The organism is Tateyamaria omphalii, assembly GCF_001969365.1.
Lineage (GTDB): Bacteria > Pseudomonadota > Alphaproteobacteria > Rhodobacterales > Rhodobacteraceae > Tateyamaria > Tateyamaria omphalii_A.
The window spans coordinates 565528-1020198 of the sequence record NZ_CP019312.1 but is presented as its reverse complement, the minus strand read 5'-3'; the positions used below and the strand labels follow the sequence as shown (position 1 = coordinate 1020198).

The window sequence follows — 454671 nt, the reverse complement described above, 5'->3', positions numbered from 1 at the left end:
AGGACCTGTCACGCTGGCTGGCAAGCCGCGGCCGCATCGCCATCGGCGGTGTGGACACGCGCCGTCTGACCCGCGCCATCCGGCAGGCCGGGGCGCCACATGTCGCCCTCGCACACAACCCAGACGGCACATTTGACATCGAAGCGCTGGTTGCATCTGCCCGTAGCTTCGCCGGTCTGGAGGGGATGGACCTGGCCAAAGACGTCACCTGCGCGCAGTCCTACCGCTGGAACGAAAAACGCTGGGCCTGGCCCGACGGCTACACGCCCCAAACCGATCCCAAGTTCAAAGTGGTCGCGGTCGATTACGGCGCCAAACGCAACATCTTGCGGTGCCTCGCCTCTGCCGGGTGCGACGTCACCGTCCTGCCCGCAACGGCTACGGCCGACGACGTCATGGCTCACAACCCCGACGGCGTGTTCCTGTCAAATGGCCCCGGCGACCCTGCGGCGACAGGTGAATACGCCGTGCCGATGATCCGCAACGTGCTGGAGAAGGACCTGCCCGTCTTCGGCATTTGCCTGGGCCATCAGATGCTGGCCCTCGCCCTTGGCGCCAAAACGGTCAAGATGAACCACGGTCACCACGGCGCCAACCATCCGGTCAAGGATCTGGAGACCGGCAAGGTTGAAATAACTTCCATGAATCATGGCTTTGCCGTGGATGCACAAACCCTGCCCGACGGTGTGGTCGAGACTCACACTTCCCTGTTCGACGGCTCGAATTGCGGCATCCGGGTCGAAGGCAAACCGGTCTATTCCGTGCAATACCACCCGGAGGCCAGCCCTGGCCCGCAGGACAGCTACTACCTGTTCGAGCGCTTTGCGGAGGCCATGGCCTCCCGAACAGGTTGAATCTTAGCGATAAACGCACAACCTTAACCACTTGTTAACCACGGATTGCGATGGGTGAAGGGCCCTGATTTCAGGACCCTTTTATGAGTGATCCGCTCTTACGCTTGTCATCGCCGCAGCCGGTTGCGCGGCGGTCGCGTCCCGCAGTCCCTGTGGGACGGCAATTGGTGAATGCGGGGCTGATCAACCAGACAACTCTGCTCGACGCCCTCAGCAAGCAACATCGGCTCGATGCGCCGCTGGGCGAAATTCTGGTGGCGGACGGACATGTAGATCCAAGCGATGTGCTGGATGCACTGGCGGTCCAACACGATGCCGACCGAGTCGACCTGAACGTTGATCCGCCGAGCCCGCTGATGGCGCAGGCTGTTCCGGTTCATCTGTGCCAAAGTTTCGGCGTGGTGCCCTGGCGGTGGATCGGCAACACGCTGCTTGTGGCCACGACGCGCCCGGACCGCTTGGCGGATCTGGCGCGCGCGCTTGATCAACCTGCCTGGGCCGTGCTGCCGGTGCTGGCCCCCATCGACCAGATTCACGACCAGATCACCGCAATTTATGGCGCGGGTCTGGCACACAAGGCCGCGCACAAAGTGCCAGAGGCTCTGAGTTGCCGGACTTGGACACCGCGGAAAAATGCGCGCAGCGTGGCGATCTGGATCCTGTTTGCGCTCCTGTTACTCAGCGTCATGTACCCGGCCTGGGCCGCAACACTCGCGATCGGTTGGGCGGTTCTGACCCTTGCGATGACGACGGGCTTGAAACTGGCAGCACTTGCAGCACGGTTGATGTACCACATCCCGGCACAGACCGAACCAATGCCACCGCAGCTGCCGGAACGTTTGCCGCGCGTTTCTGTCCTGGTGCCCCTCTTCAAGGAAGAGCGCATTGCCGAGGCGCTGATCAAGCGGCTGTCCCGGTTGACCTACCCAAAGGCGCTTCTGGATGTTGTGCTGGTGCTCGAGGCCAAGGACAACGTTACCCGCTCCACACTCGCCCGGACCAAACTGCCCCAGTGGATGCGCGTGATCGAAGTGCCCGACGACGGCACCATCACCACCAAGCCGCGCGCCCTGAACTATGCGCTCGACTTCTGCAAGGGCGACATCATCGGCGTCTGGGATGCCGAAGACGCACCCGAACCGGATCAGATCGAAAAGGTGGTCGCAAAGTTCGCCGCTGCCGCGTCAGACGTGGCGTGTCTGCAAGGGATGCTGGACTACTACAATGCCCGGCACAACTGGCTCGCGCGCTGTTTCACCATCGAATATGCAAGCTGGTGGCGCCTTGTCCTGCCGGGCGTTGAGCAGCTTGGCATGGTCCTCCCGCTCGGCGGCACGACCCTGTTCTTTCGCCGCGACATCCTTGAAGAGCTTGGCGGGTGGGACGCTCACAACGTGACCGAGGACGCCGATCTGGGCCTGCGCCTGGCGCGGCGCGGATACCGGACCGAGCTGATCCGCACCGTCACCTATGAAGAGGCCAATTGCCGGGCGTGGCCCTGGGTCAAGCAGCGCTCGCGCTGGCTCAAGGGCTATCTGATCACCTATTGCGTGCACATGCGCAAACCCGGCGCGCTGTTGCGCGACCTGGGATTCAAACGGTTCTGCGGCGTGCAGGCGATGTTCCTCGCCACCGTCTCGCAATTTGCCGCCCTGCCGCTCCTGTGGAGTTTCTGGCTGCCCGCCGCCGGGCTACCGCACCCGGTGATCATCACACTTGGGCAGGCCGTAGTCTGGCCCATCGCCATCTTCTTTATCCTAGCCGAGCTGTTAAACTTGGCCATCGGCATGATGGCCGTGTCGGACCGGCACCACCGGCACCTGATGCCCTGGGTCCTCACGCTGCCCTTCTATTTCCCGCTGGCTGCCATCGCCAGTTACAAGGCGCTTTACGAGATGGTCTGCGCGCCGTTCTACTGGGACAAGACACAGCACGGGACGGCCACGGGTGACATCGTGCGTCCCCTGCATTGCGAAGACGGAAAGATGCCCTAGGCTTCGTCGCGCCGTGTTTCAGCGTCCTGTTTCAGACGCGTCATGAATGCGACCGAGATGTGGTCGCGCAGTGCCTGCCCCGCCTCACCTTCGTTCTTGGCCTCGATCGCACGGACGATGCGGTCATGCTCTTCCTGCGCAATACGGGTCCGTCCGTCCGCAGCCAGCGACGTCGTAGCCATCAGGGCCATGGTGCGGTGCACAAGATCCAGTTGCTGCACCAGATAACGGTTGTGCGAGGCAAGATGGATCTGCGTGTGAAACCGCCGATTGGCGCGGGCCAGAGCAGGCGGGTCGTTGACCAGCGCATTGTCGGCCTCGACCATCTCGCGCAGGATGCGCACCTCCTCTGCCGTCGCATGCTGCGCAGCAAGCGATGCGGCCAACCCTTCAAGCTCACGCCGCACGACGTAAAGCTCGGACATCTGGTTGTGATCCAGCGACGCCACGATCAGGCTGCGCCCGTCGCGCGACAAGAGCGATTGGGTTTCAAGTCGCTGCAACGCCTCGCGCACGGGCGTGCGGGACACGCCGAACCGTTCGGCCAATTCACTCTCCACCAGCCGGTCACCGGGGCGATAGGTTCCGATGTCAATCGCCTCGAGGATCATGGAATAGGCGTCGGTGTTGTTGGGGCGTGGGGCAGGCATGTCATCTTCGCAAGTCGTTGTTTTTCAACACCGTAGTGCGGGCACCCCGTTTCGCGCAACCCCAAGCGCTTGCAGATGGGCGCGGCACGCCCTATGCCCGGCGCCATGCCAGCCGCCGATTTCACACATGTCCGCACGTGGGTCTTTGACCTCGACAACACGCTCTACCCGCCGTCCGTGCGCCTGTTCGACCAGATTGAAGTGCGCATGGTGGCATATGTCATGAATGCCCTGAACGTCACGCGGGCCGAAGCCGACCGTCTGCGTGTGCACTACTGGCACACCCATGGCACGACGCTTGCCGGGCTGATGCGGGAACATGATCTCGACCCACTGCCGTTCCTCGACGATGTACACGACATCTCGTTCGATCAGCTGACGCCCGACGCAGACCTCGCCGCCCGGATCCGCGACCTGCCGGGGCGCAAGATCATCTATACCAACGGCTGCGCGCCCTATGCCGAACGGGTGCTTGCGGCGCGAGGGCTGACCGGGCTCTTCGACGCCACCTACGGCGTGGAGCATGCCGATTTCCAACCCAAGCCCGAGCGTGCCGCCTTTGCCCGCGTGTTTGGCCGCGATGGGTTGGCACCGGAAGAGGCCGCGATGTTCGAGGATGAGCCGCGCAATCTGGCCGTGCCACACGACATGGGTATGCGCACGGTGCATGTGGCCCCGGCCCGCGCCGACGGCGACCATATCCACCACCACACCGACGACCTCGGTGCCTTTCTGGCCCGGTTGACAGGGTAGGACAGGATGCCGCCTTGGCCGCGCAGCAGGGCAGCATAGGTTGCAGACGCGGAGGCACGACATGACCCAAACCTGTGACATTCTGATTTCCGGCGGCGGCATCGCCGGGCTGACAGCGGCGGCGGCCTTCGGAACGGCCGGGTTTGACGTGATCTGCGTCGATCCGAAACCGCCTGTGATAGACCACGATGCGGACGGCGCCGACATGCGCACCACGGCGATGCTGCAACCGGCCCGCGCGCTTCTGGACAGCGCGGGCGTCTGGGATGAGCTGGCGCCCCATGCCGCCGCCCTTGAGGTGATGCAGATAGCAGATGCCGCGACCGAAACGGATGCTGTACGCGAGGTCAAAGCATTTCGCGCTTCGGACGTGTCCGAGATGCCCTTCGGCTGGAACTTCCCGAACTGGCGGCTGCGGCGCGAATTGCTGGCCCGCCTTGATACGCTTCCGAGTGTCGATTTCCGCCCCGGCACCGGCACCACCCGTTTCCTGGGCCGCACAACAGAAGCGCGCGTAGGGCTGAGCGATGGCACATCCGTCAAGGCCCGCCTCGTGATCGCCGCCGATGGGCGCAACTCGCCCATGCGGCAGGCCGCTGGGATCGGCGTCACCACACGGCGCTATGGGCAAAAGGCGCTCGCCTTTGCTGTGACCCACCCGATCCCACACGACCATGTCTCGACCGAGGTCCACCGCACCGGCGGCCCCTTCACCCTCGTCCCCCTGCCCGACCGCGACGGCATGCCCTGCTCTGCCGTTGTCTGGATGGATGACGGGCCAAAGTCCGTCGCGCGGATGGCGCTGGACACAGACGCGTTCGAGGCTGAGATGACCGAGCGCAGCTGCCACATCCTCGGCCCGTTGACATTGGCCTCGCCCCGCTCCATCTGGCCTATCATCAGCCAGATCGCAGAGCGGCTGAACGGCACGCGACTGGCCCTGATCGCCGAAGCGGCACATGTCGTGCCCCCTATAGGCGCCCAAGGGCTGAACATGTCGCTAGCGGACACGTCCACCCTGCTCGATCTGGCGGTTGCCAATCCCGACACTCTGGGCGACGCCCGGATGCTCGATGCCTACCACGCGGCCCGCTACCGCGACATCCGCATGCGCGTGACAGGCATCGACCTTTTGAACCGCACGAGTCAGGCAACATCACCGCTGGCCCGCGACGCGCGCGCAATGGGGCTGAAAGCGCTGCACGAGATCGCCCCAGTGCGCAAAACGCTGATGAAACTGGGTCTCGGCGTGCAAGCGGCCAGCTAAGGCGGAGGACACCTCCGCCTTACGATTGGCCTACAGCACCTGATCCACCACACGGCGCAAGCGGGCGGCCGTACCATCAACGTCATAGAGTTTGTCGAGACCAAAAAGCCCAAGCCGGAACGTCCGAAAATCGGCAGGCTCATCACATTGCAACGGCACACCTGCGGCGATCTGCATGCCCTCTGCCGCGAACCGTTTGCCGGTCTGGATATCCGGGTCAGAGGTATAGCTGACCACAACGCCTGGCGCGCCATAGCCGTCCGCAGCCACAGATGTGACGCCTTTTTCTGCTAACATCGACCGAACCGCGCCGCCCAATGCCCACTGCGCGTCCTTCAGCTTGGCAAACCCATACGCCTGCGTCTCTTTCATCGTATCGCGGAAATCGCGCAACGCGTCCGTAGGCATTGTAGCGTGGTAGGCATGCCCACCCGCCTCATAGGCCGCCATGATCTGATGCCATTTCTTCAGGTCGATGGCGAAACTGTCCGACGTCGTCTCCTCCATCCGCGCCACGGCACGGTCGGACAGCATGACAAGGCCCGCGCACGGCGATGCGCTCCACCCTTTCTGTGGGGCAGAGATCAGCACATCGACACCCAGAGCGCGCATATCCACCCAAGCACAGCCCGAGGCGATGCAATCCAGCACCATCAGCGCGCCGACCTCATGCGCGGCTTTGGACATCGCCGCAATGTAATCATCCGGCAGGATCACGCCCGCGCTGGTCTCGACATGCGGAGCAAAGACGACATCCGGCTTCTGCTCGCGGATCGCCTCGACCACCGTGTCGATGGGCGCAGGGGCAAAGGGCGACGGCGCCGCATTGCCGGTCTGGCGTGCCTTCAGCACAGTGGTATTTGCGGTCAGCCCACCCGTCTCGAAAATCTGACTCCAACGATAGGAAAACCACCCGTTGCGCACGACCAGCACGTCGGCACCGCGGCCAAACTGACGGGCCACAGCCTCCATCCCAAAGGTACCGCCGCCCGGCACGATCACCACGGCATCCGCAGCATAAACCTCTTTCAGCATGGCTGAAATGTCGTTCATCACACCCTGAAAGGCGGAACTCATGTGATTCAGCGAACGGTCGGTGAACACGACGGAAAATTCTTCGAGCCCCTGCGGGTCAACGGTATCAAGCAAAGCAGGCATGACGGTGTCCTTTCTTCTTTGCGCAGGACATAGCGGCTTGGGTGCGTGGGAACAAAGCCTATCACGGTATACATTCGCGGCAGTGCAGCGACCGGTGCCGCCTATGGGAAACCTTGTCAGCCGATGGGCCCCGGTCTGCGCTCTTCGCTCAGCAAAACGTTGGCCTCAACCTCACCCGCGCCCGGCAGCGTCATGATACGGCGGCGCAGGACACGTTCGAAATCCGGCAGGTCACGAGCGACAACACGCAGACGGTAATCATAAAGACCCAGCACATGCTCAACCGTCTGGACTTCGGGAATTGCAGACACGGCTCGCTCGAAATCCTCAAGGCTCACCCGCCCTTTGGTCGCCAGCTTTACACCCAGAAAGACGGTTACACCGAATCCCAGCTTCTCGGCATCAAGGCGCAGCCGTTGGCTCCGGATCACCCCGACCTCTCGCAACCGCTTGATCCGACGCCACGCCGCAGGCTGCGACAGCCCGCACGCACGGCCAATCGCCCCAGCCCCCTGCCCTGCATCCTCGGCCAGCAACCGCAGGATCGCGAAGTCGGTGTCATCCAGATCATTCACAGCGGCAGCGCCTCATCGCTTTTGATCCGGGCAACATGCATCAGCGCCTCGATATCCGCGATATGCGGCAGGGTCAGAATACGACTGCGATAAAGGTGCTGGTAGTGCGCCATATCCCGCGCGATCACGGACAGGCGCACATCCACCCGGCCCAGAAAGGTCTGGATTTCGATCACCTCTGGCACCGCGCGCGCAGCGACAATAAACTCATCAAAAGCGCGGGATTGTGTCTTGTCCAAGGTCACGCGCAACGACACCTCAACAGCGTAACCCAACGCGCCCCAATCGATGACTGCCTGCACCCCCTTGACCACACCCGCTTCACGCAGTTTAGCCTGCCGCCGGGTCAACTGCCCGGGGCTCACGCGCGCCCGTTCCGCCAATTCCGCAGGTGCCAACGACGGGTCGGCTTGCCATTGGCGCAATACACGCCTGTCCGCATCGTCTAACATGATCTTGTCGCTTTTCTTTTATTTGACGAATGATCTAATCTTCACTTGGCCAAATAAACTCAAAATATAACGCTGACCAGCGACAACATCGTCCGTATAACGCGCCCCAGACACAAACTCCGGAGGGAACACCATGCGCGTATATTACGACCGCGATTGCGACATCAACCTGATCAAGGACATGAACGTGGCCATCCTTGGCTACGGCTCCCAAGGCCACGCCCACGCGCTGAACCTGCGCGACAGTGGCGCCAAGAACGTCGTCGTCGCCCTGCGCGAAGGTTCGGCATCGATTGCCAAGGCCGAAGGCGAAGGCCTGAAAACCATGGGCATCGCCGAAGCCGCCGCATGGGCCGATCTGATCATGTTCACAATGCCCGACGAGTTGCAGGCCGAAACCTACAAGAAGTACGTCCATGACAACATCCGCGAGGGTGCAGCGATTGCGTTTGCCCACGGTCTGAACGTGCATTTCGGCCTGATCGAGCCCAAGGAAGGCATCGACGTGGTCATGATGGCGCCCAAGGGCCCCGGCCACACCGTGCGCGGCGAATATGTCAAAGGCGGCGGCGTGCCCTGCCTTGTGGCCGTGGACAAAGACGCATCCGGCCGCGCCCTGGAAATCGGCCTGAGCTACTGCTCCGCCATCGGCGGTGGCCGCTCGGGCATCATCGAGACGAATTTCCGCGAAGAATGCGAGACAGACCTCTTCGGTGAACAGGCCGTGCTCTGCGGCGGCCTCGTGGAACTGATCCGCATGGGCTTCGAAACATTGGTCGAGGCGGGCTATGCCCCCGAGATGGCCTATTTCGAGTGCTTGCACGAAGTGAAGCTGATCGTGGACCTGATCTACGAAGGCGGCATCGCCAACATGAACTACTCGATCTCGAACACCGCCGAATATGGTGAGTATGTCTCCGGCCCCCGCGTGTTGCCCTATGACGAGACCAAGGCGCGGATGAAAGCGATCCTGACCGACATCCAAACGGGTAAATTCGTGCGTGACTTCATGCAGGAAAACGCGGTCGGCCAACCCTTCTTCAAAGGCACCCGTCGGATCAACGACGAACACCAGATCGAAGCCACGGGCGAAACCCTGCGCGGCATGATGCCCTGGATTTCAGCCGGTAAAATGGTTGACAAATCAAAGAACTAAACTTGGCTCTTCATGTTTCCGGAAAGGCCGCTGCAAAAGCGGCCTTTCCTTTTTCCGACAGCAGAACCGCCCGGCTACCCGGATCCCGGCGCATCCATCCCTGTTCCTCCATCCGGGTCAGCATGGCACGGCCCAGCGAGCCTGCGAGATGATTGCGCCGCTCTGACCAGTCGAGGCACGTCCGGCACAGACGCGTCCGCCCCGTTTCCAATGCAGCCAGGTCAATACCAAACCCGGTGGCAAACATGCGACCGGTGTCGGTCAGCGCCACATCCTCTCCAGTCTCGGCCAGCAATCTGCGCCCAATCAAACTGCTGTACATCTGCACGCCCATCCGCCCGGCCAAGTGGTTGTAGCACACACGCGCCACCTGCATCTGCGCATCGCGCGGCCCCGTGCGCACCCGTGTGGCACCCCGCCGCGCGGCCAGCCCCATCAGCGCCTCCAGCACACCTGCAACTTCGGCATCCGCCAGATTGAAATACTTGTGCCGCCCCGACTTGCGAGGCGCGATCAACTCCGCTTCCGCCAGCTTGGACAAATGCCCACTGGCCGTCGACAGCCCCACACCCGCCTCCTCCGCCAGCTCAGATGCTGTCAACGCCCGCCCATCCATCAGCGCCGTCAGGATATTTGCCCGCGCCGGATCACCGATCAGCGCCGCAATGTGAGAAATATCTGGTCCTTCTTTCATAGTTTGACCGTAACCGAAGCATTCCCGTTCGTCAAAGTGCTAGGCAAATCCCTGCAACGAAAGGATCCCCCATGCTCACCTGCATCATCCAGTACCAGATCGACCCCACGAAACGCGCCGCCTTCGCCGAATACGGGGCACGCTGGGGCAAGTGCATCCCCCGCTGCGGCGCGGACCTCGTGGGATATTATGCACCGCACGAAGGATCATCCACCCTCGCCTACGGAATCTATCACATTGAAAACCTTGCCGCTTATGAGGCCTACCGCGCCCGCCTCGCGGCCGATCCACTGGGGCGCGAGAATTACCTGTTTGCACAATCTGAGAAATTCATTCTCAAGGAAGACAGGACATGGCTGCAAAACGTGTCCGCACTGCAGGGAGGCGCCACATGATCGCTGTCATCTTCGAAGTTTGGCCCAAGGACGGGCAACGCACACCCTATCTGAACCGGGCCGCCGCGCTGAAACACCATCTCAGCGACATCCCCGGCTTCATCTCGGTCGAGCGCTTCGAAAGCCTGATGGAACCCGGCAAACTGCTCTCCCTGTCCGTCTGGGAAGACGAAGCCGCGCTCGAACACTGGCGCAAACTGCCCGAACACCGCGATGCGCAGAGCGCGGGGCGCGACATCCATTTCGACAACTACCGACTGCGCGTGGCGGGTGTGATCCGCGACTACGGCATGACCGAACGCGATCAGACCCCTGCAGACAGCAAGGCCCTTCATGACCGCTAACCCAAAGATCACGGGCGCAAACTGGCTGATGGTCGCCACTTTGGGCTTTACCTGGGGTGGCACTTTCCTTGTCACCGAAATCGCGCTGCGCGGCATCACGCCCTTCTGGCTCGCGGCCGGGCGCATCTGTTTTGCTGCCGTGCTCATGGTGGCCATCTGGCAAGCCTCGGGTGGAAAACTGTTCAAGAGCCCCATGATATCAAGTACTTGGACCGCCCTCATCGCCATTGGCGCGTTCAGTTCCGCCATCCCCTTCATGCTGCTCGCCTGGGGACAGCAATACGTCACCTCGGGCTTCGCTGGCGTCTCCATGGCCTCGGTCGCCCTGATCGTGCTGCCCCTGGCGCATGTCTTCGTCCCCGGCGAACACATGACGCGGCGGCGCACCCTGGGGTTCATCATCGGCTTTGTCGGCGTCTGCATCCTGATCGGCGGCCAGGCATTCGAAGCAAGCGGCGCGCAACTGGAAACGGCAGGACGTATCGCCTGCGTCAGCGCAGCCTGTTGCTATGGCATCTCGTCCATCCTGATGCGGCGCCTGCCGCCCGTGGATCCTGTCGACCTCTCAACGGTCCTGCTGCTCATCGCCGCCTGCATCACCCTACCCGTAGCTTGGATCGTCGAAGGGCCCCCACCTCTTCCCGACACGGACACACTGATCGTCATCGCCTGCCTCGGCCTGATCCCGACAGCAGCCGCCAACATGCTGCGCGTGCTGGTCATCCGCAGTGCGGGCCCGGTGTTCATGTCGATCACGAATTACCAGGTCCCAGCCTGGTCCGTGGTCATGGGCGCCCTCATCCTGAACGAACCTCTCCCCCCGAGCCTCCTTTCGGCCATGCTCCTGATCCTCGGGGGTGTCGGCCTCAGCCAATACGGCGCGCTACGCAGGCTCTTTGCGCGCTGATCAATGGCTTCACTTGGCCAGAAGAACTCCCCCCGGAGGGCCGATCGGACTACTGCGCGACAACCGCTTCTACAGCACTCACGACGTGCTCAACACTGGCGTTCAACACCGCCTCGTCCTCACTCTCGGCCATCACGCGGATCAGCGGCTCGGTCCCTGATTTGCGGATCAGCAAACGCCCGTTGCCATTCAGTTGCCCCTCCGCCTCGGAAATCGCCGCCTGCACGCTGTCTACCTCAAGCGGGGCTTGCCCGGCCGCAAAACGCACGTTTTTCAAAAGCTGCGGCACCGGGTCAAAGACATGGAGCACCTCGCTCGCGCGCTTGCCCGATTGCACCAGCTCGGCGAGGAATTGCAGCCCCGCCATCAGACCGTCGCCCGTCGTGGCATAGTCGGTCATCACAATGTGGCCCGACTGCTCGCCGCCAAGGTTGAAGTCGCCCTGCCGCATCCGTTCGACCACATAACGGTCGCCCACGCTCGTACGTTCCAGGGCGACGCCATGCCCTTGCAAGAACCGTTCGAGTCCAAGGTTCGACATCACCGTCGCCACCAGCGCGTTGTTCTTCAACCGCCCCTCTGACGCCCAGCGGGCCGCCATCAGCCCCATGAACTGATCGCCATTGCCGACGCGCCCCTGCTCGTCCAGCAGGATCACGCGATCCGCATCGCCGTCCAGACAGATGCCGACATCGGCGCCATGGGCCACGACCGCTTCGGCGGCGGTTTGCGGGTGCATGGAGCCGCAGCCTTCGTTGATGTTGTGGCCGTTGGGTGACGTGCCCACGGGGATCACGGTCGCACCCAGTTCCCACAATGCCTCGGGCGCCACGCGGTAGGACGCACCATTGGCACAGTCCACGACGACCTTCAGACCGTCGAGCCGCATCTGCCGCGGAAACGAGGATTTCACCCGCTCCACATAGCGGAACCGCCCATCGTCAATCCGCTTGGCGCGCCCGATTGTCCCCGCGGGGACAGGGTCAACGCCTTGAGATACAAGGTTTTCTATTTCCGCTTCCGCAGCGTCACTCAGCTTGTAGCCATCGGGGCCAAAGAATTTGATGCCGTTATCATGGGCCGGGTTGTGGCTGGCCGAGATCATCACGCCCAGATCGGCGCGCATCGACCGGGTGAGCAAGCCCACCGCCGGCGTCGGCACCGGACCCAGCAGCAGAACATTCATGCCCGTACTGGTCAGCCCCGCCGTCAGCGCGTTTTCGAACATATAGCCCGACAGGCGTGTATCCTTGCCGATGACCACGCGGTGTACGCTGTCACCATCCCTGCGAAAGTACCGCCCCACTGCGGCGCCGATGCGCAGCGCCATCTCGGCGGTCATGGGGGCCACGTTGGCCGTGCCCCGGACGCCGTCCGTCCCGAAAAGCTTTGTCATGTCAGGGATGTGCCACAGACGCCCGCCACAGCGCAATGGCCTGCGCATGGTCGGCGACGTCATGCGCACGGATGATCTGCACGCCTTGGGCGATGGCGGCCAGGGCCACCGCAACCGAGCCCGGCGCACGGGCGGCAGGGTCGGGCGCGTTACCGATGGTGCCGATGAAGCGTTTGCGCGATGCGCCCAGAAGGATCTGCACGCCCAGGCTGTGGAACAAGCTAATGCGGTTCAGCAGGGCGAGGTTGTGGTTCAGCGTCTTGCCAAAACCAATACCGGGATCTGCGATGATCCGGTTCCGGGCAATGCCCGCAGCCTCCAAGATCTCGATCCGCTCAGCGAGGAAATCATACACATCCAGCAGGACATCATCGTAGGCTGGACTGTCCTGCATGGTCTGCGGGTCGCCCTGCGCATGCATGACGCAGACGGGCACGCCGCGCGCGGCGCACAGGGGCGCGAGGTCGGTATCGTAGGTGAAGCCCGAGACATCGTTGACGACGGTCGCACCCGCGTCCAGCGCCGCCGCGGCCACCGCAGCCTTGCGCGTGTCGATGGAAATGGGCGTGGTCACACCCGCCGCGCGCAGGTCGCGGATTACCGGAGCCGTGCGCGCGATTTCCTCGTCGATCTCCACGGTCTGCGCGCCGGGGCGGGTGCTTTCGCCGCCGATGTCCAGGATTCCAGCCCCCTGCCCGACCAGCGACTGCCCGTGTGCGACCGCATCACTGCGCGCATTGTGCTGCCCCCCATCCGAGAAGCTGTCGGGCGTGGTGTTCAGGATGCCCATGATCTGCGGTGCATCCCACGCGCGGTCAAAGGCGGCGCGTTCGGGCCCTGTCATTTCTGACGCAGGACGCACACACGGGTTAGCGGTGCGCGACAGTATCTCGATATGTGTAAACCAGCACGCGCCGCACATGACGGCCCCTTCAGGCACCGCTGGACCAACCTGCATCAACGGACGGATGTAGCGCATCAGAGCGTGGCCTGATCCACCGGGATCGCGCGCAAGGCCACAGGCGCATCCTTGGGACCGTCATCGCCGATCACCAGCATCTCGCGCACGTCGAAGGTGGCTGCGAACCATGAGGCGAGCGCCACCGCGTCCGCACCCTTGGCTGACGGTCCATCGACCGCATCCAGCACGATCTTGGACGGGGCCCAGACGCAGGCTTGCCCGTTCCGCATGGCCCAATCCAGCTCGGTCCGCGTGTCAACAACCTTGCACCGCGCATCGCGCGCCGCCAGCACCCAAGCGTTCTGTTCTATGGCCAGCAGGTCGATGCGGCGTTGCGCCAAAGGATGGCTGGCTTGCGGTGCGTCTATGTCGGCAGGGCCGACACAGAAAATCAGCGGGCGGCCCATGGCTTCAAGCTGGTCGATCCAGCCGCTCAGGTGTTCAGAGGTGATGGCCGCGTTCGACAGATACACCAGCTCGGGGTGCATCACGTCCTCTTCCAAATGCTCAGCTGCGACGGGCCGGGCGGTGCCACGGCTGCGCACGATCTCGACCCCCAGCGCACCGGGGCCGCGGTCCAGCTTTTCGATGCGGACAAAGACGCGCATCGCCTGCGGCTCCATCAGGATGCGGTCGGCGACACGTTCGGACAGGGTTTCCAGCAGGTTCAGACGCTCGGCGGCCAGTTCGTAGGTGATGGCTTCGGTCACTTTGTCATAGGACAGGATACGGTCCACATCGTCGTCGATTGGGCCGGTGAGCGGACGCACCTCGACCACGATGTTGAAGCAGATGCGTTGCGTCACGCCGCGCTCGGCCTGAAAAGCGCCGATCTCGACCTCGACGATATGGTCGCGAACCGAGATGCGGTCGAGCGGGGCGGAGGTCGCCGTCGCCTCTGACCGTTCGGACGGATGCGAAAAGGCGAGGCGGATTTCGGATGCCATGGGTGCGTGGCCTTTGCAGAAGAACTCGCGCCCTTCTAGCCAAGCTGTCCCTGCGGGACAGGGGCAAAGACGCCGCCCCAGCGCCCGAAAACGTCAGTTCGACGCGGTGCGGAACGTATGCCGGTAAAAGACGTGGACGCCGATGGCGGCCGTCCTGGTGTAGACCCGCGCCCAGCGGGGGCGCACCGCCGTCGTGTGGTAATGCGTCGCCCCCTTGGTCAAGTCGGGTGCGCGGCCATCCAGCACGGCGCGGGCCACCTTGGACACACGTTCGAACGCGCGCGGTTCGCGGATGGTTTCGGGGTTACCGTCGCAGGTGTAGGTGAACTGGCACTGGTATTTGCGCCCCGTCCCCTGATTGATCACACCGCACACGTTGTCGGGAAATCGTGCGCTGCGGACGCGGTTCATGATCACCTCGGCCACGGCAAACTGGCCCTTGACCGTTTCGCCCCGCGCTTCGAAATAAAGTGCTTCGCTCAGGCATTTCCAGTGCGCGCCACCCTGGGCCTTGGGCTGGCCATCCAGCCAACTGCGGGAAAAGGAGACATCCGTCGGTTGCGCGGGAGGCGTCAGCAGATCGCTCAACAGCGCTTGCGACACACCGCGCAGACCACGTGCTTCAGCCGCGCGCAACAGCTCGCCGGTTGCCGCCGCCTCATCGGTTTCGGATGCCGCAAGCGGAGAGCCCACGAGCATGCAGCTCGCCAGAAGCGCCTTCACCAAACTTCGCATTGATCAACCCCAGGATCATTCTTGATCCGGCGCATTTAGTAAAAATTGGCCTTGACGTCCAGTTTTCGAGCGATTTGGTCGCACATGGCCGCTATGCATCAGCGTAATATGGCTTGTTGTGACACACTGAATGCTGCGGAACCGCGAACCGCGAGCTACTTGATTTTGTGGGAAATTGCCAGTTGAGCGGAAGCCAGCCGAGCCACTGGGACCCGGAACGGAGAGCAGGAAACATAGTCGAATCCGGCGTTGCGGCAGAACGCGATTGATTCGGGATTACCCCCATGTTCCCCGCACAGAGACAATGTCACGTCCGGGCGCGCGGCGCGTCCGCGTTCCGATCCAAGCTGCAAGAGCTCGCCCACCCCGTCGATGTCCAGGGAATGGAACGGGTCCTCCACAAACACCTCTTGTCGGACATAGTCGGACATGAAACGCCCCGCATCATCGCGCGACAGACCGTAGGTCATCTGGGTGAGATCATTGGTGCCGAAAGACAAAAAGCTGCAATGCTGTGCGATATCACCGGCCCGCAAGGCCGCGCGTGGCGTTTCGACCATCACACCCAGCTTGTAGTCGAACGCCGCCCCGGCGGTCATAGCGACGGTAGTTGCCACCGCGTCCACACGTGCGCGCACCAGTTCAACCTCGCGCTTGGCGCTGACGAGGGGGATCATGATTTCCGGCACGACCGGATCGCCTTCGCTGCTGGCCTCGATCGTCGCCTCAAAGATGGCGCGGGCCTGCATCTCGTAAATCTCGGGCACCGTGACACCCAAACGCACCCCGCGCAGGCCGAGCATGGGGTTGTATTCCATCATCGCCTCGATCCGCCGGGTCACGTCGGAGAGCGGCAGGTTCAGCGCGTCCGCAAGCTCGCGTTGACCGTTCCGGTCGGTGGGCAGGAATTCATGCAGGGGCGGGTCGAACAGCCGGATGCAGACAGGTTTGCCCTGCATGATCTTGAAAAGCTGAATGAAATCTGCGCGCTGCATCGGCAGGAGCCGCGCCAGCACCGCGCGGCGGTCGTCGCTGGTGCTGGCAAAGATCATCTCGCGCATGACGGTGAGGCGACCGGGTTCGAAGAACATGTGCTCGGTGCGGCAGAGGCCGATGCCCTGCGCGTTGAAATTGCGCGCCGTCTGCGCGTCGGCGGGCGTATCGGCGTTGGCGCGGATGCCGATATCGCGTTCCGCATCGGCCCAGTCCATCAGGTCGGTGAACGCGTCATCGAGCGCCGCCTCCTGCATCTCGGGCGCGCCAAGCAGGATGGTGCCGTTGGTGCCGTCGACGGTCACGATGTCGCCCGCGTTGAGGACACGACCATCCTGCGTCATCAGCTGCCCCTTGCGAGTCTGAAAGCGCATGTCGCTGACGCCCACGACACAGGGCAGACCGATCCCCCGGCCAATCACGGCAGCATGGCTGGTGATGCCGCCCCGTTCGGTGATGACGGCGCTGGCGGCATGCATGCCTCGAATATCCTCTGGCGAGGTTTCGCGCCGCACGAGGATGCAATCCTCGCGCCGGGCGGCGCTGGCCTGTGCTTCGTTCGAGGAGAAGACCAAGCGGCCAGTAGCCGCGCCCGGGCTGGCGGCGATGCCGGAGCCCAGAATATCGCGCTTGGCATGGCGATCCACTTGCCTGTGCAGAAGCTCGTTCAGGGTGCGCGGTTCGATCCGCATGAGCGCCTCTTGTCGCGGGATGACGCCGTCCCGGGCAAGCTGGACAGCGATGCGCACCGCCGCCCGGGAGGACCGGGACACGCGGACGCCATCGAGGATGTGCAAGTACCCGTTTTCAATGGTGAATTCGACCTGCATCTCTTCGCGCAGCTTTACCCGCATCAGACGGGCATGGTCGACCAGTTGGGCAAAGGCGCCCGGCACCTGATCCTCGAGCGAAGGGCCGCGCGGGTCGCGGGTGATGAACAGGCTGTTGGCATCACGGCGCAGGGCGTCGCGCCCCTGGCTTTGCCGCAGGTAGCGCCCGGTGATCTGGGGCATACCGGTCTTGGAGGACACAAGCTGCAGCACGCCCGACCCGCTTTCGCCCTGCCCCACGCCGAACGCCATTTGCTGCACGACAAGCCCAAGGCCCGCATCGGCAGGCGCGCCCTTCGCCTGGCGCAAGAGACGGGCAGAGGTTCCCTCCCACGCGCGGGCCATGGATTTCAGAACGCCCGCCAGCTGCTCGGCCCGTGTGGCCGGGAAGGGCGTTTCGGTTTCGCGTTCATACGCCTCAAGCGTTTGCAGCAGGGCTTGCGGCCCCTCGCCCGTCACATCATCGAACATGTCGGGATCAAGCCGGTCCACATGGATCGCGTAGCTTTGCACAAAGCGGTTGTAGAGGGCGGAGACGGCATCCACGCCGAGCGTGCCGCACAGTGTCTCGAACCGCGTGTCGTTCATGCCGATGTTGAGGATGGCAGACGGGCCACCCCAATCGGGGTCCTCAGACGAGGGGCGCACGCATAGAAGCGCATCGTCCGGGAATTGATCGAGAATCGCCCGGATGTCCGGCAGGTGTCCGTTCGCAATATCGTGCACTGCGCTAAAGGACAGCGCGACGGTTGTAGGCACCGGCAGGTCAAGCCGCTTGAGGCGTTGCAAGCATTTCGCGCGCCCGCCATGCGTGTCGTTCGCGATGGGGGCGTCGGGCGTGACCAGCGTGGTGTTTGGATTATTCTGCACTGCGGCGATCCTTTCGCCGCGCACCATACCTTGTGACATTGGTGTGACAAGGATTTTGAGCGGTGGTGCAGGTGTTTAGGCGGAGGGAGGGGGCCAGCCCCCTCGGGCTTGCGCCCTCACCCCCGTGGTATTTTCAGTCAGAAGAAGGGTTTAGCCTTCGACCTTGGTCAGGTCCGCGACCGACAGGCACAGCGTGCGTATACGGCTGAGCAAGTTCAGGCGGTTGCGGCGGACCGTCTGATTGTCGGCGTTGATTTGCACGGTTTCAAAAAAGGCGTCGATGGGGCCGCGCAGGGTGGCCATGGTGTGCATGGCGGTGGCGAAGTCCTGTGCTTGCATGGCCGGGGTGATCTTGGCCTCGGCGTCGTCGAGCGCTTCGAAGAGGGCTTTTTCCTGCGGTTCCTCGGCGAATTTGATGTCGGCACCGTAGGAGTATTCGACGCCGTCGGCTTCCTCGGCCTGGGTCAGGATGTTGTTGGCGCGCTTGAAGCCCTGGATCAGGTTTTCGCCGTCGTCGGTTTTGAGCGTTTCGGAGAGGGCGCGCGCCCGTTTTACCAGCAGGGTGAGGTCGTCGTTTTGGGGCATCGCGATGCAGGCGTCGATGATGTCGTGGCGGATGCCTTGGTCGCGAAGGTAGACTTTGAGGCGGTCGTGGAAGAAGGCGAGGAGATCACGAACTTGACCCATTCGCTTTCGAACAATTTCGAGACCCTCTTGGGTATCGACGTCGATCTCCATTTTTTTGAGTTTCGCATCGACTAATTCGTCAGAAACGTCGTCTACGCCGACTTCCTTCATCACCGACCCAAGAATGTAACGAGCTTCGCGCAACCCACGACCCTTTGCTTCGCCAGCAATCGTCGGAGCCAATATGGCCAGAATAGCTTCGAGTGGCATTCTGATGTCGTTGGCCAAAACAGACCTCACAACTCCCAGTGCGGCTCTGCGCAATGCGAAGGGGTCTTTGGATCCCGTTGGTTTTTCGTCGATCACCCAAAATGCCGTCAGGGTGTCCAGCTTGTCCGCCAGCGCCACGGCGACTGACACTGGCGCAGTTGGCACGTCATCGGACGGACCCAGCGGCGAATAGTGGTCTTCGCAGGCCTCGGGCACGCCGTCGTCGTGGCCGGCCGCTTGGGCATAGTAGCGCCCCATGATCCCCTGCAATTCGGGGAATTCGTAAACCATTTCGGAAGCGAGGTCGGCCTTGACGATGCGGGCCGCTTCGGCGGCGAGGTCGGGTTTGGCGCCGACCACGGGGGCAAGCTCGCGGGCGAGCGCTTCGATCCGGGCGACGCGTTCTGCTTGGGAGCCCAGTTTGTTGTGGAAGGTGACATCGGCCAGCGGCTTGGCCATGCCTTCAAGTCCCACGTCACGAACGGTGCGTAAGTCATTCTCCCAGAAGAATTTGGCGTCCGCCAGACGTGCGCTCAGCACCTTTTCGTTGCCCGCCAAAATCGTGGCCCCGTTGTCCGCCGTTTCGCGGTTCGCCACCGTGACGAACCGTTCGATGCGCCCCGTTTTGGGGTTGCGGACGGAGAAGAACTTTTGGTGCTCTTTCATGGAGGTTTGCAGCACCTCGGGCGGCAGATCGAGGAAGTCGCTCCCGATCTTGCCCATCAGCACCACGGGCCATTCGACAAGGCCCGCGACTTCCGCAAGCAGGCCCTTGTCCTCGACCACTTCGAGCCCGCTGGCGAAGGCCGCGTTGGTGGCGTCGTGCCAGATGGTTTCGGCCCGGTCGGCAGCGTTCAGGACGACGCGAGCTTGCTTGAGCTTACGCTCGTAATCCTCGAAGGACGTGACGGAAAACCGGCCCGGCGCCATGAAACGGTGGCCTTCGGTCGTGTCGCCGAACGTGATGCCGTCGACATCGCCAGGCACAACTTCTGTCCCGGCTTCATCCGTCAGGATGCACAGGATCGAGTGCAGCGGGCGCACCCATTTCAGGGCACCGTCGCCCCAGCGCATGGATTTGGGCCAGGGGAAGGTGCGGATGGTGTGGGTCAGCACCTCGGCGATGATCTCGGCGGCCGGGCGGCCCGGCTTTTCGATCACGGCGAAGAGGACGTTGCCTTTGGGGGTTTCGCGTTCCTCGACCTGGTCGCGGGTCAGGCCAGCACCGCGCAAGAACCCCTCGATCGCTTTTTCGGGTGCGTCGGCCTTGGGGCCTTTGCGCTCTTCGCGTGTGGTGGGGCTTTCCGCCAGCAGCCCCTCGACCGTCAGGCACAGGCGGCGCGGCGTGGTGAAAGCGGCGGCGGAGGCGTAGGTCAGGCCCGCCTCGACCAGACCGTTTGTGACCAGCTTTTGCAGATCCTCACCGGCCCGTTTTTGCATCCGCGCGGGGATTTCTTCGGAGAAGAGTTCGATCAGGAGGTCAGGCATTAGTCAGTGTCCCGTCTTGGGCATTCTTCGCCCACAATCGTGCCGTCATAGGCTTTTTCGCCGCAATCGTTCAGCTCGTGCCAGACATAGCCGCGCCCGTCTTCGGTGATGGCGACAACCCGGTCGACGCCGAAATCAACGTTCTTTTCGCCAAGGAACGGCAAGGCGGTCCCGGCGTCCAACTCGCCCGCAATGGCTTCGGCGTCGAAACAGTCGAACCAGCCCGGCGCGTTGCGGGGGGTGATGTCGTCGAGGCCCACATAGGTTTCCGTCAGCAGGGCCAGTGACAGTTCGGTCGTAAAGCAGGCCCGGTAGCGGATGGGCGAGCTGTCGGCGTCGATGGCCTGAAAGGTGTCGAAGGGGATCGGCTCGGGTTCGCCCGACACGACCGACACAAGGTTCACCTCGGCCACCTGCACCTCTTCATAAAAACCGTAGACTTGCAGGTAATAAAGGGCGGCGCCCGCGATGATCCCACTCAGCACGATGACAATTCCAATGATTTTTCCGCTCACGCCGCATCCTCGCCCAGGCAGATGACGTTGCCGTCGGGATCGGTCAGCTGGACCTCTCGCATGCCGTATTCGGTGACCGTTGGCCCCGTCACCGCGGTGCCGGTCGACGCGATATGGGCCAGTTGCGCGTCCAGATCCTGCGGGTAGAGATAAACGCGCCAGCCGTCATATGCGGCCTCTGCCCCCTCCCATGCGATCAGGAAGATCTGGGCCGCACCGGCCCGAAAGATGCCAAAACCGATGATCGGTTCGCCCGCTTCCTGCATGACCTCAAACCCGAGCACGTCCACATAGAACGCCTTGGCCCGCTGGTAGTCGGAGACGCGCAGCACCGGGGTGGCATTGGTATAGGTCACGCTGCATCCTCGGGTTGCCAGCCGCCTGCGCGGGTCTGCACGAAAGCGTCGGCGCATTGTTTTGCCAACGCGCGCACACGTCCGATATAGGCTTGGCGTTCGGTGACGGAAATCACCCCCCGCGCGTCCAGCAGGTTGAAGATGTGGGATGCCTTGATGCACTGGTCATAGGCCGGGTGCGCCATGATGATGCGCTTGCCGGTTTTGGGGTCGTCATGCTCTTGGGCAAGAACCTTTTCGCACTCGGCCTCCGCCTCTTCGAAATGGCGCAACAGCACCTCGGTGTTGGCGGTGTCGAAATTCCAGCGGGCGTATTCTTCTTCCGTCTGCTTGAAGATGTCGCCGTAGCTGAGCGCAATGGGCGTCTGCGGGTCGTTGAAGGGCATGTCCATAACGTGATCGACGCCCAGGATATACATGGCCAGCCGTTCGAGGCCGTAGGTCAGCTCACCCGACACGGGGTGGCAATCATGCCCGCCAACCTGTTGAAAATAGGTGAATTGCGACACTTCCATGCCATCGCACCAGACCTCCCAGCCAAGCCCCCAGGCGCCCAGGGTGGGGCTTTCCCAGTCGTCTTCGACAAAGCGGATATCGTGCAGGTCCATGTCGATGCCTATGGCGCGCAACGAGCCAAGGTACAGGTCCTGAAGGTCGGGCGGGCTGGGTTTGATCAGCACCTGGTATTGGTAGTAGTGCTGCAACCGGTTGGGATTCTCGCCATACCGCCCGTCGGTCGGGCGGCGCGACGGCTGGACGTAAGCCGCAGCCCAAGGCCGAGTGCCCAAACTGCGCAGCGTCGTGGCCGGATGGAACGTCCCTGCCCCCACTTCCATGTCGTAGGGTTGCAGCACGGCGCAGCCTTTTTCCGCCCAGTAATTCTGCAGACGCAGGATGATCTCCTGGAAGGATTTGGGCGTGGTCACGGTGTCGGACATGGGAGGCTGCCATCGGTTGAGTTTGCGTGCCTTTCCTACGGCCCGCCCCCCGAATGGTCAATTGCGCGCGAGGAGGCTTTTTGCGGGTATTCCACCATTTCCATTGTGGCGAAATCCTGCTTAATCTGCGCCGAAGTTCAAGTATGGCACCAAGACCAACCAAGGGGATATGGGCGGATGTTAAAGCGTATGATGCTGGCGTGGGTGATGGTGCTTGCATCGGTTGTCGGGACCGCGGCACAGGAGGATCCGGTCTGGATCCAGATCGAAGCCCAGCCGAACCTGAATGCCGCAACGGAACGCGCGCGCGCCTATGCCGCGGAATTGCCGGATGTGAACGGGTTTGCCCTGGGCGGCGGATGGTATGGCATTGCACTTGGTCCCTACGCACGGTCGGACGCACAGCAAGTGCTGCGCGTTTATCGGTCCGAGGGGGTGATCCCCCGCGACAGCTACATCGCACTCAGCTCTGCCTTTCGGCAGCAGTTCTGGCCCATTGGGGCGAATGTGCTGAACCGCGGCGTGGTGAACGCGCCTTTGCCTACGGCGCCAACAACACCGCAGACTCCCGAACCCACAGCAGAGCTGCCTGCCCCTGAACCCGCCGATGAAACGCCTGCGCAGGCGCAGCGCAGCGAGCGGCAGCTGAGCCGCGCCGAGCGCGAGGATCTGCAGATCGCCCTGCAGTGGGCGGGTACCTATCAGGGGGGCATCGATGGTGCCTTTGGTCGCGGTACGCGCAATGCGATGGCGGTCTGGCAAGAGCGCGAGGGCTTTGACGTGACGGGCATCCTGACCACGCGCCAGCGCGCGGCACTTTTGCAGGACTACAACTCTGTGCTGGACGGGCTGGGGCTCGAGATCGTGCGAGATGATACCGCAGGGATCGAGATGCTGATGCCAACAGAAATCGTGGCCTTCGATAAATACGAGTATCCGTTTGCCCATTACACAGCCACGGGCGACCTGGAAGCGACCATTCTGCTGATCAGCCAAGAGGGCGATCAGACGACGCTCTTTGGCCTCTATGATATCATGCAGACGCTCGACATCGTGCCGCTCGACGGGCCGCGCACGCGCACGGAGCGGTCGTTCACGCTTGTGGGCGAGGATGCCACGCGCGTGTCCGAAACCCGCGTGGCGCTTGAGGACGGGCAGATCAAGGGCTTTACCGTGGTCTGGCCTGCCGGGGACGAAGAACGACGCACGCGGTTGATGGACGAGATGGAGAAGAGCTTTGTCCGGATCGACGGCGTCATTCCGACCAGTGCCAGCACCGCCGAGCAGGCCATTGACCTTGTGTCGGGGCTGGAAATCCGCAAACCGCGCTTGTCGCGCTCGGGCTTTTTCGTGGATCGACGCGGCACGGTCCTGACCACGGTTGAGGCGGTCAACAGCTGCGCCCGCGTGACGCTCGATTCAGACATCGAGGCGGAGGTGTCGGTTCTGGATGACGCGCGTGGTGTGGCCGTGCTGAAACCTGAAACGCTGCTCGCGCCGCGCGCTGTGGCACGCTTTGCCGAGGCGCAACCGCGTCTGCAATCCGAAGTGGCCGCCGCCGGTTTCAGTTTCGAGGGGGTGCTTGGCGCGCCGTCGATGACCTTTGGCACGCTCAGCGATGTGCGCGGCCTGAACGGTGAGCCCGACGTGACACGGTTGGCGATGAACACGCTGCCGGGCGATGCGGGCGGTCCTGTGCTGGATGCAGGCGGCGGCGTGCTTGGCATGCTGCTCCCCGACGCGCAGACCGGTCGCGCGCTGCCGGACGGCGTGCGCTTTGCCCTTGACCGCGAGGTGCTGCAGGACGTGCTGTCGCAGGCTGGAATGGCCGCCGCGGGCACGAACAGCGCTGCACCTATTGATCCGGTGGACCTGTCAGAGGCGGCGACCGGTATGACCGTGCTGGTCAGCTGCTGGGACTGATGACCATTCGTTAAAATCCACCACATTCCGAGGCGCGCCGTTAGGTCCGCGTTAACGCGGCCCGGCTCACTGTCGGGGCAAGGCGTGGGGGCGCTGATCCTTTTTCAGTGAACGGAGTGTGTCATGTTCAAATTCCTTATCAAGGCGGCGGCTGCAGCCGCGTTCGTCATCGTGCCAGCGGCACAGGTTGTGGCGGCGACGGCCGTTGTGAAACCGCCGGCCTCGCATCAGGGGCAATGGTGGACGCATCCCCTGGGCTGTGAGTACAGCCGCGCGGGCCGTCCCGGTGAAACCATGTGGTTTCTGATCGTCAACACCCGCAAGAAAGGGTGCCCGGCTTACATCGCAGGCAAGACCTGGGGCGGGATCTACCGCGCCGAGGGATCCAAGATGTGATCCAAAGGACGCTGCGCGACACGATTTACGAATGAATGGGGGCTCTGCCCCCAAACCCCCGAAGTATTTTCAGCCAGAAGAAGCATCAAGTCGGAATGGCGATATCTGGTGTGAGGTAGATCAGTGTCGGACCGTCTGCGTCAAACGCCGCGCGGACGGCGTTTTGCATGTCGTGCAGGGTGTGGGGCGCTTCGGAAGACGCGCCAAAGGCTTCGGCCAGTTTGCAGAAATCCGGGTTGCGTGCGACGACAGCGTTGGGCGCGATCTGGGCGCGCACCATGCTTTCCTCGATCTCTTTCAGCTTGCCGTTGTCCCACAGGATGATGGGCAGCGGCAGGCCCAGTTCGACCGCTACGCCCAACTCCTGCATTGTGTAGTGGAAGCCGTAGTCGCCGATGATGGCCATCGTGGGCTTGCCGTTGCGGGCGACAGCGCCGCCGATGGCTGCCGGTGTTGCATAGCCGAGGGTGCCGAAGCCAGTCGGGTGGTGCCAGTGGCCGGGGCGATCCATATCCCAGACTTCCTTGGCCGTATAGGCGAACTGGGTCATGTCGGAATAGATCATGGTGCCGTCCGGCAGGCAGTCGCGCAGGGCATTGCAGACAGGGACGATGCCCGGGCGTTCGGCATCGACCTCGGCCCGCCAGCGGGTGCGTGTCTGCGCGATCTCTGCCGTGTTCCACAGGGTCGCGGGCGTCTGGCCCGCAACCGCATCGAGCACAGCCTCCATGATCTCATAGCCTTCGCCCAGCACGATGCGGTCCTGCGACCGCTGATGTGTGGCGAGCACCGCGGGGTCAATATCGATGCGGATCATGGGGGCATCACACCCCAATGCGCTGCGCCATAGATCGACTTCGGCCAACTCGCAGCCGACGACCAACACCAGATCAGCCGTGTTCAGCACCCGCGCAGACTCGGGGCGCGCGAGTGTCGCCCCGAACGACAAGGGATGGTCTGGCGGCATGATGCCGCGGCCTGCATAGCTGGTGAAAACCGCAGCGCCAACGGCATCTGCGAGCTTGGGATAAAGCGACGCGCCAATGGTCGCGCCGCCCCCCAGCACCATCGCAGGGCGCTTGGCTGACATCAGAGCATCCGCGATGCGCCGCACCGTCAGGTCATCCCGCGGGATGTCGCCTGCGAGTTCGCTGTTCGGTGTGGGCGGCGGCGATGGCGCATCCGCTTCAAGCACGCGAATGGGCACCTGCAGGTGCTTTGGACGGGCGCGGCGTGTGTCGAACTCCATCAGGGCTCGATCAATCAGCGCGTAAGCCGCCTCCGCCGTGCGCGCCTCTTCCGACCAGTCACAGACGGTTTCTGCTGCCGCGCGCTGGTCCTTCATCTGGTGCAACTGGCCCTTCGTCGCTGCCGTTTCGTCCAGACAAGACGAAATCACCAGCATCGGCACGCTGTCGCTGTACGCCTGCCCCATCGGCGTCATGATGTTTGTCAGCCCCGGTCCGGTGATGACATAGGCCACGCCCGGCCTGCCCGTCGCCCGCGCATACCCGTCGGCCATGAACCCCGCGCCCTGCTCGTGGCGCGCAAGCACGTGGGTGATCCCGGCCTCTTCGATGCCGCGGTACATTTCCTGATTGTGCACGCCCGGAATGCCAAAGATCACATCGACCCCGCGGTCTTTGAGCATGTGCGAAATCTGTGCACCAAGGGGGCGGTTTTGCGTCATCACGCTCTCCAGAATTGAACGGTAAACATCACGTAGACGGCCATCAGTTCGAGCCGCCCAATCAACATTGCGGCGGCCAGCAACCACTTGGCCGTGTCATTCAGGCCCGCGAAGTTGCCAGCGGGACCAATCTGATCCCCGAACCCCGGTCCAATATTGGCGAGCGCCGTTGCGGCCCCCGACAGCGCGGTGACGAAGTCGAGACCCGTCATCGCCAGCGCCACGGCCAAGACACCCAGCGTAACTACAAAGAACATGAAGAACGACATGACCGAGTTCAGCACATCCTCGCCCACTGGGCGGCCCGCGTAGCGTGGGGTGAAGATGCCATGGGGGCTGCGGGTTTTCTGCAACTGTGCCTTGATTGAGGCGAACAGCAATTGATAGCGAAACACCTTGATCGAACAGGCGGTCGAGCCCGCGCAGCCTCCGATCAGGCCGGTGAAGAACAGGACCGCGACCGCAAAGCTACCCCATTGGCCATAATCGGCGTTGGCGTATCCTGTGCCGGTCATCAATGACACGGTGTTGAACAGGGCCGCGCGCACCGCGCCCTCGTCTGCTGCATTTTGCTGCCACAGGTTCCAGGCCGCGATGACGCCGACGATGGAAAAGGCGGTGATCAGAAAGACGTGGATTTGCCGGTCTCGCAACAGCGGTTGGGCGGTGCCTGCGCTCAGCTGGACAAACCGGACAAAGGGCAGTGCCGCCAGGATCATGAACACGGTCGCGACGTAAGACACGGCAGGGCCGAATGCGCCAAAGGAGGCGTCGTAATTCGCAAACCCGCCGGTCGCGATGGTGGTCATCGCGTGCACGGTGGCATCGAACGCTCCCATACCAGCGGCGATATAGCAGAGTGCGCAAATCAGGGTCAAAGCCACGTAGATGACCGAGATGCGGCTTGCAATTTCAGTCGCGCGGGGCAGGATCTTGCCAAAGGTGTCGAAGGCTTCGGTACGAAAGATTTGCATGCCGCCGACCCGCAATTCCGGCAGGAACACCATGGCCACAACAATGATCCCGATGCCGCCCAGCCATTGAAGGATCCCGCGCCACAACAACAGCCCCTTGGGCAACGTGTCGAGGCCGGATAGGACTGTGGAGCCAGTGGTGGTCAGGCCCGACATCGCCTCGAAAAATGCATCGACAAAGCGGGCGTCCGTCTCGCCAAAAAAGAAGGGCAGCGCGCCAAAAATAGGCAAGGTCAGCCAGACGCCGGTCGTCAGAAGAAAAGTCTGCTGGATCGTCAGCCCTTCGCGCAGGCCGTTTTGGCAACTCAGCGCGATCATACCGCCGGTCAGAACGGTGATCAGGGCGGATTCCGCAAAGACCGGCCAGTGCCCCCGCCCCTCCGCCACATCGACGAGCATCGGCAGGATCATGGCCAGTCCAAGCACGGCCACAAGCAGGCCGATCACATATCCAACGGGGCGCAGGTCGATCATTGCGCTCAGCGTTGGCGGGCTGTGCGGGCGGTGTCAAGCAACTGGCACCGCGCCGTTAGGTCAGCATGTGTGCGACACCGATGGGCGCCGCAAACAGGTCACAGGTGCATCATGTCCCGGAAGACGTACGCCGCGATATCTTCGCGCCGCAGGTTCATCGCTGCCAGTTCTTCGTCCGACTTGGCGCGCAGCGCTTCGATGCGGCGGAACCGGCTTTCAGCGGCGGCCGACATGGCAGCCGAATGACCAAGAGCTGCAAAGAATGCAGTGACGCGGTCAAGGATGTTGCTCAGAAGGGATGAATTCGGATGGGAGACATAAGCCATTGTAAAACCTCGCATTTCATGCGTGAATTGTGTGTCCTCCCGTTGGAACAAACATAGGTCGACAAGGCTGAACTTACCAATGCCGATACTGCATGGCCGGGTTGCAAGACCATGCGTGAAAACGAAAAAAGCGCGCCATGGACGGCGCGCTTCTCACTTCGTAAGGCGGAGGTGCCCTCCGCCCCCACGTTAGCCTGTGTGGAACAACGTCTGGAACATCCGCGGGTCGATGCTGTCGCTCGCGAACGTGTCTCCTTCGGTCAGGACCGACACGGCATCATGGCTGTGCAGGCTTTCCTGATGGCTGGCCACGACGCGGAAGTCCCCAACACGCACATCAGCCAACAGCTGCTCGCTGAACAGACGCGCGGCATCCTCGACAAAGATCGGGTTGGCCGCATTCAATTCGGCAAAGGCCTGTTCATCTTCGCGTTTCACCATGACTTGCGTCTCAGTCGACACAGCGCGGCGGCATGCGTCGATCAGGTCCTCGAACCACAAAGTGTCAGCGTCGTCTTCCAAAGCCACGGAAATCCGCGCCACCGACCGCTGCGAATGCGGCGTGGCCAACTGACCACGGGTTGCGCGCGCATGCTCGCTCAGTTCCAGCGAACAGGGGCAGGTCGAGGAATAGACATAGTCGAGATGTACGATCCGTTTGCGCACACCGGCCTGTTCGACCAGTTCCAGCGCGATATCGTAATATTGGTATCCCGACAGACCCGACCGCAAGCTGTCGACACGCACGGGCATGGAAAACCGCATCTGAATGCGGGCGTCAAAGCTTTCCAGGTCCGACATATAGTCGTCCAGCGCCGCTTCGATCACGCCGAAAGAGAATGTTTCTTCCGCATGCTTGTAAAAGGACCGCATGATGCGGGACATGTTGATGCCCTTCTTGTCCGCCTCAAGGCTGACAGTGCCGGTCACCGACGTCTCAAGCGTCAGCGGTGCGCCATCGCGTGTTTCGATCCGGAGCGGCAGGCGGAAGTTCGAGATGCCCACGTGCTGGATGCGGGTTTTGGCCCCGCGGATCAGGCTGGATGGACCGTTCTGCAAATCGGGCAGCGTATCCTTATACCCTGCGTCCACGGCAAACCCTTCCGGGTAGTCGCGGGAAAAGGCCGGATAGTCGACGCCATCGCTGCCCGGCACAAGCCGCGCGACCGACGGGTCAAGCTCGATGATGTCTGTTGTCGTTGCGCTTTTGGCCCAGCGGCGGAGCGTTTCCAGTGCTGCTTCGGCCTCGTCGCGCTCGGGTATTGCGGTGATGTCGGGCGTATGAATGTTCATAAAGTAGCCCCCCTTTCTATCTGCGTGCCGTTCAGAGGTAATCCCCACCCGGCACATTTCCAATATTGCTAACGGTTACGTGTGACCGTGCAACATGGATGACATTTAGATAGGGAAACTGACGCTGCGGAGCAGCATAGCCCGTTTGTGCATTATTGTGCTTTTTCTAAGGCTTGCAGGATATCCGCCACCAGATCATCGCCGTGTTCGATGCCCACCGACATGCGCACCAGACCCGGCGTGATGCCCAGCATATCCTTTTGATCCTGCGGCAACCGCTGGTGCGTCGTCGTCGCGGGATGGGTCAGGATTGATTTGGCATCGCCGAGGTTGTTCGAGATGACGGGAATGGTCAGCGCGTTCAGGAACTTAAACGCGGCGGCCTGCCCGCCGGCCAGGTCCAGTGACAGCACCGTGCCACCGGCGCCACCCATCTGACGCGCCACGAGATCGTGCTGCGCATGGCCGGGATGACCGGGATAGATCACGCGCGCCAGTGCAGGATGCCGTTGCAACGCCTCCGCCAGCTGCAGGGCCGACGCGGCCTGCGCCCGGACGCGCAGTTCCATCGTCTCCAAACCCTTGAGCATCACCCAGGCCGTAAAAGGCGACATCGAACCGCCCGTATGCTTCATGTAGGGCTCAACCGTCTTGCGGATGAACTCTTGCGTGCCAAGGATCACACCACCCAGCGCGCGCCCCTGCCCGTCGACATGTTTCGTGGTCGAATAGATGACGACATCCGCGCCCTGCGCGATGGCATCAGAAAACACTGGCGTCGCAAACACGTTGTCGACCAGAACTGTCGCACCAACCGCATGGGCCAATTCCGACACAGCCTGAATATCCACAACCTCAAGCGTCGGGTTCGAGATGGATTCGAAGAACACCGCCGTCGTGCCGGGCGTAATCGCCCTGCGCCACGCTTCGATGTCGGTCCCGTCCACAAACTCGACCTCGACCCCGTAGCGGGTCAGCACCTCTTCCAGCACATAGAGACAGGACCCGAAAAGCGCCCGCGCCGACACGACCCTATCCCCGGCTTTCAGCATCGAGGTCAGCGCCCCCGACACCGCCGCCATTCCGGACGCTGTGGCAAAGCCGTCCTCGGCCCCCTCAAGCATCGCAATCCGCTCTTCGAACATCCGCACGGTGGGGTTGCCATAGCGGGCATAGATGAACTCGTCCTCACCCGCCTTCTCGAACCGCTGCGCAGCCTGCTCGGCGCTATCATAGACGAACCCCTGGGTCAGAAAAATCGCCTCGCTCACCTCGCCATATTGGCTGCGGCGGGTGCCACCGTGGACGGCACGGGTGCGCGCATTCCATGTGTCGGACATGTTCAGTCTCCATCGCGGGCCTGGAACGGGGTCAGGCCACAAAAAACCCCCAGACGCGGGTCAAGCGAAAGGGGGGCTTTCATCCTGACCTTTTAGCGGAAGTGTTTAACGTGGCCCGCAATCCGGTAACAAATCGCCACGGCGCATGGAGTACGCCCGCCACTGTTGCACGTCAACACCGTCACGGTGCTGTAACTTAAAATTCATAGCCGCGTCATATGTCTGCGTCATAGGAGCCCCACAAAATGTGGTAGGAGGCGCTGACATGCCCATCCTGAGACTGAACGCCGGTGCGGGCGGATTGGCACTGCACGGCTCCCCTGCTCCGGCGCTGCCTGCCTTGCGCCACGCAGCACGGGGTTCCGGCCCTATCATCATCCTGATCCACGGCTTCAAATACGATCCCGGCGACACGCGGTTCTGCCCGCATAGCCGCATCTTTGGCCGGACCCGACATCTCGACAACACGCACCGGCAATGGCTGCGTCCCCTGGGGTTCGCCTGCGGTCACGCGGATGAAGGGCTGGCGATTGCCTTTGGCTGGCGTGCACGCGGCAACCTGTGGCACGCGCAACGCTCTGCCCGCGCCGCGGGCAAGGCGCTGGCCCAGGCGATCCGCACCCTGCGCAGCATAGCGCCCGACCGTCCTGTCCATGCGATCACCCATTCCATGGGCTCCGAAGTGATCCTCGAGGCGCTGCACCATCTGCCCGGCCATGCCATCCAACGCATCGTGACCATCACCGGCGCCAGCTATGCCAGCGTTGCGCACACGGCGCTGTCCACGCCAGCGGGCCGCAGCGCCGAAATGCTGAACGTGACCAGCCGTGAAAACGATCTGTTCGACCTGATGTTCGAACGGTTGATTGCTCCGGACGTGTCCGGCGACCGGGCGATGGGGTCCGGGCTGCATATGCCGAACGCCGTCAACATCCAGCTGGATTGCACCCGCACGCTGACCGCCCTGACCCGCTTTGACGGTCATATCGACCAGCCGCGGCGGCGCGTCTGTCACTGGTCGGGCTACACCCGCGCCGGGGCCCTGCGCTTTTACGCCCGCGCCTTGCGCCAGGCCGACGCGGTTCCGATTGACGCGCTGCAAGATGCCCTGCCCAACCAGGCCGCGCCGCGCTGGTCGCGCATCTTTGCGCTGCCGCAAATGCCGCACGCCTTGCCGATAGGACAGAAAACCGCATCATGACCTCCGAACATATCGGAGGACATGATGATCGACCTGTATTATTGGCCCACGCCCAACGGCTGGAAAGTGTCGATCGCGCTTGAGGAGTTCGGCCTGCCCTACAAGGTCCATCTGATCAACATCGGCGCCGGTGACCAGTTCAAACCCGACTTCCTCAAGATCGCGCCGAACAACCGGATGCCCGCGATCACCGACCCGATTGGGCCGGACGGCGCGCCGATCTCGATCTTTGAAAGTGGCGCGATCCTGCAATACCTCGCCCGCAAGACCGGTCAATTCGGGGGCACGACCGAACGCGCGCGCATCGCGGTCGATCAATGGCTCATGTGGCAGATGGGTGGTGTTGGCCCCATGGCCGGTCAGGCGCATCACTTTCTGAAATACGCGCCGCAAATGGGCCATGACATCGCTTATGCCAAGGATCGCTACCGCAACGAAACCGCACGCCTATATGGCGTACTCGACCGGCGGTTGGCAGACCATGAATACGTCGCGGGCGACTACTCAATTGCGGACATGGCGATCTGGCCCTGGGCCTCGCTGTGGGAGGGGCAACAGCAAACCCTCGACGACAAACCGCATCTCGCCCGCTGGCTTGACCTTGTGGCCAGCCGCCCGGCCGTGCAGCGCGGACAGGCCCTGCACCTTGATCTGCGCACGGCCAAGCAGGACAGGACCGGGCAGCAGACCCTCTTTGGACGCAAGACGTAGATCGGGGTTTTGATGCAAGCCGTCTCAAAAAGTGCTTTGAGAATTGCGCGTTCCGGTCCACGCTTCCCGCCGGGGAAACGGGAAGACCTGAATGCTGAACGATTTGGTGCCGCCGGAGTGGATCGTGCTGGCCGCTGGCGTTGTCTTTACGCTGGGATATTTGATCATCAATCAGGTGATCCTGCGTCTGATGATCTTGACCGGCACGCTTCTGTACATCTGGTATTATGCCGTGGCCGCCGACGTTCCGCTGTGGGAGGCGATCTATACATCCATCGTGATGGGCGTGGCCAATGTCATCGGGCTCTGCAGTCTGTTTTGGCGCAACTCTCCCCTCGCGATCCCGCTGGCCCATCGCGACATCTATCCCCAGTTCGAAGGTCTGCCGCCGGGCGATTTCCGTGAACTCGTTACGCGCGCGCGGCGCTACACGTTGGACGCGGACACGGACATCTCAACCGAGGGCGCGCCGATGCCATCGCTGTTCTATGTCGTCTCGGGCGCCATCCAGATCGAAAAACGCGGCGAGCGTTTCGTGATGCCGCCGCATCTGTTCGTTGGCGAGGTCGCGTATCTGTCGCACCAACCCAGCGCCGCCACAACACGGTTGCAGGCCGGGGCTGAGGTGCTGGAATGGGACGTCGCCGCCTTGCGCGCCCGCGCCGCCCGCAAGTCGCGGTTCAAACTGGCATTGGAGGCGATGATCTCGCGCGATCTGGCACTCAAGGTCGCCTTCGCCGTCGCCCCGCGCCAAGGCAACTGGCAACATGATGCAGAGAAGGTCCGAAGCGCGCGCGCCTAGGCCTGCGGGCTTTCATCGTCTTCTTCGCTGATCATGTGTTCTTGCAGCGCCGCGAATTGGAGGAAGATGAACGCCACCAACGCGATGGGAAAGCCGAAGGTTTCGATCTTGACCCATGTGTCGGTGGACATCGTCCGCCAGATCACCTCATTGGCGACCGCCAGCGTCGCAAACATCGCGCAGAGCCGCCGGGTCAGGATCATCCACCCCTCGTGCCGCATCGGCACCGCATCGGCCAGCACATAAGCCAGCCAGCTTTGGCCCCGCAGCAGGCCGATACCCAGAAGCAGGGCGAACATCCCGTAGACGATGCTGGTCTTCATTTTGAAGAACCGTTCGTCGTTGAACCACGCGGTCAGCGCGCCAAAGAAGATGACCATGAAGGCCGTAAAGATCTGCATCCGGCTGAGTTGCCGTGTCAGGGCCCAGAGGACGCCCATGGCAATGAGCATGATGGGGACAAAGATCAGGGTCGCGACGATGAAGCCGGAGTATTCGGTGCCCGCGAATTCATAGGTCTCGTCCCGGATGCGCAGGTAGATCAGGAAAAAGACCAGCGGCGGGCCCAGTTCGAGGACCTGTTTCAAAAGCGGATTGATCTCGCGCGCGTCTGCCATGTTCTGCCCTTCTATCCGCCCATCTCGACGATCACGGCCCCGGCGGCGATCAGCGCCATCAGGGCAATTCTGCGCGGTCCTACCGTTTCTTTGAGCACCAGCCAACCGATGATTGCGGCAAATACGGTGGAAGTCTCGCGCAGCACCGCCGCCTCGCCCACCTTGTCCAGCCGGGTCGCCATCATGATGGAGCCGAAGGAGAAGAAGGCAACGAACCCGCCGATCACGCCGCGCGTCATGAGGGGGCCGACGGTGGGTGGGTTCTCCATCCGGCGCCAGCGCATGTAGGCGATGGGCGGCATGAAGATGCCGTCGATCATGAAGAACCACGCCAGGAAGGTGAAGGGGTTCTCCGTCGCCCGGATCCCATAGGCGTCATAGGTCGTGTAGAGCGCCACGAAGAGGCCCGTGATCACCGCGAGGCCGAGGGCCATCGGCAGCGTGTCGCGGTTGGTTTCGAGGTTCCGCAGGTTGTAGAGGGCGAGGCCGTAGATGCCGGCCAGGAGGACGCCGACGCCCAGCCATTGGATCAGGGTGAAGGTTTCGGAGAAAAGGAGGTAGGCGCCGATCACCGTGAAAAGCGGGCCGGTGCCGCGGACGACGGGGTAGACGACCGTGAAATCGCCCTTGGTGTAGGCCCAGGCTTGCAGGACCTTGTAGGCGACGTGGATCAGGAAAACGACGCCGAAGATGGGCCACATATGGGGCTCGGGCCAGGGCACCACGAAAAGGGCGAAGGGAGCGGCCATCAGGCCGTAGGAGACGTCGATGGCGCCGCGGGTCAGCCAGGGGTCGTGGCGGCCCTTTTGGAGGGCGCCGAAAACGGCGTGGAGAAACGCCGCGAGGATGGCCAGATAGAGGGCGACGGTGTGGCCGGTTTCGGTGCCTTCGATGCTGGCAAGCCAGGCTGTCATTTAGGGGGGTCCCAGTGTGGGACATTTTTCAACCCATTGATAATGGCTCACTTAAGAACCTTCCAAATTCGTTAACGCCGCTGCGAAGTCTTCGGGGTCGAAGGGGGAGAGGTCGTCGATTTGTTCGCCCACGCCGATGGCGTGGATGGGCAGACCGAACTTGTCGGCCAGCGCCACCAGCACCCCGCCCTTGGCGGTGCCGTCAAGCTTGGTCATCACCAGGCCGGAGACGTCGGAGACCTCCTGGAACACCTTCACTTGCGCCAGGGCGTTCTGTCCCGTCGTGGCGTCCAGGACAAGCAGCGTGTTGTGGGGCGCGCTGGGGTCGATCTTGCGGATGACGCGGACGATCTTGGCCAGTTCTTCCATCAGGTCGCCGCGGTTTTGCAGACGGCCGGCGGTGTCGATCATCAGAAGGTCGGCGCCGTCGGCTTGCGCCTTGGTCAGCGCGTCGAAGGCGAGGCTGGCGGGGTCGGTGCCTTCGGGGGCGGTGAGCACCGGCACCCCTGCCCGGTCGCCCCAGACCTGTAATTGTTCCACGGCGGCGGCGCGGAACGTGTCGCCTGCGGCGATCACCACGGATTTTCCGGCGGCGCGGAACTGGCTGGCCAGCTTGCCGATGGTGGTCGTCTTGCCCGAGCCGTTGACGCCCACGACCAGCACCACCTGCGGTTTTTGCGGGTAAAGCGGCAGGGGTTTGGCCACGGGGTCCATGATCCGGGCGATTTCCTGGGCCATGAGTTCCTTGATTTCCTGCACCGACAGCTTTTTGCCCATGCGCCCCTCGGCCATGTTGGCGGTGACGCGCAGGGCGGTGTCCACGCCCATGTCGGCGGCGATCAGCAACTCTTCGAGCTGTTCCAGCATGTCGTCGTCAAGCTCGCGCCGCATGACGGGAGCGGTGTCACGGCGACCGAGGAGGCGACCGAGGAGGCCGCGTTTGGGCTCCTCCGGGGCTGGGGCCGCATCGACGAGTGCAGAGGGATTGACGGCGGCCGGTATGGCCGCCGGCTCGGGGTCGACGGCCTGTGGCAATTCCTCGACCGCGGCGGCGGGGGTTTCCATTGCCACGTCCGTGGGGCGCGGTGTGGGTTCCGGCTCCGGGTCGGGGACGTTGATCGGCTCGGGCTCTGGCTCTGGCTCTGGCTCTGGCTCTGGCTCTGGCTCTGGCTCTGGCTCTGGCTCTGGCTCTGGAACGATGATCGGGTCCGGTTCGGGCGCAAGAGGCGGCTCAATTGGTTCGGAGACCGGCTCGGGGTCGCTGATCTGTGGCGCCTCAAGCGGGGCCGGAGCGGGCATGGGATCGGAGACCGGCGGCATTTCGACGGGCGTCTGCGCCGGGGTCGGGTCAGGGGTCGGAATGATCTCCGGGTCCGGGGCTGCGGCCTCTTCCACGCCGCCATCTTCGACAATCGCCTCCAGCCCCTCGTCGATCTTGGACGAGGATTTGAACAGACGGTCCTTGAGTTTCTTGAAAAATGCCATGATGCCCCGATACTTCAGCTGTCCTTCACCTAATACGGGCTTTGCGACATGAAAAGGTATGAGTTCTGGGCGGCGGTGACCCTGATCCTTGTGATCATGCTGCCGGGGCCGGTCGCAGCCCGCACGCCGGGCACCCTGTGTTCCGATGGCAGCCTCGGGCCTGTGGCCTGTATCCGGCCCGAACACGCGGCATTCGACATCTGCCAGCATATCGAGGATGCGAGCCGCCGCCACCTGCTGGATGCCGGATTCTTTGCCCGGCTGTTGTGGCAGGAGAGCCGGTTTGATGCCAATGCGCTGAGCCCGGCAGGCGCGCAGGGGATCGCGCAATTCATGCCGGGAACGGCGAAACTGCGCGGGTTTTCAGACAGTTACAACCCGGCAGAGGCGATGGAGCGTTCGGCGCAGTATCTGGCCGAGTTGCAGCGCCGCTATGGCAATGCGGGGCTGGCGGCGGTGGCCTATAATGGCGGTGAGCGCCGGGCGGACGGGTTCATGGAGGGCGGCGGGTTGGCGCGCGAGACCATCAACTATGTCCAGATCATCACCGGCCTGACGGCGGAGGAGTGGCGGGATGCGCCGCCCGAGGCCCATGATTTCGCACTGGAGGCGGACAGGCCGTTCATGCCTGCCTGCCTTGCCATGGCGCGCAGCCGGAAGGTCAGCAAGATCAAGGGGATACCGGGCAAGCCGACCCTGCCCAAATGGGGGGCGCAGATCGGGTTTGGGTCGACCAAGGCGGCGGCAGAGACGAAGGCGCGAGAGGTCGCGCAATCCTGCAGCGCGCTGAGCGACGCGAAGGTCGATATCCTGTTTGTCCGGAACCGGGTGCGCGGGCGGCCCGGCTATCACATGGCGCGTGTGTCCGGGAATGACCGTGTGGCCGTGTCGCGGATCTGTCAGGCCGTGCGGGCGCAGGGGTGTCCCTGCGCCGTTTACAAGAATTGGTAGTACCGGACCTGCCAGGTCTTAGATTTCGTCCGGAAAATGCTGGATCGTCAGTTTGATCGGGTTGGGGGCCGCCTGCCCCAGACCGCAGATGGAGGCATCGGTCATGGCGGTGCACAGCTCGGTCAGCAGGTTTTGGTCCCATGTGTCCGCCTGCATCAGCTTGACCGCCTTTTCGCAGCCCACCCGGCAGGGGGTGCATTGGCCGCAGCTTTCATCTTCGAAGAATTTCAGCATGTTGAGGGCGGCATCGCGGGCGCGGTCGTGATCCGACAGGACCACCACCGCGGCTGACCCGATGAAGGTGCCGTGCGGTTGCAGCGTGTCGAAGTCGAGCGGGATGTCGTTCATTGCGGCCGGGAGGAGGCCCGAGGATGGGCCGCCGGGTTGGTAGGCTTTGAAGACATGCCCGTCCGCCATGCCGCCTGCCGCGTCGATGATGTCGGTGATCGTGGAGCCCGCGGGCAGCAGGTAGACGCCCGGTTTGGCGACGCGGCCCGAGACGGAGTAGCTGCGCAGGCCGGTGCGGCCGTTTTTCTCTGTGCTGTTCAGCACCTCCGGTCCCTCGCGGCAGATGCGCGCGATCCAGTGCAGCGTTTCGACGTTGTGGACAAGTGTGGGGCGGTTGAAGATGCCGACCTGAGCCACGTAAGGCGGGCGGTGGCGCGGCAGGCCGCGTTTCCCTTCGATGCTTTCGATCATGGCGGATTCTTCGCCGCAGATATAGGCGCCTGCGCCGCGGCGGAGGTCTATGTAGCCTTTTGCGACGATCCCTGCGTCCTCGAGGGCGTGGATTTCGTCGGCCAGGATTTTAAGCACTGCCGGGTATTCGTCGCGCATGTAGATGAAGCAGGTGTCGGCCTCGACCGCCCATGCGGCGATCAGCATCCCTTCGAGGAAAAGGTGCGGGGTGCGTTCGAGGTAGTAGCGGTCTTTGAACGTGCCAGGTTCGCCCTCGTCCCCGTTGACGGCGAGGTAGCGGGGGCCTGCATTGGCGCGCACGAAGCCCCATTTGGTGCCGGAGGGGAAGCCTGCGCCGCCAAGGCCGCGGAGGCCGCTGTCCTTGATTTTTGCTTGGACGTCTTCCCAGTTGCCGTTTGTGCGGAGGGTGAGGAGTGCGTCGTACCCGCCTGTTTTTTGGTAGTTTTCGAGTGTTTCGTAGGCGGGGATGTGGGCGTGCGTGTCGTTTGCGGCGATGGCCGCCTGGACTTTTTCGGGGGTCGCGTGGTCGATGTGATTGTGACCCAGTTCGAGCGTTGGCGCCGTGTCGCAGCGGCCCATGCAGGGGGCGCGGAGGACGCGGACTTGGGCGGGGTCAAGGCCGGTTTCGAGGGCGGATTTGAGCTGTTGGGCGCCTGCCAGTTCGCAACTGAGGGATGTGCAGACGCGGATGGTGAGTGTGGGGGGCGGTGTTTCGCCTTCCTTCACCACGTCGAAATGGGCGTAGAAGGTGGCGACCTCATACACCTCGGCCATGGAGAGGCGCATCTCCTCGGCCAGCGCGCGCAGGTGGGCGGCCGACAGGTGGCCGTAGGTGTCCTGGATCAGGTGCAGGAATTCGATCAGCAGGTCGCGGCGGCGGGGCTGGTCGCCGAGCAGGGTGCGCACCTCGTCCCACGCCTGGTCTTCGAGCGCGCGGCCCTTGGGGCGGACACGGCCCTTGCCCTTGCCGGATTTCCAGACGCCCTTGCCCTTGGTCGATTGATCGAGTGCCATTGCACCACTCCTGCCCTGCGTGTTGGGCGGAGAGTATCAGCGCGGTTCGGGCGGGTTCAGCCCAAAAGCGACGCGTTGCGGATCATTCCACGCGCCTATCGTCACCATGTCGCCGCCAATCGGTCACGCTTTGGCAGCAAATTGGTGTCAGCTTTGCGCGCGCGTGCCCTGTGCTAGGCTGCGCCATCGAAAAATGGAGTGATTCTGTGAGCATGCCGCCATTGGCACCCTTTGCGATTGCGAGCTTTTTGCCGGGTCTGTGCCTCGCGGCAGCGTGTGTGTGGGGTGGGTTTTGGCCCGCTGTGGCGGTGCTGGTGATTACCGTGGTGGTGTTCTTTCTGGACAAGCTGCCGGTGCGTGTGACCGCGTCGGATGCGACAGGGCACCGATTGTCGGAAGTGTTGGGGGTGGCGCATTTCGTGCTGTTGGGGCTGAGCGTCTGGGCGATGGGGACGGAGCTGCCGACGCTCGACAAAGCCTTGATCATCGTTGCGGCGGGGCTGTTTTTTGGTCAGATCTCGAATTCGAACGCGCATGAGTTGATCCATCGGGCCGACCGCTGGGCATTTCGGCTGGGCGCGGCGTGCTACGCATCCATCCTGTTTGGGCATCACACCAGCGCGCACCGGCTGGTGCATCACATCCACGCGGCAACGGAGCATGACCCGGCGACGGCGCGGCGGGGCGAAGGGTTCTGGGCCTATCTGCCGCGCACATGGGTGGGCAGCTTTCGCGCGGGGCTGCGGGCCGAGCGGCAGCGGCATGGCGGAGCCATCTTGCCCGCGCCTTACACGTTTTACATCGCGGGGGCGCTGGGCAGTCTGAGCGCTGCACTCATGCTGGCGGGACTGTCTGGCCTGCTGGGCCTCGTGCTGATCAGCGCCTATGCGCAGGTGCAGTTGATGCTGTCGGATTACGTGCAGCACTATGGTTTGCGGCGCAGGATACGGGCCGATGGGCGGCCCGAACCGACCGGCCCCGCGCATTCGTGGAATGCGCCGCACTGGTATTCATCGGCCATGATGCTGAACGCGCCGCGCCATTCGGCGCATCATGCGCGGCCCGGCACGGCCTTTCCCCAGCTTGACCTGGATGCCGACCGGATGCCGATGCTGCCCCATTCCCTGCCTGTGATGGCGGTGCTGGCACTGATCCCGCCGCTGTGGCGGCGCATCATGGACACGCGGGTGGATCGGTGGGCGGATGCGCCCCCTCAAGGCGAGTTGATGCCGGAACCGGCCTGAGGCACTGGCGGGCGCGCCTGCCCTCTGGCACAGTGCGGGCATGTTGTTTCGCATCCTGATCGCCGCCTTCATGCTGTGCGCCAGCGCCGCGTCGTCCGAGCCGATGTCTGCCGCCGAATTCGAAGCCTATGTCACCGGCAAAACGCTGTATTACGGGCGCGCAGGCCAAGCCTATGGCGCTGAAATCTATCATGAAAACCGGCGCGTGACGTGGTCGTTCCTGGATGGTGAGTGCAAGGAAGGGCGCTGGTATGCCGAAGGGCCGCTGATCTGCTTTGTCTACGAAGACCGACCCGACCCGCAATGCTGGACCTTTGAAAAGGGGCCCGGCGGGCTGATCGCGACCTTTGCCAATGACCCGGCAAGCACGGAATTGTACGAGGCGCAGGATATCGGTGAGGAAATGATCTGCTACGGCCCCAAGATCGGGGTCTGAGGCGGATGACGCATCCGCCTTACCTGTAAGGCGCATCCTGATGCGCCCTAGAACAGCGATCCCTGTTCGGGTGTTTTGGCTGCTTTCCTGGCCGTCGCTTTGCCGCCGCCCAGTTTGAGCCGACCGTCTGCGAATTCAACTTCAAGCCCGCTGGCCTGTTCGGCCTGCGCCTTGGTCGTCAGCACGCCGCCCTCACCGCGCACGACGGCATAGCCCCGCGCGAGCGTCGCCTTGTAGCTCAGCGTTTCGCGCAGCCGGTCCATGGCATCGAGCTTGCGCTGCAGGCTGTCCACCTGCCGCTGGCCTGCGGCGTGCAGCCGGGCCGTCACATCCGTTAGCCGTTCGGATTTGCGCGCCGCATCCTGCGCGATGCGCGCCGGGGTCAGCTGGGCGGCGCGGGTGTCGAGCCGCTCGCGTTTCGCTGCCGCCACGCGGGCAAGCGCGGGTTCGAGCCGGGCCGAGAGCGCCTGCAACCGCCGTTTTTCCGCGTCGATGCTGCGCTGCAAGGTGGCCGGGCGCAGGCTGCCCGACACGTCCGACAGCCGCACCTTGCGCCGCTGCACGCCCGCGATCAGGGCCGGGCCAAGCTGGCCCCCCACCACGTCGAGCCGTTGGCGTGGCACGTCCACCAGCGCGTCGGCGCGCGGCAGCGCGCGGGCCAGATCGCGCAGGCGCTGTTCGCGCCGTTGCATCGCACCGCTGACCGCGCCGGTCATGCGCGCGCCCGCCTGTTCGACCCAGGCCAGCAGTTCGTGGCGCACCGGCACCGCCATTTCCGCCGCCGCCGTGGGCGTGGGCGCGCGACGGTCCGACACGAAGTCGATCAGCGTCGTGTCCGTTTCGTGCCCCACGGCAGAGATCAGCGGGATGTCCGAGGCGGCAGCGGCCCGCGCCACCGTTTCTTCGTTAAAGCCCCACAGATCCTCGACCGAGCCGCCGCCGCGCGCCACGATCAGCAGGTCGGGCCGGGGCATGGCGCCGCCGGGGGACAGCGCGTTGAACCCCTGGATCGCGCGCACCACTTCGGGCGCGCAGGCGGCCCCCTGCACGGCGACGGGCCAGATCAGCACCTTGCGCGGAAACCGGTCACGCAGCCGGTGCAGGATGTCGCGGATCACCGCCCCTTGGAGCGAGGTCACGACCCCGATCACCTCTGGCAGGTAGGGCAAGGGGCGTTTGCGGGCGTCGTCGAATAGCCCCTCGGCTGCAAGCGCCTTCTTGCGTTTTTCCAGCAGCGCCATCAGCGCGCCCTGCCCCGCAATGGCGATCCGTTCGGCGTTGAGCGAGAATTTGGACTGGAAGCCCGAGGCGGTCATGCGCCCCTCGGCCACGACCTCCATCCCTTCCTCGGGCATGGTGCCTAAGCCCGGCACCTGCCCTTTCCATGTCATGCAGGACAGGACGTTGCGGTCGTCCTTGAGGTCAAAGTAGAGGTGGCCGGAGCGGGCCAGGACGACGCGCCCCACCTCGCCCTTGATCCGGACCCAGCCCAGTTCGCCCTCGATCAGCTTGCGGACGCGGCCAGCAATCTCGGACACCGAAAACTCGGGCGTGTTCGAGCCGGGAACGGGGTCGTCGATCAGGTCCATGGGCTGTCCTTGTGCCGGGGGTCGCGCCAGCTTAGAACGCGGGCCAGCGAAGGCCAAGGAGCAAGCGATGAACATTCTGATTTTGGGCGGTGGCGGCCGCGAACACAGCTTGGCCTGGGCGGTGTTGCAGAACCCCAAATGCGACCGTTTGGTGGTGGCGCCGGGCAATGCGGGGATCGCGGCGATTGCAGAATGCGCGGCGCTGGACATCGAGGATGGCGGGGCTGTCGTCGGTTTTGTCGAGGCCGAGAGTATTGATTTCGTGATCGTGGGCCCGGAGGCGCCCCTGGCCGCGGGCGTGGGCGATCGGTTGCGCGATGCAGGCGTGCTGGTCTTTGGCCCGAGCCAGGCGGCGGCGCAGCTTGAGGCGTCGAAGGCGTTTACCAAGGCCGTGTGCGATGCGGCGGGTGCGCCGACGGCGGCGTATGGGCATTTTACGGAGGCCGAGGCGGCCAAGGCCTATGTCAGCGCGCAGGGTGCCCCCATCGTGGTCAAGGCTGATGGTCTGGCCGCGGGCAAGGGTGTGATCATTGCCGAAACGGTCGAAGATGCCCACGCGGCCATCGACGACATGTTCGGCGGTGCCTTCGGCGGGGCGGGCGCCGAGGTGGTGATCGAAGAGTTCATGGAGGGCGAGGAGGCGTCGTTCTTCGTGTTGTGCGACGGGACCGACGTGCTGCCCATCGGGACGGCACAGGACCACAAGCGCGTGGGCGAAGGGGATACGGGGCCGAACACGGGCGGCATGGGGGCCTACACCCCTGCCCCTGTGCTGACCGATGCGGTTGCAACGCGCGCGCTGGACGAGATCATCCGCCCCACAATGGCCGAGATGGCGGCGCGGGGGATGCCCTATCAGGGTGTGCTTTATGCCGGGCTGATGATCAAGGACGGCGCGCCGCGGCTGGTGGAATACAACGTGCGCTTCGGCGATCCGGAGTGCCAGGTGCTGATGATGCGGCTAGGCGCGCAGGCGCTGGACCTGATGCATGCCGCCGCCGAGGGGCGGCTGGAGACGGCGCAGGTCAACTGGGCCGACGATCACGCGGTCACGGTGGTGATGGCGGCGGAGGGTTATCCCGGCAGCTACGACAAGGGGGCGGTGATCGGCGGCCTTGATGCGCTGCCCGAGACCAGCAGCCGGATGGTGTTCCATGCTGGCACAACCGCGAAAGACGGCAAGATCACCGCGTCCGGGGGCCGGGTACTGAATGTCACGGCGCGGGGGGCCTCGCTGCGGGCCGCGGCGGATGCTGCCTACGCGATGGTGGATGCCATCGACTTTCCCGGCGGGTTCTGCAGGCGCGACATCGGCTGGCGGGCGCTGGACTGACGGGGGCGTTCGGTGGCCTAGGCTGCGGTGTCGCGGCCGCATGGGGCCGGGAACCTCTGGACGGAAACTGCGGCTGACAATGTGTCTCAGACGGTCCGAATTCTCTGGTTCAAAAAATCCCCGCCGGAGGCTCCCGCACCCTCAACCGGCGCAACGCGACAACAGCAGGGCGACAATCAGGACATCGGCGCTTGCGTACAGGATACGGGTTCGTCGCTGATCTCCACCACTTCCTGCACCTCGCCCAGATCGTCGGTGGACGCCACGAAAAGCCGCGCGTCGCGCAGGAAGGGCACCCAGCAGTGGCGCACGCCGGGCGGGTCGTCGTCGTAGTCGAAACAGACCTGCCCCTCCTCCGCCGTCACGAGGCCGTAGGCGCAGGTGCCGTTGGCGCGGGCCCAGACGGTGCGGCTGCGGGACAGGAATTGTTCCGTCCCCACGGGCTGGCGGCCCGGAAAGGTGGAAAAGGAGGCGGTGCGGTTTGCGACAAGGTCGAGGAACTGCTCGGGGGTCAGCCGGTCCTGTGCGGCCAGCGGCGCGGTCCAAAGGCCCAGAACAAGGGCGAGGGTGAGGCGGATCAGTCGCATGCCATGGCCCGGGCAAAGGCCGGGCGGGTTGTGTCGGTGCCCAGATCGTCAAAGACGAACTGGCGGCCATCCCATGTGATCGCGGCCAGATCGGACCAGTTGGCTGTGGCCAGCACCATTTCGGGGCCCGGGCCGCAGGTGCGGATGCCCCCGGCGATGTCCGTCTCGCCGATCCGGTGGTTGGTCACGCCGCGCAGGTCGGCCACGTGCTGCAGTGCGCCATCCCGGTAGCGCCAGATGCGCAGGGTCTTGGCCAGATGGGGGCGGTCGACATAGGCGATCTCGACCACACCGTCACCATCGAGGTCCGCGGCCCCCAGGGGTGCGAGCCAGCGGTTGCGCGTCCCGATATGCGGCGTCTCGGTGATCTTGCCTTGCGCACCGTAGACGGCAAAGGCGGCACCTTTCGACATGTCGGCCTCGACCACCATCACTTCGGGGGCGCCATCGCCGTCAAGATCGGCCAGACGCGGGGCGATATCCTCGAACACATGATCGCGCGGCAGCACGAAACGGCGCACGTCGCCGCCTTGCATCACCAGCTCAAGCGTGCCCCATTCGATGGCATCGCCCAGAACACCGTGTGCGTAGCGGTCGGTGGGATCGGCATAGCGCGCCTCGGTGATGACGTCGGCCCATACGGGTGCGACGGCCGCCATCAACCCCAGCGACGCCAACCAGGGGCGCACCGATTGCCGCGCGCCGCGGGCGGACGCGCACAAAAGGCGCGACAGCGGACGCGGCGCCTCCACCATGACTAGATCTGCTTTTCGGGCATCTGCACGACCAGACCATCGAGCGCGTCCGTGATCTTCAACTGGCAGGTCAGGCGCGAACGGGTCTCGTCCGGCTCGTAGGCGAAGTCGAGCATGTCGGTTTCCATGTCATCCTTGGCGGGCAGCTTTTCGACCCAGTCGGGATGCACATAGACATGGCAGGTCGAACAGGCGCAGGCGCCGCCGCAATCGGCCTCGATCCCCGGAATGTTGTTGTCGCGCGCGCCTTCCATGACCGTCAGGCCATTGGCGACGTCCACAACATGTTCGGTCCCGCCATGTTCGATATAGGTGATCTTGGCCATCTCTCTGCCCCTTCAATTCGCGTTCCGCATATCTCTACCGGGCAGGAGATAAGGCTGCCAGCCCCTTTTACGACCCCCCGCTTTTCCCCTTGCGGCACGGGGTATTTGTTCTATTTTTGTTCTCATGCAGATTTTTCAACCGCCCGGATCACACGCACACGCACAGGCGCCCTCAAGGGGACCTGCCCAATGGCCACGCCCCCCGGCCTGCATGCGCGCGTCCGAACTGGACTTGCCGCCGCTGAATGCGCGGGTGGCGGTGGCGGGGCTGGTGATCCTGCGCCAACGGCCCGGCACGGCCAAGGGGGTGATCTTTCTCACGCTCGAGGACGAGACCGGCGTGGTGAACATCATCGTCTGGCGCCATATTTACGAACGCTTTCGCCGCGCGGTGGTGGCGGGCCGCATGCTGAAGGTCACGGGGCGCATGCAGCGCGCCCACAATGTCACCCATGTGCTGGCCGAAGAGATCGAGGATATCTCGCCCCTGCTTGACCAGCTTCTGGCCGAGGACACGGGGCGGCAGATGGGGGCCGAGGCGCGGACCGATACATGGGACAGCCGCCGGAACCGCTGAGGCCCCCCGGCCCCTGCGCTCAAGGCAAGACTAGGCAGGGGGCACAGGCGCCGCTATGATGCCGTCAAAAGCCCATCCAGAGGCCCGAGCATGACAGTCAAACCCTTCGTCCCCGTTCTGGTGGCCGCCCTTGCGCTGGCGGCCTGTGCCGACAACGGCACCGTCACGTCGGCGTCCAATATCGACCCGATCTCGCTTGCCAGCGCGCCGCCCGGTGCGGCCCCCGGCACCTGTTGGGGCAAGTCCGTGACCCCCGCCGTGATCGAGACGGTGACGCGCAAGATCCTGTTGCAGCCCGCCCAGATCAGCAGCGATGGCCGCGTGCAGACGCCGCCCATCTACAAGACCGAGAGCCAACAGGAGGTGGTGCAGCCCCGCCGCGAAACCTGGTACGAAATCATCTGCGAAGACGACGTGACCCCGGATTTCATCGCTTCCGTCCAGCGTGCGCTGGAGGCGCGGGGGATCTACAGCGGCCCCATCACCGGCGAGATGGACGCCCGCACGCGGGCCGCCATCGGGCGGTATCAAAGCGCCGAAGGGCTGGAGAGCAAGGCGCTGTCCATCGCCGCCGCCCGCAAGCTGGGTCTGATCGCCATCGCGCGCGAGGCGTGAGGTGCGGGGCGCACCAGCAGGTGCGCCTTACGATTGGCGCGCCAATGCTGTCCAAAGAAAAAGGCGCCCCCTTGGGGCGCCTTTCGTCATTCCGGGGGTAACCTCCCCGTTACTCCGCGAGGCTGAGCGCCACGAAACGCGGGTCGCCCGCGCGCCGCACGAGCAGCAGAAGCGACTTGCGCCCGGCTTCGCCGACCTCTTCGAGCCGCACTTCGAACTCGCTGATGCTGTTGACCTTTTGCTGGCCCGCCTCAGTGATGATGTCACCGGCGCGCAGGCCCTTTTCGTAGGCTTCGGATGTCTCGTCCACCTCGACCACGGCCAGCCCATCCTGGTCGGCATCGGCGCCAAGCTGTTCGCGCAGCTCGTCCGTGAGCGTGCTGAGGGTCAGGCCAAGCACATCCTTGGTCTCCGCCTCTGCCGGTTCGTCCGGTGCGGGGGCGACGGCAGGCACGGCGCCTTCGGCTTCCTCGCGGCGGCCAAGGGTGACGCGCAGGGTCACCGTTTCGCCCTCGCGGAAGACCACGACGCGCACCGTCTCGCCCACGGGGCTGTTGCCGACCTGGCGCACGAGGCCACGGGTGTCGGCCACATCGACGCCTGCAAAGCTGAGGATCACGTCGCCATCCTGCATGCCTGCTTCCATGGCCGGGCCTTCGGGCACGGATGTCACCAGCGCGCCAGCGGTTGTTTCAAGCCCGATGGCTTCGGCGATGTCGTCGGTCACGTCCTGGATGCGCACGCCCAGCCAGCCGCGCCGCGTCTCGCCGAACTCCTGCAGTTGGTCGACCACGCGGGTCACAACGTTGGAGGCCATGGAGAAGCCGATGCCGATGGAGCCGCCATTGGGTGACAGGATCGCGGTGTTCACGCCGATCACCTGCCCGTCCATGTTGAAGAGCGGGCCGCCCGAGTTGCCGCGGTTGATCGCCGCGTCGGTCTGGATGTAGTCGTCATAGGTGCCGCTGAGCGCGCGGTTGCGGGCCGACACGATCCCGGCAGAGACCGAAAAGCCCTGCCCCAGCGGGTTGCCCATGGCCACGACCCAGTCGCCCACGCGGGCGTTGTCGCTGTTGCCGAAGGGCACGAAGGGCAGCGGGCCGTCCGCTTCGACCTTGAGAAGGGCGATGTCGGTGTTGGGGTCGGTGCCCACGAGTTCGGCCGTCAGTTCGTCGCCATTGAAGAACTCGATATTGATCTCGTCCGCGCCCTCGATGACGTGGTTGTTGGTGACGATGAACCCATCCTCGGAGATCACGAAACCGGAGCCGAGTGCCGAGGAGCGGCGGGGCCGGTCGCCCGGGCCGTTGCGGTCCTGGAATTCGCGAAAGAAGTCTTCGAAGGGCGAGCCTTCGGGCACGATGCCTTGCGGGCCGGTCCGGCCCTCGACCACGGTCGAGGTGGTGATGTTGACCACCGAGGGGCTGATCTGTTCGGCCAGGGGGGCCAGGCTTTCGGGGCGGGCCTGCGCCATCAGCGCCTGCACCAGCACAAAGGCGAGTGTCAGCGCGCCAAGCCAGAGGGCGCGCATGAGGGGCGTCGGGGAAAGCTGTCGTGAAACTGCGATTGCCTGTCGCTGCATCAGGGTACTCCTGCGTAATATTATTGACCTGATCGGTCACTTGCACACGGATCGTGCGCGGCTGCGCACAGGGTGCATGTAGGGTTGCATGCTTGCAACATCAAAGATGGATCGACCCCCGGACGTTTCAACAGGCCGTGATCGGCCCGTGAGCGAACGTGAGGGCAATCCCTTACAATCCAATGAAAAACGCCAGCCAGATACAAATGAGCCCGCTGACCAAAACAAGGGCGCCAAATTGCCGGCGCGCGCTTTCGGGCAGCGTGCGCAGCACCTCAAGCACCCGTTCGATAAGCGAAGGGGCCAGCACATAGGCCAGCCCCTCCACAAGCATCACAAGTCCGAGGGCCAAGAGGACCCAGGCCATTACTGCCCCGCGGCAAGCGCGTTGGCGGCGGCGCCGGTGGGCGATTTCAGGTAGTTGAAGAACTCGCTGTCTGGCGACAAAACCATGGTCGAGTTCGACCCCTGAAGCGACCGCTGGTAGGCGGTGAGCGACCGATAGAATTCAAAGAACTCCGGGTCGGCGCCAAAGGCATCCGCAAAGATCCCGTTGCGGCGTGCGTCGGCTTCACCTCGGATGATCTCCGCCTGCCGTTCCGCGTCCGACGTCAACTCGACCACCGTCCGGTCCGCCTGGGCGCGGATACGTTGCGCCGCTTCGTTGCCTCGCGCGCGTTCGTCGGTCGCTTCGCGTTCACGCTCTGCCCGCATCCGCTCGAATGTGGCGTCGAGGTTTTCGGCTGGCAGGTCGGTCCGCTTGAGGCGCACATCGACCACTTCGATGCCCAGCGCGAGAGCCTCGGCAATCGCGCCGTTGCGGATGCGCAGCATCAGGGCAGCACGATCCGAGCTGAGGATGTCGTTCGATGACACCGAACCCAGCACTTCGCGCAGCTCGTTCCGCAGGATCCCGTCGATGCGGCGGTCGGCTGACGCCTCGCCCCCTGTACCAACGGCCTGACGGAACCGGTTCACATCCGCGATCCGGTAGCGGGCAAAGGCGTCGACGACCAGACGACGGTCATCGAGCGGTGTCACCTCAAGCGGTTCAACATCGCGGCTCAGGATCCGGTCATCGTAGCGGACGACCTCCTGGATGATCGGGATCTTGAAAGCCAGTCCGGGGTCTTCCTTGACCGCGACGACGCGACCGAATTGCAGGACGAGCGCCTTTTCCCGTTCATCCACGATGTAAATGGACGACAGACCGATGGCCGCGAGCACCGCGACGATGGGCAGAAGAAATGCAGATCTTCGCATCAGTTGGCCTCCGCTGTGTTACGGCGCAATTCGTTCAGCGGGAGATATGGGACAACCCCCTGCCCGCCGGCACCTTCGTTTTCATCCAGAATGATCTTGTCCACGCGGCCAAGTACCTCTTCCATGGTTTCGAGATACAGACGCTTGCGCGTCACCTCCGGCGCCTTGAGATATTCTTCCAGCACGGCGGAGAAGCGGCTGGCTTCACCTTCGGCCTGGTTGACCTGCTGGGCCCGGTAGCCTTCGGCTTCTTCCAGGAGCTGTGCGGCCTGACCACGGGCCTCGGCCAGCACACGGTTTGCGTATGCGTCGGCCACGTTCCGCAGGCGGTCGCGTTCCTGTTCCGCCGCTTGCACGTCGCGGAACGCGTCGATCACGGAGACGGGCGGGTCGGCCTTGTCAAAGTTGACGCGGATGATGTTGACGCCGCTGTCATAGCTGTCGAGCGTGCTTTGGATCAGGTCCTGCAAGCGGTCGGCGATGGCACCACGGTCCCGGTTGAGGATCGGGGCCAGATCGGATTGCGCGATGATCTCGCGCATGGCCGATTCCGACACCGCCCGAATGGTCGGGCGCGGGTCGCGCAGATTGAACAGGAACTTGTCCGGTTCGGTGATGTTCCAGACAACCTGAAAGTCGATGTCGACGATGTTTTCGTCACCTGTCAGCATCAGACCTGCATCACCGCCGCGGCCGCCCACACCGATTTCCTCGGTCTGTTCGCGGGTGACCGGGATCACCTCTGCCGTGACAACGGGCCAGGGTGCGAAGTTCAGGCCCGGATCGCCGACCGACGAAAACTCGCCCAGGAACAGTTCGACCGACTGTTCTTCGGGACGGACGGTATAAAAACTTGCCAGCCCCCAGAGCACGAGCGCCGCAAGGGCCCCAAGGCCAAGCGTGCCGCGCGTCAGGAACGGACCACCGCCGCCGCCCGCACCGCGTCCACCGCCGGTGCCGCCACCGCCACGACCGCCCATCAGGACGCGCAGCTGTTCCTGGCCCTTTTTGACCAGTTCGTCGATTTCGGGGATCTGCGGACCCTCATTACCGGGTCCACGCCCGCCATTGCCGCGGCCACCGCCGCCGCCGGAGCCATTGCCGCGACCATTGTCGCCGCCGCCCGAGTTTCCGCCACCCCCCCAGGGGCCGCCTGTATTGCCAGCCATGTGGTATTGTTCTCCTCTTGCCGTGCAGCCTGTGCTGCACCTTGGTCTTAAACTGTGCTTTTTGCCCGGAAGTTCAAGCAGTCCGCATTGGTGTGCGCATGGTCACGATTTCTTCGGACATGGTGGGGTGCACCGCCACGGTTCTGTCGAAATCTTCCTTTGTGGCACCCATTTTGATGGCGACGCCCGCAAGCTGGATCATCTCGCCCGCATCCGGTGCGACGATGTGACAACCCAGCACCTTGCGCGTGGCCTTGGACACCACGAGTTTCATCAGCACCCGGTCGGGCTGGCCCGCAAAGGCGGTGCGCATGGGCCGGAACGAGGTGCAGTAAATCTCGACCTCCTCCTGGTCGCGCGCGTCCTCTTCGCTCAGGCCCACTGTGCCCATCTCGGGTTGGGTGAAGATGGCCGAGGGGATCAGATCGTGGTCGACCGGGGTCGGGTTGTCCTTGAACGCCGTCTCGACAAAGGCCATCCCCTCGCGGATTGCCACGGGTGTCAGGTTCACCCGGTTGGTCACGTCGCCGATGGCATAGACGCTGTCGGCGGCTGTTTTCGAGTACGCATCCACCTTGATTTCGCCCCGGCGGCCAATCTCGATCCCCAGATCCTCAAGCCCCATGTCGGTTGTGTTGGGATCGCGGCCCGTGGCGAAGAGAACTTTGTCATACACGTTTTCGTGGCCTGTGGTCGATTTGACCCAGATGGGGCCCGTGTGGTCAGGCCGCGCCTCTGTCGCAACACCGCCATGCGCCATGATCAGTTCCTGTTGCGCGCTGGCCCCCATGGTCGCGTCCGACGCGGTCGGCGTGGCCCCGGAATGATCCTCCGATGCCGGTCCCATCTGCATGATGTTGGTGCCGGTGAACAGGTTGATCCCCCGCTCGCGCATGGATTCCGCAATCAGGCCGCGCGCCTCGTCGTCAAAGCCGCGCAGGATCTGGGCGCCGCGATAGTATTGCGTCACCGCGACCCCCAGCCCGTGCATGATGCAGGCAAATTCGCACGCGATGTAGCCTCCGCCGATGATCAGGATGGATTTGGGCAGGGTCTCCAGATGAAAGATGTCGTCGCTCACGATCCCGAGATGCGCATTGGGCAGGTCCGGGCGCACCGGGTGCCCGCCGGTGGCGATCAGAATGGTCTTGGCCGTCTTCGTCTCACCCGTGGACAGCTCAACCGTATGGGCGTCCTTCAGCCGGGCGCGGGCATCGAATGTATCGACGCCGGAGGTCTTCAAAAGGGTGCGGTACACGCTTTCCAGCCGGTCCAGTTCGGAGTTCAGGCGGTCGCGGAACCCTTGCCAGTTGAAGCTGCCGGCGCTCATGTCCCAGCCATAGGCATTGGCCACGTCTGCGGTGCCCGAAAATTCGCTGGCAAAGACCATCAGCTTTTTGGGCACGCAGCCGCGTATGACACAGGTGCCGCCATAGCGGTCCTCTTCGGCCAAGGCGACACGTGCGCCCGCCTCGCCCGCGGCCACTCGGGCGGCGCGCACGCCACCGGAGCCGCCCCCGATCACAAAGAGGTCGTAGTCATACTCCGCCATGGGCCTGGTCCTTAGTCTGCAAGGTCGGTGAACAGGTTGTCGCTTTCGAGAAAATCGAGCCTGTCCTGTTCCACCGTACCTTCATTGATGTCGCGCAATTCGACCCGGCCATCGCCATAGCCGATCACGACAGCGTCACAAATATCAATGAAGAGCCCGTTTTCAACCACGCCCGGCATCTGGTTGATCACAAGGCTCAGCTGGCGCGGGTTGCCGATGCGCTGCAAATGCAGGTCGAGGATGTGGTTTCCCTCATCCGTGACAAAGGGGCGGTCCCCGTTCATCCGCAAGGTCGACTGGCGGCCCAGGACGTCCATGGACACAAGGGTTTCCTCGACCAGGGCCTGCGTCGTCTGCCAGCCAAAGGGGATCACTTCGACGGGCAGGGGGAAGGCGCCCAGATGCTCGACCTCTTTGCCGATATCGGCGATCACCACCATTTGATCCGAGGCGGTCGCCACGATCTTTTCCTGCAAGAGCGCACCGCCACCGCCCTTGATCAGGTTCAGCGCGCCATCGAACTCGTCCGCGCCGTCGATGGTCAGGTCGAGCCACTTGGCCTCATCCAGGCTGATCACCTCGATCCCGACCTCGCGGGCCAGATCGGCCGTACGGGTCGACGTGGGCACCCCCTGAAAGCGCAAGCCGCCCTCGCGGACCTGTTCGCCCAGGCACCGCACCAGCCAGGCGGCGGTGGACCCGGTGCCCAGACCCACGCGCATCCCGTCCTCGACATAGTCGGCGGCGCGCTTGGCAGCGACGAATTTGGCCTTGTCGATGGGCGACAATTCTCCGGACATATGTGACGACTCCCCCAAACAGTGTGGGGCTTATACGCATCCGGCGCGGCGCATGCGACCCCAAAGGCTGCAAAATGGTGCAGGATCGGCGTCATCGCGCGCCACCCCGGTCGGGCACCACGGCATATGGCAACATCACCGCACGGTGGCTTGTCTCAGGCCGGAGCGCCCAGCAGCGCAACAGCTTCCAGCACCTCGTCCAGCGCCACAAGGGCGTCGCCATCCAGATCAAAGGTCATCATCGCCCGCATGGCGGCCACCGCGCTTTCGGACATGCCCGCACGCGCACGCCCGTCCGCATGGCTGCGCAGTTCGGCCCAGCGCACGGTCCCGTCTCCGTCATCATCCGCGTTGCGGTGCCAGACCAGAAGCCGCCCCCGCATCGTGGCCGACGCGGCGCGGACCAGCACATCCAACTCGGCGCGCGTCACGCTCAGATCATTGTTCAGATCCGCCTCAAGCAATCGGCGCATCTCGCGCGCGCGCAGCCGTGCCAGTTCGGCCTCAATCGCCGTCTCGATATCCGCCGCGCTCAGTCCCCGCGGCCCACCATAGCCCAGAATCAGCCCCGCAGCCTCTTGCACAAAGGCGTCCGGGCGTTCGCGCATCCGGTCCAGCGTCGTCCCGGGCGTGCGCGCCACCAGCGCATCGACAAGCGCCTGACCCGACAACTCCTGCGCCAGAACCCCGCGCCACGGCATCAGGCAGGCCAGCACCGACATCAACACCAGAATCCAACGCATCGCACATCCTCCTGCCGGTCAGACAAGCGCACCCTTGGTAAATGCGCGGTTAATCTTGGCCCTTTCTTCGGCAATTTGGTCGTTTTGAGGCATTGGCCCGCCGGTGCAGATGTTTACATGGCAAGGATGGTTTATGTTCTGCACTACGCGCCCGACAACGCCTCGCTCATCGTGCGGATGACGCTCGAGGAAATGGGCGTGCCTTACACCACCGCGCTGGTTGACCGCGCGGCGCGCGCGCAGGACGGTGCCGCCTACCGGGAAATCAACCCGGTCGGGCTGATCCCCGCGCTGGAAACGCCCCACGGCGTGATGTTCGAAACCGCAGCCATCCTGCTGTGGCTGGCCGACACCCATGGGCAGATGGCGCCCGCGCCCGGCAGCCCCCAGCGCGCGCGCTTTCTGAGCATGGTGTTCTTTGTCTCCAACACGGTGCACGCGCAATTGCGCATGCTCTTCTATCCGGCGAAATATGTGGGCGATGACGCGCAGGCACAGGACCGGCTGCGGGCGCAGCTGACCGCGCCGGACGACGGTGCCATGACCCTGCCCGGCGCCTTGCGCGTGGTAGATGACCACATCGGCACGCATACGGCGCCAACCGCGCCGTCCATTCTTGACTGCTATATGGCGGCGATCGTCCGGTGGTGCGCGCTCTATCCTGCCGGTCTGACCACGTGGTTTGACCTGACCGCCTATCCCGCCCTGTCCCAGATGGCCAGGCAGTTGGACACCCGCCCCGCTGCCCAAGCCGTCGCCCGCGCCGAGGGGCTGGGACCCACGCCCTTTTCAAACCCCGTCCTGCCCACCCCACCCGAAGGATCCGCGACCTAACATGTTCCTGTCCGTCTTCGAGATGTTCAAGGTCGGCATCGGCCCGTCCTCCTCCCACACCATGGGCCCCATGGTGGCCGCCGCGCGCTTTCTGGAGATGATGCGCGCCTCGCCCTTCCAGTTTGCAGGTGTGCGGGCCTCGCTGCACGGCTCGCTTGCGTTTACGGGCGTGGGCCACGCGACGGACCGGGCAACAATCCTGGGCCTCGCCGGGTTCGTGCCCGACACCTATGACCATGACAAGGCCGAAGCGACGCTGAGAGCCCTGGCAGAGACGCACATGCTGCACCCCGCAGACCTGCCGCCCCTGCGCTTCGATCCCGCGTCCGACCTGATCTTTGACTACGACACCGCGCTGACCGGCCACGCCAACGGCATGATCCTGATGGCCACGGACGCGCAGGGCGACGTGACGCTGCGCCAGGTCTTTTACTCCATCGGCGGCGGTTTCGTGATGACCGAAGAGGAACTGGCCGCAGGCAAGGCCACGGACGAGGGCCCGCCGGTCCCCTACCCGTTCAAATCCGCCGCCGAGATGCTGGAGATGGCGGAGACCTCGGGCCAATCCATTGCCGGGATGAAACGCGCCAACGAGGTGTCGCGCAATGGCGATCCGCATCTCAAGTCCGGCACCAAGCGGCTTTGGCAGGTCATGCGCGACTGTATCGACCGGGGGCTGACGACCGAGGGCATTCTGCCCGGCGGTCTGCAGGTCAAGCGCCGCGCCAAGGGGATCCACGACAAGCTGATGGCCGAACGGGGCATGAACCTGACCGCGCCCCACACGATCAACGACTGGATGAGCGTCTATGCCATGGCGGTGAACGAGGAAAATGCCGCCGGTGGCCAAGTGGTCACCGCACCCACCAATGGCGCGGCGGGCGTGCTGCCCGCGACCTTGCGCTACTACCTGGACCACGTGCCCGGCGCCTCCGAGGCGCATGTGGAGGACTTTCTGCTCACCGCCGCCGCCATCGGCGGGCTGGTGAAGTACAACGCCTCGATCTCGGGCGCCGAAGCGGGGTGCCAGGCAGAGGTCGGGAGCGCTGCCGCCATGGCCGCCGCCGGGCTTTGCGCCGTGATGGGCGGGACGCCACAGCAGATCGAAAACGCGGCCGAGATCGCGCTCGAACACCACCTCGGCATGACCTGCGATCCGGTCAAGGGACTGGTGCAGGTGCCGTGTATCGAGCGCAACGGCCTGGGTGCGATCAAGGCGGTGAGCGCCGCGAGCCTCGCCCTGCGCGGTGACGGCACGCATCTCGTGCCGCTCGATGCCTGCATTGAAACGATGCGGCAGACGGGGGCGGACATGAGTGAGAAATACAAGGAAACGTCACTGGGCGGCCTTGCCGTCAACGTCCCAAACTGCTGAGCCTTCCTCCGCTTGAAGAGGGGAATCCATGCGTGCCACCGGCCGCGTCAGCCTGCGCAGCCCCGAAAGCCCTGCGCCCAGGTCCTCCACGGTGTGGCCGACAGCTTTTGCACGCAAAAGCTGTCCTCGCCACCGGCCGCGTCTGCCTGCGCAGCCGGACACGGTGTCGCCCAGGTCCTCCACGGTGTGGCCGACAGCTTTTGCACGCAAAAGCAGTCCTTGCCACCGGCTGCGTCTGCCTGCGCAGCCGGACCCGGTGTCGCCCAGTTACTCCACGGTGTGGCCGACAGCTTTTGCTTCGCCAAAGCAGCCCTCGCCACCGGCCGCGTCTGCCTGCGCAGCCGGACACGGTGTCGCCCAGTTCCTCCACGGTGTGGCCGACAGCTTTTGCACGCAAAAGCTGTCCTCGCCACCGGCCGCGTCTGCCTGCGCAGCCGGACACGGTGTCGCCTAGTTCCTCCACGGTGTGGCCGACAGCTTTTGCACGCAAAAGCAGTCCTCGCCACCGGCCGCGTCTGCCTGCGCAGCCGGACACGGTGTCGCCTAGTTCCTCCACGGTGTGGCCGACAGCTTTTGCACGCAAAAGCAGTCCTTGCCACTGGCCGCGTCTGCCTGCGCAGCCGCGGCCTCTTTGTCTCGGAGCCAGCGTCGCCTGATCGCCAAGGGACAGGGGCTGGGCTGCCGGTCCAGCTGAAATGCGGAGGGTCCCTGCAAGTGGAAACCGCATTTCTGCTTGAGCGGCAGACCAGCCCCTGTCACGCCAAAGATCATGCGGGGCTGGACCCGGGACAAAGGTTTTGTCTTGGTGAAGCCGAAGCTGGACACATCCGGGGTCGGTGGGTGGGCGAATTGGCAAAGCCAAGAGCGCACCCCCGGCCAAAACCCAAAAACGCTGACGCCAAACAGCGTCAACAACGCCCCAAACCAATTGTTGCACTGGGTCCACCAGCCGTTAGCGTACACACATGGCCCAAGATCGCCCCCTTCTCGGCATCCTTTTGATGCTTGGCTTCTGCATCGTGGCTCCGGTCGGAGACGCGGTGGCCAAGGTGCTGGGCCAATCGGTTCCCCTCAGCCAGCTTGTCCTGATCCGATTTGCTGTTCAGGTCATCATCCTGGTCCCCATCGTGTGGGCCGGAAGCCGGCTGTGGCGGATGCGCGGGCGGGTCTTTCGGCTAACGTTGTTCCGGACGGTCCTCCACATCCTCGGCATCGGCGCAATGTTCACGGCCCTGAAATATCTGCCACTCGCGGACGCCGTTGCCATCGCCTTTGTCATGCCCTTCATCATGCTGCTGCTCGGCAAATACGTGCTGGGGGAAGAGGTCGGCAGCCGGCGTTTCATGGCCTGCATCGTGGGCTTTGCGGGCACATTGCTGGTCGTACAGCCCAGCTTTGTCGAGGTGGGCTGGCCGGCCCTGCTGCCGGTGTTTGTGGCGATCAACTTCTCGGTCTTCATGCTGGTCACGCGCCAGATCGCGAAAGAGACGGACCCGATCGGCCTGCAAGCCGTCAGCGGGGTGATGGCGGTCGTGATCATGGGGCCACTCGTGGTCCTGCTGCAGGGACGCGACATCCCCGGCATCGAGCTGATCCGGCCCGACAGCATGGAATGGACGCTGCTGCTGGCCATCGGCGGGCTGGGCACCCTCGCGCACCTGCTGATGACCTGGTCGCTGCGCTATGCGCCCTCTGCCACGCTGGCGCCCATGCAATATCTTGAGATCCCCTTTGCCACGATCCTCGGGTTCATCGTGTTCCGCGATCTGCCCAACGGGTTGGCGTCTGTGGGGATCTGCATCACGATTGCGGCGGGGCTGTACATCGTGCTGCGCGAGCGGGCCATCTCGCGTCTGACGGCCCCTGCACCAGCGCCTGCGTAACAGGCGCCAGACAGCGGCGCGGCGCGATCAGGACCATGGCGGGCCGCTCCATGGTCAGCGACACGGGGCCCTCCGCCTCATTCGACGTCCCGATCCGTTCAATCGGATCGAACCGAAGCCCGCCGATCGGCCACCGCAGCCCGGTCGACATGCCCTGCACCGGGGCCAGCGGCACCAGCGACACAACGTCGCCCGGCACGGTCGGCAAGTCCAGCCGCGGCGGGCACAGCATCACGATCTCGTCCGGCCCAAGCAGAATGCACGCACGCTCCGGATACCGGGCCAGCACGCTCAGGCACCCCAGCTGATGGTCCACGCGCCCGCCCAGAAACCCCACGGCCAGCACGACGGGGGCAAAGATATGGCGCAGTGCCTTGTCAAAATCCGTGCTGTCCTGCTCTGCGATATGGTGCTGTCGCGCCGGTGGTATCTGCGCCAGAACATCGGCCGAAACGGAATCGAAATCCCCGATCACCGCATCCAGCGCCACCCCTGCCCGCACGGCCATGGCAGCCCCGCCATCGGCAGCGACAAACCGGGTGGCCAGGGTCTGAACCAGGTCAATATCGGCCATGCTGGCCTCTCCGCCGCCAAACAGGGCCACGGGCTCATCGCTTTGAATACGGGGGGGAATCATGGCAAATTAATGCAACTTTCGGAAATAGATCACAATGTCGCCCTGAAATGATACCGTTCATGGCACAGATTCGGGCCGCTTTCGCCCGGCATAGCCCCTAGTCAGGCCTTTGCATATCAGCAGAGGACGAGCATCCGATGATGAATAATAATAAAATTTTGACAGTCTCCTACGGCACGTTCTCGTGCACGTTGGAGGGATTCGACGACAGCTTTGGCACGATGAAGGCGATTGCGGAGTATTTCCGCGACCTTGCCGCCGATGACAGGTATTTCGGCGCAGAACCGCCCCAACCCGATGCCGAGATGCTGGCCCGCATCGCGGAACGCGAAATCTCGCGCCGCGTGGAAGCCCGCCAGCAGGAAGGACGCATTTTCCTGAGCGCGGAAACGCAGGCGCCAGAGGCGAGCGTGGCATCCCCTGCGGCCCTCGCCGCAGCCACGGCAGCGCCCGCGGTCGCCCGCGCAGCAGACCCGGCACCGGCCCCTCAGGCAGAAACCCCGGAGACCGCCGCCCCCGCAGTGGATGACGCCACACCGCGCACAGACGAAGCCGAAGCGCCGCACGCCGTGGTGCCGGAAGACCCGCAAGAGGCCGCACAGGTGGATGCAGCGCCGACAGACGCCGAAGCTGAAGCGATTGAGGCTGAACCGGTAGCAGCCGAAGCCGAAGCCGAAGCCGAAGCCGAAGCCGAAGCCGAAGCCGAAGCCGAAGCCGAAGAATTCTTTGCCAGCGCACCGGCGGATGCAACCCCGGTCGCGGACGAAACGGTTGACGCAGAACCCGTCCCAACTCCCGTGACCGACGCGCCCGCCGCACCCGACAGCATCGCCGCAAAACTGCAGCGCATCCGCGCCGTCGTATCGCAAAGCCAGGAAGAAGCGGAAAAAGACGAAATGTTCGAAGACGAACATGCCGACGCTTTCAACCCGGCCCCCGAGATGGAGGATGTCTCCACCGACGCCATCGCAGAGCCGCATGTGATCCTCGACAACGCAGCGCAAGCGCTGGACGCCGCACAGGATCAGGACACGCCAGACGCCATCGAGGATGAGGACGACGATCCCATCGCCGATATTCTGGCCCGTTTCGAAAGCGACAGCGCCGAGCAGGTCGAGACGGAAACGACCGAGGAGATCGAAGCCTCTGCCGTAACCGAGACCGAGACCGAGACCGAGACCGAGACCGAGACCGGAGACGCAACCGCATCTCAGTCCGACGCACAAGCGGGCCAGGACGAGGACGAAGACATGGGCCTCGACACTCTCGCGGCCCTGATGGCTGCGGATGACGATCAGCCAACAGCGGACGAAGACAAGGATGACAACATCTTTGACGACACCGCCGAGGACGACGCCCCGGCCAAACCGCGCGCCCGCGTCATCAAGGTCAAGCGCGCCGACATCGACGCAGCCATCGCCAGCGGCGCCCTCGAAGAGGTGGCCGAAGACGATGCGGACACCGACAGTACCCTGTCCGAGGCCGAAGAGGCGGAATTGCTCGCTGACCTCGCCGAGGTAGAGGCGGAATTGCCAACGGCTGATACGGCCGCCCAGGGCGATGCAGACGCCGATGACGCCGTATCGGACGCAAGCGATGCGGCCGAAGACACAGACGCTGTGTCGACCGAAGCCGACGCCGATACGCAGCCCGTCAAGGATGACGACGTCCAGCGTCTGATGGCCGAAGCAGACAACCAGATGGAAGAACCCGAAGGCTCACGCCGCCGGAACGCCTTCCAACATCTCAAGGCCGCCGTCATGGCGAAAAAGGCCGACGCCGACATCGGGAAAAAGGATGAAGAGGAAGAAGAAGGGGCGTTCCGCTCCGATCTGGCCTCTGTCGTCAAACCCCGCAGGCCCGAAGCGCGCGGCGACCGCGCCAACCGCCCCGGCACGGACCGCCCCGCACCGCTCAAGCTGGTGGCCGAGCAACGCGTGGACATCGACACCGCACCCAAGGGGCCGGTCACACCCCGCCGCGTCGCCGCCGTGGAAGAGGCGACCGCCGCCGAGGAAACCGGCAGCTTCGCTGATTATGCCGCCGAGATGGGCGCGCATGACCTGCCCGCCCTTCTGGAAGCTGCGGCCAGCTATCTCAGCTTCGTCGAGGGCCGCGACCAATTCTCGCGCCCGCAGCTGATGACCAAGGTGCGCCAGGTCGAACAAGACGATTTCAGCCGCGAAGACGGGCTGCGGTCGTTCGGCCAGCTTCTGCGCGCGGGCAAGATCGAAAAGATCAAAGGGGGCCGCTTTGCAGTCACCGGCGACATCGGCTACCGCCCGGACCAACGCGAAGCGGGCTAGGCCCTGTATCCAGTCACACCACAAGGGGCGGTCCACATGGGCCGCCCCTTTGCTATTGCGCGTCCGTCGGCACGTCGGTGCAAAAGATCAGCTTGTTTCCAAAGGGATCAGAGATCGTCATGTCGTCCATCCCCCAGGGCTGGCGCTGCACGCCGGGCCGCGCATGGCGATACCGCTTGGCATTCAGCGCCGCACAATAGCCATGGACATCGTCCATCTCGATCCGGATCGACGCGCCGGGGCTCGCATCCCCGAAATGCTCCGACAGGTGCAACGCGCAATCCCCCAGCCGCACGCCCATGTACAGCGGCGTGCCCGGCTCGAACCGGAACTCGAACGTCACTTCGAAGCCCAGAAAGTCGATGTAAAACGCGCGCGCCTGCGCTTCGTCGAAACTGCGCAGGATCGGGATGGGCGGGGCAAACCGGGGCATGGTGGCGTCCTCCTTTTGGGCACCACCACGTTAGCACATCTTCAGGCGTCCGGGTCCGCCTGACCGATCCCCTTGAACACCGCTCTCAACGGAAAGGCCCAGATCACGCCAAGCCCCACATAGACCAGCAGCTCCACCAGGACGGACGGCCGGTCAAACAGTCCAACAATGTTCACGGCCGCCACGATATACAGCGGCAGACCCACGATCAGGATCAGCAGGGACAGACGTTTCCGGGTCTTGTAACGCAGTGCCATGGGGCCTCCCTAGTCGGCAAACGGGTCCCGCACCAGGATGGTATCCTCCCGCTCGGGCGAGGTTGAGAGTAGGGCGACCGGACAGTCGATCAACTCCTCGACCCGGCGCACATACTTGATGGCGCCCGCAGGCAGGTCGGCCCAGCTGCGCGCGCCTTCGGTGGATTCGGACCAGCCGGGCATCTCTTCGTAAATGGGCGTGCAGCGCGCCTGTTGATCCGCGGCAGTGGGCAAATAGTCCATGCGCACGCCGTCAAGTTCGTAGCCGACGCAGATTTTCAGTGTCTCGAACCCATCAAGCACGTCCAGCTTGGTCAGCGAAATCCCGTTCACACCGGACGTCGCGCAGGTCTGGCGCACAAGGCACGCATCGAACCACCCGCAGCGGCGCTTGCGGCCCGTGGTGGTGCCGAACTCGTGGCCGCGCTCGCCCAGACGCTGGCCATCCGCGTCCTCCAACTCGGTCGGAAACGGCCCCTCGCCTACACGCGTCGTGTAGGCTTTGACGATGCCCAGCACGAAATCAATGCTGCCCGGCCCCATGCCGACACCGGTGGCCGCCTGCCCCGCAATCACGTTGGACGAGGTAACAAAGGGATAGGTGCCGAAATCAATGTCCAGAAGCGCGCCCTGCGCCCCTTCGAACAGGATACGCTTGCCCGCCTTGCGCGCCTCGTTCATCACCTTCCAGACGGGGGCCGCGTATTCCAGAATGGCCGGGGCCACGTCCTTCAACTTCGCAATCAGCGCATCACGGTCCACGGGGTCCAACCCAAGGCCCCGGCGCAGCGCATCGTGATGCACAAGGGCACGGTCCACGCGCAATTCCAGCGTCGCCTGATCGGCCAGATCCGCCACGCGCACGACACGGCGGCCCACCTTGTCCTCGTAACACGGACCGATCCCACGGCCCGTCGTGCCGATCTTGGCCACGGAATTCTGCGCCTCGCGCGCACGGTCCAACTCGCCATGGATGGGCAGGATCAGCGGCGTGTTCTCGGCAATCATCAGCGTCTCGGGCGTGATCTCGACCCCCTGACCGCGCAGGGTCTCGATCTCGGACACCAGATGCCAGGGGTCCAGCACGACGCCATTGCCGATCACAGACAGCTTGCCGCCGCGCACGACGCCAGACGGTAGCGCATGGAGCTTGTACACCTCACCATCAATGACCAACGTGTGCCCGGCATTATGGCCGCCCTGAAAGCGCGCGATCACATCGGCCCGCTCGCTCAGCCAGTCGACGATCTTGCCCTTGCCCTCGTCGCCCCATTGCGCGCCGACAACCACCACATTGGCCATGAGACATCCTTTCCATGAAACCCGCGCCCGTATAGCGACGCGCGGGCCAGAGGCAAACCGCTATCTGGTCTTCTTCTGACTAAAAATACCACCGCCGGAGGCGCCCACAGCTTGCAGCGCGCGCGCCATTCGGTCCATCAAAGCATCAGCACGATCAAGGAACTGCTTCATGGGCTTTCTCGCACGCTGGCTCTTTGCCTTCGGGCTCCTCGCCGCGACCTACAACCCCTCCGACTACAATTATGTGTCCTGGACCCTGCAATATGGGTCCGAGAACCTGTCGATTGCGGTCCTAAGCGGCCTGCTCCTCTTGATCGGCTACATCATCTACCTGCGCGCCACGCTGCGCTCCATCGGCGGCTTCGGCATGGCGCTGGTTCTCGCGGTCGTGGGCGCGGGTGTTTGGGTGCTCTACGATCTTGGGTTGCTGGCGCTCGACAATGGCAATCTCAACACCTGGCTCGGCCTCTTTGCGCTGTCGCTGGTGCTGGGCATCGGCCTCAACTGGAGCCACGTGCGGCGGCGCCTGTCCGGTCAGGCCGATATGGATGATGTCGACGAATGACAGAAGGGGGCCAGCCCCCGTCGCTGCCGCGACTCCCCCGGAGTTTATCTGGCCAAGTGAAAGATCAATCGAGTGACACCGGCTGGCCATGCGGCGTGCGCAGATAGGCGGCTTCCCAGGCTGTGCGCATCTCGGCCAGTGCTTCCGCCTCCGCTGCACCGGTTTCCGTCAACAGCGTTTCGAGTGTGTCGAGCCATGCGATGAAGTAGTCATCGCCGCCGTTCAGGTCCTTCTCCACCCCGTGCCGTTTGAGCGTCGCGCCGAACCGCGCGGCCCAGTCGGGCCAGTTGAACTGCCCCGCCTCGTTCAGATGGACGGTCAGCGCAAAGAGCTGCGCGTGCCATGGCGCCTCGAACACCGGTTCGGGTCTCATGGTGCCGCCAGATAGCTTTGCCACAGATCGAGGATCACCTCGTCCTCGGGGTGTTCGGGGTGCGCCCAGATGTCCCGCGCCTTCAACGCCACGGCATACAGCGGCTCGGGCGCCTCGCCCATGCGGTGCGCATTGCTGTCGGGCAGCACATGCGCGCCGTGCAGACGGATGACCGTCGCTGTCGCCCCCGCCGCATAACCGGGCAGACGCGTGTGACCGCCGGGCACCATCACGTTCTCGGGCATCGACCGAATGTTGACCGTGTCGCCCACCGCAAAGAGCGGTGCGACGTTGCTGGGCCGCGTGGCCGGTCCGCCCTTGGCCAGCACGCCCGCCACCGCAGCCGCCGCCAGCCGCTTCTCTGCCAAGTCGCTCGTCCCGTCGGCGGCACCGCGTTCCAATTCGTCCCGGCTCAGCGCGCCGGTTTCGACCAGAAGATCCGCCAGCGCAGCAATCCACTTTTCGTAGTAAGAGAAGCGGCCATAATCGTTGGGCGACAGCCCTTCACGGGCATGGCGCGAGATGTCGATGTTCCACAGGCCCAACGATCCACAGGCCAACGTGATCGCCAGCGCCCGCGGATGCCAATCGGCATGGAACTTCACATGCTCCGCTTCGGGCACCACCGCCCCGTCGCCGAACCGTCCACCCATGTCATACACGCGGGTCATGGCGCGCTTGCCAATCCACAGCCGATCATGCTGTCGCGGGTGACCAGCGCCATGAGTGCCGCCTCATCCATACCGTCCGTGCCTTCGGGGCGCTGCGGCAGCACCAGATACCGCACCTCTGCCGTCGAATCCCAGACGCGCACCGCCTGCCCCTCGGGCAGCGTCACACCGAACTCCGCCAGCACCTTGCGCGGCTCACGCACAGCACGGGCGCGGTAGGCATCGGACTTGTACCAGCCCGGCGGAATGCCCAGCAAAGGCCACGGGTAGCAAGAGCACAAGGTACACACGACCATGTTGTGCACATCTGCCGTGTTCTCGACCACGACCATATGTTCCCCCTGACGGCCATAATAGCCCATCCCGGCGAGCACCGGATCGGCATCCGCGAGCAGCGCCGCCTTGAACGCCGGGTCGGACCACGCCCGCGCCACCACATGCGCACCGTTCTTCGGCCCGATCCGGTTCTCGTAAGTGTCGATGATTTCATCCAGCGCCGCGGGGTCAATCAGCCCCTTCTGCACCAGAATGGTTTCCAGCGCCTTGACCCGCAAAGCAGGGTCTGGCGGCAGCAGCGAATGCGGGTGGTCGTGGTCGGCATGATCATGTGGCATAGGCCGATCATGGGACGCTGCGTGCGCATTTGTCCAGAGGCCCAAACCGCCCTTGCCCCGCATCCGAAACTTGCATAGATACCGCCCATCGCGCAGCAAAGGGCCCAACGCCTCCATGGAAAATGTCGTCCTCATCATCCATCTGATCCTCGCCCTCGGCCTGATTGCCGTTGTGCTGATGCAGCGCTCCGAAGGGGGCGGCTTGGGCATGGGCGGCGGCGGCGGTGGGGCCACGACGGGGCGGCCCGCAGCCACGGCATTGGGCAAGGTGACGTGGATCCTCGGGATCGCCTTCACCATCACGTCGATCACGCTGACGATCATCGCCGCGCAAAACGCCTCCGGCACTTCGGTCATCGACCAGCTGGGCATCACGCCGCCCGCGCAGAACGTGCCGGGCGACGATCTGGTGCCGCCGGGCAGCGACCTGCTGCCGCCCAGCGGCGACGACAGCGCACCGCTGGTCCCCAGCGCAGACTAAACAAAACCTTGCGGGCATCCAGAAAGCTGCAACATCATGTTGCGGCCACCTTGCCCCTTTGAACCGAATCCTGTTACACTGAGGCCCCGTGGGGAACGCATTTGCGCGTCCGCTCACAGTGGCCTTTGGCCAGACTGAACCACGGGGGATGCACCGAACATGGCACGCTATATCTTTATCACGGGCGGCGTTGTGTCATCGCTGGGCAAGGGGCTCGCCTCGGCAGCCCTGGGTGCTTTGCTTCAGGCGCGCGGCTTCTCCGTACGGCTCCGTAAGCTCGACCCCTACCTGAACGTCGATCCCGGCACGATGTCACCCTTTGAGCATGGCGAAGTGTTTGTCACCGACGACGGCGCCGAAACCGACCTCGACCTTGGCCATTATGAACGCTTCACCGGCGTGGCGGCACGCAAGACCGATTCCGTGTCCTCCGGCCGCATCTATTCCAACGTCCTCGAAAAGGAACGGCGCGGCGACTACCTCGGCAAAACAATCCAGGTCATCCCCCACGTCACGAACGAGATCAAGGATTTCATCGAGATCGGCGATGACGAGGTCGATTTCATGCTCTGCGAGATCGGCGGCACCGTCGGCGACATCGAAGGGCTGCCCTTCTTCGAAGCCATCCGCCAGTTCAGCCAGGACAAGCCGCGCGGCCAGTGCATCTTCATGCACCTCACGCTCCTGCCCTACATCAAGGCATCCGGTGAGCTGAAAACCAAACCCACCCAGCACAGCGTCAAGGAACTGCGCTCCATCGGCATCGCCCCTGATATTCTGGTCTGCCGGTCCGAAGGGCCGATCCCGGTCAAGGAACGCGAGAAGCTGGCGCTTTTCTGCAATGTCCGCCCCGACTCCGTGATCGCGGCGCAGGACCTCGGCACGATCTATGACGCCCCGCTGGCCTACCACGCCGAAGGGCTGGATCAGGCCGTGCTCGACGCCTTCCAGATCAGCCCGGCGCCCAAGCCCGATCTGACGAAATGGGAAGACGTCAGCGACCGCATCCACAACGCCGACGGCGAGGTGAAGGTCGCCATCGTCGGCAAGTACACCCAGCTCGAAGACGCCTACAAATCCATCGCCGAGGCGCTGACCCATGGCGGCATGGCCAACCGCGTCCGGGTCAAGGTCGAATGGGTCGATGCCGAGCTATTCGAGAACGAAGACCCCGCCCCCCATCTCGAAGGGTTCCACGCCATCCTCGTCCCCGGCGGTTTTGGCGAGCGCGGGACCGAAGGCAAGATCAAGGCCGCCGAATTCGCCCGCACCCGCAAGGTGCCCTATCTGGGCATCTGCCTCGGTATGCAGATGGCCGTGATCGAAGCGGCGCGCAACGTCGCCGGCCTCAAGACCGCAGGCTCCGAAGAGTTTGACCACGAGGCGGGCAAGAAACGTTTCGAACCGGTTGTCTACCACCTCAAGGAATGGGTGCAGGGCAATCACAAGGTCGAACGCAAGGTGGGCGACGACAAGGGCGGCACCATGCGGCTCGGCGCCTATGACGCCACGCTGACAGACGGCTCACGCGTCGCGCAGGTCTACGGCACCACCGCCATCGACGAACGCCACCGCCACCGCTACGAGGTCGACATCAAATACCGCGACCAGCTTGAAACGGCAGGGCTTTGCTTCTCCGGCATGTCCCCGGACGGGCGCCTGCCCGAGATCGTGGAATGGGCAGACCACCCGTGGTTCATCGGCGTGCAGTTCCACCCGGAACTCAAATCCAAACCCTTCGCGCCGCACCCGCTGTTCGAAGATTTCGTGCGCGCGGCCAAGGACGTCAGCCGCTTGGTTTGAGCGCGGCGAAGGTCCGCGGAGAGCCCAGTTTGCCAAATGCTGCGCGATGAACAAATGGCAGCTGACGAGTACCTTCTCCAACTGTCCCGCATTTGGTAGCAGTACGCATGGAGAGGACTGAAGCTAAGAAATCAAAGTTCAAGGCATGGGCTTTCGCCATTTTCGTGTGGGTCTTTTTGTGCGTGTGGTTGACCGGCATGACGGCGGGCCTGATGGCTGGAGCGTGCAGGAATGATCGCTACGACGGTGCCAAGAAACTGCGGTTCTGCAACATTTCACTTGCCGCCGGTTATATATTTAATGTCAGTTCTTTAGAACAAGCAAAGGGAGCCATCATTCACCTCGAGAAAGGGATCGCTTTAGCGCAGATAAGCAAAACAGATTTGGCACTCGAGGAGTTTTACAAAGCCTTGCGCGATGCAAAATCCAAAACCGGGCCATGGGAGCGACAACTGCATCAGCGAATGGATCAAATTAAAGATCGCAGCGCGCTTGCTGTATGGGCATCAGTCGTTCAGTCGCTTAAATAGGATACTCAAACCAAGGGAGTGCAGCAAATGCAGCCATTGGCGCAGCCGCAGCGAAAGCGCGCTTCGTCCAGCACAGCGGACCTTTCCAAGTAGCGCGCCACCATCACGACCGCGTGACACCGGTTTATCCGGCGTGTTACCTCATTACCTCATTGGCAACGCCAACTGAGGAGACATGACCATGACCACCTCACTGCCCCGCCGTACCGTTCTGGCCACAGGCAGCGCCGCGCTGCTGACAACCGCCATTCCCGCCCGCGCCCAAGGGGTCGCGCCCACGCCCACCATGCGCGGGGGCGCCAACAATTACCGTCCCGGCGCGCCCATCGTCGACCGCATCGGCGGCGGCGGGTTCCTGATGACGGGCACCGTTCTGCGTGCCGGTGACGGCGCTCCGATCCGGAACGCGCGCATCCAGATGTGGGCGCATACGACCGAAGGCCATGAACGCGACGAACGCAGCCACGGCGCCACGCTGACGGACGCCCAGGGGCGCTTCCAGATGGACATGCCCCAGATCGTGCCCGCCTTCGGCCAGCCGCACGGCCACCTCGCCTATGACGCCGAATTTGACGACAACGGGTTCGAGACGGTGTTCCTGCGCCCCATCATGCGCAGCGCCTCCGACACCACGCTCGACGTGCAATTCGTGCTCGTCCCGGCCTGAGCCACCCCATGCGCGCCGTCCTGATCTGGGCCGGGCTCGCGGTCGCGCTGACGGCGCCCTTGATCGCAGCGGCGTTTAGCCCCCTCCTGCAATGGCGCGACGGGATCTACATCGCCTCAGGCTTTGCGGGCATCCTTGGTATGGGGCTCCTGCTGGTCCAACCGCTTCTGGCCGCGGGCGACCTGCCCGGCCTCACGCCATCGCGCAGCCGCCGCATCCACCGCGTGACCGGCGCCTTGCTGGTGCTGGCCGTCGCGGGCCATGTGGCGGGCCTCTGGATCACCAGCCCCCCGGACGTGATCGACGTGCTGCTCTTCCGCTCGCCCACGCCCTTCGCCATCTGGGGCGTCACGGCCATGTGGGCCGTCCTCGCCGCCGCCCTCATCGCCGCCCTGCGCAAGCGCCTGCCGCTGCGCCCAGTCACATGGCGCCGAACGCACGCCACGCTGGCCGTCATCATCGCCATCGGCACCGTCACCCATGCCCTGCTGATCGAGGGCACGATGGAGACGGTCACCAAATTCGCCCTCAGCGCCCTCGTCCTGCTGGCGGCCGCCCGCATCGCCCTGATCAAGGGGATGTTGCCCCGTTTACCCTTTCGCAACACATCGCAGCGTACGCACCGTTAACCCGGCACATGGTGCACACGCGGTGTACGGATGGTGCACAGGGTGTGCACGCCCTGTGCATCGCCGTTTCGCCTTGTTTTACAGGCGTTAACCCGTATGTCCGGATCATTCCGGCAAACGGCCCATTCACCGTTGCGCGTACGGTGCCCCTCGGGCCATATGCGCCCATGCTCAGCTACCAGCACATCTACCACGCCGGAAACCTCGCCGACGTCCACAAGCACAGCCTGCTCGCGTGGATGCTCGCCTACCTCACCCGCAAGGACAAACCGGTCAGCTATATCGAGACACATGGCGGCCGCGCCCTCTATGACCTCGGCGCCGACGAGGCCCTGAAAACAGGCGAGGCGGCGCAGGGCATCACACGGGCGCAAAGCTGGTTCCCGGCCGATCACCCCTACACCAGGTGCCTCACGCAAACCACTGCAATACATGGGAAAAACGCCTACCCCGGCTCCCCCATGATCGCCGCACAGATCCTGCGCGACACCGACACCATCACCCTGGCCGAGCTGCACCCAGCCGAACACAACGCCCTCGAACTGGCGCTGCCCACGGCCAAGGTCCACCGCACAGACGGCTTCGCCATGGCCCATTCGATCCTGCCACCGACACCCCGCAGGGGCCTCATGCTGATCGACCCCAGTTTCGAGGAGAAGGACGACTACCAAACCATCCCCGCCCACATCAGAAAATACGCACGCGCCTGGAATGTGGGCATCATCGCGCTCTGGTATCCGATCCTGACATCAGGGGCACACAGCAACATGCTGAAAACACTCCAGAAAGATCACCCGGGCGCCCTCCGGCACGAGGTCCGCTTTGCCCCCGCACGGCCCGGCCACGGCATGGTGGGATCCGGCCTGTTTGTCCTCCGCCCACCCTTTGGCCTTGCCGAACAGGCCACAATTCTGAAAACTCATTTCGACCAGCTAAAGTGACCGCACATGTTCGAACGCCTTTTCCCGAAAAGACCGAAGGAAACCAAACCCTTACCCGACCCCACGCCGCAACTGGCCCTGGGCGCCCTGCTCGTGCGCGTGGCCATGGCCGACCGCGAATATCAGGCGCCCGAGGTGGCCGCCATCGACAACATCCTGTCGGCCACCTTCAACCTCAAACCGCTGGACGCGGCCAAGCTGCGCGCCACCTGCGAGGCGCTGGAACGGCACGCGCCCGGCACGCCTGAATTTACGGATATCCTCAGGGAAACAGTGGCTTACGAGGATCGGCTCATGCTGGCATCGGCCATGTGGCAAGTGCTGCTCGCCGACGGCGATCACGCCCGCATCGAAGAGGACGTGCTGCACCAGATCGAGGCGGCCCTCGCCATCACGCCTGACGACAGCGCCGCGGTCCGCACGCAGGCGCTTGGCGACTAGGGCAGACCGGCTTATATCCCCCCCATGTTCCAAGACCTTCTCAAGCGGCTGATCCAGCCCGAACCCGCCCCCATCGCTGACGCCGACGCGCGGCTTGCGCTCACCGCCTTGCTCGTTCGCGTGGCCCGGTCCGACAACGACTATTCCGGCGACGAACGCGCCCTGATCGACCAGATCACACAGGACCGCTATGGCCTTTCTCAAAGCGAAACCAACAGGTTACGCGCCGAGGCCGAAGCGATGGAATCTGAGGCCCCCGACACCGTCCGCTTCACCCGCGCCATCAAGGACGCCGTCGCCTACGAAGACCGCCTTGCCGTGGTCGAAGCCCTCTGGAAGGTCGTGCTCGCCGATGGGCAACGCGCGCAGGAAGAGGACGCGCTTTTGCGCCTTGTCACCAACCTGCTGGGCATCACCGATCAGGACAGCGCCAAGGCGCGCCAGCGCGTCAGCGGATGATCGCATCGCTCGGCATGTACGACATGCCGCATCTGCAAGGTGCCCATGACCGGCTCTGGGCGGGCATCCGCACGGCGCTGGGACATGGGCCCGAAACCCTCACCCGCGGCGACGATCTCTGGCGCGTCTGGCAGGCACCCGACCTGCTGCTGGCCCAGACCTGCGGCTTGCCGTACCGGGCAAGGCTGCATGGGCATGTCGCACTGATCGGCACGCCGGATTACGGCCTGCCGGACTGTCCGCCCGGCCACTATTTCAGTTACCTCATTCGTCGGCGTGACGATACGCGCGGCCTTAAAGCCTTGTGCAATCAGGGCGTTATGGCCTTCAACGAGCCGTTGTCGCAATCGGGCTGGGCCGCGCCCGTGACGCATCTTACCGCCCGCAACCTCGCGCCGCGTCGGATGCGCCAGACCGGCGCGCATCTGGCAAGCCTCAACGCGGTGGCTGCGGGCGACGCCGACTTTGCCGCGATTGACGCGCTGACACTCCTGCTCGCGGCGCAGCACGACATCGACACCACCGCAGCCGTCACGCCCTTCGACCGGACCGCACCCACACCGGCCTTGCCCTATATCACGGCGCGGACACTGGACCCCGCGCCCTTGGCGCACGCCATGCGCGCGGCGATTGCAAGGCTGTCACCGACGGATCGGTCTGCCCTTCGGCTCAAGGGGTTGGTCAACATGCCGGCCTCCGCGTACCTCGCCCTGCCCATTCCGCCCGATCCCTGATCAAACCGGCGTCACCAGACGTCAATTTGCGCAAAACACAGGCAAATCTTCCCTTTTGCCCGTGGACAAGGCACATCTTTTCCTCCCTTATACCCTCTGATCGAAACAGACGTAGCTGCCCCCAAGTGTCCGACACCGCCGTTATCGAAATCCGCAACCTGCACAAAGCCTATGGCGCACTCGAGGTGCTGAAGGGCGTGGATATTCGGGCAAAACGGGGCGATGTCGTGTCGCTGATCGGCTCGTCAGGTTCGGGCAAATCCACCCTTCTGCGCTGCTGCAACCTGCTCGAAGACAGCCAGCAGGGCGATATGCTTTTCAAGGGCGAACCGGTGACGTGGAAGGGGCGCGATCACGGTCGCCGTCCCTCTGACCCCAAGCAAGTGCTGCGCATTCGGACCAACCTGTCGATGGTGTTTCAGCAGTTCAATCTGTGGGCCCACATGACCATCCTGCAAAACGTGATGGAGGCGCCCGTGACCGTCCTGCGCCGCGACCCGGCCGAGGTGGAACAGGCCGCGCGCGCCTATCTCGACAAGGTCGGGATCGGCGACAAATGCGACGTTTATCCGGCGCAACTGTCCGGCGGCCAGCAGCAACGCGCCGCCATCGCACGCGCGCTCTGCATGGAGCCCGAGGCGCTCTTGTTCGACGAACCGACCAGCGCGCTGGATCCGGAGTTGGAGCAGGAAGTCGTCAAGGTGATCAAGGACTTGGCCGCCGAAGGGCGCACCATGCTGATCGTCACCCATGACATGAAACTGGCCCATGATGTGAGCGACCATGTCGTGTTTCTGCATCAGGGCCTGATCGAAGAACAAGGGGCACCCGACGATCTGTTCGGCGCCCCCAAATCCGAACGTTTGCGCGGGTTCCTTTCTGCGACCCACGCCGCGTAACCCAATAAAACAACGGGAGATATCACTCATGAAATCCATCCTTCTGTCGACGGTCGCCGTCGCAATGACAACCACATTCGCCCTGGCCGACGGCCATTCGGTCGTGCGCATGGGCACCGAGGGCGCCTACCCCCCCTACAACTTCATCAATGACGCGGGCGAGGTCGACGGGTTCGAGCGTGATCTGGGCGACGAGATGTGCGCACGGGCCGAACTGACCTGCGAGTGGGTCACCAACGAATGGGACAGCATCATCCCCAACCTCGTGTCCGGCAACTATGACACGATCATCGCGGGCATGAGCATCACAGACGAACGGGACGAGGTCATCGACTTCACCCAGAACTACCTGCCGCCGGAAGCCTCGCGCTATGTGGGCCTGTCCGAAGACGCCGACATCACCGGCATGGTCGCAAGCCAGGTCAACACGATCCAGGCCGGCTACATCGCCGACAGTGACGCCACGCTGCTTGAGTTCGCAACCGCCGAAGAGCTGATCGCCGCCGTCAAAAGCGGTGAGGCCGACGCCGTGTTCTTCCAGGGTTCGTTCCTTGAGCCCATCGTGGCCGAAGACCCAGAGATCGTCTGGGTCGGTGAGCCGGTGCCGCTGGGTGGCGGTGTCGGCATGGGCGTGCGCGAGACAGACGGTGAGCTGAAGGCGAAATTCGACGCCGTCATCACCGAGATGAAGGAAGACGGCACGATCAACACCCTGATCACCAAGTGGTTCGGCGACGACGCGGAACTCTTCTGATCCCACTTGACTGACGCGAGGGGGATGGCTGCGGTCGTCCCCCTCGTGCGCGTTTGGATGCTGCTTGCCCTGAACGATCGAGGACGCCCATCTTTAGCTTCTGCACAGATCCCAGCACCCTGCCCGACTGGCAGTGGATGGCCTGCTACCTGACCACGGTAAAGCACATCGCCCTTTACTGGTCGGTGCTGACGGTACTGCTGCTTCTGGCGATCACGGCGCCTGCCGCGCTGGCCTTCGGCTTTGCCGGGGCGTCGGCGGCGCGGTCGCGGATCCCGCCCTTGTCGTGGATCGGGCGCGGCTATATCGCCGTCGTGCGGGGCGTGCCGGACGTCGCCTTTTTTCTGTTTTTTGTCATCGCGTTGGATCAGGCCATCGAATATCTGCGCCACCGCGCGCTCTGCCCCGACTGGTCCGAACCGATCCGGCAGGGCAATGATTTTGTCGTCTGCCAGGCCGCCAAGATGCCGCTGGGCACGGCCCCGCAATGGGTACACGAAACTTATGGGTTTTCGCTGGCGGTCCTGACCTTTGCCATCGTGTTCGGCGCCTTTGCCGCCAACGTGCTTTACGGAGCGATGCAGGCCGTGCCGCGCGGCCAGCTTGAGACCGCCGAGAGCTATGGCATGAGCCCACGCCAGACCTTCTGGCGGGTTCTGGTGCCGCAGATGTGGGTCTATGCGCTGCCGGGCCTGTCGAACCTGTGGATGGTGCTGATGAAGGCCACGCCGCTGCTGTTCCTGCTGGGGGTCGAGGACCTGGTCTATTGGGCGCGCGAACTGGGTGGGATCAAGACACCACGCTTCACCGACTACCCCCATGGGGACTGGCGCATGTGGTATTTCCTTGCGCTGCTGATCTTCTACCTGATGTTCACCCGCGTGTCCGAAATCGTACTGGCCCGCGTAATGACCCGGCTGAGCCGGGGACAGGCGACCACCGCGGGTGAAGCGCAACGCAGGGGGGCGCAGGCGTGACGGGGGGTGCCGTCGCAGCTGTGAACTTTCTGTTTTTTGGCAGAAGGTTCATCACGTCCTCCGCACCGCGGGACGGCGCAGGATGAGCTGCCTTGAGACGATCCAGGCCTATGCGCTGCGCTCCATCGGCATTGGCGAGCGGAGCTTGCCGCGCGACGGTTTCACCTTGTGCGAACAGGTGACGCTGATCGGGTCGGGGATGATCTGGAACATCTATTTCGGGGCGCTGGCCATGCTCGGGGGCTTTGTCCTCGCGACGGTTCTGGCCCTGGGCAAGGCGTCCGACAAGCCGGGCCTGCGCAAACCGTCGGAATGGTTCATCTTTCTGTTTCGCGGCTCGCCGCTCTTTATCCAGTTCTTCTTTGCCTATTTCGTGTTTCTGAGCCTCAAGAACGTACATCCGTTCTTTGACCCCTTCGCCGCCGCGTGGCTGGGCGCGCTTATCGTGCTGTTTTTCAACACCGCCGCCTATTCCGGCGAGATCTTTTATGGCGCGTTGCAATCCATTCCAAAGGGCGAGGTCGAGGCGGCGGATGCCTATGGGCTGACCGGCTGGTCGCGCTTTCGTCGGGTGGTGTGGCCCACGATGCTGCGCCTCGCGTGGCCGTCCTACACGAACGAGGCGATCTTTCTGTTTCATGCGACGACGCTGGTCTTTTTCTCGGCCTTTCCGGTGCGGGGTCAGCGCGGCGATGCGCTCTATTACGCCAGCTACTTCGCGGACAAGACGTTCAACCCGTTCATCCCCTACCCGATCCTTGCGGCCTATTTCATCTTGCTGACGCTGGTGATCATCAGCCTGTTCGGTCTGGTGAACCGGCGGCTGAACCGCCATTTGCCCGCCAACACGCGTCAAAAGCTGAAGCTGCGCATGAACCTGATCCGGTAGATGATTTTGTGCCTCCGGCAGTGGTATTTTTAGTCAGAAGAAGAACAAGATGCACGATTGGCTTGTCGACAACCCAGAAATCCGCGCGATCCGTGTGGCGGCCGCCGATCTGAACGGCGTGGCGCGGGGCAAGCGGATGCCGGTGCGCTTTGCCGACAAGGTGACGCGCGACGGCACGCGGTTTCCCATGTCGGTGCTGAACCTCGACATCTGGGGCGAGGATATCGAGGACAGCCCGCTGGTGATGGAAAGCGGAGACCGGGATGGCGTGCTGCGCCCCACAGAGCGCGGCTTTGTCCCGATGCCGTGGCTGAACACGCCCACCGGGCTGCTGCCAATCTGGATGTATCACGAGGATGGGCGGCCTTTCATGGGCGACCCGCGCCACGCGCTGGCGGATGTGCAGCGGCGTTTTGCGGACAGGGGGCTGACCCCGGTGGTGGCGGTCGAGCTGGAGTTTTTCCTGATTGATGACGCGGGCGCCCGGTTGCGCGTGCCGCCGTCGCCCCGGTCGGGCAAACGGCGCATGGCGGGCGAGATCCTGTCGATGCGCACGTTGGATGCGTTCGACGACTTCTTTACCGAGCTCTATGACGCCTGCGAAGCGATGGACATCCCCGCCGACACCGCGATTTCGGAAAGCGGGTTGGGTCAGTTCGAGATCAACCTGGTGCACCAGCCTGACGCGTTGAAGGCCGCCGATGACGCGTGGCTGTTCAAGATGCTGGTCAAGGGGCTGGCGCGCAAGCATGGCTTTGCCGCGTCGTTCATGGCCAAACCCTATCCCGACTATGCGGGCAACGGGTTGCACATGCATTTTTCGGTGTTGGATGCCGAGGGGCGCAACATCTTTGATGATGGCACTGAAGCGGGCAGCGATGTGTTGCGCCATGCCATCCAGGGCTGTCTGGCGGCGATGCCGGGGTCCATGCTGGTCTTTGCCCCGCATGCCAATTCCTATGCCAGGTTGGTGCCGGGGGCCCATGCGCCGACGGGTATCGCCTGGGCCTATGAGAACCGGACAGCGGCCATTCGCGTGCCGTCGGGGCCTGCGCAAGCGCGGCGGATCGAGCATCGGCTGGCCGGGGGGGATGTGAACCCTTACCTGTCAGTTGCCGCGGTGCTGGGGGCGGCGCTGAGCGGGATCGAGGACGCGCAGGACCCGCCTGCGCCCATTACCGGCAATGCCTATGCTCAGGATCTGCCGCAGGTGCCGGGCACGTGGGAGGAGGCGATTGCCGCCTTTGAGACGAGCCCGGACATCGCGCGCATCTTTGATGCCGAGTTGATCCGCAACATGCTGATGACCAAGCGGCAGGAGCTGCGGGACATGGCGGAACTAAGCGCCGAAGAGCAGGTGGAAATCTACCTCGACACCGTCTGAGCGGGGCATTATCGTCGCGGTGTAACCATCGGGTGATCCATGAAAATCGGCATTCTGCAAACCGGCCACGCGCCCGACGAAGTGTTGGGCAGCTTGGGCGATTACGACGCCATGTTCGCGCGTCTGCTGGACGGGCACGGCTTTGACTTTCAGACCTTTGACGTGGTCGACATGGCGTTTCCGGAGGGGCCGGAGGTGTGCGATGGCTGGCTGGTGACCGGGTCGAAGCACGGGGCCTATGAGGATCATGCGTTTATCCCGCCTTTGGAGGATTTGATCCGGGCGATCCATGCCAGCGGGCGGCCCATGATCGGGGTCTGTTTCGGCCACCAGATCATTGCGCAGGCCATGGGCGGCACGGTGGTGAAGTTCGAGGGTGGCTGGTCCGTGGGGCGGCGTGAATATGTGTACAGGGGCGAGGTCGTGGCCGTGAACGCCTGGCATCAGGATCAGGTTGTCGCGCTGCCGCCGGGGGCTGAGGTGATCGGGTCCAACGCCTTTTGCGAAAACGCGGCGCTTGTTTACGGTGATCGGATCTGGACGATCCAGCCGCATCCCGAATTTGGGGCCGAGATGGTCGAGGCGCTGGCCATCCACCGCGCGCCCGGTGTGGTGCCGGAGCCTCTGATTGCCGAGGCCCGCGCGCAACTGGAGGCGCCTACGCAGCGCCACAAGGTGGCCGAGGACATGGTCGCCTTTCTCAAACAGGGGGCGCAGGCACATGTCTGAGCTGTGGACATCGAAGCTGCCCGAGGCGGCACAGCTTTACCTTGAGGGCAAGCGGCTGGATGAGGTCGAGTGCATCATTTCCGATCTGCCGGGCATTGCCAGGGGCAAGGCGGTGCCGGCCAGCAAGTTTGCCAAGCAGGACTATTTCCACCTGCCCGACAGCATCTTTTACCAGACCATCACCGGCGATTGGGGTGAGGCCGCGGACGAGGACGGCTTTATCGAAAAGGACATGATCCTGAAGCCCGACATGAGCACGGCGACGGCCGCGCCCTGGACCGGCGACTGGACGTTGCAGGTGATCCACGACGCCTATGACCGCAAGGGCGCGCCGGTGCCGTTTTCGCCGCGCAACGTGTTGAAGCGTGTGGTTCAACTGTATCAGGATAAGGGGTGGACGCCTGTTGTAGCGCCCGAGATGGAGTTTTTCCTGATCGCCCGCAATCTGGATCCCGCGCAGGAGATCAAGCCGATGACCGGTCGGTCGGGGCGTCCGGCGGCGGCGCGGCAGGCCTATTCCATGACGGCCGTGGACGAGTTCGGGCCCGTCATCGACGATGTGTACGACTTTGCCGAGGCGCAGGGGTTCGAGATTGACGGCATCACGCAGGAAGGCGGTGCGGGGCAGCTCGAGATCAACCTGCGCCATGGCGATCCGGTGAAGCTGGCGGACGAGGTGTTTTACTTCAAGCGGTTGATCCGCGAGGCGGCGCTGCGGCACGACTGCTTTGCCACCTTCATGGCGAAACCAATCGCGAACGAGCCGGGGAGTGCGATGCACATCCACCATTCGGTTCTGAATGCCGAGACGGGGGAGAACATCTTTGTCGGGCCGCAGGGCGGGGATACGGACGCATTCTTTCACTTCATTGCCGGGTTGCAGACGCACCTGCCCGCGGCCCTTGCGGTGATGGCCCCGTTCGTGAACAGCTACCGCCGCTATGTGAAGGACCATGCCGCCCCCATCAACCTGGCCTGGGGCCGTGACAACCGGACCACCGGCATTCGCATTCCCCTGTCCGAACCGCAGGCGCGGCGGGTGGAGAACCGGATCGCCGGGATGGATTGCAACCCCTATCTGGGGATCGCGGCGTCGCTCGCCTGCGGGTATCTTGGGCTGGTGCAGGAAAGGCGCCCGTCGCCGCAGTTCAAGGGGGACGCCTATGAGGGAGATGGGGACATTCCGCGCGTGTTGGGCTCGGCCCTTGATCTGTTTGATGCGGCCAGCGATCTGCATGAGGTGCTGGGGGAGGAGTTCGCGCGTGTGTATTCCATCGTGAAGCGCGCGGAATATGACGAGTTCCTGCAGGTGATTTCGCCATGGGAGCGTGAGCATTTGCTTCTGAACGTCTAAAGCAGGCCACCCGACCCTTCGGGGAGGATTTTTTTGAACCAGAGAATATGGACCTTCTGACTGCAAATGATCGTCCGGGCCAGTATCCCGGCAGTTGGTATGCGGCCACGGCTGATGTTCCGGACCCACGTGCGCCACTGCAAGGGGAGATGCGCGCGGATGTTTGCATTGTCGGCGCAGGATACACCGGCCTGTCGGCGGCGCTGCATTTGGCGCAGGCAGGTCGCAAGGTAATTGTGCTTGAGGCGCAGCGCGTTGGTTTTGGCGCGTCGGGGCGCAATGGCGGGCAACTGGGCACCGGGCAGCGGGTCGAGCAGCCTTATCTTGAAGCGATGGTCGGGCCGGATGATGCGCGCAAGCTCTGGGATATGGGATTGGAGGCGACGGACCTTGTCCGCCATCTGATCGACGCGCACGGGATCGACTGTTTCTATCGCCCCGGCGTGGCCTGGACGGCAGAGAGCGATGGCGACGTCGCGGAGCTGCATGCCTATGCCGCGCATATGGATCGGCACTATGACCATCAGATGGAGGTGCTGGACCGCAACGCATTTCACGCCATCTGCCCCTCGCCCGCCTATCGTGGTGGGGTGATCGACCCGAAATCCGGGCATCTGCACCCATTGCGCTTTGCATTGGGCCTCGCGCGTGCGGCAGAAGATGCGGGCGCCACACTCTGCGAAGGCAGCACGGTGACCGCCATCACCGAAGGCCCGGAGATCAAGGTGAGGACCGACACGGGCACCATCACCGCAGATCACGCCATCTTGGCCTGCAATGGCTATCTGGGTCGCTTGAATGCCAACGTCGCCGCGCGCGTGATGCCAATCAACAATTTCATCGCAGCAACCGCGCCGTTGGACGACCCCGCGCGCGTGCTGGCCCGCGACATTGCTGTGGCCGATGGCCGCTTTGTCATCAACTACTTCCGGCTCAGCCATGACAATCGGCTGCTGTTTGGCGGCGGCGAAAGCTATGGCTACAGCTTCCCCGCTGACATCGCCGCCAAAGTGCGCGCGCCGATATCAGACATCTTTCCCCATCTTGCCGACGTTCCCATCGACTATGCTTGGGGCGGCACGCTGGCCATCACCATGAAGCGCCTGCCCTATGTGACGCGACTTGGCCCCAATATGCTGAGCGCGTCGGGCTATTCTGGGCACGGGGTTGGCACCGCAACCCATGCCGGCATGTTGATGGCTCAGGCCGTGCAAGGACAGTCGGACGGCTTTGACGTCATGGCCGCCATTCCTGCGACGCCCTTTCCGGGTGGCGCACGGTTGCGCAGCCCGCTCCTTGCGCTTGCCATGACCTGGTACAGCCTGCGCGACAGGCTTGGTATCTAGGCGAAAACGGGCCCGTTCGTCACAAAACCGTTTCCTTTTGCCCCTATCGGATTTAGAAAACCTAAAACCGAGCATAAGGATTCTGAAATATGACCCTGCCCGACATGCACTCTGCCGAACCTATTCCCGCTGCCGCCCGCGCCGAGATTGATCGGCTTCTGACCTCGGGTGACCTCTTCCGCTACACCGCACCGCAGGATGCGACGGTGTCGCTGCTCGAAGCCGAATTTGCCGAGATGATGGGCAGTAAGTTCGCGCTGGCCGTGTCGTCATGTTCAGCGGCGCTTTTCCTGTCGCTCAAGGCGCTGGACCTGCCGCGCGATGCGCGCGTTCTGATCCCGGGCTTTACCTTTGCGGCTGTCCCCTCCGCGGTTTTGCACGCGGACTGTTTGCCGGTGTTGTGCGAGGTGCGCGACGACTACCGCATCGACATCGACGACTTCGTGGCCAAGCTGCCCACTGTGCAGGCCGTCATCATCAGCCACATGCGCGGCCATACATCCGACATGGACGCGATCATGACGCTGTGCCGCGCCGCACATGTCCCGGTGATCGAGGATGCGGCCCATTCGCTTGGCACGCTGTGGAACGGTCACAAGATCGGGACGCTGGGCACGATCGGCTGCTTTTCCTTTCAGTCCTACAAGATGATCAACGCGGGCGAAGGCGGGATCATGATCACCGACGACGCGGACCTGGTGGCCCGCGCCATCATCATGTCCGGCGCCTACGAGCACAATTGGAAAAAGCACCCGGTGCTGCAGGACGCCTTTGCCACCCATCAGAACAAATGGCCCCTCTACAACCTGCGCATGTCGAACCTAAGCGCCGCCGTGATCCGCCCACAGCTGCCGCACCTTGCACAGCGCGTGGAAGATGGACGGCGCAACCACGACCACGTGGCGCGCCTGCTGCACCAAAGCCATCACATCCACGTACCGGCCCCGCTGCCAGGCGAGGTGCGCGCGCCGGATTCCATCCAGTTCAACCTGATCGACATGACAGACGAACAGGTGGACGCCTTTGTTGCCGCTGCGGGCGCGCAGGGGGTCAAGGTGCAGGTGTTTGGGGCCAGCACAGACAATGCCCGCGCGTTCTGGAACTGGCAGTTCATTCCGGATTTGCCCGACTTGCCACACACGCGGGCCATGCTGATGCGGGCCTGCGATGTGCGGTTGCCGGTGCATCTGCCGACAGACACGCTTGATGCAGTGGCGGACGTCTTGTGCGCGGCGGTGGCAAAAGCGACGGAACAGCGCGCCGCCTAAGGGCAAAATTCCTCATGTTGCCGAGTGGGCGTTGTGCAGCTGTTGCGCGGCGCCCGAGGCTGTTATCTGAGCTGTCGTTTCAAGCTTACTAAATCGTTATCGTTGCGTCATGCGCAAGCGTGCGCCCAGACGGGCGCGGATGATCGCCCAAGCGAAACGTGGCCTCTTGCATTCTTCGTTTTCAGTTCGGCGCGACCTTGCTACGTCTTTGGCTGTCAGCGTTCGCTGGCAAATATTAACGCGAAACAAGCACTTCAGGAGTTTTTCTACGCCGCAAGGCGCGCGTTTCGACGTGCAATTTTTGACATCGCCACCGCACCGGACTGACCCAATCTTTGCCATTGGCCACGGGCAATCCTGCGGCATGACCATTGTACTGTAAATAATTTCCGCCCGGTTTCACCGGGTTCTCTAGGCATGTCTGTTGCGCACGCCAAAGACGTTTCGCGTTCTTCCCCATGGCAGAACAGCGGTTTTGGGGTCACTGCAATTTGTCCGGACATATTTGAACCGGGCGCAACCCAGGAGCAAAAAAATGACGACGAGATTTTTGGAGTCCACCGACGAAGGACTGTTCTTTGAATTCGACAGAGGCCCATTTGTGATTGATCAAGATATCACAATTTCCAATGTACGAGGCACGCTGCCGGCAGCTCTGTCTGTTGAATCAGTCTTTAACGCGAACATCACCAATTTTGGCAGCGTTCAAGGCATCGGCACGGGCATACGTGCCAGCATGACCAACAGTGCTATTTTCAATGCGGGCGGCGACATCGAGGGGAGCGACGTTGGTATCGATTTGGCTGGTTCGGGAAACACGATCATCAATGCACGGTCATCTGGTATTCTGGGCACTATCGGCATTACCAGTGCTGGCTCTGAAAACATCATTCTAAATTCAGGCGAAATTTTCGGAGACTTCTCAAATGGGATTGGCATTTACGACGAAGGTGCAGACAATCTGATCATAAATGATGGTGCGATCGAGGCGCAAAAAGGTATTGTTGTTGCATCCGAAAATATCGAAATCATCAACCGAGGCAGTGTCTCCGGTGGTTTCACCGATGGCATCGGCATTGAATTCACACAAGACGCAGTTGGCGGCACTGTGCTCAATTACGAAACGATAACTGGTGGCAATATTTTCAATTCAATCGCCATCAAAGGCAACGACACAGCCCAAACAGTCATCAACAACGGCTCTATTATAGGCGACGTACTTCTTGAAGGTGGTGACGATTTCTTTGACGGACGAAATGGTATTCAACGCGGTGATATCCGCGGTGGAAGCGGCAATGACACCATGCTGGGTGGCGATCAAGACGACAGGATTTATGGTGACGATGGTGATGACTGGCTGTCCGGCAATGGCGGCGCAGACACAATAACAGGCGGCGATGGCAATGACACACTCTACGGTGGCGCCGGACGCTTTGACGATTTGCGCGGTGGAGCTGGCAATGACCTCTTGTTTGGCCAGGATGGCGTGGACCTGTTAACCGGCGGTGAGGGTAACGACACACTATTTGGTGGCAGCGGCGGTGACTCCCTTCGCGGCAATGCAGGCAATGATAGCCTCCACGGAGGCAGCGGTGACGATTTCCTGAGGGGTGGCGGCGGCGATGATACGCTCAATGGCGGCGGAGACGACGACAGGCTGGACGGCAACAACGATAACGATCATCTCTCCGGCGGAGCTGGCGACGACCGCCTCATCGGCGGAGCAGGCAACGACACCCTCATCGGCGGAGCAGGACGCGATGTTATGAGCGGAGGCACCGGACAAGACACTTTCGTCTTCAACAGCTTGAGTGACAGTGCCGTGAATCTTGCGCGAACTGACGTGATTTCGGACTTCCAGCGGGGTCAGGACAAACTCGACATAGACGGTCTCAGCGACGCGGGTATGTTCCAATTGGTCGACAGTTTCACTGGATCGTCTACGGCCGAGTTCCGTATCGTAGTCGTCGACGGGAACAATTCCCGAGTTCTCGTAGATGCAGACGGGGACGGGCGCGCGGACATCGGCTTTTTGGTGAATGGCGTCGCCAACCTGACGATCGACGACTTTATTCTGTGATAACAAGATGCAGGCACTCGGCGTTTCAATACGTCGGGTGCTTGCGGTTTCTATGACGCGCTAAAAAAGTGCCGGGCGCCGCACACGACGCGCGTATCCGTTGGATCTTTCACACCGGACGCGGACACGCGGTGGCCCGGGCCTCTTTGTATCTCAGGACAGCTTCGACAGCTTGTCCTGCAATTCCGCCAACTGTTTTTTGATCGCGTCCAGATCCTCGCCCTCGTCCTTTTCATCCGTTTCTGGCACGGGGCCGGACGCCCCCCATGCGGTGCCAAGCCCGCCTGTCATCGCCTTCATGAACGCTTCCTGCTGGGCTTGCATCATCTCGAAACCCGGCATCTTGGTCATGGGGTTCATCGCGGTCATGTTCTCCATCACCTTGCTTTGCCCGTCGCGCAGCATCTCGAATGATGCTTGCAGGAACTGCGGCACCACGGACGCCCCACCGCCCATGTAGCTGCGCACCAGATCGTTGAGCACATCGACCGGCAGCACGCTTTCGCCGCGGCTTTCGTGTTCGGCGATGATCTGGAGCAGGTATTGCCGCGTCAGGTCGTCCCCGGTCTTGAGGTCCACGATCTGCACCTCGCGCCCGTCGCGGATGAAACCCGAGATGTCCTCAAGCGTGACGTAGTCGCTGGTTTCGGTGTTGTAGAGCCGTCGGCTGGCATACCGCTTGATCAACAAAGGTGCTGGTTTTTCTGTCACGTGCCTGATCTCCCCGATGCCGCGTGCTGCATTGCAGCTTAGGCGGGGTGTGGACAAAAAGAAAGGGTGTGTGCAGATGCGGCAAATCAGGCGTTTTTGGCCGCCAAAACATACGCACTCGTCTGGCTGGACAGTGATGTGGCAATCGCCTCTTGCACTGGTGTCTCTCGAAAGCCAGGCAGGGCGGTCCGCAGCTTGGTGCCGTCAACCTGGTGTGGGCGGTGCCAGATATAGCGCATCTCGATCACTTCGCGCATCAGCGGCGACCACAGCCCCGTAACGCGCACCGCCCACCATGGCAGGCGCGACACGCGCATCGGTTTCCCGATGACCTGCTCAACCACCGCGATGAGATCGTCGCCGGTCAACGCATAGCCACCAAAGCCAAACTCCTCGTATCCTTCGAAATCTTGGCGCCGCTCGGCAAGGCCGACCATGGCCCGAGCCATGTCAGGCAGGTAAGCCCAGGCGTGGATCAGGTTGCGCGGGCCGGGATAGGTCAGCTTCCCCTGCCCCGCCTTCGGCGCGATGTGGCTTTCGAACCAGTTGCCGGAGGCCCGGGTATCAAGGAAGTCTCCGCCGCGCAGCACGATGGTGCGTACGCCGCTGTCGCGGTAGGCCTGCTCCATACGGATGCGAATTCCGCCTTTCCGCGTATTGGCGACCCAAGGCGTGTCTTCCCGCAGGACCGGCGGCATCTCACGCCCGTAATTGTAGATGTTGCCGGGGATCATCACTGTCGCGCACGATGCGCGGGCTGCAGCGATGACCGCTTGCGTCACGCGCGGCACGGTTTCGGCCCACTGATGATACGGCGGGTGGACCGCATTTACGATCACATCCTGACCCGCGCAGGCCGAAACGACGGCGGCGGTGTCGGTGGCGTCAACCTCCACACAATCCGCACCGCTCAGCCCGCGCCCGGCACGGGTCACGTGCCACCCCGCTTCTGAGAACGCGTGAACCGCCGCGCGTCCAAACCGGCCTTTCGCCCCCAAAACAATGACAGATGACATGGTAAAAACCCTTTGTTCGTTGATCTGCCTTCTATCTAAGGCAAATATTTTCAAATATGATGCGCCTCAATTCGAAACCCTTCATGCAGAAATGAATAGATGGCCGAACCCGACTGGTCCCAGATCCAATCCTTTGCGGCTGTCGCCGAACACGGCTCGCTTTCGGCGGCCGCCCGCGCGCAGGACAGCAGCCAGCCGACCCTGAGCCGACATATCGCCCAGCTTGAGGCTACGCTGGGTGCGCGTCTCTTTGACCGCTCAAGCGGTGGCATGGTGCTGACGGATGATGGGGCCGACTTACTCGTCCATGCCACCGCGATGGCGGATGCGGCCGCGCGATTTGACATGACGCGGGATGGGCATGGCTCTGACATTGCGGGCACGGTTCGGCTGACGGCCAGCCATGTGGTGGCCAACTTCATCCTGCCGCCCATCCTTATGGAGTTGCACGACGCCTATCCGGCGATCCAGATCGAGGTCGTCGCGTCAGACAGCACCGAAAACCTGCTCAGGCGGGAGGCCGACATCGCCTTGCGCATGTACCGGCCCACGCAACCCGATGTGATCGCGCGGCATATCACCGATCTGCCGCTGGGGGCCTATGCAACGCCCGCCTACATCGCGAAACACGGGGCACCGGAGCGGCTGGAGGATCTGAGGCATCACACCATTATCGGGTACGACCGCAGCACCCTTATCATCGACGGGTTTGCGGCACTGGGGCTGAAGGTCGGGCGCGACTTTTTCGCCTTTCGCAGCGATGATCAGGTGCTGTGCTGGCATATGGTGATTGCAGGCTATGGGATTGGGTTTGCGCAAGTGCGGGTGGGCGACGCAGATCCACGCGTCGTCCGGGTGTCGCGGGACGGGGACGCGGGCAGCATGCCGCTTTGGTTGACGGCGCATCCCGATCTGCGGCGCATTCCGCGTGTGCGGCGGGTGTATGATTGGCTGGCGAACGCGCTGTCAGCCTGAACCCACGTGCTGCTGCATCATGTCAAGTACGGGCAAGAACAACGGGTGCAGTCGGTCCCGCGCGTCATAGACGTCGATCCAGAAGACATCAAAGACGAGACCCGTCTCATCGCCTCCTCCGGTTGGTGCGTGCTGCCACGCTTCCTCTGTTCCGACCGGCGCCTCTGCAACAAAGACGTGCCACAGCGCGGGCGGCGTTGGGCAGGACCATGTGCCAAGCGCGTGCAACGGGCCTTGCAACGCAAGCCCAACTTCCTCAAACACCTCCCGCCTTGCCGCTGTCGCGGGTGTTTCGTCAAACTCCACCGTGCCCTTGGGCAATTGAACACCCGCTTGCGGATGGCGAAAGACCAGGATGCCCGAACCTCGACGGATGAAAACGATCGACTTTTTCACGGCGACGCTGCTGACCATATCAGTGCCTTGCATGACGGCCAAAAAAGAAAAAGGCGGGCCAAGTGTGGCCCGCCAAAGTCATCGCATCTTTCAGGGAGGAAAGTTGATGCGATATCTCGGTGTGCGATTTACTTCGCAGCAGCAGCTTTCTTGGCCGCGGCGGTCATGTCGCCGGTGGCTTTCTTGACGACTGCTTGCGCGTCTTCGCTCATGTCCTTGCCTGCAGCCATCATCAGCTCGACAGTGTCCATCTGCACTTTCTTGGCAACTTCGGCGAAGGCGGCCATGTGCTCGGCTGTCACTTCGGCGTAGGACGACGCGAAGTCGGTCATCGCCTTGGCGTAGTCGGCAGGCTCTGCCTTGGCTTTGGACATGTCGCCCAGTTTCGCCAGAGTTTCCTTGGTCCACTTGGACGAGATTTCGGTCGACTTTTCAGCCGCATCAATCGCCACGTGGCTCAGTTTTTCGTTCAGCGTGGATGCCGTTTTGAATGCGTCTTCCATTGCTGCGGTGTCGACGGGGAATGCGCCCATCATGTCTTTGAACATCGCGGTCATGTCTTGTGCTTGCTTAGCCATTGTCTTCAATCCTCTTGCGCTCGGCCGGGCCATCCCGGTGTTTCTGCGTCTGCAAAAGATATACATGCTGCAGTGCAGCAAATCAAGCCTTATGCTGCACTGCAGCAAAAAAAATTTCCGTAGCGGAAAGCGGCTGTAAATTCAGGGCCTTGCCTTGACCGTGACGTAGGTCCCGGGTGCATCCCCCAGCACAGGGTGCGAAGAATCACCCGGCGCGCGTGCCTTGACCATCGCACCCCCGCGCTTTTTAAGCCAAGCGCCCCAGCGCGGCCACCAGGACCCTTCGGTGAAGTCTGCGCTGGCCTGCCAGTCCACGTGATCAAGCGTAAGATCCGGGTTCGTATAGTGCCCGTACTTGTTCTTGGTGGGCGGGTTCACGATGCCGGCGATATGGCCCGATTGGGTCATGATGAAGGTCTTGTCTTTGGACCCCATATGCTGAATGCCGCGGTAGCTGTCCTTCCAGGGCGCGATATGGTCCGTCTCACATGCGATGGCGCAAAGGGGCACGTCGATGTCCGACAATTTGAGCGTGTGCCCCAGCAGATCAAACCCGCCCTCGGCCAATTCGTTACGCTGGCACAGACCCCGCAGGTACTGCATCGCCATCTTCTCAGGCAGGTTCGCCCCGTCCCCGTTCCAATAGAGAAGGTCAAAGGCGGGCGGCGTCTCTCCCATCATGTAGCTTTTGATGGCGGGGGTGTAGACGAGGTCGTTGGACCGCAGGAACGTAAAGGTCCGCGCCATGATGACCGACGGCAGGATCCCCTTGTCGGCGCATTCGGCTTCGATCCCGTCGATGAAGTCGTCGGTGAGGAAAGGCGTGAACTCGCCCTGATCACCGAAATCGGTGAGCGCGGTAAAGAAGGTCGCCGACTTGATCGACTTGTCCTTGCGCTGCTTGAGCAGGCTGAGGGTCAGCGACAGGGTCGTGCCCGCGATGCAGTAGCCAATGGCATTGACCTGGGTTTGGCCGGTGATCGCCTTGGCCTCGCGGATCGCGGCGATATACCCTTCCTCGACATAATGCTCGAGCCCCACATCGGCATAGGCCGCATCAGGGTTCACCCAGGACACCACGAACAGCGTGTGCCCCTGATCCAAGACCCACTTCACCAGACTGTTCTGCTGTTTCAGATCAAGGATGTAGAACTTGTTGATCCAGGGCGGGAAGAGGACGACGGGGGTCTTGTGCACCTTTTCAGTGGTAGGCGTGTACTGGATCAGCTCCATCATGCGGTTGCGATAGATCACCTTGCCCGGCGTGGTGGCGATGTTGCCGCCCAACTCGAACGCCTTGTCATCGGCCAGCTTTACGACCAGCTCGCCATTGTTGGCCTCGAGGTCCGAAATCAGGTTCTCCAACCCGTCGATCAGGCTTTGCCCTTCGGTCGCGACTGCCTTTTCCAGAGCATCCGGGTTGGTGGCTAGAAAATTGGTGGGCGCCATCATGTCCACGATCTGGCGCGAGAAATAGGCCAGGCGCTGCTTTTCGACCGGTGCCAGCTCCGACACGTCCTCGACCGCCTGCGCGATGGCATCTGCGTTGATCAGGTACTGCTGCTTGACATAGTTGAAATAGGGGTGCGTGTCCCAGAGCGGGTTGGCAAAACGGCGATCTTTCGGGCCGGGATCTGCGGGCGCCTGCAGCTTGCCCTGTGCCAGTGCCTGCTGCGCTTCGACGAAATGGGTCACGGATTTGGACCAGAACTGCAACTGATGCTCAAGCACCTTGGCGGGGTCACGGAACGCTTCGGACCAATAGGCGGTAGCGGCCTTCTGGAACAGCTCCTGATTCGGGCCGTCCAGGGCCGCGTTGTGCGTGCTGCGGTGCGTCAAAACCTGCGTGAGTCGCTGCGTCAGCTCCTCAACTTTTCGGAGATTAGTGTTCAATTTGTCGAGGTTTTCGCCTGTGACAGCACCATCGGTTGTGTCGTTGGTTGTCATGTTAAGGTCTTCCCCGTAGTCTTCGCACATGCAGCATCTGTGCCTGTCGCACAGCCGCCGCCTATGTATGGTCGCATGTTTCAGGGGGCAAAGCGACAAACCGTCCGATGCGGGAGTGCTTACCCGCCCCTAGAGTGAAGGAGAGCGCCATGCGCTACATGATGAACTACGATCTCATGGAGACCGTCCGGAACACCAACCAGTGGCTGGGCGCAACCGCGCGTGCCATTGGCGCCTACCCTGCCTTTGCCGCCCTGCCCAACCCCGCCCTGCAGGTCATGTCGGCCTGGGGTGAGGTGACGGAACGTACCTTTGAACGCATGGTGGCCAAGCCCGACTGGGGCATCCGCACCTTCACCTGCGAAGACGGCCGCGACCATCTGGTCAGTATCGAAAAGGTCGTTGAAAAGTCGTTCGGCGACCTGATCCACTTCAATGTCTCTGGGCGCAAGACGCAGCCCCGCAAAATCCTGCTGGTCGCACCGATGTCGGGCCATTACGCCACCCTGCTCCGCTCGACCGTCAAATCGCTGCTGGTCAATTGCGAGGTCTACATCACCGACTGGCACAACGCGCGAGACATTCCTGTCAGCGCGGGCAAATTCGATGTGGAGGATTACACACTCTACCTCGTGGACTTTATGCGGGAAATGGGCCCCGACACACATGTGATCGCCGTCTGCCAACCCGCGCCGCTGACACTGGCGGCCACCGCCTATCTGGCGGAGGAAGACCCCAAGGCGCAGCCAGCCTCGCTCACCCTGATCGGCGGGCCAATCGACCCCGATGCAACCCCCACGGACGTGACCGATTTTGGCCGCCGCGTCACGATGGGTCAGCTTGAGGAAATGATGATCCAGCGCGTCGGCTTCAAATATCCGGGCGTCGGGCGCATGGTCTATCCGGGCCTTTTGCAGCTGGCGTCGTTTATGTCGATGAATGCGGAAAAGCACTCAAAAGCGTTCACCGACCAGATCAGCCGCGCGGCCCGTGGCGAGGCCAGCGATCACGACAAACACAACCGCTTCTATGACGAGTATCTTGCCGTGATGGACATGACGGCCGAGTTCTACCTTTCGACTGTCGAGCGCATCTTCAAGCGCGGAGAGATTGCCAAGAACGTCTTTACCGTGAACGGCAAGCAGATCGACATCGGCAAGATCACGACCGTCGCGGTCAAGACGGTCGAGGGGGCGAATGACGACATCTCTGCCCCAGGGCAGTGCGTTGCGGCGCTTGACCTGTGCACCGGCCTGCCGGACGACAAAAAGGCGAGCCATGTCGAGCCGGGCGCCGGTCACTACGGCATCTTCGCGGGCAAGAGTTGGCGCAACAACATCCGGCCGCTTGTGCTGGAGTTCATCGACGCCAACTCCCCCCCGCAGCCAGGCAAGAAAGCCGCAAACAAGAACAAGGCCGCGTAAGCTATGGCAGGCGTGGATCTTCCCTTCGCCTGCGACTGCGGAAAACTTCGGGGGACGCTTCTGGGCGTATCCCCCACGAATGGCACTCGCATTGAATGCTACTGCCATGATTGCCGCGCCACGGAACTCTATGCCGGTCAGCCCGACCCGGCACCGGGCGGCGTGCAGCTTTACCAAACGGTGCCGGACCGCGTGCGCTTTGATGCGGGCGAAGATCAACTGGCGGTCTTTTCGCTGTCCGACCAGGGGCTCTTGCGCTGGCAGGCCCGCTGCTGCGGTGCAATCTTGTTCAACACGGCACGTAAGCCAAAGATCGCTTTCGCATCTTTCCGCACAGACCGGTTGGCGGATGACAGCCCTCTCGGCCCGATCAAGGCGCGTGCCTTTGTTCGCAAGCCGAACGGCAAACGGGGGCATGAAGGCGGGCTGAAGTTCCTCGCCGGGTTTGTCGGGCGGGCACTGCCGAGGTTGCTGACCGGGCGATGGAAGCAGACACCGTTTTTCACCTCCGACGGACAGCCGGTGCGGGACATCCACGTTGTGACCGAGGCGGAACGCACCTCACTCTACCCCTCAAGCACGTAGCCAAAAGCGCATCATTGCCTTGACGCAGCGCCCTGGCGTGCGCCAACATTCCCGCTATTAGTTAATTTTTTTGAGGCGCGATATGGGCAGGCACCTGATCCTCGCGGTACATGGCATTGGTGAACAGAAGCCTGGTGACACGGTCGATGCCATTGTAGGTGCCGCGACAACCGATCTGGTGGATGGCAACAGCAAGGACGATCCCAGAGCCCGCAGGACCAACGGACCTGTCGATGTCTACCGGGACCTGATCGAGCTTCCGGAACGGGAATTCGACGGCACCCCGCGCAACGCCAGGCTGTTTCCGGTGAACCTGCGCCGGGTGCGGCCTGCCCAAAGCGATGACAGCGACAACGAAACCGTCTTTGCCGAGGTGTTCTGGGCCGACAAATCGCCCGCGCCGCAGGGGTTTTTCCGCACCGCATTCGACCTGCTTAGCGTGATCCTGGGCCTTGGTTACATCGGCATGGACAATGTTGAAAATACCCGTACGAAATCTTCAATCGCACTGTTTCACGGGTTCACATGGGCGTTTTATGGGCTGGTGGCACCCCTGAACGCGATCCTGTTGATCGGCGCAATGCTCTTGCTGATCGACACGACAGGGCTGCAGATTGGCGTGCATATCCCGACGGCGGCCACCTTGCTGGCGCAGGGTCTGATCGCGCTGGCCATCTCCGCGTTGATCTGGGCGGTGGCGCGGATGAGTTATCTGATCCAGATCTTCACCCTTGGGCTGGCGGCGTTCGGGGCGCTGATCGTTCTTATCTGGCTCGGCTATCAATGGCCGGCGATGGCGTGGGTAGCGGATGGGATCGAAACCGCGCACGCTTCGGTTATGTCGCTGCTCTGGGGCACCAACACCCCGCTGTGCGCGCCGCCCCCGGAAGACCTGGACGCGTTTCGTTTGCGCGCGGACCCGAACGGAACGCTCGAATGTTTTGTAACCTACACAGTCAAAGCGCTTGAGGCGTCTTGGTTTCTGACCATCAGCCTTGGCTTTGCCGTTCTTGTCAGCAGTTGGGTGCTGCCCCGGTCATTGAGCAGACCAGCAAACGAACAATCCGACACGCTCTACCCTGCCATCGTGGGCGCCATGATCATGTTCTGGATGACATTCACATCATCCTTCTGGCTGTTGTTCACAAGCCTGGTGGCGCGGCTCAGCACCGTCCGCGGTCACCCCGCCGACACACCCATACACAAGGCGCACCTGCCCGAAGGCTTCCTTCACGGTATTTTCGACCGTCAGTTCGGCGACGCGCAAGACACGCTGGGCCTGTCGATCTACGCGATGGGGATCTTTCTGCTCGCGGGCTTTGCGTTGGTCATCTTGCGGCGGTTCAGCCATTGGTGGCTGCGCAAACCCGATCCATCGCCGTGGATCAGCCGGGTCATCCTGCACCCCTTCCTGTCCTTTTTCCTGAAGCTGTTTGTGGTTGCCGTCTTTGCATTGGCCGTTGCGCTGTTTCTGGACCAGCAGTTCGACCTGGCCGTCATGGCGGAAGGCACCTATGCTCGTTACGCGATGGACCTCGTGGCTTTTAATGAGGCGCGCAACGGCGCCATCGGCGCCATCGCTCTGGGCCTTGGCGTGTTGATATACAATTTCCCGTCGTTGGTGGCCGGGGCATTGGGCGTGGTCCGCGATATCGTGTCCTACGCTGTTCAGGAGCGCTGCATCTGCCGTGTGAAACCGGGCAAGTACCGCGCCAATTTCATCCTGCGCAACGACATAAACCGGCGGTTCACCAAAGTGCTGCACTACACGCTCCAAGCGATGACGCCGTCCCGCATCACCGTCATCTCGCATTCGCAGGGGACGGTGATCGCCACCCAGATGCTGCAAAGCGGGCGCGTACATGACCTGCTTGAAAAGTACGACAATCCGCCCATCACGCTGATCACCATGGGTTCGCCCGTCACGCAGGTCTATCGCCACTATTTTCCGCAGGCATTCAAAGTGTCGACCGACAAAATGCCGGATGGTCTGGTATGGCACAACATCTACCGGATCGACGACTACGTCGGCACGCGCATCGACTTGGACACGGGTGTGCGCAAGAACCATGACGTCAATGCGGCCGGCCACCTTGGCTATTTCACTGATTACGAGGTGTGGACCCGCCTGTGGGAGGATGTTGAATTCAAACTGTTCAACACGCCCCCGAGGACGCAAGCAGAACCGGCAGACTAAAGGGGCGGCACATTTTTTCCCCGCGGGGACAAACGCGCCTTATCGCAGGATCAAAGGCTGTTTCAGCCAGTCCCTCAGGGCCTGCGTCGTCTCTGCCGGGGCTTCGAGCGTGGGCAGGTGCCCGGCATCATCGAGCACCTTGAGTTCGGCGCCGGGAATCAGTTCGGCCATGAACGTGTGGCGTTTGACCGGGCACAGCGCATCATGCGCACCGCACATGACAAGTGTTGGTACTTTGCACTTGCGCAGGGTGCCCTGCTGGTCCCGTCGACGTTGCAGCGCGCGGGACTGGCGCACGAACACATCGGGGCCCAGAGCGTCCGCCATGTCCATGACCAGATCTAGGATTTCATTCACATATGGACCCGGAGCCAGGTAGTTCGGTTTCATCTCGTCCCGCATCACCTCGCGCATCTGGCCCGTGCGCACCTTGACGATCTGCGGTTCGCGCGCGGCGGCCACTTGGGGTGTTTCAGCCAGCGGGTTCGTGTCCATCAGCGCCAGCCGCGTGACCCTGTCGGGCGCGCGGCGCAAAAGTTCCATCGCGACGATCCCGCCCATCGACAGGCCTGCGAGGGCGAAGCGTTGCGGCAATTCATCGAGCAACCCGCTTGCGATCTCTTCGATGCGTTCGCCGCGGGTGACGGGTGCGACCATCACCGAAAACTCGGAGGACAGTTCGGCGATCTGCGGGCCAAAGAGCCGCGCGTCGCACATCATTCCGGGAAGAAAAACAAGGGGTTCAGCCATGCCCCTGCCCTGTCAGTCTCGTCATTCGCTGCCTGCCGTTTTTTGTCGTTTACTTTTTGTTAACCATGGCCCGGCACGGCGAGAGCGACAAGCCCTGTCGGGTCTCAGCTTTTGATTTGATCCCAGAACAGCGCCAGGTGGCGGCTGACAATCTCGTTATAGCGATCCGATTGCTTAAGTCGCGCAAGACCTGCGTTGAAGCGGTAGAGATGCGCGGTCCCCCGCCAATGCTTTTTCGAGATGAGCACATGAAGCCCTTCGATGGACACGGGCCGGGAGAGTGGTGCGACCTGATCCGTCAGGTCCAGTTCGAACATCTTCTGCACGCCCAGGAACTCGTTCAGCGCGACCGCGTCCACGTCACCCGCGACCAGCATGTTGAAACAGTCGTCCGGCGTGGCGGGTTGTTTCAGCGTCACCAGCCCATCGGTCAGCCAGCGACGGTCAGCACGGTCCAGATCATGGGTGAAATACCCCGCCGGACGGCACAGCGTCTTGCCGTGCAGGTCGCTGTCCTGCTCGAATGTCAGCGGATCGTCGCTGCGGGCGAAAAGCAGGATCACCAGATCGACCAGCGGGTCGGAGAAATGGAAATGCGCGCAGCGCTCGTTCGACGGGTTGCCCGCGCAGTCCGGTTTGAACCAGGGGAAACCCATGTCGAACTCTTTGCTGTCGAGCATGGGGAAGAGGTGCTTGGACCAGTCATTTTCCCATTCGATGGAGTATGTCAGCGGGTTCGGCGTCGCCTCGAACGCCGCGTTGACCAGTTCGGTGAGCATCCCCTGCCCGGGCCAGTCCAGATCGGTGAACGGGGCGTAGTTCGAGGCGGTGACGAGTTTGATCTCGGCTTCAGCCCTTTGCTGGAGCGGCTTCGGGTCCGCCTGCACTGCGGGCGCTGGCGCTTCGGGTTGGGTTGCCAAATTCGGGCAAGGGATCGACAGCACGGCGCCCGCCGGCAGGTCGAGCAGGCTGCCGCCCTGAATATCTGGGTTGTTGTAGAAGATGAGCGACCAGCGCGACAGGTCGCCAAGTTGCTCTTCGGCAATGGAAAAGAGCGTGTCGCCGGGGGCCACCACCACGGACGGCGCGCAGGCCATGGCCGCCGAGCCCAAGCCGAGCGACAGGGCGGAAGCGACCGCAAGCCTACTCAGCGACATCAGAACGCGGCCCAGATCTTGGACATGTGCCGGTCGATGATCTGCTGGTATTCGCCCGACAGCTTGATCGCGTCGAGCCCGCCGTTGATCGTGGACAAGAGCGCGTCGGCCTGCGGGTGATCCTTGTGGACCAGCACGTGCAAGCCTTCGATCGAGATGGGACGGCCTTGCACCACCTCGACCTGATCCTTCAGCCCCAGATCCTTGATCGCGGCGCGGCCCGTGAACTCGTTCATGGCGACGGCGTCCACCTCGCCCGCGACCAGCATGTCAAAGCAGCCCTTGACCGTTTGCGGCTGTTTCAGCGTGATCTTGGCATCGCTGATCCAGCGCCGGTCGGCGCGGTCCAGGTCGTGGGTGAAGTAGCCTGCGGGACGGCACAGCGTGCGCCCCTCAATATCACTGTCCTGGGCAAAGGGGATGGGCCGCGTCTTGTCCACGAACAGCAGGATCAGCATCTCGAACATGGGGTCGGAGAAGTGGAAATTCGTGCAGCGGTAATTGTCGGGCGAACCTGCGCAATCGGGTTTGTACCAGGGAAAGGCCATGTCCATCATGGCGTTGCTCATCAGCGGGTCGAGATGCGAGGACCAGTCGTTGACCCAATGTACGCGGTAGTTGTTCGCCGATTGCGAGCTTTGCATGGCGGTGCGCACCACGTCGGTGATCAGGCCCTCATTTTCAAGCGTCTGGTCGGTAAAGGGGGCGAAGTCGCCAGCGGTGACGATGTTGATCGACTGTTCAAGTCTGCGGCGCGTCGGGGTGGCTGCGGTTTGGATCGTTGGTGTCGCCAACCCGGCGCCACCGGGCAAACCGACAGGCAGGCCGTCGATGCAGCCCAAGCGCAGTTGCATCCCCACGCGCAGGGCGTTGGGGTTCTCGCCGATGACCGACAGGTTGTTGCGATGCACTTCGGTCCATGTGGCGGCGTTCTTGTACTGCCGGTCAGCGATCAGAGACAGGCTGTCACCGCGCTTGACCGTATAAAACCCGCCGCAGGCCTGGGCCGCTACGGTGGTCGCAGATGCCGCCAGTACCAGTGCCGCCGCCCCCAAGAATCGTTTCATTGCCCGTTCCCCCAGGTTCTGTTGCGGTGCAAAATCCCTTATTTTGCTGGGCTGCGTCAACCAACAAACCAGATATTGTGGGGACGTATAGCTGTTGACAGTGTACGGATCGCAACCACCGCATCAGGGGTAGGCGATTCCCCGGAAGGGTGGGAAATCTTTGTATCTTGCTTGGCGCAGTTCTAACGGTTCGTTGGGTTCTTTCCCCCTGCGCAGAAGCAGTCCCTTGGGCGCGATGTAGCTGCCGATCATGCGTTGCGGCTGCGGGCGCCAATCGAGGTTTAAGGCGCAGAGCTTGGGGAAGAACCACATGCCGGAATACGGCAGGTGATCGTGGATCCACCACGCGAGGTCCCGCCAGTCGCGACCCAGTTCGTATTGGTCCGTGAACCATGGTATCGCCAGTGATGTGCCCGCGATAGCGCGGTCCCCATCGGCCCAATCCCAGATGTGGCATTCGATGGGATTGTCGTTGCGGGCGCAGTTCAGCTTGTTGTCGTTGCCGTATTGGTTGAGTTCGGGCGAGCGGTAGCCGGAGCGGATGGCAAGCCGTCCGAACGTGTCTTCCAGCGGGTCGAGCAGTTGGGTGCAGAGCTGTGTGCCGTTGGCGATGGCGAGATCCGGATCGCGCGGCAGGTTCTGGATCTGGTGGTAGTTCCCGATTTCGGAATAGAGGAAGTCGCGCATATAGAAGTGTTTGGACAGGCGCACGCGGCCTAGGTTTTCGAGGCTCCACATGCTGCCGGGGCGTCGCATCACATGATCCCCTCGATCCAGTCGAGCATGCCCTCGACCGCCGTTTCCGTCTGCCCCGGAGACAGAATGTCGCCCACGACAACATGGCTTTCGATGTCGTCTTGTGCCGTCATCACCGGGTGGACCGTTTTGGTTGGCGCGCCCCATTTGGCCGCGATGGCCTTGGTCCGGTCCGAGAGGACGATGTTGTCATTTTCCGCATACCAGAAGAGCGCCTGGACAGTTTGCTTGGCATGATCAAGCGCGTGGACCCGGTCGATCAAGGGCACCATCGGCATGACCGCGACGCTGGGGTAGTCCAACGTCCAGAAGGCCGCGTGCCGGTCGCTGCGTGCGACGAAGGTGCGGCGTTTGCCACCGATCCAGGGCAGCCAATGCCGGGCCAGCGGCCATTTGAGAAGCGGTGCCAGAGGGTTATTGATGCCGTAGTTTGGAGCCACGAAGATGAAGCCTGCGACGCCCTGCATCACCTGCGCGTTCTGGGACAGCGCGGTCACGATAGTGCCACCTGTCGAGGTGCTGATGACGATGATCTTGTCGCCCACTGCGCGTGCCGCCGTCAACGCTTCGCTAACATCTTCGGTCCAGGCGTCGGCTGTTGCTTCGGCCATGACATCGGGGTGGCGGCCATGCCCGGCCAGCCGGGTGAAGACGAGGTTGGCGCCCAAGGCCGTTGCGATGCGGTCGGGGACGGGGCGAATTTCTTCGGATGTGGCGGAAAAGCCGTGGATGTAGACGACGACCCAGTCGGTGCGTGCGCCGGGGTCGGACGCCCAGATGACCCGCTTTTCGGTGCCGGGTTTGATGTCGGGGAAGCGGGCTTCGGCTTCGGCAAAGTAGGCGTCGATGTCCGGGCCGATAGATGCAGGGTCAAAGGGCATGGTCGGCTCCGAGCAGCGCGCGGGCGCGGGGGCGGTAGATAAGCAGAAGGCCGAAGATGGACAGGGCCATGATCAGCGCAGGCAGCAGCGTGATAGACACCCTCAGGGCACCAACGGCGGCGTCGGTTTGATCCGTCACCCCTTCGGTCGTTTCCTGCCAGCCATAAGCAGACAGCACAAGCCCCAGGAACAGCGGTGCGATGGCGTTGGCGACCTTTTGGCCAAAGATCCAGATGGCGGAGAAGGCGCCCTCGATCGCGGCACCCGTTTCGCGCCGCGTCACGTCCATGAGGTCGGGGAACATGGCCCACGGGATCTGTTGATATGCGCCGTTGGTCATGCCCGCCAGAACGAACATGCCCGCCATAACCGTCGCACTGGTGCTGGGCAGGAAGGTGTAGAGCGTTGTCAGAAGCGCGATGTAGAGGGCAAGGCCAAGGACAAGGGCGAACAGTTTACCCAGACGGCCCGAGACCAGTACCCAGATGGCCTGGCTGAGGATCGCACCCACCACGAAGGCGGCAAAGAGGAGGGACAGCATCGACAGCGCTTGGGCTGCGGCGCTCAGCATCGTGTCACCCGTGTCTTGCACCAGATACAGTGCGGCGAACGGCAGTCCGGCGGTGATTGTGGCGACGGCCAGTGTCATCACGCCGTAGAGCACCACAAGCGTCGCGAAGGCGGGGTTCGACAGAACGAGGCGGAGGGACGCCAGCAGGCCGACCTCGCTGCGGTGCGTGATCCGGGGGGCCTTGCGCGTGAACCAGACCGACGCCCAGATCGGCAGCACCATCAGCGGGGCCGCGATCATCATGGCGCCGTCATAGCCGTTGCCTTGGGCCAGGCCGGGGATGAGTGCGCCGCCGATCAGGATGCCGATGGAGGCAAAGGCCATGCGCCAGCCTGTCATGGCAGAGCGTTCGCGGGGGTCCTGAGTCATCTCGCCCGCCGTGGCGCCGTAGGGGATCACCACCATGGTAAAGCCGATGGTTGCAACGACAAAGAACGCAGCCACCCAAAGCGCGCCGGAAGTGCCGACGCTGGGTGACATGAACATTGCGACGGTTCCAGCCGTCATCACCACAGCGCCGATGATCATCCAGGGTGCGCGGCGGCCCCAGCGGGTTTGCGTGTTGTCTGACAGGTAGCCGACCAGAGGGTCGGTGATGATGTCGAAGGCGAGGATGCCGGTGGTGATCATCCCAGCGATGCCCACAGGCACCCCGAGAACCGAGGTGAGAAAGGCCAGAACAAGCAGTTGCTTGACCACGACAAAGACTACGATGCCCATGTCGGCCAGGCCCCAGCCCGCCTTTTGCCCGCGCGACAGCGCCATATCGTCCCCTCCCATGGTCCCGTGCGCGCCACCTTGTCCAAATTCATCGTCAGCGCCAATAAAACGCAACGTCACCTTGGCAGGGCGCTCACCTCCTCCACCGCCTGTTCGATCAAGCTCAGGCAGGTGTCGTCGGAAAAGCGGTGGTCAGCATCCTTGACGAGGGTGAGCCGCATGTCGCGGCTGTCGGCGTGGTTCAGCAGACGCATGGCGGTTTCGGTCGTGACGGCAGTGTCCGCAGTGCCTTGCAGGCAACGGACCGGGAATGGCAGCGATAGTGGATCGCGCAGGACCAGGTTGTTGCGCCCGTCTTCGATCAGGCGCTTGGTGATAATGTAGGGCTCCATGTAATCTGAGGGCATGGCGATTTGGCCGTTGGCCTCAAGCTCGGCCTTTTGCGCGTCCGTAAAGCTGGCCAAATAGCCGTCCTCGGTAAAGTCGGGAGCTGCGGCGATGGTGACAAGGCCCGCCAATCGGTCGGGATAAGCGCGAGCATAAAGAAGCGATTGCCAGCCCCCCATGGAACTGCCCACGACGATCAGCTTGCCGGTTGTGAGCGTGTTCAGGGCATGGGCCGTATCCTCGGCCCAGTCGCCAATGCACCCTTCTTCGAATGTGCCGGAGCTTTGCCCATGACCGGAATAATCGAAGCGCAGGAACGCGCGACCCTGAGCGCGGCACCACGCTTCGAGGTGGATCGCCTTTGTCCCTTCCATGTCGGATTTTAGCCCGCCGAGGAACACGACGCACGGCCCCACCCCGTCAGTCCGGTGATAGGCCAGCCGCCGTCCCTGTGGTGTGTCGAGAAAATCCGGTCCGCTCATTTCCGCCCTCCTGCGTTTTGGCGGATCATCCCCGTGGCAGTGATAACTGTCCATCCCGACCTCGGCGATTTTTATACGTTACCATATTATCACGTGACTAATTATTCACATATAGAGAACACATGGATGATCTGTTCAAAGCCTTGTCAGACCCCGCCCGCCGCAAACTGCTGGACAGCTTGCGCGACTGCGACGGTCAGACCCTGCAAGAGTTGCAGGGTTTGCTCGACATGACCCGCTTCGGCGTCATGAAGCATCTGGGTGTCTTGGAAGAAGCCGGGCTGATCACCACGAAAAAGGTGGGGCGCTTCAAGCACCACTACCTCAACGCCCTGCCCCTGCAGGAAGCGATTGACCGCTGGATCGACCCGTACCGGGTCAAACCTGCGGCACGAGCGGTATTGAACCTCAAAGCTCAGCTTGAAGACGAAGGAGACCCCGAGATGTCAAAACCCGATTTCGTGATGGAGACGTATATCAAAACCACGCAGGACCGGCTGTGGAATGTGCTGCTGGATGAAGATGCGGTGCCGCATTACCACTTCATCTGCAGCAAGGCGACGCGCAATGGTGATGCGATCACAATGCACTTTCCCGACGGCTCACCCATGCTGACCAACCGATTGCTGTCGTCGGACCCCAAAAGCCGTCAGGAATGGACGTTCGAGCCGCATTGGGACCCGACCGCCGATATCCCGGCCAGCCGCGTGATTTACCTGCTGAAGCCGGAAGGTGACTTCATTCGTCTGACCATCGAACATTACGAACTTGGCGAGCCGGCCGTACCGGGCGAGGGCGTGGCAGATGGCTGGGTCCGCTGGGCGGCGGGCCTGAAGACCTGGCTTGAGACCGGTGAAGACGCGCATATCGGTCCGATGGACCGGGCGGAGGCGTGAGACATGGCAACTGAACTTGTTATTCTTGGGCTGCTGGCCTTGATGGGTGCGTCCCTTTGGATTCCTTATATCATCGGGGTGAACACGGCCCCTCAAGGATCGATTCCCGCCGACGCGCCTGATGGTTTTGTGATTCCACCAGATCCCACTCTGCAACGCCCTTGGGTGCGTCGTGCGTATCGGGCGCATCTGAACCTGCTGGAGCAGTCGGTACCCTTTGCAATTCTCGTGCTGCTCGTGGACCGGGTGGACGGGTTTTCGGCTCTGACTCTATGGGCCAGCGTCGCGTTTCTGGTGCTTCGGATCGCCCATGCGGTTGGCTACATCACCGCCACTGCCCGATTTCCGGGCCGCCCGCTGATCTTTACCGGCGGCTGGGTGTGTTGCCTGTTGATGGGTTGGGCTCTTTTTGCGGCTTGACGCCGGCCCGCGCCCTTGACGGGCGCGGGTTTGCCGGTTTGAGTGCAGGCATGAGAAACGGCATGGCGCATCTCTATTACTATGGCACGCATTCCCTGCGTGCTTTTGGTGTGCCTGCTTAGACCACCCAAAGCCGCGTTCGAGCGGCTGTTTCCCTGCCTTCCCGAACGCGGCGCGTTCAAGAGGAGACGGCGGAGATGCCCATCAAGATACGAAAGATGACCGAAGCGGACGTGCCGCAAGTCGTAACCATGATCAAGGGGCTGGCCGCCTGCCACGACGACGTGCCCAACATCGGCGCGGACATACTGGCCCGCGATGCGTTGGGCGAGCGCCCTTGGATGACGGTTCTCGTCGCTGATGGTGGGTCGCAGCTGGTGGGCTATGCGGCGCTGTTGCCCATGGCGCAGCTGCAATTCGGCGTGCGCGGCATGGACATGCACCACCTTTTTGTCGCCCGGGATGCGCGCGGAAACGGTGTTGGCGCGGCGCTGCTGCAAGGCTGTCGGGACGAGTGCAGATCGCAGGTCTGCGGGTTTATGACCGTTGGGACGCATCCCGACAATCACAAGGCAATGCGGTTCTACGAGCGTAGCGGGTTCCTGCGCCGCAGTGGGTCAGGCCCGCGATTTAGCCTACGGCTGGAGTAAAACTTGCCGCATGTCGACAAGCTGAGAAGTGCAAACCACTTTTCAGCGAAACGCCTTATCCGCCGACATAGGGCCCTTTGGCGGGGCGGTAGAACGTCTTTTGATTGTGCAGCCGCCCCAGCAGATCGTGGATCTGACGGACGTTGTCGTTTGCGGCTTTCGACGCAAGATCGTCATTGATAGCTGCGTTCTTGGACGCGCGCAGCGCATCCTCGATCAGGTCCAGGTCTTCAACGGACAGTTCAAACGTCTTGTTGTACTTGGGCACTGCGCGTTCCTCTCGCGATCAGAAGTTTCCGATAGTGAACACATTTGTAATTAAAGATTCGTCAGCGCACGTCCAGTGCAAAAGGTCGGTTTCCGTCTGGTTTTTGTCGTTTTTTCGGCATGCCTTTGTATGCTGCATTGAAGCTGCCTCAATATGCACCATAACCGGGCTATGACCCCGCCCCGTTTGCTGATCCCCATCCTGTCTGCCTGCAACTTCCTGATCGGGGTTGGCGGGTTCGTGATTGTGGGCCTGCTGGAACCGCTGGGCGCGGATTTCGGGATCACGCCGGCCTCGGCTGGCACGCTGATGACAGCCTACGCCCTTGGATACGCCTTGCTGTCGCCGGTACTGGTCTCCCTGACAGGCGCGGTGGGACGACGGCGCGTGATGGCGTTCGGCTTGTCCCTGTTTCTCGTTGCGGCGTTGCTTTCGGCACTGGCGCCCAACATGGTGGTGCTCAGCATCGCCCGTGTGATGGCGGCCGCCGGTGCAGGGATGTTCACGCCGGTCGCGGCCGCAGTGGCCGCAGCGCTTTATCCGGTCGAGATGCGGGCCCGCGTGCTGGCGGCTGTGTTCTTTGGCCTGACACTTGCGCAGGTCGTGGGCGTGCCTGCGGGCAGCTGGATCGCCTACACCTTTGGCTGGCGGTGGGCGTTCTGGGTGGTTGTCGCGCTCGCCTTGCCCGCCCTCGCCCTCATCTGGACCTTTGTCCCCAAGGGGCTGAGCTTTCAGCCCGTGTCCCTGCGCGACCTTGGCGGCGTGCTGCGCAACGGGCGGATGATGCTGGCGGTGCTGTTCACCGGGACGTTTCTTGGGGCGATTTACGTCCTCTACACCTATATCGCACCGCTGCTGAGCCAGACGATGGGATATGGCCGCGATGGGGTGACGCTGGTGCTGGCCATCTTTGGTGTGGGAGCTGTGATTGGCAACATCGCGGGCGGGATTCTGGCCGACCGGATCGGCTGGGCGCGCACGCTGATCCTGCTGTGTCTGTTGCAGATGACGGTCATGCCGCTCTTTTCCGTGCTGCCGCAGCCTGATCTGGTGTTGATGCTGATTGCCCTTTTGTGGGCCACGTCCGGGTGGGCGTTCATGGCCGGGCAACAGATGCGGCTGATCGGCCTGGCCGGGCCGCAGGCACCGGTGGTGCTGGCGCTGAATGCGGCGGCGATCTATGTGGGTGCTGCATTCGGATCTGCCGTCGGCGCGTGGGTCATCGACAGCTTTGGCATCATCTATGTGGGTCTGGCGGCCGGGATCGGATCGGCGTTGGCGCTTTTGCACCTCACCCTGTCGATCAAACGCAGCCCGACGCCACAGATCGCTTGACGCAAGGCCCCTGCCCTGTCACATCGCCGATACACATACCCTAGCAACCGGGCGTTCCGTGGGCGCCAAACTGACGAGGATGCCGATATGGCCAAAGATCAGCACCAGATTTCCCTTACTTTTCCCGACGGCAATGCACGCGATTACAACGCTGGCGTGACCCCTGCTGCCGTGGCAGAGAGCATTTCCAAGAGCCTGTCCAAGAAGGCGATCAGCGCCACCGTGGACGGCCAGCACTGGGACCTGCAATGGCCCATCGATGGCGATGCGCAGATTGCGATCCACACCATGCAGGACGAGGCGCAGGCCAACGAGCTGGTGCGCCATGACCTCGCTCACATCATGGCCCGCGCCGTGCAGGAGATCTGGCCCGACACCAAGGTCACCATCGGCCCGGTGATCGACAACGGCTGGTATTACGACTTTGACCGGGCTGAGCCATTCACCCCCGAAGACCTCGGCCTGATCGAAAAGAAGATGAAGGAAATCATCAACAAGCGCGATCCCGTCCGGACCGAGGTGTGGGACCGCGATGTGGCGATCAAGTATTACGAGGACCGGGGCGAACCCTACAAGGTCGAACTGATCGAGAGCATTCCGGGCGACGAGCCGCTGCGGATGTATTGGCATGGCGACTGGCAGGACCTGTGCCGTGGACCGCATTTGCAGCACACCGGACAGGTGCCGGGTGACGCGTTCAAGCTGATGTCCATCGCGGGCGCCTATTGGCGCGGCGATTCCAACCGCGCCATGCTGCAACGCATCTACGGCGTGGCCTTTACCGGCAAGGAAAAGCTGCGCGCGCATCTGAACATGCTGGAAGAGGCTGCAAAACGCGACCACCGGAAGCTGGGCCGCGAGATGAACCTGTTCCACATGCAGGAAGAGGCGCCGGGCCAGGTGTTCTGGCACCCCAATGGCTGGACCATCTACACCGAGTTGCAGGACTACATGCGCCGCAAGCAACATGCAGGCGGCTACGTTGAGGTGAACACGCCGCAGGTCGTGAACCGCAACTTGTGGGAAAAGTCCGGGCACTGGGAAAAGTACCAGGAAAACATGTTCATCGTCGAGGTCGAGGAGGAGCACGCCAAGGAAAAGGCGGTCAATGCGCTCAAGCCGATGAACTGCCCCTGCCACGTGGAAATCTTCAAGCACGGGCTGAAATCCTACCGTGACCTGCCCCTGCGCATGGCCGAGTTCGGGTCTTGCGCGCGGTACGAGCCGTCGGGCGCCTTGCACGGGATCATGCGCGTGCGCGGCTTTGCGCAGGACGACGGTCACATCTTTGCCGAAGAGGATCAGATCGGCAGCGAATGCGCGCGCTTTATCGCCTTCCTGACCGAGATTTACGAGGACCTGGGGTTTGCCAGCTTCTCGGTCAAGTTCTCGGACCGGCCAGAGACGCGCGCCGGATCGGATGAGGTTTGGGACAAGGCCGAAGAGGCGCTGCTGACCGCCACGCGTGCCGCTGGGGTCGAACCGGAGCTGAACCCCGGTGAGGGGGCCTTCTATGGCCCGAAGCTGGAATTTGTGCTGACCGATGCCATTGGGCGTGACTGGCAGTGCGGCACGTTCCAGGTGGATTTCGTGCTGCCCGAACGGCTGGATGCGACTTACATCGGCGCGGACGGGGCCAAGCACCGGCCCGTCATGCTGCACCGCGCTTGCCTTGGGTCGTTCGAGCGCTTCATCGGCATTCTGATCGAGGAACACGCGGGCAAGCTGCCGTTCTGGCTGGCGCCGCGCCAAGTTGTTGTGGCCTCCATCACCTCGGAAGCGGATGCGTATGTCGGCGAGGTCGTCGAGACCCTGCGCGCCGCTGGTGTCCGGGTCGAGGCCGACATGCGGAATGAAAAGATCAACTACAAGGTCCGCGAGCATTCGGTCGGCAAGGTCCCTGTCATCCTGGCCGTCGGTGCGCGCGAGGTTGAGGAAAAAACCGTGTCCGTCCGGCGCCTTGGCGAGAAGCAGACCAGCGTGCAAGCGTTGGCCGATGTCGCGGCGCAACTTGGGGTCGAAGCGACACCGCCGGACCGCCGCTAAGCGCCGGTTTTTGCAACATAAGGCGATACGACCTGCAACAATGTGCCGGAATCCCCGCGGATTCCGGCCCTTCTTCTGACATCTGATAACGGGTCTGTGACACACCGCCTCGTGAGTGGTAAGTTGTCGCGAAGCCGTCTTATGTATGGCTCACGAACGCACAGAAACCGATATCCGAAAGGGAAGTTGAAGATGTCGAAGACCATGAAAACCGTTGCAATTGTCGGCGCCGTTGCGGCCGCAATGACTGCACAGTCCGCGACGACAGCCGAGGCCGCTGGCAAAGAGAAATGCTATGGCATCTCGCTCGCCGGTGAAAATGACTGCGCCGCCGGCCCGGGCACCACATGCGCGGGCACATCGACCGTGGACTACCAAGGCAACGCCTGGACGCTGGTTGACGCCGGCACCTGCGCCAAGATCGACCTGCCCGCGATGGCAGACGGCACCGCACGGCAAGGCTCGCTCGAAGAGCTGAACCGCGACCTGCCCTCTGCCTGAGGCACGCCACACGCCTGCGTCGGACCTGTCCGGGTCCGACGTTTTCGCCTGATCCCCCGCCGCCCGAAGGTTTCGACATGCTGGATGCGACATTGACACCGCCCCGCCTGCCCGCAGCCCCCGGCGTGGGATACAAGGCCCAGCATTTCACCGATCTGCGTGCGGGCCCTGGCCCTGTCAAGTGGCTGGAAGTCCACGCGGAAAACTACATGGGCGACGGCGGGCGACCGCATGCGCAACTGCGCGCCCTGCGCGAGGATTTTGCCATATCCGTGCACGGTGTCGGACTGTCGATCGGTGGCGAGGGCCGCCTTGATCCCGATCATCTTGCACGCCTGAAGCACCTTGTGGGCTGGCTTGAGCCCGCCAGCTTCTCCGAACACCTCGCTTGGTCCACCCACGGGGCCGAGTTCCTCGATGACCTGCTGCCCCTGCCCTACACCGACGCGACGCTATCTTGCGTCGCCGACCACATCGACGAAGTGCAGGAAACCTTGGGCCGCCGGATGCTGCTTGAGAACCCGTCAAGCTATCTGGCCTTTGCCGAAAGCACGTGGTCAGAAACGGACTTTCTGGCCGAGTTGGTGCAACGCACCGGCTGCGGCCTGCTTTTGGACGTGAACAACGTGTTCATTTCGGCGACCAACCTGGGCTATACACCGCAATCGTATCTAGATGCCTATCCTCTTGCTGCCGTTGGAGAAATCCATGTCGGCGGCCATGACGAGGATGAAGACGACAGCGGCGCGCCGCTGCTGATCGACAGCCATGGACGCGAAGCGGCAGAACCCGTTTGGGCCCTGTTGGATCATGCTCTGAGCGGCACGGGACCTGAGCCCGTGCTGGTCGAATGGGACAATGACGTGCCCGATTGGCCGACACTGCGTGCCGAAGCTGACCGCGCGGCCCGCGCCTTGGCCACAGCCCCTGCCGGGTGATGTGATGACCACGACACAAGCCGCATTTCGCGCCGCGCTCCTTGATCCGGAGCGTGCGGTGCCCGAGGGGCTGACGGACCCCGCGGGCCAGCAGACGACCCGACGCTTTGCCGTCTATCGCAACAACGTCACTGTCGCCTTGATCAACGCGCTGCGCACCGGCTTTCCGGTATTGTGCAAGCTGTTGGGAGACCAAAATTTCGATCAACTTGCCCGGCTTTTTGCCCGTGCGCATCCGCCCAACTCGCCCATGATGATGCACTATGGTGAAGCGCTGCCCGCGTTTCTGGACGGGTTCAAACCGCTGGCGCATATCGGGTATCTGCCTGACGTGGCGCGCCTGGAACTGGCACTGCGCAGGTCGTACCACGCCGCGGATAGCGCACCGTTTGATGCGAGCCGCTTGGGCGCGGTGCCAGCGGATGTGCTGATGCAGACCCGGCTGCGCCTCGCCCCTGCCGCGCAGTTTGTCCCGTCCCGATGGCCGATTTTCGACATCTGGCGCTACAACACTGAGCCGGACGCGCCAAAGCCGCACGGGATAGCGCAGCCTGTCCTTGTCACGCGCGCCCAATTCGATCCCGCGCCGCATCCCCTGACATCGGCGCAAGCGGCGTGGCTACAGGCCATTTCAGATGACCAAACGCTCGAAGCGGCAGTGGACGCCGCCACTACGATCGACCCCGAATTCGACCTTGGGCCATTGCTGAGCCTGCTTATCCAGCAGGGCGCCCTAACCGACATCACCACTCCAGAGGAATGACCCCATGACTGCCCTTTCCCGTCTCCATGCCGCGATCTTTGGCCCGCTCGAGCATGTGGAGTGGCTGTTGCCCACCCTGGCCCGTTTCCTGTTCGCCGCAGTGCTGGCCGTGTACTTTTGGGTATCAGGGATGACCAAGCTGGGTGATGGGGTCTTTGGCATTTTCCAACCGTCACTGGGTGCTTATGCGCAGATTTTTCCCAAGGTAATGGAGAATGTGGGGTATGACGTCACACAGCTAAGTCTCTTTCATTGGGCTGTCGTGACCGCCGGTACTGTGGCTGAATTCGTGCTGCCGCTGCTCATCATCATCGGCCTCCTCACCCGGCTTGCGTCACTGGGTATGATCGGGTTTATCGTGGTGCAATCGCTGACTGACCTGAACGGCCACGACAAATGGGGCGACGGGCTGGTGCTGGGGGCGTGGTTCGATGCGCCATCCAACAGCCTGATCATGGACCAGCGTGCGCTTTGGGTGTTTCTGCTGCTGCTTTTGGTGATCAAAGGGGCCGGGCCGATTTCGTTTGATCGGGCCCTTGCCCCAAAACCTGCCCCGGCCGCCGCTTAGGCCACTCCAAGGGCCGCTTGTACATCTTTGGTCCAGCCCAGGTGCATGGCGCAACTGTCCACGATCAGCGGGCGTTTCATGAGTGTCGGATGCGCGGCCAGCAGCGATTTAGGCGCGATCTTCCGCTCCTCTTCTGACAAGCCGCGCCACGTGGTCGAGCGCGTGTTGACCAGCGTGTCACCGAATGCGGCAAGTGCCTGATCCATCACGTCATCAGGCACGCCTTCTGCCCGGACATCGACAAATTTCGCCCGCGGCAACGCCTTGATGGCCTTGCGGCAGGTGTCGCAGGTTTTCAATCCGTATATTTCCATATCCATCCCTCACATTTGCGTAGAATTAAGCGGCATCTCGCGCGGAATGCGAGGCCCAACCTTGATTTTCCCGCCCTGAGGGCAATCTCTGAGGGAGCGGCGCAGTCGTTTTGACTGGGTCGTCCAAGGCCCCTGCCCGACGGTCCGACGCGGGGGAGACTGCAAGGTAAAGGAGGCACGGGATCATGCCAACTGGCACCGTGAAGTGGTTCAACACCACGAAAGGCTACGGGTTTATCGCCCCGGATGAGGGCGGCAAGGACGTTTTTGTTCATATTTCAGCGGTGGAGCGGTCAGGATTGACCGGCTTGGCCGACAATCAGAAAGTGAGTTTCGAACTGCTTGAAGGGCGCGATGGGCGCCAGATGGCAGGCGATCTGAAACTGCTTTAGCGCCCCCCAAACGACAAAGCGGCGCATGACATGTTATCCTGCGCCGCTTGACCAACGTTCGATGTGATCAATCGAACGTGCAGCCCTTTGTCCCGACGGGACAGCTGGTTTGACGCACGTGTCTGACACGTTTCTTGACTGGATGCGCCAGTGCCCGTTGGTAAGTGATGTGCTGGTTGGGAACCCCGCAGCAGATCACGCCGTCCATCGTCACAGGCTGCAGCCCGGCGGGACAGTAGTTGTGCTGGCTGTGGTAGGCGTAGATTTTCGGACCGTTATGGCTTTGTGCGAGCACGGCGCCGCTGCCAAGAAGCGCAAAGACCGCTGCTGCTGTAATCACTTTTGTGAATGGCATATCTTCCCTCGTTCTCTCAACACACCACGACATCTATGGGGAAAATGCCCATAATGTCGTTTTTGCACGATGCCCGCGGTTGGGGCGCAAGTCCAGAATTTTTGCATAACCGGGCCACCGCACGCATGATTTACTCAAATTTTGGGGAATTATGGCTACGCTGGAAACAGTTTTTCGACGGGATGGTGCCCTGATGACCGAACTGATGCGACTGTTGGCCCTGTATTACGCGTGCGAAGTGTCTGCCGAAACGCAGTTTCCATCCCCGTCCGAATGGGCGCGGTGCATGGGGCACTACCACGCGGTCAAGGCGCATTTTGCGGGCGATCTGACCGGGCCACAGGCGCAGATCGAAGGGTATCGGGCCTGGAAAACGTGGGAAGACGACAACGGCGTCCTGGTCGCGCACCTGCGCGAGCGCGCCACCCGCTAGGTCGGATTTTTCGTTTCTTCCCAATGCTCTCCCATCGCGACGATGCATGAGGTGCCGCTGGCATAGCGCACCACCATGGCCCAATCGCCGCGCTGGTCCGTCCACACTTCCATCATCTGTTCGGGGCTGCGCATGCCCGAGGCGGCGCGGGCCGAGCGGAACTGCTGTTCCAGCTTTTGCTGCATCTGCTTGCTGGGCGCGCAGAGGATTTCGGCGATGGGATTGGCCGAAAGTGGCGTGGCCAGAAGGGTCAATATCGCAGCGGTTCGGAGCATGTTTTCAACGTAACAGTTTTATGACGACCTGTGGATAGAATTCAGCAGGCCTCACCGTACGATCCGTTCACAATTTGTTTCGAATATGATGTGTCGATCAAATGGCCGCGCCCCAGATTTTGCGTTTCTGGGCATGCACAATGTGTGCACAACCTGTGCACCGGGCGTGCACCGGTCTGGTGCATGGTGCGGGAGATTCCATTTTGAACAGGTAGCAAGATGGCGGGGGTGAGCATAGGTCCGCGCAGCGGCAAACCGTCCGGGGGACGGTTTGAGATGCGAACGGGCGGAGCCCCGGGGCGCATGTTCAAAGCGCGGAGCCGGGACAGCGCCGGGCCGCGGGTTGGCGCAGCGACGGGGCTGCGGCGCGGTTTATGGGTGTCATGGTAGTGAGTTTGGTGGGGCGGTGCGCTGGTGGGTGTGTAGCGTCAGCCCGGGTGGGGTGATTGCCGGTTCACGCAGTGACAAACGATCCGGGGGATCGTTTGAGGCCATCACGGGCGGAGCCCCGAGGTCGGCGCTGGCACGGCGGCCTTTGGCCTTGATTCCGTGCCGCTTTAGAGCACAGGAACGAAACGTGAAAATTATTGACAAATCAATACGAACTCACTTCACTGAAGGCTCACTGTACATCACACTCGCGAGGATCTCATGGCAGATCAGAACACCTTTCCGCAGATCCCGACCACCGTATGGTGGGGTATCAGAAACCTCATAAAGAAATCGCCAAAGACAAAATTTGATGCGAGCATGATCGGAGCATCACTTGGTGTCCAACCCGCGGCTTCTAGGCAATATGTAGCAGAGCTAAAAAGAGCCCAAATTCTTGACGAAGAAGGCGCCGCCACGGCACTTGCGCTTCGCTGGAGGCAAGATGACGAATACGCGAACGCAGTGAAAGAGCTCGTGAGTGAAATTTACCCTGAGAGCCTTGTGGCCATTGCACCCGTTGGTGAGGCGCAGCGAGATGTAGTTACGAACTGGTTTATTCAACAGAATTTGGGAGAGGGATCAGCAAGAAACAAAGCCGCGACGTACCTCCTTATCTCGTCAGAGCAGCCTGGGGAGGGCGGATCAAGACCAGCATCGCCTAGCAAAACTGGGTCTTCAACTAAGGCTTCCACTCAAAGTTCGCCCACTCGAAAAGTCTCGTCCAAATCGACCCCTCCGAGCGGCGCTCCTAAAAGGAACAGTGACGCGAATTCCAGCCTGCAAGGCTTTCCTCTTAACGTGAATGTTCAAATCCACATCAGCGCGGATGCATCAACAGACCAAATTGAGACGATTTTTGCTTCAATGAGGAAACATCTACACGATGTTTGAAAGAGTGCGGCGATTTCAAGAGTTCCTTGTTGAAAGCGGTTTTTCGCGAAATGTGCTTGCGCTGCCGGCGCCTAAAACGTTGTTGATTGAGGATTTCTCGGCGAAAGATGAGGCTGGAACGGTCGTGTTTGCGCGGACGGTCGTTGAACCAGAAATCGTTGAGGTTTCGAGAGACCTATTTGCCTCAGGTCACTACAACCTCGCTGTGCATAATGCGTTCAAAGCAGTCGACAATTTTGTTCGGACAAAATCTGGGTCTGGACAATCTGGCACCTCAGGAATGCGTGTTGCATTCAACAACAAAGAACCCAAGCTGGTTTGGAGCGACAGGACAAACGATGCAGAAAGGGACGAGCAGGAAGGATACAGCCACATCTTTGCTGGAGCGATGTTGGGAATCAGAAACCCGGTAACGCACGAGTTTGGATGGGTGTCCGACGAGCAAACTGCGCTCGAACTGTTAGTTGTTGCGCAACACCTACTGAGAAAAGCCAAAGTCGCGTACCGTCCATGATTTGACCGAATAGCGCAGCGTCTTATGCCGCACCCGCATGAGTTTGCCAAGGTCTTTTGGAGCGTTTTGCTCGCTGCTCTTAAGTGGTGCCGTTCAAAACCCCCATAAACTCCCGCCATTCCCCCTTGGACATGCCGGAGTTCTCCTGCGTCACCTCTTCCCCCTTCAACATCCGCTGCACACACGCAACCGCCGTCGCAGATAATGTCGCCCCACCCATCCGGTAATCCTCGAACGCCTTATACGCCGCGGGCACCCAATCCTTGACCATGTCGCAGATCGCATCCGCGTAGACCCGGATTTCGTATTGCGCGTGCGCATCTGCCCGCAATCGCAAAAAATGAAACAGGTTGTGCAGGTCCACCTTCCAGTACCATTGGGTGTAGATGTTGGCGGGCAGGTTCATGCGGGCCAGTTCTCGGGCGAGGCCCTGTTGGCCGTCCTGGCTGATCATCTCTTCGTAATGGTCGTAGCTGCGCATGGCGTCGTCGCGCAGGTAGTTGAGGACGCGTTGCGCCTCGTCCCCTTGCAGCGCCTCGCCCCTGCCCTGGTTGTTGACGACCGATTGGGCGGCGAGCGCGTCGGGTGCGGGGATGTAGAACTCGCGATCAAGGATCGAGTAGCGGGCGGAGTATTCGTTCACGTTGGCCGTACGGTGGCGGATCCACTGGCGGGCGACGAAGACGGGGAGTTTGACGTGCAGTTTGATCTCGCACATCTCGAACGGGGTCGAGTGCCAGTGGCGCATGAGGTAGCGGATCAGCCCCTCGTCATTCTGGACCGATTTGGTGCCCTTGCCATAGCTGACCCGCGCGGCCTGGCAGATGGCCGCGTCGTCGCCCATGTAGTCGATGACGCGGACAAAGCCGTGGTCGAGGACAGGTTGCGCCTTGTACAGATGCGCCTCCATCCCCGGGACGGTGGCGCGCAGCGTTTGGGTGGACTGGCTGCGCAATGCGTCGATTTCGGACTGTTGTTCGGGGCTGAGCGGCATGGGGCGCGTCCTTTATCCACAGAATCTGTCGGGCTTACACCTTATCTTGGGGATGGCGACATGAGAACCGCAATATAAGGGTCGTTTTTTGGCAACGGTTCTTGGCTGGCGCGAATCGCCCCCCATACGAAAGCGTTGACTTTTGGGGGGTTACGGCAGAATCTTGCCGCAAAAGAGGCAGCAAAATAGACCGCAAAGGTTTTTCAGGCATGACACGGACAGCAGCAGTGCTTGCGCTTGCCGCGCTTTTGGCGGCGTGCGGGGACGGTAACCCCTTTACCACAACAGGTGATGCGACGGGCGGCGATGCCGGCGGCGGAGAGGTGCCCGCGCAGCCGACCGATCCGACGGACCCAACCGCGCCAACGGACCCGCTGGCAGTGCCGGAAGCCATCGCGAGTGATCTGGAAAGCATCAGCTTTGACGCCACCACGAACACGCTGACCGTGACGGGCCTGACCCAGGACGGCGTGCCACTGGTCAACGAGTACCGGCATGTTGCCACCAGCTTTGTCGATGGCTACGAGACATTTACCGGGCAGAACGACCCCCTGGGCCGCCATGCCACCGCCTTTGTCGCCAGCCGTGACGGTGTGCAGGCCGGTGTGGTTTTGACCGGTCCCCAGTTCAACACGTTTTTCGGCGGTGTCTATTTTGACAGGACCGGCGACTATGTGGCACCGACCGCACCCGAGAGCCGGTTCGACGTGACCTACTATGGCAACTACGCCGCCGGTCTGAACGTGGACGGCCCACGCACCGATATTTTCCCGACACCGGGCATTGATCCGGATGTCAACACGCCGAACCAGGCGGGATATGTGCGCGGGTTGATGTTTGTGAATGTCGATCTGAACGACATGTCGGTCGAGGGTGAAATCTATGACCGGACGGCCGTGACGCGTGTCGGAAATTTCGACATGCAGGACATCGTGCTGGTGGACGGCACCCTGACTGGCGACGGCACGTTCAGCGGAAACATCGAAGTGGATACGAGGGATCCGTCATTCCCGGGCTCGACCGAACGAACGGATATTGGTGATTTCGCGGGCGTCATTGGTGGCAGCGCGGGCGAGTTCATGGCGGGCGGCACCCAGGTGGACCAGGTCCTCGAAGGCTTTGACAATGAAATCGAGCGCGGTGTGTTTGTTCTGGATCTGTGCACCGCCGCGGACACCGACCCGGTCTGCGTCAACGCGCTGCAGCCGTAAGGGCGGATGAAACGCGCGCTTATTGGTGCCCTGCTGACCCTGTGGGCGTCGGCGGGGTCCACAGACCCACAGCAGTCTGATGACAGCCAAACCTTCAACATAGAGCAGGCGCGCGTTCTGGCGCGTCAGGCGCTTTATGCGGGGCGGTTCGATCTGGCGCGTGATGTGGCCATGGTGCTGGTGCGCGCAGACCCTGAAGATGCCTATGCCTACGGCGTGCTGGCCGCAGCGCATTCGCGGCTCAACGACCCCAAACTGGCGCGCGCGGCGGCCCGGCTGTCTTACAAATACAGCGAAACACCCACGGAAAAGTTTGGCGCGGCACGCACCGCCGCCAGCGTGGCATTTCAGCAAGAGCGCCCCACCCTGTCGCAAGGCTGGCTGCGCCTGGCGGCGACCCATGCCGATACGGACGCGCAGGAAAAGGCGCTGGCCCAGGACTATGGCCGCGTCCGGGCGGCCAATCCGCTGCGGTTCAACATCAACTTTTCTGTTGCCCCGTCCGACAACGTCAACAACGGCACCGACAATGTGCTTGAGGTGATCAACGACGTGCCGACGCTGGGCGTGTTCCGGCCCAGCTCGCGCGCGCTGGACGGGATCGTCGGCACCCTGGACGTACAGTTGCAATACCGGCTGGCCCAGGGCGAAAAGAGCCGCACGACGGCCACAGGGCGCCTGTATACGCGGCGCGTTGACCTGAGTGACGAGGCGCAGGCGCGTGTGCCGGACCTGCGCAACAGCGATTTCGGATCCACCTATGCCGAGACGGGGGTGGACCACCTGTTCGCGCTTGGCAAGCCCGGTAACTTTGTGACGGTGGGCGGTGCCATCGGCGCAAGCTGGTCGGGGGACGAGCGGTCTCATGACTTTGCCAAGCTGTCACTGAGCCGGAGCCTGAAGGTGGGTGATGCGAGCCGCCTGACGTTGCGCAGCGGTGTCGAGAGGCGGTTTTCGACGGCCAGCAACCTGCGCGATCTGGATGTGCTGACGCTGGGGGCCACCTACAGCCACAAGCTGGAGCGCGGCGACAGGTTCAGCCTGGGGCTGACCGTGCAGGACATCCAGGGCGATTTCGTGAATGCCGCGTACCAGACCGCGAGCGTGCGGGCGAGCTACACATTTGGAAAACAGTTGGGACCGATGGAAATCTCGACCGGGCTGACTGTTGGCTATACGGATTACGAGGAGTACCGTCTGGTGCGCACGGTCCAGGGCGGGCGACAGGATGAGAGCCTTTATGGTGATGTGTCGCTGTTCTTCAAAGATTATGATTTTGCCGGCTTCGCCCCGACAATTCGCCTGCGTACGGGGCGCAGAACGTCCAATGTGAACAGGTTCGAGACCGACGAAACGACCATCACGCTGGGCATTCAATCAAAGTTCTGAGAGGCGGTGGTTCCCACGGGGGGCTATGCTAGGTTAGCGTCAACATTCACAGTTTGACGGAGACCTCCACATGGCTTTGACCTATTTGCACACAATGGTTCGGGTAAAGGACCTGGACGCCTCGATGGCGTTTTTCAAGCTTTTGGGGATGGAAGAGACGCGCCGCCACGACAGCGAGGGCGGGCGGTTTTCGCTGATCTTTATGGCGCCGCCGGATCAGCCGGAGTGCCCGGTCGAGCTGACCTATAACTGGGATGGCGATGACGCGCTGCCCAGCGACAGCCGCCATTTTGGCCACCTCGCCTACCGTGTCGATAATATTTACGAGATGTGTCAGCACCTTATGGACAATGGTGTGACCATCAACCGCCCGCCGCGCGATGGACACATGGCCTTTGTCCGGTCGCCTGACAATATCTCGATCGAACTGTTGCAGGCCGGTGATGCGCTGGCCCCGGCCGAGCCCTGGGCGAGCATGGAAAACACAGGGCATTGGTAAAACACGGGCCATTGGTGAGGACCGCGGCCTGTTTGGCCTTGTGCGTTGCGGCGTCGCCCGCCGCGGCGTGCAGGCTGGCGTTGCTTTTGGCGCTGGACGTGTCGTCCTCCGTGGATGCGACAGAGGATCAGTTGCAGCGTGGCGGGTTGGTGGCGGCGCTGACGGCGCCCGAGGTGCGGGCCGCGTTTTTTGCCACGGACGCCCCTGTGGCGCTGGCCGTTTACGAATGGTCGGGCCGCTACAATCAGGAGGTTGTGCTGGACTGGACCCTGATCGACGGCCCCGCGGCCCTGCTGGATGCGGCGGAGATTGTGGCGGCAAGCACGCGGTCGCACAACGAGTTCCCGACCGCCATGGGCTATGCGTTGGGCTTTGGGGCCGAGATGTTGGCGCGGGCGCCCGACTGCCTCTACCGGACCATCGACATGGCCGGGGACGGGCAGAACAACGAAGGCTTCGGGCCGCAATTGGCCTACCGCGAGTTTCCCTTTGACGAGGTGACGGTGAACGGATTGGTCGTGAACGCGGCCGAGTTCACGTCCGAAACCATGCTCATTGAGTTTTACAAGCGCGAGGTGTTGCGCGGGCCCGGTGCATTTCTGGAAGTCGCGCAGGGGTTCGAGGATTACGAGCGGGCGATGCGCCGCAAGCTGGAGCGGGAGTTGACCCCGCCCGTCATCGGCGCGCTCGACACCGGGCGGCGCGGCGGATGAAGGCAGCAACGCTGGTCATGGCCACCTGTGCGGCGATGATCGGGGCCGGTGCACAGGGAGCGTGCCGTCAGGCGCTGGCCCTGGGCCTGGATGTGTCGGGGTCGGTCGATGCGCTGGAGTATCAATTGCAGATGGAGGGGCTGGCCGCGGCGCTGGACAGCGGCAAGGTCCGGCAGGCGCTGTTGCAGATGCCGTCGGCCCCGGTGCACCTGCTGGTCTATGAATGGAGCGGGCCGGAAGATCCGGCGGTCATCCTGCCGTGGACGGCCATCGACGGTGCGCCTGCGCTGGACGCGGTCATCGGCCATTTGCGCGCCACCGAACGGCGTCAGGCGAGCCCCGGCACGGCGCTGGGTCTGGCCATGCGCGAGGGCGTCGCGCATCTGGCCAGGCGGTCCGAGTGCTGGAAGCTGACGCTGGATCTGTCGGGGGACGGGAAATCGAACCTGGGCATCCGGCCTGTCGATGTGAAACCGGAGGTGGAGGCCACGGGCATCACCATCAACGCATTGGTTATCGGTGCGGATGCGCCAAGTTTCGGTGACGCGCGGCAGGCGGAGATTTCGAGCCTGTCCGCGTATTTCCAGAACAACGTGATCGTCGGCGAAGACAGCTTTGTCGAAACCGCACTGGGGTTCGAAGACTATGCCGCCGCCATGGCGCGCAAGCTGGAGCGGGAGTTGGAGACGCTTATTCTGGGCAAGGGCCCCCTGCCCTACCCGCCCGGTCCGGACCGGCGGGCAGAATAGCCGTCAGTAGATATAGCGGATCTGGTCGGTCCAGTACCGCTCCATCCGTTTGAGCGATGCGGTGATGTCGATGATCCCTTCGGGGCCAAGCACGCCCTTGGATTGCAGCCCGTCCGCGTGCCGCAGGAACAGTTCGTTCACCACGTCGCGGATCTTGCGCCCCTTTTCGGTCAGCTTGACCCGGACCGAACGGCGGTCAATCTCGCACCGCTGGTGGTGCATGTAGCCCATGTCGACCAGCTTCTTTAGGTTGTAGCTGACATTCGAGCCCTGGTAATAGCCGCGGCTTTTCAGCTCGCCCGCCGTCACCTCATTGTCGCCGATGTTGAACAGGAGGAGCGCCTGGACCGCGTTGATCTCAAGCACGCCGACGCGTTCGAATTCATCCTTGATCACGTCAAGCAGAAGCCTGTGCAGTCGCTCGACCAGCGACAGCGCCTCAAGATATCCGACCATGAAGCTGGCGTTCGCTGCGTTTCGTTCGGCCATGCCCGGGACCTGGCCAATTGGGTCCTGAATGCTCATCCGTCTTCTCCGACCTGATCTGCTCGGATCAAAAGATGCGCATGATTCGGAAATATTCAGTTAAATGCAGAAAAACCCTTATTTTTCTGGCTGAAACGTGCGCGAGACATCCTCGACCAGCGCCTCGATATGCGCGGGCGGCGCCTCTTGCCCGGTCACCCAGCGATAGAGATCCTGATCGTTTTCGTTCAGCATCGCGTCGTACACATCAAGTTCGGCATCGGTCATATCGGCCAGATGCCGCCCAGCATATGTCGACAGGATCAGGTCCATTTCCTTGATCCCGCGGCGCATCGACCGCATGTGCAACCGCTTGAGCCGGTGTTCGCGCAGTTCCTCAGACATCTACGGGGGCCTGCATCGCGGCGCGCAGTTTCTTTTCCAGCCGTCCCAACTGCTCGGCCCGCGCCAGCATGTCCGAGCGCATGTCGCGCACTTCGGTCAGCAACTCGCGCATGTCAGATGTCAGCGGTTCTTCCTCGATGGGCGCATCGAGCCCCTCGCCCTCACCGTTGATAAGCCACATCATCGACACGTTGAGCAGGCCGGCCATCATCGACAGGCGGTTGGCGCGCGGCTCGCTCAGGTCGTCCTCCCATGACCGCAGGGTGGCCAGACGCACGCCCAGGCGCTTGGCCAGCTGCTTTTGCGTCATGCCCGCCTGTTCGCGCGCGCCTGCGACACGGTCGCCGAATGTTGCCGCTTCTGCACTGTACCAGTCTTGCACATCGTCCATGGGGGTCTTCTCCTTGTCGGTGCTGGCGCTTGATTGCGCGGAGGCTGCCGCCTATGAGGGTCTGGATATCGCCCTAGCATCCCGAGGCCAACATGACATTCCTTTCCGCGACACTCGACCGCGTCAAACCGTCCCCGACTGTCGCCCTGACGGGCCAGGTCGCGGCCCTGAAGGCGCAGGGCAAGGACATCATCGGCCTGGGCGCCGGTGAGCCGGATTTCGATACGCCGCAGAACATCAAGGATGCCGGGGTTGTGGCCATCGCCCTTGGAAAAACCAAGTATACCCCCGTTGACGGAATTCCAGAGCTGAAACAGGCCATCGTCGATAAATTCAAGCGCGACAATGGGTTGGACTACACGCCGGCCCAGGTGAGCGTGGGCACGGGCGGCAAGCAGATCCTCTATAACGCGCTGATGGCGACGCTGAACGAGGGCGACGAGGTGGTGATCCCGGCGCCCTACTGGGTGAGCTATCCGGACATGGTGCTGCTGGCGGGCGGCACGCCTGTCATTGCCGAGGCGTCGCTACAGACCGGGTTCAAGCTGACCGCCGATCAGCTGGAATCCGCCATCACCGACAAGACCAAGTGGCTGATCTTCAACTCGCCCTCGAACCCAACGGGCGCCGGATACACCCGCGAAGAACTGAAAGAGATCACCGATGTGCTGATGCGTCACCCGCATGTCTGGGTGATGTCGGACGATATGTACGAGCACCTTGTCTATGATGATTTCGAGTTCACGACGCCCGCAAAGATCGAGCCGCGCCTTTATGATCGCACGCTGACGGTCAACGGCGTCAGCAAGGCCTATGCCATGACGGGCTGGCGCATCGGTTACGCGGCAGGCCCCGAAGCGTTGATCAAGGCGATGCGCAAGGTGCAGTCGCAATCGACGTCGAACCCCTGTTCGATCAGCCAATACGCCGCCGTCGAGGCGTTGAACGGCACGCAGGACTTCATCGCCCCCAACAACGAGATCTTCAAGCGCCGCCGCGATTTGGTGGTCGAGATGCTGAACGCCGCCGCTGGCATCGCCTGCCCGGTGCCGGATGGTGCGTTCTATGTCTATCCGTCCATCGCGGGCTGTATCGGTAAGACATCCGCAGGCGGCGCAAAGATCGAGAATGACGAGGATTTCTGCACCGCCCTGCTGGAAGAGACGGGCGTGGCCGTTGTCTTTGGTGCGGCCTTCGGGCTTTCGCCGAACTTCCGCGTCAGCTACGCTACGTCCGACGAGGCCCTGAAAGAGGCCTGCACCCGCATCCAGACATTCTGTGCGGGTCTGACGTAACGAGGGCGGGCATATGGGCGCGGAGCTTCCTGACTATTACTTCCGTGTGCGCGAGAACGGCGCCGCCGTGTTCCGGATCGACACCGAGAACCGGCAGCGCCGGATCGAGATGGACCAGATCGCGGTCGTCAACATCCGCAATGGCGAGATCAAGCCGCATGGTGACCGCGCCCTGTCGGCCGAAGATCTGGCGCGGATCGAGACCTGGATGGATGAGCGCGCCGAAGTGCTGGCCCATCGCGACATCGACGACATTCACCGAGCGGTGGACTACCTGAACCTGACCACCCAGTGGGCGCAGAGTCGGGCGACGGATGATCAGTTGGAGAACGTGACTGACGCGCTGCTGCTGGCCATGCACGACCTGCGGTCCGTATTGGTGCGCAAGAAGGCAGACCGTCTGATCAAGGGCGGCAATTCCGCGTCCTGATCCAGCGCCCATCCGTTTCGGTATGGCGATTCTCAACCTAAGTTATGTGCAGTTTTGTCTACTTTTCGACAAAACTCCGCCGACGCGCGAAGGGCATATTAACCGTGCTTCGGCAAAAAGCTGGCCTGTGCCATGGGCGACATGTGTACGAACAGAGGAGCCAGCGTTATGCCAGCCATTACACCCCCCTTGTCCCTTGAAACCATAGCAGAGCTGACCGAGGTCGATCCCGGGCTGCTTGCCAATGTCATTCCATCCGAGATCAAGGCCGGCGCCGACGCCGCGCGCCAGATGAATGATGTCATAACGCAGGCCATGGCGGCCACGGGCGTCAATCAAGACGGCAAGCTGAGCCCTGACGATCTGGCCGTACTGTCCGCCCACATCCGCGCCAATCCTGCGCTTTATGCAGCCTTTATCGAAGGGCATGGCGATGACGAGGGCAACCTGGAGACCGGTTTTCACCTCGTGCAAGGGGATGGCGGCGCCTATATCTTTCAAGGCCGCAACTTTATCGACACCGTCGCCGACGCCATTTACCACGTGGGCTTTGCCATCGTGGACGGACGGTTTCAAAACGAGGATGGCAATGCCAATGAAACCGTCGAGGATGTCGCCGGTTGGATGAACTACTTCGTCAACGGTGAGAACCGGGTGTACGGCACCGACGAAGGAGAGACGCTGCATTCAGGACATTACAGCTTTGATCTGGTCGATGCCGAAAGCGAGATTTTCGAAGCGGGAGGTGGCGATGACCGCATCTGGGCCGGCGTCGGCGACGATTGGGTCTATGCAGGGTGCGGCAACGACCGATCCGGTGGTGGCGAGGGCAATGACCGTCTGTTTGGCCAGACCGGCAATGATCATCTGAACGGCGATGAGGGCAGCGACAAGCTGGACGGTGGCAGCGGCGATGACACGCTGGGCGGCGGCACCGGCGTCGATCACCTGCTGGGCGGCGCCGGTGAGGACAGGCTGTACGGGGATGGCGGCCGGGACCGCTTGCGCGGCGGCGATGACAACGACACGCTGAGCGGCGGCACCGGGAACGACACGCTTTGGGGCGATGGTGGTGACGACCACACCTGGGGCGGCGACGGCAATGACGTCATTTATGGTGGCGCAGGCAATGACCGTGCCGATGGCGGTCTGGGCAATGACCGCATTTTCCTGAGCACGGGCGACGATTACGCCTATGGCGACGACGGCCGGGACCGAATCCAGAGCGGCAAGGGCAATGACGAGGTTTATGGCGGGGCTGGCGACGATACGATTGCGGGCGATCTGGGCGACGATTCCCTGAACGGTCAGGACGGGCGCGATGTTGTCACCGGTGGAGACGGTGATGACACCGTACGCGGCGGTGACAATGGTGACAGCCTGGCCGGAGGTATCGGCAATGATCTGGTGCGCGGTGACGCAGGCAATGACACCGTGAAAGGTGGCAAGGGGCTGGACGATGTCCATGGCGGTGACGGGCGTGACATTGTTCTGGGCGGTGACGGCGCCGACACCGTGTCGGGCGGCAACGGTGAGGACCGTGTGTCCGGCGGGCGCGGCGCGGACGAGATCCTGGACTATGAGGACATTGAGGCGCGGGACGTTTTTGTCTTCAAGCAGGGTGACAGCGGCTCGTCGGCGGCGACGATGGACGTGATCAAGGGCTTTACCTCAATCATCGACAAGATTGATCTGACCGATTTCGGCGGTCTGACCTTTGTGAACCGCACCACGTTTTCGGGCAACAAGGCCGAGGTCCTGTTTGACGGTGATTATGTCCAGATCGACGCCGATGGCGACGGGACCGTGGACGAGATGATCGAACTGATGTGGGTGAATGCGGTCGAGGCCGCGGATTTCATCCTCTGATCATCCGCTTTTACTGCGCGTCTCACCCTGTCATGGGGTGGGAAGCACCGCGCCGTCGCTTGGGTGGCGAAGGGCGGGCACTGACACCGCCCAGAACCGCCACATGAGCGCAACCCCTGCGCAGGCCAATCCCAGGACGAGGCCCAGCCAGACCCCCGGCCCGCCCCAACCCAGCACAAAGCCCAGCACATAGGATGCGGGCATGCCCACCAGCCAGTAGGACACCGCCGCCAGCACCATGGGCACCGTCGTATCCTGCACTCCGCGCAAGAGCCCCAGTGCGATCACCTGGGCCCCATCGACGAGTTGGAAGAGCGCGGCCAGCGCCAGCAGGACGATCCCGATCTCGAGGATCTGGTCGCGGGCCGGTTCGTCGCGCTCCATGAACAGCGAAATCAGCGGTTCGGGCAATGCGATGAACAGGAGGATCGTGGCGAGCGCCATGGCGAGGCTCATCACGATCACGGTGCGCGCGCCGCGCAGCATATGATCAAGGTCGCCGCGCCCGTATGCGTTGCCCGCCCGGATCGTCGCCACGTTGCTGAGCCCGAGATGCACCATGAAAGTGATCGAGGCCAATTGCAGCGCGATGTTGTGCGCGGCCAGCGGGATCGTTCCCAGCCAGCCCATCATGAAGGCGGAGGCGGCGAACAGTCCCACTTCGCTGAGGTTCGTGAGCCCGATGGGCCAGCCCAGGCGGAACACCCGGCCCAGCATCTCCCAATCGGGGCGCCAGAACCGTTTGAACAACTGGTGTTCGGGCAGCGCGATCAGGGCATATGCCACGACACCCGCCAGCATCACGAACTGGGTCAACAGCGACGCAATTGCGGCCCCCGCAATCCCCCAGGTCGGGGCACCCCAGTTGCCGAAGATGAACGCGTAATTCGCAAGGGCATTGGCAACAGCCGCAACGAGCGTGATCCAGAGAACGATTTGGGTCCGCTCCAGCGCGGCGAGGTAGCTTTTGATCGTCATCACCAGCAGGGCCGGAACAATCCCCCAGCCTGCGATGGCGAGATATTCAGACCCGAGCGCCGCCACCTGCTCTGTCTGCCCCAGGGCGAGCAGCACCCGTTCCGACATCAGCAGAACCGGCAGGGCCAACACGGCAAAGCCGAGGCTTAGCCACAGTCCCATGCGTGTGGCGCGCCGCAGGTTCGTTTCATCCCCTTCCGCGTGGAAGGAGGCGACCATGGGCATGACCGCCCAGGCAAAGCCGGACCCCATCAGGAACAGGACAAAGAACAGGCTGCCTGCAACACCGAGGGCCGCCAGCTCTTCGACCCCGTACCAGCCCAGCATCACCGTGTCCGTGACGCCGATGGCGACCTGCCCCAGATGCCCGCCGATGAGCGGCAGACCGAGGACAAGGACCGCACGTGCGTGGGCCAGATATGACATCTGCTGGGTGGACATACCCCACCCTTACGCCTGCTTTTTGTGCAAGGAAAGACCCTGCGTTAGACGGGTGACAGGATACCGCCCCGGGGGCGCCCTGTTCAGAGAAGCGGCAGGACAAGCGCGGTGGCGATCAGGGCGATCAGGGCGCCTGCGGCCACCTCGATCAGGCCCATGGCCCGGACGGCCCCGGTGCCTGACCAGCCCGCAAGGACCGACTGGCGCGCACCGACCGCAGTGATCGCGACCAGAACCGTCACGCTGGCGGTGCCCAGCCCCATGACGAAGGCCCCGGCGATGCCCGCCCACGGGATGCCGAGGCCGAAACAAAGGATCAGCAGAAACACCGCGCCCGTGCAGGGCCGGATCGCGATGGACCCGATGATGGCCGCCGCATCCTGCCAGGACGTCACCGCCGCCGCCTGTGCGGGACTGGGCGCATGGGCGTGACCGCAAGTGCTGCACTGACCGTGTTCGTCGATGTGGTGCGCGTGGGACGCAGCGCCGCGTGTGCGGCGCAGGCCGCGCACCACCAACCAAAGCCCGACGAGGGCGATTGCGATATAGCTGGCGGGGGCGAGAATCCGGTCCGCCGTGTTTGTCATTTCGGTGCGCCCCCAGCCCAGCACAAATGCGCCAAGCGCCACGAGGACGACCGCCGTCAGCGCCTGCGCCAAGGAGGACGCCACCGCCAGCACCGACAGCCGTCGGGCCGTGACCTGTTCGGCGGCCCCGTAGCCGCCGATCACCAATTTGCCATGCCCCGGACCCGCCGCATGAAAAAAGCCGTAGGCCGCGCACAGGACCATGAGCGCAAGCCACGCGCCCGGTTCGCCCGCGCGGACCGCACGGAGCCCACCGGCAAGGGCGTTCTGCGTTTCACGCTGCTGGGCTGTGGCCCACTGGCCGATATCCGACATGCCGCCAAAGCCGAAGAGCCACAAAAGCGCGCCGCTGACAAAAAGCGCGGTGCCGATCCTTAGCCAGAGCATGAAAGCGTAACCGTATCGGCGAAGGCCTCGCCCACTTCCGGGTAAGCCTCTTCGACCTGTGATGTAGGTGTGGCGTAAAGCAACTCCTCGACCAAGGTGTAGGCAGCATCAAGGTCAGCCCGTTGAATTGCCGCATCGCAGGGACCGTCGACCGCGACGGGGCCGATCAGATCATACGCCGTATAGAAGGTCGGATCGTATGCCTTGATCACAAGCCCGTCCGCCGTGCCACTTGCCGGGCGAAAATGCACGGTTGTGATGCGTCCCGCGTCAACCGACACGCCGCGTCCTTGCGGCTTGCCCAGCCGGACCGGCGTTCCGTTGCGCAGCGCATAGCTGTCGCCCTCGAACCCCGGAATCCATTGCAGGTCAAACCCGTCGAGCCGCTTGAGTTCGCTGTCAGTCAACTGACCGTCGCCGTCATTGTCGAGGCCGTAATCCGTCAGCAGGAGCAGGGAATAGAAGTCGTCATAGGTCCACCGAACCTCGACCCCCTGAAAGCTGCCGTCATCGCCCACGACGACACGCAGCTTCGTGTCCACGAAGACATGCGGATGCGCGGCCAGCATCGTGGCGGGCAAGGCGATGGCCATTGCAAGGGCGAGGGAGCGGTAAAAACGCATATGTCCAGATTTAGGCGCAGCCGGATGCAGCCTCAACCCCGTTTCGGCATCTGCGCGAAGCAGCGCTGCCTCACAGCGCAAGTCCACAGCGCAAGACATTGCTTGCACTCGAAAATAGCTCTGTCAAAGTGGCAATATAGTTATTTGATATGTTACCATAGGTTGAATCTTGCCAAAGGAATTTCCAATGACCATCCCCCGCGCCACTGGTCTGGCCCTTGTTGCGACGTTGTCAGGCGCTGCCGCGTCAGGCAATCCGATCGACCAGGTCCGACCAGACGCCCCTGAATTAGCGCCCTATGGCCCCTTGCCCATCGGCGTGCAGACGCTCGAGGTTACCATGCCCGACCGGGTCGATGTGCTGAACGTGTCAGAAGGCGTCATTCCCAGATATGACCGGCCCCTGACGCTTGAGGTGTGGTATCCGGCGGCGGAAGGTACGGAACAGGGTGGGACATACACTGCCATGTTGCGGGATGGTGCGACCGAGGTGACACTGACTGGCCGCGCTGCCCGTGATGCCGCACCCGCGACCGGCACGCGCTATCCGCTGGTCATCATCAGCCACGGCTATCCCGGCAATCGCTTCCTGATGAGCCATCTTGGCGAGAACCTGGCCTCCAAAGGCTATGTCACCGTGTCCATCGACCACACCGACAGCCTGTATTCGGATCAGGCGGCCTTTGGCTCGACCCTCTACAACCGTCCGTTGGACCAGGCCTTTGTTCTGGATCACATGGCCGGGCTGGGCGGGCCCATTGGCGACATCATTGACGCCGACAACACGGGCGTCGTCGGCTATTCGATGGGCGGGTATGGCGCGCTTATCTTTGGTGGGGCCGGTGTGACGCAGGCCTCGACCGAGTTCAGCTGGGGGGCCCCGAACGGGTTGCTCGAAGTCCACCTGGAGCAGTCCGAAAGTCACGAGGCGTTGATGGACCCGCGGGTCAAGGCAATCATTGCCATTGGTCCGTGGGGCAACAACGCAGGCTTCTGGGATGCAAGCGGCGTGGCCGATCTGCGGGTGCCGACGCTGTTGATGGCGGGCAGCGACGACGACGTATCGGTCTATGACGCGATGCGCGCCTTTTTCACAGCAGCGGCCGGAACGGACCGGCACTTGCTGACCTTTGACTATGCCAACCACAATGCCGCCGCACCGATGCCTGCGCCCAAGGAAAGCTGGGAACCGGTTGAAGGGCTCGAGTTCGTACCGTTCGAACACTATGCCGATGCGGTGTGGGACACGACGCGCATGAACAACATTGCCCAGCACTTCGCGACAGCCTTTTTCGGGATGCACCTGAAGGGCGAAGGCGAGAAGGCCGAGTACCTTGAACTGGTGCCGAATGCCGCCGACGGGATCGTTGCCGTGGATGATGCAGGTACACCGACCGAGGATCACACCTATTGGCGCGGCTTTGCGCCACGCACCGCCAAGGGCCTGCGGTTCGAGACCTTGCCCAAGGGCCAATGATGCAGGTCAGCACCCGTACCTTGGGCGGGCACGCGTTCACGATCCGCAGTTGGGGTGATCCCACGCGGCCCACGCTGTTGATGCTGCATGGTTTCCCGGAATACGGCGGCGCCTGGGACGAGGTCGCGACGCGTCTGGCCGACACGTATCACTGTGTGGCCCCGGATCAGCGCGGCTACGGCGCAAGCTATGCCCCGGACGATGTGGGGGCCTATGCCACATCGAAGCTGGTGGGTGACATGGCAGACCTGATCGGTGATGCGGGGCCGGTCATCGTGATGGGCCATGACTGGGGCGCGTCCGTGGCTTACGGTCTCGCCATGTTCCGCCCTGATCTGGTGTCCCATCTGATCATTGCAAATGGCGTGCACCCTGTGCCCTTTCAACGGGCCATGGCCGCCGGTGGCGCGCAATCCGAGGCGTCGCAATACATCAATTTTCTGCGCAGTCCGGGGTCAGAGGATGCCTTGGCTGCCGACGACTTTGACAGGTTGCTGAGGCTGTTTTCGGCCAAGATGGATATGTCATGGCTGCATGGGGACCGTTTGGAGGCCTACAAGGCCGTGTGGCGCCAATCGGGCTTGAAGGGCATGATCAACTGGTATCGCGCCTCCCCCCTCATCGTTGCGGATCCGGGTGTGCCGGTGGCGATGCCCAAGCTGCCACTGGACCGGTTGCAGGTCCGCTGCCCGCATCTGCTGATCTGGGCCGGTGGCGACACCGCGTTGCTGCCCGTGTCGACAGAAGGGTTGGAAGACTTTGCGCCTGCGCTGACCCGGGCGCATGTGGACGGGGCCGATCATTGGCTCTTGCATCAGAAACCGGATGAGGTTGCGGGGATCGTGCGGGACTGGCTGGCCTAGCCCAACAGGCTTCACAGACCACCGCGTTCGCGCCATAGTCGTGTGAATATTTTTCAGCGACGGATGTTTTCAGTGACCCATAGATACGAAATCGCACGCGCGGCCAAGATGGTCGAAGCGGCCTACCTTCTGTTCAAGCGCCGCCCGCCCAGGACATCGCTGGATGCGAGTGTGAAGGACAAGCTGAACAAGAACCACGTGCAGGCCGTGTTCCTGAAGCAGAACATCCTGCTGATCCCCGGGTCGAACTCGGTGGCTGATTACATGAAGTTCAACCTGCGGGTTCTGAATTTTGGCGGCAAGAAGTACCGGCTGAACGACGAATTGACCGACAAATGGGGCGCGCATGACGTGATCTGGCACCAGGGGTTCATGCGCCATGCCAAGGTGATTGCCGACTGGATGCAGCAAAAACGCTACCGCCCCAAATACATCGTGGGCCATTCGCTGGGCGCCGCCGCCACGCAGATTCTGGTGCGCACCCACAATGTGCCGGGCATCGCCTTTGCCGCGCCGCGGGTGACGCGCGGGGTCGTGCAGCCGGCGCCCGCCTCCAAATGCCTTTGCCTGAACCGCAATGACGACAAGGTCTGTGACCTGCCGTCGAGCTTTCAGCATCTGGGTGAGGTTCATGCCGGCGAAGGTCAGCGACGGTTCCTGCGGTTCGACCACCAGATGGACCGCTATCAGGAGATGGTGACGGCGCAACAACTGGCAGGCCATCTCGGAACGCACTGGCCTGCCTGATCCGCTCTTCCCCCGTCTGAACCGCTCTGGCATAGTGGCGCGCAACCAACAAAGAGCAGCAGCCATGACCGATCTATTGAGCGGGACACCCAAGTCTTCGGATTATGACGCATCTTCGATCCAGGTGCTTGAGGATATGGAGCACGTGCGCCTGCGCCCCGGCATGTACATCGGGGGCAAGGATGACCGCGCGCTGCACCACATGGTGGCAGAGATCATCGACAACTCCATGGACGAGGCGGTGGCCGGGCACGCCACGTGGATCGAGGTGGAACTGCACGAGAACGGCCATGTGTCGGTGCGCGACAATGGGCGGGGCATCCCGACCGATCCGCACCCCAAGGATCCCGCAAAGAGCGCGCTTGAGATCATCTTTTGCACGCTGAACGCGGGCGGGAAATTTTCCGGCGACAGCTACGAGACGTCGGGCGGTCTGCACGGTGTCGGCTCCTCCGTGGTCAACGCGCTGTCCGACCATCTGCGGGTCGAGGTGGCCCGCAACCGCGAGCTTTTTGCCATGGAGTTTGCCCGTGGCGTGCCGCAGACAAAGCTGGAAAAGATCGGGGCCGCCCCCAACCGACGCGGCACATCCGTCACCTTTCACCCGGACCCGGACATCTTTGGGTCGCTCAAGCTGAAACCCGCGCGGCTGTTCAAGATGGCGCGATCGAAGGCCTATCTGTTTTCGGGCGTGGAAATCCGCTGGAAAACCGCCATCGACGACGGCGAGACGCCGCGCGAGGCGACCTTCCACTTTCCCGGCGGGCTGGCCGACTATCTGACCGAGGCGATGGGCGGCGCGACCACCTATGCCGACGCCCCTTTTGCCGGGTCTGTGTCGTTCGAGAAATTCCAGGTGCCGGGCAAAGTCGAATGGGCGATCAACTGGACCCCGTCGCGCGACGGGTTCATCCAGAGTTACTGTAACACCGTGCCCACGCCGGAAGGCGGCACGCACGAAGCCGGGTTCTGGGCCGCGATCCTGAAGGGGATCAAGGCCTATGGCGAGTTGGTCAACAACAAGAAGGCCAGCACGATCACGCGCGAGGACCTGACCACCGGCGCCGGCGCGCTGGTGTCGTGTTTCATCCGTGAGCCGGAATTCGTGGGCCAGACCAAGGACCGTCTGGCCACGGTCGAGGCGCAGCGGATGGTCGAAAACTCTGTCCGCGACCATTTTGACAATTGGTTGGCCGCGGACACCAAGTCCGCCGGGGCGATCCTGGACTTTCTTGTCCTGCGCGCCGAGGAACGGCTGCGCAGAAGGGCCGAGAAGGAAACACAACGCAAATCCGCCACTAAGAAACTCAGGCTTCCCGGCAAATTGGTGGACTGCTCTTCTTCAACCCGCGACGGGACCGAATTGTTCATTGTCGAGGGCGACAGTGCGGGTGGGTCTGCCAAAATGGCGCGGGACCGCAAGACGCAGGCGCTGTTGCCCCTGCGCGGAAAGATCCTGAACGTGTTGGGGGCGGCCTCGTCCAAGCTGGGCTCGAATGCAGAGATTTCGGATCTGACCCAGGCGCTTGGCGTTGGGTTGGGCACCAAGTTCAACCTCGATGACTTGCGCTATGACAAGGTCATTATCATGACGGACGCGGATGTGGACGGCGCGCATATCGCCGCGCTGCTGATGACGTTTTTCTATACCCAGATGCGGCCCATGATTGATGCGGGGCACCTGTATCTGGCCTGCCCACCCCTGTTCCGGCTGACGCAGGGCGCGCGGCGCGTCTATTGCCTGGATGAGGTCGAAAAGAACGACCTGATGGAGCGCGGATTGGGCGGTAAGGGCAAGATCGACGTGTCCCGCTTCAAGGGTCTGGGCGAGATGGACGCGAAGGATCTGAAGGACACCACCATGAACCCGGCCACGCGGAAATTGATCCGTGTGTCGATTGACGAGGATGAACCGGGAGAGACCGGGGATCTGGTTGAGCGTTTGATGGGCAAGAAGCCGGAGATGCGGTTTCAGTATATTCAGGAGAATGCGAGGTTTGTGGAGGAGTTGGATGTTTGAGTCACTTGGCATCGCCTCCGATCTAAGGCCCGCGCTGGTCGGCGCCGCCTTCGGTACGCTGGCAACGATTTTGATCCAGTACATCACACATCGGTACCGGCTCTTTATGTCGTTCAAGCGCTTCAAACATGATCTGCGCAATCTTGATCGACACATTCACGCATCCATCGAAAGCCTGAACATTCCGGACGGTAGCCCCCGCTATCTCATCGCTGCGCGCTTGCGATTTTGCAAATTCATGGATGGCATGCGCTCAATCGAACAGCTTGAATGGCTGACCCAGCGCCGCGACTCTGATCGCATATTGCCGACCTTGCTTGCGATACGAAACAGTGACACGTTCATGGAAGAAATCGCCTGCCGCATTGATGATATGACCGATGACGAGGTTGTAGCAGCGTTGAGACAAGGTCAGGTCAATTTGTCTTTTCTGCATAAGGCTGCGGAAAAACTAGGCTACGCGAATAGCATGGGCCCAAATGCGGCGTACAAGGTTCCCGTCAAAGAGATATTGGACGAGTTGAACGACAAGCGAATGAGTTGAGACGTATATCTCGCCGACTTGGAATTTAAGAATGCTCGAAGCCGCCCCATCGACGGGCCGTGGTGCGGTGATCCGACCTTGCCGCGGCAGAGCTTTATGGTCGCCACGTACATCTTCGATCTGAACGGCGCGCATACACCAACCCTATCGCCGTGCCGGGGGGCGTTTCTCTCGCGCATTGCTATGCAATGCGCTGCCGAATGATGCGGCAGAGCCGCTGACCCGGCGATGGGGCGTCGGCCTGTGGCCTTGATTCCGCCCTATTGCGCGCAGTTCAAACTGGGATCGGAGCAGTGTGTTGCGAGAATTGCAACGAACCCTTTCGCACATCACTTCGTGATATGCTGCCGGGCGACGCGCACGGCTTCGCCGTGCGCTGGGAAAAAAGGCGGAGGCTTTCGCCTCCGCCGGTACTCGCTAAATGAACCAGGCCAACGTGGCCCGGGTTCTGCCTCATATGCCGCGCAAATGGTTAACGAGCGTTTACCAAATCGAAGCATCTTCGGGGCATGTTAAAGGCGGCGGGGGCCATACTCATTAAGGGGGACACACAAAACGACCCTCCGCCGCGCGCATCACCTCCGGGACGTCCAGTTGACCGGCGGTGAAACCATCAAATCGTGGCGCCAACGATGGCCCACAGGCTCATCAGGCTGGCGAAGCCGAACATGGTCGGCACAATGACTTTTGCCATCTCTTCTCTCCTTTCCAGGCAGGCCGGGAACCCGTGAGCGGTGGCCTGCGGTGCGCTCCGCGGGGAGTGTCCCCGCGATGATGATAAAAACGTGGGGACGCGCCGCTGACACAAACACCCCCCGCGCCATCACCTCTGATCACGGGGCCGCGACACCTGCGCGAGTATAAACGCGGTTTCGTGTCTTGATCCCCGTCTCGATCTGGCCCCTACTGCGCATATGATCCTGCGCGCCCTTTTGATCCTGACGCTGCTGGCCGGTTGCGGTCGTCCCATGACGGACGCCGAGCGTGCCTTTGCCAGCGCGATCCACGGGGATCAGTTGAACCACAACCGCGTGCGGCTGGTGGACGGTGCGCCGACGCGGGCTGTCACGTTCAAACGCAAGGCGCGGCCCCGCACGACCTGCCGCGAGAAGATCCTGCCGCCGCCCACTACCGACATCGTGACGGCCAAGCCTGCTGCCGTGGCCCTGTGGCAGACGGTGCTTTTTGACAGGGACTGGTATCTGGACGACTACGTCCCGGACTACCCGGGCGAGATCAACCTGATCGCTGCAATGCTGTTCGCCCATGAGTTGACCCATGTCTGGCAATGGCAGAACCGGGACGTGACAGGCTATTCACCGTTGAGAGCCGCGCGCGAGCATCGGTTCAGCGACGATCCGTACCTGTTCGACGTGTCGGACGAGCGGCGGTTTCTGGACTTTGGCTTCGAGCAGCAGGGCTCCATCGTCGAGGAGTTCGTGTGCTGCCGTGCCCTTGATCCGCAAGGCGACCGGACGCAGCGTCTGCACGCCCTGATTTCGCAGTCCATGCCTGTGGCCCCCCTGCCCCAGTCCCGCCAAAGCGATGTGCTTTTGCCGTGGGACGGGGTGCAGGTGGACGGCATCTGCGCCTGATCCATCACAACCGGAGGAGCCACATGGCCCAATATGCCCTGATCATGCTTCTGGCCGGGATCGGTATTCCGATCCTTGCCGCCTTGAACGCGGCCCTTGGCACGCGCGTGGGCAGCCCGGCGGCGGCCGCCACGGTGCTGTTCATCATCGCATTTGGTACGGCGGCCACCGTCTTTGTCCTGACCGGCGCGCAGGGCGTATCCAAGGTCGCGTCTGCCCCCAAGCACTTGCTGCTCGCCGGTGTTCTGATCGCGTTCTACGTCCTGAGTATCACATATATCGCGCCGCATTTCGGGGTGGGCAACGCGGTGTTCTTTGTGCTGCTGGGCCAGCTCATCTCTGCCGCGGCGATTGACCATTTCGGCCTGTTCGGTGCGCAGGCGACGGCGCTGAGTGTGACACGAATGGGCGGGATTGCCCTGATGGCCGCTGGCGTTTGGCTGACGCAGCTGGCCTAGCCCGCGATCCCGGCCAGCGCTTGCGCCTGTGCCCAGGCGGCGGGGTCAACATCAACCGGGTCGGCGGGTGTGCGGGTCTGGCCGGGCATACGGCCTGACGGGTCTTCCGAGAGGTATTCCTTGAACTGTTCGAGCCTTTCCATGAAAGCGCCGGACGCGCTTGGGTCAATCAGGATATAGTATTGTCCCAGATCGTGCGGTGGCCCTTCGGGTGCCTTGAGCGGTTTCACGTCGCGGCTGAGGACACCGCCCGTGAGGCCCGCAGTCAGCAGTTCGGCCATGAGGCCGAAACCCCACCCTTTGGCCCCGCCTGTTGACACCAATGACCCGGCAAGCGCGGCCGTCGGGTCCGTGGTGGGGTTGCCATCAGCATCGACGGCCCAGCCTTCGGGGATCGTTTCGCCCGCGGCTTTGGCCATGGTGATCTTGCCCAGAGCCACCGTGGTGGTGGACTGGTCGAATTGCATCGCCAACCCGCCGTGCCCGTCCGGCACCGAGAAGGCGATCGGGTTCGTGCCGATCATCCGCGTTTTGCCGCCCGGGGGGGCCACGATGGGCGAGGCGTTGGTCATGCCCAGCCCGATCAAACCGGCGCGCGCGATCTGTTCGGTGAAGTATCCAAGGGCCGTGCACGTATGCGCATGACCCACGGCAAGGCTTGCGATCCCGTATTGGCGCGCCGCGTCCAGAGCGGGTGCCAGCCCATACGCAAAAGCAGGCTGGGCAAAGCCCATCTGCGCATCCACATAGACCGCCGCCGGGCGCGGCGCGGACACGACGGGCACCACGTCGCCCTTGACCCGACCAGTCGTGAGTTGCTGGCAGTAGCTTTCGAGATAATAAAGACCGCAGATCCGGTTCCCCAACGCCTCGGCCTGCGCGACGGCGCGCGCCACCTCTGCCGCTGGGAACGCATCGGCGCCATGGGCCATCAGGGCCGCTTGCACCGTGCGTTCGATTTCGGCCTGTGTGATCGCCGTCATGGTCGTCTTTAACCCCCGCAGCCATTACTGCGGAAACCAGACAGAGCAAACCGAACCGCAACCGTCAAGCAGACGTTTACGTTTGCGTCACTTTGAACAGGCCGCCTATGGCACCTTTGCCAGGTGTCCGGTGTCCAGGCGTACGGTGCGGTCCATGCGTTTGGCCAGGTCTAGGTTGTGGGTCGCGATCAGCGCCGACAGGCCGGTGTCGCGGACCAGCGCCATCAGCGCATCAAAGACCTGGTCTGATGTGGCCGGATCAAGATTGCCGGTGGGTTCATCCGCGAGGAGAAGCGCAGGACCATTGGCGAGCGCCCGGCAGAACGCGACGCGTTGTTGCTCTCCCCCCGACAGTTCGGCGGGGCGGTGGGACGCGCGGTGGCCCACGCCGACCTTTTCCAGAAGAGCCAGCGCGCGCGCGTCGGCGTCCGTCCGTGTGGTCCCGGCGGCCAGTTGTGGCAGGGCGATATTTTCGAGGGCGGAGAACTCTGGCAGCAGATGGTGGAATTGGTAAATGAACCCGACCTCGGCCCGGCGCGCGAGCGTACGGCGCCGGTCGGACTGACCCGTCAGGTTCTGACCATGCAGCGTGACGCTGCCCGCATCCGGCGTGTCCAGCAGCCCCGCGATGTGCAAGAGCGTCGATTTGCCGGCACCGGAAGGGGCAACAAGGGCGACGACCTCGCCCCGCTGGACATCAAGGTCGACGCCGCGCAGCACATCCACCTGCCCCGGCAGGCCGGTGTTGTAGGACTTGGTGATCCCCGCAAGCGACAGGACCGCGTCACTCATAGCGCAGCGCCTCGACCGGGTTCATCCGGGCCGCGCGACGTGCCGGAAAGATCGTCACGACGAAGGACAGGCCAAGCGACAGGGTGACAGCGCTTAGCACGTCGCGCAGGTGCAGTTCGGCTGGCAGGGCATAGATGCCGCGGATCGACGGATCCCACACGCCGCCGCCCATGATCTGGTTTACCAAGGCAAAGAGCGGGTCGATGTAGATCGCAAAGAGGCACCCGAGGATGACGCCCATTGCCGTGCCGATGATCCCGGTGAACGACCCGCAAATGAAGAAGACGCGCAGCACCGACCCTTCGGTCAGGCCCATCGTCCGCAGGATGCCGATGTCGCGCCCCTTGTTCTTGACCAGCATGATCAGTCCCGAGACGATGTTCATTGCAGCCACCAGCACCAGGATCGACAGGATGACGAACATGATGTTGTCCTCGACCTCGAGCGCGCGGAGAAAGCCGCCTGAGGCGTCCTTCCACGTCCAGACCTGTGCCCGCTCACCTGCGGTTTGCAGCAGGCCCGGCAGGTAGCGGTCGATGTTTTCGGGGCTGTCAACCATCACCTCGATTTCGTCCACGACCCCCTCGCGATTGAAAAAGCTCTGCGCTTCGGTCAGCGGCAGGTAGACGCGCACGCGGTCGATGTCGTAGCGCCCGGCAGAGAAGATATATGTCACTTCGTAGGCGTTGATCCGCGGGCTTGTGCCAAAAGCGGTGCGCACCCCGTTGGGCGAGATCAGCTTGATCCGGTCGCCCACCTGCGCGCCCAGTTCCTGTGCCACGCCGGAACCGATGGCGATGCCCTGTTCAAACCGGGCAATGTCGCCCTGCGCTGTTTCTGGATCGGCGATGCGCGGCAGACCGGCGAGGTTCTCGGCGCTCATCCCGAACACCTGAACGCCCGCGTTCCGGCTGCGCAGGTTGGCCATGACCTGCCCCCGCACAAGCGGTGCCGTGCGCACGACACCTGGCACGTCGGCCAAGCTGTCCGCCAGCGCATCATAGTTGGCAATGGTGCGGTCGATGCGCCCCGTCTCGGTCACTTCGCCGATGTTGTAGACGGTGACGTGGGCGTTGGCGCCCAGAATCGTGTCCACGAATTCGGCGCGAAAGCCCGAGCGCACGGCAAGGGTCGCGATCAGCGCAAACACGGCAAGAGTGATGCCGATCAGGCTGATCCAGGTCATGGTGCTGACGCCGCCCTCGGCCCGGCGGGCACGCAGATAGCGCCAGGCAATCATCCACTCAAAGGGGGCAAAGGGGGCGGTCTGTTTGGCCATTTACGGCTCCTGCTCGGGCTGTGCGAGATGTGGCCGGGTCCGGGGCCAAGGTCAAGTCCCGCGGGCGGTCCGCCGCCGCCCCGCAAAGGGCCAGAGCAGAAGTTTGAGCGTGGCCGACATCGCCAGGAGGCCAGCGAGAAACCCTGCGCCGGCAAATGCGGCACCCGCAAAGGTGAGCGGCAGGGCGGGTTTGAACGCGGTCAACGCCGCATTTGCCACCTCACCGTCCGTGGACCGGGCGGCGTGATAGGCGCGCATGAAGGGCCCGGCATCCTGAAGCGCCGCAAGATCCGCGCGCAGCCGGTCGTAGCGGTCAAAGGTGCGGGTCATGTCCGCCCGCCTGCGGTCCAGAAACTCGGTGCCCTGCATCTGGGCCAGCGCCGCATCACGGCTGAGCCCCGCGGCCCGCGCCGACGTATCGAAATCGGCCACCACCTCGGCCAGCGCATCCACCGCGCCGCCGAGCCGTTGCTGGTATTGCTGTGCGAATTCGGGGAATTGCGACGCTGTCGCACCGCCCAACAGCCCGCCCGCAAGCACCAGGACCCGCAGGATCACGGCCGATCCCCGTAGACTGCAGCACTCAGCCCGGCATCCAGATCGAACATCGCCCGCTCGTCTATGCACGCATCATACATGGCGAGCGCCGTGACCTTGCCTTCCCACATGACGGCGAAGGAGCCAGTGTTCAGCCGTTTGGGAAAGCACAATGCGCCGAAATGCCAGAAGTTGAAGCTGTCGCGAAACGGTCGAAACACCATGCCCATGCCGTAATACGCTCCCCCGCCCATCGCGGCGTGGGGCAAGGCAAAGGGGTCGGCGGCAATCCGGCTGTCCGGTCCGAAATGCGTCTGCATGAACCGCAGGTAGCCATCCACATCGGATACGAGGCCGCCCAAGGGCTGGAACACGCCGCTGTCCGCGCCGGCTTGGATGCTGTCCGGCAGGTCGAGGCGGTCCTGGCAGGCCTCAAAGAAGGGCTGGCCGGTGATGGTTTCGATCACCAGCCCCAGAAGGGCGTAGTTTTCGTTGTTGTAGGCGTATTGGCCGCGCTGGCCGTTTTGCGCAGGCCGCGCATTGACAAGGTCAAGCACCTGCCGGCTGAAATGCCCTTGCCCCCCGGCGTTCTGCCCCAGCCAGCCCAGCATGGCGATTTGCGTCACATCCGGACCTATGCCCGATGTGTGCGTCACCAACTCGGCCAGGGTGACATCCGGGGCAGGTTCAAGAAAATTGTGCAGGCTGTTGGACCAATCGGCCTGTCCATCTTCGACCAGATGCATCAGGCACACGGCAGTGACGGATTTTGAGACGCTCGCCAACTCGGCCACTGTTGCGCCAGTGTCATCGCGCCCATGGAAGCGATGCGCCTGCCAGGTTCCGTCCGGGCCAGCAACGCCCACACCGAGCATTCCGGTTGTATTGGCGTCTTTAAGCCACTCGGCGAAAGCCCTTTCCAGCCGTAAATCCACCGCCTCGGGCGTATCGCCGTTCGTATTGGAGGCGGGTGCCGCGGCCAAAAGTGCCGTGCAGAGGACTGATCGGAGAAACGCCTTCATTTGCATCAGGTTATCACACCCCCGCGTAGATCTCCGCCACTTTCTGCACTGCGGCCTCGGGCGGCAGTTCCTCGCTTTCGCCCGTGCGGCGCGACGTCAGTTCGACCACACCGTTCTTGAGCCCGCGCGGACCGACCGTGATGCGCCACGGCAAACCGATCAGGTCCATCGTAGCGAACTTACCCCCTGCCCGTTCGTTGCGGTCGTCATAGAGCGGCTCGAGCCCAAGGGCTGTCAGGCTGGCATAAAGCGCGTCGCAGGCGGCGTTCGCCTCTTCATCGCCCTGTTTCAGGTTCACGATCCCGCAGTGATAGGGCGTGACGCCCTCGGGCCATACAATGCCCTTGTCGTCGTGGCTCGCTTCGATGATGGCGCCCATCAGGCGGCTGACGCCGATCCCGTGCGAGCCCATGTGAACAGGAACCTGCTTGCCATCGGGTCCTTGGACGACCGCATTCATCGCCTCGGAATATTTGGTCCCGAAATAGAAAATCTGGCCCACCTCGATCCCGCGCGCCACGCGGCGGCGGTCTTCGGGAATTTCGTTGAACACGGTCTCGTCATGGGTCTCGTCCGTGCGAGCGTATTTCGAGGTGAACTCTTCCAGCACCGCCTGGCATTGCTCTAAACTGTCATAGTCGATCTCGCGGTCGCCGAAGGTGAGATCGGTGACGGCGCTGTCATAGAACACCTCGCTTTCGCCCGTGTCGGCCAGCACAAGGAATTCGTGGGTATAGTCCCCACCGATTGGTCCGCCATCCGCGCGCATGGGAATGGCCTGCAGACCCATCCGTTCATAGGTGCGCAGGTAGCTGACGAGGTGACGGTTGTAGGCGTGCAACGCATCCTCTTTCGTCAGGTCGAAATTGTAGCCGTCTTTCATGAAAAACTCGCGCCCCCGCATCACGCCAAAGCGCGGGCGGATCTCGTCCCGGAATTTCCACTGGATATGGTAGAGCGTCAGCGGCAGGTCCTTGTAGCTGCCCACATGGCTGCGGAAGATGTCGGTGATCAGCTCTTCGTTCGTGGGGCCGAACAGCATGTCGCGGTCATGCCGGTCCTTGATGCGCAACATTTCCTGTCCGTAATCATCATAGCGCCCGCTTTCACGCCACAGGTCCGCCGATTGCAGCGTGGGCATCAGCATGGGGATGTGACCCGCGCGCACCTGCTCTTCGTGCACGATGTTTTCCAGCTTGCGCAACACCTTGAAGCCCAGCGGCAGCCAAGAGTAGATACCCGCGCTCGCTTGCTTGATCATGCCCGCGCGCAGCATCAGGCGGTGGCTGACGATTTGCGCCTCGCTGGGGTTCTCTTTCAGAACGGGCAGGAAATAACGGCTCAAACGCATCATGCGCTCCCTCACAACATTTCGCCCTGATTAGGACAAAGCCCAGACGCCCGCAATCTCCCCTTCCCTGTTTCGAACAAATCCCAAGGAGTCGCGGCTGTGACGGGGCAGAGCCCGCACACAAAAAGGCGTGCGCCTTGACGATCATTGAAATCACGGCGTGACACCAAGACCCTTGAAGCCGCCGCCAAAACCCCGCATCTCTAGGCGCAACGCAAGCAACGGAACATCCATGGCCCTGCCCGTCCGCGAACAGTTCAAGTATTGGGGGATCGCGGCGGCGGTCTTTTTCCTGCTGCTCTATGCCTTGGGCGACCAACTTCTGCCGTTCTTTCTGGGTGCGGCCATCGCCTATTTTCTGGACCCGGTCGCCGATTGGCTGGAGGCGCATGGGTGCAGCCGCGGGCTGGCCACTGGCATCATCACCATCAGCGCCATCATCGTTTTCGTCCTCGTGGCGCTGTTGGTCATTCCGACACTTGTGGAACAGGCCGTCCAGCTGTTCGGCGCCACGCCCCAATTCGCGCGCGACCTTGGCACCTTTCTGACCGAGCGGTTCCCGAGCCTTCTGGATGAAGGATCGACCGTCCGGCAGACGATCAATTCGCTGGGTCAGACCATCTCTGAACGCGGCGGGCAGCTTCTTGAGACGGCGCTGACCTCGGCTGCGAGCCTTATCAACATCATCGTACTTTTTGTGATCGTGCCGGTCGTCGCGGTCTATCTGCTGCTGGATTGGGACAGGATGATCGCGCGGGTTGACGAGTTGCTGCCCCGCGACCACGCACCCGTGATCCGTCGCCTGGCCAAGGACGTGGACAAGACCCTCGCCGGGTTCATCCGCGGCATGGGCACGGTATGCCTGATCCTCGGGACCTATTACGCCATCGCGCTGATGCTGATCGGCCTGCAATTCGGTCTGGTCGTCGGGTTCGTGGCGGGCCTTTTGACCTTTATCCCCTATGTGGGCGCCATCGTGGGCGGCTTGCTGGCCATCGGGCTGGCGCTGTTCCAGTTCTGGGGAGAATGGTGGTGGATCGTGGCCGTCGCTGTCGTCTTTCAGATCGGCCAGATTGCCGAGGGGAATTTTCTGACCCCCAAACTGGTGGGCAACAGCGTTGGCCTGCACCCTGTCTGGCTGATCCTCGCGCTGTCGGTCTTTGGCGCGCTCTTTGGATTTGTCGGCATGTTGGTGGCTGTCCCGATGGCGGCCGCCCTCGGGGTGATCGTGCGGTTCGTGATCGAACAGTACCAGAGCAGCCGCCTGTATACTGGCGTCTCCGAAAAGGAGGAGACGTCGGCGCCCGAACCTCAAGGCCAATCCGAGGCCGAGGACTGATCATGGCCCAGCAGCTTGGCTTTGACCTTCCGGTGCGCGTTGCACTGGGGCGGGATGATTTCCTTGTCGCACCCTCGAATGCCGTTGCCTTGTCGATGGTCGATGCCTGGCGGTCCTGGCCCAACGGCAAGCTGGCCCTGACCGGCCCTTCGGGCGCGGGCAAGACCCATCTGGCCCATGTCTGGGCAGCAGACAGTGGCGCCCGGATCGTTGCCGCAGATACGTTGAACACGACGTCACCCGACGCATTGTTCGACGCCCCACTCGCAGTCGAGGATGTCGACCGGATCGCGCGGAACAGCGCCTGCCAGACTGCGCTGTTTCATATCCACAACGCGTTGCAGACCGCGGGCCACCCCTTGCTCATGACCGGGGAAAACGCCCCGAACCTATGGCGCCTGAGCCTGCCCGATCTTCAAAGCCGCGTGGATGCAGCAGGGCACGCAGCCCTGGATGCGCCGGATGACAGCTTGCTTGCCGCTGTTCTGGCCAAGCTCTTTGCCGACCGGCAACTGACCCCACGCCCGGACGTGATCCCCTATCTGGTCACGCATATGGAACGCAGTTTTGCCGCCGCGCGCACGGTCGTCGCTGCCATTGATGCGCGCAGTCTTGCGCAGAAAAAGCCCATTACACGGGCACTTGCGGTGGCATGTCTGGACAATCCCCGGTGATCCGGCGGATAGTTGTCACTCAACGTTTACACCCCACAGACATAAGCCGCGCATGACAAATGCTGACTTTCTTGGCTCCGACTTTCCAGAGCCCACACCACTGCCCGACCTCGACACCAACAGTCCGGGCCGTTTCTTCAATCGTGAACTCAGTTGGCTGGGCTTCAACTGGCGGGTCCTGGAAGAGGCGGAGAACCCGCGCGTGCCTTTGCTGGAACGTTTGCGCTTTGTGTCGATCAGCGCGGGCAACCTGGATGAGTTCTATACCGTGCGCGTTGCAGGCCTGCGCGAATTGGCCATCGCGGGCAATACGACGCCCGCCGCCGACGGGCTGACACCGGCCGAACAACTGGTGCTGATTGACGAAAACGCCCGCCGCCTGATCCAGCGACAGACCGAGGTGCTGTCAGACCTCAAGGCCGCTATGGAAGCCGAAGGTATCTGCGTCCTGACCGCCCAGGATCTGACCGCCGAAGACACCGAACACTTGTCCGAAGTGTTCCTGAACCGCGTCTTTGCCGTTCTGTCGCCGCTGGCCATCGACCCCGCGCACCCCTTCCCCTTTATCCCCAACACAGGCAATGCGCTGGCTCTGCAACTGGAACGCACAAAGGACAAGCGCCCCTTGCAAGCGCTGTTGCCGATCCCCGCGCAGATTGACCGCTTTGTCGCGCTGCCCGGCCCCGGCCACCGTTTCCTGCCGCTGGAAGAGTTGCTGATCCTGCACATCCCCAGCCTGTTTCCCGGCTACAAGCTGAAGGCACATTTCGGCTTTCGCGTGCTGCGCGACAGCGATCTTGAGGTCGAGGAAGAGGCCGAAGACCTTGTGCGCGAATTCGAGGTTGCCCTGAAACGCCGCCGCAGGGGCGAGGTTGTGCGCCTGACCCACTCGGCGGGCGCGCCAAAGGCCCTCAAATCCGTCATCATGGAAGAGCTGGCTGTCAGCGATGCCGAAGTGATCGAGATGGACGGCATGCTGGGCATGGCCGATCTGGGCGAACTGGTGCTGGACGACCGGCCCGACCTGCTCTGGCCATCCTTCACCCCGCGCGTGCCGGAACGGGTCACCGATTTTGATGGCGATATGCTGGCCGCGATCAGTCAAAAGGACATGCTGCTGCACCACCCTTACGAGACATTCGACATGGTGGTCCGCTTCCTGCAGCAGGCGGCGCGGGATCCGAACGTGGTGGCGATCAAGCAGACGCTCTACCGCACTTCCAAGAACTCACCCATTGTCGAAGCACTGTGCGAGGCCGCCGAGGACGGCAAGTCTGTCACAGCGCTCGTGGAACTCAAGGCGCGCTTCGACGAGGCCGCCAATATCCGCCAGTCCCGGCGGTTGGAGCGCGCGGGCGCGCATGTGGTCTATGGCTTTCTCGACCTTAAGACTCATGCCAAGATCAGCACCGTGGTCCGCCGCGAGGGCAAGGAACTGGTGACCTACACGCACTATGGCACCGGTAACTACCACCCGATCACCGCGCGCATCTATACTGACCTATCGCTGTTCACCTGCGATCCCAAGTTGGGGCGCGATGCCACCAAGGTATTCAATTACCTGTCCGGCTACGCCCCACCCGAAGGGCTCGACAACCTCGCTATCTCACCCACCACGCTGAAGCCCCGCCTGCTCGACATGATCGCGGCAGAGGCGGAACATGCCCGCGCGGGCAAACCGGCGGAGATCTGGGCCAAGATGAATTCGCTGATCGACAGCGAGGTGATCGACGCGCTTTATGCCGCGAGCCAGGCGGGAGTGAAGATCAGCCTCGTCATTCGTGGCATCTGCGGCCTGCGCCCGGGCATCAAGGGTCTGTCAGACAACATCCGGGTCAAATCCATCGTCGGGCGGTTCCTGGAACACAGCCGTATCGTCTGTTTCGGCAACGGCCACGGCCTGCCGTCGAAGAAAGCGCGCGTGTTCATCTCGTCGGCGGACTGGATGGGGCGCAACCTGAACCGGCGCGTCGAAACGCTGGTCGAGATCGAGAACAACACCGTCAAGGCACAGATCGTCAGCCAGGTGATGGCCGCGAACCTCGCTGATGTGGCGCAAAGCTGGGTGATGTCGCCGGAAGGGACGTTTTCCCGACCCAATCTGGCCGAGGGTACATTTGCGTTCAGTTGCCACCGTTTTTTCATGGAAAACCCATCGCTGTCGGGGCGCGGATCGGCCGGTGCCGCAGATGTGCCGAAACTGACACACACCGAGGACTAGCTGGTGCAAATGGGTCGGCGGGTGGGCGCCTTTCGGCGCGCGCCGAAACAGAGCCACCGGGCCGACGCTGTGATTGACCCACGTTGCGCGCTGGTCCATCAAAGGGTGCAAGTGCGCACTGCGGGGGCCCCATGAACGTATCGGTTTCGCCACAGACTGGCGACGGTAGCCTTTTTGGCAAGCCGCTGTTCGAGGATCCGTCGGCACGCGCCTTGTCGCGCGTGGGCGTGGTTGATGTGGGGTCAAACTCCGTTCGATTGGTGGTGTTTGACGGGGCCGCACGCTCGCCCGCCTATTTTTACAACGAAAAGATCATGTGCGCCCTGGGCGCCGGCCTGTCCGACACAGGCCACCTGAACCCCGAGGGGCGCGTGCGCGCGCTGGATGCACTGACCCGCTTTCAGCGTCTGGCAGAAGGGATGGGTCTGTCGGACCTGTCTGTCGTCGCAACCGCTGCCGTAAGGGACGCAAGCGATGGTCTCGAATTCCGCTCGGACGTACTGCGTGAAACCGGTCTGAATGTCCGCGTCATCGACGGGCGAGAGGAAGCGCGGCTGTCAGCCCAGGGGGTGCTGCTGGGCTGGCCCGGTTCCTACGGCCTTGTCTGTGACATTGGCGGTTCTTCGATGGAGTTGGCCGAGATTTCCGACGGTGAGGTTGGTCGGCGGGTCACCTCTGATCTGGGCCCCTTGAAGCTGCAGACCGTCAAGGGCGGTAAAAAAGGGCGCAGCGCGCATATCAAGGCAGTGATGGAGCAGCTGCACGAGGAAATGGGCGCGCAGCGTGATCGCCTGTTCCTTGTGGGCGGGTCCTGGCGCGCGATTGCACGGGTCGACATGCACCGACGCGGATATCCGCTGCACGTGCTGCATGAATACCGGATGACGCCGCAATCGGTGCAGCGCACCACGAAGTTTATCCACGAACACGACGATCACGAGGCGCTGCGCGCTGCCTGCGGTATCTCATCTGCCCGGATGGCGCTGGTCCCGCTGGCGGCGGAAGTGCTGTGGCGCCTGGTCAAGACGTTCCGGCCCAAGGACATCGCCGTGTCCAGCTACGGCATTCGCGAGGGGATGCTTTACGAACAGATGCCGCAGCGCTTGCGTGATCGCGACCCGCTGATCGAAGCCTGCCGCTTTGCCGAGGCGAAGGACGCGCGCATGCCGGGGTTTGGCAAACTGCTGTACCAATTCATCGAACCGCTCTTCAAATCCGCGCCGCTTGCCCGCAAGCGTCTGATCAAGGCCGCGTGCCTCTTGCATGACGTAAGCTGGCGCGCGCATCCCGACTACCGCGCCGAAGTCTGTTTTGACAACGCAACGCGGGCCAATCTGGGCGGGTTGAAACATTCCGAACGTATCTTCCTTGGGCTTGCCCTGCTGCACCGCTACACCAACAAGCGCGAGGGCACGCATTTCGAGGAGTTGTACGATCTGATCGACGAGAAGACGCAGCGGGATGCCGAGATACTTGGCAAAGCCATGCGCTTTGGCGCGATGCTGTGGATGGAGAAAGACGCCGAACGCGGCGAATTCCGCTGGTTCCCAAAGAAACGTGAACTGGAACTGCACCTATCACCCGATGCCATGCCGCTTTTTGGTGAGGTGGCAGAGGCGCGGTTGAATTCACTGGCGAATTCGCTGGACGCGCAGGTCACGGTCAAGAAACGGCGGCGCTAAATCTCGATCTCCGTATCGGGGTCCGGCGCGTTTTTCTGTTCTTGCGGTGCCTTGCGGCGGATGATGATGTCGCCGTTCTCGAGCATCTCGGGCGGGTGATAGACGCTCCAGTCCTCGATCTCTTCGAGCAGCCCACGCAACGCCGGGCCCATCTGGGCCGCAAAGTCGCGCATCGCCGGTCCGAAGTCTTCGGCCATGCCTTGCAGCCCGTCCATGGCGGGCTCCATCTCGCGCATCAGCCCTTCCATCAGCATCTGCGCGCCGCGTTCCATCAGAGACAGGCCGCGCTCGTCCTCAGGCTCTTGGGCGGCGGCGGTCCCTGCGAGGGTCGCAATGCAAATCGCTGCAACAATCGGTTTCATGGCATTCATATGGGGATCATAGCACGATATCCAAGCTGACCGGAAAATGATCCGAGGCGGTCACCAGCGCATCCCGCAACGTCGGGTCCGCCCAACATTGCGGATCATCTAGCGGGTGCCAGATGCGCCAGGTGGGCGCCAGCGCAGCCAGATCAGGCGACACCATGATGTAATCGAGCAGCGCTTGGAGAAAGCGCTGCTCGGGTCTGATCCAGAACCGCGCTGTCGTCGGTGTCGCCCCCAAGCGGCGCTGCAGGGCCTGCCGGGCGTGGGGGTCGAACAGGGCTTTTGCACCAGAGCCAAGAATGATCTCAACCGATGATCGCCCGAACAGATGTTCGTATTCATCCAGCCCCGGACCGTCGTTAAGATCCCCCAGCACGATCAGCGGGTCAGCATCCACCAAAACAGCGTCGATGCGTGCCCGCAGCCAGATCGCCTGCGCCAGCTGTTTGCGGCGGTTCGCGATCGAGATGCGCATGACCTCGTCCCGGTCGCGCGCGCCGTGGGGCGCCTTGGATTTCAGATGCGCGCCGATCATGCGAAGCATGGTGCCGCTTGACGTTTCGATCAACAACTCCAGCGGTGGTTTGGAAAACACAACCTCGTCCTCGGTCGCATCAATATCCAGGTCGATGCGGAAGCTGCCATCAAAACGGGGTGCGGCCGGGTGCGTTTGCGGGGCATGGGTGGCGGTCAGCACGTCCGGATCGTAAAGCAGCGCGATTTCCTGCTGCGTGTCGTTTGAAAATCCGATGATCGCACGAAGTGCGCGCAAGTCGGCAAAACGCGCGAAATTTTCAAGCGCGCGCACGGTGTCGCGGCTGCGGCTGGTGTCCGGGGCTTCGATCACCATGACGGCATCGGCATCCAAAGCGCCGAATACCGTTCGCAAGGCAGCGAGCTGTGCTGCACGCGTCACATCATGGCGCGACGACCATTCATCGTCATTGAGCAACGCCCCGTCATCATCAAACAGGCTGTTCATCCACTCGACATTATAGGTGGCGATGCGCATCAGCTTCGCGTGCTCAAGATTTCTTCCCAGGCGCGGTTGATGTCGATCATCCGCTTTTCGGCCAGGCGCACGGCCTCTTCCGGCACCCCACGGGCCATCATCGCGTCAGGGTGGTTTTCGCGCACGAGCTTGCGCCAGGCCACGCGGATGTCGTTCAGTTCCAACGCCGGATCGACCCCGATCACCGAATAGGGATCCGGGGTGGCATCCGGCACAAAGCGGGCGCGCAGGGCACGGAAATCCACATCGGAAATGTTGAAGATATGCGCCACTTCTTCGAGGAAGGCATCCTCGTTCGGATGATAAAAACCATCGGCCATGGCGATGTGAAAAAGCCCCTCGATCAAGTCGTTCAAGGTCTCGGGCTGACTTGCGAACATGGCGTGGATACGGGTCGCGTATTCCTCGAACCCCGCGACATCCTGACGGGCGAGGTTGAACACCTTGGCCGCGCCTGCCTCATCCTTGGCCGCGATATGGAACACCTCGCGAAAGGCGGTGACCTCATCACGCGTGACCTGACCGTCGGCCTTGGCCATCTTGGCGCCCAGCCCGATGACCGCGATGGCAAAGGCCACGCTGCGTTCAGGCGGCGCGCGCAGCTTGTCAAAGATGTCCGTCAGGCTTTCGCCAGCGGTCAGTGCAGCAAGTGCGTCGGATATGCGGGCCCAAAGGGACATGGGTGCAACCTATACCGTATCTTGGGGTGCGGCGTCTGCGCCTGCGGTCGCACCCAGCTGTTTTTGCATAAGGATCAGGTCAAGCCACACTCCGTCTTTACGACCGACCTGGTGCATATGGGCGACCTTTGCAAAACCCATGGCCGCGTGAAAAGCGATGGCCACATCGTTTATGCCGCTGATCCCAGCGACCATGATGTGATACCCTTCTCTGCGCGCGCGAGCTTGAAGCGCAGTCAAAAGCGCCCGACCCTTGCCGCGTCCGCGTGCGGTCGGGTCGAGCAGGATCGTATGTTCGACTGTCGCGGCGTAACCCGGACCGCCACGGAACGGTCCATAAGTGGCAAAGCCGCCCTGACGGGGAAGAACAAGCATCACGCGCGTGTCGATCAGATTTTCGATGTCGTCCAGAGTTTTCGGGGCCGTCGTAAATGTAATCTGGGTATGAGCAATCACGGCGTTCCAGATGTCCGCAATCCAGCCTGCATCATCGCGGTTGGCGTCCCGGATCACAGGCTTCGGGTCCCGTGCGGCGTGTCGAAGGTTGCGCTCATGCCGATTGGCCCAACCTCGACCGAGACGCGATCGTCAAATAGATGCGCGGCCAGGGCCAATACAAGCTGATCGCCTTTCGGGTGTGACAGTGTAAACCGCCGCAGACGGACCCCGGTCGGCTCAAGTTGGCGCGCTGGATGCACATCGCTTGGCCACTCGATCAACGCGGGCCAGAGATTATCGAATGGCGTCGTTCCATCCTCTGAAACGGCCATGCGCCACGACAGGCTGCCGCGCTGCACAGAGACCGGTGCGCCGGCCCCATCGGGCATTTCGCTCAAAGCCGTCTCCATATCTGTCACGGCGCACGCCCAGTTTGACAGCCGCGCCGGTCCCTCGAACCGGTCCAGATCGTACCAGCGCGGCCGCGCTGGCGCAGGCACCGCAGGGTTGGGCGCAATGGCTTCAAGGTACAGGCCATCCTCCAGCGCCATCAAGGCATTGTGTGTCTGAAACACGGCGTGTTCACCGCCCGGCTGCATCGGCACGCCCAACGCTTCTTCGATGCGCGCACGCGCCGAGGCGAGCGTTCGGCCTCCGACGACGAGATGATCAAATAGCATCGGCTTTCCAAGAAGTTGTGGACCAGTGGCACGCGGGCGCCCCCGCTGCTTACTATTGCAGCGCATCGTCACAAGTTGAAGGGTCAACACGCCAAAAGTGAGCCATCGCGCAACTGTGCGCGGCACCCAAAAAAGACACATGGCACCGCCAGGCGCGTATTTTCCTAAGACCGAACAGGTCATTGGCCGCGCTGTGCGCGCAGCCAATTGGGTGTTCAGGCAGCGCGCAGGATCGAGAGGATCTCTTGCGCAGCATCAGGAATATTGGTGCCAGGTCCGAAGATCGCCTTGACACCGGCATCATAGAGGAACTGATAGTCCTGCTGCGGGATCACCCCGCCACAGATCACGATGATATCCTCGGCATCCGCCTCCTTAAGCGCGTGCACAAGTTGCGGCGCCAACGTCTTGTGGCCCGCAGCTTGCGACGAAATTCCGATCACGTGCACATCGTTGTCGATGGCATCCTGCGCGGCCTCCGCCGGGGTCTGGAACAGGGGTCCCACATCCACGTCAAATCCGATATCGGCAAAGGCTGTCGCGATCACCTTGGCACCCCGGTCGTGGCCGTCCTGACCCATCTTGACCACCAGCATCCGCGGACGCCGTCCCTCGGCTTCGGCAAAATCCTCGACGGACTTCTGGATCGCGGCAAAGCCTGCGTCGCCCTCGTAGGCAGCACCATATACACCGGCGAGCGTTTTCACCTCTGCCCGGTGGCGACCGAACTCTTTTTCCATGGCCATGCTAATCTCTCCCACGGTTGCACGTGCCCGCGCCGCATTGACCGCAGCCTCCAACAGATTGCCTTCTGACGCGGCAACCGCGCTCAGCCCGTCCAAGGCGGCTTGGCAAGCATCCTCATTCCGGTCTGCCCGGATACGGGTCAGCCGCGCGATCTGACTGTCGCGGACAGCGGCATTGTCGATGTCGAGGATGTCGATCTCGTCCTCTTTCTCGAGCCGGAACTTGTTAACGCCGACAATCACCTCATCGCCCTTGTCGATCATCGCCTGCCGCCTCGCGGCGGCTTCCTCGATGCGCAGCTTGGGCATGCCGGAGCCAACGGCCTTGGTCATGCCACCCATTTCCTCGACCTCTTCGATCAGCTTCCAGGCTTCCGTCGCCAGATCGTGGGTCAGCTTCTCGACGTAGTAGGACCCGGCCAACGGATCGACGACATTGGTCACGCCCGTCTCGTTCTGCAGAATGAGCTGCGTGTTCCGCGCAATACGGCTTGAGAACTGCGTGGGCAGCGCGATGGCTTCGTCAAAACTGTTGGTGTGCAGAGATTGCGTGCCGCCCAGTACCGCGCTCATCGCCTCGAACGCGGTGCGCACGACGTTGTTGTAAGGGTCCTGTTCCTGCAGACTGACACCGCTGGTCTGACAGTGGGTCCGCAGCATAGAGGATTTGGGGTTTTTCGGCTCGAACTCGGACATGATGCGGTGCCAGAGCAGACGCGCGGCGCGCAGCTTGGCCGCTTCCATGAAGAAATTCATGCCGATGGCAAAGAAGAACGACAGCCGCCCTGCGAATGTGTCAACGTCCATGCCGCGCGCGATGGCGGCGCGCACATATTCGCGTCCGTCAGCGAGGGTGAACGCCAGCTCCTGCACCAGGTTCGCGCCCGCTTCCTGCATGTGGTAGCCGCTGATGGAAATGCTGTTGAATTTGGGCATTTCATTCGAGGTGTATTCGATGATGTCCGCGATGATCCGCATCGAGGGTTCCGGCGGATAGATATACGTGTTGCGGACCATGAATTCCTTGAGGATGTCGTTCTGGATGGTTCCGGACAATTGCGCGCGGTCGACGCCCTGCTCTTCGCCCGCGACGATGAAATTGGCGAGGATGGGAATGACGGCGCCGTTCATGGTCATGGACACAGATACCTTGTCGAGCGGGATACCGTCGAACAGGATCTTCATGTCCTCGACGCTGTCGATGGCCACGCCAGCTTTGCCCACATCACCAACAACCCGTTCATGATCGCTGTCGTACCCGCGGTGTGTGGCAAGATCGAAGGCAACCGACACGCCCTGCTGCCCGGACGCAAGGGCACGACGGTAGAAGGCGTTGGACTCCTCGGCGGTGGAAAAGCCCGCATATTGCCGGATCGTCCAGGGACGGCCTGCATACATCGTGGCCTTCACCCCGCGGGTGAAGGGCGCCTCACCCGGAACGGTGCCAAGGTGATCCACGCCCGCTAAATCGTCGGCGGTATAGATCGGAGCGACGTCAATCCCTTCCAGCGTTTTCCAGGTCAGGTCCTCGACCGGGCGGCCGCGCAGCTCACCCTCCGCGAGGGTCTGCCATTCGTCTTTCTTGGTTGTCATGTCCATGTCCTCTTGTCAGCGGGCCATGCGGCAGGGTTTGCCCCGCTCCTCTCTGGCCCAAATCCTCTGTCAGTGTTGCTAGTCCTTCGGCACCGGCAGTCAGCCAGTGAATATCGTCCAGATATGCCTCGCGCATGGCAGCGCTTGCGGCGGGGTCGAATGGAGTCCACCGTTCGGACGCCCCCCGTATCAGGTTGGGGTTGTCGCCGCGCTCGGCCAGCAGTTCGCGCAGTTGTGGTACACTCGGCGATCGGTTCAGCCAGGTTTCGGCTGCGGTTCGTGGACCATGCAGGCCTGTGAGCGCCTGAAACATCGCATCCGGACGGCCAGCGGTACGTTCGAAGGGTACGACGACGATGCGTGCACCCGGTACCGCGCATGCCACATCGGCTATAGCATCCCGCCACGTGCGTGGCCCAAACGCGATGCGCAACCGTTGATCAGGTTCCAGCATTGTGTGACCGCGCGCGACGCAATAAGCGGCAACCGAGTTCCAGTAGTGGTTCAGCGACCGCACTGAGATGACGACCGTGTCGATACGCCCGTCAAAGGCCGCAGAGTAACGCGACATCCTTTCGCCCACATCATCATAGAGCGACCGCTTGCGCATATTGCGGCGCATCGTGCCGATCATGTTCTCGTCCGAGACGAGCAGCGTTTTGGTGCCGTTCCGCTCGGCTTTGTGCAGGTTCAAATGCACCCGCCCCCGCGCCCTACGGGCAGATTTCGGCGTCGAGGCAAAGGAAGGCTGGATGCCCGAGAGCAAACCCTTGCGCGTGCGCAGAGGGCCCCAGAACCCGATGCGACGCGACCGCATGAAGTCCGCATTCTGTCGAATATAGGCCTGAAAGGACGTCGTTCCGGTCCGGTGTGCCCCAATGTGCAGAATAACTTTCATGCCGCTTTGATCCCTTGCCATGCGCGTCAACTGCCCAGCACGGGGCCGACGCAGATGGTTGAGAGGTCGCACGCCAAGCCTTGCGGAGCGATTAAAGCTAAAATTGACGCGAGCAGCCGTCGCAATTGCGGAAAAAGCAGCTACATTGATCCCAGCAGGAGAGCAGATGAAACAGTTACTACCTATTGTTCTGGTTGGACTTTTCGGCGGTTCCGCAGTCGCTGCGGAAAGCAATGGCGCGCCGGAGCCTTCCGTCTTTGTCACCGGAAATGTCCCGGATTTAAGCGAACTTGTATGGGAAAAACGACCCATAATCGTGTTTGCCGACAGTCCGAACGATCCAAACTTCGGGCAGCAGATGGAGTTTCTCGAAGCGCGTGCCGAGGACTTGGCCGAACGGGACGTTGTCGTGTTGACCGATACCGATCCCTCGGTCGATAGCGACTTGCGGCTGCAATTCCGCCCCCGTGGCTTCATGCTGGTCCTTGTCGGCAAGGATGGTGGCGTGAAACTGCGCAAACCCTTTCCGTGGGACGTGCGTGAGATCACGCGGTCCATCGACAAGATGCCGATCCGGCAGCGCGAAATCCGCGAACGACGCGGACAAGACAGTTGAACGAACCGTTGAGACTGCATTAACGGTTCGTCGTTAAACACCACAGCGCGCTTGTGAAACAGGGGTGGACAGCCTATATTCACCCTGTAATCGGGTGCCACATGCCACCCAACAGGAAAGGAGACGGATATGTCGGATACACCCAAACGTACCACTCCCATCACCGGTCGGAACGGGCCGAGCCCGGGCTACTGATCGCCGGGTCCGCGCCCAAATGCTTCAGCGCATCAATTGCATATGTGCGCGCGCGCTGTTTCATCTGTAGATATTGAAAATACGCAATTTCGCGCCGCTTTCGGCTGGCCTCATCCGTGCCTTCGACAAAAGGCTTGAGGCGTGAATCGGCAATCTGAACCTCAATTGCGTTGAGTTGCGAGTAATACTTCACCACCGGGTCAATCACTTCCTTTGGCAGGATGTGAATGTTGTCCAGCACCGACTGAAACACCATGTCATTGTATTCGGTGGGCAGAAACGGAACATAGCCCTCCGCAATGCGGGGCTGCATTGCCTCCCACGCCGCATTCAGATCCTCACCCTCCAGCACTTCAAGGTAATGCTTGATTTCGGCCACAAGCGCGCGTTGTACATCCTCGCGCTGCTCTCGCCGCAGCCGGGCGGCGTCGCGGCGCATTTGCGCGCCGTTGACGATCCACCCAACGGCCACGAAGAGCCCCGCGATGACAGCTTGCCAAATGCGGGGATCAACGGCGGCCAACCCGTCGAGGATATGACGGGTCGCACTCACTCGAATTCCATGATCACGTCGTCAACGGCCAGGCTGTCGCCCGCGCCCGCATTGATCTTGGACACGATGCCCTTCTTCTCGGCGCGCAGGATATTTTCCATCTTCATCGCCTCAATGGTGCATAGTGCTTGCCCTTCCTGCACCTCGTCGCCTTCGGCCACGTCGACCTTCACGATCAGGCCGGGCATCGGGCACAGGAGCATCTTGGAGGTGTCTGGCGGAAGCTTCTCGGGCATCAGGCGGGCCAGTTCGGCCTGCCGCGGGGAGCGCACATGCACCTTCAGGTCAGCGCCACGGGTTCGAATGCGAAACCCACCAGAGACCTTGCCCACCTTCAACACAAGCGGTGCGCCATCGACAGTCATCTCGGCCAGTTGATCCCCCGGCGTCCAATCGCCTGCGACGCGCACGGCCGTGCCGTTAAAGGACACCGTCGCACCCTCCTGATCAGCGTTAACGACCACATCATAGGATTGCCCGTGCAAGGTCACATTCCAATCCTTGCCGACCTTGCGTTCGTGGTTGTCCATCCGGCCCGACACGCGGGCGCGGCGAATTTCAGCCACGCGGTGCATGGCGGCGCAAGCGGCGGCCACGCGGCGCAGATCATCCTCGCCCAGATCCACGCCTTCAAACCCTTCGGGATACTCCTCGGCAATAAAGGCTGTGGTCATATCGCCCGAGATAAACTTTGGATGGTCCATCACGGCACTCAGGAACGGCAAGTTGTGGCCAATCCCCTCGACCTCAAAACTGTCGAGGGCCACGCGCATCGCCTCGATGGCCGTAGCGCGGTCAGGCCCCCATGTGCAGAGCTTGGCAATCATCGGGTCGTAGTACATGCTGATCTCGCCGCCTTCATAGACGCCGGTATCGTTGCGCACGACAATGCTGTCGGGCGTGACGCCGGGTGTGTAGCTGGCGGTCTCTGCGGGGGGGCGATAGCGGGTCAATCGCCCGATCGACGGCAAAAAGCCGCGATACGGATCCTCGGCATAAAGCCGGTTTTCAATGGCCCAGCCATTCAGCTTCACATCGTCCTGGGTGATAGACAGTTCTTCACCTGCCGCCACGCGGATCATCTGTTCGACAAGGTCCACACCCGTGATCAGTTCGGTGACCGGGTGTTCCACCTGCAAGCGGGTGTTCATTTCCAGGAAATAGAAATTCTTGTCCCCGTCCACGATGAATTCGACCGTACCGGCGCTGGCATACCCGACGGCTTTGGCAAGGGAGACGGCTTGCTCACCCATGGCTTTCCGAGTCGCCTCGTCCAGGAACGGACTGGGAGCCTCTTCCACGACTTTCTGGTTGCGGCGCTGGATGGAGCATTCGCGCTCACCCAGATATATGCCGTTGCCGTGGGTGTCACACAGAACCTGGATTTCGATGTGACGCGGCTGCGTGACGAACTTCTCGATAAAGATACGGTCGTCACCAAAGCTGCTCGCTGCCTCGTTCTTTGACGATTGGAAACCCTCGCGCGCCTCCTCGTCATTCCAAGCAATCCGCATCCCCTTGCCACCGCCGCCGGCAGAGGCCTTGAGCATCACCGGATAGCCGATCTCGTTCGAGATCTTCACGGCCTCATCTGCATCCTCGATCAACCCCATATAGCCGGGTACGGTGCTGACATTGGCCTCTTGGGCAATCTTCTTCGAGGTGATCTTGTCGCCCATGCTTTCGATAGCGCCCTTCGGCGGGCCGACGAAAGCGACGCCCGCAGCGTCCAGCGCCTCCGCGAACTTGGCGTTCTCGGACAGAAAGCCATAGCCAGGATGAACAGCCTTGGCGCCAGATTGCTTGATCGCATCCATCACCTTGTCGATGACGATGTAGGACTGATTGGCGGGCGGCGGCCCGATGTGGATCGCCTCGTCCGCCATCTGCACATGCAGCGCCTTGGCATCGGCGTCGGAATATATGGCGACGGTAGGGATACCCATCTTGCGCGCGGTCTTGATGACACGGCAGGCGATCTCCCCCCGATTGGCGATCAGTATCTTGTTGAACATAGGGCCTCACTTTTCTGGGTCTTGGAACGCAAAACACCGCCTTGCCCGAAGGCAAGACGGCGTTCCGCGTGTGATCTGAAATCGCGCGTCAGGCGCGCGGCGCCGGGGTCAACAGCGGCTTGGGTTCTGGTCGCAGTAGAGCACGTTTGCGCCTGCACCCACCGCGGCACCGGCAACGGCGTTGCCGCCCAGTGCGGCTGTGCCGACACCACCGACGGCGCCCCCAAGGACAGCCTGTTCGCCAACCGTGTCACCGCACGCGGCCAGTCCGAATGCTGCTGCCGTTGCGAGAATTGCGAATTTGATACGCATGATGTTCTTCCTTTATTTGACGTGCTTGTCCTGTGACAAACGCCAAGGTCGATCAATCGTTCCCGTCTGCAAACACTGGAACACGCACCCGACCGCCGAAACATGCGGATCGGACCGCCGGTTTGCCGCCGATGCGTATACCCGGCGGCAACGCGGTCAAATGTCGTCGCGTCGAGACGGCGTGACACGAAAAAAAAGGTGGGCAGCATAACGTCTTGCGACATCTGCTGCCCACCAGGGGAAGGGGTACGGAAATGGTACACAACGCCGCAGATAACCTGGGGAAGCGGCGCTGATAGTTCACGCTCGCACGCTTTTTCGGCATGCACAAAGGGCAAGTTATATGACCGGCGAGAATGAGCCATGTTTCGCCACATACGGGAATCGAGCGGCAAGAAAACGCCGATGAACCCTGCGCAAGTCATTCCAGGCCCTCTTGAAATGCTTCGGGGAACGAGGCGCGCGCCACATCTTCGTCAATCTGTAAAAGTGCTTCATAATCAGCAAGATCGAAGGGATCAGTCGCTGGAATCACTTCCCGCCCGAACAGCCAGGACAAGCGTCCGGCATCCAAATTGCCTCGCTCAAACGGCTCGGTGCCGAAATTGGCCCACAATGCTGCGAAAAAAGCGGCATCCGCACGCCGGTCTGCCGGTTTGCGGTCGGCAAAGCGCTCGCGCCGCTGAAGCGGTGTCACACCCTTGGGGTTCGGACGGCGAATTGTGAATTGGTGGTCAGTTCCGGTCAGGCGACCCGGGAAACCGCGATGTTTCAGCATTCGCTGCCCCCCGCGGTGAGGGATGTCAGGGCGGGCATAAACGCCCGCCCTGTAGAATTACTTGAACTTGCCCGTGTGGACAGGCTCTTGGCTGATGGGCTCGGGCTCGACAACGACGAACTCTTCGTTGTTGTTGCGGGCGCATGCTGCGACCAGAACCATGAGGCTAACCATGCCCAACACTTTGATGCTCTTCGACATCTGTCTCTCCTGTAGTCAACTTTCAGACACGCAAAATGACGCATCCAATGCGAGGTAAGGGGATCTTGGGGATCCCTCGACGACCATATACGTGATTTTCGGGCTGAAAGATACGGCGGCAGACAGCCTTGCGCCGGTTGTGGCCTCAAAGACGCATATGCGATTTTCCGCTGAGCCATCACAACGCCTCCCACACACACCCGTCCGGGCCCGGGCGAAACGCTTCGAAAAACTGTGTCGCATCCGGGTCAGAAGTGCCAAACGCCACAGGCCGATCCATGAGTGAGATGACAACGACATCTGCGTCGAGCGCGAAGTCAGCGATGTATGGCAGCACAAAGTCATCGCACAGCGCTTGAAAGTCGCCCTCGGCATCAGCGTAACTTACTTCGCCGGTATCACGTGCGATACCAGGTGCCAGAAACCGAAACCGCAGCCACTGCTCAGCACCCACTTCATCCACCAGAATTTCGGACAAGGTGACCGGTTGGCCGGATGGCACGTCTTGGGCAAGTCCGGGCGTAGCACAAAGCACAAAGGCCGATACGCAGCCCCGGACCCATTCCCGTTTCCAGGTCCGAGCTCCTCCCTCCGGGGCTGCTGTGCGTGCGGTGATAACCCGTCGCACTGTTCCATTCGGCACAGTATGTTGCCAGTCACCTCTCATCGTGCATCTTCTTCTTGCGTTGTAAAGGTGGCAGGTGCCGTGATTTCGATCAATTCCAGGTCGTCGGAGTGCCGAAATTCCCGATGCACAATCTGAGGGGGTTGCAGAACACATGACCCCACACGCAACACGTGTTCGCCCTGCCCCTCGTATTCAAAGACAACCCAACCGCGCGTGACATAGACCAACTGGAAATCCAGGTCATGCGAATGCCAGGTACCAGGGCTTTCCATCCCTGGCACGGCCCGAATGACATGCGCGCCATAGGCGCTGTTGGTGGCCTCGCCAATGCCAAGCTGGCGGTATTCAAAGAAAGGGCGCAAGCCTTCGCTTTCGAATGCACCGCCGTCCGCATGAGAGACGGTGAACGCTTGGCTCTTCCAAAGGCTCATCTTGCCCCTCCCGCAATTCGCATCCAACGGGCGCGGTTTGAAGGATCGTTCAGAACAGCGTCCACGCGGGCAATAACGGTGTTCGGTACACTGCCAGCGGCGCGCCCACCTGCCTCAACTGCCCAGCCGTCTTCAACACGTCGCAGCCGAATGACCGGAGAAAAGCCCCGCACCGTTTGCAGCGCCCGCCATACATCCTGCCGAATTTGATTGGCGAGCCGCAAAGCATCGCCGCTCGGTAGCTGTGTCTGCACAACAAAGTCGAAACGTGGCGGACTCTGACGATACAGCGTAACGCCGTCGCCCTCGCGCAGAACATGCCAGCGCCGCTTCACCGCAAGCACCGCGACACTGAATATTTCAGCATCCGACGGTGACGCACAACAACAACTATTTCACGGCGGAACCGTGCAACTGCCTGCGATGATGCGGTCGCGTTTTTCATCTGAAATACTTGATCGAACGACACGATCCATTCATGAACGCGGCTTGATTTGCAACCTTTGATCGCAGGCGAACGAACGCATTCCGTTCGGGATTTGGGACGTCCGGCCACAACATCCGAACGACGATCGACTTGGGGGGCTTGCCAGGAAAGGAGGCCGTAGCAGTCTGACGGAAAATATTGCACACCTCCTTCATTCTCGGAGTGCTGACACGCCACTGGGAATTGAACCGACCAAACATCGCGACTTCGATCAAAGCAGCATTCCTTGAGTTTGACCTCGACTGGCCGTCATCCCGTGTCAGGGTTTTCGTGATGGACGTTGCTCTGATGTCCAACAAGCAGCCCGAAGTACCATCACCCAACGTAAAACTCTGTTTGCCTTTACAAACCGCGCCCTGTTGCGCCCACGCGGGGAAGGCCAGCAACACAACAATGATCGTCAAAACATAACGCACTTACTTCTCCATTTCCGTATCGGGGATCGCACTGCGCGATTCCCCTATAGCGGGATGTTATCGTGCTTTTTCCACGGCATAGGAGTCTTCTTGTTGCGCAGTGACGCAAAGGCACGGCTGACACGTTTGCGTGTCGAGCGGGGCTGGATCACCTCGTCGATGAACCCGCGTTCGGCGGCCACGAACGGGTTGGCAAAGCGGTCCTCGTAGTCCTTCGTGTGCTGCGCCGTTTTGTCCGCATCCCCCAGATCGGCGCGGTGTATGATCTCGGTCGCGCCCTTGGCGCCCATCACTGCAATCTCGGAGGTGGGCCAGGCATAGTTGAAATCGGCGGCCAGGTGTTTCGACGCCATCACCACATAGGCCCCTCCATATGCCTTGCGCGTGATCACGGTGACCTTGGGCACCGTCGCCTCACCGTATGCGTACAGCAGCTTGGCGCCGTGCTTGATCACGCCGCCATACTCTTGCGTCGTGCCGGGCAGGAAGCCGGGCACATCGACAAGCGTCAGGATCGGTATGTCGAAACAATCGCAGAAGCGCACGAACCGTGCTGCCTTGCGTGCGCTGTCGATGTCCAAAACACCGGCCAGCACCATCGGCTGGTTGGCCACCACACCTACAGTGCGCCCCTCAAGCCGGATGAAGCCCGTGATGATATTCTTGGCAAAATCTTCCTGCAGCTCGTAAAAGTCACCCTCGTCGGCAAGCTTCACGATCAGCTCTTTCATGTCGTAGGGGGTGTTCGCGTTTTCCGGGACCAGCGTATCGAGGCTTGTCTCGATCCGGTCCGGCTCGTCAAAGAAGGGGCGGACGGGCGGCTTTTCGCGGTTGTTGAGCGGCAGGAAGTCCACGAGGCGGCGCACTTCGGCAAGCGCTTCGACATCGTTGTTGAAGGCCGCGTCGGCCACCGATGATTTCTTGGTGTGGGTGGATGCGCCACCCAGTTCTTCGGCGGTCACCTGCTCGTTGGTCACCGTCTTCACAACATCCGGCCCCGTCACGAACATATAGGAGCTGTCCTTGACCATAAAGATGAAGTCGGTCATCGCGGGGGAATAGACAGCACCTCCGGCACAGGGACCCATGATCACGCTGATCTGCGGCACCACGCCCGATGCCATGATGTTGCGCTGAAACACTTCGCCATAACCGGCCAAGCTGTCCACGCCTTCCTGAATACGCGCACCACCCGAATCGTTGATGCCGATGACCGGCGCGCCATTTTCGACTGCCTTGTCCATGATCTTACAGATCTTGGCCGCATGAGTGGCCGACACCGACCCACCAAGAACCGTGAAATCCTGGCTAAAGACGTAGACCTGCCGCCCGTTTATCGTGCCCCATCCGGTCACGACACCGTCGCCTGCGGGTTTCTGATTTTCCATCCCGAAGTCGGTACAGCGGTGGGTGACGAACATATCGAACTCTTCGAAGGACCCTTCGTCCAGAAGCAGGTCAATACGCTCCCGTGCGGTCAACTTGCCACGCCCGTGCTGTGCATTGATCCGTTTTTGGCCGCCGCCCAGACGCGCATCGGCGCGCCGGGATTCCAATTCGGTCAGAATATCTTTCATGCTGTCCCCGCTGGTGGTTTCCGGCCTTATACAAGTGCGGAAGCGTCCGGTTGAAGCATCAATCGGAATATTTGCAAAGTGTATTCAGCAACCCGATTGCAAATTGCAAATAAGCAAAGCACACCCATGCGTGCAACACCGCACTGGACAGTTCATTTTGCCGCGCATACGTCTGCAATATGCAAGCGCCGCCCAAGGTCCGCTTTCTGGACCGTACGACCCCACCACATATCATCACCCTGATCCTCCTGGCCGGAGTGTCGGCCATGGTGATGAACATGTTCTTGCCCAGCTTACCGAACATGACGTCCTATTTCGAGACGGAATACCGTCTCATGCAGCTTTCCGTTGCGCTGTATCTGGCCGTTTCAGCCATCATGCAGACAATCATCGGGCCCATCTCGGACAAACTGGGGCGGCGCAAGGTGCTGATATGGGGGATTGGCCTGTTCATGCTGGCCACTTTGGGCTGCATCTATGCGCCCAGCGCCGAGGTTTTTCTGTTTTTCCGCATGTGTCAGGCGGTAATCGCTGTCGCCATGGTCCTGAGTCGGGCGATCATCCGCGACCTTTATGATCAAGACCACTCCGCCTCCATGATCGGCTATGTGACCATGGGCATGGCCGTGGTGCCGATGATCTCGCCCTTCTTCGGCGGACTGCTGGACGAAGGGCTGGGATGGAAATCGGTCTTCTGGTTCTTCTTCATCACCGGCGCGTTGCTGTTGTGGCTGGTCCACAAGGACGTGGGCGAAACCGCGCAGCCGTCGTCAAAATCACTGATCGGCCAGTTCAAGGAATATCCCGAACTCCTCCGCTCCCCCCGCTTTTGGGGCTACTCGCTGGCGGCGGCATTCTGCTCCGGCTCTTTCTTTGCTTATCTCGGGGGCGCGCCTTTCGTTGGAACAGACGTGTTCGGCATGACGCCATCGGTTCTGGGCTTTTTCTTTGGCGCGCCAGCGATCGGTTACTTCGTGGGCAACGGGCTGAGCGGTCGGTTTGCCACCAGGTTCGGCGTCAACCGACTTGTTCTGTGGGGCTGTATCGCAAACGCCGTTGGCACATTCCTGTCGCTGGGGATATTCGTCGCAGGGATGGGCACGCCATTGTCATTCTTCGGCATGATGACCTTTGTGGGCCTCGGCAATGGGTTGGTGATCCCGAACGCAACGGCCGGCATGTTGTCGGTCCGCCCGCACCTGGCAGGCACGGCGTCTGGCTTGGGCGGTGCGATCATGATCGGCGGCGGCGCCGCCCTATCGGCGCTCGCGGGGTTCCTGCTGACCCCCGAAACCGGCGCATACCCCCTGCTCTACATCATGTGCATCACCGGTGTTTGCGCGCTTCTGGCCATCGGCGCGGTCTACCGTCGCGAACGGCGACTCGCCATGGCGTAGCCCTTGCGCCCAAGGCTTTGCAAACCTAGTGTCACCACACTGCAAAACTGCAAAGATGGAGCCCATGGCCGCCCCGAAACTCTACGCCGGAGCCAAGCTGCGCGAAGTGCGCACCCGCGTTGGCCTGACGCAAAAGGATTTTGCCGCCAAGCTTGGCGTCTCCCTGCCGTATCTGAATCAGATGGAGAACAACAACCGGCCCGTCAGCACCACGGTCGTGTTGTCTCTGGCGCAGGAATTCGGGCTTGATGTCACCGAACTCAACTCTGGCGACGGGGAACGGATCGTCTCAGACATGCGCGAGGCGCTGGCGGATCCAGTCTTTTCCAGCGACATGCCGCCGATGGCCGACCTGCGGCTCGCCGCCTCGAACGCGCCGGCCCTGGCACACGCCTTTCTCGAACTGCACCGCGCCTATCGGCAAACGCATGAACGGCTCGCGTCATTGGATGAAGCGCTCGGCCGTGAAGACGCCCGCGCACGTCCCAGCCCATGGGAAGAGGTGCGCGACTTCTTCCATTACTGCGACAATTACATCGACGCTGTGGACCGCGCCGCCGAACATTTTGCCAGTACACATGGTCATCACCACAGTGTCCGCGCGGCGGCGGTCGCGACACTCGCCGATGGCGGTGTCGACGTCAGTTTCGAGGATACCGACACCCTGCGCCGCTACGATGCGGAGAGCCAAAACCTCGTGCTGTCCTACCGCGCGAGCCAAGAAAGCCAGACCTTTCAACTGCTTCTACAAGTGGCGCTCTTGCGGCAGGACAAACTGCTGGAAGCGACGCTGGATTTCGCCCGCTTCCAGACAGACGAAGCACGCGCGATCGCCAAGATTGGCCTCGCCAACTATTTCGCGGGCGCAGCCCTTATGCCCTACGGCCAGTTCCTGCACGCAGCACAGGAGACGCGCCATGATCTCGAACAGCTTGCCACACGCTTCGGCGCCTCCATCGAACAGGTGTGCCACCGGCTGTCGACCTTGCAGCGCCCGGGGGCCAAGGGTGTGCCGTTTTTCTTTGTCAGGGTCGATCAGGCGGGCACGATCACAAAACGCCACTCCGCCACACGGCTGCAATTCGCCCGCTTCGGCGGCGCCTGCCCGCTCTGGAACGTGCACCGCGCCTTTGAACAACCGGGCCAATTCCTGCGGCAGCTGGCCGAAACGCCGGACGGCGTGCGCTATGTCAGCCTGGCTCGGGACGTGTCGAAATCCGGGGGCCGCTTTGGCGCACCGGTTCGACGCTACGCGATCGCGCTGGGGTGCGAGGTGACCCACGCAGGGCAGTTGGTCTATGCGGACGGGCTCGACATCGCGCGGGCCGAGGTGTTCGAACCTATCGGCATTTCCTGCCGGATCTGCGAACGCAAGATGTGCCACCAACGCTCCGTACCACCCCTGGAACGCAGGCTGTCGGTCGATCCCGACACGCGGGACGTGCTGCCCTATGCCGTGAACTAGGCGGATCACGATCCACTTTACGATTGGACCTAGCGCCGGGCTGCGCGCCACCCAGCCAGAATTGCCTCGGCCTCGGAACAGAACCAGCGCTCGCCCCGCCTCTCGTTGATTCCGGTCCGGTCATAGAATTCCTGCCTCGGCACATGAAAAATCTGCCCACGCGTAGAAATATTGCCCTTGATCCGGCACGCTGTGTCCAACGGGATCCGCCGGTTGACGCGGGTCTTGCGGAAGTCAGCAGGCGATTGCACGCGGACCCCGTGCAGCCCCTGACCAGCAGCAAAGGCCGCCTTTTCATCCAGATCGTATTCCATCCCGTAGTGCCGATAGGCAAAGGCCCAGCCCGCCCGTACAATCACCTGGCCCATATCCGTACCCCCGACCGCACAACTCGCAACGACGCGCCCATACCGGTCGGTGTCACGTCGCACGCAGCGGGCAACACGCCCTTCAAACCGATCCTTCACCTGCCCGGTCGCCCAGACCCCGCAAGCAAAGGCAAATCCGTGTTCCGCCTCGCAGGACTGGTTCGTCTCAGGCGCATCAATCGCGTGCAGACGCACCCGTACATCACCAACGTCGACGGTATCGGCGTCGATGACACGGACCACACCGCGCAGCTCGGCGCTGGCAAAGGCGGGAAAAAGGAAAAGAACAAGAATTGAACAAAGTCTTAACATTCCGTTGATATGGCAACGGACCTGACCGTATTCAAACGCTCATTTCCAAATGCGTTAACGCTGCGCCGTCTGCCAATCGGGATGCACCCAAGGCACATCGTTGCTGCGCGGCAGGCTGCGACCCAGAATGTGATCGGCCATCTTCTCACCCGTCATGATCGACGGCCCGTTGAGATTGCCGTTGGTGATGCGGGGAAACACCGAACTGTCCACGACCCGCAGGGCATCCACGCCAATGACACGCCCTTCGGGGTCCACCACGCTCATCGGATCATCGGCCCTGCCCATCCGGCAGGTGCCGCATGGATGATAGGCGCTTTCGGCATGTTCGCGGATCGCCTCGTTAAGCTCATCGTCGCTTTGATGGGCATCACCGGGCTGGATCTCGTGCTTCACGAACGGCGCAAACGCCTCTTGCGCAAAAATCTCGCGCGTCAGTCGGATACAGGTGCGGAATTCATCCCAATCCTGCTCGGTGCTCATGTAGTTGAAGCGGATCACCGGATCCTCGGCCGGGTCTGCCGACCGCAAGGTCACCGCCCCGCGCGAGGTCGAGCGCATCGGTCCCACATGCGCCTGAAACCCGTGCCCCTCCGCGGCGGCCTGCCCGTCATATCGCACAGCCATAGGCAGGAAATGATACTGGATGTCCGGATACGGCACGCCGGCCCGGCTGCGGATAAAGGCCGCACTCTCGAACTGGTTCGACGCCCCGAGCCCCGTGCCGGTAAACAGCCACTGTGCCCCGATCACGGCCTTCGAGATCATGTTCCAATACTTGTAAAGGGTGATCGGCTGTTTGGAGGCGTATTGGATATACATCTCCAGATGGTCCTGCAGGTTCGCCCCAACACCTGGCCGATCCGCAATCACCTCGATCCCGTGTTCCGCCAGATGCTTGCCCGGCCCGATCCCCGACAGCATCAGGATCTTAGGCGAGTTGATCGACGACGCCGCCAGGATCACCTCGACCCGCGCCTTGACCACCTTGCCTCCGGCCAGCACAACACCCGTCGCGCGCCCGTCCGTCATCTCGACCCGCTCGACCAGACCACGCACCAGCTCGCAATTGTCCAGCTTCAGCGCGGGCTTCATATACGCATTGGCCGCCGACCAGCGCTGGCCCTTGTGCACGGTCTGCTCCATCGGGCCAAAGCCTTCCTGCTTTCGCCCGTTATAGTCGTCGGTGACCTCGTACCCGGCCTGCCGCCCCGCCTCGACAAAGGCTTTGAACAGCGGGTTCCGGCGCGGCCCGCGCGTGACATGCAGCGGCCCGTCCTTGCCCCGCCACGCAGGATCACCGCCATGCCCATTGCCGTCCCACGCCTCCATCCGCTTGAAATAGGGCAGCACATCGACATAGGCCCAGCCATCCGCACCGCTCTCGGCCCAGTGGTCATAGTCCATCGCGTGCCCACGGACATAGACCATGCCGTTGATCGACGATGACCCGCCCACAACCTTACCGCGCGGACAGACCAGCTTGCGCCCGCCCAGATGCGGCTCCGGCTCGGACATAAAGCCCCAGTCATAGCGCTTCATGTTCATCGGATAGGACAAAGCCGCAGGCATCTGGATAAACGGGCCCGCATCGGTACCACCATGCTCGATGACCAGCACAGACTTGCCCGCCTCGGCCAGGCGATAGGCCACAGCGCATCCAGCCGACCCGGCCCCCACAATTACATAATCGCTTTCCATCTCTCACCTTCCGTGATTCTCCGAAGGGTCAAGGATGCGCAGCACCACGCGCCAGCGCGGCCTGTCCTTGAGGCTTTGGAGAATCGCATCTCATCATCGAAACGGTGTCTTGAGGCGCACAAAGCGCCCTCAAGCACCTCTCAGCAAAATCCTTCACGTCTCCGACCGCGCAGCGCTTGCACCCTGCCCGCCCTTTTTCGAAAGACGGGGGCGGGTGGGTGGGACGGCTTTCGAAAAAGGGCGTCCCAACGTCTCAAAACGGCGCCTCAACATCGCCCATGCGCACATAGACCGACTTCACCTGGCTGTAATGCTCAATGGCCGCCTTCGAATTCTCGCGCCCCACGCCCGATGCCTTCACCCCACCAAAGGGCGCCTCGACCGGTGCGTCATTGTAGCTGTTGATGAAACAAGTCCCCGCCTCGAACCCCGCAACCACACGGTGCGCACGGGCCAGGTCGCGGGTGAACACGCCGGCGGCCAACCCGAACTCCGTGTCATTGGCCCGGGCCAGAACCTCGGCCTCATCCTCGAAATCCAAGACCGCCATGACGGGGCCAAAAATCTCTTCGCGCGCAATGGTCATGCCGTCGGTCACATCGGCAAAAACGGTCGGCTCCAGGTAAAACCCGTCCCGATCCAAACGCGCACCCCCGGTCACCAGCCGCGCGCCCTCGTCCTGCCCCTTGGCGATATAGCCCTGTACGATCTTCATCTGGCCTTCACTGACCATCGGACCAAAGCTCGTCTCGGGGTCCTGCGGATCGCCGATCACCGCCTTGCCCAGCCGCTCTGTCAGACGGGCCAGGAACGCCTCCTTGATGCCCGTCTGCACAAACACCCGCGTGCCGTTGGAACACACCTGCCCAGAGGAATAGAAGTTGGCCATGATCGCCCCCGACACCGCATTCTCGACATCGGCGTCGTCAAAGATGATCAGGGGCGACTTGCCGCCCAGTTCCATGGTGACGTGCTTCATCTCGGCGGCTGCGGCGGCATAGACCTTGCGCCCCGTGGGCACCGATCCGGTCAGCGATACCTTGTCGACGCGGCTGTCCGACACCAGCGCCGCGCCCACATCGCCAAGGCCCTGCACCACGTTGTAAACGCCCGCAGGCGCGCCTGCCTCGTGCAGGATCTCCGCCACTTTCAGGGCGCATAGCGGCGTCGTCTCGGACGGTTTGAACACCATCGTGTTGCCGCAGGCGAGCGCAGGCGCCCCCTTCCAACTGGCGATCTGGGTGGGATAGTTCCACGCACCGATCCCGACGCACACGCCCAACGGCTCGCGGCGCGTATAGACCCAATCGTCGCCCAACTGGATATGCTCGCCCGTCAATGTCGCCGCCATACCACCGAAATACTCCAGCGCATCCGCGCCCGAGGTGGCATCGGCCACGCTCGTCTCCTGATAGGGCTTGCCGGTGTCAAACGTCTCCAGCACCGACAGATCGTGGTTGCGCGCGCGCATGATGTCGGCGGCACGGCGCAGGATGCGGCCACGCTCGGTGCCGGTCATTGCGGCCCACGCGGCCTGTGCGGCGCGCGCGGCGTTCAGCGCATGATCAATGATCGCGGGCGTCGCGGAATGGACACGGCCAATGACCTCACCCGTCGCGGGATAGATCACGTCGATCGGCGTGCCTGCCGTGTCTTCAACATAGGCCCCATTGATGAAATGGCTGGCGGTCGGTTGGGTGTGCATTCAAATCCTCATGTTTCTGAGCGGGGCGGCAGGCCAGGCCCACCGCCCGCGCGATGTCTATTCTGCCGGGGTCGCGTGCACGCTGCGCAGATCGCCCAGAGTGTCCCGATGCGTCATGATCCAGGCCAGGCCCGCCACGTACATACCGATGACAACGGTGCCGACCCACTGGATCTGCAACCACTGGCTCTGGAACAGCAGCGTCAGCACAAACAGCAGGGACGCGTTGCCCAGCACGTACTGCACCTTGCCAAAGCGGTCTGCGGTCACGTTCAGGTTGTCGGTGTAAAGCCGGATCAGCGAGTCAAACGAGTTGATCACGAACAGGATGCCCACAACCGTCATTGACCAGTTCACAAGGCCGGTCATGTCGATGCTGTTCAGGTGATACCAGTAGGCAACCGTGAACCAGATGCCCAAGGGGATCGACGGAAAGATCAGAAGGGCGGCCAGCAACTGCCACGTCATCAACCCGCCTACAAAGCGCGAAGTGAACTGCCCGATCATGATCGACCACGCGAACCACCAGAACAAGTAGAACTCGTGATACTCAGTCAGCGGGATGATGAACTTGTGGATGTTGGCAAAGTAGCCGCCGATGTTGCTGCCCGTAGACAAGAACTCACCAAAGCCCATGCCCGCATTGATCCACATGCCGCCGATCAGCGCAAAGAACACGAATGTCGAGGCCACCGACAGAACCTTTACGTACTTGATGTCGGTCGACGAATAGGACGCCGCCAGGATCACCAGGAAGCAGATGATGTAGAAGGCCGGGATCACCGTTTCACCATCGCCCACCTCGGGGATGTAGTAGGGCATGTAAATCAGGAACAGCGCGCCGGTGAAGGCGCAGGTCGTAATGATCACCAGGTTGTTCAGCAGCTTCACAATCCCGTTCTCAAAGAACTTCACCCGCGGCTCGATGGCGCAGAAGTAGAAGGCCGTGAGGAAATAGAACGCCCAGATCAGAAAGCCCCAGAACCCGAACTCCAGCGCCAGCGGATTGGTGAACGCATAGGCGGGCTCGGCCGCCGTGTCGGCATAAAGCGGGAAGTCAAAGGCGATCGGGAACATGATCAATCCCACGTCCAGGCCGGACGTAAAAAGGATCGCGATGAACACGAACAGGCTGACAGGTTGCGGCCCGGTCAGGCGCACGTTCCAGTATTTGATCGTCACGAACACGACCAGCACAAAGGCCAGCAGCACCCCGAATGAGATAATCGTCGTAAGCATGAATAAGGTCCCTCCATATCGACCCGTTGGCTACGGTGCTTTTGTCAATCCATCACGCGCCCGCACCCAAGGCTTGATGTGACGGTTTATTCTCCGCGCGGAAAGCGCTGATTTTCTTCCAGAATGTTCAGATCCATATGATTGCGCATGTACCGCTCGGATGCTTTTTGCAGCGGCTGGTGATCCCAGGGATAATACCCACCTTGGCGCAAAGCCTCATAGACAACCCAGCGCCGCGCCTGGCTTTCGCGCACATCAGCGTCGAACCGCTCAAGATTCCAGCGCGCGTCCGCCTTTGCCTGCAATTGCATCAGTGTCCCCTGATGGGCAGGCACCTCGGCCAGATTGGTCAGCTCATGCGGGTCCGCCTCCAGATCAAACAGCTGATCGGGGTCGAGCGCGCATCGGTTATACTTCCACTTGCCATAGCGCAACGACACCATGGGCGCATAGGACGCCTCGGCCGCATATTCCATCGCAACGGGTTCGGTGCGCTCTACCCACTGCCCCTGCGGCACCAGCGACTGGCCCGCCGTCCACGGCATCACCTCGGACATGTCCACGCCCGCCAGATCACACAGCGTCGGGCACACGTCGATATTGCTGACCGGATCAGTGACCAACCCAGGCTCCATCGACGGGGCCGCAATCATCAGCGGCACCCGGGCCGAGCCCTCGTAGAACGACATCTTGAACCACAGCCCCCGCGCGCCCAACATGTCGCCGTGGTCTGACACGAACAGGATGATCGCCTCCTGACGCATGCCCTCGAGTGCTGCCAGCACTTCACCGATCTTGTCATCGAGATAGGAGATATTGGCGAAATACGCGCGTCGCGAGCGGCGGATATCCTCGTCTGAGATGTTGAAGTTATCCCGGTCATTGGCATCCAGAATGCGCTGCGCGTGCGGGTCCTGATCCTCGTAGGGGATCGGACCAACCTCGGGCATCAGGTGGTCGCAGTCCTCATACAGGTCCCAATACTTCTTTCGTGCCACATAAGGATCATGCGGGTGCGTAAAGCTCACAGTCAGACACCAGGGGCGCGGATCATGACCCCGCCCAAGGTCATAGATCTTGCGCGTCGCATGATACGCCACTTCGTCATCATATTCGAGCTGGTTGGTGATCTCGGCCACGCCCGCGCCGGTGACGGACCCCATGTTGTGATACCACCAATCAATGCGCTCACCCGGCTTGCGGTAATCCGGCGTCCAGCCGAAATCGGGCGGGTACACATCAGTGGTCAACCGCTCCTCAAACCCGTGCAGCTGGTCAGGCCCGACAAAGTGCATCTTGCCCGACAGGCAGGTCTGGTAACCCGCGCGGCGCAGATGATGGGCATAGGTGGGGATCGACGACGCAAACTCGGCGGCATTGTCATAAACACCCGTCGCACTCGGCAACTGGCCCGACATGAACGCAGCCCGGCCCGGCGCACACAGGGGCGAGGCGGTGTAGGCGTTGCGAAACCGGGTGGACCGGGCCGCCAAAGCCTTCAGGTTCGGGGCATGCAGCCAATCGGCGGGGCCATCCGGAAACAGCGTCCCATTCAACTGGTCCACCATGAAAATCAATATGTTGGGCTTCGTCATTGATGCCGTCCCGTCAACGTATCCAGCGCCCGCAGGGCCGTCGCCTTGGCCGCATCCCGCGACGCGTCCTTGGCCAGTGCCGCCCGCAGGTACAGCCCATCAATCAACGCCCCCAGCATCTCGGCATCGCCGCGCGGATCACTGCTGATCCCGCGCAGCGCATGGGTCAGGTTCGACCGCAACCGACGCTGATACAGCACCAGCAGACGATGCGTTTCAGGATGGGTCGTGGCATGGGCATAGAGGGTCATCCACGCGCCCACGGTGGCAGGCGTAAAGGACGACGGCGCAAAGCTCGCCTCGATCAACGCCTCTGCCCGCCCCCTCGGGGTCCGGGCCACACGCAACGCGTCAACAACCTCCACACCAAAATCGCGCAGGATCTGCTCCATCGCCGCTAGGAATATCTGGTGCTTGCCGCCAAAGTAGTGATGCGCCAGGGCCGTAGACATGCCCGCGCGTTTCGCAATCTGGCCCACGGTCACGTCAAGGGACCCCGCAGCGCCAATCTCGGCAATCGTCGCCTGCACCAGCGCAGCACGCCGGATCGGCTCCATTCCAACTTTGGGCATACGCCCCCCTCATGGTTCGGATGACACGCATGGTGACGGTTTTTTATTGATCCGTCAATCAATAAAAATTCTACAGCTTGGTGGCCGGGCTTGGCGGTGTGATGGGGCGGCGTTTCAGCACCGCCTCCCGCCAGGTGATGAACGACACCGCCGCCAGGATCAGCGCCCCGCCCAGGATCACCCAGATGTCCACCGGCTCGGCAAACACCAGCACGCCCAGCAGCACGGCCCAGACCAATTGCAGGAACGTCACCGGCTGCGTCACGGTCACGGGTGCGGCGGCAAATGCCATCGTCATCGTGTAGTGCCCCGCGGTCGCGAAACAGGCGACCAGGAACAGCAGCCCCAACTCCGCCCCCGTCGGCCACACCCAGTTGGCCAGCGCAAAAGGCGCCAGACAGATGGTCACGACGATGGACAGCATCGCAACGACCACAGCCGGTTTCGCCTCATCCGCCATGATCTTGGCCAGCAGGTAAGATCCCGCAAAGCTGACCGCGCAGAACAGCATCGCAATATGCCCCGGCGCCACTTCGCGAAAACCGGGGCGCAGGATCACGGCTGTCCCGATCAGTGCGACCGCAATGGCCGCAATCCGGCGCATCGCCAACCGCTCGCCCAGAAACAGGGCCGCACCGATGCTGACATAGACCGGGGCCAGGTAATTCATCGCCGTCACCTCGGCGATGGGAATGCGGGTCATGGCAAAGAACCACAGGATCACACCGCCCGTATGAAACGCCCCGCGCAGCGTGAACAGCCGCCATTGCCGCCCAGTCAGATGCGCAGCCCTCAGCGCCGGCAGCATCGGCAGCAGAAACACCAGCCCCAGCAAATAACGCAGAAACGCCGCCTCCGCCGGCGGAATACGGTCGCCCATGTATTTCACCAGCGCCGTGACCGCGACAAAGCAAAAGCCGGTCACCAGCATCCAGAAGATGGCAACAAGCGGACGAGAGGGGGAAGACGTCATGCGCCCATCAATCCCAAAACCAGGGGCAAGCACAAGGCGTCAGAGCAACAGCAGCTTTAGCGCAAGGGCCCACATCGTCAGCGCGATGATCCCGTCCAACACCTGCCACGCCCGTGGACGGGCAAAAAGCGGCGCAATCACCCGCGCCCCGTACCCCAGAAGAAGGAAAAACAGGATACTCGCCGCAGACGCCCCAATACCAAACGCCAGGCGGTCGGGATATTGCGACGACACGGATCCGATCAATACGACAGTGTCCAGATAGACATGCGGGTTCAGCCAGGTGATGGCCAGCACGGTCGCCACCGCCCCGCGCAGCGATTGCGTCTCGGACCCGGATGTGTCCAGCGCGGCGCCCCCACGCCAGGCCGACCGCGCATTTTGCCAGCCGTACCACAGCAGAAACAGCGCACCGCCATAGCGCATCAGCGGCTCGAACCAGGGCACGGCCGACGCAAGCGACCCGAATCCGAAGACACCCGCAGTGATCAGGATCACTTCGGACACCGAACAGGCCACGACGGTCCAGAACACATGCGCACCACGCAAACCCTGTCGCAAGACAAACGCATTTTGCGCCCCAATAGCGAGGATAAGAGACAAAGAGAGCAAGAAACCGGGAAGAAATGACGCCATCATTGTGCCCACATGCAAACCCGGTGAGGCTTAGCTATATCAGCTTCGCACCGCAAGCCCGCACGAGCTATACGTTTTTTGCACAGCAGCCTTGCAGAATTGTGCAGAGCAATCCCGGGCATCGCTTCCTATATCGGTCCGACCCGCGTGGCAGACCACGCGTTCACTGCTGCCAGCATATGTCATCTGATACAGGTATCACGTTGATCTGATCTTTGATGATTGGCGTATGACCTTTCAGACCCCATATGCTGGTCAACGATAACAAGGATGAAATCCGATGCTTGACGATACACATACCGTCGATCTGACCAAGCAGGACCTCGAACTGATTGAGGCTGCCTTGCAGACCCAGGAAAAGATCCTGTCCGTGCAAAGCCGCGCGGGTGGGGCAGCTGCGCGCACCCGGTTGAACGACCTCAAGGGCCTGATGCGCCGTTTGCGCCGTCAAACCCCCGCCCCCCATGCCGATGGCACCCAAAGCTGGAGCCAGGTGGCGCGGCAACTGTTCTTCTGATCCTCAGCAGAACAGCCGACCGCAGCAGGAATAGGCGCCGCCTCTGGTGACAGGGCGGCGCTTTGTTTTTCCGACCGGAAAGATGCCGACGCAAGCGAGGCGGAACACCCGCGTCGCAGTCGAGTGGGCCAAACACGCCCTGCACTGGAATGACGTGGCATAACAGACCAACCCAGTTTACGACCTGATACGGCGGCGGCTGCTCAGCACTCGGCATCCGGGCGCGGCAGATGGTCCTGAACCTCAATGGCATACCCACCTGAGCCGGACCGCTGCGGCGTGCCGTCCTTCAGCGCGAACCGCGCAATACCGTCGGCGTGGTCACGTAGCGGGTCCCTGGCCCAGTCCCGCGCGGTCCCGGATGCCGCCCCGATGGCCGACGAGGCCGCACGCGCCACGCGCGGAGTGGCCGCGCTTGTCCCACCCTGGCGCACGAACGTCCCGCTGCGCGATCCGGCGCTCAAGACCCCGGGCAGGACAAAGCTGTCGTCGCCCTTGGCCGCCAGATCCGGCCCATCACGGTCAGAACCTTGGGGCGATGACGGACGGTTCAGCGGACCCGCACCCGAATAAAGCGACACGACCTCCTCGCGTTCGGTATATGAGGCAACGGTGATGGGGGACTGCCCGCAGGCAAACCCGCTGATCGTCATGGCGCGCCGGATCGGCGAGGGCGTGTCCTTCGGATCCACCGCCAATGGCAGTCCGAACTTACCAAAGCGCCGGTAATCATCGTTGCTGAAAAAGGCCTGCCTGCCGCCCGGCCGGAACCCGGGCAACGTCTCGTCGCGCCGGATCCAGACCTCGACCGGCGGCACCTCTGTGGGCTCGGCGCCAAGGTCACGGATGATCTCCAGCCGCCAGGTGCCCGAGGGGGCCAGAACCTCATCCAGATGACTGGCGGTCGCATTGATGTTCAGCAGGAACAGCCCGCGCATGACAGGGGCGCCGACAAACTCATACGACAACCGCGCAGCCTCGCGCCCGTTGTCATCAATCAAACGCTGCGACATCGTATCTGTCGTACCGATCAGAGACAGGGCGCCATGCGGCGTCTCCACACTCACCTGAACGGGCGCAGGCTCAACGCTGCCGTTAAACGGGGTCCAGATCTGCACCTCCGACGTCGTACGATCATCGGGCAGCACATCTAGATCCAGCTTGGTCTTGGCCCCCGCGGCCTGCGCATGCAGGCGGCGCAGGTTGCTGTTGCCTGCGGGCAAAGTCAGCCACGCCCTTTGCGGGCATTGCGCATGCGCGCCAAAGTAATACTCAAAAAGCATCGCAAACAGGCCGGTGCCGTCATGCGGCCCTCCCGAGTTGCCATAGGAAAAGTTGAACTGCACCGGGGCATGGCCCGCTTGTGTCCTAAACCGGCGCGCCTGTTTCACAAGCATATGAAACGCAAGGTACAGGCTGGGCAAAAAGCTGACCCCGGTGGTGTCCTCGACCACCCGCGCAGGAAGGGCCGCACAGATAATGGGCCTGTTCTCGACCTGATCCTCCATCGCATAGCCCGCGGCCAGCGCGGTGACATGCGTGCCGTGCGACCGTCGCAAGGCAACAGTCGAAAAGACCTGCGTGCGAAAATTTACCTGTCCCGTGGCAGTGTAAAACAGATCCTCGTCCAAAAAGGCCCCGCGGGTGCACTGGCTCAGCAGATCTTCGATGTCGTCCTGCATCAACGCACGACCCACTGACGCCCGCGACCCCCGCACCAACGGCTCAGCCTCCAGAATCGCGGCAAACTGAACACGGCTGGCCGTCGGCCCGGTGCGAAAGAGGTTGTGGGCGATGCCGATCCCGTCATCAATCACCGCCATCACGACGGTGTCCTCGCTCACCGGGATCTCGGTCATTGGCGGGGGCGTCGCGTGTCGGTCCAGAAACCGCCTAGGTGTCTCCGCCCCAAGCAGAAGCGACAGAATCCCATAGGCCTCCGGTTCCATGTTGAAGGCTGCAATGGCAGTTTGTCGGGCGAACACGACCAGAGGCTGGCGCGACGCGGGCACAGTCCGGTCCTCAGCATCATAGGCCACGGGAATGATGATATCCTCGGCAAGCGGTGCCGCCCGCTCTGCAAAATCATCAATACTGCCCTCGATCTCCAACAGAACGGACCACCAGTCCTCAGGCTCATCGACGTGAATGGCACGGCCAAGCCGGAAATCTGCCGTTTGGCTCAGGACATCATCTTGCGCGGGCTTGGCCGCGGACCATCTCAACATGCTCGCCCCCTACCCTGCGCCGCCAATATCGGCCCATTCGCTGACGGCCTTGTCCCACAGCCACGACAGGATCGCGGACGCGTTGCCCGTGCCCCGCCGGTCGGCCACGGACGTGCCCCAGACACAGCCATCATGCTCCATCCGCGGGGACATCATGTCGTCGTTGACATCATAGATCTGGGTCCAGTCGAAATCCTCCGTCGCGCTAAAGGCGGGCCCGTCGAAACTGCTCGAGGTCCATTGCGTCCCCTTGACCTCCGCCTCGATATGCTGCGCCAGCGTCAGGCCAAGGATCGCGCCCGCAACGCTGTCCACGGGGAAATGCACGCCCGCCACGGTGCGGTTGATGGCGATGCGCGCCGCCTGCCGCATCAGCATCTGGCCCCAGTAATCCTCTTGATATTGGGGCGCGTTGCTGGCGCGCAGCAGCTTCCACAGCAGGCGCGCGATCATGAATGCCTCGGTGGCGTGGCCACTGGGCAGGGTGGCATGGGTCGGCGTCGGGATCATCGGCTGCACCTGCGGCGAAAACTCGATGGGCCGCTTGACGCCCAGCGAATACTTCGTGCGCTGGATCACGGTAAAGGAAAACGCGGCACAGGCCTCAAGCAACGCCATGGTATGGGGCGTGCGGTCCGGACCAAGATAGCCGATGGTGGCGTAAAACGGCTCGGACAGACCAATTTGCGCTGTCACCTCGGCCAATCGGTCGCTGCGGATCTGGGCATAGCCGATCACGTAGTCCAGCTGTTTGGCCAACTGCTTTGTATCCGGCGCGGTCATCTCGACCATCTTAACCTCGCGCTCACCACCCTGTCGGCGCCCCATCCGGCGCCAGACGGTCGTGGTCGGCCCGGCCTCGGACAACGATGCGGTGACCTCGACGCTCGGCGCCAGCTCTGACAGGTAAAGGGCTGCGCGCACTTCGGGGGACAGGCGCTTGATCGTCTCGGGATCATCCCACCCACCCGGAGCAGGACAGGTGATCGTGTCGATCTTGCTCGACACGATCCCGTCCCGGTTGGTGGTCAGCGCCAGCGCGGCTTCCGGGCTTTCACCGCCGAAGCCGCTGAACCCGGAAAACCCGCTAAATCCGCTGAAGCCCGAAAACCCGCTGAAACCACTGAACCCGCTAAACCCTGAAAAGCCACTAAATCCACTTTCTCTTGGCATAACCCCACCCTTTCCTTCTTTGAAATCAATCCGGAATCCCAAGATCCCGAAGCATGGTCGAAAATTGATCGCCAACCGCATATCCGGCACTCGGCGATGATCTGAGCCAGGAACTGACGCGCAGCCCCGGTTGCATGTCCATAAGCTCCGCCGCCGTGCGCCGCCCGCCATCGCCGTCACCGGCGCCCAGCTGGGCCACCGCCAACATGCGCATGGTCGACACGTGGGTGCGGTTCAGCCGCAGCGACTCCTTGGCCAGCGTCACCGCACGGTCGTAATCGCCCACCGCGATGCACGATCCTGCAGCCAGCGCGAGAAAGAAGAAACGATGCGGATCCAGCGGCGTCAGATGCAGCGCGCGTTCGGTATCGCGCTTGCCCTCACCCCCGCGGTCGGTAAAGGACCGCAACATGCCCCGCAGCGCGCGGCCATTGGCGTCGTTGGGATTGGATGCAAGGGCCGCGCTGTACCTGTCTTCGGCCGCATCCAGACGACGCGCCAGATGCACCAGCGCCTGGCCCTCACACACAAGGGCATGGGTATGGTGCGGATCAAGATCCAGCGCCATGGCGGTCAATTCCAGTGCGGTTTCAGAACCCGTGCGCGCATCCGTCCAACCCTGCACGGAGTTCAGCACATGCCAACGCGCCTTCCAGGCCAGCGGCGTGGGATGGTTCGGCGCCTGTTCGATCACATGCTCCAACAGCACCCGCGCCATCTGAAAATCGCGCGGTACAAAACGGTGCATCAATCCGACAGCGCCGTGCAGGATGCTGAACAGCTTGAGATCCCGCAGATGTTGCGCGCCCACACGGCGCACCTCGTTCAGCATGATGGCGCGCTGGATGTGCGCCACGATCATCTCGACGCCCTCGGTCTGTGCGGCCAGAGGATCGAAGGTCGTTTGCACCCGGTCCGACCACAGCATGAACCCGCTCTCGATCTCGGAAAACTCAAGCGAAGCAACGATTTGGGTGCCATGGGCCACGACAAAACCCGTCAATGCAAAATCCGCGTTCAGCTTGCGGCCCAGCACCTCATGGCCCAGATCATTTTGCCCCAGGGTCCGGGTCGACAACTGCGAGATGACGTTCACATCATCCAGCACACTCAGCGCCTTGGCGATCTCGCTGGCAAAGAACGTGCCGAACACGTCCGCGTCCTGCCCGCCCTTCGATATGAACGGGACAACGACAAGGGTCGGCAGCATGTCCCGCGGGTCCAGCTGCGGCGCGATGGCCCGATTGGACAGCGGCATCTGGGCTTCTGCAAACCCGGTCGCGTTCTGGTCCACGCTCCAGGACGGCTGAACCTCGCCCTGCAGCACATAACCGCGCTTCGGCACTGTCTTCAGGATGGATTTGGCACTGTCACCAAGCGCTTGCCGGATATCCTTGATGCACTGCGTCAGGCTGTCATCTGTAACGGCAACATCCGCCCACACGGTCGAGATCAGATCGTCGCGCGACACCAGCGCGCCATTCTGCTTCGCCAAATGTCGCAGCACCTGCAAGGATTGCGCACGCAAAGAGATGTCCCGCCCGTTCGGATCTATCAACCGATCAGAGACCGGAACATAGGTAACCGGGCCCAGCCGGACCAAGTCACCCCTATCGCCTGTCCCGTCCATAAGCCGAAACGCTCCCATCCAAGGGTGTAACGCCTGCGTTCGTGCCTCCCCCCGAAGTTGAAGGTGCCGCATTTCCCGGGGCGGACCAACCCTTTTTTTCAGGGCCGTTAACACGAGGATATCTCGCGCAGGAAAAGACTTGTGTCACTGGCCTGTGCGCAGCGCAGGTCTTGCAGACCAATGGTTTGCAGGGTGCGCAGGGATGTGGCCTTGATCGACACGCCCTCAGCCCCTTCGCACAGGTGCAACGGCAGGTGTGCCTCCTCGATCAGAAAACCGACACATGCGGGCACCACCGACGACAGCATCACCAACCAGCCCGCCCGGCCCAACTGCGCCTGGGCAAGGCCGACGCTCGGGTTGGGCGACGGGATCAGCGCGATCACGTCTCTCAAGGGTTCGAGCCGCAGAACCGCGTCCTCCAGCCCCCCATAAAGCGGAGCGACACATCCGGGCCGCGCCCAGTTCCGGGTGACGCCGAACCCGACACGGGGCGCAAGGTCCGTGCAAAACGTCCACATCGCACCGGTCGCCGTGCCATCGTCCAGATGCCCGCGCCAGCCATAGCTTGCACCGATGCTCAGCCCTTCGGGCGCCACATCCGCATCAAGGACAAGCCGCTCCTGCCCGTGGTTCAACAGACGCCGTTGCCGCCAAACCCCCGTTTCACACGACACGACCGGCTCGAACGTGGCGGCGACCCCGGGAACATAGGGAAAAATCGTAATGTCATGAACCGTCCGGGTCGTGATCTGCATGTGGCCTGTCTTGTCTTGCTACACCGAAAACGGGGGCGCCGCGCCCGGCAGCGCCCCGAACCTCTTCACTTCTGATCAGGCCCCGGGCACGCGCCCAGCAGCGCCATGACCGGCAAATGGTCCGACTGGGTATAGGCCGGGTCAAAGCTGGGCGGGATCTGTACCTTGGCCGGCGCATGGCTGTCGAAAACATAGTCGCCCGCGCGATTGCCCTTGGCGATGCCGCCACCGGGCGCGTTCCAGTTCCCGCCGGTATTGTTCTGACAACAGCTAAAGGGTTGATCCGGCCCGATATGCACCTCGGTCTGGATGTCCGCCTGCGCAAAGGGACGCCAGGACCGCGTGGTCAAAACCCCGCGCGACCAGTCCCACCCCGCCTCGTTGAAATCCCCGGTGACAATGACCCGGTAGGCACGCTCGGCCTCGCTCAGGGTGCGCCACTGAATGGCCTCGCTCAGCTTCTCGGTCAGCAGGTCGAACCCGTATTCGCGCCCATGCCCGTTGTGCACATTGACAAAGATCACGCCGCCATCGCCTTCGGTCTCGGCGCAGATCAGGATCTGAAACGGGCGCCCGCCACTCAGGGCACTCTCGATCGGTTCATGGGCCAGATAGTACCGCTCCGGATCATAGTAACAGGCGATGGTTTCCTGCCGCGACTTGCCATGCACCGCCTCCATCCGCCCAAGCGTGCGCGGCGCATGGTAGGTCAGCTCCCAGAACCGGCTCGCCTCCTGCAGCCCGACAAAAGCGTAGTTCGGAACACCCAGCCTCGATGGGAGCCCGTCAATGCAATGCGCCATGTTCAGCGCGCATTCGGTCAGCTTCTCGTGGCCCGGCACAATGGGACAGGCCTGGCACATCGGCCCGCAAGACCCGCGGCCCGAGGTATGGGTCATCGCCTCCCAGCAGACATTGTAGGTCAGGACAAGCGTGTCCGCAGTGTCATCTAATGGCATGTTAAAATCCAATTCACTGGTGAAAAATGGTCCCGCCCCGGTCACTCACGGGGCGGGACATTGGGCTCAGCCCGCATAGGCGACGGCGGCCTCATCGTCGGCACTGGCTTCAATGGCCATCATGACGGCATTGGCGCCCATCCCCAGGATCGAACATCCCGCAACCGCCCAGATCGAAATGGTCTTGGTCGGCTTGGACACCTCCTTGAGCAGGCCAAACCATAGGAACTGCGCGACAATGGGCGAAATGATGCCCCGCGCAATCGCAAGACCCGAGGAAAAGCCACCGGCGATCGCCTGGGCAACGGCCATAACGGTGTGCACCAGGCCCCATATGATCAGCCGGATGATGTTCACAAGCCCGGTGTCCTTGCCAAAGCGGACCTTGGCAAACCACAAGACTGCGCCGAACACCGGACCCAACGCCAACTGCATGATCCAGACAATCGCACCATAGGCCTTGCCGGACCCGCAGCCCGGCGCGGGGGCATCGCTGGAATTCAGCCATGGCGCCGAAAACACAGACGACAACAGCCGCAGGATCCAGGTACACGCGCCCACCAGCCCGGTGACAACGCTGCCAAAGTCAAAGGCCTTGATCTTCTTGATGCCGGGGCCCTCGTCGATGTTTGCAAGCTGCTTGGCGCCAACGATCATGTTCTGTAGCGGCTCGACAAAGATGCGGAAAACAAAGGTGCCAAAGGCGCACCATTGCATGACCTTCTTGACCGAATTGCCGACACCGACCGTCTTGCTCGCCTTGGCCAGGGCCCCGCCGCTCACGCTAAAGCCAGCAGACCGCGCCAGACTTTCAACCGTGACACTGCGCTTGAACTCATCAACGGCGGCCTGGTCCTTGAACGGGGCCGTACCGGTGCCCGCCTTGTACCCGATGGTGGCCGGAACAGCGACCAACAGCGCCATCAGGCCCGTCACGCGAAAGGTCAGCTCCTTGCCGGTAAAGAACTTGTAGATCGGCCCGACAATCGGCACTTCGATATCCGCGGTGGCCGCACGCTTCACCAGTTTCAGCAGCAGGATCAGCAAATCAAAGATCGACAGGATCACACCGCGCGCCAGCGCAATGGCCGTCAGCGACACCGCTTCCAGCACCTTGACCATCCCCGCCATCGCCAGATTGATCATATCGCCACGGCTCGACCCGATCTTGCTGAAATAGCCCAGCGCGTCGTCAAAGGCTTGCTTGCCGTCACCGAACTGAAAGTTCTGGCTCAACTGATCAAGGGTCGCAAGAATGTCGTCCAGCGCTGTTGTATCCTCATCGGCCAGCGCCTGCGCGGCCAGTGCGCCGGACGGATCGCGCGCCTGCTGATAATTGTCGCGAAACGCGCCGCCCACCGGGTTGTGGGCTGACAGATCGTCCGCCTTTTCCTTGTCGGCGGGTGTCTGATCCTTGTTCGAGAATGAATTGAACGATTCACCCGCGATGTCCTTGGCCCAGGAATCCATCGCCTCCTTCACCCGGTCCGAAATGGTATTCAGCCCCTCCTCGACCTGACCCCGGATGTGTTTGACAGCCACAATCGAAAAGTCGATGCCGACCTCGATCATATGTTCGACGGCCTCACTGGTGCGTGCGATGTCCTTGATGTCAAAAAGAAAGGCGAGCCACTTGTAGAGGTCCTCGAAGAACGCTTTGAGCTTGGCCCAAATGCCTTCAAGGAAATCAAATGCCTGCTGGATCAGCTTGATCGTCTGCTCAACCAGATACTCGATACCGTCGATGACAAGTTTAACAACGGCTTTGACGGCTGAAACGATCTTTTTGATCGGATCAATGATCGTGGTCACCACGATCTCTTTCAGCCCCTCTACAATCGTGGCCACCCCGTTCTTCACGGCCTGCCAAAGATCACCGAAAAACTCCCCGATGGATTGGCCAAGACCCAGGGATCTCATGGCCTCATCGGGCAGGGTGTTCTTGTTGGCGGCGGCGCTCAGGGTGGCGTGCGCCTCGTCTGGCGTGATGTCTTCGACGCGCACGCTGCCCTGATCGGGAAAGCGGATGCGCCAATGCTGTTCGGGGACGGCGGCAAGGTCAAGATGCGCCGGATTGTCGTCCCGCGCCCGGAAATGATAGCGCGGTCCGGGTCGGGAGTTGCCCCAAAGGTACGGCGTCTGCGACATGAGGCGCAGCTGATCCTGTGGCTTGCCCAGCGACATCGTCTTCTGGCTGATCTCGGCCATCGCCTTGGCGTTTTCCTTGCGCTCGTCCTCGGTCGTGCCCGGCACCAGCGGCTCACCATTGGCCTTCTTCTGGGCCAGCAGCTCATCCTCGGTCACCTTGCCCAGCCGGTCCTGCAGATCGGCATTCATCTCGCAGGTGATGGCCTCGTCCTCGCTCATGCCATCAAGGCGCATCACAAGGGTTGGCGAGGACAGCGAATTGGTCACAAACGTGGCCCGGATCACGCCGCTTGGATCGGTCACCAGCCGCACCGGCGCCTCCAGCGGGCCCATCGGATAGCTGCGCCCGTTCAGCCGCAAGGTGCCCGCCGTGTCGCACTTGATCGACACACCGGCGTCGGGCAGCGCCACCTGGGTGCCGTCCTGCACGGTGATCTCGACCGAATGGACCGGCAAGCGGATGGCTTCATCGGGCTGCGCGATGCGCAGATGCTCGGAATACCAGATGGTCGTGCTCGGGTCCTGCCAGAACCGGGTCACGGCTTGCGTGCCGCCGGTCACATCGGTCGAGATCAGGAACGCCTCGGCCAGATCCTGGGCATCCTGCGCCACGGCAAAGACGGCATGGGGCACCGGATTACCCAGCGGGAACGCAATGGTCCAGCCCGTGCGCCCGCGCCGCGCATCTCGGATCTCGCGGATCACATGCAGCCGGTTCTCCTCTCCATCGCCCAGCACAAAGATCGTCACCAGCCCGGTCGCATCCAGCGACACGCGCAGCGCCTCACCGTCCACCCGGTCCGAGATCTTGTCCCAGTCGTCCCACTCGATCCGCCCCGGCTCTGACGGGTACTTCTTCTGGCGCTTGACCCAGACCCCATCCGGGTCGGATGTCTGATTGTCATGGCCGATGGCCACGATGTTCAGCAGGTTGTCGCTGTCTTCGATCACCGCGATGTCACGAACGGTCAGGAACCCCAGATCCTGAAACTCGGTGAACCGGTTGCGGCTGTCGGCGAACCAGACGGACTTGTCCGGCGAAATGGCGTAGATGGCATTCTGGCGAATGTTGTTCTGACAGGTCGCGATCTTCAGCACCTTGGCGCTGCCACCCCCCGGCGCGGACAAGGGCGCCCAATGCTCCGACGCCCAGGCCTCGTCGCCCAGCTGCAGGAAATTGTTGGCCACCGTGCCATCATCGAACACCACATAGGCATAGACCGTGTCATCGAGGGCCACCGCCTTGAACTGCGACAACACCTCGGTCGCCTTTTCCGGTTGCGACACTTTCTGAACATACGCCCCCGTCTCTTCATTGAACTTGGCCAGCGTCAGCGCGCCGCCCTGGTCGATGCCCATGATGTCGGGCGTGTCCGCCCCCTTGACCTTGTTCGGCGCATCGAAAACGGCCAGCGCGCGCGCCTCGAACCCCAGATCGGCGCGGTCGTACTCCGTGGCCTGGCCAGCCGTCCTTCGCATCCGGAACACGTTCTGCCCGGTGCCGACCGTGTACAGATCCAGCCGCCCAGCGTCATTCAGGTGCAGGCTGAAATCCGTGCCCGGCGCCACGGTCTGCACCGGCTCCAGCACTTCGGTAAAGCGGGTGTTGAAAAGGACATTGTCGCTGGCCGGATTGGCCGTGGCGGCGAAAGGATATTGTGCCATGACAGCAAAAGGAGCTTGGGTCATTGGATCAGTCTTTCCTGTTGAATGTTCAAAGAGAGAGGATCGGCACTCAGGCCGATATGCGCGGCCATGGCTCCGTCCGGCGTCACCGTCAGGCTCAAGATCCCATGCCGCGCGGGGTCCGGTGCGGCGGCAGTGTCGGCCAGATAGGCAGCAGGATCGCCGCCCAGCAGTTCGAAAAGACGGGCAACGCGCGGGCGCAGGTTCGGCCCTCCACCAAACACCTGATCGGCATACAGCAGCACGGAAATCGCCAGCAGCCTGCCATCGGGCCCGTGGGCAAAACTGACCCCGACATCGTGACAGGCCAGACGCTTGTCTGCGGCCCCGGGATTCACCACCTGAAGCAGATCGAACAGGCGCGCCACGGCGCGCACGTCATGGAAACCAGCCTCAAGAAACAGACTGCTCAGCCCGCCGCGCGTGGCAGGCGCCCCACCAAAGTAAAGCTCCGTGACGACCCCACCGTCCCTGTCATCGCTCAGCCCGACCAACCGGGGCGACAGCCCCCTCCAGACGGGGTGGCCAAGGATCTGCAGAAGCTGCGGATCCAGATCGCGCGGCAACTCGACATAGATCTTGGGGGCCACGTCGCCGTCACGCACCCTCAGACCCAACCAGGCGCCAAATTCAAGCCCTGCGGGCGCGGCCCTCTGAAGCGCGACAAATCTTTCGTCGCAGGGCAAGGCAAGCCCGTGGCGCAGCGCCCTGGCATGCACCGCGCCCACACGGGCAAGAACCGGCGTGCCGGGTGACGCGGCCTCCAGCGTGTAGCGCGGTGTGCCCCCATGCGCGGCAAAGCCGATCTCAAGCGGGCTGCCATCTGCGGTCAGGACCGACTTCATGTTGGTGGCGGGCGCAAGGCAATCCGCCACCAACGCTGTCAACTGGCGCCCCGGACCCAGGGGCCGCCCCGGAAACGGGGCAGCGCCGTGGCCGGGGGCGGGCGTGGAAAAGTTCTCTAGCATCGCACCAATCCCCCCTTGCGCCTAATGCAACGCCGGCAGAACGGTGAAAGCGGTGTGCCGGTCGTCGATGGCCTGCATCACCACGCGGTCCTTGCTTTCTCCGTTGGGTGGCAGGATCACCGTTGCCAGATCACCATCGGTCTCCGCCACATGCGTGGTGGCGCCATCGCCCGTAGGATAATAGGCCACCTCGTAGTAATAGGACGGGCTTTGGCCTTCGGGATAAGAGAAGGTAAAGAACTGGTCGGGCGTCGGCAGCCGTGTTCCATCCGTCTGCTTGGGTTGCGCGCCAAACTCGATCGACTGCACCAGATCTTTCTTGTGCTCGATCTCCTGTTCCGCGCAATGACGGCTCAGGGTCTGGTCAGGCAGCACGGTAAAGACGTCCACCTTGACCAGCTGTACCTTGTCCCAATCCACAAGCGTGGCGTCGAACTTGACCGAGAATTGGCGGCGTCCGGGCACAAATTCCAGGAACGACGACCGCCCCGGCAGATACACGTCGCGCACCGGCTGGCTTGGGCTGTCTTTCATGCGGACAAGCCCGTTCAGACGCACATACGAGCCATTGGGGTTGTCCACCGCCAGGATCGAGATGTCCTGAAACGTCGTGTCAGAGGTCTTGAACCGCACCTGCTCACGGAAATTCAGCCCATTGATGTCATCATCATAGGTGGCCGTCAGGATGACCTCGTCGATCTCCGCCTTTTCACCGTCACCACCGCTGTCGCCGGTCACAATGCCATAGGAGACTTCCTGGAACGGATCCTCCAGCAAAACGGTGGTCTTGGCCTTGCCACCACCATTGACGATCGGGGCCATGACATAGGTTGCGCTGCCACCGCCATCCGGCCCGCCGTCGTCGCCTTGCTCATCCTGACCTGCCTTCACCGACGCGTGGTAAGTCAGCCGGTAGTAATAGTCGAAATTCTTCAGATGCAGGGACGTATCGCTTTTGAACTTGGCCGTCTTGGCCTCTTTGGTGATCTCTTCGTATTGATGCACGTTCGGCGCGCCCGCGGGCGTGTTGAACATAAAGTCGATGCCAACCTTGTCGATCACATCGAAATTCAACGCATCGCCGCTGAAATCGACCTTCACCAGCCCAAGATCCGAGAACCCGATCGAGATATTGGTGTCCGTGGTCTTTTCGGGCCCGACCTCAAAGCTCTGCCCGTCGGTCAGCACAACCTTGTAGGTGAATTCATATTCCGGATCGAAGTGACCGCCCCCATCCTTCTGCCCATCAACGTTAAACGCCCACTGGGTGGAGGCATCCGGTTTGAATTCATGGGTTTTCGTGGTGCCGTGATACACTGCCGACAGGTTCACGCTCTCGACCTGGGCGTCCTTCAAATCGCCAAGGATGTTGAAATTGGTGATCAGGCGCCGGAAATCCGCGGTGCTGTAATGCTCACCCCAATTCGAACTGATCTCATTTGCGGGCAGCTGCGTTTGCGGTGAGATCACCCATTCGATCACCTGGTTCTCTTTGTATTCCTTGGAAAACGAGGCCACGTATTTTGCACTCATCTTGTCGGCATTGCCGGGGCCAAGCGTGTTGGCCGCGGTCTCGACCGCCTGATCCACCAGGCCTTCCAGCGCCTTGAACGCCCAGTTTTCGATGCGCCGCTTGAACTCTTCGGACGGGTTTTCGATGTTGTAGTCGATCTCGGTCGATCCGGCCTGCGACGCGTTCAGCGACTGGCGGATCGTGGTCTTGCGGTCCGTGACGGACCCCCACATGTTCTTTTTGACATCGACGGTCTTTTCATACTCAAAGGCCTGGTCAGAGTTGAACGATACCGTCGCCTTCACCGCCTGCAGCTTGGCCAGCGTGGTCACGTCATAGTCGATGCTCAGCCCGGATGTGGCGGGCGCATCCGGCCCGAAATTGGCCTTGAAAAAGTTGACCATCGCCTGGCTTTCCAGGGGAATGATGAACGTCGCCTCATTGGTGCCCGCCATGCTGGGCTCGGCGATATAGACATATTCCTGACCCTCGATGGAAAAGGTCGCCGTCACCGCGCTCGAAATCCAGTCAAGCTGGCCAAAGGTTGCCCCGGGAATGGCCGCGCGCACCGCAGCCAGCGCCTCGGGCGACACGTCAAGGCGCACGGTAAAGGTGCAGGTCGCCATCGCGTCACCGGTTTGCGTGGTGTACTCCACCAGGCTGAACACAGGGATCTCCCGGTCCGCCACCGTGCGCTTGGCAAACAGCGGTTCGGGCACGACGTACCACATGCCGGACTGGGAGAAATCGGGGTAAACCGTGGCAAGCCTGGTGTCGTTGGCGTACCGGACGGTCTTGGCGTCACGGATGTTAATCATGTTCGTCTCCATTTGGATCAATGAGTTTGGGCCACGGCCCTGGAACCTGCGATGCCGCCAAATGTTGAAAGGATCTCGGTCAGCGGTCAGAACCGGCTGACACACACTCAAAACCCAATCGCAGCACGAGAACGGCTGAGACGAAAATGAAGTCTTGGGCCTCACAAGACCTGAAAGTTCTCCGAAACTTCCCCGAAAAGTTCTGAAACCACCGAAACGGCGCGCGCGCTCAAACGCATCCCTGGAACAAACGTCGGCACGCCCCAGGGGCGCCTTGAACGCCTCAATGTGCCGCTCACACGGCACACGCACCCGTCAAAACGGATGCGGGCAGAACAATGACTTAAATGATCATATAAAGTACGCCCGCATGCGGGACATCACCCGCACACGGCCCGCACACAACCCACCCGCAGGTGGACCAGCGCCGCTACCCGTCCAGCTGCGCCATTACTTCGTCACTGGCCTCGAAATTGGTGGTGACGGTCTGCACATCGTCATCATCCTCCAGCGCATCCACCAGCCGCAACAGCTTCTGCATGCCCTCAAGGTCCATCTCGGTCGTCGTGGTCGGGCGCCACACCAGCTTGGTGCTCTCGCTCTCGCCCAACTCGGCTTCCAGCGCGTTGGACACGTCATTCAGATCGGTATCCGCACACCAAATGACATGCCCGTCCTCGGTGCTCTCCACATCCTCGGCCCCGGCCTCGATCGCCGCCATCATCACGGTGTCGGCGTCACCAACCTCAACCGGATAGCTCACAGCCCCCTTCCGGTCGAACATGAACCCCACGCTGCCGGTCTCGCCCAGGTTCCCGCCATTCTTGGTAAAGGTCGAGCGTACGGTCGATGCCGTCCGGTTGCGGTTGTCGGTCATCGCCTCGACAATGACGGCCACGCCATTGGGCCCATAGCCCTCATAGCGGATCTCTTCATAATCCTCGCCCTCACCGGCCACCGACTTCTTGATCGCGCGATCAATATTGTCCTTGGGCATCGACTGCCCCTTGGCCTCTTTCACGGCCAGCCGCAGGCGCGGGTTCTTGTCGGGGTCCGGATCGCCCATCTTGGCGGCAATGGTGATCTCCTTGGACAGCTTGGAAAACAGCTTGGCGCGCAGCTTGTCCTGACGCCCCTTGCGGTGCTGAATATTCGCCCATTTTGAGTGGCCGGCCATGCGCGCCTCCTGTCTCGCAACTTCCGTGGTCCGCGCGTCTATAGGCCATCGGCTACCACAGGGGCAAGGGCACCGCACGCCACGACATCACCGCTTCTTCTCTTTGAAAATACGGCGGGGAGTTTGAGGGGTGGAACCCCTCATCAACAAAAATGAATCGCGTCGCGCAGCGTCCTTTGAATAGGTCCAAACGGGCGCACCCAAAAACAACTGGCCCCGTCACCCCCACATCCCTAACGTGCCCGAATGACGACAGACCAGATCATCCTCTTCGCCCTCTTCGGCGCCGTCTTCGGCCTCCTGCTCTGGGGCAAATTCCGATACGACATCGTCGCCTTCTCGGCACTGATGCTGGGCGTCGTGCTCGGGGTGGTGCCCAGTGACGACGCGTTCTCCGGCTTCGGCCACCCCGCGACACTGGTGGTGGCACTGGTGCTCGTGGTCTCCGCCGGTCTGGTGCGCTCAGGCGCGGTCTTCCTGATCACCCGCACGCTGGTCGACGCCTCCCGTTCTCTCGGCGCGCATATCACGCTGATGGGCGCCATCGGCGGCGTGCTCTCGGCCTTCATGAACAACGTGGCCGCCCTCGCGCTGCTGATGCCCGTGGACATCCAGACGGCACGCAAGGCCGGGCGCTCTCCGGGGCTCAGCCTCATGCCGCTCAGCTTCGCCACCATCCTCGGCGGCATGGTCACACTGATCGGAACCCCACCCAACATCATCATCGCCACCATCCGCGAGGATGCTTTGGGCGAACCCTTCCGCATGTTCGACTTCGCCCCCGTGGGCGGTGTCGCGGCCATCGCGGGGCTGGCCTTCGTGGCCCTCGTCGGCTGGCGGCTCATCCCCGCCCGCGCCGACGCCGACGGCCCGACCGAAGCGCTCTCGGAATATATCGCCGAACTGACACTCCCCGAAGGCTCCAAACAGTCCGGCAAACGGCTGGGCGAGCTGGAAGAGGACGCCGAAAAAGCCGATGTCGCCATCATCGGCCTGATCCGCGACGGCAAGCGGCGCTATGGCCGCGCCCGCAACACGGTGCTGCAGGACGGCGACGCGCTGGTGCTGGAAGCGACCCCAGACGCGCTCGACGAATTCCGCGCCGCCCTCAGCCTGTCGGTCGCCGACGCCAAGCGCGAAGAGAAGTTGAAAGCCGCAGGCGAAGGTGTTGAAATCATAGAAGTCGTGGTCGGTGACCAGTCCCGCCTGATCGGGCGCACCGCACAAAGCGTCGGGCTCAGCTGGCGGCAATCCACGGTGCTCATGGGCATTTCGCGCGGCGGCAAGCGGATCACCAAACAGGTGCGCAAGACCCAGATCCGCGCAGGCGACATCCTGCTGCTGCTGGTGCCGCGCGACACCGGGCAGGACGTGACCCAATGGTTGGGCGGCCTGCCGCTGGCCGAACGCGGGCTGGCGGTGACAGCGGATGACAAGGTGTGGCTCGCCATCGGCCTTTTTGCGGGTGCTGTCGCCGCGGCCAGCGTCGGCCTTCTCTACCTGCCCATCGCGCTCGGGCTCGTGGTCGTGGCCTATGTCCTGTCCAAGATCGTGCCCCTGTCCGAGCTGTACACCCATATCGAATGGCCCGTCGTGGTGCTCCTCGGCTCCATGATCCCGCTGGGCGCCGCGCTGGAAACCTCAGGCGGCACCGAACTCATCGCAGGCTGGCTTGTCACCCTGACCGAGGGCCTGCCCGCATGGGCCGTGCTGACCGTGCTGATGGTTGTGACCATGAGCCTGTCGGACGTGCTGAACAACACGGCAACCACCATCGTGGCCGCCCCGGTGGGCATCCAGATGGCGCAGACCCTTGGGGTCTCCCCCGACCCGTTCCTGATGGCGGTGGCGGTGGCGGCCTCCTCGGCCTTCCTCACGCCCATCGGGCACAAGAACAACACGCTCATCCTCGGCCCCGGCGGCTACCAGTTCGGCGACTACTGGCGCATCGGCCTGCCGCTCGAAGTGATCGTGATCGCCGTGTCGATCCCCGCCATCCTCGTCTTCTGGCCGCTCTGACAGGGCGCCGGCATTTCAGGAAAAGTTCCGGTCCGGTGTCTTCATCAAGAAGACGGCTGACCAAGCGTAAACATTGCGCGCCGCCGATCTGCCCGTCTAACCTGCCCGCCAGGGAGAGAGAGACATCATGGACATACTGATCAACGTGGTGCTGCCACTGTCGCTGGCCATCATCATGCTCAGCCTCGGCGTGGGCCTAACCTTCGCCGATTTCGGCCGCGTTCTGCGCACGCCCAAATCCTTTGCCATCGGGGCCATCGCACAGGTTATCCTGTTGCCCGTGGTCACATACGGGGTCGTCCGTGCCTTCGGTCTCGGCCCGGAAATCGCCGTGGGTTTCATGCTGCTTAGCTTCTGCCCGGGCGGCGTGACCTCCAACATGATCGCGCGGCTGTCCAGGGGCGACGTGGCCCTGTCCGTCTCGCTTACCGCTGTGGTCAGCCTGCTCAGCATCCTCACCGTGCCCGTGCTTGCCGCCTGGTCGGTGGTGCATTTCATGGGCGACGCCGCGCCTGACGTCTCGGTCACCGGCCTCGCCATCTCGGTCTTCATCATCGTGACGCTGCCCGTGCTGATCGGCGTCCTGATCCGCCACTTCGCCACCGATCTCGCCGTCCGGGTCGAGCCGTTCCTGTCCCGCCTCGCCACGCTTCTCTTCATCATCATTGTGGTGGCGGCGCTGGCCGCCAACTGGGACATCTTCATCGCCAATCTCGGCACGCTCGGCCCCGCCCTGATCGTCCTGAACGCCGCCCTCCTCCTCATCGGCCTCGTGCTCGCCCGCGCAGCACGCCTGCCATGGGACCAGGCCAAGACCATCTCGGTCGAAACCGGCATCCAGAACGCCACGCTCGGCATCACGCTGGCCGCCCTGATCGCGGGCCAGGCCGACGGGTTCAGCGCCATGGCCCTGCCCTCGGGCGTCTATGGTATCCTCATGTACATCGTCGCGGCACCCTTCGTCGCATGGTTCCGCAGCCGGTAAGGAGGCCCTCATGGATCAAGCAGACGCCATCGTCGTGGGCGCGGGCCTCGCAGGCCTCGCCGCCGCCGCAGAACTGGGCGACCGGGGCAAGCGCGTGATCATCGTCGACCAGGAACCCCGCAGTTTCCTGGGCGGGCAAGCCTTCTGGTCGCTCGGCGGCCTCTTCATGGTCGACACCCCCGAACAGCGGCGCATGGGCATCCGCGACAGCCGCGAGCTGGCGCTCAACGACTGGATGGGCAGCGCCCAGTTCGACCGGGACGAAGACGCCCTGCCCCGCAAATGGGCCGAGGCCTATATCGACTTCGCCGCCGGAGAAATGCGGCCATGGCTCCACGCCATGGGCCTGCGCTGGTTCCCCATCGTCGGCTGGGCCGAACGGGGCGGCAGCTTTGCTGACGGGCACGGCAACTCCGTGCCGCGCTTCCACCTCACCTGGGGCACCGGCCCCGGCATCATCGAACATTTCGTGCGCCGCTGCGAAGAACACGAACGCGCCGGCCGCATCCACTTCAACTTCCGCCACCAGGTCGACCGCATCGACATGGCAAACGGCACAGCCAAAGGGGTCAGCGGCACCATCCTCGCCGATGACAGCGCCGAACGCGGCCAGAAAACCAACCGCGATCCAGTGGGTGACTTCGCCTTCAACGCCCCCTCCGTCATCGTCACCTCCGGCGGCATCGGCGGCAATTTCGACATGGTGCGCCAGGTCTGGCCCACAGACCGCCTCGGCCCGGCGCCCCAGAAAATGGTCGCAGGCGTCCCCGCCCACGTGGACGGGCGCATGATCGGCATATCGGAGGCCGCAGGCGGCCACGTCATCAACGGCGACCGCATGTGGCACTACACCGAAGGGGTCAAAAACTGGGACCCGATCTGGCCCAGCCACGGCATCCGCATCCTGCCGGGTCCCTCGTCGATGTGGTTCGACGCGACAGGCAACCGGTTCAAGCCGCCAGCGCTCCCCGGCTTCGACAGCATGTCCACCCTGCGCGAGATCCTGGCCACCGGCTACGACTACAGCTGGTTCGTGCTGACACAAAAGGTGATCAAAAAGGAATTTGCCCTCTCCGGCTCCGAACAAAACCCTGACCTCACATCCAAAAAATGGTCCGAGGTGATCAAGCAACGCATCCTGTCGGGAAAGAACGCCACCGGCCCGGTCGAGGCGTTCAAGGAAAAGGGCGAGGATTTCGTCGTGGCAAACGACCTCGCCACGCTCGTGCGCGGCATGAACCAGGTCGCAGGCGGCAATCTGATTGACGAGGCGAAACTGCGCGCCCAGATCGAAGCGCGCGATGCGCAAATCGACAACCCGTTCTCGAAAGACGCGCAGATGATGGCGATCCACGCGGCGCGCAACTACCGCGGCGACAGGCTCCTGCGCACGGCCAAACCGCACAAGTTCCTCGATCCGGCCAACGGTCCGCTCATCGCGGTCAAGCTGCACGTGCTCACGCGCAAGACGCTGGGCGGGCTGCACACCACGCTGGACAGCCGGATGATCGGGGCCGACGGCACGCCCGTGCCCGGCCTTTTCGCGGCAGGCGAGGTCGCAGGCTTCGGCGGCGGCGGCTATCACGGCTACAACGCGCTCGAAGGAACATTTTTGGGCGGCTGCATCTTTTCAGGCCGCAACGCGGGCCGATCAGAAGCCATCGCATAAGGGCCTCCCGGACCCGACACGGCCTCACAAGGCGGCTGCCCCGCGCGTGCGCCTAAACACATGCACATCCCTTCACGCCCCTAAACACGCCGGACCGCCCGGCGGATCGCCAAACGCACGTGCACACCGCTGAACGCACGCGCACGCACCTGAACGCACCGCACGCCACCGTTCACTGCCCGTCAATCTGCACCGGGCGCGGCGCCGCCAGATGCACCGGCGCCTCCCCGAACAGATGCGCAACACCGGCATCGTCAAACAGCGCCCAGCGCGCGGCAATCAACTGGTGGTGCCGCGTCTCACAGCCCCAGGCATCGCGGGTAAACCGCGACCGCCATACCCCTTCGACCCGCAGGGGCAACTGCACCGTATCCACGCCCTCGGCCCGCCATCCCGGCGTCTTTGCCCGCGCGTGAAACAGAAGGGCGCGCAAACGCTGTTCAATCCCCAACGCGTGCCTGTTGCGGCGCCCGGCAAACACAACCTCGATCACCGCACCGTCGGGCAGAAAGCCCCGCACAACCAGGTCCTGGCGGTTGTTGCGGTGCGCCTGCGGAACAAGTCCAACGGTGATCCGGCGTACGGGCGACCGGAACAATCCATTGTCCTCATAGGCGGGCGTGATCAGATGCGCGGGGCGGCGAAGGTCAGGCATGGCGATTGCCGCCATCCCTAGCGCCGATGTGTAAACAATCCCTTACGGATCAAGCGGCAAAATTGTGCACCTCCGGGGCGCCACACACGCAAACGTGCCCGTCGGCGATCCCCATCCGATTCGCATGTCGCAAATGGCAGATTTGCGCCCACGCCCGCCGCGCACCTGTCCGTGTAATTGTTCCGTTGCAAACCGCTCCGTACCGTCGTCGCTACGTCATTTCCAAAACACGGGATATTATACAATGTACGATCTCGACTATTACGAAACGGCACTGATGCTCGACCCCAACTTTGGCGGTCACGGGGGATCCGACAATTTCCTCCAGGATTACTGGGACAGAAACCAACCCGCCCCCGACCCCGCAGACTATCAGCAATGGCAGATTGACGCCGCTGTTGAACTGTTCGAAACCGTCCTGCAGGATCCGCGGATCAACAGCGTGTTGGACGCCTACCAGAACATTCCGGAACCGGCTGAGCATGTGACGAACATGGTGGTGAACCAGACGTCGCAGTGGATGGCGGAAAATGCCGAAGCCGGCGCATATGACGATATCTTCGACCAGTACAATGAAATGTCCGACATGGCCGACGCATGGGAAAGCGCAAATGGCTTCGACGATCCGTTCCTAGACTGGCACAGTTTCGGTGAAACCTCATTCTGGCGCGATGACGGTCCAACTTGGTGGGGGGATGAATACGGGATCTACTGACGACACCCATGCAGTTTCCTGACCACATGACAGCACCCACGCGTGACGCGATCCAGTCGGTCAAGCGTGGGCATTATCCCGATGCCGTCGCAATCCTGCTCTATGGCTCGCAGCTCGATGGCTCCGTTGCTGACAAAAGCGATGTCGACCTCTTTGTGGTGACCCCGCCCGGTGACGAGTTGCACGAACGGCGCCTGATCAGAGATACCCTGCGCATTCAATGCAGCGCCGTGCCGGAAAACGCCCTGACCCATTTGCCCGATCTCAGCCGCCGTGCGGGGCGACCCATCGGCCTTCTCGGCCCGGCCTATGGTCAATTGATTGACGGGAAGCTGCCCGATTTTACCGGGCTGCAAGACGCATACCGCGCCGCGCTGCGCGACGTGAATGCGCAACTGTCCCATGCCACAGAGCACAACCTGCGCGCGGCCCTCGACACGGCCGAGGCGGCGCTGGCCCGCACCGGTCCTGGCCGCACGGCCCTGGCCCTGCGCGCCGTGCCCATGCTGCTCGAAGTGGCTCTGCAGCGCGCCGCAGACGACCATTTCGGCACCCGCAGCCAATACCGCAAACTGGCCGACGCGCATCCCGACATCGTCGACCGCTACGGCACACTCGCCGGGGCCGTATCCCAGGGTGATTTCGCCCCGCTCCGTGCCCTCGTGGCCGACCTGCGCCCGGGCGCAGGTTCGGACGCCCCCAACACCGTCTCCCGCCGCCTGTCGCTCAAGCGCCTGATCGGCGAAGGCCCCCCGCGATAGGTGAACAAAAGGTTAAGACGCCCCTGTAAGCCCTTGATATCCCTTCCCGCGCGCCCCGTCCCACGCTGAGACGGGGCGTGGGTCAAAGCGGCCAGATAAACGGAATGACCGCCGAGGCGAGCAACCCCACACTCAAATTCAAGGGGATCCCGACCTTCATGAAATCGGTAAATTTATACCCGCCCGGCCCATAAACCAGCATGTTGGTCTGGTATCCAATCGGCGTCGCAAAAGAGGCCGACGCCGCCACCATAACCGCCACCACCAGGGGCCGCGGATCAATCCCCAAAGCGGTCGCCAGCCCGATCGCGATGGGCGTCACAACCACAGCCACGGCATTGTTGCTGACCAGCTCCGTCAGCACCGAGGTGAGCAGATAAACCGCCCACACGATCAGAAACGGCGGCAGCACCATCAACCCCGGCGCGACCGCATCCACGATCAGCGCGACCGCCCCCGTCGCCTCAAGCGCGGCCCCGATGGCGAGCATCGAAAAGATCAGCGCCAGCAGGCGCCCGTCCACAAAGGAAAACGCCTCGTCCGCATCAATACAGCGGGTAATCAAAACGGTGGCCACCGCCAGGATCGACAGCATCAGGATCGGCGCCAGCCCAAAGGCGGCCAGCACAACGATCCCCAAAAGGGCCGCCAGCGCGATCGGCGCATGGCCGCGCCGGAATTCCCGCTGCGAGGGCTTCGACACGTCAACCATATCCATATCCGCGGCGAGCCGCTGAATATCCTCCGGCGCGCCCTCGAGCAGCAAGGTGTCGCCGATCTTGACCACCAGATCATCCAGCTGCCGCCCGATATTCTGGTTCCGCCGATGCACCGCCAACGGATAGACCCCATACCGCCGCCGCAGCCGCAGCGCGCCCAAAGACCGCCCGACCATGCGGCAACCGGGCGTGATCAGAACCTCAACCGTGGTCGTCTCAATCGCACCCACCTGGTCGATCCGCTTGAGTTCCTTGTTGCGCTGCAGGCTCAAAAGCTCGGTCATCTGCGTGCGCAGCACCACCCGGTCGCCCACCTGCAACTGAACGCCAGCCATGTTGCGGCGCAAGGATTCATCGCCCCGGATCACATCGACCAGACGCACGCCGTCCCGCTTGAACAGCTGCACCCCGGTTACATCGCGGCCAACCAGGTTCGATTCCGGCGGGATCACGGCTTCGGTAAAGAACTTCATGCGGCTTCGGTCACTGAGCAGGCCCGCCATGCTGTCCCGCTCCGGCAGCAGCATCGGACCAAAGAACCGCAGATAGATCATCCCCCAGATAACCAGAATAATGCCCAGCGGCGTCACCTCAAAGATCGTAAAGGGCGCCATGCCCTGCGCGCGCGCGACACCATCGACCAGCAGGTTGGTCGACGTGCCGATCAGGGTGAGGGTGCCTCCCAGAATAGCGGCATAGCTCAGCGGGATCAGCATCTTCGAGGGGGACAGCCCCATGGTCTTGGCCAATTGAATGATGACCGGGATCATCACCACGACAACGGGGGTATTGGACACGATGGCCGAACTGAGGATGACAAAGGCCATCAGCATGACAACCGCCAACGCCGGATTGCTGCGCGCCTTTCGGTCGGCAAGCCCGGTAAAGGCATCCAGCGCACCCGTGCGCACCAGCGCCCCCATGATGATGAACATGGCCGCAATGGTCCACGGCGCCGGATTTGACAGGACACGCAGCGCATCCTCGTAAGGCAGCGCACCTGTGGCCAGCAGCAACGCTGTTCCGCTGATCGCCACCACCTCGGTCGGGAACAGCTCGCGCAGAAACAGCACGAACATCACGCCCACCACGATGAGGGTGAGGACGGCATTGCCGGTTTGTGAAAGCTCGATCAGCCCCATGGTGCGGCCCCTCAACGTGCGCAGATCAGCGGACACTCTCCCCGAAGGAGGCTGGGTCTTCAACCCGGCTCCTGCGCGGCTGGACCAGAAACATCCCCAAAAGCATCAGGATGAGGGCGATCCAGACCGTGGGTGCATAATCTTCGCTCAGGATCAGCCGGGCCCAGAACACGCCGCACAGCGTCACAAGAAAACTGACCTGCACGGCAAAGACAGGACCCGCCCGCCCCACCAGCCAGACATAGCCCGCATAGACCAGCACATGCGTGGTGGCGCTGAGGACCAGAGCCGTCTCCGGAGACCCCAGCGGCAGGCGCGGCCCAATCCACTGCCCGCTGAACAGCGCAAGCGGCAGGGCGATGACCGCACCCACGATGGAGGCCCCCCACAGCACCTGGATCGCATCCAGGCCCGCGGTGCCCCAGCGCGCCACATAGTTCCCCTCAAACGCATAGAAGAGACCGGAAATGAGCCCGACACACACCCAAAGGATCGGAATGCCGCCGGATATGCTCGCATTGGGCAGCACGATCAGCATCACAGCCGCCAGGCCCACACAGATCCCCCCGAACCGGCGCCATTCAAACCGGTCCAGGCCCAGCGACAGCGCAATGGGAAAGGCCCAGATCGGGATCATGCTCAGCAGGATCGACATGATGCCCGAGGGCAGATGCACCGCCGCCTGATAGCTTGCCGAATTCGGCAGAACCGACCCGATCAGCGCGATGATGACATAAACGCGCAACTGCGCCCGCCGCAGGGGCAGGCGAACACGGCGCACAGCCGCAATGACGCTCATCACCACCGCACCGATGGCCAATTGCCAAAAGAGAAGCCCGAAATGCTGATACCCTGTGCTGACGGCGATCTTGGTCAGGGGCATGGTCAGCCCCCACCCGGCCCCCAACAGGATCAGGACAGCGGTAAAGCCCAGCGCCATGCGCCGTGTCATGGGCCACTGGCCTTCAGCAGACCACCGTCGCGCACCATCTCGATCCGCGTCGCACGGCCATCATCGCCCGTCTCGACATAGACCCCCGACAGCGTCGCAGGGCCAAGGGCGGGGGCAAAACGCTCCTTCGGCATACCGGTGATGAAGCGGCGCAGGGGCTCGTCCCGCTGCATCCCGATGACCGAGTTGTAGTCGCCGCACATCCCTGCGTCCGTCAGATAGGCACAGCCCTTTGACAGGATCATCGCATCGGCCGTCGGCACATGCGTATGGGTGCCGACCATCAGGCTCGCCCGCCCGTCGCACCAATGGCCCATGGCCATCTTCTCGGACGTCGCCTCGCAATGAAAGTCCACCATAATAGCGTCGGCCTGCCCGCCCAGCGGATGGGTCCGGAACACCGTCTCGAGTGCCGAAAACGGATCGTCAAAGGGCCGCTTCATGAACACCTGACCCAGAGCCTGCGCCACAAGCACCTTTTTGCCGTTCCGGGCCGTGAACAACCGCGCGCCCTTGCCGGGCGCCGCCTTGGAAAAGTTCAGGGGCCGGATGATGCGCGGCTCCTGCTCGATAAAGCCCAGCATGTCCTTCTGATCGAAGGCATGATCGCCAAGGGTCACGCAATCCGCCCCCGCATCCAGCAGCACCCTTGCATGCGCGCCCGACAGCCCCATGCCCGAGGTCGCATTCTCCCCGTTGACCACGACGAAATCGAGGTCCCAATCGGTGCGCATACGCGGCAGATGGTCGGCGATCGCCTGACGGCCCGCACGGCCCATGACGTCACCCAGAAAAAGCAATCTCATACCCGCCCATATGCCGCGACGGACCGCAACGGCAAGCGAAATACGCCAGTCCGTATTCCTTCTCTGGTTCCAAGAAATCCCGGGGACGGCCGCAGGCCGGGGGGCTGGCCCCCTCAGACCTCGATGACCTCCGCATCGGTCACAATCATGTCGAGCGGCTGGTCGGTCGGCTCGATGGGCATGTCCGGCACCTCCTGCGCACCGTAGGCAAAGCCGATGGCCAGCGTCGCGCGCCGGGCGCGCAAAATGTCGAGCGTGCGGTCGTAAAACCCCCCGCCATAGCCCAACCGCGCGCCCGAACGGGTAAAGGCCACGAGGGGCACGATGACAATCTCCGGCTCCATCAGCTCTTCGACCGCGGGCACCCGCGCGCCAAAGGGGCCTTCGGTCATCTCCGCATCTGGCGTCCAGCGGGAAAACACCAGCGGCTGCCCTTCGGCCCGGATCACGGGCACGCCCACGGGCCCGTGGGCTGCCGCCTCGGCCATGGCGGGTAGCGGATCAATCTCCGACCGGATGGGCATGTAGCCGGACAGCGGCACGCCGCGGTAGCCTGCCAGAACGGATGACAAGAGGCCCGACGCGCCACCCGCATCCAGATCAAACGCGGCCTTGCGCGCACGGAATGCGGCCTTGCGGATCGCAGCCTTGTCCTCGCTCACCCCCATGCGCGGACCCGTTCGGGACGGTGGGCGGGGCGGCTTTGCGCGCCAGCGCAAACAGCGTCCGCCCCCGTCACAGCAGCACCAGGGCAGCGAGGCCAAGAAAGGCAAAGAACCCGACCACATCCGTCACCGTCGTCACAAACGCACCCGAGGCCAGCGCCGGGTCGATCCCGATCCGGTCCAGCACGATGGGAATGCCCGTGCCCGCCAGCCCCGCAACCACCATGTTCACGACCATGGCCGCCGCGATCACATAGCCCAACGCGGGCGAGCCGAACCAAAGGATGCCGACAATGCCCATCACGACGGCAAAGACGACGCCGTTGATCAGCCCGACAAGAACCTCGCGCCGGATCACGCGCCAGACATTGGCGCCGGTCAGGTCCTTGGTGGCCAGCGCGCGTGTCGCCACGGTCAGCGACTGCGTGCCTGCATTTCCGCCCATGGACGCCACGATGGGCATCAAAACGGCCAGGGCCACGATCTGTGCGATGGCCGCCTCGAACTGGGCGATCACCAAAGAGGCCAGGATCGACGTCACAAGGTTCACCGCCAACCAAGGGATCCGCCGCTTCGTCGTCTCGCGCACGCTGTCCGACAGGGCCGATTCCTCACCCACACCGGCCAGACGCAGGATGTCCTCCTCGTGCTCCTCGTCCAGCACGGCCATGGCGTCATCAATCGTGATCAGGCCGATCAACCGTCCCTCGTCATCGACAACGGGGGCAGAAATCAGGTGATACTGGTTGAACGCATAGGCCACGTCGCTTTCGTCCTGGCTGGCGGGAATGACCTGAAACGTCTCCTCGACCAGATCGGCCAGCGGCACCTCGCGGCGCGAGCGCATGAGCTTGCCCAGGGTGATGTTGCCCACCGGATGCAGGCGCGGATCGACCAGCACAATGTGGTAGAACTGGGTGGGCAACTCGTCCTCGGTCGCGTTGCGCAGCCGGTCGATGGCCTCGCCCACGGTCCAGTGTTCGGGCGCCATGACCACTTCGCGCTGCATGAGACGCCCGGCAGAATATTCGGGAAAGGCCAGCGATTGCTCGACCAGCGCACGGTCCGTGTCTTCCAGCGCCTCCAGGATCTTTTCCTGCTGCGCGTCGTCCAGATCCTCGATCAGGTCGACCACGTCGTCACTGTCCAGATCCCGCACCGCCTCGGCCAGCACGGCGGGCTTGAGGACGGCAATCACCTCTTCCCGGATCGACTCGTCCAGTTCCGACAGGATGTCGCCGTCAAACTCGCGGTCATACAGCCGGATCAGGCGCGACCGGTCAAAGGCGTTGATCTGTTCCAGCAGGTCGGCAATATCGGCCGCGTGCAGCGGTTCCATCAACTTGGTCAGCTGATCGCGGTCTTCGATATCGACGGCATAGAGGATCGCAGAGACGTCTTTGCGCTCAAGGACATAAGCGTTTTCGTCCTGGCCGGGATCGGGCACGTCCGTCTGATCTGACATGGCCTGCATCTCCCTTCCATCGCGTCTGGCCAGACCATAGGGCGCGCCCCTTGGGCTGACAATGGGCCGCATTTCGCTTTGCGCAGGTGCACGCGCCCCGGCATAAGGCGGGCATGACGACTGCCCAGCTTTTGACCGGCCATGTGCTGACCTTCACCGACGATCCGTTTGTGGTCCCCTGGGCCGAGGCCGTGCGGATCGAGCAAAACGGCGCCGTGCTGGTGCAGGACGGTCGCATCGTCGCCACCGGCGCGGATGCCATGGCCAAAGGCGCGCACGCCACCCGCCACGACCATCCCGGCCACCTGATCTGCCCCGGCTTTGTGGATGCGCACGCCCACTATCCCCAGACGGCCATCATCGCGTCCTGGGGCAAGCGGCTGATCGACTGGCTGAACACCTATACCTTCCCCGAAGAGATGCGCTTTGGCGATCCGGCCTACGCCGAGGCGACGGCGGACACCTATCTCGACCTGCTCCTGGATCACGGCACCACCTCCGTCGCCAGCTTCTGCACCATCCATCCCACCAGCGTGGACGCCCTGTTCACCGCCGCTGCCACCCGCAACATGGCCGTGGTCGCGGGCAAGACCTGCATGGACCGCAACGCGCCGGACGGCCTGCGCGACACCGCCCAATCCGCCTATGACGACAGCAAGGCGCTGTTGGAACGCTGGCACGGCACAGGCCGCGCGCGCTATGCCATCACGCCCCGCTTCTCCCCCACCTCGACCGAAGACCAACTGGCCGCCCTCGGGGCGCTTTGGGCCGAACACCCCGACGCGCTGATGCAGACCCACTTGAGCGAACAGGTGGACGAAATCGCATGGGTCCGCGACCTCTACCCCCGGGCGCGCGACTATCTCGACACGTATGAGGCACACGGGCTGCTGGGCGCACGCGGCCTCTATGGCCACGCCATCCACCTCGCGCCGCGCGAGGTGGACCGCCTGCGCGAGGTTGGCGCGGGGCTCGTGCATTGCCCCACCTCGAACACCTTCATCGGTTCGGGCCTCTTCGACCTGATGGGCCTGACATCGCAAGGGCTGCGCGCGGGGCTTGCCACGGACACCGGGGGTGGTTCCTCTTTTTCCATGCTCCGCTCCATGGCCGCCGCCTATGAGATCGCGCAACTCAGGGGCGTGGCCGTGCACGCCTCACAGCTCCTCTGGCTCGCCACCGCAGGATCGGCCCGCGTGCTGCATATGGACACCGAGATCGGTCAGATCGCGCCGGGCCTTGCCGCGGACCTGTGCGTGCTCGACCTCGCCTCGACCCCGGCCATCGCGCAACGGCATGCGCGGGCAAATGACATCTGGGACGCCGTCTTTCCCACCATCATGATGGGCGACGACCGGGCCATTGCGGATGTCTGGGTCGCAGGCGCGCGGCGCTAGCCGTCCATCAACCCCTGCGCCAGCGCCGCCTGTTTGCGCAGCGCCGCTTCCAAATCAAACGTGATGACGTGACCATCCCGCACAACCTGCCGCCCCTCGACAAAGAGGTCGCGCACGGTTGTCGGGCCCGCCAGCAACACCGCCGCCGGATCCCAACTGCCCGCCGCCTCGATCCCGCTCACATCCCAGATGGCGACATCCGCACGCGCACCCACGGACAGGCGCCCACAGTCCGGGCGGCCCAGAATGTCCGCCCCGCCGCGCGTGGCCATCTCCAACGCCTCTTGCGCGCTCATGGCGTCAGCCCCCTGCGCCACGCGCTGCAACAACATCGCTTGCCGGGCCTCTGCCACCAGGTTGCCCGCATCGTTGCTGGCCGATCCATCCACGCCCAAGCCCACCGGCACACCCGCATCCCGCATTGCGCGCACCGGTGCGATGCCGGAGCCGAGACGGCAATTCGAACACGGGCAATGCGCCACGCCAGTGCGCGTCCGGGCAAAAAGATCAATCTCTGACGGATCCAGCTTCACGCAATGGGCGTGCCAGACATCACGGCCAACCCAGCCCAGATCCTCGGCATACTGACCGGGGCGGCAGCCGAACTGATCCAGAGAATACGCGATATCCTCGGCATTCTCGGCCAGATGCGTGTGCATCATCACACCCTTGTCCCGCGCCAGCAGCGCCGCATCGCGCATCAACCCACGGCTGACAGAAAACGGCGAACAGGGCGCCACGCCCACCTGGCACATCGACCCCGGCGACGGGTCGTGAAACGCGTCGATGACGCGCACCATGTCGGACAGAATGGCCGCTTCATCCTCGACCAGCGCATCGGGGGCAGGCCACCGGCGCTTTCACCAATACTCATGGCGCCTCGGGTCGGATGAAAGCGCAGCCCGACCTCGACAGCCGCCGCAATCGTATCCTCAAGCCGCGCGCCATTAGGGTAGAGATAGAGGTGATCGGACGACAGCGTGCACCCGGACAAGGCCAGCTCCGCCAACCCGATCTGAGCGGAAATATACATATGCTCCGGCGTAAAACGCGCCCAGATCGGATAAAGCGTCTGCAACCATCCAAACAGCAGCGCATCCTGCGCAGCAGGCACCGCGCGCGTCAGCGTCTGATAGAGATGATGATGTGTGTTGACGAGGCCGGGGGTCACGACGCACCTCTGCGCATCGACCACCTCGCCCACGGTGGTCAGGCCCTGCCCAAGCGCAACCACCTGCCCGTCCCACAGCAAGATGTCGGCATCCCGCAACACGCGCCTGTCGTCATCCATGCTCACCACATGAGACGCGCCGCGGATCAGGGTTTCGGTCAAACGAAACCTGCCAAAATATCCAGTGCCGCGCGATGCACATCCGGATGCGAGGCGGCGACCGCGCGACCGCCCTCGTGCACCGGCTGACCGGACCAGTCGGTCACAACACCGCCCGCCGCCTCGATCAGGCCAATGGGCGCTTGAATGTCATAGCTGTTGAGCCCCGCCTCGATCACCAGATCAATCTGACCCGCAGCCAGCAGCGCATAGGCATAGCAATCCATCCCGTAGCGCACCAGCTTGACTTGGTCCGCCACGGCCTCGAACCCCGCGCGCTCGGCCGCCGTACCAATCTCGGGGAATGTGGTGAAAAGCACAGCGTCCGACAGGCGGCGCGGGGCGCGCGTTGCAATCGGGCCCTCGCCCCGCGGCCCCTTCAGCCAGGCCGATCCGTCCGCGCCCCAAAACCGCTCGCCAATATAGGGTTGGTCAATCATGCCAAGGGCCGGGCCTTTTTCGTCCCCGACCGCGATCAGAACACCCCATGTGGGCGTGCCCGCCACAAAGCCACGCGTCCCGTCAATGGGATCCAGCACCCAGGTCAGCCCGTTTTGCCCGGACTGCGCGCCAAACTCCTCACCCAGAATGGCGTCCATGGGCCGCTTGTCCGCCAACACGGCGCGCATCGCCTGTTCCGCGGCGCGATCGGCGACAGTGACGGGGTCATACCCGCCCGCATCCTTGTTTTCGGTGCCCAGGTCGGTGCTGCGGAAATGCGGCAGGATCGCAGATGACGCAGCATCCGCCATCGTATGTGCCACATCTGTCAGTTCGGGAAGAAGCTGTTTCATGGAAACCGGGTGCCAGAGTGACCCGGTCAGCGCAAGAACAGACTTGATTTGGGTGCTAGGCGACGTCTGTCAGCACACGGGCCAACTCAAACAGGCGGCGCCGTTGCGCCTCCGGAATGGCGTAGTAGGTACGCACCAATTCCATCGCTTCCTTGTCGCTCAGCATGTCGGTGGGCACGTTTCCGGCGGGCGCGGCTGTCGACACGTCTTCCTTCAAACCTTCAAAGAAGAAAGCAACCGGAACGCCCATCGCCTCGCCGATATCCCACAGCCGGGACGCGCTCACGCGATTGGCGCCTGTCTCGTATTTTTGAATCTGCTGGAATTTGATGCCGACCATATCCGCCAGCTTTTGCTGGGTCATGCCGATCAACCATCTGCGCTGTCGGATACGTTTCCCGACATGTGTGTCCACCAAATGTGCCATGCTAATCCCAACCTTGATGCGCAATGTGTTGTCAGCGCGGCTCAAACCCGTGTTGAGCGTGTTTCCGCACATAACCGCTTATCGGACAATAGTCGGTAATGTGGCTGTTTTCAATGAAATCCACCCGCAACACGCGAATACGACACAGAAGCACCCGCTATTGCAGAGACATTTTGATGCCACGGACCCAAACCGTGCGCGTTTTGCACTGTGGCGTATGGTGCAAAGATTGCGCTGTTTGTTCGCACGGTTCAACACGTTAAGCGCTAAAAATAATCCGGTTGTTGCTACCTATAATTGAAAAGCAGGATCATATCTCGCCAATGGCCAGAGAAATTCGGCTATATGATCCCGTTTTATGCGCAATTTGAACCTATCGGCTAAATTCCGCTGACGCATTCGATTCGCCGTGCGGTTTCATGCACCCGACACGGCGCGCAACGCGACCCCGTCGTTCACCTGAAACGCCCTGCGCAGGAACCCGACCAGTGCGTCATGCACCTCGCCCGTGGCACCACCGGCCCCGTAAAGGTTGATGCTGTGCGCCGGCAGGTCCGGCAGCGCGCCGCCATGTTCGATCCGGTCCAGATGGGGCGGCTCCGTCCCTTCGATCATCGTGTGAACGGCCAGATCCGCACTCACCGTCGCCTCGATCGTGCGGTCGCTTTCGGTCTCGACCACCACGTCCCACAGAATGCCCGCCGCATCCAGCATCTCGATCACACGCGGGCGGAAGGTGCACTGCCGTCCGAAGGCGAGCTTCAGCGGGCGCTGCCGCCAGGCCGACCCGCCCGGCGCGCCCACCCAACACAGGGGCTTGGTGCACAATTGCTCTCCGCCCGCATCAATGCCGGTTTCCGTGGTCAGAATGATGTCGCACGCGCCCTTGGCGAATTCCGACTTCAGGCGTCGGGTGTAAGAACTGTCAAGCTGCACCTTCACCCGCGGAAAGGCGGCGTGGAATTGCTTCAACACCCGCGGAATGGCCGGATAGACGATGTCATGCGGCACGCCCAGCGTGATCTCCCCCTCATAGGCCTGGTCGGTCAGGCGGGTGATCACCTCGTCATTCAAGGCCACCATGCGGCGGGCATAAACAAGCAACTGCTCGCCCGAGGCTGTCAAGGCAATCGTCCGGCCGGACCGGTCGAACAGGTCAAGGCCCAGCAGCTCCTCCAACCGCTTCAGCTGCATGGACACGGCCGATTGCGTCAGGTGCAGGAAACCGGCCGCGCGCGTGACCCCGCCGCTTTCCGCAACCGCAACAAAGGACCGAAGCGTCGTGATGTCCAGATTCCTCATATCAATCTCCCTGATATGTCACATCAAAAACATTCGCTTTGAGAATGCGTCATCCTCCACCATATACATCAATAGAAATGATGCAACGACCGCAATCAATCACGAATTCAGAAAGGAAGTCCCATGGCCTTTACCGATGTCAGCACCCGCCCCGCCGCCGCGAAACCTGCGGCACGTCACCACTTTTCGCTGCGCACGCTTCTGAACGTCTGGAGATCGCGCCGCGCGCTGGCGCGTCTTGACGCCCGTGCGCTGGACGACATCGGTGTCGACGCGACGTTGGCCGCACGCGAAAGCGCCAAGCCGGTCTGGGACGTGCCTGCCACCTGGCGCGCCTGATCTTGAAAGCGGGGTGTGCGGCATTTATGACAAAAACGGTCGGAATGTCGCACCTCACCTGCAGGAAACCCCTTAAAAACCCTTGAAAGACTGGGGCACTGACCCGATATTTGACCCAATGCGGGCGGAAATCCGCGACCGGTGGTTTCGCCACCGGCTTCTGTATCAATTTGGAGGTCAAAGAATGGCTGAGTTGAATACGATCCGGTCCGCGGCCGGTACACGCGCCGCCCAGATCGACGCGGGCCTGCGCGCCCACATGAATAAGGTCTATGGCACCATGTCCGGTGGCATGCTCATCACTGCGCTGGCCGCTTGGGCCATCGCAGGGTTGGCCGTCACCACAGACCCGACAGGCGCCACCGTCGCGTTGCGCGACGGGCAGTACCTGACAGGCTTGGGCGAAGTGCTGTATACCACACCCCTGCGCTGGGTGGTGATGTTCGCACCGCTGGCATTCATCCTGTTCGGTTGGGGCGCACTGATGCGTCGCGGCTCCGCCGCTGCGGTGCAACTGGGCTTCTTCATCTTCGCCGCCGTCATGGGCGTGTCGATGAGCTCGATCTTCCTGGTCTTCACCCCCTACTCGATCACGCAGACCTTCCTGGTCACGGCCATCGCCTTCGCGGGTCTCAGCCTCTATGGCTACACCACGAAGAAGGACCTGTCCGGCATGGGCACCTTCCTGATGATGGGTGTGATCGGCCTGCTCGTGGCGATGATCATCAACCTGTTCCTGCAGTCTGGCGTGATGATGATGGCGATCTCGGCCATCGGCGTCCTGATCTTTGCTGGCCTGACCGCGTTCTACACGCAGGACATCAAGAACACCTATGTGGCACACGCCGCACATGGCGACCAAGACTGGCTGGACAAGGCCGCAATCGACGGCGCGCTCAGCCTCTACATCTCGTTCCTGAACATGTTCCAGTTCCTGCTGATGTTCATGGGGCAGCAGGAATAACCTGCAACGCATAGAATGACGAAAGGCCGGTCCCCGCGACCGGCCTTTTTTTGTGCGTAGGACGGTGTGACGGGTCAGGGTTGCGTTGCGGCTGGCGGCTTGAGATGCTGCACCCAGTTGCTCCACGGAGTGGCTGGCCGCTTTTGCGAACAAAAGCAGCCCCTGCCACCGATTGCGTCTGCATACACAGCCGCAATCAGGAGCCACCCTCGCCTGATCTTCAAGAGACGGAGGGACAGACCATTGCCCAGAAAAATCGCCGAGGGGCCCCGCCCAAGCGGGGATACGGCTATTTTACTTGGGAAGGGGATGGCACTCTGTCACGCCAAAGATCAGGCGAGGGTGGATCAGAAACAGATCATCTGTCTTGGTGAGCCCGAAGCTGAAAAAACGGGGTCGGCGGGTGGGCGAATTTGCGCAAGCAAAGAGTGCACCCGACAGACCTCTACAGATCCCGCATCATCCGCACAGACGGGAACGAAATCCCACCCGCCAACGGCACGTCAATCAAACCGACGTCCCGGAACCCCACTGCCTTGTAAAACGGCACCGCCGTCCGAGTGGCCCAACACTCCATCTGCAACACACCATGCGCCGTGGCCACCGCAAAGCAGTGCTCCATCAACCGCCGTCCCACGCCGCGGCGCAATGCGCGGTCGTCGGTCACAAGGTGGCGAACATGACCCAAGCCCCGAACTCTTCGATCTGGCGTCCAGCCGCCAGCTCCAAGCACGGCACCCTCCTCCTCCACCACGTAATACGTGCCACAGACCAACAGCTCAGGTTGGGCACGGCTGATGATGGGCAAGGCTGTCACCAATACGGAAGGTGGATAATCTGCCTTGAGCAGCTTCGGATAGCTGCGCGCCAACAGCGCATCAACAGCGGCCATATCCGCCTTGGTCGTCGGCCTGACCTGCATCATGGCAGTCTCTCCTCGTCATCTGCATCACCGCCGTATGACAAATCGTAAATGTGGCTCTTGGCGTCTTTCGCTGTGACCCACGGCCCTTCCGGCGGGCGCCTGCCCTGTTCCGACACCGACAGCGCCCAGGTGCGGCCCACAAGCGCGCCGCTGCCCGGATCGCGCATGATCCAGCCCAGCGCCGCATCCCACCCAAGCGTCAGGTCGGGGCGATCCGCACGCCGGTAACACCGCACGGCCCCGGGATCGCGCGCAAAGCGGTAAACCAGACCATCTGACCGGCGCGTCAGCGTGAACATCTCCATGGTCCATCTCCACATACGAAAAAAGCCGCGTCCCGGTTGGGGCGCGGCCTTTGAATTCGAAAGAGGGGCGATCTTACTTGATCTTGCCTTCCTTGTATTCGACATGCTTGCGCGCCACGGGATCGTACTTCCGTACGACCATCTTCTCGGTCATGGTGCGGGCGTTTTTCTTGGTCACATAGAAGTGGCCGGTGCCTGCGCTCGAGTTCAGGCGGATCTTGATCGTGGTTGGCTTGGCCATGTTCTGTCTCCTGCATCGCTGTTCAGGCCTGCGCGGCCCGCCAGCGGGAAATTCGTATAGAACCGCGCTTTTACCCGCGCCCGGGCCCGAGTCAACCCCGACAGGGGGGGCGTTCGATCAAAGAATGGAAAAAACGCGCGGAGGGGCTGTAAGCCGGATTCTGTCTAGGACGGTCGCCCGCCCCGAGATGACCATTCATCTTGGGATGCTGTTGCCAACACCCCTCTAGCTGCCAACCCGGACCTGCTGGGGCAGAAGCGGCCCCGGGCCGTTGCCGGCCCGCGCGGTCCCTATTTGGCATTGCTCCCGGTGGGGCTTGCCATGCCCGGCCTGTTGCCAGCCCGGCGGTGGGCCCTTACCCCACCGTTTCACCCTTACCCCGTGCGGGGCGGTCTGTTTTCTGTGGCGCTGTCCGTCGGGTTGCCCCGCCCGGGTGTTACCCGGCACCGCTGCTTCTGGGAGTCCGGACTTTCCTCGACATCGCTGCCGCAGCCATCCGCCCCTCCGCGCCGGATGCGCATACGCGGCGGCCCGCCACGCGTCAATCGGAACCGTCGCACGGGCTGAAACTGCGGGAGCCTCCGGCGGCGGTTTATCTGGCGAAATGAAGGGGGATCACAGCACTGACGTCCAAAGGGCGGCGTGTCCAATAGGCGTGTAGTCTTCGGGCTCAATCGGGCCGGTCTTGAAAGACCGGTAGCGCAAACGCACCGCCGCAAGCAGCGTTTCCGCATCCGCATCCGCCGTGTACCCGGCCCGCTTTGCCAGCGTTGCAAAACGCACCAGATCCGGGCCTTCGGGCCCGCTATCACATCCGCGCCGCCCGGCCAGCCCGCATGCCTCAAGCCGCGCCCAGTCGAACCACGGCCCCGGATCGAACTTGCGGCCCGGCGCCATGTCCGAATGCCCGATCACATTCATCGGCGAGATGTCCCAGCCCTTCAGGACACGCCCCAAAAGCCATTCAAGGCTGTTCATCAGTTCAAGGGAAAAGGGCCCCTGCCCATCATTATCCAGCTCAATCCCGATGGAGCGCGAGTTGATGTCCCTGAGCCCCTGCCATTCCCCGGCCCCCGCGTGCCACGCCCGCAGGCCTTCGGGCACAAGCTGCGTCACCCGCCCCGTCTTGCAGATCACGTAATGCGCCGACACCTCCGCCGCCGGATCACACAGGCGGGCAATCGCCTCCTCTGCCGTGGCCATCGCCGTGTAATGCAGCACCACATGGCTGGGCCGCAGCCCATCCCGCCGCACCCCGCAATTCGGCGACGGGTGCCGATGGACGATCAGTTGCCGGCGGCCCGGCGGAACGGCGCCGGGTCCCACGCGCAGGCATATCCGTCGCCATCGGGGTCCAGCCCCTGGCGATCACGCTCCGGCCCGCCCCGCGCCAGAAAGTCGATCTGCGCCTCGTCGGCCGAGTTGTAGGCCGCACAATTGCGCTCGAACCGCGCGGCAGACCCGACGCTAAAGCGGCGGTGCACCTGCGTGCCCTTCGGATGCCGCGTCTGCAGCGCATATTGCACCACGTTGGGCTGCGCACCGCCCGTGCGCGAGGGTAAGGCCGTCGGCTGCACCACCTGGTACTGCTGCCGGTTGGCCTCCAGCCGCGCCGCATCGCTCTCGATGGACTCGCGGGAAGCAACGGCATCAAAACTGTTCTCGTCCGAGATGCCGGGATTGTTCAGGATCACAGGCGCCGCATTCGACGGGCTCGCATTCACAACCGACCGGCCCGAATTGGCCTGCGCCGCCGCCGCATCGTTGTTGGCGGCAATCTGCGCCAGTTCCGCATCCAGCGATGCGGGGTTCGACACGGCGCGCGGTGTCTGGCCCGCAGTCGGACGCACCGGCGCACCAGACGCCTGCCCAGCCGACGCCGGGGGCAACGTCTGCGCCCCCACAGGCGGTGCGGCCTGCACCGCAGGGCCGGTCAACTGCGCATCGCGCGCCTCGCGGGCGGCCAGCGTGTTGGGATTGTCAAACCCGACCCCACGGCCCGGATCGACAAACTCACCCGGATTGCTGTCGGGGATCGCGGGCTGGCACGCGGCCAACCCGGCCACGGCGCCCAGCATTAGGAAACTGCGGAAACATATCATCTGCTCTACCCTTTTGGGTTTTGGTCGACCGGGATTACCACCATTTGCCAGGTTTTGCCACAAACCCGGCCCGCGCCTCCAGCGCATAAGCGGTGTTCAGCAAATCCCCTTCTTCCCACGGGCGGCCAATCAATTGCAGTCCCAGAGGCAGGCCCTGCGCATCCGTCCCCGCTGGCACGGCAATACCCGGCAAGCCCGCCATGTTCACGGTCACGGTAAACACATCGTTCAGATACATCTGCACCGGATCGTCCGACGCCTCACCCAGACCGAAGGCGGCGGATGGCGTCGCAGGCGTCAGGATCGCGTCGATGCCTTGGGCAAACACATCCTCAAAGTCCTTCTTGATCAGCGTCCGCACCTTGCGCGCGCGGTTATAGTAGGCGTCATAGAACCCCGCCGACAGCACATAGGTGCCGATCATCACGCGGCGCTTCACCTCGTCGCCAAACCCCTCGGCACGGGTCTTTTCATACATCTCGGTGATGCCGTCGCCCTGGCTCAGCGTGGCCCGGTGTCCATAGCGCACCCCGTCATAGCGGGCGAGGTTGCTCGACGCCTCCGCAGGCGCAATCACGTAATAGGCGGGCAGCGCATACTTGGTATGGGGCAGCGAAATATCGACAATCTCCGCCCCCGCATCCGCCAGCATCTCGCGGCCCTGGGCCCACAGCGTCTCGATCTCATCCGGCATCCCGTCCATGCGGTATTCAGCAGGTATGCCGATCTTCTTGCCCTTGATGTCGCCGGTCAGCATGGCCTCGAAGTTCGGCACAGGCAGGTCCGCGCTGGTCGAATCCTTCGGATCATGGCCGCACATGGCCTCGAGCATGATGGCCGCATCGCGCACCGACTTGGTCATCGGCCCCGCCTGATCCAGGGACGAGGCAAAGGCCACGATCCCCCAACGCGAGCACCGCCCATAGGTCGGCTTGATGCCCGTGATGCCGGTAAAGGCCGCAGGCTGGCGGATCGACCCACCCGTATCGGTGCCGGTCGCGGCCAGGCACAGGTCGGCGGCCACGGCGGACGCCGACCCACCCGACGACCCACCGGGCGTCAACGCAGCCTCATCATTGCCGCGCCGCCACGGGTTCACCGCATTGCCGTAAACCGACGTTTCGTTGGACGACCCCATCGCGAACTCGTCCATGTTCAGCTTGCCCAGCATGACGGCACCCGCCTCCAACAGGTTGCCGCTGACGGTGCTCTCATATTCCGGCAAGAACCCTTCCAGAATACGGCTCCCGGCCTGGCTCGGCACGCCCTTGGTACAAAACAGATCCTTGATGCCGATGGGCAGCCCGCACATGTCAGGCGCGTCGCCTGCCTTGATCCGCGCGTCCGCCGCCTTCGCCTGATCGCGGGCAATTTCGGGCGTGTTGTGGACAAAGGCATTCAGCGCCCCCGCCCCCTCGATCTCGGTCAGGCACGCCTCGGTCAACTCAACGCTCGTCACATCACCCTTGCGCAGCGCATCACGGGCCTCTGCCAGCCCCAGCTTGTTCAACTCAGCCATCACTCAACCACCTTCGGCACCGCAAAGAACCCCTCGCGCGCATCAGGCGCGTTGGCCAGCACCTTGTCCTGCTGTCCGCCATCGGTCACCTCGTCCACGCGGCGCTTCAGGCGCTGCGGGGTGACGGATGTCATGGGCTCCACGCCCTCCACATCGACCTCGCCCAGCTGCTCGATAAAGCCAAGAATGGTGTTGAACTCAGCGGCCAGGGCCGGAAGCTGATCCTCCTCGACCTTGATCCGGGCCAGTTTCGCCACACGCGCGGCGGTGCTTTGATCGATGGACATGAAATCCCTCTCTTGCGTCTTAGGGCGGCTTTATCGCGGGGCGGGTGCGCCTTCAAGCCCGATGCCTGCCGATTGGCCGCGCATGAACCGCACATAGACCTCGATCATCCAACCCAGCATGACGCCGTTCAGGATATGCCACAGAAAATGCGTGCCCAGCGGGATCTGCGCGCACAGCATCTCGTCCACGGACCGCGCAGTCAGGGACACCAGCAGAATGGCGGCCCCAATGACAAAACCCCGCGCCAGGTCCTGCGCGCGCCGCCACAGCAACCCGGCATAGATCAGGATCAGCACAGGCACCGGCAGATACCCGGCCGACACGCCCAGAACCGGCACATATTGAAACAGCGGCACAGTCGCCGCGGCATAGGGAAAAAACAGCGCCGTCGCACCCAGGGCCCAGCCCGTGCGCATCCCCCACACATCCCGGTTGATGGCAAAGATATACAGCAGGATGAACGCGGCAATCGGTGCCACATCGGCAATGGCCGACCACACCTGCGCATGGGTGTGAAACAGGTAGCTGCCCAGCCCAATCAGCGCCAGCACGACGCACAGGGCACGCGCCAGCGGCACCCCCGCACTGCGCCGCCACATCCAGAGCGCGGCCAGAACAAAGGCGGCGTTGGTCACCGCATTCACCGGCTCGGCCCAATACTCCGGCCCGAGCCGCTCGCAATACCCGTCAATCTGGCGCAAGAGTTCCATACCACCCCACCTACCCCCGCACGCGCGCCATTCAAGGGGGGCATCGCACGTTGCGTTAACACTCCAGCGACCGCCCGATGGGGGTGTACCGGGGATGCACGGGCGGTGACACCCTGCCATCCCCCCTTAACCTCCCTGAACAACAGGTAAATCCCAAAGCGAATCGCATCCCCCTTCACTTGGCCAGAAAAACTCCCGCCGGAGGCTCCCGCAGCCTGCAACATGCGCTACACTCCCCCAAAAGGGAGACGCGACATGAACATCATCTGGCTCGGCCACGGCAGCTTCCGCATCGAAATCGGGGACCAGATCCTGCTGATCGACCCCTGGCTCACCGGCAACCCCATGCTCGCCGACGACCAGCACGACGCGGCCATCCAAGACGCCACACATATCCTCGTGACGCATGGCCATTTCGACCACACCGCCGACAGCGTCACAATCAGCCAGAAGACCGGCGCGCCCGTCTCGGCCGTCTTCGAACTGGGGAACCTCCTCTTCGCCAAGGGGGCGATCGAGGGTCATGCCTATGGCCGCGGCGGCACGATCCAACTTGGCAATGTCACCGCGACCCTGGTGCCCGCATCGCACTCATCCTCCATCGGCGATGACGAAAACCCACGCTATTCGGGCCAGGAATGCGGCTTCATCATCCGCGGTGAAGGAAAGACAATCTACATCTCCGGCGACACCGACATCATGGCGGACATGGCCTGGATCGGGGACTACCACAAACCCGACATCGGCATCCTGTCGGCGGGGGGCTACTACACCATGGACATGGCAGGGGCGGCCTATGCCGCGCGCCACTACTTCCACTTCGACACGGTAATCCCCTGCCATTACAAGACGTTCCCGCCCCTCGAACAGTCAGCCGAGGTGCTGAAGGAAGGACTTCCAGGCGTCAAGGTGATCGAGCCTGAGGTGATGCAACCCATCCCGCTCTGACCCGTCACACCCGGAATTTCTTAAAAATTCCGAACCGATTTCTTTCAAAGAAAACGGCTACCTCCGCGCCGCGAAAAACTCTTTAAGCAGGTCTTCGGCCTCACGCGCCCCAATTCCGTCGTAGACCTCGGGCGCATGATGGGATTGGGCATGCGAAAACACCCGCGCCCCATGCGCCACCCCGCCCGACTTCGGGTCAGACGCGCCATAGTACACCCGCGCAATCCGTGCCGCTGCAATCGCCGCCGCGCACATGGCACAGGGCTCCAGCGTCACATAAAGATCATGGCCCACCAGCCGCTCCGATCCTGCCGCGGCACAGGCCGCGCGGATCGCCAGCACCTCCGCATGGGCCGTGGGATCGGCCAACGCCCGCGTGCGGTTCCCGTCACGCGCCACGATCTGCCCCTCGGGCGACACGACCACGGCGCCCACAGGCACCTCGCCACGCGCACCTGCGGCCCGCGCCTCCTCCAGCGCCTGAACCATGAATGACCGAAACTCCATGACGGGTCCCTGCCACACCGCTTGCCCCCCGCGCAACCCAGGGGTAAGCCCGGCCCATGACCCAAAACACCCCCAAAGGCGACCGCATCGCCAAGGTGCTGGCCCGCGCGGGCATCGCCAGCCGCCGCGGCGCCGAAGAGATCATCGCCGTAGGCCGCGTCAGCGTAAATGGCAAACGGATCGACAGCCCCGCGCTGAACGTCACCGATACTGACAAGATCACAGTCGACGGCAAACCGCTGCAAGCCCCCGAACCCGAACGGCTCTGGCTCTACCACAAACCGGCGGGCCTCGTGACGACGACCAAGGACGAACAGGGGCGCAAGACCATCTTCGACGCCCTGCCCGAGGACATGCCGCGGGTGATGAGCGTGGGCAGGCTCGACATCAACTCCGAGGGGCTGCTGCTTCTGACCAACGACGGCGGCATCAAACGCAAGCTGGAACTGCCCTCCACCGGTTGGATGCGCCGCTACCGCGTGCGGGTGAACGGACGGCCCACCGACCCGCAACTTGAACCGCTGCGCAAGGGGATCACCGTCGAGGGCGAGCGCTTCCAGCCCATGCAGGTCACCCTCGACCGCCAACAAGGCGCCAACGCCTGGCTGACGGTAGGACTGCGCGAGGGCAAGAACCGCGAGATCCGGCGCGCCATGGACAGCATCGGCCTGTCGGTGAACCGGTTGATCCGGATCAGCTACGGCCCCTTCCAGCTGGGCGAGCTGAAACAGGGCACGGTCGAGGAGGTGCGCAGACGGATCGTGCGCGACCAGCTGGGTCTCGATCCCGAACCAGAGACCGGCACGGCAAAACCCAAAGGCAAACCGCGCCGCACCCGCAAGCCCACACGGCGCTGACGCCAGATATGATGCGGCGCACGTAATTTTCCCCTTGCGCCCGTCATTTGCGCGTCACACCTCTCATGCAGTGGAAGGACGCGCGCACCCCTAGTGCCGCATCCGCAAACGGGCTATATGTCTGACAGCCAACAGGGAAGTTCGGGATGGAGCCAACCGCATTTCAGAAAATCGCCTTTGCCGCGCTGCTTGCGCTGATGTTTGGCGTGACGCTGGGCCTGCTGGGTGGTCTCTAACCCGATGATAAAGCATCAACCTCACCGTGGCTGCACCCGCAGCGTTTTGAGTGCCAAAGCGCTTGCACTGGTGAGCGCTCTGATTTGCATGCCGGGTTCACCTCTGCACGCCAAGAATGTGGGCGAGCTTACATACCCGGCGGGCGCTCCAAAAATCATCTCGGATTTCCGGTCACGCGTAAACGTCCGCGGTGGTGTGCGGCGGTCGCTTCATCAAGGTATCGACGTGGCTGGTCCAAACGGCACCCGTATCATTGCCGCAGCCAACGGGCGGGTACTTGAGACAGACGTCGGCTCGTGCTGGGGCCCGACAGTCGTCATCGACCACGGCAATGGCTGGGACGGCAAGCGTCTGATCGCCGCCTACGGGCACCTTGGCCAGATGCAGGTCGTATCCGGTCAAAACATACGCCGCGGGCAGTTAATCGGCACGCTGGGGGACAACCAGCGAGACTTCAGATGTATCGGCGGCGTTCGACATCTACACTTCCAACTGGGCCGCGCCTGGCGTGGACCTGAAAAGGGAACCTTTTGGGGCCACATGCGCTACCTGCAGGATGGCAAGCGGGGCACCAATCCGCATCAATACTGGGCCGACGGACCGAACCGGGTCACCTGTTTCGAACCCGGACGCAGCTACCCGGCAGGCACGCTGACCTACCCCGTCCCCTGCGCCGGAGGATCGTAACGCATGGCCAAACGCTTTGGCGGCAAGTTCAGCCCCGATCCCACTGATGCACCCGCAACAGGCGACCGCCCCGCCTTTGACCGGGCCAAGGTCGATCCGGTCGGCGCGCGCGCCAACCTCATGTTTGTGCCCGCCGTCCCGATGGTGTTTCTCGCACTGAATGACGGGGCTGCGGGCCTTGTCACCGCACTGGTATCCGCAGGCTTTCTAACCGGCGGCGCGGTCATGCTGCGCGAGGGGCTCAAGGCCGAAGCAGCGTACCACGCCCGCAAGGTCGCCCGCCGTCCCGCCCTGCCGCGCAAGATCATCGCCGCCTTCCTCGTGGGCTTTGGCATCACGCTGGCCGCCTACCGCTCCGATCCCGGCATCATCGCGCCGCTGCTCTATGGCCTCGCCGCATTCGGGCTGCACTTTGCCGCCTTCGGCATCGACCCCCTGACATCCAAGGGGCTCGAAGGGGTCGACAGCTTCCAGCAGGACCGCGTCGCCCGCGTCGTCGACGGCGCCGAAGAGCTGCTGACAGACATGCGCGACGCCATGAAACGGGCCGAGGATCGCAAGATGGAACTGCGGCTCGACCAGTTCCAGACCACCGTGCGCGACCTCATCCAAACGGTCGAAGAGGACCCCCGCGACCTCACAGCGGCCCGCAAATATCTGGGCGTCTACCTGATCGGCGCGCGCGACGCGACGGTCAAGTTCGCCGACATCTACGGGCGCAGCCGCGACGCGCAGGCGCGCACCGACTATGCCGCTCTCCTCGACGATCTCGAGGAAAACTTCGCCGCCCGCACCCGCAAACTGCTCACCGAGGATCGCACCGACCTCACCATTGAAATCGACGTGCTGCGCGACCGCTTGCAGCGCGAAGGCGTGCGCGTGTCGCCCGCCGATGATGTCTAACGATAAGGATCAAGTCATGTCCGAAACAGTCCGCCAAAAGGCCGAAGCCGCCCTCACCCAAGTCGAGGAAGTGACCGCCGTGGTCCTGCCCGAACCCACAGACGCGACCGCCATCGTGCCTCTGGAACAGGCCGACGCGCCCGTCGGCACCGAAATCCGCTCCCGTATGGACGAGATTGACATGGACGACACGCAATCCATCGTGTCCTTCGGATCTGCCGCACAGGCCGAATTGCAGGAAATCAGCCAATCCATGCTGCAAGGCGTCCGCAACAAGGATGTCGGCCCCGCAGGCGACAGCTTGCGCGGCATCGTCACCACCATCCGCGGCTTTTCGGTCTCCGAACTCGACGTGCGGCGCGAACGCAGCTTTTTCGAAAAGCTGCTGGGCCGCGCCGCCCCCTTCGCCAAGTTCACTGCCAAGTTCGAGACGGTGCAAAACCAGATCGACAAGATCACCGATGACCTGCTGGCCCACGAACACACGCTGCTGAAAGACATCAAATCGCTCGACCTGCTCTACGAAAAGACGCTGCAATTCTACGATGAACTTGCCCTCTACATCGCGGCGGGCGAGGAAAAGATCAAGGAAATCGACAGCACCGACATCCCCGCAAAAGAGGCCGAGGTCGAGGCCGCCGCCGAGGATGACCAGGTGATGAAAGCGCAGGAACTGCGCGACCTGCGCGCCGCCCGCGACGATCTGGAACGCCGGGTCCACGACCTGAAGCTGACCCGTCAGGTGACGATGCAATCGCTGCCCTCGATCCGGCTGGTGCAGGAAAACGACAAAAGCCTTGTGACCAAGATCAACTCGACCCTCGTCAACACCGTCCCGCTTTGGGAAACGCAACTGGCCCAGGCGGTGACGATCCAGCGCAGCGCCGAGGCCGCCGCCGCTGTGCGCGATGCCAATGATCTGACCAACGAATTGCTCACCGCCAACGCCGCAAACCTGCGCGAAAGCAACAAGGCGATCCGCACCGAGATGGAACGCGGCGTATTCGACATCGAAGCCGTCAAACAGGCCAACGCCGACCTGATCGGCACCATCGAGGAATCCCTGCAAATCGCGGACGAAGGTAAGGCCAAGCGCGCCGCCGCCGAGGAAGACCTCAAGAAGATGGAGGCCGACCTGCGCGACACCCTGGCCTCCGCCAAGGCGCGCAAGGACGGGGTGGGCGACACCGCTGGCACGTCGGTCCCGAACTGACAACGTGACTATGGCGGGGGCACGGATCACACGCGGTATCAAAGCCTGGGGCGGCTTGATCGTCTTGGGCCTTCTTGGCGCGTGCGAGATGTTCCAACCGGTCGAACCCGTGCTGACCCCAAGGGCCCGGCCCGCGGGCCTTGCTCCGCCGCCCGTCCCCGATATCCAGGCCACCAGCCAGGAAAGTGCGGCCCTGCGCGCCTATCTCGCGCAGGTGCAATCAAGCCAGCTGACCGCCGGTCTGCTGCGGCAGGATGGCGGCGGGCCCGACACGCCCTTCACCGCCGACATGCTGGCGCGCAACTTCGAAAACATCGTGTTCTTCAACGAATATGCCGGCCCCGGCGTGCGCCCCGGATCGGCCAGCGCCCTGCGCCGCTGGACCGCGCCCGTGCGCATCGGGATAGAATTTGGCGCTTCGGTCCCGCCCAGCCAGCGCACACGCGACACCAATGACGTGATCGCCTACGCGCGGCGGCTGGCGCAGGCCACGGGCCACCCCGTCTCGGTCTCGGACAACCCGAACTTCTTGGTCTTCTTCGTGTCCGAAGATGACCGGGCCGACACGGTCAATGTCCGCGCGACCAGCCTGCCGGGCGTCAACCGGATCAATGTCGGCCCTGTCCGTGACCTGCCCAGCGACGCCTATTGCGCGGTCGCCGCCTATGCCACCGGACCGGAAAGGTCGACCTACACCGCCGCCGTGGCCGTGATCCGCGCCGAAAACCCCGACCTTCTGCGCCTGTCCTGCATTCACGAGGAACTGGCCCAGGGCATGGGCCTCGCCAACGACAGCCCCGACGCGCGCCCGTCGATCTTCAACGATGACGACGAATTTGCGCTGCTCACCGGCCATGACGTGAAACTGCTGGGGATGCTCTATGACGACCGTCTGCGCCCCGGCATCGGACTGACCGAGGCGCGGCCCACCGTGCGCGCCCTCGCGGCCGAGGCCACGACCATCGGCCCATCCTGACGACCAGACCAAAGGAGGCTCAGCATGAGCATTTTCGACTTCCTCTCCGGCCAGTTCATCGACGTGATCCACTGGGTCGACGACAGCCGCGACACCATGGTCTGGCGGTTCGAGCGCCACGGCCACGAAATCAAGTACGGCGCCAAGCTGACGGTCCGCGAAGGACAGGCGGCGGTCTTCGTCCACGAGGGGCAGCTCGCAGACGTCTTCACCCCCGGTCTCTACATGCTCGAGACCAACAACATGCCCATCATGACGACGCTCCAGCACTGGGATCACGGCTTCAAAAGCCCGTTCAAGTCCGAGGTCTATTTCGTCAACACCACCCGCTTCAACGACCTGAAATGGGGCACCAAGAACCCGATCATCTGCCGCGACCCCGAATTTGGCCCCGTGCGCCTGCGCGCCTTCGGCACCTACTCGGTCAAGGTCGCCGACCCCGCGCGCTTCCTCGTGGAAATCGTCGGCACCGACGGCGAGTTCACCATGGACGAGATCAGCTTCCAGATCCGCAACATCATCGTGCAGGAAATGTCGCGCAGCCTCGCCAAGTCCGGCATCCCGGTCATGGACATGGCCGCCAACACCCGCGAACTGGGCCAGCTCGTGGCCAAGGAAATCAGCGCCCAGATCGCCGAATACGGCCTGACGCTGCCCGAACTCTACATCGAAAACATCTCGCTCCCTCCGGCGGTCGAGGAAGTGATGGACAAACGCTCCTCCATGGGCGTGATCGGAAATCTGAACGAATACATGCAGTTCCAGGCCGCCGAAGCGCTGGGACGCGAGGGCAGCGGCGCATCCGACGCGATGCAAGCGGGCCTCGGCGCGGCCATGGGCTTGCAAATGGGCCAGCAGGCGGCAGCAGGCCCCTGGGGCGCCCAACCCGCACGCGGCGGCGCTGCCGCACCACCCCCGCCCCCCGTCGAACATGTCTGGCACGTGGCCGAAAACGGCGAGACAAAGGGCCCCTTCTCCAAAGCCCAACTTGGCCGCATGGCCCAAGCGGGCGAACTGGCCCGCGAAAGCTATGTCTGGACCGCAGGCCAGGACGGCTGGATGAAGGCCGAGGACGTCACCGAACTGGCGCAGCTCTTCACCATCCTGCCCCCGCCGCCCCCGCCCGGCGTGTAGGGACCAATGCGGGCACGCAGGCCAATCAAGGGCACCGGCCCGGTCCTGCACCGACAAAGGCAGCGAAACCTGCGCAGCGCGCTCAACCGGCGTCCCGATCCTCGCCCAAAGACGCACGACCAAACCGGGCGAACGCGCCCTGTTCGCGCGCACCGCAGGGTAAACATGCCCGCCCTCGACCCAAGCCTGTCGCCGCCACATCACCCCCATTCCATATGGCCATCACCGCCCAAGCCCACTACGCTCGCGCCCAGCTGAAAAAGGAGCCGCCATGCGCCGCAAAGCCACCATTGCCCTGCATTGGGCGAACTTCGTTCTGCTGATCCTGCTGGTGGCCGGCGGGCCAATCCCCGTCGTGGCATGGGCCTTCGTGCTGACCGGGCTGGGCATGTGCGGCGTCGCCATGATCAAGGGGCTGATGAACGGCCCCGGCCCCAAGCTTGAAGGGGCCCTGCGCCGCGCCCACCCCTGGCTCAGCCGGGGCATGTATGCCGCCCTCGGCCTCGTGGCGGCGCTGACGGCGTGGTACATGCTGGGCGGGCGCTGGGGCGGGCCTGCGCTCGTTGATCTCTATTTCTACCTGATCGCAGCCTCATCGCTGCACGCCATCTTCCACCTCTGGCGGCACACGGCATTGGGCGACGGCGCCCTGCGCCGGATCACACCGACGGCACTGCATTCCATTCTATGACCGACCTTCCCGACCCTCCCACCGCCGATCACCGCTTTCCCTGTGACAATTGCGGCGCCGACTTCCGGTTCGACCCGCGCGCGGGCCAGCTTGTATGCGACCATTGCGGCAACACCGCCCCCATGGATGCGGACGCGCCCCAAGCCGTCGCCCCCATCGCCGAACTGGACTACCGCGCCGCCCTCACCGCCGACCTGCCCAGCACGGAGATCGAGGAAACACGCGTCTCCACCTGCCCCAACTGCGCCGCACAGGTCGAATTTGACGCCACCCTCCACGCCACCGAATGCCCCTTCTGCGCCACGCCTGTCGTGACGGACACGGGCGCGCACAGGCACATCAAACCGCGCGGCGTCCTGCCCTTTGCATTGACCGAAGCGCAGGCGCGCAAGGCGATGACCGACTGGCTGGGCAGCCTCTGGTTCGCACCGGGGGGCCTGCAGGACTATGCCCGCAAGGGGCGCGCGATGCAGGGCATATACGTCCCCTACTGGACCTTCGACGCCGACACGCGCAGCAGCTATTCCGGCGAACGCGGCACGGTCTATTACGAAACCCGCACTGTCACGCGCGACGGCAAGCGCCAGCAGGTGCGCGTGGCCAAGGTCCGGTGGCGGCGCACACGGGGCAAGGTCGCGCGGTTCTTTGACGACGTGCTGGTGCTGGCGTCGAAATCGCTGCCCAAACGGTTCACCGATGCGCTCGAACCCTGGGACCTGAGCGCGCTTGAACCCTACACGCCGGAATTCCTCGCAGGCTTCCGCGCCGAAGGCTACGCCATCGACCTCGAAGAAGGGTTCGAGGAAGCACGGGCCAGGATGGACCGCGTCATCGCCCGCGACGTCAAATTCGACATCGGCGGCGACCGCCAGCGCATCCATGCCATCGACACGCAACTCGGCGCCATCACCTTCAAACACGTGTTGCTGCCCGTATGGCTCGCCGCCTACAAGTACCGGGGCAACACCTACCGCTTTGTGGTGAACGGACGCACGGGCCGGGTGCAGGGCGAACGGCCCTGGTCCGCGGTCAAGATCACCATCGCCGTCCTGCTGGGCCTGATCGTCGCGGCGGGCGTGGGTTTTGTGGTGGCGACCCAGCAATGACCCAGATCGACACGCTCGACGCGGTCCTGTCGGCCCGCTTTTCCTGCCGCGCCTTCCGGCCTGACCCAGTGCCGCGCGCCGACATCGAACGCATCCTGGCCACCGCGCAAAAGGTGCCAAGCTGGTGCAACGCCCAGCCCTGGCAGGTGATCGTGACGGCAGGGGCCGAAACCGACCGCTTCCGCGACGCGCTCTATGCAGCGGCCAGCCGCACGGCCCCCGCCCCCGACATGCCCTGGCCCGACGGCTACCCCGGCATCTACGGGACGCGCCGCCGCGCCTGCGGCTTTCAGCTTTACGATGCGGTGGGCATCGAGAAAGGCGACCGCGCCGCCTCGGCCCGACAGATGATGGAAAACTACCGCCTCTTCGGCGCCCCGCACGTGGCCATCGTGACCAGCCCTGCGGTGCTCGGCCCCTATGGCGCCATGGACACCGGCGGGTTCGTGACGGCCTTCTGCCTGGCTGCCCAGGCGCTGGGTGTCGCCACCATCCCACAAGCGGCCATCGCCGCCCAGGCGCCCTTCGTCCGCGCTCATTTTGACATCGCGGAGGACAGACACATCCTCTGCGCCATCTCCATGGGCTACGCCGACCCCGACCACCCAGCCAACAGCTTCCGCACCGACCGGGCCACGGTCGCAGACGTGATGGAGTGGAAGGAATGAGGGCGCTCCTGCAACGGGTGAGCAAGGCATCGGTCACGGTCGAGGACCAGATCGTCGGCCACTGCGGCCCCGGCCTCGTGATCCTTGTCTGCGCCATGCCCGGCGATACCTACGACACCGCAAAAACGTTGGCTGCCAAGGTCTCGAAACTGCGGCTCTTCAAGGACGAGGCCGGCAAGATGAACCTGTCGATCCTGCAATCGGGTGGCAGCGCGCTGGTGGTCAGCCAGTTCACCCTGGCCGCCGACACATCGCGTGGCAACCGCCCCGGCTTTTCCGGCGCGGCCAAACCGGATGAAGCAGAAACGCTCTATCTCCAATTCGCCGACGCTTTGCGCAATCTGGACATCCCGACCGAAACCGGCCGTTTCGGCGCAGACATGTCCGTCGCTCTGACCAACGATGGCCCGGTGACGATCTGGCTCGACACCCAAAGCTGATCCTTGTCTCGGAGCCGCCCTCGCCTGATCTTCAAGGAACGGAGGGACGGCCCATTGCCAAGAGAAATCGCCGAGGGGCCCCGCCCCGCGGGGATGCGGCTATTTCGCTTGGGAAGGGGACGGCGCTCTGTCACGCCAAAGATCAGGCGAGGGTGGATGCGTGACAAGGCTTTGTCTTGGTGAGCCCGAAGCTGAACCCAGACCGGGGTCGGCGGGTGGGCGAATTTGCGTCAGCAAAGAGAGCACCCGACAGACCAAAACCCTACCAAACCGTAAACACGGCCGCGCAACCCATTGAAATCAAACACGCGGACGCCCCGTCCCACCATGGGACAGATCAAGGCTCCCGAAACGCCTCGCGCGACTTATAAAGCGGCTTCATCAAATATTGCAGCACGGTTTTCGCCCCCGTATGCAACTCCACCTCCGCCTGCATCCCCGGCCGGATCGAAATGGACCGCTGCCGCTCCGTCAGCGCCGACATGTCCACCCGCACCGTCACCTTGTAATGCGCCTCACTGTCCGGCTTCCTCTCGTCCTTGAAGGTGTCGGCCGAGATCAACTTCACCTCCCCCTTCAACGCGCCATAAATCGTGTAATCATAAGCGCTCAGCTTCACGCTCGCCTCCTGCCCCGGCAACACATTCGCGATATCCTTGGGCGCCACACGCGCCTCGACGAACAACTCCTCATCCAGCGGGATGATCTGCAAGATCTCCTCACCAGGCCGCACAACGCCGCCAATGGTCGTCACGCTCAGATTGTTCACGATCCCGCGCATGGGGCTCACCAGCACGGTCCGGTTCAACTGATCCTGCGCGGATTTATAGGTCTGGCGCAGCGTCCCCAATTCCTTGAGCGTGTCGGAATAGGCCTGCGCCCGCTCCAGCTCCGTCTGGGTGATGATCTCATCCAGCTTGATCCGCGCGTCCGCATGGGCCTTGCGCGCCCGCGTCACCTCGATCAAGGCGACGATGTTGCGTTCCAGCAAGTCCTCAAGCAGCGCGCGTTCCTTGGCGGCCTGATCCAACACCCGCTGCGCGCCCTCGCGCCGGCTCAGAAAATCGGTCTGCCGCGCATTGAGGAGCGCCCGCTCCGACGCGACCAGCCCCGGCATCTGCTGTTCCAGCGCGCCGGGCACGGCAAAGTCAAACTGGCCCGCCAGCTCCGCCTCAAGTCGCAACTGGCGCACGGCCAAGGCCGTGATCTGGTCCTGCAAATCGTCGGCCTGGGATTGAAACTGTGTTCCCTGCAACCGCGCCAGCACATCGCCCTGCTCGACAACATCCCCCTCGGCCACGGCCAGTTCCGCCAGAATACCGCCCTCAAGGTTCTGGATGATCTGCGGGCGCGAGGATGAAATCATCTCGCCCGCGCCGCGCACGATCTCGTCCACCCAGGCAAAGGCCGCCCACAGGACAAAGACCAGCACCGCCCCGGCACTCAGCCACACAACCAGCGACGGGCCGCGCATGTCGCTTTCAAGCTGCCCGCTCAGATTGGTGTGCGCAATGCTCATGCGATCTTGCCTTTCAGCGGAACAGTCTTGCCGATATGGCTCAGCACCTCATCACGCGGTCCGTCGATGGTCATGCGCCCGTTTTGCAGGATCAGCGTGCGGTTGGTCAGTGACAGGATCGGCACGCGGTGGGTCGCGATAATGGCCGTGCGGCCCTGCATCCAAGTTTCCAAACGGCTGACCAGCGTCGTCTCCAGGGTCTGGTCCAGCGCCGCCGTCGGTTCGTCCAGAAGGCAAATCGCCGGGTCCTGCAACCACAGCCGCGCCCAGCCGATCGACTGGCGCTGCCCGATGCTCAGGCCCTGCCCGCCATCCAAAATCTCCAGATCCAACCCCTTGTGATGCCCTTTCACAAACGGCCCCAACCCCGCGAAATCTAGCGCGGCGTAGAGGCGGTCATCATCGCGTTCGAGGAGGGTCAGGTTCAGGTTATCCCGCAGCGTGCCGGAGAACAGGCGCACATCCTGCCCCAGATACCCGATCAACCGGCGCAGATCGCGCGGCTCGATCTGGGCCATGTCGGTGCCATCAATCAGCACACGGCCCTTGGTCGGCGCATAGACCCCCGACAAGAGCTTCAGCAACGACGACTTGCCCGCCCCGTTCGATCCCAGCACAGCGAGGCGCTGACCCGGAAGGATCTGTACACCGGGCAGGTCCAGCGTCGGCGCGCCGTCGTCTTCATATTGGAACTGCACCTCGCGCAGCTCGAAATGCCCCTTGAGCGTATCCCGGCGCAAATAGGTACGACTTGCATCCACGTCCTGCGGCGCATCCGCAATGGCGTCCAAGCCATCCAGTGCCGCCTTCACATTGCCCCAGCGCGCCATGGTGCCCGCCAGTTGTGTCAGCGGCGCCAACGTGCGCGACGACAGGATGCCGACCGCAATGATCGACCCGACCGTGAACTGCCCGGCAAAGACCAGATACGTGCCCGCAATCACCGCAGCGACATAGGTCATCTGCTGCATGCCCTGGCTCCAGAAGGTCAGGGCAGAGGCCAGACGGCGCTGCTCCGACGACTTCATGGCGCTTAGCGTCGTCAGCTCTTGCCACAGACGCATCACGCGGTCCTCGGCCCGCTGGGTCTTGACGGTATCGCGCTCGAAAATCGCCTCGTGCAGCAGACGCGACGACTTGGCGGATGCGCCCTGCGTCTCTTGCGTTAACCGCAGCATCCGGCGCTGCATGAAGAAGCCGGGCACCACCATCAGGATGCCCCCGAGGATGAGCACCCAGACAACCGGCCCCGCGATGGAGGCGACAAGCAACAGGAACACAAAGATGAACGGAATGTCGGCAATGGTGCCAATGGTCGACGCGGTGAAGAACTCGCGCACCGACCCGAACTCGCGCATGGCTGAAAACGTCATCGAGGGCGATTGCCCCCGCAGATCACTGCGCATGCCCATCACCCGCTGCATCAGGAGGGTCAGCACCGACAGCTCGATCTGCCGCCCCGCCCCGTCCATCAGACGGGCACGGGCAATCTTGATGAATGCTTCAAGCAGCAGGGCAAGACAGGCGCCCGCGGCCAGCACCCACAAGGTCGCCTCGGACTGGTGCGGGATTACGCGGTCATAGACCTGCAGGGAAAAGAGCGCGACGGCAACGGCCAACAGGTTGGCGACAAAAGACCCCAGCGCAATTTCTGCCAGCGCCTTGCGGAAGCGCGGGAACTGCCCCCAGAACCAGTGATTGCTGACGTGAAATGTCTTGTGCGTCTCCGCCACGCGCTCCAGCGGCGCCTCTGCCTTGACCAGATGCCCCGCAAAGAACGGCACGAACTCGGCCAGCGGCACATGGGCGCGGTTGTCCGGGCAGGTCTTGTCATAGATGATCAGATCACCGCGGTCCTGCCCCACAACCAGCACCACCTGACCGCTGGTCATATAGGCGAGCGCAGGCCAGTGTTCGGGCGTCAGCGCACGGGCGGACATGACCTGCGCCTGCAGGCCCGTGCCGCGTAGGCATGTGGCAAGCGTGCCCGCCTCGACCTTGTCACTTGCCCCCTCGCGCGCGTTCTGGCGCAGGGTTGTGAGCATATCAGACGTCGCTGCCGAAACCCCCAACAACCCGGCATAGGCCACGGCCACATCGGCGCGGGCACGCAGCCGGTCGGCCTCGTGATCGGCCCCATGATTGGTGTTGTCGGCTTTCGGCGCCTCTTTGCTCGGGGCGGCCGTGATCTGCGCTTGGTTTCCATTGGTGATGGTCAGGGTAAAGGGGCGTTTTTCGGTCAAATCTGCTCTCCGTCCGCAAGCACGCCTTGCACGCGGGCCAGTTCGACCTCCAGGCGGAGCGCTTCGAATGTCAGCAGCACCTCGGCGACCTGACGCGCGGCAAAGGTCTCGTAGACGCCCACCACGTCCATGACCTGCCGCTGCCCGGCGCGGTATTGGTTCTGAAATAGGTCCAGATTGGCCTTGGCCTGCGCGGTCAGACCCCGCGCCTCACCCGCCTGACGGGCGGTCGCACGGGCCTGCCCCTCTAGCCGGCGCAAGGTGCGGTTCGCATCCTCATTGGCCTGGGCCACCTGACGGCCCGCCGCTTCGCGCGCGGCTTCTATGGCGCGCAGGCGGGCACGTGTGCCAAGGCCGACGCCCATACCGCCCGCGGTGATGCCCGCGCCGCTGTTTTCGCCCGCCGTCGCCGTGGCAGTAATGCCCGGCAACTGGTTGGCGCGGTCGATCTGCGCCTGCGCGATGCTGCGGTCCTTTTCGGCCTCGGCGCGCGTCACGGCCAAGGGTTGCGCGGCTGTCGCACCGACGTCCAGCGGCCCAAGCCCGCGCAGATCGCCCAAGGGTTGGATGGACATCGCGTTCAGCTCGGCGATGGCCGTCGCCTCCGCCTCTTGGCTTGCGGCAATGGCGGCCCGGATCTCGGCCAGCTTCTGGCGGATCACGTTCAGGTCAGACATGTCCGACACGCCGCCCCGGACGCGTTCGGACATGATATATTCGAAATGCTCCATCTCGCGCAGGGTCGCGCGATGCACGGCGGCACTCTCGCGGGCCTCGGCGGCGGTCAGGTACAGATCCAACCCCGTGGCCACCCGCGCATTGGTATCCTCGGCCAGCGCGACGGCGGCGACCTCGACATCGGCCTTCGCAAAGGCGCGCTCGCCCTTCTTGCGGCCATTGTCGAAAATCACCTGTTCGACCACGATCTGGCTGATGATGTCGCCCAGCGAATTCAGCGACACGCGCGGCCCGATGGTCGGCAACCAGTTCTTTGACGCGGCAGAGGCGCGCAGGCGCGCGGCCCGCAACTCGGTTTCGGCCGCGCGTGCGTTGGCGGCCAGAACAGAAGTGGCAACGCGGTCATAGGCGCTGCCATCCGGCAGCACGGAGCGGCGCGCGAGCAGGCCCTGAATAACCGGGCTTTCAGCGTTCAACGTCTCGTCATGTGTGGTGGGTGTTGCGCGCAACGCGGCCTGCGACGGCGCGACGACAGTCGCCTCCGCCCCTTTATTGAGCCGGGACACAAACGGCATTTCGCCCATGTCTCCCAGACATCCCGCTGCCAGCGAAACGGCGGTGAAGGCCACCGCACACTTGATACCACCTTGCCCCATAGTCCTGTCCCGTTTCGGGTTTTTATCGTTTTGGAGGTGGGCGCGGTTGCGGTGTCCGGTCCGCGCCTCTTGTCTTGCTGGAGAATGCTCGATTTTGTTTTTGTTGCTCTTGCCCAGTGAAAGTTCGCTTTTGTCCCCGTGTCTTAGACGACGCCCGTGTTCACGGCGATGTCGTCGTCCAAGATGATCGTGCCTTCGGCGCCCAGGCTGTAGACGTCGTAGGTTTGGCCATCCACCGTGGTCGACCCAGTGCGCTGCGCCCCTGCAATCGTGACCGTATCGTCACGGCCGCCATGGATCGTCAGGGTGTTGCTGTTGTCCGACAGGTTCAGCAACTGCGCTTCGGTGATGGTCAGGCGGGCCTCTTCCGCGAATTGCAGATCGACCGCTTCGATCTGGTAGTTGCCCAGGTTCGAATTGCCCAGATCGACGCTGGAATTGGCGCTTTCGTCATCGAGAACCACATATGTGCCGACCGCGTTGCCAGCTGCATCCTGCGAACTGACCACAAGGTGCGACCCATCCGGAACGTCGGTCTGGAACTGGAAATTCGTCTCGCCCAGTACGTCGATGTCGACCTGATTGGCAACCACGTCGGTGATGGTCCCATCCGCATTGACCTGCGCCACCGACAGGTCCCCATCGCTCTGGTCGGTCGAAATGCCGCGCACCCCATGGCTGTCGCGCGTATAGCTTGCAATGACCGGACCTCCGGGTGCTTGCGTGTCGATGCGCACGGTGTCGCTGATCGCATCGGTGTTGCCGACAGCATCCGTCGCCATGACGGTGATGGCCGCGTCGTATTCACCCGCCGCAATGGCAGAGGGCGGAATATCAAGTGACCAATTGCCGCCCGCATCCACGGTCGCGGCCATCACGGTGCCGTTGAAATCCACCATCACGGTTGAACCAGGTTCCACCATGCCGCCCAGGTTGATGCCCTCGCGGGCTTCCTGCGCGTTGATTACATCGTCTGCGGTGACCGGACCGTTCAGGCTGAGCGTGCTGACCAGCGTGTCGACCTCGACCGTATCGGTCACCGTCGCCACGTTGCCCGCGCGGTCCGTAGCGGTGACAGAGATGTCGGCGGTGTATTCACCGACGGGGATCTGGTTGGCGGCGAACGGGGCCTGCCAGTTGCCGTTCGCATCGACAACAGCCTGCACCGTATGCGCGCCCATGGTCACCAAGACGGTCGAGCCGGGCTCGGTCGTGCCGGTGATCACCGTGCCATCCGCGCGTTCGGCGCCCGAAATGATCTGATCACCCTCGATCTGGTCGGCGGCAACGCTCAGATTGTCAACGTGAGTATCCACATGCACCGTGTCGGTGACTGTGGCGGTGTTGCCCGCAGCATCCGTGGTCGTCGCGCTGATCTGCGCGTCATAGGTGCCCGCGGGGATCTCGCCCGCCGCAAAGAACGCCTGCCAAGTGCCGTTTGAGCCAGCGACGGTCTGATGGGTCACGCCATGCAGTGTCACGTTGACGATGGCACCGGGGTCGGATGTGCCGGACAGCACAACGCCGTCGCTCGCCTCAACGCCGTTGATGACATCATCACCTTCTACCGGGCCGTTCAATGTCAGGACACTTGCCTGCGTGTCCACGTTGACGGATTGCGTCACGCTCGACGTGTTGCCTGCTGCATCTGTTGCTGTGGCCACCATGTCGGACGTGTATGTGCCCGAGGGCAATTGGCCGGGGGCAAATGTCGCCGTCCATGACCCATCTGCGGCCACCACAGCTGCGGTTGTCACGCCCGCCAGAGTGACCAACAGGGTCGAGCCTGGCTCGACCATGCCCGTGACGACGATGCCCGCCGCCGCCTCTGATGCGTTGATCGTGCCATCGCCGCCCGCAGTCGAGGTGTAGTTCAACGCGTTGACCAGCGTATCCACCTGTACATCGCCCGTGGCGGTGGCCGTATTGCCCGCCGTATCCGTCGCCACGGCCGTTGCGGTCACGGTGGTCTCGCCCGACGGGATCTCCGCTGCCGCAAAGGTCGCGCTCCAGTTGCCCGTCGCATCCACAGTTGCACTGCGGGTGACCGAACCAAAGGTGACCTCGACCGTCGAACCGGGCTGCGCGGTGCCTGTCAGGACAACGCCGTCCGATGCCTCGACGGCATTGATGATGCCATCGCCCTCGAGGGTCGCCGTCTCCATCGTGATCTCGGCCACCGTGTCGACAACAAGCGTATCCGTGACGGTCGTCGTGTTGCCGAAGTTGTCGGATGCAACAATGGTGACGTCAGTCGAATATTCGCCTTCCGCCAGCGTCCCCGCCTGCCACGTCGCCTCCCATGTGCCGGTGTCGTTTACGGTCACGGTGCGGGTGACGCCGGAAATGGTGACCTCAAGCGTCGCGCCTGCTTCACCAGTGCCCTTGAGGGTCACGCCACTCGACATTTCACCGCCGTTGACGACATGGCCAACAGAGTCCACGCCTTCGGTCACAGCGACATCTGGTGGCGTCGTGTCGATGACAAAGGTGGGTCCGGGCAACGTTGTCGCTCCACCGCCTGCATGTGAAAATTCGGCAAAGACATCCACCGTGCCGTCATTCGGGAAGGTCGCGCCTTGGAACGTGACGCTCCATTTGCCATCGTCGCCGATTGTCGTGGTGACAACCTGATGTCCGGCAGTGACCGTGACGGCGTCGCCCGGCTCACCCGTGCCGGTCACTTCGAAAACATGCGTCGCCGTATCGTCACCGCCAATGTTGGCTGACGTACCCGCGCCGTCGATGGTCGGGTCCGCTGGCACATAAGGCGTCGGCGCACTGCCTCCACCACCGCCTCCAGCGCCACCACCACCCGTGCCGCCACTGCCGCCGCCATTGTTCAGCAGCGCCGCACCGCCAACCACGGCAGCCGCCGCCGCCGCACCACCGCCCAGCAGGCCAGAGCCACCGAGCAGTGCCGCGCCGAGCATGGACACTTCTTCGTCGTCGGTCAGAGGCGCGCTCGCGACCTCGGTCCGACCCAGGTAAATCAGATCGTCAGAGGGGCTCCACTTGCCCCATTGCTCTGTCGGGCCGTATTGCGCGAACAGTTCGCCATCGGCCGTGTCAACAAAAGCAACCTCGTTCAGGTAACCATCCGACGAGATGAAGAGCCGGTTGGCCTCACCCGCGTCATTGAAGTAGTTCTCAAGCGTGACTTGACGGCCATCGACCAGCGTAATGATCAGGTCATCGCCGCTGCGCTGCTGACCCGCCAGATCAACCTGCCGCAGATTAAATGAAATTTCCTGCCCTTGTGTCAGCGATACCGCCGCATTGCCTTCAGCCGGCACGACTCCACGCTGGATTGCGCCCGCACCGTCGCGGACGACGAAATCAATCGCCTTCATTACACCACCACTCTCGCCTCAGACCGCTTTGTTGCGGACCCTTCTGGTAAACGCGTCGCCGGCCTTGTTTCGCCGTGCTGACCACTTGTTGTGAGTGCTTTGATAAGCGAATCACGATTCTAGGGCTAGAGTCTTTTTGGGAAAGCATCACAATTTGCAGCGATTCCGGGTAGATATTGTGCTGATTCGGACTCACTTTGATTCAGCGACAGGGTTTTCAACATGTCTGACGCCCCAGATCTTCTTTCGCTTTGGTACGCAGGCGTAAAGGCCGTCGAAGGATACGCTGCCGTTGGCACAGCACTTGAAACGCGCGACATCCCCAGACCTGACCGTATCGTATCGGTCGGCAAGGCTGCTGCCGCCATGGCGCGCGCAGCCGCGGAACGCTGGCCAGATGCACCATGCCTGATCGTGACGAAATACCGCCATACAGAAGGCGCGCCCGCACGGGCCGATATCATCGAAGCCGCTCATCCGGTGCCGGATGATGCGTCCCTTGCAGCCGGACGCGCGCTGATCGATGCGGTGGATGCGTGTGCAGCGGACAGCCATCTGCTGATGCTGGTCTCGGGCGGTGCCTCGGCGCTGGCCGAGGTGCCTGTGGACGGTTTGAGCCTCGATGACCTGCGGACAGAGACCGAAGCCCTGCTCGCCTCCGGCACTCCGATTGACGAGATGAACGCGCATCGCACCATGCGCTCGGAGATCAAGGGGGGCAAGCTGCTCGCCCGCTTCAACGGGCGCTGCGTGACCACGTTGGCGCTGTCGGACGTGGAGGGCGACAGCCTCGCCACCATAGGCTCGGGCATCGGTAACGCGGTGCCGGATGCGCCATTCACCTTTGCGCCACATATCATCGCCTGCAACGCCATCGCGCGCGCGGCGGTTGCGGCTGCGTCACCGGTCGCGGTGAAAACGAATGAGGAAACGCTGTACGCCAACGTGGCTGACCTTGCTCCGCAACTCGGCGAGGTATTGCGCAACGCTGCGCCGGGGCTGCATATCTTCGGCGGTGAGCCGGTGGTGCATCTGCCCAAGAGCCCCGGACTGGGCGGGCGCAACATGGCGCTTGGCCTTGCACTGGCCCGCGAAATCGCCGGAACGGAGGGGCTGCGCATCCTCGTGGCGGGCACTGACGGCACTGACGGACCCACGGACGCCGCCGGAGCATTGATCGACGGCGACACATGGCAGGAGAGCGCCGCAAAGGCACTGGCCCGCGCAGATGCGTATCCCTGGCTCAAGGAACACGGCGCGCTGGTGGTCACGGGCCCGACGGGCACCAATGTGATGGATCTGCTCATCGCCCACAAGGCGTGATCCACAGGCCGCTTGCGCGACGACAGTCTTCATTGGGGCTCTGCCCCAAACCCCGAAGTATTTCCGGCCAGCAGAAAAAGGGGGAAGGCGTTTGGCCCTCCCCCGTTGAAGAAAGGTGTCCCCTTCTCCTGGCACGGCCATCGGCGCTTCCGCCTGTGCCGCATGGGCAAGATGCGCCAACACGGTAAACAATTCCTTTCTTCTGGCTGAAAATACTTCGGGGGTGAGCGCGTCAGCGCGAGGGGGCTGGCCCCCGGCCCGGCTTGACAGCGCAGCAAGACGCCGCCCACCGTGCGCATATGGAACATACCCTCCGCACAATCGAAGAGCAGCCTGATCTGGGCATCGCCCTCAGCGACGGCACGCGGCTCTCCGCCCGCATGTGGGCGCCTGTGGATGCAGGCGACCATCCGGTCCCGGTCATCCTGGAATACCTGCCCTACCGCAAGCGCGACGGCACCTGCGCCCGTGACGCGCTGACCCATCCGTACTTCGCCCAGCGCGGTTATGCCTGCCTGCGCGTGGACATCCGCGGCAATGGCGACAGCCATGGGCTGATGACCGACGAATACACCCAGCAGGAGTTGGATGACGCGGTCGAGGTGATCCATTGGGTCGCAGAGCAGCCCTGGTGCAATGGCAAGGTTGGCATGATGGGGATCAGCTGGGGTGGCTTCAACAGCCTGCAGGTCGCCGCCATGGCGCCCGCCCCTCTCAAGGCCATCATCACGCTCTGTTCCACGGTCGATCGATTTGCCGACGACATCCATTACAAGGGTGGGTGCCTGCTCAACGAGAACCTCGGCTGGGGTGCGACGATGTGGAGCTATTCCTCGCGCGCGCCCGATCCAGCCTTGCGCCCCGACTGGCGCGAGATGTGGCTGGACCGGCTGGAGCACGAACCCTTCCTGCCCGCCACCTGGCTGCGCCATCAAAGCCGCGACGCCTATTGGCGGCACGGCTCTGTCTGCGAGAGCTATGACGCGATCGAAGCAAAAGTGCTCGCCATCGGCGGCTGGGGCGACGCCTACAAGAACGCGGTGCCGCAGATCGTCCAGAACATAGAAGGCGCCAAGGGCATCATCGGTCCATGGGTTCACAAATACCCGCATTTCGCCGTGCCCGAGCCGCGCATCGGCTTTCTGCAAGAAGCGCTGCGCTGGTGGGATCGCTGGCTCAAGGGCATCGAGACGGGTGTCGAAGAGGACCCCGCCTTGCGCACCTACCTGATGGATGGCGTGCGCCCGGCCACATGGTACACAGACCGTCCGGGACGGTGGCTGTCAGACGCGCGGAGCGATACGCAGACATGGCACCTGACCGACGAAGGCTTGACCGACACACCCGGCGCCCTCGCCTGCCCGATCTCTTCTCCCCAGCACACGGGCGCAGATGCTGGCGAGTATTGCGCCATCTGGCTCGGCCCAGAACTGCCGGGCGACCAACGCGCCGATGATGCGCTCAGCGCCTGTTTCGACAGCGCGCCCCTGGCCGACGATCTCTGCGTTACCGGCGCGCCAACACTCGACCTGGCACTTAGCTCGGACCGACCCGTTGCGCATATCGCAGTGCGTCTCAACCACATCCACCCCGACGGAGCCGCGACCCGCATCACTTATGGTGTGCTGAACCTCGCCCGCGATCTTGACCGCCCGCTGACCCCTGGACGGGCGGAACAGATACGTCTGTCGCCGGATCACATCGCCTACCGTGTGCCTGCCGGGCACCGGATTCGCGTGGCCATCTCGACATCCTACTGGCCGCTGATCTGGCCCGCGCCCGAGGCCGCCAGGATCGCCTTGCACAGCGGCACGCTGTCCGTCGATGCCATGACCACTGCCGGCGACTGGACCTTTCCCCCGCCCGACGCGGCCGCCCCCTGGAACACAGAAGAACTGCGCCCTGAAACCCACATCAGACGGCAGGAAACCAACATGGTCACCGGCATCACCTCCCTGATCATCGAAGACGACTTTGGCAAGCTCCGCGACCTCGACCACGGGCTGATCGCCGGATCTATCGCCCGCGAACGCTGGGACATCCACCCGGACGACCCGCTGTCGGCGCGCGGCACCTGCCACTGGACGGACGAGCTGACGCGCGGCGACATCCACCTGCGCACCGAAGCGCATTGCGCGATGTGGTCCGACGCCACGCATTTCCACCTCACAGCCACCATCGAGGCGTTCGAGAACGACACGCGCATCTATCACCGCACCACCCAAGACAAAATCATGCGCAATCTGCTGTGAATGAGGCACTCGCCTCGCCCGGCCGTGCATCCTTGGGGATTGGCCCTTGAAGGCTGTCATCAAATGCGTACCCTATGCGTGTAAGCAAAAAACGCGCCGCAAAAGGCGCAGGGGACCAACCGGGAGAAACCGATGTCTAACGAACTGGAACACCTGTCCGCCAAAGTGGCGGCAGGCACGATGACGCGCCGCGACTTCATGGCGCGCGCCGCCGCACTGGGCGTGTCGGCGGCCGTTGCCACATCCATGATCGCCACGCAAGCCAAGGCGGCGCCCGTCGCGGGCGGCACCTTCAAGATGGGTGTGCAGGGCGGCGAGAGCACCAACAGCCAGGACCCCGCCACCTGGGCCTCTGACGTGCCGATTGCCGGCGGTCAGCTCTGGGGCGAGGGGCTGGTCGAGGTTGAGCCGGACGGATCCCTCACCGGCCTTGTCGCCGAAAGCTGGGAGGGGAGCGCAGACGCCAAAACGTGGCGCTTCAAGGTCCGCCAGGGCATCACATTCTCGAACGGCCAGGCTGTCACCGCCGAAGACGTCATGCAGACCATGGCTCGTCACTCGAATGAAGATTCCAAATCCGGTGCCCTCGGCATCGTGCAGGGGATCGAGAGCATGCGCACCGATGGCGACGTGTTCGAGGTGACGCTGGGCGTCGGCAATGCCGACCTGCCCTACCTCATGGCCGACTATCACCTGATGATCCAGCCGAACGGCGGCTTTGACGACCCCACCGCCGCGATCGGCACCGGCGCCTATACGCTGGACAGCGATGAGCCCGGCGTGCGGATGATCGGCAAACGTCGCGACGATTATTGGGGCGGCGACCAGACGGTCACGGCCCACTATGACACCGTGGAAGTCATCGTGCTGAACGACGCCACGGCGCGCACCGCAGCCCTGCAATCGGGCCAGGTCGATACGATCAACCGGGTCGAGCCCAAGATCGCGAAGCTCCTGGACCGTGCTCCCACCGTGAACGTGCTGTCCACGGCAGGCCGTGGCCATTACGTTTTCATCATGCACATCGACACCGCGCCGTTCGATGAAAACGAATTGCGGCTGGCCCTGAAACACGCGCTCAACCGCGAAGAGATGGTCGAAAAGATCCTGCAAGGCTACGGCTCCATCGGGAACGACATGCCGATCAACGCGGCCTACCCGCTTTTTGACGACACGATCCCCCAGCGGACCTTTGATCTGGACAAGGCGCGCGAGCACTATGCCAAGTCCGGCCATGACGGCTCGCCCATCATCCTGCGCACCGCCGATGGCGCCTTCCCCGGCGCTGTGGATGCGGCGGCCCTGTTCCAGCAGTCGTGCCAAGCGGCAGGCATTCCGCTGGAAATCAAGCGCGAACCCAATGATGGCTACTGGTCAGAGGTCTGGAACGTGCAGCCGTTCTGCTGCTCTTACTGGGGCGGTCGGCCCGTGCAGGACCAGATGTACACCACGGCCTATCTGTCCACCGCTGACTGGAACGACACACGCTGGAAACGGCCCGAATTCGACGCCATGCTTCTGGAAGCCCGCGCCGAACTGGACGAGGCCAAGCGGAAAGAGATTTATTCCAAGATGGGCCGCATGCTGAACGAAGAGGGCGGCCTGATGGTGCCAATGTTCAACGATTTCGTCGACGCCGTGTCGACATCGGTGCAGGGTTGGGAAAGCGACCCGAATGGCCCGCAAATGAACTGGTACGCGTTCAAGAAAACCTGGAAAGCGTAACCTGAAATAGCCGCGCCCGGTCCCTCCGGGCGCGGTTTTTCGTTGGGCTTCGCAGACTTTCAAGCCCCACGGGCGCACCCAAAGAACTGACCCTTTCATGCACCCCATCCTGACACTCGTCCTACAGCGCCTCGGCCTTGGCCTGATCCTGCTGGTGGCGGCCTCGGCCCTGCTATTTGGCCTGACCGAAATCCTGCCCGGCGACGCGGCCCAGGCCATCCTCGGGCAAGCGGCCACCGCCGAAAGCCTCGCCAACCTGCGCGAGGAGATGGGCCTCGATCGCCCTGCCCTGACCCGCTATGTCGAATGGCTGGGCGGCATCGTGACGGGCGATCTGGGCACCGCGCTGACCAACAAGCTGCCCATCGCCGATCAGGTCGCCCGCCGCATGGGCGCAACCCTGTTCCTGGCGTTCTGGGCCGCCATCATCTCGGTCCCGCTCGCCATCCTGCTGGGCCTGATCGCTGTCCGCTACCAGAACCGCTGGCCTGACAAGCTGATCTCCGGCGTAACGCTCGCTTCCATCTCCCTGCCCGAGTTCATGATCGCCTACATTCTCGTCTTCTTCTTCGCGGTCAAACTCTTCTGGGCGCCCTCCTTCGCTTCGATCAGCCCAGGCATGCCACTGCTAGACCAACTCCACGCCATCTCGCTGCCTGTGGCGGTGCTGACACTGGTGGTGCTGGCGCACATGATGCGGATGACACGCGCCGCGATCCTGAACGTCATGCAATCCGCCTATATCGAAACGGCAGAACTCAAGGGGCTGACGACGTTCCGCGTGATCTACCGGCATGCCTTTCCCAACGCGATTGCCCCCATCGTGAACGTGGTGATGATCAACCTCGCCTACCTTGTGGTGGGCGTTGTCGTGGTCGAGGTCGTTTTCGCCTATCCGGGCATGGGGCAATACCTGGTGGACGCCGTTGTCAAACGCGACGTGCCCGTGGTGTTGGCCTGCGGCGTGATCTTCGCCGCCGTCTACATCATCCTGAACATCGTCGCTGACGTGGTTTCCATCCTGGCGAACCCACGCCTCCGCCATCCAAAGTAAAGGAGAGGACCAATGCTAAAAAACATCCCCCTCTCCGCCGCCATCGGCCTTGTCATCACTGGCACATACTTCCTCGCCGCACTCCTTGCACCACTCATCGCCCCCTACGGCATGGCCGAAACCGTAGGCGACGTTTGGGAACCCTCGTCTGCCGCCCATTGGCTCGGCACCGACCAGATCGGGCGCGACCTGCTCACGCGTATGATCTTCGGCGGGCAAACCACGATATTCATCGCCACCGCCGCCACGATCCTCAGCTTCACCACCGGATCGGTTCTGGGCTTCATGGCCGCCGTTTCGGGCGGCTGGGTGGACCAGGTCATGTCCCGCCTCGTCGACCTCTTCATGTCGATCCCGTCACTGATCCTCGCCCTCGTAATCCTCAGCTCAATCGAGGCAACAGTCGTCACCCTCATCGTCATCATGGGCCTGCTCGATTCTACACGCGTCTACCGCCTCGCCCGCGCGGTGGCTGTCGACATCTCCGTCATGGACTATGTCGAAGCGGCGCGCCTGCGCGGCGAAAAACTTGGCTGGATCATCTTCCGCGAAATCCTGCCAAACGCGCTCTCCCCGCTCGTCGCCGAAATGGGCCTGCGCTTTATCTTCATGGTGCTCTTCATTTCGACACTCAGTTTCCTAGGTATCGGAGTCCAACCCCCGCTCGCCGACTGGGGCGGTATCGTGAAAGAAAACAAGGAGGGGATCAACTTCGGCATCGGCGCCGCGCTCTACCCGGCGGTCGCCATCGCCACGCTGGCGATTAGCGTGAACCTCATCGCCGACTGGATCCTAAATCGCACCACCTCCCTCAAGGGAGGCCGCGGATGACCCAAACCCCATCTTTCTTCTGGCTGAAAATACTTCGGGGGTCCGGGGGCAGCGCCCCCGGGTGTATCCAACCATGACCACACCTCTCCTGAAAGTCCGCGGTCTCAAGATCGGCGCCACAATCTACCCGCCGGGGGAAAAACCCCACGACATCGACATCGTGCATGGCGTCGACTTCGACGTCGAACCCGGCAAGGTGCTGGGCCTCATCGGCGAATCCGGTGCGGGCAAATCCACCATCGGGCTCGCGACTATGGCCTACGGAAGGGGCGGAGTGACGCTCACGGGCGGCACGGTCGAGGTGAACGGCCGCGACGTGCGCCAGGCCCCGCTCAAGGACATCCGCAAACTGCGCGGCGCCGAGGTCACGTATGTCTCCCAATCCGCAGCCGCGTCGTTCAACCCCGCCAAGCAGATCATGGAACAGGTGATCGAAGCCGCCGTCGGCCAGGGCAAGTTCACCAAGGCGCAAGCCCAGAAACGCGCCGTAGAACTCTTCAAGAAACTCGGCTTGCCGAACCCCGACACAATCGGCAGCCGCTACCCCCACCAAGTCTCGGGCGGGCAACTGCAACGCTGCATGACGGCCCTCGCCCTCTGCCCCGAACCCGACCTCGTGGTCTTTGACGAACCCACAACAGCACTCGACGTCACGACCCAGATCGACGTGCTCAAGGCGATCAAGGACGCGATCCGCGACACCGGCGTCGCCGCCCTCTACATCACGCACGACCTTGCCGTGGTGGCGCAGGTCTCCGACCACATCATGGTGCTCAGGCACGGCAAGATGGTCGAATACGGCACCACCGACCAGATCATCAACGCCCCGCAGGAAAAATACACACAGGCGCTGGTCTCCGTCCGCTCCATTACGCACGAGGAAAAGCAACCCACCGCACCCATCCTGCGGGTCGAAAACATCACTGCCCGCTACAAGGGCACAAGTTTCGACGTCCTGCACAATGTCAGCGTTGACATCAGCCCCGGCCAGACACTTGCCGTTGTGGGCGAAAGCGGCTCCGGCAAATCCACCCTCGCCCGCGTCATCACCGGGCTCCTGCCGCCCACGGCGGGCAAGATCACCTTCGCCGGGCGCACGCTGACACCCGAGTTACCCTCCCGCAGCATCGAAGACCTGCGCGAGCTGCAAATGATCTACCAAATGGCCGACACCGCCATGAACCCGCGCCAGACGGTCGGCACGATCATCGGACGGCCACTGGAATTCTACTTCGGCCTTAAAGGCGCCGAAAAACAAAAACGCATCCAGGAGCTTCTGGACGAGATCGAACTGGGCACCGGCTTTCAGGACCGCTACCCGGCCGAGCTTTCGGGCGGGCAGAAACAACGCGTCTGCATCGCGCGGGCGCTGGCGGCAAAACCCAAACTGATCATCTGTGATGAGGTCACCTCCGCCCTCGACCCGCTCGTCGCGGACGGCATCCTCAAACTGCTGCTCAACCTGCAAAAGATCGAGGATGTGGCCTATCTCTTTATCACCCACGATCTCGCCACGGTCAAAGCGATCTCCGACAGCATCGCGGTGATGTACCAGGGCCGCGTCCAGCGCTATGGCACCAAATCCGAGGTGCTCACGCCCCCGTATGACGACTACACCGACCTGTTGCTCAGCTCAGTCCCAGAGATGAAGCTCGGCTGGCTGGAAGAGGTCATCGCCAACCGCAAGATGGAAAGCGCCGGGAACTGATTTCCCGCGACGGAACCCGACAGCACCTCCGTATCACTTCCATGTCCTGCAGATATGGAGCGACCGATGCGCAAACACGTCCTGCCCCCTCTGACCATCTTTGCGGCCATTTGGCTGCCGTCGCTTGCCGCGGCCCAAGAGGGTCAACTTGATTTTGCCAAACTGGCAGCCGGCCTGAACCTGACCGAAGAACAGGTCCAAAACTGCATTCCAGCCGACGCGGTCCCCGGCCAGCGGCTGTCGCGCGCTCAACGCGGCACCGTCATGGACTGTTTCAAAGCGGCGAACCCGGCGCTGACAAATGGCGACATCCGCAACGCCATGATGGCCCTGCGACCTTGAAGGGCCACTTGCGCGATTGAAAGATTGAGGGCCTGCGGAATTGGACCTACGCTCCCGTCAAAACTCACCGGGTTGCGGTCCAATGACAAACAAACTCCTGCTCATCATCCTCGACGGCGTGCCGTTGCGCAATTTCCGCCGCCTCTTTGGCAACCTCGAAGGCTGGGTGGACAGCGGCGACGCGCAAACATGGACGCACCGCAGCGTGATCCCGTCGATCTCCGCCTCCTGCTACGCCTCGATCCACACCGGAGTCACACCGGCGCAACATGGCTGCACCGGCAATGGCAACGTCTTTCGGCTGACACAGCCGGACGTCTTCGGACAGGTCCGCAAGGCGGGCGGAACCACAGGCGCCGTGGCGCATTCCTTCTGGTCCGAATTGTTCAACCGGCACCCTTTCGATTGTGTCCGAGACATCGAATATGACGAAACCGAAAGCGACACGATCAACCACGGGCGCTTTCATACGATGACGGGATACGGGCTGATCAACCAGATGACGCCCTCGGACGTGGACCTCTTCGGCACGCTCACCAACCTCTGCGCGCGCTTCGACCTGACCTACGGGATGCTGCACACCTGCACGCTCGACAGCATGGGGCACCGCTTTTTCCACGACTGCCAGGAGATGGATCACGCCTGTTTCGTCATGGACGAGATGCTCGCCCCTTTCATCCCCCGCTGGCGCGACATGGGGTACGAGGTGATCGTGACTGCCGATCACGGTCAGGACGACCGCGGCCATCACGGCGGGCGCGGCGCACTGCAACAGGACACCGCGCTCTACTATTTTGGCGATGCCACGGGACCTGATGCGGGCACAGTGATTGACCAGCTGCAACTGGCCCCGACCATACTAAACCGTCTGGGCGCTGACATCCCCGACACGATGCGGGGCGCTCCGTTCCTGTCCTGATCAGACCGCCGCTTTGTGCGCCGAAAACACTTCGGCCAACTGCGCCGCTTGCTGCACCCCTTGCACCCGGCGCTGCAACTCCCCCTGCCCGTCAAACAGCAGCAGGGTCACATTCGGCGCATTGAACCGGCGGGCAAAGGCCGCGCCCTCTGGCGTGTTGATATCCGCCACCAGATAGGCCATCCCGCAATCGTCAAAATCGCGCAGCGCGCGCCGCGTCTGTTTCTGAAGGGCGGTGCAGGTCGGACATTGCGGATCGTGAATCTGCACAATGGCCGGATCGCCCTGGCCGACGCGGGTCAGGTCATGCTCCGCCGCATAGGTCCGGAACGAACTCACACCCCAGAACCCACCGCCCAGCACCACGGCTGACGCAACCGCCCCGCCGCTTAGCAGCACCCGGCGCGAGACGGCTGGCAACGTGTCCGATGACGTTGTCACCGCTTTCACGCGCTTCCTGGATTTGGGCATGGGGATCTCTCACTGACAGTCTTTGGTGCCGTAAAGATACCCGACAAACGGGTGCGCCGCCGCTCACGTCTCTGTCATGTCAGAGTAAATATGACCGATCCGTTGACGCCACGCCGCACCGTTTGCCAACCTGCCAGTCGTTGCCAGATCGTGTGCGGCCCCAAGGGGGCCGAAATACGCGGAAGGCGCGACAGACTTCGCAGTTTCGCGCCTTCCCCGGTCTCACAGCGCGCCGCGCACGGTGCGCTACGGATTACTCGGCCGCCATTGCCTCCGACGCCATTTCCCAGGGCCGGACAAAATCGCCCAGAACCGTCTGGATCGCCGTCTCGCTCTCGCCACTGGCAGCCACCTGCGCCACCAACCCGCGCTTCTTGTCGTCCGTCACTGCGACCACCTGCGCCTTCAATCCGGCATCGGTCAATGCCGCATTGTAGATGCGCGTGATGGCTTCTTTGCGCAGGTCGGGCTTGAAGATTTTGCCAACAGCCGTCTTCGGCAATTCGCCCATGATGGTCATGTGCTTGGGCTGCGCCGCGCGCTCGTGCACATGTTCCTTGCAGAAGGCGATCAACTCGTCCGGCGTAACACTGGCCCCATCGACCAGCTCCACATAGGCGCATGGAATTTCACCAGAATGCTTGTCCGGTTGCCCGATGGCCCCGGCAAAGGCGACGGCTTCATGACCCAGCAGCGCCTCTTCGATCTCTGCGGGATCAATGTTGTGACCGCCGCGAATGATCAAATCCTTGGCGCGGCCGGTGATCCACAAATACCCATCCGCATCCCGGCGCCCCAGATCGCCCGTGCGCAGGAATTTCTCATTGTAGAACAAGTCCTTGTTCTTGTCCGCCTCGGTATACGTATTGCCGGGCCAGACGCCCGGATTACTGACACAAATCTCGCCAATCTCGTCCACACCCGCCTCGATCGGGCCTTCGGGGGTGCCTTTGTAAATCTTGACTTCGGTATAAGGGAACGGGATGCCGACGGACCCGATTTTCTTCTCTCCGTCGATCGGGTTGCCGGACACAAGGCAGGTTGCCTCGGTCATGCCGTACCCTTCGACAATCTCGACACCCGCGGCACTTTCATAGCGCCGGAACAGCTCTTGCGGCAGCGGTGCAGAACCCGAGAATGTGGATTTCACCGTGCTGATGTCAGCATCAATCCCACGCTGCATCATCGCGGCGATGGCCGTCGGAACAGACGCGATAAAGGTGATCTTCCAGCGCTCCGTCAGCTTCCAGATGTTGTCGAACACGCCCTCGCCCCGGTAGCCTTGCGGCGTGGGGAAGATGCAATGCGCGCCCGATGCAACAGCGCCCAGGAGCAGCACATGCGCGGCCATCACGTGGAAAAGTGGCAATGGCGCCAATATGTTATCTTCTGCGGTCAAGAGCGTCGTCGCCCCAACCCACCCATTGTAAACCATGCCGGAATACTTGTGCTGCGCCACCTTCGGCATGCCGGTGGTGCCGCCCGTGTGGAAGTAGCAGGCAACCCGATCTTCCTGCACGTCCTCGAATTGCAGGGTGGTCGGATGCTTGGCGCACTCCTCGTTGAAATTCAGGTAGGTAACGCCAGGCGCTTTCTCCATCTTGGGACGGATCAGCGGGATGATAAACGACTTCAGGCCCGACACGTGGCCCAGCAGATCGACCTCAAGCACGGTCTTGACGTTCGGCGCCAGCTTGACCGCCTCGGTCGTCTTCTGCGCCACGTCCGTCTTGGGAAACGCGCGCAACGTGATGACGGCCTTGGCGCCCGTCTCGCGCAGAATGGCGCCGATCTGTTCGGCATCCAGCAGCGGGTTGATCGGGTTCACGATCCCCGCCGTCGCACCGCCCAGAAGGGCCACGATGGTTTCGGTCGCGTTGGGCAGAACATAGGCCACCACATCTTTGGGCCCGATACCGTGCGTGCGCAGCATGTTGGCGCATTGCGCGGTCCGGCCCTGCAACTGGGTCCAGGTCAGCGTCTCTGCCTTGGACTTCGGGTCCGAGAATATCTGGAAACTGACTGCATTGTGGTTGGGAAACTTCTCAGCCGTGTCGCTCAGCATACCAAAGAGGGTTTTAGCGACATCGCGCTCTTCCCATGGCATTTCGTTTTCAATGGCATCGCGGTCCGCGAACCCGGCATATGTCATGGTCTTCCTCCCTGTAGCGCCATGTCTTTTTTCGTATGGGCGCAATGATCCCTCGCCCAACAAGATGCGGTGGATTGCCGCAATGTTCAAGCATTGCAAGGGACAAGCGTCCTGTCGGACGCCGCGTCAGATCAGGTGACCTTGGGTCAGAACAACCCGCCGCTGTCTACTCGGCGGCGACCCCATCGGTGAATTGCAAGCGCGCCAAACGCGCATAAAGCCCGTCCTCGGCGACCAGCTGGTGATGCGGCCCTTGGGCAACGATCCGGCCCTGATCCATCACGACAATGCGGTCGGCCATCTTCACCGTCGCCAGCCGGTGCGCCACGATCAATGTGGTGCGCCCCTGCGCCAGCGTATCCACCGCCTCTTGCACTGCACGCTCGCTTTCAGCATCCAGCGCGCTGGTCGCCTCATCCAGCAGCAAAACGGGCGCGTCACGCAGGATCGCACGGGCAATGGCGATGCGCTGCTTCTGCCCACCCGATAGCATCACACCACGCTCGCCCAAGGGGCTGTCATAGCCCTGCGGCAAGGCGCTGATGAACTCATGCGCCGCAGCGGCATGCGCGGCCGCCTGTATTTCGGCCTGCGTCGCACCGGGGCGACCAAAGGCGATGTTTTCAGCAGCTGATGCAGCAAAGATAATGGGATCCTGAGGGACGAGTGCAATGTGTTGGCGGAACGCCTCGCGCGCCATTTCGGCCACATTGACCCCGTCCAACCGCACGCGCCCGTCCTGCGGGTCATAGAACCGCAGAAGCATCTGAATAATGGTGGTTTTCCCGGCGCCGGACGGCCCAACGAAAGCCACTGTCTCACCGGGCTGGATATCAAGCGTCACGCCATCCAGCGCGTTGATGCCGGGCCGCGAGGGGTAGGCAAAGCGCACGTCTTCGAACTGGATATGGCCCCGAACCGGCGCAGGCAGCGCGGTAGGCGCGGCCACATCCTGCACCGCATCCTCGACCTGCAAAAGCTCTACCAGACGTTCTGTGGCGCCGGCGGCGCGCTGCAATTCCCCGATGATCTCGGACAGGGCGGCAACGCCACCCGCCACCATCACGGCATAGATGACAAACTGGATCAGCGCCCCCATTGTCATCACGTCCGACCGCACGTCGTTCGCTCCGATCCACAGGACGCCGACAATACCAACAAACACAAGAAAGATCACAATGGCCGTCATCAGGGCCCGAACGGCGATACGCCGACGGGCAGAGCCAAAACTCAGCTCGGTCACATCCGAAAACATCGCCCGGCTCGTGGTCTCATGGGTGAACGCCTGCACGGTCTGCACCGCGCTCAGCTGCTCCGACGCGCTCCCGGACGACGCGGCGATCCAGTCCTGATTCTCACGGCTCAGCACCCGCAAACGGCGCCCCAAAACAAGGATTGGCACGATGACGGCCGGAACGATCAACAGCACAAGACCGGTCAGCTTGGCCGAGGTCAGCAGCATCAGGATCAACCCGCCCACAAAGATCAGCACGTTGCGCAGCGCGATCGAGATGGACGAGCCGATGACGCTCAGGATCAGCGTCGTGTCGGTGGTGATCCGGCTGAGCACCTCGCCCGTCATGATGTTTTCATAGAAACTGGGCGACATCCCGATCACACGGTCAAACACCGCCTTGCGGATGTCTGCCACAACCCGTTCCCCCAGCCGCGTCACCAGCATATAGCGGACCGCCGTGCCAATGGCCAAAAGACCCGCAATGCCGATGGCTGCCAGAAAATAGAGGTCGAGGATTTCGGACTCGGCCGTATTGAAATTGTCCACCACACGCCGCACGGCCAAAGGCAGCGTCAGCGACACGATGGCCGTCGATACAAGGGCCGCGATGGCCGCGCACATCAGCTTCCAATAAGGAAGGACAAAGGGCCAAAGGGCGCGCAAGGCACCGATCTGCTTGGATTTTTCGCGCTCTTCCGTGCCCGGATTGGGCGGTGCGGCGGCGGTCGTCTGGTCGGCCATGCGGTCTCCGGCAACTTTTGCACCCCGCACATGCCCGTACCGGTGCTGTCAGGTCAAGTGGACAGGGCGGCGCATGGGAAAGGTTTGGAGCGGGCGGCGGGAATCGAACCCGCGTCATTAGCTTGGAAGGCTAAGGTCTTACCACTACACAACGCCCGCGGCTCCGCTGCATCAGATATGACAAGGGCCGGGGCGGGTCAAGCCGCCCCTTGGCCCATCGTTCAGTGATCCAGCTTCACCCAGGCCGCATTCCGGGCCGAGGATTTCACGCAGGCCGAGACGAACTGCACGCCCTTCAATCCATCATGCACAGTCGGGTACAGCACATCCGCAGGCGCGTCCTGCCCTGCCTTGGCCGCCATGATCGCATCCGCCGCCTCGGTGTAGACGTTGGCAAAGCCCTCAAGATACCCCTCCGGATGGCCCGGTGGAATGCGCGACACTCGGGCGGCAGCATCGCCTGCCCCCGCCCCGTTGCGGGTGATCAGGCGTTTGGGTTCGCCGAACGGCGTGTGCCACAGGTAGTTCGGGTCCTCCTGCGCCCACTCCAGTCCGCCCTTGTCGCCATAGATGCGGATGCGCAGCGCATTCTCATTGCCCGGCGCCACCTGGCTGCACCACAGCATTCCCTTGGCACCACCTTCAAAGCGCAGCATGACGTGGCCGTTGTCATCCACCTGCCGCCCCGGCACAAAAGCTGTCAGATCCGCAGCAAGGCTCTCCACTTCAAGCCCGGTGATGAAGCAGGCCAGATTGAAGGCATGCGTGCCGATATCGCCCGTCGATCCACCCGCACCCGAGCGCGCCGGATCGGTGCGCCATTCAGCCTGCTTAAAGTCCTGCTCAACCGTCAGCCAGTCCTGGGGATACTCCACCTGCACCACGCGAATGGTGCCGATGTCGCCGTTTGCCACCATCTCCCGCGCCTGACGCACCATCGGATAGCCGGTGTAGTTGTGGGTCAGGATAAACAGCGCATCACTGTCCTCTGCCGCCTTCACCAGCTTCTTGGCGTCCGCGAGAGTCGAGGTCAGCGGCTTGTCGCAGATGACATGAATGCCGCGCTTCAGAAACTCGCGCGCCGCCGCATAATGCACGTGGTTGGGGGTCACGATGATGACGGCGTCAATCCCATCCTTCCGCCGCGCCTCGCGCTGCGCCATCTGCTTGAAGTCGTCATAGATGCGCGGCAGGCCCAAAGCCGCCCCACTGGCTTGCGACTTCTCGGGTGTCGAGCTAAGCGCGCCCGCCACCAACTCGAAACGATCATCAATACGGCTCGCAATACGGTGCACGCCACCGATAAAGGCGTCGTTGCCGCCGCCCACCATGCCCAGTCTAATTCGGCTCATCTCATCCTCCCGGTCAGCATAATTGCGCGACCGCCCCTCTTCTCTGGTTCAAAAAATCCTCCCCGAAGGGCCGATCTGCCAAATGCGCCAACGCTAGCCCTCGATGCCCAGCATCTTGCGATTGGCCGCCTCGTCCGTCCCGCCATCGGCAAAATCATCAAAGGCCCGCTGGGTCACGCGAATGATGTGATCCTTGACGAATTGCGCGCCTTCGCGTGCGCCGTCTTCGGGGTGCTTTAGGCAGCATTCCCATTCCACCACGGCCCATCCATCAAAATCATTGGCCGCCATTTTCGAGAACACCGCCCCGAAATCCACTTGCCCGTCGCCAAGCGACCGGAAGCGACCCGCGCGATCCACCCAGCTTTGATAGCCGGAGTAGACCCCCTGCCGCCCCGTCGGATTGAACTCGGCGTCCTTGACGTGGAACATGCGGATACGATCCTTGTAGATGTCAATATTATCAATGTAATCAAGGCATTGCAGCACGTAGTGGCTGGGATCATAGAGCATGTTGCAGCGCGGGTGGTTGTCCAGCCGCTCAAGGAACATCTCGAAGGTCACGCCGTCATGCAGGTCCTCGCCCGGATGGATCTCATAGCAGACATCGACGCCCATATCCTCGGCATGATCCAGGATCGGGCGCCAGCGCGCCGCCAACTCGTCAAACGCCGTCTCGATAAGGCCCGCAGGACGCTGCGGCCACGGATAAATGTAAGGCCACGCCAAGGCGCCAGAGAAGGTCGCATGCGCCTTGATCCCCATGCGGGACGAGGCAGACAGGGCGTATTTGACCTGCTCCACCGCCCATGCCTGACGCGCCTTGGGATTGCCGCGCACCTCTTCGGCTGCAAACCCGTCAAAGGCGGTATCGTATGCGGGATGCACGGCCACAAGTTGACCTTGCAGGTGGGTCGACAGTTCAGTCACCTCGACCCCGTTCTCACGCGCCTGCCCCATGAACTCATCGCAATAGTCCTGCGAGCCGGCGGCCGTCATCACGTCAAAAAGCCGTCCGTCCCAGCTGGGGACCTGCACGCCCTTGTAGCCGCACTCAGCTGCCCATTTGGTGATCGCGTCCCACGAATTGAACGGCGCTTCATCGCCTGCGAACTGCGCCAGAAACAGCGCGGGGCCCTTGATGGTTTTCATGATGTCTCCTCCCTCCATGCCGCTACGGCGACGGCATGTTTTCCTTCAGATAAATGTCGATACGAATGCGTTCCTGCGTATGGTCAATGGGTTGCCTGTCGGCGGTGGCTTTCATCAGCCGAACAGCCGACCGCACCAGATGGCCCGTGTCCTGCGAAATGATGGCATCAAACACGTCCCGCTCCAAGGCCGTCCGCGAGGTCGGTGTCAGCTCGTGCGCGATGACCACAAGACCGGGCTGGGGATTGTCACTTAGATACTGGATCAACCCCGGGTTGCCTGCCGCAGACGAGTAGATGCCGCAGAGGTCTGGATAGGACGCGAATACATCGGGCAGCATGTTGCGGATCAAATCTGGATCATCCCGCCCCTCGATACTTGCAACCACATCAAGGTCCTGAAACCGGTCCGACATGACCGCATCAAAGCCCTTGCGCCGTTCCAAGTGGTCACGCGCCAGACGCGAGCCCGTGATGACCAGCACCCGCCCGCCCCGCTTGGCAAAACGCCCCATGAGATGGGCCGCTGTCCGGCCTGCGGCCACGTTGTCAACGCCGATGAAGTGGTCGCGGTCCGAGCTGGGCAAATCCGCGACAAGAGCGACAACCACGATCCCGCGCGCCCGTGCCCGTTTCACCGCATCCCGCACCGATGGCGTTTCAGGCCCAAAGACGGCAACCCCATCGGTGCGCGTGGCGTCCACGTGATCCAGCGCCTGCACGATCGCCTGCGGATCAAACGGGGGCACACGCACAGTGTCCAATGTCGTGCGCTGGTGCCGCAGCTTCGCCCCCTGTTCGGTCACATGCGCATCCAGCGCCACGACGAACTCATTTGCCGTGTCAGGCAGGATAAAGAGCAGGTTGTAAACCCGCCCACGCGCCAGGTTGGCGGCCGCCGTGTCACGGACATAGCCCAGATCGGCGATCGCCTTATTCACCTTTTCTATGGTCACGGACCGCACGCCGGGGCGCGCGTTCAGGACACGGTCGACCGTCGCCAGCGACACGCCCGCCACGCGGGCGATGTCGTTGACGGTGGGCTTGAGACCGCTTTTCGTGTCCTGTTTGTTCAACCGAGCCTATCCCTTCATGGCCTGTGCCAACCCCTCGAACACCAGCGCCACCGCCTCCGCCCCCGGATCGTTGTGGCCCTTGAGGTTTTCGGAGGGGACATATGCCGCCCGGCCCGCCTTTGCACGGTGAATATGCGCTGTGCTGTCTGCCCCTTGCCGCGCCGCAGTGGCGGATGCATCAATCCCGTCCGACAATGCCTGCAAAGCAGGCGCCAACGCGTCGATCATCGTCCGGTCGCCCACCTTGGCGCCGCCGACATCGCTGACCCGCTTCAGGCCCTCCGCCAGCGCCTTGTGCACCGGTGCGCCACCCGCGCAAGCATCACCCGCCGCGTTGAAGTAGATCGCCAGGATCACGCCGGACGACCCCCCCATGGTCTGGCTCAACTCATTGCCAAGTGCCGGGAAAAGCTGCGTCAGGTCGGCGAGCGGCATCGCGTCCAACCTGTCCTTGAGGGCCCGCGCCGCCGTCGCGAGCGTGCTGCCCGTATCGCCATCGCCGGACTTGGCGTCCAATGCGTTCAAATCGTCTTCGGCAGAGATCAGCACGTCCGCCACTTGCGCGATCGTCGCACCCGTCTGGGCATTGGCAGACGGAATTGGTTCGATGGGCGTCAATCCGTCGGGCAAAGCAGTAACCGGCACGTCCACAATGCCCTGCAGACCGGGCCATGCCGCCATGGGCACTGGGGCCGCAAGCGCATCAAGGTCGTCCGCAGCAACGGGCAGGATTGAGACCGAGAAACCGTGCATATCCAGCGAGGTCATCATTGGCGCGGGGCCGATCACGTGACTGGCAATCCCCGACTGGGCCAGACCGTGACTGAGCACCGACATCTCGAGCGGTGTGGTCGAGCCAAGATTGTTCACAAGCGCGACACAGGGCCCTTGTTTGCTGTGTTCAGCGAGCTTGTCGAGCACCATGTTCATCGCTTGGGACGCGCCCGCGAAATCCACCTGTTCGACGCCCGGTTCCCCGTGAATACCGAGGCCAAGCTCAGCCTTGCCAGCGGGGATCCGGTTCTCTTTCGGCGAGCCGGGAACGGTGCACGTATCAAGGCTGGTGCCGATGGAAACGACGCTGGCGATGACCCTGCGGGCGGCCTCTGCCACGTCCTCCAGCGGTTTGCCCGCCTCGGCCATGGCGCCGGCGATCTTGTGCACGAAGAGCGTGCCCGCCACACCGCGCGGTTGCGGCAGGTCGGGCAGCGCGATGTCGTCATCGACAACCACCATCTCGACCTTGCGGCCCAGTGCCCGCGCCCGTTCGGCGGCAAGGCCGAAGTTCAGACGGTCGCCGGTGTAGTTCTTGACGATCAGCAGGCAGCCTGCCTCTCCCGTGACCGCCAGAATGCCAGCCAGGACCGCCTCGACCGAGGGGGAGGCGAACACTTCGCCACAAACTGCGGCCGTCAACATGCCGGGGCCCACGAAACCTGCATGCGCAGGTTCGTGACCCGACCCGCCGCCGGAGATCAGCGCGACGCGGTCGCGCACCCAATCGGCGCGGTAGACGACCTTGATATGCGGATACCCATCCAGCCGCGTCAGCGCGCCGCCGGAACACGCGAGCAGACCGTCGATGGCCTCTTTGACCAGATCCTCTTTCGCATTGACGAATTGTGCCATGTGCTTGTCCTTTCTCAGGTGATCCGTGCGCCTGCCGCGTCAAAGAAAACGGGGTTTTCCGGTGCGATTTGAATGGTTTCGCCCGGGCTGAGGCTGGTGTGCGGATCGGTCAGGGTGATCACATCGTGATTGGCCACTTTCAGGTGCAGACGCGTCTGATCGCCAAGCCGTTCAACACGCACGACCTGTGCGTCGCGCCCCGTTCCGTGGCGGATGTTTTCGGGCCGCAGCCCTACCTGATGCGCGTCTGCCGGGGCGTTTTCACCCAGCAGCCCCACAGGCAGCAGGTTGATCCGCGGTTGTCCCAGACGTGCCGCGACATAGGCTGTGCGCGGGTTTTCATAGATGTCGCGCGGGGTGCCGAACTGCACCATCCGCCCCTCGTCCAGCACGCCCACATGGGTGGCCATGGTCATCGCTTCGATCTGGTCGTGGGTCACGTAGAGCAGCGTGGCAGCCAGTTCGGCGTGGATGCGTTTCAGCTCGATCCGGAGGTCGGCGCGCAGCTTTGCGTCGAGCGAACTGAGCGGTTCGTCCATGAGGTAGACCTGCGGGTCGCGCACCAGCGCACGACCGATGGACACGCGCTGCATCTCGCCCCCAGACAATTCGGTCGCCTTGTTGTCGAGCTTATGTGGAATGTGAAGAACCTCCGCCACCTCTTTGACTTTGCGTGTAATTTCATGCTCGGGAGTCTTGAGGATGGGGGAGCGTAGAGGGAAGGCCAGGTTGTCGCGAACGGACATGTGCGGGTAAAGCGAATACTGTTGGAACACCATCGCCACGTCGCGCTGTGCGGGGGTCAGATTGGTCACGGAGGTGCCGCCGATCTTGATGTCCCCGGTGTCGGGCTTTTCCAGTCCGGCGATCAGGCGCAGGGTCGTGGTCTTGCCCGCCCCGGTGGGGCCAAGCAGGACGACGAAGGCGCCGTCGGGAATGGTCAGGTCCATGTCGATGATGGCCTGCGTGGTTTTGAAAGATTTTGAAACCCCGGTCAGTTGTACCTCAGCCATGGGCCAGCACTCCTTCGTTCAGTTCCGAGCGCAGGGCGTGGCCAGTGGCCTTGTCGAACAGGGTTATCGTTTTGCTGTTGAAGCCAAGGCCCACCGTCTCGCCCACCGTGGCGGGCTGGTCGGAGGCGATGCGCGCCTTGACCTCTCCGTTGGGCGTGTCGAGCGTGATGATCTGGGTCGTGCCGAGGTATTCGGTGGCCAGCACTTTGCCTCGGTAGGCGCCGTTGTCGGAGAGGTGGATGTGTTCGGGGCGGACGCCGAAGACGAGGTCTCCGGCTGCGCCCTCGCGCAGGGTCGGCACGCTCATTGTCTGATCGGCAAGCGTGACCAACCCTTCGCCGTTCGCGATTTTTCCGTTGAAATTCAGGAAGTTCATGGAGGGGGAGCCGATGAAATCCGCCACGAACATGGTGGCGGGCATGTCGTAGATGTCCTGCGGCTTGCCGAATTGTTCGACGACGGCGTTGTTCATCACGACGATCTTGTCGCCCATCTGCATGGCTTCGAGCTGGTCGTGGGTGACATAGACAGTGGTGGCGCCCATGCGGTCGTGCAGGGCGCGGAGTTCCTCGGCCATGTGTTCGCGGAATTCGGCGTCGAGCGCGCCAAGGGGTTCGTCCATCATGAAGGCCTTGGGTTCGCGCACGATGGCGCGGCCAAGGGCCACGCGCTGGCGGTCGCCGCCCGACAGACCGCCCACGGGCTTCTTGAGGATGTCCTTGATCCCGAGGATCGTTGCGACCTCGTCCACCTTGGCCCGGACTTGGGCGCGTGGCATGCCCTGGCTGACCAGCGGATAGCTGAGATTCTTGTAGACGTTCATGTGAGGGTAGAGGGCGAACATCTGGAAAACAAAGGCAATATCCCGTTCGGAGGGTGGGCGCTGACCGATCTCTTCGCCGTCGAGATAGATCTCTCCGGAGGTGGGCAATTCGAGCCCTGCGATCATGCGCAAGGTGGTGGTTTTGCCGCAGCCCGAGGGGCCCAAAAGCATAAAGAATTCACCGTCTTCGATGGTAAAGCTCGACTCGCGCACGGCGACGAAATCGCCGAATTCCTTGCGGACGTTTTTGATGACAATCTCGGCCATTACTCACCTTCCGGGAAGTGGCTGACGACGATGAACATGACGGTGCCCACCAGTGTCGTGATGAAGGAATAGGTGAACGCCCAGAGCACGAAGGGTTGCATCAGCATGAAGACCCCCAGCGCGATGATGATGGTCGCCAGCGCCTCCCACGGGCCGCGGCGCAGGCGCATGAGACCGGTGAAGAACCCTTTCATGTCGGCACCTCATTCTGTCGAAAACCGGCATGCACATCCCGTGCACACCCTGTGCACAACCCGTACACCGCTGCGGTGCACCAAGATGTTGTGTCAGCGCATGGTGACATCATTTGCGGACCGCTCCGAATGTGATGCCGCGCAGCAGGTGTTTGCGCAGCAGGATGGTGAAGATCATCACGGGCAACAGGAAGATCGTGGCCCCCGCCGCAACCGCAGGCCAGTCGAGACCGCCGACGCCGATGATCGTTGGGATGAAGGGCGGTGCCGTCTGCGCCGTGGCCGAGGTCAGCAGCACGGCGAAGGCGTATTCGTTCCATGCGAAGATCAGGCAGAAGATGGCCGTCGATGCGATGCCGGTGGCGGCTTGAGGGAGCACCACTTTGTAGAACGCCTGGAACCGTGTGTAGCCGTCGATCAGGGCCGCCTCTTCGTACTCGCGCGGGATTTCGTCGATGAAGCCCTTGAGCAGCCAGACGGCAAGCGAGATGTTCACGGCCGTGTAGAGCAGGATCATGCCCAGATGCGTGTCCGACAGCCCGAGGTTGCGGTACATCAGGAAGATGGGGATCGCGACGGCGATGGGGGGCATCATCCGCGTGCTGAGGATGAAGAACAGGAGGTCGTCGGCCAGCGGGATTTTGAAGCGCGAGAACGCATAGGCCGCGAGGGTGCCGAGGAAGATGCTCAGGAACGTGGAGCCGAAGCCGATGATGACCGAGTTGAGGAACCGTTCGCCGAATTTCGAGGGGCCGACGATGACCATGTCGTAATCGCGCACGATCTCGTCCGCCCAGTTCTGCGGCGGGTTGGCATCCAGGAATTCCTGCGTCTGCCGTGTGCGGGTGGTAAAGAGGTTCACGTACCCTTCGAGCGTGGGTTCGAACACGACCTTGGGCGGGTAGCTGATGGCGTCGCTGGGCGATTTGAAGCCGGTGAGCATGATCCATGCCAGCGGGATCATCGTGATCAGCGCGTAGAGGATGACCAACGAGCCGGCGAACCATTTCGACCGTGTGCTGGGTTCGGTGACGGAATAGGCGCTCATGATCTGAGGTCCGTTTGGGGTGTCGGGGTTCGGAGGGGGGCTGTCTGCCCCCCGGTGCAGACGCACCTCCCCCCGACGGTTTTTCTGGCGAAATGAAGGATGGATCTGGTCATGCTCAGCGTTCCTTCACCTTGTTGAGGGCTTTGACGTAGATGCTGGCGAGGCCGAACACCGTCACGAAAAGAATGATGGCGTAGGCAGACGCGTAGCCGGTGCGCCATTTTTCGAACGCCTCGCGTTTGAGGTTGATGGATGTCAGTTCGGTGGTGGAGCCGGGGCCGCCGCCGGTGAGTTGCACGACGAGGTCGAACATCTTGAAGTTCTCGATCCCGCGGAAGAGGACCGCCAGCATCAGGAAGGGCAGCACCATTGGGATTGTGATGGTGAAGAATTGGCGGAGTTTGGAGGCGCGGTCGACCTCGGCCGCTTCGTAGATGTAGTCGGGGATGGAGCGGAGCCCGGCGAGGCAGATCAGCATCACGAAGGGCGTCCACATCCAGGTGTCCACGATCACGATGGACCACGGCGCCAGTTGGACGGAGCCGAGCATTTCGAAGCTGCTGGGGTCCTTGCCGGTGAAGAAGGCGACGATGTAGTTGAAGAGCCCGATTTGAGGCTGGTAGAGGAATTTCCAGAAGTTGCCGACCACCGCGGGCGACAGCATCATCGGCAGCACGATGATCGTGGTCCAGAGGTCGTTGCCCTTGAATTTCTTGTTGATGAGCCAGGCCAGCGTGAAGCCGATCAGCACCTGCAGCGCGATGGTCCAGAACAGGAAATGCGCGGTGGCCTGCATGTTCAGCCAGATGTCGCTGTCCGTGAGGATGCGTTCGTAGTTGCGTAGACCAATAAATTCCGGTTCGCGCGTCAGACGGTTGGCGCGGTAGTTGGTGAAGCTGAGCTGGATCGTCCAGATCAGCGGGAAGATGTTGATGGCCAGCAGCAGGAAGATCGTGGGTGCGACAAAGATCCAGGCGATTGCCCGGTCACTGAGCCCCTTGATCTTGCGCGCGACGCGGGGCGGCGTGGCCTTGGCGGCGCGGTCGGTGATGGTGTCTGTCATAGGGCTACCGCAAGGCAAAGAGGAAGGTGCGGTGCGCGGAGACCGCGCACCCGACGGATGGTGGTGTAGGGTGCGCATTCACTGCGCACCGCAGGTGGTTTAGAGCTTGCCTTCGTCTTCGAAGGTTTCGGTCCAGTCCTCGATCAGCTTGTCGAGTGCTTCCTGTGCCGTGCCCTGATCGGCGACCACGTAGTCGTGGATGCGCTTTTGCATGGCCAGCAGCAATTCGGCATAGGCCGGTTCCTGCCAGAAGTCCTGCACCGCGCCCATCGCTTCGAGGAAGTCACCGGCGAAGGGCGCGCTGTCCTTGAAGCCCGGATCGTTCAGGACCGAGTTGTGGGCCGAGTAGCCACCCAGTTCCCACCACTTGGCCTGCACGCCCGGATCGGCGAACCACTTGATGTATTCCAGGGCGGCGTCCTGCTTGTCGGAATAGGCGACCACGCTGATCCCCTGCCCGCCCAGGGTCGAGCCCGCCTGGTTTTGCGGTGGGTTCACGAAGAAGTCGATCTTGTCCCCGCCGGTGGCCGGGTCGGCGTAGAGGCCGGGGAAGAACGCGAACCAGTTCATCGCCATGGCGACCTGCCCGGATTTGAACGCGTCGAGCGACTCGCCCATGTAGGAGTTGGTGTAGCCCGGCGGCGTCGCGGTTTCGTAGAATTCCTTGTAGAACTCCAGTGCTTCGACCGCTTCGGGCGAGTTCACCGCCCCTTCCATGTCGTAGGCGCCGGGGGTGTTTTCGTATTTGAACCCCCAGGGATAGAGCGCGGATGTCACGCCCATTGTGATCCCTTCGGAGCCGCGTTCGGTGAAGATCGAGGCGCCATAGACCGTCTTGCCGTCGATCTCGCGGCCCTGGAAGAACTGGGCGATTTCAAGCAGTTCTTTCTGGCTTTGCGGCTCGCCCAGGTCGCGGCCTGTGGCCTCTTTGAAAGCGGCCTGGATGTCGGGGTCGGCAAACCAGTCGGCGCGGTAGAACCAGCCGTTGGCGTCGCCCATGGCGGGCAGCGCGTAGTAGTTGGGCGTGCCCTTCGGCCATGTGGAATAGGCGTAGACGGTCGCGGGGGCGAAGTCGTCCATGCTGATCCCTTCGGCATCGAAGAAGTCGTTCAGCTTGACGTAATGGCCGTTTTCGGCGCCGCCACCGATCCACTGGCTGTCGCCGATGAGCAGGTCGCACAGTTTGCCGCCCGAGTTCAGCTCGTTCAGCATCCGGTCGGCGAAGTTAGGCCAGGGGATAAACTCGAAGTTCATGGTGTGGCCGGACTGGGCCTCGAATTCCTTGCTGAGTTCTACCAAAGCGTTGGCCGGGTCCCAGGCGGCCCAGCACAGTGTCAAATCATCTGCCATGGCCATCGTCGGCACGCTCACAGACGTCATCAGGGCCGCACCTACGGCGGCTGAAGTCACTTTTTTCATATGATCCTCCCTATCGGTCCCGTGTTGGCGGTGACCTTGGGGAAACGCTATTTGAGGGGCGTACATCATGTCAACGGATTTTTGAGGTGCGTTCATCATTCTGGGATGTGAAACCCCGCAGAACATTGAGAGTAAAAGGCTTTTATTCGCCTTCCAGAGCAAGCAGATGGCAATGAGTATCGTCGGTCGCGCCCAAGCGAGTCGCGGGTTGGCACCTGTTTCGGCCAGCGAGACGTCGGCCCGTCACTGCAATCCGTGGGGGGAGCCGGCTCTTGCCGCACGATACGCGGCCCCACTGCGACCGATTGAACCAGAGGTCGTTCTGCGGGAACACTGATGGAAAACGCGCGTTCCTTCCCCGAGCAACGAGAAAGGACACGGTATGAACATCGAAGCACTTATCATTGTCCTGCCTGCGCTGACCTTTGGTTTGGTTTTGGGTTGGGCCTATTTGAGCAAGCGACGCACAGAGGCGCGCCTGGAGGATCCGGACGCGGAGAAATCGAGCCTCGCGAAAGATGGGTAAGACATGCAGGGCGCCTTCGGGCGCCCTGTTTCATTCTGTCTCGTCGATCTCGGGCCGGATTTGGGCGTAGGTCATCATCGTGAACACCGCCGTGCCGCCGATGACGTTGCCGACCAGGACTGGCAGGAAAAACCTGAACACGGCCTGCGGTGCGCTGATCATCCCCTGAACGGCCAGCACTGCCATTTCAACCGAACCCGCGATGATGTGGGTGAAGTCGCCCAGTGCAATCAGCCATGTGAAGATGATGATCAGGAGCACTTCGTTGTTCTGCGCCGATGGCAGCATCCAGACGATGGCGGCGATGAGGATGCCTGCGGGAATGCCGCGCACCAGCCCCTCGACCGGCGAAAAGCCTGTCGCGTGCTTGCTGAGGTCCGTGACAATGGCGAGGAGGTCAGGCGTCAGAACGGGTGTGTAGACAAGAAAGGTCGCGATCAGGAAGGCGCCGATGATGTTGGCAAAGAGGACCACCGACCAGAGCGTTGCGACACGGACAAAAACCGCGCGGCACGGGTCAATCACAGCGGGGACAACGGTGGTGATCGTATTTTCCGTGAACAGCTGCATCCGCCCCAGAATGACGAGCAGAAAGCCCAGCGAATAGCCAAGGTTTTCGACAATGAAACGCCAATCGGCGTCGGGCAGGTATGCGCGTAGATATGCTTCGCCCAGGACAGAAAAACTGATCAGAATGCCTGCGGCGATGCCGGACCAGAAGAGCGTATTGAGGGGGCGCTTCAACTCTTCTTCGCCATGACGTCGAATGGTTTCAAAGATCAGACGGGGCGACAGGCCGGACGCTTCTATGACCGCCTCGTCTTCGACTTTCTCTTCGACGAGGGGGGAAGAAGATGTCTGCGTCATACCAATATCCTGAACCGAGCCGTTTGATGCGAAACGCCACGCACTTCTTTTGGTTCCAATTGCGATTTGCACGACACGCCAAGGCTTTGCCGTGGTCATCACGGGATGCGCCAGCACCAAGCCTGAATGTCATCTGACACATGGCACATGGAACTCCGCGCTGGTTCGAGCGTTAAGCCCACAACGCAGAATGACAAGGAGACGGAAGATGTCGGCACCCGACACAAACATTGAAACCCAGACACGCAAGCATTGGTTTGTCCTGGCCGGGATCGGAGCGGTCGTCTTGGTCGCGGGCTTCTTTTTCGTGGCGAATGTCTATTCCAGCATGGACGACGATGCCGCGCTGGTTGACGATGACGCACAGATGATTGAGCCGCAGGGGTAGCTGGCGTGATCACGCCTGATGTGTGCCGCCTGTGGACGGCCCGTCCCGCATGAGATCCGCGATGCACCGATCCAGCTGGGTGTTGGAGTAGGGGCGTCGCAGGAACGCGGCATGCAGAGCGGGGGCGCGCGCGGGATCGCCGTCGATCAGAACCTGACGGCAACCTGCGTGATGCAGTCGCGCGCACAATGCGTCCGCCGCGTCGTCAGGGCCGTGAAACGACAGGATCGCAAATGCCGGCAACGGGGCATCGCCCGCAAGTTCGGTAGCGGCATGTTCAATAGACCGAAAGTGAACGACGTCATCGAAACCGGCCCGGCGCAACGCGTCCGAGACATCTTCGGCTTCGACAAAATTTGGGGTGATGACCACAGAAAACCTGTGATCGCGGCATGTGCGCACGGTCATCAAATCTCGCTCTTGTTTTCGTTTGACGTCCTCATTCCATGTGCCTGCTCAGGGGAGCAATAAACTGTGACATACCAAGGTGATATTTCGACAATCAGCTGTGACAACTGTCCGCTGCGACGCAAGGACGGTTTTCTGCCGTTCAAGTCGGAGGAGGTTGCGTTCATGAACCGCTTCAAAACCGGCGAAATGGTTGCAGACTCAGGCACGCAACTGTTCATGGAGGGCGCACGTGCGGCGCAGCTGTTCACCGTACTGTCGGGTATGGGGATACGTTACAAGACACTGGAGAACGGGCGACGTCAGGTGATCGGCTTTGTGACGCCGGGCGATTTCATCGGATTGCAGGCGAGCGTGCTTGATGCGATGTGCCACTCGGTTGAGGCGACGACACCGATGCGGTTATGCGTCTTTAACCGCAGCCGGGTGTTCGAGCTGTTCCAGAACCAGCCCGAACGTGCCTTTGCCCTGACCCACATCGCTGCGGTCGAGGAGCATTTTCTGGGCGATGCGCTGACCACTGTTGGCCAGCGCGGCGCGTTGGAAAAGATCGGCTGGAGCCTGCATCGGTTTTATCGCCGGGCCCGTTCGCTTGATCTGCACAAGGACAACACATGTCCCCTGCCCTTTCGCCAACAGGATCTGGCCGATGCATTGGGCCTGTCCCTCGTGCACACCAACAAGACGCTGGCGAAGTTGAAGGACAGGAAGATCGCGCATTGGAGCAACGGGATATTGCGCATTCTCGATGAAAAGGCGTTGGCCGAATTGTCGGGCATCGACCCCGACAATATCCACCAGCGCCCGTTGATCTAGCCGTCGACCGGCCCGTGCGGGGTTATCCGGTCGCGTGCGGTTGCGCCCATAGTTTCGGTGCTTCGGGCGCGACCTCCGTCAGGGAAAAGGTGACGCTGTACGTGAAATGCGTCTCGGTTTCGTCGCGGCTTTCTTCTCCGTCCAGCTGTGCGACGAAGGCGCGCATCAGGCGCGTACCGATGCCGGTGCTTTCCATCATATCGGGTGTTCGATCGGATCCTTGACCGATGGAGTTGATGATCGTGAACGTCAGTGTCTGTGCATTGTCCTGTGTGAGCGAGATGTCCAGGGTCAGCGGCTGGCCTTGTGGGGCGTCGATATACTTGACGGCGTTGGTCAACGCCTCCGCCGCCAGCATGGACAGCGTGACGGCCTGATCCTGTCCCAACTGAACATGTGCAATGTCGGTGGTGGTCTGGATGTCGCGTTTCAGAGCATCGGCCATGGGGATCAATTCCCTGACCAGCCGCCGGATCAGGCTTTGCGCATCGACGGTGGAATCGTCAGTGTCGGCATTCAGCGTCTGGTGAACGGTCGCGAGGCCGCGTACCCGTTGCTGAAGTTGAGACAGCAAGGCCCGCGTTTCCGGCGTTTTGGCGGCACGCGCGTGCATATTCATGATCGACGCAATGAGTTGCAGGTTGTTTTTGACCCGGTGGTGTATTTCACGCAGCAGGATTGTCTTTTCACTGAGATCCTGTTCCGCCTGACGTTCCGCGTGGGTCAGAGCATAGACCATGCGATTGAATGAGGTTTCGAGCACTTCGAATTCGGCGGGCGGGTCATCAAGCTGCAATCCCGGCTCGTCGCGCTGGCCCAGCGCAAACTGCCGCATGGATCGGCGCAGGGCGTAGATATGGCGGATCACCAGACGGTGCAGTCCAAGAAAAGCCACGGCAAGCCCCGCAAACCACATCAGGACGGGAAAGAGCAGCGGCACCCAAACGGGTGTCGCTCCAAGGCTGTTCAACGTGCGGCCCGTGGACCATGATCCGACCACGACCACCTCGCCCGGTACGATGGACGCGATGGCAAACAGCCGTTCACGTCCGTCAATCGACCGTGCGAGGAACGTTTCGCCGTCGCGCTCGAGGAACGCTGTCGGATCCGTGTCGGTCGGGAGGATGCCCCCGGCAGAGGACAGTTCGCGCGAGGAAAACAGAATGCGGCCGGCCCGGTTGATCGTGACGTGATCGAACCGGCTGTCTTCGGTCAGGCCAGCGGCAGGCGGTTTTGCCGTTTCGTGCGGCATTGACAGGGAGACGAAGCCTGCGAACCTGCCGTCGATCTTAACCGGATTGCTGATGATCACCACGGAATCGCCCGTTGCGACGCCTGACAGGTTCACTTCAAAGATCTGCCCCTCCTGCTCGATGGCGCGGGCAAAACTTGGATCATCTGCAAAGTCGAAGGTGACACCGTTGGATGTGCATTCCATCATCCCGTCCCGACCGATGAACCCGGCAAAGACGAACGTGTCCTGACGGCTCACAAAACGCGCCATCATCTCGGAACATTGAGCGGCATCGCCGGCAACAGGGCCCAACAGCGCGGCCAGCCCTTCGGCTGCGCCCCGGCCCCGTTCCAGCAGGCGCCGTTCACTGGCGGCGGCCCGCTCGGTTTGTGACAGGACAATCTCTTCGGACAGTCTGACCGTGGCGCTCACCACTTCATTGGTCTGCCACAGCGCGATTGCGCCCAACGGGAACAGGGCCAAGGTCATCAGCCCGGCCAAGCGCACGAAAAGCCCGCGTGTCAACCTGTCTTGTGCCACGAACTACGCCATGTTTTGGGCTGAAACGATCCCCACAGTCACGCTGTCCGTCAACTCGATATCGTCGGGATCGTCCACCGCCATCAGCTCTGCCAGCCGCGCGCGGCCCCGGTTCACGCGGCTTTTGATGGTGCCGACGGCAACACCGCATGTCTCTGCCGCTTCCTCGTAAGAAAAGCCGCCTGCACCGACCAGCACCAGTGCTTCGCGTTGTTCGTCGTTGAGTTGGTCGAATGCGACACCGAAATCCCGCATGGCCAGCCGCCCGTCGTGATCCGGTTTTTGCGACAGGGTATCGGCATAGGCCCCGTCGACATCCTCGACCTCGCGTTTGCGCTTGCGATGCAGCGAGTAATAGGTGTTGCGCAGGATGGTGAAGAGCCAGGCCCGCATGTTCGAACCCGGTTCGAACTTGTCGATATTGGTCCATGCCTTGATGAGGGCTTCCTGCACCAGATCATCCGCCGTTGCAGAATTCCTGCACAGGCTGAGTGCGAAGGCACGGAGCGGACCCAAATGTTCGACCAACTCGTCGCGCGGGTCAGTCGTCATGGCGGTCTCCCTTGTCCGAAGACGTCTGTGCGTTTCCGGTCCGCAACTGGTTGAGCAAGTCCGTGAACCGGTCTGGCACGGGCTCCTTTGCGAGGGTGTCGAAGGCGCGTTTGAGGTTCGCGTCGATCTCTGCGTCGATCTCTGTCTTGTGGTTCTGCCGTGTCATCGGGTTTGGTTTCTCGATTAATTTTATGTGCGTCTGACGGAACCAATACGCATGGCCGCGCGTAAGGTTCCAAGACTAAGTCAAAAAAGGCAAACAAAATGAACAAAGACGCTAGGGAGCAGCTCGCGGACGACGTGGGCGCGAACCTTCCTTACCTCCGTCGATATGCGCGGGCGCTGACAGGCAGCCAGGACAGCGGCGACACGTATGCGATCGCGACGCTTGAAGCGATCTTGTCAAATCCCGATCAATACGAGGGCGGTTCAGATGCCAAAGTGGCACTGTTCCGCAGTTTTCACGCCATCTGGACCACGTCGGGCGCCGTGTTCGGCAACGATTCAGATGTCACGGGCATCGCCCGAAAGGCCCGCGACCATCTGTCAAAGCTGACACCGAACACCCGCGAGGCGCTGCTCTTGCACACGGTCGAGGAGTTTTCGCCAGCTGAGGTCGCAAAGGTCATGGATGCGCCCCTTGAGGAAGCGCAGGAGTTGATCAACATCGCATATGCCGAAATGAGCCAGCACGTGTCCGGTCGCGTGATGATCATCGAAGACGAGGCCATCATTTCGATGGATCTGGAATCCATCGTTGCCGATATGGGCCACCGGGTGACCGGGATTGCCCGGACCCGTGACCGCGCCGTGCAACTGGCCGGCGAAGAAAGCGCCGACCTGATCCTGTCGGACATTCAACTCGCCGACAATTCAAGCGGGATTGATGCGGTTAATGACATTCTGGGCGTGCAAGGCGACCTTCCGGTCATCTTCATCACCGCCTTCCCCGAGCGGCTGCTGACCGGGCAAGGGCCCGAACCGGCGTTCCTCATCTCGAAACCGTACACAGAGGCGCAAGTGAAATCCGCTGTCAGCCAGGCGATGTTCTTTTCGTCAACCGAGACGCTGAGAGCCTAGAACCTTGTCGTCATGTCGTAAAAGACCCCGCCGGATCGGTCCGGCGGGGTCTTTTCATATTCAGCTTTTGGCGATTGCACGCAGCATCCATGCAGCTTGTTCGTGAAAGGCAGACCGTTCGGTGGCCAGATCCTCGGTCACGATATCGCGGTTTTCGGCTGCCAGTTCGGCCAGCGCGTGCAGACGATGCGCGATCCGTTCGTGATCTGCGGCCAGATCCTCCACCATGTCAGCCGTCGACATCTCACCTTCGGCATCCTCAACCCGCGACCGGCTTACCACATCCTTCAGTGCGGAGGGTGCCAACTCGCCCAGTGCGCGGATACGCTCGGCCAGTTCATCGGCGGCTTCGAACATGTTCGAATAGTGCTCTTCCGTAAGATTGTGGACCGAATAGAATAGAGGTCCTTCGACGTTCCAGTGATACGCGTGGGTCTTGAACACCAGGCAATATGTATCTGCCAGAACGTCAGACAGACCAGTTGCGACCGCCTTGGTATCCTGCACGCCGGTTGAAACGTCGTTTCTTTTGGGAATTACTTTGAGGGCATCGGCCATTGTGATCTCCGTCGATTGGTTACGTTACCCATTCAACGGGACAGGCGCGCAAGAGTTCCGTTTTTTCGGCGAAATCCGGCAGGCCGCATGTCGGATGTGGCAGACGCGGCCTGCGCGCACAGCGCCGCCTTTTGGTTCGCCACCCCGTCACTTCAAGGGCGCCAAGACGGCAAGAGCACCATTTTGCTTAAAATTACACGCCATCGGCGAATCTTTGCGTATACAAATTCTCGTTTAGGTGGCATTCTGCCGGTATTCGATACCGGAGACAATTTCATGTGCGCCCGATTTCTCGCCACCGTCCTGTTCGCCCTGTTTTCCTTTTCTCATGTCACATCAGCCAAAGAGGTCGCGCACGCGGCGCAGAGCGCCCAGTTGCCGTTGCCGAGCACCTTGCCGTTGATCGACTACGAGAACGTATTGTTTCCGTGGATCGCAAAGCGCGAATATGTGGGGCTGGGGTGGAAACGGGACAAAAGCTGGCGCGATACCGGCCCGTTCGTGTTCGACATGAGCTTTGGCGTCCACCCTGCGGTGCGCATGTATTACTCGCCCGAGATCATGGCGTGGCTTGAAGGGGGACGGCAAGGCGCCATCGCCGACGGGGCCATCGTGGTCAAGGAAATGGTGACCCCACCGTCGGCCCGCTACAACGAATATTACGCCAGCCTTGTCGCCAAGCATCCCAATGACCCCGGAAAGGTCGCAGAGGAGATGGCGAAATACGCCTATGACCATGGCAAGCTGAACTGGACCGTGATGGTCAAGGACAGTGCGCTGTCGCATGGCGGCTGGTTCTTTGCCTCGGTCTATTTCGCGGACAAGGCGGGGATGGAGGCGCGCATGCCGGTCATCGACACGTTCGAGCCCCCCTACAGCCCACCCCTTGGCGCGGGTGGTGACGGGATGTGCATGCGCTGCCATGCCTCTGCCGCCGAGGAGTTGATCTTTTCCGCGCTTGAAAACATCGAGGGGTATCCGGGCGAGCCGGTGATCTACCGCGTGGACGAAAGCTGGCGCGACCTGCCGATGGCGCAGAAGCCTGCCTTTGGCGCCAGCCTTGAAGAGATGATCAAATCCTATGTGAACGACCCCCACGACCCTGCGGCCATGCGCGCCGCCCATGTCGCCGCGGCCAAGGCATCGCCCGTCAATCAGAACAAGGCATTCATCGACATGTTCCCAGGCACCGGCGGTGTCGATATCACTCGTGCCAACCTGCAGACCCTGCCCAGCGAGTGGCTGGACCACGTACCTGCCCGTCCCGACGACACCCAGCATTTCCTGACATCGGACAATTGCCTGGGCTGCCACGGCGGCCTGGGCGGTGCGCCGTCGGGCGTGACCATGTTCATCAAGGACGGACCCAAATACGGGGACGGCTACAACATCTCGGAATATGGCGAATGGCGCTGGTCGCCCATGGGTCTGGCCGGGCGAGATCCGATTTTCTATGCGCAGCTCGAATCCGAATTTGCCCTGCTGGACGCGGCCGGCGTCGGGGACCTGTCCGAAAACCTGGGCACCACCTGCCTGTCCTGTCACGGTGCGATGGGCCAGCGCCAGCTTGAGATCGACGCACATGCCGATCCCGAAAGCGGCCTTGACGGGAACACGTTCAAAGTCGCCTACACGCTGCTGCATGATCCGCTGACCGAGGCCGAGAAAGAGCAGCAGATCGCGGACGGGACGTTCGAGTACCACGAATACGGCAACCTTGCGCGCGAGGGGATCTCCTGTGCCGTGTGCCACCACATCGCCCCACCGGAACGGGCCGAGGGGCAGCCCGACTACAACACGCTCGACACCTATCTGATGAACGGCACGACGGGTGTGTTCCGCACCAACCCGGCCAATGAGTTGATCGGTCCGTTTTCCGACGTGCGCCAAAAACCGATGCAGAACGCCATGGGCATCACGCCCCTGCATGATGACTACATCACCGACAGCGAGATGTGCGGCGCCTGCCACACGATCAACCTGCCCAATGTGGATTGGGCCACGGACACGCCCCTGCCCGGCTTCACGGTCGAAGAGCAGGCGGTTTTGAACCAGTCGGCACAGAATGCAGTGGATTTTCTCAAGGACGAGTTCGGCGTGACCTATCGCGAGCCGCTCGTGCAGTTCCAGCACTCGGTCGAACAGGCGACATTCCTGGAATGGCAAAACAGCCAGTTTGCCGACGCGGGCACCGCGCAGTCCTGCCAGGACTGCCACATGAAGAGCAATTTCGAGACGCGGGACGGCCGTATCAAGATCGGCAGCCTGACCACACAGATCGCCAGCATTCAGGACACAAACCTGCCCGAAGTGCCGAACGCGCTGCCGCACGAGGAGCTGGATGTGCCCTTCCGCGACGACTACAAACGGCACAATTTCGTGGGTCTCAACGCCTTCATGGTCGAGATGCTGTCACAATTCGACGAAGAGATGGGCATGAGCCCCAAGGACCCGATGACCTACGCCACCAATGGGGCGCAATTGTCGCTCGACACGATGGCGCTGCAGGCGCGGGACGAGACGGCGGATGTGGCCATCGAACGCCTGACAGCGGCGGATGGTGTGCTTGAGGCAGTCGTGAGCGTCGACAACAAGACCGGGCACCGCCTGCCGTCCGGCGTCGGGTTCCGGCGCGCATTCCTTGAGGTGAAGGTGACGGATGCAAGCGGCGCGCAGGTCTGGTGTTCCGGCTGCACAAACGGTGCGGGCGTGATCATCGGGCCGGACGGCAAGCCGCTCAAGACCGAGTTCCTGGACTACGTGCCCGAGGGCGCGACGGAAGCGCTTTACCAGCCGCATCACAACCTGATCGACGATGAAACCCAGGTACAGATCTATGAAGAACTGACGCAGAATGCCAAAAAGGAGTTCACCTCCAGCTTTGTGCACCGGGTCTACCATCCCAAGGACAACCGCCTGCTGCCCTGGGGCGCGGAGGAGCCCGGCACGGACGCGTTCAAGGCCCGGTTCGGAGACTCCGAGGTTACCGCCGCGTTCATGAAAGCCACGATGCCCGAAGGGCGTGCCGAACATGATGCGGGCGTCAAGGCGGGCAAGGACGAGTTGACCTACAAGATCACCCTGCCCTCTGGCGTGGACGCAAGCGGCGTGACGGTGTCGGCCACGCTCTATTCGCAGGCGATCCCGCCCTACTACCTCAAGCAGCGGTTCGAAACGGCCCCGACCGGGCCGGCGACCCAGCGGCTTTACTATCTTGCCAGCCGTCTGAAGACCGAAGGGACGTTGATTGAGGATTGGAAACTGAAGATCCAAAGCGACAGCGCGCAAGTGCAGTGACGCGGACCTGCGACGGCACCAGCCGGCATGGTTTAGCCGGTGGCGTGCCATTTGCGCGGCCTGTTGCGGTCAGGTCGGCGCATTTGAACTGACCCACCCGCGAACGTGACCCTTTGGGCTGCGAGAATAGTTTTCCGGAATTGGTGTAAGTGGATTTTCATCGAAAGCCCGCTTGGCCGTGTCTTGTCCGTGGTTGCCAACAGCGAGACGGTCGCGCGCGGGAGGATCTACACGGCCAGCACGCGCCTGGACATGATGCGCCTGCAAGCCGCATGGCGCTTTGCAAATACCGCTTTGGCGCGCGACGGTCGTCGGTGATGCGCGGCTTCATTCCAATGCGGGGCAAACACGTAACAATTGCTGTTGCATTCATATTGTATCTGCTTAGGTTCCGCGACTCGCTTGCCATTTCACGGAGCCCTCTTCATGTCAGACACGCGCCTTTCGGTTACAGCCATCGCTGGTTGCCGTAGCGCGGGCAGGACGACGCCTGCGGATGGTCCGTGCGACACGTGCGCACGCGCCCTGGTCCTGCCACCGCATCGGGGCCACGACGCATGAGCCGCAATCTGGGACAAAGCAGCCTGCGGCGCAAACGCCGTTCGAGTGATCCGATGGCGGCCTATGACGCTCTTCCCACACCGTTGCGCCGCTGGCTTGCGCAGGCGGTGCTGCCGTGGTCGCCGACCTCGGCACGGCGCATCTGGACAAAATCGCTGGCCAAGGGACGGACCGCAGAAGAAACGCTTGTTTCGCTCAGCCAGGCCGAGGCCCGGACGTTGGCAAGGGACCGCCTGTCGACCGTGTCCAATCTAAATTCTCAAATCTGAAGGAATTGAAATGTCGCTCTTACCTCGTCTCGCATGTGCAGCGTTCCTGGCGCTTAGCGGCACATTTCCCGCCCTTGCCCAGAATGGCAGCCTTACCATTGCCGTCGGGTCGGGCCCAACTGCCGAGGTGCCTGACCCACGGGCCGGATATAACGGCTGGATGTCGAACCAGACCGGCGTGACGGAAACGCTGATGGGCATCGACTATGACCTGAACCTTTACGCCCGTCTGGCCGAAAGCATGGAACAATCCTCGCCCACCACCTGGCGGGTCACATTGCGCGACGGGCTGACCTTCCATGACGGATCGCCGGTTACCTCGCAGGCTGTCATTGATGCGATCACGCCGATCTCGATCGAGGATCACGCGGGCCACAATGCCCGCGTGTCGAAACTTCTCGATCTTGCAGGCATGTCCACGGACGGTGACAGCGTGGTGGTGTTTGAAACGAACAGCCCAAATGCCGCCTTCCCCTGGACCCTGTCGGAACCGGGCATTGCCATCCTTGGCGAAGCGTCCGCCGACTTCCCGATCAATGCGACCGGACCGTACATCTTCAAGGAAGCTGTTCCCGATCAACTGTACAGGGTCGAGGCTGATGCCGACTATCGGCTTGGCACTCCGGGGCTGGACGAAGTCCGTGTCGTGGTCGCGCATGATCCGGCAACCGCTGCGCTGGCTTTTGAGGCCGGTGAGGTCGATATGGTGATCAACTATCCTGAAACTGACTTTGAGCGCATTCAAGGCACTGGTGCGCTTGGCTTTTCTGCTCCGACGGCGCGGCTGTATTTCTATACTGTGAATGCGGTCTCTGGTCCGATGGCGAACCCGCTGATACGGCAGGCGGTGTCCATGGCGATTGATCGGCAAGGCGTGGTGAATGCCGTGCTGTCCGGCGTTGGCGGTGTGCCTGCGCAGACGATCTTTCCGCAGGGCAAGGGCTGGGCCGCCGACATCTCAGTGGCCTATGACCCTGCCCGCGCCGAAGAGTTGTTGGCCGAGGCCGGAGCCATCAAGGAGAGCGGGCGCTGGATGCTGGATGGCGAGCCGCTGGTGATCGACATCGTCACCTATTCCTCTCGCGCTGCTTTGCCGCCCTCGGCTGAACTCACGCAGGCCTTTCTGTCGGCCATTGGCGTGGGTGCAAATGTCCGGGTCGGCGAGTGGGCCGCCAGCAATGATCTGATCGCCGCGGGCGAGGCCGACATGTTCCTGCAGGCGTGGGTCACGACACCGCAAGGTGACCCCGGCGCGGTTCTGGAAGCGCTCCTGAAATCCGACGGTGGATCGAACGCGGGTGGCTACGCAAACCCTGCCCTCGACGCACTTCTGGACGCAGGTCGCCTGACCTTCGACCAGGACGAACGCAAGGCCATTTACGACGAGGTGCAGGAGATCATTGCTGCCGACGCGGCCATGATCCCGGTGTTCCACGTCAGTCAGGTCAACGTCGCCAGGGCGGGCCTGACGGGATATGCCGTGCATCCGACCGAGACATATTGGATCACGCACGAAACGGCCCTGACGGAATGACGTTGTCCGCAACCGGACTGAGTGCTGTGCGCTCGGGCCGGACCATCCTTCACCCGACATCGGTGAAGATCTCACCGCGCGACCGGATCGGCGTCGTTGGCGCATCGGGGTCGGGCAAGTCCACTCTGGGCCATGCCTTGATTGATGATCTCAGATCCCAAGGCAAGAGCGTGGCCCATGTTCCACAAAGCCCGGACGATGCGCTCGACCCGCTTCGGAGCATGGCGTTTCATTGGCGGGAGGCGGAAAATGCGCTGGATCTGGCACCGGGTGCCGCGGATCGAGGCATGCTGTTTGAGGCGCTCAGGATCAGCGGCGCCGACCTGCGAAAGCGGCCCTGGGGTTGGAGCCGGGGCATGCAGCAGCGGTTTGTCATCGCGATGGCCCTAATCGGCGCGCCGGACCTGATAGTCCTGGATGAACCGACATCGGCCCTGGACCCGGTGGTGGCGGCGGCCACGATGGATCTGCTTGACCGCCACCTTCACGGCCGGGACACGGCAATGATGTTGATCACCCATGACCTGGGGCTTGCGGCGCGGCGGGTATCGACGCTGGTGGTCATGGATGAGGGCCGGATCATCGAGCAGGGGCCGACCGAAGCGGTCCTGGAGCGCCCCCGAACGCCAGCCGCAAAATCACTGGCCTCGCATCAAAACTGGATGGCTCTGCCGTGCTGAGCGTAGATCGGGTTTGGGTCAAACGCGGCAATGCGACCGCACTCGAGGATATCTCGTTGTCATTGCTGCCGGGACAAACGCTTGCCGTCATCGGCGAAAGCGGCGCCGGCAAGTCCACGTTGATCGGTGCAATTCTTGGTCTGCTGCGCCCATCGAAGGGAGAGATCACCTGGGACGGCGGCCCCATCGGCGCCTGTCGCCCCGCTTTGGTGATGCAAGAGCCACGCGCCGCATTCAACCCGGTGCTGCCATTGCGACAATCGGTAATGGAGCCGATCCGTGCGCAAAAGGCGCGGGTGCCCGACGAACGGATCAAGCGACTGTGCGACGGGCTCGAAATTCCGATAGATCTTCTGGACAGGCGCCCTGGCGAAGTCTCGATCGGACAGGCGCAACGGGTGGGCATATTGCGCGCCCTGATTTCCGCACCGCCGCTTATTCTCTTTGACGAGCCGCTTTCGGCACTTGATGCAGTGACCCAGAAACATACCGGCAGGCTGATTTCCGATCTGCAGCGCGAGGAAGGGTTCGCCGCATTGATCGTCACGCATGATCTTGGCTATGCTGTGGCCCATGCCGACGACATTGCCGTCCTGAAATCCGGTCGCATCGAAGAGGTCGCTCCATCCCGGACCTTTGCCCTTAGTCCCAAGACCGACTACTGCCGGGCGTTGCGTGATGCCGCCATCGCGCTGGGTGCGCTGGGTGCCGTGGGATGATTGCGGGCGTGATCGGCCTTGTCCTGCGCGCAGTCGTGGTTCTGGCGGGGGCGGCGATCCTGACATTCGCGCTTTTGTGGCACGCGCCGGGTGATCCCGCGCAGGCGATTGCCATGGCGCGGTTTGATGCCTTGCTGACCAAGGATGTGATTGATCAGGTGCGGGAGGAGGTCGGACTGAATGCCAGTTTCTGGACGGCATTCCTGGATTGGGTTGGCCCGTTGCTCGTGTTGGATTTTGGGAACTCGGCCGTCACTGGCCGCCCGGTCTGGCCCGATCTGTGGGCCGCGATCACCTACACCTTCCCCTTGGCACTTGCCGGGTTGGCCATTGGTCTGGCGATTTCCCTGCCATTGGCCATCCTGGCCGCAAAACGGCCCGGCGGCCTGCTGGACCGCTGTGCTGTGGCCATCGCGTCCTTGGGTGCCGCCATTCCGGCCTATTGGCTGGGACTTTTGCTGATCCTTCTTTTTGCGGTTCAACTGGGCTGGCTGCCAGCCATGGGGGCCCGCACCACGGCCCATGCCGTGCTTCCGGCCCTGACCCTTGGCCTGGGGGTGGCCGCCTCGCTCACCAGGATCATCCGGTCCGGCATTCTGGAAGCACGGGGCAAGCCATTCCTTCCGGCGATCAAACGCCGCGGTGTGTCGCCCAAATCCATTGGCCGCGACCACGTGGCCCCACACGCAGCGATCCCGGTGATCACCGTCTTTGGTTTGGAACTCGCCTTTCTTCTCGAAGGCGCGGTCATGGTCGAGGTCATTTTTGCGCGCCCCGGCCTCGGAACCTTCCTGCTTACGGCGATAGAGGCCAGGGATTTTCCGCATGTTCAGGCGGTGGTCGTCCTGACGGCCCTGCTCTTCGTGACGGTCAACCTGATCATTGATGTTCTTTATCGGGTGATTGATCCCCGGATTGGCGGGCATCATGCGTAGTGTAGCACTCATCGCGGGCGCCTTGCTTGTGTTCGCGGCGGCGGGCCCGCTTGTCGCCCCCTATGACCCCGTCGCGATCAACATTCCCAAACGCCTTTCGCCGCCGGGTGCTGAGTTCATACTGGGCACGGATGCGTTGGGACGGGACATCCTGTCCCGGCTTCTGCACGGGGCGCGATGGTCGCTGGGTCTCGCCCTGCTTATCTCGCTCATCGGTCTTTTGATCGGCACGGTTATCGGCCTTGTGGCGGCCCTTGGCGGCAAGCTGGCCGATTGGGCGGTCATGCGCACAACGGACACCTTTCTGGCCTTTCCCGAACTGGTGGCGGCCGTGGTCATTGCGGGTCTGATGGGGGCCGGCACCTGGAGCCTGATCTTTGCCCTCAGCGTGACCGGTTGGATGCGATATGCGCGTGTGGCCCGGGGCATCGGCCTGTCGCTTCGGTCCCAGGGCTATGTGGTGCAAGCCAGACTGGCGGGTCTTTCGCACCTGTACATCGCCCGCTGGCACTACCTTCCCTCACTTCTGCCGACACTCACTGTCGTGTGGACCGGCATGTTCGCCCGCGCCATCCTTGGGATCTCGGCGCTGGGTTTTCTGGGCTTCGGCGTTCAGCCGCCGACACCGGAATGGGGCACGATGCTGCTGGACGCGCGTATCCACTTGCGGTCAACCCCGTTGCAGATGATCTGGCCGGGGCTGGCCGTCGTGATCTGTGTTCTGGCGATCAACCTTGCGGGCGACGCGCTCAGAGACGCCGTGGCGGACGAGGATCATCCTGCGTGACGCATCCGGAGCGTCCCCGGCTCGGGATTGGCCTTCGTGTTCTCTCAGGTGGTCTTGGCTGCTCTTGGGGCCGGCATGTTCATTTGCGTCAAGGCCGTCAGTCACCATGTCCCCTTGGGTGAAATCGTCCTTTTCCGATCGTTTTTTGCCCTTGACCTGCGCCCCTGTGAGTCCGCATTCCTCAGTTAGTTCTGTTTAGGGTTTGGTCCTCTCTTGACCGTTGGTGATACTCCCACGGGGTGAGCCCGTCGAGGCTGGAGTGAGGCCGGTTGTGATTGTAGTCGGTGCGCGATGCCGCGATCATGCGGCGGGCATGGCGCGGAGACGGGAACAGGTGTTCGTTGAGGCACTCCTCACGCATCCGACCGTTGAAGCTGTCGACGAGGCCGTTTTGCATGGGCTTGCCAGGCGCGATGTCGTGCCAGCCGACCTGGCGATCCTCTTGCCATCTGAGCATCGCGTTGGAGGTCAGCTCCGTCCCGTTGTCTGCGACCACCATGCAGGGATACGCTCGCAACTCGGCGACCCGGTCCAACTCACGGGCGACACGCGCACTGCCAATGGATGTGTCCACCACGGCGACCAAGCGTTCCCGGCTGAAGTCATTGATGATGTTCAGCACACGGAACCGGCGACCGTCCTCCAGAGCATCCGACATGAAGTCGAGCGACCATCTCTGGTTCGGGCCTTGCGGGATCACCATGGGCGTCCGCGTCCCGACAGCGCGCTTGCGACCGCCCCATGGACATTGCAACTGCCCGCGCGCCGGGATGCCTCAGGACTGGCGTTCCGTGCCCAACCGCACGAGGTTCAGAGCCGCGAAGATGATCGCCGCCACGCACACAATCGACGGTCCTGCAGGCGTGTCGAACAGGTAAGCACCGCGCAGACCGACCACGGCCGACACGCCGCCAATGGCGGCGGCAATCCCGGCCATCGCCTCAGGGGTTCGGGCCGTGCCCCGTGCGGCGGCAGCCGGAATGATCAGCAACGCGGCAATCAGCAAGACGCCAACCACCTTGATCGCGACCGCAACTGTAATCGCCAAACACATCGTGAGAATGAGCTGCTCGCGCTTGGGATTGAACCCGCTGGCATAGGCCAGGTCCTCGTTCAGGGTTGATGCCAAAAGGGCCGACCATCGCCACGTGATCAAAGCGACCACCAGCGCCGCGCCACCCCAGATCACCAGCAGATCCGTCCGGGACACAGCCAAGATGTCACCGAACAGATAGGCCATCAAATCAATCCGTATCCCCGACAGGAAGGACACCGCCACCAGCCCGAAGGCCAGCGCGGAATGGGCCATCACCCCCAGCAGCGTATCCATCGCATATCCACGCCCGGCAAGTTGGGTCACAGTTAGGGCCATGATGAGCGCCACAGCAAGCGCGCCAGGGAAAATGGACATCTCGAAAGCGAGCGACAGCGCCACGCCAAGGATGGCCGCATGGGCCGTCGCATCCCCGAAGTAAGCCATGCGCCGCCACACCACAAAGCAACCCAACGGGGCAGCGGCACCGGCCACACCGATCCCGGCAAGGGTCGCGCGCGTCATGAAATCATCCAGCATTATTCGGCAGCCTTTGGACGGGTATCGTGGTGATGATCGTGATCGTGCCGATAGAGCGCCAGAGCACCGCCGGTGCCAGCACCAAACAGCGCGCGGTATTCCGGCGCAGAGGCCACCACCGCCGGTGTGCCCTGACAGCAGACATGGCCGTTCAAGCAGACCACCCGATCAGAGGCGCTCATCACCACGTGCAAATCGTGGCTGATCATCAGCACCGCGCAGCCCGTTTGCTCTCTGACCGTTTCAATCTGGCGATAAAACGCGGCAGAGCCAGGCTGATCGAGGCCCTGTGTCGCCTCATCCAGCAACAGGATGTCCGGCGCGTTGATCAACGCGCGCGCAAGCAGCACGCGCTGGAATTGCCCGCCCGACAGTTGCGACATCTGGCGGGTCAGCAGGTCAGGCATACCAACGGCATCCAGCGCGTCCCTGCAGCCGCGCCGATCAACCGGCGCGGTCAGACGCATAAAGCGTTCGACCGTGATGGGCAGCGTCGGGTCGATGTGCAGCCGTTGTGGAACATATCCGATCTTTAGCCCGGGTTTGAGCTGCACGCTCCCCTTGGCCGGTGGCGACGCGCCGATGATCGCACGCAACAGGCTGGTCTTGCCGGAGCCGTTCGGGCCCACAATGGTCACGATCTCACCAGATGATACGGCCAGTTCGACATCGCGCAGGACGACATGCGCGCCATAGGCGACGCTCAGGTTCGTGACAGTGACTAAGGTCATGCGTCAGCCTTGCCGACACACTCCGGGCAGACGCCTTCGGCTTCGACAACTGTTTTTTCAATCTGAAAGCCTGCCGCCTTTGCGGCGTCGCCCAAAGTGCCTTTGGCCGGGGACGACTGCGCCTCAACCACGGCATCACACAGACGGCAAATCATGAATGCCGGTGAATGATCTTGGCCCGGATGGCTGCAGGCCACAAAGGCATTGAGGCGCTCGATCTTGTGCACAAACCCATGTTCTGTCAGGAAATCGAGCGCGCGGTAGGCTACGGGCGGTTGCGACCCGAACCCCGCATCCTTCAACAGATCCAGAAGCGCATAGGCCCCGAGCGCGCGATGCTCTTGCAGAAGCAGTTCCAGAACTTTCCTGCGAACCGGGGTCAGGCGCAATCCGCCTTTGGAGCAGCGCTCCTCTGCCGCGGCCAAGGCGGTTTTCACGCACTTGTCGTGATCATGATTTGTAAACCCGACGGGCCGCTGCGCGGCAGCAGACGCGGATGCTTGATTGCTTGTCATGGAAACTTTGATCATGTACGGCAACAGTAACGTTATAAGATCACAAGGTGACCCTGATGTCTAGGAAGCTTCTTTATCTTACAATCTATGCCGCGCTTTTGGGCGGAACTGCAATGGCAGACATGCCGCGTGTCGCCGTTGACATTGCGCCCGTGCACTCGCTGGTCGCGCGCGTGATGGACGGTGTCGGCACACCAGACCTGGTCATTCCGTCCGGCGAATCCCCGCACGGGTTCAACATGCGCCCCTCCTCGGCACAAGCGCTGCAGGATGCTGACGTGGTGTTCTGGATCGGTTACGATCTGACCCCGCAACTGGAAGATGCCATTGAAACACTGGCGGAGGACGCATCCGTCACAGAGCTGCTTGAGGCCGATGGCATCACTCTGCTGGATTTCCGCGAAGGCGTGCTGTTCGAAGCACACGACGACGATGATCACGACGATCATGGCCACGACGAAGCGAAAGCTGAAGGCCACGACGATCACGCGCATGACGATCATGGGCATGATGACCACGGGCACGAGGAAGTGAAGGCCGAAGACCACGATGATCATGGGCATGCCGATCACGCACATGACGATCACGGCGACGAAGATCATGCGGGCCACGACGATCATGACGATCACGGGCACGACGACTACGCCGGACATGACCACGGCGATCACGACCCCCATGCCTGGCTGTCACCGCAAAACGCAAGTGCGTGGCTGAATGTCATCGCGGCAGAGCTGTCCGCAGTGGACCCCGACAATGCAGGGGCATACTTCGCCAACGCGTCTGCCGCGCGCACCGAGATGGAGGCCCTGTCCGCAGAGATCAATGCGACGCTGGATCCGGTGCGCGGCGGCAGCTTCATCGTCTTCCACGACGCCTACCAGTACTTTGAGGCTGATTTCGACTTCCCCGCCTCCGGCGCGATTTCGATCGGGGATGCGTCTGATCCAAGCCCGGCGCGTATCGCCGAGATCCAGGACCGTATCCGTGATGAAGGTGTTGATTGTGTTCTGGCCGAGCCGCAGTTCAACGCCGGCCTGATCGCAACAGTGCTGGAAGGCACAGAAGCAAGCACAAGCGTCATTGATCCGCTTGGCGCGGCCCTTGAGCCGGGCGCCGCACTCTATCCGCAGCTGATCCGCGATATGGCAAACGCCCTGGTGGAATGCCTGTAAACGCCAAGCCACGCGTTTCGGTCGCCATGCGATCGGCCGCCGCTCACGGCCCGGCGCGGACGCCAAACCGCGCCAGGCTCTTTGCATTGATGTCGGCAGGCATCGCCTTGGCTGTCGTGATCTACGCGCTGGTGCCATGGCCCAGCGTCTTGTTCTGGGCCGCCCAGGAACAGCGTGCGTTTCAGGCTGCCATGACAGGGTCACTGCGCGCCATCCGTAGCGGCGACAGCTTTGCCATTCTCGCTCTTTGCGGCGCCACGGCGGCATATGGCTTTGTTCATGCGCTTGGGCCCGGGCATGGCAAAGTCCTGCTTGGTGGCGCGGCCTTGGCAAGCGGCGCAACGATGCGGCGCATGGCGTCGCTCACACTCATCTCCAGCCTTGCCCAGGCAGGATCAGCAATCTTGCTGGTTTTTGTCGCAACCCACATGCTGGGCTGGCTTGCCAACGACATTGCGAGCTGGACCGAAGACTGGCTGGCGCCCGCGAGTGCCATTGCCATCGCCGGGATCGGCCTGCTGCTCGTCGGACGCGGTTGCCTTGCCTTGCGTGAGCCAAAATCAGAGCACCGCCATCATCACGACGATCACATGTGCGGCTGCGGCCACTCACATGGCCCAACAGCATCTCAGGTCCAAAGCCTGCGATCCACCAAGGAAGCGGCGGCAATTGTTGCCAGTATCGCCATGCGACCGTGCACGGGTGCGCTGTTTCTTTTGGTAATTGCCTGGCGCCTTGATATTTTTGCAGTTGGGGGTCTTGCCGTTGTCACGATGGGTCTTGGTACGGCGGCGTTCAACCTGATCGTGGCTGCGTCCGCAGTGGCCGCGCGACATCTGGCGGCGCGTCCGCTGGACAGTTTCGCAATGCAGCGCTTTTCGGCAATCCTTCATATCGCGGGTGGGACGCTCATTGCGTTGGCGAGCCTCGCGCTCACCCGAACATATCTGGACGGCCCCTTTGTCTTGCCCTAAAAATGTAATGTTATCACATAAGTTTCGACCGTAGAACGCGTGACACCCTCTGCACAAACCACCCCCGACGCCTCGAACACTCAGCGTATGCGCTGCATCCGCAAAGCCAAGCACGACACATAGGAGTCTCTTCGCCATGACTGACACCCGACTACCCGTAACTGTCCTTTCCGGTTTCCTGGGCGCAGGAAAGACAACACTGCTGAACAGGGTCCTGAACAACCGCGAGGGGCGCCGTGTCGCTGTGATCGTGAATGACATGTCCGAGGTGAATATCGACGCGGACCTCGTGCGTGCAGACACCGAATTGTCACGGACCGACGAAACGCTGGTCGAGATGTCCAATGGATGTATCTGCTGCACATTGCGCGACGACCTTCTGGACGAAGTGCGCCGCCTCGCAGGCGAAGGGCGTTTCGACTATCTGCTGATCGAGTCAACAGGCATTTCCGAACCGCTCCCTGTTGCGGCAACCTTTGATTTCCGGGACGAAGACGGCGAAAGCCTGTCTGACGTGTCACGGTTGGATACGATGGTCACGGTCGTCGATGCCGTGAACCTGCTGAATGACTATTCCAGCCACGACTTCCTGAGCGACCGGGGCGAAACACTGGGCGAGGAAGACGACCGCACCCTGGTGAACCTACTGGTGGAACAGATCGAATTCGCGGACGTGGTCATCCTGAACAAGGTGGCAGATGCAGGACCGCAACGCACCGATGCTGCGCGCAAGATCATCCGCAGCCTGAACGCAGACGCAAGGATCATCGAAACCAACCATTCGGATGTCGCTGCCGAAGAGATCCTGAACACCGGCATGTTCGACTTTGAAAAGGCGCACGAACACCCAATGTGGGCCAAGGAACTGTATGGCTTTGCCGATCATGTCCCCGAGACGGAAGAATACGGCGTCGCCAGCTTTGTCTACCGGGCGCGCCAACCCTTTGAGCCGGAAAAGATCATGAAAACCCTCAATGGCGATCTGCCCGGTGTGATCCGCGCCAAGGGGCACTTTTGGCTCGCCACACGGCCCAACTGGGTGGCCGAGTTTTCGCTTGCGGGGGCTCTGTCATCGGTGAAGCCCCTGGGCACGTGGTGGGCGTCTGTCCCCAAGGACCGTTGGCCGGATCACGACAGCGCGCGCGCCTACATGGAGGCGCATTGGTCCGAACCCTGGGGGGATCGTCGGCAAGAGATTGTCTTTATCGGTACGGGCATCGACTGGCCTGCGCTTAAAGCGCGTCTTGATGAATGCCTGGTCCCCGAAAGCCTGGCGCCAGGCCCTGATGTATTGCCTCTGGATCTGCCAGATCCGTTTCCCGGTTGGCGCCGCGCGGAAGACGCGGCATGAGCCTCGCACCCGCACGGGCCAGGGAGGCCGCCGTCGGCGTCGGCGTCACGGACCGGGTTGAGAACCTGTCCGCGATCCAAGAACCCGGATGCGCTGCTGCCATTTGGCGGCGGCAACTGCCGGACGGCTTCCAGACATGGATTGACGACCTGTCCGCTGCCTCGCTTCCAGCGGCACGGCTGGTCCTGCGCCCCGAAGAGGTCGGCGCCGCCGTTCAACACCTCTGCGCGCGCACCGGCATCGCGGATGACGCGAAATGCGCGTGGCTTGTCGCAGATGTGTCAACACTCGCGGCATGCTTTGCGGATATCATGCAGGCACCGTATCTGCAGGTGCGCCTTGATGTCATTGAAACAAACGCCTGCCGCCGCTTCCACATTGACGCAATCAAAGCGCGTTTGATTTGCACCTATCGCGGTACTGGCACGCAGTACGGCACCTTTGTTGACGGGGCAGAGCCTGAACTTGTGTTCACCGTGCCGACGGGATCACCCATGATCATGCGCGGCACACAATGGCCTGAGACACCGAAATCGGGGGTGCTGCACCGCTCACCGCCGATCGAGGGCACCGGTGAGACACGTTTGGTCCTGGTTCTGGACCCTATTTTTGAGCTGGGCACGGATTAGGCAGGCATCCACGCACGAAACGATCTTGATCAGGCTTGATTGCCCCCCCGCATCCCTGCAAGCCCGCTGGTTAAAGGCGCCGTTCTTGCCAGGGTTCGTTCTTTGCAATGATGCTTGGATCGACGCTGGCTGGTCGCAACAGAATGCAGCTACTGCGCGGCGTGCCGAACATCGGCAATTGTTGTGCGCGACAGGCGCTCGATCAGGCTCGCCTCGACGTCGTTCATGATCGTTGAAACGCGGATCGCCAAGGCGTGCTCGACCGAACACATATCCTGCTCGGTCTCCGATGGCGAAGCGACCAGGCTTTCCTCAAGCGCCAGGTACACATCCGCCAGCGTTATGTCCCTTGGCGCGCGCGCAAGCCGCCAGCCCCCGGAATGCCCACGTTCTGACGTCAAAAGACCCGCCTCGCGCAATTTGCCCAAGACCCGGCGGACAACGACGGGGTTGGTGCCTGCATGCGCGGCAATGTCGGCAGATGTGTGCGGCTGATCGGTGTTGAACGCCATGTGGCTTAACGCATGCAAGGCAAGAGACAGGCGTGAGTTACGTTTCATCCGTTCGCTCCGACATCATGGCACGACATCGCAACATCGGCGCGCTGGGGTACTTGGCAACTTGAATAGCCCTGTTTCATTCGGGTGACATCTGCTGTTGTTGTGTTTGCTGCGTGCACAACGGTACCACCGGACCTGACGGCTGAGAATATGTCTCTGTTCCGCGCCGTCTGAGCTTCGACCGATCCTGCCTGATGCGAATGTGAACCCGTGCCGTCCGAAACAACGCGAGATGACCGCGGCCCTACCGTGCCAACGCTGGATTATTCATCGACCGGTGGAAACCACGTCAAGGACGAGTGGTGCAGCGAAATCAGGACATGTCCGTCCAGCCTGTGATCGGCAAATGTGTAGTCCTCGCGCGTCGCATTGCCGTCACCATCGACAAATGTGTAGTGCCCCATATCCTTATACCCAAGCCCATCGGTCTTGAGGATCGGGCCAACCGCACTTTGAAATTCGACCTTCTTCCAACCGCGTTTCAAAAACCCGCTGTCCTGCGGGTAGTCGGGGTTGCCGCCGACGAAATAGGCGCGCGCGCCCTCACGATCCAGCCGGATCACATCGGCCAAGGTGGGTTTGAACAGCAGCGGTTCATCCGGATCGCCGAAATCATAGAGCGCCAGCAGGCCCTCGACATCCTGCTCGGTCACGCATCTGGCCCACGCGCGCTGCGCTGCGACGACTTCGGCTTTGGTCATGCGTTCAAAGTTGCGTTCGGATATTTGCGCGCTCCCGTTCACTTTGTGAGCCTTCGGGTGCGTATGGGCGCTACTCCACCTCTGCGCGCCTGCCCGGCTGCACGAATTCCGGGGTGGACAAAACAACCGGCGCTCGGAAACAAGTCCGGTTCACTGAGGCACACGTCCCTGCTCAGTCGGATTTCGGTCCATCGAACGATACATTGGTGATGCCCTTCGAAGGCCGCCAGCCCCCAACCCGGCCAAACTCCGCCATCCAATGCAAAAAGATCCTGGCAGCGACCTACTGCGTCGGTTCCAACATATCTTCGGCCGCGATCCGCTGCTTTACATCATGGAACGCGCGGCACACGATGTCAGTCAAGCCATTGAAAGAGGGGCCAATGCAACACTTCAACATGGGTCAAGTTCCACCTGTCACCTTCGGCGCCGGACGGATGACAAAAGTGCCCCGCATCGTGGCGTCGCTGGGCGGCGGCCCTGTTCTGATCATAGCTGACGCGATACTGGCCGAGCTGGGCGTCACCGAACGGCTGACACAGCACCTGGGAGCCAAAGGGGTGTCGTTTGAACTGGCCGCCGACGTCTCCGGCGAACCGAAGGAGACCTTGATTGATAATCTCTGCGTCCGCGCGCGCGAGATGGACGCGGCCGTGGTCATTGGCCTGGGCGGCGGCGCCGCTATGGACGCGGCAAAGCTGGTGGCCGCCATCGCACGCTCGGGTCAGCCTGCGCAGGATTTCGCGCTCGCCGCACGCCCCCTCCCCGCGAACGGAATACCCGCCATCGCCATTCCGACCACCGCCGGGACAGGCTCGGAAGTGACCCGTACGTCCGTCATCTCGAAGGCCGATGGATGGAAAACCTGGTTCTGGGGCGAAGACCTGATGTTCGCCCAAGCGGTGTTGGACCCAGAACTGACACTCAGCCTGCCGGCGCACCTGACCGCATGGACCGGTATTGACGCCGTCGCGCACGCGCTGGAGGGGGCCACGGCGCGCAACACCAGCCCCGCAGGGCAACTTTACGGACTGGAAGCGCTGCGCCTGCTGTCTGACGCTTTGCCCCGCGCCGTCGCCGATGGTTCTGACCTCCAGGCGCGCGGGCAGGTGCTGTGGGCCAGCATGGTCGCGGGCCTCGCCCTGCACAACTGCAACACGCATATGGGTCACAACATCAGCCACGCGCTCGGCTCTCTCGTGCGGGTGCACCACGGTCTGGCGACCGGGCTCGCGCTGGAGGCAAGCCTACCCTGGCTGGTCGTGCGTCCCGACGGCGCCGAAAACTATGCCAAGGCGGCGCAGGCCTTGGGCGGGGCCGCATCGGCAGAGGTCCTGCCAGACGCGTTTTCGAAGTTGATGCGCGCCTGCAAAATACAACCGGAGCTGCCCCCGGACTGCACCAGCGTGACACCACAGGCATTGTCGGCAGAGATGCAAAACGCCGCAAACATCGGCATGGCCAAAAACGCGGCCTGCCCCGTCGTTGATGCGGATTTTGACGAAATCGCCGGATTGATGCTGCGCATGCCGGTTGCAGCCACGGTCGCCTAAAACGATCATCCGTCGCGCACCCGTCATTTGATCGCCACAGACAGGGCAACGCGGGGCAGGCTTCGGGCCGCATGCTCCTATTGCCTTGGTCTGTCGACAAGCGACCTGCTAAAGTCTCTACAGGGCCAGTACATCAGGCTCCGGCCCGGGACGGAAAGATAGCATGATGACAGGCAAAACACCCCTCTGGCAATGGAGCGCGACAGACATCGCAGCAGCCACGCGGGACGGATCACTGTCCGCGATTGAAGTCACCGAAGCCGCCCTCGCCCGCATGGATGCCGTAAACCCGGACCTGAACGCGGTGGTCGAAAGCCTTGCGGACACCGCACGGGCCGAGGCCGAAAAGCTCGACGCGCAAAGTGGACCCAAAGGGCCGCTGCACGGCGTGCCCGTGACCATCAAGATCAATGTCGATCAAAAGGGGCATGCGACATCCAATGGCGTGCCTGCCTTCAAAAACATCATCGCGCCGGATGACGCGCCCGTCGTCCGCAACCTGAAAGCGGCAGGCGCAATCGTGATGGGACGCACCAACACACCCGAATTTTCGTTTCGCGCGGACACGGACAACCCGCTTCATGGCCGCACCCACAACCCGTGGGGACGTCACGTGTCCGCCGGTGGGTCGTCGGGCGGGGCCGGATCCGCTGTCATGGCCGGGATCGGCGCTCTGGGTCACGGCAATGACATTGGCGGATCGCTGCGGTTTCCGGCAGCCGCGAACGGCGCGGTCACGGTCAAGCCGGGCTTGGGCCGCGTGCCGGCCTTCAACCCGAGCCAAAAGGCCGAGCGGGGCCTTCTTGCGCAATCCATGTCCGTCCAAGGGCTGATCGCGCGCAATGCCGCCGACCTGCACCTGTCCATGCCGGCACTGATCGCCGCGGACCCGCGCGACCCGTTTCACGCGCGCCTGCCCTGGCGCGGCGCAGAACTGGATGGTCCCATCCGCGTGGCCGTGTCGCGCGATGATTTCGGCTTTGGCCTGCATCCGGAGGTCGCAACCGCACTCGACAAAGCCGCCTCTGCCCTGTCGGACGCGGGCTATGCGGTTGACGCCGTGGAACCGCCACTGGCGAAAGAAACCGGCGACGTGGGATACCGTGCGCTGATGGGCGAGGTCAAAGCCCTGCTTGGCGCTGACATCCGGCAGTATGGATCGGCAGAACTCAATAGTATCTTCGACGAATACTACCGCCAGTTCCCGCCCTATGAGGGTCCAGAGCAACTGACGATGCTGGCGCAGCGCACTCATTACGCGCGGCAATGGGCGCTCTTTCTGGACGACTACCCGCTGGTCCTGACGCCCTTCATGCTCAAACCCTTCTTTCGACCGGGGCGCGACGCCGAAGGGGCGGAGGGGGTGCGGGATGCTCTGGGCGCCTCCCAATGGTCCTTCATCATGAATTTCACGGGGCTGCCTGCTGGCAACCTGCCAACCCATATCGCCGACCTGCCCGACGGACCGCAGCCCATTGGCGTGCAAATCGCAGGCAGAAGGTGGCGCGAGGACCTGATCGTGGACGCCATGCACGCCATCGAAGTCCGCATCCCCCCGGCCTGCAACACCTTGTGGACGCACCTCGATTGACCCGCTGCGACGGCCCCGGCAAAACACGCCGCATTCACCCCCGAAGAAGCATAAGATGTCACTGAACTACGTCATGCTGGGCTCGAACGATGTCGCAAAAGCCCATGACTTTTTCGATGCCGTCCTGCCAGAGATTGGTGGCAACATGATTGCCGAATTCATACCGCACGCGGTGTGCTACCAATTGCGCGGCGGCCGACGCATCTGGGTGGCCACCCCGCATAACGACAAAGCGGCCGCGGCCGGAAACGGAAACATGGTGGGCCTGGAATGCCAAAGCAGGGCGCAGGTTGAAACAGCACACCCCATCGGCTTGGCCAAGGGCGGCACCGACGAAGGCGATCCAAGCCCCCGCCCAAAATACGTACCGGACTTTTTCGGCGCCTATCTCGGCGACCTCGACGGCAACAAAATGAGCTTTGTCTTTTTGGGGTGACGAGTGCGCAGCGCGGGCCAAACATCGCCATCAATTGTCGCAGGCAAGACTAGTCAAAACAGACTATGCCGCTCGCGGGTTCCGCACAGGCCACTTGCCGATACAATGCCGCGCAAAACGCTGTCCGTTGCCAACAAAACCACCGTTTTGTCAGCCGCTTACGCAATCCAATCATATGAAAATGGCGGAGACGAAGGGATTCGAACCCTCGAGACCCTTCCGGGCCTACTCCCTTAGCAGGGGAGCGCCTTCGACCACTCGGCCACGTCTCCGCTGACCGCTCTAACGAAGTGAGCACAGAGGTGCAAGGCGGGAATGCCATCACCCTTAAACAGAAGTGGCGCTTGTTTCATTTATCGCCGTCGCTTGCGCCAAGCCTCGATCAGCCGGGCGAGCCCGCCAAATTCAATTGACCATCCCTTGTCGTGGGATTTGGTGAAATAGATGCCACCGGATGCGAACAATACAACCGTCAGTATGATCGCCCATTCTGGCAGGTGTGTCAGGGTATCTTGCATATCCAACCTGCGTGAAAGGACCGCATAGACTTGAGGTATCGGGCCAGCAGGTCGGACCTGCGTCAAAGAACAACCATCGCGCCCACAGAACGAGGTTGGATGGGCTCTTGCTTATTGACTGCCCGCGCCGACTGTCCATGCCACACTCATCCGTATCGCGACAGTTCAGCGAACTATTTGTGACGCCGGGCGGTCAGGTGTTGAAGAGGAAGTGCATCACATCGCCGTCCTTGACGATGTAACTTTTGCCTTCCGCACGCATCTTGCCCGCATCCTTGGCGGCCTGTTCCCCGCCCAGACCGACAAAATCGTCATAGGCGATGGTTTCGGCCCGTATGAACCCCTTTTCGAAATCGCCGTGGATCACGCCCGCGGCCTTGGGCGCCGATGTGCCCGATTTGATGGTCCAGGCACGCGCTTCTTTCGGGCCGACTGTAAAATATGTTTCTAGATGCAGCAGCTCGTAACCCGCACTGATCAACCGGTCGAGGCCCGCTTCGGACAGGCCCATCTCTTCGAGGAACATCTGGGCCTCGTCATCTTCCAACTGGCTGATCTCTTCCTCGATCTGGGCCGAGATGACGACATGGCTGTTGCCTTGGGCGGCGGCCATGTCGGCCACCTTCGCGGAATGGACGTTGCCTTCGGCGGCTTCGGCCTCACCGACGTTGCAGACATACAGAACGGGCTTGGTCGTCAGCAACTGCAACATGCCCCAGGCCTTTGCATCGTCATCGTCGATCTCGACGACACGCGCCGGTTTGCCGTCTTCCAAAACGGCCAAGGCCAGCTTCATCAACCGTTCCTGCTGCACCGCCTCCTTGTCGCCACCACGAACCTTGCGCACGATGTTCTGCAACCGCTTTTCCAGGCTCTCGATATCGGCCAGCATCAACTCGGTTTCGATGGTTTCGGCATCAGCGACGGGGTCCACACGGCCCTCGACATGGGTGACGTCCCCATCCTCGAAACAGCGCAGTACATGGGCGATGGCATCAACCTCACGGATATTGGCCAGAAACTGATTGCCCAGCCCCTCACCCTTCGACGCACCTTTGACCAGGCCCGCGATATCGACAAACGTCATGCGGGTCGGGATGATCTGCTTCGACGCGGCAATGCCAGCCAGCGTGTCCAGCCGCGCATCCGGCACCGCAACCTCGCCCACATTGGGTTCGATGGTACAGAAGGGAAAGTTGGCGGCCTGCGCGGCGGCCGTCTTGGTCAACGCGTTGAACAGGGTCGACTTGCCGACATTCGGCAGGCCCACAATACCCATTTTGAAACCCATCGGAACGATCCTTCTGTGCGGTTGCGCCGCTTCTAGCAGGACAGCCAACAGGTGCAAGGCGGTGACATATGCGGAAAAAAACGAAAGGGACGGGTTAAAAGGATTTGAATTTGCCCCCAATCCCGAAGCAGGTTGCGGGTCGGCGCGCCCGTACGGTGCCGAAGTCACACTAAAGACACAGGACAAGTACTGTGACCCGCATTTACATTTCGATATTTGTTTTCCTTTTAAGCATGGCAGGGGCAACGGCGCAGGAATGGACGCTGGGGCTCGGCTCCACCGATTTCGGGGATCAGGGCTCGGACAGCGCTGCGCTTGACCTCGAATACCGCCACACGCCCTTTGTCCAAAAGCGCGTGCTTTCCGTGGCATGGGGCGCCAATCTGGGCCTCTCGGCCGAAGGCGACGCCTTTATCGGCGGCGGACTTTGGTCGCGCTGGCAATGGCAGAGCGGCTGGTTCATCGACAACAGCATCATGCCCGGGTTCTTCGAGAAAGGGACGCCAGGCAATGATCTGGGTTCGTCCTTTGAAATCCGTTCACTTCTGGGCGTCGGTTATCAATTTGACAACGGCCGCGCGCTGTCGGCCTCCATCTCGCACAAGTCAAATGCCAGCCTGGCCGACGATAACCCGGGCATGAATGTTTACAACATCCGGTACCACTTCCGCTTCTGACGGCGCTTGCCTTTCCCGCACCGCTTTGGCAGGGGAAGCGGGACGCAAAGGGAGAGCAGGATGAAAACCCGGATCGACGCCAAGTTCGCCGCACTCAGGGCCGAAGGCCGCAAGGCGTTCGTCGCCTACATCATGGCGGGCGACCCCGACTACGACACGTCGCTCGAGGTTGTGCGCGGCCTGCCCGGCGCAGGCGTCGATGTCATTGAACTGGGCCTGCCCTTCACCGATCCGATGGCCGATGGACCCACCATTCAATTGGCCGGCCAACGGGCGCTTGAGGCGGGAATGACCCTGGACCGCACGCTCGATCTGGCCCGTGCATTCCGCGAAACGGACAACACGACCCCCATCGTTCTGATGGGTTATTACAACCCGATCTATTCGCGCGGCGTCGACACGTTCCTGGCGCAGGCAAAAGAAGCTGGGATCGACGGTCTGATCGTTGTAGACCTGCCGCCCGAGGAAGACAGCGAACTGTGCACGCCCGCACAGGCCGCCGGGCTCAACTTCATCCGCCTCGCCACCCCCACAACAGACGACAATCGCCTGCCGCGGGTGCTGCAAAACACATCCGGCTTCGTCTACTACGTCTCGATCACCGGGATCACCGGCGCGGCAGAGGCCGAGGCAGGCGATGTCGGCCCCGAGGTGGCGCGCATCAAATCGGCAACCGACCTGCCGATCATTGTCGGCTTCGGCATCAACACGCCGGAAAAATCGCGCGCCATCGCGTCTGTGGCGGATGGCGCCGTGGTCGGCTCGGCCATCGTAAGCCGCATTGGCGCAGGGGACAGCGTCGACAGCGTTCTGGAATTCGTCAAAAGCCTGGCAAACGGCGCACACGCTGCTTGACAGGCAAATCCCTGCCGAAAAATCTCCCGCCAAACGGGAAACATCTGTAATTATTGAATTTTAGCCGAAATGCGGCGATGTTCGGAATCATTCTGGACGTCTAAATAGTTTGATTAAAACCACCGCATCCCCCACCGAGGTTTCCGAAGCCCTGCTTGAACGCACGGGCAACGCATTGCTGTCGAACGACTTCAACACGTTCGCCGCGTGCTTCAACCTCCCCTACACCATCGAGACCCTAAACGGCCGACGAGCCGTCGAATCACGGGCAGATCTCAGCGCCACCTTCGACGCCGTGCATGCACATATGTCGAAACAACAGGTGACGATCATGGCGCGCCATTGCGTGTCTGCCAGCTTCCGATCCCCGGACGAGGTGGCCGCCACACATGAAACACGCCTAATCAGCCGCGACATTCTGGTTCAGGACCCCTACCCGGCCTTTTCGCTGATCAAGCGGCAGCCAGACGGATCATGGCAGATCACCTTCACGTCCTACATGATCGTCGATTCCGCCGATCTCAACAACGCGCTGCACGCCTAGCGCAGCGGCACGCCGCCCCTTGCCTCGACATGGGCGATGGCAGCAGCCACAGCAGCGTCAATCGACATCTCAGAGGTGTCGAGAACCATAGAGCCTTCTGCGGGCCGCATCGGCGCTGCATCGCGCTGGCTGTCCCGCGCATCCCGCGCAATGACATCGTCGAGCACCTCGCCCAACGTGCGTGTGTCGCCCTTGTCGCGCAGTTCGCGCCACCGCCGATCGGCCCGCACGTCCGGGCTGGCCGTCACAAAGAACTGCGCCTCGGCGCCGGGAGAAATCACCGTACAGATGTCGCGCCCATCCAGCACCGCACCGCCCGGCCTCCGGGCAAAGCCGCGCTGAAATTCCAGCAGCGCCGCCCGCACCTCCGGAATGACAGCCACGCGGCTTGCAGCCTGCGCCACATTCGCCGTACGCAGGCGCGCATCCTCAAGTGCACGCGGATCCAGCGCCCGCGCCGCCGTAACCGGATCGGCCCCGTCCAGCGTGAGCGCCCCAACGGCCCGGTAAAGCAGCCCGGTGTCCAAATGCGCAAACCCGAAATGCCTCGCAACCGCACGCGCGATGGTCCCCTTGCCCGCCGCCGCAGGCCCATCAATCGCAACCGTGAACGCAGGTGCCGACATCACCCGCCGCGGCGCATATCAGCGCCCAGCCCCGACATCAGCGGCTCAAAGATCGGGAATGATGTCGCAATCGGCCCCCCGTCATCCACGCCCATCGGCTTTTGGGTGGCCATGCCCATCACCAGAAACGACATGGCAATCCGGTGATCGAGATGGCTGGCACAGGTCACTCCGCCGGGCACATTGCCATGGCCCAGCCCTGTCACCGTCCACCAATCCGGCCCGTCCTCCACAGCAACACCGGCAGCCCGCAGACCAACAGCCATCGCATCAATCCGGTCGCTTTCCTTGACGCGCAATTCCTTGACCCCCGGCATGTGGGTCCGTCCCTTGGCAAAGGACGCCACAACCGACAGCACAGGATATTCATCAATCATGCTCGCGGCGCGCTCGGCTGGCACCTCAATGCCCACCAGATCCGGCGAAAACCGCGCCCGCAAATCGGCCACAGGCTCCCCACCCTCTTCCCGCTCGTTCTCGTAAACCAGATCTGCACCCATCTCACGCAGTGTGGTAAACAGACCCGCGCGCGTCGGGTTCAACCCGATATTGGGCACCAGCACGTCCGAGCCGGGAACAATCAGCGCCGCACAGACCGGAAACGCGGCAGAGGACGGATCGCGCGGCACATCAATATGCTGCGGCGCCAGTTCCGGCTGCCCCTTCAGCGTGATGACCCGGCCCGCCTCAGTGACTTCGGTAGAAATCTCAGCCCCAAACCCTGCAAGCATCCGCTCGGTATGATCGCGCGTCGCCTCCTCCTCAATCACCACGGTCTCCCCCGGCGCATTCAGGCCCGCAAGCAGAACGGCGGATTTCACCTGCGCCGACGGCACCGGCACGGTGTAGCGCACAGGAACCGGATCAGCGGCCCCCACAAGGGTCATCGGCAACCTTCCCCCCGCACGGCCCACAGCCTGACACCCAAACAGGGCCAGCGGATCGGTTACCCGCGCCATAGGCCGGCCGTTCAGGCTCGCGTCCCCGGTAAAAGTCACAGAAATGGGCGAGGTCGCCATCGCCCCCATGATCAGCCGCACACCGGTGCCGGAATTGCCGCAATCAATGACCTGATCCGGCTCTGCAAACCCGCCGACACCGACACCATGCACCGACCACGACCCACCGCCATGGTTCACAACCTCAGCGCCAAAGGCCTGCATGGCCTTCCCGGTGTCCAAAACGTCCTGCCCCTCCAGCAATCCGGTGATGGTCGTCTCCCCCACCGCCATGGCTCCCAAAATCAAGGACCGATGCGAAATGGACTTGTCGCCGGGCACCTCCGCCACCCCGGACAGTGGCCCGCAGGCAGAGGATGTCATGGGGATCGGATCACCGTGGCTGGACATGTTTGCGCTCGCATCAATTCGTTCGGCGCAGACCTACCCCGCCCGCACAAGGCCGTCCAGACCGCGCGACACCCCATGTTTCTTCTGACCGAAAATAACACGGGGAGCGCGAGGGGCTGGCCCTTCGCTCCCGCAGTCTCAACCCGCGCAACAGCAGATCAGCCGCCCAACCGCCGAAAAGTCAGGTAATGCGGCACACGCCCCTCGCGCAGCGCCTTCTGCTCATAACGCGTACTGATCCAGTCATCCCACGGGGCGCGCCAATCGGCGGGCCGCTCGGCCAGCCACTCAAACCCGGCCTTGGGCACCTCTTCCAAGGTCTGACGCACGTAGTCGGGAATGTCAGTGGCCATGCGAAAGATGGCACCGGGCTGCAGCGCACGGGCCAAGGGCTCAAGATGCTCCTGCGTGACAAAGCGGCGGCGATGGTGCCGCGCCTTGGGCCACGGATCGGGGTAGAGCAAAAACGCCCGCGCAATCGACGCATCGGGCAGAACATCCATCAAATCACGCGCATCACCGGGATGCACCGCCAGGTTCTGAACCCCGGCCCGCCGGATCTTGCCCAGCAGCATCGCCACGCCGTTGATATAGGGCTCGGCCCCAATGATCCCGACGCCGGGGTTTGCCGCGGCCTGATGCACCAAATGCTCACCACCGCCGAAACCGACCTCCAGCCAAACGGGCTTGCCCCCGAATAAGGCGTCCAGATCCAGCGGCGTTCGGTCAGGGTTGTCGTCCCAGGACACGAGGCCCGGCGACAACGCGTCCAGATCCTCATCCAGATAACGTTTTTGACTGTCCTTCAGGGTCTTACCCTTCAGGCGGCCATAGAAATTGCGATGCGGACGATCTGTCATGGCGCGCCATTTAACGCGGGCGCGGAGCCGGGGCAATGGGGGGCCAATCGTAAGGCGCAGGTGTCCTGCGCCCCCGCCCCCTCAATCCCGCGCGGCATCCAGATAGGCGCGCAAATCGCTCAGCACGGGTGTGATATCGACCAGCCGGGCCACGTCAAAGCCGCGGGCCAATTCATCAAAATCGGGGCCAAGCGCCACAATCACGTCAGCACGCAAATCGCGCCCGGCCTCGGTCAGCCACACGCGCTTGGACCGGCCATCGTCGGGATTGGGCCGCATCTCCACCAGCCCGTGCGCCTCCAGGCCCTTGAGGGTGTGGGTCATCGACGTCTTGGGCACCTGAAAGGCGCGCGCCATGTCGATGGGCGTGCCGCCATCCGACACGCGGGTCAGATGGTTGAGCACAGCAAAATGCGGCGCAATCAAACCATGCGGCAGCCGCGCCTCCAAAAGGGCGCGGCTCAGTTGTTCGATGATGGCGATCTCGTTGAACAGTTGGAAAAAGACCGACGGGTCGGTGTCACGCATGCACGATCTTGCTCTCCACATCCCAGCGCGGGCTTTGGGCGATATCCGGACCATATCCGATCCGCGCAAACATTTGCACGGTTCCACCCTCGGGCGCCAGCCTGTCATGCACCTCTGTATAAAGCGCGGACATCTCGGGATATTCCTGCAGCGCCTGGCTCAGCGGCTGCATGCCCAAGCCTACCTTCGTCGCGGCCAGATTCAGGCGCAGCCAATCCCGCCCTGCCGCGATCTGATCGGCCCGCGTATTGGTCGGCGTGACCTGCCACAGATGCCCCATGGCCGTGTCCGTGTTGGCAAACACAGCCTTCAGCCCCTCGGTATAGGCCATCGAACTGCGATCCAGCGCGCCCTCTCGTGTGAACGTGCCGGTCAGCGCCATCGCCTCGAACATGGGGCCTGTGAAGTCGATGCCATCGGGGCTCGCATCCACCTCCCGCCGGCCAATACGAAACAAGTCCACGCTTTCCTTGTAGGTGTGCGGCGTCTCGATCTCGATCCGCAGCGCCTCATGGCTCAGCGCGCGCAACTCCGCAATGTCGCGCGGCACGACAGAGCCTGCAACTTGGCTCAACGTGGCAACGCCCAATACCTCATCGAGCGTCGCTTGATCGACCGTCTGCTCTGTATCGAACGGCTCTTTCAACGACCGGCGCTGCATGACCTGCCCAAAGAGATCCGGCGCAGCTATGCCAGTGCCTTCGGTAAAGCGCGCCACCGCCACGCGCCGCGTATCAAGCGTGGTCGGGTCTTCGCCATCGGGAAACAGGTCCAGATCCACACCATATCCCTGCTCCGCCGCAGCTAGGGTCATAAGCTCCAGAAAACACCCGAGCCCGATGGTGATCTGACGGCTGAACGGATCGGTGTGTGGCAACAGCCGGTCGGTGTCCACGCGCAGCGTCACCTCGCCGTCTTTGCGCAGATCGACCTGCCAGGGCTGCCGATTGTGCGGGTTCGGTGCCAGAATGGCATAGGACAGCGCCCGCATCCGCGGCTCGGCATAGCTGCCGGCCTGAGCCCAGGGCTCCAGCGCCGTGCGCGGCATGCGCGTCACGGCATAGGCGCCCGCGCCAGTTGCGGCGAGGATGGATCCGCCCCCCAGTAGGGCGAGGGTTTTGCGACGAGAGAGTGACATTGCGACCTCCAATGGTGCGACATGGTACTATCGTTCAGATATAATACGATATCGCACCAAACAAGTCCTAAATCGCACTTTATTCAAGAAACCCGATCCCCACTTGCCTGAAACTCACCCAATTGGTAATCAAACCTGACCAATATCGGAAGTTTATCATGCCCGTCATCACCACCATCGACGATCTGAAACGCATCTACGAACGCCGCGTGCCGCGCATGTTCTACGATTACTGCGAATCCGGCAGCTGGACGGAACAGACCTTCCGCGACAACTCCTCTGATTTCGACGACATCCGCCTGCGCCAGCGGGTGGCCGTGGACATGTCGGGCCGCTCGACCAAATCCCAGATGATCGGCCAGGACGTCGCCATGCCCGTGGCCCTCGCACCTGTGGGCCTCACCGGCATGCAGCACGCAGATGGCGAGATGAAAGCGGCGCGCGCGGCGGAGAAATTCGGCGTGCCCTTCACGCTCTCGACCATGTCCATCAACTCGATCGAGGATGTCGCGGGTCACACGGGCGCCCCCTTCTGGTTCCAGCTCTACACGATGAAGGACCAGGATTATGTCAGCCGCCTGATCCAGCGGGCCAAGGATGCGAAATGTTCGGCCCTCGTCATCACGCTCGACCTGCAAATCCTCGGCCAACGGCACAAGGACCTGAAAAACGGTCTCTCCGCCCCGCCCAAACTGACGGCCAAGACCATCGCGAACCTCGCCACCAAATGGGCCTGGGGGATTGAGATGCTGTCGGCCAAGCGTCGCGAGTTCGGCAATATCGTGGGCCACGTGGACGGCATCAGCGACGCTTCATCTCTCGGCGCATGGACAGCAGAACAGTTCGACCCGACCCTCGACTGGTCGAAGGTCGCCAAGCTGAAAGAGCAATGGGGCGGTAAGGTCATCCTCAAGGGCATTCTGGACGCCGACGACGCGAAAATGGCGCTCAAGGTCGGCGCCGACGCCATTGTGGTCTCAAACCATGGCGGCCGACAGCTTGACGGCGCGCTGTCGTCCATCCGCGCGCTCCCCTCGATCCTGGACGCGGTGGGTGACCAGGTCGAAGTGCATCTCGACAGCGGTATCCGCTCCGGTCAAGACGTGCTCAAGGCCCTCGCGATGGGCGCCAAGGGCACCTATATCGGCCGCGCCTTTGTCTATGGGCTTGGCGCCATGGGGCAGAAAGGCGTGACCGAGGCGTTGAACGTGATCCACAAGGAACTCGACACGACCATGGCGCTCTGTGGAGAGACGCATGTGGCAGACCTTGGGCGCCATAACCTGCTGGTGCCGGAGGGATTTGAGGGGCGCTGGCAGTAGAAATTTCGCCGCAGCGCACTGCGGCGACCGGCTGGGGCTCTGCCCCAGACCCCGAAGTATTTTCAGCCAGAAGAAGATATGGGCGCGGGTTGGCGGGCGAGCATACGGCCCCACGTAGGCAGCAGGATCGCGGCCACCGCGAACATGATGCCCGCAACCGCGTAGAAGGAGACACGCAGGCCGAACCCTTCGGCGACAAAGCCCATGATCACAGGGCCAAGGAAAAAGGCCGCATAGCCAAGTGCAGCGGCCTGACTGATCGCTGCCAGGCGATGTTTCGGGCGCACGGCCTGTCCCACCAGCCCCAAGGCCAGCGGGCCCACGACCGACACGCCCAAGCCCCCCAGCAGGAACCCGGCATAGGCCATCGGCAAGCCGGTCGCCACACCTGCCAGCGCCAATCCCAGGCCGGCCAGGCACGAGGCCACGACCATCACCCGGAAAGGCGGCCAGCTTGCGCCAAAGATATGCGCACCCAACCGTCCCACTGCCATGCCGGTGGCCAAAAGCGCGGGGCCCATCGCGCCCTCTGCCGGACCGCCGCCCAGCGTGCGCTCCACATGCAGCGCAGACCACCCCTCTGACGCGGCTTCTCCCAGAAAAGCGGACAGAACCACGAGGCCACCCACCCAGACCAAGAGCCGCGGCATGCCGCTGGCGTCCTGCGTGTCCTCCTCGGCCAGGCGGCGCATGGGCAGGATCAGCCAGGGGCTCAGAACAGCGACCGACAGCACGACGCCCGCAAAGATGGCGACAGGCCCCAGACCGCCCTCGCGCGCCACACCCACGGCCACGGCCGCCAGCGCATAGGACACCGAAAACAAACCGTGGTTCAGGTTCATCAGGGATCGTCCCGTCTCGGCCTCTGCCTCGCTCACCTCGGCATTGGCCAGCACATCCGCAACCCCAGACCCGCCCGCGGCCAGAAACAGGGCAACACCCATCACCAGCGGCGTCTGCGCGGCCCCCGACAGCACAAAGCCCGCTGCCATGACAGTGGCGCCGACAACCATCGCCCACTGTCCCAGCAGCCGGTGCATCAGCGGCGCCAGCCACATGGCCATGATTGCACCGGTCGATCCGATCAGCACCAGCGTGCCCCAGGCCCCGTCGCCCGCACCCACCTGCGCCTTGATCACGGGCATCTGCGCCGAAAACGCAGCCCAGCCAAAGCCCACGATCACGAAACCCGCCAGGGCCCGCCGCGAGGCCACGATGTCGTCTAAAAGTCTCATGGCCCAGCGGTGACATGCGCCCCTGCCATGGTCCAGCCCCAAGACACGCATTTTGCGTCTTTTCACGCCTCCGAAACCGGTCTATAGCGCAGCTTTCACGCGGGGTGACAGCCTTGGAGGCACCCTGCCCTAACTTTGGAGAAATACGATGGCTGGAGAGATTCCTGATCTCGAAGCCCTGGAACGCACGGGGACAGGCAAGGGCGCCGCTCGTCAGGCCCGCCGCGACGGCATGGTTCCAGGGATTGTTTTTGGTGGCGACACAGATCCGCTGCCGATCAATCTGCCCTTTAACAAATTGTTCAAAATGCTGAAGGCCGGTCGGTTCAAGTCGACGCTCTTCAACATGAAGGTCGACGGCCACGACGATGTCCGCGTCATTTGCCGCGACGTGCAGCGCGACGTGGTCAAAGACCTGCCGACCCATGTGGACTTCATGCGCCTGCGCCGCACCACCAAGATCAACCTGTTCATCGGTGTTGAAGTCGAAGGCGAGGACGTGTCGCCCGGCCTGAAAAAGGGTGGCGTGCTGTCCCTGGTCCGCCCCGAGGTGGAACTGGTCGTCACCGCTGGCGACATCCCCGAAAGCATCTCGATCGACGTGAGCGACGCCGAAGTGGGCGACAGCATCACCATCTCGTCCGTGACGCTGCCCGCGGGCGCCAAGCCGACCATCGACCGCGACTTCGTGATCGCCACGATCAGCGCACCGTCCGGTCTGCGCTCGTCGGAGAATGAAGAGGACGATGCCGAAGGCGAAGAGGCGACTGAAGAGGCCAGCGAAGAATAATCTTCGCCGCCGTCCAGTTTGACATCAGGCCGCTCCGATCCGGGGCGGCCTTTTTCGTTTTGTGAGGGTTGCCCCTCAAAAGTGACCAGATGGTTACGGCGCGGTTGAAAAGGTCAAAACCTGACAAACGGTGAGCGGCTCTGTGTGCTTCAAAATGCGCAGTTTCATCGCCAAATTGTGCGGTTTGCGGAACACGGCCCTGAAAGCAGGGACTCTGGCCACGGCAAAACATGCACTTTGGACCGCAAACTTCGCGCTTTGTCTCTGATCCAGCGCGATCAGCCCACGGCACGGTACGTTTACACTTGGCTGGACCCGGTCCAGCCCTGCCCCTATGCTGCGCCGCAACATGCACTGGAGGCGTCCATGAAACTCATCGTCGGTCTGGGCAATCCCGGTGCCAAATATGCCCGCAACCGGCACAATATCGGCTTCATGGTTCTGGACCGGATCGCGTCCGATCACGGTTTCCCCGCATGGAAATCCAAACACCAGGGGCTGGTGTCTGAAGGGCGGTTCGGATCGACCCGCGCAGTGCTGCTGAAACCGGAAACCTATATGAACAAATCTGGCGACAGCGTGGGGGCCGCGATGCGTTTTCACAAGCTGGACCCCGAGGATGTCATTGTTTTACATGATGAAATCGACCTCGCGCCGGGCAAGGTGCGGTGGAAGCTCGGCGGCGGGCATGCCGGTCACAACGGGCTTCGCTCGGTCCACGCCCATATCGGCGCAGACTATGCGCGCGTGCGTCTGGGCGTCGGACATCCCGGCCACAAGGATGCCGTGCCTGGCTACGTACTGCGCGACTTTCCCAAGGCGGACGACGCCTGGCTTGACGATGTCATACGCGGCTGTTCCGACGGCGCGCCTCACCTGGCGCTTGGCGATGGCGCCAAATTCATGAACGCTGTTGCCTTGCGCGTCGCTCCGCCGCGGTCCAGCAAGAGCGTAGAAAAAGAAGCAAAAACAAATACTCCCGAACCACAGGCACCAGCCGAGACCGACACACGGTCGCCTCTGCAAAAACTGATGGATCGTTTTTCATGACCCTGCGCCAGGCCTTCTTGGACCAGTCCAAAACCTGCGCGCATATGGGCTCGCCCTTGATGGGGCGTGTGTTCGGCATCCTTGCGGAACGCTGGGATCCGGACACGGCACTCGGCCAGAAAATAGCGGAGTATCAAGGGGATATTGGCCCAGCAGGACATTCCCTGCCCCTTCGGATCGGCGGCGGCCTGCACGCGTTGGTGCTGCGCGGTCAGGACGCGGGTTTAATGCAAGCCTACCCGCCCAACACCGTCGATGACGCGACGCTTGAGAATGCAATCCTCAACGCATTGAAAACGAAGGAAGATTTCTTCCTCGATTGGACAAGGCACGCGCCGCAGACCAACGAAGTCCGGCGCAGCGCCGCGCTCATTCCCATGGCGCATGTCGCGCTGTCGCATTTCGACCGGCCCATCGTGCTCTCCGAATTGGGTGCGAGCGGCGGGTTAAACCTGATGTGGGACCACTTCGCACTCGCCACACCCACGCGCCGTTTCGGCCCCGAAGATGCCGTGCTGACCCTCAACCCCAACTGGACTGGCAAGGCGCCCCCACAGGGTTGTCCACAGGTTATGGAAAGATCCGGGGTGGACCTCAACCCACTGAATCTGAGTGATAATACGGACCGCATGGCGCTGCTGTCCTACCTCTGGGCCGATCAACCGCACCGGGTTGAATTGACCCACGCGGCGACATCTGTGCTGACGGCGAAGGTGGACCGGGGCGATGCCATCGACTGGCTCGAACATCGACTGACGACGGCACCCAAAGGGCACATGCACATGATCCAACACACGGTCGCCTGGCAGTATTTCCCAGCCGAGGCACAGGCGCGCGGGACGGCCATGATCGAAGCGGCGGGCGTTGATGCCACACCCGAAACACCACTGGCATGGATGCAGATGGAAACCGATGGCGACACGACGGGCGCCGTTGGCGCTGCGTTAACCTTGCGCTTGTGGCCCGGCGACATCACCGTGAACCTTGGGCGTGCCGATTTTCATGGCCGTTGGATCAAGTGGGCAGCATGAACGCTGGCAGCGGCTGCCCCTGATCACGGTCCTATGGAGTGCATGCCGGGTTGGAGGATAAGATTGAAAAAAATCGTAAAATGGATATTTCGGGCCCTGTTGACCTTGGCAATTGCCGCGTTTGTGATCGGATTGTGGAAGCGTGAGGAGATCACACGCCTCATGGCCGTCAACACATTATTCGATGAAGAGTGCATTATATCGAACTTCTCGAACATGGACGGCGCTTTCCTGCACCGGGAGATCTCAAAGGGCGACACACCTGTCAGCCCCCTGCCCATCGGCACGCCGCTCGATATGCCGCGCGGATACGCGGAATGGGTCGTTGACCGCACGGTGACATCCACGCTTGTCCTCAAGGACGGGCAGATCGTCCACGAGGACTATTACCACGGAACAGAAGTCGACGATCTACGCATCAGCTGGTCCGTTGCCAAAAGCTACCTCTCCGCCCTGTTCGGTATCCTCGTGGACGAAGGCGCGATCACATCCCTGGATGCGCCAGTGACGCAGTATGTCCCCCAACTGATCGGCGGGGCTTATGACGGCGTGACCATTCGGAACGTCTTGCAAATGACAAGCGGCATCACGTTCGACGAAGACTATCTTGATTATAACAGTGATATCAACAGGATGGGCCGCGTCATCGCTTTGGGCGGGCAGATGGACAACTTCGCCGCTGGTCTGACCGAAACCTTCGCCCCCGCCGGCGAAACATGGCAATACACGTCGATCGACACCCATGTGGTGGGCATGGTGGCCCGCGGCGCAACAGGCCGCGACATCCCAGACCTGATGGCGGAGAAACTGATTGAGCCGCTCGGGCTGAACCGATCCCCGCTGTACCTCACCGATGGCGTCGGCGTCGCCTTTGTTCTTGGCGGGTTGAACGTCACGACACGCGACTACGCGCGTTTCGGCCAAATGATCCTGCAGGACGGGCAATGGCAGGGCCAGCAGATTGTGCCCGCATACTGGATAAAAACATCCACAAGCCCCAACGCACCCACCGCGCCGGGCAAGATCGGGTACGGCTATCAGTGGTGGATCCCTTTTGGCGCAACAGAGGGACAGTTCATGGGCCGTGGCATCTACGGTCAGTACCTCTATATCGACAAGCAGGCGGGTGTTGTCATCGTGACCACAGCCGCAGATCGCAAGTTCCGCGAGGCGGGCGTGAACGCCGCGAATGTCGACATGTTCCGCCAGATCGTGGCCGCAACGGAGTGAACCATGGAACCCGACGACAGCATCAACGTACTCGGCACCGCACTTGATGTTTGCGGTATTGACCCTGTCACCGGGTTTTTCCGCGACGGTCACTGCAACACCTGCGCTGCCGACCAGGGCAGCCACACCGTCTGCGCCGTAATGACGGCCGAGTTCCTGGCCTATTCCAAATATGTCGGCAATGATCTGAGCACACCGCGGCCCGAGTACCGGTTCAAGGGACTGAACCCCGGTGACAGCTGGTGTCTGTGCGCCTCGCGCTTCCTGCAAGCGCATGAGGAGGGCTGCGCGCCCAAGGTCAGCCTGACGGCGACGCACCTGCGGGCGCTGGACGTGGTTCCGCTTGATATCCTGAAACAGCACGCAACCTAGTGCTGCAACGGCCCCTCCATCAGATCATCAATGAACAGGCTGAGCAATTGGGGGCGTCCGGATACGCCGGCCTTGCGATAGATCGCGTTGGTCTGCGCCTTGACCGTCCCTTCGGACGTTTCGCGCAAAGCGGCGATGTCCTGCGTGCTGAACCCCTTGATTGAAAACAACGCCACGTCCCGCTCTGCAGGGGTCAGGCCCCACAGGGTGAACTTGTCCTCCAGCAACTCCATGAACGCGCCAGAGGCGGCGCGAAGCTGGCTTTCCACATGTTCTGAGCGGCGCACTGCAGCGCGCAGCATATAGGCACCGACGCCGACGCCAATAATCAGACCAAGAGCGGCAGCAATTTCAATCAATTCGTGGACCTGCCAACTGATCGGCGCAATGGGAAGGCCCAGCAACGTAACGAGAATTTCGGATACGAAGAACACGGCACACAACGCTTGAACCAGAAGCACTATCGAAAAAACCACCGTGCGTCGTGATACACTGAATGTCACGCGACCCTCAGTCGTCGTCGCCATTGTCGCCTCCGTCATCCCCCCCGTCGTCGCCGCCGTCGCTATCATCGCCGTCGTCGTCGCCGTCGTCATCATCATCGTCATCGTCATCGTCACGATCATCATCACCGTCGTCGTTGTCGGCGCCGCCCAAGCGTCCCGGATTCACGATTTGCGTGTTCTGGCCGTCACCATCCAGTTCCCGCCAATAGTCACGCAAAATCTCCCCGGTAACGGGGCTGACCACGATCTCGCGATACAAATCTCTGCTGCGCGCCACGATGCGCGAACGGCCAAGCAACGTGCGCCGCACCTCGATCTGAGAAAACCCCTGGTCACGCAATTGCCGGACGATGCTGTCCTCAATCGGACCGGCAAAGCTCGGCGCGCTGACGGCGCAGGCAAACGCCATGGCACAAACCCACATCTTCATGTTATGCCCCTCGATCCGCAATGCCGCGCCGAAACCGATTTGCGGGTCTTTGGTTGCATTGAAGTTCACGCATGGCGGCTTCAGTCGTCGCCACCATCATCCCCGCGATCATCGCTGGCATCCCCGTGATCATCATCATCCTCATCGTCATCATCGCCCCAATCGTCGTCGCGATCACCATACCAGCCCCAACCAGCGTCGTCGTCATCGTCATCATCGGACATCGACGACCAGATCCTGTCCCGGTCAAACAGGTCCGAGAATTTGAACCGTCCGTCGGTGTCGGCGTCGGCCATTGTTGCAATGAGCATGGCAATCGCGGTCAAAGTCACTGTCTTTTTCATCTCACTTCCTTTCTGTTTGTGCACCGCGGCGGAAATCCGCGACGTGTTTCAGAAAAGGGACGAGAATGCGCTATTGCCCATGCGCTATGGGTTTAAACCGCGCGGAGTAAACACATAGCCAAGGGCCCTAAACCGGAGTTTATACGCGACACCTGGGTCGGTCCGGATCGAAAAGGTCACAAAAGGCGGCCAAAATCCCACCTTTTTCAGTCACATAACAAAGGAACTACTCGACGTTGCGCCCTTCGGGACCGGTCATGTCAAAGCCCAGGTGCCGCGCGACGGTGAAAATATCCTTATCTCCGCGCCCGCACATGTTCATGCAGATGATGTGATCAGACGGCAGCGTCGGCGCGATCTTCATCACATGCGCCAGCGCGTGAGACGGTTCAAGCGCGGGAATAATGCCTTCTGTCGTGCAGCACAGTTGGAACGCCTCAAGCGCCTCGACATCCGTGATCGAGACATATTCCGCCCGGCCAATGTCATGCAGCCATGCGTGTTCCGGCCCGATGCCAGGGTAATCCAGACCTGCGGAGATCGAAAACCCTTCGAGGATCTGACCATCATCGTCCTGCAAAAGATACGTCCGGTTGCCGTGCAGGACGCCCGGGCGCCCCCCGGTCAGGGACGCGCAATGCTCCATCTTGGCATTCACGCCTTTGCCACCGGCTTCGACGCCGATAATTCCGACCTCTTTTTCATCCAGGAAGGGATAGAACAGGCCCATCGCATTCGACCCGCCACCGATCGCAGCAATCAGTGTATCCGGAAAGCGCCCTTCGGCCTCCACCATCTGTTCGCGGACTTCCTTGCCGATGATGCTTTGGAAATCGCGGACCATGGCCGGATACGGGTGCGGACCAGCCACCGTGCCGATGCAGTAGAACGTGTCGCGCACGTTTGTGACCCAGTCGCGCAGCGCATCGTTCATCGCGTCCTTCAGCGTGCCACGGCCGGAGGTGACCGGGATCACTTCGGCGCCCAAAAGCTTCATGCGGAACACGTTGGGCGCCTGCCGCTCAACATCATGCGCACCCATGTAAACCACGCATTTCAAACCGAATTTCGCACAGACCGTCGCTGTTGCAACGCCGTGTTGGCCCGCGCCGGTTTCTGCGATGATGCGCGTCTTGCCCATGCGACGCGCAAGGATGATCTGGCCCAGCACATTGTTGATCTTGTGGGCACCCGTGTGGTTCAGTTCGTCCCGCTTCATATAGATCTTGGCGCCACCCAGATGGTCGGTCAGGCGCTCGGCAAAGTACAGCGGGCTGGGGCGACCGACGTAATGCTTCCACAGATGGTCCATCTCGGCCCAGAAACTGTCGTCGGTCTTGGCCTTTTCGTATTCCTCTTCCAGCGACAGGATCAGCGGCATCAGCGTCTCGGACACAAACCGCCCGCCAAAATCGCCAAAGCGCCCGTTTTCATCGGGGCCGGTCATGAAGGAATTGAAAAGATCGTTGGCCATCGTCGCCTCCCGCGTTCAGGTCAGATCGCGTTTATACCCGATGTGGGAAGGGGTAAAGCCAAGGCGCTGATAGAAACGCGCGCTGTCGGTGCGACCTTTGTTCATCGTCAGTTGCATCAGCTTGCAGCCTGCCGCGCGGGACCGCGCCTCGGCATCTGCGAACATGGCCTCGCCCACCCGCTGCCCGCGCATATGGCTGGCCACGCGCACCGCTTCCATCTGGGCGCGGCGCGTGGCGCGCAAGGACAGGCCGGCGATAAAGGTCAGGTGATAGGTGGCGATAACAGCGCCATCCAGTTCACCGACGATGACGGCGTTGTTCGGATCGGCTGCGATCTCCCTGAAGGTCGGCAGATACGCATCAGCAGAATTGCTTTCGCGGGTCACGCCCAGCTTGTCATCTCTCAGCAACGCCAGGACGGCAGGTACATCCGCTTCGGTTGCCTCGCGAAAGACAACGGTCATGCGGATTGTGCCGCAGACATGAAGCGGCGGATAAGCTGTGTGTCCTTTTCCCCGGGCGCCGTTTCGACGCCAGAACTGATGTCGAATTGTTGCGCACCGGTCAGCGCCTTCGCCTCGCGCACGTTGTCAGCGGTCAAACCACCGGCCAGCATCCACGGCACGGGCCACCGGCGCCCCGCAACCAGCCGCCAGTCAAAGGTCAGACCGTTGCCCCCCGGCAGATCTGCGTTCTTGGGGGGCTTGGCATCGACAAGGATCTGATCCGCGACACGCACATACGCTTCGAGTGCGGGCAGATCATCAGCATCGGCGACGCCCACAGCCTTCATCACCGGCAGGCCGTAGCGCGCCTTGATCTCGGCCACACGTGCGGGCGTCTCGGCCCCGTGCAGTTGCAACATATCGAGCGGCACGCGCGCCGTAAGCGCGTCAAGAAAGGCGTCATCGGCATTCACGATCAGCGCGACCTTGGCCACCCCGGGCGGCACGTCCAAAGCCAGCGCACGTGCGTCTTCGATGCTGATATTGCGCGGGGATTTCGGGAAAAAGACGAAACCAACGTATTTTGCCCCGGCCTCGACGGCGGCGGCCACGTGTTCAGGGCGGCGCAGGCCGCAGATCTTTACAGACACATCTGACATGGGATCGGATTAGCTGGCTTCGTCGAGAAGGGCCAGCACCTCGTCCTTGCCCTCGTGCTTTTCCGATTTCAAGCGTTTGACCTCGCGTTCGAGGCGGCGCTTTTCACGCGCGTTGCGCGCATTCTCGGCGCGGATGGCGTGCTCGCGCATCCACTCCCAGACAAAACCAACCAGCAAGCCCGCGATGATACCGCCAAAGATCACCACAAACAGGGGCAGTTCGATGGTCGGCGCGACCGCGAAAAGACCCGCAATTTCGCCCGGCAGCAGCTTGAGCGTCACCATGCCCCGATTGGCGAGGGCCACGGCAATCAGCGCAACAGCAAAAATAGCAATGCAGGCGTAGCGGATATAGCGCATCAGGCTTTCCCGTTCAGACGATCACGCAAGAGCTTGCCCGTCTTGAAGAAGGGCACGTGTTTTTCTTCGACTTCAACTGTCTCACCAGTGCGGGGGTTCCGGCCGGTCCGCGCATCGCGCTTCTTGACCGAAAAGGCGCCGAAGCCGCGCAGCTCGACCCGGTCGCCGCGGGACATCGCGTTGGTAACCTCATCAAAGATGGTGTTCACGATCCGCTCGACATCTCTCTGATACAGGTGTGGGTTTTCGTCTGCGATCTTCTGGATCAACTCTGACCGGATCATCTTATTCCCTCCCGAGAGACTCGGACATTTTTTCTTTAGCCGTCCCGTAACTATAGGAACAAACGTGGCTTTCGGGAATAGCCCGTATTTGGGCTTGGGTCGATTTTTTGCCTTCTGCACAGGAACATGAGCGGTTTTTAGACCCTCATCTGGCACAATGCCCGCGTGTGTCCCATCGTGGGACATTTGAAACGAGAACGATTCGACACGTTAAATGACATAGAAAAAGGGGCCCCGCGGGGCCCCTTCGAAACGCTCAGCAAAGTGCTGCGGGCTTACTCGTCGCCCTTGAGCGCGGCACCGAGGATATCGCCCAGCGATGCACCGCTGTCGGACGAACCGTACTGTTCCACGGCCTCTTTCTCTTCGGCGATTTCGCGCGCCTTGATCGAGACGCCCAGACGGCGGGTCTTGCTGTCGATGTTGGTGATGCGGACATCAACCTTGTCACCGACCGAGAAACGCTCGGGGCGCTGTTCGGCACGGTCACGCGACAGGTCGGAGCGGCGGATGAAGGATTTCATGCCTTCATATTCCACTTCGACACCGCCATCTTCGATGGCTGTCACTTCCACGGTCACGATCGAGCCGCGCTTCACGCCGCCCACGGCTTCAGCAAACTTGTCGCCGCCAACCGCTTTGATCGAGAGCGAGATACGCTCCTTCTCGACGTCCACTTCGGACACAACCGCGCCAACCATGTCGCCCTTGCGGTAATCCTGAATGGCTTCTTCGCCACGCTGGTCCCACGACAGGTCGGACAGGTGAACCATGCCGTCGATGTCGCCTTCGAGGCCAACGAACAGACCGAATTCGGTGATGTTCTTGACTTCGCCTTCGACCTCGGTGCCCTCGGGGTGTGTTTCTGCAAACACTTCCCATGGGTTGCGCATGGTCTGTTTCAGGCCCAGAGACACGCGGCGCTTGGCACCGTCGATTTCCAGAACCATGACTTCGACCTCTTGCGAGGTGGACACGATCTTGCCCGGATGCACGTTCTTTTTAGTCCAAGACATTTCGGACACGTGAACGAGGCCCTCGACACCGGGTTCCAGCTCAACAAAGGCACCGTAGTCGGTGATGTTGGTCACGCGGCCTGTGTGGGTCGATTCCAGCGGGTACTTGGCAGCCACCAGATCCCATGGATCTTCTTGCAGTTGCTTCATGCCCAGCGAAATGCGGTGGGTTTCCTTGTTGATCTTGATCACCTGCACCTTGATCGTCTCACCGATGGTGAGGATCTCGGACGGGTGGTTCACGCGGCGCCATGCCATGTCGGTGACGTGCAGCAGGCCGTCAACACCGCCAAGGTCAACAAATGCACCGTATTCGGTGATGTTCTTGACCACGCCGTCGACGTTCTGACCTTCGGTCAGGTTGCCGATGACTTCGGCGCGCTGTTCGGCACGCGATTCTTCGAGGATCGCGCGGCGCGACACAACGATGTTGCCACGACGACGGTCCATTTTCAGGATTTGGAACGGCTGCTTCAGACCCATCAACGGGCCAGCGTCACGTACGGGGCGCACGTCAACCTGAGAGCCGGGCAGGAAGGCCACGGCACCACCGAGGTCGACCGTGAAGCCACCCTTGACGCGGCCAAAGATGGCCCCTTCGACGCGGGCGTCGTCGGCATATGCTTTTTCCAGGCGATCCCAGGCTTCTTCGCGGCGGGCCATCTCGCGCGAGATAACAGCTTCGCCGCGGGCGTTCTCGGCGGCGCGCAGGTACACTTCGACCTCGTCCCCGACAGAGATTTCGGGCGCTTCACCGGGATTTGCGAATTCTTTAAGCTCGACGCGGCCTTCCATCTTGTAGCCTACGTCGATGATGGCTTGGCCCGCCTCGATGGCAAGGACCTTACCTTTGACAACAGACCCCTCTTCGGGCGTGTCCATTTCGAAGCTTTCTTGCAGGAGGGCTTCGAATTCCTCCATCATTTTATCAGCCATGTGGCGTCGGTTTCCTAACTATGTTCAGTTTTGCGGGCCGTGCGGTTGTCTCCGCCGGTCTTGCTGGGTTTGAGCTTTTGACTAGAACCCGACATCGGCAAACGCGTTGAGGCCCTTGATAACTTGGGGCCCGCCTGCTTTCATGACTCGACATCTGGCATAGACGCGCGCGGTATAGTCCAGGTGAGCCAGTCTAGCAAGCCACATCCCGCTTCGCACCGTTCACCCTGTAACACGACATCGCTGGCGTATTGCCACATGGCCAAGCGTCCCGTTGACCGGAATACGGACACGTTTGGTAGGTCTGGGCGATTGACAACGCAAGATTGTAGTCATTATGACTACGGCTTAGGGTGTATGCGGCGAAGATGTTCTGACTTTATAAGATAAAAAAGGGTGTTTTCGAGCCGGGGCTTTCGTTATTACTTTCTTGGGGAAGAAAATGGACGACTACGAACACGAGTGTGACACGGTTGATTCTGAATTTTCCGTGGATGTGAAACCGGACGTGCCAGCGCGACCAGATATCATCGCGCCTGACGTGAGACGCGTACCAAGTAACATTGTCGCCTTTCCGGGCAACGAAGATGACGGGCATTCATCGCCATCAACAGATCCAGCATTTACAACAATCACCGATGCGCTGGACGCGGACAACGATCTATGGGCGCGCGACGTTTTCCTCGTGTGCGGGCGCACATCCAAAGCGCCCGAGACACTGGGCGCGCTGTCCGAGCGCATGAGATCCTTGACGATATCCGACGATTTCGATCCCGCATTCCAGTTGGCGACCTGCTGCGATGGATCGGAGGTTCTGCTCGCGCTTGATCTGGACGCATCATCCGACATCAAAGACGTGTTCATTCAACTCTCCGAATTGCGACGGGCCAACCGTCCGCTTGCAGTGCTGACAATGTCACGTTCATTTACGCGGACGTGCGTGATCCACCGTGAGAACTCCGACTTCTCTGATGCAAGCGTCCGACTTCCGGCCTCAGAGTATGAAATGTCGATGGCGCTGCACTTCGCGGTAACGAACGCCTTCTTGCGTGCATCTTATGACGATGACAGCCAAATGTGAGGAGTTTTGACTACGGATCGGGCAAAAGGGCGCCTTTTCGCCGGTATCTTGTTGTCAGAATGAATAATCGCAAGTATTTAACGTGGAAAAGCGGCGCCAAACAATGGCGCAGGTTGGGTGTATAGTGGATACGAAAATATTGGGGCAGATCGCACAACTCCGCGCTTTGCTCGAAGAGATGGAAAAAGACTTTGGCATGCACGAATTGTCGCGCAACGAACGCGACATCGTGTTGGCATTCTGTGCCTGCATTAAGGAGAACAAGTCTGGCGACAACATGTGTTCCACCGACGTGGTGCGGGCTAATCCCATCGTCAAAGAAATCTCGCAACCGACTTTTCACAGAACTCTCAAACAGTTGATCAAACGGGGATTGATCGAACGATGCGAAGGGTTTCCCATGGGGCTTTATCGGCTCTCGGACCGCGCGTCAGGCCAGTTGTAAGGAGCTGACGCCCAAACAAAAAAGCATCTCGCTTGTCAAAATCCCTGAACACATCAGCCCGACTAAACAACGATGTATTACTTAAGATTGGCTTGCACAGCGGTGCTTTGATCATCGCCTATTTCTTGACGTGGGAACTGATCATGGACGGCCAACGCATGTTCATGCCGATGTTGCCCACTCTGGCCACGCTGTTCTATCTGCCGTTCGGCATCAAAGTGATCTCTGCCTTTTTTGAAGGGTGGCGCTGCATCCTGTATCTGGCGCCGGGCATCGTCATTGGAAACATCTTCTGGGTCGGGATGCCATTTGATACGGTGGTGACCTACGTCACGTGGCTGGCAAGCTATGGCACAGCGCCGGCCATATTCGCAGCGCTCGACTGGGCGACGCGTGATGATCGCCGCAATGTCACCGCAGGTCGGGCTTGGCGCACCATGATTGCGGGCGGGGTTGCGGCGTCCGTCGTGATATCGGTGCTTGTCCACGTCATACGACACAGAAACATTCCCCAGGACGATTTCATCTTGAGCATGCTCAAATACATGATCGGCGACATGCTTGGGCTTTTGCTTATTCTTGGCGTGTTGATGGGCCTGTTCCGCTACATGCGCAAAACGCGCTAAACGGAACGGGATCAGATTTCTTCCCCCAACTCCTGAAGTTCCTTCAGGAGTTCCCGGTATATCCCGTTGCTGTCGCCGCCGCCAAAGACGGTTGCACCGCCCGAATAGGTCTGCCCATAAGTGCGCGCCACGTTGATCGTCTGCACAAAGGCCGACAAAAGCTGATCTTTTTCAAGCGGGCTTAGTGGGTGGATGAAAACGCCCCAAAGTCGTCCCTGCGCCACGGCATAGCGGGCATCAAGGGCGCTGTCGAAATTGGCCTGCATCAGCCGCATCAATTCTGACGCATCCAAGCCGTCAGCCGACCGGATGGGCACCATCGCCCGCATCCGGTCCGCAACCGGGTCTGCAATTACGACGATCGGAATGTCATCTATGGTGAACTGGATGGCGTTGCCCGCAGGCTGCGCCTCGGGATCAATGGCGCGGATGATCTCAGCCATCCGCAAAAGCGTCATGGGTGGCTCAAGCGGCGCCTCTGGCAAGGCCTCTGCGTCCGGCAACACGTCTGCATCCGAGCCATTGTCTGATGACTGCGCATGAGCCCAGCCAAAGACGGCCATGCCGGCCAAAAGGGCAGCCAAAAATGTTTTACGAAGAAATGCCATGGCGGACGCCTTTCATCTTGGAATAGACGAAAGCTAAGCCAGCCATGGCTCAAATACCAAGCACCGTTTGGTGATCTGTTGAAACAGGTGCGCGCGCATTCGCCCCTGCGTGAGCTTAGATCGCGGAGGTCAGTGCGTCCGCCAGATCGGTGCGTTCCCAGCTGAACCCACCATCGGGGTCCGGCGCACGACCGAAATGGCCATAGGCCGCCGTGCGCTGATAGATCGGCTTGTTCAGCGACAGATGCTCGCGGATCCCGCGCGGCGTCAGATCCATCGCCTGGGCGACGGCACTCTCGATCTTGGCGTCCGGGACCTGGCCCGTCCCAAACGTATCGCAATAGATCGACAATGGTTTCGACACGCCGATGGCATAGGACAGCTGGATCGTACACTTCTCCGCCAGACCGGCGGCCACGACGTTCTTGGCGAGGTAGCGCGCCGCATAAGCCGCCGAGCGGTCTACCTTGGTCGGGTCCTTGCCCGAAAACGCGCCGCCACCATGCGGGGCTGCGCCGCCATAGGTGTCCACGATGATCTTGCGCCCGGTCAGACCCGCATCACCGTCAGGACCGCCAATCACAAACTTGCCTGTCGGGTTCACGTGCCATTCTGTTTCGGCCGTCAGCCACCCGTCCGGCAACACCTCTTCAATGTATGGGGCGACGATAGCGTGGATGTCGTGGCTGCTCAACGCATCGTCGAGATGCTGGGTCGACAGCACGAGCGAACTGATTCCCACCGGTTTGCCATCGCGGTAGATCACCGAAAGCTGCGACTTGGCATCGGGGCCCAATGCAGGTTCGCTGCCGTCCTTGCGGACCTCGGCCAGACGCCGCAGGATGGCGTGCGCGTAGTGGATGGGGGCCGGCATGAGTTCAGGCGTCTCGTTCGTTGCAAAGCCGAACATGATGCCCTGGTCCCCTGCCCCTTCATCCTTGTCGCCAGCCGCATCAACGCCCTGCGCAATGTGGGCGGACTGTTCGTGCAACAGGTTCGTGATCTCGCATGTGGCGTGATGGAACTTGTCCTGCTCATACCCGATGTCCTTGATACAAGCGCGTGCAATTTCGTCGATCTTGCCCATGTAATCGTGAAGCTTGTCCTGATCGCTCAGGCCAACTTCGCCGCCGATGACAACGCGGTCGGTCGTGGCAAATGTCTCGCAGGCGACGCGGGCTTCTGGCTCTTCTGCGATTAACGCATCAAGCACGGCGTCGGAGATACGGTCGCAGACTTTATCGGGGTGGCCCTCGGAAACGGATTCCGAAGTGAAGGTATAGTTTTTGCGGGACATGAGCGCTCCATTAGGTTCAATCACGCCACGTCAGGAAGCCGTTGTGGCGCGTCCGAACCCGCTTACGCCTCGGGCGCGGGGGCGTCAATGGGCTGCGCGCGACGTGTCTGTGCGCGGTGCAACACAGCACCAATCAAACCCAGCATCACAAGCAGAACCCAGGGTAGATCGCCCGTCCGGCTATAAAGTGTGGGCGCACCCGGTGCGGGCAGCCGTGCGTCCATGTATCCCGCCTGGTTGAGGGCCAGCGATGCCGTGATCCGACCCTCTGGATCAATGACGGCAGAGATGCCGGTGTTGGCCGCGCGGATCAGTGGCAGTCCCTGTTCAATGGCCCGCATCTGTGCTTGGGCAAGATGCTGTTGCGGGCCGGACCGCATGCCGAACCAGGCGTCGTTGGTCAGTTGCATCAGGAAGTCCGGACGCTCGGGAGACGCCCCTACGTCATGAGCGAAGACCGCCTCATAGCAGATAAGCGGCAGCGCTTTGCCAAGCGGTCCCATGTCCAGCAGCTGTGGGCCCGGTCCGGGCGTGTATCCGCCATCCACACGTTCCGCGATGGATTGAATGCCCAGCCTGCGAAACAGGCCCGGCAACGGCATGTATTCACCAAACGGCACCAGATGGTGCTTGTCATAGATCTGTGTGACGTGTCCTGTGGCATCAAGGGTCACGAGGCTGTTGTAATACTGTTCCGCCTCTTCGCGCTGGATCCCCAGGACCACCGGTGCGCCACGCGCTGCCTCGGCGATCACGTCCAGCGCCGGTTGTGCCTGGTCCAGCAGGTACGGCAAGGCGGTTTCGGGCCAGACGACAAGGTCGGGCACATCGCCATCGGCCGTGTAGTCAATCTGGCGATTGATGAAGGTCGGAATGCGCGCGGGATCCCACTTTTCCTGCTGCGGCGCATTCGGCTGGATAAGGCGGACGGTCTTGTCGGTCAGCGGGCTGTCCGCACTGCGCAACGGTATCACGTCGATCACCGCTGCCAAGGCGACGACAATTGCGACTTTGACCCACTCACGCGGCACAGCCCAAGCCAGACCTGCCGCGGCCATCATAACCAGCATCGTGCCATGTGGCCCGGCCCAGGACAGCAAGTGCCCGGCCATACCACCGACGAGAGCTTGAGGCGGCGTGGCCCAGGGAAAGCCGGTCAGAAGATAGGCGCGCAGCATTTCTGTCCCGGTCATCGCAAAGACCAGAACCCAGCTGTGTGCACCAGCCCAGCGCGAAAGGGCCAGGGCCGCCGCCCAGAAAAGCCCCAGGCCCACAGACATGAACAGCAACGCAAAGGGCGCCATCCAGCCCGTCGTCGCGGCATCAACCTGAAAGGGTTCGACGATCCAGGTCAGCGTGGCGGCAAAGTAACCGGCGCCAAGGGCCAGACCGAGCAGACCGGCCGACGTGACCGACCGCGCAATCGAGAGCAACCCAAAGGCAGCGATCAGAGGGATCAGGATCGCGATGGGCAGATCAAATGGCGCGTGGGCAAATGAACCCGCTGCACCGGCTGCCATCGCAAGCGGGACCTGCGCCCAGATCGGAGCATGCTCAATCCGGGCACGTAGTCTGGTCATTCAGCTGGCTCCGGTCCCGTCAGCCGCACGCGCATACGCTTGATGCGACGCGGGTCTGCGTCGATAACCTCGAACTGTGGGCCATCGGGATGCAACACGACCTCGCCCCGGGCGGGCACACGACCGGCAAGCATAAAGACCAGGCCGCCGAGCGTGTCGATCTCCTCCTCATCCACGTCGTCGTGGGTGGTCAGGGACACGCCAATCTCGGCCTCGAATTCCTTGAGCGGGGTTTTGGCGACCGCGAGGTAGCACCCGGTCTTTTCGCGGGTGAACAGCACACCTTCGTCCACGTCATGTTCATCCTCGATCTCGCCAATGACCTGCTCGATCAAGTCCTCGATGGTGACGAGGCCGTCGACGCCGCCATATTCGTCGATGACCAGCGCCATGTGCCGGCGTTCCGTCTGCATCTTGGTCAACAGGACGCCGATGGTCATGGATGGCGGTACAAACAGCAGCGGGCGCAGCCGCGCACGCAGATCGAAATTGGCCGCGCCGCCATTGAACCCGTGTTGCAGCGCCACGTCCTTGAGATGGGCAAAGCCGATGGGCGTGTCGAGCGTGCCCTCGAAAACCGGCAGGCGGGTATAGCCGCTTTCCTTGAACACTTGCACCAATTCATCCAGAGACACCGTGTCGGCGACGGCGGTGATGTCAGCCTTGGGGACGGCGACATCTTCGACCCGCAAACGGCGCAGGTTGATCATGCCATGAGATTGAGGGCGCAAGGCGGGCATGTCGGATGACGCATCATCGTTGTCATTCGGGCTGAGCGCGCCAATCACACGCGACAGAAAGCCACCGCTTTTCGAAGGTTTGGTCATGTCAGTGTCTGACTGCGCGCGTTGCGCCGCGTCAGACGATCCGTCGGTATCGCCCATTGGCTCCTATCCAAGTCACAGTTGGGGCCAGCCCCACAATAGCGCCTAATATGGGTCAGGCAGGCCCAGTTTGCCAAGTATTTCGACCTCCAACGCCTCCATACGCGTGGCGTCAAGGTCACGGATGTGGTCATAGCCCAGCAGATGTAACGTTCCGTGAACAAGCAAATGGGTCACGTGGGCGTCAAACGGCTTGCCCTGCTCCGCCGATTCCCGCGCGCAAGTGTCATAGGCGATGGCAATGTCGCCGAGGCTGAGCGTACCGCCGGGATCCGGCACCGGCGGGTGCGGCGCGGCGCCAGCCTCCTCTGATCCCAGATCCTCCTCGGGCCAGCTGAGCACGTTGGTTGGCATCTGTTTGCCGCGGAAATCCGCATTGAGCGCAGCGATGCGTGTGTCGTCACAGGCCAGCACCGACACAGACGCCTCGGGAATATCCTGATGCTCGACTGTGGCCGCGATGGCTGTTTGAGCCAGCATCGTAAGTCCGGCCTGCTGCCAGCGGTCGTCTTCGATCAGGATGTCGATATCGTGTGGCAGGTGTCGCAACCGGGGGCCAGCCCCCGGACCCCCGGGATTTTTTTGAACCAGAGAAGAAACTAGGTGCTCTCCGTATCGGCCTCATAGGCTTCGATGATTGCGGCCACAAGCGGATGCCTTACCACATCCTTCGATGTGAAATAGTTGAAGCTGATGTTGGGGATGGATTTGAGCAGGCGTTCCGCGTCCCAGAGCCCCGAGGCCACGCCGCGCGGCAAGTCGATCTGGGTGCGATCACCCGTGATGACCATGCGCGAGCCTTCGCCAAGACGCGTGAGAAACATCTTCATCTGCATGGTCGTGGCGTTCTGGGCTTCGTCCAGTACCACGAAGGCACGGCTGAGCGTGCGCCCCCGCATGAAGGCGAGCGGTGCAATCTCGATCGTCTTTTCCTCTTTCAGCTTCGCCAGCTGCTTGCCCGGCAGGAAGTCATTCAGCGCATCATAAAGCGGCTGCATGTAGGGATCGACTTTTTCTTCCTGTGTGCCGGGCAGGAAGCCCAGCCGCTCGCCAGCTTCCACAGCGGGGCGGCAGAGAATGATGCGATCCACATGCCCCGAAATGAACATCGAAACACCGACCGCCACGGCGAGATAAGTCTTGCCAGTGCCTGCAGGGCCAATGCCAAAGGCCATTTCATTGTCAAACAGTGACTGCACATATGCCTTTTGCGCGTCGGTGCGGGGTTCGACCAGCTTCTTGCGGGTCTTGATCTCGATCCGGTTGCCTACGGCCATTTCCAACTGGTCGCCCTGGCGGCTGCCGGTGCCTTGCTCGGACTGGCCCATGCGCAACTCGCGATCTACATCCGCCGGTTCGACGTCCTTGCCCGTCTCGAGCCGCAGGTAAAGGGCGTTCAGCACATCACCTGCCCGCTTCTGTGCGCCCTCGTCGCCCATCACCGCCAACACATTTCCCCGTCTCACAATTTGCACCTCAAGGGCGGATTCGATGGCCGTCAGATGACTGTCATAAGGACCGCACAGGTCAATCAGCAGACGGTTGTCGGGAAATTCCAGGACCAGTTCCTGGGTGGGTTGGTCTAGGGTCAAATGCGGCTCCTCGAGTCTCTGGTTGTCTCAGCGTCGCAAGTTCGCACAGAGGGTGCAACGGGCGCGGGCCGTATTTCATGCAAATGAAACAAAAAAGGCCGGGGCGCACCCTGCGCTCCGGCCCTTGTTTCTGTGGCGCAAAAAATCAATTCGGGTCGTTGACCCGCGATCCGCCTTTGAAGTCCCCGGCGGTGTAGGTGGGCTGCGCCACGCCGGAACAAACCGGCTTGCCATACTTGTCGAGCCGCGCCGACAGATATCCTTCGACACCGTCGTCGATGATCCAGTGGTCACAGCCGTTCGGATCCACCCAGATGCCAGCTTGAAGCTGGCTCAGGTCCTTGCGGTCGGTACCGCGGTCAATGGTCTTGTCTGCCGGCAGGCCATCGCCACAGGCGACCAGCGTCAGGCCTGCGATCACCAGCGGGACGAATTTCAACTTGGTCATGGTACGTCCCTTACTGAATGCAGATGATTTCGACACGGCGGTTGGCTGCCATGCCTTTGGCGGTGTTGTTGGGCTGCGCCGGGAGGCGTTCACCATAGCCGCGTACATCCGCAATCCGTGCGCCCGATTGCTGCGCCACCGCGGCAACCGCATTGGCCCGGTTGAGCGACAGGCGCAGGTTGTAGGCATCGCTTGCGCGGCTGTCGGTGTGACCGGTGATGATAAAGGCCTGGGCCGTCGAGCCGCGGAAGAATTCGGCCAGCCGCTGCTTGCCCGCCGCGTGAATGCGGAAGCTGTCGGTGCCAAAGAACTGGTCGGTGTTCATAACACCGCACAGATTGCCACGACGGCAGACTGGGATGCCCTTGCGGTTGACGTGCGGGGTCATGTAGCCCTCGGCCCCGTCGTCCATCACCCAGTGCTCACACCCGTCCGGATCAACCCAGATTGTCGGAATGTACTGTCCCAGGTCACGGCCCTGTTGCGACGGCGTGTTCGTGCTGAAAGTCTGTGCAGATACGTCCGCAACCATGAGCGACGTCAACGCCACCGCGGTGGCAGCCGCCGTGGTCATAAGCCTATCAACTGTTTTCGAAATGAATTTCGCCACAGCCCTGTCCTTTTTTGTTGGTCCCCCACAAGGATCACCAACATGCCTGAAATCAGGCGGACCCTTGCTACACTGCTAGGAACCGTAGGAAAAAATTAACGATCTGTGAACCCGTTTTTACCAGATATTGTGCCCTCAATGGGCAGACTTACAACTGACCCGAGCCTTTTCTGCCCAAATTGGCGGCAATGGCTCCGGCTCAGGCGATCACGCCGGCCAGGGAGTTTGCTGCAGCGTCAACGATTCTCACCGCTGCGATGTCACCGATGCCAACAGGGGCATCTGCGACATGGACCGCGTGCAGATACTCGCTTTTGCCGCCCATTTGACCGGGCAGGCGCCCTGGTTTTTCAAAGAGCACGTTGACGGTTCGACCGACCATGCTGTTCTGAATGTCGCGCTGCTGGCGTGTGATCAGCGCCTGAAGCCGCTGCAGCCGGTCATCCGCCTCAGCCGGGTCGACCTGCGCACGTTCTGCCGCCGGTGTGCCGGGGCGCGTCGAATACTTGAAGCTGTAGGCATAGCCGTAGGTCACCTCTTCGACCAAATCGAGCGTGGCCTGGAAATCCGCTTCCGTTTCCTCTGGGAAGCCTACGATGAAGTCGCCGGACATCAGAATGTCGGGCCGCGCGGCGCGGATGCGTTCGATCAGGCGCAGATAGCTGTCCGCCGTGTGGCTGCGGTTCATGCGCTTGAGGATCCGGTCGCTGCCCGACTGCACGGGCAAGTGCAGGTAAGGCATCAGCTTTGGGCATGTGCCATGCGCCTCGATCAGATCGTCGGTCATGTCATTGGGGTGGCTGGTGGTAAAGCGGATGCGCTCCAGCCCGTCGACCTTGTCGAGGTCCCAGATCAGCTTGGCCAGAGTGTAGTCCGACCCGTCCGGCCCGGCGCCGTGATAGGCATTGACGTTCTGGCCCAGAAGCGTGATCTCGCGCACGCCGCGCTCAACCAGATCGCGCGCTTCGGTCAGGATCCGGTCCACCGGGCGGCTGACCTCGGCCCCGCGGGTATAGGGGACAACGCAAAAGGCGCAGAACTTGTCGCACCCTTCCTGCACCGTCAGGAACGCGGTCGGACCGCGCTGTGCCTTGGGCCGCCCTTTCAGCTTCTCAAACTTGTCTTCTTCGGGAAAATCGGTGTCGAGCGCCTTTTCACCGGCGCGCGTCTTCGCCTCCATCTCGGGCAGGCGGTGGTAGCTTTGCGGGCCCACGACCAGATCGACCATGGGCTGGCGGCGCATGATCTCCTGTCCTTCGGCTTGCGCCACGCAGCCCGCCACGCCGATCTTCAGATCGGGTTTGTCGGCCTTCAGCCCCTTGTAGCGGCCAAGCTCGGAATAGATTTTCTCGGCCGCCTTCTCACGGATGTGGCAGGTGTTCAGCAGGATCATGTCTGCGTCATCCGGCGACCGGGTTTCAACATACCCCTGCCCGCCCAGCGCTTCGGCCATGCGTTCGCTGTCATAGACGTTCATCTGACAGCCATAGGTCTTGATAAAGAGCTTTTTGGGCGTCGTCATGGGCTTGCGTCCCGGATTGTGCGGATGGAAGCCGTCGCTTACCAGTCCCTCGGGTGTCTTGCAATGCGGCCCAGATTAACGGAAATTTGACGTCACGGGCGCCACAAGGAACAGGCCATGCATTTCGACAGTCTGAGCAGTTTTCTCAACGACGCCGACGCGGTTCCCAAGAAAGGACCCGTGGCCCTGATCCTGGCCGAAGACGATGTCGAACTGGACACCACGTTGCGGCACCATCAGCAGGCCGGCTTCAAGCACATCATCGCATTCATGGCCAAGCGCCTCACCCTCGCGCGTGACCTGTCCGAAGCGGTGATCCGCATCGACTTCGACGCATCGGCCGCTGGCGCTTTGGAAACGGCAGTCAATGCCCTGATCAAGGCCGTGCCGGAAGGGACGTGGATGTTTTACTGCTACAACGCAGAATTTCTGTTTCACCCGTTCTGCGAAACCCGATCTGTCGGAGAGATGCTGGCCTTTCATGCGGAAGAGCGGCGCGACGCCATGCTGACCTATGTCGTCGATCTTTATGCAGAGGACCTGTGGGCGTGTCCGAATGCGGTATCGCTGGACCATGCGCATCTTGACCGGTCCGGCTACTATGCCCTGGCGCGCAAGGGGCTGAATGGACATCCGAAGGATCGGCAGCTCGATTTCTTTGGCGGGCTGCGCTGGCGGTTCGAGGAACACGTGCCCGAAGCGCGGCGCAAGATCGACCGGATTTCGCTGTTCAAGACCAAGCCCGGTCTAAAGCTGCTGGCCGATCACACGTTCAACGACGAAGAATACAACACCTATGCCTGTCAGTGGCACCACAACCTGACTGCGGCGATCTGTTCGTTTCGGACAGCCAAGGCCCTGAAACTGAACCCCGGCAGCACCTATGACATAGAGACGTTCAAATGGCACAACTCAGCCGCTTTTGAATGGCATTCGCGCCAGCTGCTGGACCTTGGGCTTATGGAACCGGGGCAATGGTTCTGAGGCGGTCGCCGGACGTCTAAAGGCGGTCAGCCAGGTCGCGGACGGTAACAGTGACCGTCCCGGCGGAGGTTTGAATGGCCTCGGACATCGCCTTGACCTCGGAGGCGATGACGCCAAAGGCGCGGCCCGCGTCACCCGCCCGCGCAGCCTCAACCGAGGCGTTGAGCGATATCAGGCGCACCATCTTGCTGATCGAAAGAATATCGGTGACAGCGGCATCTGCCCTCGCGCGCATGGTTTCGGCATATGCGACCCGCGACTGCTCCTGCGCCTCAACCTCACCGGTCAGGATGTCCAGCAAGGCGACGATTTCCGGGGCGAGCTCTGTGATGATGTAGTGGGATGTCTCGCGATGAAGTGCCTTGGCCCGCTTCGGATCGTCGAGTGCGACATCGTGGAGACGAAGCAGTTTTCCTGCTGTCACCCGAAACGGTTCGGCCCTTTGCGGCGCGCGATTGAGGCAGTCGCGAAACCAGTCCAGCGCACCGGGGTGGTATTCCGGAATGTCCGCGGACAGATCAAAGTACCGCATGACGGCATCAAGCGCGGCTCGCGCACGTCCGATATCTGCCACGACACGCGCGCGATCCTCTTCATCGTCCAGATAAGGCAACAGCGCACAATCGTAGTTTAACCACGTACCAACCGCCCGAAATTCGTGCGGAACGGCCGCCAGCGCCCGACATTGCAACTGCAATACCCGCGTCAGCGGCGCGTCAGGATCGTTGGGGTCCACATCGAACAAGTTTGGGCGTTCCGTTTCCTCGGATGCCCCATGCGTTATCAAAAATGTATTATTGGTCGGTAAAGGCGCGCCTAGCTTTTGCGGCGCAACCGGATCACGACGTCAACGGATGCAATCTCTGCACCTTCGGGCGCATCCGGCAATTGTGCAATGACCAGCTCGTCCGACGGTGCATCCGTCAGCTTTGCCTCATCTTCCCAGAAGAAATGCGGGTGGTCGTGGGTGTTGGTGTCGAAATAGCTTTTCGACCCGTCAACCGTGACTTCCTGCATCAATCCGACGTCACAGAACGCCCGCAGCGTGTTGTAGACGGTGGCAAGCGATACGGCTTCGCCCTCGGCCTTGGCCGATTCAAACAGGCTTTCCGCCGTGACATGTCGGTGCTGACCGTCGCCGATCAACAAGGTGGCCAGCGTCACACGCTGCCGCGTCGGGCGCAGCCCGGCCCCGGCCAGCCATCTGATACCTGTCTCTTGCTGCGTTTGGGTCATACCGTCCTCGTGGCGTTACCTTACATATAAAGGGCCATCGTTTTGCAATTCAATCGCAAAACAGGTTCGAGGGGTGGATGCGCATTATGCCACACGTCCGAAAAAGCCCATCTGTTCGTCCGCGGTAAAGGCGCAGCCGGGTGTATCATAGTGCGACAGCACGGACACAATACGCGAGGTTCCCGGTCCCACGGTCGACACGCGATGGGCCGTGTTCACACCCAGAAAGACATTCAGCGTCCCCGCTGACTGTGCCAGCGTCGTGGGCGCGATCCGGCCCGCCAACAGCTCAGCAATGCCCGCGTGATTGGGATCATCGTCCCGGCGCAGGTCCTTGGCATATTCGAAAAGTCCCCCATGGCTCGCCTCCTGCAACAGCAACGTGGTGGTAAAGATCGAGCGGTCGAAATGCCAGTTCAGCGCCTCGCCCGGGCGGTATTCCAGCACGTTCAGCCCCGCCAACGCATCGTCCATCGTATAAAGCTGCGCCTTGTCCATGACCGCGGCAAGGAACGTTGCGAACTCCGGCCACTGATAAATCTCGTCCAACGCCGTGCCGCGCATCTGGTCATGGCACAAGGTGTGATTGGCGGTTTCGACCTTCTTCAGCGCCGGGTGATCAGGTGCCAAACCATCGACCGCATCCTTGAAATAGATGTTGTGGGCACGGCGGTGGTGAAAGCTCTCGACTGCCATACGTGGGTGTACGTCACCCAAAACGTCTGCCAGTGCTTGCGGTTGCATGAACCCCTCTAAATTGAACAAGCCATCGCGCGCCAACCCGGATTTGGCGTGATGGACCAGCGCGTGCCAAGCAGCCGACTGGGGCCTGTGCAGCGGATAGCGGTCAAGGTCGATGATGTGCTCCATACGACCGACCGTGCACCGCCTCGTTCAACCTGACAAGCCAAGTCCACTGCCCTTGCGCCCTTTGCCCGCACGGTGCTAGAGGGGCCGGAACCCTGTGACGGGACCAGATGCGCGACCAATACGAGGCCCCAATGGCAGACTACCCCACCCGTTTTGACAAAGAAGACCTGTTGAAATGCGCCCGCGGCGAGCTGTTTGGCCCCGGAAACGCGCAACTGCCCGAACCGCCGATGCTGATGATGGACCGGATCACCGACATCTCCGGCGACGGCGGCGCGCACGGCAAGGGCCATGTGGTGGCTGAATTCGATATCGTGCCGGACCTGTGGTTCTTTGAGTGCCACTTCCCCGGCAACCCGATCATGCCGGGATGCCTCGGCCTTGACGGTCTGTGGCAACTGACCGGTTTCAACCTTGGCTGGCGCGGTTGGCTGGGGCGCGGCTATGCGCTGGGTGTCGGCGAGGTAAAGCTGACCGGCATGGTCCGCCCTGACCGCAAGATGTTGACCTATTACGTTGATTTCACCAAGGCCGTTCAAACCCGACGCCTGACCATGGGCGTGGCCGACGGGCGGGTGGAAGCCGACGGCGAAGTGATCTATCAGGTCAAGGACATGAAAGTCGCCCTGTCAGAAAGCTGACCTGTCGGAGCGAGGCCAGAAAGGACCCTGATCATGCGCCGCGTTGTTATCACCGGTTTGGGAATCGTGTCGTCCATCGGCAACAATTCCGAGGAGGTTCTCGCCTCCCTGAAGTCCGGCACCTCCGGGATCGTCGCAAGCGAAGAGATGGCAGAGCATGGCTTTCGCAGCCAGATCGCCGGGACGCTCAAACTGGACGTCAAGGAACACGTGGACAAGCGCGCGCTGCGGTTCATGGGACCCGGAGCCGCATACGCCCATATTGCGATGACACAAGCCATTGCGGATGCAGGGCTTGAGGAAAGCGACATCGTGAACCCGCGCACCGGTTTGGTTGCCGGTTCGGGCGGCCCGTCCACCTCGGCCATGCTCACGGCGCACCAGACTGTCCTGAAAACCGGCGGGACCAAGCGAATCGGCCCCTTTGCCGTGCCCAAGTGCATGTCCTCGACCATCAGCGCGAACCTGGCCACGGGGTTCAGGATCAAGGGCATCAACTATTCGATCACCAGCGCCTGCTCGACCTCGCTGCACTGCATCGGCAACGCGGCAGAACAGATCATGCTGGGCAAGCAGGACGTGATGTTCGCAGGTGGCGGAGAAGAGCTGGACTGGACGCTGTCCTGTCTCTTTGACGCGATGGGCGCGATGTCGTCCAAATTCAATGACACGCCGGAAAAGGCCAGCCGCGCCTTCGATGCGGACCGGGACGGGTTCGTGATTTCCGGCGGCGGCGGCATACTCGTGCTTGAAGAGCTTGAACACGCCCGCGCCCGTGGAGCCAAGATCTACGCCGAGGTGACCGGATACGCTGCCACATCGGATGGCCACGACATGGTGGCCCCCTCGGGTGAAGGTGCCGAACTGGCCATGAAACTGGCCCTCGACACCCTGCCCGAAGGGCGGGCGGTCGGGTACATCAATGCCCACGGCACGTCGACACCGGCAGGTGACGTGCCGGAAATGGAGGCCGTGCGGCGCGCCTTTGCAGGACGCACGCAACCGGTTGTGAGTTCGACCAAGTCGATGACAGGCCATGCGCAAGGCGCCGCTGGCGCTCTGGAGGCTGTGTTCTGTCTGTTGATGCTGGAGCATGACTTCATCACGCCATCCATCAATGTCGACACGCTGGATCCTGCCTTTGAGGCGGGTGAGGTGGCGACGGCCTTGGTCGAGAACGCGGGGCTCGACAGCGTCATGACCAACTCCTTCGGCTTCGGCGGCACCAACGGATCCATGATCCTTTCCAAATTTCACGGGTAACATTTCGCTATGACGGGATTGCTGACAGGAAAACGCGGCCTTGTGATGGGCGTGGCCAACGACCGGTCGATTGCGTGGGGCATTGCCAAAGCGCTGCACGGGGCCGGGGCCGAACTTGCCTTTACCTACCAGGGTGAAGCTTTCGGCAAGCGGCTCGAACCGCTGGCGGCAAGTGTCGGCTCGGACTTCATGGTCGATGTGGACGTCACCGATGACGCGTCACTGGATGCCGCATTCGAGGGCTTGCAGGCGCGCTGGCCGACCATCGACTTTCTGGTCCATGCCATTGCCTATTCCGACAAGTCGGAACTGACGGGCCGGTTCCTGAACACCAGCCGGTCGAACTTCAAGCATTCCATGGAAATCTCCGCCTATTCCTTTGTCGAGGTCGCGCGCCGCGCGCATCCGATGATGGTCGACAATGGCGGTACACTTCTGACGCTCACCTACCTGGGGTCGAACCGTGTTGTGCCAAACTACAACGTCATGGGCGTTGCCAAGGCAGCACTGGAATCTGCCACGCGCTATCTGGCCAACGATCTGGGCCCCGAAGGGATTCGTGTGAACGCCATCTCGCCCGGCCCGATGAAAACGCTGGCGGGCTCCGCCATTGCAGGCGCGCGCAAGACCTACAAGCACACGGACCAGAACGCGCCGATGCGGTCAAACGCAACGCTCGATGCTGTGGGCGGAACGGCTGTATATCTGTGCTCCGATGCGGGGGCCTGCACCACGGGCGAAGTCATACGCGTCGACGGCGGCTTCCACGTGCTGGGCATGCCGCAGCCTGATCACCTCTAGGATCTGCCGACGGCGGAGCGTCAGACCTGGGGTGGGTGGGGGAGCCAAGCGACGGAAAGTCGGCATGCGCGCGTTCAAATCACATAAAGACCAGAACGCTGGGCACTCAGCCAATCGCGCTATTAGGGCGCGGATCGCATTTGCACGGCAACCTTAACCAAGGCTCAACCATTACGCCTGCAAACTGCCCACACCCGCCCAAAAATTGCCAACTTTATCAACTAGGCATCAACCATGTTCGCGAAACCCAAAGACCCGGCACAGCATGCGCGCATCCTTGAACGACGCGCTGCGCGTACCCGTCGATCAAACTGGCTGCGCCGTCTCGTGTTCTCTCTGACGGGCGTGGGCCTGATGTTGCTTTTGCGCATGAACCCAGGCCTGGTCGAGGATGTGATCGCCATGGCCCATGACGTGCCGCCGCGCGCTCAGCAGGACAGCAGTTTCGACGCACCCCGCGATGTCCATGTGCGGCGCATGCCCACAGACGCCGTGCCTGTGCACCGCCTTGGCGCAACATCGCCCGCAGATCCACAACAGATCGACGCGCAGGCACAAGCCAACGACGTCGCAAGCACTTTGCGCACGCTTGTACCCGGCGGTTGACGGGACGGTGGGTGGGGCGTCGTTCCGCGCCCGCGTGAACGCGCGTCAGCCAGCGTCGACCGACACGACCTCGAAATCGAATACCAGATCCTTGCCCGCCAGCGGGTGATTGGCATCCAGCATGATCTCTTCCGCGCCCAGCTCGACCACCGTAACAGGCATCGGCTGGCCCTGCGGCGTCTGCATCTGCAATTGCAGCCCGACCTCCAGCGCGATGTCGTCTGGAATGGCATCGCGCGGCACGCCCTGACGCAAGGCCGGGTTGATCGGTCCATAGGCTTGATCGCAGGGAATATTCACCTTTTTCGTCTCGCCCTCGGCCATACCGGGCAGGGCAACATCAAGGCCCGGAATGATCTGGCCCGAGCCGACGACGAACTCCAGCGGATCGCTCCCGTCCGAACTGTCAAAGACGGTGCCATCCAGCAAGGTGCCGGTGTAGTGGATGCGCACCGTGTCGCCGTTCTTGATTGTCGCCATGGTCCGTCTCCCAATCCTTTGTCCGCCCGACAGATGCCACACCCTGCCCGGCGCTGTTAGTGGGGTAAACCCCACCTCGCCCCTTTTCGTCCCGCGCGCCGCGTGCCAGTCTGCCGACAAAGGAGAGCGCCATGCCCATCACCACCTGTGTTTTCGATGCCTATGGCACCCTCTTTGACGTCGCCGCAGCGGCACGTACAGCAGCCTCCGAACCGGAATTTGCACATCTGGCCGAAAAGTGGCCCACCCTGGCCGAAGATTGGCGCCTGAAACAGTTGCAATACACTTGGCTGCGCGCCATCACCGATGCCCATACGGACTTTTGGAAGGTGACCCAGGACGGTCTCGATTGGGCGCTTGAGCGCAGCGGGCTGGGCGACGACGCGGCGCTGCGCGCACGGCTGCTGGCGCTGTATTGGGAATTGCAGGCCTACCCGGAAGTGCCCGGAATGCTGCACGCCCTGAAAGACGCCGGTCTCAACACCGCAATCCTCTCCAACGGCTCCCCCGACATGCTGAACGGCGCCGTCCAGTCGGCCGGTATCACGGCCGTTCTGGACGACTGCCTGTCCGTCGAAAGCGTCGGCATCTTCAAGCCGGACGCACGCGTCTACGACCTCGTGGGCCAGCGCTTTGGCTGCGCGCGCGACGAGGTGCTGTTCGTCTCCTCCAATGGGTGGGACGCGGCGGGTGCGACCGGCTACGGCTTCACCACGGCCTGGGTCAACCGCGCACGCGACCCAATGGACCGCCTGCCCTGGACACCCGCCCATGTGCTGAGCGACCTCACGCCCATCCCGGAGCTTGCCACCGCATGACCACCTTTCAAACGTCGGACGGCCTCACCCTTTATTTCGAGGATGACGGCCAGGGCCTTCCCCTGCTTTGCCTGCCCGGGCTGACACGCACAACCCGGGACTTTCAGTACGTCACGCCGCATCTGCCCCCCTGTCGCCTCATCAAGATGGACTACCGCGGACGCGGGCAATCACAGTGGGATAAAAACTGGCAGAACTACGCCCTGCCCATCGAGATCCGCGACGTGATGGAATTGATGGACCACCTGTCACTGTCTTCGGTCGCGATCCTCGGCACCTCCCGCGGCGGGCTGAACGCAATGGGCCTGGCCGCTGCGGCACCCGACCGGCTTATTGGCGCGGCGCTGAACGATGTGGGGCCTGAACTTGATCCTGCGGGCCTCGCCGGCATCATGACCTATCTCGGCAAACGCCCCGCAGCCAAAACCCATCAGGATGTTGCCGCCGCTTTGCCGCACGTCCTCAAGGGGTTTGAAGGCGTGCGGCCCGAACGGTGGATGCAAGAAGCGCAGACGCATTTCGTAGAAACCGACGATGGCCTCGACATCACCTATGATCCCCGCCTGCGCAACGCGGTCGAGGCGGGCGGCGACATGCCTGACCTCTGGCCGTTCTTCGATGCGCTTGCGGGCAAACCGCTCGCCTTGCTCCGCGGCGCCGGATCGGACCTGCTCAGCGCCGAAACCGCCCGAAAAATGCAGGACCGCCGTCCGGATATGATCTATGCCGAGGTGCCGGGCCGTGGGCACGTCCCCTTCCTTGACGAACCGGACGCTGTCATGGCCCTTCATGCCTGGATGGAGCGGATGACGTGAATATTGAAATGATCCGAGCCGCCGCCGCCCGGCTCAATGGACACGCTCGGATGACGCCGCTGCTGAATTCCCCTTTTCTGGACGGGCTTGCAGGCCGCCGCGTGTGGATCAAGCCGGAATGCCTTCAACACACCGGCAGCTTCAAGTTCCGCGGCGCATGGTCGGCGCTGTCCGCGCTCGATGATGCAACACGCAGCGCAGGCGTCATCGCCTTTTCCAGCGGCAACCACGCCCAAGGCGTCGCGCTGGCGGCACGTATGCACGGCGTGCCCGCCGTCATCGTCATGCCCAGCGATGCGCCATCGCTCAAGATCGAGAACACCAGGGCGCTTGGGGCCGAGGTTGTGCTCTACGAACGCGGCTCAGGCGATCGCGACACCATCGGCGCCGAGCTCGCCGCAGAACGCGGCCTGACGCTGGTCAAACCCTTTGATGAACCGCAGGTCATCGCAGGCCAGGGCACAACCGGGCTCGAAATCGCCGAACAGGCGGCAGCCGTGGGGGTCGTTGCCGCCGATGTGATCGTCTGCTGCGGCGGCGGCGGGTTCACCAGCGGCATCGCCCTGGCGCTCGAAGCCGAAGCACCGGGCCTGCGTGTCCGCCCGGCCGAGCCTGAAGGGTTCGATGACGTGAGCCGGTCCCTGCGATCCGGCGGGATCGAGCGCAACAACGCAGTGTCCGGCAACATCTGCGACGCGATCATCACCCCACAGCCCGGCGATTTGACCTTTCCCATCATGCACCGCCTGTGCGGCCCGGGCCTGGTCGTGACCGAGGACGAAGCGCTCTACGCCATGGCCCAAGCCTTCCTGCGCCTGAAACTCGTGGCCGAACCGGGCGGCGCCGTCGCCCTTGCTGCCGCATTATGTCGGCAGGATCAGATTGAAGGGGACGACGTGATTGTCACCATATCCGGCGGCAACGTGGACCCAGACATTTTCCAACGCGCATTGGACACACTTGCATGACCGACTTCACCATCGCCAGTTTCAACGTCAAGAACCTGATCGGACCGGATCAGGAATACTACCGCTTCCAATCCTACACGCCCGAGGAATACGCCTGGAAGGTCGACTGGCTGTCGGAACAGGTGCAGACCATGGACGCCGACATCGTGGGCTTTCAGGAGATCTTCGAAGAAAGCGCCCTGCGTGCCGTAATCGACGCCGCCGATACAGAAGGGACCGCTGACAACGCCCAGCACATTCCCGGCCCGGACAAACGCTATCGGCGCAAGGCGATCTTCCGCAAACTGGCCTACCGCCCCTACACCGACGCCGCTCTGGCCGTCGCCCCCAACATCAACGATGGCGGGCCGGGCCAGCGGCGTCCCGGTGTCGCGATCCTGTCGCGGTTCGGCTTCGCAGAGGAACCGGAAATCATCCAAGACCTACCTGACCCCATCGACATCGACTTTGGCCCCATGGGTCCCGATGGCGGCGGCAGCTTTCGCCTGTCCCGCCTCAGCCGCCCCATCCTGAAGGTGCGCGTGCCCGTGGGCCGCCATGTGATCACGGTGTTCAACTGCCATCTGAAGTCGAAACTGGGCGAATACGTGCGGCCCGATGGCGCGGACTATCCGCCCGAGGTGGACCTGACCCGATACGACCCGGTCGCCCGGGCGTTGGGCAGCGTCCGCTCCGCCCTGCGCCGCATGGCCGAAGCATGGGTTCTGCGCCGCGCTATCGTCGCCGAATTGCAGGCAGGCCACCCCGTGATGGCCTTGGGCGACTTCAACGATGGTGAACACGCCGTCAGCTCCGAAATCATCAGCGGCGAACACCCGTTCAAGAACTACGCCTGGATGCTGCGCCACGACGCCGAAACCCCGCGCGACCGCTATTCCGAAGAAGAAGACGCCCAAATCCGCGAGGATATCGAAGCCGTGCGCCTGCACTCCGCCGAAAAACAGTTCATCCGCAAGTCCAGCCGCGACATGGTCTATACGGCAGCGTTTGGCGGCGTGTACGAAAGCATCGACCAGATCTACATGTCCCGGCACTTCCTGCCTGACGCTCCGGCAAGCATCGGACAGATGGACTATTTCAGCGTCCTGAACGATCATCTGACCGATGGCAGCCATGCCGAGGCGCCGTATAACAAGCTCGCCTCGGATCACGGGCAGATCATCGCGCATATGCGACTGAAGGATTAAGCACCATGCACATGGCCGACCTGGGCGACGTCCGCCTGCACTACCGCATCGACGGACCGGACGATGGCGCACCTGTGGTCTTCGTGAACTCGCTGGGCACCGACTTGCGGCTCTGGGATCCGATCCTGCCGCTGCTGCCGGACGGCCTGCGCATCCTGCGCTTTGACAAGCGCGGGCACGGCCTGTCCACCTGTCCAGCCGCGCCCTATGCCATGGGCGCGCTCGTCAGCGATTGCGAGGCGCTGATGGACATGCACGGCTTCAAGGACGTGATGTTCGTGGGCCTGTCCATCGGCGGCATGATCGCCCAAGGGCTGGCCGTCAAGCGGCTCGACCTGATGCGGGCGATGGTCCTGTCGAACACGGGCGCCAAGATCGGCACCAAGGCGATGTGGGCCGAGCGGATCGAGGACGTGCAAACCGGCGGCATCGAAAAGCTGGCGGACGCCGTAATGGACCGCTGGTTCTCCCGCGACTTCCACCAAGGCGCCGAACTGGAGCTGTGGCGCAACATGCTGACCCGGCAGGAGGACGCAGGCTATGCCGGATGCTCCGCCGCCATCTCCGGAACGGATTTCTATGCCACCACCGCCACCCTGCGCCTGCCGACACTGGGCATCGCAGGGGCCGAGGACGGCTCGACCCCGCCCGATCTCGTGCGCGAGACGGTCAACCTGATCCCCGGCAGCAAGTTCCACCTGATCCGCAAAGCAGGCCATCTGCCTTGCGTGGAGCAACCCGAAGAATACGCACGCGTCCTGACCGATTTCATGCGCGCCACAGGCCACATCTGACCCATGGCCGCCTCGGTATTTGCCTCGGCACTCTACGCCAAGCTGTTTCCCACGGGCGAGGTCGGGCGGCTCTGGACCGACAGCGCAGAGGTGCGCGCCATGCTGCTGGTCGAAGGGGCACTGGCCAAGGTCCAGGGCGCCCAAGCTGTGATCCCGGAGATCAGCGCCGCCTTCATCCACCGCTCCTCGCTGGAGGTGCAGATTGATCCTGCGGGCCTTGCCGACGCGACCGGGCAAAACGGCGTCAGCGTCCCCGCCCTGGTGGCAGAGTTCCGCAAGGCGATGGAAGCGCCCGAACACGCGCAATACGTCCATTGGGGGGCCACAAGTCAGGACATCATCGACACCGCCCTCATACTGCGTCTGCGCCAAACGCTGGCAGCGCAAGAGCTGGTGTTGCGCAAACTGCTTCGACATCTGGGCGAACAGGCGGCGGCCCACGCAGAAACCCCCATGGTCGCCCGCACCTACGGCCAGCACGCAACGCCCACAAGCTGGGGCGCGGTTCTGGCGCAATGGGGCGCGCCGCTCGCCGATGCGCTTGACGATTTGGACACGGTGAAAGCGCGCGCGCTTTGGGTGTCTCTCAGCGGGGCGGCAGGAACGGCATCGGCCCTCGGTCCTCACGCCAGCGACACACGCGCCAAACTGGCGGACGCGCTAAAACTGCGCGACCCCGGCCGAAGCTGGCATACGGACCGAAGCCCGATCCTGCACATCGCGGACTGGATGGGACGCATCGTGGCAACGCTGGCCGCTGTCGGGCAAAGCACCGTGGGTTTGACCGCGACAGAGTGCGCAGAGGTTGCACTGGCAGACGCAGGATCATCCTCGACCATGCCGCAAAAGCAAAACCCGGTCGGGCCGTCTGCGCTCGCCGCACTTGGCCACCAGATGGCCGGACTGCGCACCAGCCTGCAAGCAGCGGCCAGCCACCAGCACCAGCGCGACGGCGCGGCCTGGTTCAATGAATGGATGGTCCTTCCGCAGATCGCCCTGTCCTGCGCCGCCGCCCTGCACATCGCTCAGAACCTTGTCGAACACTGGCAGCCGGACACGGATGCCATGGCAAACACGTTCACGGGACTGGGCGCCATCCATGCCGAAGCACTCAGCTTCGCCCTTGCATCCCGGATGGCCCGCCCGGATGCGCAGGCCGCGACAAAAGCGCTGATTGCCGACGCAATGGCGCAGGGCAAGACGCTGGAAACGGTGGCACGCGCCGCCTATCCGAACCTGCCGCCAGATCTGTTCACACCCGCACACCACATGGGGACAGCCCCCGAACACGCCCGCAACTTTGCCCAGCGGGTGGCCGCCCTGTGAAACTGCCCGTCGTCTTCATCCTGCTGACTGTGATGATCGACGCCATGGGCATCGGCCTGATCGTGCCCGTGATGCCCGCGCTGATCCAAGAGGTGAATGGCGCGGGCCTTGGCACCGCAGCGCTTTGGGGCGGGGTGCTGGCGACGAGTTTTGCCGCGATGCAGTTCCTGTTCGGCCCCCTCCTTGGCGCGCTGTCGGACCGTTACGGGCGGCGTCCCGTCCTGCTCTTGTCGCTGGTGGTGCTGGCAGTGGACTACCTCGTGATGGCGGTGGCAGGCACCATCTGGCTGTTGCTGCTTGGCCGCGTCGTGGGCGGGATCACGGCGGCCACGCAATCCACGGCCAACGCCTACATGGCCGACATTTCACGACCCGAGGACAAGGCCGCCAATTTCGGACTGATCGGCGCGGCCTTCGGCATGGGGTTCGTGCTGGGCCCGGCCCTGGGCGGCTTTCTGGCTGAATACGGCACCCGCGCGCCCTTCTATGCCGCCGCAGCGCTCGCCGCCGCCAACGCCGTCTTCGGCTACATCGTGCTCAAGGAAACCGTGGACGACCGCATCCGGCGCCCCTTCGCCTGGCGGCGTGCGAACCCCTTCGGCCTCTTCCGGCACCTGGCAAAACTGCCGGGGCTTGGGCCACTGCTCCTCGTGTTCTTCATCTACCAGGTGGCGTTCACCGTCTACCCGGCGATCTGGGCCTATTACACGGCAGAGCGGTTCGACTGGTCGCCCGGTATGGTCGGCCTGTCGCTCAGCCTCTTCGGCATCTCCATGGCCATCGTGCAGGGCGGCTTGATCCGCCCGATGCTGCGCCTGATGGGCGAACGGGGCGCCGTGATCTACGGGCACGTCGCGGACGTCATGGTGTTCCTGATGATCGGGTTTGTCAGTTCCGGTTCATGGCTCTTGATCCTCACGCCGCTGGCCGCCCTGCCCGCCGTCATCACGCCCGCCTTGCAGGGGATCATGTCCAAGGCCGTCGGCGACGACCAACAGGGGGAACTTCAGGGGGCACTCGTCTCGATCTCGGCCCTCGCCATGATCATATCGCCGATGCTGATGACCTTCGTCTTCTACCGCTTCACCGAACCGGCCAACGGCATCTACCTGCCCGGCGCGCCGTTCCTGCTGGCCGGCGTGCTGATCGCAATCGCGCTGATGGTGTTCATGCGCAGCGCCCCGCCGCGCCCATCCCTCAATATCGGTGGCTCAACGCCGCCCTAAGCCGGTCGTTTTCAGGCTTGCCTGCCTCCGACCACTACGCCACCGTCATCCAAACACGGACGGAGCACGCGCAACATGAAACTCAAGGATCTCGACATCATCGTCACGGCACCGCCCGCGCCGGGCTGGGGGGGACGCTACTGGATCCTGGTCAAGCTCACGACGGATGACGGGATCACCGGCTGGGGCGAATGCTACGCCGCCTCCGTCGGGCCAACGGCGATGCGCGCCGTAATCGAAGACGTCTTTGCGCGCCACATGGCAGGCGAAAGCCCCGAAAACATCGAACTGATGTTCCGCCGCGCCTATTCGTCGGGTTTCACCCAGCGGCCCGACCTGACCGTTATGGGCGCCTTTTCTGGGCTCGAGATTGCCTGCTGGGACATCCTTGGCAAAGCGCGCGGGCGGCCCGTCTGGGCGCTTCTCGGTGGCAAGATGAACGACCGCATCCGCGCCTACACCTACCTCTATCCCCTTCCACATCACGGGCTCGATGCGTTCTGGACCTCGCCGGTTCTTGCAGCCGAAGCCGCACTTGATTGCGTGGACCGCGGATACACCGCTGTCAAATTCGACCCCGCGGGCCCCTACACCATGCGCGGCGGGCACATGCCCGGGATGCGCGATATCTCCATGTCGGTGGATTTTTGCAAGGCCATCCGCGAGGCCGTCGCCGACCGCGCCGATCTGCTCTTTGGCACCCACGGCCAGTTCACGACCGCAGGCGCCATCCGTCTGGGACAGGCGCTCGAACCCTACTCCCCGCTCTGGTTCGAAGAGCCTATCCCACCGGATGCAGTCGAAGAAATGGCCAAGGTCGCGCGCGCCGTGCGCATCCCCATCGCCACGGGCGAACGCCTGACAACCAAGGCCGAGTTTGCCCCCATCTTGCGCAGCGGTGCGGCCACGATCCTGCAACCGGCCCTGGGCCGCGCGGGCGGAATATGGGAGATGAAGAAAGTCGCCGCCATGGCCGAGGTCTACAACGCCCAGATGGCCCCGCATCTCTATGCCGGGCCGGTGGAATGGGCCGCCAACATCCACCTCGCGGCCTCCATCCCGAACCTCTTGATGTGTGAAACCATCGAAACGCCGTTCCACGATCAACTGATCAAGGGCAGCATCCGGGTCGACCGCGGGTTCATCACGCCGCCCGAAGCCCCCGGCCTCGGGATCGAAGTGGACGAGGATCTGGCCCGCGCCCATCCCTACACCGGCGACGGGCTGCACCTGCAGATGCAGGACGCGCCCTGCGACTACGAACGGGGCAACAATTTCGAAGGCGGCGCACCGGCGCCGCGCGACTAGCGGTAAAACCTTACGCCCGACACGGCAATGTCCGCCTGCATCTCCCGCCCGATGGCGAGGATGCCAACGCGACGCAATCGGCTCGGGTCGAATGCGGCCTCCGTGCGATGGGCCTCAAATGCAGTGAAGGGGACGCCGATCGTGGTCCAAACCTCCGGCGCCACGAACTCAGACCGGAACGATTGCCAAGGTCGGGTAAGCGCATCGGTGCGCAGGCGCAAATCATAGCTCTCGCCGTTCCCTAGTACATCCAGCGCAACACCGGTGAAATCGCTCGCGTCAAACACATCACCGCCCGCCAGATCAAAGGCGATCTGCACAAAGCCACCGTTGTTCTCCAGCGACACGGTCCCGGTCAGCCGCACCGCCTCACGCCCCTCGACCGTCTCGACGCTGGCCTGCCCCGAAGACACGCCGCCCATGACCGTGTCAGCCACGTATTCCCAGTCAGGGTTCAATTCCAAATCATCCGCCATGACCGCAGGACATAGCAGGGCAAAGACGATTGCCCAGCGGATCACGTCCGCGCCGCCTCGAACGCGGCCCAGACCGCCTCGAATTCCTCAAAGCTGATCCGCTTGCCCTTCACCGCGTCGAACACGATCTTCTCGGACCGCATCAACGTCGCGATGGCCTCCGCCAGTCCAGCCTCCAAATCCTTCGGCACGACGACAGCGCCATGCCGGTCAGCATGGACAAGATCGCCGGGCCGAATGTCCAAGCCATGAATCCGCACCGGGGCGTCAAAATCCACCACATGCACAAACCCATGGCTCGGCCCGACAGAACCCGCAACGACGGGGTATCCCTCGGCCAGATCGCCAAGGTCGCGCATCACCCCGTCGGTCAGCGTGCCCGCCAGACTGAACGCCTTGTGAATATTGGTGTTCACCTCACCCCAATAGGCACCGATGGCGTTCGGAACATCCAGATCCTGCACCACGCAAACCGCCGGGCGCGGACCTTCGGACATATACTTGTAATAGGCCATCCGCCGCGCCTTGATCACGTCAGGCGCTTCGGTGGGCGGGGCCAGCGCCCGGATGCGCGCGGTGCGCGCATAGCCCACCATCACCCCATCCGGGTCCGACTCCAGCATCGTCCCCCGCGTGAAGGCGTTGAACCCGCGTTTGCCCTGCGCCACCTCAATGGCGTTGCACACCGTGGGCGTATCAACCGATTTCAGCAGGTCATGCAGCGCGTCATCCATGGCTCAGCCCTGCGCCATCGCGGCACCCTCGGACAAGGCATTCAACTTGGCATAGGCAATCTCGGGATCAACCGACCCGAAGCCCGCAAAGGTGCCAAACCCGCAATCGCTGCCCGCGATCACCCGGTCCGCCCCGACAATCTCCGTAAACCGCTCGATCCGCTGGCGCACGACCTCTGGATGCTCGACAAAGTTCGTCGTGGTATCGACAACACCCGGCACCAGCACCTTGTCGCCCGGGATCTCCGCCTTGCGGTCGCGGAACACGGTCCACTCATGGGCGTGCCTTGGGTTCGACGTCTCGAACAGCACATAGCGCGCCTTGGTCGCCATCAGCGTGGGAAAGACGGTGTCCATCGCCACATCACACACATGAGGCCCCTCGTAATTGCCCCAGCAGATATGCACGCGCACCTTCTCGGCTGGCACATCCGCCAGCGCATGGTTCAGCGCCTCCACATGCGCGTCCGCGATCTTCACAAACTCCGCATCGCTCAGATCATTGAACAGCATGTGCCGCGACAGGGCCAGGTCCGGGCAATCCAGCTGCACATCCAGACCAGCGGCGACAATGGTCTCGTACTCAGCCTTCATCGCATCCGCGAGGGCAGCCAGATAGGCATCGCGCGTCGGATAGAAATCGTTCTGCAGGAACAGCGAAATCACACCGGGCGACGCCGCATTCATGAACCCACGCTCAACCCCGTGCTTTTCCATCGCAGCCTTCAGGTTCGCGATATCCTTCTCCAACTCGCCCTGCCCGCGGCTCTTCACCTCACCCGTACACATGGGCCGTGCATACTGGGGCGTGCCACCATCCTCGGCCAATCGCTTGAGAAAGCTGGGAAACTGCTTGAGATCGGCGGGCGCATTGCGCGGGCTGTCGCCGGAAAACCCGGTATAGCGATCCTTGACGTAGGTGGCATAGCTGATCTTCGACGTCTCGCCATCGCTGACGATGTCGACCCCGGCAGCCACCTGCTTGGCCACCGTGTCATCCACCGCCTCGGCCATGGCCGCATCGAAATCGACCTGATCAAACGGCTCCTCCCGCTCGCGGGCAAAGATGAAATCGACGACCTTCTGCGTCCGGGGCAGTGACCCGACATGAGTGGTGGGTACGGGCATCATGGTCTCCTTCAGATCTTGCGCGCCATCAACACCGTGTGGCCGTTGGCATCGGGGTCTTCGGCCAAAAATCCGGTCAGGCGCAAGTCATTTTCATCAAGGCATGTGGCATATTCCGCAGGCGAGAGCGAGGCGTGATAGACAGGCTCATTGCCCACCGTGCCATCCCCCTCACCTGCCGATGGCCCGACGGTCAGCATGAGACTTCCACCCGGCTCCAGATGCGCGGCCATATGCGCAATACACCCGCGTTGCGCGTCTGCCGTCAGGTGGAAAAAGCTGTTCCAGGCAATGATGCCGTCAAACGTCTCACCCAGATCCAGCACCCGCATATCGGCCTGCCGCCAGTCTCCCTCCGGCCACCGCTCCCGCGCGATGGCCAGCATCGGCTCCGAAAAATCAACACCGGTGACCACAAAGCCCTCGGCCTTGAACCACCGCGCAATCGGATCGCCGGTGCCACAGCCCAGATCAAGTACCCGCGCCCCACCGGGCAAGGCCGCCGCGAACCGCGCCAGCCACCGCGCCTCGAACAAAGCGCGCGAGCGTTGGGCATCAAAGACCGCCGCCTGACGGTCATAGACGCCCTGGATATCCTCGGGATCCGCGCTCATCCCGTCCACGTGGGGCCAGCCGGATCGTCAGTGCCAACAATATGATACAGCGCCGCCTCCCCCGTCATCGACGGCACCACGGCGTGCGGCAAATCCTCGGGCAGGCTCATCGTGTCACCGGGCGCCAGCGTCGTGCTGCCCCCGTCCCACGTGACCTTCCAATGCCCCTTCACCGGCATCAGAACCGACGGCTTGTCATGCGCGTGCATCTCATCCGACGCACAGCTGCGCGTGACCAGATCCACCTCAAACCCCGGCTTGTCGCGAATGATCCCCGTCTCACCAATCACCTTGCACGGCGCGTCCTTGGCCAGACACACCATGTCCCAATACCGCCGCACACCCATGCCCACGACCTGCATGGGCGACATCTCGGGGAAGCCTTTCAGCTCCTCCTCGGTCAGCAGCGGCATCGGCCTCACACCATCGGGCAGCGCCTCACCCTTCTTGCTGTCATAAAGGCTGCCATTGTCGCCCAGCACCAGCCCATGCGCGCCCGCTTCTTCAATCACCTGCGGAGCCCAGATCACGCCGCCGCCCGCATCGTCGCCGCCCAGGATCGCCATGATCATCCCGTAATCCGTGCCGATATTCTCGAACCCGCGAAAAATGCCGGTGGGGATGTTGATGATGTCACCCTCTTCCAGCACCACCTCGCCCGCATCCCCCCAGCGGCCCCAGAAAAACCGCCAACGCCCCGAAAGGACAAAGAACACCTCCGCCGTCCGGTGCGAATGCAGCGAGTTGCGGCACTTCGGCGGCTGCCCTGCCGCCCCGATGTTGAACCCATGCGGAATGCTGATATGCACATGCTGATCCGGGCTTTCCGACACCCCGCCCCCGATGATGGTAAAGTTCTCCTTCTGGTCCGACCCCGGCGTGTGCGCGTCAATGAACGCGGTCTTGCAGGGCATCAGATCGCCATAACGCACGATGCGCGGCTCCATCTCGGCGGGGGTCATGTGGGGGTCCTTTCATGTGGCAGGGTTGGATCGGGCAAGGGATCGCCCGGCGTTGTATTGGTGATATCGGCGTGGATCCAGACCATGCGGTCCACGAACCAGACCTTCGGCAGAACGATGGCAACCACGCCCAAGACGGTCGCCCAAGGGTTCAATACGATCAGGCCATAGATCAGCGGCAGCAGACCCACCGCAGACAACGCCGTCAACACATTGGCGATACGGATATGATGCGCGTCGATGTCATAGCGGTCACGAGCCAGAAAGACGCGCTCGCCCAACGTACCGCGCGACGCCCAAGACCCAAAGTCCGAAGGCGCCGGAAAGGCGCGCGGGTTCACCCAGGTCCATGCAGCAGCCAGTAGCAAAAGCGGCAGCGCCCACCATCCAATCCACTGGCGGGCGTATATCGCCAGCACCATCAGCGGCAGGCAGGTAAACCGCGTCCAAACGCTGAGCGGGTTCGCATGACGTCGCCAATCGGCGTCCTGCATCCCCATCAGACGTTCGGCTGCGCGGTAGATGTCGGTCATGCCCTCCCCTTCAGCCGCGCATTTTTGGCTTCCAGCTCAGCGATCCGCGCGTTCAGCTTGTCGATCTCCGGCGCCACCAATTGCGCGATCTCCGCCGCATCAAAGCGCGGCGTGATGAATTGAGGACAGTTCCAGTCGAACGCCTCGACGCGAATTGTCACCACCCGCTCGACCCGCCCCTGCCCCGCGACAGCCAGCCGCTCGGCAAGCTCGGGCGCGTCCGCCGCCGCCTCGAACGTCGCCCGCCCCTGCAGCTTCATGCGCGCCTTGCGTGGATAGTCCATCAGAAACAGCGACACCCGGTCATCGCCCGCCAAATTGCCCTCGGAAATATGCTGCTTGTTGCCGCGATAATCCGCAAATCCCAGCATGTGGTCGTCCAGCACCTTCAAAAACCCCGCAGGCCCCCCGCGATGCTGGATGTAGGGCCAGCCGGTCTCCGACACCGTGCCCATGTAGAACGACGTGCGCGAGGTGATGAACGCCACCTCATCCGCCGCAAGCGGATGTGTCCGCGCCCCGTAGCTGCGCGCGTACATGTCAGCAGAACCCTCCGCCTCCTGCAGCGCCTTTACGGCATCGGTAAACATCACCTCATCATAACGGCGCACGACCCTGATCCTTCATTGTTCTCCAAATATGCAAATGCGACCTCAGCCGGTCTGCAACAAGATCTGCTTCCAGATCGCCGTCTCATCAAACAGCGCATACTCCCGGCGCACGGTGGGCGGGGCAGCACCGAGGCTCCCGAACTCGGCGTGCGAAATCCCCAGCACATAGACCTCGGCCCCGGTTGGCGCACCAAAATACCCCCACCCATCATGCTTGCCATGCAAGCTCCACCGGATGGCCGCACGCGGCGGCATCATGGCGTCGTCGCGCCCGATCTGGTGGTCGATGGTAAAGGTGGCATCCGGAAACGACGCCCGCAGGCCCATCCAGAACCGGTCCACCGGCCCCGTCCCATGGCCCGTCAGCCCACCGGGATATTCGGACTGCACCGCCCTGTCATATGCCGCCGGGATCACAGCCATATCGGCCCCCATGATCCGGGTCAGGATGTCGGCATATGTCGCGCCCCACTCATTGTCATTGCCCCGCCCTTTGTACGGCCCCGGCTGATCCGTCGCAGGCGACAGCGGGCGCACGGCGGTCTCCATCCCACCCTCGCGCTCGATCAGATCGGCGGCATAGGCCTTCGCCTCCCACCCGATCTGGTTCACGATGGCGGTCTGATCCCGGATCAGCCACTCGTCATTGATCTGGTCATTGATGGCGTGGCAGTCGGCAATAATACGGTATTGCAGCTTTTTACCGCTGGCGGGACCATACACACCGTCCGCCGTGTGCGTGGCCGTCGACAGGATACGGTGCGACGACAGCATCCCCTCCTCCGGCGTCCCGCTCCAGATCACATCCTCGCCCAGCAGCGTCCGGTCGGGAAACTCGGCCAACGTCGCCATGGTGGCCCCGATCACCTTCTCATTCCCGATCACGACGCTCGCAGGCGAGCGCACCACGATGTCGGGGCTGTAATAGTGATGCAGGGTCGCGATGCCGCGATCTTCCCAGATCTCCTTGGTGATGCCGATGATGTAATCGGGGAAATCTGTCCACCGGTTCGAAAAACCCTTCATGAGGTCCATCCTTTGGGTCTGCGGGCCGACCCGCGCAGGACCAGCGGTCCATCCAGCGCGACGCGGCGGGGTTTGGTGTCGGGATCGGCAAGCCGGTCCATCAGAATATCGACCGTGGCATCCGCCATCTGGCCTGCAGGCTGGCGCACGGTGGTCAGGTCATAGCTGGGCCAGGCGGCCAGGGTCACATCGTCATAGCCCACGACCGACACGTCACCCGGCACATCCAGGCCCAGCTCAAAGCGCAGCACATCCATCACGGCAAAGGCCATGTGATCATTGGCACAGAAGACCGCATCGGGCCGCTCCGGCCCCGCAAACATCTCGCGCGCAACGGTCTTGGCCACCTCGAAGTCAAAGTCACTGACCCCACGCGCAAACAGGCGATGACCCGCCGCCTGCAACCCCGCGACAAAGCCCGCCTCGCGGTCGCGCTGGGTCGAGGCACCCTCCCACCCCGCCACATGCGCGATGCGCTGATGGCCAGCCGCCACCAGAAATTCCGCCAGCTTGCGGCCGCCGTGATAGTTGTCGGACGTGACCGACGACAGCCGGTCATCATCCTGCGCCCGATTGAACAGCACGATGGGAATGCCCGCCGCCTCGCAGCGCTGGGTCAGGTCGTTCGACATGCCCACACTGGCCGCGATTATGCCATCCACCTGATAATCCAGCAGCTCCCGCATCACCTCATCCGCGTCCTCGTCCGAGTTCGACGCGATAAAGACCAGCACGTGATAACCCCGCTCCTGCAGCTTGCGGCTCAGCCGTTCGATCGCCTCAGGGTAGAAATGGTTTTCCAGATAGGCGACCAGCAGCCCGACAATACGGCTCCGTCCAGTTATCAGCGACCGCGCCAGCACATTGGGCCGATAGCCCAGATCATCCGCAGCCCGCCGCACCTTGTCCGCGGTGCGCTTCGACACCGATGCACCGGGGGTGAAAACACGACTGACCGCCGACCGGGATACCCCCGCCCGCTCCGCCACATCCAGTGCTGTCACCTTGTCAGGCATCAATCCGCCGTCCAACCTCCGTCGATCAGCATAGAGGTGCCAGTGACCATCGCGGACGCATCCGACGCCAGAAACAGCACCGCCCCCATGATGTCCTCGACCTCCGCCACGCGCGGCAGCTTGATCTTGTCCATGATCCAGGCATAGCGCTCGGGGTCCTCGAACGACTTCTCGGTAAAGGCGGTGCGCACAAAGGTCGGGCAGACCGTGTTGATGCGGATGCCCGCCTTGCCCCACTCGATGGCCATGGCCTTTACCATCCCCTCGACCCCGTGTTTCGTGGCGCAATAGACGGCGCGGTCGATGCCACCCACATGTCCCATCTGCGATGAGATATGGATGATGGACCCCGGTTTGCCCGCCTGCGTCAGCGCCCGGGCCGCAGCGGTGGACAGGAAATACGCGCCTTTCAGGTTGATCCCGACAACAGCGTCGAAATCTTCCGGCTGCGTCTCCATCGACGGACCATGCCGCGCCAGACCGGCCGAATTCAAGACGATGTCGTATGGCTGATCAAACGCCGCCTTGATCGCACCCATATCCGACTGGTCGAACTGCAACGCCTCCGCGCTCCACCCCTGCTCGGTCATGGCGCCCACCACATCGGCGAGGGCATCTGCCCGCCGCGCGGCACAGACCACATGTGCACCCGCCTCGGCCAGCGCCACGGCGCAGCCCAGACCGATACCGGACGACGCGCCGGTGACCAAGGCACGCTTGCCCGACAAGTCGAACGACGGTGTCCGAGGCAGGCTCATGCCGCCCGCCCCGTCTCGGGATCAAAGCCCGCGCGCGCCTTGTTGAACTCGCGCATCCGCGCCAGCACATCGACCCCGATCTGGTCATACATCTGCAGCAGGTCCACCATCACCCAATTCTCCCGTATCAACCCGTTCTCCACACGCCAGAAATCAAGCGACCGCATCTCGATCCGCTTGTCCGTGGGCGGCAGGCCCAGCCATCCGCCATGCGTGACCGTCTGGACCATGTTCGGCCACCCCGTGACGGCAGCATAAGGCCCGTCGCCAAAGAAGTGATAGACGATCTCGTCCACATATCGCCCCCGGTCCGGCATCGCGTTCAGGAACGGGATCTGGTGCCAGTTGCGAAAGCCCGCAATGCCGCGCCCCGACCCTATGCCAGCGGGGCCATACCACATCATCTTGGGGTGCCAGAACCGCTCCATCTCCATCACCTCGGGCCCGCCCTCGCCGGGGTGCTTCTTCATATGGGCCAGCATGTCGATGATGTGCTGGCAGGACGCCGCAGACGCCGGGGCATCATAGGGGCCCGGCACCAGCCCATCGCAGGAGGCCGGACCCGGTACGTGCCATTCGCGACCCAAGGACGGCACCATCGGCCACGCCCGCGCCTGCATCATCACCTCGGGAATGTCCCAGAGCGCCTGCATCTCGACGATCTTGCCGTTCTCGAGGCGGTAGAACTCGTGGAACCGCATATGCACGATACGCCCGGTCGGCGGGATGTCGAGCCACGGGGCAACGTACGTACCCGTATAATACCCACTGCACCCAACCCAATCGGCGCCTTCCGACGTGGGTCCGGCCATGACAATATGGTCCCGCCGCTCCAGATCCGGGATCGCGGTGGCCAGCGGCGCAAACGCCGCCTCCACAAACGCATCCACACCCACGATACTCTCGAACGGAAAGGCAAGGCGAAACACGACATCAGGCGCACACAGGTCATGCAGGACACTGCGCACAGCACCCTCATCATAGTCGTAAAGCGCCGCGCGCAATGGCGCGATCAGCGTCTTGTGATGGGTGTGCCGGTCGGTCATGCGGCCCCTCGCATCCGGGCAAACAGATCCACGCCCATCTGCTGGAACAGGTGGATCATGTCCACGAACACCCAGTTCTCGGTAAATTGCCCGTCCGTCCGCAACCAGAAATCAAGGCCCGACACCTCGATCGGGGCGCCCGTCGCCGCATGACCCAGATACGTTCCGCCATGGCTGCCCACGACGCCCTTGGGGCCAGAGGCAGCGACCATCCGGTCTTCGGCAAACAGGCTTTCCAGATGCATCACCTTGCGGTCGGGAAAGGCCGCGAGCCACGGCTGCTGGTGCAGCGTCTCGAACTCGGCCAGCGACAGGCAAGCGCCGATGCCGCCCGGTCCGTACCACTTGATATTGGGATGAAAGAACCGCGCCATGCCCATGCTGGTCAGATCATTTTCGTCAAAACTGTTGAGCCCGCCAAATATTAACGCCCGCCCCAAAGTCATTGATTTTATAGACTCAACTTCCAGTTGCACGGCTGTCAAAACACCGTCATATGCAGTCGGCGCCGGATACACATGCGCCGCCCCGCGCGGGCGCGGCAGGGCGGGCAGGCCGATCTGGTCAAACCAGTCCACAAAGTCCCAGATCGTCTGGGCGTAAGTGATCCGTCCATCCTCGTCAAAGCGCAGGAACTCACCCCAGCGGATGCGCAGATCGTGGCCCGTGGCGGGAATGCCGAACACCTCCGCCGCGGCCCGCCCCGTATAGTATCCGGTGCCCGCCACCCAATGCGCGCCGTCGCCTTCGCCGCTTTCATCCGCCGAGGATGCGCCGCCCATGAAGATATGTGTCTGCCGCCGCAGGTTCGGTATCGCCGCACGCAGGGGCGCAAAGAGCGCCCCGATGATCGCGTCGGCACTCCCCTGCATCCCGATCGGCGCAGGACCATGCCAGCCCTCCAGCGCGGGCAGAAGAGCCGCCGCACTCTCCGGGTCGCGGTCAAGGGCAGCCCACAGCGTCAGCGCCGCGGCCTTGTTGCGTTGGTTCTGCTTGGTCACGGTCTACTCCGCTGCGTCGCGCGCAGGGGCCCCCTCACCATAAGGCACGTTGATCCCGCCATAGCGGCGGACGCGCAGGTTGCACTGCTCGGCATGGCCCACGAACCCTTCGAGCATGCACAGACGCGAGCCGTAGGCCCCAATCTCTGCCGCCGCCTCGTCCGTGGTGACCTTCTGGTAGCTGTGTGTCTTGAGATACTTGCCGACCCAAAGGCCACCCGTATACCGCCCCGCCTTTTTCGTGGGCAACGTATGGTTGGTCCCGATCACCTTGTCCCCATTAGCGACATTGGTACGCGGCCCAAGGAACAGCGCGCCGTAACAGGTCATGTGTTCCAGAAACCAGTCGTCGCGATCCGTCATCACCTGCACGTGCTCGCTGGCCACGTCATCGGCCACCTGCAACATCTCGTCATAGGTGTCACAAAGGATGATCTCGCCATAATCCTCCCAGCTTTTGCGGGCGGTGTCGGCGGTGGGCAGGATGCCCAGAATACGCTCGATCTCTGCCGCAGTTTCATCCGCCAACTTGCGCGAGTTGGTCAGCAAAACCGCAGGCGAGTTGTAGCCATGCTCCGCCTGCCCCAAAAGGTCGGTGGCGCACATCTCGGCGTCCACCGTCTCATCCGCAATCACCATCGTCTCGGTCGGGCCTGCGAAAAGGTCGATGCCCACACGGCCAAAAAGCTGCCGTTTGGCCTCGGCTACAAAGGCGTTGCCGGGACCGACGAGCATGTGGACCGGGTCGATGGTTTCCGTCCCGATGGCCATCGCGCCCACCGCCTGAATGCCGCCCATGACATAGATCTCATGCGCGCCGCCCAGATGCATGGCCGCAATCACCGCCGGGTTCGGCTTGCCCTGCCAGGGCGGGGTGCAGGCGATGATGCGGGGCACACCTGCAACCGAGGCCGTCGCGACCGACATATGAGCCGACGCCACCATTGGGAACTTGCCGCCCGGCACGTAGCAGCCCACGGACTGCACGGGGATGTTCTTGTGGCCCAGGATCACGCCCGGCATCGTCTCGACCTCGATGTCCAGCATCGAGTCGCGCTGCGCCTGCGCGAAGTCGCGGACCTGCTGCTGGGCGAACTGGATGTCGGCCAATTCGCGCGGGGTCAGCTCCGCGATCAGCGCCTCGATCTCGGCTTGGCTCAGGCGAAAGCTGTCAGGGCTGTAGCTGTCGAATTTCTCCGACAACTCACGCACGGCGGCATCGCCGCGCGCCTCGATGTCGGCCAGCGTCGCCTCGACAATGGCGCGGGTCCTGGCGTCGTCCTCGGCACGCTCGGCTTCGGGCTTGCCGCGTTTCAGATACTCGATTGTCATGTCCTCACCTCATGCGTCGGGTCGCGGCGGAGTTTTCTCTCCGCGATCAAAGGCTTCCCAGCCCTCACCATCGAAAACGTCCCGCCCCAGTTGGGCGAGGACGTGGGGAAAATCGACCATCACGTAGTTGTCGGTGATGCGGCCATCCTCGACCTTCCAGAAATCCATGTACCGGATCTCGATCCGCTTGCCGGTGGCCGCGATCCCCATGAATTCACCGGCATGGGTGGCCTCCTGCCGGCCAAAGGCGGCGGCCCACTCGCCCATGTAAAGCCGCGCCTCGTCCACGCAGACCTTGTCGGAAAAGGCCGCCTGGAACGGGCGCTGCCAGTTGTCCTGAAACTCCTGCAGCCCGGTCTTGGTGCCGCAGCCGGTGTTGCCCATCCAGCGGAAGGACTGGGCAAAGAACTGGCCGATATCGTCGATCCGGTGGTCGTTCAGGCCATCGACCATCCCTTCGATCACCGCGCGGGTGTCATCGGTTTTGGTCATGTCCGTGTCGCGGGTCAGAACCGCTTGCTCAGGCCGTGAGCCTTTCATTTTACGCTCTTTCCTTGTTGAAATGGCGGACCGGGGCGCTGCCCCGGACCCCGTGGTATTTTCAGTCAGAAGAAGACATCAGCCCTTCACCGCCCCAGCCGTCAGCCCCGATACGATCTGGCGCTGGAAGACCATCACCAGCAGGAACAGCGGTGCCGTGATGGACACGGCGGCGGCCACCGCCTCGACCTGGTCGGTCGTGGTGGTTTCGCGGTTGAAGTAGCCCGCGATGGCCGGAACCATCGTCTGGTTCTGCGCATCCAGCAGCAGGGCCGTGACGAGGAAGTCATTATAGCCCAGCAGGAAGCTGAAGAGGCCCGTGGTGATGACCCCCGGCCACATGACCGGCATGATCACGCGGCGGAACGCCTGGAAGTGGGAACAGCCGTCGACGCGCGCCGCCTCGTCCAGTTCGGAGGGGATGTTCTGGAAGAACGACCGCAGCATCCAGATGGTGAAGGGTTGGTTGATCGCCACCAGCACCGCGATGATCGCCAACGGCTGGCCGTAAAGCGTCGGCGCAAGATCGCCCAGGATCGGGCGCAGGATTTCGGCAGAGTTGATGAACCACGGCAGATAGCCCGCCACCAGAACCGAGTGCGGCAGCGCGCGGAACACCAGCGCGATGATCAGCAGCCAGAAGGCAAGGTTCGAGCCGGAGCGCGCCAGCCCGTAGCCCGCGAGCGTGCCTACGGTGAGCGAGACCGTCACGACACCCGCCGTCACGATCATGGAGTTCATGAAGTTGCGGTAGAACTGGTTTTCGCCCCAGACCGCCACGTAGTGTTCGGTCGTCAGGCCCAGGATCGGCGTGCCCAGCGGCCCCGCAATGCTGTTGAGCGCACCGAAGATCACCGGCAGGGCGCCGAAGAAGATCAGCACGAACAGGATGCCATAGACAGCCGCGCCCACAAGCCAGCCCAACACGATCAAGCCGGGGGGCGAATACTGTTGCACCAGCCCCGGCAGACGGGTGAAGGCCCAGCGGATGGCGAAGTAGAGCACGATCAGGCCGAGGATGATATCAAGCAGGCTCAGCCCGTTGCCCGCGGCCCGCGTGGCCGGGCCGGTGATCACGTTCCAGGCGCTCGCGTCAAATGCGTCGCGCGGGGACTTGACGCTCATCACCGCGATCCAGGCGATGGGGAAGGCCGCGATCAGGCACCAGAAGGCGAGGAACGCGCCGGAGGCGACCTTGAGCGACAATGGCTGTGCGGTGGCTTTACTCATTGCGGTTTTCCTTTGGAAAAACAGACATCAATGTGCCCCCCCTTTGTGGTCGCGCCAGGTGCGGCGCAGCGGCAGGATCAGCAGGATCACGATCCCCACCATGGTCAGCATCGCGCTGGCGGCGGCCCGGCTGATCGCCCGGTTGCCCGCGTCATCCGGTGTGAGGAAATCGAAGGTCAGCCATTGCAGCGAGATGACATGCGCCTGGCTGCGGAAGCCGATGATCTCGTCAAAGACGCGGTAGCAGTCCATCAGGTGGATAAGCGCGATGAAGATGATGAGCGGCATCAGGTGCGGCACGATCACGTAGCGCAGCCGTTCAAAGCGCGAGGCACCGTCGATGATGGCGCTTTCCAGTGTGTCCATGTTCACCGTCTGCAGCCCCGCATAGAAGATCACGAAGGCGAAGGGCGCCACGTGCCAGACGCGGTAGAAATACATCAGGAGTTCAATCGTCCAGGCCTGTGCGAACATGGCGATGTCCTGCCCGGTCCACCGTTCCAGCGTGGCCGTCAGAATGCCGTCGCCCACGAACAACCAATAGATCGACAGCGACCCGATCACTGGCGTGATGATGAAGGGTAGAAGCGATATGAAAATCACCGGCCCGCGCAACGACTTGGCCGCGTTGTTCACGGCGAGCGCGATCATCAGCCCCACCCCGATCACCAAGGGCAGCGTCACAAGCGTGAACATCAGGGTAAAGCGCAGCGCCTTCCAGAAGTCGATTTGCAGGATCTCGCCCCAATTGCCCGACCCGATGGCGGCCCAGAATTTGTCCATCTGCAGGACGTTCTGGTAGCTCTGAAATCCGACCCATGCGGTTGTGGTTTCCGTGCGCCCGGTTTCTTCGTTGATGATGGGCACCGTCTTGACCTCTGTCACGCAGGTCTGGGTGAGAAAGCCTGGCGTGCAGGTCTCGACCTCGATCTGCTGCATGACGGGCTGGGTGATCTGAAACGATTGGATCAGGACCGAGATCAGCGGCGCCGCGATAAAGAGCAGCATCATGAAGACCGATGGGGCCACGAACCAGAAGAAGGTCTTGAACTTCATGCGTACGTCCTCAAGTAGCTACGCGGCAGGACGCGGCGGGCGTCGCTGTCGCGGCGGCGGCCACGTGGCCCCCGATCTGCCAGCCGATCATCATCGACGGCGCGTTGGTGTTGGCGCTGGTGATGCGCGGCATGACCGACGCGTCCGCGACCCACAGATTTTCGATGCCCTTGACCGCGCCCCGGGCGTCCAGCGGGCCGCCCAGCGCGACCGTGCCGACGGGGTGGTAGGCGGTGCCTGCGCGGGTGCGGATCACCTCGCGCAGCGCGTCCCCGGTCACACCCGTGCCGGGAAAGCCTTCGGGCGCGCCGCGGTGTTCGAACGGGGCGGTGTCAAGGATTTGGCGCAGCCGTTCGACGCCCCGCACCATCATGTCGAGGTCCCAGTCGTCGCCAAAAAGGTTCAGGTCGATCAGGGGCTGGAACCGGTCCTTGCCGATACGCAGCCGGCCCCGCGAGCTGGGTTGGCACAGGCAGACATCGGCAAAATAACCTGAACCCCAGATGATCGCCTTGCCCTGCCAGCCCATGAGGAACGGCAGGAAATGGGTCTGGATGTCGGGCACGTCGCTGTCCGTGACGCTGTAGAATGCGCCCGCCTCGACCGTGTTCGACGTGAGCCGCCCGGAGCGCATCAGAAGCCATTGGACCGGCGACAGCGCCCAGGCGGGCAACTGGCCGAGCGTGAGGCCGTAGCCGGACCCCTGCCCCTTGAAGTGCAGGCCGAAGCCTGGGTGATCGTGCAGGTTTGCGCCCACGCCGGGCGCGTCGAGGCGCACGTCGATGCCCGCGCCTTGCAAGTCCGCGCCGGGGCCGATGCCCGACCGCATCAGGATCATCGGGCTTTCGATGCTGCCTGCTGACAGAACGACGCCTGCGCGCGCCTTGAGCGTCCGGCCATCGCGCAGCTTTACTCCGGTTGCGCGTGGGCCCTCAAAGGTGACCTGATCGACCTCGGCCCCTGTCACCACGTCAGCGCCCGAGGGCCGCAAGAACCCGTCGGCGGCGGACCAGCGCGCGCCGCGCCGCATGTTGGTGTGGAACACGCCCGCGCTTTGCCGTTCGGGCGTGGGCGGGGCGTTCGGGTCGTTGGCCGGGAACACGCGTCCAAATGCGTCAGAGAGCGGATGCGGGTGCGGCAGGCGCGCGGGCGTCATCCGGCCCTCGATACTGTCGAAGGCATCCCACACGGTCGTGCTGTCCCATCCGGGCAGGCCCCAGGCGTCGAAATCGGCTCGGGTGCCCCGAAACCAGACCATCGAGTTGATCGACCCCGACCCGCCCAGCATGCGACCGCGTGGGACGGCGACCTGTCGTCCTCCGGCCGACGCCATGGGCACGGTCTGCCGCTTCCAGTTGCGCACGTTGGATCCCAGCAGGTTCACCAACCCAAAAGGTATCTTGACCCGGATGTCTTGATCGGACGGCCCCGCCTCGACCACGCACACCTGTGCGCCCGGTCGTTCGGCAAGACGCGCGGCCACCGCGCATCCAGCAGAGCCACCGCCCACAACGATATGATCGTACTCACGTGTCATCTGTCCCCCGGTGAAGATCGCTGGCCGAGGCTGTCCCCCGGCCAGCGGAGTGGTGGCTTATTCGAGCACACCGGCCTCTTTGGCCGACGTGGTGTAGGCTTCTTCGATGGCGACGAGCGTGGCTTCTGCCCCGCGCTCACCGGTCAGGAAGGCGGGCAGTTCGTTGCCCAGCGCCGTGTGCAGCAGACCCATCTGCGTGGTCGACGGATACGCGGGCGGTGCCGGGTTCGCCGTGGCCGTCGCAACGGCACCTGCGGCCAGCGGGCCGGGCTCATAGCCCGGCACCAGCCAGATGGCGGCCTCATTCGCGCCCTGCACCGTCTCGGCATCCAGCCCTTCCATCGCCAGACGGAAGGCGGCGTCCGCTTCCTCATCCGTGATGTTGGCCGCGATCACGATGCCGTCCCACCAGAGCGTGGTTGCGGGTGCCCCGCCTTCCATCGCCATCGGCGCTGCGGCCATCGACACCTTGCCGACCACCTGGCTTTCGTTCTCGTCATTCATCGCACCGGCGCGGCTGGCCCACAGGTTCGCCATGGCAATCTTGCCCTGCTGGAACTGCTGTTGCACGTAGGTCGAGTCGCTGACCAGAACCTCCGGGTCGGTGAACTCAAGCGTGCGCTTCATGGTATCAAGCGCCTTCATCCCCGCCTCGGAATTCACCGCGGTGGTGTTGTCGGCGTTAAAGAACGACCCGCCAAAACCAGGGTACATGTTCACGAATTCCTGGGCGAGGTTCCAACCGGATTTCATGGTCGCGCCGATGGCGTGGTCAACGACGCCTGCTTCCTCGATCTTTTCTGCCGCGGCAAAGACTTCGTCCCATGTCGACGGCGTTTCGATCCCCAGATCGGCGAGGATGTCGGCGCGGTACATCAGGTGCTGGGTGTTCACCATCATGGCGATGGCCATGATCTTGCCGTCCACCCGGATCAGTTGGTTGGGCGACAGGTTCTCGCCATACTTTTCGACCAGGTCATCCAGCGGGCGAATGGTGCCCGCGTTCAAGAGGGGGGTGATGGTGCCGTTCGACACGCCACCGATCTGATAGAGCGACGGGTTCGCCTCGAACGCGGCGGGCTGCTTGGTGCGGAACTCCTGGTCCAGCTCGGCCTGGAAATTGCCGCATTCGGCCATGGCGTCGGTGACGGCTTTCCATGCTTCGAAGCCCGCTGTCAGCGACTTCAACGGCACCTCGTTTTCGTAGGAACACGCGGCAAAGGCCGTGCTGCCCAGCAGCGAGACAGCGCCCGCAAGTGCCAGTTTCTTAAGATACATGTGCAAACTCCCTGTTGCGTTTGGCGCCAGTGCATCTTGCAAGCCTGCACTGGCATGGATTGGGCCGCGTCTGGGTGCCCCCGCGCGGCCGGGGTCCTCAGGCGAGACGTTCGCCGGAAGAGGAATCGAATGCGTGGCAGATGCCTGCAGGCACTGCAAAGGACACCATGTCGCCGATCTCGGCCCGGAATTCCTTGTGCGCCTTGACGGACACCAGCTGACCACCTGCCCGGACTGTGAGCATGGTGGCATCGCCCAAAAGTTCGATCGTGTAGATGGGCGCCGTGATCTGGCCGTCTGTTTCGGCCAGTGTCGCGTCTTCGGCCCGGAAGCCGACGGTCGCGGCACCGTCCGGCGCGCTGAGGCCGCTGATCGATACGTTGTCGCCGGTGAAGGTGCCGCCGGACATCGTCCCCTCCATCAGGTTCATCGCAGGCGAGCCGATGAAGCTGGCGACAAAGGTGTTGGCGGGCCGGTCGTAGATCTCCGTGGGCGTGCCCACCTGCTGGACCTTGCCCTGTTTCATCACGACCACCCGGTCGGCGAGCGTCATCGCCTCGATCTGGTCGTGGGTCACGTAGACGGTCGTGACCTTCAATTCGTGGCTCAGGTTCTTGATCTGGGCGCGCGTCGACACGCGCAGCTTGGCGTCGAGGTTCGACAGCGGCTCGTCCATCAGAAACACGTTGGGCTCGCGTACGATGGCGCGGGCAAGGGCCACGCGCTGTCGCTGGCCACCAGAGAGTTCAGCCGGTTTGCGATGCAGGAAGTCGTCGAGTTCGACCATGGCAGAGGCGCGGCGCACCCGCTCGTCATGGGTGGCCGGATCGACCTTGCGCACCTTCAGCGGGAAGCGGATGTTTTCGTAGACGTTCAGGTGCGGGTAGAGACCGTAGGACTGGAACACCATCGCCACATCGCGGTCCTTGGGGTCCAGATCGTTGACGCGCTTGCCGTCGATCATGATGTCGCCCTCGGTCGCGTCCTCGAGCCCCGCGATCATGCGCATCGTCGTCGTCTTGCCACAGCCCGAGGGGCCAAGCAGCACCAGAAATTCCTCGTTCCCGATGGTCAGGTCGAAATTGTCGACGCCCACGAACGTGCCCCACCGTTTGTTGATGTTGCGCAGCTGTATCTCTGCCATGTGGACCCCCGACCATTAGGTTGATGAATAAGGCTAGACATCCGGGCTTTGACTTGGCAACTCTTTTTTGCACACGTGTGCAAAACCACCTTGGGACAACCACCATGACCTCCGACATTCCCGCGCTCAGGGCGGCGTTGCATGCGCTTTGGGCAGATGACGATGCTGCAGCGCGGCAGGCGTTTCAGACCTGTTTCGCAGCCGATTGCGCCTTTTATTTCTCGCATCCCGCGAACGTTCCCGGTGACGCCTGGGCTGATGTGTACCGCCCCTTGCGCGCTGCACTGCCGCATGCGCGGCGGCGCGATGAAATTTTCATCACGGGCGCCAACAGGCGCGCGGTCGGCGGGCAGTGGATCGCGGCCTTCACCCATTATGTCGGGACATTTACGGCCCCCCTGTGGGGCATCGCGCCGTCGAATCGCCTCGCCTTTCTGCGCTCGGGCGAGTTTTACCGGGTCGAAGGCGCGCAAATCGTCGAAGCGCGGATCATCCTGGATCTGCCAGACCTGATGCGTCAGGCGGGGCGCGATCCGTTTGGCGGGCTTTTGGGGACGGAGATGCTGTTTCCCGGCCCCGCAACCCATGACGGCATCCTGCCGCCAGGTGACGGCACGGCCAGCCTGGACCTGATCGAAGCGATGCTGGGCGATCTGCATGTCTACGACCCGAAAACGGGCACGTCAAAGGGGCAGACCGGAGAGGGTGGATATTGGGCCGATGACATGCTGTGGTACGGCCCCGGCGGGATCGGATCGAACCACCGCTGGGACGGCTTTGTCAAAGACCACCGCGCACCGTTTCTGGCCGCCTTTCCAGACCGCAAGGGGGGCAATCACTATGCAAGGATCGGGCAAGGCAACTATGCCGCGATCTCGGGCTGGCCGTCGATGACGATGACGCATCGCGGCCCGTATCTGGGCGTGGAGCCCACGGGCAAGGATCTGACGCTGCGGGTGATGGACTTCTATCGCTGCGACGGCGGCCAGATCGCCGAAAACTGGGTCATGCTCGACTACATGGACCTGTTTCAGCAGATGGGTGTGGACCTGATCGCGCGATCAAATGGCCCCGCGCACCCAGTTTCTTCTGACTGAAAATACCATCGGGGGTCTGGGGGCAGACAGCCCCCAGGTCCGACGTTCAGAAAAACGCCTGCAGCCCGGTCTGCGCGCGCCCGAGGATGAGGGCGTGCACGTCATGGGTGCCTTCATAGGTGTTCACCGTCTCAAGGTTCACCATGTGGCGCATCACCTGAAACTCGCCGGAAATCCCGTTTCCGCCATGCATGTCGCGGGCTGCGCGGGCAATCTCCAGCGCCTTGCCGCAATTGTTGCGCTTGACGATGGAAATCATCTCGGGCGCGGCTTGTGCGGCGTCCATCAGGCGGCCGACTTGCAAGGACGCTTGCAGGCCCAGCGTGATCTCGGTTTGCATATCCGCGAGTTTCTTCTGGAACAGCTGGGTCTGGGCCAAAGGCTTGCCAAACTGCTTGCGGTCGAGGCCATATTGGCGGGCAGCATGCCAACAGAACTCAGCCGCACCCATCGCACCCCACGAGATGCCGTAGCGCGCGCGGTTCAGGCAACCGAACGGTCCCTTGAGCCCCTGCACGTCGGGCAGCAGGGCGTCTTCCCCAACTTCGACGCCTTCCATCACGATCTCGCCCGTGATCGAGGCGCGCAGGGACAGCTTGTTCTCGATCTTGGGCGCGGACAGGCCCGGCATCCCTTTTTCAAGGACGAAGCCGCGGATCTTGCCGCCATGGGCCTCCGACTTGGCCCAGACCACAAAGACATCGGCGATGGGCGCGTTGGAAATCCACATCTTGGACCCGTTGAGCACATAGCCATTGTCCGTCTTTTTCGCCGTCGTCTTCATGCCGGCGGGGTCGGAGCCCGCGTCGGGTTCGGTCAGGCCAAAGCAGCCGATCCATTCACCCGACGCCAGCTTGGGCAGGTATTTCTGCCGCTGCTCTTCGGAGCCGTAAGCGTAGATGGGGTAGATCACGAGCGAGGATTGCACCGACATCATCGACCGGTAGCCGCTGTCGATCCGCTCGACCTCGCGCGCGACGAGGCCATAGGAGACGTAGGAGCCACCGAGCCCGCCATACTCCTCGGGAAGGGTCACGCCCAGAAGGCCCATATCGCCCATCTCGCGGAAGATATCCGGGTCGGTCGTCTCGTCTGCGAAGGCGCTGATTACGCGGGGGGCCAGCTTTTCCTGGGCGTAGGCGTGGGCGGAGGCCTGGATCATCCGCTCGTCTTCTTGCAGCTGGTCCGCCAGGCGCAGCGGGTCGGCCCAGTCAAAGGACCCGAGGTCCGGGGCGTCCTTGGCTTTGAGGATCTTCGTCTCGATGTTCATGTGCTTCTCCCTCGGGCGATGCGCCGTATTGGCGCCCAATTTGACCCTTATCTAATGCGCGGCACGGCGCAAGACCATGCGACACTGCCACGAGCCGGTCTGATACATTCAAACGATCCGCCGCAGGGCCGCCCGATCCTTGCCTCAATTCAGCCGCATTCGGCGCGCATAGACAGCATATACAATTCTGTCTTCCGGGTGGGGCCGAAGCAAAAGGAGTGCTGGCATGCAGCGCATGATGCAAATTGGGGCCGTTCTGGCCACGCTGACCACGGCGACCGCCGTGTCCGCAGCCGAACACGAGATCCTGATCCTGCCGGACGCCTATTTCCCGTCCATCCTGTATATCGACGACGGCGACACCGTGATCTTCGTCAACCTGACCGAAAGCGACCATAATATCGTTGCCAAGAACGGCAAATGGGCTGTCGGACCGATCGGCCCCAATTCCACGCACTCGATGGTCGTCGAAAAGGGCACTCAGACCACTTTCTATGACGCGGATGTGGTGTCGGAAGAGGACGGCACCTTTCTGGTCGAAGGCAAGATGAGCTTTGGCGAGGCGCCGCTAGATTAATCCTCGATAGGTTCGGTGAGTTCGCGGCCCGACGCCCGGTTGGAATTGACCGTTGTCGACACACGGTGCCAGGTCAAGGCATCCTCCGGGGCGGCCCGCATCAGCGTGGCGGCCCCTTTTCCCTGTTCGCCCAACCACAAGGCAATGTCGTCCGGTTCCAGGATCACCGGCATGCGGTGGTGGATGGTGGACATGGGCGCGTTGGCCCCGGTCGTCACAATGGCGGCTGTCGGTTGCCGGTCCTCTTGTGCGCCGGGTGCGTGCCACTCCTGCCAGACGGCAGCAAAGGCCAGCGGCGCGCCATTGCTGCGCGTGATGTACCACGGCAGGCGCGCGTCGCCCTGCCGCGTCCATTCGTAAAAACCCGACGCGACGATCACCGCCCGCCGTTCACGGCAGGCCATGCGAAAGGCGGGCTTGTCGGCAATCGTTTCGGCGCGCGCGTTGATCAAGAGCGGGCCGTCGTTCGGTTTCTTGTACCAGTGCGGAATGAACCCCCAACGCATCGGCGCCAGCCGCCGCTGCCCGTCAACGGACGTGACCGCATGTACCGGGTTGGTCGGGCAGACGTTGTAATTCGGCACATCCGGCACATCGTTTGCCGGTACGGCATCAAACAGCTGCGCCATGGCATCGGGCGGCAGGGTTATGGAAAATCGTCCACACATGTGCGTATGCGTAGCGCAGCGCGGCGACATGAAAAAGGGGCGGAACATCCGCTCCGCCCCGCGGTGGATCGTAAGGCGCAGGTGTCCTGCGCCCTCGGCCGTTACTTCGCCGTGATCCGACCGTCGGTATAGGGCGTGAACGGCCCCTGCGCGGCCAGGTACTCTGCCGTCACGTCCGCCAGGTCCGGTCCGAAGTCATAGGCGTTTTCGGCATCCACGAACATCGCGTAGCCGTCGCCACCATTGCGCACGTAGTTGTTGCTGACCACGCCATAGACCTTGTCCATCTCGATGGGCGCGCCGCCGACCATGACGTCGCTGACGCGCTCGCCTGCGGGCTTTGACACGTCAAAGGCAAAGCTCATGCCCGCAACCTGCGGGAAGCGGCCCGCGCCGTCTTCGATCTGGCCCACGCCGTTTTCAAGCGCGGCGACAATGGCCGAGCCGGGCACCTGGAAGGTGGACAGCGTGTTCTGGAAGGGCAGCACCGTCAGCACTTCGCCCATCGTGATTTCGCCCGCGTCAATTGAGGCGCGGATGCCACCGCCGTTCTGGATCGCGATCTCGATCCCCTGATCGGCCACCCGGTCGAGCATCGCGTCGGCGATGAGCGACCCCATGGGGCATTCCATCGCGCGGCACACCGAGCGGTCGCCTTCGATGGCTTCGGCGGCTTCGGCGACGACGCGTGTTTTCATCTCTTCGATCGGTGCGCCCATTTCGGCGATGCGGGCGAGGAAGTCGGCATCGGGCTCGACCGAGGCATCGAGCAGCATCGGATCGCCCGAGGCCGCCGTTACGTTGCCGTCATCGTCAAAAGTGACAGTCAGGTGGCCGAGATACTTGGTATAGGCATAGGCCTGCGCGACCGCCGCATCGCCCACCATGGTGGGGTATGCCGGTGTTTCGGCGTCGTCATTGGACATCAGCGTGTGGCTGTGCCCGCCGATCACCACGTCGATGCCGTCTACGGCCTCGGCAATGGCTAGATCCTTGTTCAGGCCCACGTGGTTCAGCGCGATGATGATGTCCACTCCTTCGCCTTGCAGCGTGGCGACGTCAGCCTGCAGCGCCTCGATCTCGTCCTGGAATACGACGTTGGGACCGGGCGAGGAGGTTTCGACCGTGTCGGTGGCGAGCGCCGAGACGATGCCGATCTTCTTGCCGCCCACCTCGAGCACGACGTGGTTTTCGACCTTGCCGCTCAGCGTGTCCTCGGCCGACAGGTCAAGGTTGCCAGAGATCACGGGAAAGCTCACCGCGTCGATGAACTCGGCCAGTTTTGGCGGGCCATCGTCGAATTCGTGGTTGCCGACGGCCATGGCGTCATAGCCGATCTTTTCCATGAACTCGGCCTCTGCCGCACCCTTGTACGTGGTGTAGAAGAGCGAGCCCTGGAACGGGTCGCCTGCGTCCAGAACAACAACGTTCTGGTTGTCCAGGCTGGCCTTCTTGGCGTCGATGGCCGATTTGACCCGCGCCACACCGCCAAAGCATTCGCCTTCGGCCTCGCCCTCGGCATTGCAGGTCGAATCGAAGCGGTTGATCGATTCAATGCGGCTGTGCATGTCGTTGGTGTGCAGAATGTGCAGCGTGTAGTCGGCGGATGCCATGCCAGCGCTCAGCGCCAGGGCGGCCGTGCCCATCAAAAATCGGGTCATGCGGTGTCTCCCTTGTTGAATATGACAGTTACGTGACAGCAATCCGCGCCACGAGTCAAAGCGGTTCCTTAGGGAACGCACGCAACAATTCGGTGACAGCGCGCACTTGACCAGCGCTTGGGCAATGGGCATCAGGCGCTCATGCTGATTTACAAGATTTTCCGCGCCCCGGAATGGGCGGCCCTGCGCGAAAACGGCACCACGCCGGGCGCACCGATTGATGTGCAGGACGGGTATGTCCACTTTTCCACCGCTCCGCAGGCGGCAGAGACGGCGGCCAAGCATTTTGCGGGCGAGGACGACCTGTTCCTGATCGCGGTCGATGCGGATGCGCTTGGCGATGACCTGAAATGGGAGGTGTCGCGCGGCGGTGCGGACTTCCCGCATCTCTACCGCGAGATGCGCCTGTCTGACGTCCATTGGGCCCAGCCGCTGCCGCTGGAAGACGGTGTGCATCAGTTCCCCGCCGGTGCCGGGTTCGACGCATGACTCATATCGACCCGACCCGCGATCAGTTCGACGCGTTCAAGGGCCTGCGCCGCGACACGCCTATCGAGATGCTGAACCTCGTCCGGTTCAACGATCTGGCAAACTATCCCGGCGATCACGAACTGGCCCGCGACGGGCTGACGGGCACGCAGGCCTATGCGCTTTATGGCAAGCACTCCGGCCCCGTGCTGGCAAAGGTCGGGGGCACTATCCTATGGCGCGGCGGGTTTGAAACCGCACTGATCGGCCCGGCGGATGAGGCATGGGATGCCATGTTCATTGCCCGCTACCCCAATTCCGCAGCCTTTCTGGCGATGGTCACCGACCCAGACTACAAACGCGCGGTGGTCCACCGGCAGGCGGCGGTCAAGACCTCGCGCCTGATCCGATGCAGGCCCGCGGATGGGGGCGCGACCTTCGGATGAAACAGGCGCTGGAACAGATCGGCACGCGGGCGCTGCGCAGGCTGGACCCCGAAACGGCGCACGGACTGGCGCTCAAGGCGCTGCACACACCGCTGGCATCCCTGCCCGGCCCCGTCACCAGCGACCGGTTGCGCACGACGCTGGCGGGCATGGACCTGCCCAATCCCGTGGGCCTCGCCGCGGGGTTCGACAAGAATGCCACGGCCATCGCCCCCCTCAGCCGCGCAGGCTTTGGCTGGATCGAGGTGGGGGCGGCCACCCCCCTGCCCCAACCCGGCAATCCCAAGCCGCGCCTTTTCCGGCTGGCCGAGGACGCCGCAGCCATCAACCGCTTTGGCTTCAACAATGATGGGATGGAGGCGATTGCCGCTCGTCTGGCAAAACGCCCCAAAGGCGTGCCCGTTGGTCTGAACCTCGGCGCCAACAAGGACAGTGCCAACCGGGCCGAAGACTTTGCAAAGGTGCTGCAGCACTGTGCGCCGCATATCGACTTTGCCACGGTCAACGTCTCAAGCCCCAACACCGAAAAGCTGCGGGACCTGCAGGGGCCGATGGCGCTGGCCGCCCTGCTTGACGGGGTGATGCAGGTGCGCGGGGATATCCCCGTGTTCCTCAAAATCGCGCCGGACCTCACGGATCAGGACCTCGCCGACATCGCCAAGGTGGCGGAGGACGCGCGGGTGGCCGCCATCATCGCCACCAACACGACGCTGGATCGGGAGGGGCTGCGCAGCGCGCATGCGCGGGAAAAGGGTGGCCTTTCCGGCGCGCCGCTCTTTGAAAAATCCACCCGCGTGCTGGCGAAACTGCACGGCCTGACGCAAACACCCCTTGTCGGGGTTGGCGGCATTTCGAACGCGCGCGACGCTTATGCCAAGATCCGCGCGGGGGCCTCGGCTGTCCAGCTTTACACCGGGCTTGTCTATGGTGGGCTCAGCCTTGCTGCGCGCATCGCGGAAGGATTGGATGAGCACCTGCGACAGGACGGCTTGCAATCGGTCTCCGAAGCGGTCGGCACAGAAACAAGGGACTGGCTGTAGTCTTCTTCTGACCAAAAATACCACGGGTGGTCGTCCTTTGGGCGCCATCGGTCCGAGCCCGATGGACGACGGGCAAGCGCCCCAGTCCTCACCCCGCCGCTCGCTCCAAGGCCGGATACCGCACCCCCAACGTCACCCCACGCGCGACGAATGAAATGAGGAGCGCGGCCCAAAGCCCGTGATTGCCCATCAATGGCAACAGCGCCAGCACCGCCAGCCAATACATCACAAACGAAATCGCCATCATGTTGCGCATGTCGCGCCCACGGCCTGCGCCAATGAAGATACCGTCGAGCATCCAGGCGGCGCAGCCCAGTAGGGGTGCGGCGACCATATACAGCAGATACTCCCGTGCCTCCGCCTGCACCTGCGCGTCCTTGGCCATCACGTCGATCAGCCATGGCCCCGCCAGCAGGAACGCCAGCGCGGTCGACCCGCACACCACCATCCCCCAGATGCTGGTCATGATGGCCGATCGGCGCACCCGGCCCGGATCGCGGCGGCCATAGGCCCGCGCGATCAGCGTTTCAGCCGCAAAGGCAAAGCCGTCCATGGCATAGGCCGTGATATACATGAACTGGATCAGCACCTCGTTTGCCGCCAATGTCACATCGCCAAAGCGCGCACCCAGAAAGACGAAGCTGGAAAAGATGATCATCAGCATCAGCGAGCGCAGCAGGATGTCGGTGTTGAGAAGCGCCATCTTGATCAGCTGTGCCCGGCGCAGCACGCGCGGCCACTCGCGCCAGGCTGCACGGGCAAAGGCGGCACGGCAGAACCACAGGCCAAGGCCAGCGCCGATCACCTCGGCAATGACCGTCGCAATTGCCACGCCGGGCACGCCCCAGCCAAGGCCCAGCACAAAGACGAAGTTGAGGATGATGTTCACGCCGTTCATCACCAGCTGGACCCAGAACACGCCGCCCGTCCGCTCCATCGCGACCAGCCAGCCCGTGAGTGCGTAGACGGCGATGGCCGCGGGCGCGGTCCAGATGCGGATGAACAGGTAGTCGCGGGTCAGGCTTTCGACCTCGGCACTGGCGGGCGACAGCTGGAACGCGGCCCAGAAGATCGGGATTTGCAGCAGGATCAGCGCGGCGCCCCCGACGCCCGCCACCAGCAGCGCGCGGGTCAGCCAGGCCGACACCTCGTCCTCGTCCCCTGCGCCTGCCGCCTGACCCACCAGGCTGACCGTGCCCATGCGCAGAAAGCCAAAGATCCAGTACATCGTGGTCAGGATGATGGCGCCCATGGCCACGGCCCCGATGGGTGCCGCCTCTCCCATCTGGCCCACAACGCCCACATCCACGGCCCCCAGGATCGGCACTGTGGCGTTTGACAGCACGATGGGCACCGCGATCTTCAGCACGCGCCGGTGGCTCAGCGGCGCCGGTGGGGCGGTCGCCTCCATCTACCGTCGCTGCGGCATGACGAAATGCCCCGTGGCCTGGGCAAAGAGCCGGTCGCGGTTGTCCTGCCAGCCTTCGACATGGACCGACGCATAGCGGCGCCCCGAGCGGTTGATGCGCGCCCGCGCATAGGCGTCGCGCGGCAGGCCGGAACGTAGGTAATCGACAGAGAAATCCACCGTCTTGGGCAGCCGCGGCATCCGCACCCCGCCGCCCGGATCGAAATCGAGGCTGCCGTTTTCGATGTCTTCCCAAAGGTACGACCACGACAGGGTGATCACCGCCGTCATCTCCATGAACGCGGCCGTCACGCCGCCATGCAGGGCGGGCAGGAGCGGGTTGCCGATCAGCTTTTCATCAAAGGGCAGCACGCCCGTCAGCTCATCCCCGCGCCGGTCAAAGGTGACGCCGAGATACTGGATGTAGGGCACGCCATCCACCAGCGCGCGCAGCGCGGCGTCGCGGCGTTGCTTGACCACCTGCACGGGTTCGGGCCGCCTCATGCGCTGCCCTCCACCGTGAAGGCGCCGGTGGCGGTGGCGACAGGGTTGTCGGCATCCTCGTCGCAGGCCGTAGCCCGCACGAACGCCACGGAACGGGTCACGTGATAACAGGTGGCGCGGGTCGTGATCGCTTGCCCCGGCGTGGCAGCGCGCATGTAGTCGATGCGCAGATCAAGCGTCGCAGTGCCTGCGAGGTTCTTGGGGTGGCTCATCGCGGCCGCCCCGCAACAGGTGTCCATCAGCGCCGACACCGCGCCGCCGCTGATCACGCCCGTCTCCGGATCTCCGATCAGCTTTGTGTCATAGGGCATCGTGATCACGGCCACGCCGTCGGCCATGTCGGTCAACTGCATCCCCAGATCGCGGGAATGTGGAATGGCTTCAATGAATTGGCGGGCTAACTTCAGTTTGTCGGGATCGGACATTGGGCCTCGTCACGCGGTCTGTAACCCGAGTTATGGGCGCTCTGCGGCCTTCGGGCAAGGCGCCTGTTGCGCGGCCCGTGTCTGCGGCTTAGGTTGAAGTTCAGGGATGGAGACAAGGCAAGCCATGGCAGACGACCGCTTGAGCTTTAAGCAGATGTGCGCGGAATTCGATGTGACCCCGCGCACGCTGCGCTACTACGAGTATATCGAGCTTCTGCAACCAGATCGCGAGGGGCGATCCCGCTTTTACGGCCCCCGCGAATGCGCCCGAATGAAACTGATCCTGCGCGGCCGCAAGTTCGGCTTTCAGCTTGAAGACATCCGGCAGTGGCTGATGATCTATGAAAACGAAGGGACAGAGGCGCAGATGCGCGCCTGGGTCGACTTGGCGGACGGGCAGCTCAAGGAGCTGGACGAGCAACGCAAGCAACTGGATGAGGCGCGGGACGAATTGCAGGGCCTGCGCGACAGCGTGGCGAGCGGGTTGAAGGGCTAGGCCCTGTCGGGCCCCGGCCCCGCCAGAAACTCCCCCAGCGGTTTGAGCGCGTCGATATGCTTGCACAGCACCGACATGGTCACCAGCAGCGGCACCGCCATGATCATGCCCATGATCGACCAGAGCCAGGCCCAGAACGCCACCGCAATCAGGATCACCACCGTGTTCAGGCGCAGCTTGCGCCCAACCAGCCAGGGCGTGACCACCTGCCCCTCGATTGAGGTAAGCGTGAAATAGACCCCCGCCACGACAAAGGCGTCGAACAGGCTGGGCAGGTTCACAAGTGCGACGGCAAAGGACAGGACCAGCCCCACCAGCGCCCCGACAAAGGGCACGAAATTCATCACGAACGCCAAAAGGCCAAAAGCCAGCGGGTTCGGCATGCCCAGCGCGCCAAGTGCGATGCCCACCGCGATGCCCAGACCCGCATTGATCAGCGTGATGTGCAATAGATAGCGCGACACCTCGCGTTCCACGTCATAGGCGATACTGATCGCGCGGCGCTTGTCGGAAAAGTTCGGCATGACCGACACCAGCCGTTCGTGAAACAGGCTGCCCGATGCAAGGATGAAAAAGGTCAGGATCAGCACGAACACGGTCTGCGCCACGATCAGCGGCGCGCCGAGGGCCACTTCGGTCAGGGGGCCGCGCTCTTCCACCACCACTTCGAGCGGGCCATTACCCTCATCTGCCGCTGCGGCTGTTGCGGCGGCCTTGGTGATCTGCTCTTCCGCCTCGACCACGGCGGCGGCCATGCCGGAAAGGTTGCGCAGCTTCCATTCGACCTCTTGCGCCATGCGCGGCGCATCCTCGATCCAGCCTGCCACGGGGATCGCGAGGGCGGCGGCGAAAAAGGCAACGCCCGACAGCAGCGACAGGACGATTGCGGCGGCGCTGACGGGTTGGGGGATGCCGCGCCGCCGAAGCCACCGGCAGGGTCCGCTGAACACCAGGGCCAGGAGGATCGCGAGGATCACTGGCACCACAAAGACGCTGGCGAAGGACAGCGCCGCAAGCACAGCGAGCACAGCCAGCACTGTGATGGCGGCCTTGACGCCACCGTCAAGCGGTGCCGTCGGTGCCGTGGGCTGGTCAATCGCGGCAGACAAGGTGGCGCGCGCGCGCGGCGCGCCAAGGTCAGAGGACAAAGCTCACAATCGCCAGGACAATTACAACAAGTCCAACCAGATAGATAATGCGGTTCATCGCGGTCTCTCCTTTTTCAAGCCGTAGGGCGTGCAGGACAAACCGCGCCCGGGCCGGTTATGTTCCGGCGCGGGCCAAATCAGTGCCTTTCAGGGTGACTGCTTGGCCCGTCAGATCACGGACAGCGTGGCGCATTTGGCCAGGTGGTTGACCTGCTGGCTGGTGCTGCCCTGCACGAGCGAGCCGATGCTGCCCAGGCCCCGCCGTCCGGTGACGATCAGATCGGCGCCGACCTTTTGGGCAAACCCGGTGATTTCTGCGCCAGGATCACCCTGTTCAATCTGCGTGCTGACAACCGCGCTGCCGCATGTCTTGGCCACATCGGTCGCGGCATCGACGATCTTTTGCGCCGCTTTGACCACCTCGTCATGGCTGGGCATGGTCGTGACCGCGTGATAGCCCGCCACCGCCCCAAGGGCAAAGGCCACGGTTTGCGGTTGCGGCGTGTGCACGATGTGGATTTCGCTGCCGTATTTTCCGGCCAGATCGCACGCGATCCGCACCGCATTGTCAGAGGTTTCGGATCCGTCGACACCCACCACGATTTTACTGAACATGCTTCATCCTCCGTTCGCTTGAGCCTTCAGCCTAGGAGATGAGGCGTGTGCCAACCTTGACCTGAATCAACGCCGTATTGGCGCCAATCGGCAGCGCAGCGTGATGGACATCGCCAGAAGACACGGTCGAAAAAATCCAAAAAACCGCTTGACGCACGTCACGGTCACGTCAACCTTGAAAGTGACGCAACGTACAACTTACGTCAACGTCACCTGACGGTTGCATTGAGTTCGCGGCTGTCCCATGTCCTTGCCGTAACACGAGATGCGAGTGATCCGAATGACCGAGAAAACGATGACCATCCGCGAGATGTGCGACGCCTTCGACGTCACGCCGCGGACCCTGCGCTTTTACGAAGCCAAGGAATTGCTGTTCCCGCAGCGCGTCGGCCAAAAGCGCCTGTTCACCAAGCGCGACCGCGCCCGGCTGAAGCTGATCTTGCGCGGCAAGCGCTTTGGCTTCAGCCTCGAGGAAATCCGCCAGCTTCTGGACCTCTATGACATGGGCGACCAGCAACAGACCCAGCTGGCCCGCACCTATGACATCGCGCGCGACCGCATGGCCGACATGGAGCGCCAGCGCGATGAGCTGACCGAGGCCATCGACGACCTTAAGGACCAGTTGAAATGGGGTGAGAAGATGATCGCCTCGATGAACACAGCGAAAAAGGCCGCTGAATAAGCGACAAAGACCCAGGGAGAGAGACTTATGCCAAGCTACACGCCCCCCACCAAAGACATGCAATTCATCCTGCACGACGTCCTGAACGTCACAGGGTCCGACATCCCCGGCTATGATGAGTTGGAAGCCGACTTCACCTCCGCCATCCTGGAAGAAGCAGGCAAGCTGACCTCCGAAGTCCTCGCCCCACTGAACGTCGTGGGCGACAAGGAAGGGTGCCGGTTGGAAAACGGCGTCGTCTACACCCCCACCGGGTTCAAGGACGCGTTCGAGCAGGTGAAAGAGGGCGGCTGGCCCGGTCTGGACATGCCCGAGGAGTTCGGCGGCCAGAACATGCCCTATGTCATGGGCACCGCCGTGGGCGAGATGTTCTCGTCCGCCAACATGGCCTTCACCATGTACCAGGGCCTGACCCATGGCGCGGCCTCGGCCATCCTGGCGCACGGCTCGCAGCAGCAGAAGGAAACCTATCTGCCCAAGATGGTGTCCTGCGAATGGACCGGCACCATGAACCTGACCGAACCGCATTGCGGCACCGATCTGGGCCTGATGCGCACCAAGGCGGCCCCGCAGGATGACGGCACCTACCGGATCACGGGGCAGAAGATCTTCATCTCCGCCGGTGAACACGACATGGCCGAGAACATCATCCACCTGGTCCTCGCCAAGATCGAAGGCGGGCCCGAGGGGATCAAGGGTGTGTCGCTCTTCATTGTTCCAAAAATATGCGTAAACGACGATGGCTCCCTGGGCGCACGCAATGGCGTTTCGGTGGGCAGCATCGAAGAGAAGATGGGCATTCACGGCAACTCCACCTGCGTGATGAACTACGACGACGCCGTGGGCTACCTTGTGGGTGAAGAGCACAAGGGCATGCGCGCAATGTTCACCATGATGAACGAAGCGCGTTTGGGCGTTGGCATGCAGGGCCTGTCCCAGGCCGAGGTCGCGTATCAGAACGCGCTTGAATATGCCAAGGACCGCCTGCAGGGCCGCGACGTGACCGGGGCCAAGGCGCCCGAAAAGCCCGCCGACCCACTGATCGTGCATCCCGACATCCGCCGCTCGCTGATGGAGCAGAAAAGCTTTGCCGAGGGCGCGCGCGCCTTCATCCTGTGGGGGGCGACCATGATCGACGCTGCCCACCGCGCTGGCGACAAGGACGCTGACGGCCTGGTGTCGCTGCTGACCCCGATCATCAAGGGCTTCCTGACGGATGTCGGCTATGACAACACCATCAAGGCCCAGCAGGTCTATGGCGGTCACGGCTACATCGAGGAATGGGGCATGTCGCAATACACCCGCGACGCCCGCATCGCGATGATCTACGAAGGGGCCAACGGCGTTCAGGCGCTGGACCTCGTGGGCCGCAAGCTGGCGCAGGACGGCGGCAAGCACGTGATGGCATTCTTTGATCTGGTCAAATCCTTCATCAAGGACAATTCCGGTCAGGACGAAGCGTTCGACAAGGAGTTTCTGGAGCCGCTCAAGGTGGCCTCCAAGGACCTGCAAGCCGCGGGCATGTACTTCATGCAGAACGGCATGACGAACCCGAACAACGCGCTGAGCGGAAGCTACGACTTCATGCACATGTTCGGCCATGTCTGCCTGGGCCTGATGTGGGCCAAGATGGGCAAAGCCTCACGCGAGGCGCTGGCGAACGGCACGTCTGACACGGACTTCCACGAGACCAAGCTGGCAACCGGTCGCTACTACATGGCGCGGCAATTGCCGGCCACGGCGCTGCACCTGACGCGCATCCAGTCGGGGGCGGATACAGTGATGGCACTGGAAGCGGCAAACTTCTAAAGTCTGTAAGGCGGGGGACACCCCCGCCTTACTTTTTTGGAGGGACCATGCCCAAACGCTTTCGCCTGACCCGCCGCTTTCCCGTGGCCATGACCGAAGACGGCTATCGCCGCCTCAAGCGGTTTGCCGCCGATGCGGGTCTGGACGAGGGCGAGGCCCTGTCGTTCCTGTTCGAGAATTTCGATAGCGTTATGAACGAGGAAAACCTGACAGCCCGCCTGCGGCTGTTCAATTCCGAGTTGGAGGCGCGCAAGCGCTGATCCAATCTCCTGGGGAGGAGAGATATGAAAGATATGGCTGCCGGTCCGTCCACATGGATGACCGAAGAACACCAGATGATCGCCGACATGACGGCGCAGTTCATCACCAATGAATGGGCGCCGCATTTCGACCGCTGGCGCAAACAAGGCGAGATGGACCGCGAGACTTGGGCCCAAGCCGGCGAGCTGGGCCTGCTCTGCCCGTCGATCCCCGAAGAATACGGCGGCGCGGGCGGCGATTTCGGCCACGAAGCCGCAATCCTCATCGAAGCGGCCCGCGCGAACCTCGCGGCCTGGGGCCACGGTATCCATTCGGGCATCGTTGCGCATTACGTGCTGGCCTATGGGACCGAAGATCAGAAACAGCGCTGGCTGCCCAAACTGGTGACGGGCGAATTGGTGGGCGCGCTGGCGATGACAGAGCCGTCAACCGGGTCCGATGTGCAGGCGATCAAGACCCGCGCCACCCTCGACGGCAACGCCTACCAGCTGACCGGTTCGAAAACCTTTATCACCAACGGACAACACGCCAACCTGATCGTGGTCGCGGCAAAGACCGACCCGACCCAGGGCTCGAAAGGCGTGTCGCTGGTCGTGCTGGAAACCGACGGGGCTGAGGGATTTCAACGCGGCCGCAACCTTGACAAGATTGGTATGCACGCCTCGGACACGTCCGAGCTGTTCTTCGACAATGTCGAGATCGCACCCGAAAACATCCTCGGCGGCACCGAGGGCCTGGGGTTCTATCAACTCATGCAGCAACTGCCACAGGAACGGCTGGTGATCGCCTGTTCGGCCGTGGGTGCCATGGAAGGGGCAGTGGAGCGTACCCTGGCCTACTGCAAGGAACGCGAAGCCTTCGGCGGCAACCTCCTGCAATTCCAGAACACCCGGTTCAAGCTGGCGGAGGCCAAGACCAAAACCATGGTCAGCCGGTCCTTTTTTGACGAATGTATGGCCGAACACATCCGCGGGGAACTGACCGTCGACAAGGCCGCCATGTGCAAATACTGGACCACGGACACCCAGGCCTGGGTGCTGGACGAGTGTTTGCAACTCCATGGCGGCTACGGTTTCACCAATGACTACGACATCGGCGGCATGTGGACGGATGCACGGGTGCAACGCATCTACGGCGGCACGAACGAGATCATGAAAGAGTTGATTGCGAGGGCGTTTTGATGCGTCTGGCGGAGCGGCTTGTGTCGGGTCGGCCCTCCGGGGGCGGTTTATTTTGCGAAATGAAGATAGGATCCACCCTGCTTTCCGCGGGCGGTGTCCACCGAGGCCGGGAAAGCAGGGCTTCACTTCGCACATGGCTCAGCCCCGCAGCCTGCCATGCCCATCTACCATCGGGGCATTAACCTTAATGTGGCGTAAACGAGATCATCTTCATTTCGCCAGATAAACCGCACGGGGGGTCCGGGGGGTGTGAAACCCACCGGTCCTGCCTTCTCAATTCTCAAGACCGGAAAGGCCCGCACCCATGACCTTCAAACTGCACTGCTTTGGTGAAAGCGGGAACTCCTACAAGGCGGCCCTCGCGCTGCAACTCTCCGGTCTTGATTGGGAACCGGTCTTCGTCGACTTTTTCGGCGGCGCCGCGCGAACAGACGAGTACCGCGCCCTTAACCCGATGGGTGAGGCGCCTTTGCTTCAGGATGGCGATCACTGTATCAGCCAGTCTGGCGTCATCCAGCAGTACATCACCGACAAGACCGGCAAGTTCGGGGGCGAAGGGGACGACAAATACGAAGTGCTGCGCTGGGTGCTCTGGGACAACCACAAGCTCAGTTCCATGTGCGGGATGACCCGTTTCCTGATGAACTTCCTGCCCGAAGACAAGCGCCCTCAGGAGGTCATTGGGTTCAACCAGGGGCGTCTCAAAGCGGCCTATGCCGTGCTGGACAGTCATCTTGAGGGACGCGACTGGATCGTGGGCGACGGGATCACGAACGCCGATCTGAGCTGCTGCGGTTACCTCTACTACCCCGAACCCTTTGGCTTCGACCGCGCCGACTGGCCCAATATCGACCGCTGGCTGACCAACATATCTGACCAGCCCGGCTGGAAGGCGCCCTACGACCTCATGCCCGGCTCCCCTGCCGATCGTGCGTAAGTTTACCTGAACCGCCGCAACGTCACCCTTGATTAGACCATCCGGTCTACCCCACTTGAAGACAAAGACACGCCACTTGGCAGGAGGACAAACCCGATGACCGAAGCCTATATCTACGACGCGATCCGCACGCCGCGCGGCAAGGGCCGCAAGGATGGTGCGCTGCACGAGGTGACCTCGCTGCGCCTGTCCACGCTGACCCTGAACGCGCTGAAAGAGCGCAACAACATCGAGGGCCACGTGGTCGAGGATGTGATCTGGGGCAACGTCACCCAAGTTATGGAACAGGGCGGCAACCTCGCCCGGACCGCTGTGCTGGCCTCGGACCTGGATGAAGCCATTCCCGGCATCGCCATCAACCGCTTCTGCGCCTCCGGTCTCGAAGCCGTCAACATCGCCTCCAACCAGGTGCGCGGCGGCGCCGGTGACGGCTATATCGCCGGTGGCGTCGAGATGATGGGCCGTGTTGCCATGGGCTCAGATGGGGCGGCCATCGCCGCTGACCCTTCCATCGCCATGGAAAGCTACTTTGCCCCGCAGGGCATCGGCGCGGACCTGATCGCCACCGAATACGGGTTTTCCCGCGATGACGTTGACCAGTATTCGGTCGAGAGCCAGCGCCGCGCGAAAGAGGCGTGGGACGACAAGCGGTTCGAGAAGTCGGTCATCACTGTCACCGACCAGAACGGCCTGCCGATCCTCGACCATGACGAATACATGCGTCCGCAGACGGACATGCAGTCGCTGGGTTCCCTCAACCCCGCCTTTGAAGCCATGGGCAAGGTCATGCCCGGCTTCGACAAAGTGGCGCTGATGAAATACCCGCACCTTGAGCGCATCAACCACGTGCACCATGCAGGGAATAGCTCGGGCATCGTGGACGGTGCCGCCGCCCTGCTGATCGGCAACGAGGAGTTGGGCGAAAAGCTGGGGCTCAAACCCCGCGCACGCATCAGGTCCACCGCGAAGATCGGCACCGATCCCACCATCAACCTGACCGGCCCCGTGCCCGTCACCGAACGCATCCTGGCCCAGACCGGCATGAACATTGGCGACATCGACCTGTTCGAGGTTAACGAAGCCTTTGCCGCCGTCGTCCTGCGCTTCCTGCAGGCCTTTGATGTCGACCACGGCAAGGTGAACGTGAACGGCGGCGCCATTGCCATGGGCCACCCGCTCGGCGCCACCGGGGCCATGATCCTCGGCACACTGCTGGACGAGATGGAGCGGACCGACAAGGAAACCGGCCTTGCCACCCTCTGCGTCGCCTCCGGCATGGGTGCGGCCACAATCATTGAACGCGTGTAAGGGGAGAAGAAAACCATGGCTGACTTTACACTGACCAAAGACGCCGACGGCATCGCGACCATCACATGGGACGTGCCCGGCAAGACCATGAATGTCATGTCCCTCGAAGGGCTTGCGCAACTCAATGACCACATCGACGACGTGCTGGCCGATGACACCGTCAAGGGTGTCGTCATAACCTCCGGCAAGGACACCTTCGCGGGCGGTATGGACCTGAACCTGCTCGCCAAGATGAAGGAAGACGCGGGCGACAACCCCGCCAAGGGCCTCTTTGAAGGCACGATGAAAATGCACGGCCTCCTGCGCAAGATCGAACGCGCGGGCATGGACCCCAAGACCAACAAGGGCGGCAAGCCGATTGCCGCTGCCCTTCCCGGCACCGCCGCGGGCATCGGTCTGGAATTGCCGCTGGCCACGCACCGCACTTTCATCGCGGACAACCCCAAGGCCAAGGTGGGCCTGCCCGAAATCCTTGTCGGGATCTTCCCCGGCGCAGGAGGCACGACCCGTCTGGCGCGCAAGCTGGGCGCGATGGACGCCTCGCCCTTCCTGCTGGAAGGCAAGATGGTGTCGCCCGACAAGGCCAAGGGCAAGCTGGTGGATGAGGTCGTCGCCGACCCCGTTGCCGCCGCCCGCGACTGGGTGCTGAGCGCGACGGACGCCGACCTTGTGAAACCCTGGGACCAGAAGGGCTACAAGATGCCTGGCGGTGCCCCCTACCACCCTGCGGGCTTCATGACCTTTGTGGGTGCGGCCGCGATGGTGAACGGCAAGACCCAAGGGGTTTATCCCGCTGCCAAGGCGCTGCTGAGTGCCGTCTATGAAGGCGCGCTTGTGCCTTTCGACACCGCGCTGAAGATCGAAGCGCGCTGGTTCACCAACGTGCTGATGAACCCCTCCTCCGGTGCCATGATCCGATCGCTCTTCCTCAACAAGGAAGCGCTGGAGAAAGGGGCCGTGCGGCCCCAAGGCATCGAAGACCAACGGGTCAAGAAGCTTGGCGTGCTGGGCGCGGGCCTGATGGGCGCGGGCATTGCGCTTGTTTCGGCTCAGGCGGGCATCGAAGTGGTGCTGATCGACCGCGACCAAGAGTCGGCGGATCGGGGCAAGAACTACTCCGAGAAATATGTCGAGGGCGGCATCAAACGCGGCAAGACCACGCAAGAAAAGGGCGCAGCACTCCTGTCCCGCATCACCGCCACGCCTGATCTGGACGCACTGAAAGGCTGCGACCTGATCATCGAGGCCGTGTTCGAAGACCCAGCCGTCAAGGCCGAGATCACGCAAAAGGTCGAGGCGATCATCCCCGACGACTGCATCTTTGCCTCCAACACCTCGACCCTGCCAATCTCCGAACTGGCGAAGGCCAGCAAGAACCAGGACCAGTTCATCGGCATCCACTTCTTCTCGCCCGTCGAAAAGATGCTGCTGGTCGAGATCATCAAAGGCGCGAACACCGGCGACCGAGCCGTGGCCAAGGCGCTGGATTACGTGCGCCAGATCCGCAAAACGCCTATCGTGGTCAACGACGCGCGCTTCTTCTACGCCAACCGCTGCATTATTCCCTACATCAACGAAGGGACGCGGATGGTCACAGAAGGGGTCGAACCCGCGCTGATCGAAAACGCCGCCAAGATGGTCGGCATGCCGCTGGGTCCGCTGCAATTGACGGACGAAACGGCCATTGATCTGGGCGCCAAGATCGCGCGCGCGACCAAGGCTGCCATGGGCGACGACTATCCCGACAGCCCCTCCGACGACCTGATCTTCTGGCTGGAAGAGTTGGGGCGCATGGGCCGCAAGGCGAACGCGGGCTTCTACGACTACGATGAGAAAGGCAAACGCACCGGCATCTGGCGCGGCGTGCATGACAAGTACCCGCTGATGGACGACCAGCCCGAGTTGACGGAAGTGCAGCACCGCTTGCTGTTCTCTCAAGTGCTCGAAGCCGTCCGCGCGCTGGAAGAAGGCGTGTTGATGGACATCCGCGAGGGCGATGTGGGCGCGATCCTCGGCTGGGGCTTTGCCCCTTGGTCCGGCGGTCCGCTTAGCTGGCTCGACATCATCGGCGCGCCCTACGCCGCCGAACGGTGTGATCAGTTGGAAGCCAAATACGGCGAACGGTTCAAATGCCCTGACCTGCTGCGCGAGATGGCGGAAAAGAACCAAAGCTTCTACGGCCGCTTCGGCCCCGACGCAGCCAAGGCCGCCTGACCGTAGGGTGCGCAGTCACTGCGCACCGCACCGAAACACCAAAAGGGGCTGTGCATCGCGCGGCCCCTCTTTGCTGTTAAGTCAGCTGGGTCAGTTCACCCAGCGCAGATACAAAAGTTCGCTTTCGGGCACGCCCCCCTCACGGATTGCATCCGGGCGCACCCCGTATTTCTGAAACCCCTGACGCTTGTAAAACGCAATGGCCCGCGCATTGTCAGGTGCCACCGTCAGCTCGATCTGTTCGACGCCACCCGCGCGTGCCTCTGCCAGAACGCCCTGCATCATCACCTGCGCGGCGCCTGATCCCTGCCGTGAGGGTGTGACGTAAAACGGCCCCAACTCCGCCCGGTGCCGGATGCGTCGCAACCGCTGCGGGCGGTAGCCGCAGAACCCGACAAGGGTTTCGCCCTCGAACACGCCACGCAGTCCGCCGAATTCCAGCGCCGTCTGCGCCCGCGCCTCGTCCATCTCGCGCACTTCGTCCAGTGTCACCAGAAAGCCGTCCGGAGCGACGCGCGCACCTTCTATCCGCATCGCGAGCCAGGCGGAGGCGTCTGCGGCAGTGAGCGTGCGATATAAAAACATGGCCGTCCGTCCCGATGAACTACTACCGCCATTGTGTAGCGACCCGCACAGGGCGTTTGAATATCGCGCGCCCACAGCGGCAAGGACCGGCCGACGCCCCGTCGGGTGCACAGTCTTTGCGCACCGTCACCGCTTGCGCGTAAACACCATCTTCTGCTGCGCCAGTTTCTCCGGCGCGCCCTCCCACGCATAGAACAGAAGCGCAGGCACATGGTCGGCGACCGTGATGCGGTGCAACTGCTCCGGCGGGTTGAAGATCAGCGAGCCGGGGCCGTAGACACCCTGATCGTTCTCGGACACAGCCCCCGACAGGCAGATGTAGCTTTCCGTGATGCCGTCATGGGCGTGCGCAGGATAGGTGCAGGCGGGGGCAAACAGGACCAGCCCCAGGATCACCTCGTTCGTGATCACCGGCCCGCTCGGCCCGACCAATTCCGCATACGCAAACTTCCGTTCCAACCCGCGCGGCACTTTTTCATATCCGTATTGCCAGGTCAGCCGGTGCCGGATCGCATCCAGCGAGCGGATGAAGGGCGCGTGCCGCTCCATCCGTCCATTGTCGAGCGCGCGGCGCAGGTGCTGGGTGACGGGCTTATCGGCAGGTTCGGGAAAGCGCACCTCGGCATTCGCCTTGATCACCCGGTTGATGCGTTCCCGCACACTGCGCTGATGGGTCCGGATCTTGGCACTGCCGCCCGCAGACTGACGGCGGTAAAAATCGTAGCTGTCGCGCAGGACATAGGTCCAGTCCGGGTGGTCCTTGAGGGTAGAGCGGTCAGACATTGGCGTGCCAAGATTTGTTGCGGTCCTACCCGCCCACATGGCCGCAAATTCAGCGCTGCGCAATGCAGGGATGGTCCAACCGCTTGGCTTGTGAATAGCCGCACGCTGCGGTGCCCAATCCTTGCTCAGCAGGGACCGCCGACGATCGCGCCAAAAGGCGCAGCTGCTGATCGCCAAAGTGCACAGGGCCGCCCATGTACAGACGGCCCCGCGCGCATATGCTTAGGCTGCAAAGCCCAGCTTCGACACGTGAATTTCGAATGTCGGGTGCATCTCGGCGCCGACGATCTCGGGCTTGTGGTGGCGGTAGATCGACCGCCAATAGGGCTGCACCACCACGCCTTCGTCCTGCATGATCTGCTGCAGCTTGGCCATCACCTCCCGCCGCTGATCGGCGTCGGCAATCGCGAGCGCATCCGACAACAGGCTGTCGAACTCTTCATTGGCGAACGCACTCTCGTTCCACGGCTCGCCCGACCGATAGGCCAGCGCCAGCACCTGCACACCCAGCGGGCGCTGCGCCCAGTCGGTGGCCGACAGCGGGTACTTCGCCCAGTCGTTCCAGAAGGTCGAGCCGGGCAGGATCGTCCGGCGCACCGAAATGCCCGCATCGCGCAACTGACCGGCGGCGGCATCCGACGTGTTCTTGCGCCAAGTGTCGTCGATGGAGATCAGCTCATGCTCGAAATCCGCCATGCCCGCCTCGGCCATCAGGGCCGCAGCGCCTTCGGGGTCATGCACCGGGGCCGGCAATTCGGCATATTCGGGGTGGATCGGCGACACGTGGTGGTTTTCACCCACACGCCCGTTGTTGTTGAAGCCCAGTTCCAGCAGCACGTTGTTGTCGATGGCCATCGCCAGCGCCCGGCGCACACGCGCGTCGGCATAGGGGGTTTGCCCGTCGACCTCCGCCGCCTGGTTGGCGCGGATCACGACGGTGTTGGCGGTCACGGCCTCGGACTTCGTCCATTCGAGCGTATCGAACAGCTCGATGAACTCGCCCAGGCTTTCATAGATCATGTCGACCTCGTCCGCATCGACAGCGGCAAAGATCGCCGCCTGATCGGTGCCGAAGTCGATGTACTCGATCCGGTCCAGATAGGCGCCCTCGCCCCACCAAGCATGATCGGGGTTCTTTTCCAGCACGGCGCGTATGCCGACTTCGAATTCGCCGGGCAGGTACGGACCGGTGCCGATGGGATTGTCCAGCGGATCGCCGCCAAAGCTCTGGTGTACAACAGCCGCAGGATAGTCGGAGAAACCCGCAATCAGCGTAATGTCGGGCTGGCCCAGGACCAGACGCACGGTTTTGTCGTCGACCACCTCGATCGCGCCCTCGCGGGCCACGCCAGTGTCGGCATCGACCAGCGACGCCATGCGCGATGCCATCGAATTGCCCTCGACCTCCCGTTCGCACCAGCGCGCGATGTTGAAGGCGACGTCGGCCGCCGTGAACGGATCGCCATTGGACCAGGTCACGCCCTCGCGCACGGTCAGAACGTATTCGGTGGCATCCGCGTTGACCTCCCACCCCGACAGCAGCATCGGCTCAAAGCTACCGTCGATCTGGTATTCGACAAGGTATTCCAGGTAGCCACGGGTATAGTTCGACATCTGCGGCCAGTCATAGGTGCGCGGGTCTTTCAGCGCCTTGACCGTGGATTCGATGCGCAGCGTACCGCCCGACTGCGCATGGCCTGCGGCCCGGGCGGGGCGGGCCATGCCAAGCAGGCCATAGGCGGCGGTGGCCGTGACACCCAGCGACGTCGCGCGGGTTAGGAATTCGCGCCGCGACAGGGATCCGGCGGACACCTCCTCGGCATAGGCGCGCGCTGCGGGATGAACATAGGAAGGATGGTTCATGAAACTGAAAACTCTCGTCTGTTGGAAAAGAGATGGGGCAGCGGCATGTGTTGAGGCTGCCGGGCGCGCGCTCATCGCGGCCGTTACGACAAGGAGATAGGTCAAATGCGACACAATCAATCAAAAACGACAGATTCGGACCGAACAGACGGGGCCGTGCCTTGCACTTTTGCAAGTCCCCCCGCAGTTCGGGCGGATCGCAATGGCCAGACGCTCCGTTACGGTGGCGACCACGGCAGAGCGCAAGGGGGGGAGACCATGACCGACAGAACCACCATACCGATGCACAAAAACGTCCTGGGCCATGGCGGCCTGATCGTGTCGCGCATGGGGCTGGGCACCATGACATTCGGGGTCGAGACGGAGGCGGAAGAGGCGCACCGCCAGCTTGACCTCTTCGTGGACCACGGCGGCACCATGATCGACACCGCGGACGGCTATGGTGCAGGCGCCTCCGAAAAGATCATCGGCGATTGGGCCCGCGCACGCGGTGGGATGAACGACCTGATCCTCGCCACCAAGGGCCGCTTCGCCCCGCCCCCCGGCAGCCATGGCGCCTCGCGCCGCAGCCTCGTGCGGTCCATCGACGCCAGCCTCACGCGGCTTGGGGTCGAGGCGATCGACCTCTACTATGTCCATGGCTGGGACATCCACACCGACATCGCCGATACGCTGGGCGCCCTTGGCGACCTGCGCGCAGCGGGCAAGCTGCACCATATCGGCTGGTCGAACCTGACCGCCTGGCAGTTGCAAAAGCTGCTGGCGGTGGCCGAGCGGTACAACCTGCCCAAACCCATCGCGGTGCAGCCACAATACAATCTGCTGGAACGCGGGGTCGAGCTGGAGCTGATGCCCTGCTGCCTTGAGGCGGGTATCTCGCTGGTGCCCTGGTCGCCTTTGGGCGGCGGCTGGCTGACCGGCAAATACAGCGCCGACGCGCGACCGACTGGCGCAACCCGGCTGGGCGAAAACCCCGCGCGCGGGGTCGAGGCCTACGACCTGCGCAACACCGATCACACCCATGCCGTGCTGAATGCGGTATCCGATGTGGCCAACCAAACCGGGCGACCACCGGCGCATGTCGCGCTGGCCTGGCTTGCGGCGCGGCCCGGCGTGGCCTCGATCCTGCTGGGCGCGCGGACCCTCGCGCAGCTCAAGGACAACCTGGCCGCAGCCGACTTCACGCTCACGGATAGGCAGATGGAAACCCTAACGGCAGCATCGGCCCTGCCGGCCCTGCCCTACCCCTACAACTTCCTGCGCGACCTGTGCGGGATGGACGTCTGGGACAGGCTCGGCACCTGACGACCTCAGGCCGCCTGCACGTAAAGCTCATCCTCGACCTTCATGCATTCCACCAGGAACGCAGCGTCGCGAGCGGGCAGCACGTCATAGGCATCATGGGCGATGCCCAGCGCGTCGATGGGCCGAACCGCGGGCGGGCAATGCGCCAGCGCGCCCCCTTCGGCATAGACAACCTGCTCATCGGCAAAAATGAGGGTCACAATCTCGATCTGCGGTTGTGGCACCATGCGGCGGATGCCGCGAAATCCGTCCAGCGATTTGGCCGACAGCACGGCAAAGGGATCGCCAAACGCATCGCAAGCCGCATCGCTTTCCACCAGCACGCCCTGATCCGGCAGCAATTCCAGATCGGCGGAATTCCCGAGCGCCCCCGCGGGGACAAAGACGGAATGATAGGCCGCGGGCACCGGCGCGTCCGCAGTCCAGAAGATATCGCGCCGCACCTCAACCAGCGGACGCAGTCCCGCATCAAAGGTCAGCACCAGATCACCCACCGCGAGCGCATCCACCGCGCGCCAGCCCATCGACGTGGCCACCCGCGTGCCGCCCAGCAGCCCCCGCGTTGTCATGACCCCACCGTCCCAGGCGGCTGACATTTCGGCCATGCGGTGCGCCGCGCGTGTCTTTGTCCATCCAAACATCTTATCCATCCCCATGGTGCAGCGCTGGCAGCGCGCCGGTTTGCATTTGATGACGACAATTGAAGTGATTCCCGCGGCCAAGACGGGCCACGAACGGGGCAGGATTTGGGCATTGTGATCCGTTTGTGCGCCAGTCGCGCGGAGCCCATGACATTGGTGCAAATTTGCGAACAATTTTCGTTAAATGCGAGAGAATGCAACGCGTCAGTCGAAGCTGTAGCCGAATCTCTCGATGTCTTCGGCACAGGCTTCGGCCACCGCGGCGCGCGCCGCATCGGTGTAATAGCCCCTGTAATCCGCATCGCGCCGGGACCGGTTGGCATGGGGCAGCGCCAGCGCGAACCCCAGGTGATCCCAAAGCGGCGCGGCATCGTCGTCAAAGTGCTCGAGCCGGATGTAAAGGTCGCAGCGCTCGTGCCCCTGAGCGTCGGTCATGTAATGTCGCGCGGGGCTGGCCCGCATCGAAGACCGCGTGTGCATCGAACATGTGAACGCGACAAAGTCCATCTGCCGCGCCAGCGCCACCGCCGGGTGGTCAAACTCCTGATCGCGCAGCCAATGGTAATAACTGACCATGCGGTCCCACGGATTGCGCACGAGGGTAAAGGCAAAGAGCCCGTCAAGGCTGGGCACCAGGCCGTCGATATCCGCCAGCGTCGCGTGTTTCCACAGTCGCCCGCGCGTCTTGATCCCCTGCACCCGCCGCCGCCGCTTGAGCGCCTTAGGCGTGTCGCCCAGCATGATATCATCCTTCATCGCGCGGTTTTCAAGCGCCAGCGCCAGCGCCGTGCCGCCCGTCTTGGGCGCGTGGACAAAGACGTATTTGCGGCCCGTGCTGAGGATCATGCGCCCAGACTACCCGCCCCTGCGCCTGCGTCCACCGGCGCATGCATATTTGGGGAACAATGAAGCATCAGGGGGTCGAACTGCGGATGGCGATGATGATCCCGGCACCGGCAATCAGCGCGATGCCCAGCCCCTGCACCCATGTGACAGGTTGGCCCAGAAGCCACCAGCCAAAGAACGGGCCGAAGATCATCACTGAATATTCGAAGATTGCCACGTGGCTCGCCTCACCCAGCTGGTAGGCGCGGTTCAAAAGCCCGACGCCCAAGACCGAGCCGACGACCTGCAAAAGCAGATAGGGCCACGCGTCTTCTATGGGCCACACCCAACCGCGCGAGAGGAAGGCCATCCCGCCTGCGCCGACCTCTGGCTGTGCAACTGTAATGATCGCCAGAATGGCCGTGCCCAGAACGCCTTGGGCCACAAAGATGCCAAGCAGCAGGCACAGCGTGCTTTCGCCTTCGCACAGCGCGCGCGTGGCCACGACGCCCGAGGCATAGAGCATGCCGCCCAGCACCGGCAGAACGATCACCCAGCCGAGGCTGCCACCCGAAGGGCCAAGGACGACGAGTATGCCCGCAAAACCCACGGCGACGGCACCGATCCGCCATGGCCCGATCCGCTGGCGCAAGACAAAGGCGGTCAGCAGCAGGACAAAGATGGGCGAGGTGAAGAGGCCCGCCAGCGCCATCGCGATGGGCATGAAGGCGAGCGCGCCAAAGTAGCAGAACATGCCTGTGGCGATCAGCGTCGACCGGACCGCAACGGCCCTGACCCCGCGGGGACGCACCGTGCCAAAGCCCATGGCTGACAACGCAAGCACGATGGGGGCGGCCAGCAAAAGCCGCATGATCAGGAATTGCCAGAGCGAGAGCGTCTGCGCGATCACGGCGACATAGATGTCGATTGCCCCGATGATACACATCGCGCCCACCATGTTCAGCGCCGCTGCGGTCGGGCGATGCGCGGTTTGGCTTGTCATCAGGCTTTCCATTGCTTGCGCCCCTCGCCATAACTGCGCAACATCGTGACGGACCAGCGACGGGGAGGACTGATATGGGTTGGATGGCAGATGAGACGGGCCTGGGCAAGACGGCTGCGAACTATGTTCCCCTGACGCCCCTGTCGCATCTGCGGCGGGCGGCGAGCGTCTTTGCCGACCACACTGCGGTGATCTATGGTGCGCACCGGGTGAGCTATGCGGAGTATTACGAGCGTTGTTCGCGCCTGGCATCGGGTTTGACCGGGTTGGGTGTGGCCCCCGGCGATGTCGTGGCGACCCTGCTGCCCAACCTGCCTGCGCAGGCGGAGGCGCATTTCGGCGTGCCCGCTTGCGGCGCCGTTTTGAACACGATCAACACGCGGCTCGACGTGGATACGGTTGCCTACATCTTTGACCACGGTGGCGCCAAGGCCGTGCTCGTCGACACTCAGTTTCTGGAGCTGGCCGAAGCTGCGGCGGAGCGGATGGAGGGCGCGGCACCGACGCTGATCGAGTGCCCCGATCCGCATGCCGGGTTCCCCGCGTCAGGGCGGCACCGGACCTATGACGATCTGCTGGCGGCGGGCGATCCATCCTTTGACTGGATCATGCCGAAGGATGAGTGGGAGAGCCTGTCGCTCAACTACACTTCCGGCACGACAGGGCGGCCCAAGGGGGTCGTCTATCACCACCGCGGCGCGTATCTGATGACCATGGGTACGGTCGTGTCCTGGCGCATGGTGCTGCACCCGGTCTTCATGGCCATCGTGCCGCTGTTTCACTGCAACGGGTGGAACCACACGTGGATGATGCCGCTGGTGGGCGGGACACTGGTGTGCTGCCGGGACGTGACGGCTACGGCCATTTACAATGCCATTCACTACGACGGCGTGACCCATTTCGGCGGTGCGCCTATCGTGCTGAACATGATCGTGAACGCGCTGGATGAAGACCGCCGGACCTTTGATCACAAGGTCGAGGTGTTCACCGCGGGAGCGCCCCCTGCCCCCGCGACGCTGGAGAAGATCGAGGCGTTGGGGTTCAACGTCACGCAGGTCTATGGGCTGACCGAGACCTATGGCCACGTGACCGAGTGCTTGTGGAAGAGCGATTGGGACGGGGCCGAGGATACCGCCGCGATCAAGGCGCGGCAGGGCGTCGCCTTTCCCATGATGGAGCACATCACGGTGATGGACGGGGACATGGCGCAGGTGCCGATGGACGCCGCCACGCAGGGCGAGATCATGATCCGGGGGAACTCCGTCATGAAAGGGTATCTGAAGAACCCAGCAGCGACCGAAGAGGCGTTTGCGGGCGGGTATTTTCATTCCGGAGACATCGCGATCCAGCATCCCGACGGCTATATTCAGATCGCGGACCGGGCCAAGGACATCATCATTTCGGGCGGCGAGAATATCAGCTCGGTCGAGGTGGAAGGCGTGCTGATGGCGCACCCGGATGTGAACCTCGCGGCTGTGGTCGCCAAGCCCGATGAGAAATGGGGCGAGGTGCCGTGCGCCTTTGTCGAGTTGAAGCCGGGCACCTCCCCGAGCGAGGCCGATCTGATTGCCTTTTCGCGCGAGACATTGGCCGGGTTCAAGGCGCCGAAGGCGGTGGTGTTTCAGGAATTGCCCAAAACCTCGACCGGGAAGATCCAGAAATTTGAATTGCGGAAGGTTGCGCAAGATTTGTGATTTTTCGGAACAGGTCGGGCGGCGCCGCGTTCGTCCAGTGGATCACACACACGCACAGGAGACCGACCATGAACTGGGATACGATCAAGGGCAACTGGAAGCAGATGACAGGCTCCATGAAGGAGAAATGGGGCGAGTTGACGGACGACGATCTGCAACAGGCCGAGGGCGACCGCGAGCAATTGGCGGGCAAGATTCAGGAGCGCTATGGCATGGCCAAGGATGAGGCCGAGAGCCAGATTGACGCGTTCATCGCAGAGAACAAAGCCAAGTTTTGAGGCTTGAAACCTGTCCCCGCGGGATTTGTCCCCGCGGGGACACCGTGTTCTGGGGCTTTGCCTGATCTTAAGCCTTTTGTGATTTTTACCTATTTTCAGTCACTTGATGCACCGTGCGGTGCATTTTCCCGATTTTAACCCGAAAAATTCAAACTGGCGGCCAAGGGCCTGCGGTTTTCCTCTATGCGTCTGGCGCACTTGGTGGTCTGGTCCGGCGCGCCCATGTAGATTGGGTGCAGAAAGGGACCGCTGATGAGCCTTGATGACGCGCCTGCCCCGCCGGGCTACCGCATTGATGTCGCACCACTGCCGCATCCCGTGCGCATTTTCCACGATGACATCCTGCTGGCCGAGACGATGCGCGCGCGCGTCATGTATGAGACGCGGTTGCCTGCGGCCATCTATGTGCCGCGCGAGGATATCCGCGTGCCGCTGGGGCCGAAGACCGACCTTCAGACCTTTTGCCCGTTTAAGGGGACGGCGAGCTATCACGACGTGCTGCTGGACAGCGGGACAATTGAAAACGGGGTCTGGAGCTATGTCTCTGCCCTGCCCGAGAGCAAGGGGATCCAGGGCTATGTCGGTTTCATGCCAAATGCCGCGACCCACGTTGATCTGGGCCAGAACGAAGTGCAGGCGGCCCGTGATGGCAGCATCACCGGCCCGCTGGTGGATTGGCTGATGCGCGAGGCGGGCACGCTGTCTGACCCCGAGACGTTTACCCATGCCGTTGCCACCAAGATGCGCGAGAACGGAATTGCGGTATCGCGCTTGGCGGTGCTGATCTGGTCCCTGCATCCGATGATTGCGGGCAAGAACTATATCTGGCGGGCGGAGACGGACGAGGTGCGGACCTTTGCCCCGTCTTATGACATTCACGAGCGCCCCGGCTTTCTGAACAGCCCGTTGCAACACGTGTCGAACGGTCTGGGCGGGGTGCGGCAGCGGTTGGCGGACACCGACACCGCGTCGTCCTTTCCCATCATGGACGATCTGCGGGCCGAAGGAGCAACGGATTACGTCGCCATGCCCCTGCCCTTTTCCGATGGACGCACGAATGTGCTGACCTTGACCTCGGACCACCCGGACGGGTTCACGACCGAGAACCTAGGGCTGGTGTTCGAATGTGCCACAGTCATCAGCCGCTACTACGAGGTGTTCATGCAGCGCGAGAATGCGCAGGCGCTGTTGGAGACTTATGTGGGCAAGCGGTCGGGTGCGCGGGTGCTGGGCGGTGAGATCCGGCGCGGCGATGGGGACGAGATTGATGCCGCCATCATGTTCTGTGATTTGCGCGGCTCCACCCGATTGGAGCAGGAGTTGCCGAGGGGTGAGTATATTGCGCTGCTGAATGCGTTTCTTGAGATCACGTCGAACATTGTCGATCAGCGCGGGGGCGAAGTGTTGAAGTTTATCGGGGACGCGGTGCTGGCCGTGTTTCCCGCGGGTGAGGATGCGGCGGCGGCCTGTGCGGCGGCGCTGGATGCGGCGCGGGCGGTGGTGGACCAGGTGTCGGCGGATGATGCGACGGCGCGGACATCCTGCGCCATCGGCATCGCCTTTGGCTGCGTGACCTATGGCAATATCGGGTCGAGCACGCGGCTGGATTTCACGGTGATTGGGTTGGCTGCGAATGTGGCGGCGCGCCTGTGCGACGCGGGCAAGCGCCATGGCCACGCCATTGTCGTGACAGATGAGGTGGCGGCGGGCCGGACCGGTCTGACCGATCTGGGTCCGCTGGCGCTGCGCGGGTTCAGCGCGCCGGTGCGTGCGTTTGGGGATGGTGCGTAAGGCGGATCCTGATCCGCCGTACACTGGCCTTTGGCCCTATCCTTTGGCGTAGCCGATGGTTTGCAGCGCGTCCTTGATCTCGTCCAGGATGGCCGGGTCGTCGATGGTGGCGGGCATCTTGAACGCCTCGCTGTCGGCGATTTTCACGACTGTACCGCGCAGGATCTTGCCCGAGCGCGTCTTGGGCAGACGGTCCACGACGACGGCCTGTTTGAAGGCGGCGACCGGGCCGATCTGGTCGCGCACGCGCTTGACGCATTCGGCGACAATCTCGTCATGGGCACGGTTCACGCCGGTGGTGAGGCAGAGGAGGCCGACGGGCGATTGCCCCTTGAGCTGGTCGGTGACGCCAACGACCGCGCATTCGGCGACGTCTGGATGGCCTGCGAGCACTTCCTCCATCGCGCCCGTCGAGAGCCGGTGGCCTGCCACGTTGATCACGTCATCGGTGCGCGCCATGATGTAGAGGTAGCCGTCTTCGTCCATCATGCCGGCATCGCCCGTTTCGTAATAGCCGGGGAAGGTGTGGAGGTATGATTTGATGAACCGATCCTCGGCGTTCCAGAGCGTGGGCAGCGTGCCGGGGGGCAGCGGCAGTTTGACGGCGATGGCGCCCAACTCGCCCGGTGCGACGGGGTGGCCCGCGTCGTCGAGGATCTGCACATCGTAGCCGGGCATGGCGACGGTGGGGGAGCCGATTTTCACAGGCAGCGCCTCGAGCCCTGCGGGGTTGCCCGCGATGGTGTAGCCGGTTTCGGTCTGCCACCAGTGGTCATAAACGGGCACGTCCAGGATGTTTTGCGCCCATTCGATGGTGTCGGGGTCGGCCCGTTCCCCAGCCAGGTAGAGCGCGCGCAGACCCGACAGGTCGTATTTGGCGCGGTATTCGCCCTTGGGATCCTCGCGTTTTACGGCGCGGATGGCGGTGGGGGCGGTGAAGAAGGATTTGACGTCGTGTTCTTCGATCACGCGCCAGAAGGTGCCCGCGTCGGGGGTGCCGACCGGTTTGCCCTCGAACACGATGGTGGTGTTGCCGTGGATCAGGGGCGCGTAGCAGATGTAGCTGTGACCCACGACCCAGCCCACGTCTGAGGCGGCCCAGAACACCTCGCCCGGGTTCATCTGGTAGATGTTTTTCATCGTCCAGTTCAGCGCCACAAGGTGGCCTGCGGTGGCCCGCACGACGCCTTTGGGCGCGCCGGTGGTGCCGGAGGTGTAGAGGATGTAGGCGGGGTGATTGCCGGGCACGGGGACGCAATCGGCGGGTGTCACGTCCTTTTGGACGGCGTGCCAGTCCACGTCACGGGGGCCGAGCGCGCAGGGGCATGCGTCCCGTTGCAGGATGACGCAAAGGTCGGGTGTATGGTCGGCCAGGTCGATGGCGCCGTCGAGGAGCGGTTTGTATTCCACCGTGCGTCCCGGTTCGAGCCCGCAGGACGCGGCGATGATCGCCTTTGGCGTGCAATCGTCGATGCGTACCGCCAGTTCGTTGGCCGCGAACCCACCGAACACAACCGAATGGATGGCCCCGATGCGGGCGCAGGCGAGCATGGCCACCAACGCTTCGGGGACCATGGGCATGTAGATGATGACCCGGTCGCCCATGGTCACGCCCCGTGCCGCCAACGCACCGGCCAGTGACACGACCTGGGTTTGCAATTCGGCGTAGGAGGTCTTGGACTTTGCCCCGGTGATCGGGCTGTCATAGATGATGGCGGTCTGGTCGCCCCGGCCTGCTTCGACATGGCGGTCGACGGCGTTCCAGCAGGTGTTCACCTCGGCGTCGGAGAACCATTCATAGAGGTTCTCGCCCCGCTGGCTGAGCGCCCGTGTTGGTGCCTTGACCCAGTCAATGGCCTGAGCCGCCTGCATCCACCATCCTTCGGGGTCCGCTTTCCAACTGTCATATTCCGCGCGGTAGCCCATGGCCGATCCTCCTCCGTCGTCGTTCTGCGCAGGGTTACGCGGCGACAGGTGGCAGGGGCAAGGGCCGTGAGCGCCAACAGTGGCAGAAAATCACGCCCGGTGGGCCAGAATGTCAGTCGTTGCTGTCGAGACGCTCGTAGGAAATGGCGGCGGCACAATCGAGATCGTCGGTGGCCGAGCAACTGACAGCGCGGTTGCCGTCATAGACGACGCGCTTGGTGAAAGTGCGGCCGTTTGCATCGTAGTCGCGGATCACGGCCCGGTAGACGTCGCCGCGATAGGTGAAGGTTGTGTCCTGTTCCGACACAACCTCCGTACAGGCCGCGAGGGCCAGAGACAGCGCAAGAATGGTGGTCACACGCATGATCATGACGTTGGTCTTCCCTAGAATGCGCCGCGGTCGCGGTTATAGGTGTCGATGAGCGCGGTTTCACAATCAGCGCGGTTGCCGGGGATGCAGCTGACCCGCTCGGCCCCCACCTGGATCGTCATGCGGGAATAGGTGCTGCCATCCGCGCGCTGGAATTGGCGGGTCGTGGTTGGGTAGGTCTCACCGCGGGCCGTGAACGTACCGCTTGTCTCGGATACAGTGTCGGCACAGGCCGCTAGAAAAACAAAAATCAAAGCTGCTGCAAAAAATTTCATGACATCTCCTGCCTATCTCCGGTTGCATATGGGTATGGCGACAGCGCAGTGAAAGTCCGTTACGTCCTTCTCTGTCTCAAAAAATTCCGGGGAAAGGCGCCGCCGGGGGCGGGGGTGCCGCCCCTGTCCGCTTGGAACAGGCGCCGCGCCTAGCCGTAATGTGCCACCGGCGTGCCCGCGACCGCGGACATATTCAGAAGGCCCCGCGCAGTGATCGAGGGCGACACGATATGGGCGCGGTTGCCCATGCCCATGAGGATCGGGCCGACCTCGAGCCCGCCGCCCTTCATCTTGAGGATGTTGCGCACGCCGGACGCCGCATCGGCGTGGGCGAAGACCAGCACGTTCGCCGCCCCCTGCATCCGGTTGCCGGGGAACAGGCGGTTGCGCAGGTCGGGATCAAGCGCGGTGTCGATGTTCATCTCGCCCTCGTAGCAGAAGTCGTGGCCCTGCGCGTCGAGCATCCGGATCGCCTCGCGCAGGCGCCAGCCGGAGCCGTCGCCCTGGTTCCCGAACTGGCTTTGCGAGCAGAAGGCGATCTGCGGCTCGATCCCGAAGCGGCGCACGTGCCGGGCCGCACCCACGGCGATCTCTGCGATCTGGTCGGGTTCGGGGTGCAGGTGGACCTGGGTGTCAGCCACAAAGAGCGGCCCGTCTTCGAGGATCATCATGCTGAGCGCGCCGACGGGATTATAGCTTTCACGACCAAGCACTTGGGTGACATAGTTGAGGTGCCACCTGAACTCACCAAAGGTGCCGCAGATCAGGCTGTCCGCCTCGTCCCGGTGGACCATGACCGCGCCGATGGCGGTGGAATTGGTCCGCATGATCGCGCGGGCGATGTCGGGCGAGACGCCGCGCCGGCACATCAATTCGTGGTAGGTGCCCCAGTAGTCGCGGTAGCGCGGGTCGTTTTCCGGGTTCACCAGATCGACCGTGTCGCCGATCCTGATCGTCAGGCCCGCGCGGGCGATGCGCGCCTCAATCACCTCTGGCCGTCCGATCAAGATGGGGCGTTCGGTGGTTTCCTCGACCATGGCCTGGGCCGCCCGCAGCACCCGTTCGTCTTCGCCCTCGGCAAAGACGATGCGCCGGGCCTTCGCGCGCGCCGCCTCAAACACCGGGCGCATCAGGAGCGCCGATTTGAAGACCGAGCCGTCGAGCGAGGTTTTATAGGCTTCGAGGTCGGCGATGGGCCGCTGGGCCACGCCCGTTTCCATCGCGGCCCGTGCGACAGCGGAGCTGACCACGCCCACGAGCCGAGGATCGAAGGGTTTGGGGATCAGGTAGTCGGCGCCAAACGTGAGCTGTTCGCCCTGATAGGCGGCGGCGGCTTCGGCGCTGGTTGTGGCGCGGGCGAGGGCCGCGATGCCGTCGATGCAGGCCAATTGCATCTCGTCGTTGATCGTCGTGGCACCGACGTCGAGCGCGCCGCGGAAGATGAAGGGGAAGCACAGGACGTTGTTGACCTGGTTCGGGAAATCGCTGCGACCCGTTGCGATGATCGCGTCGGGCGCAACGCTGCGCGCGTCGTCTGGCAGGATTTCGGGATTGGGGTTGGCGAGCGCGAAGATGATGGGCTGCTTGGTCATCCTGGCGACATGTTCGGGTTTCAGCACGCCGGGGCCGGAGAGGCCAAGAAAGAGGTCGGCGTCGTCGATCACGTCGTCCAGCGTGCGTTTGTCGGTGGGCTGGGCGAAGGCAGCCTTGGCCGGGTTCATGTCTTCGGCGCGTCCTTCGTAGACGAGGCCGTGGATGTCACAGAGCCAGATGTTTTCGCGTTTCACGCCGAGCTTCAGGAGCATGTTGAGGCAGGCGATGCCTGCCGCGCCGCCGCCGGTGCTGACGATCTTGATGTCTTCGAAGGTTTTGCCTGCCACGTGCAGGGCGTTCTTGGCCGCGGCCCCCACCACGATGGCGGTGCCGTGCTGGTCGTCGTGGAACACGGGGATGTTCATGCGTTCGCGGCAGAGCCTTTCGACGATGAAGCAGTCGGGGGCCTTGATATCTTCGAGGTTGATGGCGCCGAAGGTGGGTTCGAGCGCGCAGACGATGTCGGCCAGTTTTTCAGGGTCGCTTTCGTTCACCTCAATGTCGAAGCAGTCGATGGAGGCGAATTTCTTGAAAAGGACCGCTTTGCCCTCCATCACCGGTTTTGATGCGAGCGCGCCGATATTGCCCAGGCCCAGCACGGCGGAGCCGTTGGAGACGACGGCCACGAGGTTGCCGCGTGCGGTGTAGCGGGCGGCGTTTGCGGGGTCGTCCTTGATCTCAAGGCACGCCTCGGCCACGCCGGGGGAATAGGCGCGCGCGAGGTCGCGCCCGTTGGCCATGGGTTTGGTCGCGCGGATTTCGAGTTTTCCGGGCTTGGGGAATTCGTGGTAGGCGAGTGCGGCGTCGCGCAGGTTCGGTGTGTCGGACATGGAATCCCCTCGGGTGTTCGGATTTGGTTTAGCGTTAAACTATTTTTCAAGAGCCGCCAATTGACGTTTGGTCATATTGTTCAAGCGTGATCCTAATGAGCGCTGCGCGCACGATATTTTTTGGGGGGCCAGCCCCCGTTGCATTCGCAACGCCCCCGCGGTTTATTTGGCGAAATGAAGGGGATTGGGATGGCTGAGGTTCGCGCAGAGATACGGTTGCCGACGCAGGCGTTGCGCGACGACATTCCGTTTTTTACCAACGTGTTGGGGATGCGGATGGATATGATCTATCCTGCGGATGATCCGTCTGTTGCGGTGTTTTCCGGCCATGGTTTGCGGATACGGATCGAGGCCGGGGCCAGTGAGCCACCCGGCATGTTGCGTATATTGACCGACGATCCGGACGGGTTTGCGGATGGAGCGCGCGATCTGGTCGCGCCGAATGGCACGCGGGTTGAAATTGACGTGTTGAATCCGCCTTTGCTGATGCCTGAGACTGTGCACAGTTTTGTCGTGCGGCGGCTTGCCGATCAGGCGCCATGGGTCATTGGCCGGGCGGGCATGCATTACCGGGATCTGATCCCGGACCGATTGGGTGGGTCCATTATCGCGAGCCACATTCGCATTCCGGATGGCGGCCCCGTGCCTGACATGGTGCATTACCATACGGTCGGGTTTCAATTGATCTTTTGCTACAAGGGGTGGGTCGATCTGGTCTATGAGGATCAGGGGGAGCCGTTTCGGCTGGAGGCCGGGTGTTGCGTGATCCAACCGCCCGAGATCCGGCACCGGGTGCTTTACGCCAGCGACAATATCGAGGTGATCGAGATTGGGGTGCCTGCGGAGCATGTAACCACCATTGATCACGAGATGGAGCTGCCCAATGGCCCGGCGCGGCCCGGGCGGCGATTTCAGGGGCAGCGCTTTGTCCATCACAGGGTGGATGGGGCCGTTTGGGGGCCCTTTCGCCTGCCGGGGTTTGAGGCACGCGATACCGGGATTGCGGAGGGCACGCAGGGGGTGGCTGGCGTGACCGTGGCGCGCCGGAGCGCGGGTGATACGGCCTGGGCCGTGCATGACAGTGACATCCTGTTCACCTTTGTGATGGAGGGGTCGATGACGCTTGAGGGCCAGGGGCGGACGCCGTTTTCGCTCGGGGCGGGGGATGCGTTTGTGGTGCCGCCGGGGATGGCGACGCGCTATGCGGATCTGTCGGAGGATATTGAGGTGTTGGAGGTGTCCCTGCCCGGCGTGTTTACAACCGAACTGCCTTAGCCAAACTGTTTATGCAGTGGCCAAGGAAACGCCCTTTGGCTAGGGTCGGGGTCCGGACAAGAGGGTCAGTATGGACGAGTTGAAAGCGGCGGCGCTGAAGGTGCGGGACAACGCGCACGCGCCCTATTCGAATTTCAAGGTGGGGGCCGCGCTGCGCGCGGGTGACGGCACCGTGTTTGTGGGCTGCAATGTGGAAAACGTGGCCTACCCGGAGGGGACCTGTGCCGAAGCGGGTGCCATTGCGGCGATGGTTGCGGCGGGGCAAGGACGGATCATGGAAGCCTATGTCGTGGCGGGCAGTCCGATGCCGGTGACCCCATGCGGTGGGTGTCGTCAGAAGCTGGCCGAGTTTGGCGCTGGTGATGTGCGCGTGACCATGGCCACGACCGGGGGCATCGAGCAGGTGATGACGCTGGCCGAATTGCTGCCCGGTGCGTTTGGCGCGGCCCATATGGACGGCGACAAATGAGCGACGCGCGGTCGATTATTGCCAAGCTGCGCCAGCGTCAGACGCCGTCGCGGGACGAGTTGGCGTGGTTTGCCCAAGGATTGGCCGACGGGTCGGTGACGGATGCACAGGCGGGCGCCTTTGCCATGGCGGTGTGCCTGAACGGATTGGGTGATGTGGGCCGGGTGGCCCTGACCATCGCCATGCGCGACAGCGGTCAGGTACTGGACTGGGATGTGGATGGCCCGGTGCTGGACAAGCATTCAACAGGCGGTGTGGGCGATTGCGTGAGCCTTGTTCTGGCCCCTGCCCTTGCGGCATGTGGTGCCTATGTTCCGATGATTTCGGGACGGGGGCTCGGCCATACTGGCGGTACGCTGGACAAGCTGGATGCCATTCCGGGCGTGTCGACGCAGTTGAGCGAACGGCGGCTGAGGGATGTGATGGCGCGGGCGGGCTGCGCCATTGTCGGTGCTACGGCGACGGTGGCCCCTGCGGACAAGCGGCTTTATGCGATCCGGGACGTCACGGCGACGGTCGAGAGCATGGACCTGATCACGGCCTCGATCCTGTCGAAGAAGCTTGCCGCGGGTCTGGATGGTCTGGTGCTGGATGTGAAGGTCGGCTCTGGCGCATTCATGAAGGATGCCAGCGATGCCCGCGCGCTGGCCGATGCGCTGGTCAAGACGGCAAACGCCGCCGGGTGCAAGACCACCGCCCTGATCACCGACATGTCGCAGCCGCTGGCCCCTGCCTTGGGCAACGCGCTGGAGGTGGCCGAGGTGATGCGGGTGCTGAGCGGGACCGTGCAAGGGCCACTTGTCGAGATTTCCGCCGCCCTGGGCGGCGTACTGTTGGCGAATGGTGGTTTGGCGAAGGATGTGCAAAGCGGGGCTGACGCCATCGTCGCCGCCATCGCCGACGGGCGTGCGGCAGAGCGGTTTGGCATGATGATCACGGCCATGGGCGGGCCAATGCAGTTCACCGAGAACTGGTCGCGCTTTTTGCCCGAGGCCACCGTCATTCGCGAGATCACCGCGCGGGGGCCGGGCTATGTGAGCGCGATTGATGGCGAGGCGTTGGGGCTGGCTGTTGTGGATCTGGGGGGCGGTCGCAAGGTTGAGAGCGACGTGATCAACCCCGCTGTTGGCCTGTCGGATGTTCTGCGTCTGGGGACCAAGGTAGCGAAGGGGCAGCCGCTGTGTGTTGTCCACGCGGCGCGGTTTGCCGATGCGGACCGGGCAGAGGCTGCGGTGCGGGCCGCCATCACCGTTGGCGCGCAGGCCCCGGCGGTGCCGGAGCTGATTGCCGAGCGGGTCGGCTGATGGCGCGCGCGTTCCTTGTCGTCATGGATTCCGTCGGGATTGGCGGCGCGCCGGATGCGGGCGACTATTTCAACGGCGATATGCCGGATACGGGCGCCAACACGCTGGGGCATATTGCGGAGGCCTGTGCCGCAGGTGAGGCCGAGGACGGGCGCAGTGGGCCGTTGGCCCTGCCGCATCTGGCGGCGCTGGGAGTGTTCGATGCGATGGCCCGGGCCAATGGTGAGCAAGTGACGCAAGGCCCATGGGGTGCGGCGACCGAGGTGTCGCGGGGCAAGGATACCCCTTCGGGCCATTGGGAACTGGCCGGTGTGCCGGTGCCTTGGGAGTGGCATTACTTTCCGGATGCGGTGCCTGCCTTTCCCGATCATGTGGTTGAGGCGGTATGTGCTGCGGCGGGCACAGACGGGATACTGGGCAATTGCCATGCGTCGGGCACGCGCATCATTGCCGATTTGGGGGCCGAGCATGTGCGAAGCGGGCAGCCCATCTGCTATACCTCTGCCGACAGCGTGTTTCAGATCGCGGCACATGAGACGCATTTCGGGCTGGAGCGGCTTTTGGACCTGTGCCGTTCCGTGGCGCCCGCGCTGCACGGCATGCGCGTCGGTCGTGTGATTGCGCGGCCCTTTGTCGGGGAAGATGGCGCATTTGAGCGGACCGTGAATCGCCGTGACTTTGCCATCACACCGCCCGCGCCGATCCTGACCAACTGGGTGCAGGATGCAGGCCGCCGCGTGTACGGTGTGGGCAAGGTGGGCGACATTTTCTCCATGCAGGGCTTTGACGCGGTGCGCAAAGGGGCGGATGTGGACCTGATGCGGCATCTGTCTGATCTGGTTGATGAGGCCGAAGACGGCAGCCTGACCTTTGCCAATTTCGTGGAATTCGACAGTCTTTATGGTCACCGCAGGGATGTGTCGGGCTATGCCCGCCATCTGGAATGGTTCGATGCCGAGATCGGTCGGATGCTGCCACGGTTGCGCGACGATGACCTGCTGGTGTTGACGGCAGATCACGGCAATGACCCCACCTGGGTCGGCACCGACCATACCCGCGAACGGGTGCCGGTGCTGGTCCATGGCAGTGACGGCGCGCCGCTGGGGTTGATCGGGTTTCAGGATGTGGCCCATCTGGTGGCGCGGCATCTTGGCGTGTCACCCAAATGAGCGCCTGACGGCGCACGGCATGGTTTGGGGGGCGCTGCCCCCGGCGCGATGCGCCTCCCCCGCCGTATTTGCAAAGAGAAGAAGACAGGGATTGTGGAACCGAACGGCGCGTTGCAGAACGTTTGCAGCAAAGGAGCCGCGCCCATGTCCGATCATCTGACCGTCGTTGACCACCCGCTTGTGCAGCACAAGCTGACCATCATGCGTGACAGGGACACCCCGACAGCCGTGTTCCGGCAGCTCTTGCGCGAGATTTCGCAGCTTTTGGCCTATGAGGTGACGCGCGGTTTGCCGATGACCACCAAGCGGATTGACACGCCCATGCAGGCGATGGATGCGCCGACGCTCGACGGCAAGAAACTGGCGCTGATTTCGATCCTGCGCGCGGGCAATGGGCTGCTGGACGGGGTACTGGAATTGATTCCGTCAGCACGGGTCGGATTTGTCGGATTGTACCGGGACGAAGAGACGCTGCAGCCGGTCGAGTATTACTTCAAGGTGCCCGAAGCATTGGAGGATCGGTTGGTCATTGCGGTTGATCCGATGCTGGCCACCGGCAACTCCTCTGCCGCCGCCATCGACAGGTTAAAGGCGGCTGGCGCGACCAACATCCGGTTTTTGTGCCTGTTGGCCGCACCGGAGGGAATCGCCCGGATGAAAGTGGCGCATCCGGACGTGCCCATCGTCACCGCAGCCGTTGACGATCAGTTGAACGACATTGGCTATATCGTTCCGGGCCTTGGCGATGCCGGGGATCGAATGTTTGGCACCAAATAGCGGGGATCGCCGCTTTACTCAGGATCGGGGTTGAGGCATCGTGCCTCCCATATCTTGTGGGGGATATGATGAGTTTTACCAGAATTGCAGCTTTGGCTGTGTGTGTTGCGTCCTTGTCCGTTGGTATGGGCCAGGCGCAGTCCTTGCGGAATGGGCAGACCCCGGCGGAGTTTCCGCCAGCCTCGTTCAACGGAACCCAATATGTCGACAGCAGGGGGTGTGTGTTCATCCGCGCGGGCATTGACGGCAATGTCACCTGGGTGCCGCGCGTCAATCGGCAGCGTCAGTTGATCTGTGGCCAGACGCCCAGCCTGTCGGCCAATGCGGCCGCCGCGGCCCGGTCGACGCCGACCCAGACGACACAGGGCACGCCGGAACAGATCACGGTCGCCCCACCGGCCCGCCCGACGGCGACGGCAGATGCGGCCCCCTCCGCGGCTCCGGTGCCCGCCCCGCGGCCTACTGTGCGGACGACCCGACCGGCGGCCACAACGGCCCCGACGCCGCAGCCTGCACCCCGTGTGGTTGTGCAGCGCCCTGCTGCCCCGGTTGTACGCCGCACAGCACCGCCACCCGCGCAGCCGACCGTTGTGCAAGCGGCACCCCGCACGGTGACAGCACAGCGCGCGGTGCCCGCTTGCCAAGGGGCGTCGCCCGTCAGTGCGCGCTATATCAACTCTGGTCAGTACGGGCCCGTGCGCTGCGGACCGCAGCAGATCGCGCGCGGTAGTGCTGCCGCTGTTGGCCCCGAAACGCGGGTTGTGCCGCGGCATGTTTACGAGAACCGCACCTTGCAGCGCGCGGCGCGTGTGCCCGAAGGCTATGTGCCCGTGTGGAAGGATGACCGTCTGAACCCGCGCCGTGCCGAGCAGTCGTTGAACGGGATTGCGCAGACGCGCCTCGTGTGGACACAGACCGTCCCCCGCCGCCTGATCGAACGCAGCACGGGGCGCGACGTGACGGCCACCGTGCCGCTGGTCTACCCCTACACCGATGTCGCGACGCAAGAGCGGAACCTGGGCACCGTGACGCTGGTGCGCCGCAACGGGCAGTTGATGAAGCGGGTGCAGCGCAAGTCGTCGGCCACGGCAAGGCAACCGGTTGTGTCGACGCGGTCGGCACCGGCCCCGGTGGTGAAGGCGCCCGCGCGAACAGCGCCGAAAGCAGCGGGCAAAGCGCCAAGCGCCACGACGCAAGGGCGTTATGTTCAGGTAGGGACCTTTGGGGTGCCTGCCAACGCGCAAGCGGCGGCGCAGCGCATTGCCCGCGCGGGTCTGCCGGCCCGGATCGGGCGGGTGACGCGGGGGGGCAAGTCGTATCAGGTTGTGCTGGCGGGGCCCTTTGCCTCGTCCACAGATCTGTCGCGCGGGCTGCAGAGCAGCCGTGCCGCAGGCTTTTCCGATGCGTTTGTGCGCAAGTAGCGCTTAGCTTTCGCAAACGGCCTGAAGCTGCAGCCAATCCCGGTCTGCCATGATCGGGGCTGGCGCCTGTCCGGCCATCGGATCGGCTTCGATAAGGGCAAGCGTCGCCTCGCCAGAGATGTCGCGCGCACGCGCATAGGGTGTGCTGCGGAGGCCTGCCGCTTCAAAGAGCGGAAGGAGCCTGTCCACCGGCACCTCCGCCGCGAAACGCGAGAGCTGATCCTCGGCATAGGCCTCGAGCGCATGGGTGGGAAGCGAACCGGTGGTGAGCAATGTGCCCGTCGCGCGCGGGCCCGAATGTTCCAGCAGCTTGCGCAAGGGCAGCTTTGTCATGTTGCGCGCCTGTTCGACAAGTATGTAACCGGCGGCGACATCCGGCTCTTCATAATCCTCGACCAGCGCGCGGTTCAGCAGCACGGTGCCGCCGGGCAGCGACAGCGCCTCGCGCACGCCGCCGGGCAGGATTATGACACGGGCCGCCCCCGTGCGCCCGGCCAGCGCGACAAGGCCTGGCCGCGCCTCAATGCTGCTACAGGGCTGGCCCGACACCCTTTCGATATGCGCCAGAAGCGCTGTGCCGATCTCGGCCTCCTTGACCGCAGGCACGACGCGCATGGCGTGATCCACCAGCGCACCCGGCAGCCAGAAGACGGCAAGGGCGGCCACGGCAGACACCGAGATGGCGGCGCCCAGCCACCGCAGCCGACCCGGTTTCGGGCGGGACCGTGCGACAGCACGGCGCAGCGTGTCGATGGCGTCGATCATTGCGGCCTCGTCCGGGCCAAGTTCCAAAACTTCGTCAGGATCGCCGTCCGGGTGAAAGGCCGCCCCACCCTTGTCCGGCGTCTCGCCCTTTTCGACGGCAGCGAGCGACCAATGGGTGATCGCGCGATCGTTGAGGTCAGAGATCACAAGCGTTGCGTCACCGACAGACACGATCACCTCGCGCCGTTGCGCATCGCCAGATGCGCGCCAGAGGCCCGTCGCTTCGAGCCGGTCATATTTGCTGAGTGCGGTCATACCTGTAGGTCTGCGGGCTTTGGTTTTGCCTCTTTCGTGGGCAGAACGGTATCAGACCTGCCCGCCCACGCCAAGCGATCACAAATGGGCGGACCCGAAAAGCGTGATTTGACCGATGCGCAAGCTGCATGTCAGCGTGCGGTGACAGAATTGGACGAAAGGCTGCATGATGCGATCACTCATTTTTGGCGCCCTGGCTGCGATAACCCTACCGATGGCCGGTCAGGCCGCCGAAGGCACACGCATTCAGGTGACGGGCGAAATCATTGACACGTGGTGTTATTTTTCAGGCGTCATGGGCAGCCCGGATGCTGTTGTGGGATCGGCGCATCACACATGTGCACTGTGGTGCAGCGCCGGTGGCATTCCCGTTGGCCTGCTGGCCGAGGACGGCACGGTCTACATGGTGCTGAAGGTCGGCGAGGATGACCAGACCGCCGGAGGCGACGGCATTCTGAAGCTGGCGGCACATACTGTCGAAGCCGATGGCACGCTCTATCAGCGCGATGGGTTGAACTACATCGTGGTGAATGAGGTGGTCTCTGATCTGGATATCACCAACCAGAACCACGACGATTATGGCACTGTACCGCCGTTCTCGATCCCCGACTCTGCGAAGCCGCAAGGAGAGTGAGCATGTTGAAACATTTGACAGCGATATGCGCATTGGTTGCCACACCGTTGATGGCACAGGATTTTTCCGAAGGGTCGGAGGCGCGCAGTTGGAACCTGTATGCAGAGGTGCCCGCCACGTTCGAGGCGACGGTCGTGGACCTGATCTGCGAGTTCACGGGCGATTGCCCGGCGGATTGCGGCGCGGGCAAGCGGCAGCTTGGTCTGATCCGCACCGCCGACGACGTTCTGGTTCTGCCGATGAAGAACAGCCAGCCTGCGTTTACGGGGGCTGCGGTCGAGTTGCAGCCGTTTTGCAACCAGACCATCACCGTTGATGGGCTGATGTTGGAGGACCCGGAACTGGGCGCCAACAATGTCTATCTGGTGCAGACCATCGTGCCACCCGGCGGCGGCGAAAAGATCAAGGCGAACCAATGGACCAAGACCTGGGCCGCTGAGCATCCCGAGGCCAAGGGTAAGGGCCCGTGGTTCCGCCGCGACCCGAGCGTTGCCGCGATCATCGAGGAAGAGGGCTATCTTGGGTTGGGCCAAGAGCTGGACAAAGCCTGGATTGCGGAGAATTTCTGAGATGTGGCGCGCTTTGGTGACTGCGTTTATGGTGGCGGTGGGGATACCTGCCGCTGGTCAAAGTCCGTTCCCCGTAGATATCGGCGGGCCATATGAACTGGTGGACCAGTTCGGTGAGGTCCGGACCGAGGCCGACCCGGACGGCAAGTATCAATTGGTGTTCTTTGGCTATGCCAACTGTCTGAATATCTGTTCGGCGGCGATGCCGTTGATGGCGCAGGTGGTCGATGAACTGGCAGGCGATGGGATCGGCGTGACGCCCGTGATGATTACCGTAGCCCCCGATCAGGATCGGGTCGAGACGATGGGCGCGCCGTTGGCCGATATCCACCCGAATTTCATTGGTTTGACGGGGGATGAGGGAGCCTTGCAGGCCGCTTACGAGGCCTTCAAGGTCGAGGTCGAGCCGCTGTTTGAGGACCCGGAACATGGGTGGATTTATTCCCATGGCAGCTTTGTACATTTGCTGGATGCTGACGGCGCATTGCTGACGCTGCTGCCGCCGGTGCTGGATGTGGAGCAGGTCGCGAAGATCGCGCGGGGCTATATTCCCGAGGCTGGCTAGGGCGCGCCAGGCTACGCCTTACGTTTGGCGCGTTAGTTGAACTGTTCCGAGATCAGCCGCTCTTCGAGCCCATGACCGGGGTCGAAGAGGATGCGGTGCACGATGGAGGGCTCGGATTCGATCTCGACCGACGACACGTTTGCAAAAGACCGCGAGTCCGCCTCGGCCATGACAGGGCGCTTGTCCCCTTCGAGCACATCGAAGCGGACCTTGGCCATCTTGGGCAGAAGTGCGCCGCGCCAGCGCCGGGGGCGGAAGGCGGCAACGGCTGTGAGTGCCAGTACGTCCGACCCGATGGGCAGGACCGGCCCGTGGGCGGAGTAGTTATAGGCGGTGGAGCCCGCAGGTGTGGAGACCAGCGCGCCGTCACAGACAAGTTCATCCATCCGCAACCGTCCGTCCACTGTGATCCGCAGCTTGGCCGCCTGCGGTCCTGCGCGCAGCAGGGACACTTCGTTGATGGCGAGCGCCTTGTGGCTTTGGCCCTCGGGCGTGGAGGCTGTCATGGAGAGCGGGTTCAGCTCGGCCTCTTCCGCCGCTTCCAGCCGCGCAACCAGATCCGACTCGCCATATTCGTTCATCAAAAAGCCGATGGTGCCGCGGTTCATACCGTAGACGGGGGCGTTCAGGTGCTGGCTGCCGTGCAGGGTTTGCAGCATGAACCCGTCCCCGCCCAGCGCCACGATGACGTCCGCCTGGGCAGGGTGCGCATCGCCATAGCGCCCGATCAGCGCGGCCCGCGCGGTTTGTGCCACGGGCGCGCGGCTGGCCGCGAAGGCGATCTTGAGGGGCATTTCAGTTTCCTATGGCGTGCGTTCTGCGCCGAAAGAACCATATCTTTTCGCCCCTTACCAGCGCCCAGCGCGCTTTGTCGCTGGCAGTGCGCATGTTGTCGGGATACATCCTTTGATCAAATGGCCGGTTTCCGATAGGAAACGGCAACCCAAATCGACTCAGTCCATGCAGGAGAGTTCATATGAATGCGCCCCATCGCACCGACGGCTTTTTCACCCAATCCCTCGCTGACCGTGACCCCGAGCTGTTTGGCTCGATCCGCGACGAGCTGGGCCGCCAGCGAGACGAGATCGAGTTGATCGCATCGGAAAACATCGTCTCTGCCGCAGTGCTTGAGGCGCAGGGGTCGGTGATGACCAACAAATACGCCGAGGGCTATCCGGGCCGTCGCTATTACGGTGGGTGTCAGTACGTCGATGTGGCCGAGAACCTCGCCATCGAACGTGCCAAGCAGCTGTTCGACTGCGGCTTTGCCAATGTGCAGCCGAACTCGGGTTCGCAAGCGAACCAAGGTGTGTTCCAGGCGCTGCTGCAACCGGGCGATACCATCCTCGGCATGTCGCTGGACGCAGGTGGTCACCTGACGCACGGGGCGAAGCCCAACCAGTCGGGTAAGTGGTTCAACGCGGTGCAATACGGCGTGCGCCGCGACACGCTGGACATCGACTATGACCAGATCGAAGCGCTGGCGCTTGAGCACAAGCCGCAAATGATCATCGCCGGTGGCTCTGCCATCCCGCGCGTCATCGACTTTGCCCGTATCCGCGAGATTGCGGATAAGGTCGGCGCCTGGGTCCTGGCCGATGTCGCCCACTTTGCCGGTCTGATCGCGGCGGGTGAGTACCCCAACCCATTCCCGCATGTGCACGTCGCCACCACGACCACCCACAAGACCCTGCGCGGCCCGCGCGGCGGCATGATCCTGACCAATGACGAGGCGCTGGCCAAGAAATTCAACTCGGCCATCTTCCCCGGCATTCAAGGCGGCCCGCTGATGCATGTGATCGCGGCCAAGGCCGTGGCCTTTGGCGAGGCGCTGGATCCGTCCTTCAAGCTGTACCAGCAGCAGGTGATCAAGAACGCGCAGGCGCTGGCGGATCAGCTGCACAAGGGCGGTCTGGACACGGTGACACACGGCACCGACACCCATGTGATGCTGGTGGACCTGCGCCCCAAGGGCGTGAAGGGCAACGCGACCGAAAAGGCATTGGGCCGTGCGCACATCACCTGCAACAAGAACGGTGTGCCGTTTGACGATGAGAAGCCGATGATCACGTCGGGCATCCGTTTGGGCTCGCCCGCTGGCACCACGCGCGGATTTGGCGAGGGCGAGTTCCGCCAGATCGGTGACTGGATCATCGAAGTGGTCGATGGGCTGGCCGCCAATGGCGAGGATGCCAACGGCGCGGTCGAGGCGAAGGTGAAAGCCGGAGTGTCCGCGCTATGCGGCCGCTTCCCGATGTATCCGAACCTCTGACGAACCGTCGGGGATCTCAGAACACGCTGTGATCCCCGCGTTCCACCGGCGCCTCGCCCCGCAGGACGGCGGCGTAGTAGTCGAACAACGTGTCTGTCCCCTTGATCGGGGTCGCGTCGCGGTCATATGCGCCGGTGTCTGGGTTCACGGCCAGCATGGATTCGGTCGCGTAGTATAGGCCGATGCGCGCGAACTCGGCCTTGGCCGACAGCGGCGGCACGATCCGGCTGGCCACCCCCAAAGCGCCCGCGATGGTGCGCATCATTCCAACCGGCACGTGTTTGAACTTTGGCGGCTGGCCGGACAGGTCGAACAGCTTTTGCCCCATAGCACGCGGCGTCAGCGCGGGCCCCGGCCCGCCGATGGGCAGGATCTGGTTCCAGCGATCGGGCGTATCGAGACACTCTGCCAAATACGTACCAAGGTCACGGTCGCTGATGGGCGTGCAGGCCGTCAATTCTCCGTCTCCGAACAGCAAATAGGGCTTGCCGTTCTGCACCCGGGCGATCTGTCCCGCCAGTGATTTGAAATACGCCGTCGGACGCACAATCGAATAGGTCAGGCCAGAGGCGATCAGCGCCGCCTCGGCCCTAAGCTTGGCGTGCTGAAACGCGAGGCGCGGTTTTTGCACGCAGATGGCCGACAACAGGACCATCTGGGGCGTCCCCGCAGCCTTGGCCGCCTCGATGATGTTGACAGTCGCGTGGTGGTCGATGGCCCACGCGTCTTGCGGCGCGCCAGTCCGCGAGGCGAGGCAGGAGATGACCGCATCAAAGGGGATATCGCCGAATGCGGCCTGTTGGACCGATACCGGGTCTGTGACGTCGCCGTAGCGCAGCAGAGCACCAGACAGGTTGGACGGGGTACGGCTGCGGTTGCGCAGAAAACAGGTGACATCGTGGCCGTCGGCAATCAGTGCGGCGGTGGTGGCCCGGCCAATGGTGCCTGTCGCGCCGAAGACGAGAACGCGCTTGGACCGCTTTGCAGGCGATGCGTGTGCGCTCAAAACAAGTCAGTCCGGTGATCACACATGGCCTGCCCACCACATCCAAAAGACGACGCCGGCGACCACCAAAAGGATATTAAAGGCGACGACACCGGCGATGCCCAACCAGAACCCTTTGCGCCGATCCGCCCGGTCGATCCCTTTGAGGTAAGTCACCACACGGTCCTCGGCCGCCGCCAGCGCCGCCCCGTCCACCTGGCGCATCAGCTTGGGGTGTCCGCCAAATCCCTGCGCATCGACGATCTTGTGCGCATCCTTGTGCAGACGCCGCGGCAGACGGCGGCCCGTTTTGCGCAGGGACGCATCGAGCGTCTTGCCGCCCACGCCAAACGCGGCGTGCAAGGCGGCCTGAACACGATCGGCCCGCGTCTGGATGCTCTCTTGGGTTTCCATGCGGTTTTCTACCTTGGTGCCTTGCGCTTCTCAATGCCTCTGGCAGAGCGTGCGTGATGCGGCTAAGCGTAGGGGCATGCTCAGCTATTCCGAACATGGGGCGGCCGATGGCATCCCGCTTTTGATTGCGCACGGCCTCTATGGTTCGGGGCGCAACTGGGGTGTGATTGCCAAGCGGCTGTCCGACACCCGGCGGGTCATCACAGTGGACATGCGCAACCATGGGCACAGCTTTTGGTCGGGCAATCACGGCTATGCCGATCTTGCGAGCGACCTGGCCGATATCATCGACGCATTGGGCGGACCGATGGACGTGGTGGGCCATTCCATGGGCGGCAAAGCGGCGATGATGCTGGCCCTGTCGCGCCCGGATGCGGTGCAACGGCTGGTCATCGGCGATATTGCGCCGGTCAGCTACAGCCACAGCCAGATGCAGTTTATCGACGCGATGCGGGCCGTGAACCTGAGCGCAGTCACCCGCCGGTCAGATGCAAATGCGCAGCTCGCAGCACAGGGCGTCGAACCTGCGCTATGCAGTTTCCTGACCCAATCGCTGGATGTGGCAGAGCGGCGCTGGCGGTTGAACCTGGATGCATTGGCGTCAAACATGCCTGCGATCCTTGGGTTTCCCGAGGTTTCGGGCCAGTTCGACGGCCCCACCCTGTTCCTATCGGGTGGACAAAGCGACTATGTCGCGCCGGGCTATCGCCCGACCATACGCACCTTGTTCCCAGCTGCGCGCTTTGTGAAAATTCCAAATGCCGGGCACTGGCTGCATGCGGACGATCCGCGGGCATTCGAGGGCACCGTGCGCGCTTATCTGGACGCAACAGCCGCCTGACCCTTGACGTAACCCCAGTGCCCGCCCCAGATTTTAGGGCGGGAGTGACTGCAAGGGTGCGATCATGTGGGAGACGCTGCTTGACCGTTTTCTGACCGGCATGATGGTCGAGGACCGTCTGAGCCTGACCTATCCGGACGGAATAACGCGGGACTACGGCCCCGATACCGGCGCTTCGGCGCATCTGGCGATTTCGGACAGGGCCACGTTGCGCGGGCTGATCGTAAACCCCGATCTTGGTCTGGGCGAGGGGTACATGAACGGCACGATTACGCCGCGCAACTGCACACTGGATGACGCGCTGACCGTCATCGTGCGCAACCGGTTCAAGGGACATATCCCACCCTGGATCGTTGCGGCAAACCGCGCCCGCTTTCACATGCGCCGCTTCATACAGAAGAACGCGCCAAGCGCGTCCCGCCAGAATGTGGCGCATCACTACGACATCTCGGACGACCTCTACCGCCTCTTTCTGGACGCGGACATGCAGTATTCCTGCGCCTATTTCCGCGACGACGCCATGACGCTGGAAGATGCGCAGGTGGCAAAGAAGGCGCATATCGCGCGCAAGCTGCGGCTAGAGCCGGGGATGCGGGTGCTGGACATCGGCTGCGGCTGGGGTGGCATGGCGCTGACGCTGGCCCGCGACTACGGTTGCCAGGTCACCGGCATCACGCTCAGCGAGAACCAATTGGCCACGGCGCGAAAGCGGGCGGAGGACGCGGGACTGTCCGAGCAGATCGAATTCCGGTTGCAGGACTACCGGCATATCGCCGGCACCTTCGACCGGATCGTATCGGTCGGCATGCTCGAACACGTAGGCGTGCCGAATTTCAACACGTATTTTGGCCGCTTGGCCGAATTGCTGGACCCCGACGGCGTGGCGCTGATCCACACGATTGGCCGGTCGGCCCCGCCGATGGCGCATTCATCCTGGATCAACAAATATATCTTTCCGGGCGGTTACGTGCCGTCGCTGTCCGAACTGGCACCCGCGATGGAGCGGTCCGGCCTGTGGCAGACGGATATCGAGGTGTGGCGCCTGCACTACGCCAAGACCATTCGCCACTGGCGCGACAGGTTTGAGGCACATGTTGATGAAATTTCGCAGACCTACGACGACCGCTTTGTGCGCATGTTCCGCTACTATCTGACGGTTTGCATCATCGCGTTCGAACAACAAATGCAGGGCGTGTATCATCTACAACTGGCGCACCGTCGCGATGCTGTGCCGCTGACGCGCGACTATCTGTATGCTGCGCGCCCGACCGCCGCGACCGCAACCGTGCGTCAGACCGAAGACGCCTAGGCGGCGACCGGTGCCGCGCGCAGGATGGACACGTGGGGTACATCAATCACTTCGACGCCTTCCCCGAATGACCGGTCGCGGGACTGTTCACCCGGATATACCAGCGTGCGGATGCCAGCGGCCACGGCGGCCTCTGCGCTTTCGGGCGTATCTTCGATAGCGAGGGCCGCGTTCGCGGTGACATCCAATTGGCGCAAAGCCTCATTATAGATGTCCGGGGCCGGCTTGGTGCGGGCCGCAATCGTGCGGTCGCCGATGAAGTCAAAGATTGAAGAATCAATCGCGGATTCGAGACCCTTGAGCAGTGCAGCGACCTGGCGCGGATCGGTGGCGGTGACAAAACCGATTTTCATCTCCTGGGTCCGTGCCTCCGCAATCAGGTCCGCAATGCCGGGCCGCAGCTCGACGCCACCGGCAAGCACCGTTTCGAACGCCTCCAGCTTGGCCTCATAGAGCGCGTCGATATCCACCTCGACCGCCTGTGCCTTGGCGTAGTAATTCAGGCGCGCCTTGCCGCCCGGCACTTCAAGCAGCGCGCGGTACGTCTCTTCGTCCCAGTGCCAATCGACCTCGTTCAACTCGAAAGCGGTGTTGAACGCGCGACGTTGAATGTCGGATGTTTCGGCCAGAACGCCAATCGATCCCAAAAGCAGTGCAGAATAGGCCATGTTCGATCTTCCCCTGTGACTGGTTGCGGTGGCGCACAGCGGGGAAACTGTGGCAATGGACAAAGAGTTCCACCCTACGCCGCAGATTTACCGCAGGCGGGCGACCGCGCCCTCTTGCACCTTCTTGCGCCATCCCTATAAGGCAGGACAATTTGCACATTTGGGGGGCCAAGATGCCAAAGCGTACCGACATCAAGTCGATCATGATCATCGGCGCGGGCCCCATTGTGATCGGGCAGGCCTGCGAGTTCGACTATTCCGGTGCGCAAGCCTGCAAGGCGCTGCGGGAAGAAGGATACCGGGTCATCCTGGTGAACTCGAACCCGGCCACCATTATGACCGATCCGGGCCTCGCCGACGCAACATACATTGAGCCGATTACACCCGAGGTTGTCGCCAAGATCATCGAAAAGGAACGGCCGGACGCGCTGCTGCCCACAATGGGCGGACAGACCGGGTTGAACACGTCGCTCAGCTTGGAAGAAATGGGCGTGCTGGACAAGTTCGGGGTCGAGATGATCGGCGCCAAGCGTGACGCCATCGAGATGGCCGAGGACCGCAAGCTGTTCCGCGAAGCGATGGACAGGCTGGGCATCGAAAATCCACGCGCGACCATCGTCACCGCGCCCAAGGACGACAAGGGCAACAAGGATCTGGCCGCAGGCGTTGCGCTGGCGCTGGAGACGTTGGAAGACATTGGCCTGCCAGCCATCATCCGGCCCGCCTTTACGCTAGGTGGCACAGGCGGCGGCGTCGCGTACAACCGCGAGGATTATGAAGCGATCTGCCGGTCAGGCATGGACGCAAGCCCCGTGGGTCAGATCCTGGTCGATGAGAGCCTGCTGGGCTGGAAGGAATACGAGATGGAGGTGGTGCGCGACACTGCCGACAACGCCATCATCGTCTGTTCCATCGAAAACGTGGACCCGATGGGCGTGCACACGGGCGACTCGATTACCGTTGCCCCTGCCCTGACGCTGACGGACAAAGAATACCAGATCATGCGCAACCACTCGATTGCGGTCCTGCGTGAGATCGGAGTGGAAACCGGTGGGTCGAACGTGCAATGGGCGATCAACCCGGATGACGGGCGCATGGTGGTGATCGAAATGAACCCGCGCGTGTCGCGGTCATCGGCCCTTGCATCGAAAGCGACCGGCTTTCCCATCGCCAAAATCGCGGCGAAGCTGGCCGTGGGTTACACGCTCGATGAGCTGGACAACGACATCACCAAGGTCACGCCCGCCTCGTTTGAGCCGACGATTGACTATGTGGTCACCAAGATCCCGAAATTCGCGTTCGAGAAATTCCCCGGCTCCGAAGCAACGCTGACCACCGCCATGAAATCCGTGGGCGAGGTCATGGCGATTGGCCGGACCTTCCACGAGTCGCTGCAAAAGGCGATGGCATCAATGGAATCGGGCCTGGTGGGCCTCGATGACATCGACATCCCGGGCGCGCCGGACAAGGCCGCGGTGGTCAAAGCAATATCGGCCCAGACCCCGGACCGCTTGCGCCTGATCGCGCAAGCCATGCGCCACGGATTGAGCGACGATGACATCTTTGCCGCGACCAAGTTCGACCCGTGGTTCCTGGCCCGCATCCGCGAGATCGTGGACATGGAGGCGCAGGTGCGCGACGCTGGCTTGCCGATGACCGAAGAAGGTCTGCGCGCCCTCAAGATGATGGGGTTCACAGATGCCCGCTTGGGCCAGTTGACCGGACGGGACGAGGCGCAGGTGCGCCGTGCGCGCGAAAACCTGGGCGTGCGGGCCGTCTTCAAACGGATTGACACCTGCGCCGCCGAATTCGAGGCGCAGACGCCCTACATGTACTCGACCTATGAAACGCCGGTATTCGGCGACGTCGAATGCGAAGCGCGCCCGTCGGACCGTAAAAAGGTGGTAATCCTTGGCGGTGGCCCCAACCGGATCGGCCAGGGGATCGAGTTCGACTATTGCTGTTGTCACGCCTGCTTTGCACTGACCGACGCGGGCTATGAGACGATCATGATCAACTGCAACCCCGAGACGGTCAGCACCGACTACGACACCTCGGACCGGTTGTATTTCGAGCCGCTGACATTCGAACATGTGATGGAAATCCTGCGGGTCGAGCAGGACAATGGCACCCTGCACGGCGTCATCGTTCAGTTCGGCGGTCAGACCCCACTGAAGCTGGCCAACGCGTTGGAAGATGCGGGCATTCCGATCCTGGGCACCACACCTGACGCCATCGACCTCGCCGAAGATCGTGAACGGTTCCAGGCGCTGGTGAACGATCTCGGGCTCAAGCAGCCCAAGAACGGCATCGCGCACTCCGACGCTGAAGCGCTTGAAATTGCAGATGATATTGGTTTCCCATTGGTCATCCGCCCGTCCTATGTCCTGGGCGGCCGCGCGATGGAAATCGTGCGTGATCAAGCGAACCTTGAGCGGTATATCTCAGAAGCCGTCGTCGTATCGGGCGACAGCCCCGTGCTGCTCGACAGCTACCTCGCCGGTGCGGTCGAGTTGGATGTGGACGCGCTTTGCGACGGGACGGACGTACATGTTGCCGGCATCATGCAGCACATCGAAGAGGCGGGCGTGCATTCGGGCGACAGCGCCTGTTCCCTGCCCCCGTATTCCCTGCCCTCCGACGTGATTGCCGAGATTGAGGCGCAGACTCATGCGCTGGCCAAGGCGTTGAATGTGGTTGGCCTGATGAACGTCCAATTCGCGATCCAGGGCAACGACATCTTCCTGATCGAAGTGAATCCACGCGCCTCGCGCACCGTGCCATTCGTCGCAAAATCCACCGACAGTGCCATTGCGTCCATCGCCGCCCGCGTCATGGCGGGAGAGCCACTGTCGAACTTCCCCCAGCGTCCCGCCTATGACGCAGACGCCAGTTATGACAGCGTGTTGCCGCTGGCCGATCCGATGACGCTGGCCGACCCGAACATGCCGTGGTTCTCGGTCAAGGAAGCGGTGCTGCCCTTTGCCCGTTTCCCCGGTGTGGACACGATCCTTGGACCCGAAATGCGCTCAACAGGCGAGGTCATGGGCTGGGACCGCACCTTTGCGCGCGCATTCCTCAAGGCGCAGATGGGGGCTGGCATGGTGTTGCCGAACGCGGGCTGCACCTTCATCTCGATCAAGGATATGGACAAGACGCCCCAGATGCTTGAAGCGGCTCAAATCCTGCACGGCATGGGCTTCACGACTGTGGCGACCAGTGGAACAGCGGCGTGGCTGGAGACGAATGGCGTGCCCTGCAGAACGGTGAACAAGGTCTATGAGGGGCGTCCGGACGTCACTGACATGATGAAAGACGATGGCATCCAGCTTGTCTTCAACACAACCGAAGGCGCGCAGGCGGTCGAAGACAGCAAGTCGATCCGCTCCATCGCGCTCTACGACAAGATCCCTTATTTCACGACGGCCGCCGGCGCCTATGCCGCCGCCCTCGCCATTCGCGAACAATCGCAGGGCGATGTCGGTGTCAAAGCGTTACAAGGCTGAACATCACAACGCCTGAAACCGATCGGATATGTCATCCAGATTGGCAAGCATCGCGTCGCCCAGCACGGAAGCAAGCTGGGCGTCGCGTGAGTCCACAGCCTCACCACGCGCAGCGGCAAGCAAAATAGGTTTGAGAGTTTTCCATTTCGCGGCGACCTTTCCCAACGTGACCTTGATATGGATGTTGGGCGCGGCAACAAGCCCGGCAGCGGCATCACCCTTTGTGATCTGTTCAAGCGCCTGCTCGAAGCTGACAATATCATCAGACAGCGCGCCTGCCGCACCATCAAGTGCTAGATCGGTCAAAAACAGGCACAGGTCCCGCTGAAACTTCTGTGATAGCACCCGCAAGTCCTGAACAGCGGCGAAGGATCCGTGAAATTCTGCTGGCACATCCGATTGTGCATGTGCCCGTTTTTCTCGATACCTTGAGGAGAGGACCGGGTTTGTCTTAAGCAGTAGGGACACCGCCACAGTGTGGCGATCTCCAGCAGCGATCTGCCGCGCCGACCGCGTGAGTGTTGCAACATCTGCTGCCAGTTTCAGATCTGCAGCGGCCATGATGCCAAGCGTGCCGGATCGCGCCATCAAACGGGCCGAGGACTCGGCCACGTCGTCCAAATGAACCGACGTGCTGGACCCGACAAAGAGCAAGCAGACTGATTTGGTCACGCGATGCACCAGCACTGCCTGATCCGCCCAATCCCGGATCGTAACGGTACCGGCACTGTCCGCGGGCCCGCAGGCCCCGAACGCCAACGCCACCGCACATATCAGATGCGCCAAAACTCGCATGGATCACTCCAAAGTCGCCATGTGTCGGGGCTTACAGCATGAGGGCTTAAAGGTGGATTAAAGCGGTTGTATTTTCAGTTCAGCTGCACTTGCCCTGCCCCGAACATCGAGTATAACGCCTGCCCAAGCCGCTGTAGCTCAGCTGGTAGAGCACGTCATTCGTAATGATGGGGTCGGGGGTTCGAGTCCCTTCAGCGGCACCACGCAGGCTTTTGCGCCTGTTGCTCCACGTCTTGTCACACGTAGCGCCGATCCGGCCGATGCGTACGCCACACAGCGCCACAGCACAGGCCGCGACGTGCCAGCGCAGGCATTGAGCCCACCCGACCGGCAGTAAGGACACATACGGCACACAGGAGCACCGCCCGTTCCATCAGGATTTACTTGATCGCGCTGACGCCGCTTGCCACGGTGATCGCGCCCAACCCGATTTCCTTTCGAGTGCAGCCCTTTGATGAGGACACACAACAATGGCACGGCCCAAAACGATCATCACCTGCGCTGTCACCGGTGCGATCCACACGCCCACAATGTCTGACCACCTGCCCGTGACGCACAACGATATCGCCGCGCAGGCCATCGCCGCAGCCGAGGCGGGCGCATCCATCCTGCACCTTCACACCCGCCATCCCGCGGACGGGCGCCCGTCGGTCGAACCTGATGACTACAGCGGCATTCTGAGCCGCGTAAAACAATCGACCGATGCCGTGCTGAACATCACCACCGGCGGCGCGCCCACCATGCGGATCGAGGAACGGATTCAGGCCGCCATCCGCTTCAGCCCCGAAATGTGCTCACTCAACATGGGGTCCATGAACTTCGCCTTTCACCCGCTGGCCGACCGCTACGACACGTGGAAACACGATTGGGAAAAGGACTATATTGCCGGATCCGAAGCGAACATCTTCCGCAACACCTTCGCCGACATCAAACAGGCGGCCACCGAACTCGCTCCCCACGGCATCAAGTTCGAACACGAATGCTACGATGTCGGCCACCTCTACAACCTCAAACACTGCATGGACATCGGCCTGTTCAAGGCACCCGTCTTTCTGCAATTCGTATTCGGTGTGCTGGGCGGGATCGGGGCAGAGGTCGACAACCTGATCATTATGAAACGCACCGCCGACCGACTTTTTGGCGACGGTTACCGCTGGTCCGTTCTGGGCGCAGGGGCAGCACAGATGCCGCTGGCCACGACCGCCAGCCAGATGGGTGGCAACGTGCGGGTCGGACTGGAGGACAGTCTGTTCATCTCACGCGGCAAACTGGCAGAGTCGAATGCCCAGCAAGTCACGAAAATCCGCCGCATCATCGAAGACCTCGGGCACGAGATCGCCACCCCGGACGAAGCACGCGAGATCCTCGACCTCAAGGGCGGCGACAAGGTCGCGTTTTAATCGTCATCCAGCAGGATGCGCTGCGCGTCGCCGTCAGGGTCGGCGTACTGATCGCTTTTAAGCGTCCAGACAAAGGCGACCAGCGCCCCCAGCCCCAGGATCAGCGAACACGGCACAAGTATGACAAGTACATTCATGGTTTCGCCCTCGTACGCAAAGCGTTGACAGTCACGGTGATCGAACTGGTGGACATGGCCAGCGCCGCCATCAGAGGCGAGGCAAAGCCCGACAAGGCCAGCGGGATCGCCACAGCATTGTAGCACGCGGCAAGGCCAAAGTTCTCAAGAATCCGCCGCCGCGCACTACGGGCAATCGCGATGGCGTCAGGAATGCCGGACAAGTGTTGGCCCAGCAGCACCACATCGGCGGCATTCTGGCTGGCTTCCAGCGCGTTGCCCGGCGCCATCGACGCCCAGGCGCGGGTCAAGGCCAGCGTGTCGTTCAAACCATCACCGACCATGACAACCTTACGGCCATCGGCCTGCAACGCCTCGATCAGGTCCTGCTTGGCCTCCGGGTCCACCTCGGCATGGACATGGTCCACACCCAACTCTGCGGCCACGCGCGCGGCATTTTCCGCACGGTCACCGGTCAGCATGTGAACCTCCAGGCCCATAGCCCGCAAGCGCTCCAGCGTCTCATCCGCGTCGTCAAAGACCTGTTCGCGGCGTGCAAGCAGATGGTGCGCCTCAGCGATGCGCAGGACAGTGCCCTGCCCCGCTCCGACCCATGCGGCATTGCCGAAGCGCACCTCCCGTCCACGCCAAACGCCAGACACGCCTTTGCCGCGATGTTCGGTGACCTGTTCCAGGTCCGCGGGCGCCACATCCTTCAGCACCGGCAGCACCGACCGGCTGAGCGGGTGCGCAGACGATTGCGCCAGCGCCTTCAGAACACCGCGCGCCGCATCAGGCATATCGTTGGGCGGAACAAGGGCAGCGGCCGACAGCGTGCCCGTCTTGTCCAGGACAACCGTGTCCACTTCCGCCAACCGCTCCAGCGCCGTCTCGGACTTCACCAGCAATCCCATGCGAAACAGACGGCCCGTGGCCACAGTGGCCACCGCAGGCACGGCAAGGCCAAGCGCACAGGGGCACGTGATAATCAGCGTCGCAATGGCAATCTTCAACGCGTTGTACCAATCGCCCGTGGCCAGCGACCACACGACAAAGGCGGCAAAGGACAACCCATGCACCAGCGGTGCATAGATGGCCCCGGCCCTGTCGGCCAGGCTGGTATACCGGCTCCGCGCGCCCTCTGCCTGCGACGCGATCTGGATCAGACGGCGCAAGGTCGAGCCCTTCGCCGCAACCGTCGTGTGCATGGTCACCGGACCGGTCAGCACAACCTCACCGGCGGTCAGCGCCTGCCCTTGGGCAACAGCAATCTCATCGCTTTCACCGGTCAACGCACTGCGATCCACCTGCGCGCCCGCGCTGTCAAGGATACCATCCACAGGCACCCGTGACCCGGCTGCCAGCCACAGGGTATCGCCTTGTGCCACCTCATCGACGGGGACAGTGACGCGCTTATCGCCTTCGATCCGGGTGACACGCAGCGGCTCAAGGGCCGCCAGATCAGCAGCCGCCGACCGCGCCGCCTGTCGCATGCGTTTCTCCAACACCCGACCGCCAAGCAAGAAAAATGTTAGGCTCAGCGCCGCATCGAAATACGCATGCTCGCCGCTCTGCGTCGTCTCATAAAGCGACAGACCGCAGGCCAGAATAATCGCCAGCGAGATCGGCACATCCATGTTCAGACGCCGCACGCGCAGCACCGACCAGGCCGACCAGAAAAACGGCTGGGCACAATAGACGGCGGCAGGCAGGGAAATCGCCGCAGCAATCCAGTGAAAGAAGTCGCGCGTCGCATCCGTGGCACCGGACCACACCGCCACCGACAGCAGCATCACGTTCATCATGGCGAACCCGGCGATGCCGAGGCGCAGGGTCAAGCCGTCGTCTTGCGCATGGCGACCCGCATCGCGGGCCTCATGCGCCTCGAACCCGATCTCGGCCAGGGCCGTGATCCAGGGGGCAGGGTCCAGTCCCGGCTCGGCTGTGATCGCCACACGCTTGCGGCTCAGGTTGACGCGGGCCGCAGCAAGATCGGTGCGGGCATTGAGCAGCCCCTCCACCGACCGGATGCACGCCGCGCAATGAATGCCCGGCAGGATCAGCTCGTGGGTGGGCAGGCCCGCATCACGCCCCGCACCTTCGGCAATGGGACCGGCGGCAACGCAGCCGGGGCAGGACGCGACGCTCATGGGCGCACCCGCAGCACCACACGCTGGCGAAAGTCCGTGCCATCAGGTGCCACGGCAGCCAAACGCAGGTTCCAGTTGCCGGGTGCAAGCGGCGGGATCGTCGCGACAAAGCGCGTCCCGTCATGGCGGAAGACGGGGATCATATCGTCACCCACATGGGTCGCACGGCCCAGCGTGGCCGCCTTGATGGTCGGCACCACCGGCCCAATCTCGTCGTCAATGTACAGCGTCAGCTGATCGCCACCGGTTTCAAGCCGCACATCCCATCCCAGCGCCACTTGCGCGTCACGCTCTTCGTCAAACAGCTGGCTAACCATGTAGGAATTCCTGGTCTCCAGCCCCGGAAAGGTGCTCACCGCCTGAAACGCCATCGTCAGGTTCACGCCAATTATGATGGCAAAGCCGGTCACGAAAATTGCCAGCACGTGCCAGCCCGTCAGTTCCTTGATCATATCTCAGCCCTTTCCGTTGAAGATGGTGGCGACGCCTGCCCGATCGTCAGTCTCGACGTCCTCGACCCACAGGCGCAGGTCAGTGGTTTCGGCATCGGCGGCCGGGTCCTGTGGGCGTGCCGTCACATACACGCGCGCCTGCATCGTCTCGTTCGCAGGCACGGTGACGTGGTTGGCCACCGCGCCATCGCTTTCCACGTCGATGCGCAGAATATCGTCCGAGGTCAGCATGACCCGGAACTCCCGCGGCTCTGCCGTCAGGTTGCGGATGCGCAGGGTATAGGCGTTGCGCACCGCCCCGTCCGACAGGGTCACGAATTGCGGGTTGCGCACCGGCTCGACCGTCAGGTCGATGTCGGACCGGATGAACAGCGCATAGACCAGCGCCACACCGATCAGCGACCACATCGCGGTATAAAGGATCGTGCGAGGGCGCAGCACATGTTCCAGAATGGGACGCGGCGGCGCACCCTTGGTCTCGGCTTCCTCGTCTGACAGGGCCAGATAGTCGATCAGGCCGCGCGGCTTGCCGATCCGCTCCATCACCTCGTCGCACGCGTCTATGCAGAGCGCGCAGGTGATGCACTCCATCTGCTGCCCGTCCCGGATGTCGATGCCCGCCGGGCACACGTTCACGCAGGCCATGCAATCGATGCAGTCGCCGCGCTGATCCGCATCCTCTGCCTTCATATGTTTGCCGCGCGGCTCGCCCCGCCAGTGACGATAGGCCACGGTCAGCGTGCTTTCATCCATCATCGCCGCCTGGATGCGCGGCCACGGACACATGTAGTTGCAGACCTGCTCGCGCATGAACCCGCCAAAGACAAAGGTTGTCGCGGTGAGGATCAGCATCGTGGAATAGGCAACAAGCGGCGCGTCGAAGGTGACCAGATCACGGGCCAACGTCGGCGCGTCGGCGAAATAGAACACCCAGGCGCCACCGGTGGCGAGCGCAATAAAGAACCACACGATAAATTTGGTCATGCGCAGACGGACCTTGTGGAACGACCAGTCTGCATTCCACAGGCGCACGCGCGCGTTGCGGTCCCCCTCGATCCAGCGTTCAACGAGGATGAACAGGTCGGTCCAGACGGTCTGCGGGCAGGTGTAGCCGCACCAGACCCGGCCCAGCGCCGATGTGAACAGGAACAGGCCCAGCCCCGCCATGATCAGCAGGCCAGCCACGAAATAGAACTCGTGGGGCCAGATCTCGATCCAGAAGAAGTAAAACCGCCGACCCGCCAGATCGACCAGAACCGCCTGATCGGGCAGGTTCGGCCCCCGATCCCAGCGGATCCACGGGGTCAGGTAGTAAATGGCCAGGGTCACGCCCATGATCCACCACTTCAGGGTGCGGTACGTGCCTTTCACGCGCCGGGGAAAGATCGGTTCGCGCGGCGCATAAAGCGGCGGCGGAGAAGCCGGTGACTGTGTCATATTCGGTTGTCCTGTTCGTAAGCGTACCCTGCGCGTGGGCGGGTCTCACAGCCTTGATCTGGATCAAGCATCAAAAGGAAAATCCCGGTCCCTGCATGGTACGAACAGGACAGAGACCGGGACCGCCGCGCGCCTCCTCCAGAGGGACGCCCCAGGCGTCCGACGCGCGGCGTAGTGCGAAACGGCGAGAGCTACTCGCCGCCTCCCAATTGGTGCAGATACAGCGTGACCGCCTTGATCTCATGCTCGTCCAGACGCGGGCCCCATGCGGGCATCACGCCAAAGCGGGAATAGGTGATCGTCTCGGTCAGGGTCTCGCGGTCGCCGCCATAAAGCCAGATGGCATCGTTCAGCGTGGGCGCACCCAGCTCGCGGATGCCTTCGCCGTTCTCGCCATGACAGGCGGTGCACTGTTCCTCGAACCACACCATGCCCTGTTCGGCCATGGCCGCGTCATGCTCCTGACCCGACATGGCCAGCACGTATTCAACGGTCTGCGCGATCTCTTCATCGGACAGGATGTCGCCAAAGACGGGCATCTCGGACCAGCGGGCATCGGGGTCGGTGTCGTTCCGAATGCCATGGCGCACGGTGTACTCGATGTCTTCAAGCGTCCCGCCCCACAGCCATGCATCATCCAGCAGGTTCGGGTATCCCGCCGCCTGCACACCAGCAGCGCCTTGCCCGTGGCATTGCGAACAATTGGCCAGGAACACGGACGCGCCGCCCGCCACACCAAAGCGGTGGGCTGGGTCATCGGGCGCCAGAGTGGACAGGTCGGCAGCCGCCAGTCGCTCTGACACCTCGGCATTGCGCGCATCAACCTCTGCGATGCGTTCGGCCACCTCGGCGCGTGTCGAATACCCCAGAACACCCTGTGTGGCCGAATTGATCAGCGGCCAGGCCGGATAGGCAATGGTATAGGCCAGCCCCCAGACCACAGTGCCGTAAAAGGTCCACAGCCACCACCGCGGCAACGGATTGTTCAGTTCCTTGATCCCGTCCCACTCGTGGCCGGTGGTGTCGGTCCCGGTGACCTCATCAATGTCTTTCTTGTCAGCCATCTTGCTTGGCCTCCGGTTCTTGCGCCGTCACTGGCGCATCAGTGTCGTTTCTGAAGGGAATGTGGGCCGCGTCCTCGTTTGCCTTGCGGGCCGACGGACGGACCGCATAAAGACAGGCCGAGATGTAAAAGAGCATCATCGCGATCAGCGCCCAGCTGCCCGCAAACTCCCGCAGGATGGAATAGGTTGTTTCCATGTCCGCCTCCTATCGGCTTGGGTCTGGGGTGAAGGTCGAGAAATCGACCAGCGTGCCCAGCATCTGAAGGTAAGCGATCAGCGCATCCATCTCGGTCAACTCGGGTTGCCCGTCGAAGTTAGACACGACGGCACCGGGATAGCGTTCAACCAGCCCGTCCCAGTCGCCATCGGGATCCGCCTGCACCGTAAAGTCGGCGGAGGCGGAGGCGATCATCTCATCTGTATACGGCACGCCGACAAAGCGGTGGGTGCGCAACAGATCCTCGATCCGCTCCCCATCAATGACCGCATCGGCAAGGAAGGCATATTTCGGCATGATCGATTCCGGCACCACGGATTGCGGGTCCATCAGGTGATCCACATGCCAGGCATCGGAATACCGACCGCCCACACGGGCCAGATCAGGCCCCGTGCGCTTTGACCCCCACTGGTGCGGGTGGTCGTATTTCGACTCCGCCGCCAGCGAATAGTGGCCGTACCGCTCGACCTCGTCCCGCATCGGGCGGATCATCTGGCTATGGCACACATAGCACCCCTCGCGGATGTAGACATCGCGCCCCGCCAGCTCAAGCGGGCTGTAGGGGCGCACGCCCTCCACCTCTTCAATCGTGTTTTCGAGGTAAAAGAGCGGTGCAATCTCCACGATCCCGCCGATGGACACGGTCAGCAGCGAGAAGACGAACAAAAGCGTCGGGCTGCGTTCCAGGATCGCGTGGCGCGCGATGAAACCGGACTGATGCGGCAACTCGTTGGGGATCTCCTTTGGAAAGTCGCTCAGCGTGCTGACATTTGGATCCTGTTCAGGATCGGTGATTTTTGGATTGTCGGCCATTGTTGTTCAGCCTCCTTATTCTGCGGGGACGCCAACGGGGGCCGAGACGCGCTCGGCTCCGCGGATCGTCATCCACATATTCCAAACCATGATGATCGCACCGGTCAGGTACAGAACCCCGCCCAGTCCACGCACCACATACATCGGGAACTTCGCGCTCACGGTGTCAGCGAACGAGTTCACCAGGAACCCTTGGGCGTCGACTTCGCGCCACATCAGGCCTTCCATGATGCCGGTCACCCACATGGACGCCGCGTAAAGCACGATGCCGATGGTAGCGAGCCAGAAGTGCCAGTCGATGGCCTTCATCGAATACATCTGCTGACGCCCCCACAGGCGCGGCGTCAGGAAGTAAAGCGCGCCAAAGGTGATCATGCCGTTCCAGCCCAGCGCACCGGAATGCACGTGCCCAATGGTCCAGTCGGTGTAGTGGCTGAGGCTATTGACCGCCTTGATCGACATCATCGGCCCCTCGAATGTGGACATGCCGTAGAAGGCGAGGCTGATCACCATCATCCGGATGATCGGATCGGTGCGCAGCTTGTCCCAGGCGCCTTGCAACGTCATCAGACCGTTGATCATGCCACCCCAGCTCGGCATCCACAGGATGATCGAGAACACCATGCCCAGGGTCGAGGCCCAGTCGGGCAGCGCGGTGTAGTGCAGGTGGTGCGGACCGGCCCAGATATACAGGAAGATCAGCGCCCAGAAGTGGATGATCGACAGCTTGTAGCTATAAACCGGACGACCCGCCTGCTTCGGCACAAAGTAATACATCATGCCCAGGAACCCGGCGGTCAGGAAGAAGCCCACCGCGTTGTGGCCGTACCACCACTGCGTCATCGCATCCTGCACGCCCGAGAACACCTGCACGGACTTGGACCCCAGCAGGGACACCGGAATGCTCAGGTTGTTGACGATGTGCAGCATGGCGACGGTGATGATGAACGCCAGCAGGAACCAGTTCGCGACGTAAATGTGCTTTTCCTGCCGCTTGAAAATCGTGCCCATATAGACGACGAGGAAGGCGACCCAGACGATGGTCAGCCAGATATCCACGTACCATTCAGGCTCGGCATATTCCTTGGACTGCGTGGCCCCCAGCAGATAGCCGGTCGCGGCAAGTACGATGAACAGCTGATAGCCCCAGAACACGAACCACGCCGTGTTGCCGCCCCACAGCCGCGCGCCGCATGTGCGCTGCACAATGTAGAAGGACGACATGATCAGAGCGTTGCCGCCAAAGGCGAAAATCACCGCACTTGTGTGCAGCGGGCGCAGGCGTCCAAAGTTTGTGTAAGGCTGTCCCCAGTCGAAGTTCAGCGCGGGAAAGGCCAACTGGAAGGCGATGAACACCCCCGCCAGAAAGCCCACGACGCCCCAGAACCCCGTGGCGATCACGCCCGCGCGGATCACACCGTCCATGTAGCCGCTGGTGTCGATCTGCGGCTTTTCGGTGTCGATCTGGCGGACCTGCCAGATGAACATGCCCAGCGCGATCACAAAGATCAGCGCTGCGTGTACTTTATAGGCCAGATCGTGGCCCCAATCCGCTGCGATGGCAGCGCACAGGGCCACAAGGCCAAGCAAAATGAGTTTAAGATAGTCCCACATTCTCTTTCCTTTGCATCTTCGCACTGATCGCCGTGGCTATCGGGACCTGCGCGCGTCTGCGCACTGTCCCCGCGGGGACAACAGACCTGTTCGTATGTTTTCGGATTAGGGAAGCGCCCTGGGCCGCGCGTTGATCTGGATCAAGATGCACAAATTTACCGGATCACATGCACCGCGCAGGGGGCGTGCCGTGTCACCCAGGCCGCAGTCGACCCCAACAGGATATCGGACAGGGCCGGTTGATGCGATGGCATCACGATCAGGTCAACGCCATGCTGTTGCGCATAGTCGGTGATGCTGCGCCCAGTGGCGCCCTCGATCAGCGCGCTCTGGCCGTTCGGCAACTCTGCGGCCATGACCTGCAGGCGCGTCGCCAGACGCTCGCGATTGCCGATCACCAGATCAGAGGGCACGAATTCCGCCGCATAGACCGGGATCTGTTCCAGCACATGCAAAAGCGTGATCAGCGCGCCGTCGGACGACAGGTGTTTGGCCACCTGCTCGGCCCGCGCATGGTCACGGTCCTCCCCGAACGCGACGGGGATCAGAATGTTATCGTACATGAAAACGCCCTCCTTTGACCTTTCGGTCAGAAGGGATAGGCCGCAACGCGCGCGGGTGCGTTGATGTGGATCAAGAGCGGATCAAATCAGATCAGCGGGCCGCCATCGGAATCGTCGCCGCTTTCCAAAAGCAGCGTCTCAAGATCGGGCACGATCACGCTGCGATTGCCATCCAGCTCGATGACCCCGTCCTTGCGCAGACCGGTGAACTGGCGGCTGACCGTCTCGATGGTCAGGCCCAGGAAATTCGCCATCGCCTCGCGGCTGATCGGCAATTCGATGCGCGACGTGTTGCCCAGCACACGCCCGTCGGGATGCACGGTGCGCTTCGCGATCAGCATCAGGAAACTGGCGATCTTCTCCCGCGCCGTCTTGCGGCCCAAGAGCAGCATCCAGTCGCGCGCCGCGTCCAGCTCGTCCAGCGCCATCTCCAGCATCCGCTCCTGCACATGCGGTATGCGCACCAGCAGCGCTTCGAACGGTTTGCGATAAAAACAACACAGCGTCACGTCGGTCACCGCCGTCACATCATATTGCAGCGTCGCACGGCCCGGGCGGCCGATGAAATCCGACGGCAACAGCAGACCGACCAACTGCGTGCGCCCATCTTCGATGGCACGCTCCAATGTTGCTGTGCCGCTGACCACCGACGCAACAACGTCCAGCGCATCACCGCGCATGGCGATGGTCTGACCGGCGGAATAGGATTTATAGAACTTGATCCCGTTCAACTCGACCAGCTCGTCATCATCGCATCGCGCACACACCGCGCGATGGCGGATCGGGCAGCTTGAGCAGTTGTCGATGGCCGTCAGCGGCTTGTTCATCTCGCCCTCCGTTGATCTGGGTCAATGCGCGCAACCTGCGCCTCACTCAACTTGGTGGCATGAAACACGTTTCCGAACTCCGCCGTCATGGCCTTTTCGATGCAAGGGTGCCGCGCTTCACAAGCTACCCTCCCGCCAATTGGTTCAGCGAGGAGGTCGACGCGGACTGCGTCCGCACCTGGCAATCCAATGCGCCCAAGGATGCAGAGATTTCGCTATATGTCCACATTCCGTTTTGCCGCAGATTGTGCTGGTTCTGCGCCTGCCGCACCCAAGGGACGCGCAGCGAAGCGCCGCTGGCGCCTTATGTCGAGCGTGTGCTGACCGAAGCGCAGCAGATGCGCAACGGCTTTTCGAACGGGGTCCAGACCCGGCGCCTGCATTTGGGCGGAGGAACGCCGACGATCCTGCCCGCGCCCGTGCTGAACGACCTCCTGACCGGACTGAATGACATCTGGGGCCTCGGCGCACTTGACGAGTTTTCGGTCGAGGTGGACCCGACGGATGTCGGCCCCCAACGCCTCGCCATGCTCAAGGACCACGGTCTGTCGCGCGCCAGTCTAGGTATCCAGGACTTCGACCCCCAGGTCCAACAGGCCATTGGGCGCGAACAGTCCCGCGACCTCACGGCCAGCGTCGTGGACCAGCTTCGCGCGCTCGACGTGGACGCGTTGAATTTCGACCTGCTCTACGGTCTGCCCTACCAGACGGAACAGACGCTTGCGACGACGCTGGATGCGGCGCTCGAGATGGAGCCGGGGCGTATCGCGCTCTTCGGCTATGCCCACGTGCCCTGGATGTCGAAACGCCAGTCCCTCATCCCGAGCGAGGCGTTGCCCGCCCCTGAAAAACGCCTCGCCCTTTTTGATCTGGCGCGGCGCACGCTGCTAGGCCGCGGCTATGTGCAGATCGGCATCGACCACTTCGCCCGCCCCGACGACGCGCTGGCCAAGGCGTTCTTCGACAAGCGTCTCACGCGGTCCTTTCAGGGCTACACCGACGACACAGCACCGTATCTCGTGGGGCTCGGGGCATCGGCCATCTCAACCTACCCGCAGGGCTTTGCCCAGAACATCCCCGTGACCGGCAAATACGCAGCCCAGGTCGAAGCGAACGCACCCGCCATGTGGCGCGGCTACGTGCTTACGGAAACGGACCACCTGCGCGCGGACATCGTTGAACAGCTCATGTGCTACCACGCAGCCACCCTGTCGCTGTCGCAACGGGCCGATCAGATGATCCTCTCCTGCATCCTGCACATTGTTGAACGGTTCGGCGATGCCGTGTCCTGGGATGGCAAGACACTGACCATCGCCCGCTGGGCACACCCGCTGGTGCGGATGATCGCCGGTACGCTGGCCACCGACCAAACTGCGCAGACCGACCAGCGCACCTACAGCGCGGCGATCTAGCTGAAATCCAAGGCCTGCGGCGCCCCCGCCTCGTACGAGGCTTGCGCCGCATCCGCCATCACCTGCGCCTTCAGGCCGTCGATCCCGCTTGGGTTCGGCGGCGTACCTGCGGTCAACACCTCGACAAAATGCTGCATCTCGGCGGTGTAGGCGGCCGCATAGCGTTCCAGGAAAAACGGTTCAGTCGGCGCGCGAGTAAAACCGCCGGCATCCGACACTTCGACGGTGGACGTCAGCACATTGTCAGCCCGTAACATCCCGGCTGACCCATGCACCTCGATCCTCTGGTCATAGCCATATGTGGCGCGGCGCGAGTTGGAAATCTGGCACAGCTTGCCCGACCCCGTGCGCAAGGACACCATCGCCGTGTCCACATCCCCCGCCTGCCCGATCGCAGGGTCCACAAGGCACGACCCATGAGCAAAGACCTCCACCGGATCCTCGCCCAGCAGAAACCGCGCCATGTCCAGATCGTGGATCATCATGTCGCGGAACAGCCCGCCAGAGGTCTTGATATACCCGATCGGCGGCGGCGACGGGTCACGGGACAGGATCGTCACCATCTCGACCTTGCCTATGCGGCCCGCGTCAATCTGGCTTTTCAACGCGCGAAAGTTCGGATCGAACCGCCGGTTGAACGCGATGAAAAACGGCACGCCATGCTGCTCGACAACGGCCAGACAATCGCGGATGCGCCCCGCGTTCAGATCAATCGGCTTTTCACAGAAAATCGCCTTGCCCGCGCGCGCCGCGCCATGGATCAGGTCATAATGGGTGGTCGTCGGCGTCCCGATCACCACCGCGTCGATGTCAGAGGAGGCAAGGACATCCTCGACCTCCATCACCTTTGCCCCTGTGCGGACCGCCAGCGCATTCGCCGCCTCTGGCATGGCGTCCGCGACAGCGGCCACCTGCGCGCCTTCCAGCCCCATCAGGCTGCGGGCATGGACCTGCCCGATACGGCCACAGCCCAGAAGTGCGATATTTATCATGTATGTACTCTCATTGTCCGCAGGACGGTCCGCGTCGCCGCAACCAACGGCTCATGCGTGTCCTTCAGAATCTGCACCCGGTCAAAGCGGTCCGGGTCACTGTTCACCGCATCACGCAGCGCATGGCCAAAGGCCTGCCGTAGCTCCGTCCCGATGTTGAACTTGCAGATGTTGGTGCCCGTCGCCAGCCTGCGCCGCTGGTCCGCGGGCACGCCCGACCCGCCATGGATGACCAGCGGCACGTCCGTGACGGCCTGAATAGCCGCGATCCGGTCCTCATCAAGGCCCCCTGACTGGTCCGTCTGCAAATGCACATTCCCGACCGATATCGCCATCGCGTCCACCCCGGTCTCGGCAGCAAACTGCGCCGCTTCTTTAGGATCAGTGCCCGCCGACTCTTCCCCATTGTCATAGCCCACGAACCCGATCTCGCCCTCGCAGGAGATGCCAGCGCCATGCGCCATCTCAACAATGGCCCTTGTCTGCGCAATGTTCTCGGCCAAGGGCAAGCGCGAGCCGTCGAACATGAGCGAAGTGAAACCGCTCTCCAACGCCTCCTTGCACTCTTCAAAGGTGTAGCCGTGATCCAGATGCGCCACGACCGGCACGCTTGCCCCTTCCGCCAGATGGCGGAACATCTTGCCCAAAACCGGCAGCGGCGTGTGCGTCCGACACGACGGCCCTGCCTGCAGGATCACGGGACAGCCCTCGGCCTCAGCCGCCGCCACATAGGCGCGCATGTCTTCCCAGCCCAGCGTGACCAGACCGGCCACGGCGTGGCCTTCGGCCTTGGCCGGGCCCAGCACCTCTGCCAGCGTCGCAAGGGTCATTTGAACTTCGCGATCATGTCCTTGATGCCCGGTATCGTCTCGATCTGATAGGCATGGGTGGGCTGGAAATACTGCACCAGACTGCGCTGGCTCAGCCCACCAAGGATGGTGAAGTAATACATCTCGTATCCCGGCAGCACCGCGCAGGGATGATAGCCGTTGTCGAGGCAGATCGTCGACCCATCCACGATGTGATAGGCATCCCCCGCCTGACCTTCGGCACGCTGCAACATCTGCACGCCCGAGCCATGCTTGGGCCGGAAGCGGAAATTGTAGGTCTCGTCATGCCGCGTCTCGATGACCTCGCCGGCTTCGGACCGGTCGGTGTCATGCTTGTGGCTGGGAAAGCCGGACCAGCCGCCCTGCCCGACGGTGAACAGCTCCGACACCAGCAGGCGGCCCACCTTGTCGTGGTACTTGGTGCCCAGGATGTGCTTGATCTTGCGATGGGTCTTGGTGTCGTCCGACCCGTATTGCACCAGATCCAGCTCGTCATTGCGCACGGCGAAGGCCTCCAGCACCTTGTCATGGCGCGCACCCGCCACGAACACCTCGGCCTCATCCGACACGCACACCATCTCGGCCTTCGCAGCCGTAGGCACATAGACGCCCTCCGGCTCGCCATCCCACACATCCACACCGCGCCCGCCAAGGCCGTCCGCCTTGAACCCCTCGACATCCACATCGACGGTGCCAGTCGCAGGCACGATGCAGGTCTCATACCCCGGCACCGCATATTCAAACGCCTCGCCCTTCTTCAGCTTCACGATGTTGAAGTAATTCAGCGGGACGGTGGCATCCTCCACATCCACGATCGGCTTGTTCTGGTTGTCGTAAGGCGCGATGTGCATCGGCTTGCCTCCTTCTTATGGGGTTGTCGGACCGGGATGGGTGGTCAGGAAATCATCCAGCAGGTCGGGGGTTGGCATCGCAGGCGCGCAGCCCGGTTGCGAGACGGTGATGGACGCGCAGGCCGACCCGCGCAGGATCGCCGTTTTCAGGTCACGCCCGTCGGCCAGCCCGGTCATCAGCCCCGCCATGAACGCGTCCCCGGCCCCGTTGGGTTTCACGGCGGTGACAGGGTAAATGCCGGTCGCAATCTCCTTGCCACCGGCATAGGTCACAGCGCCCTTCTCACCCATCTTGTAGATGACAATTTCGGCGGCGGCCTCGGACAACGCACGGGCCTTGGCCTGCCCCTTGTCCATGTCCCCGGCCATAAATCCGAACTCTTCGTCATTGCCGACGATCATGTCGGATGCCTCCGCCGCGCGGCTCAGCACATCGGCGGCCACCTCTGGCGACGGCCAGGAATAGGGGCGGTAATCGACGTCAAAGATGATGGGCAAACCGGCGGCTTTGGCCAAGTCAAACGCCCGGAACGTGGCACTGCGCGACGGCTCGGCAGCAAAGACCGTACCCGCGGTGATCAGAGCGCCATACTTGGCGTAATCCACCGCCTCCACATCCGCGACGCTCATCTGAAAATCAGCCGCCCCGTTGCGGTAGATGACGTTCCGGTGCCCTTCGAGCACACTTTCGTAGAAGGCCAGCGAGTTGCGGTGTTCGCCGCCAACCTTGTTCACGTGAGTGGTGTCTACGCCGTAGTGCTGAAGGCGGTTGATGCAGTAGCTGCCGACCGAGTCGTCGCTGACAGAGGTGACAAGTGCGGCCCTGCCACCCAGTTTGCAGATGCCTGCCCCGATATTGGCCGCTGATCCGCCAAGGTCCACCGTCAGCCGCTCCGCATCCTCGGCCCGCACGCCCACATCGGTAAAGAAATCAATCCCCGCCCGGCCCACGATGACAAAGTCATTGGCCCTGATCCCGTCCAAAAGCGCGCTCACGTGATGCCCTCGGCATTCACGGCGTCTGCCTGATCCAGGATCTCCGGATACTTGTAGTCAAAGCCCAAAAGCTGGCGCATCTCCGGGCTCGCCGCGTCCAGAAACGCCTGCGGCAGCGCACCGGGCATGTCCTCCAGCGGCTTCACAAATTTCGGGATGTAGTTGATCAGCACCGCGTTGCGGTCGTGATCCGCGCCATTCGGCATCGCACAATGCCACGCCGCACCAAAGAAAATCACCGTATCCCCCGGCGCACCCGTCATCCGGGCACAGTTGGCATAGAAATGATCGTGATCCTCTGCCGTCGGATATCGCATGTCCTTTTGCGAACCCGGCAAGAACGCGGTCGCCCCGCTTTCTTCGGTAAACGGATCCAGTGCTACGGTCACCTGCGCGTTCATCGGAAAAGACGCATTCAAGCCCATGGGATGCGTCTCGGGCGCATGAAAATCCCAGTACGGGAAGTCGATATGCGGCTCCTGTCCCGGCCCGCCGGGCAGCAGACGGTTCGCGGCGATGGAGCCCATGATGAATTCGGACCCGAGCCACCGACGCAGCACCGCCATGATGACGGGATGCGTTGCCATGTCCGAAAACACCGCGCCCTTGGCCAGCAGGTTCCACACCCGGCGCTGCAGGTTCGCCCGACCGTCCTCGACCGCAGCGCCCTGAAAATGCGTGACCTTTTCGCCCTCGCCATCCGAATGCGCCATGATGCGGGCGCGGGCATCAGCGATCTGGGCATCCGAAAACAGGCCGGTGATGCGCACCGCACCGGGGCCGTTCAGCATCTCGTCGCAGATGGCGGCGGGATTGGCTGTGTCGGCGGTAAAGGTCCGCATCAGACGCCCTTCCGCTGTTTCGGGCGGGACGCTTCCCAATCCGCATGGGCCTCGGCCACCTTGGCATTTTCCGTCACATGCGGCGTGCCGACCTCCCACCAGGCATGTCCGCCCTCGGTCCAGCCCTCGAACGCGTCGACCTTCATGCAGATCACGTATGTCTTGTCGCTCGCCTTCGCGCGCGCAAACGCCTCCGCCAATGCGGCAGGGTTCTCCACCGTCTCCGCCGCAGCACCCATGCTGGCCGCATGCGCCTCAAAATCGACGGCGAATGCCTCCGGGATCGTCGGCGCGTCACTCAGCAGGTTGTTGAAGCTTTCGTTGCCGGTGTTGTTCTGCAACTTGTTGATGACGGCAAAACCGCCATTGTCCAACACCAGCACAATCATCTTTTTCCGTGACAGAACAGACGAATAGATATCCGAGTTCATCAACAGATACGATCCATCTCCGCAGAAGGTGATCACATCCTGATCCGGCTCACGCTCGGCCTGCGCGATCCGCGCACCCCAGGCGCCCGCAATCTCATAGCCCATGCAGGAAAAGCCGAACTCCACATCGACCGTCCCGATATCCAGCGTGCGCCAGTTGGCCGTCACCTCGGCAGGCAAACCGCCCGCCGCCGCCACAACCCGGTCGCGGGGATCACAGGTGGCATTCACGACACCGATGGCCTGCGCATAGGAATTGGGCCGGTTCCCATGCGCCACATTCTCCGCCACATAAGCCGTCCACTTGGCCCGCGCGCCCTTGGCAAAATCCGTCCACCCGGACGGTGCCGTATACCCCGTCATGGCGGCATCCAGCGCCTCCAGCCCCAGCTTCGCATCACCCACAACGGGCAACGACCGATGCTTGCCCGCATCATGCCGCCCGGCGTTCAACCCGATGATCTGCGCGTCCTGGGCAAAGGCCGTCCACGACCCGGTCGTGAAATCCTGCAACCGGCACCCGACGGACAGGATCACGTCCGCCTGTTCGGCAATCGCATTTGCACTGTCCGATCCGGTCACGCCCATGGGTCCGCAATTCAGCGGATGGGTGTCGATCATATTAGCCCTGCCCGCGATGGTCTCGACCACCGGGATGCCCGTCGCCTCTGCAAAACCGGTCAACTCCGCGACCGCGCCGGAATATTGCACCCCGCCGCCCGCGATGATCATGGGCCGCTTGGCCCCCTTCAAAGCGGCAGCAGCGTCCGCAACCTCAGCCGCATCCGGGAACTGACGCCGAATGCGGTGCAGCTTTTTCTCAAACATCTCAAGCGGATAGTCGTAGGCCCAGCCCTGCACATCCTGCGGCAAACCCAGAAACGCAGGCCCGCAATCCGCAGGGTCCAGCATCGTCGCAATGGCGTTGGGCAGGGACTGGATGATCTGCGCGGGATGCGTGATCCGGTCCCAATACCGCGTCACCGGTTTGAACGCGTCATTCACGCCGAAAGTCGGATCGCCAAAATGCTCAAGCTGTTGCAGCACAGGGTCCGGCAGGCGAGTGATGAACGTATCGCCGCACAGCATCAGCATCGGCAATCGGTTTGCATGGGCCAGCGCCGAGGCCGTCAGCAGGTTCGCCGTCCCCGGCCCCGCACTCGCCGTGCAGAACATGAACCGCTGGCGCAGCCACGTCTTGGCATAGGCGGCGGCGGCAAACCCCATGCTCTGCTCGTTCTGGCCTCGGTACAGCGGCAGCGCGTCGCGATGATCATACAGCGCCTCGCCCAGACAGGTCACATTGCCATGGCCAAAGATGCCGAAACCACCGCCGCACAGGCGCCATTCCTGTCCGTCAATCTCGATATACTGTGCCGCCAGATAGCGGATGATCGCCTGCGCCGTCGTCAGACGCACGGTGTCGCTGCCCGCCATTCAATCCTCCCGTGGCTTGCGCGATATGCTGGTGTGACGATTCTGTATTGACCCGTCCGCCTGTATGACGATACCGGTATTGCAACCGGTTGCAAATACTTTTTGGGGAGGAGCCCGAATGGCCGAAATCGGCATAGGCATCGTCGGCGGCGGCTATATGGGCAAGGCCCATGCGGTTGCGTTTGGCGCCGTGGCCGCCGTGTTCGACACGGCCCTGCGCCCGCGGCTCGAAATGGTCTGCGCGACCTCTCAGGCGTCGGCAGAACGCTACCGCGCCACCTATGGTTTTGCCCGTGCCACAGACGATTGGCGCGTGCTGGTTGACGATCCAAGGGTCGAGGCCATCGTCATCGCCTCCCCCCAGGACACCCACCGCGATATCGCACTTGCGGCCTTTGCTGCAGGCAAGCCCGTGCTGTGCGAAAAGCCCCTTGCCGAAACCCCCGACCACGCACGCGAGATGGTGGCGGCAGCCAAGGCGGCAGGCGTGGCCAATATGGTCGGCTTTAACTACGCCAAGACCCCCGCCACCCAATACGCCCGCAAGCTGGTGGCCGACGGCCGCATCGGGCAGGTCACATCGTTCCGGGGCGAGATGACCGAGGATTTCTTCGCCGACCCAAACGACCCCGGCACATGGCGCGCCCAGGGCGACGCCAACGGCTGCATGGGCGATCTCGCCCCCCACCCAATCAACTGCGCGCAAGCCCTCATGGGCCCGATCGAGGCACTCTTTGCCCGTGTCGAAACCGTCCACCCTATGCGCGGCGGGGTCGAAGTCACCAACGACGACCAGGCCTACCTCACGCTGCGCTTCGCCTCCGGCATCAACGGCAGCCTCTTCATCAGCCGCGTCGCGACAGGGCGCAAGATGGGCTATGCCTATGACATCTATGGAACCGGGGGCGCGATCCGCTTCGACGGCGAGGACCAGAATACCCTCTGGCTCTACACCGCCGAGGGGCCCGAGGCCGAACGCGGCTTTCGCAAGATCCTGACCGGTCCGGCCCACCCCGACTACCTGCCCTTCTGCCAGGGGCCGGGCCACGGCACCGGCTACCAGGACCAGATCATCATCGAGGCAAAGGACTTTCTGACCGCCATCCACACAGGCGATCCGGTGTGGCCGACGTTCGAGGAAGGCTTGCGCGTCAACCAAGTTGTGGCTGCGGCCCTCGCATCGTCTCGGTCCGAGACATGGGTCAACATCGCAGATTTCTAAAGAGGCAAACACATGATCAAGATCGGCAATGCCCCCTGTTCCTGGGGCGTGGAATTCGCGGACGACCCGCGCAACCCCGCCTGGCGCAAGGTGCTGCAGGAAAACGCGGATGCAGGCTACACCGGCATCGAACTGGGCCCCGTGGGCTTCATGCCAGAAGACCCCGCACGCTTGGGCGACGCGCTGGAAGAGTTCGGACAGGAACTGGTGGGCGGCGTCGTCTTCCGCCCCTTCCACGACCCAGACGCATGGGACGACGTGATGGACGGCGCCGTACGGACCTGCAAGGCGCTCAAGGCCCATGGCGCAAACCACCTCGTCCTCATCGACTCGATCTCGCCACGCCGCGCCCCCACCGCAGGCCGCGCGTCAGAAGCCGAACAGATGGACACCGCCGAATGGACCGCCTTCCGCGACCGCATCGCAACGGTGGCGAAAATGGGCACCGAAGACTACGGCCTCACCGTCGGCATCCACGCCCACGCCGCAGGCTTCATCGACTTCGAGCCGGAGCTTGAACGGCTCCTGGGCGACATCGACGACACAATCCTCAAAATCTGCTTCGACACCGGCCACCACTCCTACGCGGGCTTCGACCCCGTCGCCTTCATGCGCAAACACATCGGCCGCATCAGCTACATGCACTTCAAGGACATCAACCCAAAGGTGAAGGCGGACGTGATCGCCAACCGCACCGGCTTCTACGACGCCTGCGCGCAGGGCATCTTTTGCAATCTGGGCGACGGCGATGTCGACTTCCCCGCCGTCCGCCAGGTCCTGCTGGACAACAGTTTCGACGGCTGGTGCACGGTCGAACAGGACTGCGACCCCGCAGGCGACACCTCCCCATCGACGACGCGAAACTCAACCGCGCCTACCTGCAATCCATCGGCTTTGAGGGAGCGTAAGCCATGACAAAACTCCAATGGGGCATGATCGGCGGCGGCGAAGGATCCCAAATCGGCCCCGCCCACCGCCTGGGCGCCGGGCTCGACGGGCTCTTTGACTTCACCGCAGGCGCGCTCGACCACCGCCCCGACGCGGGCCGCGACTATGGCCAGCGCCTCGGGCTTGGCGACCGCGCTTACGGGTCGTGGCAGGACATGCTGCAGGCCGAGGCCAAGCGCGCCGACAAGGTCGACCTCGTCACCGTCGCCACCCCCAACGCCACACATTTTGAGATCACCAAAGCCTTCCTCGAAGGGGGCTTTCACGTGCTCTGCGAAAAACCCATGACCATGACAGTCGAGGAAGGGCAGGAAATCGTCGAGATCGCCCAGAAGACGGGCAACATCTGCGCCGTGAACTACGGCTACACCGGCTATTCGCTGGTGCGGCACATGCGGGCCATGGTGGCACGCGGCGACATCGGCAAGGTGCGGCTGGTGGTGGCGGAATTTGCCCACGGCCACCACGCGGATGCGACGGATGCCGACAACCCCCGCGTCCGCTGGCGCTACGACCCGGCGCAGGCGGGCGTGTCCGCGCAATTTGCCGATTGCGGCATCCACGCGCTGCACATGGCGTCCTTCGTGACGGGCCAAGAGGTCGAAAAACTCAGCGCCGACACCGTCTCCTGCATCGACGTGCGCACGCTCGAGGATGACGCCATGGTCAACTTCCGCATGGATGGCGGCGCGGTCGGGCGGCTCTGGACCTCGTCCGTCGCCATCGGGCGGCAACACGGGCTCACCCTCCAGGTCTTTGGCGAAACCGGCGGCCTGCGCTGGTCACAGGAACAGCCCAACCAACTGCACTACATGCCCCTGAACGAACGGCTGCAAATCATCGAACGGGGCGAGGCGAACCTCTCGCCCGAGGCCGACCGCACCACCCGCGTCACCATCGGCCATGCCGAAGGGATGCCGCTGGCCTTCGCCAACATCTACACCGACCTCGCCGAAGCGATCCGGGCGCGCAAGGAAGGGCGGCTGATGGACCCGGCGGCGAACCTGTATCCACGGGCCGAAGATGGATTGCGGTCGATGGCCGCCGTGTTTGCAGTGGCAGACAGCGGCAAACAGGACGGCAAATGGCTGGATGCACGACCACCGATGTTCCGGTAGGCGCGGCGCGTATCGCAGGGGGGGGAACCCGCGCGCCGCACAGGCCCGCCGGATTGGACCTAAGGACCGGTGTTTGCCCGATATGCACATGTGTTCAATCAGGGCCGCATAGGCATGTCCGAAACGTGCCGCCCTTGTTGGCGGACATACGCATCTGCGCATTGATGAAAACCGGCGCGGTCGCAAGCCTGCAAGGGCGGTGGCCACCCCGAAAACCACAGGACACCGGTATTTCCTGCTGACGCCGCGCGACAACCCGTTCATGCTCCATCTCGTGGATCACATGGTCTCAAGGCAAGAGCGCGTCACAGTCGGGTTGAAATGGATCGCCCGACGCGGCGCACCGAAGGGTCTGAGGTGGCAGACGGCAATACGGACAACGACACGACATCGACGCGACTTGTCGGCATCGCCTGGATCATTCTGGGTGTTGTGGTTTTCACATTCTTCTTCGCGTCGGCGAAGTTTGTCGGAACCACGGACATCACGCTCGACATCGTGTTCTATCGCTACGTCGGCGGGTTCATGTCAATCTGTTGCGTCCTCGCACTCAGGCGCATCACGCCGCTCCAAACAACGCTGCGGAATGTCGGACTGAACCTTGTTCGGTCCACCTGCGGTGCCACGGGTGGGTCCATGATGATCGCCGCAACGGCGGTCTTGCCCGTCGCAACGGCAACCGCCATCGGTTTGCTCGACGGTGTATTGATCTTTCTGCTCGGTGCCCTGCTTCTGAAAGAGACGCCAAGCCGCACGACGTGGTCCGGTCTTGTCCTATGCCTTTCGGGTGCGCTGTGCGTCGTCGTCATCGGACAGGAGGGAACGTTCGCGACCGCCTCCACGCAGGGGCTGCTTCTGGCCGTCGGCGGCGCATGTTTCATCGCGTTCGAGGGGGTGTTCATCAAGGTGACCGGCACACGGGACCGACCGATCATTGCCCTCTTTTACGTGAATCTCTTCGGTTGCTTGCTGGTGTTTCTGGCGCTTGCGATCTTCGGTCAGCTTGGTGCCTTGACGGACAACATCCTGTTCATCGCCTGGGGACCGCTCGCCGTTTTCGGCCAGTTCTGTTTCTTCATCGGGTATCGCCTGGCTCCGTTGGTGATTGCCGGTCCGGTCGGGTACACGTGGATCATATTCTCGATGCTGGTCGGCTATCTCTTTTTCGGCGAAGCAGTCACGATGATAGCGGCGCTTGGGGCGCTGTTGATCTTGCTTGGCGGCTATCTGCTGTCCAAAGGCCCTGCATAGCGGTCCGCGTCCGGGCATCCCCTCCGCTTCGATGACGGATCGCACCTCTGCGCCTGTTGCAGATCGCCGCCGATTAAAACACCTTCCTATTCAGCACGTTACCCCTCAACCCTCCCTTGCCGCGACATGCGCTGGCCCCGCGCGGACCGCCCGACAGACAAGAACACGCTCACGGTCACCCCATTTGCGAAGCCAGTTTTTGTTGCCCGCGCGGCTGTGTACCACCACGCGACCCATTGATTTAGAGCGCGTCGCGCGCACCTGTGCGAGCTGTTCTGGGACCTGCGCGACGATCGCAAGGCGGCGCTGCGCTGGTCGCTCAGCAAACTGCGCAAGGTGGTGGATGCGGCTCTGGCGCGAGGCCGCCGCAGACGACGCGCCATCGCCCCCGGACCAGCGCAACTGGCCCCGTGCGCAGGCGCAAGGCAACACAGGCGCCGCGCACACCCGCGACACGATCACGGCCACAACCGGATCCCGGACCAAGACGATACCGGCGCGCGGCGCGCTCGATGTCCTGCGCGCGCAGCGCATCGGGTTCTGCGATGCGGCAGACGGTGTGAAAATCGCCTACGCCACATCGGGCACCGGGGCACCCATCCTCAAGACAGCCAATTGGCTCACCCATCTCGAATTCGACTGGACCAGCCCGATCTGGGGCAGGCGCTTTTCGGAACTCGCGCGGGACAGAACCCTGATCCGCTACGATGAACGCGGGTGCGGCCTGTCGGACTGCGATGTCAGGGATCTGAGCTTCGATGCCTTCGTCGAAGACCTCGAAGCGGTGGTCAACAAACTGGACATTGAACGCGTTCCGCTGCCGGGCATTTCCCAGGGCGCCGCTGTCGCGGTCGAATACGCGGCACGCCATCCCGAACGTGTATCGGGCCTGATCCTGATCAGCGGATACGCCGCCGGATGGCGCCACATGGCAAGCCCGGAGGAACACGCCAGACGCGAAGCGGTGCGCGACCTGACCAAAGTGGGCTGGGGCACGGACAACTCCGCCTACCGGCACATATTCCCAAAAACCTTCATGCCCGACGCCGGGATCGAGGATCTGGCCTGGTTCGATGAACTCCAGCGCCTGACCACATCACCCGACAATGCGGCCCGCGTCATTTCGGGGTGACACGGCGCACGTCGCCATGTTCCACTTCAAATCACACGAAAATGCCGGCATCGGCCCAGACGGACCGCGTCGGCGCAGATCGTGTTGCCTTTCATGAAAATACAACGGTTGCGGCACCGCATTACAACGGGTCCTACAACGCTCCCTACAACGCAAGGGGACTAGGTCGGGCGCGAAACACCTGACGCCGCACGCCCGACAAGACATGGGGCCTGCCGCGATCAACCAAGACCCAGAGCCAGGAATGAACGAACAAAACCGTCCCCCGTCGCGACCAAAGCGCCGTTGATCGACCGCGCACGGCTGAACGCCGCACCGCACGAACGCCTCAAAGGCATTGCGGGAACAGACACCCATCGTTCAGCTTGGCACCAATCAGTACCTCGTGCTGCGCGCGGCACATGTGCAATCCCTGTTGATGGACCCCAGAACGCGCCAGATCGAAGGCCGCGACCTTGTGGCGCTGAACCGGATCCCGCAGGGGGTCATGGCGCGCTTCATCGCCGAGATTTTTCTGTTTTCGAATGGTGAAACGCACCGGAAAAGACGGGGACTTTTCGCCCGCAACTTCGCGCACCGCACAATTCGGGACATGCGGGCCCGGGTGCGCGGCGTCGCCGACGCCATTGCCGCCGACATGCCCCGGGGGCACAGCTTTGATTTCATTGATCACGTGGCCGCGCGCGTGCCCGCCGACATCATTGCCGAAATCCTCCGACTGCCAATCAAGGACACCCGGCATGTTGCAGAGCTTGTCTATGTCGTCGGCCAGGGCCTGACGCCGATCCACCCGCATGACAAACATGCCACGATCAAAAAGGCCGCCAGAGAGCTGTTCCGATATGTCGAGGGGCAGATCCGCGCGCGCCTGACATCTCCGCGCGACGACCTGTTGTCCAGCCTTGCCGCTGATCTCGGGGCACAGCGCGACGTGTCATTCGATGCCCTTGTCTTTCAGGTCATGGGGCTGATCATCGGCGGCAGCGATACGACCCGTGCCGCCTTTGCCATGTTGACGGCAATGCTGCTTGAACGGCCCGATGACTGGCACGCGCTGTGTGCCGATCACAGCCTCATTCCCGGCGCAGTGTCAGAGGCGCTGCGCTTTGACCCCTCCGTCGCCTCCATTCCGCGCGTGACGACCTTTGCCATGGACCTCGACACCGTTGCACTGCCTGCCGGATCGTTTTTGCGGCTCAGCACGATGTCCGCGAAGCGCGATCCCGCACTTTACGAAAACCCCGAGACATTCGACATCCGGCGCGACGATCATCCGCGTCTCCATCTGGTCTACGGGCTTGGACCGCACCGCTGCATCGGCGAAATGCTCGCCCGCGTTGAAATGGAAGAAAGCCTCGCCGCGGTTCTGAAGGCAGCACCGGATATGGAACTGGAAACCGCCCCGCGCATGGTCGGGTTTGGCGGCCTGCGCCAGATCACACCGATGACAGTCAGGGTGCCCTGGCTGCGATCCTTGGATCGGCATAGAGACCGTCAGCGCATCTGCACCCAAGACGGTTGCGACAGCCGACCGGCCCTCGACCGCTCGTCGGCCGCAGGACCCGCACCGCAACAGTCCGGCCCTCTGTGTCATCCGGCGCGGTGTCGCGCACGATCCTTAAATCCCGGCTTCCCCCCGTTTGACCTCGAACTGTTTTCGCGGATTTTTCGGGCTCTAAAACAGCATTTTAGTAGGTTTCTGAACAGCCATCAGCCACCAGCAAAACGGCCTCGCCGCCCTTTGCAAGCCGCGCTTCTGCGGCTCAAACCCATGAGAGGTCACTTGAAACGCCCATACAACCCAAGGGCATCACCCCGCAAAAGCAGGTCAATCCCCGTGCAGACATCACCGCGGGCGCAACGCGCGCAGTCACGCTTTCGGACGGCTCCTTGATCGTCGTCTTCAACGACGATCCGGGAAGCATTCTGTTCCAACAGTTCGACGTCACCGGCGACAGAGAACCGGCGGTCACACGTTCCTGCCCGGTCAGGACGGCGCAGATGGCGTCATGGTCGAACCCTGCGACATCTCGGAAGGCACGGCGACGTTCAATGACACCATGGCCGTCACCTTTGCAGCCGATAAAGGCACCAAATTCTTGCCCGGGCTGAGCGGCAACGACGTAATCCTTTATGGATGCGTCGATGATGTGATCGAAGCGGATGGCGGGCAGGACAGGCTGATCGGCCAGACCGGCGATGACATCCTCTCAGGCGGCCTGGGCGCAGACACATTCGTGTTCAGCGACGGCGACGGGCGCGACAGCGTGACCGGCTTCGATGCGCCTCAGGGCGATCTGATCAACCTGCGTGGCCACGGTCCGGCATCGGGCTGTGATGACGTGTCGATCGTTCAGTCAAAGCGAAACGCCATCGTCACCTTTGACAGCAACATCTTCTGACGGCGTTTTGCCCCAGCCTGAACCGACCGCAGGCCGCACACGCACTGCCACCCGTTTTTATTGGTGCACCCCGCATGTTGCGGGCGTGCCGTCCCGGCTGCTTTCGACGCGGGCAGATTGCCATGCCGGGTGGGTTTTCCCGCGCCGCTTTGCGCGCGTGCAGCACCTTGCCAACAACGACAATCCTGCCACGCATACACGGCGCCTCGTCCTGCACCACGTCCTCTGCATGTCACCAGGTCCGACGTGCTCGGGGCTATAACGGCGCGCTTTTCAACGGGTGCGGCCCTCGGCCCTCCGAACAGCCCTCCATGACGGCCTCCTAAGCACTCGTTGACCCGGCCCCGCAAACACATCCGCGCTCCACCGAAACCGCCGATCCAGCCCCCCTTCGGCGCACCCATCCGGCCGACCAAACCCTAAAATTTGGTTAAGCCGCCTCTGCAAGCCCTTGATATTCCACGGTCCCACGCCTGTCCCACGCAGGGACACGCCTCAGCCCGAAACCGGCCTCAAAGTCCCTCTCTCGACCACATGGCAGTCAAAAGAAAGGGACTGCGCCACCGTCTCCTCCCCGTCCAGCATCGCCTCCACAAGGTCCACAGAGGTCCGCACGATCTCATCAATCGGGTTGTGAATCGTGGTCAGATCAATCAGCTCCCAAGCCGCCATTTCCATGTTATTGAGGCCCAGAATCCCCACATCCCCCGGCACCGAAAGCCCCGCCTCCCGGATTGCCGAAAGGGCCCCGATAGACAGCACATCATCCCCGCAGAAATACGCCTCCACCGGCCCCATGGCGAGCAGCCGCGCCATCTCGTCCCGACCCGCATTGAAGGAATAGGCGGCGGCATAGCTGACCGAAAGCAACACGTCCGGATGTCGCCCCAATTCCTCTGCAAATCCGGTGTGCCGGTCTCGGGTCGAGGTGGCGCTGAGCGGCCCCGCCAGGAACCCGACCCGCCGATACCCCCGCCGGATCAGCTCCCGCGCCGCGATCCGCCCGGCCTCGATATTATCGATCCCAAGAACGTTGATTTTCGGCGCGTCCGTGAGCCGCCCGAAGGAATGCACGACCCGCATCCCCGCCTCATGAAAACTCTCCGCAAAACTGACCGGCAGCGTGGAGGAGGCCACGATGACCGCATCCACCGAGTATTGCTGCAGCAGGCGCACCGAGTTCGACGGGTCCGTCTCATCCGAAAGGTTCACCAGCAAGGGGCGCAGCCCGCGGGACTGAAGCTCGCGCGTGACCAGGTCAAAGACTTCCAGAAAGATCGGGTTGTGAAAGTTGTTCGAGATCACCCCAACCAGCTTGGTTCGTCCGGTGGTGAGGGATGAGGCCAGCGCGTTGGGACTGTATCCCAACTCCGCTGCCGCCTTCTCCACCTTCTCGCGCGTCTTCCCGCTGATCGACGCGCCCGGCGTGAAACAGCGCGACACGGCAGAGCGCGACACCCCCGCCCGTTCGGCGACATCCTTGAGCGTCACCGCCATAGATCAGTGCCCGCCATCGTATCTGGACCAGTCAACCTTGCGGAACTGCCAGAACGCGAAGGCCGCGATGCCAAGGAAAATCGCCGCCCATACCATCTGGCCGGTGGCCAGTTCAAACAGCCCCCACACCACACAGATGATCACTGTCAACTGCCGCCGCCAGAGCTGCGCAAAAAACGGATGGTCGAGGTTCAGCATCGCGCGCCCTCAGGCCGCGTCCTCGTACCCCTCCTGCGTCTTGGCGCCCGTGATATAGGCGACCACGTCCTGCCCATCGGTGTCTTCCTTGGCTAAATTCGCGCAAATGCGTCCGCGCCGGAAGACCACGATCCGGTCCACCAAGTCAAACACCTGCCGCATGTTGTGGCTGACAAGGATCAGCGGCTCGCCCTGGTCCTTCAATGTGCGGATGATGTTTTCGACCTGCGCCGTCTCCTGTACGCCCAGCGCCGCGGTGGGTTCGTCCATGATGGTGAGCCGTGAGTGGAAGGTTGCCGTGCGCGCAATCGCCACGCATTGCCGCTGACCGCCGGACATGTTGCGGATGGTGTTCCGTATGTTGGGGATCTTCACAGCCGTCTTTTCCAGCCCGTCCATGGTGGCCTGCCGCATCGCCTTGTAATCCAGCAGCCGGAAGGGGCCGAGCCAATCGAATCTGGTCTTTTCACGGCCCAGGAACAGGTTGTCGGGGACGTCCAGATCGTCAGCGAGCGCCAGCGTCTGGAACACGGTTTCGATCCCCGCCTCGCGCGCGTCCAGTGGGCCGGCGAAGTTCACCGGTTCACCGTAGAACATGATGTCGCCGCGCGTGCGCTGTTCGACCCCGGTGATCTGGCGGACAAAGGTGGATTTGCCCGCGCCGTTGTCGCCCATGATCGCCACGTGCTCGCCCTTTTTCAGGGTAAAGTTGGCATCGTTCAGGGCGTGGACACCGCCGTAATGCTTGGTGAGTCCCCGCGTCTCCAGGACAATATCGTCGCTCATGATCGCCTCCCTCAACTTCGCATGGCCGCGCGTTCTTGCCGGACCTTGTCCAGCACCACCGCGCCGATGATGATCGCGCCCATCGCCATCAACTGGTAGAAGGCGTCGAGCTTGATGTAGGTGAACCCGGACTGGATGACGCCGAAGACCATGGCGCCAAGCACCGTGCCGATGATCGAGCCGCGCCCGCCGGTCAGGCTGACGCCGCCGATGACGGCCATGGCGATGGCGTAGAGTTCGTAGAAGATGCCCATGCCGGATTGTGCTGTCAGGTTCTTGGAACTGAGCACGATGGCGGCGAAGGCGGCGAGCATCGAGGCGATCATGTAGACCAGCACCTTGTGCCGTTTGACGTTGATGCCGGACATGCGTGCCGCGTCTTCGTTCGAGCCGATCGCATAGGTGTGTTTGCCGTAGACAGTGTATTTCAGGATGAAATGGAACAGGATCGCGAGGGCGAGAAACAGATAGACGGGCATCATCCCCTTGCCGATCAGCGCGTAGCTTTCCGTCGGGAATGACACGGGCTGTCCGCGTGTCCAGGCCTGCGCGATGCCGCGGCAGATCAGGAACATGCCCAGCGTCGCGATAAAGGGCGGGATCTTGGTATATGCGATGAGGCTGCCGTTGATGGCGCCGATGAAGGCCCCGAAACTGAGCCCGACGATCAGCGGCACGATCACCGGCAGGTCAAAGGCCCAATCGCCGAACACCGCCTTGGGGTTGGGGCCGCCATTGACCAGTTCGGTCTGGGCGAAGGACATTACGATCATTGCAGTGGCGCCCACCAGCGGGCCGGAACTGAGGTCGATGCCGCCCGAAATGATGACCTGCGTCACCCCCAGCGCGATGATACCGATGATGGCGACCTGCAGGATGATGATGCGCAGGCGGGCTTCGTTGAAGATGCTGTCAAAGCGGTCGCGCGTGTCGAAGAGAAAGCTTTGCCCGTTCATGTAGGGCAGCAGTTGCCCCGCAGCCTCGAAGGCCAAGATGATCAGGATCAGCGCGAAAAAGATGTTGAGCTCGTTCGGCCAAGCCCGCCTCTTACTGTCGAATGTCAGCCCGCCGGTGCCTTGCGATGCGTCGGCCATGGGTGCCTCCTGGTTGAGCGGTCCTGCGGGGCCGCTTCTTTTGTCAGGGTGAGAGGTCGGGCGGCACAGATGCCCCGCCCGACCCTGTTGTCTGGCCTAGTTCAGGAATTCGGACACGTTGTCCGGTGTGACCAGCTTGAAGGGGATGAAGACGGTTTTGTCGACATCTTCGCCCGCGGCCAGCTTGAGCGCCGTGTCGATGGAGCCTGCGCCTTGCCCTGCCAGATCCTGGAATACGGTCACATCCATGTCGCCGGCCTGCATCGACACCAGCGCGTCGGGGGTTGCGTCGACGCCGCCCACCTGCACGTCGTCCATGGAGATGCCCGCCGATTTCATCGCCTGGATCGCGCCAATGGCCATTTCGTCGTTGTTGGCAAAGACCGCGTCAAACGGCTCACCCGAGGAAATCCAGTTGGTCATCAGGTCCTGCGCCTGGTCGCGCGACCAGTTGGCGGTCTGGCTGTCGATCAGGGTGATGAAGTTGCACATGTCCATGCCAAGCACGTCCTCGACGTCCTTGGAGCGTTGCACGGCGGCCTGGTTCGACAACTGGCCCATCAGCATGTAGGCCGTCGCGCCACCCGACTTGCCAGCGGCGCGCAGGTTCTTGCAGATTTCAAACGCCTTCAGGGTGCCGCTTTCAATCTCGTTCGAGGCAACGAAGGCCTGGCTCTCGGGCAGCGTGTCCATGTTGATGGGCTGGCGGTTCACGTAGACCAATGGCACGCCGGCTGCCTCGGCCGCCTGGCTCATCGCCTGGGTCGCGTTGGTATCGACCGCGTTCACGATGATCGCGTCCACGCCGGATGCGATGAAGTTGTTGATCTGGTCAAGCTGGCGCGCCACGTCGTCCTGCGCGTCTTCCATGATCAGTTCGACACCGTCCAGCGTTTCCACGTGGTCGGTCATGCCGTTGCGCATGATGGTCAGGCCGTTGTCGTCAAACCGGGCCACGGACACGCCGATGGTTTCGGCCATGGCCGTGCCGCCCATCAGCATGGCGAGTGCGCCCACTGTCACAAATTTCTTCATGGTTTCCTCCCAAGGTGCGTGTCCGGATCACGCCGTTTTTTGCCGGACCGCCGACCGGAAACCGTCTCTCCTCGGACTGAGTCTCTGGCTGGCGACGGGGCGATGATATGCGAGTCGCCGCATTTTGCAACCGGTTGCATTCAAAATCTCAGGGCGAGGATCCGATCCGGCGGAGGGCGTTCTTTGCGTTGTCTGTATAATTGGGGTGCCGTTTGCCGGGTTCGATTTGCCCTGGCGCGCGGCACTCGTGCGACCGGGACAGCAAAAATTTGCGCGCGGAAATAATTTTGACTACCGTCATTCGGTATCGGCCTGCGATTGCACCCTGCGACGGGCCTGGGATAGGGACGACATGGGCGAGCGCAAGATCCGCAACATGGAGGAGTTCGCATCGGTCAGCGGCATTTCGCGCCCGACCGTGTCGAAGTATTTCAACGATCCGACAAGCGTGCGCGCCTCAACCCGCGCACGGATCGAAGCGGCGATCGAGCAATATGATTACCGGCCCAACATCTATGCGATGAACCAGAACCGGCAGCTGACCAAGAATATCGGGATCGTCGTGCCGTACCTTACCGACCCGTTTTTCGGCGAGATCGCACGCGTGATCGAACAGCGCTGTATCGAAGCCGGGTTTTCGCCATCGCTGTTCAGTTCGCACGGCGAAGCAGAACAGGAACGCGATATTCTCGACACCTTGCGGTCGCTGAAACCAGCGGGGGTCTTGCTCGCACCGTTGGGGCGGACATCCGACAAGTCGGTCGTAGAAAGCTTCTGCCGGGACGTGCCCACTGTGCTGTTTGACAGCAATATCGAAGGGATGGGCGAGGCGTTTGTCGGGTCGGACAATTACAGTTTTGTGTCCCAAACCGTTGAATACCTGAGCCGAACCGGCGAACCGCCCAGCTTTTTCGAGATGAAGCACCCGGCCAACCCGAATGCGAACAAACGCCGCCGGGCCTACCTCGATATGATGGAGCGGCTGGGGCTGGAACCACATATGCTGCAGATAGACGGTACCGGCTGGGCGTTTGAAGAGATCGGGCGCAAAGGGGGTCATGACATCCTAGCGCGCAAGGCACTGACTACGGACACGATCCTGTGCAGCAACGACCGGTTGGCCATCGGCCTGCTGTCTGCCTGCTACGAGGCAGGCTACAGAGTTGGCCGCGACGCGGGGCATGACCTGCGTATCGCATCCCATGACGATCACCCGTTCTCTCGGTACACATGTCCCGCCTTGACCACGGCGGCCCATGACTATGCCAATGTGTCGGGTCATGCCGTGGACACACTGTTTCACCTCATCGAATCGGGTGGCCGCTTTTCGACGCGGGAAGAAACTCTGTTTTCGGCCCGTTTGATCATGCGAGATTCGGCTTAGGCTCTGAATTTGCGAACATTATCGCAAATTCTTTACGCGCGTAAAAAATAATTTGACGCAGCGACAGTTCTGACAGTACCGTTTTGTACGCAACATCCAATCAAGGGAGGAGTCGGATGTACCTTAAGAACGCACTTCGTGCGGCGACGGCGCTGTCGCTGGTCACGGCGACGGGCGCACTGGCCGACGGCCACGCAAAATCGCTCACCATCGCGATCGTGAACAACGGTCACATGATCAACATGCAGAAGGTCGCAGAGGCCTATACCGAAGAAACCGGCGTTCAGCTGGAGTGGGTGTCGCTGGAAGAAGGCGTGCTGCGCGAGCAGGTCACGTCCGACACGGCAACCGGTGGCGGTCAGTACGACATCATCAACATCGGCATGCAGGAAGCGCCCATCTGGGGAGCCGCCGGCTGGATCGAGCCGCTGGAGTTCGGCGCTGAGTACGACGTGGACGACATTCTGCCCGCGATGCGCGCTGGTCTATCCCACGAAGGCACGATGTACGCGGCACCATTCTACGGTGAATCGTCCATGGTCATGTACCGCAAGGACCTGACCGATGCCGCCGGTGTCACAATTGCCGACAACGACAGCTGGGACAACGTCAAGGCTGCTGCCGCGGCGATCCACGATCCCGACAATGGTGTCTATGGCGCGTGCCTGCGCGGCAAGCCGGGCTGGGGCGACAACATGGCGTTCATCACGACCGTCGTGAACTCGTTCGGTGGTGCCTGGTTCGACGCGGACTACAAGCCGACCATCGACAGCGACGAGTGGCGTGCTGCGATCAACTTCTATGTTGATCTGTTGGGCAACTACGGCCCGCCCGGATCCGAAGGCAACTCGTTCAACGAGATCCTCGCGCTGTACAACGAAGGCAAGTGCGGCATGTGGATCGACGCGACGATCGCGGCGTCTTTCCTGGAAGTGGACGGTGTCGCATACGCGCAGTCGCCGAATGCCGGTAACCCGGTTGGTGCGAACTGGCTGTGGGCCTGGGCCATGGCCGTGCCCGCAGGCACCGAAAACGCAGAAGAGGCAAAAGCCTTTATCGAGTGGGCCACGTCCAAAGAGTACGTGCAGGCCGTTGCAGATCACCCTGAGTTCGGTTGGGCCAAGGTCCCGACAGGCCAGCGTGCATCCACATATGCCAACGCGGACTTCCAGGCCGTTGCGGGCTTTGCCTCAGCGGAACTGGCAGCCATCGAGTCGGCGGCACCTGAAGCCACAGACCTGAAGCCCTATGTCGGTGTTCAGTTCGCAGCGATCCCGGAATTCCCCGAGGTTGGATCTGCCGTCGCTCAGGAAATGGCCGCGGCGCTGTCGGGTGCGAAGTCGGTGGATGATGCCATCGCAGCATCGCAAGATGCGGCCGACGCGATCATGCGCGAAGCCGGTTACTACTAAGTCTTCCCAGACTTACGGGAGGTCCGCTCTGGCGGTCCTCCCACCCAAACCAGCGCCTTGGTTTGGTCAGAAGGGTTCCGCGGAACCGCATTTGGCCTAAGCTGGTATTCGCAAAACACAACTTCGTTCCAATTGGCACCGCATGAATAGCGCGGCGCCGGGGTTTAGGGTCATGTCCGACAGAAAGCTTCCCCGCCTCCTTCAAACACCGGCCGTTGTGCTGCTGTTGATCTGGATGCTGATCCCGCTGGGGATGACACTATACTTTTCGTTCATCCGCTATGTGCTGAACAGCCTGCGCCGCCCGGAGTGGACATCGCCTTCCTTGAGCAACTGGCGGGGCTTCGGCAACTACCAATTCGTGCTGAACAACAAGGATTTCCTGTTCGCCATACAGAACAGTCTGGTGATCGTGTGCAGCATCCTTTTTCTGACCGTTATCCTGGGCGTCCTAATCGCCGTCCTGATCAACAAGTCATTCCCTGGACAGGGCATCGTGCGGGTGCTTTTGATCTCGCCCTTCTTCGTGATGCCCGCCGTGAATGCGGTGCTGTGGATCAACATGATCCTCGATCCGGTGCTGGGTCTACAAGGCTTGGCCGTCGGCGGCATCAACGGCGTGATCACATCGCTTCAAAACGCGCCGGGCGTCGGGTGGTTCTTTTCCCTTTGGCCGCAGCTTGAACCGATTTCGTTCCGCGCCACGCAAACCTCGGCCTATGCCGTCATCATCATGGTGACGTGGCAGTGGACACCGTTTGCCGTCCTGATCTTCATGACCTCGCTGCAATCCGAGGATCAGCAGCAGAAAGAGGCCGCCGTGCTGGACGGTGCAAGCACATGGTCGCAGTTCCGGTTCCTGACCCTGCCGCACCTGTCGCGCCCCATCGCCATCGTGGTGATGATCCAGGCGATCTTTCACCTGTCGCTTTATGCCGAGATTGAGATTGTCAGCCGCGGCAACGGGAACAAGAACCTGCCTTATTTGATCGGTGAGTTTGCCAACAACAATATTGGCGCCGCCAGTGCCACGGGCATCTTTGCCGTCATCCTCGCCAACATCGTTGCCATCTTCCTGCTGCGGATGATCGGCAAGACATTGATGGAGTAAGCACTATGGCCATCGTTGCAGAAACATCCCGCTTTTCAAAGGTCAGCCGACCGGTTCTGGCATGGATCGTGGGCCTGCTGTTCTTCTTCCCGATCTTCTGGATGATCCTGACCAGCTTCAAGACCGACGCAGATGCGGTGAAGCCCGAGTTCCTGTTGTTCTTTACGCCCACGCTCGACAACTACCTGAACATGACCGAGAACTACGACTACTGGCGCTTTGCGACCAACTCGGTCATCACATCGGTCTTTGCCACACTGTTCACGCTGTTTGTCGGCATCCCATGCGCCTACGCCATGGCGTTCAACCCATCCCGCGCCACCAAGGACGTGCTGATGTGGATGCTGTCGACCAAGATGCTGCCGGCCGCTGCGGTGCTGTATCCGATGACGTTCCTGACCAAAAGCTTGGGGATATTCGACACCCATTTCCTGATTGTTCTGGTCCTGAGCCTGATCAACCTGCCCATCGTGGTTTGGATGCTGTTCACCTATTTCAAGGAAATCCCAAAGGACATCATCGAAGCGGGCAAGATGGACGGCGTGAACACCTGGGGCGAGGTCAAGGAGATCCTGATCCCGCTGGCTTGGGGTGGCATCGCCTCAACCGCGCTTCTGTGCTTCATCTTCTGCTGGAACGAGGCGTATTGGACGGTCCGCCTGACAACCACCGAAGCCGCGACCCTGTCCAAGTTGATCGAAGGCAACCGTGCGCCCGAGGGTCTGTTCTTTGGCCGCCTCTCTGCCGTGTCGGCCGCCGCCGTTGGCCCGATCATCGTGCTGGGCTGGTTCTGTCAAAAGCAACTGGTCCAAGGTCTGACCTTCGGTGCCGTGAAATAGGAATGCCCGCGCTCAAGCAGCAAAGCGGTCGCGCATAAAAGGAAACACAATGGGACGTATCGTACTTGAAAACGTGACCAAGAGCTTTGGGGATGCACAGGTCATCCCGCCCCTGAACCTGACCATCGAGGATGGCGAGTTTGCGGTCTTCGTCGGCCCGTCCGGGTGCGGGAAGTCCACGCTCTTGCGCCTGATCGCGGGGCTGGAAGAGACGACGTCTGGCCAGATCCTGATTGACAGCAAGGACGCAACCGAAGTGCCACCGTCCAAGCGCGGACTGGCCATGGTGTTCCAATCCTACGCGCTTTACCCGCATATGACTGTGCGCAAGAACATCGCCTTCCCCTTGCGGATGGCCAAGATGAGCCAGTCCGAGATCGACAAGAAGGTCGAAGGGGCCGCCAAGATTCTGAACCTTGCCGACTATCTCGAGCAGAAGCCGGGGCAACTCTCTGGCGGTCAGCGCCAGCGGGTTGCCATCGGCCGTGCGATTGTACGCGAGCCAGCGGCGTTCCTGTTTGACGAACCGCTGTCGAACCTTGATGCGGCGTTGCGTGTCGGTATGCGGCTTGAGATTTCGGAACTGCACAACCGTCTGCGCACCACCATGATCTATGTGACCCACGATCAGGTCGAAGCGATGACAATGGCCGACAAGATCGTGGTGCTGCGCGCAGGCAACATCGAACAGGTCGGCTCGCCCCTCGACCTCTACCACACGCCGCGCAACATCTTTGTGGCCGGGTTCATCGGCTCACCCAAGATGAACATCATCAGCGGCCCAGAGGCCGAAAAGCAGGGTGCGACCTCAATCGGGTTCCGCCCAGAGCACACAGATGTCAGCAAGACCGAAGGCATGTGGAAGGGCCGCGTGGGTGTGGCCGAACATCTGGGGTCCGACACGTTCATCCACGTCCATGACACAGGTCTGGCCGACATGATCACGGTGCGGATCAACGGTGACATCGCGGTGACCCACGGCGATGACATCTATCTCACGCCGCAATTGGACAAGCTGCACAGGTTCGACGCAGACGGGCTGCGCATGGCATGAAGCGATTGGACGGCAAAACAGCGCTGATCACGGGTGCCGCGCGCGGCATTGGACTGGCGTTTGCCCGCGCCTATGTGGCCGAAGGGGCACGTGTGGCCATCGCCGACATCGACATTGATCGCGCCAGCGCGGCGGCAGCCGACATCGGCGACGCCGCCATCGCGGTGGATATGGATGTGACCCGTCAGGACAGCATCGACGCTGCTGTGACGCGTGTGGTCGAAAAATTCGGCCAAATCGACATTCTGATCAACAACGCTGCCCTCTTCACTGCCGCGCCCATTACCGAGATTGAGCGCAGCGATTTTGACCGTGTGTTCGACATCAATGTCAAAGGCGTGCTGTTCACGATGCAGGCGGTGGCACGGCATATGATCGACGCAGGCGTCAGGGGGCGCATCATCAATATGGCGTCCCAGGCCGGACGGCGGGGCGAGCCGCTTGTGGCTGTCTATTGTGCGACCAAGGCCGCCGTCATCAGCCTGACCCAATCAGCGGGCCTGAACCTGATCCAGCACGGCATCAACGTGAACGCCATCGCCCCCGGTGTGGTCGATGGCGAACACTGGGACGGGGTTGATGCGTTCTTTGCCAAACACGAGGGCAAGGCACCGGGACAAAAGAAACGCGAAGTGGGCGCGGCGGTGCCCTATGGCCGCATGGGCACGGCAGAGGATCTGTCCGGGATGGCCGTGTTTCTGGCCAGTGACGCCGCCGAATACATCGTCGCGCAAACCTACAACGTCGATGGCGGACAATGGATGAGCTGATGGCAGATGGTTCGACAAAGCGCCCCGCTCTTCCCTTGTCGGAGGCGGCCCTTGCAGCGCTGCCTGATAGCGTCCAGCGCCCTACCTATGACCGGAGCGCCTTGCGCCCCGGCATCGTCCATATCGGCGTAGGCAATTTCCACCGTGGTCACCAGGCTTGGTATCTGCATCGGCTGATGCAGGGCGGCCTCGCACAGGACTGGGCCATCATCGGCGCAGGCGTCCGGCCCGGCGACGCGGTGATGCGGGAGAAGCTGCTGGCGCAGGACTGCCTGACAACGCTGGTCGAGCTTGATCCGAGCGGGACATCCGCCGAGATCGTTGGCTCCATGATCGACTTCCTTCCAGTCGAAGCGAACAACGCAGCGCTCATCGACGCCATGGCGCGACCCGATATCCGCATCGTGGCCCTGACGGTGACCGAAGGCGGCTATTACATCGACGCTGCCACCGGCGGCCTGGACCTGAAACACCCGGATATCGCCCATGACATCGCCCATCCAACGGTGCCCCGCACGGCATTTGGCGCGATGGTAGCGGCCCTGTCGCGGCGCATGGCGGCGGGCCACGGACCGTTCACCAGCCAAAGCTGTGACAACCTGCAGGGCAATGGCGATATCCTGCGCAACGTGATCGTATCACTCGCACGTGCAACAGACCCCGACCTTGCGGATTGGCTCACCACTCACGCAACATTTCCCAACTCCATGGTCGACTGTATTGTACCTGCCACCGGACCGAGTGAGATCGCGCTGGCCGCCCAGTTCGGCATCGCGGACGCCGCCCCGGTCACACACGAAGACTTCCGGCAATGGGTGATCGAGGATGCGTTCTGTGCCGGGCGCCCCGATTGGGACCTGGCGGGGGCCATCTTTACGGATCAGGTGCACGCATATGAGGCGATGAAAATCCGCATCCTGAATGCTGGGCATCAGGTTCTGGCCAATGCGGGCGAATTGCTGGGCTTGGAAACGATTGCCGACTGTATGTCGCACCCGCAAATCCGTCCCTTCTTTCGCACGGTCCAGATGGAAGAGATCGCGCCGTACGTCTCCGAAGTGCCGGGCGTCACCCCCGCGTCCTATGTCGATCTGATCGAAACCCGCTTCTCCAACCCCGCGATCCGTGACACCACGCGGCGCGTGGCCTTCGACGGCTCCTCCCGGCACACGGGCTTTGTGCTACCGATCCTGCGCGACGCGCTGGCGGCGGGCGGCAGTGTCGAAGGGTTGAGCCTGGTCGAAGCGCTCTGGGCCCGCATGTGCGCCGGCACGCGCCAAGATGGAAGCCGGATCGAGGCCAACGATCCCCATTGGGATACGCTTGTGCCCGCAGCAGAGGCGGCCAAGACCGACCCGCGCACTTGGCTGGCGCAAAGCCAATACTATCAGGACCTGGCGGATGTGCCCGCCTTTGCCACGTCGTTCGATACGTGGTTGCGTGTGATCTGGGCCGACGGCGTGGATGCCGCCCTGAGCAGGTATCTTGGCAAGGGCGCGTAAAACCGCGCCCTTCGCCTTATTTCAGCAATGCTTTCGCGGCGTCTTCCGTCAATGGCTCTGGTCGCGTGCAGGTTGTGGCAAGCGTGACCATCTGCCCGGTCTCACCAGACGTGAGAACCGACGTCATCACGTCAACCGCATGAAGCGCCAGTTCCAGCGAACACCGGTGCGGGCGTCCGTCGTTCATCGCCGCCGCCATCTCGGCGAGGCCTGCGGTGCGATAGTTCGCCTTGGCCGTTCCGTTGTTTTCCTGATTGGGCACGCCCAGCGGGTGGGTTTCCGTCTCAAGCGCATGCGTTATGCCGTCCTTGCCAGTCACTTCGACCGTGCCGGAAAACCAGTTGGGGTCGGGCAGGAACATGGTGCCTTCGGTCCCGTACAGCTCCATGTTGCCGTGGCGGTGCGCCCAGACATCCCAGGACGTAGACAGCGTGATGGTCGCCCCGTTCACGAATTCTAGCAGCGCGTGGATGTTGGTGGGCGTCTTGACCGGAATCACCTCTCCGCGCCGAGGCTCTGACAGAATGGTGCGCGTCGGCGACGGCGTGGACGTCAGCGCACCGACGCGCTGCACCGGCCCCAGAAGCTGGACAAGATTGGTCACGTAATACGGACCGATATCCAGCATCGGCCCGGCACCGGGCAAAAAGAAAAAGTCGGGGTTCGGATGCCAATGCTCCATCCCATGGCTCATCACATGCGCCGTGCCCGCCACCACGTCTCCGATCTGTCCTGCATCAATGGCCGCCCGCGCAGCCTGATGCGCGCCGCCCAGGAACGTGTCGGGGGCCGACCCAATGCGCAGGTTCTTTTCAGCAGCAAGGCGGCGTAGCACCTCGCCCTGTTCCTGGGTCAGAACGATGGGCTTTTCGGAATAGGCGTGTTTGCCTGACTCTAGGATGGCGCGTGTGACCTCGAAATGCGCATCCGGGATGGTCAGGTTCACGACAATGTCGATGTCGTCAGCCGCCAACAGCCCATCGACCGTGTTGGCCCGCACGCCAAAGGCCGCCGCCTGCGCCTGCGCCGTTGCAGGGTTCAGGTCGGCGACCGCGCGCACCTCGAGCCCTTTGAACAGAGGCGCGAGGGTGAGATACGCGGTCGAGATGTTGCCGCATCCGATGATGCCAATGCCTTGCATGGCCGTCTCCTTCAAAAAGTCTGGACCGCGTCGAATGACCGTTGGGCAAATCGACGGTGATCGCTGGGATTGTCGTGTTCCGCCGCGAAATGCTTGGTGCCCGCGGCCTTCAGTGCATTGAACAGAGCGGGCCAATCCATGGTGCCGTGGCCCACGTCCGCCCAACCGTCCTCGTCCGCGGCTTCACCTTCGGGGGCGATATCCTTGAGATGGGCAATAGCGATGCGGGCGCGGTAGCGGTCAATCGGTGCCATCGGATCGGCACCTGCGCGCACGGCCCACGCCACGTCGTATTCGAACAGCACGTCCGGCGCGGCATCCAGGATCAGGTCGATGGGCAAGCTGCCATCGGCAAGCGGCATGAATTCGAAGTCATGGTTGTGGTAGGCCAGCGTGCGGCCGGACACCGCCAGCCGGTCCGCGACCGCTGCAAGGCGGGCGCCGTATGCGCGCCATCCCGCAGCGTCCGTCGGTCGGTCATCGGGCATGATGAAGGGGATCACCACGGTTTCGATCCCGAACCGTTCCGCAATGGCCAGAACCGCATCTGGATCGCCCTCGCACATCGCCAGACCTACATGGCAGCTTGGCATCGTGAGGCCCGTGGTCTGCAAGCCACGTTCCAATGCGTCCATCGCGTCGGCATCGGCGACAAGCGCGCCGTACCCCTCCACTTGGGCATAGCCGATCTCGGCGAGCATCTTGAGCGTGTCTTCGAGCGGCGGAAACAGACGGGAGCTGTAAAGCTGGTAGGACAATGCAGTCATATCGGGGCCTTTCAGGTGTGATACGTGGCAGAATGAAGGTCGCGCAGGGTGAAAGTCGGTTGGACCGTCCCATCGCGCGGTTGGAACCGGATGGTCACGGGGCGGTCCGGGGCCAGATCAAAGCAATTGTCGCTGAAACGGCCGGGCTGATCAGCCTCGACCGCTGCAAACAACGCGAGATGCTGTGCGGTGAACGTGATGCGCCACGCCGATCCGTCCGGAACGATGTCGGTCGAGATGCAGGGCGCGACAAGCGGATAAGACTTGTACCGGCGCGGTGCAAAGTGATCGGACCGCGTGTCCCCGCCATCCACGGTCCAGTCGAACCATAGGACCTCGTCCTCAGTCAGCGCAGTTCCGGACACGGACAGGATGCTGGCAGCGTGCTCGGTCGGCGCCGTCATGGATGCGCGTTCAAGCAGGCGCATCTGGCCTGACGGCGCCACGGCAAACGCTTCGATATCTACGTCGCACGCCTCCGCGGTGTCGTTCACAGCCCGCAACGTGATCTGGTCACCCTCCGGCAGCGCAACCACGGTCACATCCGCATAGAACCGGCGCGCGGCGTAGTGCAGCAGCTTCCATCCGCCGCCGTGATCGAGGCTCGACCAAGAACAAACCGGCCAAGTGTCGTTCAACTGCCAATACAGCGTACCCATGCAATGCGGCTTCAGTCCGCGCCAATGGGTCACCGCGGTCTTGATCGCCAAGGCCTGCTGCACCTGGCTGAGATAAACGAAATCTTCGAACCCGTTCGGAAAGCGGAAGTAACGGAACATCGTCTCGGCGATGCGTGCGTTGCCGCCTGCGTTCTTCTGATGGCTCTCCATCACTGGCGAGGCAATGTTGAAATCGGCAGGTTCCGCAAATCGGCGGATCACGTCCGTCGACGGGTAGGACTGAAAGCCAAATTCGGAACAAAAACGCGGGCGCACGTCGCGGTAGTGTTCAAAATCGCGGCCCTCATGCCAGACAGACCAGAAATGCATGTCACCCGACCGGTCATCGTGCCAGTTGTCACTGAAATCCATCAGCCCCGGCGACGGGCTGGAGGGCCACCAGATCGCGGTGGGCGCCGTGTCTTTCAGGGCGGTTTCAATCGTCCGGTTCAACCTGTCATAGGCGACAAGATAGCGGTCCCGGTGCGCCCGGCTTTCGGGGTACCAGTTGAGGGCGCCAAGCAACTCGTTGTCCCCGCACCACAGCGCAATGCACGCGTGGTGGTTCAGCCGGGCAACCTGTTCACGCACCTCGCCATCAATGTCGGCGAGGAACGCGTCGGTCGATGCGTAAAGATGGCAGGCGAACATGAAGTCGTGCCAGACAAGCAGGCCCATCTCGTCGCACAGATCATAGAACCAGTCAGGCTCGTAGCGGCCCCCGCCCCAGATGCGGATCATGTTCATATTCGCATCGACCGCCGAGTGCAGCAGATCGCGGCACCCATCCGGCGTGATGGCACCGGCAAGCGCGTCGGCGGGAATCCAGTTCGCGCCCTTCATGAAAACAGGTCGCCCATTGATGTGCAGGGCAAAGCCTGCACCGCTGTCGTCAGGCGTGGTCACCAGCTCAATGTCACGCAGGCCGACACGGCGCGTGACCTTGGCACCCGCAACCGAAACCACCAAATCATGTAAGACCTGCAATCCCTGCCCCACAGGCCACCACAGCTCCGGCGCCTTGATTTCAATGGAAAGCGTTGCGCGGTTCTTGGCCATCTGACCCACAACCCTTTCACCACACAAAGACATGGATACGTCTAGGCCGTCGGCGATCCCTTCGCCATGCACAGTGCAATCGACGACGACGTGTCCCCCAGCATGGCGCTGTGCCACCACGACATCGGCAATGCGCGGGCCGTGCGGTTCTAACCGGATGTCGCCATACAGGCCAAATGTCGCAAGCGCGATGTTCCAGTCCCAACCGAAATCGCACTCCGGTTTTCGCAGCATATTGCCATGCGGGATCGGGCAATTCTCGGCCTGAAAGGGCACAGGGAACGGTTGCGCGTCCGCCCGTGCCTTGGCGACCCGAGGGGCAGATCGGAAATGTAGCGTAATCACATTCTCCCCCGCCAGCAGCGCATCCGACACATCCACACGGTGGGTGCGAAACATGCTGTCGGCATTCAAAACGGTCTTGCCGTTCAACGACACGTCAACCACGGTGTCGAGCATCGGCAAGACCAGGGTCATATGGCGGCCCGTTGCGCGAAAGGTACGGGTCAGCAGCCAGTCGCGTTCGCTGATCCATCGCAAGTCATGTTCATTGCGCCCCCAATATGGGTCCGGAATGACCCCCGCGTCCCGCAAAGCACTGATCCCGTCGCCGGGCAACACCATCGCCGCGGTGTATTGACCCGTCTCATCCGACAGGTGCCAGAGGCCGCTCAGGTCCAGCATTCGTGTTAGAGCCTTTCCTCGGTCGTCTTGTCGAAGAGCGATGCGCGCGCCGGATCAAAGCCAATCTTGATCCGATCCCCTGTGCCGACGGCCGCTTGGCCATCCATGCGGATGCGCAGCGGCATTCCAGCAAAGGTGGCCCAGGCGAGCGTGTCGGACCCCATCGGCTCGACCAGATCGACGGTGACCTCGGCGGTCACGGGTAAAGAAGCGGCAGCCTCACCCGACACGATGTGCTCGGGCCGAATGCCCAACCAGGCCGGACCGCCTGACACCGCCCCCTGAAAGCTGTATCCATCCAGCGCGAACCGCTCACCGCCGGTGACAAAGCCACCGCCCTCGACCGCGCCTTCGAAGAAATTGATCTCGGGACTGCCGATGAAACCGGCCACATATTTGTTGGTCGGCCGGTTGTAGATCTCTGTCGGTGTGTCCAGTTGCTGGATGATCCCGCCCTTCATTATCGCGATGCGGTCGGCCAGCGTCATCGCCTCGACCTGATCATGGGTGACGTAGATCATCGTGTTTTTCAGGCTGTGATGCAGCCGCTTGATCTCGACCCGCAGGTCAGCGCGCAGCTTGGCGTCAAGGTTCGACAAGGGTTCGTCAAACAAGAAAACGTCCACGTCACGGACCAGGGCGCGGCCGATGGCAACGCGCTGACGCTGCCCCCCTGACAGGGCTGCGGGCTTGCGGTGCAAGAGCGGCTCGATCTGCAGGACCTTTGCCGCGCGTGCCACGCGCTCCTGTATCTCGGTCTTGGGCATCCGCGCGTTCTTGAGGCCGAAAGACAGGTTCCCCTGAACCGTCATCTGCGGATAGAGCGCATAGGATTGGAACACCATTCCGATACCCCGGCCCGACGGTTCCTCCCACGTGACATTACGGTCATTGATATGGATTTCGCCGTCGGTGACGTCCAAAAGCCCGGCGATGCAGTTGAGCAGCGTGGACTTCCCGCAGCCCGATGCGCCCAGCAGGACAAGGAACTCGCCCTCCGGAATATCGATGTTGAGGTTGTCCAGCACGGTCAGCGCACCGAATTTCAAAGTCAGGTCTTTGACAAGAACAGAAGTCATGGGTCAGCCTTTCACCGCGCCAGCGGCGATGCCCCGGACAAAGAGCTTGCCGGATGCGAAGTAGATGATGAGGGGAACAAGGCCGGTCAGCAGCGTGGCGGCCATGTTGACGTTGTATTCCTTCACGCCTTGCACCGAATTGACGATGTTGTTGAGTTGCACCGTCATTGGGTAATCGGCGGGCTTGGTGTAGATCACGCCGAACAGGAAGTCGTTCCAGATGCCCGTAACTTGCAGAATGATCGCCACGACGAAAATCGGCAGGGACATGGGCAGCATGATGCGAAAATAGATACCCCAAAACCCTGCCCCATCGACGCGCGCGGCCTTGAACAGCTCTTCGGGCACAGAGGTGAAGTAGTTGCGGAAAAGCAGCGTCAGGATCGGCATTCCAAAGATCGTGTGCACCAGCACAAGACCCCAGATGCTTCCGTATAGCCCCATCTCGCGTAGGATGATCACCAGCGGGTAGAGCATCACCTGATACGGGATGAAGGCCCCAACGATCAGGATGGTGAAGAACACCTCGGACCCCCTGAACCTCCAGTTGGCCAGCGCGTAGCCGTTCACCGATGCAATCGCGATGGACAGGATCACCGACGGGACCAGGATCTGGACCGAGTTCCAGAAACCTCGGCTCAACCCATCGCAATTGATGCCGGTGCAGGCTTCGGCCCACGCCTTGACCCACGGCTGGAATGTGACCTCGACCGGCGGGGCAAAGATATTGCCGATGCGGATTTCAGGCATCCCCTTCAGCGACGTCACGATCATCACGTAAAGCGGCAGCGCATAGTAGGCGGCCACGACAATCAGCGTGCCATAAAGCATAATGTTGGTGCGTGAAAAACGGGGGCGCGGCTTGGGCCCGCGCGGGGTCACTGCGTCAGCCACGTTTCTTGCCTCCGAATTCCAGATAGGCCCAGGGGATCAGGATGATGACCACGCTCAAGAGCATCATGGTCGACGCGGCAAAGCCCTGGCCCAGGTTCTGAGCACGGAACATGTAGTTGATCACATATTTCGCAGGCACTTCAGAGGAGATACCCGGGCCACCATTGGTCTGGGCCACGACGAGGTCGTAAATCTTGATGATCCCGCTTGCGATCAGCACCAGCGCGGTGATGAAGACCGGGCGCATCATAGGGATGACGATGCGGACATAGGTTTTCACCGTCCCAATCCCGTCGACGCGCGCGGCTTTCCAGATCTCCTGATCAATGCCGCGCAGACCGGCCAGCATGATGCACATGATCAGCCCCGTGCCCTGCCACAGCCCGGCAATCAGGATGCCGTAGATCACGATGTCGGGGTCGTTGAGCGGGTTGAAGGTGAAGCTTTCCCACCCCATCGACCGCACGACACTCTGCACACCCAGATCGGGGTTCAGGATCCATTGCCACGCAAGGCCCGTCACGACGAAGCTGAGGGCAAAGGGATAAAGGAAGATGGTGCGGAACACGTCCTCTCCCCGGATCTTGCGATCCAGAAGTGCGGCCAGCGTGAACCCGATCAGCAGGGTGAAGATCATCGAAAAGAAGCCGTATACGGCAAGGTTTTCGATCGAGATCAGCCACCGCCGCGTGCTCCAAAGCCGCTCGTATTGATCAAGCCCGACAAAGTTCAGCTTGGGCAGCAGCTTTGACGACGTAAAGGAATACAGCACTGTCCACGCCGTCCCGCCCACGAATACCACCAGTGCGGTAAGCACCATTGGGATCGAGGCGATCTTGGCCGACAGGTTGCGGAACAGACCCGCAGGCCGCCGCACATTCGAAGAAGAAGACATGACAGGATCCCCGCCCTATGCCGCACTGCACCTGCCCGGTCGCCCGGGCAGGTGACTGGGAGGTGCGCCCTTAGTCGGCGGACGCAATGATGTCTGCGTACCGCTCTTGCGCGTCGGCCGCAGACATATCGGAGGTCCAAAATTCCGCCATCAGATCCTCGATCTGCGTTTGCGTATCGGCGGTCAGGTTCATATCGCCCGACGGCATGATCCCACCTGCGTTGAGGATATCGAGACCCTTTTGCATGCAATCGTTCGCAGCAGTCAGATCAACGTCACCACGAACAGGCAGCGACCCTTTCTTGAGGTTGAACGCCACCTGCACTTCCGGAGAGATCAGCGTGGAAGCCAAAGCCATCTGTGCGGCCTTCGTCTCTTCATCGTCGATCACGGGGAAGTAGAACGCGTCGCCGCCGGTATCGAGAATTTCGTTCACGCCAAGACCGGGCAGGCAGGTATAGTCTTCTCCCGCGACCTGTCCGGCCATCTGAAATTCACCCTGCGCCCAGTCGCCCATGATCTGGCCCCCGGCCTTGCCTGTGATGACCATGTTTGTGGCAAGGTTCCAATCTTGCACGTTCGAATTCGCCGCGAAATTGCGCGCATCCACCGCTGCCTCGAACACAGCGGCATATTCTGGCCCACGGGCCGTGTCGGCATCTTTGTCGATCACGACTTTGCTCCAGGCATCAAGGCCTGCGATGGCAATGGTCATCACACCAAAGGCGCCGTTTTGCTGCCATCCCTGCTGACCCATGGCAAGCGGCACAATCCCGGCCGCTTCCAGCTTGGGTGCGGCAGCGGCAAATTCGTTCCAGTCCGATGGAACGGCGGTATCAATCTGTGCAAAGGCGTCATGGCTCAGCCAGATCCACTGCCATGAATGGATGTTCACAGGCACGCAATAAATGCGACCCTCGTAGGTGCACGACTCCAGCAAAGACGACGGATTGACCAGATCGGTCCACCCTTCAGCCTCGGCGAGTTCTGTGAGGTCGGTCATCAGACCGGCTTGGATCAGTTCTTCGGCCTGACGGCCATGGTTCAACTGCGTAGCACCCATTGGATCGCCACCCAGAATACGACTGATAATGATGGGGCGTGCCGTGCCACCCGATCCGGCAATCGCGCCGTCCACCCACGTATTGCCGGTGGCATCGAACGCCTTGGCAAACTCTGACACGGCGGCAGCCTCACCGCCCGATGTCCACCAATGCGTCACCTCCAACTCGCCCGCATGCGCCGCAGACGCACCCAGCAAGGCGACAGAGCCCAGCAGTTTCGAAAAAGTCTTCATCTTGAGTCCTCCCTGACTTCTAAATCGTTATAGTAATTGCTACAACGATTTAGATTTTGCGATCAAGGTAGAATTTCGCTGTCATCCGAATTAAGCATCAACATATGACCAACGGCTTGATTCCGCTGGCATTCCGCGCGACGAACACTCGCTTACAAGCCGCGTTGCGCATCAGAAAGGGCCACCCATGACAAAGTCAGGCACCGAGAACGCGCCCAAAGACATCGTCATGGCACCCGGTGAACGGCCCACTCTAAAGACAATCGCGCGCCTCTCGGGGTTGGCGGTGCCCACCGTCTCCCGCGCCCTCGCCGACGCGCCGGACATCCGCAAGGACACCAAAGAGCGGGTTCGCACCATCGCGCAACAGATCGGCTACCGCCCGAACCGCGCTGGCGTCCGTTTGCGGACCGGGCGCACGAACGTGATCTCGCTTGTGATGTCCACCGAACACGACGCGATGAACAACACCGCCCGCCTGATTTCCGCCGTCACATCGGCCCTGCGCGGCACACCCTATCATGTGATCATCACGCCCTATTTCCCGGATGAGGATCCCATGACCCCCATCCGCTATATCGTGGAAACCGGCTCTGCCGACGGGTTGATTATCAACCAGACCGAACCGGATGACCCGCGCGTGCGCTACATGATGGAGCAGAAGTTTCCTTTTGTTGCGCATGGCCGCACCACATTGTCGCCAGAACACGCATATTTTGACTATGACAACACAGCCTTTGGTGCGCTCGCCGTTGAAGCACTGGCTGAGCGCGGCAGACGGCACGTGGCCCTGCTTGCCCCGCCTCAAACGCAAACCTATGCCCAGAACATGATCGAAGGCGCTCGCAAAACGGCCGCGGACAAAGGCGTGCAGTTTTCGATCGTCGAAGGCGC

At 62.5% G+C, this 454671-nt stretch carries 448 protein-coding genes, 3 tRNA genes, 1 other RNA gene, 4 pseudogenes and 2 riboswitches (2 of these 458 cut by a window edge); of the genes and pseudogenes, 201 read left to right on the top strand and 255 right to left on the bottom strand.

Translation table 11 applies throughout. From position 1 onward, the window contains the following. Positions 1-854, top strand: the 3' portion of a protein-coding gene (gene carA, locus BWR18_RS05025) for a glutamine-hydrolyzing carbamoyl-phosphate synthase small subunit (RefSeq protein WP_076626988.1). Its footprint begins 295 nt before the window's first position; 854 of the gene's 1149 nt are visible here — the last part of the coding sequence; its start codon lies off the left edge, out of view; it ends in the stop codon at positions 852-854. 83 nt (positions 855-937) lie between these two features. Next, a complete protein-coding gene (locus tag BWR18_RS05020) occupies positions 938-2848 on the top strand; it encodes a glycosyltransferase (RefSeq protein WP_076626987.1) in 1911 nt (636 codons plus the stop codon). Here BWR18_RS05020 and BWR18_RS05015 read toward each other — a convergent pair. Beyond that, on the bottom strand, positions 2845-3498 hold the full coding sequence (locus tag BWR18_RS05015; protein ID WP_076626986.1) for a GntR family transcriptional regulator: 654 nt from the start codon (positions 3496-3498) through the stop codon (positions 2845-2847). The two genes, BWR18_RS05020 and BWR18_RS05015, sit on opposite strands and share 4 nt — an antisense overlap. A gap of 105 nt (positions 3499-3603) precedes the next feature. Here BWR18_RS05015 and BWR18_RS05010 point away from each other — a divergent pair, with 105 nt between their 5' ends. Both BWR18_RS05010 and BWR18_RS05005 read left to right on the top strand, forming a co-directional pair. Next, on the top strand, positions 3604-4251 hold the full coding sequence (locus BWR18_RS05010) for a pyrimidine 5'-nucleotidase (RefSeq protein WP_076630131.1): 648 nt from the start codon (positions 3604-3606) through the stop codon (positions 4249-4251). Between the two features lie 61 nt (positions 4252-4312). After that, positions 4313-5518 carry a UbiH/UbiF family hydroxylase gene (locus BWR18_RS05005; RefSeq protein ID WP_076626985.1) on the top strand — a complete coding sequence of 402 codons (1206 nt, stop codon included), beginning with the start codon at positions 4313-4315 and terminating at the stop codon, positions 5516-5518. Positions 5519-5548: 30 nt separating this feature from the next. Here BWR18_RS05005 and BWR18_RS05000 read toward each other — a convergent pair whose 3' ends face one another. The 3 genes from BWR18_RS05000 to BWR18_RS04990 form a co-directional block, all read right to left on the bottom strand. Next, positions 5549-6676 carry an aminotransferase class V-fold PLP-dependent enzyme gene (locus tag BWR18_RS05000; RefSeq protein ID WP_076626984.1) on the bottom strand — a complete coding sequence of 376 codons (1128 nt, stop codon included), beginning with the start codon at positions 6674-6676 and terminating at the stop codon, positions 5549-5551. A gap of 116 nt (positions 6677-6792) precedes the next feature. Next, positions 6793-7251 carry an Lrp/AsnC family transcriptional regulator gene (locus BWR18_RS04995; protein WP_076626983.1) on the bottom strand — a complete coding sequence of 153 codons (459 nt, stop codon included), beginning with the start codon at positions 7249-7251 and terminating at the stop codon, positions 6793-6795. After that, on the bottom strand, positions 7248-7703 hold the full coding sequence (locus BWR18_RS04990) for an Lrp/AsnC family transcriptional regulator (RefSeq protein ID WP_076626982.1): 456 nt from the start codon (positions 7701-7703) through the stop codon (positions 7248-7250). Before BWR18_RS04990 ends, BWR18_RS04995 begins: the two co-directional genes overlap by 4 nt. Positions 7704-7836: 133 nt before the next feature. Between BWR18_RS04990 and ilvC the strand changes: the two genes are divergently transcribed. After that, positions 7837-8859 (top strand): ketol-acid reductoisomerase, encoded by a 1023-nt coding sequence (gene ilvC, locus BWR18_RS04985; protein WP_076626981.1) that lies wholly within the window; start codon positions 7837-7839, stop codon positions 8857-8859. Between the two features lie 10 nt (positions 8860-8869). Here the strand turns inward: ilvC and BWR18_RS04980 are convergent, their stop codons facing one another. Continuing rightward, the gene (locus tag BWR18_RS04980; protein ID WP_076626980.1) at positions 8870-9553 is read right to left on the bottom strand and encodes an ArsR/SmtB family transcription factor; all 684 of its coding nucleotides are present in this window, start codon (positions 9551-9553) and stop codon (positions 8870-8872) included. A gap of 71 nt (positions 9554-9624) precedes the next feature. On the opposite strand from BWR18_RS04980, the gene BWR18_RS04975 reads away from it, so the two are divergent. The 3 genes from BWR18_RS04975 to BWR18_RS04965 are packed head-to-tail and all read left to right on the top strand — an operon-like array spanning position 9625 to position 11199. Beyond that, positions 9625-9948: an NIPSNAP family protein gene (locus BWR18_RS04975; protein ID WP_076626979.1), complete on the top strand. Its 324-nt coding sequence runs from the start codon at positions 9625-9627 to the stop codon at positions 9946-9948. Then, on the top strand, positions 9945-10292 hold the full coding sequence (locus tag BWR18_RS04970) for an antibiotic biosynthesis monooxygenase family protein (RefSeq protein WP_076626978.1): 348 nt from the start codon (positions 9945-9947) through the stop codon (positions 10290-10292). The genes BWR18_RS04975 and BWR18_RS04970 overlap by 4 nt, the downstream gene beginning before the upstream one ends. Then, positions 10282-11199, top strand: coding sequence for a DMT family transporter (locus BWR18_RS04965; protein ID WP_076626977.1), 918 nt, complete (start codon positions 10282-10284; stop codon positions 11197-11199). The genes BWR18_RS04970 and BWR18_RS04965 overlap by 11 nt, the downstream gene beginning before the upstream one ends. A gap of 49 nt (positions 11200-11248) precedes the next feature. Here BWR18_RS04965 and glmM read toward each other — a convergent pair whose 3' ends face one another. The 9 genes from glmM to BWR18_RS04920 form a co-directional block, all read right to left on the bottom strand. Further along, a complete protein-coding gene (glmM, locus tag BWR18_RS04960; RefSeq protein WP_076626976.1) occupies positions 11249-12595 on the bottom strand; it encodes a phosphoglucosamine mutase in 1347 nt (448 codons plus the stop codon). A 1-nt stretch (position 12596) separates the two neighbouring features. Beyond that, entirely contained in the window at positions 12597-13574 is a 978-nt protein-coding gene (gene folP / locus BWR18_RS04955) for a dihydropteroate synthase (RefSeq protein ID WP_076626975.1), read from the bottom strand. Beyond that, positions 13574-14503, bottom strand: a complete 930-nt coding sequence (locus BWR18_RS04950) for a dihydroneopterin aldolase (RefSeq protein WP_076626974.1) — start codon at positions 14501-14503, stop codon at positions 13574-13576. Before BWR18_RS04950 ends, folP begins: the two co-directional genes overlap by 1 nt. 93 nt (positions 14504-14596) lie before the next feature. Next, positions 14597-15238, bottom strand: a complete 642-nt coding sequence (locus tag BWR18_RS04945) for a cell wall hydrolase (protein ID WP_076626973.1) — start codon at positions 15236-15238, stop codon at positions 14597-14599. A 155-nt stretch (positions 15239-15393) separates the two neighbouring features. Further along, positions 15394-17970 carry a putative PEP-binding protein gene (locus tag BWR18_RS04940; protein ID WP_254684933.1) on the bottom strand — a complete coding sequence of 859 codons (2577 nt, stop codon included), beginning with the start codon at positions 17968-17970 and terminating at the stop codon, positions 15394-15396. A gap of 111 nt (positions 17971-18081) precedes the next feature. After that, positions 18082-20316 (bottom strand): glycine--tRNA ligase subunit beta, encoded by a 2235-nt coding sequence (gene glyS / locus BWR18_RS04935; RefSeq protein ID WP_076626971.1) that lies wholly within the window; start codon positions 20314-20316, stop codon positions 18082-18084. Continuing rightward, entirely contained in the window at positions 20316-20831 is a 516-nt protein-coding gene (locus tag BWR18_RS04930; RefSeq protein ID WP_076626970.1) for a DUF6446 family protein, read from the bottom strand. Before BWR18_RS04930 ends, glyS begins: the two co-directional genes overlap by 1 nt. Beyond that, positions 20828-21187 carry a glyoxalase superfamily protein gene (locus BWR18_RS04925; RefSeq protein ID WP_076626969.1) on the bottom strand — a complete coding sequence of 120 codons (360 nt, stop codon included), beginning with the start codon at positions 21185-21187 and terminating at the stop codon, positions 20828-20830. The genes BWR18_RS04930 and BWR18_RS04925 overlap by 4 nt, the downstream gene beginning before the upstream one ends. Further along, positions 21184-22125 carry a glycine--tRNA ligase subunit alpha gene (locus BWR18_RS04920; protein ID WP_076626968.1) on the bottom strand — a complete coding sequence of 314 codons (942 nt, stop codon included), beginning with the start codon at positions 22123-22125 and terminating at the stop codon, positions 21184-21186. The genes BWR18_RS04925 and BWR18_RS04920 overlap by 4 nt, the downstream gene beginning before the upstream one ends. Positions 22126-22302: 177 nt before the next feature. Between BWR18_RS04920 and BWR18_RS04915 the strand changes: the two genes are divergently transcribed. Beyond that, complete coding sequence (locus tag BWR18_RS04915) at positions 22303-24048, top strand: serine protease (RefSeq protein ID WP_083957641.1); 1746 nt, start codon at positions 22303-22305, stop codon at positions 24046-24048. Positions 24049-24171: 123 nt separating this feature from the next. After that, positions 24172-24444, top strand: coding sequence for a hypothetical protein (locus BWR18_RS04910; protein ID WP_216637314.1), 273 nt, complete (start codon positions 24172-24174; stop codon positions 24442-24444). Positions 24445-24529: 85 nt separating this feature from the next. Here the strand turns inward: BWR18_RS04910 and BWR18_RS04905 are convergent, their stop codons facing one another. The 5 genes from BWR18_RS04905 to metZ all read right to left on the bottom strand — a co-directional run bounded on the left by BWR18_RS04905 (position 24530) and on the right by metZ (position 30541). Further along, a complete protein-coding gene (locus BWR18_RS04905; RefSeq protein ID WP_076626966.1) occupies positions 24530-26134 on the bottom strand; it encodes a 5-guanidino-2-oxopentanoate decarboxylase in 1605 nt (534 codons plus the stop codon). Next, a complete protein-coding gene (locus tag BWR18_RS04900; protein ID WP_076626965.1) occupies positions 26134-27582 on the bottom strand; it encodes a TrkH family potassium uptake protein in 1449 nt (482 codons plus the stop codon). Before BWR18_RS04900 ends, BWR18_RS04905 begins: the two co-directional genes overlap by 1 nt. A gap of 98 nt (positions 27583-27680) precedes the next feature. Continuing rightward, positions 27681-27908, bottom strand: a complete 228-nt coding sequence (locus tag BWR18_RS04895; protein WP_076626964.1) for a hypothetical protein — start codon at positions 27906-27908, stop codon at positions 27681-27683. Between the two features lie 189 nt (positions 27909-28097). Next, positions 28098-29201 carry a GTP cyclohydrolase FolE2 gene (folE2, locus tag BWR18_RS04890; RefSeq protein ID WP_076626963.1) on the bottom strand — a complete coding sequence of 368 codons (1104 nt, stop codon included), beginning with the start codon at positions 29199-29201 and terminating at the stop codon, positions 28098-28100. A 152-nt stretch (positions 29202-29353) separates the two neighbouring features. After that, on the bottom strand, positions 29354-30541 hold the full coding sequence (gene metZ, locus BWR18_RS04885; RefSeq protein ID WP_076626962.1) for an O-succinylhomoserine sulfhydrylase: 1188 nt from the start codon (positions 30539-30541) through the stop codon (positions 29354-29356). A gap of 72 nt (positions 30542-30613) precedes the next feature. Then, positions 30614-30691, bottom strand: a riboswitch (SAM riboswitch). A gap of 115 nt (positions 30692-30806) precedes the next feature. Here metZ and BWR18_RS04880 point away from each other — a divergent pair. The 3 genes from BWR18_RS04880 to BWR18_RS04870 all read left to right on the top strand — a co-directional run bounded on the left by BWR18_RS04880 (position 30807) and on the right by BWR18_RS04870 (position 33255). Beyond that, positions 30807-31742, top strand: a complete 936-nt coding sequence (locus tag BWR18_RS04880) for an alpha/beta hydrolase (protein WP_076626961.1) — start codon at positions 30807-30809, stop codon at positions 31740-31742. Between the two features lie 24 nt (positions 31743-31766). After that, positions 31767-32453 carry a glutathione S-transferase N-terminal domain-containing protein gene (locus BWR18_RS04875; protein ID WP_076630130.1) on the top strand — a complete coding sequence of 229 codons (687 nt, stop codon included), beginning with the start codon at positions 31767-31769 and terminating at the stop codon, positions 32451-32453. Positions 32454-32544: 91 nt separating this feature from the next. Then, the gene (locus BWR18_RS04870) at positions 32545-33255 is read left to right on the top strand and encodes a cyclic nucleotide-binding domain-containing protein (RefSeq protein ID WP_076626960.1); all 711 of its coding nucleotides are present in this window, start codon (positions 32545-32547) and stop codon (positions 33253-33255) included. Here the strand turns inward: BWR18_RS04870 and BWR18_RS04865 are convergent. The 3 genes from BWR18_RS04865 to ftsY are packed head-to-tail and all read right to left on the bottom strand — an operon-like array spanning position 33252 to position 36271. After that, complete coding sequence (locus BWR18_RS04865; protein ID WP_076626959.1) at positions 33252-33872, bottom strand: inner membrane-spanning protein YciB; 621 nt, start codon at positions 33870-33872, stop codon at positions 33252-33254. The genes BWR18_RS04870 and BWR18_RS04865 overlap by 4 nt on opposite strands. Before the next feature lie 11 nt (positions 33873-33883). Next, positions 33884-34786 carry an EamA family transporter gene (locus BWR18_RS04860; RefSeq protein WP_076626958.1) on the bottom strand — a complete coding sequence of 301 codons (903 nt, stop codon included), beginning with the start codon at positions 34784-34786 and terminating at the stop codon, positions 33884-33886. A 51-nt stretch (positions 34787-34837) separates the two neighbouring features. After that, complete coding sequence (gene ftsY, locus BWR18_RS04855) at positions 34838-36271, bottom strand: signal recognition particle-docking protein FtsY (RefSeq protein WP_076626957.1); 1434 nt, start codon at positions 36269-36271, stop codon at positions 34838-34840. A 48-nt stretch (positions 36272-36319) separates the two neighbouring features. Here ftsY and BWR18_RS04850 point away from each other — a divergent pair, with 48 nt between their 5' ends. Then, positions 36320-37222 (top strand): lytic transglycosylase domain-containing protein, encoded by a 903-nt coding sequence (locus tag BWR18_RS04850; RefSeq protein ID WP_083957639.1) that lies wholly within the window; start codon positions 36320-36322, stop codon positions 37220-37222. Between the two features lie 18 nt (positions 37223-37240). Here the strand turns inward: BWR18_RS04850 and BWR18_RS04845 are convergent, their stop codons facing one another. Continuing rightward, positions 37241-38935, bottom strand: a complete 1695-nt coding sequence (locus BWR18_RS04845; RefSeq protein WP_076626956.1) for an NAD(P)H-dependent oxidoreductase subunit E — start codon at positions 38933-38935, stop codon at positions 37241-37243. A gap of 212 nt (positions 38936-39147) precedes the next feature. On the opposite strand from BWR18_RS04845, the gene BWR18_RS04840 reads away from it, so the two are divergent. Beyond that, positions 39148-40179, top strand: coding sequence for an alkane 1-monooxygenase (locus BWR18_RS04840; RefSeq protein ID WP_076626955.1), 1032 nt, complete (start codon positions 39148-39150; stop codon positions 40177-40179). A gap of 40 nt (positions 40180-40219) precedes the next feature. Continuing rightward, entirely contained in the window at positions 40220-40615 is a 396-nt protein-coding gene (locus BWR18_RS04835; protein WP_076626954.1) for a hypothetical protein, read from the top strand. A gap of 47 nt (positions 40616-40662) precedes the next feature. On the opposite strand, the gene xseA is transcribed toward BWR18_RS04835, so the two are convergent. Next, positions 40663-42204 carry an exodeoxyribonuclease VII large subunit gene (gene xseA, locus BWR18_RS04830; RefSeq protein WP_076626953.1) on the bottom strand — a complete coding sequence of 514 codons (1542 nt, stop codon included), beginning with the start codon at positions 42202-42204 and terminating at the stop codon, positions 40663-40665. A gap of 67 nt (positions 42205-42271) precedes the next feature. On the opposite strand from xseA, the gene purD reads away from it, so the two are divergent. Further along, a complete protein-coding gene (purD, locus tag BWR18_RS04825) occupies positions 42272-43537 on the top strand; it encodes a phosphoribosylamine--glycine ligase (RefSeq protein ID WP_076626952.1) in 1266 nt (421 codons plus the stop codon). Between the two features lie 176 nt (positions 43538-43713). On the opposite strand, the gene BWR18_RS04820 is transcribed toward purD, so the two are convergent. The 3 genes from BWR18_RS04820 to BWR18_RS04810 are packed head-to-tail and all read right to left on the bottom strand — an operon-like array spanning position 43714 to position 45205. Next, positions 43714-44124: a hypothetical protein gene (locus BWR18_RS04820; RefSeq protein ID WP_076626951.1), complete on the bottom strand. Its 411-nt coding sequence runs from the start codon at positions 44122-44124 to the stop codon at positions 43714-43716. After that, a complete protein-coding gene (locus BWR18_RS04815) occupies positions 44115-44879 on the bottom strand; it encodes an FG-GAP repeat domain-containing protein (protein ID WP_368073641.1) in 765 nt (254 codons plus the stop codon). The genes BWR18_RS04820 and BWR18_RS04815 overlap by 10 nt, the downstream gene beginning before the upstream one ends. 2 nt (positions 44880-44881) lie before the next feature. Beyond that, complete coding sequence (locus BWR18_RS04810) at positions 44882-45205, bottom strand: 2Fe-2S iron-sulfur cluster-binding protein (protein ID WP_076626950.1); 324 nt, start codon at positions 45203-45205, stop codon at positions 44882-44884. A gap of 124 nt (positions 45206-45329) precedes the next feature. Between BWR18_RS04810 and BWR18_RS04805 the strand changes: the two genes are divergently transcribed. After that, positions 45330-45782, top strand: coding sequence for an OB-fold nucleic acid binding domain-containing protein (locus tag BWR18_RS04805; protein ID WP_076626949.1), 453 nt, complete (start codon positions 45330-45332; stop codon positions 45780-45782). 90 nt (positions 45783-45872) lie between these two features. Beyond that, positions 45873-46397, top strand: coding sequence for a peptidoglycan-binding domain-containing protein (locus BWR18_RS04800; RefSeq protein WP_076626948.1), 525 nt, complete (start codon positions 45873-45875; stop codon positions 46395-46397). A 109-nt stretch (positions 46398-46506) separates the two neighbouring features. Here BWR18_RS04800 and BWR18_RS04795 read toward each other — a convergent pair whose 3' ends face one another. The 7 genes from BWR18_RS04795 to BWR18_RS04765 all read right to left on the bottom strand — a co-directional run bounded on the left by BWR18_RS04795 (position 46507) and on the right by BWR18_RS04765 (position 53506). Then, positions 46507-47979 carry a Do family serine endopeptidase gene (locus BWR18_RS04795; RefSeq protein ID WP_076626947.1) on the bottom strand — a complete coding sequence of 491 codons (1473 nt, stop codon included), beginning with the start codon at positions 47977-47979 and terminating at the stop codon, positions 46507-46509. Positions 47980-48151: 172 nt separating this feature from the next. Beyond that, positions 48152-48346 (bottom strand): DUF2065 domain-containing protein, encoded by a 195-nt coding sequence (locus tag BWR18_RS04790; protein WP_039682458.1) that lies wholly within the window; start codon positions 48344-48346, stop codon positions 48152-48154. Next, on the bottom strand, positions 48346-49242 hold the full coding sequence (gene hflC / locus BWR18_RS04785) for a protease modulator HflC (RefSeq protein ID WP_076626946.1): 897 nt from the start codon (positions 49240-49242) through the stop codon (positions 48346-48348). The genes BWR18_RS04790 and hflC overlap by 1 nt, the downstream gene beginning before the upstream one ends. Further along, complete coding sequence (gene hflK / locus BWR18_RS04780) at positions 49242-50411, bottom strand: FtsH protease activity modulator HflK (RefSeq protein ID WP_076626945.1); 1170 nt, start codon at positions 50409-50411, stop codon at positions 49242-49244. The genes hflC and hflK overlap by 1 nt, the downstream gene beginning before the upstream one ends. Positions 50412-50484: 73 nt before the next feature. Beyond that, a complete protein-coding gene (locus tag BWR18_RS04775) occupies positions 50485-51963 on the bottom strand; it encodes an FAD-dependent oxidoreductase (protein WP_076626944.1) in 1479 nt (492 codons plus the stop codon). An 11-nt stretch (positions 51964-51974) separates the two neighbouring features. Beyond that, positions 51975-52763 carry a ribose-5-phosphate isomerase RpiA gene (gene rpiA / locus BWR18_RS04770; protein ID WP_076626943.1) on the bottom strand — a complete coding sequence of 263 codons (789 nt, stop codon included), beginning with the start codon at positions 52761-52763 and terminating at the stop codon, positions 51975-51977. A gap of 155 nt (positions 52764-52918) precedes the next feature. After that, positions 52919-53506, bottom strand: coding sequence for a hypothetical protein (locus tag BWR18_RS04765; protein ID WP_076626942.1), 588 nt, complete (start codon positions 53504-53506; stop codon positions 52919-52921). Positions 53507-53623: 117 nt separating this feature from the next. Between BWR18_RS04765 and BWR18_RS04760 the strand changes: the two genes are divergently transcribed. The 3 genes from BWR18_RS04760 to BWR18_RS04745 all read left to right on the top strand — a co-directional run bounded on the left by BWR18_RS04760 (position 53624) and on the right by BWR18_RS04745 (position 57598). Then, positions 53624-54340 carry a glutathione S-transferase family protein gene (locus tag BWR18_RS04760; protein WP_438873642.1) on the top strand — a complete coding sequence of 239 codons (717 nt, stop codon included), beginning with the start codon at positions 53624-53626 and terminating at the stop codon, positions 54338-54340. Between the two features lies 1 nt (position 54341). Next, positions 54342-55715, top strand: coding sequence for an L-serine ammonia-lyase (locus BWR18_RS04755; protein WP_076626940.1), 1374 nt, complete (start codon positions 54342-54344; stop codon positions 55713-55715). Positions 55716-56680: 965 nt separating this feature from the next. Continuing rightward, on the top strand, positions 56681-57598 hold the full coding sequence (locus tag BWR18_RS04745) for a DMT family transporter (RefSeq protein WP_076626938.1): 918 nt from the start codon (positions 56681-56683) through the stop codon (positions 57596-57598). On the opposite strand, the gene BWR18_RS04740 is transcribed toward BWR18_RS04745, so the two are convergent. Beyond that, complete coding sequence (locus BWR18_RS04740) at positions 57516-58235, bottom strand: thiamine diphosphokinase (protein ID WP_076626937.1); 720 nt, start codon at positions 58233-58235, stop codon at positions 57516-57518. The genes BWR18_RS04745 and BWR18_RS04740 overlap by 83 nt on opposite strands. A gap of 140 nt (positions 58236-58375) precedes the next feature. Here BWR18_RS04740 and BWR18_RS04730 point away from each other — a divergent pair, with 140 nt between their 5' ends. Beyond that, positions 58376-60541, top strand: coding sequence for a hypothetical protein (locus tag BWR18_RS04730; protein ID WP_172839355.1), 2166 nt, complete (start codon positions 58376-58378; stop codon positions 60539-60541). Between the two features lie 52 nt (positions 60542-60593). On the opposite strand, the gene BWR18_RS04725 is transcribed toward BWR18_RS04730, so the two are convergent. From BWR18_RS04725 to BWR18_RS04715, 3 genes are read right to left on the bottom strand one after another with little or no spacing between them, the layout of a single operon-like run. After that, a complete protein-coding gene (locus tag BWR18_RS04725; protein WP_076626934.1) occupies positions 60594-60974 on the bottom strand; it encodes a glyoxalase superfamily protein in 381 nt (126 codons plus the stop codon). Positions 60975-61015: 41 nt separating this feature from the next. Next, positions 61016-61231: a DUF2842 domain-containing protein gene (locus BWR18_RS04720; protein WP_076626933.1), complete on the bottom strand. Its 216-nt coding sequence runs from the start codon at positions 61229-61231 to the stop codon at positions 61016-61018. 9 nt (positions 61232-61240) lie between these two features. Next, positions 61241-62533, bottom strand: coding sequence for an adenylosuccinate synthase (locus BWR18_RS04715; RefSeq protein ID WP_076626932.1), 1293 nt, complete (start codon positions 62531-62533; stop codon positions 61241-61243). Positions 62534-62702: 169 nt separating this feature from the next. Here BWR18_RS04715 and BWR18_RS04710 point away from each other — a divergent pair, with 169 nt between their 5' ends. Further along, positions 62703-63098 (top strand): DUF6524 family protein, encoded by a 396-nt coding sequence (locus tag BWR18_RS04710; RefSeq protein WP_076626931.1) that lies wholly within the window; start codon positions 62703-62705, stop codon positions 63096-63098. A 64-nt stretch (positions 63099-63162) separates the two neighbouring features. Here the strand turns inward: BWR18_RS04710 and BWR18_RS04705 are convergent, their stop codons facing one another. Genes BWR18_RS04705 through nthA form a run of 3 tightly spaced genes read right to left on the bottom strand, consistent with a single transcriptional unit; the run spans position 63163 to position 64756 of the window. After that, positions 63163-63471, bottom strand: a complete 309-nt coding sequence (locus BWR18_RS04705; protein ID WP_076626930.1) for a nitrile hydratase accessory protein — start codon at positions 63469-63471, stop codon at positions 63163-63165. Further along, positions 63468-64142: a nitrile hydratase subunit beta gene (gene nthB / locus BWR18_RS04700; RefSeq protein WP_076626929.1), complete on the bottom strand. Its 675-nt coding sequence runs from the start codon at positions 64140-64142 to the stop codon at positions 63468-63470. The genes BWR18_RS04705 and nthB overlap by 4 nt, the downstream gene beginning before the upstream one ends. After that, entirely contained in the window at positions 64139-64756 is a 618-nt protein-coding gene (nthA, locus tag BWR18_RS04695; protein ID WP_076630127.1) for a nitrile hydratase subunit alpha, read from the bottom strand. Before nthA ends, nthB begins: the two co-directional genes overlap by 4 nt. A 115-nt stretch (positions 64757-64871) precedes the next feature. On the opposite strand from nthA, the gene secG reads away from it, so the two are divergent. The 19 genes from secG to BWR18_RS04600 all read left to right on the top strand — a co-directional run bounded on the left by secG (position 64872) and on the right by BWR18_RS04600 (position 83121). Continuing rightward, positions 64872-65237 (top strand): preprotein translocase subunit SecG, encoded by a 366-nt coding sequence (gene secG / locus BWR18_RS04690; protein ID WP_076626928.1) that lies wholly within the window; start codon positions 64872-64874, stop codon positions 65235-65237. A gap of 159 nt (positions 65238-65396) precedes the next feature. Beyond that, positions 65397-67040, top strand: a complete 1644-nt coding sequence (locus BWR18_RS04685; protein WP_076626927.1) for a CTP synthase — start codon at positions 65397-65399, stop codon at positions 67038-67040. A gap of 107 nt (positions 67041-67147) precedes the next feature. Then, entirely contained in the window at positions 67148-67570 is a 423-nt protein-coding gene (locus BWR18_RS04680) for a hypothetical protein (RefSeq protein WP_076626926.1), read from the top strand. A 181-nt stretch (positions 67571-67751) separates the two neighbouring features. Further along, entirely contained in the window at positions 67752-68237 is a 486-nt protein-coding gene (locus BWR18_RS04675; protein WP_076630126.1) for a twin-arginine translocation pathway signal, read from the top strand. Positions 68238-68245: 8 nt separating this feature from the next. Then, positions 68246-68866: a ferric reductase-like transmembrane domain-containing protein gene (locus BWR18_RS04670; RefSeq protein ID WP_076626925.1), complete on the top strand. Its 621-nt coding sequence runs from the start codon at positions 68246-68248 to the stop codon at positions 68864-68866. 167 nt (positions 68867-69033) lie between these two features. Further along, on the top strand, positions 69034-69807 hold the full coding sequence (rlmJ, locus tag BWR18_RS04665; RefSeq protein ID WP_076626924.1) for a 23S rRNA (adenine(2030)-N(6))-methyltransferase RlmJ: 774 nt from the start codon (positions 69034-69036) through the stop codon (positions 69805-69807). 6 nt (positions 69808-69813) lie between these two features. Continuing rightward, positions 69814-70248, top strand: coding sequence for a TerB family tellurite resistance protein (locus tag BWR18_RS04660; protein WP_076626923.1), 435 nt, complete (start codon positions 69814-69816; stop codon positions 70246-70248). A gap of 24 nt (positions 70249-70272) precedes the next feature. Continuing rightward, the gene (locus BWR18_RS04655) at positions 70273-70707 is read left to right on the top strand and encodes a TerB family tellurite resistance protein (RefSeq protein ID WP_076626922.1); all 435 of its coding nucleotides are present in this window, start codon (positions 70273-70275) and stop codon (positions 70705-70707) included. After that, positions 70704-71441, top strand: coding sequence for a phosphate/phosphite/phosphonate ABC transporter substrate-binding protein (locus BWR18_RS04650; protein WP_076626921.1), 738 nt, complete (start codon positions 70704-70706; stop codon positions 71439-71441). Before BWR18_RS04655 ends, BWR18_RS04650 begins: the two co-directional genes overlap by 4 nt. 125 nt (positions 71442-71566) lie before the next feature. Beyond that, positions 71567-72340: an ABC transporter ATP-binding protein gene (locus BWR18_RS04645; protein WP_076626920.1), complete on the top strand. Its 774-nt coding sequence runs from the start codon at positions 71567-71569 to the stop codon at positions 72338-72340. Positions 72341-72368: 28 nt separating this feature from the next. Continuing rightward, complete coding sequence (locus BWR18_RS04640) at positions 72369-73094, top strand: transporter substrate-binding domain-containing protein (protein WP_076626919.1); 726 nt, start codon at positions 72369-72371, stop codon at positions 73092-73094. A gap of 89 nt (positions 73095-73183) precedes the next feature. Further along, positions 73184-74071: an ABC transporter permease gene (locus BWR18_RS04635; protein ID WP_076630125.1), complete on the top strand. Its 888-nt coding sequence runs from the start codon at positions 73184-73186 to the stop codon at positions 74069-74071. 82 nt (positions 74072-74153) lie between these two features. Further along, positions 74154-74960, top strand: coding sequence for an ABC transporter permease (locus tag BWR18_RS04630; RefSeq protein ID WP_076626918.1), 807 nt, complete (start codon positions 74154-74156; stop codon positions 74958-74960). A 49-nt stretch (positions 74961-75009) separates the two neighbouring features. Next, entirely contained in the window at positions 75010-76344 is a 1335-nt protein-coding gene (locus tag BWR18_RS04625; RefSeq protein WP_076626917.1) for a glutamine synthetase family protein, read from the top strand. A 39-nt stretch (positions 76345-76383) separates the two neighbouring features. Further along, on the top strand, positions 76384-77073 hold the full coding sequence (locus BWR18_RS04620; protein WP_076626916.1) for a type 1 glutamine amidotransferase: 690 nt from the start codon (positions 76384-76386) through the stop codon (positions 77071-77073). Continuing rightward, a complete protein-coding gene (locus BWR18_RS04615) occupies positions 77066-78427 on the top strand; it encodes a glutamine synthetase family protein (protein WP_076626915.1) in 1362 nt (453 codons plus the stop codon). Before BWR18_RS04620 ends, BWR18_RS04615 begins: the two co-directional genes overlap by 8 nt. A gap of 47 nt (positions 78428-78474) precedes the next feature. Beyond that, on the top strand, positions 78475-79773 hold the full coding sequence (locus tag BWR18_RS04610; RefSeq protein WP_076626914.1) for an NAD(P)/FAD-dependent oxidoreductase: 1299 nt from the start codon (positions 78475-78477) through the stop codon (positions 79771-79773). A gap of 89 nt (positions 79774-79862) precedes the next feature. Next, positions 79863-81041: a DegT/DnrJ/EryC1/StrS family aminotransferase gene (locus BWR18_RS04605; protein WP_076626913.1), complete on the top strand. Its 1179-nt coding sequence runs from the start codon at positions 79863-79865 to the stop codon at positions 81039-81041. 535 nt (positions 81042-81576) lie between these two features. Then, the gene (locus BWR18_RS04600; protein WP_076626912.1) at positions 81577-83121 is read left to right on the top strand and encodes a calcium-binding protein; all 1545 of its coding nucleotides are present in this window, start codon (positions 81577-81579) and stop codon (positions 83119-83121) included. A gap of 153 nt (positions 83122-83274) precedes the next feature. Here the strand turns inward: BWR18_RS04600 and phaR are convergent, their stop codons facing one another. Together phaR and BWR18_RS04590 are read right to left on the bottom strand one after the other, a co-directional pair. Next, complete coding sequence (gene phaR, locus BWR18_RS04595) at positions 83275-83832, bottom strand: polyhydroxyalkanoate synthesis repressor PhaR (protein WP_076626911.1); 558 nt, start codon at positions 83830-83832, stop codon at positions 83275-83277. A gap of 86 nt (positions 83833-83918) precedes the next feature. After that, positions 83919-84848, bottom strand: coding sequence for an NAD(P)H-binding protein (locus tag BWR18_RS04590; RefSeq protein ID WP_076626910.1), 930 nt, complete (start codon positions 84846-84848; stop codon positions 83919-83921). 99 nt (positions 84849-84947) lie between these two features. Between BWR18_RS04590 and BWR18_RS04585 the strand changes: the two genes are divergently transcribed. After that, positions 84948-85823 (top strand): LysR family transcriptional regulator, encoded by an 876-nt coding sequence (locus BWR18_RS04585; protein ID WP_076626909.1) that lies wholly within the window; start codon positions 84948-84950, stop codon positions 85821-85823. Here the strand turns inward: BWR18_RS04585 and BWR18_RS21365 are convergent. From BWR18_RS21365 to BWR18_RS04570, 3 genes are all read right to left on the bottom strand, one after another. Further along, the gene (locus BWR18_RS21365) at positions 85815-86252 is read right to left on the bottom strand and encodes an NUDIX domain-containing protein (protein ID WP_157598652.1); all 438 of its coding nucleotides are present in this window, start codon (positions 86250-86252) and stop codon (positions 85815-85817) included. The two genes, BWR18_RS04585 and BWR18_RS21365, sit on opposite strands and share 9 nt — an antisense overlap. Positions 86253-86347: 95 nt before the next feature. Continuing rightward, positions 86348-86797 carry a phasin family protein gene (locus BWR18_RS04575; RefSeq protein ID WP_076626908.1) on the bottom strand — a complete coding sequence of 150 codons (450 nt, stop codon included), beginning with the start codon at positions 86795-86797 and terminating at the stop codon, positions 86348-86350. Positions 86798-86938: 141 nt separating this feature from the next. Next, positions 86939-88744 carry a PHA/PHB synthase family protein gene (locus BWR18_RS04570; protein ID WP_076630124.1) on the bottom strand — a complete coding sequence of 602 codons (1806 nt, stop codon included), beginning with the start codon at positions 88742-88744 and terminating at the stop codon, positions 86939-86941. 149 nt (positions 88745-88893) lie between these two features. Here BWR18_RS04570 and phaZ point away from each other — a divergent pair, with 149 nt between their 5' ends. From phaZ to BWR18_RS04555, 3 genes are all read left to right on the top strand, one after another. Beyond that, a complete protein-coding gene (gene phaZ, locus BWR18_RS04565) occupies positions 88894-90168 on the top strand; it encodes a polyhydroxyalkanoate depolymerase (protein WP_076626907.1) in 1275 nt (424 codons plus the stop codon). A gap of 3 nt (positions 90169-90171) precedes the next feature. After that, positions 90172-90753: a DUF6151 family protein gene (locus tag BWR18_RS04560; protein WP_076626906.1), complete on the top strand. Its 582-nt coding sequence runs from the start codon at positions 90172-90174 to the stop codon at positions 90751-90753. Positions 90754-90835: 82 nt separating this feature from the next. After that, positions 90836-92950 carry a hypothetical protein gene (locus BWR18_RS04555; protein ID WP_076626905.1) on the top strand — a complete coding sequence of 705 codons (2115 nt, stop codon included), beginning with the start codon at positions 90836-90838 and terminating at the stop codon, positions 92948-92950. Positions 92951-92989: 39 nt separating this feature from the next. Here the strand turns inward: BWR18_RS04555 and BWR18_RS04550 are convergent, their stop codons facing one another. The 7 genes from BWR18_RS04550 to BWR18_RS04520 all read right to left on the bottom strand — a co-directional run bounded on the left by BWR18_RS04550 (position 92990) and on the right by BWR18_RS04520 (position 99721). Continuing rightward, positions 92990-93700, bottom strand: coding sequence for an alpha/beta fold hydrolase (locus tag BWR18_RS04550; protein ID WP_076626904.1), 711 nt, complete (start codon positions 93698-93700; stop codon positions 92990-92992). Positions 93701-93804: 104 nt separating this feature from the next. Further along, positions 93805-94857: a transporter substrate-binding domain-containing protein gene (locus BWR18_RS04545; RefSeq protein WP_076626903.1), complete on the bottom strand. Its 1053-nt coding sequence runs from the start codon at positions 94855-94857 to the stop codon at positions 93805-93807. Continuing rightward, entirely contained in the window at positions 94857-95924 is a 1068-nt protein-coding gene (locus BWR18_RS04540) for a transporter substrate-binding domain-containing protein (RefSeq protein ID WP_076626902.1), read from the bottom strand. Before BWR18_RS04540 ends, BWR18_RS04545 begins: the two co-directional genes overlap by 1 nt. A 123-nt stretch (positions 95925-96047) precedes the next feature. Next, complete coding sequence (locus BWR18_RS04535) at positions 96048-96662, bottom strand: hypothetical protein (protein ID WP_076630123.1); 615 nt, start codon at positions 96660-96662, stop codon at positions 96048-96050. A gap of 17 nt (positions 96663-96679) precedes the next feature. Continuing rightward, positions 96680-97561 (bottom strand): alpha/beta hydrolase, encoded by an 882-nt coding sequence (locus BWR18_RS04530; protein WP_076626901.1) that lies wholly within the window; start codon positions 97559-97561, stop codon positions 96680-96682. Then, positions 97551-98912, bottom strand: coding sequence for an MFS transporter (locus tag BWR18_RS04525; protein WP_254684931.1), 1362 nt, complete (start codon positions 98910-98912; stop codon positions 97551-97553). The genes BWR18_RS04530 and BWR18_RS04525 overlap by 11 nt, the downstream gene beginning before the upstream one ends. Before the next feature lie 56 nt (positions 98913-98968). Further along, positions 98969-99721 (bottom strand): alpha/beta fold hydrolase, encoded by a 753-nt coding sequence (locus tag BWR18_RS04520; RefSeq protein ID WP_076626900.1) that lies wholly within the window; start codon positions 99719-99721, stop codon positions 98969-98971. Between the two features lie 122 nt (positions 99722-99843). Between BWR18_RS04520 and BWR18_RS04515 the strand changes: the two genes are divergently transcribed. The 3 genes from BWR18_RS04515 to BWR18_RS04505 all read left to right on the top strand — a co-directional run bounded on the left by BWR18_RS04515 (position 99844) and on the right by BWR18_RS04505 (position 101687). Continuing rightward, complete coding sequence (locus tag BWR18_RS04515) at positions 99844-100617, top strand: ArsR/SmtB family transcription factor (RefSeq protein ID WP_076626899.1); 774 nt, start codon at positions 99844-99846, stop codon at positions 100615-100617. Positions 100618-100620: 3 nt separating this feature from the next. Continuing rightward, entirely contained in the window at positions 100621-101037 is a 417-nt protein-coding gene (locus BWR18_RS04510) for an MAPEG family protein (protein WP_076626898.1), read from the top strand. Between the two features lie 197 nt (positions 101038-101234). Further along, the gene (locus BWR18_RS04505; RefSeq protein WP_076626897.1) at positions 101235-101687 is read left to right on the top strand and encodes a GNAT family N-acetyltransferase; all 453 of its coding nucleotides are present in this window, start codon (positions 101235-101237) and stop codon (positions 101685-101687) included. A gap of 55 nt (positions 101688-101742) precedes the next feature. On the opposite strand, the gene BWR18_RS04500 is transcribed toward BWR18_RS04505, so the two are convergent. Next, a complete protein-coding gene (locus BWR18_RS04500) occupies positions 101743-101955 on the bottom strand; it encodes a hypothetical protein (RefSeq protein ID WP_076626896.1) in 213 nt (70 codons plus the stop codon). Between the two features lie 171 nt (positions 101956-102126). On the opposite strand from BWR18_RS04500, the gene BWR18_RS04495 reads away from it, so the two are divergent. From BWR18_RS04495 to BWR18_RS04470, 6 genes are all read left to right on the top strand, one after another. Beyond that, the gene (locus BWR18_RS04495) at positions 102127-103290 is read left to right on the top strand and encodes an MFS transporter (protein ID WP_076626895.1); all 1164 of its coding nucleotides are present in this window, start codon (positions 102127-102129) and stop codon (positions 103288-103290) included. A gap of 87 nt (positions 103291-103377) precedes the next feature. After that, a complete protein-coding gene (gene thrS, locus BWR18_RS04490) occupies positions 103378-105336 on the top strand; it encodes a threonine--tRNA ligase (RefSeq protein ID WP_076626894.1) in 1959 nt (652 codons plus the stop codon). A 192-nt stretch (positions 105337-105528) separates the two neighbouring features. Continuing rightward, positions 105529-105837: a BufA1 family periplasmic bufferin-type metallophore gene (locus BWR18_RS04485; RefSeq protein WP_076626893.1), complete on the top strand. Its 309-nt coding sequence runs from the start codon at positions 105529-105531 to the stop codon at positions 105835-105837. Positions 105838-105914: 77 nt separating this feature from the next. Further along, entirely contained in the window at positions 105915-106775 is an 861-nt protein-coding gene (bufB, locus tag BWR18_RS04480; RefSeq protein ID WP_076626892.1) for an MNIO family bufferin maturase, read from the top strand. 4 nt (positions 106776-106779) lie between these two features. Continuing rightward, entirely contained in the window at positions 106780-107538 is a 759-nt protein-coding gene (locus BWR18_RS04475; RefSeq protein WP_076630121.1) for an HvfC/BufC N-terminal domain-containing protein, read from the top strand. Positions 107539-107542: 4 nt separating this feature from the next. Next, positions 107543-108106, top strand: coding sequence for a DoxX family membrane protein (locus BWR18_RS04470; RefSeq protein WP_076626891.1), 564 nt, complete (start codon positions 107543-107545; stop codon positions 108104-108106). Here the strand turns inward: BWR18_RS04470 and BWR18_RS04465 are convergent. Then, on the bottom strand, positions 108103-108420 hold the full coding sequence (locus BWR18_RS04465) for an ArsC/Spx/MgsR family protein (RefSeq protein WP_076630120.1): 318 nt from the start codon (positions 108418-108420) through the stop codon (positions 108103-108105). The two genes, BWR18_RS04470 and BWR18_RS04465, sit on opposite strands and share 4 nt — an antisense overlap. A gap of 185 nt (positions 108421-108605) precedes the next feature. On the opposite strand from BWR18_RS04465, the gene BWR18_RS04460 reads away from it, so the two are divergent. Then, complete coding sequence (locus BWR18_RS04460) at positions 108606-108812, top strand: cold-shock protein (RefSeq protein WP_076626890.1); 207 nt, start codon at positions 108606-108608, stop codon at positions 108810-108812. Positions 108813-108879: 67 nt separating this feature from the next. Here BWR18_RS04460 and BWR18_RS04455 read toward each other — a convergent pair whose 3' ends face one another. Continuing rightward, positions 108880-109167 (bottom strand): hypothetical protein, encoded by a 288-nt coding sequence (locus tag BWR18_RS04455; RefSeq protein ID WP_076626889.1) that lies wholly within the window; start codon positions 109165-109167, stop codon positions 108880-108882. A gap of 193 nt (positions 109168-109360) precedes the next feature. Between BWR18_RS04455 and BWR18_RS04450 the strand changes: the two genes are divergently transcribed. Further along, a complete protein-coding gene (locus tag BWR18_RS04450; RefSeq protein WP_076626888.1) occupies positions 109361-109600 on the top strand; it encodes a hypothetical protein in 240 nt (79 codons plus the stop codon). Here the strand turns inward: BWR18_RS04450 and BWR18_RS04445 are convergent. After that, positions 109597-109875 carry a hypothetical protein gene (locus BWR18_RS04445; protein ID WP_076626887.1) on the bottom strand — a complete coding sequence of 93 codons (279 nt, stop codon included), beginning with the start codon at positions 109873-109875 and terminating at the stop codon, positions 109597-109599. The genes BWR18_RS04450 and BWR18_RS04445 overlap by 4 nt on opposite strands. Before the next feature lie 651 nt (positions 109876-110526). On the opposite strand from BWR18_RS04445, the gene BWR18_RS21575 reads away from it, so the two are divergent. Further along, positions 110527-111198, top strand: a complete 672-nt coding sequence (locus tag BWR18_RS21575; protein WP_157598650.1) for a hypothetical protein — start codon at positions 110527-110529, stop codon at positions 111196-111198. Continuing rightward, positions 111191-111712 carry a TIGR02391 family protein gene (locus BWR18_RS04440; RefSeq protein ID WP_076626886.1) on the top strand — a complete coding sequence of 174 codons (522 nt, stop codon included), beginning with the start codon at positions 111191-111193 and terminating at the stop codon, positions 111710-111712. Before BWR18_RS21575 ends, BWR18_RS04440 begins: the two co-directional genes overlap by 8 nt. Positions 111713-111791: 79 nt before the next feature. Here BWR18_RS04440 and thyX read toward each other — a convergent pair whose 3' ends face one another. After that, entirely contained in the window at positions 111792-112706 is a 915-nt protein-coding gene (gene thyX, locus BWR18_RS04435) for an FAD-dependent thymidylate synthase (protein WP_076626885.1), read from the bottom strand. 209 nt (positions 112707-112915) lie between these two features. Between thyX and BWR18_RS04430 the strand changes: the two genes are divergently transcribed. The 5 genes from BWR18_RS04430 to BWR18_RS04410 all read left to right on the top strand — a co-directional run bounded on the left by BWR18_RS04430 (position 112916) and on the right by BWR18_RS04410 (position 117267). After that, entirely contained in the window at positions 112916-113917 is a 1002-nt protein-coding gene (locus BWR18_RS04430) for a hypothetical protein (protein WP_076626884.1), read from the top strand. Positions 113918-113923: 6 nt separating this feature from the next. After that, positions 113924-115306, top strand: a complete 1383-nt coding sequence (locus BWR18_RS04425; RefSeq protein WP_076626883.1) for a surface lipoprotein assembly modifier — start codon at positions 113924-113926, stop codon at positions 115304-115306. Positions 115307-115376: 70 nt separating this feature from the next. After that, a complete protein-coding gene (locus tag BWR18_RS04420) occupies positions 115377-115805 on the top strand; it encodes a VOC family protein (RefSeq protein ID WP_076626882.1) in 429 nt (142 codons plus the stop codon). Between the two features lie 11 nt (positions 115806-115816). Next, positions 115817-116518, top strand: coding sequence for a DUF1194 domain-containing protein (locus BWR18_RS04415; protein ID WP_076626881.1), 702 nt, complete (start codon positions 115817-115819; stop codon positions 116516-116518). Further along, positions 116515-117267: a DUF1194 domain-containing protein gene (locus tag BWR18_RS04410; RefSeq protein ID WP_076626880.1), complete on the top strand. Its 753-nt coding sequence runs from the start codon at positions 116515-116517 to the stop codon at positions 117265-117267. Before BWR18_RS04415 ends, BWR18_RS04410 begins: the two co-directional genes overlap by 4 nt. A 3-nt stretch (positions 117268-117270) precedes the next feature. On the opposite strand, the gene BWR18_RS04405 is transcribed toward BWR18_RS04410, so the two are convergent. The 3 genes from BWR18_RS04405 to BWR18_RS04395 form a co-directional block, all read right to left on the bottom strand. Next, entirely contained in the window at positions 117271-117792 is a 522-nt protein-coding gene (locus BWR18_RS04405; protein ID WP_076626879.1) for a MarR family winged helix-turn-helix transcriptional regulator, read from the bottom strand. Positions 117793-117870: 78 nt separating this feature from the next. Continuing rightward, entirely contained in the window at positions 117871-118137 is a 267-nt protein-coding gene (locus tag BWR18_RS04400) for a succinate dehydrogenase assembly factor 2 (protein WP_076626878.1), read from the bottom strand. After that, on the bottom strand, positions 118130-118528 hold the full coding sequence (locus BWR18_RS04395) for a helix-turn-helix domain-containing protein (protein ID WP_076626877.1): 399 nt from the start codon (positions 118526-118528) through the stop codon (positions 118130-118132). The genes BWR18_RS04400 and BWR18_RS04395 overlap by 8 nt, the downstream gene beginning before the upstream one ends. Positions 118529-118620: 92 nt before the next feature. Here BWR18_RS04395 and BWR18_RS04390 point away from each other — a divergent pair, with 92 nt between their 5' ends. The 3 genes from BWR18_RS04390 (at position 118621) to BWR18_RS21360 (ending at position 122122) form a co-directional block, all read left to right on the top strand. Beyond that, the gene (locus tag BWR18_RS04390; RefSeq protein ID WP_076626876.1) at positions 118621-119823 is read left to right on the top strand and encodes a pyridoxal phosphate-dependent aminotransferase; all 1203 of its coding nucleotides are present in this window, start codon (positions 118621-118623) and stop codon (positions 119821-119823) included. A 13-nt stretch (positions 119824-119836) separates the two neighbouring features. Further along, positions 119837-120253 carry a hypothetical protein gene (locus BWR18_RS04385; protein ID WP_076626875.1) on the top strand — a complete coding sequence of 139 codons (417 nt, stop codon included), beginning with the start codon at positions 119837-119839 and terminating at the stop codon, positions 120251-120253. A gap of 168 nt (positions 120254-120421) precedes the next feature. After that, entirely contained in the window at positions 120422-122122 is a 1701-nt protein-coding gene (locus tag BWR18_RS21360; RefSeq protein ID WP_172839354.1) for a calcium-binding protein, read from the top strand. Between the two features lie 30 nt (positions 122123-122152). On the opposite strand, the gene BWR18_RS04365 is transcribed toward BWR18_RS21360, so the two are convergent. The 3 genes from BWR18_RS04365 to BWR18_RS04355 all read right to left on the bottom strand — a co-directional run bounded on the left by BWR18_RS04365 (position 122153) and on the right by BWR18_RS04355 (position 125138). Beyond that, the gene (locus tag BWR18_RS04365) at positions 122153-123541 is read right to left on the bottom strand and encodes an MATE family efflux transporter (RefSeq protein ID WP_076626874.1); all 1389 of its coding nucleotides are present in this window, start codon (positions 123539-123541) and stop codon (positions 122153-122155) included. An 83-nt stretch (positions 123542-123624) separates the two neighbouring features. Further along, positions 123625-124515: a nickel/cobalt transporter gene (locus BWR18_RS04360; protein ID WP_076626873.1), complete on the bottom strand. Its 891-nt coding sequence runs from the start codon at positions 124513-124515 to the stop codon at positions 123625-123627. Further along, a complete protein-coding gene (locus BWR18_RS04355; protein WP_076626872.1) occupies positions 124503-125138 on the bottom strand; it encodes a DUF1007 family protein in 636 nt (211 codons plus the stop codon). Before BWR18_RS04355 ends, BWR18_RS04360 begins: the two co-directional genes overlap by 13 nt. A 187-nt stretch (positions 125139-125325) precedes the next feature. Here BWR18_RS04355 and BWR18_RS04350 point away from each other — a divergent pair, with 187 nt between their 5' ends. From BWR18_RS04350 to BWR18_RS04320, 7 genes are all read left to right on the top strand, one after another. Continuing rightward, on the top strand, positions 125326-126615 hold the full coding sequence (locus BWR18_RS04350) for an alpha/beta hydrolase family protein (protein WP_076626871.1): 1290 nt from the start codon (positions 125326-125328) through the stop codon (positions 126613-126615). After that, positions 126615-127478 (top strand): alpha/beta fold hydrolase, encoded by an 864-nt coding sequence (locus BWR18_RS04345; protein WP_076630118.1) that lies wholly within the window; start codon positions 126615-126617, stop codon positions 127476-127478. Before BWR18_RS04350 ends, BWR18_RS04345 begins: the two co-directional genes overlap by 1 nt. A gap of 72 nt (positions 127479-127550) precedes the next feature. Beyond that, the gene (locus BWR18_RS04340) at positions 127551-128225 is read left to right on the top strand and encodes a hypothetical protein (protein WP_157598648.1); all 675 of its coding nucleotides are present in this window, start codon (positions 127551-127553) and stop codon (positions 128223-128225) included. 64 nt (positions 128226-128289) lie between these two features. Beyond that, the gene (gene parE, locus BWR18_RS04335; RefSeq protein WP_076626869.1) at positions 128290-130245 is read left to right on the top strand and encodes a DNA topoisomerase IV subunit B; all 1956 of its coding nucleotides are present in this window, start codon (positions 128290-128292) and stop codon (positions 130243-130245) included. Continuing rightward, the gene (locus BWR18_RS04330) at positions 130238-130789 is read left to right on the top strand and encodes a hypothetical protein (protein WP_076626868.1); all 552 of its coding nucleotides are present in this window, start codon (positions 130238-130240) and stop codon (positions 130787-130789) included. The genes parE and BWR18_RS04330 overlap by 8 nt, the downstream gene beginning before the upstream one ends. A 914-nt stretch (positions 130790-131703) precedes the next feature. Continuing rightward, positions 131704-132384 carry a hypothetical protein gene (locus BWR18_RS04325; RefSeq protein WP_254684930.1) on the top strand — a complete coding sequence of 227 codons (681 nt, stop codon included), beginning with the start codon at positions 131704-131706 and terminating at the stop codon, positions 132382-132384. A 23-nt stretch (positions 132385-132407) separates the two neighbouring features. Next, positions 132408-132842, top strand: coding sequence for a DMT family transporter (locus BWR18_RS04320; RefSeq protein ID WP_076626867.1), 435 nt, complete (start codon positions 132408-132410; stop codon positions 132840-132842). Here BWR18_RS04320 and BWR18_RS04315 read toward each other — a convergent pair. The 6 genes from BWR18_RS04315 to proS all read right to left on the bottom strand — a co-directional run bounded on the left by BWR18_RS04315 (position 132839) and on the right by proS (position 138806). Then, on the bottom strand, positions 132839-133825 hold the full coding sequence (locus BWR18_RS04315; protein ID WP_076626866.1) for an Ldh family oxidoreductase: 987 nt from the start codon (positions 133823-133825) through the stop codon (positions 132839-132841). The genes BWR18_RS04320 and BWR18_RS04315 overlap by 4 nt on opposite strands. 105 nt (positions 133826-133930) lie before the next feature. After that, entirely contained in the window at positions 133931-134617 is a 687-nt protein-coding gene (locus BWR18_RS04310; protein ID WP_076626865.1) for an ABC transporter ATP-binding protein, read from the bottom strand. Continuing rightward, a complete protein-coding gene (locus tag BWR18_RS04305) occupies positions 134610-135896 on the bottom strand; it encodes a lipoprotein-releasing ABC transporter permease subunit (RefSeq protein ID WP_076626864.1) in 1287 nt (428 codons plus the stop codon). Before BWR18_RS04305 ends, BWR18_RS04310 begins: the two co-directional genes overlap by 8 nt. A gap of 51 nt (positions 135897-135947) precedes the next feature. Next, entirely contained in the window at positions 135948-136454 is a 507-nt protein-coding gene (locus BWR18_RS04300) for a DUF2937 family protein (protein ID WP_076626863.1), read from the bottom strand. Beyond that, positions 136451-137455, bottom strand: a complete 1005-nt coding sequence (locus BWR18_RS04295) for a serine hydrolase domain-containing protein (RefSeq protein WP_172839353.1) — start codon at positions 137453-137455, stop codon at positions 136451-136453. The genes BWR18_RS04300 and BWR18_RS04295 overlap by 4 nt, the downstream gene beginning before the upstream one ends. Before the next feature lie 13 nt (positions 137456-137468). Continuing rightward, positions 137469-138806, bottom strand: a complete 1338-nt coding sequence (gene proS, locus BWR18_RS04290; protein WP_076630116.1) for a proline--tRNA ligase — start codon at positions 138804-138806, stop codon at positions 137469-137471. Positions 138807-139038: 232 nt separating this feature from the next. Here proS and BWR18_RS04285 point away from each other — a divergent pair, with 232 nt between their 5' ends. The 4 genes from BWR18_RS04285 to BWR18_RS04270 all read left to right on the top strand — a co-directional run bounded on the left by BWR18_RS04285 (position 139039) and on the right by BWR18_RS04270 (position 144722). Continuing rightward, on the top strand, positions 139039-140145 hold the full coding sequence (locus tag BWR18_RS04285; RefSeq protein WP_076626861.1) for an AI-2E family transporter: 1107 nt from the start codon (positions 139039-139041) through the stop codon (positions 140143-140145). Between the two features lie 2 nt (positions 140146-140147). Beyond that, positions 140148-140819: a DnaA ATPase domain-containing protein gene (locus BWR18_RS04280; RefSeq protein ID WP_076626860.1), complete on the top strand. Its 672-nt coding sequence runs from the start codon at positions 140148-140150 to the stop codon at positions 140817-140819. 52 nt (positions 140820-140871) lie between these two features. Then, positions 140872-143040: an RNA degradosome polyphosphate kinase gene (locus BWR18_RS04275; RefSeq protein WP_076626859.1), complete on the top strand. Its 2169-nt coding sequence runs from the start codon at positions 140872-140874 to the stop codon at positions 143038-143040. 131 nt (positions 143041-143171) lie between these two features. Next, complete coding sequence (locus BWR18_RS04270; protein WP_076626858.1) at positions 143172-144722, top strand: Ppx/GppA family phosphatase; 1551 nt, start codon at positions 143172-143174, stop codon at positions 144720-144722. Here the strand turns inward: BWR18_RS04270 and BWR18_RS04265 are convergent. The 7 genes from BWR18_RS04265 to BWR18_RS04235 all read right to left on the bottom strand — a co-directional run bounded on the left by BWR18_RS04265 (position 144719) and on the right by BWR18_RS04235 (position 151137). Further along, positions 144719-145084 carry a hypothetical protein gene (locus BWR18_RS04265; protein WP_076630115.1) on the bottom strand — a complete coding sequence of 122 codons (366 nt, stop codon included), beginning with the start codon at positions 145082-145084 and terminating at the stop codon, positions 144719-144721. The genes BWR18_RS04270 and BWR18_RS04265 overlap by 4 nt on opposite strands. A gap of 16 nt (positions 145085-145100) precedes the next feature. Then, the gene (locus tag BWR18_RS04260) at positions 145101-146102 is read right to left on the bottom strand and encodes an endonuclease/exonuclease/phosphatase family protein (RefSeq protein WP_076626857.1); all 1002 of its coding nucleotides are present in this window, start codon (positions 146100-146102) and stop codon (positions 145101-145103) included. Continuing rightward, positions 146102-146782 (bottom strand): molecular chaperone DjiA, encoded by a 681-nt coding sequence (locus BWR18_RS04255; protein ID WP_076626856.1) that lies wholly within the window; start codon positions 146780-146782, stop codon positions 146102-146104. The genes BWR18_RS04260 and BWR18_RS04255 overlap by 1 nt, the downstream gene beginning before the upstream one ends. A gap of 9 nt (positions 146783-146791) precedes the next feature. Beyond that, on the bottom strand, positions 146792-147295 hold the full coding sequence (locus BWR18_RS04250; protein WP_076626855.1) for a GNAT family N-acetyltransferase: 504 nt from the start codon (positions 147293-147295) through the stop codon (positions 146792-146794). After that, a complete protein-coding gene (locus tag BWR18_RS04245; protein ID WP_076626854.1) occupies positions 147292-147900 on the bottom strand; it encodes a VOC family protein in 609 nt (202 codons plus the stop codon). The genes BWR18_RS04250 and BWR18_RS04245 overlap by 4 nt, the downstream gene beginning before the upstream one ends. Positions 147901-148115: 215 nt before the next feature. Beyond that, positions 148116-150239, bottom strand: a complete 2124-nt coding sequence (gene scpA / locus BWR18_RS04240; protein ID WP_076626853.1) for a methylmalonyl-CoA mutase — start codon at positions 150237-150239, stop codon at positions 148116-148118. Continuing rightward, positions 150196-151137 (bottom strand): hypothetical protein, encoded by a 942-nt coding sequence (locus tag BWR18_RS04235; protein ID WP_076626852.1) that lies wholly within the window; start codon positions 151135-151137, stop codon positions 150196-150198. The genes scpA and BWR18_RS04235 overlap by 44 nt, the downstream gene beginning before the upstream one ends. A 166-nt stretch (positions 151138-151303) precedes the next feature. Here BWR18_RS04235 and BWR18_RS04230 point away from each other — a divergent pair, with 166 nt between their 5' ends. Then, on the top strand, positions 151304-151753 hold the full coding sequence (locus BWR18_RS04230; RefSeq protein ID WP_076626851.1) for a DUF4174 domain-containing protein: 450 nt from the start codon (positions 151304-151306) through the stop codon (positions 151751-151753). A 160-nt stretch (positions 151754-151913) separates the two neighbouring features. On the opposite strand, the gene BWR18_RS04225 is transcribed toward BWR18_RS04230, so the two are convergent. The 9 genes from BWR18_RS04225 to BWR18_RS04185 all read right to left on the bottom strand — a co-directional run bounded on the left by BWR18_RS04225 (position 151914) and on the right by BWR18_RS04185 (position 159346). Next, positions 151914-152501, bottom strand: a complete 588-nt coding sequence (locus tag BWR18_RS04225; RefSeq protein WP_076626850.1) for a hypothetical protein — start codon at positions 152499-152501, stop codon at positions 151914-151916. Continuing rightward, a complete protein-coding gene (locus BWR18_RS04220) occupies positions 152498-154516 on the bottom strand; it encodes an acetyl-CoA carboxylase biotin carboxylase subunit (RefSeq protein WP_076626849.1) in 2019 nt (672 codons plus the stop codon). The genes BWR18_RS04225 and BWR18_RS04220 overlap by 4 nt, the downstream gene beginning before the upstream one ends. A gap of 108 nt (positions 154517-154624) precedes the next feature. Continuing rightward, positions 154625-154828: a hypothetical protein gene (locus BWR18_RS04215; RefSeq protein WP_076626848.1), complete on the bottom strand. Its 204-nt coding sequence runs from the start codon at positions 154826-154828 to the stop codon at positions 154625-154627. A gap of 421 nt (positions 154829-155249) precedes the next feature. Further along, positions 155250-155606, bottom strand: a complete 357-nt coding sequence (locus tag BWR18_RS04210) for a hypothetical protein (RefSeq protein WP_076626847.1) — start codon at positions 155604-155606, stop codon at positions 155250-155252. Positions 155607-155663: 57 nt separating this feature from the next. Continuing rightward, positions 155664-155807 (bottom strand): hypothetical protein, encoded by a 144-nt coding sequence (locus tag BWR18_RS21865; protein WP_172839352.1) that lies wholly within the window; start codon positions 155805-155807, stop codon positions 155664-155666. Between the two features lie 178 nt (positions 155808-155985). Then, positions 155986-156309, bottom strand: a complete 324-nt coding sequence (locus BWR18_RS04205) for a DUF6497 family protein (RefSeq protein ID WP_302622827.1) — start codon at positions 156307-156309, stop codon at positions 155986-155988. 161 nt (positions 156310-156470) lie between these two features. Beyond that, a complete protein-coding gene (locus BWR18_RS04200; protein ID WP_076626846.1) occupies positions 156471-156866 on the bottom strand; it encodes a cupin domain-containing protein in 396 nt (131 codons plus the stop codon). After that, positions 156863-157210, bottom strand: coding sequence for a hypothetical protein (locus BWR18_RS04195; protein ID WP_254684928.1), 348 nt, complete (start codon positions 157208-157210; stop codon positions 156863-156865). Before BWR18_RS04195 ends, BWR18_RS04200 begins: the two co-directional genes overlap by 4 nt. Positions 157211-157813: 603 nt before the next feature. Continuing rightward, a complete protein-coding gene (locus tag BWR18_RS04185; protein ID WP_076626844.1) occupies positions 157814-159346 on the bottom strand; it encodes an acyl-CoA carboxylase subunit beta in 1533 nt (510 codons plus the stop codon). Positions 159347-159525: 179 nt separating this feature from the next. Here BWR18_RS04185 and BWR18_RS04180 point away from each other — a divergent pair, with 179 nt between their 5' ends. Continuing rightward, positions 159526-160743 (top strand): multidrug effflux MFS transporter, encoded by a 1218-nt coding sequence (locus tag BWR18_RS04180; protein ID WP_076626843.1) that lies wholly within the window; start codon positions 159526-159528, stop codon positions 160741-160743. A gap of 64 nt (positions 160744-160807) precedes the next feature. Then, positions 160808-162208: a helix-turn-helix domain-containing protein gene (locus BWR18_RS04175; RefSeq protein WP_076630112.1), complete on the top strand. Its 1401-nt coding sequence runs from the start codon at positions 160808-160810 to the stop codon at positions 162206-162208. Positions 162209-162237: 29 nt separating this feature from the next. On the opposite strand, the gene BWR18_RS04170 is transcribed toward BWR18_RS04175, so the two are convergent. The 8 genes from BWR18_RS04170 to BWR18_RS04135 form a co-directional block, all read right to left on the bottom strand. Next, positions 162238-162888 (bottom strand): thermonuclease family protein, encoded by a 651-nt coding sequence (locus BWR18_RS04170; protein ID WP_076626842.1) that lies wholly within the window; start codon positions 162886-162888, stop codon positions 162238-162240. A gap of 54 nt (positions 162889-162942) precedes the next feature. Continuing rightward, positions 162943-164589, bottom strand: coding sequence for a choline dehydrogenase (gene betA, locus BWR18_RS04165; protein WP_076626841.1), 1647 nt, complete (start codon positions 164587-164589; stop codon positions 162943-162945). A gap of 253 nt (positions 164590-164842) precedes the next feature. Beyond that, the gene (betB, locus tag BWR18_RS04160) at positions 164843-166294 is read right to left on the bottom strand and encodes a betaine-aldehyde dehydrogenase (protein ID WP_076626840.1); all 1452 of its coding nucleotides are present in this window, start codon (positions 166292-166294) and stop codon (positions 164843-164845) included. A gap of 57 nt (positions 166295-166351) precedes the next feature. Continuing rightward, positions 166352-167533, bottom strand: a complete 1182-nt coding sequence (locus tag BWR18_RS04155) for a BCCT family transporter (RefSeq protein ID WP_076626839.1) — start codon at positions 167531-167533, stop codon at positions 166352-166354. An 86-nt stretch (positions 167534-167619) separates the two neighbouring features. Further along, a complete protein-coding gene (gene betC / locus BWR18_RS04150; protein WP_076626838.1) occupies positions 167620-169128 on the bottom strand; it encodes a choline-sulfatase in 1509 nt (502 codons plus the stop codon). Continuing rightward, positions 169125-169700 (bottom strand): choline-binding transcriptional repressor BetI, encoded by a 576-nt coding sequence (gene betI, locus BWR18_RS04145; protein WP_076626837.1) that lies wholly within the window; start codon positions 169698-169700, stop codon positions 169125-169127. The genes betC and betI overlap by 4 nt, the downstream gene beginning before the upstream one ends. Positions 169701-169770: 70 nt before the next feature. Next, complete coding sequence (locus BWR18_RS04140) at positions 169771-170673, bottom strand: DMT family transporter (protein ID WP_076630111.1); 903 nt, start codon at positions 170671-170673, stop codon at positions 169771-169773. Positions 170674-170712: 39 nt separating this feature from the next. Next, the gene (locus BWR18_RS04135) at positions 170713-171312 is read right to left on the bottom strand and encodes a LysE/ArgO family amino acid transporter (RefSeq protein ID WP_076626836.1); all 600 of its coding nucleotides are present in this window, start codon (positions 171310-171312) and stop codon (positions 170713-170715) included. A gap of 277 nt (positions 171313-171589) precedes the next feature. On the opposite strand from BWR18_RS04135, the gene BWR18_RS04130 reads away from it, so the two are divergent. Further along, a complete protein-coding gene (locus tag BWR18_RS04130) occupies positions 171590-171826 on the top strand; it encodes a hypothetical protein (protein ID WP_076626835.1) in 237 nt (78 codons plus the stop codon). 203 nt (positions 171827-172029) lie between these two features. Here BWR18_RS04130 and BWR18_RS04125 read toward each other — a convergent pair whose 3' ends face one another. From BWR18_RS04125 to BWR18_RS04085, 9 genes are all read right to left on the bottom strand, one after another. Next, positions 172030-174054: a S8 family serine peptidase gene (locus tag BWR18_RS04125; protein ID WP_076626834.1), complete on the bottom strand. Its 2025-nt coding sequence runs from the start codon at positions 174052-174054 to the stop codon at positions 172030-172032. Positions 174055-174063: 9 nt separating this feature from the next. Further along, on the bottom strand, positions 174064-175227 hold the full coding sequence (locus tag BWR18_RS04120) for a phosphatase PAP2 family protein (protein WP_076626833.1): 1164 nt from the start codon (positions 175225-175227) through the stop codon (positions 174064-174066). Positions 175228-175252: 25 nt separating this feature from the next. Continuing rightward, a complete protein-coding gene (locus BWR18_RS04115; RefSeq protein ID WP_076626832.1) occupies positions 175253-176857 on the bottom strand; it encodes a winged helix-turn-helix domain-containing tetratricopeptide repeat protein in 1605 nt (534 codons plus the stop codon). A 107-nt stretch (positions 176858-176964) separates the two neighbouring features. After that, positions 176965-177615 carry a hypothetical protein gene (locus BWR18_RS04110; protein WP_076626831.1) on the bottom strand — a complete coding sequence of 217 codons (651 nt, stop codon included), beginning with the start codon at positions 177613-177615 and terminating at the stop codon, positions 176965-176967. Between the two features lie 65 nt (positions 177616-177680). Beyond that, positions 177681-178574 carry an endonuclease/exonuclease/phosphatase family protein gene (locus BWR18_RS04105; protein WP_076626830.1) on the bottom strand — a complete coding sequence of 298 codons (894 nt, stop codon included), beginning with the start codon at positions 178572-178574 and terminating at the stop codon, positions 177681-177683. 66 nt (positions 178575-178640) lie between these two features. Next, positions 178641-182387 (bottom strand): hypothetical protein, encoded by a 3747-nt coding sequence (locus BWR18_RS04100; protein ID WP_157598647.1) that lies wholly within the window; start codon positions 182385-182387, stop codon positions 178641-178643. Positions 182388-182407: 20 nt separating this feature from the next. After that, entirely contained in the window at positions 182408-183376 is a 969-nt protein-coding gene (locus BWR18_RS04095) for a hypothetical protein (RefSeq protein WP_076626828.1), read from the bottom strand. Positions 183377-183397: 21 nt separating this feature from the next. Then, on the bottom strand, positions 183398-185707 hold the full coding sequence (locus BWR18_RS04090; protein WP_157598646.1) for a hypothetical protein: 2310 nt from the start codon (positions 185705-185707) through the stop codon (positions 183398-183400). A gap of 430 nt (positions 185708-186137) precedes the next feature. Next, the gene (locus BWR18_RS04085) at positions 186138-186884 is read right to left on the bottom strand and encodes a YebC/PmpR family DNA-binding transcriptional regulator (protein ID WP_076626826.1); all 747 of its coding nucleotides are present in this window, start codon (positions 186882-186884) and stop codon (positions 186138-186140) included. A gap of 246 nt (positions 186885-187130) precedes the next feature. On the opposite strand from BWR18_RS04085, the gene BWR18_RS04080 reads away from it, so the two are divergent. The 3 genes from BWR18_RS04080 (at position 187131) to BWR18_RS04070 (ending at position 191557) form a co-directional block, all read left to right on the top strand. Then, positions 187131-188903, top strand: coding sequence for an SLC13 family permease (locus BWR18_RS04080; protein ID WP_076626825.1), 1773 nt, complete (start codon positions 187131-187133; stop codon positions 188901-188903). A gap of 127 nt (positions 188904-189030) precedes the next feature. Continuing rightward, positions 189031-189888, top strand: coding sequence for a bile acid:sodium symporter family protein (locus BWR18_RS04075; RefSeq protein ID WP_076626824.1), 858 nt, complete (start codon positions 189031-189033; stop codon positions 189886-189888). Positions 189889-189898: 10 nt separating this feature from the next. Further along, positions 189899-191557, top strand: a complete 1659-nt coding sequence (locus tag BWR18_RS04070; protein ID WP_076626823.1) for an FAD-binding dehydrogenase — start codon at positions 189899-189901, stop codon at positions 191555-191557. Positions 191558-191729: 172 nt separating this feature from the next. Here the strand turns inward: BWR18_RS04070 and BWR18_RS04065 are convergent, their stop codons facing one another. Beyond that, complete coding sequence (locus BWR18_RS04065) at positions 191730-192212, bottom strand: hypothetical protein (protein ID WP_157598645.1); 483 nt, start codon at positions 192210-192212, stop codon at positions 191730-191732. A gap of 244 nt (positions 192213-192456) precedes the next feature. Here BWR18_RS04065 and BWR18_RS04060 point away from each other — a divergent pair, with 244 nt between their 5' ends. Continuing rightward, on the top strand, positions 192457-192927 hold the full coding sequence (locus tag BWR18_RS04060; RefSeq protein WP_076626821.1) for a hypothetical protein: 471 nt from the start codon (positions 192457-192459) through the stop codon (positions 192925-192927). A 26-nt stretch (positions 192928-192953) separates the two neighbouring features. Next, positions 192954-193688, top strand: a complete 735-nt coding sequence (locus BWR18_RS04055; RefSeq protein WP_157598644.1) for a nucleotidyltransferase domain-containing protein — start codon at positions 192954-192956, stop codon at positions 193686-193688. Positions 193689-193770: 82 nt separating this feature from the next. Here BWR18_RS04055 and BWR18_RS04050 read toward each other — a convergent pair whose 3' ends face one another. The 5 genes from BWR18_RS04050 to mgtE form a co-directional block, all read right to left on the bottom strand. Then, a complete protein-coding gene (locus BWR18_RS04050) occupies positions 193771-195549 on the bottom strand; it encodes an SLC13 family permease (RefSeq protein WP_076626819.1) in 1779 nt (592 codons plus the stop codon). 25 nt (positions 195550-195574) lie between these two features. Then, a complete protein-coding gene (locus BWR18_RS04045) occupies positions 195575-196501 on the bottom strand; it encodes a DMT family transporter (protein ID WP_076626818.1) in 927 nt (308 codons plus the stop codon). Then, the gene (locus BWR18_RS04040; protein WP_076626817.1) at positions 196498-197307 is read right to left on the bottom strand and encodes a TIGR00282 family metallophosphoesterase; all 810 of its coding nucleotides are present in this window, start codon (positions 197305-197307) and stop codon (positions 196498-196500) included. The genes BWR18_RS04045 and BWR18_RS04040 overlap by 4 nt, the downstream gene beginning before the upstream one ends. A gap of 113 nt (positions 197308-197420) precedes the next feature. Beyond that, positions 197421-197975, bottom strand: a complete 555-nt coding sequence (locus BWR18_RS04035) for a 5-formyltetrahydrofolate cyclo-ligase (protein ID WP_076626816.1) — start codon at positions 197973-197975, stop codon at positions 197421-197423. Between the two features lie 67 nt (positions 197976-198042). Further along, positions 198043-199437, bottom strand: coding sequence for a magnesium transporter (gene mgtE, locus BWR18_RS04030; protein ID WP_076630110.1), 1395 nt, complete (start codon positions 199435-199437; stop codon positions 198043-198045). A 113-nt stretch (positions 199438-199550) separates the two neighbouring features. Here mgtE and guaD point away from each other — a divergent pair, with 113 nt between their 5' ends. Then, positions 199551-200834, top strand: a complete 1284-nt coding sequence (gene guaD / locus BWR18_RS04025; RefSeq protein WP_076626815.1) for a guanine deaminase — start codon at positions 199551-199553, stop codon at positions 200832-200834. Here guaD and BWR18_RS04020 read toward each other — a convergent pair. The 4 genes and pseudogenes from BWR18_RS04020 to BWR18_RS04005 form a co-directional block, all read right to left on the bottom strand. Beyond that, positions 200831-202167 (bottom strand): annotated as a pseudogene (locus BWR18_RS04020) (8-oxoguanine deaminase). The gene guaD and the pseudogene BWR18_RS04020 sit on opposite strands and share 4 nt — an antisense overlap. Next, entirely contained in the window at positions 202164-202958 is a 795-nt protein-coding gene (gene hisN, locus BWR18_RS04015; protein ID WP_076626814.1) for a histidinol-phosphatase, read from the bottom strand. The pseudogene BWR18_RS04020 and the gene hisN overlap by 4 nt, the downstream one beginning before the upstream one ends. Positions 202959-203013: 55 nt before the next feature. After that, positions 203014-203385, bottom strand: coding sequence for a helix-turn-helix domain-containing protein (locus BWR18_RS04010; RefSeq protein ID WP_076630109.1), 372 nt, complete (start codon positions 203383-203385; stop codon positions 203014-203016). Between the two features lie 417 nt (positions 203386-203802). Beyond that, positions 203803-204687 carry a LysR family transcriptional regulator gene (locus tag BWR18_RS04005; protein WP_076626813.1) on the bottom strand — a complete coding sequence of 295 codons (885 nt, stop codon included), beginning with the start codon at positions 204685-204687 and terminating at the stop codon, positions 203803-203805. Positions 204688-204810: 123 nt separating this feature from the next. Here BWR18_RS04005 and BWR18_RS04000 point away from each other — a divergent pair, with 123 nt between their 5' ends. Then, on the top strand, positions 204811-205026 hold the full coding sequence (locus BWR18_RS04000) for a DUF1127 domain-containing protein (RefSeq protein ID WP_076626812.1): 216 nt from the start codon (positions 204811-204813) through the stop codon (positions 205024-205026). A 184-nt stretch (positions 205027-205210) separates the two neighbouring features. After that, the gene (locus BWR18_RS03995) at positions 205211-205990 is read left to right on the top strand and encodes a Bax inhibitor-1/YccA family protein (RefSeq protein ID WP_076630108.1); all 780 of its coding nucleotides are present in this window, start codon (positions 205211-205213) and stop codon (positions 205988-205990) included. Between the two features lie 445 nt (positions 205991-206435). Here the strand turns inward: BWR18_RS03995 and BWR18_RS03990 are convergent, their stop codons facing one another. From BWR18_RS03990 to BWR18_RS03950, 9 genes are all read right to left on the bottom strand, one after another. Continuing rightward, positions 206436-206915, bottom strand: coding sequence for a GNAT family N-acetyltransferase (locus tag BWR18_RS03990; RefSeq protein ID WP_076626811.1), 480 nt, complete (start codon positions 206913-206915; stop codon positions 206436-206438). Beyond that, positions 206912-207220 (bottom strand): hypothetical protein, encoded by a 309-nt coding sequence (locus BWR18_RS03985; protein WP_083957633.1) that lies wholly within the window; start codon positions 207218-207220, stop codon positions 206912-206914. Before BWR18_RS03985 ends, BWR18_RS03990 begins: the two co-directional genes overlap by 4 nt. Positions 207221-207293: 73 nt before the next feature. Then, a complete protein-coding gene (rpmG, locus tag BWR18_RS03980; RefSeq protein WP_011454349.1) occupies positions 207294-207461 on the bottom strand; it encodes a 50S ribosomal protein L33 in 168 nt (55 codons plus the stop codon). Between the two features lie 133 nt (positions 207462-207594). After that, an RNA gene (gene rnpB / locus BWR18_RS03975) (RNase P RNA component class A) lies at positions 207595-207969 on the bottom strand. Positions 207970-208076: 107 nt separating this feature from the next. Further along, the gene (locus BWR18_RS03970; RefSeq protein WP_254684927.1) at positions 208077-208787 is read right to left on the bottom strand and encodes an N-acetylmuramoyl-L-alanine amidase; all 711 of its coding nucleotides are present in this window, start codon (positions 208785-208787) and stop codon (positions 208077-208079) included. Then, a complete protein-coding gene (locus BWR18_RS03965) occupies positions 208748-209563 on the bottom strand; it encodes an excalibur calcium-binding domain-containing protein (RefSeq protein WP_076626809.1) in 816 nt (271 codons plus the stop codon). Before BWR18_RS03965 ends, BWR18_RS03970 begins: the two co-directional genes overlap by 40 nt. A gap of 34 nt (positions 209564-209597) precedes the next feature. Next, a complete protein-coding gene (gene gatA, locus BWR18_RS03960; RefSeq protein ID WP_076626808.1) occupies positions 209598-211082 on the bottom strand; it encodes an Asp-tRNA(Asn)/Glu-tRNA(Gln) amidotransferase subunit GatA in 1485 nt (494 codons plus the stop codon). Then, the gene (gene gatC, locus BWR18_RS03955; RefSeq protein ID WP_076626807.1) at positions 211082-211369 is read right to left on the bottom strand and encodes an Asp-tRNA(Asn)/Glu-tRNA(Gln) amidotransferase subunit GatC; all 288 of its coding nucleotides are present in this window, start codon (positions 211367-211369) and stop codon (positions 211082-211084) included. The genes gatA and gatC overlap by 1 nt, the downstream gene beginning before the upstream one ends. A 30-nt stretch (positions 211370-211399) precedes the next feature. After that, positions 211400-212080, bottom strand: a complete 681-nt coding sequence (locus BWR18_RS03950) for a ceramidase domain-containing protein (RefSeq protein ID WP_076626806.1) — start codon at positions 212078-212080, stop codon at positions 211400-211402. Between the two features lie 255 nt (positions 212081-212335). Between BWR18_RS03950 and BWR18_RS03945 the strand changes: the two genes are divergently transcribed. Next, positions 212336-213028 (top strand): metal-dependent hydrolase, encoded by a 693-nt coding sequence (locus BWR18_RS03945; RefSeq protein ID WP_076626805.1) that lies wholly within the window; start codon positions 212336-212338, stop codon positions 213026-213028. Positions 213029-213085: 57 nt separating this feature from the next. On the opposite strand, the gene BWR18_RS03940 is transcribed toward BWR18_RS03945, so the two are convergent. Then, a complete protein-coding gene (locus tag BWR18_RS03940) occupies positions 213086-213535 on the bottom strand; it encodes a nucleoside deaminase (RefSeq protein ID WP_076626804.1) in 450 nt (149 codons plus the stop codon). A 56-nt stretch (positions 213536-213591) separates the two neighbouring features. Here BWR18_RS03940 and BWR18_RS03935 point away from each other — a divergent pair, with 56 nt between their 5' ends. From BWR18_RS03935 to dtd, 10 genes are all read left to right on the top strand, one after another. Further along, positions 213592-214392, top strand: a complete 801-nt coding sequence (locus BWR18_RS03935; protein ID WP_076626803.1) for a pseudouridine synthase — start codon at positions 213592-213594, stop codon at positions 214390-214392. A 324-nt stretch (positions 214393-214716) separates the two neighbouring features. Continuing rightward, the gene (locus BWR18_RS03930; RefSeq protein ID WP_076626802.1) at positions 214717-215316 is read left to right on the top strand and encodes a M23 family metallopeptidase; all 600 of its coding nucleotides are present in this window, start codon (positions 214717-214719) and stop codon (positions 215314-215316) included. Positions 215317-215319: 3 nt separating this feature from the next. Further along, on the top strand, positions 215320-216219 hold the full coding sequence (locus tag BWR18_RS03925; protein ID WP_076626801.1) for a 5-bromo-4-chloroindolyl phosphate hydrolysis family protein: 900 nt from the start codon (positions 215320-215322) through the stop codon (positions 216217-216219). Between the two features lie 16 nt (positions 216220-216235). Further along, positions 216236-217432, top strand: coding sequence for a toxic anion resistance protein (locus BWR18_RS03920; protein WP_076630106.1), 1197 nt, complete (start codon positions 216236-216238; stop codon positions 217430-217432). Between the two features lie 10 nt (positions 217433-217442). Next, on the top strand, positions 217443-218408 hold the full coding sequence (locus BWR18_RS03915; protein ID WP_076626800.1) for a DUF2927 domain-containing protein: 966 nt from the start codon (positions 217443-217445) through the stop codon (positions 218406-218408). A 24-nt stretch (positions 218409-218432) separates the two neighbouring features. Then, the gene (locus BWR18_RS03910) at positions 218433-219542 is read left to right on the top strand and encodes an SPFH domain-containing protein (protein ID WP_076626799.1); all 1110 of its coding nucleotides are present in this window, start codon (positions 218433-218435) and stop codon (positions 219540-219542) included. Between the two features lie 271 nt (positions 219543-219813). Further along, positions 219814-220233, top strand: coding sequence for a hypothetical protein (locus tag BWR18_RS03905; RefSeq protein ID WP_076626798.1), 420 nt, complete (start codon positions 219814-219816; stop codon positions 220231-220233). Further along, positions 220230-221339 (top strand): TFIIB-type zinc finger domain-containing protein, encoded by a 1110-nt coding sequence (locus tag BWR18_RS03900; protein WP_076626797.1) that lies wholly within the window; start codon positions 220230-220232, stop codon positions 221337-221339. The genes BWR18_RS03905 and BWR18_RS03900 overlap by 4 nt, the downstream gene beginning before the upstream one ends. After that, the gene (locus BWR18_RS03895; RefSeq protein ID WP_076626796.1) at positions 221336-222007 is read left to right on the top strand and encodes a nitroreductase; all 672 of its coding nucleotides are present in this window, start codon (positions 221336-221338) and stop codon (positions 222005-222007) included. The genes BWR18_RS03900 and BWR18_RS03895 overlap by 4 nt, the downstream gene beginning before the upstream one ends. Continuing rightward, complete coding sequence (gene dtd, locus BWR18_RS03890) at positions 222004-222447, top strand: D-aminoacyl-tRNA deacylase (protein WP_076626795.1); 444 nt, start codon at positions 222004-222006, stop codon at positions 222445-222447. Before BWR18_RS03895 ends, dtd begins: the two co-directional genes overlap by 4 nt. Positions 222448-222784: 337 nt before the next feature. Here the strand turns inward: dtd and BWR18_RS03885 are convergent, their stop codons facing one another. The 4 genes from BWR18_RS03885 to BWR18_RS03870 form a co-directional block, all read right to left on the bottom strand. Then, positions 222785-223966 carry an HlyD family type I secretion periplasmic adaptor subunit gene (locus BWR18_RS03885; protein ID WP_076626794.1) on the bottom strand — a complete coding sequence of 394 codons (1182 nt, stop codon included), beginning with the start codon at positions 223964-223966 and terminating at the stop codon, positions 222785-222787. Next, positions 223963-226209: an ATP-binding cassette domain-containing protein gene (locus BWR18_RS03880; protein WP_076626793.1), complete on the bottom strand. Its 2247-nt coding sequence runs from the start codon at positions 226207-226209 to the stop codon at positions 223963-223965. Before BWR18_RS03880 ends, BWR18_RS03885 begins: the two co-directional genes overlap by 4 nt. Next, entirely contained in the window at positions 226206-227462 is a 1257-nt protein-coding gene (locus tag BWR18_RS03875; RefSeq protein ID WP_157598643.1) for a TolC family protein, read from the bottom strand. Before BWR18_RS03875 ends, BWR18_RS03880 begins: the two co-directional genes overlap by 4 nt. A gap of 224 nt (positions 227463-227686) precedes the next feature. Further along, on the bottom strand, positions 227687-230896 hold the full coding sequence (locus BWR18_RS03870) for an Ig-like domain-containing protein (protein WP_076626791.1): 3210 nt from the start codon (positions 230894-230896) through the stop codon (positions 227687-227689). A gap of 222 nt (positions 230897-231118) precedes the next feature. On the opposite strand from BWR18_RS03870, the gene BWR18_RS03865 reads away from it, so the two are divergent. From BWR18_RS03865 to BWR18_RS03830, 8 genes are all read left to right on the top strand, one after another. Beyond that, positions 231119-232219, top strand: coding sequence for a DUF4147 domain-containing protein (locus BWR18_RS03865; protein ID WP_076626790.1), 1101 nt, complete (start codon positions 231119-231121; stop codon positions 232217-232219). A 299-nt stretch (positions 232220-232518) separates the two neighbouring features. Next, entirely contained in the window at positions 232519-234471 is a 1953-nt protein-coding gene (locus BWR18_RS03860; protein WP_076626789.1) for a CocE/NonD family hydrolase, read from the top strand. 132 nt (positions 234472-234603) lie between these two features. Then, positions 234604-236196, top strand: coding sequence for an ABC transporter substrate-binding protein (locus BWR18_RS03855; RefSeq protein WP_076626788.1), 1593 nt, complete (start codon positions 234604-234606; stop codon positions 236194-236196). Between the two features lie 97 nt (positions 236197-236293). Beyond that, positions 236294-237250, top strand: a complete 957-nt coding sequence (locus tag BWR18_RS03850) for an ABC transporter permease (RefSeq protein WP_076626787.1) — start codon at positions 236294-236296, stop codon at positions 237248-237250. Between the two features lie 12 nt (positions 237251-237262). Next, positions 237263-238081, top strand: coding sequence for an ABC transporter permease (locus BWR18_RS03845; protein ID WP_076626786.1), 819 nt, complete (start codon positions 237263-237265; stop codon positions 238079-238081). Positions 238082-238154: 73 nt separating this feature from the next. After that, a complete protein-coding gene (locus BWR18_RS03840) occupies positions 238155-239789 on the top strand; it encodes an ABC transporter ATP-binding protein (RefSeq protein ID WP_076626785.1) in 1635 nt (544 codons plus the stop codon). A gap of 66 nt (positions 239790-239855) precedes the next feature. After that, a complete protein-coding gene (locus BWR18_RS03835; RefSeq protein WP_076626784.1) occupies positions 239856-240131 on the top strand; it encodes a hypothetical protein in 276 nt (91 codons plus the stop codon). Positions 240132-240213: 82 nt separating this feature from the next. Next, positions 240214-241050 (top strand): alkaline phosphatase family protein, encoded by an 837-nt coding sequence (locus BWR18_RS03830; protein ID WP_076626783.1) that lies wholly within the window; start codon positions 240214-240216, stop codon positions 241048-241050. Here the strand turns inward: BWR18_RS03830 and BWR18_RS03825 are convergent, their stop codons facing one another. The 14 genes from BWR18_RS03825 to BWR18_RS03760 all read right to left on the bottom strand — a co-directional run bounded on the left by BWR18_RS03825 (position 241051) and on the right by BWR18_RS03760 (position 256686). Beyond that, a complete protein-coding gene (locus tag BWR18_RS03825) occupies positions 241051-241521 on the bottom strand; it encodes a thioredoxin family protein (protein ID WP_076626782.1) in 471 nt (156 codons plus the stop codon). A gap of 253 nt (positions 241522-241774) precedes the next feature. Beyond that, the gene (locus tag BWR18_RS03820) at positions 241775-243673 is read right to left on the bottom strand and encodes an acyl-CoA synthetase (RefSeq protein ID WP_076626781.1); all 1899 of its coding nucleotides are present in this window, start codon (positions 243671-243673) and stop codon (positions 241775-241777) included. Positions 243674-243839: 166 nt separating this feature from the next. Further along, the gene (locus BWR18_RS03815; protein WP_076626780.1) at positions 243840-245651 is read right to left on the bottom strand and encodes an ABC transporter transmembrane domain-containing protein; all 1812 of its coding nucleotides are present in this window, start codon (positions 245649-245651) and stop codon (positions 243840-243842) included. A gap of 85 nt (positions 245652-245736) precedes the next feature. Beyond that, positions 245737-245810 (bottom strand) — tRNA-Gly (locus BWR18_RS03810). A gap of 62 nt (positions 245811-245872) precedes the next feature. Beyond that, on the bottom strand, positions 245873-247003 hold the full coding sequence (locus BWR18_RS03805; protein ID WP_076626779.1) for a Gfo/Idh/MocA family protein: 1131 nt from the start codon (positions 247001-247003) through the stop codon (positions 245873-245875). 93 nt (positions 247004-247096) lie between these two features. Beyond that, the gene (locus BWR18_RS03800; protein WP_076630105.1) at positions 247097-248155 is read right to left on the bottom strand and encodes a sugar phosphate isomerase/epimerase family protein; all 1059 of its coding nucleotides are present in this window, start codon (positions 248153-248155) and stop codon (positions 247097-247099) included. Positions 248156-248177: 22 nt separating this feature from the next. After that, entirely contained in the window at positions 248178-249230 is a 1053-nt protein-coding gene (locus BWR18_RS03795) for a LacI family DNA-binding transcriptional regulator (protein WP_076626778.1), read from the bottom strand. Between the two features lie 6 nt (positions 249231-249236). Next, entirely contained in the window at positions 249237-250859 is a 1623-nt protein-coding gene (locus tag BWR18_RS03790) for a dihydroxyacetone kinase subunit DhaK (RefSeq protein WP_076626777.1), read from the bottom strand. Positions 250860-250873: 14 nt separating this feature from the next. Beyond that, on the bottom strand, positions 250874-251872 hold the full coding sequence (locus tag BWR18_RS03785) for an ABC transporter ATP-binding protein (RefSeq protein ID WP_076626776.1): 999 nt from the start codon (positions 251870-251872) through the stop codon (positions 250874-250876). Further along, positions 251865-252962: an ABC transporter ATP-binding protein gene (locus BWR18_RS03780; protein ID WP_076626775.1), complete on the bottom strand. Its 1098-nt coding sequence runs from the start codon at positions 252960-252962 to the stop codon at positions 251865-251867. The genes BWR18_RS03785 and BWR18_RS03780 overlap by 8 nt, the downstream gene beginning before the upstream one ends. After that, on the bottom strand, positions 252962-253156 hold the full coding sequence (locus BWR18_RS03775) for a hypothetical protein (protein WP_076626774.1): 195 nt from the start codon (positions 253154-253156) through the stop codon (positions 252962-252964). Before BWR18_RS03775 ends, BWR18_RS03780 begins: the two co-directional genes overlap by 1 nt. Before the next feature lie 109 nt (positions 253157-253265). After that, positions 253266-254204, bottom strand: a complete 939-nt coding sequence (locus BWR18_RS03770; protein ID WP_076626773.1) for a carbohydrate ABC transporter permease — start codon at positions 254202-254204, stop codon at positions 253266-253268. Positions 254205-254319: 115 nt separating this feature from the next. Continuing rightward, the gene (locus BWR18_RS03765; RefSeq protein WP_076626772.1) at positions 254320-255267 is read right to left on the bottom strand and encodes a carbohydrate ABC transporter permease; all 948 of its coding nucleotides are present in this window, start codon (positions 255265-255267) and stop codon (positions 254320-254322) included. 99 nt (positions 255268-255366) lie between these two features. After that, entirely contained in the window at positions 255367-256686 is a 1320-nt protein-coding gene (locus BWR18_RS03760; protein WP_076626771.1) for an ABC transporter substrate-binding protein, read from the bottom strand. Between the two features lie 382 nt (positions 256687-257068). On the opposite strand from BWR18_RS03760, the gene BWR18_RS21570 reads away from it, so the two are divergent. Further along, entirely contained in the window at positions 257069-257212 is a 144-nt protein-coding gene (locus BWR18_RS21570) for a hypothetical protein (protein ID WP_157598642.1), read from the top strand. Positions 257213-257242: 30 nt separating this feature from the next. On the opposite strand, the gene BWR18_RS03755 is transcribed toward BWR18_RS21570, so the two are convergent. Next, positions 257243-258079, bottom strand: a complete 837-nt coding sequence (locus BWR18_RS03755) for a formate/nitrite transporter family protein (RefSeq protein WP_076626770.1) — start codon at positions 258077-258079, stop codon at positions 257243-257245. A 208-nt stretch (positions 258080-258287) separates the two neighbouring features. Between BWR18_RS03755 and BWR18_RS03750 the strand changes: the two genes are divergently transcribed. Further along, positions 258288-258467: a hypothetical protein gene (locus BWR18_RS03750; protein ID WP_076626769.1), complete on the top strand. Its 180-nt coding sequence runs from the start codon at positions 258288-258290 to the stop codon at positions 258465-258467. 9 nt (positions 258468-258476) lie between these two features. On the opposite strand, the gene BWR18_RS03745 is transcribed toward BWR18_RS03750, so the two are convergent. Then, on the bottom strand, positions 258477-258875 hold the full coding sequence (locus BWR18_RS03745; protein ID WP_076626768.1) for a hypothetical protein: 399 nt from the start codon (positions 258873-258875) through the stop codon (positions 258477-258479). 165 nt (positions 258876-259040) lie between these two features. Between BWR18_RS03745 and BWR18_RS03740 the strand changes: the two genes are divergently transcribed. After that, the gene (locus BWR18_RS03740; protein WP_083957807.1) at positions 259041-259691 is read left to right on the top strand and encodes a Crp/Fnr family transcriptional regulator; all 651 of its coding nucleotides are present in this window, start codon (positions 259041-259043) and stop codon (positions 259689-259691) included. Positions 259692-259713: 22 nt separating this feature from the next. On the opposite strand, the gene BWR18_RS03735 is transcribed toward BWR18_RS03740, so the two are convergent. From BWR18_RS03735 to BWR18_RS22490, 3 genes and pseudogenes are all read right to left on the bottom strand, one after another. After that, a complete protein-coding gene (locus tag BWR18_RS03735) occupies positions 259714-261414 on the bottom strand; it encodes a sensor histidine kinase (protein ID WP_157598641.1) in 1701 nt (566 codons plus the stop codon). 54 nt (positions 261415-261468) lie between these two features. Continuing rightward, positions 261469-262017: an RNA polymerase sigma factor gene (locus BWR18_RS03730; RefSeq protein WP_076626766.1), complete on the bottom strand. Its 549-nt coding sequence runs from the start codon at positions 262015-262017 to the stop codon at positions 261469-261471. Positions 262018-262069: 52 nt separating this feature from the next. Further along, positions 262070-262183, bottom strand: a pseudogene (locus BWR18_RS22490) (NepR family anti-sigma factor); the annotation flags it as partial. A gap of 98 nt (positions 262184-262281) precedes the next feature. On the opposite strand from BWR18_RS22490, the gene BWR18_RS03725 reads away from it, so the two are divergent. Then, complete coding sequence (locus BWR18_RS03725) at positions 262282-263097, top strand: response regulator (protein WP_076626765.1); 816 nt, start codon at positions 262282-262284, stop codon at positions 263095-263097. A 60-nt stretch (positions 263098-263157) separates the two neighbouring features. Here BWR18_RS03725 and BWR18_RS03720 read toward each other — a convergent pair whose 3' ends face one another. Further along, the gene (locus BWR18_RS03720; RefSeq protein ID WP_076626764.1) at positions 263158-263655 is read right to left on the bottom strand and encodes a Dps family protein; all 498 of its coding nucleotides are present in this window, start codon (positions 263653-263655) and stop codon (positions 263158-263160) included. A gap of 276 nt (positions 263656-263931) precedes the next feature. Here BWR18_RS03720 and BWR18_RS03715 point away from each other — a divergent pair, with 276 nt between their 5' ends. From BWR18_RS03715 to BWR18_RS03685, 7 genes are all read left to right on the top strand, one after another. Next, complete coding sequence (locus tag BWR18_RS03715) at positions 263932-266952, top strand: hypothetical protein (protein ID WP_157598640.1); 3021 nt, start codon at positions 263932-263934, stop codon at positions 266950-266952. Positions 266953-267509: 557 nt separating this feature from the next. Next, the gene (locus BWR18_RS03710; protein ID WP_076626762.1) at positions 267510-267782 is read left to right on the top strand and encodes a DUF6525 family protein; all 273 of its coding nucleotides are present in this window, start codon (positions 267510-267512) and stop codon (positions 267780-267782) included. 10 nt (positions 267783-267792) lie between these two features. Beyond that, positions 267793-269316 (top strand): ABC transporter substrate-binding protein, encoded by a 1524-nt coding sequence (locus tag BWR18_RS03705; protein WP_076626761.1) that lies wholly within the window; start codon positions 267793-267795, stop codon positions 269314-269316. Then, positions 269313-269996, top strand: coding sequence for an ATP-binding cassette domain-containing protein (locus BWR18_RS03700; protein ID WP_076626760.1), 684 nt, complete (start codon positions 269313-269315; stop codon positions 269994-269996). The genes BWR18_RS03705 and BWR18_RS03700 overlap by 4 nt, the downstream gene beginning before the upstream one ends. Then, positions 269990-270715 carry an ABC transporter ATP-binding protein gene (locus BWR18_RS03695; RefSeq protein WP_076626759.1) on the top strand — a complete coding sequence of 242 codons (726 nt, stop codon included), beginning with the start codon at positions 269990-269992 and terminating at the stop codon, positions 270713-270715. The genes BWR18_RS03700 and BWR18_RS03695 overlap by 7 nt, the downstream gene beginning before the upstream one ends. Continuing rightward, positions 270712-271650: an ABC transporter permease gene (locus BWR18_RS03690; RefSeq protein ID WP_076626758.1), complete on the top strand. Its 939-nt coding sequence runs from the start codon at positions 270712-270714 to the stop codon at positions 271648-271650. The genes BWR18_RS03695 and BWR18_RS03690 overlap by 4 nt, the downstream gene beginning before the upstream one ends. Then, on the top strand, positions 271643-272437 hold the full coding sequence (locus BWR18_RS03685) for an ABC transporter permease (RefSeq protein ID WP_076630103.1): 795 nt from the start codon (positions 271643-271645) through the stop codon (positions 272435-272437). The genes BWR18_RS03690 and BWR18_RS03685 overlap by 8 nt, the downstream gene beginning before the upstream one ends. A 181-nt stretch (positions 272438-272618) precedes the next feature. Here the strand turns inward: BWR18_RS03685 and BWR18_RS03680 are convergent. The 4 genes and pseudogenes from BWR18_RS03680 to BWR18_RS03665 form a co-directional block, all read right to left on the bottom strand. Then, positions 272619-273176: pseudogene (locus BWR18_RS03680) on the bottom strand (integrase core domain-containing protein); the annotation flags it as partial. 36 nt (positions 273177-273212) lie between these two features. Then, complete coding sequence (locus BWR18_RS03675; protein ID WP_076626756.1) at positions 273213-274010, bottom strand: metal ABC transporter permease; 798 nt, start codon at positions 274008-274010, stop codon at positions 273213-273215. Further along, positions 274010-274741 (bottom strand): metal ABC transporter ATP-binding protein, encoded by a 732-nt coding sequence (locus BWR18_RS03670; protein ID WP_076626755.1) that lies wholly within the window; start codon positions 274739-274741, stop codon positions 274010-274012. Before BWR18_RS03670 ends, BWR18_RS03675 begins: the two co-directional genes overlap by 1 nt. Then, positions 274738-275256, bottom strand: coding sequence for a transcriptional repressor (locus tag BWR18_RS03665; RefSeq protein ID WP_076630102.1), 519 nt, complete (start codon positions 275254-275256; stop codon positions 274738-274740). Before BWR18_RS03665 ends, BWR18_RS03670 begins: the two co-directional genes overlap by 4 nt. 56 nt (positions 275257-275312) lie before the next feature. On the opposite strand from BWR18_RS03665, the gene BWR18_RS03660 reads away from it, so the two are divergent. The 4 genes from BWR18_RS03660 (at position 275313) to BWR18_RS03645 (ending at position 279382) form a co-directional block, all read left to right on the top strand. Then, entirely contained in the window at positions 275313-276428 is a 1116-nt protein-coding gene (locus BWR18_RS03660) for a zinc ABC transporter substrate-binding protein (RefSeq protein ID WP_076630101.1), read from the top strand. A gap of 26 nt (positions 276429-276454) precedes the next feature. Then, positions 276455-277402, top strand: a complete 948-nt coding sequence (locus tag BWR18_RS03655) for a nickel/cobalt transporter (RefSeq protein WP_172839350.1) — start codon at positions 276455-276457, stop codon at positions 277400-277402. Positions 277403-277538: 136 nt separating this feature from the next. After that, positions 277539-278753 (top strand): GTP-binding protein, encoded by a 1215-nt coding sequence (locus BWR18_RS03650; protein ID WP_076626753.1) that lies wholly within the window; start codon positions 277539-277541, stop codon positions 278751-278753. Beyond that, positions 278750-279382 (top strand): DUF1826 domain-containing protein, encoded by a 633-nt coding sequence (locus BWR18_RS03645; protein WP_076626752.1) that lies wholly within the window; start codon positions 278750-278752, stop codon positions 279380-279382. Before BWR18_RS03650 ends, BWR18_RS03645 begins: the two co-directional genes overlap by 4 nt. A 149-nt stretch (positions 279383-279531) precedes the next feature. Here BWR18_RS03645 and BWR18_RS03640 read toward each other — a convergent pair whose 3' ends face one another. Next, a complete protein-coding gene (locus BWR18_RS03640) occupies positions 279532-279942 on the bottom strand; it encodes an RrF2 family transcriptional regulator (RefSeq protein WP_076626751.1) in 411 nt (136 codons plus the stop codon). 263 nt (positions 279943-280205) lie between these two features. Continuing rightward, positions 280206-280643, bottom strand: a complete 438-nt coding sequence (locus BWR18_RS03635) for a hypothetical protein (RefSeq protein WP_076626750.1) — start codon at positions 280641-280643, stop codon at positions 280206-280208. Between the two features lie 383 nt (positions 280644-281026). On the opposite strand from BWR18_RS03635, the gene BWR18_RS03630 reads away from it, so the two are divergent. From BWR18_RS03630 to BWR18_RS03620, 3 genes are all read left to right on the top strand, one after another. After that, positions 281027-282196 carry an iron-containing alcohol dehydrogenase gene (locus tag BWR18_RS03630; RefSeq protein ID WP_076626749.1) on the top strand — a complete coding sequence of 390 codons (1170 nt, stop codon included), beginning with the start codon at positions 281027-281029 and terminating at the stop codon, positions 282194-282196. Positions 282197-282359: 163 nt separating this feature from the next. After that, a complete protein-coding gene (locus BWR18_RS03625) occupies positions 282360-283787 on the top strand; it encodes an amidase family protein (RefSeq protein ID WP_438873641.1) in 1428 nt (475 codons plus the stop codon). Between the two features lie 55 nt (positions 283788-283842). Beyond that, positions 283843-284223: a VOC family protein gene (locus tag BWR18_RS03620; protein ID WP_076626748.1), complete on the top strand. Its 381-nt coding sequence runs from the start codon at positions 283843-283845 to the stop codon at positions 284221-284223. A 182-nt stretch (positions 284224-284405) separates the two neighbouring features. Here BWR18_RS03620 and BWR18_RS03615 read toward each other — a convergent pair. The 3 genes from BWR18_RS03615 to ychF all read right to left on the bottom strand — a co-directional run bounded on the left by BWR18_RS03615 (position 284406) and on the right by ychF (position 286032). Beyond that, positions 284406-284495 (bottom strand) — tRNA-Ser (locus BWR18_RS03615). An 81-nt stretch (positions 284496-284576) separates the two neighbouring features. Next, the gene (locus BWR18_RS21565) at positions 284577-284741 is read right to left on the bottom strand and encodes a hypothetical protein (RefSeq protein WP_157598639.1); all 165 of its coding nucleotides are present in this window, start codon (positions 284739-284741) and stop codon (positions 284577-284579) included. 193 nt (positions 284742-284934) lie between these two features. After that, positions 284935-286032, bottom strand: coding sequence for a redox-regulated ATPase YchF (gene ychF, locus BWR18_RS03610; protein WP_076626747.1), 1098 nt, complete (start codon positions 286030-286032; stop codon positions 284935-284937). 233 nt (positions 286033-286265) lie between these two features. Between ychF and BWR18_RS03605 the strand changes: the two genes are divergently transcribed. The 3 genes from BWR18_RS03605 to BWR18_RS03595 all read left to right on the top strand — a co-directional run bounded on the left by BWR18_RS03605 (position 286266) and on the right by BWR18_RS03595 (position 288108). Then, on the top strand, positions 286266-286709 hold the full coding sequence (locus BWR18_RS03605) for an acyloxyacyl hydrolase (protein ID WP_076626746.1): 444 nt from the start codon (positions 286266-286268) through the stop codon (positions 286707-286709). Between the two features lie 60 nt (positions 286710-286769). After that, positions 286770-287564, top strand: a complete 795-nt coding sequence (gene trpA, locus BWR18_RS03600) for a tryptophan synthase subunit alpha (protein ID WP_076626745.1) — start codon at positions 286770-286772, stop codon at positions 287562-287564. A 109-nt stretch (positions 287565-287673) separates the two neighbouring features. Further along, a complete protein-coding gene (locus BWR18_RS03595) occupies positions 287674-288108 on the top strand; it encodes a hypothetical protein (protein WP_076626744.1) in 435 nt (144 codons plus the stop codon). Here the strand turns inward: BWR18_RS03595 and BWR18_RS03590 are convergent. The 5 genes from BWR18_RS03590 to BWR18_RS03570 form a co-directional block, all read right to left on the bottom strand. Further along, on the bottom strand, positions 288105-288734 hold the full coding sequence (locus BWR18_RS03590; RefSeq protein WP_076626743.1) for a (d)CMP kinase: 630 nt from the start codon (positions 288732-288734) through the stop codon (positions 288105-288107). The two genes, BWR18_RS03595 and BWR18_RS03590, sit on opposite strands and share 4 nt — an antisense overlap. Then, a complete protein-coding gene (gene aroA / locus BWR18_RS03585; protein WP_076626742.1) occupies positions 288734-290083 on the bottom strand; it encodes a 3-phosphoshikimate 1-carboxyvinyltransferase in 1350 nt (449 codons plus the stop codon). Before aroA ends, BWR18_RS03590 begins: the two co-directional genes overlap by 1 nt. Before the next feature lie 158 nt (positions 290084-290241). Continuing rightward, complete coding sequence (gene trmB / locus BWR18_RS03580; RefSeq protein ID WP_083957627.1) at positions 290242-290943, bottom strand: tRNA (guanine(46)-N(7))-methyltransferase TrmB; 702 nt, start codon at positions 290941-290943, stop codon at positions 290242-290244. A gap of 81 nt (positions 290944-291024) precedes the next feature. After that, complete coding sequence (locus BWR18_RS03575; RefSeq protein ID WP_076626740.1) at positions 291025-291471, bottom strand: MarR family winged helix-turn-helix transcriptional regulator; 447 nt, start codon at positions 291469-291471, stop codon at positions 291025-291027. Next, on the bottom strand, positions 291464-292609 hold the full coding sequence (locus BWR18_RS03570) for an Acg family FMN-binding oxidoreductase (RefSeq protein WP_076626739.1): 1146 nt from the start codon (positions 292607-292609) through the stop codon (positions 291464-291466). Before BWR18_RS03570 ends, BWR18_RS03575 begins: the two co-directional genes overlap by 8 nt. A 158-nt stretch (positions 292610-292767) precedes the next feature. Here BWR18_RS03570 and BWR18_RS03565 point away from each other — a divergent pair, with 158 nt between their 5' ends. Beyond that, the gene (locus BWR18_RS03565) at positions 292768-293931 is read left to right on the top strand and encodes an alpha-hydroxy acid oxidase (protein ID WP_076626738.1); all 1164 of its coding nucleotides are present in this window, start codon (positions 292768-292770) and stop codon (positions 293929-293931) included. Positions 293932-293993: 62 nt separating this feature from the next. Here BWR18_RS03565 and BWR18_RS03560 read toward each other — a convergent pair whose 3' ends face one another. Continuing rightward, positions 293994-295166 (bottom strand): MFS transporter, encoded by a 1173-nt coding sequence (locus tag BWR18_RS03560; RefSeq protein ID WP_076626737.1) that lies wholly within the window; start codon positions 295164-295166, stop codon positions 293994-293996. A gap of 148 nt (positions 295167-295314) precedes the next feature. Here BWR18_RS03560 and BWR18_RS03555 point away from each other — a divergent pair, with 148 nt between their 5' ends. The 5 genes from BWR18_RS03555 (at position 295315) to BWR18_RS03535 (ending at position 299639) form a co-directional block, all read left to right on the top strand. After that, positions 295315-295956, top strand: a complete 642-nt coding sequence (locus tag BWR18_RS03555) for a 50S ribosomal protein L25/general stress protein Ctc (RefSeq protein WP_076626736.1) — start codon at positions 295315-295317, stop codon at positions 295954-295956. Between the two features lie 366 nt (positions 295957-296322). Next, positions 296323-297006: an aminoacyl-tRNA hydrolase gene (pth, locus tag BWR18_RS03550; protein WP_076630099.1), complete on the top strand. Its 684-nt coding sequence runs from the start codon at positions 296323-296325 to the stop codon at positions 297004-297006. Further along, positions 297003-298037: a DUF2332 domain-containing protein gene (locus BWR18_RS03545; protein WP_076626735.1), complete on the top strand. Its 1035-nt coding sequence runs from the start codon at positions 297003-297005 to the stop codon at positions 298035-298037. Before pth ends, BWR18_RS03545 begins: the two co-directional genes overlap by 4 nt. Before the next feature lie 63 nt (positions 298038-298100). Continuing rightward, positions 298101-299267 carry a serine hydrolase domain-containing protein gene (locus BWR18_RS03540; RefSeq protein ID WP_076626734.1) on the top strand — a complete coding sequence of 389 codons (1167 nt, stop codon included), beginning with the start codon at positions 298101-298103 and terminating at the stop codon, positions 299265-299267. 3 nt (positions 299268-299270) lie between these two features. Continuing rightward, positions 299271-299639, top strand: a complete 369-nt coding sequence (locus BWR18_RS03535; RefSeq protein WP_076626733.1) for a DUF2237 family protein — start codon at positions 299271-299273, stop codon at positions 299637-299639. On the opposite strand, the gene BWR18_RS03530 is transcribed toward BWR18_RS03535, so the two are convergent. The 9 genes from BWR18_RS03530 to rpsA form a co-directional block, all read right to left on the bottom strand. After that, entirely contained in the window at positions 299636-300268 is a 633-nt protein-coding gene (locus tag BWR18_RS03530; protein ID WP_368073640.1) for a helix-turn-helix transcriptional regulator, read from the bottom strand. The two genes, BWR18_RS03535 and BWR18_RS03530, sit on opposite strands and share 4 nt — an antisense overlap. Further along, entirely contained in the window at positions 300150-300575 is a 426-nt protein-coding gene (locus BWR18_RS03525) for a hypothetical protein (RefSeq protein WP_172839349.1), read from the bottom strand. The genes BWR18_RS03530 and BWR18_RS03525 overlap by 119 nt, the downstream gene beginning before the upstream one ends. Positions 300576-300655: 80 nt before the next feature. Continuing rightward, a complete protein-coding gene (locus BWR18_RS03520; RefSeq protein WP_076626732.1) occupies positions 300656-300919 on the bottom strand; it encodes a hypothetical protein in 264 nt (87 codons plus the stop codon). Between the two features lie 226 nt (positions 300920-301145). Beyond that, positions 301146-302393, bottom strand: coding sequence for a tryptophan synthase subunit beta (gene trpB / locus BWR18_RS03515; protein ID WP_076626731.1), 1248 nt, complete (start codon positions 302391-302393; stop codon positions 301146-301148). Positions 302394-302408: 15 nt separating this feature from the next. Then, a complete protein-coding gene (locus tag BWR18_RS03510) occupies positions 302409-302858 on the bottom strand; it encodes a GNAT family N-acetyltransferase (protein WP_076626730.1) in 450 nt (149 codons plus the stop codon). Continuing rightward, positions 302855-303499 (bottom strand): phosphoribosylanthranilate isomerase, encoded by a 645-nt coding sequence (locus tag BWR18_RS03505; RefSeq protein WP_076626729.1) that lies wholly within the window; start codon positions 303497-303499, stop codon positions 302855-302857. Before BWR18_RS03505 ends, BWR18_RS03510 begins: the two co-directional genes overlap by 4 nt. A gap of 9 nt (positions 303500-303508) precedes the next feature. Next, positions 303509-303859 carry a LapA family protein gene (locus BWR18_RS03500; protein WP_076626728.1) on the bottom strand — a complete coding sequence of 117 codons (351 nt, stop codon included), beginning with the start codon at positions 303857-303859 and terminating at the stop codon, positions 303509-303511. Next, on the bottom strand, positions 303859-304143 hold the full coding sequence (gene ihfB / locus BWR18_RS03495; protein WP_076626727.1) for an integration host factor subunit beta: 285 nt from the start codon (positions 304141-304143) through the stop codon (positions 303859-303861). The genes BWR18_RS03500 and ihfB overlap by 1 nt, the downstream gene beginning before the upstream one ends. Positions 304144-304418: 275 nt before the next feature. Further along, entirely contained in the window at positions 304419-306095 is a 1677-nt protein-coding gene (gene rpsA, locus BWR18_RS03490; protein WP_076626726.1) for a 30S ribosomal protein S1, read from the bottom strand. 442 nt (positions 306096-306537) lie between these two features. Here rpsA and BWR18_RS03485 point away from each other — a divergent pair, with 442 nt between their 5' ends. From BWR18_RS03485 to BWR18_RS03475, 3 genes are all read left to right on the top strand, one after another. Further along, positions 306538-307176: a hypothetical protein gene (locus tag BWR18_RS03485; protein ID WP_076626725.1), complete on the top strand. Its 639-nt coding sequence runs from the start codon at positions 306538-306540 to the stop codon at positions 307174-307176. Between the two features lie 103 nt (positions 307177-307279). Further along, positions 307280-307621 carry a hypothetical protein gene (locus tag BWR18_RS03480; protein WP_083957626.1) on the top strand — a complete coding sequence of 114 codons (342 nt, stop codon included), beginning with the start codon at positions 307280-307282 and terminating at the stop codon, positions 307619-307621. A 125-nt stretch (positions 307622-307746) separates the two neighbouring features. Continuing rightward, complete coding sequence (locus tag BWR18_RS03475; protein ID WP_172839348.1) at positions 307747-308247, top strand: hypothetical protein; 501 nt, start codon at positions 307747-307749, stop codon at positions 308245-308247. Between the two features lie 11 nt (positions 308248-308258). Here the strand turns inward: BWR18_RS03475 and BWR18_RS03470 are convergent, their stop codons facing one another. The 9 genes from BWR18_RS03470 to miaB form a co-directional block, all read right to left on the bottom strand. Next, positions 308259-308855 carry a hypothetical protein gene (locus BWR18_RS03470; protein WP_254684926.1) on the bottom strand — a complete coding sequence of 199 codons (597 nt, stop codon included), beginning with the start codon at positions 308853-308855 and terminating at the stop codon, positions 308259-308261. 115 nt (positions 308856-308970) lie between these two features. Continuing rightward, entirely contained in the window at positions 308971-310152 is a 1182-nt protein-coding gene (gene metK / locus BWR18_RS03465; protein WP_076626723.1) for a methionine adenosyltransferase, read from the bottom strand. Positions 310153-310155: 3 nt separating this feature from the next. Further along, positions 310156-310205: riboswitch (SAM-SAH riboswitch) on the bottom strand. A 9-nt stretch (positions 310206-310214) separates the two neighbouring features. Continuing rightward, a complete protein-coding gene (gene lnt / locus BWR18_RS03460) occupies positions 310215-311732 on the bottom strand; it encodes an apolipoprotein N-acyltransferase (RefSeq protein WP_076626722.1) in 1518 nt (505 codons plus the stop codon). Continuing rightward, positions 311729-312616: a hemolysin family protein gene (locus tag BWR18_RS03455; RefSeq protein WP_076626721.1), complete on the bottom strand. Its 888-nt coding sequence runs from the start codon at positions 312614-312616 to the stop codon at positions 311729-311731. The genes lnt and BWR18_RS03455 overlap by 4 nt, the downstream gene beginning before the upstream one ends. A gap of 45 nt (positions 312617-312661) precedes the next feature. Continuing rightward, positions 312662-313096: an rRNA maturation RNase YbeY gene (gene ybeY, locus BWR18_RS03450; RefSeq protein ID WP_076630094.1), complete on the bottom strand. Its 435-nt coding sequence runs from the start codon at positions 313094-313096 to the stop codon at positions 312662-312664. 119 nt (positions 313097-313215) lie between these two features. Continuing rightward, on the bottom strand, positions 313216-314208 hold the full coding sequence (locus BWR18_RS03445; protein ID WP_076626720.1) for a PhoH family protein: 993 nt from the start codon (positions 314206-314208) through the stop codon (positions 313216-313218). Positions 314209-314353: 145 nt separating this feature from the next. Continuing rightward, complete coding sequence (locus BWR18_RS03440) at positions 314354-314656, bottom strand: hypothetical protein (protein ID WP_076626719.1); 303 nt, start codon at positions 314654-314656, stop codon at positions 314354-314356. A 10-nt stretch (positions 314657-314666) separates the two neighbouring features. Next, positions 314667-315230 (bottom strand): OmpA family protein, encoded by a 564-nt coding sequence (locus BWR18_RS03435; RefSeq protein ID WP_076626718.1) that lies wholly within the window; start codon positions 315228-315230, stop codon positions 314667-314669. 235 nt (positions 315231-315465) lie between these two features. Further along, positions 315466-316788: a tRNA (N6-isopentenyl adenosine(37)-C2)-methylthiotransferase MiaB gene (gene miaB / locus BWR18_RS03430; protein ID WP_076626717.1), complete on the bottom strand. Its 1323-nt coding sequence runs from the start codon at positions 316786-316788 to the stop codon at positions 315466-315468. 117 nt (positions 316789-316905) lie between these two features. Here miaB and BWR18_RS03425 point away from each other — a divergent pair, with 117 nt between their 5' ends. Continuing rightward, positions 316906-317772, top strand: coding sequence for a glycosyltransferase family 2 protein (locus BWR18_RS03425; protein ID WP_076626716.1), 867 nt, complete (start codon positions 316906-316908; stop codon positions 317770-317772). A gap of 16 nt (positions 317773-317788) precedes the next feature. On the opposite strand, the gene BWR18_RS03420 is transcribed toward BWR18_RS03425, so the two are convergent. The 3 genes from BWR18_RS03420 to BWR18_RS03410 form a co-directional block, all read right to left on the bottom strand. Then, complete coding sequence (locus BWR18_RS03420) at positions 317789-318508, bottom strand: methyl-accepting chemotaxis protein (protein ID WP_254684999.1); 720 nt, start codon at positions 318506-318508, stop codon at positions 317789-317791. Positions 318509-318588: 80 nt separating this feature from the next. Further along, a complete protein-coding gene (irrA, locus tag BWR18_RS03415) occupies positions 318589-319008 on the bottom strand; it encodes an iron response transcriptional regulator IrrA (protein WP_076626714.1) in 420 nt (139 codons plus the stop codon). A gap of 84 nt (positions 319009-319092) precedes the next feature. After that, on the bottom strand, positions 319093-319878 hold the full coding sequence (locus BWR18_RS03410) for a 2OG-Fe(II) oxygenase (RefSeq protein WP_076626713.1): 786 nt from the start codon (positions 319876-319878) through the stop codon (positions 319093-319095). Positions 319879-320009: 131 nt separating this feature from the next. Between BWR18_RS03410 and fabA the strand changes: the two genes are divergently transcribed. The 4 genes from fabA (at position 320010) to BWR18_RS03390 (ending at position 323189) form a co-directional block, all read left to right on the top strand. Further along, positions 320010-320519 (top strand): bifunctional 3-hydroxydecanoyl-ACP dehydratase/trans-2-decenoyl-ACP isomerase, encoded by a 510-nt coding sequence (gene fabA, locus BWR18_RS03405; RefSeq protein WP_076630093.1) that lies wholly within the window; start codon positions 320010-320012, stop codon positions 320517-320519. A 33-nt stretch (positions 320520-320552) separates the two neighbouring features. Next, positions 320553-321782, top strand: coding sequence for a beta-ketoacyl-ACP synthase I (gene fabB / locus BWR18_RS03400; protein WP_076626712.1), 1230 nt, complete (start codon positions 320553-320555; stop codon positions 321780-321782). 9 nt (positions 321783-321791) lie between these two features. Beyond that, positions 321792-322583 (top strand): enoyl-ACP reductase FabI, encoded by a 792-nt coding sequence (locus BWR18_RS03395; RefSeq protein WP_076626711.1) that lies wholly within the window; start codon positions 321792-321794, stop codon positions 322581-322583. 234 nt (positions 322584-322817) lie between these two features. After that, positions 322818-323189, top strand: coding sequence for a hypothetical protein (locus BWR18_RS03390; RefSeq protein WP_076626710.1), 372 nt, complete (start codon positions 322818-322820; stop codon positions 323187-323189). Between the two features lie 45 nt (positions 323190-323234). On the opposite strand, the gene BWR18_RS03385 is transcribed toward BWR18_RS03390, so the two are convergent. Further along, positions 323235-323669 carry an FKBP-type peptidyl-prolyl cis-trans isomerase gene (locus tag BWR18_RS03385; protein ID WP_076626709.1) on the bottom strand — a complete coding sequence of 145 codons (435 nt, stop codon included), beginning with the start codon at positions 323667-323669 and terminating at the stop codon, positions 323235-323237. A gap of 131 nt (positions 323670-323800) precedes the next feature. Between BWR18_RS03385 and BWR18_RS03380 the strand changes: the two genes are divergently transcribed. The 8 genes from BWR18_RS03380 (at position 323801) to BWR18_RS03345 (ending at position 332111) form a co-directional block, all read left to right on the top strand. Further along, positions 323801-324487, top strand: coding sequence for a haloacid dehalogenase type II (locus BWR18_RS03380; RefSeq protein WP_076626708.1), 687 nt, complete (start codon positions 323801-323803; stop codon positions 324485-324487). Then, complete coding sequence (locus BWR18_RS03375) at positions 324484-325302, top strand: alpha/beta fold hydrolase (protein ID WP_076626707.1); 819 nt, start codon at positions 324484-324486, stop codon at positions 325300-325302. Before BWR18_RS03380 ends, BWR18_RS03375 begins: the two co-directional genes overlap by 4 nt. Positions 325303-325352: 50 nt before the next feature. After that, positions 325353-326270, top strand: a complete 918-nt coding sequence (locus BWR18_RS03370; protein ID WP_438873640.1) for a threonine ammonia-lyase — start codon at positions 325353-325355, stop codon at positions 326268-326270. Further along, positions 326267-327457: an endonuclease/exonuclease/phosphatase family protein gene (locus tag BWR18_RS03365; protein ID WP_076626705.1), complete on the top strand. Its 1191-nt coding sequence runs from the start codon at positions 326267-326269 to the stop codon at positions 327455-327457. The genes BWR18_RS03370 and BWR18_RS03365 overlap by 4 nt, the downstream gene beginning before the upstream one ends. A gap of 5 nt (positions 327458-327462) precedes the next feature. Beyond that, positions 327463-328251, top strand: coding sequence for a 3-oxoadipate enol-lactonase (pcaD, locus tag BWR18_RS03360; RefSeq protein ID WP_076626704.1), 789 nt, complete (start codon positions 327463-327465; stop codon positions 328249-328251). 3 nt (positions 328252-328254) lie between these two features. Then, positions 328255-329577, top strand: coding sequence for a lyase family protein (locus BWR18_RS03355; RefSeq protein WP_076626703.1), 1323 nt, complete (start codon positions 328255-328257; stop codon positions 329575-329577). Continuing rightward, positions 329574-330803 (top strand): TCR/Tet family MFS transporter, encoded by a 1230-nt coding sequence (locus tag BWR18_RS03350; RefSeq protein WP_076626702.1) that lies wholly within the window; start codon positions 329574-329576, stop codon positions 330801-330803. Before BWR18_RS03355 ends, BWR18_RS03350 begins: the two co-directional genes overlap by 4 nt. Positions 330804-330878: 75 nt before the next feature. Further along, positions 330879-332111: a mandelate racemase/muconate lactonizing enzyme family protein gene (locus BWR18_RS03345; protein WP_076626701.1), complete on the top strand. Its 1233-nt coding sequence runs from the start codon at positions 330879-330881 to the stop codon at positions 332109-332111. Here the strand turns inward: BWR18_RS03345 and BWR18_RS03340 are convergent. From BWR18_RS03340 to BWR18_RS03250, 19 genes are all read right to left on the bottom strand, one after another. After that, positions 332108-332632: a CIA30 family protein gene (locus BWR18_RS03340; protein ID WP_368073639.1), complete on the bottom strand. Its 525-nt coding sequence runs from the start codon at positions 332630-332632 to the stop codon at positions 332108-332110. The genes BWR18_RS03345 and BWR18_RS03340 overlap by 4 nt on opposite strands. Next, on the bottom strand, positions 332629-333321 hold the full coding sequence (locus BWR18_RS03335; protein WP_076626700.1) for an RraA family protein: 693 nt from the start codon (positions 333319-333321) through the stop codon (positions 332629-332631). Before BWR18_RS03335 ends, BWR18_RS03340 begins: the two co-directional genes overlap by 4 nt. 3 nt (positions 333322-333324) lie before the next feature. Beyond that, a complete protein-coding gene (locus BWR18_RS03330) occupies positions 333325-334452 on the bottom strand; it encodes a cobalamin-independent methionine synthase II family protein (protein ID WP_076626699.1) in 1128 nt (375 codons plus the stop codon). 8 nt (positions 334453-334460) lie between these two features. Then, positions 334461-335063, bottom strand: a complete 603-nt coding sequence (locus tag BWR18_RS03325) for a class I SAM-dependent DNA methyltransferase (RefSeq protein WP_076626698.1) — start codon at positions 335061-335063, stop codon at positions 334461-334463. Continuing rightward, complete coding sequence (locus BWR18_RS03320; RefSeq protein ID WP_076626697.1) at positions 335060-336025, bottom strand: cupin domain-containing protein; 966 nt, start codon at positions 336023-336025, stop codon at positions 335060-335062. Before BWR18_RS03320 ends, BWR18_RS03325 begins: the two co-directional genes overlap by 4 nt. After that, positions 336022-336558: a DUF6653 family protein gene (locus tag BWR18_RS03315; RefSeq protein ID WP_076626696.1), complete on the bottom strand. Its 537-nt coding sequence runs from the start codon at positions 336556-336558 to the stop codon at positions 336022-336024. Before BWR18_RS03315 ends, BWR18_RS03320 begins: the two co-directional genes overlap by 4 nt. Next, on the bottom strand, positions 336555-337169 hold the full coding sequence (locus BWR18_RS03310) for a pyridoxamine 5'-phosphate oxidase family protein (protein ID WP_254684925.1): 615 nt from the start codon (positions 337167-337169) through the stop codon (positions 336555-336557). The genes BWR18_RS03315 and BWR18_RS03310 overlap by 4 nt, the downstream gene beginning before the upstream one ends. Positions 337170-337211: 42 nt before the next feature. Beyond that, positions 337212-338195, bottom strand: coding sequence for a nuclear transport factor 2 family protein (locus tag BWR18_RS03305; RefSeq protein WP_076630090.1), 984 nt, complete (start codon positions 338193-338195; stop codon positions 337212-337214). After that, entirely contained in the window at positions 338192-339211 is a 1020-nt protein-coding gene (locus BWR18_RS03300; protein WP_076626695.1) for a LacI family DNA-binding transcriptional regulator, read from the bottom strand. Before BWR18_RS03300 ends, BWR18_RS03305 begins: the two co-directional genes overlap by 4 nt. Then, positions 339211-339969: an SDR family NAD(P)-dependent oxidoreductase gene (locus tag BWR18_RS03295; RefSeq protein WP_076626694.1), complete on the bottom strand. Its 759-nt coding sequence runs from the start codon at positions 339967-339969 to the stop codon at positions 339211-339213. The genes BWR18_RS03300 and BWR18_RS03295 overlap by 1 nt, the downstream gene beginning before the upstream one ends. After that, positions 339966-341015 (bottom strand): ester cyclase, encoded by a 1050-nt coding sequence (locus BWR18_RS03290; protein WP_076626693.1) that lies wholly within the window; start codon positions 341013-341015, stop codon positions 339966-339968. The genes BWR18_RS03295 and BWR18_RS03290 overlap by 4 nt, the downstream gene beginning before the upstream one ends. After that, a complete protein-coding gene (locus BWR18_RS03285; RefSeq protein ID WP_076626692.1) occupies positions 341012-342016 on the bottom strand; it encodes a nuclear transport factor 2 family protein in 1005 nt (334 codons plus the stop codon). The genes BWR18_RS03290 and BWR18_RS03285 overlap by 4 nt, the downstream gene beginning before the upstream one ends. A gap of 3 nt (positions 342017-342019) precedes the next feature. Further along, positions 342020-343348, bottom strand: a complete 1329-nt coding sequence (gene hisD / locus BWR18_RS03280; RefSeq protein WP_076626691.1) for a histidinol dehydrogenase — start codon at positions 343346-343348, stop codon at positions 342020-342022. A 9-nt stretch (positions 343349-343357) separates the two neighbouring features. Then, positions 343358-343888 carry an ester cyclase gene (locus BWR18_RS03275; protein WP_076626690.1) on the bottom strand — a complete coding sequence of 177 codons (531 nt, stop codon included), beginning with the start codon at positions 343886-343888 and terminating at the stop codon, positions 343358-343360. A 78-nt stretch (positions 343889-343966) separates the two neighbouring features. After that, positions 343967-345118 (bottom strand): carbohydrate ABC transporter permease, encoded by a 1152-nt coding sequence (locus BWR18_RS03270; protein ID WP_076626689.1) that lies wholly within the window; start codon positions 345116-345118, stop codon positions 343967-343969. 27 nt (positions 345119-345145) lie between these two features. Further along, entirely contained in the window at positions 345146-346174 is a 1029-nt protein-coding gene (locus tag BWR18_RS03265) for a carbohydrate ABC transporter permease (protein WP_076626688.1), read from the bottom strand. Between the two features lie 10 nt (positions 346175-346184). Further along, positions 346185-347711, bottom strand: a complete 1527-nt coding sequence (locus tag BWR18_RS03260; protein ID WP_076626687.1) for a GMC family oxidoreductase — start codon at positions 347709-347711, stop codon at positions 346185-346187. A gap of 57 nt (positions 347712-347768) precedes the next feature. Then, positions 347769-348989 carry an ABC transporter substrate-binding protein gene (locus tag BWR18_RS03255; protein ID WP_076626686.1) on the bottom strand — a complete coding sequence of 407 codons (1221 nt, stop codon included), beginning with the start codon at positions 348987-348989 and terminating at the stop codon, positions 347769-347771. Between the two features lie 97 nt (positions 348990-349086). Then, positions 349087-350133: an ABC transporter ATP-binding protein gene (locus BWR18_RS03250; RefSeq protein ID WP_076626685.1), complete on the bottom strand. Its 1047-nt coding sequence runs from the start codon at positions 350131-350133 to the stop codon at positions 349087-349089. 104 nt (positions 350134-350237) lie between these two features. Here BWR18_RS03250 and BWR18_RS03245 point away from each other — a divergent pair, with 104 nt between their 5' ends. Beyond that, a complete protein-coding gene (locus BWR18_RS03245) occupies positions 350238-351230 on the top strand; it encodes an ester cyclase (protein WP_076626684.1) in 993 nt (330 codons plus the stop codon). A 46-nt stretch (positions 351231-351276) separates the two neighbouring features. On the opposite strand, the gene BWR18_RS03240 is transcribed toward BWR18_RS03245, so the two are convergent. Then, positions 351277-352500 carry an acyl-CoA dehydrogenase gene (locus tag BWR18_RS03240; protein ID WP_076626683.1) on the bottom strand — a complete coding sequence of 408 codons (1224 nt, stop codon included), beginning with the start codon at positions 352498-352500 and terminating at the stop codon, positions 351277-351279. 226 nt (positions 352501-352726) lie between these two features. On the opposite strand from BWR18_RS03240, the gene BWR18_RS03235 reads away from it, so the two are divergent. Continuing rightward, positions 352727-353077 carry a cupredoxin domain-containing protein gene (locus BWR18_RS03235; RefSeq protein WP_076626682.1) on the top strand — a complete coding sequence of 117 codons (351 nt, stop codon included), beginning with the start codon at positions 352727-352729 and terminating at the stop codon, positions 353075-353077. Here BWR18_RS03235 and BWR18_RS03230 read toward each other — a convergent pair. Then, positions 353074-353745 carry an SOS response-associated peptidase gene (locus BWR18_RS03230; protein WP_076626681.1) on the bottom strand — a complete coding sequence of 224 codons (672 nt, stop codon included), beginning with the start codon at positions 353743-353745 and terminating at the stop codon, positions 353074-353076. The two genes, BWR18_RS03235 and BWR18_RS03230, sit on opposite strands and share 4 nt — an antisense overlap. A gap of 101 nt (positions 353746-353846) precedes the next feature. After that, complete coding sequence (locus tag BWR18_RS03225; protein WP_076626680.1) at positions 353847-355406, bottom strand: bifunctional metallophosphatase/5'-nucleotidase; 1560 nt, start codon at positions 355404-355406, stop codon at positions 353847-353849. Between the two features lie 141 nt (positions 355407-355547). On the opposite strand from BWR18_RS03225, the gene BWR18_RS03220 reads away from it, so the two are divergent. From BWR18_RS03220 to BWR18_RS03210, 3 genes are read left to right on the top strand one after another with little or no spacing between them, the layout of a single operon-like run. After that, complete coding sequence (locus BWR18_RS03220; RefSeq protein WP_076626679.1) at positions 355548-355895, top strand: DUF952 domain-containing protein; 348 nt, start codon at positions 355548-355550, stop codon at positions 355893-355895. Beyond that, positions 355892-356320, top strand: a complete 429-nt coding sequence (locus tag BWR18_RS03215; RefSeq protein WP_076626678.1) for a DUF1330 domain-containing protein — start codon at positions 355892-355894, stop codon at positions 356318-356320. Before BWR18_RS03220 ends, BWR18_RS03215 begins: the two co-directional genes overlap by 4 nt. Beyond that, entirely contained in the window at positions 356317-357360 is a 1044-nt protein-coding gene (locus tag BWR18_RS03210; RefSeq protein WP_076626677.1) for a quinone-dependent dihydroorotate dehydrogenase, read from the top strand. The genes BWR18_RS03215 and BWR18_RS03210 overlap by 4 nt, the downstream gene beginning before the upstream one ends. A gap of 88 nt (positions 357361-357448) precedes the next feature. On the opposite strand, the gene BWR18_RS03205 is transcribed toward BWR18_RS03210, so the two are convergent. From BWR18_RS03205 to BWR18_RS03195, 3 genes are read right to left on the bottom strand one after another with little or no spacing between them, the layout of a single operon-like run. Further along, entirely contained in the window at positions 357449-358771 is a 1323-nt protein-coding gene (locus tag BWR18_RS03205) for an MATE family efflux transporter (RefSeq protein WP_076626676.1), read from the bottom strand. Then, on the bottom strand, positions 358772-359272 hold the full coding sequence (locus BWR18_RS03200) for a PaaI family thioesterase (protein ID WP_076626675.1): 501 nt from the start codon (positions 359270-359272) through the stop codon (positions 358772-358774). It abuts the gene before it with no gap. Beyond that, the gene (locus BWR18_RS03195) at positions 359269-359697 is read right to left on the bottom strand and encodes a PaaI family thioesterase (RefSeq protein ID WP_076626674.1); all 429 of its coding nucleotides are present in this window, start codon (positions 359695-359697) and stop codon (positions 359269-359271) included. The genes BWR18_RS03200 and BWR18_RS03195 overlap by 4 nt, the downstream gene beginning before the upstream one ends. 124 nt (positions 359698-359821) lie before the next feature. On the opposite strand from BWR18_RS03195, the gene BWR18_RS03190 reads away from it, so the two are divergent. Beyond that, a complete protein-coding gene (locus BWR18_RS03190; protein WP_076626673.1) occupies positions 359822-360193 on the top strand; it encodes a MerR family transcriptional regulator in 372 nt (123 codons plus the stop codon). On the opposite strand, the gene BWR18_RS03185 is transcribed toward BWR18_RS03190, so the two are convergent. Continuing rightward, positions 360190-361341 carry an AI-2E family transporter gene (locus BWR18_RS03185; RefSeq protein WP_083957625.1) on the bottom strand — a complete coding sequence of 384 codons (1152 nt, stop codon included), beginning with the start codon at positions 361339-361341 and terminating at the stop codon, positions 360190-360192. The genes BWR18_RS03190 and BWR18_RS03185 overlap by 4 nt on opposite strands. A 168-nt stretch (positions 361342-361509) precedes the next feature. Beyond that, positions 361510-361956, bottom strand: coding sequence for a universal stress protein (locus BWR18_RS03180; RefSeq protein WP_076626672.1), 447 nt, complete (start codon positions 361954-361956; stop codon positions 361510-361512). 280 nt (positions 361957-362236) lie between these two features. Here BWR18_RS03180 and BWR18_RS03175 point away from each other — a divergent pair, with 280 nt between their 5' ends. The 7 genes from BWR18_RS03175 (at position 362237) to BWR18_RS03145 (ending at position 370348) form a co-directional block, all read left to right on the top strand. Next, the gene (locus BWR18_RS03175; RefSeq protein WP_076626671.1) at positions 362237-362638 is read left to right on the top strand and encodes a MerR family transcriptional regulator; all 402 of its coding nucleotides are present in this window, start codon (positions 362237-362239) and stop codon (positions 362636-362638) included. Positions 362639-362665: 27 nt separating this feature from the next. Next, entirely contained in the window at positions 362666-364447 is a 1782-nt protein-coding gene (locus BWR18_RS03170) for an acyl-CoA dehydrogenase C-terminal domain-containing protein (RefSeq protein WP_076626670.1), read from the top strand. Positions 364448-364494: 47 nt separating this feature from the next. Beyond that, complete coding sequence (locus BWR18_RS03165; protein WP_076626669.1) at positions 364495-364707, top strand: hypothetical protein; 213 nt, start codon at positions 364495-364497, stop codon at positions 364705-364707. Between the two features lie 33 nt (positions 364708-364740). Further along, positions 364741-365889, top strand: coding sequence for an acyl-CoA dehydrogenase family protein (locus tag BWR18_RS03160; RefSeq protein WP_076630088.1), 1149 nt, complete (start codon positions 364741-364743; stop codon positions 365887-365889). A gap of 304 nt (positions 365890-366193) precedes the next feature. Then, positions 366194-366826 (top strand): glutathione S-transferase family protein, encoded by a 633-nt coding sequence (locus BWR18_RS03155; RefSeq protein WP_076626668.1) that lies wholly within the window; start codon positions 366194-366196, stop codon positions 366824-366826. Positions 366827-366922: 96 nt separating this feature from the next. Then, the gene (locus BWR18_RS03150) at positions 366923-368134 is read left to right on the top strand and encodes an acetyl-CoA C-acetyltransferase (RefSeq protein ID WP_076626667.1); all 1212 of its coding nucleotides are present in this window, start codon (positions 366923-366925) and stop codon (positions 368132-368134) included. Between the two features lie 15 nt (positions 368135-368149). Further along, entirely contained in the window at positions 368150-370348 is a 2199-nt protein-coding gene (locus tag BWR18_RS03145; RefSeq protein WP_076626666.1) for a 3-hydroxyacyl-CoA dehydrogenase NAD-binding domain-containing protein, read from the top strand. 90 nt (positions 370349-370438) lie between these two features. Here BWR18_RS03145 and BWR18_RS03140 read toward each other — a convergent pair whose 3' ends face one another. From BWR18_RS03140 to BWR18_RS03130, 3 genes are all read right to left on the bottom strand, one after another. Then, on the bottom strand, positions 370439-370933 hold the full coding sequence (locus tag BWR18_RS03140) for a GNAT family N-acetyltransferase (RefSeq protein ID WP_076626665.1): 495 nt from the start codon (positions 370931-370933) through the stop codon (positions 370439-370441). Between the two features lie 126 nt (positions 370934-371059). After that, the gene (locus BWR18_RS03135; RefSeq protein WP_076626664.1) at positions 371060-371716 is read right to left on the bottom strand and encodes a dimethylsulfonioproprionate lyase family protein; all 657 of its coding nucleotides are present in this window, start codon (positions 371714-371716) and stop codon (positions 371060-371062) included. 222 nt (positions 371717-371938) lie between these two features. Further along, positions 371939-373579, bottom strand: coding sequence for an ABC transporter substrate-binding protein (locus BWR18_RS03130; RefSeq protein ID WP_076626663.1), 1641 nt, complete (start codon positions 373577-373579; stop codon positions 371939-371941). Between the two features lie 258 nt (positions 373580-373837). On the opposite strand from BWR18_RS03130, the gene BWR18_RS03125 reads away from it, so the two are divergent. After that, the gene (locus BWR18_RS03125) at positions 373838-374884 is read left to right on the top strand and encodes an aldo/keto reductase (RefSeq protein WP_157598636.1); all 1047 of its coding nucleotides are present in this window, start codon (positions 373838-373840) and stop codon (positions 374882-374884) included. A 5-nt stretch (positions 374885-374889) separates the two neighbouring features. On the opposite strand, the gene BWR18_RS03120 is transcribed toward BWR18_RS03125, so the two are convergent. The 3 genes from BWR18_RS03120 to BWR18_RS03110 form a co-directional block, all read right to left on the bottom strand. After that, a complete protein-coding gene (locus tag BWR18_RS03120; protein ID WP_076630087.1) occupies positions 374890-375525 on the bottom strand; it encodes a Hint domain-containing protein in 636 nt (211 codons plus the stop codon). Between the two features lie 204 nt (positions 375526-375729). After that, complete coding sequence (locus tag BWR18_RS03115; protein ID WP_076626661.1) at positions 375730-376371, bottom strand: sulfotransferase family 2 domain-containing protein; 642 nt, start codon at positions 376369-376371, stop codon at positions 375730-375732. A gap of 67 nt (positions 376372-376438) precedes the next feature. Beyond that, on the bottom strand, positions 376439-377353 hold the full coding sequence (locus tag BWR18_RS03110) for a DMT family transporter (protein ID WP_076630086.1): 915 nt from the start codon (positions 377351-377353) through the stop codon (positions 376439-376441). A gap of 74 nt (positions 377354-377427) precedes the next feature. Here BWR18_RS03110 and BWR18_RS03105 point away from each other — a divergent pair, with 74 nt between their 5' ends. From BWR18_RS03105 to BWR18_RS03095, 3 genes are all read left to right on the top strand, one after another. Then, complete coding sequence (locus BWR18_RS03105) at positions 377428-379047, top strand: AMP-binding protein (RefSeq protein WP_076626660.1); 1620 nt, start codon at positions 377428-377430, stop codon at positions 379045-379047. A gap of 68 nt (positions 379048-379115) precedes the next feature. Beyond that, complete coding sequence (locus BWR18_RS03100) at positions 379116-379325, top strand: CsbD family protein (RefSeq protein WP_076626659.1); 210 nt, start codon at positions 379116-379118, stop codon at positions 379323-379325. 252 nt (positions 379326-379577) lie between these two features. Next, on the top strand, positions 379578-381116 hold the full coding sequence (locus tag BWR18_RS03095; RefSeq protein WP_076626658.1) for a DUF427 domain-containing protein: 1539 nt from the start codon (positions 379578-379580) through the stop codon (positions 381114-381116). Positions 381117-381152: 36 nt separating this feature from the next. On the opposite strand, the gene BWR18_RS03090 is transcribed toward BWR18_RS03095, so the two are convergent. The 4 genes from BWR18_RS03090 to BWR18_RS03075 form a co-directional block, all read right to left on the bottom strand. Beyond that, positions 381153-383042 (bottom strand): AMP-binding protein, encoded by a 1890-nt coding sequence (locus BWR18_RS03090; protein ID WP_076626657.1) that lies wholly within the window; start codon positions 383040-383042, stop codon positions 381153-381155. A 112-nt stretch (positions 383043-383154) separates the two neighbouring features. Continuing rightward, positions 383155-383412 (bottom strand): hypothetical protein, encoded by a 258-nt coding sequence (locus BWR18_RS03085; RefSeq protein ID WP_076626656.1) that lies wholly within the window; start codon positions 383410-383412, stop codon positions 383155-383157. Positions 383413-383426: 14 nt separating this feature from the next. Beyond that, complete coding sequence (locus BWR18_RS03080) at positions 383427-383687, bottom strand: hypothetical protein (RefSeq protein WP_076626655.1); 261 nt, start codon at positions 383685-383687, stop codon at positions 383427-383429. A gap of 149 nt (positions 383688-383836) precedes the next feature. Then, positions 383837-386110, bottom strand: coding sequence for an NADP-dependent malic enzyme (locus BWR18_RS03075; protein WP_076626654.1), 2274 nt, complete (start codon positions 386108-386110; stop codon positions 383837-383839). 189 nt (positions 386111-386299) lie between these two features. Between BWR18_RS03075 and BWR18_RS03070 the strand changes: the two genes are divergently transcribed. The 6 genes from BWR18_RS03070 to BWR18_RS03045 all read left to right on the top strand — a co-directional run bounded on the left by BWR18_RS03070 (position 386300) and on the right by BWR18_RS03045 (position 392525). Beyond that, complete coding sequence (locus tag BWR18_RS03070) at positions 386300-387385, top strand: cupin domain-containing protein (RefSeq protein ID WP_076630085.1); 1086 nt, start codon at positions 386300-386302, stop codon at positions 387383-387385. Between the two features lie 70 nt (positions 387386-387455). After that, positions 387456-387854 carry a cytidine deaminase gene (locus tag BWR18_RS03065; protein WP_076626653.1) on the top strand — a complete coding sequence of 133 codons (399 nt, stop codon included), beginning with the start codon at positions 387456-387458 and terminating at the stop codon, positions 387852-387854. Next, complete coding sequence (locus tag BWR18_RS03060) at positions 387851-389158, top strand: thymidine phosphorylase (RefSeq protein WP_076626652.1); 1308 nt, start codon at positions 387851-387853, stop codon at positions 389156-389158. Before BWR18_RS03065 ends, BWR18_RS03060 begins: the two co-directional genes overlap by 4 nt. After that, on the top strand, positions 389158-390327 hold the full coding sequence (locus BWR18_RS03055; protein WP_076626651.1) for a phosphopentomutase: 1170 nt from the start codon (positions 389158-389160) through the stop codon (positions 390325-390327). The genes BWR18_RS03060 and BWR18_RS03055 overlap by 1 nt, the downstream gene beginning before the upstream one ends. A gap of 144 nt (positions 390328-390471) precedes the next feature. After that, entirely contained in the window at positions 390472-391104 is a 633-nt protein-coding gene (gene upp / locus BWR18_RS03050; RefSeq protein ID WP_076630084.1) for a uracil phosphoribosyltransferase, read from the top strand. Between the two features lie 65 nt (positions 391105-391169). Continuing rightward, positions 391170-392525, top strand: coding sequence for an SPOR domain-containing protein (locus tag BWR18_RS03045; RefSeq protein ID WP_157598635.1), 1356 nt, complete (start codon positions 391170-391172; stop codon positions 392523-392525). Positions 392526-392528: 3 nt separating this feature from the next. Here BWR18_RS03045 and BWR18_RS03040 read toward each other — a convergent pair whose 3' ends face one another. Then, positions 392529-393545, bottom strand: a complete 1017-nt coding sequence (locus tag BWR18_RS03040) for a hypothetical protein (protein WP_076626650.1) — start codon at positions 393543-393545, stop codon at positions 392529-392531. A 166-nt stretch (positions 393546-393711) separates the two neighbouring features. Between BWR18_RS03040 and BWR18_RS03035 the strand changes: the two genes are divergently transcribed. Genes BWR18_RS03035 through BWR18_RS03025 form a run of 3 tightly spaced genes read left to right on the top strand, consistent with a single transcriptional unit; the run spans position 393712 to position 395313 of the window. Next, positions 393712-394179: a hypothetical protein gene (locus BWR18_RS03035; protein WP_157598634.1), complete on the top strand. Its 468-nt coding sequence runs from the start codon at positions 393712-393714 to the stop codon at positions 394177-394179. Positions 394180-394229: 50 nt separating this feature from the next. Then, a complete protein-coding gene (locus tag BWR18_RS03030; protein ID WP_254684924.1) occupies positions 394230-394748 on the top strand; it encodes a hypothetical protein in 519 nt (172 codons plus the stop codon). 1 nt (position 394749) lies between these two features. Then, entirely contained in the window at positions 394750-395313 is a 564-nt protein-coding gene (locus BWR18_RS03025; protein ID WP_076626648.1) for an SCO family protein, read from the top strand. A 32-nt stretch (positions 395314-395345) separates the two neighbouring features. On the opposite strand, the gene BWR18_RS03020 is transcribed toward BWR18_RS03025, so the two are convergent. Beyond that, a complete protein-coding gene (locus BWR18_RS03020; RefSeq protein WP_076626647.1) occupies positions 395346-396107 on the bottom strand; it encodes an NAD kinase in 762 nt (253 codons plus the stop codon). A 182-nt stretch (positions 396108-396289) separates the two neighbouring features. Between BWR18_RS03020 and glyA the strand changes: the two genes are divergently transcribed. Continuing rightward, the gene (gene glyA / locus BWR18_RS03015; protein WP_076626646.1) at positions 396290-397585 is read left to right on the top strand and encodes a serine hydroxymethyltransferase; all 1296 of its coding nucleotides are present in this window, start codon (positions 396290-396292) and stop codon (positions 397583-397585) included. Positions 397586-397601: 16 nt separating this feature from the next. Here the strand turns inward: glyA and BWR18_RS03010 are convergent, their stop codons facing one another. Both BWR18_RS03010 and BWR18_RS03005 read right to left on the bottom strand, forming a co-directional pair. Beyond that, positions 397602-398591: an NAD(P)H-binding protein gene (locus BWR18_RS03010; RefSeq protein ID WP_076626645.1), complete on the bottom strand. Its 990-nt coding sequence runs from the start codon at positions 398589-398591 to the stop codon at positions 397602-397604. A gap of 18 nt (positions 398592-398609) precedes the next feature. Further along, positions 398610-398984, bottom strand: a complete 375-nt coding sequence (locus BWR18_RS03005; RefSeq protein ID WP_076626644.1) for a hypothetical protein — start codon at positions 398982-398984, stop codon at positions 398610-398612. Positions 398985-399060: 76 nt separating this feature from the next. Between BWR18_RS03005 and BWR18_RS03000 the strand changes: the two genes are divergently transcribed. Both BWR18_RS03000 and BWR18_RS02995 read left to right on the top strand, forming a co-directional pair. After that, a complete protein-coding gene (locus BWR18_RS03000; RefSeq protein WP_076626643.1) occupies positions 399061-399825 on the top strand; it encodes an alpha/beta fold hydrolase in 765 nt (254 codons plus the stop codon). Positions 399826-399889: 64 nt separating this feature from the next. Further along, a complete protein-coding gene (locus BWR18_RS02995; RefSeq protein WP_076626642.1) occupies positions 399890-401134 on the top strand; it encodes an SAM-dependent methyltransferase in 1245 nt (414 codons plus the stop codon). Here the strand turns inward: BWR18_RS02995 and BWR18_RS02990 are convergent. Continuing rightward, the gene (locus BWR18_RS02990; protein WP_076626641.1) at positions 401131-401802 is read right to left on the bottom strand and encodes an HAD-IA family hydrolase; all 672 of its coding nucleotides are present in this window, start codon (positions 401800-401802) and stop codon (positions 401131-401133) included. The genes BWR18_RS02995 and BWR18_RS02990 overlap by 4 nt on opposite strands. A gap of 173 nt (positions 401803-401975) precedes the next feature. Between BWR18_RS02990 and carB the strand changes: the two genes are divergently transcribed. Continuing rightward, positions 401976-405308 (top strand): carbamoyl-phosphate synthase large subunit, encoded by a 3333-nt coding sequence (carB, locus tag BWR18_RS02985; protein WP_076626640.1) that lies wholly within the window; start codon positions 401976-401978, stop codon positions 405306-405308. A 3-nt stretch (positions 405309-405311) separates the two neighbouring features. On the opposite strand, the gene BWR18_RS02980 is transcribed toward carB, so the two are convergent. Then, a complete protein-coding gene (locus tag BWR18_RS02980; protein ID WP_083957623.1) occupies positions 405312-406103 on the bottom strand; it encodes a type IV pili methyl-accepting chemotaxis transducer N-terminal domain-containing protein in 792 nt (263 codons plus the stop codon). A 127-nt stretch (positions 406104-406230) separates the two neighbouring features. Here BWR18_RS02980 and BWR18_RS02975 point away from each other — a divergent pair. After that, positions 406231-406306 (top strand) — tRNA-Thr (locus BWR18_RS02975). Between the two features lie 267 nt (positions 406307-406573). Beyond that, on the top strand, positions 406574-407503 hold the full coding sequence (locus tag BWR18_RS02970) for a 3-keto-5-aminohexanoate cleavage protein (RefSeq protein WP_076626638.1): 930 nt from the start codon (positions 406574-406576) through the stop codon (positions 407501-407503). Here BWR18_RS02970 and ccoS read toward each other — a convergent pair. The 10 genes from ccoS to fnrL all read right to left on the bottom strand — a co-directional run bounded on the left by ccoS (position 407500) and on the right by fnrL (position 416756). After that, positions 407500-407640, bottom strand: a complete 141-nt coding sequence (gene ccoS / locus BWR18_RS02965) for a cbb3-type cytochrome oxidase assembly protein CcoS (protein ID WP_076626637.1) — start codon at positions 407638-407640, stop codon at positions 407500-407502. The two genes, BWR18_RS02970 and ccoS, sit on opposite strands and share 4 nt — an antisense overlap. Next, positions 407637-409769: a heavy metal translocating P-type ATPase gene (locus tag BWR18_RS02960; RefSeq protein WP_076626636.1), complete on the bottom strand. Its 2133-nt coding sequence runs from the start codon at positions 409767-409769 to the stop codon at positions 407637-407639. Before BWR18_RS02960 ends, ccoS begins: the two co-directional genes overlap by 4 nt. Beyond that, a complete protein-coding gene (locus BWR18_RS02955) occupies positions 409766-410221 on the bottom strand; it encodes a FixH family protein (protein ID WP_076626635.1) in 456 nt (151 codons plus the stop codon). Before BWR18_RS02955 ends, BWR18_RS02960 begins: the two co-directional genes overlap by 4 nt. Positions 410222-410224: 3 nt before the next feature. After that, complete coding sequence (ccoG, locus tag BWR18_RS02950; RefSeq protein ID WP_076626634.1) at positions 410225-411658, bottom strand: cytochrome c oxidase accessory protein CcoG; 1434 nt, start codon at positions 411656-411658, stop codon at positions 410225-410227. Between the two features lie 191 nt (positions 411659-411849). Continuing rightward, positions 411850-412722 (bottom strand): cytochrome-c oxidase, cbb3-type subunit III, encoded by an 873-nt coding sequence (gene ccoP / locus BWR18_RS02945; RefSeq protein WP_076626633.1) that lies wholly within the window; start codon positions 412720-412722, stop codon positions 411850-411852. Continuing rightward, positions 412715-412918 carry a cbb3-type cytochrome oxidase subunit 3 gene (locus BWR18_RS02940; RefSeq protein WP_076626632.1) on the bottom strand — a complete coding sequence of 68 codons (204 nt, stop codon included), beginning with the start codon at positions 412916-412918 and terminating at the stop codon, positions 412715-412717. Before BWR18_RS02940 ends, ccoP begins: the two co-directional genes overlap by 8 nt. A gap of 9 nt (positions 412919-412927) precedes the next feature. After that, positions 412928-413752, bottom strand: coding sequence for a cytochrome-c oxidase, cbb3-type subunit II (ccoO, locus tag BWR18_RS02935; protein WP_083957622.1), 825 nt, complete (start codon positions 413750-413752; stop codon positions 412928-412930). A gap of 15 nt (positions 413753-413767) precedes the next feature. Then, positions 413768-415366 carry a cytochrome-c oxidase, cbb3-type subunit I gene (gene ccoN, locus BWR18_RS02930; protein WP_076626631.1) on the bottom strand — a complete coding sequence of 533 codons (1599 nt, stop codon included), beginning with the start codon at positions 415364-415366 and terminating at the stop codon, positions 413768-413770. Positions 415367-415521: 155 nt separating this feature from the next. After that, positions 415522-415929, bottom strand: a complete 408-nt coding sequence (locus tag BWR18_RS02925; RefSeq protein WP_076626630.1) for a universal stress protein — start codon at positions 415927-415929, stop codon at positions 415522-415524. An 86-nt stretch (positions 415930-416015) separates the two neighbouring features. Beyond that, entirely contained in the window at positions 416016-416756 is a 741-nt protein-coding gene (fnrL, locus tag BWR18_RS02920) for a transcriptional regulator FnrL (RefSeq protein WP_076626629.1), read from the bottom strand. A gap of 59 nt (positions 416757-416815) precedes the next feature. Here fnrL and hemN point away from each other — a divergent pair, with 59 nt between their 5' ends. Next, positions 416816-418168, top strand: coding sequence for an oxygen-independent coproporphyrinogen III oxidase (gene hemN / locus BWR18_RS02915; RefSeq protein ID WP_076630080.1), 1353 nt, complete (start codon positions 416816-416818; stop codon positions 418166-418168). On the opposite strand, the gene iolG is transcribed toward hemN, so the two are convergent. The 6 genes from iolG to iolD are packed head-to-tail and all read right to left on the bottom strand — an operon-like array spanning position 418165 to position 424547. Further along, complete coding sequence (gene iolG / locus BWR18_RS02910) at positions 418165-419160, bottom strand: inositol 2-dehydrogenase (protein ID WP_076626628.1); 996 nt, start codon at positions 419158-419160, stop codon at positions 418165-418167. The genes hemN and iolG overlap by 4 nt on opposite strands. After that, complete coding sequence (locus BWR18_RS02905) at positions 419157-419990, bottom strand: class II fructose-bisphosphate aldolase (RefSeq protein ID WP_076626627.1); 834 nt, start codon at positions 419988-419990, stop codon at positions 419157-419159. Before BWR18_RS02905 ends, iolG begins: the two co-directional genes overlap by 4 nt. Beyond that, entirely contained in the window at positions 419987-420841 is an 855-nt protein-coding gene (locus tag BWR18_RS02900; protein WP_076626626.1) for a 5-deoxy-glucuronate isomerase, read from the bottom strand. The genes BWR18_RS02905 and BWR18_RS02900 overlap by 4 nt, the downstream gene beginning before the upstream one ends. Positions 420842-420856: 15 nt before the next feature. Continuing rightward, entirely contained in the window at positions 420857-421837 is a 981-nt protein-coding gene (iolC, locus tag BWR18_RS02895; RefSeq protein ID WP_076626625.1) for a 5-dehydro-2-deoxygluconokinase, read from the bottom strand. Then, positions 421834-422679 (bottom strand): phytanoyl-CoA dioxygenase family protein, encoded by an 846-nt coding sequence (locus BWR18_RS02890; RefSeq protein WP_076630079.1) that lies wholly within the window; start codon positions 422677-422679, stop codon positions 421834-421836. Before BWR18_RS02890 ends, iolC begins: the two co-directional genes overlap by 4 nt. Further along, on the bottom strand, positions 422679-424547 hold the full coding sequence (gene iolD / locus BWR18_RS02885; RefSeq protein WP_076626624.1) for a 3D-(3,5/4)-trihydroxycyclohexane-1,2-dione acylhydrolase (decyclizing): 1869 nt from the start codon (positions 424545-424547) through the stop codon (positions 422679-422681). Before iolD ends, BWR18_RS02890 begins: the two co-directional genes overlap by 1 nt. A gap of 118 nt (positions 424548-424665) precedes the next feature. Here iolD and BWR18_RS02880 point away from each other — a divergent pair, with 118 nt between their 5' ends. The 7 genes and pseudogenes from BWR18_RS02880 (at position 424666) to BWR18_RS22245 (ending at position 432620) form a co-directional block, all read left to right on the top strand. Next, positions 424666-425769, top strand: a complete 1104-nt coding sequence (locus tag BWR18_RS02880) for a Gfo/Idh/MocA family protein (protein WP_076626623.1) — start codon at positions 424666-424668, stop codon at positions 425767-425769. A gap of 12 nt (positions 425770-425781) precedes the next feature. Beyond that, a pseudogene (locus tag BWR18_RS02875) lies at positions 425782-426677 on the top strand (TIM barrel protein). Between the two features lie 3 nt (positions 426678-426680). Then, entirely contained in the window at positions 426681-427835 is a 1155-nt protein-coding gene (locus tag BWR18_RS02870) for a Gfo/Idh/MocA family protein (protein ID WP_076626622.1), read from the top strand. Between the two features lie 321 nt (positions 427836-428156). Then, positions 428157-429086 (top strand): DMT family transporter, encoded by a 930-nt coding sequence (locus tag BWR18_RS02865; RefSeq protein ID WP_076626621.1) that lies wholly within the window; start codon positions 428157-428159, stop codon positions 429084-429086. Positions 429087-429429: 343 nt separating this feature from the next. Continuing rightward, positions 429430-430218, top strand: a complete 789-nt coding sequence (locus BWR18_RS02860) for an alpha/beta fold hydrolase (protein ID WP_076626620.1) — start codon at positions 429430-429432, stop codon at positions 430216-430218. A 337-nt stretch (positions 430219-430555) separates the two neighbouring features. After that, positions 430556-432112 (top strand): cytochrome P450, encoded by a 1557-nt coding sequence (locus BWR18_RS02855; RefSeq protein ID WP_076626619.1) that lies wholly within the window; start codon positions 430556-430558, stop codon positions 432110-432112. Between the two features lie 115 nt (positions 432113-432227). Next, on the top strand, positions 432228-432620 hold the full coding sequence (locus BWR18_RS22245; protein WP_076626618.1) for a hypothetical protein: 393 nt from the start codon (positions 432228-432230) through the stop codon (positions 432618-432620). A gap of 495 nt (positions 432621-433115) precedes the next feature. On the opposite strand, the gene BWR18_RS02845 is transcribed toward BWR18_RS22245, so the two are convergent. The 5 genes from BWR18_RS02845 to BWR18_RS02825 form a co-directional block, all read right to left on the bottom strand. Further along, positions 433116-434117 carry a LacI family DNA-binding transcriptional regulator gene (locus BWR18_RS02845; protein ID WP_076626617.1) on the bottom strand — a complete coding sequence of 334 codons (1002 nt, stop codon included), beginning with the start codon at positions 434115-434117 and terminating at the stop codon, positions 433116-433118. 3 nt (positions 434118-434120) lie between these two features. Then, the gene (locus BWR18_RS02840; protein ID WP_076626616.1) at positions 434121-434315 is read right to left on the bottom strand and encodes a hypothetical protein; all 195 of its coding nucleotides are present in this window, start codon (positions 434313-434315) and stop codon (positions 434121-434123) included. Positions 434316-434324: 9 nt separating this feature from the next. After that, positions 434325-435101, bottom strand: a complete 777-nt coding sequence (locus tag BWR18_RS02835) for an ATP-binding cassette domain-containing protein (protein ID WP_076626615.1) — start codon at positions 435099-435101, stop codon at positions 434325-434327. An 11-nt stretch (positions 435102-435112) separates the two neighbouring features. After that, positions 435113-436195 carry an ABC transporter permease gene (locus BWR18_RS02830; RefSeq protein ID WP_076626614.1) on the bottom strand — a complete coding sequence of 361 codons (1083 nt, stop codon included), beginning with the start codon at positions 436193-436195 and terminating at the stop codon, positions 435113-435115. Between the two features lie 96 nt (positions 436196-436291). Further along, on the bottom strand, positions 436292-437230 hold the full coding sequence (locus BWR18_RS02825) for a sugar ABC transporter substrate-binding protein (RefSeq protein ID WP_076626613.1): 939 nt from the start codon (positions 437228-437230) through the stop codon (positions 436292-436294). A gap of 352 nt (positions 437231-437582) precedes the next feature. On the opposite strand from BWR18_RS02825, the gene BWR18_RS02820 reads away from it, so the two are divergent. From BWR18_RS02820 to BWR18_RS02790, 7 genes are all read left to right on the top strand, one after another. Next, a complete protein-coding gene (locus BWR18_RS02820; protein WP_076626612.1) occupies positions 437583-438614 on the top strand; it encodes a LacI family DNA-binding transcriptional regulator in 1032 nt (343 codons plus the stop codon). A gap of 116 nt (positions 438615-438730) precedes the next feature. Further along, positions 438731-440026: an ABC transporter substrate-binding protein gene (locus BWR18_RS02815; RefSeq protein WP_076626611.1), complete on the top strand. Its 1296-nt coding sequence runs from the start codon at positions 438731-438733 to the stop codon at positions 440024-440026. A 172-nt stretch (positions 440027-440198) separates the two neighbouring features. Further along, positions 440199-441137: a carbohydrate ABC transporter permease gene (locus BWR18_RS02810; RefSeq protein WP_076626610.1), complete on the top strand. Its 939-nt coding sequence runs from the start codon at positions 440199-440201 to the stop codon at positions 441135-441137. Positions 441138-441142: 5 nt separating this feature from the next. Beyond that, positions 441143-441976: a carbohydrate ABC transporter permease gene (locus BWR18_RS02805; RefSeq protein WP_076626609.1), complete on the top strand. Its 834-nt coding sequence runs from the start codon at positions 441143-441145 to the stop codon at positions 441974-441976. A 49-nt stretch (positions 441977-442025) separates the two neighbouring features. Next, the gene (locus BWR18_RS02800; protein ID WP_076626608.1) at positions 442026-443030 is read left to right on the top strand and encodes an ABC transporter ATP-binding protein; all 1005 of its coding nucleotides are present in this window, start codon (positions 442026-442028) and stop codon (positions 443028-443030) included. Beyond that, positions 443027-443800, top strand: a complete 774-nt coding sequence (locus BWR18_RS02795) for an L-iditol 2-dehydrogenase (RefSeq protein ID WP_076626607.1) — start codon at positions 443027-443029, stop codon at positions 443798-443800. The genes BWR18_RS02800 and BWR18_RS02795 overlap by 4 nt, the downstream gene beginning before the upstream one ends. Beyond that, the gene (locus BWR18_RS02790; protein WP_254684923.1) at positions 443800-445302 is read left to right on the top strand and encodes a mannitol dehydrogenase family protein; all 1503 of its coding nucleotides are present in this window, start codon (positions 443800-443802) and stop codon (positions 445300-445302) included. The genes BWR18_RS02795 and BWR18_RS02790 overlap by 1 nt, the downstream gene beginning before the upstream one ends. Before the next feature lie 16 nt (positions 445303-445318). Here the strand turns inward: BWR18_RS02790 and BWR18_RS02785 are convergent, their stop codons facing one another. From BWR18_RS02785 to BWR18_RS02755, 7 genes are all read right to left on the bottom strand, one after another. Further along, a complete protein-coding gene (locus tag BWR18_RS02785; RefSeq protein ID WP_076630078.1) occupies positions 445319-446443 on the bottom strand; it encodes a Gfo/Idh/MocA family protein in 1125 nt (374 codons plus the stop codon). An 11-nt stretch (positions 446444-446454) separates the two neighbouring features. Further along, a complete protein-coding gene (locus BWR18_RS02780) occupies positions 446455-447210 on the bottom strand; it encodes a sugar phosphate isomerase/epimerase family protein (RefSeq protein WP_076626605.1) in 756 nt (251 codons plus the stop codon). 11 nt (positions 447211-447221) lie between these two features. Further along, positions 447222-449612 (bottom strand): beta-mannosidase, encoded by a 2391-nt coding sequence (locus tag BWR18_RS02775; RefSeq protein WP_076626604.1) that lies wholly within the window; start codon positions 449610-449612, stop codon positions 447222-447224. Between the two features lie 5 nt (positions 449613-449617). Next, positions 449618-450691 carry an ABC transporter ATP-binding protein gene (locus tag BWR18_RS02770; RefSeq protein ID WP_076626603.1) on the bottom strand — a complete coding sequence of 358 codons (1074 nt, stop codon included), beginning with the start codon at positions 450689-450691 and terminating at the stop codon, positions 449618-449620. A gap of 3 nt (positions 450692-450694) precedes the next feature. Beyond that, positions 450695-451585: a carbohydrate ABC transporter permease gene (locus BWR18_RS02765; RefSeq protein ID WP_254684922.1), complete on the bottom strand. Its 891-nt coding sequence runs from the start codon at positions 451583-451585 to the stop codon at positions 450695-450697. After that, the gene (locus BWR18_RS02760) at positions 451578-452480 is read right to left on the bottom strand and encodes a carbohydrate ABC transporter permease (protein WP_076626601.1); all 903 of its coding nucleotides are present in this window, start codon (positions 452478-452480) and stop codon (positions 451578-451580) included. Before BWR18_RS02760 ends, BWR18_RS02765 begins: the two co-directional genes overlap by 8 nt. A gap of 70 nt (positions 452481-452550) precedes the next feature. Continuing rightward, on the bottom strand, positions 452551-453777 hold the full coding sequence (locus BWR18_RS02755) for an ABC transporter substrate-binding protein (RefSeq protein WP_076626600.1): 1227 nt from the start codon (positions 453775-453777) through the stop codon (positions 452551-452553). 187 nt (positions 453778-453964) lie between these two features. On the opposite strand from BWR18_RS02755, the gene BWR18_RS02750 reads away from it, so the two are divergent. Next, positions 453965-454671: the 5' portion of a LacI family transcriptional regulator gene (locus tag BWR18_RS02750; protein WP_076626599.1), read on the top strand. Its footprint extends 349 nt past the window's final position; the window shows 707 of its 1056 coding nt (coding positions 1-707); it begins with the start codon at positions 453965-453967; its stop codon lies off the right edge, out of view.

Bases quoted from the DNA above. Each gene is read 5' to 3' on its own strand.
- BWR18_RS03665 (WP_076630102.1), bottom strand. From the start codon at position 275,256: ATGACAAGCAATCAAGCATCCGCGTCTGCTGCCGCGCAGCGGCCCGTC.
- parE (WP_076626869.1), top strand. From the start codon at position 128,290: ATGACCGATCTATTGAGCGGGACACCCAAGTCTTCGGATTATGACGCA.
- BWR18_RS04345 (WP_076630118.1), top strand. From the start codon at position 126,615: ATGCAGGTCAGCACCCGTACCTTGGGCGGGCACGCGTTCACGATCCGC.
- BWR18_RS03935 (WP_076626803.1), top strand. From the start codon at position 213,592: ATGACCCAAAACACCCCCAAAGGCGACCGCATCGCCAAGGTGCTGGCC.
- BWR18_RS02810 (WP_076626610.1), top strand. From the start codon at position 440,199: ATGTCCGACAGAAAGCTTCCCCGCCTCCTTCAAACACCGGCCGTTGTG.
- BWR18_RS03860 (WP_076626789.1), top strand. From the start codon at position 232,519: ATGGAACATACCCTCCGCACAATCGAAGAGCAGCCTGATCTGGGCATC.
- BWR18_RS03895 (WP_076626796.1), top strand. From the start codon at position 221,336: ATGACCCAGATCGACACGCTCGACGCGGTCCTGTCGGCCCGCTTTTCC.
- BWR18_RS04285 (WP_076626861.1), top strand. From the start codon at position 139,039: ATGGCCCTGCCCGTCCGCGAACAGTTCAAGTATTGGGGGATCGCGGCG.
- BWR18_RS04740 (WP_076626937.1), bottom strand. From the start codon at position 58,235: ATGATTCCCCCCCGTATTCAAAGCGATGAGCCCGTGGCCCTGTTTGGC.
- BWR18_RS04265 (WP_076630115.1), bottom strand. From the start codon at position 145,084: ATGAAACCGATTGTTGCAGCGATTTGCATTGCGACCCTCGCAGGGACC.
- lnt (WP_076626722.1), bottom strand. From the start codon at position 311,732: ATGACCAGACTACGTGCCCGGATTGAGCATGCTCCGATCTGGGCGCAG.
- BWR18_RS03720 (WP_076626764.1), bottom strand. From the start codon at position 263,655: ATGGCCGATGCCCTCAAAGTAATTCCCAAAAGAAACGACGTTTCAACC.
- BWR18_RS04660 (WP_076626923.1), top strand. From the start codon at position 69,814: ATGTTCGAACGCCTTTTCCCGAAAAGACCGAAGGAAACCAAACCCTTA.
- BWR18_RS03815 (WP_076626780.1), bottom strand. From the start codon at position 245,651: ATGGCCGACCAGACGACCGCCGCCGCACCGCCCAATCCGGGCACGGAA.
- BWR18_RS04710 (WP_076626931.1), top strand. From the start codon at position 62,703: ATGGGCTTTCTCGCACGCTGGCTCTTTGCCTTCGGGCTCCTCGCCGCG.
- carB (WP_076626640.1), top strand. From the start codon at position 401,976: ATGCCAAAGCGTACCGACATCAAGTCGATCATGATCATCGGCGCGGGC.
- BWR18_RS02880 (WP_076626623.1), top strand. From the start codon at position 424,666: ATGGCCGAAATCGGCATAGGCATCGTCGGCGGCGGCTATATGGGCAAG.
- BWR18_RS04730 (WP_172839355.1), top strand. From the start codon at position 58,376: ATGAATAATAATAAAATTTTGACAGTCTCCTACGGCACGTTCTCGTGC.
- BWR18_RS03985 (WP_083957633.1), bottom strand. From the start codon at position 207,220: ATGGAGATGTTCACGCTGACGCGCCGGTCAGATGGTCTGGTTTACCGC.
- BWR18_RS02820 (WP_076626612.1), top strand. From the start codon at position 437,583: ATGGGCGAGCGCAAGATCCGCAACATGGAGGAGTTCGCATCGGTCAGC.
- BWR18_RS04805 (WP_076626949.1), top strand. From the start codon at position 45,330: ATGCAGATTTTTCAACCGCCCGGATCACACGCACACGCACAGGCGCCC.
- trpB (WP_076626731.1), bottom strand. From the start codon at position 302,393: ATGGCCAACGATCTTTTCAATTCCTTCATGACCGGCCCCGATGAAAAC.
- BWR18_RS03080 (WP_076626655.1), bottom strand. From the start codon at position 383,687: ATGAAATTTTTTGCAGCAGCTTTGATTTTTGTTTTTCTAGCGGCCTGT.
- BWR18_RS03825 (WP_076626782.1), bottom strand. From the start codon at position 241,521: ATGCCCAAATCCAGGAAGCGCGTGAAAGCGGTGACAACGTCATCGGAC.
- trmB (WP_083957627.1), bottom strand. From the start codon at position 290,943: ATGACAGATCGTCCGCATCGCAATTTCTATGGCCGCCTGAAGGGTAAG.
- BWR18_RS03290 (WP_076626693.1), bottom strand. From the start codon at position 341,015: ATGACCGACCGGCACACCCATCACAAGACGCTGATCGCGCCATTGCGC.
- irrA (WP_076626714.1), bottom strand. From the start codon at position 319,008: ATGACCCAAACGCAGCAAGAGACAGGTATCAGATGGCTGGCCGGGGCC.
- BWR18_RS02760 (WP_076626601.1), bottom strand. From the start codon at position 452,480: ATGTCTTCTTCTTCGAATGTGCGGCGGCCTGCGGGTCTGTTCCGCAAC.
- BWR18_RS04865 (WP_076626959.1), bottom strand. From the start codon at position 33,872: ATGGCAGACGCGCGCGAGATCAATCCGCTTTTGAAACAGGTCCTCGAA.
- BWR18_RS03315 (WP_076626696.1), bottom strand. From the start codon at position 336,558: ATGACCGACATCTACCGCGCAGCCGAACGTCTGATGGGGATGCAGGAC.
- BWR18_RS04355 (WP_076626872.1), bottom strand. From the start codon at position 125,138: ATGCGTTTTTACCGCTCCCTCGCCCTTGCAATGGCCATCGCCTTGCCC.
- BWR18_RS03780 (WP_076626775.1), bottom strand. From the start codon at position 252,962: ATGGCCGAGATTGTCATCAAAAACGTCCGCAAGGAATTCGGCGATTTC.
- BWR18_RS04045 (WP_076626818.1), bottom strand. From the start codon at position 196,501: ATGACACGGCGCATGGCGCTGGGCTTTACCGCTGTCCTGATCCTGTTG.
- BWR18_RS03565 (WP_076626738.1), top strand. From the start codon at position 292,768: ATGCCCGTCATCACCACCATCGACGATCTGAAACGCATCTACGAACGC.
- gatC (WP_076626807.1), bottom strand. From the start codon at position 211,369: ATGTCCATCGATCAAAGCACCGCCGCGCGTGTGGCGAAACTGGCCCGG.
- BWR18_RS02860 (WP_076626620.1), top strand. From the start codon at position 429,430: ATGCGGCTCTGGCGCGAGGCCGCCGCAGACGACGCGCCATCGCCCCCG.
- BWR18_RS04055 (WP_157598644.1), top strand. From the start codon at position 192,954: ATGACAGCACCCACGCGTGACGCGATCCAGTCGGTCAAGCGTGGGCAT.
- BWR18_RS03990 (WP_076626811.1), bottom strand. From the start codon at position 206,915: ATGATGCAGGTCAGGCCGACGACCAAGGCGGATATGGCCGCTGTTGAT.
- BWR18_RS04315 (WP_076626866.1), bottom strand. From the start codon at position 133,825: ATGACGGCGATCACACAGGCCGAAATCGAACGCACGGTGCAAGCGGCC.
- BWR18_RS03800 (WP_076630105.1), bottom strand. From the start codon at position 248,155: ATGAAAACCATCAAGGGCCCCGCGCTGTTTCTGGCGCAGTTCGCAGGC.
- BWR18_RS03205 (WP_076626676.1), bottom strand. From the start codon at position 358,771: ATGGAGGCGACCGCCCCACCGGCGCCGCTGAGCCACCGGCGCGTGCTG.
- betB (WP_076626840.1), bottom strand. From the start codon at position 166,294: ATGCACACCCAACCGACCGCCAGCCATTTCATCAATGGGGCCTATGTT.
- BWR18_RS03765 (WP_076626772.1), bottom strand. From the start codon at position 255,267: ATGACAGACACCATCACCGACCGCGCCGCCAAGGCCACGCCGCCCCGC.
- BWR18_RS03855 (WP_076626788.1), top strand. From the start codon at position 234,604: ATGTCTAACGAACTGGAACACCTGTCCGCCAAAGTGGCGGCAGGCACG.
- rpsA (WP_076626726.1), bottom strand. From the start codon at position 306,095: ATGGCTGATAAAATGATGGAGGAATTCGAAGCCCTCCTGCAAGAAAGC.
- BWR18_RS03375 (WP_076626707.1), top strand. From the start codon at position 324,484: ATGACCACCTTTCAAACGTCGGACGGCCTCACCCTTTATTTCGAGGAT.
- BWR18_RS04460 (WP_076626890.1), top strand. From the start codon at position 108,606: ATGCCAACTGGCACCGTGAAGTGGTTCAACACCACGAAAGGCTACGGG.
- fabA (WP_076630093.1), top strand. From the start codon at position 320,010: ATGGCAGACTACCCCACCCGTTTTGACAAAGAAGACCTGTTGAAATGC.
- BWR18_RS04605 (WP_076626913.1), top strand. From the start codon at position 79,863: ATGACCCTGCCCGACATGCACTCTGCCGAACCTATTCCCGCTGCCGCC.
- BWR18_RS03225 (WP_076626680.1), bottom strand. From the start codon at position 355,406: ATGACCCGATTTTTGATGGGCACGGCCGCCCTGGCGCTGAGCGCTGGC.
- BWR18_RS02780 (WP_076626605.1), bottom strand. From the start codon at position 447,210: ATGACTGCATTGTCCTACCAGCTTTACAGCTCCCGTCTGTTTCCGCCG.
- BWR18_RS03090 (WP_076626657.1), bottom strand. From the start codon at position 383,042: ATGGGCTACCGCGCGGAATATGACAGTTGGAAAGCGGACCCCGAAGGA.
- BWR18_RS03000 (WP_076626643.1), top strand. From the start codon at position 399,061: ATGCTCAGCTATTCCGAACATGGGGCGGCCGATGGCATCCCGCTTTTG.
- BWR18_RS02900 (WP_076626626.1), bottom strand. From the start codon at position 420,841: ATGCACATCGCGCCTTACGACAACCAGAACAAGCCGATCGTGGATGTG.
- BWR18_RS03200 (WP_076626675.1), bottom strand. From the start codon at position 359,272: ATGAGGCGGCCCGAACCCGTGCAGGTGGTCAAGCAACGCCGCGACGCC.
- BWR18_RS03760 (WP_076626771.1), bottom strand. From the start codon at position 256,686: ATGAAAAAAGTGACTTCAGCCGCCGTAGGTGCGGCCCTGATGACGTCT.
- BWR18_RS04520 (WP_076626900.1), bottom strand. From the start codon at position 99,721: ATGAGCGGACCGGATTTTCTCGACACACCACAGGGACGGCGGCTGGCC.
- rpiA (WP_076626943.1), bottom strand. From the start codon at position 52,763: ATGTCCGGAGAATTGTCGCCCATCGACAAGGCCAAATTCGTCGCTGCC.
- BWR18_RS04560 (WP_076626906.1), top strand. From the start codon at position 90,172: ATGGCAGGCGTGGATCTTCCCTTCGCCTGCGACTGCGGAAAACTTCGG.
- BWR18_RS21865 (WP_172839352.1), bottom strand. From the start codon at position 155,807: ATGTCGAAGAGCATCAAAGTGTTGGGCATGGTTAGCCTCATGGTTCTG.
- BWR18_RS04530 (WP_076626901.1), bottom strand. From the start codon at position 97,561: ATGCCCTTTGACCCTGCATCTATCGGCCCGGACATCGACGCCTACTTT.
- glyS (WP_076626971.1), bottom strand. From the start codon at position 20,316: ATGCCTGACCTCCTGATCGAACTCTTCTCCGAAGAAATCCCCGCGCGG.
- BWR18_RS03560 (WP_076626737.1), bottom strand. From the start codon at position 295,166: ATGAGACTTTTAGACGACATCGTGGCCTCGCGGCGGGCCCTGGCGGGT.
- BWR18_RS04365 (WP_076626874.1), bottom strand. From the start codon at position 123,541: ATGTCCACCCAGCAGATGTCATATCTGGCCCACGCACGTGCGGTCCTT.
- BWR18_RS04035 (WP_076626816.1), bottom strand. From the start codon at position 197,975: ATGGGGGTGAGCGAGGACAAGGCTGCGATCCGCAAGGCCGCATTCCGT.
- fabB (WP_076626712.1), top strand. From the start codon at position 320,553: ATGCGCCGCGTTGTTATCACCGGTTTGGGAATCGTGTCGTCCATCGGC.
- BWR18_RS05005 (WP_076626985.1), top strand. From the start codon at position 4,313: ATGACCCAAACCTGTGACATTCTGATTTCCGGCGGCGGCATCGCCGGG.
- BWR18_RS03265 (WP_076626688.1), bottom strand. From the start codon at position 346,174: ATGAAGTTCAAGACCTTCTTCTGGTTCGTGGCCCCATCGGTCTTCATG.
- BWR18_RS04555 (WP_076626905.1), top strand. From the start codon at position 90,836: ATGGGCAGGCACCTGATCCTCGCGGTACATGGCATTGGTGAACAGAAG.
- BWR18_RS04180 (WP_076626843.1), top strand. From the start codon at position 159,526: ATGCAAGCGCCGCCCAAGGTCCGCTTTCTGGACCGTACGACCCCACCA.
- BWR18_RS03055 (WP_076626651.1), top strand. From the start codon at position 389,158: ATGGCGCGCGCGTTCCTTGTCGTCATGGATTCCGTCGGGATTGGCGGC.
- BWR18_RS04625 (WP_076626917.1), top strand. From the start codon at position 75,010: ATGCACGATTGGCTTGTCGACAACCCAGAAATCCGCGCGATCCGTGTG.
- BWR18_RS02905 (WP_076626627.1), bottom strand. From the start codon at position 419,990: ATGACCCTTGCGACGCTGGCAGAGGTGCTGGGCCCGGCCAAGGCCGAA.
- BWR18_RS04590 (WP_076626910.1), bottom strand. From the start codon at position 84,848: ATGTCATCTGTCATTGTTTTGGGGGCGAAAGGCCGGTTTGGACGCGCG.
- BWR18_RS03750 (WP_076626769.1), top strand. From the start codon at position 258,288: ATGTCGGCACCCGACACAAACATTGAAACCCAGACACGCAAGCATTGG.
- BWR18_RS04970 (WP_076626978.1), top strand. From the start codon at position 9,945: ATGATCGCTGTCATCTTCGAAGTTTGGCCCAAGGACGGGCAACGCACA.
- BWR18_RS04675 (WP_076630126.1), top strand. From the start codon at position 67,752: ATGACCACCTCACTGCCCCGCCGTACCGTTCTGGCCACAGGCAGCGCC.
- BWR18_RS04000 (WP_076626812.1), top strand. From the start codon at position 204,811: ATGGCCTTTACCGATGTCAGCACCCGCCCCGCCGCCGCGAAACCTGCG.
- BWR18_RS04260 (WP_076626857.1), bottom strand. From the start codon at position 146,102: ATGCGCATCGCCACCTATAATGTCGAGTGGATGAACAGCCTGTTTGAT.
- BWR18_RS04910 (WP_216637314.1), top strand. From the start codon at position 24,172: ATGTTCAAATTCCTTATCAAGGCGGCGGCTGCAGCCGCGTTCGTCATC.
- BWR18_RS04175 (WP_076630112.1), top strand. From the start codon at position 160,808: ATGGCCGCCCCGAAACTCTACGCCGGAGCCAAGCTGCGCGAAGTGCGC.
- BWR18_RS05015 (WP_076626986.1), bottom strand. From the start codon at position 3,498: ATGCCTGCCCCACGCCCCAACAACACCGACGCCTATTCCATGATCCTC.
- BWR18_RS03390 (WP_076626710.1), top strand. From the start codon at position 322,818: ATGTTCGCGAAACCCAAAGACCCGGCACAGCATGCGCGCATCCTTGAA.
- BWR18_RS03850 (WP_076626787.1), top strand. From the start codon at position 236,294: ATGCACCCCATCCTGACACTCGTCCTACAGCGCCTCGGCCTTGGCCTG.
- betI (WP_076626837.1), bottom strand. From the start codon at position 169,700: ATGCCCAAAGTTGGAATGGAGCCGATCCGGCGTGCTGCGCTGGTGCAG.
- BWR18_RS03735 (WP_157598641.1), bottom strand. From the start codon at position 261,414: ATGACCTTGGCCCTGTTCCCGTTGGGCGCAATCGCGCTGTGGCAGACC.
- BWR18_RS02790 (WP_254684923.1), top strand. From the start codon at position 443,800: ATGGCAGATGGTTCGACAAAGCGCCCCGCTCTTCCCTTGTCGGAGGCG.
- BWR18_RS03845 (WP_076626786.1), top strand. From the start codon at position 237,263: ATGCTAAAAAACATCCCCCTCTCCGCCGCCATCGGCCTTGTCATCACT.
- BWR18_RS03065 (WP_076626653.1), top strand. From the start codon at position 387,456: ATGGACGAGTTGAAAGCGGCGGCGCTGAAGGTGCGGGACAACGCGCAC.
- BWR18_RS21570 (WP_157598642.1), top strand. From the start codon at position 257,069: ATGAACATCGAAGCACTTATCATTGTCCTGCCTGCGCTGACCTTTGGT.
- BWR18_RS04395 (WP_076626877.1), bottom strand. From the start codon at position 118,528: ATGGACGATGTGCAAGACTGGTACAGTGCAGAAGCGGCAACATTCGGC.
- hisN (WP_076626814.1), bottom strand. From the start codon at position 202,958: ATGAAACAGCTTCTTCCCGAACTGACAGATGTGGCACATACGATGGCG.
- BWR18_RS04545 (WP_076626903.1), bottom strand. From the start codon at position 94,857: ATGTCGCTGAGTAGGCTTGCGGTCGCTTCCGCCCTGTCGCTCGGCTTG.
- BWR18_RS04895 (WP_076626964.1), bottom strand. From the start codon at position 27,908: ATGGCTTATGTCTCCCATCCGAATTCATCCCTTCTGAGCAACATCCTT.
- BWR18_RS03170 (WP_076626670.1), top strand. From the start codon at position 362,666: ATGCCAAGCTACACGCCCCCCACCAAAGACATGCAATTCATCCTGCAC.
- fnrL (WP_076626629.1), bottom strand. From the start codon at position 416,756: ATGAACAAGCCGCTGACGGCCATCGACAACTGCTCAAGCTGCCCGATC.
- BWR18_RS03395 (WP_076626711.1), top strand. From the start codon at position 321,792: ATGACGGGATTGCTGACAGGAAAACGCGGCCTTGTGATGGGCGTGGCC.
- BWR18_RS03700 (WP_076626760.1), top strand. From the start codon at position 269,313: ATGACGTTGTCCGCAACCGGACTGAGTGCTGTGCGCTCGGGCCGGACC.
- BWR18_RS03105 (WP_076626660.1), top strand. From the start codon at position 377,428: ATGGGTTGGATGGCAGATGAGACGGGCCTGGGCAAGACGGCTGCGAAC.
- BWR18_RS03435 (WP_076626718.1), bottom strand. From the start codon at position 315,230: ATGACCACGGCGGCTGCCACCGCGGTGGCGTTGACGTCGCTCATGGTT.
- BWR18_RS04050 (WP_076626819.1), bottom strand. From the start codon at position 195,549: ATGGGGCTGATCGAGCTTTCACAAACCGGCAATGCCGTCCTCACCCTC.
- BWR18_RS03125 (WP_157598636.1), top strand. From the start codon at position 373,838: ATGACCGACAGAACCACCATACCGATGCACAAAAACGTCCTGGGCCAT.
- BWR18_RS04065 (WP_157598645.1), bottom strand. From the start codon at position 192,212: ATGCCTGACCTTCGCCGCCCCGCGCATCTGATCACGCCCGCCTATGAG.
- proS (WP_076630116.1), bottom strand. From the start codon at position 138,806: ATGCGTTTGAGCCGTTATTTCCTGCCCGTTCTGAAAGAGAACCCCAGC.
- iolD (WP_076626624.1), bottom strand. From the start codon at position 424,547: ATGGCGGGCAGCGACACCGTGCGTCTGACGACGGCGCAGGCGATCATC.
- BWR18_RS03270 (WP_076626689.1), bottom strand. From the start codon at position 345,118: ATGAGTAAAGCCACCGCACAGCCATTGTCGCTCAAGGTCGCCTCCGGC.
- BWR18_RS04800 (WP_076626948.1), top strand. From the start codon at position 45,873: ATGACAGTCAAACCCTTCGTCCCCGTTCTGGTGGCCGCCCTTGCGCTG.
- BWR18_RS03925 (WP_076626801.1), top strand. From the start codon at position 215,320: ATGGCCAAACGCTTTGGCGGCAAGTTCAGCCCCGATCCCACTGATGCA.
- BWR18_RS04220 (WP_076626849.1), bottom strand. From the start codon at position 154,516: ATGTTCAACAAGATACTGATCGCCAATCGGGGGGAGATCGCCTGCCGT.
- BWR18_RS03625 (WP_438873641.1), top strand. From the start codon at position 282,360: ATGATGACAGGCAAAACACCCCTCTGGCAATGGAGCGCGACAGACATC.
- BWR18_RS03950 (WP_076626806.1), bottom strand. From the start codon at position 212,080: ATGGAACTCTTGCGCCAGATTGACGGGTATTGCGAGCGGCTCGGGCCG.
- nthA (WP_076630127.1), bottom strand. From the start codon at position 64,756: ATGCCACATGATCATGCCGACCACGACCACCCGCATTCGCTGCTGCCG.
- BWR18_RS03875 (WP_157598643.1), bottom strand. From the start codon at position 227,462: ATGCCGTTTGTGTCCCGGCTCAATAAAGGGGCGGAGGCGACTGTCGTC.
- rpmG (WP_011454349.1), bottom strand. From the start codon at position 207,461: ATGGCCAAGCCAACCACGATCAAGATCCGCCTGAACTCGAGCGCAGGC.
- BWR18_RS03690 (WP_076626758.1), top strand. From the start codon at position 270,712: ATGATTGCGGGCGTGATCGGCCTTGTCCTGCGCGCAGTCGTGGTTCTG.
- BWR18_RS04775 (WP_076626944.1), bottom strand. From the start codon at position 51,963: ATGGCGGAGTATGACTACGACCTCTTTGTGATCGGGGGCGGCTCCGGT.
- BWR18_RS03250 (WP_076626685.1), bottom strand. From the start codon at position 350,133: ATGGCAGAGATACAGCTGCGCAACATCAACAAACGGTGGGGCACGTTC.
- BWR18_RS04540 (WP_076626902.1), bottom strand. From the start codon at position 95,924: ATGAAACGATTCTTGGGGGCGGCGGCACTGGTACTGGCGGCATCTGCG.
- BWR18_RS03230 (WP_076626681.1), bottom strand. From the start codon at position 353,745: ATGTGTGGACGATTTTCCATAACCCTGCCGCCCGATGCCATGGCGCAG.
- BWR18_RS04795 (WP_076626947.1), bottom strand. From the start codon at position 47,979: ATGCAGCGACAGGCAATCGCAGTTTCACGACAGCTTTCCCCGACGCCC.
- BWR18_RS04610 (WP_076626914.1), top strand. From the start codon at position 78,475: ATGGACCTTCTGACTGCAAATGATCGTCCGGGCCAGTATCCCGGCAGT.
- BWR18_RS04115 (WP_076626832.1), bottom strand. From the start codon at position 176,857: ATGGACGGGACAGGCGATAGGGGTGACTTGGTCCGGCTGGGCCCGGTT.
- BWR18_RS03840 (WP_076626785.1), top strand. From the start codon at position 238,155: ATGACCACACCTCTCCTGAAAGTCCGCGGTCTCAAGATCGGCGCCACA.
- BWR18_RS04140 (WP_076630111.1), bottom strand. From the start codon at position 170,673: ATGACGTCTTCCCCCTCTCGTCCGCTTGTTGCCATCTTCTGGATGCTG.
- BWR18_RS04950 (WP_076626974.1), bottom strand. From the start codon at position 14,503: ATGGCATCCGAAATCCGCCTCGCCTTTTCGCATCCGTCCGAACGGTCA.
- BWR18_RS04880 (WP_076626961.1), top strand. From the start codon at position 30,807: ATGCCCATCCTGAGACTGAACGCCGGTGCGGGCGGATTGGCACTGCAC.
- BWR18_RS03885 (WP_076626794.1), bottom strand. From the start codon at position 223,966: ATGAGCATTGCGCACACCAATCTGAGCGGGCAGCTTGAAAGCGACATG.
- BWR18_RS03740 (WP_083957807.1), top strand. From the start codon at position 259,041: ATGAACCGCTTCAAAACCGGCGAAATGGTTGCAGACTCAGGCACGCAA.
- BWR18_RS04980 (WP_076626980.1), bottom strand. From the start codon at position 9,553: ATGAAAGAAGGACCAGATATTTCTCACATTGCGGCGCTGATCGGTGAT.
- BWR18_RS02870 (WP_076626622.1), top strand. From the start codon at position 426,681: ATGACAAAACTCCAATGGGGCATGATCGGCGGCGGCGAAGGATCCCAA.
- BWR18_RS03820 (WP_076626781.1), bottom strand. From the start codon at position 243,673: ATGACATATGCCGGGTTCGCGGACCGCGATGCCATTGAAAACGAAATG.
- BWR18_RS04125 (WP_076626834.1), bottom strand. From the start codon at position 174,054: ATGTTGAGATGGTCCGCGGCCAAGCCCGCGCAAGATGATGTCCTGAGC.
- BWR18_RS03670 (WP_076626755.1), bottom strand. From the start codon at position 274,741: ATGACCTTAGTCACTGTCACGAACCTGAGCGTCGCCTATGGCGCGCAT.
- BWR18_RS02775 (WP_076626604.1), bottom strand. From the start codon at position 449,612: ATGCTGGACCTGAGCGGCCTCTGGCACCTGTCGGATGAGACGGGTCAA.
- bufB (WP_076626892.1), top strand. From the start codon at position 105,915: ATGCTGGATGCGACATTGACACCGCCCCGCCTGCCCGCAGCCCCCGGC.
- BWR18_RS04975 (WP_076626979.1), top strand. From the start codon at position 9,625: ATGCTCACCTGCATCATCCAGTACCAGATCGACCCCACGAAACGCGCC.
- BWR18_RS04325 (WP_254684930.1), top strand. From the start codon at position 131,704: ATGATCCTGCGCGCCCTTTTGATCCTGACGCTGCTGGCCGGTTGCGGT.
- BWR18_RS04850 (WP_083957639.1), top strand. From the start codon at position 36,320: ATGAAAAGGTATGAGTTCTGGGCGGCGGTGACCCTGATCCTTGTGATC.
- BWR18_RS02815 (WP_076626611.1), top strand. From the start codon at position 438,731: ATGTACCTTAAGAACGCACTTCGTGCGGCGACGGCGCTGTCGCTGGTC.
- miaB (WP_076626717.1), bottom strand. From the start codon at position 316,788: ATGACGACGCCCAAAAAGCTCTTTATCAAGACCTATGGCTGTCAGATG.
- BWR18_RS03370 (WP_438873640.1), top strand. From the start codon at position 325,353: ATGACGCCGCTGCTGAATTCCCCTTTTCTGGACGGGCTTGCAGGCCGC.
- BWR18_RS04350 (WP_076626871.1), top strand. From the start codon at position 125,326: ATGACCATCCCCCGCGCCACTGGTCTGGCCCTTGTTGCGACGTTGTCA.
- BWR18_RS03135 (WP_076626664.1), bottom strand. From the start codon at position 371,716: ATGTCTGACCGCTCTACCCTCAAGGACCACCCGGACTGGACCTATGTC.
- BWR18_RS04130 (WP_076626835.1), top strand. From the start codon at position 171,590: ATGCTTGACGATACACATACCGTCGATCTGACCAAGCAGGACCTCGAA.
- dtd (WP_076626795.1), top strand. From the start codon at position 222,004: ATGAGGGCGCTCCTGCAACGGGTGAGCAAGGCATCGGTCACGGTCGAG.
- BWR18_RS04465 (WP_076630120.1), bottom strand. From the start codon at position 108,420: ATGGAAATATACGGATTGAAAACCTGCGACACCTGCCGCAAGGCCATC.
- BWR18_RS03545 (WP_076626735.1), top strand. From the start codon at position 297,003: ATGACCCTGCGCCAGGCCTTCTTGGACCAGTCCAAAACCTGCGCGCAT.
- BWR18_RS03745 (WP_076626768.1), bottom strand. From the start codon at position 258,875: ATGACCGTGCGCACATGCCGCGATCACAGGTTTTCTGTGGTCATCACC.
- BWR18_RS03635 (WP_076626750.1), bottom strand. From the start codon at position 280,643: ATGACCAAAGCCGAAGTCGTCGCAGCGCAGCGCGCGTGGGCCAGATGC.
- BWR18_RS03330 (WP_076626699.1), bottom strand. From the start codon at position 334,452: ATGATGCCCGTACCCACCACTCATGTCGGGTCACTGCCCCGGACGCAG.
- BWR18_RS02960 (WP_076626636.1), bottom strand. From the start codon at position 409,769: ATGAGCGTCGCGTCCTGCCCCGGCTGCGTTGCCGCCGGTCCCATTGCC.
- BWR18_RS04575 (WP_076626908.1), bottom strand. From the start codon at position 86,797: ATGGCTAAGCAAGCACAAGACATGACCGCGATGTTCAAAGACATGATG.
- BWR18_RS03655 (WP_172839350.1), top strand. From the start codon at position 276,455: ATGCGATCGGCCGCCGCTCACGGCCCGGCGCGGACGCCAAACCGCGCC.
- BWR18_RS03070 (WP_076630085.1), top strand. From the start codon at position 386,300: ATGGCTGAGGTTCGCGCAGAGATACGGTTGCCGACGCAGGCGTTGCGC.
- BWR18_RS03320 (WP_076626697.1), bottom strand. From the start codon at position 336,025: ATGACCCCCGCCGAGATGGAGCCGCGCATCGTGCGTTATGGCGATCTG.
- BWR18_RS04840 (WP_076626955.1), top strand. From the start codon at position 39,148: ATGCCGCCATTGGCACCCTTTGCGATTGCGAGCTTTTTGCCGGGTCTG.
- BWR18_RS03300 (WP_076626695.1), bottom strand. From the start codon at position 339,211: ATGCCTGACAAGGTGACAGCACTGGATGTGGCGGAGCGGGCGGGGGTA.
- BWR18_RS03045 (WP_157598635.1), top strand. From the start codon at position 391,170: ATGATGAGTTTTACCAGAATTGCAGCTTTGGCTGTGTGTGTTGCGTCC.
- betA (WP_076626841.1), bottom strand. From the start codon at position 164,589: ATGGAAAGCGATTATGTAATTGTGGGGGCCGGGTCGGCTGGATGCGCT.
- BWR18_RS02835 (WP_076626615.1), bottom strand. From the start codon at position 435,101: ATGAGCGACGATATTGTCCTGGAGACGCGGGGACTCACCAAGCATTAC.
- BWR18_RS03220 (WP_076626679.1), top strand. From the start codon at position 355,548: ATGCTGATTTACAAGATTTTCCGCGCCCCGGAATGGGCGGCCCTGCGC.
- BWR18_RS21360 (WP_172839354.1), top strand. From the start codon at position 120,422: ATGCCAGCCATTACACCCCCCTTGTCCCTTGAAACCATAGCAGAGCTG.
- BWR18_RS03995 (WP_076630108.1), top strand. From the start codon at position 205,211: ATGGCTGAGTTGAATACGATCCGGTCCGCGGCCGGTACACGCGCCGCC.
- BWR18_RS04170 (WP_076626842.1), bottom strand. From the start codon at position 162,888: ATGTTAAGACTTTGTTCAATTCTTGTTCTTTTCCTTTTTCCCGCCTTT.
- BWR18_RS03630 (WP_076626749.1), top strand. From the start codon at position 281,027: ATGCAACACTTCAACATGGGTCAAGTTCCACCTGTCACCTTCGGCGCC.
- iolG (WP_076626628.1), bottom strand. From the start codon at position 419,160: ATGATAAATATCGCACTTCTGGGCTGTGGCCGTATCGGGCAGGTCCAT.
- BWR18_RS04155 (WP_076626839.1), bottom strand. From the start codon at position 167,533: ATGCTTACGACGATTATCTCATTCGGGGTGCTGCTGGCCTTTGTGCTG.
- ybeY (WP_076630094.1), bottom strand. From the start codon at position 313,096: ATGCTGGCTCAAACAGCCATCGCGGCCACAGTCGAGCATCAGGATATT.
- BWR18_RS04760 (WP_438873642.1), top strand. From the start codon at position 53,624: ATGGCAAGGATGGTTTATGTTCTGCACTACGCGCCCGACAACGCCTCG.
- BWR18_RS03005 (WP_076626644.1), bottom strand. From the start codon at position 398,984: ATGGAAACCCAAGAGAGCATCCAGACGCGGGCCGATCGTGTTCAGGCC.
- BWR18_RS03900 (WP_076626797.1), top strand. From the start codon at position 220,230: ATGACCGACCTTCCCGACCCTCCCACCGCCGATCACCGCTTTCCCTGT.
- BWR18_RS03120 (WP_076630087.1), bottom strand. From the start codon at position 375,525: ATGTTTGGATGGACAAAGACACGCGCGGCGCACCGCATGGCCGAAATG.
- BWR18_RS04275 (WP_076626859.1), top strand. From the start codon at position 140,872: ATGACAAATGCTGACTTTCTTGGCTCCGACTTTCCAGAGCCCACACCA.
- metZ (WP_076626962.1), bottom strand. From the start codon at position 30,541: ATGTCCGACACATGGAATGCGCGCACCCGTGCCGTCCACGGTGGCACC.
- BWR18_RS03040 (WP_076626650.1), bottom strand. From the start codon at position 393,545: ATGACCGCACTCAGCAAATATGACCGGCTCGAAGCGACGGGCCTCTGG.
- BWR18_RS04100 (WP_157598647.1), bottom strand. From the start codon at position 182,387: ATGGCACAATATCCTTTCGCCGCCACGGCCAATCCGGCCAGCGACAAT.
- BWR18_RS04230 (WP_076626851.1), top strand. From the start codon at position 151,304: ATGAAACAGTTACTACCTATTGTTCTGGTTGGACTTTTCGGCGGTTCC.
- BWR18_RS04235 (WP_076626852.1), bottom strand. From the start codon at position 151,137: ATGAAAGTTATTCTGCACATTGGGGCACACCGGACCGGAACGACGTCC.
- BWR18_RS04450 (WP_076626888.1), top strand. From the start codon at position 109,361: ATGACCGAACTGATGCGACTGTTGGCCCTGTATTACGCGTGCGAAGTG.
- secG (WP_076626928.1), top strand. From the start codon at position 64,872: ATGGAAAATGTCGTCCTCATCATCCATCTGATCCTCGCCCTCGGCCTG.
- BWR18_RS02890 (WP_076630079.1), bottom strand. From the start codon at position 422,679: ATGCGGACCTTTACCGCCGACACAGCCAATCCCGCCGCCATCTGCGAC.
- BWR18_RS03240 (WP_076626683.1), bottom strand. From the start codon at position 352,500: ATGAACATCGAGACGAAGATCCTCAAAGCCAAGGACGCCCCGGACCTC.
- BWR18_RS04525 (WP_254684931.1), bottom strand. From the start codon at position 98,912: ATGGGAGGGGACGATATGGCGCTGTCGCGCGGGCAAAAGGCGGGCTGG.
- BWR18_RS04745 (WP_076626938.1), top strand. From the start codon at position 56,681: ATGGCCCAAGATCGCCCCCTTCTCGGCATCCTTTTGATGCTTGGCTTC.
- BWR18_RS04720 (WP_076626933.1), bottom strand. From the start codon at position 61,231: ATGGCACTGCGTTACAAGACCCGGAAACGTCTGTCCCTGCTGATCCTG.
- BWR18_RS04630 (WP_076626918.1), top strand. From the start codon at position 74,154: ATGAGCTGCCTTGAGACGATCCAGGCCTATGCGCTGCGCTCCATCGGC.
- BWR18_RS04510 (WP_076626898.1), top strand. From the start codon at position 100,621: ATGGCAACTGAACTTGTTATTCTTGGGCTGCTGGCCTTGATGGGTGCG.
- BWR18_RS04815 (WP_368073641.1), bottom strand. From the start codon at position 44,879: ATGGTGGAGGCGCCGCGTCCGCTGTCGCGCCTTTTGTGCGCGTCCGCC.
- BWR18_RS21575 (WP_157598650.1), top strand. From the start codon at position 110,527: ATGGCAGATCAGAACACCTTTCCGCAGATCCCGACCACCGTATGGTGG.
- BWR18_RS04875 (WP_076630130.1), top strand. From the start codon at position 31,767: ATGATCGACCTGTATTATTGGCCCACGCCCAACGGCTGGAAAGTGTCG.
- BWR18_RS03905 (WP_076626798.1), top strand. From the start codon at position 219,814: ATGCGCCGCAAAGCCACCATTGCCCTGCATTGGGCGAACTTCGTTCTG.
- BWR18_RS02755 (WP_076626600.1), bottom strand. From the start codon at position 453,777: ATGAAGACTTTTTCGAAACTGCTGGGCTCTGTCGCCTTGCTGGGTGCG.
- BWR18_RS02805 (WP_076626609.1), top strand. From the start codon at position 441,143: ATGGCCATCGTTGCAGAAACATCCCGCTTTTCAAAGGTCAGCCGACCG.
- BWR18_RS03440 (WP_076626719.1), bottom strand. From the start codon at position 314,656: ATGACCAAGTTGAAATTCGTCCCGCTGGTGATCGCAGGCCTGACGCTG.
- BWR18_RS03755 (WP_076626770.1), bottom strand. From the start codon at position 258,079: ATGACGCAGACATCTTCTTCCCCCCTCGTCGAAGAGAAAGTCGAAGAC.
- BWR18_RS03365 (WP_076626705.1), top strand. From the start codon at position 326,267: ATGACCGACTTCACCATCGCCAGTTTCAACGTCAAGAACCTGATCGGA.
- ychF (WP_076626747.1), bottom strand. From the start codon at position 286,032: ATGGGTTTCAAAATGGGTATTGTGGGCCTGCCGAATGTCGGCAAGTCG.
- purD (WP_076626952.1), top strand. From the start codon at position 42,272: ATGAACATTCTGATTTTGGGCGGTGGCGGCCGCGAACACAGCTTGGCC.
- BWR18_RS02990 (WP_076626641.1), bottom strand. From the start codon at position 401,802: ATGGCCTATTCTGCACTGCTTTTGGGATCGATTGGCGTTCTGGCCGAA.
- BWR18_RS04705 (WP_076626930.1), bottom strand. From the start codon at position 63,471: ATGAGACCCGAACCGGTGTTCGAGGCGCCATGGCACGCGCAGCTCTTT.
- BWR18_RS02995 (WP_076626642.1), top strand. From the start codon at position 399,890: ATGTGGGAGACGCTGCTTGACCGTTTTCTGACCGGCATGATGGTCGAG.
- BWR18_RS04670 (WP_076626925.1), top strand. From the start codon at position 68,246: ATGCGCGCCGTCCTGATCTGGGCCGGGCTCGCGGTCGCGCTGACGGCG.
- BWR18_RS04550 (WP_076626904.1), bottom strand. From the start codon at position 93,700: ATGGCTGAACCCCTTGTTTTTCTTCCCGGAATGATGTGCGACGCGCGG.
- BWR18_RS04905 (WP_076626966.1), bottom strand. From the start codon at position 26,134: ATGACGCAAAACCGCCCCCTTGGTGCACAGATTTCGCACATGCTCAAA.
- BWR18_RS04210 (WP_076626847.1), bottom strand. From the start codon at position 155,606: ATGCTGAAACATCGCGGTTTCCCGGGTCGCCTGACCGGAACTGACCAC.
- BWR18_RS04400 (WP_076626878.1), bottom strand. From the start codon at position 118,137: ATGTCTGAGGAACTGCGCGAACACCGGCTCAAGCGGTTGCACATGCGG.
- BWR18_RS03085 (WP_076626656.1), bottom strand. From the start codon at position 383,412: ATGATCATGCGTGTGACCACCATTCTTGCGCTGTCTCTGGCCCTCGCG.
- BWR18_RS04915 (WP_083957641.1), top strand. From the start codon at position 22,303: ATGTTAAAGCGTATGATGCTGGCGTGGGTGATGGTGCTTGCATCGGTT.
- BWR18_RS04445 (WP_076626887.1), bottom strand. From the start codon at position 109,875: ATGCTCCGAACCGCTGCGATATTGACCCTTCTGGCCACGCCACTTTCG.
- BWR18_RS03210 (WP_076626677.1), top strand. From the start codon at position 356,317: ATGAAACAGGCGCTGGAACAGATCGGCACGCGGGCGCTGCGCAGGCTG.
- BWR18_RS04105 (WP_076626830.1), bottom strand. From the start codon at position 178,574: ATGCCATTAGATGACACTGCGGACACGCTTGTCCTGACCTACAATGTC.
- aroA (WP_076626742.1), bottom strand. From the start codon at position 290,083: ATGTCCAGCCACGGTGATCCGATCCCCATGACATCCTCTGCCTGCGGG.
- BWR18_RS03020 (WP_076626647.1), bottom strand. From the start codon at position 396,107: ATGCCCCTCAAGATCGCCTTCGCGGCCAGCCGCGCGCCCGTGGCACAA.
- hemN (WP_076630080.1), top strand. From the start codon at position 416,816: ATGAAACACGTTTCCGAACTCCGCCGTCATGGCCTTTTCGATGCAAGG.
- BWR18_RS03355 (WP_076626703.1), top strand. From the start codon at position 328,255: ATGGCCGCCTCGGTATTTGCCTCGGCACTCTACGCCAAGCTGTTTCCC.
- ccoS (WP_076626637.1), bottom strand. From the start codon at position 407,640: ATGAATGTACTTGTCATACTTGTGCCGTGTTCGCTGATCCTGGGGCTG.
- BWR18_RS03790 (WP_076626777.1), bottom strand. From the start codon at position 250,859: ATGGCACAATTCGTCAATGCGAAAGAGGATCTGGTCAAAGAGGCCATC.
- BWR18_RS04965 (WP_076626977.1), top strand. From the start codon at position 10,282: ATGACCGCTAACCCAAAGATCACGGGCGCAAACTGGCTGATGGTCGCC.
- folE2 (WP_076626963.1), bottom strand. From the start codon at position 29,201: ATGAACATTCATACGCCCGACATCACCGCAATACCCGAGCGCGACGAG.
- BWR18_RS03535 (WP_076626733.1), top strand. From the start codon at position 299,271: ATGGAACCCGACGACAGCATCAACGTACTCGGCACCGCACTTGATGTT.
- BWR18_RS03530 (WP_368073640.1), bottom strand. From the start codon at position 300,268: ATGATGATCGTGACGATGACGATGACGATGATGATGACGACGGCGACG.
- BWR18_RS03520 (WP_076626732.1), bottom strand. From the start codon at position 300,919: ATGAAAAAGACAGTGACTTTGACCGCGATTGCCATGCTCATTGCAACA.
- BWR18_RS04860 (WP_076626958.1), bottom strand. From the start codon at position 34,786: ATGACAGCCTGGCTTGCCAGCATCGAAGGCACCGAAACCGGCCACACC.
- BWR18_RS04810 (WP_076626950.1), bottom strand. From the start codon at position 45,205: ATGGCCAAGATCACCTATATCGAACATGGCGGGACCGAACATGTTGTG.
- BWR18_RS02800 (WP_076626608.1), top strand. From the start codon at position 442,026: ATGGGACGTATCGTACTTGAAAACGTGACCAAGAGCTTTGGGGATGCA.
- BWR18_RS04640 (WP_076626919.1), top strand. From the start codon at position 72,369: ATGAAATCCATCCTTCTGTCGACGGTCGCCGTCGCAATGACAACCACA.
- BWR18_RS03660 (WP_076630101.1), top strand. From the start codon at position 275,313: ATGTCTAGGAAGCTTCTTTATCTTACAATCTATGCCGCGCTTTTGGGC.
- BWR18_RS04120 (WP_076626833.1), bottom strand. From the start codon at position 175,227: ATGCCAAGAGAAAGTGGATTTAGTGGCTTTTCAGGGTTTAGCGGGTTC.
- BWR18_RS04725 (WP_076626934.1), bottom strand. From the start codon at position 60,974: ATGCCCCGGTTTGCCCCGCCCATCCCGATCCTGCGCAGTTTCGACGAA.
- BWR18_RS03650 (WP_076626753.1), top strand. From the start codon at position 277,539: ATGACTGACACCCGACTACCCGTAACTGTCCTTTCCGGTTTCCTGGGC.
- BWR18_RS03685 (WP_076630103.1), top strand. From the start codon at position 271,643: ATGCGTAGTGTAGCACTCATCGCGGGCGCCTTGCTTGTGTTCGCGGCG.
- BWR18_RS21365 (WP_157598652.1), bottom strand. From the start codon at position 86,252: ATGCAAGGCACTGATATGGTCAGCAGCGTCGCCGTGAAAAAGTCGATC.
- BWR18_RS04790 (WP_039682458.1), bottom strand. From the start codon at position 48,346: ATGGCCTGGGTCCTCTTGGCCCTCGGACTTGTGATGCTTGTGGAGGGG.
- BWR18_RS03570 (WP_076626739.1), bottom strand. From the start codon at position 292,609: ATGTCACTCTCTCGTCGCAAAACCCTCGCCCTACTGGGGGGCGGATCC.
- BWR18_RS05020 (WP_076626987.1), top strand. From the start codon at position 938: ATGAGTGATCCGCTCTTACGCTTGTCATCGCCGCAGCCGGTTGCGCGG.
- BWR18_RS04085 (WP_076626826.1), bottom strand. From the start codon at position 186,884: ATGGCCGGCCACTCAAAATGGGCGAATATTCAGCACCGCAAGGGGCGT.
- BWR18_RS03145 (WP_076626666.1), top strand. From the start codon at position 368,150: ATGGCTGACTTTACACTGACCAAAGACGCCGACGGCATCGCGACCATC.
- BWR18_RS03965 (WP_076626809.1), bottom strand. From the start codon at position 209,563: ATGATATGTTTCCGCAGTTTCCTAATGCTGGGCGCCGTGGCCGGGTTG.
- BWR18_RS04330 (WP_076626868.1), top strand. From the start codon at position 130,238: ATGTTTGAGTCACTTGGCATCGCCTCCGATCTAAGGCCCGCGCTGGTC.
- BWR18_RS03485 (WP_076626725.1), top strand. From the start codon at position 306,538: ATGGACGACTACGAACACGAGTGTGACACGGTTGATTCTGAATTTTCC.
- BWR18_RS04835 (WP_076626954.1), top strand. From the start codon at position 40,220: ATGTTGTTTCGCATCCTGATCGCCGCCTTCATGCTGTGCGCCAGCGCC.
- BWR18_RS03255 (WP_076626686.1), bottom strand. From the start codon at position 348,989: ATGTATCTTAAGAAACTGGCACTTGCGGGCGCTGTCTCGCTGCTGGGC.
- BWR18_RS04385 (WP_076626875.1), top strand. From the start codon at position 119,837: ATGGGCGCGGAGCTTCCTGACTATTACTTCCGTGTGCGCGAGAACGGC.
- BWR18_RS04685 (WP_076626927.1), top strand. From the start codon at position 65,397: ATGGCACGCTATATCTTTATCACGGGCGGCGTTGTGTCATCGCTGGGC.
- BWR18_RS04215 (WP_076626848.1), bottom strand. From the start codon at position 154,828: ATGCGTATCAAATTCGCAATTCTCGCAACGGCAGCAGCATTCGGACTG.
- BWR18_RS04680 (WP_076626926.1), top strand. From the start codon at position 67,148: ATGGAGAGGACTGAAGCTAAGAAATCAAAGTTCAAGGCATGGGCTTTC.
- BWR18_RS04295 (WP_172839353.1), bottom strand. From the start codon at position 137,455: ATGAAGGCGTTTCTCCGATCAGTCCTCTGCACGGCACTTTTGGCCGCG.
- BWR18_RS04270 (WP_076626858.1), top strand. From the start codon at position 143,172: ATGAACGTATCGGTTTCGCCACAGACTGGCGACGGTAGCCTTTTTGGC.
- BWR18_RS03325 (WP_076626698.1), bottom strand. From the start codon at position 335,063: ATGAGCGCGGATCCCGAGGATATCCAGGGCGTCTATGACCGTCAGGCG.
- BWR18_RS03555 (WP_076626736.1), top strand. From the start codon at position 295,315: ATGGCTGGAGAGATTCCTGATCTCGAAGCCCTGGAACGCACGGGGACA.
- BWR18_RS21565 (WP_157598639.1), bottom strand. From the start codon at position 284,741: ATGCAAGATACCCTGACACACCTGCCAGAATGGGCGATCATACTGACG.
- BWR18_RS03245 (WP_076626684.1), top strand. From the start codon at position 350,238: ATGACCTCCGACATTCCCGCGCTCAGGGCGGCGTTGCATGCGCTTTGG.
- BWR18_RS03830 (WP_076626783.1), top strand. From the start codon at position 240,214: ATGACAAACAAACTCCTGCTCATCATCCTCGACGGCGTGCCGTTGCGC.
- BWR18_RS03500 (WP_076626728.1), bottom strand. From the start codon at position 303,859: ATGCGCTATATCCGCTACGCCTGCATTGCTATTTTTGCTGTTGCGCTG.
- BWR18_RS04075 (WP_076626824.1), top strand. From the start codon at position 189,031: ATGGACATACTGATCAACGTGGTGCTGCCACTGTCGCTGGCCATCATC.
- pth (WP_076630099.1), top strand. From the start codon at position 296,323: ATGAAACTCATCGTCGGTCTGGGCAATCCCGGTGCCAAATATGCCCGC.
- BWR18_RS04600 (WP_076626912.1), top strand. From the start codon at position 81,577: ATGACGACGAGATTTTTGGAGTCCACCGACGAAGGACTGTTCTTTGAA.
- scpA (WP_076626853.1), bottom strand. From the start codon at position 150,239: ATGACAACCAAGAAAGACGAATGGCAGACCCTCGCGGAGGGTGAGCTG.
- thyX (WP_076626885.1), bottom strand. From the start codon at position 112,706: ATGCCGCTCAGCCCCGAACAACAGTCCGAAATCGACGCATTGCGCAGC.
- BWR18_RS05010 (WP_076630131.1), top strand. From the start codon at position 3,604: ATGCCAGCCGCCGATTTCACACATGTCCGCACGTGGGTCTTTGACCTC.
- BWR18_RS03835 (WP_076626784.1), top strand. From the start codon at position 239,856: ATGCGCAAACACGTCCTGCCCCCTCTGACCATCTTTGCGGCCATTTGG.
- BWR18_RS22245 (WP_076626618.1), top strand. From the start codon at position 432,228: ATGGTCGAACCCTGCGACATCTCGGAAGGCACGGCGACGTTCAATGAC.
- ccoG (WP_076626634.1), bottom strand. From the start codon at position 411,658: ATGACACAGTCACCGGCTTCTCCGCCGCCGCTTTATGCGCCGCGCGAA.
- BWR18_RS04320 (WP_076626867.1), top strand. From the start codon at position 132,408: ATGGCCCAATATGCCCTGATCATGCTTCTGGCCGGGATCGGTATTCCG.
- BWR18_RS03505 (WP_076626729.1), bottom strand. From the start codon at position 303,499: ATGTCAGATGTGTCTGTAAAGATCTGCGGCCTGCGCCGCCCTGAACAC.
- ccoN (WP_076626631.1), bottom strand. From the start codon at position 415,366: ATGTGGGACTATCTTAAACTCATTTTGCTTGGCCTTGTGGCCCTGTGC.
- BWR18_RS02795 (WP_076626607.1), top strand. From the start codon at position 443,027: ATGAAGCGATTGGACGGCAAAACAGCGCTGATCACGGGTGCCGCGCGC.
- BWR18_RS04870 (WP_076626960.1), top strand. From the start codon at position 32,545: ATGCTGAACGATTTGGTGCCGCCGGAGTGGATCGTGCTGGCCGCTGGC.
- BWR18_RS03775 (WP_076626774.1), bottom strand. From the start codon at position 253,156: ATGAAAGGGTTCTTCACCGGTCTCATGCGCCTGCGCCGCGGCCCGTGG.
- hisD (WP_076626691.1), bottom strand. From the start codon at position 343,348: ATGACAATCGAGTATCTGAAACGCGGCAAGCCCGAAGCCGAGCGTGCC.
- ilvC (WP_076626981.1), top strand. From the start codon at position 7,837: ATGCGCGTATATTACGACCGCGATTGCGACATCAACCTGATCAAGGAC.
- BWR18_RS04060 (WP_076626821.1), top strand. From the start codon at position 192,457: ATGTACGATCTCGACTATTACGAAACGGCACTGATGCTCGACCCCAAC.
- BWR18_RS03715 (WP_157598640.1), top strand. From the start codon at position 263,932: ATGTGCGCCCGATTTCTCGCCACCGTCCTGTTCGCCCTGTTTTCCTTT.
- ihfB (WP_076626727.1), bottom strand. From the start codon at position 304,143: ATGATCCGGTCAGAGTTGATCCAGAAGATCGCAGACGAAAACCCACAC.
- BWR18_RS04620 (WP_076626916.1), top strand. From the start codon at position 76,384: ATGAAAATCGGCATTCTGCAAACCGGCCACGCGCCCGACGAAGTGTTG.
- BWR18_RS03930 (WP_076626802.1), top strand. From the start codon at position 214,717: ATGCCGGGTTCACCTCTGCACGCCAAGAATGTGGGCGAGCTTACATAC.
- BWR18_RS03525 (WP_172839349.1), bottom strand. From the start codon at position 300,575: ATGAAGATGTGGGTTTGTGCCATGGCGTTTGCCTGCGCCGTCAGCGCG.
- BWR18_RS03130 (WP_076626663.1), bottom strand. From the start codon at position 373,579: ATGAACCATCCTTCCTATGTTCATCCCGCAGCGCGCGCCTATGCCGAG.
- BWR18_RS04765 (WP_076626942.1), bottom strand. From the start codon at position 53,506: ATGCGTTGGATTCTGGTGTTGATGTCGGTGCTGGCCTGCCTGATGCCG.
- BWR18_RS03075 (WP_076626654.1), bottom strand. From the start codon at position 386,110: ATGTCCGACACACCGAACCTGCGCGACGCCGCACTCGCCTACCACGAA.
- BWR18_RS04200 (WP_076626846.1), bottom strand. From the start codon at position 156,866: ATGAGCCTTTGGAAGAGCCAAGCGTTCACCGTCTCTCATGCGGACGGC.
- BWR18_RS03770 (WP_076626773.1), bottom strand. From the start codon at position 254,204: ATGAGCGCCTATTCCGTCACCGAACCCAGCACACGGTCGAAATGGTTC.
- hflK (WP_076626945.1), bottom strand. From the start codon at position 50,411: ATGGCTGGCAATACAGGCGGCCCCTGGGGGGGTGGCGGAAACTCGGGC.
- BWR18_RS04005 (WP_076626813.1), bottom strand. From the start codon at position 204,687: ATGAGGAATCTGGACATCACGACGCTTCGGTCCTTTGTTGCGGTTGCG.
- BWR18_RS02865 (WP_076626621.1), top strand. From the start codon at position 428,157: ATGGATCGCCCGACGCGGCGCACCGAAGGGTCTGAGGTGGCAGACGGC.
- BWR18_RS04405 (WP_076626879.1), bottom strand. From the start codon at position 117,792: ATGAGCATTCAGGACCCAATTGGCCAGGTCCCGGGCATGGCCGAACGA.
- BWR18_RS03275 (WP_076626690.1), bottom strand. From the start codon at position 343,888: ATGAAAGGCTCACGGCCTGAGCAAGCGGTTCTGACCCGCGACACGGAC.
- BWR18_RS04310 (WP_076626865.1), bottom strand. From the start codon at position 134,617: ATGAGTGACGCGGTCCTGTCGCTTGCGGGGATCACCAAGTCCTACAAC.
- BWR18_RS04430 (WP_076626884.1), top strand. From the start codon at position 112,916: ATGACACGGACAGCAGCAGTGCTTGCGCTTGCCGCGCTTTTGGCGGCG.
- BWR18_RS04900 (WP_076626965.1), bottom strand. From the start codon at position 27,582: ATGATCGACCTGCGCCCCGTTGGATATGTGATCGGCCTGCTTGTGGCC.
- guaD (WP_076626815.1), top strand. From the start codon at position 199,551: ATGACGACTGCCCAGCTTTTGACCGGCCATGTGCTGACCTTCACCGAC.
- BWR18_RS03910 (WP_076626799.1), top strand. From the start codon at position 218,433: ATGAGCATTTTCGACTTCCTCTCCGGCCAGTTCATCGACGTGATCCAC.
- BWR18_RS03920 (WP_076630106.1), top strand. From the start codon at position 216,236: ATGTCCGAAACAGTCCGCCAAAAGGCCGAAGCCGCCCTCACCCAAGTC.
- ccoO (WP_083957622.1), bottom strand. From the start codon at position 413,752: ATGGCCGACAATCCAAAAATCACCGATCCTGAACAGGATCCAAATGTC.
- BWR18_RS03035 (WP_157598634.1), top strand. From the start codon at position 393,712: ATGATGCGATCACTCATTTTTGGCGCCCTGGCTGCGATAACCCTACCG.
- BWR18_RS03195 (WP_076626674.1), bottom strand. From the start codon at position 359,697: ATGTCCGATCCCGACAAACTGAAGTTAGCCCGCCAATTCATTGAAGCC.
- BWR18_RS04845 (WP_076626956.1), bottom strand. From the start codon at position 38,935: ATGGCACTCGATCAATCGACCAAGGGCAAGGGCGTCTGGAAATCCGGC.
- BWR18_RS04280 (WP_076626860.1), top strand. From the start codon at position 140,148: ATGGCCCAGCAGCTTGGCTTTGACCTTCCGGTGCGCGTTGCACTGGGG.
- BWR18_RS03160 (WP_076630088.1), top strand. From the start codon at position 364,741: ATGGCTGCCGGTCCGTCCACATGGATGACCGAAGAACACCAGATGATC.
- metK (WP_076626723.1), bottom strand. From the start codon at position 310,152: ATGTCCCGCAAAAACTATACCTTCACTTCGGAATCCGTTTCCGAGGGC.
- BWR18_RS02940 (WP_076626632.1), bottom strand. From the start codon at position 412,918: ATGGAAACAACCTATTCCATCCTGCGGGAGTTTGCGGGCAGCTGGGCG.
- BWR18_RS04410 (WP_076626880.1), top strand. From the start codon at position 116,515: ATGAAGGCAGCAACGCTGGTCATGGCCACCTGTGCGGCGATGATCGGG.
- BWR18_RS03345 (WP_076626701.1), top strand. From the start codon at position 330,879: ATGAAACTCAAGGATCTCGACATCATCGTCACGGCACCGCCCGCGCCG.
- BWR18_RS02770 (WP_076626603.1), bottom strand. From the start codon at position 450,691: ATGACTTCTGTTCTTGTCAAAGACCTGACTTTGAAATTCGGTGCGCTG.
- BWR18_RS03865 (WP_076626790.1), top strand. From the start codon at position 231,119: ATGTCTGACGCCCCAGATCTTCTTTCGCTTTGGTACGCAGGCGTAAAG.
- BWR18_RS04470 (WP_076626891.1), top strand. From the start codon at position 107,543: ATGACTGCCCTTTCCCGTCTCCATGCCGCGATCTTTGGCCCGCTCGAG.
- BWR18_RS02955 (WP_076626635.1), bottom strand. From the start codon at position 410,221: ATGATCAAGGAACTGACGGGCTGGCACGTGCTGGCAATTTTCGTGACC.
- xseA (WP_076626953.1), bottom strand. From the start codon at position 42,204: ATGGACCTGATCGACGACCCCGTTCCCGGCTCGAACACGCCCGAGTTT.
- BWR18_RS02785 (WP_076630078.1), bottom strand. From the start codon at position 446,443: ATGCAAGGCATTGGCATCATCGGATGCGGCAACATCTCGACCGCGTAT.
- phaZ (WP_076626907.1), top strand. From the start codon at position 88,894: ATGCGCTACATGATGAACTACGATCTCATGGAGACCGTCCGGAACACC.
- BWR18_RS04455 (WP_076626889.1), bottom strand. From the start codon at position 109,167: ATGCCATTCACAAAAGTGATTACAGCAGCAGCGGTCTTTGCGCTTCTT.
- nthB (WP_076626929.1), bottom strand. From the start codon at position 64,142: ATGACCCGCGTGTATGACATGGGTGGACGGTTCGGCGACGGGGCGGTG.
- BWR18_RS03155 (WP_076626668.1), top strand. From the start codon at position 366,194: ATGACCTTCAAACTGCACTGCTTTGGTGAAAGCGGGAACTCCTACAAG.
- BWR18_RS04535 (WP_076630123.1), bottom strand. From the start codon at position 96,662: ATGTGGAGCCTCGAAAACCTAGGCCGCGTGCGCCTGTCCAAACACTTC.
- BWR18_RS03725 (WP_076626765.1), top strand. From the start codon at position 262,282: ATGAACAAAGACGCTAGGGAGCAGCTCGCGGACGACGTGGGCGCGAAC.
- BWR18_RS04485 (WP_076626893.1), top strand. From the start codon at position 105,529: ATGTCGAAGACCATGAAAACCGTTGCAATTGTCGGCGCCGTTGCGGCC.
- BWR18_RS03940 (WP_076626804.1), bottom strand. From the start codon at position 213,535: ATGGAGTTTCGGTCATTCATGGTTCAGGCGCTGGAGGAGGCGCGGGCC.
- BWR18_RS03190 (WP_076626673.1), top strand. From the start codon at position 359,822: ATGGCAGACGACCGCTTGAGCTTTAAGCAGATGTGCGCGGAATTCGAT.
- BWR18_RS03640 (WP_076626751.1), bottom strand. From the start codon at position 279,942: ATGAAACGTAACTCACGCCTGTCTCTTGCCTTGCATGCGTTAAGCCAC.
- BWR18_RS04010 (WP_076630109.1), bottom strand. From the start codon at position 203,385: ATGGCACATTTGGTGGACACACATGTCGGGAAACGTATCCGACAGCGC.
- BWR18_RS04505 (WP_076626897.1), top strand. From the start codon at position 101,235: ATGCCCATCAAGATACGAAAGATGACCGAAGCGGACGTGCCGCAAGTC.
- BWR18_RS05000 (WP_076626984.1), bottom strand. From the start codon at position 6,676: ATGCCTGCTTTGCTTGATACCGTTGACCCGCAGGGGCTCGAAGAATTT.
- BWR18_RS04185 (WP_076626844.1), bottom strand. From the start codon at position 159,346: ATGAAAGATATTCTGACCGAATTGGAATCCCGGCGCGCCGATGCGCGT.
- BWR18_RS03165 (WP_076626669.1), top strand. From the start codon at position 364,495: ATGCCCAAACGCTTTCGCCTGACCCGCCGCTTTCCCGTGGCCATGACC.
- BWR18_RS04940 (WP_254684933.1), bottom strand. From the start codon at position 17,970: ATGTCACAAGGTATGGTGCGCGGCGAAAGGATCGCCGCAGTGCAGAAT.
- BWR18_RS04090 (WP_157598646.1), bottom strand. From the start codon at position 185,707: ATGATTAACATCCGTGACGCCAAGACCGTCCGGTACGCCAACGACACC.
- BWR18_RS03425 (WP_076626716.1), top strand. From the start codon at position 316,906: ATGCATTTCGACAGTCTGAGCAGTTTTCTCAACGACGCCGACGCGGTT.
- BWR18_RS02980 (WP_083957623.1), bottom strand. From the start codon at position 406,103: ATGCGAGTTTTGGCGCATCTGATATGTGCGGTGGCGTTGGCGTTCGGG.
- BWR18_RS04585 (WP_076626909.1), top strand. From the start codon at position 84,948: ATGGCCGAACCCGACTGGTCCCAGATCCAATCCTTTGCGGCTGTCGCC.
- mgtE (WP_076630110.1), bottom strand. From the start codon at position 199,437: ATGTCAGATCAGACGGACGTGCCCGATCCCGGCCAGGACGAAAACGCT.
- BWR18_RS03605 (WP_076626746.1), top strand. From the start codon at position 286,266: ATGGCAGGGGCAACGGCGCAGGAATGGACGCTGGGGCTCGGCTCCACC.
- BWR18_RS03480 (WP_083957626.1), top strand. From the start codon at position 307,280: ATGGCGCAGGTTGGGTGTATAGTGGATACGAAAATATTGGGGCAGATC.
- BWR18_RS02825 (WP_076626613.1), bottom strand. From the start codon at position 437,230: ATGAAGAAATTTGTGACAGTGGGCGCACTCGCCATGCTGATGGGCGGC.
- BWR18_RS02830 (WP_076626614.1), bottom strand. From the start codon at position 436,195: ATGGCCGACGCATCGCAAGGCACCGGCGGGCTGACATTCGACAGTAAG.
- glmM (WP_076626976.1), bottom strand. From the start codon at position 12,595: ATGACAAAGCTTTTCGGGACGGACGGCGTCCGGGGCACGGCCAACGTG.
- BWR18_RS04570 (WP_076630124.1), bottom strand. From the start codon at position 88,744: ATGACAACCAACGACACAACCGATGGTGCTGTCACAGGCGAAAACCTC.
- folP (WP_076626975.1), bottom strand. From the start codon at position 13,574: ATGCGCTACATCCGTCCGTTGATGCAGGTTGGTCCAGCGGTGCCTGAA.
- BWR18_RS03260 (WP_076626687.1), bottom strand. From the start codon at position 347,711: ATGACACGTGAGTACGATCATATCGTTGTGGGCGGTGGCTCTGCTGGA.
- rlmJ (WP_076626924.1), top strand. From the start codon at position 69,034: ATGCTCAGCTACCAGCACATCTACCACGCCGGAAACCTCGCCGACGTC.
- BWR18_RS03235 (WP_076626682.1), top strand. From the start codon at position 352,727: ATGCAGCGCATGATGCAAATTGGGGCCGTTCTGGCCACGCTGACCACG.
- ftsY (WP_076626957.1), bottom strand. From the start codon at position 36,271: ATGGCATTTTTCAAGAAACTCAAGGACCGTCTGTTCAAATCCTCGTCC.
- BWR18_RS03575 (WP_076626740.1), bottom strand. From the start codon at position 291,471: ATGCGTGACACCGACCCGTCGGTCTTTTTCCAACTGTTCAACGAGATC.
- BWR18_RS03730 (WP_076626766.1), bottom strand. From the start codon at position 262,017: ATGACGACTGACCCGCGCGACGAGTTGGTCGAACATTTGGGTCCGCTC.
- BWR18_RS03215 (WP_076626678.1), top strand. From the start codon at position 355,892: ATGACTCATATCGACCCGACCCGCGATCAGTTCGACGCGTTCAAGGGC.
- gatA (WP_076626808.1), bottom strand. From the start codon at position 211,082: ATGGCTGAGTTGAACAAGCTGGGGCTGGCAGAGGCCCGTGATGCGCTG.
- BWR18_RS03385 (WP_076626709.1), bottom strand. From the start codon at position 323,669: ATGGCGACAATCAAGAACGGCGACACGGTGCGCATCCACTACACCGGC.
- BWR18_RS03335 (WP_076626700.1), bottom strand. From the start codon at position 333,321: ATGGATGACGCGCTGCATGACCTGCTGAAATCGGTTGATACGCCCACG.
- upp (WP_076630084.1), top strand. From the start codon at position 390,472: ATGTCCGATCATCTGACCGTCGTTGACCACCCGCTTGTGCAGCACAAG.
- BWR18_RS02840 (WP_076626616.1), bottom strand. From the start codon at position 434,315: ATGCTGAACCTCGACCATCCGTTTTTTGCGCAGCTCTGGCGGCGGCAG.
- BWR18_RS04110 (WP_076626831.1), bottom strand. From the start codon at position 177,615: ATGCAGATCACGACCCGGACGGTTCATGACATTACGATTTTTCCCTAT.
- BWR18_RS04420 (WP_076626882.1), top strand. From the start codon at position 115,377: ATGGCTTTGACCTATTTGCACACAATGGTTCGGGTAAAGGACCTGGAC.
- BWR18_RS04080 (WP_076626825.1), top strand. From the start codon at position 187,131: ATGACGACAGACCAGATCATCCTCTTCGCCCTCTTCGGCGCCGTCTTC.
- BWR18_RS03870 (WP_076626791.1), bottom strand. From the start codon at position 230,896: ATGAAGGCGATTGATTTCGTCGTCCGCGACGGTGCGGGCGCAATCCAG.
- BWR18_RS04755 (WP_076626940.1), top strand. From the start codon at position 54,342: ATGTTCCTGTCCGTCTTCGAGATGTTCAAGGTCGGCATCGGCCCGTCC.
- BWR18_RS03115 (WP_076626661.1), bottom strand. From the start codon at position 376,371: ATGATCCTCAGCACGGGCCGCAAATACGTCTTTGTCCACGCGCCCAAG.
- BWR18_RS03295 (WP_076626694.1), bottom strand. From the start codon at position 339,969: ATGAGCCTGCCTCGGACACCGTCGTTCGACTTGTCGGGCAAGCGTGCC.
- BWR18_RS04920 (WP_076626968.1), bottom strand. From the start codon at position 22,125: ATGTCCGACACCGTGACCACGCCCAAATCCTTCCAGGAGATCATCCTG.
- BWR18_RS04440 (WP_076626886.1), top strand. From the start codon at position 111,191: ATGTTTGAAAGAGTGCGGCGATTTCAAGAGTTCCTTGTTGAAAGCGGT.
- BWR18_RS03915 (WP_076626800.1), top strand. From the start codon at position 217,443: ATGGCGGGGGCACGGATCACACGCGGTATCAAAGCCTGGGGCGGCTTG.
- BWR18_RS03470 (WP_254684926.1), bottom strand. From the start codon at position 308,855: ATGGCATTTCTTCGTAAAACATTTTTGGCTGCCCTTTTGGCCGGCATG.
- BWR18_RS03945 (WP_076626805.1), top strand. From the start codon at position 212,336: ATGAACATCATCTGGCTCGGCCACGGCAGCTTCCGCATCGAAATCGGG.
- BWR18_RS03510 (WP_076626730.1), bottom strand. From the start codon at position 302,858: ATGACCGTTGTCTTTCGCGAGGCAACCGAAGCGGATGTACCTGCCGTC.
- BWR18_RS03030 (WP_254684924.1), top strand. From the start codon at position 394,230: ATGGCACAGGATTTTTCCGAAGGGTCGGAGGCGCGCAGTTGGAACCTG.
- BWR18_RS03150 (WP_076626667.1), top strand. From the start codon at position 366,923: ATGACCGAAGCCTATATCTACGACGCGATCCGCACGCCGCGCGGCAAG.
- BWR18_RS03175 (WP_076626671.1), top strand. From the start codon at position 362,237: ATGACCGAGAAAACGATGACCATCCGCGAGATGTGCGACGCCTTCGAC.
- BWR18_RS04990 (WP_076626982.1), bottom strand. From the start codon at position 7,703: ATGTTAGACGATGCGGACAGGCGTGTATTGCGCCAATGGCAAGCCGAC.
- BWR18_RS03590 (WP_076626743.1), bottom strand. From the start codon at position 288,734: ATGTCGGCACCTGCGTTCACGGTTGCGATTGATGGGCCTGCGGCGGCG.
- BWR18_RS03785 (WP_076626776.1), bottom strand. From the start codon at position 251,872: ATGGCTGAGGTACAACTGACCGGGGTTTCAAAATCTTTCAAAACCACG.
- BWR18_RS03675 (WP_076626756.1), bottom strand. From the start codon at position 274,010: ATGCTGGATGATTTCATGACGCGCGCGACCCTTGCCGGGATCGGTGTG.
- BWR18_RS03455 (WP_076626721.1), bottom strand. From the start codon at position 312,616: ATGGGCGATACCGACGGATCGTCTGACGCGGCGCAACGCGCGCAGTCA.
- BWR18_RS04425 (WP_076626883.1), top strand. From the start codon at position 113,924: ATGAAACGCGCGCTTATTGGTGCCCTGCTGACCCTGTGGGCGTCGGCG.
- BWR18_RS03100 (WP_076626659.1), top strand. From the start codon at position 379,116: ATGAACTGGGATACGATCAAGGGCAACTGGAAGCAGATGACAGGCTCC.
- BWR18_RS04390 (WP_076626876.1), top strand. From the start codon at position 118,621: ATGACATTCCTTTCCGCGACACTCGACCGCGTCAAACCGTCCCCGACT.
- BWR18_RS03110 (WP_076630086.1), bottom strand. From the start codon at position 377,353: ATGACAAGCCAAACCGCGCATCGCCCGACCGCAGCGGCGCTGAACATG.
- BWR18_RS03805 (WP_076626779.1), bottom strand. From the start codon at position 247,003: ATGAGCCGAATTAGACTGGGCATGGTGGGCGGCGGCAACGACGCCTTT.
- BWR18_RS04715 (WP_076626932.1), bottom strand. From the start codon at position 62,533: ATGGCCAATGTGGTGGTTGTCGGCGCGCAATGGGGCGACGAGGGCAAG.
- ccoP (WP_076626633.1), bottom strand. From the start codon at position 412,722: ATGGCTGACAAGAAAGACATTGATGAGGTCACCGGGACCGACACCACC.
- BWR18_RS04475 (WP_076630121.1), top strand. From the start codon at position 106,780: ATGACCACGACACAAGCCGCATTTCGCGCCGCGCTCCTTGATCCGGAG.
- BWR18_RS03710 (WP_076626762.1), top strand. From the start codon at position 267,510: ATGAGCCGCAATCTGGGACAAAGCAGCCTGCGGCGCAAACGCCGTTCG.
- BWR18_RS03645 (WP_076626752.1), top strand. From the start codon at position 278,750: ATGAGCCTCGCACCCGCACGGGCCAGGGAGGCCGCCGTCGGCGTCGGC.
- BWR18_RS03705 (WP_076626761.1), top strand. From the start codon at position 267,793: ATGTCGCTCTTACCTCGTCTCGCATGTGCAGCGTTCCTGGCGCTTAGC.
- BWR18_RS03410 (WP_076626713.1), bottom strand. From the start codon at position 319,878: ATGGAGCACATCATCGACCTTGACCGCTATCCGCTGCACAGGCCCCAG.
- BWR18_RS02925 (WP_076626630.1), bottom strand. From the start codon at position 415,929: ATGTACGATAACATTCTGATCCCCGTCGCGTTCGGGGAGGACCGTGAC.
- BWR18_RS03140 (WP_076626665.1), bottom strand. From the start codon at position 370,933: ATGTTTTTATATCGCACGCTCACTGCCGCAGACGCCTCCGCCTGGCTC.
- BWR18_RS04495 (WP_076626895.1), top strand. From the start codon at position 102,127: ATGACCCCGCCCCGTTTGCTGATCCCCATCCTGTCTGCCTGCAACTTC.
- trpA (WP_076626745.1), top strand. From the start codon at position 286,770: ATGAAAACCCGGATCGACGCCAAGTTCGCCGCACTCAGGGCCGAAGGC.
- BWR18_RS02845 (WP_076626617.1), bottom strand. From the start codon at position 434,117: ATGGCGGTGACGCTCAAGGATGTCGCCGAACGGGCGGGGGTGTCGCGC.
- BWR18_RS03095 (WP_076626658.1), top strand. From the start codon at position 379,578: ATGAGCCTTGATGACGCGCCTGCCCCGCCGGGCTACCGCATTGATGTC.
- BWR18_RS04070 (WP_076626823.1), top strand. From the start codon at position 189,899: ATGGATCAAGCAGACGCCATCGTCGTGGGCGCGGGCCTCGCAGGCCTC.
- BWR18_RS04945 (WP_076626973.1), bottom strand. From the start codon at position 15,238: ATGCGAAGTTTGGTGAAGGCGCTTCTGGCGAGCTGCATGCTCGTGGGC.
- BWR18_RS04615 (WP_076626915.1), top strand. From the start codon at position 77,066: ATGTCTGAGCTGTGGACATCGAAGCTGCCCGAGGCGGCACAGCTTTAC.
- pcaD (WP_076626704.1), top strand. From the start codon at position 327,463: ATGCACATGGCCGACCTGGGCGACGTCCGCCTGCACTACCGCATCGAC.
- BWR18_RS03305 (WP_076630090.1), bottom strand. From the start codon at position 338,195: ATGAAGGGTTTTTCGAACCGGTGGACAGATTTCCCCGATTACATCATC.
- hflC (WP_076626946.1), bottom strand. From the start codon at position 49,242: ATGCGAAGATCTGCATTTCTTCTGCCCATCGTCGCGGTGCTCGCGGCC.
- BWR18_RS04515 (WP_076626899.1), top strand. From the start codon at position 99,844: ATGGATGATCTGTTCAAAGCCTTGTCAGACCCCGCCCGCCGCAAACTG.
- glyA (WP_076626646.1), top strand. From the start codon at position 396,290: ATGAATGCGCCCCATCGCACCGACGGCTTTTTCACCCAATCCCTCGCT.
- BWR18_RS03060 (WP_076626652.1), top strand. From the start codon at position 387,851: ATGAGCGACGCGCGGTCGATTATTGCCAAGCTGCGCCAGCGTCAGACG.
- BWR18_RS04655 (WP_076626922.1), top strand. From the start codon at position 70,273: ATGTTCCAAGACCTTCTCAAGCGGCTGATCCAGCCCGAACCCGCCCCC.
- BWR18_RS04360 (WP_076626873.1), bottom strand. From the start codon at position 124,515: ATGCTCTGGCTAAGGATCGGCACCGCGCTTTTTGTCAGCGGCGCGCTT.
- BWR18_RS04040 (WP_076626817.1), bottom strand. From the start codon at position 197,307: ATGAGATTGCTTTTTCTGGGTGACGTCATGGGCCGTGCGGGCCGTCAG.
- BWR18_RS03025 (WP_076626648.1), top strand. From the start codon at position 394,750: ATGTGGCGCGCTTTGGTGACTGCGTTTATGGTGGCGGTGGGGATACCT.
- BWR18_RS02970 (WP_076626638.1), top strand. From the start codon at position 406,574: ATGGCACGGCCCAAAACGATCATCACCTGCGCTGTCACCGGTGCGATC.
- BWR18_RS04095 (WP_076626828.1), bottom strand. From the start codon at position 183,376: ATGCTAGAGAACTTTTCCACGCCCGCCCCCGGCCACGGCGCTGCCCCG.
- BWR18_RS04820 (WP_076626951.1), bottom strand. From the start codon at position 44,124: ATGCGACTGATCCGCCTCACCCTCGCCCTTGTTCTGGGCCTTTGGACC.
- betC (WP_076626838.1), bottom strand. From the start codon at position 169,128: ATGACGAAGCCCAACATATTGATTTTCATGGTGGACCAGTTGAATGGG.
- BWR18_RS04245 (WP_076626854.1), bottom strand. From the start codon at position 147,900: ATGCTATTTGATCATCTCGTCGTCGGAGGCCGAACGCTCGCCTCGGCG.
- BWR18_RS03180 (WP_076626672.1), bottom strand. From the start codon at position 361,956: ATGTTCAGTAAAATCGTGGTGGGTGTCGACGGATCCGAAACCTCTGAC.
- BWR18_RS04135 (WP_076626836.1), bottom strand. From the start codon at position 171,312: ATGATGGCGTCATTTCTTCCCGGTTTCTTGCTCTCTTTGTCTCTTATC.
- BWR18_RS03380 (WP_076626708.1), top strand. From the start codon at position 323,801: ATGCCCATCACCACCTGTGTTTTCGATGCCTATGGCACCCTCTTTGAC.
- BWR18_RS04305 (WP_076626864.1), bottom strand. From the start codon at position 135,896: ATGGCCAAACAGACCGCCCCCTTTGCCCCCTTTGAGTGGATGATTGCC.
- BWR18_RS04255 (WP_076626856.1), bottom strand. From the start codon at position 146,782: ATGTCCCTTTGGGCCCGCATATCCGACGCACTTGCTGCACTGACCGCT.
- BWR18_RS04650 (WP_076626921.1), top strand. From the start codon at position 70,704: ATGATCGCATCGCTCGGCATGTACGACATGCCGCATCTGCAAGGTGCC.
- thrS (WP_076626894.1), top strand. From the start codon at position 103,378: ATGGCCAAAGATCAGCACCAGATTTCCCTTACTTTTCCCGACGGCAAT.
- BWR18_RS03620 (WP_076626748.1), top strand. From the start codon at position 283,843: ATGTCACTGAACTACGTCATGCTGGGCTCGAACGATGTCGCAAAAGCC.